Raw genomic sequence first — 461,373 nt, forward strand, 5'->3', positions numbered from 1 at the left:
TGTTGCCGGGCCGGTTGGCGGCGGTCCGGGAGTTGATCACCGCGGTCGGGATCTTGGCGGTCGGCAGCGTGCGGGCCCCGCGCGGGGCACCGGCGCCGACGCCGACCACGACGCCGGAGCGCTGGCCGTTGCCGGACGTGCTCTGACCGGCGGTGTCGGCCTGGCCGCTGCGGGCGGGCGGCATCGCGACCCGTTGCGGGGCGCGGCCGTCGGCCGGGACCAAGCGGCCCAGCTCCGCGGCCTCGATCTCGGCGGCCAGCTCGGCCGCGGCGAGTTCGGTGGACAGTTCGAGCAGCACGTCGGAGAGCTTGACCTCCAACGCGTCGCAGATGGCGGACAACAATTCGCTCGACGGCTCTTTCTGGCCCCGCTCCACCTCGGAGAGGTAGCCGGGGGACACCCGCGCCGTCGCGGCGAGCTGACGCAGCGTCCGTCCGCTGCGCTGCCGTCGGCCGCGCAGCACGTCGCCGAGTAGGCGGCGAACCAAGATCATCTCGGCTTCCCCTCCCTCATCGTTTCCGCTGGCCTGCTGGTTTATCTGTGAGAATCATGAGCCTGTGGAGCCACCGTACCCCGGCTGTTGCCGGATTACTCTCCTGCTTTGCTTGTTGTTATTCCCCGTTCAATGGTTCTCAACGGTTAGGACGGGGTTTCCATTCCAAGAAGTTGCAGTCCCGTTGTGAACCCGCCGTGAACCGGCCGCCACGAGGAGGGCAACCACCTGACTGCAACCGTATCCCGAGCCGCCGACAAGCGTCGGGTGATGGCCGCCCATCGGACAAAATAGAACACCCGTTCAGAGTACCGGGCGTGAGCGGCCGGGACGGATCGGTGATCAAGGTGCATCACCTGTCACAACAGCCTCATGGGCATCGCTGTTCCAGGTCGCCGGCACCGGAACACGCCGGAACCCACCGCAACGGCGCTTGAGCCTACGTGCCCCTAACGGCGGCACCGTGGCAACAGACCGCGCGCGACGAAGACGGCCCGGCGCGGCCGATCCAGCAGTCCCGGTCACACTCGACCGGGCAGTTGCACGCTGCGGAGCCCTTCGGGCAGCCCGCGCCTTGAGTCTCGCAGATCTCACAAGCCTCAGACGAAAGCCGGACGCCGCAGCGGTGGGGCACCTGCTCACTGCCGGATCAGCCGTGGATTACGCATTCCCGCGAAGATCCGAGAATTCCCGAACCTAGCGGGGCGCCGCCGCGAGCCACCCGCGCACCCGGTGCGCGGGCTGGACCGTCGCGCGGAACACGTCCGCGTCCCGGCCGTCCTCGTGCGGCGCGGCCACAGCGGAAGGTCCCGCGGGACCGCCGTGCGACCGATGCGAACCCGAAGCCGAAGCCTCCTGCGCACGCGACACCGTATCCCTCATCACCTTGTCATCCTCCCGTGCGCTCCAACCGTTTCCTTAGCGCGACGTTCGACCGGGTGCCGAGGTTGCCTCGGGGTCGGCGAGCATACCCCTGATACGGCCCGCCTCCGGGGCGCCGATGACGACGAACATGGCCAGCGCCTCCTCCCGGCAGCCCCGGGCCCGCTCCGGCTGGCCGGCGACGTCCAGCACGTCCGCCAGCACCGCCAGGGCGGTCGCGTGCTGCCAGGTGTCGGCCGTCCCGCGCAGCACGCTCACCGCGCGCTCCGCGTGCTCCAGCGCCCCGCTGGGCTCGCCGAGCCCCAACAGCGCCCGCGCGCTGGAGGCATGCGCGGCGCCCTCCATAGACGGATGGACGTCGGAGAAGTACTGCGCCGCCTCTGCGAAGTACGTCAGCGACTCCTTATAGGCCAGTGTCTGGAGGTAGATGGAGCCGGTCTGGAAGAGCGCGTACCCGGTCGACACGTCGTCCCCCAGAGCACGGCAGAGGGCAAGCCCCGCCATAGTGCTCTCCAGAGCCTTCTCTGTACGGCCCAGAACAAGCAGAGAGCGCGCCATGTTCTGCCGCGCGGCAGCCTCCGACGCCACATCCCCGAACTCCCGGCTGACGCTCACCGCGCGCTCGTACAACGCGATCGCCTCGCCATCCCGCCCCAGGTCCGCATAAGTCATGGCGAGCAGGTTCACCGCATCGGCCTGGGTCTCGTCGCCCCCCACAGCCTCGGCGGCGCGGTGCGACCGCTCTGCCTCCTCCGCAGCAGCCTCTATCTGATACGTCGCATAGAGAACCCGCGCCAGAGAGTGCCGCACACGCGCCTCACTCCGCACGTCCCCACTCTCCATCGCAGCCGCAGCCGCATTACGCGCCGCCGCAGAGAGCTCATCCGCATAGCGTTCGATGCCAGGCAGCGAAACAAGGTGGTCAAGCAGTTCCACCGCGAGCGTCAACGGAGCCACCCCGGCTTCGCACGCACCTCGGGTCAGGACCCGCCGATTGAACACCGCGTCCACGGAGCTGCCCTCGTCCGCGATCCAACGCACTCCGGCCTCTACAGAGTCGAACTCTCTACCGGAGGACCGCGTCGGGGAAAGGCCGAGTTCTTCCACCGGGATACGCCGCAGCCGCCGCATCGAGGCGAGGTAGAAGTCGAGCAGGCTCACGAAGCCGGCATCGGGCTCGCCGCCCTCGGCCTCGTACTGCTCGCGCGCATAGAGGCGCAACAGGTCGTGATACCGGTAGCGCCCCGGAGAAGAGGACTCCAGCATCGCGGCGTCCACCAGAGACTCCAGCACCTCCTCGGTGTCGGCCTCGTCCTGTCCGAGCAGCGCGGCGGCCGCGGCGGCCGAGACGTCGGCGCTGTCCAGCGACGACAGCCGCCGGAAGACGTCCGCCTGCGCTGGGGACAGCTGGTGATAGCCGAGCTCGAACGCCGCGCGTACCGCGAGATCGCCCACGGACAGCTCAGCGAGCCGGCGCCGCTCGTCGGACAGCCGGGCCGCCAGCGACCCGATACGCCACCGGGGACGCGACGCGAGCCGAGCCGCCGCTATCCGCACCGCCAGAGGCAGATACCCGCACAGCGACACCACGTCTATCGCCGCTTCGTGCTCCACGCCGAGCCGTTCCTCGCCGACGATCCGCGTGAACATGTTCATCGCCTCGCCGGGGTCCAGCACGTCGAGGTCCGCGAACGTGGCCCCGGCCAGCCCGGTGAGCTTCGGACGGCTCGTCACGACCACCGCGCACCCCGGAGCCCCGGGCAGCAGAGGACGCACCTGTGCGGCGTCCCGAGCGTTGTCCAGCACGATCAGGACCCGCCGCCCGGCCAGCGCCGAGCGATACGCCGCAGCGCGCTCCTCCAGCCCCTGAGCCGTCTCCCCCTCCGAGATCCCCAGACCGCGCAGGAACGCGGCGAGCACCGGCGCGGGGTCGGCAGGTACGGGATCGCCTCCGCGGAGATCCACATAGAGCTGTCCGTCGGGGAAGTCCTCCCGGACCAAGTGCGCCAGATGGATCGCAAGCGCCGTCTTGCCGACCCCGCCCAGCCCCGACAGCGCACAGACCGCGACCGACTGGCCGACCGTGCTGGCGATGCGCGCGGCGAGCACGCGGGTCAGGTTCTCGCGTCCGGTGAAGTCGGCCGTGTCGGCGGGAAGCTGTGCGGGGATCGTCGGCGGCTTCTCCAGAGCGGTTCCGGCGGGCACCTCTGTCGTTCTAGGCGCTATCTCGGCACTGTCCGCAGTATGGCGTGCCAGTGAGGGGTCAGCCCGCAGGATCCGCTGATGCAGCTCGCCGAGTTCGGCTCCCGGCTCGACTCCCAGTTCCTTGCGCAGAAGCCGTCGGGTGTCCGCGTAGACGCCCAGCGCCTCGGCCTGCCGTCCGGTCTGGTAGAGCGCCAGCATGAGCTGTCCACGCAGGCCCTCACGCAGAGGGTGCTCAGCGGTGAGAACCGTCAGTTCGGAGACGGCGTCCCCGACCCGGCCCAGAGCCAAGTCCAAGGCAATGCGACTCTCCTGAGCCGCCGTACGCCGCTCCAGAAGGGTCGCGCGCAGGGACTCTGCATGGGGCCCGGGTATCCCGGCCAACGGAGTACCGCGCCAGAGAGCCAACGCACTGGCGAGTTCTCCCCGCGCACCGGCCACATCGCCGGACATCCGGCGCTGCTCCGCGCTGGCGACGTGATCTTCGAACGTGAACAAGTCCACGTCCGAACGCTCTGCGCGCAACGCATAGCCGCCGGCTATAGACGCAATGGCCTCCGCACCGAAGACCTTACGGAGTCGGAACGCATAAGTGCGCACCGTCCCCAGGGCACCCTCCGGAGGCTCGTCACCCCACAGTCCCTCGATGAGTTCGTCGGCTGTCGCCACCCGACCGGCCCGTGACGCGAGCAGCGCAAGCACCGCCTGCTGCTGCGGGGACCCTACTTTGAGCTCTTCGGCTGGTTCTCCCGCGACGCCCACTCGCAGCGCGCGGACCGGTCCGAGCAGCCCGAACTGCACCACCACTGACCAATCCCACCTCATGAACGTGGCCCCCGTGGCCGTGTCTTGCCGAGTCCCGCGGCAGTGTCGTGCCGCAGGCGAAGTGAGGTCCTCCGGTGGACTAGACCGCTCGGAACCACCGGCCCACCATAGCGCGGGCATCCGACATACGGGACGGGATAGTCATGGTTGTCACGAACACAGTGGCGACCGACAGGCGGCCGCCACTGTGCCGATCACATCCAGGGGCGCTCCGGGGGCCGGGCCGCGGGATGCTCCGCGAGTTCACCCAACGCCAGGTCGACGGCCGCGTCGAGCTGCGGATCCCGGCCGGCGTTGGCGTCGGCCGGGGTGAATTCGACCTCGACAGTGGGGTAGCAGCCGTGGTTCTCCAGGCCGTACCCGACGGATTCGAACCAGTTCATGTACTTGGGCTGCGTCACCGCGGTGCCGTCCAGCAGCCGGAAGCGGGCGTCGATGCCGACCACGCCGCCCCACGTCCGCATCCCGACGATCGGGACACCCCGGTCCTTCAGGTACTGATTGATGATGTCTCCGTCGGAAGCGGAGTACTCGTCGCAGACCGACACCAGCGGCCCGCGCACCGCCGCCGGCGGATACGTGCGGGGCACCTTCCCGCGCACCAGCTTCCACCCGGCGACCCGCCGCAACAGCTGCTCGGCCACCAACGGCGAGGTGTTGCCGCCGCGGTTGTCGCGGGTGTCGACGATCAGGCCCTCGCACGCGGTCTGCGTGGCCAGGTCGCGGTGGAACTCCGCCCAACCGCGCGACCCCTGGTCGGGGAGGTGGACGTAGCCCAGGCGACCGCCGGAGCGCGCCCGCACATAAGCCCGCCGCTCGGCGACCCACGCCTGATAACGCAGAAGCCGTTCATCGTCGAGCGGCACGATGACGACGCGACGCCCGCGCGGAGCAGCGTCAGCGCCGTCCCCCTCGCCCCCCGCATCCCGCACCAACAGCACCTCGGTCGGCTTCCCGGCCTTCCCGGCCAGCAGCGGCCCCGGCCCGACGCCGGCATCCACCGGCCGGCCGTCGACCGCCGCCACCACGTCGCCGACCCGCGCCCCGACCCCCGGCGCCTCGAACGGCGACCGCGCCTGCGGCACCGAGGCGTCGCCGGGCAGGATCCGCGTGATCCGCCAGCGTCCTTCCGCGTCGCGCTCCAGATCCGCACCGAGCCGCCCCTGACGGCGCGCGGGATCGACGGCGTAGCCGGTCTCGCGCACATAGGCGTGGGACGTGCCGAGCTCCCCCTGGACCTCCCAGAGCAGGTCCACCAGGTCGTCGTGGGTGGCGAGCGCCTCGGCCAGCGGCTGGTACCGCTCCCACACCCCCGGCCAGTCCACGCCGCCGAGGTCGTCGCGCCAGAAGAAGTCGCGCTGCAGCAGCCACGCCTCCCGCAGGCTCTGCCGCCGCTCGGCCACCGGATCCACGGTCACCCGGATCCGTTCCAGATCCAGCGGCTCCCGGTCGCCGTTGTCCGGACGCGCGTCGGAGGGCTGCGACCGCAGCGCCCCGCCGTCGCGCACCAGCACCCGGCAGCCGTCGCCGCTGACCTCGAACGAGTGCGCCTCGTCGGTGAGCGTCAGCACGTCCCGCTTGCCGAAGTCGTAGCGCCGCAGCCGGGGCTTGTCCGCCTCGTTCGACGGGTCCGACATGCTGTCGCCGAGCGCGCCGTGCTTGAAGCTCTCCAGCCAGAGCACGCCGCCCTTGGCCGCGCGCAGCCGCGAGTAGTCCCCGGTCGGGACCGGGAAGGGCACGACCCGGCCCGCGATGCCCTCGACGTCGACCCGGCTGCGCGCGCGGTCGGAGCCGCTGGAGCTGCCGGACTTGCCGGAGCCGTCGGAGCCGTCGGAGCTGTCCGAGCCGTCCGAGCCGTCCGAAGCACCGGAACCGTCCGAGCTGCCGGAGCCGTCGTCTTCGTCGTCGTCATCAGCACCCGACTTCACGTCCTCCCCGATCGGCCGTCCCTGAAGCGAGGGCGCGAAGGGCGAGGGCTCGTCGGCGGCCAGCGGCACCAGGTACGGCCGGGCCCCGGGCACGAAGATGAGGTCGAACACCTCGTCCGCGTAGTAGGGGTCGTAGGTGCGGTTGGACAGGAAGGCCAGATGCTTGCCGTCCAGCGTGAACGCCGGACTCCAGTCGAGGAACCGGCCGTCGGTGACGTCGACCGGGGTCAGCGTGGCCACGTCCGCGAGCCGGATCTTGCGCGGGCCGTCGGCCTGCGTGCCCTCGGCCCAGGCCAGCCAGCGCGAGTCCGGGGAGAACACCGGGTCCTCGGCGAGGGTGCCCCAGGCGTGGTGCGGCCCGCTGGCCACGACCCGCGCCGTGCCGGCCCCGACGTCGACGACCAGCAGCCGGTTGTCCTCGGTCGAGACGGCGAGATGCGCGCCGTCCGGTGAGGCCGACAGCCCCGCGACCCGCGTGACCTCGCCGGTCAGGATCCTGCGGACCACGACCTCGCGGTCCGCGACCTCGGTGTCGGCGTCGACCGGCCCGATCTCGATCGACCACTCCCCGCCGGCGTCCGTCACCCACGCGGCGAACCCGGTCTCCCCGAGCACGACAGGCAGTCGCGCCCGAACCCCCGGCGTCACCGCGAGCGCCCGCGCCGGACCGTCCTTGGCCGCGAGCCAGTGGATGGTGCCGCGCACGGTGACCGCGACCGCGCGGCCGGTCCGGTCCGCCGCGAACCCGCCGAGGTTGTTCGACGCCGCGACCGGATACTCCGTACGGCCTATTCGGGTTCCGGCCAGCCGCACCTCCAGCGGCCGCGCCTCACCCTCCAAGTCCTCGAGCAGCCACAGCCGCCCGCCGCGCATGAACACCACGCGCACGCCGTCGGTTCCGGCGTGCCGCGCGAAGTACCCGGACGGCTCGTCGGTGTGCCGGCGGAGATCGGACCCGTCCGGCCGACACGAGTAGAGCTCTGAGACTCCCCCGGCGTCCGACAGGAACGCGGCCCGGTCCCCCACCCACATCGGCGCGTCGATGTTGCCCTCGTGCTCGCGCAGGATCCGGCGGAAGTCCCCGGAGCCGTCCGCGTCGACCCACAGCTTGCCCGCGCGGCCGCCCCGATAGCGCTTCCACCACGACGCGTCGTGCGCGATCCCGCGCCGCGTCATGACCGCGCCGCCGGGACCGTGCAGCGCGAGCCCCTGCAGCGTCCCGTAGGGCAGCGGCACCGGGACGCCGCCGCCGAAGGGGACGACGTGCGCCCGCACGTCCCCGCGCAGCGGCAGTCGGCCCCCGGCCACCACCACCTCCTCGGCCGACGCCCAGCCGAGCACGTCGGTCCGGTCGTCGGCCCAGTACGTCAGCCGCGTCGCCGTGCCGCCGTCGACCGAGGCCGCGTACGCCTCCGGCGCCCCGTCGCGCTGCCGCGTCCACGCCACCCGCGCGCCGTCCGGGGACAGCCGGGGGCCGCGCACCGGCTGCCAGTCCGACGTGAACCGCGCGGCCCGCACCGGGCCGCCCGCACCGGCGGGCAGCTCGGCGAGCCAGACGTCGTCCTCCGCGACGAACGTCAGCAGGTCCCCCGAAAGGTGCGGGAACCGCAGATACGAGGTCTGCGACATCAGTGCTCGTACACTCCCGGTACCGACGGCGGAGCCGCCGGCGGCTCCTTCGCCAGCGCGTCCAGGGCGATCTCGATCGCCTTGTCCAACTGCGGGTCGGCCCCGGCGACGAAGTCCTGCGGCCGGAAGGCGACCGGGACGGTCGGCTCGCAGCCGTGGTTCTCCAGGCCGTAGAGCCCGACCGAGTCGAAGGCCAGCGCGTAGCGCGGCTGCGTCACGAACGTGCCGTCAACCAGGTAGTAGCAGTCGTCCATACCGATGACGCCGCCCCAGGTGCGGGCCCCGACCACGGTCACGCCGTGGTCCTTGAACGCCTGGTTGATGATGTCGCCGTCGCTGCCGGCCTCCTCGTCGCAGACCGAGACCAGCGGCCCGACCGGCGAGTACGGCGGATAGGTGTCGGGCAGCTCGCCGCGGGCGAACTCCCAGCCGATCGGCTTGCGCAGCAGCCGCTCCACCACCAGCGAGGAGGTGATGCCGCCGCGGTTGCCGCGGGTGTCGACCACCACGCCGTCCTTGACGATCTGGGCCGGCAGGTCGCGGTGGAACTCGGCCCAGCCCGGCTCGGCCTGGTCGGGCAGGTGCACGTAGCCCAGCCGGCCCTCGGACTTGGCCAGCACGTACGCCCGCCGGTCGGCGACCCAGTCCCGGTAGCGCAGCGCCACCTCGTCGGCGGTCGGCACCACGACCACGGCGCGCGCGGCGCCGGCCGCGTTCCGCAGCGTCAGCTCGGTCGGCTGGCCGGCCTTGCCCGCCAGCAGCGCGGCCGGACCGGAGCGCTCGGGGACCGCGACGCCGTCCACGGCGGTGATCGCGTCGCCGACCCGGGCCGCCACCCCCGGCGCGGCCAGCGGCGAGCGGGCCGCGGGCACCGAGTTGTCGCCCGGCAGGATCCTGACGATCCGCCAGACACCGTCCTCGTCCGGGGCGAGGTCGGCGCCGAGCAGACCCTGCTGCCGGGCCGCGTCGCGGGACGTCTTCGGGGCGTCGACGTAGGCGTGCGAGGTGCGCAGCTCGCCCTGGAGCTCCCACAGCAGGTCGACGAAGTCGTCGTCCGTCGAGGTGGCCGGGACCAGCGGCAGGTAGCGGGTACGGGCCGCCTCCCAGTCGATGCCGTCCATGGCCGGCTTGATGTAGTTCTCGGCCTGCAGGCGCCAGGCCTCGGTGAAGGCCTGGACGCGCTCGGCCTCCGGGACGACCCGCAGCCGGATCCGAGACAGGTCCACGGCCTCCGGCTTCGCGTCGTCGGCCTCGTCGGCCGGACGCGCCGAGAGCGCGCCGTTGTCGGAGACGACCAGGCGCGCGCCGTCGCCGGAGACCGTGTAGCCGTCGAGCTCCTCGACCAGCGTCTGCTCCTCGCGCTTGCCGAAGTCGAAGCGCATCAGGGCCGGCCGGGACTCTTCCTTGCCGGAGCCGGCCAGCTGGGTGCCCAGAGCGCCGACGATCGGCTTGGCCAGCCAGGTGACGCCGCCCTTCACCGCCGCGAGGTCGGCGTAGGTCCCGGAGGCGACCGGGAACGGGACGGCGCGGGTGGTGATGCCGTAGGCGTCGATCGCCGTGGCCGGGATCTCAGAGACCTTGTTCTTGTCCGCGCTGTCGCCGTCGCCGCCACGGTCGCTGTCACCGTCGTCGCCCACCGGACGCCCGCCGAGCTCGGGGTCGAACGGCGAGGGCTCGGTCTCGGCCAGCGGCACCAGGTAGGGCCGGGTCGAGGGGAGGAACGAGTAGTCGAAGTACATGTCCTCCTCGTAGGAGTCGAACGTCCGCGACGACAGGAACGCCAGGTGCTTGCCGTCGGCGGTGAACACCGGGTTCCAGTCCCGGAACCGCGGCTCGGTGACGTCGACCGTCTCCAGGCTCGCGACGTCGGCGACCCGGATCTGCCAGGCGTCCGGCACGTCCGAGCGCTGGCTCCACGCGACCCACTTCGAGTCCGGCGAGAACGTCGGGTCGGAGGCGAAGTTCATGCCCCAGCGCGGCATCGCCCGGAATTTGCCCTCGCCGTCGACGACCACGCGCAGCGTGCCGGCCTCGACGTCGACGAGGAGCAGCTTGTTGTCGCGGGTCGTGGCGGCCAGGTGCTTGCCGTCCGGGGAGGCGGCGAGCTCGTTGACGTATCCGAACTCGCCGGTGAGGACGCGGCGGCGCTGCGAGCCGTCGGTGGCCGCGATCTCGATCGAGTACTCCCCCGCGGCGTCGATGACCCACGCGGCCTGCCCGGTCCGGCCGAGCACGACGGGCAGCCGGCTGCGCGTGCCCTCCTCGACGCTGAGGCCGCGCGCCGGGCCGTCCTTGTGGGTCAGCCAGTGCACCGTGCCGCGGACCTCGACGGCGCTGGCGCGGCCGGTGTGGTCCGGGCTGACGGCGCCGAGGTGCTTCGCGGCGTCGATCGGGCGCGGGGTGCCGGCGCGGCGCGCGCCGGGGAGGCGGATGTCCAGCGGGCGCGGGTCGTCTTCGAGGTCTTCCATCAGCCAGAGCCGGCCGGCGCGCTGGAAGACGATGCGGACGCCGTCGGTGGCGGCGTGGCGCAGGTAGTAGCCTCCCTCGCCGGTGGTGTGGCGGCGCAGGTCGGTGCCGTCCGGCAGGGCGGAGTAGAGCTCTGCGACGCCGTCCTCGTGGTCGGAGTGGAAGACCACGCGGCCGTCGAACCACATCGGGTCGCCGAGGTTGCCCTCGACCTCGGCCAGGAAGCGCTCGAACTCGCCGGTGCCCTCGCGGTCGATCCACAGCTGGCCGGTGGCGCCGCCGCGGTAGCCCTTCCACAGGTAGGAGTTGCCTGCGTAGAAGCGGCTCAGGACCGCAGGGCTGCCTTCCGCGCCGGGCTCGGCGAAGGCCAGGGCCTTCAGGTTGCCGAAGGGGAGCCGGGCCGGGTGGCCGCCTTCGAAGGGCACGGTGTGCGCGAAGTTGTAGAAGCGGTGGCCGTGGCCGCCCCAGCCGCGCACGATCACCTCGTCCTGCGACGCCCAGCCGATCGCCTCGGTGCGCGGATGGCCCCAGTACGTTAGCCGGTGGCCCGCCGGGCCCTCGACCGGCTGCGCGAACACCTCGACGACGCCCTCCCGCGAGGACGTCCACGCCAGGCGCGAACCGTCCGGCGACAGCAAGGGCCTTCTGACCGGGACGCGGTCGGAAGTGACCCGCGAGGCGCGGGCCGAAGCGGCGAAGCCTGGCAAGTCGGTGACCCACACGTCGTCATCGGCGACGAAGGTCAGAGTCGATCCGGACAGATGCGGGTAACGGAGGTACGTCGTCGTCTGCGTCACCTGTCGAACGTAGGGCAAAGGGTTCCGACTGTGCCACTGATAAGGGACGATGGACCGGCAGGGGGAGTTTTGAGTTCACGCACCTTGACGGCCGGGCACGCGGTGGTATCGGGGCCCGCCGCCAGTGCCGTTCACCCTTCGAACACGACAGCAGCGACCCCGGCGGGTCGCCGAAGCCGCTGCTGTCAGCAGAGTCCTCGCTCAGAATTCTTCAGGCGAGGCCGCCGCTGGTACTAGTCCAGGCCGTAGTGGCAGTTGTGGTGCCAGAAGCCGTGCCAGCCGTCGCTCCAGCCGCCGTCCCAGCCCCCCTGCCAGCCGACGACGCTGATCACCACGCCGTCGCCGTTCCCGACCACGTCGTGGTTGCCCACGACGTTGCCGGCGCCCTGCGTCACGTTGCCGCCGGTGCCCTGCACGACGTTCCCGGTCCCCACCCCGCTGTTGCCGGAGGTCGAGCCCGAGGTGGTGCCGATGTTGGTACCGCTGGAGTTGACGTCGGCGCTGGCGGCCGAGGCGCCGGCGAGAATGAGGGCGGCGACCGTCGCGGTCGTCGCCAGGGTCTTGGTCACAAAAGACATTCAGTCCTCCGTGTTGTTGTGAAGCCCCCCATCAGGGCCCGCACTGTGAGTCTCACACCGCAGAGGCTGCTATATGCGGATCATCACACTGAAACCACCGAAATCGGTCGCACTCCGACACGGAGGACGTGCGGGGGCTGGATTGTCCTGGGTTCCGGCACACGGATTGTTCGAGAGCTGATACTTTCCTGCGGGTTCAGGTGTGCGGCGGGAAGCCGGGGTCTCCGGCCCCGGCGCGGAGTGGCCGCAGATGACACTGTCGCTCATTCAGGCGAAATCGGGTTTGCCGCCGCTGCCGCCGATCACCTATGTCCATACCATCGCTGTTATGGCATGGGGTAGAGTGGAGCTGGAACCGGAGGTCGACGAGTGGTATCACAAGCTCGACCCGCAACGACGAGCGCAGGCGTTCTTCCACTTCGAGCTGCTCGAAGCGCGCGGGACGTCTCTGGGGATGCCGTACGCCCGTCCACTCGACGGGAAGCTCTGGGAGCTGCGCTTCCACTGTGGAAGTGTGCAGCAGCGGGTCGCTTATTGGATCGCCGCCGATCGACGCGTCATCTTGCTCACCGTGTTCCGTAAGACACGAAGCAACGAGGCTGCCGAAGTCCTCCGCGCCAAGCGGGCGATAATCCGGTGCCAGACCGAGAATCACACGGCCGACGAGGAGGAAGTCGCGTGACGAGTCGTAGAACGCTCTCCGATCTTCGCCAAGAGAACGCCGCGAACCCAGAGTTCCAAGCCGCCTACGCCGAGGCCCGGCTTCGCTTCGATCTCGGAGAAGCGGTCCGGACACGCCGCGAAGAACTCGGCTGGAGTCAGACGTACCTCGCCGAACGTACCGGCATGCGCCAGCCCGCGATCGCTCGGTTCGAAGCCGGCGGGACCACTCCCACGCTGCCCGTGCTGGAACGTATCGCGGCTGCGCTCGGCCTGCGTCTCTCGGTCGAGCTGAAGGCCGTCCCCGAGGCCGCGACCGTCAAGGTCCACCAACCGGCCCTGCCCGGGAACGGCACCTCGGACCAAGCGGCGACCGGCTGAGCGCACCCCACCCCCAAAGCGTCGGCCCCGCGCGAACCACCCGCGCGGGAGCCGACGCCCCACCTCACGCGTTCGTCGGGAACCCGAGGTTCACGCCGCCGTGGCTCGGGTCCAGCCAGCGCTGCGTGACGGCCTTCGTCCGCGTGAAGAAGTGCACGCCGTGCGGGCCGTAGGCGTGCGTGTCGCCGAACAGGGAGGCCTTCCAGCCGCCGAAGGAGTGGTAGGCCACCGGGACCGGGATCGGGACGTTCACGCCGACCATGCCGACCTCGACCTGGTCGCGGAAGCGGGCCGCGGCGCCGCCGTCGTTGGTGAACACCGCCACGCCGTTGCCGTAGGGGTTGCTGTTCACCAGCGCCAGGGCCTCGTCGTAGGAGGGGGCGCGGACCACGGACAGGACCGGGCCGAAGATCTCGTCGGTGTAGATGCTCATCGCGGAGGTGACCTTGTCGAACAGGGTCGGGCCGAGCCAGAAGCCGTTGCCGGTGTCGATGCCGGCCTCGGCGCCGCCGATGGCGTGCTCGCGGCCGTCCACGACCAGGTCGGCGCCGGCGGTGACGCCCGCGTCGAGGTAGGAGGTGACCTTGTCCCGGTGCGCGCCGGTGACCAGGGGGCCCATCTCGCTGTCCGGGAGGCAGCCGGGGCCGACCTTCAGCTTCGCCATCCGCTCGGTGATCTTGGCGACCAGCTCGTCGCCGATCGGGTCCACCGCGACCAGGACCGACACCGCCATGCAGCGCTCGCCGGCGGCGCCGAAGCCGGCCGACACCGCGGCGTCGGCGGCCAGGTCCAGGTCCGCGTCCGGGAGCACCACCATGTGGTTCTTGGCGCCGCCCAGGGCCTGCACGCGCTTGCCGTAGCGGGTGCCGTTCTCGTAGACGTAGCGGGCGATCGGCGTGGAGCCGACGAAGGACACCGCGTGGATGTCGGGGTGCTCCAGCAGCCGGTCCACGGCCACCTTGTCGCCGTGCACGACGTTGAACACGCCGTCCGGCAGCCCCGCGCGCTTCCACAGCTCCGCCATGAACACCGACGCCGACGGGTCCTTCTCCGACGGCTTGAGCACCACCGTGTTCCCGGCCGCGATCGCGATCGGGAAGAACCACATCGGCACCATCGCCGGGAAGTTGAACGGCGAGATGATCGCCACCGGCCCCAGCGGCTGGTGCAGCGAGTACACCTCGACGCCGGTCGAGGCGGAGTCGGTGAACGCTCCCTTGAGGATGGTCCCGATGCCGCAGGCGAACTCCACGACCTCCAGCCCGCGCGCGACCTCGCCGAGCGCGTCGGAGTGCACCTTGCCGTGCTCGGCAACGATCAGCGCGGCGAGCTCGTCCTTGTGCTGGTTCAGCAGCTCCCGGAACGCGAACAGCACCGTCGTGCGCCGGGCCACCGACGCCGCCCGCCACGCCGGGAACGCCGCCGCGGCCGCCGACACCGCGTCGTCGACCTCCTTCACCGAGGCGAAGTCCACCGATCCGGTGACGGCGCCGGTGGCCGGGTCGTGCAGATCGCCGTGGCGAGCAGTGGCGCCCTCCCACGCATGGCCGTCGATCCAGTGGGTGACGTGCTTGGTCATGGCGTTCCTTAAGGGGATGTCTGGGATGAGTTCGGCCTCAGTGATGAGTCTGCGACGGGAGGACGGGCCCGACAACGCTCAGGCTGTCAGGCGATGTGGCGAAAAGGCTGACAGCCTGGCGGATCAGGCGGATCAGGCGGATCGGCCGAGGTGCGATGAGTCCGAACCTCGCCGCCGGTATGTATCTCCGACAGATCCACCGACAAGGAGAACCCCATGTCAGACAATCGTGACGCGGACACGGCAGCGATCCAGGCGGTCCTGACCGCCTCCTACAAGGCGTGGGAAGCCGGCGACGCCACCGCCATGGTCGCCGACTACACCGCCGACGCCACCGCCATCATGACCGGCTCGCTCCGCGACAGCCGCGAGGTGATCCGCGAGAACATGGCCCTGGCCTTCCAGGGCCCGCTCAAGGACACCTCGACCTACAACAAGCAACTGAGCCTCCGTTTCGTCGGCGGCGACGCGGCGATCGCCGTCACCGAGTCCGGCATCCTGTTCGGCGGCGAGACCGCGGTCCCGGACCCCCGCAAGGTGAACGCCACCTGGGTCTTCGAGAAGCGCGACGGCCGGTGGCTGATCGCCGCGTACCACAACAGCCCGGTGTTCGCGGCCGCGTAACGAACCCCTGAACCGCCGCGTGGCGCCCCGGCTCCCCGGGGCGCCGCGCTCTCAGGAGTCGAACCCCATCCCGAACCGGTCCAGCGTCCGCAGCCACAGGTTCCGCCGACCGCCGTTGCCGTCGGCACGCCCCAGGGCGTTGCTGGTCACCGTGATCCCGAACCACTTCAACGGCTCCGGCGGGAACGGCACCGGCTTGCTCCGCACCATCTTCAGCGAGGTCCGCTCGGTCTCCGCGCCCGACAGCAGGTCGAGCATCACGTCGGCGCCGAACCGCGTCGCCCCGACCCCGAGCCCGGTGTACCCGACCGCGTAAGCCACCGCGCCGCCGTGGGCCGTGCCGAAGAAGGCACAGAACCGCGAGCACGTGTCGATGACGCCGCCCCACTTGTTCATGAACTTCAGCCCCTCCAGCTGCGGGAACGTCTCGAAGAAGTGCCCGGCCAGCTTGTCGAAGGTCTCCGGCCGCTGGTCCAGCCGCGAGGAGATCTTCGAGCCGAAGTGGTAGACCGCGTCGTAGCCGCCCCACAGGATCCGGTTGTCCGCGGACAGCCGGTAGTAGTGGAAGTGGTTCGCCGAGTCGCCGATGCCCTGCCGGTGTTCCCAGCCGATCGCCGCCATCTGCGCCTCCGACAACGGCTCGGTCATCAGCGCGTAGTCGTAGACCGGGACGATGAACGGCCGCACCCGCCTCAGCAGGCTCGGGAAGGCGTTCGTCGCCAGCGCCACCTTCGGCGCCAGCACCTCGCCGTTGTCGGTCGCGACCCGCATCCGCAGGTCGTCGCGCTCCAGCACGGAAACCGGCGACTTCTCGTGGATCCGCACCCCGAGCCGCAGGCACGCGTCCCGCAGCCCGAACGCCAGCCGCGCCGGATCGACCATCGCGCAGCCGGTCTTGTCCCACAGCCCGGCGTGGTACGTCGGCGAGGCCACCTGCGCCTGCACCGCCGCGCGGTCCAGGAACACGACGTCCTCCGACGTCTCCGCGGAAGCCAGCTCCTCGGCCTGCCATTCGGCGGTCGCGACCGCCAGTTCCCCGGAGCGCCGGAAATCGCACTCGATCCCGTAGCGCTCCAGCGTCGCCTCGATCTCGTCGAGGTTCTGGTGCCCGAGCCGCTCCAGGGTGTCCATCTCGTCGGGCCACCGGGACTCGCCGTTGTCGTAGCCGTGGGTCAGCGACGAGGAGCAGAACCCGCCGTTGCGCCCGGAGGCGGCCCAGCCGATCCGGTTCGCCTCCAGCAGCACCACGTCCCGGTCGGGATCGCGTTCTTTCGCACGCAGCGCCGTCCACAGCCCCGAGTAGCCGCCGCCGACGACGACGAGATCGGCGACCGTCCGGCCGGCCAACGCCTCCAGGGCTCCGGGGCGGTCGTGCGTGTCGAGCCAGTAGGGAGTGGGGGACGCGTCGGCCAGCAGATGGTCGTACTTCATGGTGCAGCGGCACCCTCTCGGAAAGCGAAGGGGGCGCCGGTACGACGCCCCCTAAGGTTGAATTGTATTGATTTGAGCTGTCGAAGGCCCCTCAGATCCGTCGCGGGACCCTCAGCGCGCCTTCGACGTCTTGAGCCACTTCGGCACCTCGGCGACCGCGATGCCCGCCAGCGTGACGATCAGCATCAGCGAACCGATCACGTTGACCTGCGGCGGGATGCCCTTCTGCACGGCGTTCCAGATCCAGTACGGGAACGTCACCGAGTTGCCCGCGGTCATCTCCGTGATGATGAAGTCGTCGAAGCTCAGCGCGAACGACAGCAGCGCCGCCGCCCCGATCCCGGGCGCCACCAGCGGGAAGGTCACCCGCCAGAAGGTCTGCCAGGGCGTGGCGTACAGGTCCTGCGCCGCCTTCTCCAGCATCGGGTCCATGCCGTTGAGCCGGGACTTCACCGTGATCACCACGTAGCTGACGCAGAACATGATGTGCGCGATGAGGATCGACTTGAAGCCGAGGAAGTCCACGCCGAACGTGTTCAGGAACAACGCCAGCAGCGTGGTGCCCATGACGATCTCGGGCGCCGCCATCGGCAGGAACAGCACGCTGTTGACGAACCCGCGGCCCTTGAAGCTGTGCCGCACGATCGCGAACGCGATCATCGTGCCCAGGATCGTGGCGACCAGCGTGGCCAGCAGCGCGATCTCCAGCGAGAGCATCAGCGGGTCGTGCAGGATGCCGTCGTCGAGCGGGTTCTTCCACGCGTCGAGCGAGAACTTCTCCCACTTCACGTTGTACTTGCCCGAGGGCTTGTTGAACGACATCCACACGACGACGAAGTTCGGCACCAGCAGGAAGAAGAAGATCAGGAAAGCGACGATGGCGATCACATGTTTGCGGAACCAGTTGATGACAGCCATCAGACGATCTCCTCCGTCCCGGCTCGCTTGATGTACGCCAGGGTGATCACCAGCGTGCCGACCATCAGCAGTACCGACAGGGCCGCGCCGTAGGGGATGTTGCCGCCGGTGCCGATCATCTGCTGCTCGATCACCGTCCCGATGACCTTCGTCTTCGGCCCGCCGAGCATCACCGCGTTGGTGTAGTCGCCGACCGCCGGGATGAAGGTCAGCAGCGTGCCGCCGACGATGCCGGGCAGCGCCAGCGGGAACGTGACCTTGCGGAAGGTGGCCCAGGCCGAGGCGTACAGGTCCTGGCCGGCCTCGTGCAGCCGCGGGTCGATCTTCTCCATCGCGGTGTAGATCGGCAGCACCGTGAACGGCAGGAAGTTGTAGACCATGCCGCAGACCACCGAGAACGGCGTCTGCAGCACGCTGTTGTCCGAGTACGTCCAGCCCATCCCGCTGAGCAGCGGCGTGATGTGCAGCGTGTTCATGGTGTGCACGACCCAGCCGTCGTCGGCCAGGATCGTCTTCCACGCCAGCGTGCGGATCAGGTAGCTGGTGAAGAACGGCGCGACGACCAGCGCCATCAGCAGGTTCTTCCAGCGCCCGGCCTTGAACGCGATGAAGTAGGCCAGCGGCAGCGCCAGGATCAGGCAGAACACGGTGCACATCACCGAGTACTCCAGCGACCGGACGATCTGCTGGTGCCACTGGCTCCACACGTCGCCGAAGTTGGCCCAGCGCCAGCTGAGCACGAACCCGGTGTCCATGTCGCCGGTCTCGACCGAGGTCGAGACGATCGACCACATCGGCACGATGAAGAACACCACCAGCCAGGCGATGCCCGGGGCCAGCAGCAGGTAGGGCAGGGTCGCCCGGCGCCGCCGCACGCGCTTGTCGGCGCGCAGTTCGGCCACGGTGGTCCCGGCGGCCAGCGCCTCGGCGGCCTCGTCGGCCAGTGTGGGGGCGCTCACGAGGCGGCCTCCAGGTCCGCCTCCGCGCCGGCCTCGATGTCCTGCTTGCCGTCCAGGCCGAAGCCCTGCGACGGGTCCCACGACACGACGACGTCCGAACCCGGGCGGAAGATCTGCGCGCCGTCGTTCTGCACGAACACGCCGAGCTCGTCGCAGACCGGGGCCTTGACGACGTACTGCGTGGACACCCCGACGAAGCTGGTGTCGGTGACCACGCCGCCGGTCAGCACGTTGCGGCCGTCCGGCACCTCGTCGACCGAGGCGTGGATCGACATCTTCTCCGGGCGGGCGCCGACGATGACCTCGTCGCCGGAGGCGTGGTTGCGCGCGGTGGGGATCAGCACCCTGGTGCCGTCCTCCAGCGTGACCTGCAGGTGTTCACCAACGGTTCCCGATGCCTTGCCCGGCAACAGGTTCGACTGCCCCAGGAAGTTGGCGACGAACGTCGTCTTCGGGTTCTCGTACAGGTCGGTCGGCGACCCGAGCTGCTCGATCCGGCCCAGGTTCATCACCGCGATGGTGTCGGCCATGGTCATGGCCTCCTCCTGGTCGTGCGTGACGTGCACGAACGTCAGGCCCACCTCGGTCTGGATCCGCTTGAGCTCGATCTGCATCTGCCGGCGCAGCTTCAGGTCCAGCGCGCCCAGCGGCTCGTCCAGCAGCAGCACCTGCGGCCGGTTGATCAGCGCCCGGCCGAGCGCGACGCGCTGCTGCTGGCCGCCGGAGAGCTGGTTGGGCTTGCGCGCGCCGATGTGCGAGAGCTCGATCAGGTCGAGCATGTCCTGGACCGGCTTCCTGACGTCCTTGACGCCGCGCCGCTTGAGGCCGAAGGCGATGTTGTCCTGGATGGTCAGGTGCGGGAACAGCGCGTAGTTCTGGAAGACGGTGTTCACCGGGCGCTTGTAGGGCCGCAGCCGGGTGATGTCGTGGTCCCCGATCAGGACCCGGCCGTTCGTCGGCTCCTCCAGACCGGACACCATGCGCAGCGTCGTGGTCTTGCCGCAGCCGGACGCGCCGAGCAGCGCGAAGAACGAGCCCTGCGGGATCGTCAGCGTCAGGTCCTTCACGGCGGCGAAGTCGCCGAAGCGCTTGGTGACGTTCACCAGCCGCAAATCACCGGCCACGCCGCCCGCGGCCGAGGTCTCAGTGTTCTTACTCATCTACCGCTGCCTGCCTGTCTTGCCTTCGGGGAGGGGATCGGAAAGGGGAAGGGAGGGGATCGGCATCAGCCGGTGACGTCCTTGAACTGCGAGACGTACTTGTCCAGCGTCTTGAGGTCCAGGTTCTGGAACTCGTGCGCCTTGGCCTTGGTGGCCGCGTCCGGGAAGATCAGCTGGTTCTGCAGCGCGTTCTTGTCGATCGCCTGCATCGCGGTGTCCGCGCCCTGCATCGAGGGGATGTAGCTGATGTAGTCGTCCAGCGCGGCGCCGACCTTCGGCTCCAGCATGTAGTTCATGAACTTCTCGGCGTTGGTCTTGTGGGAGGCCATGGCCGGGATGCACATGTTGTCGGCGAACCAGAGCATGCCCTCGGTGGGCACCACCCAGACGATGTTCGGGTCGCCGATCTGCGCGATGTCGCCGGAGTACGCCATGCACATGGCGTAGTTCCCGTTGGTCAGGTCGTTGATGTAGTCGTTGCCGGTGAACTGCCGGATCTGGTTGTTGTCCCGGGCCTTCTGGATGTAGGCCACGGCGGCGCTGAACTGGTCGTCGGTGAACTTCGACGGGTCCGCCCCGGTGGCCAGCAGCCCGAAGCCGACGCCGTCCTCCATCTCGGCGAAGTAGCCGACCTTCCCCTTGTACTTGGCGTCGGTCATCATGTCCTTGATGGACAGCTGCTGCGCCTGGGCCGCGGTCAGGCCGGCGGACTTGAGGTTCACGCCCATCAGGGTGAAGCCCAGCGCCCACGGCACGGTGTGCTTGCGGTTCGGGTCGTACGCCGGGTTGGCCGCCTCGGGCAGCAGGTCCTTGAAGTTCGGGATGTTCGCCAGGTTCAGCGGCTCCAGGTAGCCCATCTGCCGGAGCTTGCCGATCATCCAGTCCGAGAGCACCATCAGGTCCCGGCCGGTGTCCTGGCCGGCGGCCAGCTGCTGGTGGATCTTGGCGAAGAAGTCGTCGTTGGAGTTGACGTCCTCGGTGTAGTTGACCGTGATCCCGGTCTCGGTCTTGAAGTTGTCCAGCGTCGGCCGCTTGTTCTTGTCGTTCGGGTCCACGTCGATGTAGGACACCCAGTTGGAGAAGTTGACGATCTTCTCGGTGTCCGACTTGTCGGTGCCCTCCTTGCCCTCCGACGGGGCGGCCGAGGACGACGAGCCGGAGCCGGAGCCCGCGGCCCCGGCCGAGCTGTTCTTGGTCTTCGTCGCGCACGCGCCGAGCAGGCCGGCCGCGCCCAGACCGACGCCGGCGGCCAGGAAGCCCCGGCGCGAGGCGCCGCCGCCGAGCTGGCGCTTGAAGGCTTCAGGGAAACGGTCGGCGGAGTCGAGGAACTCCTCGCGGGACCGGGATATGTCGTTCATGCGATGGTCCGTCCTATCACCTGTGGGGCTGAACAGCGGGCGGTTGGTGCGGGTGCAGTGCGGTGGCGGTGGCGGTGCGGTGCCGGCGTGGTGGCGGTGCGCCGGCGCCGGCGATATCAGAGCTCGAAGATGGTCCGGTGCCAGGGCTTGCGGGCCACTCCGGTGAGGTCGTGCATGGTGTGCTTGACCTGCGTGTACTCCTCGAAGGAGTAGGACGACATGTCCTTGCCGAACCCAGAGGACTTGTAGCCCCCGTGCGGCATCTCGCTGATGATCGGGATGTGGTCGTTGACCCAGACGCAGCCCGCCGCGAGCTCGCGCACCGCCCGCAGCGCGCGGAGGTGGTCGCGGGTCCAGGCCGAGGCGGCCAGGCCGTAGGGGGTGTCGTTGGCCAGCGCGAAGGCCTCGTCGTCGGTGTCGAACGGCAGCGCCGTGAGCACCGGCCCGAAGACCTCGTCGCGGACGATCTCCGAGTCCTGCGCGACCCCGGTGACCAGCGTCGGCCGGTAGTACGCGCCGGCCGCCAGAGCGCCGCCGGGAGCCTCGCCGCCGACCACGATCTTCGCCCCGTAGCCGCGGGCGCGGTCCACGAAGCCGGCCACGCTGTCGCGCTGCCGGTGGGACACCAGCGGGCCGAGGTCGGTCGCGGGGTCGAAGGGGTCGCCGAGCTTGACCTTGGCGTACAGGTCCGCGACGCCGGCCACGAACTCGTCGAAGCGGCTGCGGTGCACGTACGCGCGGGTCGCCGCGGTGCAGTCCTGGCCGGTGTTGATCAGCGAGCCGGCGACCGCGCCGTGGATCGCGGCCTCCAGGTCCGCGTCGTCGAACACGACGAACGGCGCCTTGCCGCCGAGCTCCAGGTGCACGCGCTTGACCGTGCGGGAGGCGATCTCCATGACCCGCTTGCCGACCGGGGTGGAGCCGGTGAACGACACCATCCGCACCGCCGGGTGCGCCATCAGCGCCTCGCCGGCCACCGGACCGGTGCCGACGACCACGTTGACCACGCCGTCCGGGATCCCGGCGTCGGTGCAGGCCCGGGCGAACAGCAGCGCGGTCAGCGGCGTGATCTCGGCCGGCTTGAGCACGATGGTGTTGCCCGCGGCGATCGCCGGCAGGATCTTCCAGGCGGCCATCTGCAGCGGGTAGTTCCACGGGGCGATCGAGGCCACCACGCCGATCGGCTCGCGCCGGATCGCGCTGGTGTGGTCGGCGGAGTACTCGGCCGAGGCCTTGCCCTCCAGATGGCGCGCCGCGCCGGCGAAGAACGCGGTGTTGTCCACGGTGCCGGGGACGTCGAAGCCGGTGGACAGCCGGATCGGCTTGCCGGTCTGGCGCGACTCGGTCTCGGCGAACTCCTGAGCGCGTTCGTCGAGCAGCAGCGCGAGCCGGTGCAGGGCGGCCGAGCGCTCGGCCGGCGTGGCCCTGCTCCATTCGGGGTACGCCCGTTCGGCCGCCTCCACGGCCAGACCGGCGTCGTGCGCGTCACCGAGTACGACCTCGGCGACGGTGGAGCCGTCCGCCGGATTCGTGACCTGATGCACGACTCCTGACGATCCGGTCCTCAGTCCCCCGCCGATGTACTGGTGCACCACGTTCTCCCTTGACGGCTTGCAAACCTTCTGTGGGCAAGGCGGTCACCCACGTTTGAGTGAGGATCGTTACAGACATCCGGCAGAGAAACAAGGGATTCCGTCGAAGAAAATGATTCTCGCAACGAAATCGCGACCTGCCCTTGGCCTGCAGAAACCGATCCCGCGCCGCATCAGTACGGGACCGATTCGACGCAATCCCTTGCGCGGCCCGGGACGCACCTGGCAGGGTGCCTCGGCAGTGCGATCGTTCTGAACACAGTGCAAAGAACAATGGGTTAAGCACCGCGCACCGTCGCGGCACCCCGGGCGTCCCGAAGACACCACCCGCGCCATGAGCCCCGCACGTCCCCAGGAGCCACCGTGAGCAGCGCAGACCGCCCCGAGCCGACCGCCGACACACCGATCCTGGCCGACGGCGGGACCGTGCCGACCCCCTCGATGTACGCCACCCAGTACCCGACCGTCGGCGACGTCCTGCAGCTCGGCCCGGTCAAGCAGGGCGGGCCCCGGGTGGTGGCCGGCGCCGGCGGGCTGGACCGCGTGGTGCGCTGGGTGCACGTCACCGAGCTGGTGGACGTCGGCACCATCCTGCGCGGCGGCGAGCTGGTGCTGTCCACCGGCATCGCCTGGCCCGAGGACCGCGACCGGCTCGCCGACTTCGTCGCCGACCTGGCCAAGCTCGGCGCCGCCGGCCTGGTGCTGGAGCTGGGGCGCCGCTACACCGACAGCAGCCTGCCCAAGGCGCTGCTGGCCGCGGCCGAGAAGCACAACCTGCCGGTGATCACGCTGGCGCTGGACACACGTTTCGTCACCATTACCGAGGCCGTGCACGGCCTGATCATCGACGCGCAGCTGGCCGAGCTGCGCGCCTCGGACGAGGTGCACCAGACCTTCACCGAGCTCGCCGTCGAGGGCGCCTCGCCGGACGAGGTGGTCCAGCAGATCGGCCGCATGTCCGGCTGCCCGGTGGTGCTGGAGAACCTGGCACACCAGGTCCTCACCTACTCCCAGGCCGGCGCCGACCCCTCGGTCCTGCTCGACGGCTGGGAGGGCCGCTCCCGCTCGGTGCGCACCACCACCGGCCGCACCATCTTCGACGAGCGCTCCGGCTGGCTGACCACGGTGGTCGGCGCGCGCGGCCACGACTGGGGCCGCCTGGTCCTGATCTGCAACGACCCGGTCCCGGTGCCGCGCCTGTCCATGCTCCTGGAGCGCGCCGCCGCGACCCTGGCCCTGAACCGGCTGGTCGAGCGGGACCGCGACTCGCTGGAGCGGCAGACGCACCGGACCCTGCTGACCGCGATCCTGTCGCACGGCCAGCCGGCCTCCGAGGTGGCGCTGCGGGCCCGGGCGCTCGGCGTGACCCTCGACGGCCGCCGGCTGGTCGGCGTGGTGCTGCGGCTGCGCACCGCCGCGCATCCCACGGCGCTGGAGACCCAGGCCCGGCTGCGCGAGCTGACCGACCAGGCCGCGGCCGCGATCCGGGACCGCCGGCTGTCGGCGCTGATCGGCACGCTGGACGAGCACAGCGTCGGCCTGCTGCTGGCCCTGGGCCCGCAGGACCGCGAGGACGCCGCCCTGGACGGCTTCGCCGAGCGCGTCCGGCGCCTGGTCGAGCGCCCGACGTCGCCGTCCTCCGCCGACGGCTACGTCATCGCGGTCGGCACCTCGGTCGGCGCGGTGCGCGACGCGCGGCGCTCGCTGCTGGAGGCGGTGCAGGTCGCGGACGCGGCGGTCCGGCAGCCGGCCGGCCAGGCGCCGTACCACCGGCTGGTCGACGTCCGGCTGCGCGGCCTGCTGCACCTGCTGCGCGACGACGCGCGCCTGCAGACCTTCGTCGAGCGCGAACTCGGCCCGCTGCTGGCCTACGACGCCGAGCGCGGCACGGATCTGGTCAAGATGCTGAGCGTGTACGTGGAGTCCGGCCGCAACAAGTCGGCGGCGGCTGACGCGGCGCATCTGTCGCGGCCGTCGTTCTACGAGCGGCTGCACCGGATCGAACGGATCCTGTCGGTCGATCTGGATTCGGTGGAGTCGTGTCTGGCGTTGCATGTGGCGCTGCTGGCGTTGGAGGCTATAAGGCCATGAGCGCCCAACAGCCCTATGACGAAGTCGCCGAACTCTACGCCGACAAGTTCAGCGGCAGTCTGTCGAGCTATCCGCTGGAGCGCGGCCTGCTCGCCTCGTTCGCCGAGCTGGCGAAGGCGGTCGGCGGTCCGGTCGGCGGTCCGGTCGGCAGCCCGGTGGCCGACCTGGGCTGCGGGCCCGGGTACGTCACCGCGCACCTGAGCTCGCTGGGGCTGGACGCGTTCGGCGTCGACGTCTCCTCCGGCATGATCGAGCAGGCCCGGGCCCGGCATCCGGAGCTGCGGTTCGAGCTCGGGTCGATGGCCGCGCTGGACATCGCCGACGGGTCGCTGAGCGGCCTGGTGTCCCGGTACTCGATCATCCACACGGTGCCCGAGGACGTCCCCGCAATCCTCGCCGAGTTCCGCAGGGTCCTGGCGCCGGGCGGCCACGCGCTCATCAGCTTCCCGGGCACCGACGGCGCCACGCCGCCGACGGTCCCGTACGACCACACGGTCCACACCGCCTACCGCTGGTGGCCCGACCGGTTCAGCGCCCTGCTGCACGAGGCGGGCCTGGAGGAGGTGGGCCGGTTGATCGAACGCGCGGCGCCGAACGCGCCGCGGCCGTTCCCGATGGTCAATTTGGTGGCACGCCGGGAGGCCTGAAATCGGGGGCGATGGGCCATGCTGGATACCGACAAGTAACTTCGGCCCACCCACGAAGGACACGTCCATGGCCCCCACCCCCGAGCTCGGCGCCCCCGCACCCGACTTCACCCTGCCCGGCATCGTGCTGTCCGGCACCGAGGTCGAGCGGCGCGACTTCACGTTGTCCGCGCACCGCGGCAAGCCGATCGTGCTCGCCTTCTACCCCGGCGACGACACCCCGGTGTGCACCAAGCAGATGTGCGCGTACAACAACGAGCTGGAGAAGTTCACCGGCATCGGCGCCGAGGTCTGGGGCATCAGCCCGCAGGATCTGGAGAGCCATGAGAAGTTCGCGCGGCGGCACGGGCTCCAGCAGCCGCTGTTGGCCGACCCGGACAAGACCGTGATCCGGCAGTACGGCGTCGCGCTGAAGGGCTTGGGCCTGAAGCGGTCCGTGTTCCTCGTCGACGCAGCGGGCGTGCTGCGCTGGAAGCACGTCGCGACCTTCGGCCTGACGTTCCAGCCGGTCGCGACGCTGACCGAACAGATCGCCGCGCTCGCCTGAGGCGGCAACTAATCTGAGGGGCATGCCGCTGCCCGAAGGCCCTTACGCACGCCACACCGCCCGCGTCCTGCTGATGAACAAGGAGGACCGCCTGCTCCTGTTCAAGTACCAGGACGGCAGGCGGTCCCACACCTGGTTGACCCCGGGCGGCGGCATCGACGACGGCGAGACGGTGGACGCCGCCGCGGCCCGTGAACTGTGGGAGGAGACACGCCTGGTCGTCGCGCCTGAGGAGCTCGGCGGCCTGGTCGCAGCCACCGGCGGCTATGCCGACTTCGGGTGGAAGAAGGGCACCTTCCGCGAGGACTACTTCTTCCACCGCGTGGACACACGCGACATCGACATGAGCGGCTTCACCGCCTACGAGCGCAAAACCATCTCCGAGTACCGCTGGTGGTCGATCGCGGACCTGGAGGCCACCGACGAGCGGATCGTCCCCTGGGGCCTGGCGCCGCTGCTGACCTCGATCCTGCGCGACGGACCGCCGGAAAACCTCGTCGAGTTGCCGTGGCATCACTGACTACGCTTTTTCCATGACCACCGACTGGCGCAGCCGCAAAGGCCCGATCGGGATGCTCACCGGCGCGGGCATCAGCACCGACTCCGGTATCCCGGACTTCCGGGGCCCCACCGGGGTGTGGACCAAGGATCCGATCGCCGAGCTGCTGTCGACGTACCAGAACTACGTCGCCGACCCCGAGCTGCGCGAGCGCTCGTGGCTGGCGCGGCGGGACAACCCGGCCCGGCACGCGGAACCCAACGCGGCGCACAAGGCGCTCGCGGAGCTGGAGCACTCGGGGCGGTCCGTGCGGATCATCACCCAGAACATCGACCGGCTGCACCAGAAGGGCGGGTCGTCGCCGCGCAAGGTGATCGAGATCCACGGGAACATGGCCGACGTGGTCTGCATCCGGTGCACGTACCACACGACGATGGACGCCACGCTGGAGCGCGTCGCCGCCGGCGAGGCGGATCCGCCGTGCCCGGTCTGCGGCGACATCCTGAAGGCCGCGACCATCATGTTCGGCCAGAACCTGGACCCGGCGACACTGTGGCAGGCCGAGCAGGTGGCCGAGGCCTCGGAGATCTTCCTGGCCATCGGCACCTCGCTGCGCGTCGAGCCGGCCGCGTCGATGTGCGAGGTGGCCGTGGCGCACGGCGCCGACCTGGTGATCGTCAACAACGAGGAGACGCCGTACGACCACCTGGCCACCGAGGTGATCCGGGACCCGATCGGCGAGGCCGTGCCGCGGATCGTCGCCGAGCTGATCGCGGCCGGGAGCCAGCCCGGGAGCCGGAAGCCGGCCGAGGAGCCAACCGGGGAGCCGACCGGGTAGCCGACCGGAGAGCTGGGTTAACCGTGGATTGACGCGAGGTTGCGCACCCCGGAGCATATGACGCGTGAACGTGCCCCGGGACGACGAGCCGGCGGCGGCCGGGGAGGAGCCCTGGCAGCCGCCGGTGTCGGAGTACGCGGTCTACATGACGCCGGCCGAGGAGCACCGCCGCCTCGGCCTGGCGCTGTACGGCGCCGGCTGGCACACCATCGCCGAGCACGGCATCCGCTGGGACGCCCGGGTCCTGAACTGCTACGCGCTGCACCTGGTGACCCGCGGCTCGGGCTGGATCGAGTGGGGCGACCGGCCGCGCACCCGGCTGCCGATCAAGGCGCCGGCGGCGTTCTGGCTGTTCCCCGGCCTGGTGCACTCCTACCAGCCGGACGCCGGCGGCTGGACCATCACCTGGGCCCTGTTCGACGGCCCGGCGGCGGCCGGCTACGAAAGCCTGGACTTCCTGTCCCGCACCTCCCCGGTGGTCCCGCTCGGCGACGCGCGCCCGGTGCGCGAGCTGTTCCGCGAACTCCTCACCGTGGTCCGCACCACCGGCCCGCACTACGAGGTGTCGGCCGGAATCCTGGTGCACCGCCTGATCACCGCGGTCCGCGACAACGGCCCGGGCCTGCGCGAGTCGCGGGCGGTCCGCGCGCTCACCGAGCACGCCACCGACCCCGTCGCGCTCCAGGACCACGCCACGCGGCTCGGGCTGACCGTGACCCAGCTGCGCGAAGAGGTGCGGCTGGCGACCGGATCGACGCCGAAGGAGTACATCCTGCGGGTCCGGCTGTCCAAGGCGAAGGACCTGCTGGCCGCGACGGACCAGAGCGTCGTGCAGGTGGCGCGGGCGGTCGGGTACGACGATCCGGCGTACTTCACGCGGTTGTTCACGCAGCGCGTCGGGCTGTCGCCGACGATGTTCCGGCGCGGCTCGCTGTCGGCGTAGCCCCACAAATATCCAAGAACGACTCAGCAAGATCCATGGCCGCCCGCCCCCGGCGGCCCCGATCATCGCTGAGTGGCACACGAGCGCGTACTGACCGTCGAGGGCGGCAGGTTCCTGCGAGGCGGCCGGGAGCACCGGATCATCTCGGCGGCGATCCACTACTTCCGGATCCACCCGGAGCTGTGGCGGGACCGGCTGGAACGGTTGCGTGCCATGGGCTGCAACACCGTCGAGTGCTACGTCGCCTGGAACTTCCATCAGCCGGCGCCCGGACCGGCGCGCTTCGACGGCTGGCAGGACGTCGCCGGGTTCATCCGGCTGGCCGGCGAGCTCGGACTGGACGTGATCGCGCGTCCGGGTCCTTACATCTGCGCCGAGTGGGACTTCGGCGGGCTGCCGGCCTGGCTGCTGGCCGATGAGAACATGCGGCTGCGCACCACCGATCCGGCCTACCTGGCGGCCGTGGACCAGTGGTTCGACCAGCTGATCCCGGTGCTGGCCGAGCTGCAGGCGACCCGCGGCGGACCGGTCGTGGCGGTGCAGATCGAGAACGAGTACGGCAGCTTCGGCGACGACCCGGACTACCTCGGCCACCTTCGCAAGGGCCTGATCGAGCGCGGCGTGGACACCCTGCTGTTCACCTCCGACGGCCCGCAGGACCTGATGCTGGCCGGCGGCACGGTGCCGGACGTGCTGGCCACCGTGAACTTCGGGTCGCAGGCCACTGACGGCTTCGCCACCCTGCGCCACTTCCGGCCCGACGACCCGCCGGTGTGCATGGAGTTCTGGAACGGCTGGTTCGACCACTTCGGCGAGCCGCACCACACGCGCACGCCGGAGGACGCCGCACGCACGCTGGACGAGATCCTCGCGGCGGGTGCCTCGGTCAACTTCTACATGGGCCACGGCGGCACCAACTTCGGGTTCTGGGCCGGCGCCAACCACTCCGGCGTGCTCAGCGGGGATGCGGGATATCAGCCCACGATCACCAGCTACGACTACGACGCGCCGATCGGCGAGGCCGGCGAGCTGACGCCGAAGTTCCACCTGTTCCGCGAGGTGATCGCGCGGCACCTCGGGCTGCCGGAGGTTGGCCTGCCTGAAGTCGGCCTGTCGGAGGCTGGCCTGTCGGGTGCCGGTCTGCCCGCTGCCTCGCCGCGCCTGAAGCCGCAAACCGTTGCCGCGCCTCGGATCGCGGGCCTGCGGGACCGGCTGGACGTGCTGGCGACGGCACCGGTGCGCCGCCCGACGCCGGAGTCGATCGAGAAGCTGGGCCACAGCTTCGGCCTGATCCATTACCGCCGCCGCATCGAAGGTCCCGCGCGTACCCACACGCTGCGGATCGAGGGCGTCCGCGACCTCGCGCAGGTCTTCGCGGACGGAAAGCTGCTCGGGGTGTTGGAGCGTGACAAGCCCGAGCAGACGCTGGATCTCCAGATCCCGGGCGGGGGCCTGGATCTGGAGATCCTCGTCGAGCCCTTCGGGCGGGTCAACTACGGCCCGCACCTGGCCGATCGCAAGGGCCTGATCGGCGGCGTGCGGCTGGACCACCAGTTCCAGTTCGGCTGGGAGCACCGGGTGCTGCCGCTGGACGACCTGTCGGGGCTGACCGCCGCCGATGATCAGGACTCCGGGATCGCAGCGACGCCGACCTCGGGCCCCGCATTCCACCGCGCCACGGTCACCGTCACCGAGCCGGCCGACGGCTTCCTCGCCGTCCCCTCCACGGCGCGGAGCCTGGTCTGGCTCAACGGATTCCTGCTCGGCCGGCTGTGGGACCGCGGTCCCCAGGTCACGCTCTACGCCCCGGCGCCGCTGTGGCGCTCTGGCGAGAACGAGATCGTGGTGCTGGCGCTGGAGCCGACAGCGGGTGTTCAGAGCCTGGATATAGAACTGCGCGACGAGCCCGATCTCGGCCCGCTCGCGCCGCCCTACACTCACGCGGACTACTGAGGTTCCCTCAGGCGTCCCGCTTCTTCACCACCACCAGCGCCACCACCACCGAGATCACGACCCACCCCGCGTACACCAGCCACGCGTGCATGTCGCTCGCCGGCCACTTGCCCAGCGTCTGGTTCGGGTCCTTGTGCCAGAACGTCAGCGTGTCCTCGGAATCGCCGGGGAACAGGTGGCTGACCTCCTTGACCCAGCGGTACTTGTCGCCGCCGAAGAAGGCCGGCAGCAGGAACAGGAAGGCGACGACGGCCACGATCGAGGCCGTCGCGTTGCGGATCAGGGCGCCGAACAGCATGCCGATCAGCGCGCAGACCGGGACCACCAAGGTGTAGGCCGCGATGGCGATCTGGGCGTTGTGGTCGGTGATGGAGACGCCCACGTGCCGGCTGGCGACCATCGCCTGGCCGCCGAGGAACGAGACCATCGCGACGATGAAGGCCAGGACCGTGGTGATGGTGCACAGCACCGTGATCTTCGCCGCGACCACGCCCCCGCGCTTCGGGACCGCGGCGAAGGTGGTGCGGACCTGACCGGTCGAGAACTCGCCGAACATCGTCAGCGCGCCGATCGCCGCGCCGCCGAGCATCATCAGCTGCACCGCGATGCGCGACAGGGAGCGGAAGATCGGGTCGTAGACGAAGTGCCAGTGATAGCCGTTCGGTGCCACGCCGTCGGGGTGCGCCAGGTTCTGGTCCAGGTACTGCAGATCGGAGCGGACCCCGTTCAGGTTGATGAAGATGGTCGCGGCCGCCGCCACCAGCAGCACCAGCCAGGTGGAGCGCAGCGAGGCGACCTTGATCCACTCCATCCGGCACAGGTCGCGGAAGCGCGGCTTGGGTTCGCTCGGGAGCCGCGCGGAGACAGGGGTCTGCGATGCGGCGGTCAGGGTGCTCATCGGGCTTCTCCTGCGGCGTATTCGACGGCGGTCGCGGTCAGTTCCATGAACGCCTTCTCCAGCGAGGCGTTCTGCGTGGCCAGCTCGGCCAGCATGATGTTGTTGCGCCAGGCCAGCTCGCCGATCCGGGCCGCGGTCAGGCCCGAGACGGTCAGACCCGGGACGGTCGGGCCCTCGCCCCCGGCGGCGGCCTGGACCTCCGCGCCCTCGGCGGTGAGGATCGCGGCCAGCGCGGCGGACTCGGGCGCCTGCACCAGAACGGTGGCCCGCGAGCCGCGGCGGGAGAAGTCGGCCAGCGTCTCGTCCGCGATCAGCGCGCCGCGGCCGATGACCACCAGGCGCTGGGCGGTGTGCTCCATCTCGGACATCAGATGGCTGGAGACGAACACCGTCCGGCCCTCCCTGGCCAGCCGCTGGAACATCTCGCGCACCCAGCGCACGCCCTCCGGGTCCAGTCCGTTCAGCGGCTCGTCGAACAGCAGCACCGGCGGGTCGCCGAGCAGCGCGCCGGCGATGCCCAGGCGCTGCTTCATGCCCAGCGAGTAGCCGCCGATCCGCTTGCGGCCGGCCTCGGCGAGCCCGACCTCCTCCAGCACCTCGCCGACCCGGCGCAGCGGGATGCGGTTGCTGACGGCCAGCGACTTCAGGTGGGCCACGGCGGAGCGCCCGCCGTGGATGTCTTGCGCATCCAGCAGCGCGCCGACATGGCGCAGGCCGCGGGGCCGGTCGGCGAAGCGCAGGCCGTCGATGGTGACCGTGCCGGAGGTCGGCGCGTTCAGCCCGAGGATCATGCGCAGAGTCGTCGACTTGCCGGAGCCGTTGGGGCCCAGGAAGCCGGTCACCGTCCCGGAACGGACGGTCACGGTCAGGTGGTCCACGGCGGTCTTGTCGCCGTAGCGCTTGGTGAGGTCAGTCAGCTCGATCACGGGGATCACCCTGCCGGGGCGGCGCGTAGTCGGGCATCGGCCGGGGAGCGGCAATGACGAGGGCGGACTGTGGCCCCGGGATGTAAGCCCCTGAGCCGATGCGGCCACCCCGGCGGCTGTCTACGATCTTGGGCATGGAGACGACGCGACGCGGCCAGTGGCTGACGGACAGCCTGTTGGTGGCCGTTTACTTGGCGCTGATCGCGTCGGTCGTGCCGTATCTGCGGGAGTACCACACGGCGACGGTTTCCACCGGGATAGGCAGCCCGGGGAACTGGATCCTGCCGCCGGGCGAGGTGCTGGTCAACACGACCTACCGCGCCGACGGCTGGCAGCGCTCGCTGCCGGCGCTGTGCACGATCATCCTGCTGCCGCTGTTCCGCCGCCGACCGCTGGTGTTCGCCGCCGTCACGAGCGTCGCGCAGGTATATGTCGGGTCCGTGTACGCCCCCGGCGACGCCCGCTACGCGCTGCTCATAGCGGTCGACATGTGCCTGGCGTCCATCGCGCTGGCCTGGCGGCGCCGTACGTCCGTCAAGGCCGCGCTCCTCATCCTGGCCGGCGGCATCACCGCCGTCGCCGCTTTCCCGCCAGGCGCCTCGGATCTGATGCCGACCCACGTGGTCGTCATCACCTTGATGACCATGGTGTCCTGGCTGCTCGGCAGCTCGACGCGGGAGCGCCGGGCCGGCGTCGTCCGGCAGCGCGCCGACGCCGCGGCCCAGGCCGTGGCACACGAGCGGCTGCGGATCGCCCGCGAACTGCACGACATGATCGCGCACAGCATCGGCATCATCGCCATCCAGGCCGGCATGGGGAACCGGGTCATCGGCACGCAGCCGGTCGAGGCGCAGAAGGCGCTGCGCGCGATCGAGGAGACCAGCCGGGACACGCTGTCGCAGCTGCGGCGGACGCTCACCGCGCTGCGGCAGGGCGAGAACACCGACACCCCGACCGATCCGGCGCCGGGCCTGGCCGACCTGGACAAGCTGGTGGCCTCGACGAAGCACGCCGGCGTGCTGGCGATCGTCGAGCAGATCGGCATGCCGCGGCCGCTGCCCGGCGAGATCGACCTGGCGGCGTACCGGATCATCCAGGAGTCGGTGACGAACGTGGTGCGGCACTCCGGCGCCCGGACGTGCCGGGTCCGGGTGGAGTTCCAGGAGAGCGCGGTGGCGATCACGGTCGCGGACGACGGGCACGGCGTGCTGGGCTCCGGCGGCACCGGCTTCGGCCTGGTCGGGATGCGCGAGCGGGTGAGCCTGGTGCACGGGACGTTCAGCGCCGGGCCCCGGGTCGGCGGCGGGTTCCTGGTGAGTGCCACACTTCCGGTGCCGGGAGGCTTCGAGACGACATACACGTCCAGCACCATCGCGCAAAACAGCGACACCGGCCCCGACAGCGACACGGGCCCCGACACAGATCGCACCCTCGACTCCGATCGCCCCCGCGACACCGATCGCAGCCTCCCCGGCGCCCGACCCGCGCCCGACCCGAACCCGGCGGTGACCCCGTGACCCTCGACCAGCCCGGCGACCTGAGCGCCGACCCCACCGCCGAGCGCACCCCGATCCGGGTGATCCTGGCCGACGACCAGCCGCTGATCCGCACGGGCCTGCGGGTCCTGATCAACGACGCCCCGGACATCGAAGTCGTCGGCGAAGCCGGCACCGGCGCCGAAGCGGTCCGCCTGGCCGCCGCGCACACCCCGGACGTCGCCGTGATGGACATCCGCATGCCGGAAATGGACGGCATCGAGGCCACCCGCCGCATCACGGAGTCCACCGACACCACCCGCGTCCTGATGCTCACCACCTTCGACGACGACGAGTACGTCTACCCGGCGCTCCGAGCAGGCGCCAGCGGCTTCCTGGTCAAGGACATGGCCCTGGACTCCATCCTGGACGCGGTCCGCGTCGTGGCCTCCGGCGACGCCCTCATAGCACCGAGCGTCACCCGCAAACTGATCGCCGAGTTCGCGGTCCGCCCCGAACCCCCCGGCACCGCACCGAACCGAGGCAACAAGAACCTCCTGGACGGCGTCACCGAACGCGAACGCGAAGTCCTGACCCTCGTCGGCCGCGGCATGTCGAACAGCGAGATCGCCGAGGAACTGTTCATCAGCGCGGCCACGGCCAAGGCGCACGTGGCGCGCCTGTTCACGAAGCTGGCGGCGCGGGACCGGGTGCAGCTGGTGATCACGGCTTACGAGGCGGGGTTGGTGGCGCCTTCGCGCTGATGCGGCAGGCGGCTCGCGATCGCTGGCGGCTCGCGATCGCTGGCGGCTGGCTGCTGGCTTGCTGGCGGCTGGCGGCTGGCGGCTGGCGGCTGGCGGCTGGCGATCGTGGCAGCTTGCGGCTGGCTGCTTGCGGCTGGCTGCTGGCTGCTGGCTGCTGGCTGCTGGCTGCTGGCTGCTGGCTGCTGGCTGCTGGCTGCTGGCTGCTGGCTGCTGGCTGCTGGCGATCGTGGCAGCTTGCGGCATCAGTTGGCTAGTGGCTGGCTGCGGGTAGCTCGTGGCTCGTGGTTCGTAGCTCGTGGCTCGTGATCCCTACACCGATCACCCGCTCAAAGCGCCGCGCCCATCACCTTCGGCATCTGCTGCTCCGCGATCTGCTTGCACACCGCCGCCGATGCCCCCGGCGCGGTCCCCTTCGCCATCGGCACCGTGAGCATCACCTCGGCGTTGTTCTTCACCTGCTCGACCGTGCACGTGCTCGCGGCGAAGTCCAGCGATCCGTAGGCGATGTCCGGCGTCAGCGTCGTGAGCTGGTTGTGCCCGAAGATGTCCCGCGCCCGCCACGCGCCGTCGTGGACCTGCTTGTCCGGGTACTGATTCGTGGTCAGCGGGTCCATGGTGCTCTTCTGGTACAGGTCCACCTCGACGAAGGTCACGCCGTCCGCCGTCTCGCACCGGATGTTCGTGTACGCCGGGTCCAGCCCGTGGAAGGGCGCTGCGTGCGTCACGTTCTGCGCGACGTGGAATGTCGGCTTACCCTGCACCGCGCCGGCGAGCTTGTCACACGTCGGCAGCGCCGTGTAGTCGCTCGTCCCGCCGCCGCGCAGGAGCAGCGCGGTCGTCGTCCCGGCTACGGCCAGGACGACGACGGCGCCGACGATCCCCCATGTTTTAGCGCTCACTCACCGGATTATGGCACCGTCCACTGCTGGTTAACGCCGTCGTTGCAGTCCCAGATCTCCAGTTGCGTGTAGTTCGCGGTGTTGAACGCCGGGTCGTCCAGGCACTTGCCGGATCCCACGCTCACCAGCTCGCCGTTCGACTGCGGCACCCACTGTTGGTTCGTCCCGCCGTTGCAGTCCCACAGCTCCACCAGCGTGCCGTTGGCCGTGTTGTTGCCGGTCACGTCCAGGCACTTGCCGCTGGCCCCGTTGAGCTGCAGGTAGCCGTTGGCCCAGAACCAGTTCTGCGCCGCGCTGTTGTTGCAGTCGTACATCTGGACGTGGGTCCCGTCGGCCGTCGAGCCGGCGTTGTCGTCCAGGCACTTGCCGGCCTCCGCCGACGGAACCGGGCCCAGGTGCACGACCTGCGAGGAGCCCGGCGTGATGGAGAAGTTCGAGAACTCGTCCGTCTGGTACCCGGTCACGCCGAGCCCGGCCTGGCCGTTGGTCCAGGTCCCGTCGTTGACGCTGCCTACGGCGTTGCCGTCTACCGACGCGGTCAGCGTCGAGCCGTTCAGCTGGAAGGCGACCGTGTGCCACTTGTTCAGGCCGAGCGCGGAGGTCGTCCCGCTGGCCAGCGTCGTGAAGTTCCACGCGGTGTCGCTCTTCACGATCGACCACGCACCGGAGTCGCTGACCCGCAGGTGGTAGGCGTTCAGGCCGTTGTTGTTCGTGCCCTGCAGGTTCGCGCGGCCGATCAGCTCCACGCTGCTGGACTGCTCGAACAGCGCGTCGGTCTTGACCGTGTAGTTCGACCAGGTCTGGTCGCCGATCAGCGTGTACGGCGCGTCGTACGACTCGCCGGTCCAGCGGATCGGCTGGTACGCCGCCATCTGCCGCAGGCACGACCCGGAACGGCCGCCACCGCACGCCGTGGTCGCGAAGGCCCCGTTCATGTCCGAGAAGTAGAGCGGCGAGGTCGTGGTGGCCGGGGTGTTGAAGTTGTTCGTGTACGGCAGCGGCATCGCCGACGCGGCCGGCGGCGACGTGACGCCCTTGCCCTGGCCGGTCGTGGTGGTGAAGGTGTAGACGTAGCCGGGCTGCAGGGTCACCGTGTAGGACCCGCCGGACGGCGTGACGTCACCGCTGTGCACGAACCAGTCCGAGGAGCTGCCGGAGTTCACGTTGGTCTGCCACACGTGCACGGCCCCGGTCGACAGCCCGCCGGCCACGTTCACCGTCATCGTCTGCGCGGCCGTGGCGTCCATGGTCTCCACCACGGTGCTGTAGTCGCTGCCGTTCGACGACTTCAGCGACACGTAGCTGCCGTTGGCCCGGTTCCCGCCGAGGAACCCGCTGCCGGAGTCCAGGTACTTCCAGCCCGGCGCGGTGAACTGCGAGGTCTGCGCCATGACCCAGGTGGTCTTGCCGATGTAGTAGTTCCCGGACCACGGCTGGTTCGCGATCCCCAGGCCCTGGTCGGCGTAGTGCAGGTTCGGGTAGATCGCGGACACCAGCGGCCAGTTGATGTACGCGGTCATCTTGCCGTCGATGTAGTCCCGGTTCAGGGCGCGCGCGACACTCGGGGCACCGAACGTGGAACTGCCGTCCGTCGACTCCGAGCCGTTCTCACTGGCCCACAACGGCTTGTTGAGGTTCAACGCGTTCTGCGTGCTGTTGCACGACAGGAAAGCGCTGCCGTAACCGCAGGGGTAGTGGACGCCGACGACGTCCACGGCGTTGTTGAAGCTCGAGTCCGAGGTCATGCTGTCCGCGACGTTCCACTGGTCGTCGGCCGCGACCACCTTCGTGGACCCGTAGCCGTGCGAGTTCAGCGCGCTCTTGAGGTTCTCGTACCAGCCGGTGTTGTAGCCCTTCTCGTTCCAGCCGCCGAGGTAGTCGACGGTCAGGTTGTGCTGGGCCGCGCAGCCGAACCAGTCCATCAGATAGTTGATGGTGTCGGTGGACCAGAAGCCGCCGTTGATCCAGCCCGGGGCACCCCAGGCCAGACCGTAGATCTTGATGTTCGGGTTCCGGGCCTTGGCCTGCTCCGCGAGCCACCACTCGTAGCCCTGGTTGCAGTCCACGACGCCACGGCTGTGCTCGTGCGAGGCCTCGGCCCCGTCGGTGGAGTTCGTGTCACCGCCGATCTCGATCTTGAGGATCTGCAGCGAGGCCCCGTACCCGGGCTTGAACAGGTAGTCCAGGATCTGACTGCGCTCGGGCTCGGGGTAGTCGACCAGCAGGCGGGAGTTGCCCCCGCCGCCGCTGATCGCCCCGATGCCGTCGAAGGTGCGGCCCGTGGAGCCGCCGTCGACGGTGACGGCGGTGGAGGTGGCCGCGTGCGCCGCCGGGGAGGCGACGGCCCAGCCGGTCAGGACGCTGAGGAGGAGGATGAAGACGGCGGCGAGCGCGGTGCGTTGTCTTGCAGCGGGGGACATGAGCACGCTCCAACAAATTCGACTACGAATAAACGCCATCGATCGCAGTCGCACAGGCTAAGCGCAACGTCACCCATCGTCAACATCGCCGACACAATCCGTCGAGAACCCGGCTCGAGTCCGTCGAGAACCCGGCTTGAGGCGGCATTGACAGAACTCTTACATGTACTTACTGTCCGTGAGGGTTGCCCGGCGATCCACGCCCGGAGAAAGCTGAGCGTCGGGGCGGGGAACTGGTCCGCCTGCCCCGGCGCTCGAATCACTCAGCGGTCGGCCCCGACGCCGTGACCAGGTGCCGGATCCGCTCGTTCGTCGCCGGATCGGCGGACGCGACGAACGGCAGCGCGTTCCCGCCCTCCAGCCGCACCGGCGCCCCGTCCAGCGCCGCGACGTGCCCGCCGGCCTCGGCGACCAGCAGCATCCCGGCGGCGTGGTCCCAGCAGTACTCCCAGGTCAGCACCATCGCCGAGCGCGCGCCGGCGGCCAGGTCCAGGTACTCGATCCCGCACGCGTCGAAGTACCGGACGTCCAGGCCCGCGTCGCGCATCGCGTCGACGCCGCGGCCGTAGCCGTGCGGCCACCAGACCGGGTGGCTGGTGGTGATCGGCAGGGTCGGGGCTGCGGGATCAGAAATCTGCGCGACGTGGACCACCTGGCCGTCGACCCGCGCTCCGTGCTCCGCCAGCGCCGTGCCGATCCGGCCCAGAACCGGCGCGTAGGACCACGACGCCAGCAACTCGCCGCCCGCGGCCAGCGCCACCAACGTGGAGAACCGCGCGGAGCCGGCGACGAAGTTGCGCGTGCCGTCGATCGGGTCGACGATCCACACCGGCGCGCTGCCGGTCAGGGCGTCCAGCATCGAGGCGTCCTCGGAGACCGCCTCCTCCCCGACCACCACCGACCCGGGCAGGAACGCCGTCAGGCGCTCCCGCAGCAGGTCCTCGGCCTCCCGGTCGGCGACGGTGACCGGGTCCATCGGGCCCTTCATGGCGACGTCGGAGTCCTTCAGGCTCCGGAAGCGCGGCAGGACCGCTTTCTCGTTGACGGAACGGATGATGTCTTCCACTACTGCCAGTTCCGCGAAGGAAATCACAGATCCACTCTCGCAGAGACTGTGCCGGCCGCGTCAGTGGCGGCGTCGTCAAACGGCGGCGTTCTCGGTGGCAGCGTCGGCGTCCGTGGCAGCGTCGGCCTCCGCGCGCCAGCGTCCGCGATGCGCGATGTCCTCGACGGTGCGCCGCTTGATCGTCTTGCGCGACGTCTTCTGCCGGGCGTCCCGGTCCTGGTCCGGATGCCCGATCGCGACCGCACCGATCGGCGTGAAGTCCGCCGGGATCCCGAACTCGGCGCGCACGTTGTCGTTCGAGCCCGGCGGGATCCCGAAGTACAGCGCCCCGAGGTTTTCCTCGACCACCGCGAGCAGGAGCAGCATCGTCAGCATGCCGGTGTCGATGTGCCAGAACGGAACCGGCCAGCGCGCCTCGTCCCGGTCGGTCCAGCCCTTGTCGGGGCGTGCGTACCGGTCGATGTAGATCTCCTTGTTGGAGCAGGGGATCACGATCATCTGCGCGTTGCGCAGCGGCGTGCCGGCGTACTCGTCCTCCGGGTCCATCGCCTTCCAGAACGCGGCGCGGTCCTCGGCGGACTCCAGCACGAGCATCGCATAGCCCTGCGAGAACCCGGCGGACGGAGCCCGGTTCGCCGCGAGCAGCAGGCGCTCGCTCACCTCCGGGGCGATCGGCTCGGTCGTGAACGCCCGGACCATCTTCCGCTTCCGGATCACATCCTGGAACTCCATGCTCACTCCCCCGCTTGCGAGGGATCGGCGCCGAAGCACCCGGCACCCAGCAGGACCTTGAGATCGGAGCTCAGCGCCGGCGAGTTCGCGACCCGCAGGTTGTCGCCGAGCTGGTAGCGGATGACCTTCTCGTCGTGGCTCTTCAGGTGCATGCGCACCGGGGTGGTGCCGGGGTGCCGGGTGAGGATCCGCTTGAGGCGCTCCACGGTCGCCGGGATCACCCGGGACTCCGAGACGTGCAGGACCACCGGGGCGCTGCTGCCGGCCCCGGAGATGTCCAGGACGGCGACCTCCATCGCGATCAGCTTCGGCACCTCGTCGCGCTTGTCCAGCCGGCCCTTCACCACGACCACCGCGTCCTCGGCCAGCTGCGTGGAGTACAGCTGGTAGGTCTGCGGGAAGAACATCGTCTCGATGCCGCCCTCGAGGTCCTCGATGGAGGCCGCGGCCCAGGTGTTGCCCTGCTTGGTGACCTTGCGGGCCAGGCCGGCGACCAGGCCGGCGATGGTGACGATCGAGCCGTCGCCGCGGTCGTTCTCCCCGGTGAGCGAGGCGATCGAGCAGTCGGCCTTGGACGCCAGCAGGTTCTCCACCCCGGACAGCGGGTGGTCCGAGACGTACAGACCCAGCATCTCCCGCTCGAAGCCGAGCAGGACCTTCTTGTCCCACTCGATGTCGGAGAAGGTCATCTCGACGCCGCCGGTGATGGCGTCCTGGCCGCCGTCCAGCAGCGAGCCGAACAGCGAGTCCTGGCCCAGCGCCTCCTGCTTCTTGACGTCCACCACCGAGTCGATCGCGCGCTCGTGCTGCTCGATCAGGCCGCGGCGGGAGTGCCCCAGGGAGTCGAAGGCGCCGGCCTTGATCAGCGATTCGATGGTCCTCTTGTTGCAGACCGGGAGGTCCACCTTGGCCAGGAAGTCGTTGAACGAGGTGAAGCGGCCCTTGGCCTTGCGGGTGGCGATGATCGAGGAGACCACGTTCTCGCCGACGTTGCGGATCGCGCCGAGCCCGAAGCGGATGTCGGTGCCGACCGGGGTGAACTGGTGCAGCGAGTCGTTGACGTCCGGCGGCAGCACCTTGATGCCCATCCGGCGGCACTCGGCCAGGTAGATCGCCGAGCGGTCCTTGTCGGTGGCCGTCGAGGTGAGCAGCGCGGCCATGTATTCGGCCGGGTAGTGGGCTTTCAGGTACGCGGTCTGATAAGCGATGAAGCCGTAGGCGACGGAGTGCGACTTGTTGAACGCGTAGTCGGCGAACGGGACCAGGACGTCCCACACCGCCTTGGTGGCCTGGGCCGAATAGCCGTTGTCGGCCATGCCCTTCTCGAAGCCCACGTACTCCTTGTCGAGGACTTCCTTCTTCTTCTTGCCCATGGCCCGGCGGAGCAGGTCCGCTTGGGCCAGGGAGTAGCCGGCGAGCACCCGCGCGGCGGCCATCACCTGCTCCTGATAGATGATCAGGCCGTAGCTGACGCCGAGGACCTCCTTGAGCGGGTCCTCCAGCTCCGGGTGGATCGGGGTGATCGGCTGCCGGTTGTTCTTGCGCTCGGCGTAGTTGATGTGCGAGTTCGCACCCATCGGCCCCGGCCGGTACAGGGCGATGATGGCCGAGACGTCTTCGAAGTTGTCCGGGCGCATCTGCCGCAGCAGCGAGCGCAGCGGGCCGCCGTCGAGCTGGAACACGCCCAGCGTGTCGCCCTTGCACAGCAGCTCGTAGGTGAGCGGGTCGTCGAGCGGGAACTCCAGCGTGTTGAGCTTCTTGCCGGTGGTGGTCTCGACGTTGTTCAGGGCGTCGGTGATGATCGTCAGGTTCCTGAGACCCAGGAAGTCCATCTTGATCAGGCCGATTTCCTCGCAGGTCGGGTAGTCGAACTGCGTGATGATGACGCCGTCGGCGGGGCGCATCATGACCGGCACGTGGTCGGTGATGCTCTCCGGGGAGATGATGACGCCGGCCGCGTGCACCCCGGGCTGGCGGATCAGGCCCTCGACGCCGCGGCCGGTGTCGATGACCTTCTTGACGTCCGCGTCCTGCTCGTACATCCCGCGGATCTCGCCGGCCTCGCCGTAGCGCGGGTGGTTGCTGTCGAACACGCCGCTCAGCGGCATCGACTTGCCCATCACGTCCGGCGGCATCGCCTTGGTGATGCGGTCTCCCATCGCGAACGGGTATCCCAGGATCCGGCTGGAGTCCTTGATCGCCGCCTTCGCCTTGATCCGGCCGAAGGTGGCGATCATCGCGACCTTGTCCTCGCCGTACTTCTCGGTGACGTAGCGGATCACGTCCGAGCGGCGGCGGTCGTCGAAGTCGATGTCGATGTCGGGCGGGGTGACGCGGTCCGGGTTCAGGAACCGCTCGAACAGCAGGTCGAACGGGATCGGGTCGACGTCGGTGATGCCCAGCGACCACGCGACCAGCGAGCCTGCGGCCGAACCGCGGCCGGGACCCACGGCGATGCCGTTGTCCTTGGCCCAGTTGATGAAGTCCGCGACCACGATGAAGTAGGACGGGAAGCCCATCGACAGGATGACGTCGAGCTCGAACTCGAGGCGGTCGTGGTAGGTCTTCTGATCCGGGATCCCGGCCGGGAAGCGCTTGTTCAGTCCTTCGTAGGCGAGCTGGCGGAACCACTCGTCCTCGGTCATCCCCGCCGGCGGGTCCAGGCGCGGCATCAGGTTCCGGTAGGAGAACATCCCCTCCGGGTTCACCTTCTCCGCGATCAGCAGCGTGTTCCGGCAGCCTTCCTGCCAGATCTCGTCGGTGGCGGCGATCGCCCGCATCTCGTCGGCGGACTTCAGGTAGTAGCCGTCGCCGCCGAACCGGAAGCGGTCGGGGTCGGCGATGTTCGAGGCGGTCTGGATGCACAGCAGCGCGTCGTGCGCGGTGGACTCGTGCTGGTAGGTGTAGTGCGAGTCGTTGGTGACCACCGGCGGGATGTTGAGCTTGCGGCCGATCTCCAGCAGGCCCTCGCGGACCCGGGTCTCGATGTCGAGGCCGTGGTCCATCAGCTCGAGGTAGAAGTTGTCCTTGCCGAAAATCTCCTGGTACTGCGCGGCGGCGGCGTAGGCCTCGTCGAACTGCTCCAGGCGCAGGCGGGTCTGGACGAAGCCGGAGGGGCAGCCTGTGGTGGCCATGAGACCGGCGGAGTGCTCCGCCATGAGCTCGGCGTCCATGCGCGGGTACTTGCGGGCGAAGCCCTCGGTGAACGCCCGCGAGGAGAGCTTGGTGAGGTTCTGCAGACCGGTGACGTCCCGGGCCCAGATCGTGGCGTGGCCGTAGAGGCCACCGCCGGAGACGTCGTCCGATTTCTGGTGCGGCTGGCCCCAGCGGACCGGCTTCTGGTTGTAGCGCGACTCGGGCGCCACGTACGCCTCGATGCCGAGGATCGGCTTGATGCCGGCGCCCATCGCCTGCTTGGTGAAGTCGGCCGCGCCGTGCATGTTGCCGTGGTCCGTCATCGCCACCGCGGGCATGCCCAACTCGGTGGCGTGTTTGAACATGTCCTTCAGCCGCGCCGCACCGTCGAGCATCGAATACTCGGTGTGAACGTGCAGGTGGACGAAGGAATCGGACACAGGGATCCTCCTGCGGGTGGGGCGGGCGCGGCTCCGGCAGTCTACGAGATTTACTTGATCCAAGGTTCCTCTCGGGGTGGGTTCGAAGCCCGCCGCAGGTAAGGAGTACAAGTGAAGCTCGGGCGTGTCGCGTCGTGGTTCCTGGTGGCGTTCGGAGTGTGGTCAGTGATCATCTGGCCGCGCTTCATGGAGGCGATCTGGGACGACAAGAGGTCCTGGAACAACGGACCCACTTCGTTCTTCCTGGTGCACGCGGTTCTGGTGACGGTGTCGATCGTCGCGGGCGTGGCGATCGGCGTGATCGGGTGGCGCTCGGTGCGCGGGCTGCGCAAGATGAACGCGTGACTTCACACGGGGCGCTTTCGGTAGACGACGACCAACGCCGCGCGCGCCTGGCGACGCGGCACCTGCTGGCGCCGGGCACGGCCGCGCCGACCCCGGAAGCCGTGACCGACGCCCTCGTCGCGCTGCACTCGACGGACGCCGCCTCGGTGTATCTCTCGGCGATGGCGCGCCTCCAGTCGCCGTCGATCTCGGAGGTCGAGCGCGCGCTCTACGACGACCGGACCCTGGTGCGGATGCACGGCATGCGCCAGACGCTGTTCGTGTTCCCGACCGAGCTGGCGTCGGTGGTTCAGGCCTCGACGACCCGCGAACTGTGGCTCAAGGAACGCGGCCTGCTGCTGAAGAACGCGGTGGCCGCGGGCCTCGACGAGGCGTGGCTGGAGAAGGTCGAGGCGGCGACGATCGCCGAAGTCCGCCGCCGCGGCTCGGCGACCGGCGCGGAACTCGGCAAAACCGTGCCGGGCCTGCGGGACCAGGTGCTGTACGGCAAGGGCACGAAGTGGGAGGCCTGGCAGCCGGCCTCCGGCCGCGTCCTGCGCGTCCTCGGCTTCGACGGCGCGGTGGTCCGGGGCCGGCCGGTCGGCACCTGGCTGTCGAGCCAGCACCGCTGGGAACCGGGCACCGGCCACGCGGACATCGCTGTCCCGGAGGCCCAAGCAGAGCTGGCGCGCTGCTGGCTGCACGCGTTCGGGCCGGCCACGGAGGCGGACCTGAAGTGGTGGACCGGCTGGAAGGTCACCGACGCCCGCAGGGCACTGAAGGCGATCGGGGCCACGCAGGTGGCACTGGCCGACGGCACCGGCTGGCTCCTCCCGGACGACCTGGACCCGCTCCCGGCGCCGGAACCCTGGGCCGCCCTCCTCCCCGCCCTGGACCCGACGACGATGGGCTGGCAGGGCCGCGACTGGTACCTCGCCGAGGAGATCAAAACGCAGCTCTTCGACCGCGCCGGCAACGCCGGACCGACGCTGTGGTGGAACGGCGAGATCGTCGGCGGCTGGATCCAACTCCCGGACGGCACGATCGCTACGAAGCTGCTGCGCGACGTCGGCCGGGAGGGGCAGAAGGCGATCGCGGCCGAGACCGAGCGGTGGCAGGCGATTCTGGGCGAGGTGCGGGTGACGCCACGGTTCCGGACGCCGGTGGAGCGGGAACTGAACGTGACCTGAGCTTCGCTCGCACGTCCGCCTTCCGCCGGCTGGCCGGCCGCCCCGCCGTTGCTGCCACGCGCCGCTGACCAGCTGGTTGTTGCCCGCGCCCGGGCACTGCTGATCGCCTTCCCGACCGTCCATCCTCCGTGCTCGTCCCCTGCTCCGCCACACATTCCTTGACAGGCATATAACCGCAGAGGCACACTCGCCTCATGACCGTCGCCGCAGCATTCCAAGCCCTCGGCGAGCCGCGCCGGCTGGCCATCGTGGAACTCCTCCGCGAGGGCGAGAAGTCGGTCGGCGAGTTGTCCGAGCGCCTGGGCGCGAGCCAGCCCGCGGTGTCCAAGCACCTGCGGGCGCTGCGGGAGGCCGGGCTGGTCGAGGTGCGGCCCGACGCGCAGCACCGCTTCTACCGCATACGGCCCGAGCCGCTCGCCGAGGTCGACGACTGGCTGGCGCAGTACCGCTGGCTGTGGACCCGCAGTCTGGACCGCCTGGAAGCACATCTGGAAGACCGGAGGAAGACATGAGCGAGGCATCGTTGACGACCGGGGGTACGCAGGGGGCCGCGATCCGTCTGGAGCGCGTCCTGCCCGATCCCCCACAGGTCGTGTGGCAGGCCCTGACCGAGCGCGAGCAGCTCAAGAAGTGGTTCCCGTGCGACGTGGTCGTCGACGGCGAACGCTGGGTCCCCGGCGCCGGGATCACCTTCCCGTTCGGGCCCGAGCCCGACGCCTTCACGATCAAGGGCGAGGTCCTGGACGTCCGCGAGCCGGAGTCCCTGTCCTTCACCTGGGGCGAGGAGACACTGCGCTTCACGCTCACCCCGCACGGCACCGGCACCCTGCTCGTCCTCGTCGACGAGCTGCGCCCGGCCGTCGCCGCCCGCAATGCCGCGGGCTGGGAAGCGTGCCTGGACCTGCTGGCCACCGGCACCCGCGACAAGGACGCGTGGCAGCCGCTGTTCGAGCACTACACGGCCGTGTTCTCGCCGACGCTCGGCGAGCAGGAGGGCCCGCCGGCCGGGATGGCGTGAGCCGACACGGACGTCACCTTTTCGGATCAAGGGACCGAACCCGCAACCGACCGGATCCGTTTCCTGCTGGAAGCAGTACCACTCGGACCTGCCCAGAAGGAACATCCATGTCTGATACCCGCATGCCCTCCCCCGCGCGGCCCCTCCTACGGTCCCCGTGGACCCGGCGGCTGGCCACCGCGGCCGTGGCCGCGACATGTCTCACCCTCGCCGCCGCGCAGTCCGGCGCCACCGCGACCGCGTCCGCCCGCTCGCCCTTCGTCGGCCCGCTTCACACCGTCTCCACCATCGCCTCGACGGTCCCGGCGAACGGCGACGTCAACCCCTACGGCGTCGCCGTCGTCCCGCGCAGCGTCGGACGCCTGCACGGCGGCGACGTCCTGGTCAGCAACTTCAACGCGTCCTCCAACCTGCAGGGCACGGGCACCACGATCGTCCAGGTCGCCCCGGACGGCACCGCGTCGCCGTTCGCCGCGATCGACCCCGCGCACCTGCCCGGCGTGTGCCCCGGCGGCGTCGGCCTGACCACGGCCCTGTCGGTCCTGCGCAACGGCTGGGTGATCGTCGGCAGCCTGCCCACGGCGGACGGCACCTCCGCGACCGCGCAGTCCGGATGCCTGCTCGTCCTCGACAGCCGCGGCCGGGTCCAGGAGACGATCACCGGCCACGGCCTGAACGGCCCCTGGGACATGACCGCCCTGGACCTCGGCGACGTCACCGAGCTGTTCGTCACCAACGTCCTGAACGGCACCGTCGCCGCGAACGGCGCGACGGTCCACCACGGCACCGTCGTCAGGCTCCTGATCAGCTCGGGCCCCGACTACCCGCCGACGGTCCTGGACTCCCGCGTCATCGCCTCCGGCTTCGGCGAGCGCACGGACCCCGCCGCCCTGGTGGTCGGACCGACCGGCGTCGCGCTGGACCGGCAGGGCACCCTGTACGTCGCGGACTCCGTCGGCGACCGCGTGGCGGCGATCCCGAACGCGACCTGGCGCGGGACCGACGCCGGAGCCGGCCGCACCGTCACCGCCGGCAACGCGCTCAACACCCCGCTGGGCCTGGCCGTGGCGCCGAACGGCGACGTGCTGACCGTCAACGCCGGCGACGGCAACCTGGTGGAGACCACCGGCGACGGCACCCAGATCGCCAAGCGGACGCTGGACACCAACGGATCGCCCTCCGGCGCCGGGAACCTGTTCGGCCTGGCGGTCGCGCCCGACCGGCGGTCGCTGTACTTCGTCGACGACTTCTCGAACACGCTGAACCGCTTGTCAGCACCCTGACACCAACGACGCGTCACGCCTTGACGCGCGCATCGATCAGCCGGGTGAGCGAGTAGCGAACCGGAACGAACGGTGCCCGGAGCGCGCCCCGCGCGGCGGCGGTCACGACGGCGATGCCGATCGTGGCCGCCGCCGGGATCTGTCCGTCCTCTGGTCGAAGCCGAAACCCAGCTCCACAAAGGCATTCACAACCTCCGGACGATCGACGGCGAGCGCCACGGTGTGCTGAAGCAGCCGATCTCCACCACCGCAGGGCCTTTGCCAGTCCAGGTAGTGGGAGTAATGGGAGCGTCTAAAGGCACGCTTTTAGCCGCGTGAACCGTCGCCAACAATTGCGCGGCGGGCTCCTCAAGCCACTGCACGAAATCGACTATGTCCATTATTATCAGCACCCCCATGCATTCGCTGCCCGCGACCGGATCGCACCGACTCTGGCTCAGCGCACCAGCCTCTTGAGTCGATCATCGATGGTCGGGCATCCTGGAAGGCTTGCCAGGCGCCGAGACAGACCGGCGCCTCTATCGCCCTGCGCGCATTTAAACCGCGCACTCCTGCGACAGGCCCTGTTCATCTAAAAGTTCTGTCAAATACCCTATGCGCCTTAAGTGCTGATCTGTACTTTCCCTTGTGGGTTCAGCCCTGTCAGGGGCTCCGCCCGGCCCTCACAGCCTCATCGCCCTCAGCCACAAACCCATCCGCCACCTCTCTGCAGGAGAACCGGAATGCTCAAATCCGCCATCCGCCGTTTCGGCCTCGGCGTGGTCGCCACCGCGACCGCCGCGTCCGGCGTGCTGCTGGCGCCGGCCGCCCACGCCGCCGGCACCTACCGCCTGTTGATCCTGCCCGACCAGGGCGAGAACGCGATCTACAGCTTCATCAACAGCGCCACCAAGAGCATCGACGTCACGATGTACGAGCTGCGCGACACCACCGTCACCACGGCGCTGGTGAACAAGTACAAGGCGGGCGTCAAGGTCCGGGTGATCCTGGACGGCAAGCAGACCTCGGTGAACAGCGCGGCCTACAGCGCCCTGCAGGCCGGCGGCGTGCCGGTCGTCTACAGCTCCTCGGCGTTCACCTACACGCACCAGAAGACGATCACCGTCGACGGCGCGACGTCCTGGATCAGCACCGGCAACCTGGACAGCACCTACTACGCGACCTCACACGACTACTCGGTCTTCGACACCGACCAGAACGACGTGGCGGCCGTGGAGCAGGTCTTCGGCGCCGACTTCACCGACACCTCGATCACCCCGAGCGACGGCGACAACCTGGTCTGGTCGCCGACCGACTCCCAGACCCACCTGCTCGCGCTGATCAACGGCGCCACCAGGACCCTGGACGTGCAGGAGGAGGAGTTCGGCGACCCGGCGCTGGTCAGCGCGATCGTCGCGGCGGCGCAGCGCGGCGTGACGGTGCGCTGCGTGCTGGAGAACACCGGCGGCAAGTACAACAGCCAGATCAGCCAGGTCGAGGCGGCCGGCGTCAAGGTCACGCAGTACACCTCGCAGACCGGTTTCTACGTGCACGCCAAGGCGATCGTCGCCGACTACGGCACCTCCAGCGCGAAGGTGTTCCAGGGTTCTGAGAACTTCTCGGACAACTCGCTGAACAGCAACCGCGAACTCGGCCTGATCATCTCCGACTCCGGCGTCCTGACCGGCATCGAGAACACCTTCACCGCCGACTTCAACCAGACGCCGAGCAACGGCGGCGGCGGCACCTCGACCGTGACGGTCAGCAACCCGGGCAACCAGACCGGCACCGTCGGGACCGCGGCCTCCGTGCAGGTCACGGCCGCCGACTCGGCCGCCGGCCAGACCCTCGCCTACGCAGCCACCGGCCTGCCCGCAGGCCTGGCGATCAACAGCGCGACCGGCGCCATCTCCGGCACCCCGACCACCGCCGGCACCAGCTCGGTGACGGTCACCGCCACCGACGGCACCGGCGCCTCCGGCAGCACCACCTTCAGCTGGGTCATCAGCGCGGCCGGCGGGACCGGCGGCGGCTGCACCGGTGCCGGGCAGCTGCTGGGCGACCCCGGCTTCGAGGACGGGACCGGCGACGCCGCGTGGACCGCGTCCTCCAGCGACATCATCACCAACGACGCGACCGACGAGCCGGCGCACTCCGGTTCGTGGGACGCGTGGCTGGGCGGCACCGTCAGCACGACTGACACGCTGTCGCAGTCTGTTGCGATTCCGAGCGGGTGCTCGACGTACACGTTCAGCTTCTGGCTGCACACCGACACCACCGAGACCAGCAAGACCAAGGCTTACGACAAGCTGACGGTGCAGGTGCTGGACGGTTCGGGCAACGCGCTGGGGACGCTGAAGACGTTCACCAACCTGAACGCCAACAGCGGGTACGCGCAGCAGAGCGTTTCGCTGGCTCAGTACGCCGGGAAGACTGTGACGCTGCAGTTCACCGGGACCAACGACTACGAGGACCCGACCTCGTGGGTGATCGACGACACCGCGCTCACCGTCAGCTGAGGCTGAACTCTGGACGCTAGTTGAAGGCCGCTCCCGGTCGCCTTTCACGGCGGTCGGGAGCGGCCTTCTCGCGTCTCCGGTCGGGACTGACCTTCTCAGTGCCCTGTTGCCTGCCTTAGAAGGCGTCGGCGTGCTCCTCGACCCAGCTGCGGAAGTCGCGCGCCTTGTGTCCGGTGAGCGTCTCGACGTCCGGGCTCACCGCGTGCGGGTACTCCAGCGACCGCTCCCAGAACTTCAGGATGTCGGCCAGGATCGGGGCCGGGACGAAGGCCCCCATCTGCCGGCGCACCTGCTCGACGTCGATCTCGACGTAGCGGATCGGCCGGCCCAGCACCTCGCCGAGGATGCGCGCCTGGTCGGCGTGCGTCAGGAGCTCCGGTCCGGTGATCTGGTAGGTCTTGCCGTCGTGGCCCTCGGCGGTCAGGGCGGCCACGGCGGCGTCGGCGATGTCGGCCTCGTGGACGACGGGTGCCGCGGCCTCGGCGTAGGCGCCGCAGATCTCGTCGCCGTTCTTGGTCTGGTAGCCCCACGGCAGACTGTTGGCGGCGAAGGTGTTCGCGCGCAGGAAGGTCCAGCGCATGCCGGAGGCGCGGAGCAGCTGCTCGATCTCGAAGTGCCGGCTGGCGATCGGGCCGTCCTGAACGTCCAGGTCGTCGTCGACGGCTCCGGACGACAGCAGGACCACGTGCCGCACCCCGGCGGCCTCGGCCGCGGCGACGAAGTCCGCGCCGAGCCCCGGGGCCGGGAACAGGTACACCGACTCGACGCCTTCCAGCGCCGGGCCGAGCGAGGCCGCATCGCTCAGGTCCCCCTCGACGGCCTGGACTCCGAACGGCCACTCGGTCTGCGAAGGCCGGCGGCTCAGCGCCCGCACGTCGTGGCCCTCGGCGGCCAGCCGCTCCACGACGATCTGCCCGACGTTCCCGGTCGCACCCGTAATCAGGATCATGAGGTCTCCAGCCCTAGCTGCGTGAACGGTGTCCCCCTCGGACCCGCATAAGGAACACTAGGAGGACTTGCGGACAGCTTCTGTCCTCGTTTCGAGCCGGATTCCGGGGAGTTGGGAAAGCATGCTCCAGACCTCAGCGCGCCTGCTCCGCCTGCTCTCACTGCTCCAGTCCCGCCCCGACTGGCCCGGCGCCGAACTCGCCGAGCGCATGGAGGTCACCACCCGCACAGTGCGCCGCGACGTGGACCGCCTCCGCGACCTCGGTTACCCAGTCGAATCCACGCCGGGCATAGCCGGCGGCTACCGCCTCGGCGTCGGCGCGGCCCTGCCCCCGCTGCTCCTGGACGACGACGAGGCGGTCGCGGTGGTGGTCGGCCTGCGCGGCTCGGCGGCAGGCTGGGTGACCGGGATCGAGGAGAGCTCGCTGCGAGCGCTGAGCAAGATCGAGATGATCCTGCCCTCACGTCTGCGGCACCGAGTGAGCAGCCTCCAGTCGGCGATCATGCTGCTCCCCGGCGACTGCCCGGTCGTGGACGCATCGCTGCTCACGGCCCTGGCCACAGCCTGCCGCGCGCACGAAGGCGTGCGCTTCGGCTACCGGGACACCACCCGCCGCGTCGAGCCCTACCGCGTGGTCCGGGCCGGACGGAACTGGTACCTACTCGCCTACGACCTCGACCGAGACGACTGGCGCACCTTCCGCGTAGACCGCGTCACCGGCCCGATCCAACCAGGCGCACGCTTCACACCGCGAGCCGAGCCGGAGGGAGGCACGGAGACGTACGTGTCGGACTCGCTGACACGCGCACCGTACCGGTATCAGGCCACGATCCTGTTCCACGCACCACTGGAGAAGGTGGCACAGACCACGACACCGACCGCCGGACGACTCGAGGCACGCGACGAGCATTCGTGTTTGTACTACACAGGCGCCGAGGCGCTGGACACGATCGCAATCTACATCGCGCTGAAGGGGATTGACTTCGAGGTGCTGGAGCCGCCGGAGCTTCGGGAGTTCGTCGCCGATTTGGGGACGCGGTTGAGTCGCGCTGCTGCTGGAGGCCGGTGAGGGGCGGCGACGGCAGTGGCGATGTCAGTGATCGGGGTGGGGTGTCGGTGATAGCGGCGGGGTGTCGGTGGCGCGTGCTATATCTGCGTATAAGGGGCGATAATTCCCTAACAAAATGCCGCCACGCTCGGCCCAACAGCCGCATCGCCAGCCAAGGCCACCGAGGCCCCGGTTCTCACCGGACCCGGAAACCCGGCCGCACCAGGCACGCTTCGCCGCACCGCCGCTCACCACCGCGCACCTCACCCCCCACCCGGCCACCCGTCCTGCCCCGTCATGGCCCGAGGATCCACAATCGCGTCGAACTCCTCCGTCGTCAGCCACCCGCTCCGCACCGCCGCGTCGCGCAGCGTCGTGCCCTCGGCGTCGGCGGTGTGCGCGATCTGCGCGGCGCGGTCGTAGCCGATCTCCGGGGTCAGCGCCGTCACCAGCATCAGCGAGCGCCCCAGGTCGTGGTCGATGCGTTCGCGGTCGAGTTCGATGCCTTCGATGCAGAAGACGCGCAGGTTGCGGATCGCGTCGGTGAGGATGCGCGCGGAGTGCAGGAACGAGGAGGCGATCAGCGGGCGCATGGTGTTGAGTTCGAAGTTGCCCATGCCGGCGGCGGTGGCCAGGGCGCCGTCGTCGGCCATCACCTTCAGGCAGACCATCATCGTGGCCTCGCACTGCGTCGGGTTGACCTTGCCCGGCATGATCGAGCTGCCGGGCTCGTTCTCCGGCAGCCGGAGTTCGCCGAGGCCGTTGCGGGGGCCGGAGCCGAGGAAGCGGATGTCGTTGGCGATCTTCAGCAGCGGTGCCGCGACGCCGCGCAGGCCGGCCGAGGCCGCGACCATCGCCTCGGCGCCGGCCAGGGCGGCGAACTTGTTCGGTGCGGTGACGAAGGGCTGGCCGGTGAGTTCGGCGAGTTCGGAGGCGAAGCGTTCGGCGAATCCGGGCGGGGCGTTCAGGCCGGTGCCGACCGCGGTGCCGCCGGCGGCGAGTTCGTGCAGGCCCGGGAGCGCGGATTCCAGGCGGTCGGTGGCGGCGGCGATCTGGGCCGCGTAGCCGGACCACTCCTGGCCGACGGTGAGCGGGACGGCATCCTGCAGGTGCGTGCGGCCGGTCTTGGGGACGTCGGCCCACTGCCGCGCCTTGTCGTCCAGCGCCGCGTGCAGGTTCCTGAGTTCGGGCAGCACGTGGTTCTGCAGCGTCAGCACCGCGGCGACGTGCGTCGCGGTCGGGAAGCTGTCGTTGGAGGACTGGCCGAGGTTGACGTGGTCGTTGGGGTGCACCGGGGACTTGGTGCCGAGCGTGCCGCCGGCCAGCTGGATCGCGCGGTTGCTGATGACCTCGTTGACGTTCATGTTGGTCTGCGTCCCGGAGCCGGTCTGCCAGACGTAGAGCGGGAAGTGCTCGTCGAGGTCGCCGGCGATCACCTCGGAGGCGACCCGGGCGATCAGGTCGGCCATCCACCGCGGCAGCCGTCCGGCCTCGCCGTTGACCAGCGCGGCGGCCATCTTCACGAAGCCGTACGCGTGGTGGATCTCCTGCGGCATGTGGTCGTCGCCGACGGTGAAGTGCTCCAGCGACCGCTGCGTCTGGGCGCCCCAGTACTTGTCGGCGGCCACGTCGACCGCCCCCATCGCGTCGGTTTCCCGCCGCGTCCCGGCCGCGTCGATGCCCACTGGGAGGTCCAGGATCTCCGGAGGCGTCTCCTGCTGCGAGTTCGTCATGCAACCTCCACCCGGAAACGCCAGAATCCAATGCTGTAACGCTATCCGGCCAGCGCTGACTGTGCCTTCCAGGAAGTACTGAACCCCCCCGACCGGGGGTAGGAGGTGACCGTGTACGACACGACAATGTCCCGACGGGGCTATGGGATCTCGACGAACACCCTGTTCGCCCGGACCATGGGCTTCGTCGCCGCCACGGCGGCACTGTTCGCGCTCGGCGCCTACGCCGGCCGGAACCTTTCCAACGCCGCGGTGTTCATCGGCTTCATCGCGGCCTTCGTGTGCCTGATCGCGATGCGCTTCACCGCCGCGCGCTCGCCGCAGGCCACCGTCGTGCTCCTCGGCGCCTTCGGCCTGCTGATGGGCATCGCGATGTCCCCGACGCTGGTCTACTACGCGACCGTGAACCCCAAGGCGCTGTGGCAGGCGGGCGCCGCGACCGCGCTGTTCATCGGAGCGCTGGGCTCGGCCGGGTACGCCACCGAGCGCGACCTGTCCGGGGTGGCCCGCGCCAGCTTCTGGGCCCTGGTGGCGCTGCTGGTCTTCGGGGTGGTCGCGATCTTCGTGAACATCCCGCACGCCTCGGTGATCTACAGCGTGGCCGGCCTGGTGATCTTCGCCGGGTTCACGCTGGTGGACTTCCAGCGGCTGCGCCGGACCCAGAACATCGCCTCGGCACCGCTGCTGGCCGCGTCGATCTTCCTGGACATCCTGAACGTGTTCCTGTTCTTCCTCAGCCTCTTCGGCGGCGGCGGTCGCCGGAACTGACCAAACTCCGCGCTGAACCGCCGGCTCGGCTCCATTTAGGCGACACGGAGCCTTGACCGGCGGTTTTGCGGTGTGAAGCGGCCCCGTCCCGGCGACCATATAGAGACAGGAGTCGCGAAGGGGTCAAGGAATGGCAGCGGGCCGGGCAGCACAGATCAAGACCATCATCGCCCTCTGCTCGGCCTCCCTGCTGCTCACGGTCGGCGGCGCGGCGAGCTACGTCTACCTGCACCTCAACGGCAACATCGAGACCGCCGGCGACCTGAACACGCTGACCGACCGCCCCAAAGCCGGCCCGCCGGTCAACATCCTGCTGCTCGGCTCCCAGACCCGCGACGGCCAGACCGGCCAGTTCGGCGGCTCGGACGCCACCGGCAGCTTCGGCGGCGCCACCGGCACCGACCTGTCGGACACCTCGATGCTGCTGCACGTCTCCGGCGACCGGAAGTACGCCCTGGTGGTGTCCATCCCCCGCGACACCATCGTGAACCGCCCGCCCTGCCCGACCCGCGACGGCACCGGCACCATCCCCGGCCAGGCCGGCGCGATGTTCGACGCCTCCATGAGCCTGGGCGGCCCGCTGTGCACGGCGGCGACCGTCGAACAGTTCTTCGGCGTCCGCGTGGACCACTTCGTCCGCCTGGACTTCAACGGCTTCCGCAAGATCGTCACCTACCTCGGCGGTGTCGAGGTCTGCATCCCGCCCGGCGGCATCGACGACCCCTACAGCCACCTGAACCTCCCGGCCGGCCGGCACGTGGTCACCGGCGACGAGGCGCTGGCCTTCGTCCGCGACCGGCACGGCATCGGCGACGGCAGCGACCTGGGCCGCATCGAGATGCAGAAGATGTTCCTGACCTCGCTGATCACCAAGATCGAGGACAGCGGCACGCTGGCCGACGCCGGCCGGCTCTACCAGCTCGCGGACATCACGACCTCGTCGATCACCACCGACCAGGCCCTCGGCTCGGTCTCGGCGCTGCTCGACCTGGCCGGCCAGGTGCAGGGGCTGAAGCCGCACGACATCAACTTCATCACGCTGCCGACAGTGCAGGACCCGAACGATCCGAACCGGGTGGATCCGGCCCCCTCCGCGCAGACGGTGTGGGGCCTGATCAACGCCGATCAGAGCTTGCCGACGGGCCCCGGCACTGCGACAGCCAGCCCTGCGACTCCATCGCCGACCGCCTCTCCAGCACCGAACACTGTTGCCCAGCCGTCCGGCTCTCCGAGCTCGGCACCGTCCCTGGCGCCGTCCGTGACACCGTCCCCGGCGCCGCCGACCGATCTCAAAGACCGGCCGGCCGACACCGACATCTGCTCCGACCTGCCGCAGCCGAACAACGCCGCAGCAGGCTGATCTCAGTTCACGCAGGCGATCCCGTCCTCGGTCGTCCCATCGGAAGTCGTCCCGTCAGCCTGCGGCAGCGCGGCGAGTCCAGCCCTCGCGACCGAAGCCTGACGCGTCTGTCCCGTCTGCCCCGCCTGCCCCGGCCCGGCCTTGGCATCCGAGAAGTACACCTTCATCGCCGCCTGCACCTTCGCCGGATCGACCAGGTTCACGTCCTCCCCGTCGCGGGTCGCGAACCCCTCGATCGGCAGCGTGTGGAACTGGATCCGGCCGGCCTTCAGGCTCCCGGCCTTGGAGATCAGCGACAGCACGTCGAAGCCGTCGTCGACCACGACGTCCCGCTTCACCGCGCCGACCAGCCCGGACAGCCTGCCGACGTCGGACAGCACCCCGTCGTCGGACAGCTTCCGCTGCACCGCCGCCAGGAACGCCTGCTGCCGCCGCGTCCGGTCCAGGTCGCCGCCGGGCAGCCCGTGCCGCTGCCGGACGAACGCCAGCGCCTTCGACCCGTCCAGGGTCTGCACGCCGGCCGGGAAGTCGGCGCCGGAGTAGTCGTCCTGCACCGCCTTGTTCAGGCACACGGTCACCCCGCCGAGCGCCACCGCGACGTCGTAGAACCCGGCCAGGTTCACCTCGGCGAAGTGGTCGATCGGCACGTTCAGCAGCCCCTGCACCGCCGCGATCGCCGAGGCCCGCCCGGCCTCGCGCCCGGCCGCCTCCAGCGCGTCGCCGGTCGGCCCGTTTCCGGCCTTCACCAGTGCCGACTCCGCGGCCGCCTTGGCCCGGCCGTAGGCCTCCTTGATCTTGTGCCAGCCCAGGTTCGGGATGGCGACCCAGTCGTCGCGCGGCACCGACACCGCGGTGGCCGGCGAGCCGTCGGCCGGGACGTGCAACAGGATCAGGGTGTTGGTGTTGTACCCGCCGACGTCGCTGGAGGAGCCGGCGTGCAGCTTGTCCAGCATCGCGGCCGGCAGGTCGTGGCCCTGGTTGTCGCGCCGCGAGTCCAGGCCCATCAGCAGGATGTTGACCGAGCCGTCGTGCGACTTCGGGATCGTGCCGCCGAGCGCCGCCGAGCGCTGGAAGCCGCCGAGCACCGCGGCTCGCAGCCACGCCCCGGTGAGGCTGACCAACAGCACCGACATCGACATCGTCGAGGCCGTGGCCCACAGCCAGCGGGAGCGCCGGCTCCGGCGGACCGGCGGCCGCGGTCGGGGACCGGGCCGCTGCCTGGCCCCGGAGCGGGGACCGTGCGGTCCGGCTGCGTTCGGCGTTCCCGCTGATGGTTGGTGCACACATCCAGCAAACCGCTTGAAGCCACGTCGACTTGAGCCGACACGCCATGAAACCGATGTTTGCCATGGTTCGGATATTTTAGGCGCTTGTGAGCCTCTACACGTCCATGCGCCACCCCCACGTCCACGTGCGGCTCCGGCATGGCCACGCCCGCGTCGAGCACGAGTACGCCGGGGCCGGCGGACGGCTCGCGGCCTGGCTCACGCGGCGGCTGGGGTCGATGGGCACGGTCTACGCGTGCGTGGCGATCACCGTGGCGTGGATGCTGCTGGGCTCGCGGGCGTTCTTCGGGTTCGACCCGTATCCGTACCCGTTCATGCTGTTCCTGGGCAACGTGGTGCAGCTCCTGCTGGTCTTCGTCATCCTGCTCGGCCAGCAGGTCCTGGGCCGGACCGGCGACCGCCGCGCGCGGCAGACCTTCGAGGACGCCGAGGCGATCCTGCACGACTGCGAGCAGATCCAGAACCACCTCATCGCCCAGGACCTGCACCTGGCATCCTGCGTGGTCCTCGACGAGATCGAGCAGGGCCAGCTGACGGCCGCCGCCGAGCGCTTCGCGACCCCGCCGTCGATGGCCGACGAGCACGTCGGCGTCAACGCCCGGCTCGCGGCCCGGATCACGGAGCGCTGCGGCACCATGGGCGCCTTCTACGTCGCGACGCTGTTCCAGCTGGTGTGGATCGCCCTGGCGCGGGCCGGGGTGCTGCGGTTCGACCCGTATCCGTTCGCGTTCCTGCTGTTCCTGTCGAGCCTGGCGCAGCTGCTGCTGATGTTCGTGATCATGCTCGGCCAGCAGGTGCTGGGCCGCGCCGCCGACCGGCGCGCGGAGATGACGTTCCGCGACGCCGAGGCGGTGCTGCGGGCCTGCGAGCGGCTGCAGGCGCACCTGCGGGCCCAGGACCTGGCGATCCGGCACGTGGTGGACCACATGACGGCGTGCGGGAACTAGATGACACCACCGGCGACGAGCCCGCCGACGAGCACCAAGGTCCCGGCGGTCAGCAGGTTGGCGCCCCGGTCGATCCACGGCGCGGTCAGCAGCCTGGCGCCGGCCGCGGTGGCGGTGGTCAGCCCGACGATCGTGGCCACGGTGACCGTCGCGAACACGAGCAGCGAGGTGACCGAGGCGGCGACGCCGACCGCGCCGGCGGCCAGGAAGACCGGCAGGATCGTCAGATCCGGCGAGGCGGCCGCCCCGAACGGCACCAGGAACGCGGCCAGGCCGCGGGCGTCGCGGTGGTTGGTCGCGGCGCCGTGTGCGTGGCCGTGATCATGGCTGTGCTCGTGCTCGTGGCCGTGCTCGTGCTCGTGCTCGTGCTCGTGGCCATGGCCGTGGTCATGCGTGGGGCCATGTCCGCGGCCATGTCCATATCCATGCCCGTGCTCGCCGTCATGGCTGTGCCCATGACCACGCCCGACCAACTCCATGACCAGGAACGCCGCCCCGGTGACCAGCAGAATCCCGCCGATCACCAGATCGGTGTGCCGGGACACCGTGTCCCGGAACTGCAATCCGACCAGCACCAGCACCGCACCCATCAGCAACGACACCAGAACATGCGTGACCCCGGCGGCCAACGACAGCCGCACCGTCCGGCAGGTCGGGTAGCGCCGGGTCCGGGACAGCACCGCGAGCGGCATCCAGTGGTCGGGCAGCACGGCGTGGCCGAACCCGACTCCGGCGGCGGCGAACATGAGGGCGGGGAGCGTCTTCACGGCAGCCACTATAGCTTCCCATCTTCGCATTGACGAATATGAGCAACTATTGCCACCCACTCTCACCTGCGAAAACTTTGCAGTTGCGAGATAGCCTGCGCGCAGATAGTCTGTGCATAGACCAATTCACCACGGGAGGGGAACACCATGTGGGACTACGAATACAGCGCCACCGCCGAGGTCACGCCGAACGCCGTCTGGACGCTCTGGGCCGACCCGCTGGGCTGGCACGCCTGGAACGACGGCGTCGGCGAGGTCGAGCTGCACGGCCCGTTCGCCGCCGGCACCGCGTTCACGATGACGCCGCCCGGCGAGGACACGATCCACATGACCATCACCGAAGTGGTCCCGGACCAGGCATGGATCGACGTCTGCGAGGTCCCGGGCCTGCTCATCACCACCCACCACCTGATCGAGGACCTCGGCGCCGGCCGCACGAAGGTCACCTACCGCACCGAGATCACCGGCGAGGCGGCCGACGAGCTCGGACCGGAGATCGGCCCGCAGATCTGCGCCGACTTCCCGGACGTCGTCACCAAGCTGCTGGCACTGGCGGCGAGCGCCTGATGAGCGAAGGTGCAGGCGGCCCCGGAGACCAGCCCGGCTTCCTCCTCTGGCGCGTCACCCTCCGGTGGCAGCGCGAGATCGCCGCGGTCCTGGCCCCCCTGGACCTCACGCACGTCCAGTTCGTCCTCCTCGCCTGCACCTTCTGGCTCAACGACCAGGGCCTGACCCCCAACCAGGCCACGGTCGCCGAGCAGGCCGGCACCGACGTGAAGATGACCTCGCAGGTGATCCGCACCCTGGAAGCCAAGGGCCTGGTCACCCGCGAGGTCGACCCCGCCGACACCCGCGCGCGCCGACTGCGCGTCACGGCCGCCGGCGCCGACCTCGCACCGCGCGCCATGGCGGCGGTGGAGGCGGCCGACGCAGCGTTCTTCGATCCCGTCGCGCGTCCGGACGCCGTCAGCATGCTGAGCAAGCTGGCGCGCTTCGGGCACTCCGACCGATAGCTCAGCCCACTGCGGCGGGAGCCTCGGCGGACGTCTCGGCCGACGTCTCGGCAGGCGTACCCGCAGAATCCCCCGCTGCTGCTCCCGGTCCGCGTCGTCCATCACCCGCATGATGTCCGGGCTGATGAACTCCCAGAACGCGGCCATGTGCACGATCAGCCTCGTTCGTGAACTAGTGGTAGACCTGCGCCTTGTTGGACTGTGCGCTCGCAGCGATGCGGTCCACCCTGGTGGCTTCAGCGTCGCGCTGCATGAACGCAACCTAACGCACCATCAACTAACTATTTGGTTGAATTGAGCACCCCGGCCCGCAGCTCGATCCTCCGGTCGACCCCGATCTCCTCCAGGAACCGCTCGTCGTGGCTGACCACGACGAAGGCCCCCTGGTAGGCGTTCAGCGCGTTCTCCAACTGGCCAACGCTGACCAGGTCGAGGTTGTTCGTCGGCTCGTCCAGCAGCAACAGGTGCGGCGCCGGCTCCGCGTACAGCACGCACGCCAACGTCGCGCGCAGCCGCTCGCCGCCGGACAGCACACGCACCGGCAGGTGGATGCGCGCGCCGCGGAACAGGAACCGTGCCAGGACGTTCAGCCGCTGGTTGTCGGGCAGCGACGGCGCGAACGCCGCGAAGTTCTCGGCTACCGTCTTGTCGTCGTCCAGCAGGTCCAGCCGCTGGGACAGGTACGCCACGCGGCCGTCGGCACGGCGGATCGTCCCGCCGTCCGGCTCCAGATCACCGTGGATCAGCCGCATCAAGGTCGACTTGCCCGCGCCGTTCCCGCCGGACAGCGCGATGCGCTCCGGCCCGCGGATCGCCAGGTCGACGCCGTCCCCGGCGAAGATCTCGGTCTCGCCGAGCCGCTTGCGCAGCTGCTCCCCCACGAACAACGTGCGCCCCGCGGGCACCTGCGTGTCGGGCAGCTCCAGCGCGATGCCCTGGTCGGCGCGCACGGCCTTGGCCGCCTGGTCGGCGCGCTCCTTCGCCTCGGTGACCCGTGAGGCGTGCATCGTCTGCGCGCTGCCGGCGGCCTTCTCCGCGCTGCGCTTCATGTTCCCGGCGAAGAGCTTCGGCAGGCCGGCGTTCTTGAGGTTCTTCGCCGCGGTGCCGGCGCGCCGGTCGGCCCGCTCGCGCGCCTGCTGCATCTCGCGCTTCTCGCGCTTGAGTTCCTGCTCGGCGTTGCGCAGGTTCCGTTCGGCCGATTCGCGCTCGGCGGCGACGGCCTCCTCGTAGGCGCTGTAGTTCCCGCCGTAGAACCGGATCTCGCCACCTTCGAGCTCTGCGATGCGGTCCATCCGGTCCAGCAGCTCGCGGTCGTGGCTGACCACCAGCACGCAGCCGCGCCAGCCGTCCAGGACGTCGTAGAGCTTGTGCCGCGCGGCGACGTCCAGGTTGTTCGTCGGCTCGTCGAGCAGCAGCACGTCAGGAGTCTGAATCAGCAGCGCGGCGAGCCCGAGCGAGACCACCTGGCCGCCGCTGAGCGCACCGAGCGGTTCGCGCAGCGAGACGTGCCCGAGGCCGAGCCGGTCCAGCTCCGCCCGCGCGCGCTCCTCGACGTCCCAGGCGTCGCCGATGGTGGTGAAGTGCCGCTCGTCGGTGTCGCCGGACTCGATGGCGTCCAGCGCCGCGATCACCTCCGCGATGCCGATCACCTCGGCGACCGTGCGGCCGGCGGTCAGCGGCAGGTCCTGCGGCAGGTAGCCGAGGACGCCCTCGACACTGATCGAGCCGGCGGTCGGCGTCAGCGCGCCGCTGATCAGCCGGAGCAGGGTGGACTTGCCGGCTCCGTTCGGGGCGACCAGGCCGACGCACCCGGCCTCGACGCTAAAGCTGAGGTCGTGGAAGACGGGGGTGTCGTCCGGCCAGGTGAAGGACAGCCCGGAGGCGACAACAGGGGATTGAGACATGACGGTGCCCTTGAAGGAGTGAAGTGGGATGGAACGACAAAGGGAACCGAGCCGCGGATCACAGATCAGAACGCGCTCGGGAACCCGGCCATCTCAGTGCGAGATGTCGTCGTCGCCCAACATGTCGAACTCCTTGTTTCGGGATTTCCAGCACCGTAACACGAGCCGTGCGGACAAAGTAACTGACTATTTGGTTGACAGCGCCGCCTCAAAGAACCCAGCTCGCACCTGTACCGGATCTTCCCGAAGCCCTCTAGCGAACTGCTTCAGGTCGGTGACGGCAGTGGAGTCGCCGTAGAGCTTGTAGGCGGCGCAGGGTCGGGACGGCGAACCGGTCGGCGGGCCGAGCTCGGACCCCCTGTGATGGCTTCTCCGACTGGGAGTCAGATGACCGATGTCACCGCCTGTGCGGCCGGGTGACAGTGATTCCGCAGCACAACACCCAGCCTGAAACCCAGTCCTCGAAAGGGATCTGCCATGGTCACTCTCCGCACCCGCCGCAAGCGGCGGTTCGCCGCCGCCTCGACCGCGGTGGTCGGCGCCGCCGCGGCGCTCGGCGCGTTCGCGCTCGCCGGCACCGCCGACGCCGCTTCCAGCCGTTCCGCCTCGGCCGACCGCGACCACGGTCCGAAGCCGACGGTCGTGTTGGAGCACGGTGCGTTCGCGGACGCCTCCAGCTGGGACGGCGTCATCAAGGACCTCCGCCACGACGGCTACCCGGTGGTCGCGGCGGCGAACCCGCTGCGCAGCCCCGCCTCCGACGCCGCTTCCCTGCGCGCCCTCATCGAGCACCTCAAAGGCCCGGTCATCCTGGTCGGCCACTCCTACGGCGGCTCGGTCATCAGCGAAGCCGCAGCCGGCGAAACCAACGTCAAAGCCCTCGTCTACGTCGCCGCGTTCCTGCCCGCCGTCGGCGAAAGCGCCCTGCAACTGACCAACCTCTACCCCGGCTCCACCCTGCCCGCCGCGCTCGACCCGGTCACCGTCACCAACCCCGACGGCAGCACCAGCACCGACCTGTACATCCAGCAAGACAAGTTCCGCCACCAATTCGCCGCCGACGTCCCCGCCGACCAGGCCGCGCTCATGGCCGAAACCCAGCGCCCCATCGCCCAGGCCGCGTTGGAGGAAAAGGCCACCGTCGCCGCCTGGAAGACCATCCCCAGCTGGGACATCGTCACCACCCAAGACCTCAACATCCCGCCGGCCGCGCAGGAATTCATGGCCAAGCGCGCCAACGCACACGTCACCGAAGTCGCCGCCTCGCACTCCGTCGCGGTCTCCCACCCCGACCTCGTGACGTCGGTCATCGAGTGCGCCGCCCGCGCGACCCGCTGACCACCGCTCCCCCGACACGCACTGGAAAGTAAGAGAGCTCACTCATGGATCTGAAGCTGGAAGTCGTGATCGTGCCGGTGTCCGACGTGGACCGCGCGAAGGCCTTCTACACCGAGAAGCTGGGCTGCCGCCTCGATGCGGACTTCCCGATCGAGGACGACTACCGGATCGTGCAGGTCACGCCGCCGGGCTCGGAGTGCTCGATCATCTTCGGCACCGGCCTCACCCCCACCGCGCCCGGGACGTACCTGGGCCCGCACCTGATCGTCACCGACATCGTCGCGGCCCAGGCCGAGCTCACCGAGCGCGGCGTCGCGGTCAGCGGGCCGTTCCGGGACGTCACCGGGGCGTTCCACCGCGCCGGCGACGCCAAGCGGGTCCCCGGCCCGAACCCGGAGCGCCTCAGCTACGGGAGCTTCGCGTCGTTCGAGGACCCGGACGGGAACCAGTGGTTCCTGCAGGAGGTCTCGCAGCGCGCGCCCGGCCGCTGAGCCGTCCCATCCCCTGACTGCCGAGGGGGCGGCCCTCCCCCGTTCCCCGCCCCCTCGGCTGAACCCTTTTGGAGACACCGATGCCAGGCACCACCACCCGCACCTTCGACGTCATCGTGATCGGCGCCGGCCCGGTCGGCGAGAACGTCGCGGACCGGACCACCGCCGCCGGTCTGGACACCGTGATCATCGAGTCCGAACTCATCGGCGGCGAGTGTTCGTACTGGGCTTGCGATCCCAGCAAGGCGCTGCTGCGTCCGGCACTGCTGCACAGCGATCTGCGCGGCGTCCCGGGCCTGGAACGCGCGGCGGATCAGGCCCTTGACACCGCGGCGGTGTTCAAGCACCGCGACACGATGGCCGGCGACTGGGACGACAGCAGCCAGGTGGAGTGGCTGGACCGGGCCGGGATCAGCCTGATCCGCGGGCACGGCCGGCTGGCCGGTCCGAAGGAGGTGACCGTCACGACGCCGGAGGGCGACGTGCTGCTGGTCACGGCGCGGCACGCGGTGGCGGTGTGCACGGGGACGTCGGCGGCGCTGCCGCCGCTGCCGGACCTCGACGCGCTGCGGCCGTGGACCAGCCGGGAGGCGACGAGCGCGAAGACGGTGCCGGCGCGGCTCGCGGTGCTCGGCGCCGGGGTCGTGGCGGCGGAGATGGCCACGGCGTGGCAGGCGCTGGGGTCGCAGGTGACGCTGATCGCGCGGGAGCCGGGGCTGCTGCCGCGGGTGGAGGAGTTCGCCGCGGAGCTGGTGACGGAGCGGCTGCGGGAATCAGGGGTCGAGTTCCGGTTCGATTCGGGGATCGCGGCGGCTGTGCGGCGCGATGTTTCCTCGGGTTCTGATTCGAGCGAAATAGACATCACGCTGGTCGACGGCACCGAGCTCGTCGTCGACGAACTGTTGCTGGCGACCGGCCGCGCGCCCCGGACCGAGGACGTCGGCCTGGAGACCGTGGGCCTGCGGCCCGGCGACTGGCTCGCGACCGACGACATGTTCACCGTCGACGAGGTCGCCGGCGAGTGGCTGTACGCGGTCGGGGACGTCAACCGGCACGCGCTGTTCACGCACCAGGGCAAGTACCAGGCGCGGATCGCCGGCGCCGTCATCGCCGCCCGCGCGCATCGGCGTCCGCTGGACATCCGGCGGTGGAGCCGGTTCGTGGGCACAGCCGACCGGGCCGCGGTGCCCCAGGTGGTCTTCACCGATCCGGAGATCGCGAGCGTGGGGCTGACGACGGCCGAGGCCGAGCGGACGGGCCAGGTCGTGGACGTCGTGGACTACGAGATCGGCCACGTCGCCGGGGCGGTGCAGTACCGGACCGACTACCGCGGCCACGCGCGGCTGCTCATCGACCGCAAGCGGCAGACCGTCGTCGGGGCGACGTTCGCCGGGCCGGGGGTCGCCGAACTGCTGCACTCGGCGACGATCGCGATCGCCGGCGAGGTGCCGGTGGAGCGGTTGTGGCACGCGGTGCCGGCGTTCCCGACCATCAGCGAGGTGTGGCTGCGGTTGCTGGAGACGTACCGGGACTCGTCGGCGGCGGTCTGAAGTTGCGGCGATCTAGAGTTGCGTTGTGATCGATGCCGAAGCCGCGGGCCCGGTACTCCGCAGCGCCTCCGGTACGGCGCTGACGGCGAAGGGGCGCGCCACGCGGGCCCGCATCATCGAAGGCGCGGCCGAGGTGCTGCGCGAGTCCGGCGTGGAGCTGGCCACGCTGGACGACGTCATGGCCCGCACGCACACCAGCAAGAGCCAGCTGTTCCACTACTTCCCGTCCGGCAAGGACGAGCTGCTGCTGGCGGTCGCCGGCTACGAGGCCGACCGCGTGTTGGAGCATCAGGAACCGTTCCTCGGCTGCCTGGACACCTGGGAGGCGTGGGAGCGGTGGCGGGACGCGACCGTCGAGCGCTACGAGGAGCAGGGCGACCGGTGCCCGCTCGGGACGCTGTCGCTATACTTGGGGCGGAGCACGCCGGGGGCGCGGGCCGTGGTCGTGGCGCTGCTGCGGCAGTGGCAGGCGGCTTTGGCCGGCGGCGTGCGCGCGCTGCAGGAAGCCGGCCGGCTCCCCGCGTCGGTCGACGCCGACGAGCGCGCGGCCGCACTGTTGGCCGCGGTTCAGGGCGGGGTGGGGATTCTGCTGGCCACCGGCGAGGTCTACCACCTGCGCGTCGCGCTGCATCAGGCGGTCGCCGACCTTCGGCGGCTGGCGACACCGTAAGAGTGGACTTGCTGGTCCATTTTTCCCCTCGCAGAGTGGGTTCCGCAGGTTGGAACGAGAACTCAGGAGTGCGAGATGAGTGGACGTCTGCAGGGCAAGCGCGCGCTGGTCACCGGCTCGACCAGCAACATCGGCCGCGCCATCGCGGAGGCCTTCGGCGCCGAGGGGGCGCACGTGATCGTGTCCGGCCGCGACACCGCGCGCGGGGCCGAGGTCGTGGCGGGCATCCGCGCGAAGGGCGGTCGCGCCGACTTCGTCCGTGCCGACCTCGACGGGAGTCCCCAAGCCTCCCGCGCGCTGGCCGAGGAAGCCGAAGCCCTCCTCGGCGACACGGTCGACATCCTGGTCAACAACGCCGGCATCTACCCGGCCGGCACCACCGTGACCACGGACGACGAGACCTTCGACCGGGTGTACGCGGTGAACGTCAAGGCGCCCTTCTTCCTGACGCAGGAGATCGCGCCGCAGATGGCGGCAGCAGGCGGCGGCACCATCATCAACCTGGGCTCGTGGGTCGCGCGGCTCGCCGTCCCGGTCGGCGCGCTGTACGCGTCGACGAAGGGCGCGATGGAGACCCTGACCCGCGCCTGGGCTGCGGAGTTCGGGCCGCAGGGCGTGCGGGTGAACGCGGTGTCGCCGGGCGTGATCCTGGAACCGGTGCCGGGCCGGCCGCACCCCGGCGAGGTGATGATGAACGGCACTCCCGCCGGACGTCTCGGGAAGCCGCAGTACGTCGCGGATGCGGTGGTGTACCTCGCCAGCGATGAGGCTTCTTACTTGCACGGGACTGTGCTCGACGTGGACGGCGGACGGACGGCGGTGGCAGTCATCGCCGCTTAGGACTGCTTAGGACGGCTTAGGACTCAGCCTTGGCTCAGTCCAACGCTTCCTGAACTCGCTGCACGACGCGCCACATCGGCGTGCCGCGGCGTGCGACGACGACCATGACGTCCTCTTCCGGCTCCGCGGCGCCCGGGGCGGAGGGGACGTCGTCGGTGTAGGTCGCGCGGACCCATTCCAGGGCGTGTTCCACCAGCTCGGCGGGGTCGCCGTTGCCGTCGGAGCGGAGCCAGCCGCGCAGGGCGTGGTTGTGGGCGGCGACGACGGCTGCCGAGACGACGTCGGCGCGCAGGTCGCCGTCGGCGCGTCCGGCGTAGCGGGCCCGGAGGAAGGCCGCCAGGGCGCTCTCGTAGCGGCGGACGACGGCCAGTTCGTGCGTGCGCAGGGCCGGGACCTGGCGCGTCAGCCGGTAGCGGGCCAGGGAGAACTCGGGGTCGGCCGCGTACATGGCCAGGACCATGCGGGCGGCGTCGCAGACCCGGGCGACGGGGTCCTGGGCGAAGCCGGACTCGTCGGCGAGGAAGGCGGACATGCGGGCCAGGGTGCCCTCGTGGTCGGGGAAGACCACTGACTCCTTCGAGGGGAAGTAGCGGAAGAAGGAGCGGCGGCCGACGCCGGCGCGGGCCACGATGTCGTCGACGGTGGTGGCGTCGAAGCCGTGCTCGGCGAACAGGGCCACGGCCGCCTCGACCAGGGCGTCCCGCATCGCCGGGCGGGGCTCGGCGGCGGTGGCGGAGTCCCTGGCGGGGGCGCCGGCGGGCGCGCCGGCGGCGGCGCTGCCGAGGGCGCGGTCGGGCTGGTCGGCGGGCATGGGTGGACGGTAACACCGCACCGGACCGCCGCCGAAGCCGATGCGGCCTGAGTCACACGAGTGCGTATCCCCCTTGCCATTCCCCGGCCGCTACTTCGCGATTCACAGATAGTCCGCCGCATTGGTATCCACGATCATCTTCGCCTGATCATCCGACAATCCCGCCGCGAGGATGTACTCGATGTGGTCCCGCAGCGAAGACCCCTGCTCGAACGGGTAGTCGGTCCCCAGTAGCAGGCGCTCGGCGCCGACCACCTCCGCCGTCAGGCGCAGGGCGGCCGGAAGCGGGTTGGCCGTGTCGTAGGCGATGCCGCGCATCAGCTGGCCGGCGCTCGGCGCGTCCTTCGGGAGGTACCAGTCCCGGTACCGGTCCAGGCGCTGGATGAGGAACGGTAGGTAGCCGCCCATGTGCGGGGCGATGATCCGGATGCCGGGGTACTTCACGGTGATCCCGGCCTGGAACAACTGCAGGATCGCGGTCGAGACCTCCGCCGCGTCGCCGATGACCGGCCCGAGCTTGGCGGACTGCATCAGCGGCGACCCGACGGCGTCCCCGACGGGATGCACGAACAGGACCGCCTTGCGCCGGTTCAGCGCCGCGAAGAGCGGGTCGAAGTCGGGGTGGCTAAGCGGCCGGCCCAGGATCGAGGTGCCGACCGCCGCGCCCGGCATGCCGTCCTGCTCCATGGCCCGGTTGAGCTCGTCGACGGAAGCCAGGATGTGCGGAAGCGGCAGCGTGGCCAGGGCACGGAGGCGCTCGGGGTACTGCTCGACGATGTGGGCCAGCGCGATGTTCGCACACCTGGCCGCCTCCACAGACGCCGTCGGATCGCCGGTGTAGGGCCCCTGCGGGCAGGTCGAGAGCAGCTGCACATCCACCCCGACCGCGTCCATCGCCGCCAACCGCAACCGCAGCTCACGCTCACTATCGCCCCCACCAAGCGCACGAACCCCCTGCGTCCCGGCACCACCGTCACCCCGCAGATCGTCGAGCAGATCGAGGTAGAGGGCGGGAAACAGGTGCGCGTGGACGTCGACTCTCATGCCGCCAGGCTGGCGTGACGCCCGCCCCGGGGCGTCCCGGAACCCCCCGCCCACCCGCCGTCCGGACGAAGCACCGCACCCCGTTGCCCCGAACGGCTGCCTCCGCCAGCACACACCAAGCGCCGGTACCGAAGGCTCATACATGGCCCGCACACAAGGCCCGGCGCCACCCGGCCCGGGCCCGTTCAGAAAGGCGGAACGCCATGGCCGACACCCCGGACCTGGGCAAACTGTGGAAGCAGCTGACCGACAACGTCGGCGGCGGCATGAGCGAGGCCCTCGACAAGCTGAAGAAGAGCAGCATCGGCGAGCAGGTGCAGAGCTGGATCGGCAAGGGCGAAAACAAGCCCGTCAACGCCGACCAGGTCACACAGGCGATCGGCCAGGACCAGATGGAGCAGATCGCCCAGCAGGCAGGCACCACCCCCGAGCAGGCAGCCCAAACGATGGCCGAAAAGCTCCCCGGCATGGTCGACAAGATGACCCCCGACGGCCAACTCCCCGACCCCCAGTCCATCAGGGACAACGTAGCCGGCGCCGCCCAGAACACCCAGAACGCGGCCACGGCCACCGGCCAAAGCGCCATGCCCCGCAGCACCCCCACCCCGCCCGCAATGTAGCCACCCGCAGGCACCTACACCAGCCAACCAACGGAGCCCCCAGCACCACCGGGGCCCCAAGGCACCAAAGCACCACCCACGGCCGGACCCCACACCCCGGGGCCCGGCCGCGCCACGCCCAAAACCCGCAGGTAGCGAATCGATTTCCCATCCAGCCGCAGCTCTGGCTAATATAGGCAACGCCCGCCGGGGAGATCAGCAAGATCGATCGGACGATCTCGCCGGGGGACCAGATGGGGCTTTAGCTCAGTTGGTAGAGCATTTGTCTGGCAGACAAAAGGTCAGGGGTTCAAGTCCCCTAAGCTCCACACAGTGGTACGAATCAGCTCGTTCCGGATATCTCTGGAACGAGCTGATTCGTTTGATCCGGGCAGGCGTAGCTCGCAGAGGACTGGAGAGCGGTCCACCGTGGGAGCGCCGCTGCTGCCGCGACTGGTTCGACGGCATCCGCGTTTACGGCGCCGAGCCACATATATTGAGGCCATGACGGTCTCGCAGCCCGACTTGGATTGTGTCGCGGCCTGGTGTGAGCAGCAGGTACCTGTCCGTGTCCGCGACCAGGTTGCCTTCGGCTACACAACGCGAGGGGCGTCCATCACGCTCCTCGAGCGGCGCGCGCCGTGGGACGGAGTGGGCGGTTGGACAGCCCGGCCGTTTGCCCAATTGCGCCATGTCGGCTCGGCTTGGCGGCTGTACTGGCCCGATCGCAACACTCGGTGGCACCTTCGCGAGGAGTTTCCCGCTGCGCGTGACATCCAGACCCTCCTCGATATCGTCGCGGACCCGCGCTCCGGCTTTGAGTGATCCGCGTCAGCCCACGGGTGTGGGACTCACTCCCGGATCTGCGCCATCGGGTTCCCGATCTGATCTCTCAGATCGGTATCGGGAGTCACCACGCTGTCGGCGTACGCCCGGACTCGGGCGGCCACGGTATCCGGTAAGCCGACTTGATCGGTCAACCAGGCCGCCAGGTCCGGGATGGTTCGTAGGAGAATGTCGGCGAAGTCGGCGTTGTAGAGGTCGTGGATGCCGACGGCTGTCAAGGCGATCCGGTGCGGTGAGCAGGTGTAGGCGAACTCTGGGAACTCTTCGCTGAGCCAGGTGAAGGCAAGCTCACGGTAGACCTCCGCTTCCGTGAGCGGTTCGTCGTCGGCTGGGAAGTCCTCCGGCACCACGCTTCGACCGGGCCGATGTTCGGCGCGCCAGGCCATGAACTCGGCAATCCAGACGTCCTTGTCGACCTCCTGTTCCGGCAGAACCGTCGCCGTGGACCCGCCACCGTCCAGATGCTCCGAGCGGCACAGTTCCTGTGCCAGCCGGCGGCACCGGTGGAATTCCGCGTACTGCGGTTCCGACTCCCCTCCGGGACGGAACATGGAGGACGGCCCTGGGAGGATCCGTTCCGCCAGGTGAGCGTCGGACACTGGTTCGAGCTGGGCTCCGCTCGTGGCGTCCGGCCCGACCGCCGAGCGCCACGCGGCGAACGCCTGCTCGGCATCTCGGAAGTACCCGGCTCCGACGGTGTAGGGCTCGCCACCGCACACGTCGATGTCCCACAGATACCAGCGGTCGGTGCCGTCAGCTGCCGCGAACGGAGCGGTTATGGCGAACCTGGTGCCGAAGACGTCCCGGCACCATTGCGCCGCCGCGGTCGGCGCCGCAACGATCGAGCCCTCGGGAAACGAAGCGACCGCGGTCCGCAGATCCTCGACGGCTCCGACGGGGATCCGAGCAGCTGGGTGCGGGACGATCCTGGCCAACGCCACCAGCAGGCGCCACGTGCCGTCGCGATCGCTCGGCTCGTCGGTGGCCGCGACGGCTTTGACCGCCGCCAGGCAGGTCGCATCGGTGATTGCGTCGAGGAGTTGGTCCGGGTTGTAGGCGTCGAGAATCTCTGTTTCGCCTGATTCTCGTCGCGCGTCGGTCGAAGCGTCTTGGGCTGCTAGTGCCCGGCCCAGACGGCGGCACAGCTCGTCCTCGATCCATGACACCGTCTGGTCGGCAGCCGCCAGATCCGCGATGATCGGTTTGGCGTCGACTTTCGCGTGCCCTGTCCGCACCCGGTCGAGCTGCTGTCGATACTCCGCGAACGGATTCGTTGAGTGCGGCCACGCAGATCTGGCGGCGTGCTCCTGCCCTGCCTCTTCCTCCTCGAGGCGCCGAACGGCTGGGTTCCCCGAACGGCTCGCGCGGCTGGCCGGACGCTTGGGCTTCTTCTTGCGAGGTTTGGAAGCAGGCACGCCCTGATTCTAAGAAGTCGTCACCCATCGGCGTGGGGATTCGGTTCATCCGCCCAACCGCGATCGTGGATACGACGCAGCGCACGATGCGGCTCGCGCCGCTGAGGACATTCGATCCGGCGCGCTGGTGAGACGGATCAAATCGATCCGCCGACCTGTCTCAAGAAAAATCTATGCGATGTCCACACCTACGATTTTCTGGAAGGCTACCCGACAGCGCCGTGGAACGACCGGCTGCGAGGCAGATTCCATGCTGACGGAGTCTCAGTTGGCCAACCGACCGACGACGACCCGGATCAGCGTTGCGGCAGGTCAGCGGGTGTTCGAGTAGCGCAAGATCAGCTCCACATAGTGGAAAGCGGCACCCTCCCTCGGAGGGTGCCGCATTGCTGTTCAGGGCGTCGCGCCGCAGGTCGCCACCGTTTTCCAGCCCCACCGCCACGAAGGCTTTTGTCTCACTGCGGTTCGCCACTGATTACGCTTTGTCGGTGATCGCGAACTATTCGCGAACTGATCTTGGTGAGACTTCGGTCGCGGCACGTTCTACGGGCGTACCTGACGTCACCGAGCCCAGTGAACTTGCCGCGGAATTTCGCGGCGACACTGGCGGGGCGGATCAGCTCCTAACAGCCTCGATCTCTTCATGCGACAAGCGGCGCACAACGGTGTTCGGAGGACGGTAGAACTCGATCCCGCCGTCTTCGGTGCGCCGGCACAGCAGAGGTTCCTCCTGAGTAGCCCCTTTGTTCGATCCCGAAGCGAGTGCTTCCTCAACCCGTCGTAGGTCGCGTTCCTCCTGCCCGTCGATGCATTTGGCGTAGACGGACAGCAGGACGTCCACGCTGTGGCCGGCCCATTCGGCGACCTGCGGGGCGCTGACGCCGGCATTGAGCCACGTCGAGACGGCGGCATGACGCAGGTCATAAGGTCGTTTACCCAATGGGGAGTCGAACTCATCGCGGGCGAGTACTGCCTTGCGGGCCTTGGACCACAGGTCAGCGAAGGTGGCATACCGAATGGTCTGCCCGTCGGCACGGACGAACAGGCGGCCGTCCGGCGCGGCGCCGAATTGCTTGAGGTGAGTGCGCAGGCATGCGACCAGTTCGGGGGGTGCGGGAACGCTACGGCTTTCGTGTTTGGCGCGGTATTTGAGGGTCTTTCGAGAACTGTCGTCGCCGCTGTCAGTCCACTCGCTGCCGACATAGGGGCTGGATTCCGCGAAACAGAGCCGACCTCAGCCTGTCTCCGGCAGCAGACAGTCCTGCCTGCGTAAGAGTCCGTTGTTCAACCGAGCATGCTCTTTGAGCTGGGAAAATAGTTCGGGTTTCGGCGCGTGAACGGTGCGTGGGGGCGGTAGGGCCTGCGGTGACGGTTCGGGGTGGGTTCGGCCGGGGAGGCGTGTGATGGTTTCGGTGGATGGTCTGCTGGATGCCCATGAGGTCGCGGTGCGGGCACGAGTGGAGGAACTGCGGGTCCTGCTGGCCGATGCCGAAAGAAACCTCGAGCATGTGGCCATCACCCGGGACACGTTGCGGGTCGTGGTGGCCAATCGTGCGGCCGTTAGCGGCGGCGGGAGGGGATCGGCTGGCCAGGGCCCTGTGATGGCGTCGGGGGTGGCGGTGCCGTCTCGGCGGGAGGGTACGACCGAGCAGGTGCTGCCGGAGGGCTATCGCGGTTTGTGGCTGGCGGGCAGGTCGGCCGGTGACGGGGTGCGGGCCGGGGAGTTGGCCCGCGCGTTGGGGCTGCCGGCGACGGACTCGGCGCGGGAGCGGCTGCGAGGCAAGCTTAAACGGCTGGTCGCGCGGGGTTGGGCGGTCGAGGCGGCGCCGGGGGTGTTCCGGGTAGTGTGACCGCTCCTTGCGGGTTCAGCGGTGGGCCAGGCGCCGGGTCATCACGACGGTCAGCGCCCAGTAGACCATCGCCTCGTGCGTGTCGGCACGTCTTTCGTAGTCCCGCACGCACCGCCGTCGCCTGGTGATCCAGGCTAGGGTGCGCTCGACCACCCAGCGACGCGGCAGCACCTGGAACCGGTGCTTGTCGGTGCGTTTGACGATCTGAAGGCGTAGTCCGGCGAATGTCTCAGCGACCCAGGACACCAGCCGGCCGGTGTAGCCGGCGTCGGCCCAGACCAGTGCGATGCGCGGGCAGGCGGTCCGCAGCCGTTGAAGCAGTGGTCCGGCGCCGTCGCGGTCGTGGAGGTCGGCGGCGGCGACCAGCACCGTCAACAGCAGCCCGATCGTGTCGACGGCGATGTGCCGTTTGGTCCCGTCGATCTTCTTGCCTGCGTCGTAGCCACGCCGAGACCTGCCCACCGTCTCGGCCGCGCGCAGCGACTGGGAGTCCACGACCCCGGCGGTCGGGTCCGGCGACCGGCCCAGGGTCCCACGGACCGCCCGGCGCAGCCGATCGTGCAGCACCGCCAGCAGTCCCTGATCGCGCCAGCGGCGGAAGAACCGGTATACCGTCGGCCAGGCCGGGAAAGTCGATCGGCAGCGCACGCCACTTCGTTCCGTTGTCGACCAGGCAGGCCACCGCGTCGATCATCTCCCGATGGCAGTAGCCCTCCGGGCGCCCGCCCCGGCCGTCCATCCAGGCCGGCACCGGGATCATCGGGGCGATCACAGCCCACTGGGCATCGGTCAGATCCGTCGGGCAGGCGCGCTGGCGCACCGGGCGATCGGCCGCGTTGCCATGGCGATGAGCCAGGCAAACACAGCACACGGCGCGCCGCGCGGCTCCGGCCCCGCCGATGGCGTCCAAAGAAGACACCAAGGCCTCCGGCAGCTCGGTTGCGTAGACACCAACCAGCTACACCGGAGGCCTTGCCCTACTCACCGATCACCCGAACGAGACCATCACAGCCTCCATGTTCGGTTGAACAACGGGCTCTTACATGCGATATCGCGTCAGGCGCGGTGTGACGGCCGACGGCGGACCAGCAACGTGCCGCCGATCAGGGCGAGTGCGCTGAGTGGAATGAGGACGAGGACATCGGTGCCGGTGTGGGCCAGCGCCTTGCCGCCTGCTGCGGACTGGCCGGCTGTGGTGGCGGCGGTCGTGCCGCCGGTCGTGCCGGCCGAGGTGCCGCCGGTTGTCCCACCGGTGGTGCCGCCGGTCCACCCGCCGGTCGTCCCGCCGGTCGCGCCACCAGTCGCGCCGCCGGTCGTCCCGGCCGTGGTACCACCAGTCGTCCCGCCGGTCGCGCCACCAGTGGTCGGACCGCCAGTCGTGCCGCCGGTAGTGCCTGCGGTCGTTACGCCAGTCGTACCGCCAGTCGTACCGCCAGTCGTCGTTCCGCCGGTGACCCCACCGGTGGTGCCTCCGGTCGTCCCGCCGGTGGTGCCGCCGGTCGTGCCACCAGTGGTCGGACCGCCAGTCATGCCGCCGGTGGCGCCTGCGGTCGTTCCGCCGGTGGTCCCGCCGGTCGTCGTTCCGCCGGTGGCGCCACCAGTGGAGCCTCCGGTCGTCCCGGCCGTGGTACCACCTGTGGTCCCGCCGGTCGTGCCACCGGTTGAGCCACCGGTTGTGCCCGCAGTCGTTCCACCGGTGGTCGGGCCACCGGTCGTGCCGCCAGTCGTCGGGCCACCCGTGGTGCCACCTGTGGTGCCGCCGGTCGTCGGGCCGCCAGTCGTACCACCGGTGGTCGGGCCACCTGTGGTCCCGCCGGTCGTCGGGCCAGCCGTGGTGCCACCCGTGGTCGTGCCGCCCGTCGTGCCGCCGGTGGTCCCGCCGGTCTGGCAGGTCGGACGGGTGATGGTGTTGGTGTCGAGGGTGACCGACCCGTTCCGGGCCAGGGCACGGCCGTCGATCGTCGCGCTGGTGGTGACCGAGATCGACGTCAGGGCCAAGATGGTGCCCACGAACGTGGTGCCCGTGCCCAACGTCGCCGAACTGCCCACCTGCCAGTACACATTGCACGGCTGGGCACCGTTGATCAGCAACACCCGACTGGCCGAGGCCGTGGTCAGCGTCGACCCGATCTGGAAGATGAACACCGCGTTGGGATCACCGTGCGCATCAAGCGTGAGCGTCCCGGTGAGCCCGATCGACGACGAAGCCGTGTAAACACCCGGCCCCTTCGTCAAACCACCGAGATCCCCCGCGACCGCGGCACTCGACGGCTGGCCCGCCGCGTCGTTGTACGCGATCGTCAAATCCGACTGCGCCTGCAGCGCCGCGGCATCAGCCGCATGCACAGCTCCGGCAACCCTGCCCGGAGGAAAACCGGTCACCGAGGCCCGCCCCGCCGGGCTCACCCCCAAATCCCCGGTGATCGTGGTGGGTCCCGTATTGGTCACGCCCTGACCGGCCAGCACCGCATAAGACTCCGCAGTCCCCAGCCCCACAGCCGTAGCAGCGTTCACCCGGGCTGGAAGGAACACCGCCCCGGCGACCACCAGCGACACGAGCAGACCCCCACAGACCCGGGCGGCGAACCCGTGACGGTGAGATCTAGCAGACAAGCTAGCTTTCATGATGACTCCACAATCCTTCAGAGACGTTCCGGCATGTTCCACACTGACGCCTTAAACCCGAGAATCCATTCATCGGCTTTTTGGGCCCTTCGACCACCGAGGAAGACTCCGGACTTTTACGTATGAGCGGAACTAGGGAAAGTGGAACCATAGCCCTGAAAATGGGAATCAAAACGCACACGGAAGGCTTGACCGAAGAGTTATTAATCACGAATGAGTGAACGGCATTACGCCATCTCAGGGACCCACCACGAGAACGGGACAGCCGCCACTCAGACACCTACAGGTCACTGAGCAGGCCTGGACCGCGCGAGGCTCGCCACGCGGAACAACCCGATGGCGACGCAACGGCAAGCCTCCGGAAGCGTTGCGTTATGGGCAATGAAGAGGGAAGGCGATGGGATCGCCTGGCGGAGGCTGCCGGAATCGGTGGCGTGATCCCCCGCCCTAGATGATTGAGTCCAAGGGCTCAGTCATCTAGACCTCCAGAATCAGGAGGCTACTTCGAGAGCCCATGTGACGACGCCGGCAGGCGACTGCCAACCCTCGAACGGCCCAATCGGACCCGACGAACCCTGATGCCTAAACGCCCGCCGTGACCAGGGATGCAACCCTCTCGAGCCGAAGCGGCGGTCTCATCTACACACGAATTTCAACGTTTTGCGCATCTTATTCTGTAAAGATTGACATGTAGCGGTTACCTCCGCTGTCACCGTGGGTTGGGAAGGTCGAAAGTATGCACAGGAACCGCATTGCCGTACTTGCTGCCGGAGTGGCGATGGTGCTCGGCACCGCGAGTCCGGCGCTGGCGGCCAGCTCCGGCACCACGGTCATCACGTTCACGGTGAGCGCCGGCACATTGGACATCACCGTCCCGGCCGGGCCCGTGTCCATCGGCACCGTGACCCCCAGCACCTCGGCGCAGACGATCGGCCCCACCCCGCTGGGGAACGTCGAGGTGTTGGACAACCGTGGCGGGACCACCGGCTGGACGGCGACCGTGAGCGGGACGAACTTCGTCGGCCCCTCGACCGTCCCCATCAGCGCCGCCAGCTACACCACTCCCACCGCCACGGTCACCGGCACCGCCACGGTGGCCAACACGTCGGTCAACCCCCTGACGAACACCGCGAGCAACGTGCAGGTCGCGACTGCCGTCTCCGGAATCAACACCGCGACCTGGAACCCGACCATCACGATCGTCATTCCGGCGAACACGCTGGCCGGAACCTACACCAGTACCCTGACTCACTCGGTCTCCTGACCACGACACCCTGGCACGATAGAGACCTTCGGCGAAGTGCGAAAACTCTTCCCCCACTCGACGCTGGTGGCTGCGACCCTGGTCGCAGCCATCGCCGCGTTCACCCCGACCGCCCACGCCTCGACCCGGGCCGACACCGATGACCCCGCGGGCGGATTCGGCATCCGCCTGCTGGACGTTCCGGTATCAGAAGCGGACAACCCCCGAGCGATGCAATACGTCATCGACCACCTGATGCCGGGTACGACCATCCGCCGGCGGGTCGAGGTGTGGAACAAGTCGGAGTCCAGTCTCCACGTCAAGATGTATCCGGACGCGGCCCACATCGCTGACGGGTCCTTCACCGGCGACGACGGTCACACAGTCAGCGACCTGACCACCTGGACGACGCTGAACGAAGACAGCCTGGACATCCCGCCAGGCGCCCGCGCAGCCGACACCGTGACGATCTCGGTGCCGGACGACGCCGCCCCGGGCGAGCGATACGCGGTGATCTGGGCCGAAGTGGACACACCCGGCACCAGCGGCGTCATCCTCGCCAACCGCGTCGGGACCAGGATCTATCTGTCGGTCGGGGGCCACAACCCTCCCCCGTCGAACTTCACCGTGGACACCCTCACAGCCCAGCGTGACCTCTCGGGCAAGGCACTGGTGCAGGCCATGGTCCACAACACGGGCGGACGAGCCATCGACCTGTCGGGCGGCCTGACCTTGACCGAGGTCTCGGGCGCACTGTCAGCCGGACCCTATCCCGCCCGGCTGGGCACCACCCTGGCACCGGGACAATCCGAGCCGGTGACGATCCCCGTGACCGACCCGGTCGGAGCCGGCCCGTGGAAGGCCAAAATCGAGCTGAGGAGCGGACTGCTCGACGAGACCTACCAGGCGCAGATCACGTTCCCGAACTCCGCCGGCTCCGCCGTACCGGCCGCGGCACAACGGGCACTCCACGGAAGCGGCAACCATCTGACGCTCGCCTTGGGCAGCGGTCTGGCCGCAGCACTGCTTGCCGTAGCCGCACTCACCTATCACCGACACAGAAGAAGAGCCTGAACACGCCGGCTGGGCGGTGTTACAACACGTGTCACAACACTGAGTGCGTCAGCGTCCCGGTGTATGTGCCGGCCAGCGCACCGGCCGGCAGGTGAACGATGAGGGTGGGGTTCCACGTCGCGGAATTGGCGACGAGGCCGACCCCGCTGAGGCTGTACGCCGTTCTGGACGTGCTGAGGCTCTGCGCATTGGCGGCGGTGGCCTGACCGGGGGTGAATCTGCTGAGGATCAAGCCAGTGGTCGCGGTGGCGATCCCCGACCAGTAGGACACGTCGACGTTGGGGATCGTTTGGGCGGGCGTGCCGGTGCCGGTGATGAAGCTGGTGGAGGTCACCGATGCCGTCCACCCCTGGGTGATGATGCCGGACTGGGTGACTTGGACCGCCCCCACGCTTGCGGTGATCGTCCCCCCTGGGGCAGCGCTGCCCAGCGACGCCGCGGCGGGGACCGTGATCGACAGGGGATCGCCGGCATCGACCACGGCTGCCGCGGTGCTCCGCGCGTTCTCAGTGAACGTGGTATCCGTGGTCCCGCTATTGGCCGCCGATGCCGGACCGACAATACCCACCGCCGAGAGCACCCCCGCGATCAGTGGGGTGATAAAACTATGTTGGTGCATTCCATGTTCCTTACCGAAGTCCGCACAAGCAGCGCTGATCGCCGAGCTTTGCGAAAGCTACCACCCGCCAGATCACCCGAAGCGTCTCGGCACGCCCGAAGCTGAATTCATGGAGCCCCGCCGAGTATGCCCGCGTGGCCCGCCGAAATCGACGGCCTGATCCACCCGCATACACGCAGCTCGGCGATGTATCAGCATTCTGACGAAACAACTGCGCCTGCGCTTCGATCATGTGCTTCCAGGCACTGGTCGGTGAGGAGCCGCTGAAGCTCAAGCCTCGCGCACGACTGCCGCCTGGCCGAATCGCCAAGTTCACACTGAGGGGGCTCGACTGCTGAATTGGTCGCCGACCATCAAGGCGGCGACCTGCTGGCTCTTGCCGCCGCAGCGGATCGGCGGAGCATTCAGCACCTGCCTGGTCGACGGCACCGTCCACCCGAACTGGGACTGGAGATCGGTTCGGCGACCTGTACTTAGCCAAGGCCTGCCACCCCAGGCATCGAGCCCACCCCCACGACGCCGCGGATCCTGCGCGACCTCAGCGCCCTCACCGTTTCTCAGGTTCCACGGGTTCTGCGATTCGCTCGTCCGACACGCCTGGCCGTCATTGCGGTGACCTTCACAGCGATGACGCCGTTGAGCCGGGCATGTCGCTGAATGCCGTACCGTCGCCGCGCCAGGACACTGCGGGCTCTGATCGCACGTCTCGTACCTGGAATGAACGATCACGAGTGGAACGCCGCGCAACTGAACCTGATGCTCCACGGTGCGTTCGGCCGCACGCTGGATGCCGCGCCGGTCGAGACGATTGCATGCTTCTCGCATGAAGGCTGAGCCGGGCGATCGCTTGCGGATTCACGGGCGTTGAACGGTGCGACGACAGACATGTCGCGTCTTTCGCTGTGGGTGAACGTCTGCGCGCTTCCCAACGCTACTGGGGCACGCACGGGCTCCCCTCATCCGTCACCATGGAGATGCGATAAGGGGAGCCGTGTGGAGCACACGCTGCGAGGAGCCTGTTTCGGAGCCGAGCGGTATCAGCAGCCGTCGGTGTCGGTGCCGTTGCGGCGACGCCGGTAGACGACAGCGGTGCCGGCGATGGCCATCGCGCCGAGGCTGAGGCCGACCTGCGGGTTGACCATGGGGACGGCCTGGGTGGGCGGGGCGCCGCCGCACTGGGCGTGGCCGATGATGAGGTTGAGGCCGTTGAGAGCCGGCAGGAGCGTCAGGTGCACGGCGTTGACTGTCAGGACGCCGTTCGCGTCAGTGCTCTGCTCGTTGAGGATGATCGTGCCGAGGCCCGGCACCGACACCGAGGTGTTCGGCGCGGCATTCGCCTGCAGGGTGACCGGGACGAGGCTGTCGACCGTGACGGTTCCGCTGGCGATCACGCCCGAACCGGTCGCCTTCCCCGGCGCCGCCGGTGCGGTGCACGTGGAGTTGACGCCGGTCACCGACAGGGTGGTCGGCGAGATGGCCGTGGGGATCGGCAGGTTGACGTTGAGGCTGTCCACCGTCGCCGAGGCCGAGGAGGTGCCGGCGGTCACGTCGCCTGCCGTCGTGGCGGTCAGCAGAGCGTTGCTCGCGAAGGGACCGACCGCGATACCGAGCGTGGTCACGGTCCCGGGTCCGGGCGGCCCGGGGAAGTTGGAGTGCGGGGTGGGGGGCACGGCCACCAGGCCGGCGATGGCGTCGGCTGAAACGACATAGGCATCTGCAACCGGAGCAGCCAGAACGGCCTGTGCCGGCCCGACAGTGCACATCAGGGTGCCGAGGCCGAGCGCCGCTACAGCTGAAAGGCGGCGGCCTTTGCGTGAACTCATCGGGGTGGAGCCCTTCTTCTCGTGGGGATGGCCGTGAGGTCCGATCTCAACGATCGCGGGTGCGTGTACCGCATCCGTGCAATGACATGCCGATCATGAAATGTCGTATTGGGAATTCAGGCTGATGGCTCAACCGATCAGTGCACCAGGCGCGCCCCGAGACGGAGCGCGCCTGGTGAGGTCAGCGCCGCTACTTCCCGGCAGCCGACGCCTGTCCGGAGATCTGAGCGGGCCGGCCGCGCAGGAACGGGAAGTCGAACAGGTGGTCGTCCAAGACCTTGTCATCCGGAACGAAGTTGTTCGCGACCGCTCGCTCGCGCATCGCGGGCAGGGCGCGCAACAGCTGCGTTCCCAAACCGTGTTTGACATAGACGTTGAGCCAGTAGCCGTCGGCGTAGGGCACTCCCTGGGCGTAGTCGAAGCCGCCGCCCTGCTGCAGACGGGCGAAGACGGGCCCTGAGGAGGTGTCGCCCCACCACATGCCGCCTCTGGCCGGGCCGCCGCCCAGAGTCACGACGGCGGACAGGTCGGCGAGTACTGCGGGAGGGACCGGCTGGTCCAGGAACGGGTCGGCCAGGCCGCCGAGGTCCAGGGAGCGCTGATGTGCGTTCAGGCTGAAGGGAAGCGCTCCGGAGTCCATGACCGCGATCGTTCCGTCCAGGCTCCGGTCCGCGGCGATCGCCGAGCCGAGGGCGTGGTGGGCGTACTCGAGGTGGTAGCGGTACACGGCCCAGCCGACCAGCTCGCCGGCGCTGACGGCGGAGACCGCGGTCATCAGGCCGACCGCGCCGGCGATCAGCGCCGCGGTGCGTCCGGTACTCCAAGCGATGAGGACCGCGAGGAACGCCGCACACGCCCCGACGATGACGGTGGTGCGATGCGCGGTGAAGCTGGATCCGCCCTCCAGCACGGCAACCGCCCCGATCAGCAGCGCGAGCGCCACCCACCGCGCCGAGGCCGGCGGCGCGGCCGTCTTCTCGGCACCGGTGCGCGGCACGAACAGCGGACGGGCCAGCAGCACCACCGCGATGGGGAAGATCAACTGCCAGCGGAACCGGTTGCCGAAGTCCATCTGCAGATTCGAGACCTGATACAGCGTGAAGATGATCAGGGCACTGGTGGCGGCCAGGACCACCGGCGTGGCCTCCTGCGCCGGCGACAGCCGCTGGGGCCGCCCCTGCTCGGAACGGGCGCCGGCGCGGTTGCGCCGCAGCCACTCGGCCAGCACGATCAGCGCGACGAACAACAGGACCTTGACCTGCAGGTCATGGAAGATCTTGACAGTGGAGGCGACCACGCTGGTCTGGTCCGCGGTCTTGAGATAGAAGGGGTTGGGGAAGAACTTGCCGAAGTACTCGGCCCGAGCCAGCCAGTAGACACCGAGTCCGGCGACGACAGCAGAGGCGTTGACGAGGTCGTCGCGGCGACGGCTGAGGTAGTAGGTCCAGAACTCCGCCACGGCGGCGAACAGGATCCCCTCCGGACGGCTGAACGCGACCGCGACGGCGAGCAGATGACCGGTCCGGTCCAGACGCCCGCGTAGGTACAGGCGGCCGAACAGGGCACTGATACCCAAGGCGAAGGAGGTGGTCTCCAGCCCGTCGAGCAGGTGCACGAAGAACAACGGGTTCACCAGGGCGAACCCGGCCAGGACGAGGCGTTGCATGCGCGGGACGGCCAGGCGGGAGACGACGCGGAGGTAGGCCGCGCCGATGCCCAGGGCGAGGATCTTGAAGAAGAGCTCGGTCGAGAAGCCGAGCAGGGCCGGAATGAAGGACAGCGCCGCGTACAGCGGGTTGCTGTACGCCTCGACCTTGTCCTGCGACGTCGGGTTCCAGTTCCAGTGGCCGCGCGTCAGGCTCACGCCATAGCGCCAGGAGATGAAGGCGTCGTCGACCGTGAACCGGATCAGCAGGAACACAAGGACCGCGGCGCACGCCGCCATCCCGATGTATGCCGCCGTGTAGCCGGCGTCACGCGGCGCGATCTCCGACGTCGGTTCGCTCCGCGACGCCGAATCCACGGCGACGGCGGGGGGATCGACGTCGTGAAGTGTTGTCATGCACAGATCGTGACACGGTTTGCTGTGCTATCAGGACATTGGCCGCGAAAACACCGATATATGTGGTTTGTCCAAGATCTCAATGCCCCTATGATCCGCGGCACTCACCGATTGCCGGGGGCTGTGGTCGGGCATCCGTCGGCGGTCGAGGCTCCGGCTCCGCTCGGCGCGCACTGCACGACGCCGTCCGGAGCCGCAGGATGACCACCGGCGAAGACGCCGATGGCGACGCCGATCAACGTGGCGAGCACCGCCGCGGACACCGCGACCCGGCCGAGGACGGCGACCCGGCTCATCGCATCTCCCCCGCTTCTGGATCCACTGCTGTGCTGTCCACTGCTGTGCTATCCAACGCGGCGAGCCCGGCCAACAGCAGTGGGCCGAGGAGCATCGTTCCGTAAAGCACGAAGACCATGTGCTTCTCCAGATCGCTTTCTCCTTCGGACAGCATGACGGCCCAGAACTGCGCGACAGTCGCGGCGGCGAACGCGGCCAGCGTCACGCCTACTCCACGGGCCGCCACGCTCAGGGTGCGCCGCCGAAACAGGAACACTCCGCCGACCAGCCCCGCGCCCCACAGCCCGGGGATCACGACCCAGCGGAACGGCTCGGCCAGAGTGAACACGGCCGAGGACACGCACACCCTGCATTCCTGTGCGTAGGGCGGCTTTCCCGCGGTGATCGGGTAGTTGCCCAAGTAGGAGGGGCGGGTGGCCGTCACACCGATCAGCCCCCGGTCTGCGACGCCCAGGAGCCTGACCGGGTGGCCCACGTAGAAGCCGAGGACCTTTCCCAGCGACGCCTTCGCGACGAACTGGGGATAGTCCGGCAGGTTGGCGGCGGACTTGGGGTCGACGATCGAGGTTCCCGCCGCCGATGCCAGCGACTCGTCGAGGCCCAGCGCGCGCAGATCCGCCTTCGGATTCGGGCTGTGCCCCAGGAGCTCCCGGAAGACGGCGTCGTAGACGACGATCTCGTGGAACCAGCGTGGCTGCACCTGTTGGAACGACAGTGTGCCGAACGACAGGACGGCGCAGGCCGCCATCGCCGGACCCCGGACGGCCAATGCGCTGCCGACGCGGTTGCCGGCGGCTGCGAGCCGGTCGCGCGACGCGGAGGGACGCATCAGCAGGATCGGTACGACGACGATCAGCAGGCTCGCCATCTGCGTCTTGGCACCGATGGTCCATGCCGTGAGCACTGTGACGATCAGGATGTCGGCACCGCGATAGCGCGCCTGGCCGAGCAGACGGAGAAGCGCCGGGATCAGGAGCAGCATTCCGATCAGGGCGGCGGGCTCGCTGAACGGGGAGTTGAAGTACGGCGCGATCGCGCTGTCGCAGGTGGCCAGCCCGATTCCGGACGCGATCAGGATCCGCAGCCACTTCGGACCGACGAGTTCGTGAACGGTCCACGCGATCCCCGCAGCGAAGACAGCGGTGAACACGATCCCCAGCATCCGCAGGTCCAGAGCACCGGGCAGACCGAACAGACCGGTGAGCCACTTGGCGGCCCACAACGGGACGATCTCAGTGGACAGATATCCCTGCCCGCTGCCTCCGGCCGAGCAGGCCTCGCCGTACCAGGTGTAGGAGTCATAGCGAGGCGTCGTATAGGCCCACAACGCCTGGGTGACCGGCAGCGGATGCGGTGCCACGCCGAGTTGGCACAGCAAACGGTGGCCGTCGAAATTGTCGGCGAACCCGATGGCTCCGCCGGCGTAGAGCCGGACCAGCATCACCAGCGCCCACACCAGGCCGGTGGCCAATGCGCAGTGCTGCTGTGCAACGCTTGTGACGATTCTCTTGGCGGTGTTCACCGCGGCAACGACCATCGCCTCAACGTCGGGCGCGTCGGGCGCGTCAGACCTTTCGGGCCTGTCGGGCCTGTCGAGCGCGTCCGACGCCACCGCTGCGACACCGGCCGCGGCCTCGGGCAGGACGGCCTCGTCCGGGACAACCACGGTATCCATCCCACTCACGGCGTCACCGAGCCGAGCGCGCGCAGTGTCCCGGTCGCCAGTCGGTCCTTGTCCTTCGGACCGATCCAGCAGAACCCTGAGACGGCGCCGGCGTGCGGCCCGTCCCCCGGCGGGGGTTCGGGGTACAGCACCAGGTCCGGACGATTGGTGAGCGCGGTACCCAGGTACGTCGCCACAGGGGAGACGCATGCGGCAGCGACCTTGGCCACCTTCGTCTTGCGATCGGCCTTCAACTCCGTCGCGGTGAACTTGACGTACGGATACACCAGCTCCCAGTTGTGCGGCTGGTCACAGGTGAGCTCGACATCCCCGAAGGAGCAGACCCGGAACCTGGCGCCGGCCGCCCGGCGCAGGATCTGCTTCAACGGCATGGCGACCGATGCGACCGACGCCGTGGTCCGGGGCCCGACGAGTGCGTCGCAGCGCACCTCGCGGATTCCGGCGCGCCACTCGTCGTCGCTCGGCAGAATCTGCAGCGGGACGATGTCGCGGAAGATGTCGACGTCGGTCGCGCCGAGGTAGGCGCCCAAGTCGGACCACTTGCACGCCCCGGCCACCGCGTGCTGGAGCCACAGCGGGCTGGGCCGCTGCTCGGGGGCGGCGACGGCGCCGGTGATCGGCACCACCGCGTACGTCTCGCTCTGATGCTCGGACTGGCAGGGCACAGCCGGAGACGTGTCCGACAGCATCATCGGGTCGGTCTGGACCGGCTGGTCCAGCCGGTGGCAGGAGCCGACGTCCCAGACCGTGGTGAACGTACCGACGCCCATGCCGACGTGTTCGAAGATCGGAGAAGAGGCACAGCCACCGAGTCCGGCGGTCAGCACGGCCGCGGCCAGCATCGCCATCGCGCGCTTCATCGGGCGATCGCGTCCGAAGTCTGGGCGTCCTGAGTTCGGGCAACCTGAGTCTGGGCAACCTGAGTTCGGGCGTCCTGAGTCTGGGCGTCCCGCGAAGCCTGGGCGGAACGGGGAGTAGGGAGCGCCAACTCTGCGTTGCGCCGTGTCTTGGGCCAGGCGGTACGCCCGGTGACCAGACGGGCGAAGGCACGCCAGGCGATCGCGTAGCTCAGCCAGGCGTAGCCGACCAGCCCGACGCCGATCGCCCAGGCCTGGCGGCTGCTGAGCCCGCGCTCGCAGCGCCGGCGATAGACCCAGGCCCAGATCGCGAACTCACCGAACCCGATCACGAAGTACAACGCCAGCATCGCCGCGCCGCCGTCCCGCAGGAACGTCTCCATGAAGGCCGGGTAGCGCGCCGCGTTCGAGAACAACACGATCAACGGCGCCGGGTAGGCGACCGTGCCGATGATCTGCAACCAGGGCTGCGCCATGAAGTAGGTGACTTCCAGGAGCCCTGCGTTGGAGAACTGCGGAGACTGCCAGATCTGCGGCAGGTACCGGACGCACTGCATCGAGCCCTGGGCCCAGCGGGTGCGCTGGACCAGCAGCGCGCGAAGGCTCCACAGCGCCTCCTGCTCCACCCAGGCGTCCGTGGTGTACGCGATCCGCCACCCGGCCAGCATCAGCCGCAGCCCGATCTCGTAGTCCTCCAACAGGGCGTTGCCCCACGGAGCACCGGCTTCCTGTGCAGCGGAGTCCAATGCCGACAGACGAACGAGTTGGCCGTTGCCACCCAGGTTCACCGTCGCCGACCGTTCACGGAGGATCTGCATCGCGGAGATCGGGCCCCGGAACTCCACATCCTGCAACCGCGCCAGCAGCATGGCCGACAGGTTGCTGACGATTCCCTTGCCGGGCAGCGGATGGCGCCGGTCGCGGTTGGACATGCGCACTTCGACTTGCGCCGCACCGTAACGGCGGTCGGCGAACACCGCGCTACCGGCACAGACCTCGAACAAGTTCGCCGAGGGACGGCCGTCGGCATCGACCACGCACACCAGCACCCTGTCCCGGTCGGCATCGGTCGCCATCGTCCGGCACAGCTCCCGGTAGGCGGCATTGAGGGCATCGCCCTTCCCGGTGCGCGCTTCCGGCATGGTCCGACGCACCAGGCGCACAGCGGCGTCATCGCGACCCAGCTCCTCCACGATGGACGCGGTGGCGTCCTGCGAAGCGTCATCGATGACCCAGAGCACCGCCAACGGGAACGTCCCCCGGAGGTAGGCCACCGTGTCGGCGATAACGGCTGCTTCGTCGCGACACGGGACCAGGAAGTGCCACTGGTAATGCGCGGGATCACCGGGCGATCCCGGCGAGCGGTGCAGAAAGCTGAACACCAGCGCGATGACGTACCACAAGAAGGAGAATCCGAAGACCAGGGAGAGGACGACACAGAGTTCGAGCGGATCCATTATGTGGTGAAGATACCCTTCGAGATCAAGACCGCGATCGCCGATCCCGGCCGACACGAGGTCGCCATTCCCGCGAAACAATCAGGTAATAGACAGCCGAAGCCGCCGCCATGCCCACCAAAGTGAGAATCGAACCGAACAAGGTGTGACCCCAGCCGAAGCCGGTCTGAACACCCCACCAGACCATCAGGCCGGCGATCATCACCAGCCGCAGCAGATTGACGGCGATGAAGACCACTGCCGCGGCCGCAGCCGCGAAACCCAGCTTGACCAACGGCCTGGCGCTGTACGCGGCCATGATCCCGGTGATCATCAGCATGGGGGCCAGCAAGAACACGCTGCTGCACCCCAGCGACACGTTCAAGCCCAGCATGTGCTTCGTGCCACCGGTCTCGAACGCGAAGAAGAACGTCTGCCGGTCGGTGACTGCGACAGCCGAGAATCCCAGCAGCTGGTGGACCGCGCCGGCGGCAAGTCTCGACTCGAAGCCCCGGTAGCCCGCTTCGGCGACGATCAGCAGCGCCGCCGAACCACACATCAGTCCGGCGAACAGCCACCGGACCACGTGGCGGGCACGCGCCGGGGGCAGTACGGCTCGCAGCGCACCATCCCCAGCGAGGAAGTCAGCGGACATCCGCCTAACGGCCCGACCGCTTCAGAACCATCGTGGACCGGACCAAGCACGCACCGGCGACGACCGCCCCCACAGCGAAGCCCACGATGACGGCGATGTTCGGAGCTCCCGTCGCCGCCAGGGCGCCCATTCCGCCCGCTCCCCCGATTGCTCCAACGTGAGCACTCATTCCGAATTCTCCTCATCCGTGGTCGACCTGCCTCAGATTAGCCACTCGGCATCCCGATACCGTCGCCCAACACGCCACGGAATAAGCCACGAATCCCACCGGTCAGAATCACCCTTCGCGGTAATACAAAGTACCTACTAGGCCGACAGGGCCAATTTCCCGGAGAACCGCGTTGAGGATTTCGGCGACACGCACCCGACCCCACACAGTGGCATCGCCCAAAGTGATCGACGCGAGAAACGGATGGTGGACATGGCTGCGGGTTCGAATTCTCTGACCGGGACGGCGGTACTGGTCCTGGGAACTCGGCCGGAGATCGTGAAACTGGCCCCCGTCGCGCGCCACCTCCCGGACCGGGTCCGCGTCGTCCACACCGGCCAGCACTACGACCACGACATGTCGGACATCTTCTTCGACGAGTGCGAACTGCGCCGTCCCGAAACGACTCTCGCCATCGGGGGCAAGCCCCGCGGTGCACAGATCGGCCTGGCCGTGCAAGCCCTCGACGAGTTGTTCGGCGCGCAGCGGCCCGCGGTCGTGCTGGTCCAAGGCGACACCAATTCTGTGGTCGCCGGCGCACTGGCCGCCAACGCCCACGACATCCCCCTCATCCACGTCGAGGCCGGACTGCGCAGCCGCGACCGCCGCATGCCCGAGGAGCACAACCGGATCATCGCCGACCACCTGGCGACCGTTCTGTGCGCGGCCACCGAGCTCAACGTGGAGAACCTGAGGGCCGAAGGCATCCCCGCCGACCGCATCGCCCTGACGGGGAACACCATCGTCGACGCCGTGAACCAGGCGCTGCCCACCGAAGGACAGCGCGCGAAGGTACTCGCCGAACACGGACTCCAGGCCGACCGGTTCGTCCTGGCCACCATCCACCGACCGGAGAACACCGACGATCCGGCCATCCTGACCACCGTCATCTCCGAGTTGGCAGCCCTGGCGACAGCCGGATGGCCGGTACTCTTCCCCGCTCATCCCCGCACACGCGCCGCCCTGTACGCGGCCGACTGCCACCACCTGCTGGCCGGCCTCATCGTCACCGAGCCGCTCGGCTACGCCGAGTTCCTGGCGCTGGCCGCCGAAGCGGCATTGGTCGTCTCAGACTCCGGCGGGGTACAGGAGGAAGTCACCGTCCTGAAAAGACCGCTCATCGTCGTACGACGCTCAACCGAACGTCCAGAAGCGCTGCGCGACTTCGCCAGGCTCATGCCGCCGGGAACGCCCATCGCCGACGAAGCCCTCACGATGCTCGCTTCCGCTTCATCGGAGCTGCAGCGCCTGTCCGTTCTGGAGTCTCCCTTCGGCGACGCACACGCAGGGGCTCATATCGCGCGCATCGTCGAACGGTTCCTGCGCGCCTAGCTCAGACGGATACGAAGGCCCGGCGGTCCTCGTTCAACTTGACCAAGCCAGTTTTGCTAGGAGTCCTAACCCGACCACGGCCGCGCCCCCCCGTCCGTTCCGTGTCCCAGATCTCGGTGAATTGCACAGATAAGGCGCTTAACTACAGCTCAGGACCTTGATCGCGATAAGTGGAACCAGGCGTGGCGCCCGCAGGGCTGCGATGAGGATCCACGCGCGACTCGTGTCCGGCGTTGTCCGCCGCATCTTGCACCGCGGCGTGCAGGCTGCCGAACGGGGAGACATCCGGGTAGAGCGTGAAGTCCGGCCTGGTTGGCGCGTCAGGGTTCGCGTTCTCCGGCGAACCGAATATCTTGCTCAGCCACCCCGCTCGCGGCCGCCGATGACCTCCTGCGGAAGCGCTCCCTCGTCCCACAGTCGGTCCAAGACGGTCAGGAAGTTCTCCATGCCCTCCGGGTCGTCCGTGGGCGGGTTCTTCATCTCCAGCAGCGGATCCGAGGTGACGACGCGCCCCGCCGCGGGACCCGTCGATCCGGTGTAGGAGTGGCAGTTCGGGCACCAGACGCACGAGGAGATCGTCGGTGACGACCGGCCGTACGACATCCGGTAATAGCGCCTGATCCCGATTGCGTTGCATACCGGACATTGCCGGGCTTCTGGGGGAAGGTCGCGCTGCTCGCGCAACAAAGCCACTTCGTTGTCGGAGTAGGCTCGCACATTTACACCTTATCAGTACTGGTGGTCGTCAATAGGGCGAGGCCGGAAGGCTGCCCCGCCCCGAAGGGGGAGCCGCTTCCGGCCTCGTCACAGGCCTACCGGAAGGTCACGGGCAGGGTCAGAACCCGAATCTGCCCTTGAGCTCCTCCCACTTCGCCTCGCCGTAGGCCTTGGCCGAAATCTCTCCGCCGGGCACCTTGTACTTCACCCACGCGTCCTGGTGGTAGACCTCGTGGAAGAATGTGGTCACTGCCTCCTGGACATTCTCGAGACCGATGTTCGAGAAACGGATGATGGGCTTCCCGGTCACGCCCAGATCCGGGCCGCCGTACGCGGCCGGCGAAATCCCATAGGCCGGATATCCGTCATCATCGAGAATCACCGGCGTATACTCGAAATCGTATTTCGAGGCCAGATCCCCGAACCCGGCTCGCCCGAGGATCGCCTTGAAGCGGTCGATGCAGATGATCGGCCCGGTCGGGTACCACGCGGGACGGTTCTTCGGCCCTGACCGGTACGCGTCGGCCGAATCCGTGGCCGCCTGCGTCTCGGACGCGTCCGTCGCGGCCGCATCACGCTCCCAGCCGGTCAGGCCGCCGATGCCCAGCGCCGCTATCTGCCCGGCCAACTGGTCACCGGCCTGGCTGTACAAGTCAGCCAGCTGCGGGCAGCCTTCCTGCCGGAGCAGGTCGGCGATGTGGTACAGCCGGTACGCCGGCCGCACCGGCACGTAGGTGTCGAAGAAGTTGCTCCAGCCGCCGTTCTTGCCGGTGGCGGCGTCGTAGACGTCCCCGGCGAGCTTGAACGGCGCCTTGACACCGATCACGAACCCGCTGGAGAACTCGTCCCACTGGTGCCCCAGCCAGTCGAAGATGTCGTTGCCACTGGGGTCGGTCAGGTACGTCGGCCCATCGGCCACATAGGCATAGGACGCGACGTAGGGGTCCCCGACCGCCGAGGAATGCGCATCACGGCTGCTGAACCGGCCCGTGCTCGGGTCCATGATGCGGGCCCGCATATCCAGCTTGCCCGTGATGCTCTGATCCACCAGCGCACCAGTGAAACCGAACGGCTGAGCCGGCGGAGTCGTAACCAGGCTCTTGACCGTCTGAGAACCGAATGCGTCATACGTGTCGGTGTACTGATCCACCCCGGTCGAGGACAGCAGATCAGAGACCGACCCCAGGTAGTCGTGGGTGTCGTAGAACGCGCCGGTGGTGGTGTGTTCGGAGGTGATCGTACCCAGCGGGTCATAGTGATAGTCGCCGGTCAGCGCACCACTGCCGGTGGTCATGGTGGCCAGTTGCGGCAGCTGACCGTTCGAGTCCCATGTCTGAACCCGGTTCAAGCCGCCGCTGACAAAGGTCTTCACCCGGTTGCCGGCGGCATCGTAGGTGAATGTCTTGGCGAGGCCGCCGATGGTCCCGCCGGACAGCTCGCCAGCGGCGTTGTACGTGAACGTGTTGGTCCCGGCAGCGGTCTGATCGCCGTCGGCATCGTAGGTGTAAGAGGTCGTCGCCGTGCCCTTGACCGAGGTCGTCAGCTCGTCGGCGGCGTCATACGTGTACGTGGTCGTCGACCCGCCCGCACTCTGCGTCAGCCGGTTGCCGACCTTGTCGTAGGTGTACGTGCTGACCGTCGACCCGGACGGGCAGCCCGTCGTCGCCGACGGCGTGGTGCAGGCGCTGGTCAACCGCCCAGCGGTGTCATAGCCGTAGGTGAGCGTGGAAGCGCTCGCCCCGCTGTGCGTCACTGCGATCGACGTCGGCCGACCGTCCTGGTCCAGCGTCAGGTTCTCCGAAGCCAACGTCGCCGTGCTGCTGGCCGCCTTGATACCGGTGAGCTGCCCCGCGGCGTCTATCGTGCGGGTCTCGGTGTACCCGACCGTGGCAGGCAGCGCGCTGGAGACCAGGTTGCCGGCGGTGTCATAGCCGTAGGTGGTCGTGGCTCCATCCGCGGTCTGCGTGGCCAGCTCGTTGTCCCCGTTGTAGGTGTAAGTGGTGTTCTCACCGTCCGGGTACGTGCGCGAGGTGACGTTGCCCGCGTTGTCGTAGGCGTACGTGAAACCGGCCTCCGTCGAGGTGCCGGTGACCCCGGTCAGACGCCCGGCCGCGTCATATCCCAAGGTCCGGGCACCGGTGGCGTCGGTGAGACCGGTCAGGTGGCCGGCCTTGTCGAAGACCTGGGCGACCGCGGTGGTGCCATCGGAATAGGCGGTGTTGGTGACCAGTCCGCGACCGTCATAGGTGCGGGTCGTGGTCTGACCACGGGCGTTGGTGAACACCACCGCATGGCCGTCGGCGTCGTACGTATACCCGACCGCGTGGCTCAACGGGTCGGTGACGCCGGTGAGCCGCCGTGCCGCGTCATAGGCGTACGTCGTGACGTGAGCGTTGGCATCGGTACGGGTGACCACATCGCCCACCACGTCGTAGCCGTAAGTGGTCGCCCCGCCATCGGGCGCGGTAACCCCGGTCACCCGGCTGTCGGCGTCGTAGGCATAGGTCGTGACCGCGCCGGTCGGATCGGTGGTCGAGGTCTGCCGGTTGTCGCCGTCGAACGCCGCCGCGTGAACACCGCCGAGCGGGTCCGTCACCGTCGTGGGGTTCCCGGCCGCGTCGTAGCCGTAGGTGGTGGTGTAGGCGGCGGGATTGCCGCCGGTGACCGTGCCGCGGGGATCGATCGAGGTCACGGTCCGCTCGTCGGCGTCGAAGGTCCACTTCGTCGTCTCACCGGCCGCGGTGGTCTGCGAGACGTGGTTGCCGTCGGCGTCATAGGCCGCGCTCGAGCGGTTGCCGTCGCGGTCGACGGCCGTCAGCTGCCGGCCGAGCGCGTCGTAGGTGAAGGTCGCCGCGTGCCCGAGAGCATCGATGGCGGAGGTGACGTCGCCGGTCGCGTCGTAGCCGGTCTTGGTCACCGCCCCCAGCGGATCGGTGACGCTGACCTTCCGGTTGATGACGTCGTAGGCGGTGGTGCTGACCGCACCGGTCGGATCGGTGACAGTGGTCTGATTGCCGTTGGCGTCGTAGCCGAAGGTGGTGGTGTAGGCGGCGGCGTTGGCACCGGTGACATTGCCGCGCGGGGTGACGGTGGCGATGACGCGGTTGGCTTTGTCGTAGGTGCTGCTGGTCTTGTCGCCGAGGGGGTCGGTGGTCGACAGCAGGTTCCCGTTGGGGTCGTAGGCCTTGGTGACCGTCTTGCCCGCCGCGTCGGTGACGAGCGTGGCCCGGCCGTCGGCGTCGTAGGCGGTGGTGGTGGCCTTGCCCAGCGGGTCGGTCATGCCGGTCTGCTGCGCGTCGGCGTCGTACGTGTAGGAGGTGGTGTTGCCCGCCGGATCCTTCACCGTGGCCAACAGGTCGGCCGCGGTGTAGGTGTAGGTGGTCGTGTACGGCGCCGGGTTCGCGCCGGTGAGGTTGCCGCGCGGGTCGGTCTTGGTGAGGATCCGGCCCGAACCGTCGTAGGTGAAGGTGGTCTTCTCCCCCGCGGCGGTTGTCACCGATGTGCGGTTGCCAGCGCTGTCATAGCCGTAGGTCGTGGTCTCCCCGCGGGGCGTCGTCTCCGTGGCCAACTCGCCCAGGCCGGTGTAGCTGCGCTTGGCCACACCGCCGTTCGGGTCGGTGGTGGTGGTCAGCCGGCCCAGGGAGTCATAGGTGTAGCTGGTCTTGTGGTTGTTGCCGTCGGTGTGCGCCGTGACGTTGGCCGCGGCGTCGTAGGTCCAGCTCTCGGCGTAGGACAGGGGAGCCGGCGCGGTGCGGGTGAGCATGTTGCCGGCGCTGTCGTAGGTCATCGACGTGGTGTTGCCGAGGCGGTCGGTGATGCCGATCTGGTTCAGGGACTTGTCATAGCTGTAGGAGACCGAGTTGCCGAACGGGTCGATGCTCTGGGTGAGCACGTTGTTGGCGTAGATGTCGGTCCAGACGCCGCCGTTGGGGTCGGTCATGTCCGATTCTTGGGTGGCGGCCTTCCACACGAAGGTGGTCTTGGCGCCGACCCCGTCGGTCTGACTGCTGACGCGACCAGTAGTCGCGTCGTAGGTGTTGGTGACCACCGTGTGCGCGAGAGCGTCCTTGACGGTCAGCAGGCGGTTGCTGCTGTCATAGGTGTAGGAGGTGACGCCGCTGCGGACGTCGGTCACGGCGGTCAGATCGGTGCCGGTGTAGGCATAAGACACCGCGCGGCCGTCTGGGAGCGTCGCCTTCGTCAACAAACCGTTGCTGCCGACAGTGAAGGTCACCACGCGTCCAGCAGTGTCAGTAACGCTGGCGAGGTGTCCCGAGGAGTCGTAGGCCTCTGACAGGCCATGCCCGGAGGCGTCGAGGATCCCGGTGAGGCGGCCGTTGGCGTCGAACGTGCGGCTGGTGTGATCGAGGGCGGCGATTGTGAAGCCCGAGGCGGTTTTCACCAGGCTCAGGTGTACCCCGGCTGGTGGACTGTACGTACCGTCGGGATTCTGTGTGAACGCCATCTGCGAGCCGTCGCTGTCGGACAGGGTCTCGGTGCCGGAACCGGCCGACAGGCGCGCGTCGAACTGTGTCGACCAGCCGGTCCCCAACAACCCGGTCGCGGTGCGATCCGAGCGGTAGTTCCGGGTCAGCGCGAACGGCGTGCCCGCCCCGGTCAGTTTCAGGTCGGTGGCCTGCTGGTAGTAGGCGCCGGTGGCGGTGTTCACCGGGTCGGCTTTGCTGTTCTGCGCGTAGCAGGTGCAGATCCCGGTCTCGGCGCCGGGGATGTCCGGGGTGTAGAAGACGGTGACGTTGTTGGAGTAGGTGCCGTTCGGGCTGAAGTCACCGGACGTGGACTCGAACAACACCTGCGCGAAGTAGACCTGGCCGTCCTTCAACGGACCGCCCGGGGCGTTCCCCAACGACCAGAAGCACCAGTCCGCAGGGTACTGCGACGGCGGCCACCAGCCGTAGCAGTACCCGCCGGAGGGCTGGCCGTTGTACGTGGTGGGATCGACGTTGGCCGGGATCTCCTGGGAGTAGACCAGGGTCCCGGTCGAGTCGTACACCAGCACCGCGAACTCCTGCAGGCTGGCCGCGGTGGTACCGGCCGGGATGTGCGTGTCCACATCGAGGGTGATCTCGCCTGGGTACACCAGCGAGTCGCCGACCACCTCGTCCGGATCCGGCGGCACCACATTCGGCGACACCACCCCGGCGGCGGCATGCCGCGGCAGCGACGGCCGCGCGATCCCCGGCTTGGAATGCACCGGCGGCGTCGGGTGCGCGGCCAAATCCTTGTCCCGCTTGGCCGCCTGCACCGGCGTCAACCCACCGAGCTGCCTGGCCACCTGCGCATGCCGCTGATCCAACGTCATCGGAATAGGAGGAGGAGGCGGCTTAGCCGACCTGACCTCGTGACCCGCCGACGAGGACGTCCCCGCTCGTCCGGCGGCAGAGGGCCCGGCAAATGCGGCCGGCGCCTGGACGCCGACGAGGACCAGGACAGAAGAAAGGAACAGCACAACCCATCGAGACACCACGGCACGCACGGAGATACCAACCCCCATAAATAAGTATCTTTCTTTACCTGCCGCGCACGCTAAGCGCCGACCCGGGATTCGGCAACGGCATGCTCACTGTGCGAACACGCCACCAAACACCGAGTGAGACAGGCGCTCGAACGTTGACACTTCGATACGAGGCCGGGGCGGTGTTCAGGGGAGTTTTGAAGCAGGTGACTCATTTGAATCAGGACCTGAATATCCGCGACCCCGCACACCGCACACCGCACGCGCGGCGTGCGGCGGCGGTCGTGTGTGAGGCCTCCGCTGATCGTAGGCGTTTCAGGACGTCAGGACGCCCACGGCGCAGTCCGGTTGACCGCGTCCCAGAACTGGCAGTTGTGCTGCGCCGCGATCGAGCTCGCCGGAACGAGCGTGCTGTCCCCGCCCGCCTGTAGCGACATGACCGGGTTGCCGGGGGCCGCGAATGGCGTCCAGGGCGGGGTGCCGGGGGCGGTTGGGGTGCCGGTGCGGGCGAAGCCGGTCCATTCGGACAGGACCTGTTGCTGGAGCGCGAGTTGGTTCGGGTCCAGGGTTGCGGGCACGTCGTGGGCGAGCCTGTTGATGGCGCTGTGGTTGGCGCCGAGGGGCAGTGTTTGGCCTGGGGAGTCCGCGTCGTCGTCTTCGTAGGCGTAGACCGGGATGGCTCTGGACAGCTTCGCGTAGCTCTGCAGGGAGGGGCACACGCTGAAGGCGTCGGCCATCACTGTTCGGTAGGCGATGAACGGGGATGGGGACGGGTAGTGCTGCACCGGGTAGAGCCGGAGCACGGTGGGTGCCAGGGGGCCGAACTGCTGGCGTACCAGTTGCTCGTACTGTGCGGTCGTGTCGGCGATTACGGGGTGGCCGGGGGTGTTCAGGTAGACGCCGCCGTTGAATTCGTCGCGGCCGACGCCGATGATGGCCTTGACCCGGTTGACGCGGCCGCGGGCGAAGGCCTGGCTCGCCGACATGGTCAGGGTTGTGCCGTTGACGATCGGGCCGATGGCTCCGCCGCTGGTTGGGTCGAGGCCTTGGCCGCCGTTGACGACGAGGGTGTCGGCCGGCAGGGCCCGCAGGCAGGCGGCGACGTCGGGGGTGTTCGCGCAGCCGACCTTGGCGGCGAGTTGCGCGCCGAGGTGCTGGCCCTGGGCCTCGTCCGGGATCGCCGACTTGCAGTCCGCGGGCCACCAGATGGTGTTGACGTCGAAGTTGTAGTAGCCGCTGATGCTGATGCCGCGCTGGAACAGGCCGTTGGCGGTCGGCGAGGCGATCTGGTCGCAGACGCTGGCGCCGCCCGCGGACTCGCCGAAGATGGTCACGTTGCCGGGGTCGCCGCCGAATCCGGCGATGTTGTCCTTGACCCAGCGCAGGGCCGCCTGCTGGTCCTGCAGCCCGAAGTCGCCGCTGTGCGGGCCCAGCGCCTGGTCGGCCAGGAACCCCATGACCCCCAGCCGGTACGCCGCGTACACGTAGATGGCCGGGCCGGCGCCGACGAAGTTCGTCCCGTCGTCGTCGCGGGCCTCACCGAGGAACCCGCCGCCGTGGATCTCGAACATCACCGGCAGCCGCTGGCCCGGCCGCGTGCCCGCCGGCTCCTGGACTTCGAGGAACAGGCAGTTCTCGCTGGTGCCGGGCTGCACCTGGCCCGGCGGGAAGCTCGGCACGAGACATCCTGGCCCGCGCTGGGTGGCCTGGTAGGTCGTCGTCCACGGCTGCACCGGCTGCGGCGGGGTCCAGCGCAGGTTCCCCAGCGGCGGGGCCGCGAACGGGATATCAAGGTACGAGGTCTGCTGGCCGGCGGTGATGCCGCACACCGGGCCGCTGCCGGTCGACACGAGGGTCCCCGCGGAGCAGGCCGGTGGCGCGGCCGACGGCTGGGCCTGACGTGTGGCCGAATAGCCGAGGCTGGGTACGACGGCCACGACCGCCATCGCGACGGCGGTGACGACGCCGGCGAAGTACCGTCGACGCCAAAAAGTCCAAGCTTGCACGCTTTACTCCTCAGGACGCCAGGCTTGATCGTCACCGACGATACAGTGGATGACGACACTGTGTCATGATCGATGCCTGCGAAAGGACCGCCAAACCCGATACCAGAGGACTGACAACCTGGCGTGCGTCTCGCCCCGTCTAGCAGGTGACTGTCGACGAACGGGAGAGACCTGTGTCAAAGAACAGCATCACGCGCCGCTCGGCGCGTCGGCGTGCCGCCGCGTTTGGGCTGGTGGTGGCAGCCACCGCCTCGGCAGGCACGGTGACCGCCTCCGCGGCGGTCAGCACCGCCGCAGCGCCAGCCGTGCCGGCCCGGGTTGCAGCGCATATCAGCACCCTGTCGAACGGCGACAGGGTCACCGTGCGCGGGTCCGGGGCGCATGCGTCGACGACGGTGACCGCGCCGGATGGACGCTCGGAGCCCGCAGTGCAGATGACCGTGGGCGGGCACGCCTACGTGATCCCGGTTTCGGTCATCGCGTCGGGTCAGGCCTATGACCCGGCCGCCTACGACGCCGCGGCGATGGCCGGAGCAGTCGGGACAACCGGGGCAGCCGCCAGCCCTGCGGCCGTCACGCCGCACTATCCGCTCAGCATCCTGGAGATCGACGGCATCGGCCTCGACGGCGCCGCGGCAACCCAGGCGACCACCTTCCTTTTCAACACCGACGACTTGAAGCGGTACGCGGCCCCGATCGCGCTGCGCAACGGCGTCGCGCGGGTCGCAGTCCCCAGCGGGAACTACTGCGCGGTCACGGTCTTCGCCACCTTCGATCCCGCGACCCGCACCAGCACCGAGCACGTCGTGGCCCGGACCGACCTGGCGGTGACCGCCTCGGGCAGCACCACGCTGACCGCCGACGAGCGCAGCGCGACGGCGCGGGTCGGGGCCGTCACGCCTCGGCCGGCCACCATCGACGGCGACATCGAGACCATCGATCGGACCGACGCCGGCGGGGCCACGGGCGAGGTCCTGACCAGCGGCACCGGCTCCACCTGGGTGGCGCCGCAGCCCGCCGCGCGGGTCGGCGCGCTCGCCTTCCGCGTCCTGGACGTCGGCGCGGCCGGACCCGCCGGCGCCGACCCGTACCGCTACGACCTCAGCTTCGCGCCGTCCGACCACATCGACGCGAACCAGACCTACCGGCCGGACCCGTCGCGGATCCAGACCTCCCACAACGTCTTCGCCACCGACGCGGTCAACCCCGCCCACCAGGCCGGCTGGGACCTCGGGGTCAGCGGCCCGAACGGCGGCGCCGGGACGCAGCACATCGTCCCCGCCCCCGGACGTCTGACCGACTACATCGGTGTGTCGACCGACGACGTCTTCTGGTTCGCCGAATACATGCCGGTGGAGAACGCCCCGAACCAGCAGTCAGAGCTCGAATTCGAGGACCTCGGCTTCTACCGGGGCCCGGGCGAGGTTTGGCGCACCTGGGGCCACGGCCCGCTGACCCCGCAGGTCGGCCAGTACACGAACGGCATGGCCTGCAACGCCTGCGTGGACCCCGCCACCGGCATCACGGACTTCGGCATCACCGAGTTCGCCGACAGCGACCCGAACAGCGCCGCCCACGACCTCGGCCCCGGCTACACCGCGACGTTCAGCGTCTACCGCGACGGCGTCCAGGTCGCCTCGCAGTCCGGCTGGCCCCACACCGAACTCCCCGGCACCACCGCCCAGCCCGGCACCTACCGGATGGTCTACGACGCCGACACCACCGGCAGCGGCCTGCCGATGTCGCAGTCCACGAAGACGCACACCGACATCACCTTCCGCTACGCGCCGGGGTCGGCCGAGCAGGCCGCCCTCCCGGCCGACGACTTCTGCTACGCAGCGAACTTCGGCGCCACGGGGTGCGAGATCCTGCCGGCGCTGTCGCTGGACTACCAGCTCGCGACCGACGGCTCCGACACCGGCCACCTGCCGGTCCAGCTGCTCGACCTCGGCGTGGGCCACCAGTCCTACCAGGGCCAGGGCTCGCGCGCGGCGATCACCGGCGCCAGCGTCTCCGTGTCCTACGACGCGGGGAAGACCTGGGTCCCGGCCGCCGTGGCCCCGGTCGGCGCCGGCCACTACCTGGCGGTGTGGCCCAACAACGCGCCGAAGGGCAGCAGGCCGTGGCTGAAGGTGACGGCGACCGACGCGATCGGCGGCTCGATCAGCCAGACCGTCGCGAACGCCTACACCATCGGCTGAGAGACAGGCCGGGCAGGATCGAGCCGCGGAACAGCACGCTCGGCGAGGCGCGGGCCACGAGGGGGCTCCGCTCCCCGACCCGCGTCGGCACCACTATCGGTCCACGCCAGCAGCGCAAACCCGAACGCAGCCGGGAACGCTCCGAGCAGTTGCGGGGCGCAGGCAAGGAAATACGGGCTCTCACATTCCGTGAGAGCCCGTATCAGTTCCCGCTGATGCTGGACGCGCGCCCTACCGCGCGGTCGCGGTCGCGACCGACGGGTAGGGCGGGTAGACCGGTGTCGGGCTGGTCGTGGTGCAGCTCGTCGGGAGGACGCCGGAGTTGCCGCCGTCATCCGTGACCTTGAAGTTGCCGCCGTCGCAGCTGTAGCTGGGGGTCTTACCCTGGTTGGCCTGGGCGATGCCGGTGCCGGTGACGTTCTTCAGCGTCACCGAGGCGCCGGTCTGGTCCTGGAAGGCGAAGGTGCCGGTACCGGCGATGGTGACGGTGTCCAGGTTGACGCCGTTGACGGTGCCCTGGATCCACTGGACGGCCTCGTACGGGCTCTGCTCGATCAGGGCGTTGGTGACGTTGATCGGGCCGGCGATGGTGGCCTGTTGGGCGTCGAACCACAGGGCGCCGACGCCGAACTTCCAGTTGGGGTCGAGGTCGCCGTCGCGGAGCATCGTGTTGTTCTGGATCGTGTAGAGGCCCACGGGGGTCGACTTGAAGCGTTGGCCGATGTGGATGCCGCCGCCCTGGCTGATGCCGCTGTCGACGACCAGGTTGCCGCTGATGGTGTTGCTGTTCCCGCCGTAGCCGGCGATGCCGTTGGCGAGTTGCTGGAGCTGCACCGTGTTGTTGGAGATCGTGTCCTGCGAATCCGCCCCGATGCTGGCGTCGGCCCACAGCGCGATGCCGTCGTCGCCGGTGTTGCGGATATTGCTGGTGGTGACGGTCGAGCCGGTGACGCCGCCGTGCAGGTTGATGCCGTCGGCGGTGGTGTCGCGGATCCGCATGCCGGAGAAGGTCAGGTTCGACATGGGCCCGTCCATCCAGGCCCCGACCTTCATGTGCTCGATCCACACGTTCGACACGCTGGAGTTGCTCATGGCGCCGCCGATCCCGTTGACCTGCGCGCTGTCGTTGCGGATCTGGACGTTGCCGGAGATGGCGAAGTTCGACAGGTGCACGTTGGTGCTCGGGTTCGGCGCGGAGTTGCCGTAGAAGCCGGGCGCTGTGCCGGCGACGGTCGAGTACCACATGCCCGCGCCGGCGATGGTCACATTGTTCACCGCGATGTGGCCGGGGATGTCGAACGTGCCCGGCGGGATCCACACCGTGCCGCCGTGTCCGGCTGCGGCGATCGCGGCGTTGAACGCGCTCGTCGCGTCGGTCGCGCCGGTCGGGTCGGCGCCCTTGCTGGTCACCGACACCGAGCCGGCGGGCTGGCTCGCGGGTGCGGCCACGTTCTCGAAGTCGGCGAGGTCGACGGTGTAGGAGGAGGCCGAGTCCTCGGAGTCGACCTGCAGCTTGAAGGTAGTACCGGCCGGATAGGTCGTGGACAGGAGCCGGTGGGCCTCGTCGTAGAAGTGGTGCGGCTTGCCGTTGCTGGGGTTGTTGGTGAACGGGTACGTGCCGTAGTACCAGCTGTAGGCGTTGGTCAGCGTGAAGTCGGTCTGCTTGGCGCCGTTGATGTACAGCGACAGCGGCGCGGTGTAGGTCGAACCGGTCGCCGAATCCGGGATGCTGTAACGGAAATCGATCGAGTTCGTGGCCACCGGCGTGGTGAAGGTGACGTACCGGCCGGTGCCCTGAAGCGTCACCGCCTTGCGGCCGGACGCCTCGTCGGCGAGTTGGCCCGCGGTGTAGCTGGGACCGATGACGGTGCCGTTCGTCGGCTCGTGCTCGGCTTCGACTTCGGTGTACGGCAGGTTCGCGCCGCTACCGCCGGTCGCTGCCGCAGCGCCAGCCGCAGCCGGGGCCGCAGCCGCGTGAGCCGCGTGAGTCGCAGGCGTCGCGACAGCGCTCGAAGCCAGGCTGACCACGGCCACGGGTATCGCGGCGACAAGCGTCGCAGCGCTGGCGAACACCACGGTCCGCCGAATCCTTCGGTCAGAAAGAAACACGGTGATCAGCATCCTGACGGAGTAGGAGTTCCCGACGGCACGCCGCCGGCCACCATCGACCACTTGGTCAACGAAGCCGCGGCAAGACTGGCCGAGGCGCACACGCCACCGGAGACCGCTTTCTGCGGAATCGTGGCGCCGCTCGCGTTGACGAGGTGGTAGCTACCGGAGACCAGGCCGAGCCCGGCCGGGTTCACGGTGATCACGTTGTTGTACGCGGTCCCCGAGGTGATGTCGGCGATCGTCAGCTGCGCGCTGGTCTTCGCGGCCGCGACGGCCGGGACGATCTGCACGATGCCGCTGTTCGCGAGCTTCGCGTACGCCGGGGCGTACTGTGCCAGCTGCGAACCGGCCGTCAGCAGGTTTCCGCCGCCGTTCTTGTACGCGGTCAGGTTCGCGTCCACGCCGTTCATCGGCAGGACTGCCTTGTACTGCGAGAGCTTGACGACCGCGGTGTTGACCTCTTCGCTGGTGACCACGCTGAAGCCGGCCTGGTAGCCGTCCCAGAGGGCTGCGATGGTGTTCTCCGGCGCGCCGAGGTTGGGGCCGGAGGCGTTGCCATAGGCCGCGGAGGCGTCGATGTACACGGCCACCGGCTGCTGCGGGTACGCCCCGGACAGGCTTTTGATGTTCGCCAGCCAGTTGGTGTAGATCGGGAAGGCGACGACGTCCTTCTGCGTGCCGTCGTGGATGAAGAAGTCCGTCCCTCCGCCGTTCGGGAGCATCATGCCGTAGTTCCCGATCCACTTCACCGCCTGCGCCGCGAGCTGCGTGCTGTCACTCGGCGCGGTCCACTCCGTGGCGACGTTCACGCCGTAGGCCCGGCCCATGCTCGCGAACAGCAGGTCGATCCCCGAGGACTCCGAACAGTCCTGGATGACGGTGATGTTGTACCTCTTCGCCAGCGAGAACAGGACTTCGGGCACGTTCTCGAACGTCGCCCAGTTCCCGATGTGGCCGCCGGAGTAGTAGTACAGCGGCGTCGAAGCACTGACTCCGCGCACGTCGGCGGCCAGCTGCCCGTAGATCTGCTGCACAGTCCACAGCCGGAACAGCTGGTAGACGTTGGCGAGCGCCTGCCCCGGCGTGGCCGCCGGCACCTGCGAGAACGAAGAGTACGAGGTCTTGTTCGCGCTGTTGAAGGCGCTGATGCTGCTGTACTTCTGCGGCAGGTACACGTTGTGGAACTCGGCGATGTCGGCCGGGGCCCAGCCGTCGACCGCGCCGCTGACCGAGCTCCCCCAGACCGCGTCGAGCCGGCCGTAGTCCAGGATGCTGCCGCCGTAGCCCGCCTCACCCGCGACGTGCTTGACCGTGTTGGTGACGTAGGTGAGGTAGGCCGGCTCGTCGGTGGGGTCCCACCAAGCCGGGGTGGTGCTCGCCGCGCCGGTGTTGGTGACCTCGTGGCTGGTGGCCCAGGCGGCGGGGCTGCCCTTCCAGCCGGAGTACCAGAATATGAGCACCAGACGGACGCCGGCGGCCGAGGCGTTGGAGATCTCCTGGTCCAGCTCGCTGTAGGTGAACGTGCCGTTCGACGGCTCGACAGCGTTCCAGGACATGTCGATCTCGGCGGAGGTCAGGCCGTCGGCCTTGAGCGCGGCGAAGCTGGACTGCGACCACGGCGTGCCGTTGTTGTCCCACTTCAGCTGCGTGGACCAGAACGGAGTGGCCGACGCGGCCGCCTTAGCGACGGGCGCCGCGGGATTGCCGGGCTCGGCGGGCTTGGCCGCGGCCGGCGCCGCACTAGACGTCCTCGCCGAGGTGGTGGCCTCGGCCGTCACCAACGGCGCGGTGACCAGCGCGACGACCGCGAGCACGGCGCCGACGACGGCCACCGGAAGCGGTATCGGCAATCGCTTCGTACTTTTCTTGAACTTCATCGCATTCCCTGTCTCAGGGCAGGCTGAGGCGTGCCACCACAGGGCACTCTCAGCCTGGTGGGGGGCGAGTGAAAAGGTGTCTCATGAGTTTTAGCGCACGCTCACATGTGCGTCGAGTGTTTCCGGAAATTAATCTTCAATCATTCGGCAAAGGATGATTCAAGAAACTCGATGATCATCGAACCCTTGCCGCAGCTTCCACGGCACTCACCAGCAACTATGTTCATCAGGGCACGACAAAGCCACCAAACGCTTGCGAGCCATTGCGCAATCTTGCGTTTGATCCGTTGAACACATTCCGAACGCCGGATGCATGGAAACTTACCTGACGCGGACCCCTTAATACACGACTAACGATGCGCCAAAGTAATTCACCGCACTAAACGATGACAGAAATGCGATCAGCTCATCGCGGGTACTGGCCGAACACCTGATGCAGGATGTCCATGTAGACCCCGTGCCCGCTGGCGCTGGCCCAGGCGGTGGCCGACTCGGCGGCGGTGCCCTCGCCCCACTCGTTGTAGGAGATGATCAGCTGGAACGGGTCTCCGGAGCGGGCGACCGTGGTCACGTCCTGTTGGAACCGTGCGGGATCGCGCGCAACGGCCGGGGTCTGCGTGTCGTACTTCCAGAACCCAGGTGAGGTCACGGCCGAGTAGCCGTTCTGAACGTCGAGGTCGTCCACATACTGGTGCCAGCCCTGAGGCTGGTCGGCGCACTGACGGTAGCCGCCGAAGACCTTGAGGACCACGTAGTAGTGCGCGGTGGCGTTCGCCTGAGCCCAGCGCGTGGCCATGCCGCAGCCGTCCGAGCCGTCGGCGTAGACGAAGATGACCGGCAGGCCGTTGATGTGCAGCCACGCCTTCTGGTCAGAGTACTTGCGCAGATAGATCAGGTCGGCGGCGATCTGGGCGGACGAGGGGTCGCCGTAGGCCTCCTGCTCGTAGTACGCCGACCAGGAGAAGCCGAGCTTCGCCGCCTCGGCCATCAACAGCGGCGTCCGCTTGTCCTCGCGGCGTCCCTGGCCCCACCACGAGATGATCCCGGCCTGGAGCCCGCCGTACTGCATGTCCCGGATCTGCCGGTCCACGGTCGACACCTGGTCCACGCTGTAGTCGCCGGCGGACGGGGTGTAGTGGCTGCCGTTGTTGGCGAAGTTCTCGGGATACCAGGGGTAGTAGAAGGCCGCGCGCACCGGGAGCGCGGTGTTGACGATCGTCGAGGAAGGCGAGGGGGAGGACGGGACCGAGCTCGGCTGCGTCGGCTTCGGCGTCGTGGGGTGTGGGGACGAGGGCGGGTTAGCGGCGGACGTCGCCGGTGCGGACGAACCCGGTGTCGTCGGAGCCGTGGCGGTAGTGGTGGTGGTCGTGCCGAGGCTGTCGGCGGCTCGCGCCGGGGAGGCGGTCGCGTACCGGATGCCCGCTCCCCCGGCCACGACGGCGAGCGCCACGAATCCCGCGACGGTCGCCTTGCCCGCGGCGGACAGGGATGCCCAGTGCACGATGCCATGACTGCGCCCGGCCGCCTGACGCACGGTGCGACCCGCGGCACGATTCGCGGCACGATTCGCGCTACCGCTCCCGGCACGATTCCCGGCACGACTCGCGACGCGCCGACCGAGAGCGGAGGCGGCTCCGGAGCCCACACCCTTCATCGTCAGCGCCGTCACCGTGACCCGCAGTCCGACGGCGACCGGCACCAACGCCAAGCCCGCCAACAGGAACTCGGCGGGAACCAGGTCCTGCTGGAGCACGCCGCAGGTCGGGCACTCGCGCACGTGTCGGGCGATGCGCTTGCGCCACAACCCCTCGGGCCGACCGTCCCAGCGCGCGCAGACCCCGGCCAGCTCCGGGCAGCGCGGCGTGGCGGCCAGCGCACGCACCACCGAGCGCGCCGTCTCCAGCCGTGCCTTGGTCCGGTGCACGAGGACGGCGGCCTTCGAAGCGCTGACGTCCATCGCGGCCGCCAGTTCGGCCCGCGTCAGATGGCCGGCGGTCTCCAGCCACCACAGCGAGAGCAGCTGCCGGTCTTCGGCGTCCAGCCACCGCGTGGCCTGCGCCGTTTCCAGCCGCTGCGCGGCGAGACCGAGCGCGGCGATGGTCAGGTCTACGAAGTCGGCCCCCGGATCGGCCAGCGCCTCGGCCTCGTACTGTGCGGCGTCCGGCGCCGACCGCCGGCGGCTGTCGTGGCGGCGCACCTCGCGCATCGCGATGGCCACCAGCCAGGAGCGGAAGGCCTCGGGATCGCGCAGCTGCGGCAGGTCGCGCACGGCTTGGAACATGACCTCCTGGACCACGTCGTCCACCTCGACGGAGCGCCGCAGTGCCCGTCCGACGACGTTGTAGACCAGCGGCAGATACGCGCCGATCAGCGCGTCCAGGGCCGGTCCGTCGCCGGAGCGGGCTGCTTCGACCGTCCTCGCGTCCGGCGCCCGGTTCGCTTCCGTCATGCTCGCTTCCTCCGCTGCCGCTGGCTTGGTGTCGTGCTGTCATAGAAGGGAGGGCCGCGGCGCGCCCGAGCATTGCACAAACTTCGGGACCGACTTCGATCGGTCTGTGAGGCGGTTGGCGTTCACCCGCGAGGAAGCATGTCGCGGATGGGGTCAGTTGGCGCCGATCACCTGGAAGTCCGAGTCCTCGAAGATGTGGTGGATGTTGGTGCCGATGTCGTGGACCTCGTAGTCCCCGTCCGGCAGCTGGACGACCCGGTCGACGATGCCGCCGGGGTACTTCTGCAGCGCGGTCTGCACGGCCTGGTTCGCCGTGCCGGCGCCGACGATCGTGCCCTGGCCTTCGGTGTAGTCCGACGGGATCGTGCCGTACGACTGCGAGGTGTTCTGTTGGCCCTGGTGCACGGCGGCGACGTCGGTCGATGCCGTTGTGTAGGGGCTGTTCGCGGGCTCGACGGTGACTTGGGTGGCGGTGATGGTGGTGCTGTTCACGGTGCCGAGAACGAGGACCGCCTCGCCCGGTGTGAGCGCGCCGGCCGTCGTCGTGGTCGGTGTTCCGCCGGCGGCGTCGTCGTATGTGGTCGACGAGTTCTCGTCGATGGTGATGGACTCGCCCACGGTCGTCTTCACGGTGAACCCGGTGCCGGTCACGCCGCTGATCGTGCCGGAGGTGCCGCCGGGCTCGTTGGTGCTGCGCGCGTTGGACCCCTGTCCGCCGCCACCGGCGCCCGCTTGCGAGGTGGGCGAACCGGTGGCGCCGGACGAGGCGGTAGACGAGGCGGTGGACGTGCCGCCCGGCGAGCCGGAGGCGGTGGCCAGGCCCACGCCGAGCCCGGTCACCGCCAGTACGGCGAGTCCCGCGACAAGGGCGACTTTGCGTCTACGGTTCGAGGTAGCGCCTTCTCCGCGTTGGTCCTGGTCGCGGTCGGAGTTGAAATCGGTTGCCATGAGTCACACTCCCCATTGCGTCTTTTATATAGACGCTGCCTCCGATTGCTCCGCCTTGGATCAAATTTCAGTGTGAATCACATGAGAACAGACACAGGCCGGACAGCTGCCGCACGCACTCAGCCGGCCGCGGCCTGGATCGCGTTGACGATGTTCGGCCGTTGCCACTGAGCCGTGTTGCGGTTCATCAGCCCGAACTGGTCGTCACCGGTGCCGGTGTAGCCGTTGTCCCAGACCACGACCTTCTGGCCGTGCTGAGCGGCGTAGGAGGCGATGTGGGACTCGTAGGCGGCTACCTGGTCGGAGTTGTCGCCGCCGTTGTAGGGCTTCACAGTGGCGCCGAATTCGGTCCAGATCACCGGGATGCCCTTGCTGGTGAACAGGTTGTAGCCGTTGTCCACGTCGCCGTCGGGCAGGTAGTCCATCGAGCCGTCCCAGGTCAGGTAGTTCGGGGCGGTGGTGGAGCAGAAGGACCAGGGGTTGTACGTGTGCAGCGACACCGCGATGTTCGCGCCGGCCGGTACCGCGAGGTTGTCCGCGCCGGTCTGGGCGTTGGCGCCGTAGGGGACCACGATCAGCCAGCGGGTGGCGTCGTTGCCGCCGACCGCTCGGACCGTGTTGACGAAGTCCTGGTTCAGGGTGTTGATCGGCCCCCAGTTGTCCGACGTGCCGCCGCCGTAGCGGTTGCCGCCGTTGGCGTCCTGGGGCTCGTTCATCGCCTCGAACAGCAGGTGGTCGCCCTCGCCGTTGAAGTAGCCCGCGATCTGGCGCCAGAGCGCGATGAACTCCGGTTCGGTGGTGGCCATGCCCGCGGTGCTCGGGACCAGCCAGTTCCCGCCGCCGCCGTCGTGGTGGATGTTGACGTCGACGTACATGTTGTCGCTGATCGCCCAGTCCACGACCTGCTTGAGGCGGGCCAGGAAGTTCGGGTCGACGGTGTAGTTCGGGGCGCCGCTGGTCAAATGCGGGTACCAGGTCACGGGGATGCGCAGGTAGTTGAACTTGGTCGAGATCAGGTCGATCATCGGCTTGGTCGTCGCCGGGTTGCCCCAGCAGGTCTCGTCGCAGCTGGTGTCGAAGGAGTTGCCGAGGTTCCAGCCGGCGTGGATCTGCGACCAGAAGCCGCCGCCACCGCCACCACCGGTGCCGTTCACCGTCCATTTCTGGTTCGCCCCGCCGGTGCAGTCCCAGATCTGGAGGTAGGAGCCGTTCGCGGCGCCGTTCGCGTCGAGACAGCGGCCCGAGTTGGCGTTCGTGACGGTGCCGTTGGAGTTGACGGTCCACCGCTGAGCGCCGGTGCCGTTGCAGTCGTAGAGCTGGACGCGGGTGCCGTTCGCGGTGCCGGCGCCGGTCACGTCGAGGCAGCGGCTGGAGTTCGGGTTCAGGATCGACCCGTCCGACCGCGCCTGCCACTGCTGCGCGCCGGTGCCGTTGCAGTCGTAGAGCTGGACCACGGTGCCGTTCGCTGTACCGGCGCCCTGCGCGTCGACGCATCGGCCACTCTGCTGGCCGACGATCGTGCCGGATGCCGACGCCGCTGTCTTTGCCATGGCCGCCGTCGATGCCGAGGCGGTGTTCCACGAAGCCGCCGTCAAGCTCACGGTGGCTACCGCGACCGCGGCGAGCGCCGTGCGCAACCGGCTTCGACGGCGAGGACTGGGACGCATGGCGGAGGATCGCATCATTGCTCGTCTCCCGAGGCTGAATGCCTTCTACCTACTACCTATCAGGTACTAGGTAGTGATTGGTGTGGAAGGTAGTCGAGAGCCGACACTGCGGCAAGGGGTATAAGGAAGCTGATCAGAGCCGACCGAAGAGCGCCTCGGCGGCGGCTTCCCACTCCTGGACCAAATCGATGGTCCCGGGGTCGCGGAGCCATTGCAGCTGCACGCCGTCCATCATGGACACGATCTGGCGCGCGAGCAGTTCCGGCCGGTCCGTCAGCTCCTTGGCGAGCGCGGCGAACGAGGAGACCACCCGCGCCTGGCGCGCGGCGAAGTAGTCGTGGGCCGGATGGCCCGGGTTCAGCGACTCGACCGCCAGCACCGCGAACAGCCGCACGATCTCGGGCTGCCCGGCGTTCCGGCGCATCGTCGCCGCACACAACCGACGCAGATCGACGCCTTCGGGGCCGCCGTCGGACCACTCGTCGGGCACGTGCTCCTCGTCGACGCCGAGGTGCACGCGCAGCGCCTTGGCGTCCTCGCGGTCGCGGTGCTCCAGGACCGCGACGAGCAGCCCGACCTTGGACCCCACGTAGTGCAGAAGGCCCGGGACGGTCAGCCCGCACCGATCGGCGACGTCCTGCATGGACAGGCCCCAGAAGCCGCAGTCGGCGATCAGCTCGCAGGTCGCCTCCATGATCTGCTGCCGACGCTGGGCCGCCGGCAGCCGAGACCGGGTCCGCCGGGGTCTCGCCGCCGCCTCAGCCACGTTCAACACGCCCCTTCGGTGCCCGCCCGATCACCTCCACACTACCTCCCGCTACGCCTCCGATCGCAGCGCACTGACAACCGTCAGCGGCCTGCGCAGCGCCGCCTCCGCGAACACCGCCAACAGCGCCACGCCCGGAACCGCGATCGTGGCTGCCGCCACCACCGCCACGTTCGTGTGCACCGCGAGGTGCGCCGAGTTCAGACCGGCCAGTGCGGACAGGTCGACGGAGCCGGCCAGCAGCGGCACTGTCGCCAGCCCGGTTGCCAGGCCGCCGGCCGTCACCACCAGCAGCACCGGCAACGCCTCCAGGACCGCGATGCGCCGAAGCCGCGGGCGGCCGAAGCCCATCGTGGCCAGGAACGCCGCCGCGCGGCGGCGCGCCGCCGAACCCGCCGCCAGAGTCAGCAGCACTGCCAGTGCGCACAGCAGCGCTTCCAACACCGTCTCCCCCGCGTAGACGCGCTCGGTGAGGCGGTCCAGGTCGTTGGTGCCCGCCGCGTCCGCGGGCCCGGCCTCCACCGTGACCTGGTCGTTGGGCTCCGAGAACAGGCCCGGCCCGCTCAGTGCCGCCAGAGCCTGCGGGCGGCCGGACACCCATACGTCGCTGCGAGCCGGCGCGGAGCCTATCTGTGCCTGGAGAATCTTGTAGTCCACCACCAGCACCGCCTCGCCCTTGGGCGCGATGCCCGGCGGGAACGCCGGGGAGTTGGTGACGATGGTGACCGGCATGCCCGCGTATTGCACGGTGCCCTGGACCGCGCCGTCGGTTCCCGGGGCGACGCCGGAGGTCAGCAGGGCCGGCAGTGGCGGGTGCGCCGGGTTGCTCTGGCTGTAGTCGGTGGCCGGGCGGCTCGCGGAGGCCTGTTCGAGGGCTGTCAGGGCCCGGTGCAGGCCCGGGGTGTCCAGCGGGGTGCCCTTGATGACGGTGAGGTAGTCGGCGACATCCAGGCCGACCAGGGTGACCGGCTGGCCGCCACTGCTGTCGCCGCTGCCCCCCGCCGCTCCGGCCGCGAACGACGCGCCGCCGTCCAGGGACCCGCCGGCCGCGGCGCTGATGCCGGGCATGGCGCGGATCCGGCCCAGGTCGGTGTCGGTGATGCGGGAGCTGCCGAAGCCGGCGAACGGGTCGGTCACGTGCGCGCCGGCGCCGACCGACGACCACTGGTCGACGTCGCGGGCCACCGACAGCGAACGGGTGAAGGTGGCGCCGAACACCGAGCCGGCCAGCGTCGCCAGGATCACCACGGCGGCCAGCGGGCCGATCACCGCGTTGCGGCGGGCCGAGGACGTCGCCACGAAGCCGGTCGCGCCGCGTCCCGATCCCAGTGCCGCCGCCAACGTGATCGGCACCAGCGGGGCCAGCCGCAGCAGCACCACCCCCGCGGCCAGTGCCACGGTCACCGGCAGGGTGGCCACGACCGGGTCGATGCCGCTGGTCGCCGAACCCAGGCCGCGCGATCGCAGCGTCATGATCTGCGCGGCCAGCAGCGCCAGCACGATCAGCTCAAGGCCGACCCGCGCCACCGCGTCCGTCCGGCCGCCGAGCCGGCGCGCGACGAAGCCCGCCGAGCCGGTGCTGCCGCGCAGCGCGGCGGCGGCCTGGCCGGCGCCGAGCACGAACGTCCCGGCCACCACCGCCACGGCCAGCAGCACGCTGCCGATGTCGAAGGTCGCGTAGCCCGCGGCACATGCCGCTGCCAAAGCCGCCGCCACAGCCGCGGTAGTCGCGGCGGCGACCTGGTAGCCGACGCCGCGCGAGAGTTGCGGAAGCGAGGCTCCGCGAGCCCGGGCCACGACCAGATCAGCGTGCTGCCGGTGAATCAGCAGTCGGATAGCCAACGCCAGCACGCCGATGGCGACGGCTGCCAGCGTCGCCAGTCCGAGTGACATGACGACCATGGAGGCGCCGGCGCGGCTCAGGTAGCCGGACAGGATCGGCGGCAGCGGTGTGCTGACTCCCGGTGCCTTGAGGATGTCGACGCTGAAGTTCGGGTCCTGCGGGTCGGTGATGCGCGGCGAGGCGGGCAGGTCGGCGCCGCTCTTGACCCGGTTCAGATCGGTGACGATCCCGGCCGCGTTCCCGGTGCTGATCGCATCCTGCTTCAGCGGGAAGCCCCAGCTCAGCGTCATGCCGGTGCGGACGCCCGCGGCCTGGGCGCCGGCGTCGTCCAGCAGCAGGTCCGAGCGCCAGAACGTCTGCTGTTCGTTCCCGACCATCGTCGTGTCGACCTGGGGTGTCGCCAGGGCGTTGGCCACGTCGGTGTCCGGATCCGTCCACCACGGGTCGGCCGGGTTGGTGGGCGCGAAGACTCCGGCGATCGTCACCTTGATCTGCGAGCTCCACAGGTCGGCGGCCAGGACCAGCTGGTCACCGACGCCGACGTGGAGTTTCTGGGCCGCGGCCTGGGAGATCCAACCCCACACCGTCGGTGCTTGGTCCGAGCCGTCGACCGGTGCGTCGGCCGGTCCCGCGGGCCGGGCGTCCTGGGGCGTCGGCGGGGCTTGGCCGGCGACCGTGCGCAGCTTGCCGTCGGAACCGTAGGGCGGCCGCAGCCCGAACTTGGGCGGCAGGTCCAGGGTGGTGAGCGTGGCGGCGGTGTGGGTGCCGGTGGTCGTGCTGCCGGGTCCGGGGCTGACGGCGACCATCGTCGCGGCGCCGAGCACCGCGTGCAGGCTCGCCGGCAGTGCCTGGCCCGCCCAGGCGTCGGCCTCGCCCAGGGCCTGATCGCTGGCGACCATCCGGGATTGCGCGTTCAGCTGCGCGGTCTCGGTGACACCGATCCGGATCTGGCCCCCGGCCGAGGCCAGCGCCCCGTGCAGGGCCCGGGTGCGGTGGACGTCCAGATAGCCGGGGACGGCGAACACCGCCGCCCCGGTCACCGCCACCAGCAGCGCGACCAGCAGCAGGGTGGTGCGGTGCGCCGCGGCGCCGCGGCGCGCGATGACGTTCACCCTCAACATCGTCAGTCCTCCCCGAGGCGCAGCATGGAACCGACGGCGTTGCGCCGGCTGGACGACAGGACCGTTGCCACACCGAGGCCGAGCGCGGCGACCGCGACGGCGGCGAGTTCGGCCATCGGCACCCACGGATCGGTGATCACCACCGGGGGAACCGCGGGCGATCCGTCGCGGGTGACCATGACCGCCGGGATCAGCAGGTGTGCGAGCAGCTCGCCGATCGCACAGCCGGCGACCACCCCGACTCCTACGAGGAATGCCAACTCCACGGAGGACGCGACCGCGATCTGGCGGCGGGTCGCGCCCAGAGCGCGGACCACGGCGTTCTGGCTGGCGCGCTCGCGCTGCGCCCCGATCAGGTGGACCAGGAAGTCGATGAGCGCGAACGCCGCGGCGGCCGCCGCGGCCAGCAGGTACGCCGAGCGGACCCCGTTCTGCGCCGGATCCGTGGTCAGGGTTCTGACAGTGTCGGCCGAGGCCACCACGTTCGCCGGGGTGTCCAGGGCCTGGAGGGCGGCGGCGGTGGCGGCGCCTTGGCCCGGCGCGGTCCGGACCCACCATTCCAGCGTCGAGTCGGGCACCTGGCTGCCGGTGGCCAGTTCGGTCTGGGCGTTCCAGCGGCCGAGGTCGACCATGATCGCCGGGACGCCGTGGTCGACCCCGGGCATGGCCGCGATCTCGCCGACGATGTGGCCGGTGATGCTCTGCGTCCCCACGGTGATCTTCGTGGCGTCGCCGACGTGCTGGCCGGTGGCCTTCAAGAACGCGGCCGAGGCGACGACCGGCACCGGCGGCAGGTTGTCGACCTGGTGCGGGGTCAGCACCGCGGGGATCGTGCCGTAGCCGACGACCACGTTCGTGTCAGCACCCTGCGCACTGATCGTCGACAGGCTCGTGCCGAGGTTCAGGAACGCGCCGCCGCTGCTCACCGTGGAGCCGATGACGCTCTGCTCGGCCGTGGCCAGGGAGGTCCACGTCCCGGCGGCCGGGGCCGGGATCGGCGCGCCGACCTGGCCGTCGGCGCCGATCGGCCGGGCCGATTCGACGGCGAGCTGGAAGCGGGAGTCCATGGTGCCGCCGGTGGGCTGCGCCGTCCCCGGTCCGCCTTGCAGTTCCTGGACGGCCTGCGGCGCCATCGGCGCTGAGACGTCCAGGCTCATCGCGGTCAGGGCCAGCGGCCAGGCCGGCGTGCCGGCCGAACCGGTTCCCGTTCCGGTTCCGGCGCCCGAGACCGAGCCCGAGCCGAAGTCGAACGGGATCGTCAGATCGTGCTCCCGACCGTCGACCGGCACCGCGACCGAGGCCTGCGCCTGCTGGCCGAGCCGGCCGGCGACCGACACGGTCAGAGTCGCCGTCGGCGTGTCCGCCAGGTAGCCGGCCGGCCAGATCATCGTGCTCAGCCCCGGCATCGTGGCCTTGACCCGCAGCGCCAGGCCGGTCGGCCGGCCGGGGATCGGCAGCGTGCGGGCCGCGGGCTGGCTGCCCAGATCGGCCGCGAGGGCGGCCGCGCCGCCGGGATACAGGTCCGGCCGCAGGTTCACGGTCCCGGCGACCTTGTCCGACTGGACCGCCAGCACCGTGACCGAGGTGTCGCTGGTGCCGGCGGTGTCCACGTCCCGGCTCACCAGCATCGCGCTGTCCCCGGCCGGGAGCTGGCCGCCGACCCCGGAGACCAGGATCCCGGGCTGCTCGTAGCCGGAGGCCCGCAGGTCCGAACCGACGGCGAACGTGCCCTGATCCGTCTGCGCGCGCCGCCAGGACGCGGAGTAGGACGTGCTGAGCACGGCCATCGCGACGCCGACGACGAGCAGCAGGGCCGGGGTGCCGATGCGGCCGCCGCGGCCGGCGCGCCAGGCGCCGAGTTCGAAGGAGAACCGGCGGCCGCGGCGGGCCGCGGTCTGCCCGAGCCAGCCGAACAGCGGCACGATGCGCACCGCGATCAGTGCGGCGGCGGCCAGGGCGAAGGCCGGCGCGGTGACCAGGACCAGGTTGATGCCGGTGCCGGAGCCGTCGGCCGACGGGGTGCCGGCGGCGCCGTAGCGGCGCAGCTGGCTGTAGCCGAGCAGGCCGAGTGCCACGCATCCGAGTTCCAGAACGCCGCGACGCAGTGTGGCGCCTGCGATGCGGCGGTTGCGGGAGCGGAGGACGTCGGTGTTGGTGCCGCGGACGGCGGTGAGGACGAGGGTCGCGGTGCACAGCGCGGCGGTGACCACCGAGGCGGTCCAGGTCGCGGCCTGTGATCCGGCCGCCGAGGTGCCGCTGAACAGGTGCGGGACGGCCGCCTGGGCGATGAAGGGAGCCAGGACGGCCGCCGGGACGGTGAACACCAGCGCTTCCAGCAGGGCTTGGAAAGCGAGGGTGGGGGCGCCGGCGCCTCGGGCGCGCATCAGGACGGTGGTGCCGGCGCGGTACTCGACCAGCAGGCTCGCCGACATGACCAGGGCGCACAGGGCGAGCAGCGCGAGCATCACGGTGGGGATCAGGGCGCTGGAGGCGACCACGGCCAGGGAGTGTCGCAGCTCGCTGATCTGAGCCGGCGCGCCCAGGGACGCCTCGGTCGCGCTGCCCAGGCGGGTGTCTTGTTTCAGGGTGCTGACCAGCGCGGTGAGCTGGTCGGAGAACCGCTGGATGCGGGCCTCGCCGATGCCGGCGGGGTCGGGGGAGATCTGGGCTCGCAGGGTCGACAGGGCCACCGGTGCCGTGGCGCGGTCGAACTCCGCGGCGTCCATCGCGAACGGCCCGTACTGCAGGAACCCGCTGGAGGCGCGCTGCGGGCGGCTGACCCCGGCGCCGCCGAGCGGGTCGAGCTGCCAGTAGTGGTCGGAGGCGTCGATCGGCTGGTAGATCCCGACGACGGCGATCCGGACCGCGGTGCCGCTGATCCGGTTCACGACCGTCACCTGTCCGCCGACGGCCAGTTTCAGCTCGTCGGCGGCGGTACGCGGGATCGCGACCTGGATCGGACCGGCCGCAGCGCCCTTCGCGGGCCAGGCGCCGGCCAGCAGTTTGGCCTCCTGGTCCAGCCGGTCCACGGCCCAGAACGTCATCAGCGGCGGATCGCCGGTGGCGGTCTTGCCGGGCAGCGCGTAGGACGTCGACACCTGCGCCACGGTGACGGTGGGATGCGGCAGCGCGCTGGTGTCCTCGGCCAGCGCCGCCAGGGCCGCGGAGCGCTGCGCCGGATCGGGGCGGCTGTCGAGCTGCGCGGTGAGCTGCCCGGACGCGCGCCACGACGTCAGCGCCTGCTGCGCCGCGGTGTCGCCGGCGGCGGAGACGAACCGGGCCAGCATCGCCAGCAGCGTCGTGGTGATGACGATGAGCGCGACCACGGCGCTCATCGTCGGCAGCTGTCGCCGGAGCCGGCTGAGAACCAGCCTGTGCGTCGGCATCGCACCCCCTCGCGCGGAACCCCTGATGCCGGTCGGCGACCGGCCCTTGAGAGCTAGACGTTTTGGCGTGCTCGGCGCGTTGCGGTTCGAGGCGGATCTTTATCGGGTGGTGGCCGGCGCACCAGCCCACCAGCTCAGTCACGATCGGATCACGGATTCCGATCGGTGCGACCCAGGCCGGGGGCACGGGCGTCGAAGGGTGTGACAGTGATGGTCACGATGATCGTCAAGACGATCGCCACGATCGGCACCACGGGGGAAGGCGGGCCATGTCGGCTCTTTCGAAACGCACCGTCATCATCGCCACGGCCGTCGTCGTGGCCGCCGGAGGCGGAACGGCGGTGGCGCTGAGCCGGAGCGGCTCGGACGGAACCCCCAAGACCAACGCCGCGGCCGACGCCACGCGGACGGTCACGACCACCCCCGCGCCGCCGACCACCTCGGCCGCCCCGTCGGCGACCGACTCGGCGACGTCCACGGCCACGCCCGGGATGTCCGGGTCGCCGACGCCCACTGCGGCGACCCCGACGTCCGGCGCGTCCGGCGCGTCCGGGGACCCCGGCGCCTTCGCCGACGACGGCACCACGCCGCTGACCCAGTTCCCGAGCCTCGTGAAGTTCAGCCAGGCCCTGGCCGGCTCCTCCCACGTCGTCACCACGATCGACCCGAAGTACCAGAGCGCCGCCGCGAGCGCCGTCTCGGCGAAGCCGCTGTCGGCGATGGTCGTCCTGCAGGCCGACACCGGCAAGATCCTGGCCATGGCCAGCAACGGCCCGGCCGACCTCGCCTACCACGCGGCGCGCGCCCCGGGCTCGACGTTCAAGGTCGTCACGGCCGAGGCCCTGCTGCGCGGCGGGTTGACGCCGAGCTCGCCGGCGCCGTGTCCGGAGAAGGACAAGAACTACCCGATCACCAATGACGAGACCAGCACCGTCAACCTCCAGGCGACGCTTCGCTGGGGCTTCGTGCACTCCTGCAACACCTCCTTCACCGGCCTGTTCGACCAGGCCGCCAACACCCCGGTGTCGCAGGAGTCGACGACCTACTTCGGGCTGAACCAGCCGTGGGACCTGGGTCTGGGGGCGACGCTCTACGGCGTGGACGGCGGCGCCACGGCCAACGTCCCGCAGGCGAAGGGGCAGGACTTCGCGGCCGAGCTGTTCGGCCAGGGCGCGATCACCATGGCGCCGCTGAACATGGCGTCGGTGGCCGCGACGGTCGACGCCGGGCAGTTCCACCAGCCGTTCCTGGTACCCGGCACCACGGCCACCGCGCACGCGCAGCCGCTGAACGGGACCGTCGACGCCGACTTGAAGAGCATGATGCGCGAGGCCGTGACGGAGGGGACGGCGAGCGGCTCGTTCGGGTCCGTGTCCCCGCCGGTCAGCGCGAAGACCGGGACGGCGCAGGCCAACGGCGGGGAGGACAGCTGGATGATCGCCTTCCAGGGCGACGTCGCGGTGGCGTGCCTCGTCGAGGACGGCGGATACGGTGACAAGGCGGCCGGACCGGAGATCGCCGCGATGCTGAACGCGGCGAACGGACGCTAGAAGCCTGGGAGGGAAGCGCAATTCCCTGATGGGGAATCGCGCTGCGGCCCGCGCGGTTGATCGTCCCCGAAGCGATGGGCTCCGGAGGGGATCAGGACATGACGCAAAGCACGCAGAGCACGAACACCAGGGAGCTCTACCTCGCCGCGGCTGAGGTGGTGGCGAAACTGGTGGCGGCGCCCGAGGTGGCAGCCGGGTGGCTTGAGGCGTCCGCATTGCCCAAGCTCAGCGTGCAGGGGCTGGCCGGGCATCTGGCCGGGCAGATCTTCTTCATTCCGGCGATGCTGGCCGAGCCGGTTCCGGTGGAGCCGGTCATCTCGATCCACGAGTACTACGCGCGGGTGTCGTGGATCGGATCCGACATCGACTCGCCGTTCAACCAGGCCATCCGGACCGGCGGCGAGCAGGACGCGGCCGGCGGCCCCGGCGACCTCGCGGAGCGGGTCGCGACCTGCGTCAAGGAGTTGCGGGCCACGCTGCCGGCGGCGCCGGACCGTGCGGTACGGCGGCCGACGTGGGGCCCCTGGTCGATCAGCTTCGACGACTTCGTCACGAGTCGGCTGCTGGAGGTGGTCGTGCACAGCGACGATCTCGCGTACAGCGTGGGCATCCCGACGCCCGAGTTCCCGCCGGCGGCCGTAGAGACCGTCGTCGATCTGCTGTCCCGGATCGCGTTGCGTCGGCACGGCGCGACCGACGTTCTGCGGGCGCTGAGCCGGGCCGAGCGGGCGCCGGCTTCGATCTCGGCGTTGTGAAGTCGGCGCGAGCTCCGCTGTAAGGCGTCAAAGGTTTACCACGACACGAAGCGGACATGCGGCGTGCGTCGCCGAGCCAAAGGGAGTGTCCCCATGGAACACGAATCCCGACCGATACCGGACTTCTCCGCTCTCGCCCCGGCTGTGGGGGCCGTCGTGATCAGCGTGCCGGCCGATCCCGACTACCTCGCGGTCGTCCGATCCGCGTGTGCGCAGGTGGGAGCCAAACTCAGCTGGGGTTTGGCGGAGGTCTCCGATCTGCGGCTGGCGGTCGACGAGGCGTGCGGGCTCCTGCTGCGCCATGCCGTCGGCGCGCGGAGCGACGAGGAGGAGGCGAACCTGCGGTGCCGGTTCGCCATCAGCCCCTCGTCGCTCCGCGCCACGGTGAGTCTGCGGGCCGAGGGCTTCGCCTCGCCCGACACCCAGGAGTTCGGCTGGACGATCGTCACGGCGCTGGTCGACGACTTCACCTGGAACATCGATGGGGCAACCGCTCACGTGGAGATCGTGAAGAACCGCACGGCGGCGGTGTGAACCGTGGGATGGAAAGGAGCGTCACTCTCAGGGGTGCGGCGTCGCGTCGGTCAGCACGTTCACGATGTGCGCGTAACCGAGCAGCTGTCGACGGATCTCCTGCTGCGAATCCAGCGGGCCCTCCGCGGCCGGCGCGCTCGTCTCGTGAATCTCCGGGATCCGGGTGGTGTCGATGCCACGGGCTTCCAGAACGGAGGCGACGGTGTTGTGCGCCACATCGAGCGCGACCGCGGGATCGTGCTGGTAGATGCCCTCGACGTTCTGCCATGAATCCTCGATGTACTCCCGGTCGGCATCGGTCAGACATTCGCGATATTCGGCCACGTCGAGGCCGCGGGCTGCGGAAGACTGCATTCTCGCCGCCTTCACCGATCCGCCTATGACCAGCACGGCGGCCCCGACCAGGAACAGCAGCATCAGGACGGTCACCATGGTTGTACCTCCTTCGGATCCGCGGCCTCATACCCGATTGTGTTGCTTCAAACAGACGACGAACCGACGACGGAACGACGACGAAAGGCGCCTCATGAGATCACCCCGGATCATGGTCCTCGGCGATTCGCTCGCCAGCGGGATGCACGACGACTACACCTGGCGCTGGCAGCTGGCGCAGCACTTCCGGCGAACGGGCACCCCCGCCGAGTTCGTGGGTCCGTACACGGGGACGTTCTCGATGTACGACGATCCCGTCCTCCTGGCCCTCGTGGAGGGAAAGCCGATCCCGACCGGCCCGGACGTGCGGAATCCGATGACCGGCTCCTACCGCGAGGGGCACTTCGAGGGCGGCCACTGCGCCCGGCCGGGATGGACCGCGCACGCCGCGAAAGCGTCGGTCCGAGGGCACGTCGCCGCCGAGCGCCCGGATTTCCTGCTGGTCCAGCTCGGATTCAACGACCTCGCGACCGTCGGGCCGCCGGAGCAGGCCCTGCGGGACCTGACCGCCGTCCTGTCCGAGGCCCGCGCCGCCGCACCGGCCCTGGTCATCCTCGTGGCGTCCATCGCGGGTACCACCACCTGGGGCAACGCGTGGTTCCGGGACACCATCCGGGACTACAACGCCAAGCTCCCCGCGGTGCTCGCCGCGCTCTCGACCGACGTCTCCCCCGTCGCCCTGGTGGACATGCACAGCGGGTTCGACCCCGACGCCGACACCTACGACGGCATCCACCCGAACCCGTCCGGCGAGCTGGCCATGGCCAGGAGCTTCGCGGACGCGTTGCTGCGCTTCGGCGTCGGCCACGTTCCGCTGGGGCTGCCGCCCACGCGACCGCACGAGCTCCCGCTGGCCGAACCGACGATCGCCGCGACGCGCGCCCGGGACGCGAGCATCCGGCTCACGTGGAACCGGGTCCGAGGCGCCTCCGCTTATCAGGTGGCGCTCCGCGACGTCACGCTCGGGCAGCCGCGCCAGGTGGGGCCGATCCCGGTGCTGGGCGACCGCTGGCTGGCCCAGGGGCTGACCGCGGGCCACCTCTACGAATTCGATGTCACTTCGGCGCGCGGCGAAAGGCTCGGACCACGCTCGAAGCCGCTGCGGCTGACCGCGGGCCGCTGACCGCCGGATTCTCCGGCCGGCCCGGCTCCGACAGCCGGCGAGCGTCGCCGCGATATCCCCCTGTTTACCTTCACGCGTCCCGGACAGCAGGGGGCCGACTGCCTTGCGACAACCGGCCGTCCGGCACCCGCGCGCCGAACCCGACTCCGGTTCGGTCCGATAAACCCTCCTGCCGGATCAGTACCTTGTGACAGAGGCGGTCAAAAAGTCACGAAACCACCGCCGCGAGCCTCGACAGCAAGGATCCGCCATGGGATATGGGACAGCGCCGAAGAAGGTCGTACCGCGCGTCCCCCTCCGGCACGGCGAGGGCAAAAAGGATCATCTGACCAGCTTCGGCGGCCTGGCCGCGCTTTCCCTGGACGCGCTGAGCTCGGTGGCGTACGGCCCGGAGGCGATCGTGCTGGTCCTGGCCGCCGCCGGGGCCTCCGCGCTGCGCCTGACGCTGCCGATCACGCTGGCCATCGCCGGGCTGCTGGCGGTGCTGGTCGTCTCCTACTGCCAGGTCATCGCGGTGCATCCGGACGGCGGCGGCGCCTACGCGGTCGGCAAGAAGGACCTCGGCGGCACGGTCAGCCTGCTGGCCGCGGCGAGCCTGGTGGTGGACTACGTCCTGACCGTCGCGGTCAGCCTGGCGGCCGGTGCGGCGAGCCTGGCCTCGGTGTTCCCGTCGCTGGCGAGCCACGTCCTCGGGCTGGCGCTCACCGGGCTCGTCGTGATCGCCGCCATCAACCTGTGGGGCATCGCCGAGAGCGCCCGGGCCTTCATGCTGCCGATGCTGCTCTTCCTCGGCGCGGTCTTCGCCGTCATCGGCATCGGCCTGGGCCGCTCGCACCCGGCCGCGGTCGTGGGGACCGCCATGCCGGTGCACGCCGCCGAGGCGGTGAGCGTGCTGCTGATCCTGAAGGCCTTCGCGGCCGGCTGCTCGGCCCTGACCGGGATCGAGGCCATCGCCAACGGCGTGCCGACGTTCCGCGAACCGCGTGCCAAGAACGCCCAGCGCACCGAGCTGATGCTGGGCGCGCTGCTGGGCACCATGCTGATCGGGCTCTCGATCCTCATCCACCGGCAGCACGTGGCACCGCGCGGCGGCGTCACGGTGCTGGCGCAGCTCGCCGCGGGGTCGTTCGGCACCGGCTGGGCCTACTACGCCACCAACATCATCGTCACCCTGGTCCTGGCGCTGGCCGCGAACACCAGCTTCGGCGGGCTGCCGGTGCTGATGAGCCTGCTGTCCCGGGACAACCGGCTGCCGCACCTGTTCGGCCTGCGCGCCGAACGCCCGGTGTACCGGTACGGCGTCGTCGCGCTGGCGCTGCTGGCCGGGCTGCTGCTGATCGTCGTGCACGCGGCCACCGACCGGCTGATCCCGCTGTACGCGATCGGGGTGTTCATCGGCTTCACCATCAGCCAGACCGGCCTGGTCCGGCACTGGTTCGGCGAGCGCCCGCCGCGCTGGTGGCTGCGCGCCGCGCTCAACGGCACCGGGGCGATCCTGACCGCGCTGGCCGCCGCCGTGTTCGTGGCGACCAAGTTCACGGAGGGCGCCTGGGTCGTGGTGATCACCGTGCCGGCGTTGATGCTGCTGTTCGCCCGGATCCAGAGCTACTACACCGCGGTCGGCCACGAACTCGACCTGACCGGAACGCCCCCGCCGCTCACGCCGACCCCCACCCTGGTGATCGTCCCGGTCGGCAGTGTCAGCAAGCTGACCGAGCACGCTTTGTCCGCCGCGGTCTCCCTGGCGGACGACGTCGTCGCCGTCAGCGTGTGGCCGGACCCCGACCAGTGCAAGGAGTTCCGTGCCGCCTGGGACCGGTGGGATCCCGGTGTCCGGCTCGAAACCCTGGTGAGTCCGCACCGGTCCCTGGTCCACCCGATGGTCGACTACGTCCGCGAAACCGCGAAGGGCGGCCGGCAGATCGCCGTGCTCATCGTCGAGGTTCAGCCACGGCGATGGCGTTACCGCATCCTGCAGAACCAGCGCGGCCTGCTCTTGGCGACGGTGTTGCGGGCCAGCACCGACGTCGTCATCTGCACGATCCCCTACCGGCTCACCTCGCGGTAGGGACGAAAGGAGCGTGAGTCCCACGACGGACAGCACTGATGGAATCGACGCCGGCGCCGGCGCCGCTGCCGGACGGATCGTCTTCGTCCTCGGCGGCGGCGGACACCGGGGCGCGTACGAGGTCGGCATGCTGCGGGCCCTGCTGGAAGCCGGGATCAAGCCCGACGCGATCGTCGGGGCCTCGGTGGGAGCGATCAACGGCGCGGTGTTGGCCGCCGATCCCACTGAAGGAGCCGTGGCGCGCCTGGAAGAGCTCTGGTCCGGGCTCGGCAAGAACGGTGTCTTCGAGGGCTCCCTGACCACGCGGCTCGGCACGGCACTGCGCAGCCGGACGCACCTGTTCACCAACGAGCCGCTGCGCCGGCGGTTGGAATCCGACCTGCCGGTTCGGTTGATCGAGGACTTGGCGGTGCCGTTCCAGTGCGTGGCGGCCTCCATCGAGCGCGCCGCAGAGCACTGGTTCACCCGCGGTCCGATCGCCGACGCCGTCCTGGCCTCCTGCGCGGTCCCCGGGCTGCTGCCGCCGATGGCGGTGGACGGCGAGCACTTCCTGGACGGCGGGATCGTGAACAGCGTGCCGGTCGGGCGGGCGCTCGCGCTCGGGGCCACGACCGTCTACGTGCTGCAGGTCGGGCACCTGGAGCGGCCGTTGACGGCGCCGAGCCGGCCCTGGGAGGTGGCGGCGGTGGCGTTCGAGGTAGCGCGCCGACACCGGTTCACCCGGGACATGGCCGAGCTGCCCGACGACGTCGCCATCCACGTCCTGCCCACCGGCAACGCCACATCGGACGGGGACGGATGGTCGAAGTACGTGCGGTTCCGCGACTTCAGCCGGACGCAGGCCCGGATCGAGCAGTCGTACCACGCTTCGGCCGCCTATCTGGCCGGGAGGTAGCCATGGGCATCGGCATACCGGTTCGCCGTGCGGTACTGCGGTTTCCCTTGCTCCGCCGCACGATCTCGATCCCGGTGCTGTTGTTCTTCACGGCGCTGACGTTCGTTCTGGTCCCGGTCGTCGGGGTGGTCACGGCGCCCTTCACGCTGCGTCCGGGCGGTCGGGGGCGCGCTTTTCGGTTCTCCGTGTTCCTGGCGGTGTATCTGGTCTCTGAGGTCGGCGGGTTGGCAGCGTGCGTGGCGATCTGGGGACGCGCGGGCTTTCGCGCGTCGAAGCGGCCTGAGACGTCCGAGTCATCTCAGGCGTATCAGGAGGCGAACTTCCAGCTGCTGGCTCGCCTGCTCGATCGGCTGTACGCAGCGGCCGGCAGGCTCTACGGACTGCGGATGCAACTGCCGGAGACGGTGGGTCCTTCCCACTCCGGGAGACCGACGGTGCCGGAACTGCCGCCCGGTCCGCTGATCATCCTGAGCCGGCACGGCGGCCCCGGGGACTCGTTCCTGCTGATCCACGCGCTTCTGGTCCATGGTCGGCGGCGGCCTCGCATCGTCCTCAAGGACACGCTGGCCCTGGACCCGTTGATCGACGTCGTGCTGCATCGAGTGCCGCACTGTTTCGTCGACCCGAATCCTGACGGGCATCCCGAGAACGAACACGGCGAAGACAAGCACGGGGAGAAGACCGCGGCGGAGATCGGACGCCTGGCCGCCGGCATGGGCCCGGACGACGCGCTGGTGGTCTTCCCCGAGGGTGGGAACTTCACGCCGGGCCGGCGCATCAGGGCCATCATGAAGCTGCGCCGCAGGGGGCTGCGGGATTCCGCGAACCGCGCTCGTCGGCTGCATCACGTACTGCCGCCGCGGCCGGCGGGGGTGTTCGCGGCGATCGACGCCGCGCCGGACGCCTCGGTCGTCTTCGTCGCGCACACCGGCCTGGACCATATGGAGTCCGTCGCCGACGTCTGGCACTCGGTCCCGCTGACGAAACCGGTCGAGGCGACCTGGTGGACGATTCCCGCTTCGCGGATTCCGATCGAGCGGGAGGCTCGCCTGCGCTGGCTGCAGGACAACTGGGCCGAGGTGGACGCCTGGATCGGACAGCACCAGGAATGAGAAGCAGCGCCTGGGACACGGCTGGTGCCGCGCCTCGGCGGGGAGGCGCGGCACCAGGTCTCTTGCTTGTCTATTAACTTGGCTCTCAACTCGTGGCTACGGCCTACGGCTTGACGCCCGAGCTCTGGGTCGCGCGGGGAACCGTCGCGCCAGGGGCGGCGAGCATGTCCTCGAGCAGGGCCCGGTACTGCATCAGTGCCTTGCGCTCCTCCTCGGTCGACACCAGCGTCGGGTCGGTCGCCGCGCGCTCGCTGACCGATCTGGCCTGGCGGTAGCCGGGCAGGACGTTTCCGTGCTCGACCGACAGCAGCGCCAGATGGTCGTCGTCGTCCGTCGCGGGGTAGCCGCGGGCCGCGACCAGCCGGGCGACCAGCTGCTCGGCGCTGGTCAGGGCGAGCGCGGGGTTGTCGAGGAAGCCGCCTTGCACGTGCTCCCAGGACGTGGTGTAGAAGTCCTGGTCGTCCGCGCTGATCGGTTCCAGGCGCAGCTTCTTGTGCAGGTGGGTGCGCCGGGCGAGTTCCCGGTCCGCGCCGCGTACACCGCCGTAGTCGGCTCTGACCTGCTCGTATTCGGGCCCGAACGAGGCTCGGATCTGGCGCCTCGCGTGCTCGCGCCGGGCCGCGTACACCGCGACCGCGACGATGAGGACGAGGACGATGACGGTGACGATCACGCCGATGGTCATGGGGGCCTCCTGGAGTCTCGGGGCTCAGCCATGCCCGCGATACGGCGACCGAAACAGGCTGTTAGGAATCGCGGGCAGGGGTAGCAGGAGGGCCCGAACTCGACGAGGTACGAGAGGCATGAACATGACGCATGCGACCGACGAGCACCCTGTCGACGAGAACGCGAGCGAAACCGACTACGAAACCGAGAACGAGTACGAGAACGAGAACGAGAACGAGTACGAGTACGAGAAGCAGAACGAGTACGAGAACCAGAACCGCGACGAGGGCGACAAGGGCGACGGCGAGACCGTCCACCACGCTCCGGACGAGGCGCACGTCGAACGTCAGCTGCAGGACGGGCCGCAGGGTCCGCAGGGTCGTGTGGCGATGGCGGCCGCGGGGATCGACGTGGACCGTCAGTTTCCGGTGGACGCCGTCGATCAGCACCCTGACGAGGGCCCGGACCCGACCCCCGAAGGCGGCGCGGACAACTTCGACGAAGCTCCTGCCGTGGACGACCCGGGCGGCACCGAGGACCCTGACAACGTCGCGGCCGCCGCTCCGGCGCTCGCCACTCCCCCGGGGCCGACGTCCGTCGCCGAGCTGCTGCCGTCCGACGACAAGCACACGTTCCTGAGCCGCTGGAACACCATCCAGATCGGCTTCGTCGAGGACCCCGCGCAGTCCGTACGCGACGCGGACGCCCTCATCGAGGAGATCTCAGCCGCCTACGTCAACGCGATCGCGGAGCGCCGCAACGCGCTGAGCGCCACCTGGCAGAGCGATGCCGGGACCGAGGAGATGCGGCGGGCCGTCCTGCAGTACCGCTCGCTCCTCGGCGTGATCCTCCCCGGATAGGGGAAACGGAATTCGGCCGCCGCAGCCCGAAGGCTGCGGCGGCCGAATGCGTTGGTCGGGGTCCGAAGCGAACCCTCAGCGACGCAGGCCACGGCGCCGGCCAGAGGTGAGACCCCGCTTCCCGGTCACCAGTTCGACGGCACCCAGCAGGACGATCGCCCCGAGGATCGCGGTGATCCACGTGGAGATGTTGAAGAAGCCCTGGAGGTTCTCGACGTGGAAGACCTTGTCGGCGATCCATCCGCCGAGCAGGGCGCCGACGATGCCGATCACCGTGGTGACGATGAGGCCGTGCGGGCTGCCCATGATGCGGTCGGCGATCAGGCCGACGACGAGGCCGAGCACGATCCAAGCGATGATGCCCATGAGGATCTCCGATGTCGTGGAAGGGATTTCAGCGCCGCCTTACTTCCCGGCGGCCGGCTCCTGCTACCCGCACCTCACGGCATCAACCAGAATAATCAGGCCTACTCCGCAGAATTCTTGAACCTTTTCCCCGCGGCCGTTATTCGATATTGGACCGGGGCACCAGGCGGCCTATGGCATACGAACTCCGCTCGCGCGGACCCAGAGACCTGATATCCCTCGCCGCCATCATCATCGCGGCCATCCTCGTCCTCCACATCATCTTCGTGTGGCTGAACGCGAACCAGGGCAACGACATCGTCTCCACCGACGCGGACTGGGCCGGCTGGCTGGCCACCTGGTTCATCGACCTGTTCACGCCGGCGAACGTCAAGCTCAGGACCTTCCTGAACTACGGACTCGCCGCCCTCTTCTTTCTGGCCGTCGGCGCGCTTCTGCGCCGCGTGGTGCGCGACCTGTAAGGGCTGCTGACGGCCAGGACCTGCCTGGTCCGAGGAGGAAGGGGGCCCGCCCGGGGGGGGGATGGCGGGCGGGCCCACCTCTGCCTGGTGACCCGGATTCGGATCGGCAAACACTCGCCGACCGGGTCAGTCCTGCTCGTCGAGGTCGACCGGGGGAAGGTCGCGCACCTCGTCCTTCGTGAACCGCAGCCGGACCCCGTTCGCGTCGACCTCCGCCATGGCGCCGATCGGGATGGCGACGCGCTTCTTGCCCCACAGGTGGCCCTCGTCCAGCAGGATGTGCGTCACCGCGTGGTCGGCGGGGTCGACGACCAGGCCCTGGACGCGGCCGATGTCACCGTCGGCGGCGTGGACCGCTTCGCCGCGCCGCACCTGCACCTCGCCGAACGGCACGCGGTCGTAGGTGACGGTCTGCGGGGCGGACGGCTGTCCGGGCGGCGCCATCGCGCTCGTGCCGCCGGTCGTGACGCCCGAGCCGCCGACCCCGAGGCCGTACAGCGGCCACGAGAGCAGGTGTTCCTGCTCGTAGCCCCACTCGCCGCGGGCTCCCGTCACGAAGTCCGTCACCTCCGCGGGCTCGAGCCGGTCGAACTCGGCGCTCGTGCAGCCCAGGCGGATCCGGGTGTCCGTCGAACTCGCCAGGCCGACCGGTACCAGACGGCCGCTTTCCGACCCGTGCTTCGTCGTACCGACCACGAGATGGGTCAGCCTCTGGGCGACGGGGTCGACGACGACGCGCTGAAGCTCCCCGCACACTCCGTCGTCGCACTCGACCTCGCTGCCGATGGTGAACTCCGCGTGAGCGTTCATGGTCCGCCTCCGTTGTCTCCGAGCGGCTCTCACCCGCCGACCGTCACATGCGGCCATGACTCGCTGTCGCTGGCCGTCACTGGTCGTCGGCGAACCGCCGGCTCCTGCTGCCCCTTGCGCAGGGAGGCAAACCGCCCCGAACCGTCAGCTCCACTGCTCCGTGGCCGAAGCCTGCTTCTGGATGTCGTCCAGAACCGCCTGGCCGACGCGCTTCGTCTCGCGGCGGTTGAAGAGCGCACCCGCGGCCGCCCCGGTGAGGAGGGGCCCGAGCGACAGTGCGCTGCGACCGGTTCGGGCCGCCAGCCGACGCGACAGGCGCTTGCGCAGCGGAGAGCCGATCGCCAGGACGAAGCCGCCGGGTACCAGCACGGCGCTGCGGCGCTCGCCCCAGGCGACGACGTAGGCCGTCATGCGGCTCACGCTCGTTCCCGGGACGCCGAGGCCGTACAGCTCGTGCAGTTCGGCGACGAGCTTGACCTCTATCGCGACCACGGCCACGGTCTCCGCGGCTACCTCCACCGGGAACGCCGGGATGAAGGGCAGGACCGCCCAGACGCCGACGGTGGCGCCGGTCGCGGCCGTGGCGCGGGACGCGGTGCGGATCAGTTGAGCCGCGACCTCGTCCGGGGCGAGCCCCGGATACTGCTCGCGCAACGTCTCCTGGCTGCGGACCGGCAGCTTCGGCGCCACGGCCAGCACCTCGTCGAGGAGCTTCTGCCCGGTGAGGATCATCGCCTGCCGGGCCGCCGATTTGTCGCCCCGCACGTTCAGGGCTGTGGACTTCACCTGTCGGATCATGCCGTCGCACCTGCTTCCCGTGGCCTTCGGTCGGCGCACGAGCCCTTCCATACCCCCGATATCCGGTAATCCACGGTCCGGTTGTGGGGAATGGCCGTCAACCGGTCCGCAGCGGAAGATCGAGCAGGGCGTTCTCCACGAGCTCTGACATCGCCGGGTGGATCCAGTACTGGCCGCGCGCGACCGTGGGCGCGTCCTGGCCCAGGCTCATCGCCTGGATCAGCGGCTGGATCAGGACGGACGCCTGCGGGCCGATGATGTGCGCGCCGAGCAGCCGTCCGGTCTCCGGGTCGGCGAGGACCTTGGCGAAGCCCTCCGGGTCGTTCATCGCCCAGCCGTAGGCGATCGCCTTGTACTCGCGCCGTCCGACCACGTACGGGACGCCGTCGGACTGGGCCCGCTGCTCGGTCAGGCCCACCGACGCGATCTCCGGCGAGGTGAAGACGGCATGCGGCACGAACCGGTGGTCGGCCTCGATCGGCTGGTCGGGATGCGCCAGGTTGTGCGCCACCACCCGGGCCTCGTGGTTGGCGACGTGCTTGAGCTGGTACTCCGAGCTGACATCGCCGAGCGCGAACACGCCGGGCACGTTCGTCCGCTGCCGGCCGTCCACCTCGATCCGGCCGTCCGGAAGCGTCGCGATCCCGGCCGCGGGCAGGTCCAGCCGGTCGGCGTTGGAGCGTCGCCCGACCGCCACGAGGAGTTCGTCGCCTTCGACGACTTCATCGGCGGCGCCGTCGCCATCGCCATCTGGACCCTTCATGTGAACGCGGACGACCGCGCCGTCGCGCTCGACCCTGGTGACTTCCCTTCGTTCCCTGAGATCCCACTTCCGTCGGGCGACGTCGGTGAGCAGCTGCGAGACGTCCCGGTCTTCCCGCCTCAGCATGCCGCCGGATCGGGCGATCACGGTGACCCGCACGCCAAGGGCCGCGAAGACATGGGCGAACTCCGCCGCGATCGAACCCGCGCCCAAGATGATCAGCCGCGACGGAAGCTTCTCGACCCGCATGACGGTCTCGTTGGTCAGGAACCCCGCGTCCGCCAACCCCGGCACGTCCGGCACGATCGGCCGCGAGCCGGCGGCGATGACGACGCGGTCCGCGCTGATCGTCTCGCCGCCGGCGACCGACAGCGTCTTCGGACCGACGAAGCGCGCCTCGCCCTCGAACAGGGTGAGATCCGGGCCACCGGTGCGGCGGTGGTGCAGCCCGTCGGTCGAATGCCGGTCGATCCGGTCGAAGATCCGGTTCCTGATGTCCTGCCAGCGCACGGCGGGAGCCTGAAGGTCGAGCCCGAACTCCCCCGCCCCGCCGGCGGCCTCGGCCAGGCCCGCGGTGTAGACGAACATCTTCGACGGGATGCAGCCGACGTTCAGACAGGTCCCGCCGAACCCGACCGCCGCGTCGTCGACGAGCGCGACCTTCCAGTCGCGGGGCCGGCGGCCGATGACCGAGTCGCCGGATCCGCTGCCGATGACGATCAGCTCGAAATGCTCCATGCCTCCATCATCATCGACACCACTGTCCCCGGGAGTCCTCGCCACCGCCGCGCGTTCCGAAGCCGGACTCGTCTCGGCGGATCCGCGCCGTCGAGCAAGTCGCCGGACGAACCGCCGGACGAGCCGCGCCACGAGGCCGACTCGGGCCCGTTCCGCATCGCCGGGGCTCCTCGGAACCGCTATCGTTCCGGGCAAGGAAGGGCGATATCTGCATGGTCAGCGCTCAGATGACGACCGTCTTGGCGATGCTGGACCGGAACACCGGCCAACTCCCGGCCGACGACCGGGCCGCCGCCGAGGCCGCAGCACGCGCCCTGGGCGTCGACGGCATCACCGCCGGGGTCGGCACCGGGCCCGCGGGCACGGTCCTGGCCTGGGGCAGCGGGGCCGTCAGCGCCGCGGTCGACCACCTGCAGTTCACCCTCGGCCAGGGCCCGGGCGCCGATTGCGCGGAAACGGGTCTTCCGGTGCTGGCGCCGGACCTGATGGCGTCCGGCACGCGCTGGCCGGCGTTCACCCCGGCGGCGGCGGCGCTGGGGGTGCGGGCGGTCTTCGCGTTCCCTTTGAACATCGGGGCGATGAGCGTCGGCACGATGCTGGCGTATCGCGGGGCCGAGGGCTCGTTGAGCGACGGACAGTACGCCGACGCCGTGGGGCTGGCGATCGCGGTCACCGTCGTGCTGATCGGCCGCCGGTCGGTGCGGGACGGCGGGCCGGACAGCTGGGTCCCGGCCGGATGGGCCGCTCCGCAGACCTACCGGGCCGAGGTCCACCAGGCCACCGGGATGATCAGCGTGCAGCTCGGCGTCAGCCTCGCCGAGGCGCTGGCCCGGCTGCGGGCCTACGCCTACAGCCAGGACCGGCTGATCGCCGAGGTCGCCGCCGACGTCGTGGGCCGCCGGCTGCGCTTCGACGGGTTGTAGCTCTGTTGTGTCCGAACGCGGTGTCCGATCGCGTGGATGGTGCCGCCGGCAGGGCTGGTGGCCGTATTTTGGAGGCATGGACATGACGCGCGAACGACTGCTCGCCGAGGTGTTCGTCGACACCGCGGACACGTTGGTGGAGGACTTCGACGTCATCGACTTCCTGCACACGCTCGCCGAGCGCTGTGTGGAGATCCTGGATGTGGACGCCGCCGGCATCATGCTCTCCGACGCGGCCAAGGTGCTGCACGCCGCCGCGTCCTCCACGGAGAACGCTCGGCTGCTGGAGCTGTTCGAGCTGCAGTCCGAAGCCGGTCCCTGCATCGACGCCTTCACCACCGGCCGCCCGGTCGTCAACGTCGACCTGTCGGCCAGCGCCGAGCGCTGGCCCCGGTTCGCCGAGGCCGCGCAGGCCACCGGCTTCGTCTCGGCCCACGCGCTGCCGTTGCGCCTGCGCGAGAAGGTCATCGGCGCGCTCAACCTGTTCTGCGAACGCCCCGGCACCCTGACCGCGGCGGACGTGCGCAGCGGCCAGGCCCTGGCCGACGTGGCCACCGTCGCCATCCTGGCGCACCGCAGCCTGCGGCACGCCGACCTGCTGGCCGAGCAGCTCCAGTACGCGCTGACCAGCCGGATCGCGATCGAGCAGGCCAAGGGGGTGCTGGCCGAGCGGCGCGGCATCAGCGTCGACGAGGCGTTCGCCCTGCTGCGCGGGCACGCCCGCAGCCACAACCTGCGGCTGTCGGACCTGGCCCGGGAGGTCGCCAACGGCACCTCGGCCGAGGCCGAGTTGCTGGGCACGGCCGGAACGGGCGAGTCGGGCACGACGGGCGCGACGGGCACGACGGGTTCCTGAACCAGGGGCCGAAGCGCGGCCATCGAGGGAGACGGCGAACGCGTTCGCGAAGTCTTGAGCGATACCGTCTCCGGCGCAGGCGCACCGGGACGACGTTCTACGGGCACGGGATACCTGCCGGGTGCACACTGGCCTTATGCCGAAGAAGCCGCGAACGTCCTGCGAAGGCCGCCAGTCCAAGAAGCGCCTGCTGCGCACCGTCGTGTTCGTCGCCGGGACGATCGCCCTGGAGACGGCCTACATGCGCAAGCGCGGCTACGCCGTCGGCCTGAAGACGGTCGTGCGGTGCCGTGCGGGCCACCTGTTCACGACGATCTGGATTCCCGGCGCTTCGCTCAAGGCGGTCCGCCTCGGGACGGTGCGGCTCCAGTACTGCCCGGTCGGCCGGCACTTCACGTCGGTGCGGCCGGTGAAGGAGGCCGAGCTGACCGAGGAGGTGCGGGAGGCCGCGCAGCAGCACGACGTGCGGATTCCCTGAGCCGCTTCCTCTTCCCTGAGCCTGTGGTCGGCGCGCCTGGTACCTCGTCGGCGCACCCGCTACCCCGCGTCCTCGCCTGCTTCACGGCGGCCCACTACTCTGCCGTTCTCACAGCTTTCGCGCGGAGGACTAGCCAATGACGCAGTGGACGCCAGACCGTCTTGCCGGATACCACCAGCAGGTGTTCGAGCTCGGCCCCGACCCGGACGGCGAGGGTGCCGTCACGGCGGTGCTCGTGCGGCGCGATCCGCGGAAGGGCGAAGTCGTCCACGGCGCCGTCTTGTACGTGCACGGATTCGCCGACTACTTCTTCCAGACGGACCTCGCGGACTTCTTCGCGGCCCGCGGACTCGCGTTCTATGCGCTGGACCTGCGCAAATGCGGCCGGGCGCGGCACGCGGGCCAGACCGCGCACTACGTGTCGGACCTCGCGTACTACGACGAGGAGCTCGACCGTGCCGTCGAGGTGATCGGCCAGGAGCACCCCGGAGCCGCGGTTCTCCTCGCGGCGCACTCGACCGGCGGCCTGATCCTGCCGCTGTGGCTGGACCGGCGCCGCCGGAAGGGCGGCGTGGCCCCGGTCGCCGGTATGGCGCTGAACAGCCCGTGGTTCGACCTCCAGATCTACCCGGCGGCGCGCCGCGCGGCGTTGACCCAGGGCCTGCGCGTCCTGGCGAAGGTCGCGCCCTTCCGCGCCCTCAAGCAGCTGCCCGGTGTCTACGGCGCCACGCTGCACTCCAGCGGCACCGGCGAGTGGGAGTTCGACCTCGGGCTCAAGCCGCTGTCGGGCTTCCCGGTCACGTTCGGCTGGCTGAACGCCGTCCGACGCGGCCATGCCCGGCTGCATCGCGGGCTCGACCTGGGCGGCGTGCCGACGCTGGTCCTCAGGTCCGACCGGACGCACTTCTCCCGCCGGTATTCGGACGTCAGCGACCGTGCCGACCTGGTACTGGACGTGGAGCAGATCGCCGGACGGACGCCGTGCCTGGGCGGCCGGTTCACGCTGCTGACGGTGCCCGGGGCACGGCATGACGTCTTCCTCTCGCTGCCCGAGGTGCGCGCGCACGCCTACGCCGGGCTCGGGGACTGGCTCGACCAGGGCTCGTTCGGCGCCGGGGTCGGGGGCGCACAGGCGCCCACCCCGCAGTAAGGGGTCTGAAGCAATGCGGCCTCAGGCCGCAGTGTCCAAAACCACGCGGAACCTGGCCTGCCCGGACATCATGTGCTCGTAGGCCTTCGCCGCGTCCGCCAACGGCATCAGCTCCGTCATCGGCCGGATCCCGTGGGCCAGGCAGAAGCGCAGGTTGTCCTCGTTGTCGCTCGGCGTGCCGGTGAGGCTCCCGACGATGCTGCGGCCGCCGAAGATCAGATCTGAGGTCTGGACCGAGATCGGGTCGGCGGAGGCGCCGAGGACGACCAGCCGTCCGCGCACGGCCAGCCCCGGAATCAGGGGGCTCATCGAGGCGCCGGAGGACGCCGTGGCGATCACGGCCGCCGCACCGCCGAGCTCCTGCAGCGCCGCTCCCGGGTCCTGCGCGCTGCTGTCGATGTAGTGGTCGGCCCCGAGCGAGTACGCCAGCTCCGCCTTCTCGCCGCCGCGCGCGACGGCCGCGACACGGTAGCCGAGCTTGTCGGCGTACTGGAGCGCGAGGTGACCCAGGCCGCCGATGCCCTGCACGGCCACGAGCGCTCCGGGCACCGCGTCGATCGCGCGCAGGCCCATGAAGGAGGTCAGGCCGGCACACAGCAACGGCGCGGCCTCGTGTGCGGACAGCCCGTCCGGGATCCGCACGAGGCCGGTGGCCTTGACGATCACGGACTCCGCGTAGCCGCCGTCGATCGTCGTACCGGTCTGCTGCTGGTTCTGGCAGTACACGAAGTCGCCCCGGCGGCAGGAGTCGCACACGCCGCAGTGGCCGGCGAGGAATCCGACGCCGACGCGGTCGCCGACCTGCCAGCTGCGGACCTGGCCACCGGCCTGCCCACCGGCCCGCTCGCCGACCTGCTCGCCGACCGCCTCGATCACGCCGACGATCTCGTGCCCGGGCACGACCGGCACGGACGGATCCGCGCGCAGCCCTTCGACGGCCAACGCGTCGGAGTGGCACACACCGCACGCTTCGACCCGCAGCCGGACGAAGCCGGGTCCCGGCTCCTCGGCCTCGCGCTGGACCGCGGCGAAGCTGCGCGAGCCGCTGACCTGCACTGCTCGGTAGACAGACATGAGAACTCCAAGGTGTGGAGGAAGCCGGCGAACCCACCGGGCTCTTTCATGATGACCGGTCGTCTTGAAATCCGTCAACCGGAACGACCGGGCTTGACACGACTTAAGACGAGCGGCCATATTGGAGATCGGAGGTGGCGATGGCCAGGCAGAGCATGCGAGCGCAGATCGTCGACGCGGCCGCGGAGCGGTTCCACACGCACGGCTACAACGCGGCGGGCGTCAAGGACATCACGGACGCGGCCGGCGTCCCAAAGGGCTCGTTCTACAACCACTTCGAGAGCAAGGAAGCCCTCGCCGTCACCATCCTGGACCTGTACGGACAGACCAGACGGCTGGAAGACCTCGCCGACGAATCGGTCGCCCCCCTGGCGCGCCTACGCAGCCACTTCGAGTTCCTGCGCGGGGAGCAGGAGGGCTACGACTACTCCCGCGGATGCCTGCTGGGCAACTTCGGCGCGGAGATCAGCGACCACAGCGAAGTCCTGCGCGAGCAGGTCCAGCGCGGGTTCACCTACTGGCGCGAGGCCCTGGCCGGGGCGCTGGCGGACGCGGTGCGCCTGGGCGAGGTCGATCAGAGCCTGGACCCGGAGACGACCGCACTGTTCGTGATGACCGCGTGGGAGGGTGCGCTTCTGGCGGCTCGGACCAGTCGCAGCGGTGCTTCGTTCGATGCTTTCTTCAGCAACGTCTTCGACCGGCTGTTGCGGTCGCCTGCGGGGTCGTGACTTACGACGCGTCACGGTATCGCTGGGCACTTACAACGGCGTTCTGAAGAAGCCCCCGCGCGTTTCCCGCGTCGGCCTTACCGACGAGAATCGACAAGAAGTCAGCATCCGGATACCCGGCAACCGCACGATCATCAGTAGCCCATGCCTGCGAGAAGACAGAGATCATCATCTCGTTGCACGCACTAGCCTGAGCGGCGTCGACAGTTGCGGGATCGGCGTAGAGCTCCCGGGCGGCGATCCCCAGCCGGTGGCCCAACGCCAGCAGGAACGCCATCCGGGAATCCGATGCCAGCGCCTCTAGTACTGAGTTTTCCACGGCTAATCCAGATTCCAGAAGTCTTCGTCGGTCATGACCGCCTCACCATAGCGCTCACGGGCCACCCAATCCCCCAAAGATCGCGCACGGCGGCGGACCGTGCCGCTTCATGATCCGGTACCGACTCAGCGCGCACTCAAACCACGGGTCAGGGGGCCAGCCAGCGGCCCGGTCAGTGTTTTGAAGCGAACGGCCAGTGATTTGAAGCGATCAACGGGTGATTGTTGTGTGTGTCATCCCCCGCAGTTACTTTCGACGGTCGGCGGTGTGTGATCACCGGTGGGGTGTGGGGCGTGCGCCCGTTTCTCGAGGAGTTTCGGCCGATGTCAAGGTTCAGACATGGTTCTTCCGGCGCAGCCGCACCTCCCCCGGGCATACGCCCGGCGGGTGTGCGGATCAGCTCTCTGACAGGGGTGGTGTGCGCCGCGCTCGTCGCGGCGCTGGCCCTTCCCGGCGCTCCGCAGGCGGCCGCGGCCACCGGCGACGCCGGCAACGGCAAGGGGCACCACCAGGCTCCGCCGACGATTCCGGCGGCGGCGCCCCGACCGACGTTGGACAAGAAGGTGCCGCCGGGGGCGGCCGCGACCGGGTCGAGCAGCCCGGCGAGTGCCAAGGGGGCTGCTGCTGCGCCCAAGGCCGCGCCGGCGAAGACGGCCCCTGATCCGCTGGCGGCGGTGCACAGTGCGGAGACCGCCGATGCCGCCAAGGCCAAGTCCACCGGCAAGCCGGTGGCGATTCCGGAACTGACGACCGAACGCTCCACGAGTGTGGTCAACCCTGATGGGACCGTGAGCGCCGCGATCTCGCTGGGCCCGCAGCGCGCGTGGGTGAACAATGCCTGGGCCCCGATCGACACCAGTCTGGCCAAGACCGCGACCGGTTGGTCGCCGAAGGCCGCTCCGGCGCAGATCACCCTGTCCCCGGGCGGGACCGGGCCGCTGGCCGTGGTCGGTCTGCAGGGCAAGAAGGTCACCGTCACCTGGCCGCTCGGCGCGCTGCCGGCTCCGCAGGTGTCCGGCGGAAGCGCCGTCTACCCGCAGGTGCTCCCCGGCGTCGATCTGCGGGTCACCGCAGGGCCGGAAGGCATCCGCGAGGTTCTGGTCGTCGCCGACGCCCACGCCGCGGCCAACCCGGCCCTGCGCACGCTGCGGTTCGGCGTGACCGGCAGCGGCCTGAGCGTCAAAACCGACTCCTCCGGGGCGCTGCTGGCCGTCGATTCCAAGGGGAAGACCGTCTTCGGTGGGGACGCACCGCAGATGTGGGACTCCTCGACCATCGCCGAGGACCACAAGGCCGTGGCGAACACCACCACCGCCGGCTCCGATGCCAGCGCACCCGGCATCGCCGACCAGCCCGATCTGGGCTCGAAGACCGCGGTCATGCCGATCCACCTGGCCGGCACGACCGCCGAACTCACCCCCTCCCAGAGCCTGCTCACCGATCCCGGCACGCACTACCCGGTGTACATCGACCCGACGATCGCGATGCCGACGCTGTACTGCCGCGAGATGTTCGAGGGCGCGCCGACGATCACCGCCGACTGCGGTGACCCGACCACCAGCGGCAACCTGAACATCATGCGCGCCGGATACGACCCGAACTCCGGCTCGGTGGGCGCGGTGCGGTCGCTGTTCTCCTTCGACGTCCTCAACGGTCTGACCGGCGACAACCCGTACAACGGCCAGCCCGGCGGCGCCGTCTACGACGACCCCTCCGTTCAGCCGGGCAACATCCTCAGCGCCAACCTGTCGCTGACCGTCAACAGCGCGCCGAACTGCAACGGCAACCTGTTCGACCTCTACCGCACCGGACCATTCGTCGGACCGAACTGGAACTCCGACGGCCCGAACTCCGCGGGGGCGTTCGGCAAAGAGGCGATATTCCTCGGCCAGCGTTCGACCAGCTCGTGCAGCCAGGGCGGGAACATGTCCATCGACGACACCGCCCAGGTGCAGTCGGTGTTCCAGTCCTCCTTCTACGGCGGCGGATCCGGCACCGCCTCGCTCGGCGTGCGCATGGCCAACGAGGAAGTCGCCGCCAACAACTACTGGTCGTTCTTCTTCACCCGGCCCGGCAACGCCTCGTCCTCGGCCAGTCTGAACGTCACCTACCGGCCCAACCCCTACGTGGTCGCGAACAGCCTGACGACCAACCCGCCGATGACCACCTCGGTGTGCCAGCAGGAGCTGGTCAACCCCAGCCAGCCGATCTTCTCCAGCCCGCCCCCCACGGTCGGCTACATCGGCAAGAACTTCGGCAATCAGGTCCAGCTGTCCGCGCAGCTCGGGGACATCGACGCGAACGGCGTCTACGCGCAGTACCAGTTCGCCGACGTCACCTCCGGCAGCGGCAGCAACTCCCTGTTCTTCCCGTCCAGCGGCTGGTACGGCGACTCGGCCCACGGCGCCCAGGCCGCACCCGGGACCATGCCCATCGCCACCATCACGCAGAACACGACTCCGCTGATCGACGGACACAAGTACCGCTTCGCAGCCTACGTATACGACCCGAACAACGGGGCCGTCACCGAGCAGAACCCCGCCTGCTACTTCACCGTCGCCTTCAACGCCCCGCAGGCACCGACGATCACCTCGGCACCGGACTTCAGCCCCCTGGGCACACCGGCCAAGTCCGGCATGTACGCCACCATGGCCAGCAGCGCCGGCATCTCGGTCCAGGCCCAGACCGCCGGCGTCAACATCGATCACTTCGAGTACATCTTCAACAACGACCCCTCGGCGATCCCGGCCACGCCGGCCGGAGCGAACTGCGCCAACTCCGGCAACAGCGGCTGCGTGTCGGCCTCGACCACCGGCACCGCGCTGGCCGGCAACACCAGCACGGCGACCATCCCGGTCCCGGCCGGAATCACCACCTTCGGCACCAACAGCCTGTGGGTCCGCGCGGTCGACGCCGCCGGCAACGTCTCTCCCGTCGGCCAGTACGACTTCTACCTGCCCGGCAACCCCACCGCCACGCCGACGCTCGGTGACATCACCGGCGACGGCGTCCCCGACGTGCTGGCCGTCCAGCCGGTCGACACCACCAAACTCGCCAGCGCCACCAACCCCGAACGCCTGTTGACCTTCCCCGGCAACGCCGACCCCAACGTCACCGGAAGCGTCAACCAGACCGTCGAAGCCGCCCCACCGACCGCCGCACCCGACGGCGTCACCTGGGCCAACACCCTCATCAGCCACCGCGGAGCCCTGCGCGGCGTCCCCGTAGACGACCTGTTCGCCTACTCCACCACGAACAAAGCCCTCTACTACTACCTCAACTCCGACATCTTCGGCGGCGTCGTCAAAACCGACATGTTCGCCATCAACCAGAAGGTCGTCGTCACCCGACCGCAATGCACACCCGGGCCGACGAACGGCTACTGCGCCAACGGCGCCTACGCTCCCGACTGGTCGAAGGTCACGCAGATCCTGGCCTTCGGCAACGCGGCCGGCACCAAACCCGGCACCTTCGCCGGACGCACCAACCTCATCACCGTGGAGGATGACGGCAACCACAACGCCAACGTCTGGATGTTCTCCGCGGGAGCAGGCCTGGGCCAGTTGGCCAACCCGGTCCTGCTGTCGACCGGCGACACCTCCAAGTTCAACTGGCTCAACGCCGACCTGGTCGCGCCCGGCGCCAACCCCGGCCAGACCCTGCCCAACCTGTGGGCCCGCGACCGGTTCACCGGCAATCTCTGGCAGCTCAACAACGCCCTCAACGCCGCCGGAGTCGAGGACCCGACCAGCCTGGCCAACCAGAGCGCGGCAACCCAGCTCGGCGCCAAGGGTGCCTACGGCATCGACACCTACCCGACCCTGTTCGCCGGCGGCCGGCCCAACATCGCCCCCGGCGGCACCCTCGCCGAAAACGGCTACCCCGCGCTGTGGGACGTCCAGAACGACGGACAACTCAAGTTCCTCCCCGGCGCGGCCGGAGGTCCGATCACCACCACCGGCAACACCTGGCAGACCACGCACACCGCCTGGACCAGTGCCAACGCGATCACCTCGGCCGACGGCACCGCCATCACCGCCCCCTCCGGCCCGCTCCTGCTGGGTGAGGGCTACACCAGCGGCAGCCCACAGCTGTGCATGGACCTCCAAAGCGGCGTCGACAACCCCAACACCCCGATCTGGACCTGGAACTGCAACGGCCAGAGCGCACAGGGCTGGATCATCAACGGCGACGGCACCATCCGGCTCGGCACCGACACCACCAAATGCCTGGAGATCGCCACCAGCGTTCCCCCGTATCAGGTCCTGACCCAAAGCGGCAGCGCGGCCGGCAACTGGGGCGCCAACGCGGGCACCATGGCCGGAACCCCCGTGCAGCTGAACACCTGCAACGACACCAACGGCCAAGCCGCCGCCAACCAACACTGGATCCTGCGGCCCTCCGCCAACGCCCAGTCGCTCAACCAAAACGGCTGGTACGACATCTACAACCCCAACTCAGCCCGCTGCCTGGACAACGGATACGACACCACCAACACCAAACAACAGCTGTGGATCTGGGACTGCCTGGACAACCAAGCCCAGCAGTTCCAGGCACCAGCCGCACCCGGAGGCTGGGACAACGCCAGCGCCGGAGTCCTGGCCTCCTACCCGACCACCCCACCGAGCACATCGACCACCATCAACGGTGACACCTACTCCCTCGCGGCCACCAAGGTCGGCGACAACTACAGCCTGAACTGGTACATCCCCTACGACGGCGACTACTTCATCGAATCCACCGTCGGCACCGGACCCGGCAACGGCATCATGCAGGCCAGCATCGACGGCGGCAGCACCCTGCCATACAGCGTCGACAGCTACACCGCCAACGCCGGCACCGCACCCGCCTACTACGGCGCACAACACCTCACCGCCGGCACCCACACCTTCACGTTCACCGTCACCGGCAAGAACCCCGCCTCCAGCGGCTACCAACTGGTCCTGACCCACATGAGCCTCGCCCCCGCGCACGGCACGGGACCGGTGAGCGTGCTGAAGACCACTCCGACTCCGACGAACGGCGTCGCGCCGCTCGCGGTCAGCCTCGACGCGTCCCAGTCCTACCCGGGCCGCAACGCGATCAGCAGCTACGCCTTCAACTTCGGCGACGGCACCTCGGTGCCGGCCGGGACCGCCACCACGGCGAGCCACACCTACACCGCGGCCGGAACCTACACGGCCTCCGTCACCGTCACCGACTCCGCGGGGGTCACGACCACCGCGACCCAGTCGGTCGTCGTGACCGTCGTGCCGACCGGCCTCACCAGCGCGGACGGCACCACCACCGCGGCGTGCGCCACGACCTCGGCGTCTGCGGCGACCATGGCCTCGCTCACTCCGACCCTGAGCGCGACCGTCGCCCCGACCCAGGTGGCGCAGTTCGAACTCCGGGACCTCACCGACCCCTCGCTCACCCCGCCGATCGCCATCGGTGCCGCCGGCTCCAACGGCTCTTCCGGACCGACCTCGAGTACGAAGGCCCCGACGCTGGTCAACGGACACGAGTACGCCTTCGCCGCACGCGCGAACGACGGATCGGGCAGCATCTCGCCCATCTCGCCGACCTGCTACTTCTGGGCTCTGACCAGCGGGACGCAAGCCACCGCGACGGGTGCGGCCGGGCTGCCGTTCGACAACACCCTCTACCCAGCGAACAGCCCGCAGACCTGGACCGGACCGCTCACCACCCTCAAGTGGAACAACGGCGACCTCGACGTCTACCGCAACAGCGACAACGCGCTGATGTGGGGAGCCGGGGTGGCCAACGCGAACAACGTCCTGGCGTTGCAGAACGACGGCAACATCGTCATCTACAGCGCGCAGCCCAGCATCAGCATCACCGGCTGGCTTTCCGGGACACCGGTGTGGAGCACGAACACCTCCGGGCAGGGCGCCACGTCGGCGTTGCTGGCCGCGGACGGCAGTTTCACGGTGCGCAAGGGCACCACGGTGCTGTGGACCGCGCCAATGGCCAGCCATGCCTGGCCGCTCAGCGACGGCCAGGGGCTCACGGCCGCGGACAACGGCTTCGTCGGGGGCTCCCCGGCGAAACTGGACAACGCCGGCGTGTCGTGGCAGGGCGGCGGCTACGTCGGCTTCGCCGGGACCAACCGGATCGCCACCGCCGCACCGGTCGTGGACACCACGAAGAGCTTCACGGTTTCGGCGTGGGTGAACCTGGCGACGGTGGGGACCGGCACCCAGACGATGCTGGTGCAGCAGGGGACCACGAACTCCGCGTTCTATCTGGAGTACAACGGCTCCAACTGGCAGTTCGCGATGCCGACCACCGACAACGCCTCGCCGACGTGGACCCGGATCACCTCCACGAACGCGGCAGCGGTCGGAGCATGGACACACCTGATCGCGACCTATGACTCCACAAGCGGACGGATGGCCCTGTACGTCAACGGCGCCCCCAACTCCACCGGGACCATCGCCAACTCCATCGCCAGCACCGGCATATTCGCCATGGGCCGCGGCTTCATCGGCGGCGTGGTGAACAACCGGTTCAAGGGCTCCATGGCCGACGTGCGAGTGTTCCAGCAGACCGTCTCTGACAGCCAGGCCGCTTCGGTGTACCAGAGCAGCAGCTTCGCCAAGCCCGCTGTTCCCGGTATCGCCGGTTCGCTGGTCTCGGGCAACAGCCCGGCCGGCGACCAGATCTGCCTGGACGACCTCAACGGCAGCCTGACCAACACCACCACCGTCATCGACGTCTACGGCTGCAACGGCACCTGGCCCCAGGCCTGGCAATTCGCCGCCGACGGCACCATCCGCCTGATGGGCGCCAACCCGGCCGCACCGCCGAACAAATGCCTCGACACCGGCGGCGTCAACACCCAGGGATCCAAGGTCACGCTCTTCGACTGCCAGCCGGGCAACGGCAACCAGCAGTGGAAGGCGGTTCCCTCAAGCAGCACCCCAGGGCAGTACTCACTCCAGAACCCGCCCACCGGGATGTGCCTGGACAACTCCAACGGAGCCACCAACAACACCAACCCGTTCCAGCTGTACAGCTGCCTGGACAACGCCAACCAACACTTCACCCTGCCCACCGCATCCGGCCAGGACCAGAAAGCCGAGGGCGAATCGCTGTGGGGCTCGGCCGCCGGCGGCGGCACCATGCAAATCCAAACAGGAAGCGAATACTCCAACGGCGCTCAGGAGTTCATGGGCAGCACCGCCTCAGGGGCTTCGATGACGCTGAACATGTACGTGGCGAACCCCGGCAGCTACGCGGTCACACCGTTGATGACGATGGCCGCGGACTACGGGATCGTCTCGGTGAGTGTTGACGGCGCGGCGGCCCTGCCGCTGACGTTCGACGGCTTCGGCAGCGGCATCACCACGAAGCAGTTCGACTTCGGCGGCACGGTGAACCTCACGGCCGGGATGCACGCGTTCACCTTCACCGTGACCGGGACGAATACGGCCAGCACCGGGAACCGCTACAACCTCGGTGTCGACACGCTCATTCTGCAACCCACCGCGCGGTAATTCCCAAGCACCACAGCAGGACAGATCAGGGCTTTCCAGAGAAATCTGGAGAGCCCTGATTATTTCACTTAAGACATTTGCTCTACGATCAGTGCTCCACCGCCCGACGAGTCACGGAGGAGAGAACCATGGCCCAGCAGAACGGACCGATATCCCAGCAACAGCAGCCGCTTCCGGACTCGGCGAGGGGTCGGCTCGCGCAGTCGCAGCAGGGGCGGCCGTGCTTCACGTCCGACTTGTCGGTGAACGAGTTCGTGCTGGCGACGCAGGCCGGGTTCACGCCGGTCGGGCTGGTGATGGGGACCAGCATCTACCACATCGGGATCCAGCCGGCGCGGTGGAACACCAGTCAGGAGCTGACGGTGTTGACGCAGGCGATGTACACCGCTCGGGAGTTGGCGATGGCGCGGATGGAGGCCGAGGCCGACATGCTGGGCGCCGACGGGATCATCGGGGTCGAGGTGCGGGCCCGGCGGTACGCGTTCTCGGCCGAGATCATGGAGTTCGTCGCGATCGGGACGGCGGTGAAGGCCGAGAACAACGACATGCGGCTGCGGACGCCGGCCGGGCGGCCGTTCACGTCGCACCTGTCCGGGCAGGACTTCTGGACGCTGTGGCAGCACGGCTGGGTGCCGCGCGCGCTGGTGCTCGGGACGTGCGTCTACCACGTCGCGCACCTCACCTTCCGGCAGGCGCTTCAGGCCTCCGGGCAGAACACCGAGCTGGGGACGTACACGCAGGCGGTCTACGACGCGCGCGAGATCGCCATGTCGCGCATGCAGTACGAGGGGAACCAGGTCGGGGCGGACGGCATCGTCGGGGTCACCGTGCACGAGAACGACTGGGTCTGGGGCGAGCACGCCATCGAGTTCTTCGCGATGGGGACCGCGGTCAGCAAGCTGCACCAGGACGCGTCGCCGGTGTCGCCGCAGATGACGATGCCGCTGTCCGGCTGACGCAGACGAGCAGCCGGGGAGCAATCGGCGGTGGCGCCCTCCAGGTTCCGAGGGCGCCACCGCGCTTTTCGCTGTCCGCCGTTCACAACGTCCCGCGAACCCATGTCGGCAGCAGTCGAGTCGCCGCCGATTCCGGGTGCTGCCGTTCAGCGCTCCCGGCCCGGACCTCACGGCTTGAGCGGCACGTATTCCTTCACACTCGCCGCCGCGGCCATCTGCTCCAGCGTGAACGGGAACGGGTTGTAGACCGACCCCGGCTGCTCGATCGCGGACGTGCTGTCGTAGCCGTCCCAGGCGACGATCGTCAGCGCCGAGCCCGAGGCCAGCACGCGCCTGGCCTTGAGCGCCACCCGATCTCCGTTCTGCACCTCGCTGAGGGTCAGCGTGGAGCCGTCCTTCAAGGTCGTGGTGCTCTTCTCGATCCAGGGGGTCGATCCGCCGCCGACACCGGGCCCGCGGTTGGCCAGCGTCAGGTCGCCGGTCTGCGGGGACGGGTCCGGTTCGCCGGGGTAGGAGAAGGTGACCTCGATGGCGACCTCGGGAAGCTCGGCGCACATGGCCTGGTTCCTGGTGGAGGCGAGGCCCTCGTTGTTGTAGCAGAGGTTGGCGACCGGGCCGAGCTTCTTGCCGTTGCTCTCCACCCCGGCCGACGTGATGTCCGGCCGCTCCGCGAGTCCGCCGCCGTTTGCCTCCACCAGGTGCTTGCCCGACGGGTCGAGAACCGTACCGATCGCCCGCAGCATTGGGCACGTCTGGAGCGTCAGACGCTTCCGTGCCTCGTTTCCCGCATCGTTGGGGACCTGCACGAAGGCCTTGGCCACGTCCGCCGCACAGACCGGATCCGGTGCGGCCGGCGAGGAAGAGGTGGCGACGGCGCTGATCTTCGCGGACCCGCTCGCCCCGCCCCGGCCCGAGCCCACGGCTCCCGGCAGCGCGGCGACCGCGATGGCGATCGCGGCGACGCTGGCGGTGGCGCCGCTGACGGCGGCGATCCGGCGGGTGCGGGCCCCGCGGCGGCCGACGTCGGCGATGCCGTCGGCGGTGAAGCCCAGCGGCGGGGCCGGGTCCTCGGCGAGTTGCGCGAACAGGTCGTGGACCCGGTCGTCGCGGTACTGGTTGTCGGTCATCGATCCCACTCCTTCTCGGTCCGGCTGATGGAGGGTTCTGCGATCGGCTGGAGCAGCACGCGCAGGGCGGACAGGCCGCGCGCGGTCTGGGACTTCACGGTGCCGACCGAGCAGCCCAGCACATGCGCCGCCTGCTCGACGGACATGTCCTCCCAGAAACGCAGCACCAGCGTCGCGCGCTGGCGCGCCGGCACCTTCGCGAGCGCGGCGAAGATCTCGTCGCGGGTCCCGAGGCGGATCTCGAAGCCGGAGCCGGAGCTCCCGTCCGCGCCGCCCGCGCCGTCCTTGTCCCGCACGTGCAGGCCTGCCTCCGGCAGCTCGGCGAACGGCCGCTCGCGGCGCCAGCTCCGCCGCCGCTCGTCGATCAGGCAGCGGACCAGGACCTGGCGGACGTACGCGTCGCGGCTGTCGCTGCGCTGCACCTTCGACCACGACCGGTAAAGCCGCAGCAGGGCGGTCTGCACGAGGTCTTCGGCCTGATGCCAGTCCCCGCACATCAGATAGGCGGTGCGGCGCAGCGCGAACGATTGCGCGGCGACGTACTCCTTGAACTCTGCCTCATCTCTAAGGCGCATCCAGCACCCTCCCCTCCCATGTCCCGCCTAGGACGGAAGGAGTGTGGCAGGAGGTTGCACGGCGATCGGAAGCGGTTCGATCGCGATGATCGGCCGGGGCGTTATCGCCGGGTCCCGACGAGCGGCGGGTTCAATCGCGCGAACGCCTCCTGCCGCTCGTAAGGGAAGTACGGATACGGCGCCGCCTTCCCGCTCGCGGCGTCCAGGCGCGCCACCTGCTCCGGCGTGAGTTCCCAGCCGACGGCGCCGAGGTTCTGGCGAAGTTGCTCCTCGGTGCGCGCGCCGACGATGACGGAGGCGACCGTGGGGCGGCGGAGCAGCCAGTTGATCGCGATCTGCGGGACGGCGGCGCCGGTCTCCTCGGCCAGCTGTTCCAGGACGTCGACGACGTCGTACAGCTGCTCGTCGTCGACCGGCGGGCCGAAGTCGGCGGTCTGGTGCAGGCGGCTGCCGGCCGGGAGCGGTTGTCCGCGCCGGATCCTGCCGGTGAGGCGGCCCCAGCCGAGGGGGCTCCAGACCAGTGCGCCGACGCCCTGGTCGGCGGCCAGCGGCATCAGCTCCCATTCGTAGTCGCGGCCGACGAGCGAGTAGTAGACCTGGTGGGCCACGTAGCGCGAGGCGTGCAGACGGTCCGACGCGGCCAGGGATTTCATCAGCTGCCAGCCGGAGAAGTTGGACGCGCCGAGGTACCGGATCTTGCCTGCGCGGACCAGGTCGTCGAGGGCTGAGATGGTCTCCTCGACCGGTGTGCGGGCGTCGAAGGCGTGCAGCTGGAACAGGTCGAGGTAGTCGGTGCCGAGTCGGCGGAGCGCGTCCTCGGTGGCCTTGACCAGGCGCGAGCGGGAGGTGCCGGCGTCCTGCGGTCCGTCGCCGACCGGCAGGCCGGCCTTGGTCGACAGCAGGACCTGGTCGCGCCGGCCCTTGACGGCCGCGCCGAGCACTTCCTCGGAGGCGCCGTCGGAGTAGACGTCGGCGGTGTCGAACATCGTCACGCCGGCGTCGAGGCTGATGTCGATCAGCCGCCGCGCCTCGCGGGCGTCCGTGTCACCCCACGCGCTGAACAGCGCGCCCTTGCCGCCGAACGTCCCCGCGCCGAAGCTCAGGGCGGGGACGACGAGCCCTGATTCGCCCAGCCGTCGGTATTCCATGGGTCTCACCTCCAGATCGCTAACGGGGCTATAGTCCCGTTAACACTGGAGATCACCGTAGCACCGATGCAGCACCTAAAGGAACTGGAGACCCGTTACGGGAGTTTGCCCACGGCCTTGCCGACGATCTGCTGGACCAGCGGCGCCGACACCGGCGAGATGCCCGGAACGCCGAACACGGCCACCTCGACGAAGGTCTGCCCCTTGCGGACGACGACGACGTCGCCGGTGTAGGTCACCCCCGCCCTGACGGCCTTCAACTGCAACGCGTAGCTCTCGTCGCCGTAGGACGGGAACTGCGTGGTGGACAGCGTGGTCGACTCCCCGTTGGCGTCCGGCGTGGCGCACTTGGCCGCCGCCTGCTGGATCGACGCCCAGACGGTGTGCACCTGCGGCTCCGGGCCGGTGGCGAGGATCTCCTGGAGGAACGGGCCGTCTTCGGACTGCTGGAAGTCGGATTCGGCCTGCGCCGACAGCTGTTTGCTCGCGTCCGAGGTGAGCGCCGCGCACGGCGACGACACCGAACTGTTCGCGGACAGCACCGAAACCGCCCAGCCGTACGGCAGATCGGGCAGGCCCAGCACGAGCGCCTTCGTACCCGTCGCAGGGGGCTGTGTCGTAGACGCCGAAGAGGGCGAGGAAGGAGACGACGAAGAAGACGCCGACGAGGTGGTGGAAGCGGGCGTCGTCGACGTCGGCCGCGGAGCCGGATGCGACGTCGAGGAAGAACAAGCAACGAGCACAGCTGATGACATGACCAGGACCAATGGCGCCATGATGCGGTTCATACGCTTCGCCTTACTGCTGCTGTGGCGGCGGCACTCTCGAGGCAGGCTACCGCCACCGACTATGTCAAGGCTCGCGCATTTTGAGTAAGGGTCGCTCGAACCGGTCTGGACCAATTCCGGCCCAAACCCTTGACTGGTCTGGACCAATTCTGTTTGCTCCTAAGGGAACCACTCGATGTCCCCCACAACACAACGGAGTGGCACATGACCCATACTCACGCACCGGGGCGCTCCCGGTTGCTCGCGCTGCTGGTCGCACTGGCCAGTGTGCTCGGGCTGACGCTGGTCGCCTTCCCCCAGGCGCCGGCGCACGCGGCGGCGGCCTGCGCCGCGCCGTGGAGCTCGACCGCCGTGTACACCAACGGACAGACCGCTTCCTACAACGGCGACAACTGGTCTGCCAAGTGGTGGACCCAGGGTGATATCCCCGGCAACAACGGCCAGAACGTGTGGGCCGATCAGGGCGCGTGTTCCGGCGGGGGCGGAGGCGGGGGTGGCGGCGGCAGTTGCAGCTACCCGGCCTGGGTCGCCGGCCAGAACTACAGCACCGGCGCCATCGTCACGTACACGGCCAACGGCGGGCTCTACATAGCCACCCACGACAACCCCGGCTATGACCCGACCATCAGCACCTGGTACTGGTCGCCGTACACCTGCTCCGGCGGTGGCGGTGGCGGTGGGGGTGGTGGCGGCGGTGGCGGCTTCGTGGTCAGCCAGGCGCAGTTCAACCAGATCTTCCCGAACCGGAACTCCTTCTACACGTACGACGGACTCGTCGCCGCGCTGAGCGCCTACCCCGCGTTCGCGACCACCGGCAGCACCGCGACGCAGCAGCAGGAGGCGGCGGCGTTCCTGGCCAACGTCGACCACGAGACCGGCGGCCTGGTATACATCTCGGAGATCGACCAGACCGGGAACTACTGCGCCAGCGAGTCCTACGGCTGCCCGGCCGGCACCTACCAGTACTACGGCCGCGGCCCGCTGCAGATCAGCTGGAACTTCAACTACTACGCGGCCGGAAACGCTCTCGGCATCGACCTGCTCGACAACCCGAACCTGGTCGCGACCGACTCGGCCACCTCGTGGAAGACCGCGCTGTGGTACTGGTTCACCGGGACCGGCAACGGCTCCGTGACCTCTCACGACGCGATGGTCAACGGCAACGGGTTCGGCGCCACCATCCGCGCCATCAACGACATCGAGTGCAACGGCGGCAACACCGGCGAGATGCAGGACCGGGTGAACGACTACGAGTCGATCGCCGGGGTTCTCGGTGTTTCGCCGGGCGGGAACCTCACCTGCTGAGGCAGCTCGCTGCTGACTGAGGATCAGAGCACTGCGGCGGCGGCCGGGGATCGGCTGTGCGGTGGTTCGGCGCGATTGACGCCGGACCGGCTGGGCAGCTCCCCGGCCGCCGCTGGTTGCGCAGGCGATACGGCCGGGCCGGTCAGGGCTTGGTCAGTTTGATGGCGACCCTGGCCACGACGCGGCCGATGCGGTCGGAGAGCGACTGCGGTTCGGGCGGCGTGTCAGTGTCCTGAAAGGTTTGTACGGCCTGTTCAGCGGCCGCTGCGGCGGTCGCGGCCCGCACTCGGATGACGTAGCGCGCGCCGAGGCGTTTTAGGGCCTTGTGACCCTCCTCGATCCCCGCGGTCTGGTCTGGCGGGTAGGGCCCGGTCTGGCCCGTCGACCCACCGTCGCGGCCGAAGCCGTGGAGGTAAATGCCGTCCCCGTTGTCGTTCACGATGGTGGAACGGCCGACACCCGGGCAGCGTTCCGCCGACATAGACCGCCGACTTCTTGATACTCAGTAGCCTGAAATCTTCGAGAAGATCAACTGGGAGGCGGAAGCGATGAGCGCTCTGACTGTGGTCACCGGGGCGACGGGCAACGTCGGCGGGTCTTTGGTGTCGGCCCTGGTCGCCAGGAACATGCCGGTGCGGGCCGTGGTCCGTGCCGAGGCGGACGCGGCGCGGCTCGCCGGCGACGGCGTCCAGACCGCGGTCGCCGACCTCGACGACCTCGCGACGATGGCGTCCGCCCTGGCCGGCGCGGAGGCGCTGTTCCTGCTGCCCGGCTACGCCGACATGCCGGGGCTGTACGCGGCGGCGCGTGACGCCGGGATCGGTCACGTCGTGCAGTTGTCGGGGGTGTCGGCCGGGAGCGGCGACATGACCAACGCCGTCACCGAGTACATGGTGCGCAGCGAGCAGGCCGCGGCGGAGTCGAAGCTGCCGTACACCGTGGTGCGGCCCTCGGCGTTCATGACCAACGCGCTGCGGTGGGCCGGTCAGGTGCGCGACGGCGACACCGTGACGCTGCCGTTCCCGAACGTGGCCACCGCCTGCCTGCACCCGGCGGACCTGGCCGCCGTGATCGCCGCGGTGTTCGCCGATCCGGACCGGTACGCCGGCGAAGTGCTGCTGCCCACCGGCCCCGAGGCGCTGCTCCCCCGCGAGCAGGTCGCGATCGTCGCCGAGGTCCTGGGACGGACGCTGGACTTCGTGGGACTCACCGACGAGCAGGCACGCGAATCCATGACCGCCGACGGGACGCCGCAGCGGTACATCGACGCCTTCCTGGACTTCTACGCCGACGGGAAGCTGGACGAGTCGCCGGTGCGCAGCACGGTCGCCGACGTCACGGGTACCGCGCCGAGGACGTTCGCGGCCTGGGCCGCCGACCACGCCTCCGCCTTCACGCGCAGCTGACGACCTCGTCGTTGTAGCGCGGCCGTGACCAAGCTGTCGCCGCCCCGGGCCATCAGATCGCTGAGATCGGGGTGTTCGGGGGGCGTCAGCTTTACGGGAACGGGAAGTGGGGGTGCGGCATGTCCGATCACTGGCAGCCGGACGAGCACGACGGGTACGACGGATACGACGGATACGACGACCACAGCGCGTACGACCAGCATCACGAGCACCACAAGCACCACGAGTACGGCGAGAACGAGGTACACCAAGGACGCCGGGCACCTGAACCGGGGCATGGCCGGCGCCGGCAGAGCCGCCCCCGTTCCGGCAAGGAACGTCCACCCGCGGGGGTGATCGCCGGCCGGGCGCTGGCCTGCACGCTCAGCGCGGCCGTCGTCGTCGCGACCGGCTCGGTCTGGTATGTCAACAGCAGCCTGAACGACAAGCTCCACACGTCCGACGCGACCAACGCGGCCAAGCCCGGCGAGGGCGGCTACGTCCCCAAACACCTCGGCAACGACATCAACCTGCTGCTCATCGGCCTGGACTCGCGCAAGGACATGAACGGCAACGACCTGCCGACCTCCCTGGTCGAGGACGAGCTGCACGCCGGGTCCTCGGAGAAGGGCGGCTACAACACGAACGTCCTGATCTTCATGCACATCCCGGCCAACGGCGGCAAGGTCACGGCGTACTCGATCCCGCGCGACAGCGACGTCGACCGGCCGGGAGGTTCGTCCACGGTGTCGTTGGTGCCGAGCTTCCCGGACGACGGCAAGGGCAAGATCAAGGAGGCCTACGGCGACGCCAAGTCCTACGCCGAGACCAAGCTGGTCGCGGCCGGGAACAAGAACAAGGCCGACGTGGAGGCGAAGAGCCGGGAAGTCGGGCGGGAGGCGACGATCGCCGCCGTGCAGAAGCTGACCGGCCAGCACGTCGACCACCTCGCCGAGGTGAACCTGCTGGGCTTCTACGACATCGTGAAGGCGATCGGGAACATCCAGGTCTGCCTGAAGGCCCCGGCCTACGACCCGATCGAGGACGGCGCCGGCACCGGCCTGAATCTGCACGCCGGCATCTCCACGCTCGACGCGGCGACCGCGCTGCAGTTCGTGCGCCAGCGGTTCCACCTGCTCAACGGCGACCTGGACCGCACGCACCGGCAACAGGCGTTCCTGTCCTCGGTGATGTCCAAGCTGCGCAGCGAGGGCCTGTTCGGGGACCTGGGCAAGATGGACTCGCTGATGAAGGTCGTCGCGAACGACATCGTCATCGACAAGAACGACAACTGGAACGTCCTCGACTTCGCCGCCAGCGCGTCCAACCTGACCGGCGGCAACGCCGAGTTCATCACGCTGCCGACCGGCGCGCCGATCACGGTCAAGGGCGAGGACGCGGTGACGGTCGATCCGGCCGCGATCAAGCAGGAGTTCACCTCGACCTTCGACAACGACGCGGCGGTCGCGCCGCCGCCGACCACCGCGTCGTCGGGCTCGTCGGCGCCGACGACCCCGACGTCCGCCTCGGCCCCGACGACCCCGGCGCCGCCGAAGGACGCCATCACCGTGCTGAACGGGACCCCCAGCAACGGCCTGGCGTTGAAGGTGTCCTCGTTCATCATGGACAAGACCGGGGTCCCGGTCACCAAGACCGGCAACCACGACAACGTCCGGCGCAGCGTCATCCAGTACGGCAGCGGCGCGAAGGACGAGGCACAGAAGATCGCCACCGCGATGGCCGCCGGGACGGTGCCGGTCGCCAGCAGTTCGCTGCCGGCGAACGGCATCACCGTCGTCGTGGGCAGCGACTTCAAGCAGTCCACGCTCAGCGCGAGCACGCCGACCGGCAGCTCCTCAACCGGTTCCACCGGCGGTTCGACAGGCACTCCGACGAGCGGCTCCACCAGTGCGAGCACGTCGGGCGGCGGGCTCGACAGCGGCCCGCCGGTCGACGCCAACTCTCAGAACGGCATCCCCTGCGTGTACTGAGCGCCTTCCCAGCCGGCCGGACGAGCGGCTGGCAACGCCCCGAGCGCTGCCAGCCGTTCCAGGTGGGGCTGGAGCCGCCGGGCGAAGTCCGCCGGATCACGGCGTTCGTCGCTCCACGCCCCTTCGGCCAACGCGCACAGCCGCGGGTACAGCAGATGCCTGACGACCTCGGTCGTCGGTGCGGACTCCGTCCACAGCTGGGCCTGGGTGCCCAGCACGCCGGGCCCGCCGGAGCCGTCGTCCAGGGCGGCGGCTCCGACCGCGGTCAGGCCGGTCGGCAGCGGGTCGAAGGAGTAGGCGTCGGCCAGGGTCAGGACGCGGTCGTCCGCCGAGGGCGGCTCGTCGGGGTGGCCGGTCTGGCGGTAGTCCAGGTAGGTCTGCTCGTGCGGGGCCATGATCACCTGGTGGCCGCGGGCGATCGCCTCGGCGGCGTGCTCCGGTTTCAGCCAGGCGGTCGCGACCACGCCGAGGTCGAGGTTGTCGACGCCGACGCCGTCGTTCCAGCACACGGCGCGGCGGCCGTGCTCGGCCAGGAAGGTGTGCATCTGGCTGAGGAACCAGCCGAGCAGGCCGGAGACGTCCGGCAGGCCGAGGCTGGCGGCCCGGCCGCGCGCGTCGGGGTTCTCCTGCCACTGCCCGGTACGGCACTCGTCGCCGCCGATGTGGACGGCGCGGGACGGGAAGAGCGTCATCACGTCGGAGAGCACGTGGCGGCAGAAGTCGAGGGCTTCGTCGTGGACGGCGAGGATGTCCTCGCTGATGCCCCAGGACGTCCACACCGGGAGCCGGACGTCCGGGTGGTTGCCGAGCGCCGGGTAGGCGGCGATCGCGGCGCGGGTGTGGCTGGGCATGCCGATCTCGGGGACGATCGTCACGCCGCGGGCGGCGGCGTGCTCGACGAGCGCCGCGAGTTCGCGGCGCGTGTAGTGGCCGGAATGTGGGACGCCGTCGAAGACGGTGGATCCGGCGCGGCCGACCATCGACTCGGCGCGGGTCGAGCCGATCTCGGTGAGCAGCGGCAGGCCGTCGATCTCGATGCGCCAGCCCTGGTCGTCGGTGAGGTGGAGATGCAGGACGTTGAGTTTGTGCAGCGCGATCTCGTCGACGAAGCGGTGCAGGAAGTCGACGGGCATGAAGTGGCGGGCCACGTCGAGCATGACGCCGCGCCAGGGGAGGCGGGGCGCGTCGCGGATGTGGCAGGCGGGCCAGCGCTGGGGCGCCGCGGACGCGGTCGCGGTCATCACGGGAAGCAGTTGTCGCAAGGTCTGCACGCCGTTGAAGAGCCCTGCTTCGCCGGCCGCCGCAAGCCGCACGCGGTCCGGGTCGATGCGCAGGTCGTAGCCCTGCGGGTGGTCGTGGGCGCCGGGGTCGAGGCGGAGTTCGACGGCCGGGCCCTGTTCGGTGCGCGGGCGGTCGCCGAGGTAGGAGGCCAGCAGGTCCGCGGCGCGTTCGGCACCGGGATCGGCGGCCAGGTTCAGAGCGGGTCCCAGGACGAACTCGCCGGAGTGCGGGGTGTACTCGGCGGGACGGGGGATTATCACGAAAAGCCTTTCAGTTCGGCCCGGATCGGCATGGATCGGCCCGGTTAAGTACGGCTCAGTCCGACTCAGCCCTTGACGGCGCCGGCGGTCATGCCGGCGGTGAGCCGGGTCTGCGCGATCAGGAAGAAGACGACGGCGGGGACGGCGAACAGCGTCGAGCCGGCGATGAGGCCCGCGTAGTCGGTGCCGGTGTTGGTGGAGAAGGTGGCCAGCCAGACCGGAAGCGTGTAGTGGGCGTCGTCCTTCATCATCACGTAGGCGTAGATGTAGTCGTTCCAGGCCGTGATGAAGGCGAAGATCGAGGTGGCGATGATGCCGGGGGCCAGCAGCGGGAGCATGACGTGCCGGATGACCTGGCCGGGGCTGGCGCCGTCGAGCTTGGCGGCCTCCTCCAGCTCGACCGGGATGCCCTGCGCGAAGCCGCGCAGGATCCAGATGGTGAGCGGGACGACGAACGCGGTGTAGGTCAGGCCGAGGGACAGCAGGTTGTTGAGCAGGTGCAGGTTCTTCATCGTCAGGAACATCGGGATCACCAGCGCGGGGGCCGGGATCATCTGGATGCCGAAGATCGTGACGAGCAGCGCGCGGCGGCCCACGAAGCGGAAGCGGGCCAGCGCCAGGGCGGCCAGGAAGCCGACGACGGTCGCGACGACCACCACGGACAGCGTGACGATGAGGCTGTTGACGACGTAGGAGCCGAAGTGCGGCTTGCCGACGGCGTCGGCGAAGTTGGCCAGGGTCAGCGGGAACGGGAGGAACTTGGGGGTGGAGGTAAGGATGTCGTGCTGCGGCTTGAAGGCGGTGTTGACCATCCAGTAGAGCGGGAAGGCCCAGACCAGGACGAAGGCCCAGCCCGCGACGTTCAGCAGGACCCTGTTACGCGGCGATGCTCTCATGACTGCTCCCTCATGACTGCTCCCTCACGATTCCTCCCCGGACAGGACCAGGCGCCGGACCCACCAGCCGACCAGCACGGCCAGCAGCACCACCGAGAAGACGGCGATGGCCGCGCCCTGTCCGTAGGACTGGGAGGCGAACGCCTTGGTGAACGACCAGATCGCGATGGTGGTGGTGGCGCCGTCGGGGCCGCCCTTGGTGAGGATCCAGATCTGGTTGAAGACGTTGAAGTCCCAGATCACCGACAGCACGGTGACCAACAGGAGCACCGGCCGCAGGAACGGCAGCGTGACGGTGCGCAGCCGCCGCACGTACCCGGCGCCGTCGATCGCGGCGGCCTCGTAGTAGTCGCCGGGGATCTGGCTCAGGCCGGCATAGAGGGTCAGCGCGACGAAGGGCACGGAGATCCAGACCACGAGCAGCCACACCACGACGAAGCCGGAGGTGGTACCGGCGAGGAAGTCGTGCTGCCGCAGGTCGCCGAAGACGTGCAGCTGGGTCAGCAGCCAGTTGACGACACCATAGGTGGGCTGGAAGAGCCACTGCCAGACGAGCGTCGAAGCGACCGTCGGCATGGCCCAGGCGCCGAGCAGCGCGAGCATCATCGCCACCCGCAGCCGCCGCCCGACCGCGACCAGCATGAGCGCCGCCCCGAAGCCGATGACGACGGTCCCGGCGACGAGCGTCGCGGCAAAGACGACGGTCCGCACGAGGACGGGAACGAGCTGCGAGTCGTGCAGGATCGCGGTGTAGTTGGCGCCGCCGACGGAGGTGGCCCGCCCGGTGATCAGGGTACGAAGGCCGAAGCCCTGAGTGGAGATGACACCGAGCCGCACGAGCGGATACCCGACAACCGCGCCGAGCAGCACGAGGGCAGGCACGAGCAGCACGTAGGGCTGGAGCTGACGGCGACGACGCGGACGGGGCGCCGCCCCCGAGCCCGGGTCGGCAGGGGCGGCGGGCCTGCTCGGCGGCGCGCCCCGGCGCCGGAGCGCGGGGGTGGGCGGGGCGTTCACGGGTGGGTTCCTTTGCGACGGTCGGGCGGGAGTGGCAGCGCAACAAACCGAGCCAGTCCGGCAAGCTCGGCCAATTCAGATGGCGCGACCGATTCGGTAGGTGCGGCGGCTGCGGGCGGCGCGGTTGCTGCGAGCGCGGTCCGCATTGCGGGTTCGGCCAGCGCAACCGGTGCATCTTGCTCGGGCGGCACCGTGGCAGGCGCGATATGTGCGATCGGCGATGCCAGCGCGGTCTGCAATTCGGGCGCGGCAGGCGCAGGCTGAACTGCCGGCCAAGCCTGCTCAAACAGCACTGCCGGCGCGACCCACATTGCCGGCGCGGCAGGCGCCGGCAGCGCTGCCGGTACGGTGACCGGCGCAGACTGCACTGCCAGCCAAGCCTGCTCAAGCGGCACTGCCGGCGCGACCCACATTGCGGGCGCGGCAGGCGCGACTGGCTTGGCGATCCTGCCTAGCGCGAGCGGCGCGGCCGGTGCGAGCGGCGCGGCCTGCGCGAGCACAGTCGGCGCAAGCGGCGCGGCCGGTGCAAGCGGCGCGGCCTGCGCGAGCACAGTCGGCGCAAGCGGCGCGGCCGGTGCAAGCAAAGTCGGCGCGAGCGGCGCGGCCGGTACGTCGTACCCGGCCGGCGCCCCCGCAGCGGTGCGCAGCCTCATTGCGCGGGCGCGTTCAGCGCCTGGCTGAGGTGCGCGTCCAGGGTCTTGGCGGCGTCCGCCGGTGATTTGCGGCCGGTGGCGATGTCGGCGAAGAAGTCGTTGATGGACTTGTCCGACTCCACCGTGGCCCAGCCGGCCACCGCTGGGGTTGCCACCGAGGTCTTGGCTGCCGTGAAGAAGGCTTTTGAGGTGTCCGGCAGGGTGTTGATGGTCTGGTCGATCACCTCGGTGGAGGCGGGGATCCAGTGGTCGATGCCGACGATGGCCGAGGCCTGCACGCTCGGGTCCGTCGCGGCCTTCAGGTACGCCAGGGCCAGGGCCTGGTTCTTGCTCTTGGCCGCGATCGCGAGGTCGGAGCCGCCGAGGAAGACCGGTTGGGTCTTGCCGTCGGTGGCGCTGGGGAAGGGGAAGGTGCCGATGTCGTTCTGCAGGGACGGGTCGACCTTCAGGACCCGGTTGATGGTCGAGTTCAGGATGGTCGCGGTCTTGCCCTGCGCGAACAGGGTGTTGAAGTCCGGCGCGGTGGTGTCCACGTCCTGGGAGGCCGTTGAGGAGTACTTGCCGACGAAGCTCTTCCAGGCCGCCAGGCCCTGCTGCGCTTGCGGCGACTCCAGGGCGCCGGACCATTTGCCGCCGGATTCCGTGGCGAGTTGGCCGCCGGCGTCCCAGACGAACTGGAGCGCGCCGTACCAGTAGCGGCCGGGGAAGTAGAACGCTGAGAAGTCCGGGGCCGGGTTCTTCGCTTTGATGGCGTCCAGGTCCGAGGTCAGCTGCGTGAAGGTGGTCGGGGCTGTGGTGATGCCTGCCGCGGCCCAGATCTTCTTGTTGTAGATCACCGCGCGGTTGCCCGCGAACAGCGGTGCGCCGTAGCTCTTGCCGTCGACGGTCGCGGGGCCCTCCAGGCCGGGCAGCCAGTGCTGGCCGTTCTGCAGCTGCGGGAGTGCGGAGGTGATGTCGGTGAGGCCGGAGCTCGCCGCGAACAGTGGGACGTCGGTGTTGCCGATCTCGATCACGTCCGGAGGGTTGTCCTGGGCGAGTGCGGTGGCGATCTTGGTGTTGATGCCGTCCCACTGCTGGATCTCGACCTTCACCTGGGCGCCGGTGGCGGCGGTGAACTTGTCGTCGATCGCCTTCTGGGCCTCGGTGGACAGGTCGCCGTCCATGTACCAGACGGTCAGGGTCTTGCCGGTGCCGGATCCGGGGCCGGCCACCGCGGCCGGCTGCGCGCCGCCGGTCGAGGACGTGCCGCTGCCGGAGGCGGAGCTGGAGCAGGCCGTGGCGCCGAGCGCCAGCAGCGGGACGAGAACAGTGCCTGCGGCCTGGGCGGCCGAGATGCGTATGCGCATGGTGATCCTCTCACCTTCGAGCTCTGTCGGATGGAGATGAGCGAGGTGCGACGGATGCTTGCACTTTCCCATTGGTAATGTCAACGGTTCGGTCGTGACGCGGTCCAGCGGGTGGAGCAACTGACCGAAGGTCGTCTGTGACCACAAGAAATGGCCATATCGGGCACAGCGGAACGAGGTCTTGACAGACCAGTGGCTCGGTCGCATCCTGAACGCCAGCAGCTCCAGGAAGTTACCTATGGTCCTGTCCAAGGTGAACACGGGGAACCGCCTCGGCAGCCACCGACCCCACAAGGAGTTCTTCTCAGATGCGCCACAATCCCGCCCCTCGCCGCTCGATCGCGGCGCTGGCCGCCGCCGGTGTCGCCGGCGCCTTCGGCCTCACCGCGGCCGCGTTCTCCACGACCGCGAACGCGGCCGGCGCGCCGGCCGCGCTGGCCTACCACGTCGGCTCCGCCGGCTCGGACATGGTCGAGCCCTGGTTCACCGTCACCAACACCGGCGGCGGGCCGCTCGACCTGTCGACGGTGAAGATCCGCTACTACTTCACCGTCGACTCCTCGCCGTCGTACCAGTTCTCCTGCGAGTGGGCACAGATCGGCTGCGGGAACGTCACCGGCACCATCGGCACGCTGGCCTCGCCGACCGCCACCGCCGACCACTACCTGGAGGTCGGGTTCACCGGCGGCTCGCTGGCGCCCGGCGCCTCGACCGGCGACCTGCAGCTGCGGATGAACGCCGCCGGCTGGGCGCCGGTGGACCAGGCCGACGACTACTCGTTCAACGCCTCGCAGACCTCGTACGGTCCGACGAACACGATCACGCTGGCGGTCAACGGAACGGTCGTCTCCGGCACCGCGCCCGGCGGGAACCCGCCGCCGACCAGCCCGTCCAGCTCCCCCAGCACCAGCCCGTCGAGCTCGCCGAGCTCCGGCGGCGGTGGCGGGACACCGTCCGGCGTGCTGTTCGACGACTTCTCCTACAGCGGCCCGTCGGACCCGAACCTGGGCGCGCACGGCTGGGCGATCCGCACCGGCGCCGGCGGGCCCGGCGTGCAGAACTCCTGGACCGCGGACACGTTCAGCTTCCCCGCCGACAGCACCGCCCAGGGCGGGCACGTCATGGACCTGACGGCCTCCACCGACGGCACCACCTCCGGTACCAAGCAGGCCGAGATCGACACCACGCACCAGAAGTTCTTCGAGGGCACCTACGCCGCGCGCGTCTACTTCAACGACGCCCCGACCACCGGCGCCAACGGCGACCACGTGAACGAGACGTTCTACACGATCACCCCCGACAACTCGCTCTACAGCGAGGACGACTTCGAGTACCTGCCCAACGGCGGCTGGGGCGGCCCGGCGAACTCGATGTACACGACCTCCTGGTACAGCGCCGACGCCATGGACCGGGTCACGAACGACACCATCGGCAGCCTGCAGGGCTGGCACACGCTGGTGGCCACCGTCTACGGCGGCACCGTCACGTACTACATCGACGGCAAGCAGGTGTTCTCCAGCACCGGCAAGTACTACCCGCGCGAGGCGATGACCATCGACTTCAACGAGTGGTTCATCGACCTGCCCTTCACCGGCGCCCGGACCTGGAACGAGAAGGTGAACTGGGTCTACTACGCCAAGGGCGTCGCGCAGTCCCCGACCGATGTGCAGAGCGCGGTCAACGGCTACTACCAGGGCGGCACGCACTTCACGGACAGCGTCCCGAACAGCTGACCCGCGGCCGGCGACAGCTGATCCGCGGCACCGAACCGGTGTCCCGGGACCAGGCCGGGCCACCGGCCTGGTCCCTCCCGACCGGCGGCGCGGCCCGACCTGAGCCCGGGCCGCGCCGCCCTACCGATTGCTCCGATTGCTCCGATGACTTCCGTACCTCCCGCGCCTCCCGTTCCCCCGACTCCCCCGCCGACGCCCCGCCGCGGCGGCGGGCCGAGACGCCCGCCGGGCCACCTGGCAGAATCGTCCGATGTGACAGGCAGCGAGACCCGCCCGGCCCGCAAAGTGGCCACCGCCAAGCGCGACCGCGTGCGCGACCACCTGCTGCAGCTGATCGACACCGCGGCGCCGGGCACCAGCCTGGACTCCGAACGCGACCTGGCCGAGGCGCTCGGGGTGTCCCGCCCCACGGTCCGCGCGGCGCTGCAGGACCTGGCGCGCTCCGGCTACCTGGTCCGCCACCAGGGCCGCGGTACCTTCACCAGCCCGCGCAAGATCGACCAGGCACTGACCGGCGACAGCGCGGACGGCGCCGCGGCACTGGCCGCACCGTCGGCGGAGGGCACCTGGACCAGCCACGTGGTGACGTTCCGAACCTCGCCGGCCGGCCCCTCGCGCGCCACCCGCTTCGGCATCGCCGCCGACGCGCCGATCCTGCGCATCGTGCGGGTCCGGCTGGTCGAGGGCGAACCGATCGCGATCGAGCGCCTGGACGTCCCGGCGGCACTGGTCCCGAACCTGAAACCGGACGACGTCGAATCAGGCAACTTCTACCACCTGCTCCGCGACCGGCACGGGATCACGGTCTCCGACGCCGTGCAGACGATGGAGCCGACGGTCGCCAACCCGGAGCAGGCCGAACTGCTCGACATCGAGGTCTACGCGCCGCTGCTCCAGGTCGAGCGCACGACGAAGGACACCACCGGCCGGGTCGTGGAGTTCGCGCACTCGGTGTATCGCGGCGACCGGTACCGGATCACGACGCGGCTGCATCTGGACGCCACGTCGGGGTGAGGGCGGGGTGACGGCGGCGGGGCGCCGCGGGGCGGCACAGCGGTTGCGCTGCGCCACCTGCTCAGCGCCGTGACCGAAAAAACAGCGCAGCCGTCCACCGAAAACACCCGGCGGCGGACGGCCCGCGCCTGCGTTATCCCGCGCGCCTACTGCGCCGCGGCGTGGTTGCGGTGGTTGCGGACCACCTCGTCGATGATGAAGTTCAGGAACTTCTCCGCGAACTCCGGGTCCAGCCGGGCCTCCTCGGCCAGCGACCGCAGCCGCTTGATCTGCACGGCCTCGCGGTCGGGGTCGACCGCGGGCATGCCGTACTGGGCCTTCAGCCGCCCGACCTGCTGGGTGCACTTGAAGCGCTCCGCGAGCAGGTGCACGACGGCCGAGTCGAGGTTGTCGATGCTGGCGCGGAGCTCCAGGAGGCGGCCGCGCGCGTCCTCCTGTGATGCTTCGGTGTCTTGCATTGTGGACAAATCACTCGTCATGTAGCCAGACTACCGGTCGCTGCGCTCGAAACCTCAGTGACCTTGTCTCGGATCGCGAGATGACAAGGTAACTCCTATATCAGGGCTCTGTATCGGGTGGCTCAAGCCGCGCGGCCGACTTGAGGATCGGCCACGGACCCGGCCCGCATCTCAGGACTATGATCCACTACGGGGCGCCAACACCCCCGGCGCCCGAACAACCCCCGAACACTCACGAGGTGTCGCACATGGTTCGTCCTTTCCGATTCGGCGTCAACATGATCACCCCGGCCGCGCGCGACCGGTGGCGGGAGAAGTGCCGCAAGGCTGAAGCGCTCGGCTTCGACGTGATCACCGTGGCTGATCACCTGGGCATGCCGGCGCCGTTTCCCGCGCTCGTCGCCGCCGCCGAGGCCACCGAGCGGCCGCGGTTGGGGACCTTCACGCTCAACGCCGGGTTCTTCAACCCGACGCTGCTGGCCCGCGAGGTCGCCACCACCGATCAGCTCACCGGCGGCCGCCTCGAACTCGGACTCGGCGCCGGCTACGTGAAAGCCGAGCACGACAAGGCGAATCTGCCGTTCGGCACCCCCGGTGAGCGCGTCGCACATCTGCGGGCCACGATCGAGGAGCTCGATCGGCTCGCCGTCGCCGAGGACTTCGCACCGCATCCGGTGCAGACGCCCCGCCCGCCGCTGCTGATCGGCGGCAACGGCGACCGGGTGCTGGAGCTGGCCGCGCGGCACGCCGAGATCGTCGCGTTCACCGGTGCGGGCGCGAATCCGGCCGATCCGAGTGGGATTCCCCGTGCTCTCACGGCGGAACAGCTGGAGGAACGCGTTGCCGCGTACCGGAAGTTCGCCGCTGAGCGTCCGGAGCCGGCCGAGCTCAACCTCATGATTCACATGGTCATGCCCACGGACGACCGCCGCGCCGCGGTCCGGCCGCATCTGGGCAACATCCCGCACCTCACCGAGGACCAGGCGCTCGATCTGCCGATCCTGCTCATCGGCACCACCCAGCAGATGGTCGAGCAGCTTCGGGCGCAGCGGGAGCGCTTCGGCTTCTCGTATCTCACCGTGCTGGAGCCGTGGATGGAGGCCTTCGTGCCGGTCATGGAGGCACTGCGCGGCGAGTAGTCGCCGCCTTTCAACAACTCGACGACTCGACAACGCTCTGGGCCGAACCCGGTCCAGAGCCGTCGGCCTTCCGCGCCTACCCTTCTGTACCTACTGGTATGTACACTGGCTCCGTGAGTACGAGAGAGCGGCTCATCGAGAGCACCCGCACGCTGCTGTGGGAACGCGGCTACGTCGCGACCAGTCCGAAGACCATCCAGCAGCTGGCCGACGCCGGCCAGGGCAGCATGTACCACCACTTCTCCGGCAAGGAGGAGCTGGCACGCGTCGCCATCGACCGCACCGCCGAGGAGATGCGCGCGAGCGTGGACGCCGTGCTGTCCGGCCCCGGTACGGCGCTGGAACGCATCGCCGCCTACCTCCGTCGCGAGCGCGACGTCATGAAGGGCTGCCCGATCGGCCGACTGACTCAGGACCCGGATGTGATGTCCACGCCGATGCTGGTCGCGCCGGTCGCCGAGACGCTGGGCTGGCTGCGCGAGCGCCTGGCGGCCCTGGTGGCGGAAGGCGTCGCCGACGGCGGACTGAGCCCGACGCTCGATCCGGTGACCACGGCGGCCGCGATCGTCGCCACCCTCCAGGGCGGATACGTCCTCGCGCGCGCCGCGAACGACCCGCAGGCCTTCCAGCAGGCGATCGAGGGCGTTCTCGCGCTGCTCGGCGCCCCTTCCGTCCTCTGACCACCGAAGGAAGACCGATCATGCAGATCTCCCGCACTCCCCGCATCGGCGTGCCCGCCCTGTCCGAGTGGATCACCGGCGGCGCCCTGATCGACGAACTCGCCGCACCGGCCGGCCCCTCCCGCACGCAGGTCGACAGCGTGCGCTTCGAGCCCGGCGCCCGCACCCGCTGGCATCGCCATCCGCTGGGCCAGGTCCTCGTCGTCACGGACGGCACGGCGCTCGTGCAGCGCCGCGGCGGTGCCGTCGAGACCGTCCACACCGGCGACAGCGTGCGGATCGAGGCCGGCGAGTGGCATTGGCACGGCGCGACGCCCGACGGCGCGATGACCCATCTGGCCATCGAGGAGCTGCCGGAGGACGGGAGCACCGCGGAGTTCGGCGACGCCGTGACGGACGCTGAATACGGGGCCGGGGCCGGGCATACGGATACGGCGGGCGCCGAAGCCGGCTCCGCCGAACCCGAGCCGCCGATGAGCCGAGTCATCGTCATGGACCAGAAGCTGCCCGAACCCCTTGCCACGCACCGCGTCGAGATCCGCCGGATCACCATCGCCCCGGGCTACGCCGCCGGGCTGCACGTCCACAACGGCCCGGTCTTCGGCAGCATCGAGACCGGCTCGGCCGTGTACCAGATCGAGGGCGAGCCCGCCGTCGTGCTCGGGCCCGGGGACGTGTTCCACGAGCCCGAGGGCGTGCGGATCGCACGCTTCGACGCGGAGCAGGACGGGGTGACGTTCCTCGGCTACTTCCTGCTCGCCGACGGCGTGAACGCCGAGCTCGTCTTCCCCGACGCTGATTGATTGTTCAAGTCATAACGGAAAAGGAGGTGCACTACAGCACCGGCCTTCCCCCCTTCCACTTGACGCTTCAAGTCATAAGACCTAGAGTCGCACTTGAAGGAGCACGTCGAAACCGCACCAAACCGCAGAAGGGTGAAGACCATGAAAGTCGCACTCACCGGCGCCACCGGGTTCATCGGCTCGCACGTCCTGACCGAGCTCCGCGAGCACGGCCACGAGGTCGTCGCCCTCGTCCGCGACGAAGCCGGCGCGAAGACCGCCGAGGCCAACGGCGCCACCCCGGTCGTCGTCGACCTCGGCGACCGGGCCCGGGTCGCGCGGCTGCTCGCCGACACCGACGGCGCCGTGCACACCGCCAGCCCCGGCGACGCCACCAGCGCCGACGTGGACACCGCGGTCGTGGACGCCGTGATCGAGGCCTACGCCGGCACCGGCAAGCCCTACGTCCAGATCAGCGGCCTGTGGGTCTACGGCGACAACACCGCGATCACCGAGGACTCCCCGTTCCGGGCGCCGGCCATGGTGGCCTGGAAGGAGCCGATCGAGCAGCGGATCCTGGCCGCCGACGGCCCGCGCACGACGGTCCTGGTGTCCAGCGTCGCGTACGGCGACGGCGGCGGTGGCATCCCGGGCGCGCTGCTCGGCTCGCCGCGGGACGAGTCCGGCAAGCTGATCATGCTCGGCGACGGCCGCCAGCACTGGTCGACGGTGCACGCCGCCGACCTCGCCACGGCCTTCCGCCTGGCGCTGGAGAACGACGACGCGCGCGGCTACTACGTCATCGGCGACGGCAGCAACCCGACGGTCGCCGAGCTCACCGAGGCCGTCGCGGCCGCCGTCGGCGCGCCGGGCGCGGTCCCGGGATCGGTCGAGGAGGCGCAGTCGCGCTTCGGCGAGTACTTCGCCGAAGTCCTGCTGCTCGACCAGTCGACCACCGCGGAGAAGGCGCAGCGGGAGCTCGGCTGGCGCCCGACGCGTCCGAGCCTGGTCGAGGAGTTCCGGCACGGAAGCTACCGCCAGTGAGCTCGGACCTCCACGAGGGGCTCTGGCTCGACGCCGGAGAGCTGTCCGCATGGCTCGCGGTGGTCCGGTTGATAACCAGGCTGCCGTGGGCCATCGACGGCCGGCTCCAACGAGACGCCGAGCTGAGCATGGTCGAGTACATGACCATGGCGACGCTTGCCAAAACCCCGGCGTGGACCATGCGGATGAGCGACTTGGCCGAGGACGCCAGCGTGTCCCTGTCCCGCCTGTCGCACATGGTCCGGCGGCTGGAGGACCGAGGCTTCGTCCGCCGCGAGCCAGACCCCTGCGACGGCCGCTTCACCCACGCCGTCCTGCTCCCGGAGGGGATGCGCAAGATGGAGGAGGCGGCGCCGGCCCACGTCGCGTTCGTCCGCCACCTGGTGGTCGACAACCTCTCCCCCGAACGACTGCGCCGCCTGGGCCAGGACGCGCAGCAGATCGTGCGACGCATCGACTCACCGGCCTCCGCCGAACGGCGGTCGTCCGCGGCCTGAACCGCTGCCGCAGCGCGCCACCCCGGCGCCAGTCCGCACCCGCTACCCCCCTCTTCGTCGCTTAGGCAATCCTAAGTAAGGTGTGCCTAGGCTCAACTACGAGCGCCAGTCGGTCGATCAGCCGGCAGTTCGTCGTCAACAGGGAGGTTCTCGGTGCTCACGCGTGCCGTACGGTCCGGTCGGAAGTCGGCGGGGGTGGCCCTCGGGGCCGCGCTGACCAGCGTGGTGCTGGCGGCGTGCAGCAGCGGCTCCTCGAAGCCGGCGGCGGGTGGCTCCGGCGGCGGTTCCGCGGCCGGCGGTTCGGTGGCCGGGCAGTCGATAACCCTGTACAGCGGCCAGCACGAGCAGACCGTGCAGGCGCTCGTGAAGGACTTCGAGGCCAAGTCCGGGGTCACGGTGAACGTGCGCTCCGGCGACGAGGCCGAGCTCGCGAACCAGGTCCTCACCGAGGGCAAGGCCTCCCCCGCGGACGTCTTCTTCGCCGAGAACCCGCCGGCGTTGACCACGCTGGAGGAGAAGGGCCTGCTGGCGAAGGTGAACGCGAGCACGCTCAGCGCGGTGCCGGCCGCCGACAGCGCGGCCGCCGGGGACTGGGTCGGCGTCTCGGCCCGCAGCGCGGTGTTCGCGTACAACACCGGATCGGTCCAGACCGCGCAGCTCCCGACGTCGGTGAAGGACCTGGCGGGCGCGGCGTGGAAGGGCAAGCTCGGGATCGCGCCGAGCGAGACCGACTTCACGCCGATCGTGACCCGCATGATCAAGTCCGTCGGCGCCGACGCGACCAGGACCTGGCTGCAGGGCCTCAAGGCCAACGGCAAGGTCTACGGCTCCAACGAGGACCTGATCGCGGCGATCAACAAGGGCGAGGTCGCCGGCGGCGTCGTGGACCACTATTACTGGTACCGCATGCGCGACGAGGTCGGTGCCGGCTCCGTGCACAGCGCGCTGTCCTTCTTCGCCGCCGGGGACCCGGGGTCGCTGGTCGACGTGTCCGGCGTCGGCATCCTGTCCTCCAGCAAGCACCAGGCCGCGGCTCAGGCGTTCCTGGCCTACTTGGTTTCCCAGCCGGCCCAGCAGATCATCGCCACCTCGCAGAGCTACGAGTACCCGCTGCTGGCCGACGTGACCGCCGCGAAGCTGAACAAGCCGTTGTCGGCCGCGGGTCCCGTGGTCCCGGCCACCGATCTGGGTGACGGCAAGCAGGCGCTGGACCTGTTGCAGAGTGTCGGCCTCCTTTCGTGAGCCAGAACTCTTTGTTGAAGACGCTCGGCCCGGCGACGCTGCGTCGCCGGGCTTCCGGCGCTCCGTTCGTCCTTCCGCTGGTCGCCGCCGCGGTCGCGCTGGTCGTCTGCTGCCCGCTGGTGTTCGTGGTGATGCAGGCCGGGCAGTCCGGCTGGGACTCGGTCCGCCGGCTGCTGGGCCGTCCGCTGGTCACCACGCTTCTGCGGCACACACTGGAACTCACCGTCACGGTCACGGCCGCGACCCTGGTGCTCGGCTTCTGCGCCGCCTTCCTGACGCAGCGCACTGACATCCCCTGCCGCCGCGGGTTCACGGTCCTGCTGGCGATGCCGCTGGCGGTCCCGGAATTCGTGCACGGCTACTGCTGGGTCTCGCTGTTCCCGTCGGTCCAGGGCTTCTGGGGCGCGGTGCTGGTGATGACCACTTCGTTGTACCCGCTGGTGTTCCTGCCGGTGGCCGCGACGTTGCGCCGCAGCGACGCCGCCACCGAGGAAGTGGCGCGCAGCCTGGGCCACGGCCGGTGCCGCGTGCTGTGGCGCGTGACGCTCCCGCAGACCCGGCCCGCGCTGGCCGGCGGTGCGCTGCTGGTGTCGCTGTACCTGCTCGGCGAGTACGGCGCGTTCGCGATGGTCCGCTACACCACCTTCGCCACCGCGATCTACACGCAGTTCGAGACCAGCTTCGACACGGTCTCGGCGTCGGTGCTGGCGCTGGTGCTGATCGTGTTGGCGGTCCTGGTGATCGGCGCCGAGGCCGGAGCCGGACGGCGGCGGGGCCGCGTGGTGCGGGAGGGCGCGGCGGCTCGGCCCGCCGACCCGATCCGGCTGGGCGCCGGGCGGATCCCGGCCGTCGCGGCCCTGGCGGCCGTGGTCGGAACCACTCTCGGCGTCCCGGTGTACGCCCTCGGATACTGGCTGGCCAAGGGCAACTCCAGCACGCTGCCGTCCGCCTCGATCTGGACCGCGACCGCGACCACCACCGGCTACGCGCTGGTCACCGCGGCCGTGGCGACCGCGGCGGCGGTGCCGGTCGCGCTGCTCGCCTGGCGGCACCCGGGGCACGTGTCGTTCGGGATCGTGCGCCTGGCGTATCTGACGCGCGCTCTTCCAGGCATCGCAGTGGCCCTGGCCGTGGTGTTCTTCGCGATCCGCTACGCGCAGCCCTGGTACCAGCAGCCTCCGATGCTGGTCGCCGGCTACGTCGTGCTGTTCTTCCCGCTCGCGCTGACCGCGGTGCGCGCCTCGCTGGCGCACGTCCCGCACGGAGTGGAGGACGTCGCGCGCTCGCTGGGCCGGCGCCGCCTGGTCGTGCTGGGACGGGTCACGCTCCCGCTGATCGCGCCGGGGCTGGCCGCGTCGTTCGCGATGGTGGCGCTGACCGCCAGCACCGAGCTGACCGCCACGCTGCTGCTGCACCCCACCGGCACCGAGACGCTGGCGACCCGGTTCTGGTCGTACACCACCGGCCTGGCTTACGGCGCCGCCGCGCCCTACGCGGCGATGATGACCGTCCTGTCGGTGCCGGCCGTCGTCCTGCTGACCCGCCGCACGCTCGCCACCCGCACGTCCGTCGAAGGAAGAAGCCTGACATGAGCGGACTCACGATCACGGGCCTGCGCGCGGGCCACGGCGGCGCCGCGGTCCTGGACGGCCTGGACCTCACCGTCGAGGACGGCACGCTGGCCTGCATCCTCGGCCCCTCCGGATGCGGCAAGAGCACGCTGCTCCGGGTGATCGCCGGCTTCCACCGGTCGAGCGCGGGGACCGTCGCGGTCGGCGGACGCGTGCTGAACGACGACCGCACACAGGTCGCGGCCGAGCGTCGGCGCATCGGGTACGTGCCGCAGGACGGCGCGCTGTTCCCACACCTGTCGGCCGCCGCCAACATCGGCTTCGGCCTGCCTCGCTCCGGCCGCCGCGAACGCGTCGAGGAACTGCTGGGCCTGGTCGGCTTGTCAGGGCTCGGAGACCGGCATCCGCACCAGCTGTCCGGCGGCCAGCAGCAGCGCGTCGCGCTGGCGCGGGCGCTCGCGCCGCGTCCGGAGCTGCTGCTGCTGGACGAGCCGTTCGCCGCCCTGGACGCCGCGCTGCGCACCGAGGTGCGGGCCCAGGTCGCCAGTACTCTGCGCGCGGCCGGCGCCACCGCGATCCTGGTCACGCACGACGTCGACGAGGCGCTGTCGTTCGCCGACCTCATCGCGGTACTGCGCGCCGGACGGATCGTGCAGGCCGACAGCGGCCACGCGCTCTACCACCGGCCGGCCGACGCCGAGATCGCGCGGACGCTCGGCGAAGCCAACCTGCTGCCGGCGGTCGTGCGCGGCGAGGTGGCCGAGACGGCGCTGGGCGCGCTGGCCTTGGAAGACGGCTGCGAAAGCCGGGGTGGATCGCAGACGGTCATGCTGCGCCCCGGACAGCTCCGGCTCGGTGCGGACGGGGCGGGTACCACCGAGGCGCGGATCGTCGACTCCCGGTTCCGCGGCACCGACTGGCGCGTCGAGCTCACCCTGGAGGACAGCCACGTCGTGGGTCCGCCGCTGATCGCCTACGTCGCCGAAGCACCGCCGGCGACCGGACAGCGGGTGCACATAGGCGTCAATGGATACGCCCACCCGATCGGCACCTCGGGCGATCCGAAGAATGCCGTGTCCTCCGATGGTCAGCCCACGAAGGTGACCACCAGCGCCGTCGTGTCCTGACATGGCCGGGCAACAAGATCAGGCGGGGCGCGGCGCACTCTACTGCTGTGTCCCGCACCGGGCCGACGCCGACCAGGCGCCGATCGACGACCAGGAGCGGCAGGGCCGCGCGCGGGCCGCCACGCTCGGCATCAGCGTGCGGCCGGAGCTGGTGTTCGCCGACCGGCAGCGGGCCGTCTGGCAGCCGGACGCCGACCGGCCGGGCTGGACCGCGCTGCTCGCGGCGGTCCGCGAGGGCCGGGCCCGCACGGTACTGGTGTTCCGGCCGTCGACGCTGATCCGCCACCGGCCGGCCGACGTGGTCGAGTTGCTGGTCCTGGCGAAGGCGAAATCGGTGGCTCTGCACGGTTTCGGCGATGCGGTGGATTTGAGCAATCCTCAGATTCGCGAGTCCGCACTTGAGCAAGCGCGGCAACTGCGCCACACCTCCGCCGCACTGTCAGACTCCGTCCGCGCGGCGCACCGGCTGGCTGCGGAATCCGGGCAGCCGCACGGCGGCGGCCGCCGCGCCTACGGCTACGAGACGGGGATGCGGGCCCTGATCCCGGACGAGGCGCGGGTGGTCCAGCAGATCTACTCGCGGTACCTCGACGGCGAGAGCCTGCGCGCCATCGCCTGGGGCCTGAACGCCCGCGGCGTGCCGACCTCCACCGGCAGCACCTGGACCACGACCGGCGTCGACCGGATTCTGCTGGCCCCGCGGTACGCCGGGCTGCGGGTCTTCCGCGGCAGCGTCGACCGCGAGGAGGGCGGGCTGCGTCCGGGGACGTGGGAGCCGTGCGTCAGCATCGAGGACTGGCGCAGCGCGCAGAAGGAGCGGACGGCGCGGGCCGCGGCCAACAGCGGGCACCGGAAACGCGCGCATTACCTGCTGACCGGGCTCGTCATCTGCGGCCAGTGCAACGTCCACATGGTCGGCTCGATCGTCGGCGACTACCGGATGTACGCCTGCGCCTCCCTGAACAGTCCGATGCCCCGGACCTGCAAACTCCACATAGCCGCGGCCTCCTTGGAACGTTTCGTCAGCGAAGCGGCGGTGGGCCTGCTGACCGACCGGGACGGCTCGATCGACCCGGACGGTCCGATCAGCATGCGGCGCGGACCGGCCGAGACGCCGGCCGGCCGCCGCGACGGTTTCCGTCGGGATCACGGACGAGTGGACCTGCGCGACATCCGCGCGCTGGACGGCGTGGCCACCGGGCCGGACGCGGCGCACGAATGGCAGCGGCTGTCGGCGGCGCGGCAGGCTGCGGTGCTGCGCGCGCTGTTCGCGGCGGTGGTGATCGGGCCGAAGACGACCGCGCGCAGCGTCTTCGACACCAGCCGCATCACTTTGGTCCGCGGCGACCCTTGACCCGGTCCCCGGCCTTGACGAGTCCGGGGCCAGCGGATATATGAACTCTGAGATACTACGCGGCGTAGCACTGCGGGTACCGGACGCGGCGCGCGTCCGGTCTCCACCAACCCCCGATTCTTCACCTGATGGAAAAGTACGCAGGCCGAAAGCTATTACTGGCGCGTAGTTCTTCTGCGGTAGCCAGTGGTCTTGTATCTACATACTTATATGAGAGGCCGTTGACCGACCAACTCCGTGGCGCTAATTTCCCCTCCAGATCGATCGGGCTCATCCCCTGCCGAACGGCGTCGTGCCTGACAAGGCGTGCCGCCACCCCACACCGAGAGGGAAACCATCCCCGTGAGAATCAGTTCACGCCTGCGCGCGACCGCGCGCCTGGCAACAGCCGTTGCCCTGGGCAGCGCGCTGGCCGTCGCCGGCGCCTCGGGGGCCACCGCCTCCCCGGCCCCGGCCGCGACCTCCTCGGCATCCGCAAACCTGATCGCCGCGGAAGCCGCCGGTTCCGCCCACGCCTCGCAGCCCGCGCTCTCGACGGCGAACCAGGGCTCCACGCACGCCTGCTCCGCCGTCATCGTCGTCGGCCACCAGTCCTGCTTCGCTCTGAAGCGGAACGGGGTCGGCGTCTCGTCGAATGCGGTCTCCCCGAACGCCATCCCGTCCGGCGTCGGATACGGGCCCTCGCAGTTGCAGTCGGCGTACAACCTGACGTCGACGTCGGCCTCGAACGGTTCGGGCCGCACGATCGCGCTGGTCGACGCCTATGACGACGCCAACGCCGCATCCGACCTGGCCGCGTACCGTTCGGCCGCGGGTCTGCCCGCGGGCACCTTCTCCAAGGTGAACCAGAACGGCCAGACCTCGCCGCTGCCCTCGGCCCCGCCGGCCGGCGACGACTGGACCCTTGAGGAGTCCCTGGACCTGGACATGGCCTCGGCGATCTGCCCGCTGTGCAAGATCGTGCTGGTCGAAGCCAACGACGACTCCAGCGACGGCCTGTACGTCGCGCAGAACACCGCCGCGAGCCTGGCCGGCTACATATCGAACTCGTGGGGCGGCTCCGAGTCCTCGACCGAGAGTTCGCAGGACTCCTCGTACTTCACGCACGCCTCGGGCATCGTGACCACCGTGTCCGCGGGTGACTCGGACTACGGGGCTTCGTACCCGGCGACCTCGCCGAACGTCGTCTCCGTCGGCGGCACGAACCTGACCACCGCTTCGAACTCGCGGGGCTGGACCGAGTCGGTGTGGAACACCACCCCGGGCTCTGAAGGCACCGGATCGGGCTGCTCCTCCTACGAGGCGAAGCCCTCGTGGCAGGCCGCGCTGAGCCTGCCGTCCGGCTGCTCCAACCGCATCGACAACGACGTCGCCGCCGACGCCGACCCGGCCACCGGCGTAGCCGTCTACGACACCTCCAACGGCAACACCGGCTGGAACGAAGTCGGCGGCACCTCGGCCTCCTCCCCCATGGTCGCCGCGATGTTCGCCCTGGCAGGTAACGCCGGCGCCACCCCGGCGCAGGACATCTACCAGCACACCAGCAACTTCTACGACGTCACCTCCGGCAACGACGGCAGCTGCACCCCGGCCTACCTGTGCACCGCCGAAACCGGCTACGACGGCCCCACCGGCATCGGCACCCCCAACGGCATCGCCGGCCTGCAGACCGGCAGCAGCACCGAGACAGTGTCGGTCACCAACCCCGGCACCCAGACCTCGACACAGGGCACTGCGATCAGCACCCTGCAGATCTCGGCGACCGACTCCGCCGGCAAGTCGCTGACCTACTCCGCCACCGGACTCCCGGCCGGCCTGTCGATCAGCAGCTCCGGCGCCATCACCGGCACCCCGACCGGCACCGGCAGCTCGACCGTGACGGTCACCGCATCGTCCGGCACCGCCTCGGGTTCGACGTCCTTCACCTGGACGGTCAACGCCCAGGGCGGCACCGAGACCGTCTCGGTGACCAACCCCGGTAGCCAGACCTCGACGCAGGGCACTGCGATCAGCACCCTGCAGATCTCGGCGACCGACTCCGCCGGCAAGTCGCTGACCTACTCCGCCACCGGACTCCCGGCCGGCCTGTCGATCAGCAGCTCCGGCGCCATCACCGGCACCCCGACCGGCACCGGCACCTCCAGCGTCACCGTGACGGCGTCTTCGGGCACCGCCTCGGGCTCCACGACGTTCTCCTGGACCGTCAACTCCTCCGGCGGCGGCTGCACCGCGACCCAGCTGCTCGGCAACCCCGGCTTCGAGACCGGCAGCGCCACCCCCTGGTCCGCCACCTCCGGCGTCATCAACAGCGACACCACCTCCGAGCCCGCCCACTCCGGCAGCTACGACGCCTGGCTCGACGGCTACGGCACCACCCACACCGACACCCTGTCGCAGAAGGTCAGCATCGCCTCCACCTGCAAGACGGCGAACTTCTCCTTCTGGCTGCACATCGACACCGCGGAGACCACGACCACCACCGCCTACGACAAGCTGTCGGTACAGGTCCTCAACGCCTCCGGCACCGTGCTCGGCACCCTGGCCACCTACAGCAACCTCAACCACAACAGCGGCTACACCCAGCACTCCTTCAGCCTGGCCAGCTACATCGGCCAGACCATCACCCTGAAGTTCACCGGCACCGAGGACTCCTCGCTGCAGACCTCCTTCGTCATCGACGACACCGGTCTGAACGTGAACTGACGACTGAGTAAGTCACCGTCTTAACGACGGCGGGCGGCGGACCGGAAACGGCCCGCCGCCCGTTTTCTGTCCGTCAGACTGAGGACATGGACCACCAGGACCCCTCAAACCTGCGTGAGGAAGTACAAAAGCTGCTGCCCCGAGCGGTGGCGTTGGTCGCCGTGGGGCCTTCGGCGGCACCGCCGTCCGCCCCCGACCTCGACCGGATGATCGAGGAGGCCTCCGAGCTCGAAGCGCGCGCGGGCACCTGCCTCGCCGACGACGACGCGTCGCTGGGCACGCTGCGAGTGGCGTTGGGCACGCTGTACGCGTTCCGGGGCAACCGCTTCGGATGGACGGACGCGCATCGGGCCCAGGCCCTGCGCTGTTTCCGAGCCGCGCGCGCCGGCGGCCACCTGACCGCCGTGGCCAATCTGGAGGCGATGCTGCTGTTCGTGGTGATGCTCGTGCCGGCGAAGGTGGCTGATTTCGGGCCGGACGTGACCGGCAAGCTGGGCTCGATGCTGGCTCTGATCCGGGAGATGCAGGAGAGCGGGCCGATCATCGCCGACCTCCACGAGTTGCGCGAGCTCATCGAGGAGATCGTCGCCGCTCACCCGGACGATCCGCGTGCCGCCAAGTTGAAGGCCTTCAGCGTGACGCTGAACATCTGGTTGCGGCTGATGCGGGATCCCTCGAACGTCACGACGGCCGAGATGCGCGGACACGTCGAAGATCTGCCCGTCCAGCCGACCGGCCAGATCGGGGCGCTCCTGGGCGAGCTGATGAAGCAGGCTGAGAACCTTGAGCGGCGCCAAGATCCTGAGGTACCGAGTCTGCCGGCGGCCGCGGAGACGGCGCTGGCTGCCGACCAGGCCTTGCCCTGGGACGACCTGACCATATTGATCGAGATGTGCGTGCCCGGGGCACTCGATCGGGCCGAGTTCCAGACACTGATCAGCAGCTATGAGGCCGAGGGCACGAGCCGGAGTCTGGGGATCGCCGCGTTCGGCCGGCTCGCCATGGCCGTCCGCACGAATGATCCCCAGGAAGTGGATCGGGCCCTGCGGAACCTGCGGGAGGTGATGAACAGTCCGGACGCCGGTGAGATGGCCTGGCTCCTCACCTCGGTCTATCCCAGCCTGCTGTCATGGTCGGCGTCCTCCCACGGCAACAGGCAGGACGAGGCGAAGGCCTTGGGGCTGTTTCAGGGCGACGGGCTTCAAACGCCGGATCCGGAGCTCGACGAGATCGGTCTGGTGAGCGGAAACCTCGGGCAAAGTCTGCGAATCTCCCAAGCCATCGAGGCCGAGGACGAATCAGCCCTGGCCGGTCTCATCGCAGAGTTCGCCCAAGCCGGTCCGACTCCGGATGCCTTCGCCGAGTGGCAGTTTCTCCAACCGATGCAACAGGCGCTGGCGAAGCTTGCGTTGGCGGTGCGCCGTCACGACGGGGACATGGCTCGCGAGGCGTACGCGCATCTCCAGGTCGCGCGCGAGAAGCCGATGCCGGAGGCGGTACGACCGCTCATGGAAAGCCTCGCGTCCTCGGCGCACATGATCGTCGGGGCGCTCGAGAATCAGCCGGTGGAGGTCGGGAAGGCTGTCGAGAGCGCGCGCGACCTGCTGATGACAGACCTGGGCCCCTACGACGGGGCTGTCCAGACCCGGATGCTTCTGGCCTCCGGGCTGATGGCGCAGTACCTCCTGCTCAGCGACGGTCCCGCCAGGGCAAAGTTCCTCGGTGAGGCGATCGATGCCCTCGAACAGGCCAAGGACCTGCTCACCGAGCGCACCGGCACGCAGACCGCGAGCCGCGTCCTGTGGAGCCTGGCGGAGGCGCTGCGGAGTCGGCGCGACGCCGCGCGGCGCGACAACCGCCGGGCGGTGGCGCTGACGCGGGAGTCGCTGGAGCTGGTGGCCGGGGACGTGCTGTTGCAACTCGGGGCCGAGCACGGGTTGCAGACGGCGCGGACCGGCGCTCTTCGTGGGTTGCGAGCCGCCGGCTGGGCGCTGGAGGAGTACCGCGTCGAGGACGCGATCAGGGTGCTGGAGCTGGGACGAGGCCTCGTCCTGCGCGCCACGGCGACCGCCGGGACCGTGCCGGACCGGCTGCGTGCGGTCCATGAGGTGGAGCTCGCTGAGCAGTGGGAGCGCTCAAGTGCGGGTTCTGGGAAGGATGCCGGCCGGGTCGGCGAAGTCGGCGGGAACGGCGAGGCGGTGTCGGACGCAGCGGTGCCCGGTGCGGACGCCGCGCAGTTCAACTTGCCCAGCGATCTGAGGCGTCGCGCGCTGGAAGCCTTACGCGCGCCGCGTACGGCTGCTTCGGATGCCGCATCGGGACCGGGCTCGGACTCCCAGCCGCAGCGCGATCTGCTGGTCGTGCCGACGCTGGCGCAGATCGTCGGACACCTGGATCGGGCCGGTCTGGATGCCCTGGTCTACCTGCTGCCCGGTACCGACGACACGGCCGGCAAGGTCCTGATGGTCCTCCGGGACGGCGCCACTCGGGAGTTGCCGCTCACCAGCCTGGGGAAGGTGGACGACTACCTCGACCAGTCGGCCCGGCGGTATCAGCGGTTGCGGAGCCAGGAACGTCAGGAACGTCAGGAACGTCAGGAACCGACGCGGGATCTCGAGCCCGAAACGCGCTGGGAGCTCTCGTTGGACGAGCTCTGCGCCTGGGCCGGGACCGCGGTGATGAACCGGGTCATCGCGGCGTTGCCTTTCGTGCCCACGCCGGAAGCCCCCGGCCGTGTCGTGCTCATCCCCTGCGGCCGGCTCGGTCTGGTGCCCTGGCACGCGGCGCTGGTCGCCCCCAGGCCGTCGACGGCGGGGCTGTCCCGGCCGCCGCGGGCGTGCGATGTGCTCGTCGTGTCGTATGCGGCGTCGGCGGATGAGCTGGTGCGCAGTCTTTCCAGGCGCAGGACGCCGTATGCCACGGATCCGGTCCTGGTCGTGGACCCCAGCAGGACCCTGCGTTACGCCGAGGAGGAGGCCGTCACGCTGCGTCGGACCTACCTACCCGCGGCGCGGCTCATGGGGTCGGTGAAGGGCCAGGAGGTCGAGGCGGCGGGGACACCCGAGCAGGTGCAGGCGGCGCTCACCGGGGACGGCGGCCGGGAGCCGGCGTCGATGGTGCAGATCATCGCGCACGGCACGGCGAGTTCGCGGCCGACGGCCTCGCGGCTTCTGCTGGCGCGGCCGGATGGGGCGGAGGAAGAGTCCGAAGACGACGGCGGCCCCGAATACCTCACGGTGGCCGAGATCGTGGACGCCTCGCGGCCCGGCTCGCGAGACCGGTTCTCCTCGCTGGTCATCCTCGACTGCTGCGAGACCGACCTGAGCAGCCGCGACCACGACGAGGCGCTGACCCTCACCACGGCGTTCGTGGCGCGCGGCGCGACCGACGTGATCGGCTCCCGGTGGGCCGTCGACGACTGGGCGACCGCGGTCTGCATGGTCGTCTTCCACCACTATCTCGCCGGCGGCGGCCGTACTCCGGCCGAAGCCCTGCGGGCAGCCCAGCGCTGGATGCTGGACGCCGACCGGGAGCCGATTCCGGCGGTGAGCGAGCATCTGCTCCAGGAGATGCAGACGCCGTTGGACGACGTCTCGAAGTGGGCTCCGTTCATCCACCAGGGCAACGCAGGGCTTTCATAAGGCTTTGACAGCCTGACGGCTTCACAGGCGCCCCTCACCTCGTCGACCACCTGGTCGGCGAGGTGCTTTCTTTCGTGCCGCCCCTCCTCGTCCGTCAGTAATCCACCGCACAGCGTCACGGGTCTGGACCGGCTCTGTCCGTCATATCCGAACGGGAGGGATTGTATGAGTTCTGGAGGAATCCTCATCGCGCCGCCGGCCGTGGCCGCCGCGGCGGCAGCAGCCACGATGCTGGCCGCGGGTGCAGCCGCGGTGCTGGTGGCACGTGCGGCGAACATGGCCGCCGAGGCCGCGTTCCGTGCGGTCGGCGACTATGGCGCCCGGCCGGAGGACCTGGCGGCCGCGCCGTCCGATGCCGAGATCATGGCGCGGATCTGGGGTGTGGTGGCGGCGAACGCGGTCGAGCTGAACAGCCGTATCAGTGCCCTGACGGCGCGGGCCGCCAAGGCCGGCGTCGCGGTCGACGTCCCGGCGCCGGTGAGCATCTCCGGCTGCACCGCGGCCGAGGCGTCGCGGCGTGCCGAGCTGACGGCGCAGCTGGTGGCCCGGGCGCAGGCGGCGGTGCGGGTCGCGGTGGCCGACGACGAGGCCAGGCACCTGGGCGCGTATCTGCCGCAGTACGTCATGGCCCGGCCGGATGCCGCCAAGGCTCTGAAGGAATACCAGCAGATACTGCAGAAACGGGGCGAGCAAGGCGAGTCGGCCGCGGCCGGCAGCGAGACGCCGATGAAGCCGACGCCGGCCGACGTCAAGGCGGTCCTGGCGACCCTGGACCCGGACGCCGACGAGCGCGAGCACCTGGAAGTGCTGGCCGCCGCGGCATGTGTCGCGCAGGACGACGCCCGCGAGGCGCGGTCGTACCTGGAGGGTCTGCGGGCCAAGGTGAGCGCGGTGAACGCGGCGGCCGCCCGGCGCCGGCTGACCGGGCAGTGGCTGGTGGTGCTGGAGGAGCAGTCGGCACTGGGCGATCCCCCGACGCCGTTCTCCGGCACGGCCGCGAAGCTGCGGGCCGTGGTGGCCGGCGACCGCGACCTGAGCGCGGATCTGCGGGCCGAGGGCGCCGAGGCCGCCGAGTGGGCCGCCGCGCAGGCGCGCTGCCGCTTCGTCAAGGGTCTGATGCGCTCGTGCCTGACCGATCTGGGCTACTCGCTGGAACCGGAGTTCGACGTGCGGCACTCGGGCGAGCTGCGGCTGGCCCGGCCGGACTGGGGCTCCGAGCACTCGGCGGAGATCTGGATCGACAGCCACGGCACCGTACACGGCCGGGTCGTGCGCGCGCACGGCGTGGAGGGCGACGAAGCCGCGGCCCGGGAGCGGGAGCGCTGCGTCGGCTTCAACGCCGACATCCGGACGCTGGGCAGCCGGCTCGGCGCGGCCGTGGTCACCGACGAGGGCTACGTGCCGCAGGGGACATCATGATGCGCTCCGTCGAGGCCGTCCGTCAGCACAACCACGATGACCCGTCGCCGAACGGGGAGGGGACGATCGGCGGCGTCACCGGGGGGAACGGTCCCGGGCCGGCGTCTGACGACGCTCAGGCCCGGGACCGGGCCCGGCACGGCCGGAGGACTCCGGCATGAGCGCCCCGACACTCCGGATCAGCCGGAGCCACTATCCCGTCACCGCCCTCGGCCCCGGAATCCGCCTCGGGGTATGGGTGCAGGGATGCCCGCTGGCCTGCCACGGCTGCATGTCCCGGGACACCTGGGACGCCGCCGGCGGCGTCGACGTCGCGGTCGAGGATCTGATCGACCGCTGGCGGACCGCGCTGGCCGACGGGGCCACCGGGCTGACCGTCAGCGGCGGCGAACCGCTGGAGCAGGCCGGGCCGCTCGCGGAGTTCCTGCGGCGCGCGGCCGAGGTCCGCGCTGCGGTCCGTGCCGACGGCGCGGTCGCTGCGGCAGCCGGCTACGGCGAGGCCGACATCCTGCTGTACACCGGGTACGAGCTCGCCGAGCTCGACGAGGAGCAGCTGGCCGCGACGCGGTACGCGGACGCGCTGATCAGCGGCCGTTATGAGGCCGGGCAGCCGACGGATCTGGTGTGGCGCGGCTCCGCGAACCAGCGGCTGAGGCCGCTCACCGAGCTGGGGCTCCGGCGCTACGCGGTTTCCGTGGACAAGCATGTGCCCGCTCCCCCGCTGCAACTGCGCGTGGACGAATCAGGGGTCTGGGTCATCGGGGTGCCTCGGCCCGGCACCCTGAGCCGTATCGACCGGACGCTGCGGCAGGCCGGGCTGGTCGTGGACGGGGTCACCTGGCGGGCTTCCGGCAAGAAAGAAAGCGAGGTGCTGCCATGTCCGAACGACTGACGCGCTTCGAGGGATTCCGGGACTCGGTGCGCGCCCGAATGACGGATGCGCTCGCGCAGGAGTTGAACGTGCTGTGGAACCGGGCCGCCGCGGCCGGGGTCGAGCCCGAGCGGATGGCTGCGGCGTTGGAGACCTGGCGCGGCCGGATGCAACGGGCCGCGCACGGCAGGGTCGGTGGGGCGGCGACGTCGTTCGTCAGCACGTCGTACGTCAGCACGCCGTTCGTCAGTCGGACCGCCGAACTCGGGCAGCTCGTCGATCTGGTGCGCCAGGCCGGATCGGGGCGGGCCGGCACGGCGATGATCGCCGGCGAGGCGGGTGTCGGGAAGACGCGGTTGATCGCCGAGTTCACCGAGCAGGCTCGCCACGACCTCAACGCGCATGTGTTGTCGGGTTCGTGCGTCAAGCTCGGCGACGGGGTCCTGCCGTACGCGCCGCTGGTCGAGTCGCTGCGTGCGCTGCTCTGGGAGAAGGGTCCTGAGATGGTGCGGCAGGTGGCCGGGCCGGCGTGGAACGATCTGGCCGATCTGGTCTCGGATGTCGCAGGGGGCGGTTTCGGGAGCGGTGGCGGTGGCTCGGCTGGTGCCGCCGGGCCGGACGTGGGAGTGCCGGGACGGTTGCGGATCTTCAACGCCGTGCGGCGGATGCTGGAACGGCTCGGCACGACCGCGCCGGTGGTGCTGGTCTTCGAGGACCTGCACTGGGCCGACCAGTCGACGCTGGATCTGGTCTCGTATCTGACGCACACGATGGCCGACGAACGGACGCTGTTGGCGTGCAGCCACCGGTCCGCGCTGCCGGCGGGGCACCGGCTGCGGAAGATGCTGGCCGAGCCGGGATTCGGGCCGCGGGTGACGAGTATGGAGTTGCCGCGCTTCACCGAGGCGGAGCTGACCTTGTTCCTCGACGAGTTCGCGCCGCTGGATCGGGACGCGACGCGGCGGTACTACGAGGTCTGCGACGGCAACGCGTTCTTCGCTGAGCAGTTGGCGGTGTCCGGGGTGTTGAGCGGGCCGGCCGACTCGGTCGAGGAGCCCGTGCCGCGGTCCGTCGAGGAGTTGGTGCTGGCTCGGGTTTCCGCGCTCAGTGCGGCGGCTCGGCGCGTCCTGCGGATCGCGTCGGCGGCACGTCGGGTCGACGATCGGTTGCTGGAGGCGGTGAGCGGGCTGGAGCCCGATGTCCTCGACGAGGCACTGAACGAGTGCCAGGACCAGGGCATGCTGGTTCTGGACGCGGTCGAGGGCCGGTACGTCGTGCCGCACGCGCTGCTCGGCTCGGCGGTCTACAAGGCGATGGCTCCGCGAGAGCGCCGGTGTCTGCATGGTGAGGTCGCTCAGGCGCTGGCTGCGGGCGCCGGGGGTGCTTTCGCCAGGGACTGGGGCGTCGCGGTGGAGGTGGCGCACCACTGGCATCGGGCGCGGCGTCGTCCGGAGGCGCTGGTCGCGGCCGTGCGGGCCGGGGAGACGACGATGCGGGTGCGCGGCTTCCCCGAGGCGGTGGGCCACTATCGACGGGCACTGACTTTGTGGGAGCAGGTGGCCGAGCCGGAGGAGTCGGCGCACTGTTCCCGCGAGCAGATCCTGCTCGCATTGGCGGACGCGGCCCGGTGGGCCGGGCACGCCGGGCAGGCCGTCGCGCATGTGCAGGAGGCGGTCGACGCCGCGGGACCGCATGCGAACCCGCGGCGCTTGGGCGAGTTGTACGAGCGGCTGGGCAGCTACCAGCGGGAGGCGCGGGTGGTGCCCGAGGACGGCCACGCGTACGCCGAGGCCGTGCGGCTGTTGGCGCAGGCCGCGCCGGACGAGGCGGTGTACGCCCGGGCGTTGTCCGGGCTGGCGATGGCCGAGGTGCGGGCGGGGGCGTACGACACGGCGCTGGACCGTGCGCAGGAGGCGGTGGCGCTGGCGCACGACTGCGGCGACGCCGCCGCGGAGAACAAGGCGCTCAACGCGGCCGGCGTGGCGCTGGCCGTCAGCGGCCGGACGGCGGAGAGCGAGCCGGTGCTGCGGCAGGCGCTGGACGTCGCGGACCGCGCCGACCGCCTAGAGGACGTGCTGCGCACGTACAGCAACCTCGCGCGAACGCTGGCCTTCACCGGCGACACGGCCGGCTCGGCCGACCAGGCCCGCGCCGGCCTCCGACGCGCCCAGGCGCTGGGGCTGGCGGGCACGCGCCTCGGCGGCGCACTGGCCGGCAACGCCGGCTCGTCGCTGATGCTGCTGGGGCACTGGAACGAGGCCACGGACCTGCTGAACGAGGCGCTGGCGGACCGCCCGCACGCCGAGAACACCGCCCGCCTACGGCTGACCCTGGCCGGCATCGAGGTGGAACGCGGCCGGTTCGCCGACGCGGAGACCCTGATCGACGAACTGCGCGGACAGCACAGCGGCGACCCGTGGCTCACCGCGGCACTGCACGCCTGCGAGGCGGAGCTCTGGTGCTGGCGCGGGCAACCGGTCCGGGCCTACGGGGCGGCGTGCCGGGGTCTGGAGGGCACCGACAACGCACTGATGCGCCTCCGCCTGTGCGCGGTGGGGCTCCGGGCAGCGGCCGACCACCGCCTGCGGCACTCGAGCGGGATTCCGGCGGCGGGCGGGGACCTGGTCGACATCGCCACGGAGGAGGCGGCGACGCTGCCGGAGACCGCGGTGGTGCAGCTGCTGCGGCGACAGTGCGAGGCCGAGCATCGGAGGGCGTCGGCGGCGGACTCGCCGGAGGACTGGGCCGCGGTCGCCGCGGGTTGGGACGGGGTGGAGCGGCCGTATCCGGCGGCGTACGCGCGATGGCGGGAGGCAACTGCGGCAGTGCGCGATGGCGCGGCGGGAGCGGTGGCGACGGCGACTCAGGCCGCTGAGGCCGCGGCTCGGCTCGGGGCGGAGCCTTTGCGGGCTGAGGCGGCGCGGTTGGTCGCGCGGTTGGGGGGCGGGGGCACGGCGGGCGGCCTGACCGGCGATATCGCAGCCGAGAGCAAGACAATCGGCATCGCAGTGGACGAACATGTGGCCAGCAGCGACACGGCGGGCGGTAGCGCGGCGCGTGATGCAGCGGCAGGCAGTGCGGTGGCGCCCGAACTCGGCATCGCGTCCCTGACCCCGCGCGAGGCCGATGTGCTCCGGCTGCTCGCCACCGGCTGCTCCAATCGCGAGATCGGGAGTCGCTTCCAGCTCGCCGAGGGCACTGTGGCCACGCATGTGCATCGCATCATGCGCAAGCTCGGGGTGCAGAACCGGACCGAGGCGGCGTTGTGGGCCGTCAGGAATGGGCTTGGGGCGGAGGGCGAGTAGGGGTTCTCCGGCGGCGTCGCCCCGGCCGTGGCGGGTCGGGGTGGCGTCGCGGCGTGTCCGTCAGGGTCACAGGGTGCTGAGAATGCTCGCGGATGCCTCGCCGTGCGGGGTAATGGAAGCGTCTACGCGGGCCGGCGCCGAGGTCGCGTGGGGGTAATGGAATCTCAGCGATCGGCGTCGCAGGGCTCTCCGTCGGCCGCTTCGGGGCCCTGGCACGTACTTAGTTATTAGTGTCTTTCTTCTTACCGCTAGCCGGGATACGGCGCGGCTCCTTACCGTGAAATCGCCTCGGAAAACACGATTTCCGAGTCCGGCTTCCGGACCATCCCTGCTGATCTTACGCGCTCCGCTGCACGTACGGCGCGCGATTTCGGCATCCGTGAAACGGCCTGCGGAAGCGGTAGAAGGAGAAAGGGACGCGGCATGGCCGACAAGAACCCGGAACACGAGAATGACGAAGAGGAAATCAAGAAGGCGGCTCGGGAAGGGCGGTTGGGGGATTACCTGGCGCAGAATCCCGACACCGCCAAGCCGGCGCTGTACCGGTTCGTCATGGAGGTCGTCTTCGAGCGCCTGACGCGCCGCTTGGAGCGCGGGCGGGGACACCACCGGTGTGCCGCCAGTGCGGACTTTCTGCTGCCCGAGTGTCATGATCGTTTTCAGGACGATGTCGAGGCCGCGCTGAACGACCTTGACAAGCACTCCACCAAGCAGATCGCGAATCTCGGCGGCTGGATAGCCTCGCGGCTGAACGCCGTCACTGTAGATGCCAATCGCAAGCGTCGTGGCGAGCGCGGTGCCCAGCAGCGGCCGCGGCTGCCGCTGTGGCTGGGCGACGCCCTCGGCCAGGATCAGTGGCTGCTCGCCTTGGCCCTGGACCTCCTGACCTGGGTCGGGGTGCCGACCGTGGCGCCCGGGGGGCTCTGGCCGCTCGGCGCCTGGGCCGACAAGCGCGCGGCGTTCACCGGCGATCCCGGTGTCACCGAGCGGCAGGTCGCCACCGATGTCGAGCGCGTGCTGGCCGCCATGAAGCAGAATCCGGCCTGGTACGAGCGCTACGTCGAGCGCCCGCTGGGGCACAAGCAGGCGCCTCTCATGTGCGCGCCGCGTGCCGACGGCGACACCGAGCGCGAGCCCGACTACGTCTGCTGCGCCGGCCCGGACCAGTCGGCCGAGGCCGAGCTGCACGAGCTGGCCGCCCGCGTGATCGACCGGGTCGAGGCCCGCCTGCGGACCGGCGACGACCCGCGCACCGCCCTCGCGGACAGCCTCACCGAGGTCTTCCACGGCGGCACCGGCTCCGAACACCTCGACCGCACCCCCGGCAGCGCCCCCGACCTCGACGAGCGCGTGGCCCGGATGATCGAGGACCCCGAGGCCCTGGCCCGCGTGACCGAGGTGCTGCTGGACATCCTGCTCGATGCGCTGGCGCAGGACGAAGAAGACACGTGAGGCCACCACATCTGGCCTGGAGGAACGCTTCCAGGCCAGGTGCCCCACCGGACCGGCGGCACTCCGCGACGACCGTCGGTCAGAACCTGTCTGGAAGGAGACCCGTGAATTCCAGCGAGAACGCCACCGCCGCAACGGCCACGGCCGTCGCGGCCGACCGGGAAGACGCCGCGCTCCGTACCGCCGCCGCGACGCGGAGCCCGCACAAGGCAGTCAGGGCTTTGAAACACGCCGCAGACCGCTCAGGGATGCCCCGCCAACGTCGCAGAGTCCTGCGGCGGCAAGGAAAATCTCCCTGCTCAACCGGCCAGCCTATCGTCGGCGGCACGGCATGATGCCGAATGTTCGGTATCTCCAGCTCACGGAACCAGAATCCGTCATTGGGTACCGGTGTCCACCGTGGTCGCGCCACAATGACGCCATGACGGCCGAACGATTCGTCGGACGCGACCATGAACTCCAGCAGCTGCGGGGCCTGCTCGATCAGGCGGCCGCCGGGCGGGCCGGCACGGTCGTGCTGGGCGGCGAGGCCGGGGTCGGGAAGAGCCGGCTGCTGGCGCAGTTCGTCGCGGAGGCGGAGAAGGACCACCAGGCGCACGTGCTGCGCGGAGCGTGCATCGAGCTCGGTGGCGGCCTGATCCCGTACGCGCCGCTGGTCGAGTCGCTGCGGATGCTGGTGCGCGAGCGCGGCGAGGACGAGATCCGGGCCGCGGTCACCGATTCCACCTGGAACGACCTGGAGCACCTGGTCTCCGACTTCACCGGGACGGCGGTCGCCGCCGCCCCGGACGTGGCGCCGTCCGGCTCCGCGCAGCTCCGGGTCTTCGGCGCGGTCCTCAGGATGCTGGAACACCTCGGGAAGAGCGCGCCGGTGGTGCTGGTCTTCGAGGACATGCACTGGGCCGACCAGTCAACGCTGGACCTGGTCTCCTTCCTGGCCCGGCGGCTGTCGAGCGAGCGCGCGCTACTGGTGTGCAGCCACCGCTCGGTCCTCGTCCCCGGGCACGCACTGCGGGTGCTGCTGGCCGAGCCCGAGTTCAAGCGGCACGTCCATCCGGTGACGCTGCCCTCCTTCACCGAGCGCGATCTCAGGGACTTCATCGGCGCGCTCTTCCCCGACGCGGCCACGGCGCCGGACCGGGACCTGGTACGGCGGTGCCACCAACTCTCCGGCGGCAACGCCTACTTCGCCGAGCAACTGCTGCTCTCCGGGGCGCTGACCGATCCGAACGCCAGCCGCGTCCCCGAGTCCATCAACGAGCTGATGATCACGCGCATCGCCGCACTCAGCGAACCGGCCCGGCAGGTGATGCGCGTCGCGGCAGCCGCCGCCCGGCGCCTGGACGACCGGCTGCTGGAGGCCGTCTGCGGCCTGCCCTCCGACGTCCTCGACGCCGCCCTGCGCGAATGCCGCAACCAGGGCATGCTCGTCGTCGACCCGGTCGAGCAGGAGTCCTACGCCATCCAACACGCCCTGCTCAGCGAAGCCGTCTACCAACAGATGGGCATAGGCGAGCGCCGGCGGCTGCACACCAGGATGGCCGAGGCGCTGACCGAGGACGTGGCGCTGGGTCTGGCACACGGCTGGGGCGCCGAGGTCGAGCTGGCGCATCACTGGTTCCACACCGATCACCGCCCCGAGGCGCTGGCCACGGCGGTGCGCGCCGGTGAGGCCACGATGCGCGTGCGGGCGTTCCACGAAGCGGAGAGCCAGTACGGACGGGTGCTGGACGAGCTGTGGGCCAGGGTCCCGAATCCGGAGGCAGCCGCGGGCCGCTCCCACGTGGACCTGCTCGACGCCGCCGCGGCCGCCTCGCGCTGGGCCGGGCACGTCCCGCAGGCCGTCGCCCGGCTGCGGAAGGCGATCGAGGCGGTGGCCGGCCAGCAGGATCCGGGCCGGCTCGGCGAGTTGTACGAACGCCTCGGCAGCTATCACTGGGAGAACGGAGCGGTCGCCGAGGGACGGTCGGCCTACACCGATGCCGTGCGCCTGTTGGCGGCGGCCGCCCCTGAGGGCGCGGCCCATGCCCGGGCGCTGGTCGGGCTGGCGATGGCGGAGATCCGGGCGGGCTCCTACCAGGCCGCGCTGGACCGGTCGGAGCGGGCGGTCGCGCTGGCCGAGACCGCGGGCGACGCGGCCGCCATGGGCCGGGCGCTGAACGCCGTGGGCTTGGCGTTGTCGATGGCGGGACGTGTCGGGGAAGGTGCGCCCCGGCTGCGGCAGGCCGTGGAACTGGCCGACCAGGAGGATCATCTGGAAGGGCTGCTCGGCGCGTACGGCAATCTCGCTGTGGCGCTGGAGCTGGCCGGGGATCTGGACGGCTCGGTCGCAGCGGCGCGCACCGGCCTGGAGCGCGCCCAGGCGATCGGGGTGACCGAACTACGGTTGGCAATCGTCCTGGCGAACAACGCCGGGGCGTCGCTGATGCTGCTGGGCCGGTGGGACGAGGCCGGCGAGGTCCTGGCGCGGGCGATGGCCGACCGGCCGCGGCTGGAGCTGAGCGCCTATCTGCGGCTCACCGTCGCCGAGTTCGATGTGGCGCGCGGCGAGTTCGCCGCGGCCGAACGCCTGATATCCGAGGTCGGCGACCAGGGGATCACCGACCCGCGCTTCGTCGCCGCGTTGCACACGTGTCAGGCGGAACTGGCGTGTTGGAAGGACCAGCCGTCGGAGGCGCTGGACGCGGTGCGCCAGGGTCTGGCCGCGGTCGCGGACACTGAGAACGTGCTCGTCCGGCTGCGCCTGTACTCGGTCGGCCTGCGGGCCGCGGCGGACCGCGCCGCGCGCGCCGTGGCGGCGGGCACGCCGACCTCCGAGGCCGCCGAGCTCGGCGCGGAGCTGATCGCCGACGCCGAACAGCAGGCCGCCACCATGCCGGGGATCGACGAAGTGCAGATCCTGCTGCAGCTGTGCCGGGCCGAGTACCACCGGACGCTCGGCGACGACACGGTCCCGCTGTGGGACGACGTCGCGACTGCCTGGGCGCGGATCGGCCGTCCGTACCCGATGGCGTACGCGCGCTGGCGGCAGGCCGCCGCGGCCCTGGCCGCCGGGGACGAGGAGGCCGCGGCCGCCGCGGTGGCGGAGGCGATGGACACGGCGACCCGGTTGGGAGCCGAGCCGTTGAAGGGGGCGGTGGAGAAGCTGAACGCTGATTCGGGGCCCCAGTCTCAGCCTCAGCCGCAGGAGCCGGATTCGCAGCAGGTGGCGGTGATTCCGGTTATGCCGCCCGTGCGGCCCTATCGCCTGACGAAGCGGGAATGGGAGATCTTCCGGATCCTGGTCACGAAAGCCGCGACCAACCGGCAGATCGCCAGAGAGTTCGGCATCGAGGAGACCACCGTCGCGACCCACGTGTACCGCATCTGCCACAAGCTCGATGTCCAGAGTCGGAACGAGGCGACCGTGATCGCACTGACCACCGGCTTGTTCGAGGACCCCCGGGGCGGGGCGCCGACCGCCTAGTGACGCGGCGCCCGCCGGCGGGCCCGGACGCCGGGGTCCGTCATGTATTCGTTGGACTCGTTGTTTCCGCACGCGACAAAGGACACGCCATGCCTGGAAGAGCACTGCTGATCGGCGGCGCCCTCGAACAACTCACCGGTGTCGACAACGACATCGCGGCGATGAAGGAAGCGCTGGAGAACCGCGGGCTGACCGTGGACCCGGAGTTCGTCCTCACCGGGAAGAACGCGACTCGGGCCGCGATCCTGAAGGCCTACGAGCACCTGATCTCCCTGGCCGTGCCCGGGGAACCGTCAGTGGTCTACTACAGCGGGCACGGCGGCCGGGCGCTGCCGCCGCCGGCCGCGGCTTCCACGGCGCCCGACTCCGAGCCGGAGCCCATGGACCTGCAGTTCATCGTCCCCTACGACTTCGACCAGTCCGGGCCGGGCGATTTCCGCGGGATCACGTCGGTGGAGCTGTCGGTTCTGCAGAGCCGGCTGACCGAGCGGACCGACAACGTGGTGTCGATCTTCGACTGCTGTCATTCCAGCCGCATGTCGCGTATCGAGTTCAAGCCGAAGCGCACCGGCCACGTGACCAGCTACGAGGAGCTGAGCTCGCACATCGCGCGGATGGAAGCCGAGGGGCTGCGCTCGGGCCTCGCGCGCTCGGCCGGGAACCACCAAGCCGTGCGGATCGTGGCCTGCGCGCCGGAACAGCTGGCGTACGAGTACCCCGGTGTCGGCGGCAAGCGGATCGGCATCATGACCGAAGCCCTCACGATGGCGCTGCACGCCGTGGGCCGGGAGAAGGTCACTTGGGCGAGTCTGCTCGACGGCATCCGTTTCCGGGTCTCCAAACTGGTCTTCGACCAGCGTCCCGAAGCCGAGGGCCCGTCCCGCCGACTGCTGTTCGAGACGACCGAGGGCGACCACCTCGACTCGCTCCCGGTGCAGGACATCGGCGGCAGCCGTCTCCAGCTCGATTGCGCGCCGCTGCTCGGCGTGCGCCTGGGCGACGTCTTCACGATCGTGTCGCCGTCCGAGGACACGATCGGCGAGCTGACGGTGGACGCGGTCGGGCCGCTGTTCGCCCAGGGGCCGCTGACCTCGGCGAGCGGGGCCACGCCGGTGCCGACGGGCTCGCGGGCGGTGCGGGTGAAGGCGTCGGCGCCCAAACTCGTGGTGTCGATACCCACCGACGCCACGCACAGTACGGAACTGCGGAGCGCGGTGCAGGACTCCGTCCTGCTCCGGGTCGCCGAGGGCGACGAGCCCTTCGCCGCCCAGCTGCGGACCGACGAGTACGGCGGCGTGACGGTGGCCGACAGGCTGGGTGCGCTGCACGAGCCGCGGACCGGCACCGCGGCCGACCGCGCCGAGGCGGTCAGCGATTTGGAACGGCTGGCCCGGGCCACGGCGCTGCGCACCCTGGACGCCGACTCCAGCTGGGCCCTCGGTGCGAAGGTCACGTACGAGTGGGGCCTCGTGGAGGACGGGCAGCGCCGGCCGTTGCCCGAGGCCGGCGCGGTGGTCCGGGCAGGTCAGAAGGTGTACATCAGTGTCCGCACCCAGAACGACGCTCCCGTGTACGTCACGCTGGTGGACATCGGTATCACCGGGAGCATCACGGTCCTGACGAATATGGCGCCGTCCGGCTACCGCCTGTCGCTCAACGATCAGCAGGAGTACGTGTTCGGCTACGAACTCGTGCCGCGCGCCCTCGAAGGAAAGGCCCTGGGCTGGCCGAGCGATCTGGCCCTGGTGAACTCCCGGACCGAGACGGTACTCGCCTTCGTGACGGAGCAGCCCCAGGATTTCAGTGCCCTGAAACAGCATGGAATCGTCACCACGCGGCGGCCCGGCGAGCTGATCTCGCCGCTGACGGCGGTGGTGGACCAGGTCGCCGCCGGCGGCGACCGGGACCTGCCCCAGGACCGCAGCGTGAGCGGCCGTTACGACGTCCGGAAGATCGACTTCGAGCTCGAACCGGCGTCCGGCCCCGGCTTCCTGGTCGAGGAGGTGGCGGTCCCGGGGACCGCCGGTGTGACGCCGCGCGGCACGGAGGTCGGCACGGTCAGCCCGGCCGGCCCGAACCTGCCGACCAGCCTCACCGTGCCGACCGCGGTGGCGGTCCGGCTGGACGAGCTGGTGGTCCACCGCAACCGGGCCCGGTTCGGCGGGGCCGACATCCGGGTCGACGCGATCGTGCTGACCGGGAGCAAGGACTCGCCGCGGCCCGCGTTCCGGGCGCGGACCCAGCGGTTCTCGCGGATCCGGGACGGCGAGCCGCTGCCGCTGGACCGGATGCTCGTCTTCCACGGCCCGGTGGTGGACTACCTCGACATCGCGCTGTGGGTGTCGCGGGACAGCGACGGCGCCGTGGACCTCGGCGAGCTGCTGAGCGACGAGGCCGCCGCCTTCGAGATGCAGGAGGCGCTGGCGAAGGCGGGCGGGGCGATGACCGGCCTGCCCTACGCCGCCGCGGCGGCGGCCATGGTGGGCGTCGGCGCGATCGTGGTGAATGTCGCCTACCGGCTGCTGCGCGGGACGGTCAGCGACGTCATCGGGCTCTACCGGGGCTCGCGGCTCGCCGGCGAGACGTTCGGCGTCGGGCGCCACCCCGCCGAGGGCGCGCGGCGGGTCCAGGACTTCTCCCTGGCCTACAGCATCGACGACGTGTCCTGACGAACCCCGGTCCGTCAGGTAGTCGGCGGAACGGGGAATCGCAAGTATCCCAATGGAAGGAAACCCGAGAGATGACCGACAGCAGCACCGACAAGCAGATCACCGTCGACGGCGCCGTGTGGATCCTGCCGGAGACACCGGACGCGGCCGACGTCTTCAAGCAGATCGAGGACGCGCTCGACAACGGCACCGTCGCGCGGGTGGCCGTGCTGGACGCGAAGCGGCGCCGGGTCGAGATCCTGATCAACGGACGCACCGTCACCAGCGTGATCCTGGACGCCTGCGTGGACCCGCGGCCGAGCGAGACCTCCATCTGAGCGCCTCGCGGCGGCGGTCCGGTCACCCCGGGGGTGACCGGACCGCCGCGTGTTCCGGTGCGGTCGATCAGGGTTCGACGATAATGGGACGCCCGCGCACCGGACCCGCACGCCGCACCGGACCGCCCGATCCGTCAGATGGCCCACAGGAGGTGCGTTATGTCGATCGATCCGGACAGATACCTGGTCTACGCGGCCATCGCCGGCGAGGGTGACTGGAACCTGGCGGTGGAGGCGCTGCACCGGCTCGGCGGGGACGCCGGGGACACCGGCATGCGAGCGCGGCTGGCGGTCAAGCTGATGGCGCTGCAGCTCGGTCAGGGACTCGACCCGGCCACGATGCTGGCGCGCGGCGGGGCCCAGGCCGCGCAGCTCGAGCGACTGCTGGTCATCGCCGACCAGGACCCGCCCCGGGACCCGGGCTGGCCGCGGCTGCGGATCATGGCGCGCCTGAACATCCTGATGGCCGCGGTGTCAGGGGACTCGCATCTGCCGCCGGCCCAGGCCCTGGCCGAACTCGAGGAGCTGGCGGCCTCCGCCGGTGCCGACGACCCGATGATGGCCAAGCTGCTCGACGTCGCGCGCCAGATGCTGTCGGCCTCGGTCTCCTTCGAAGAGGGCGACGCCTCGATGCCGAACCGGCTTGTCGAGAACGCGCAGGCGTTCCGCGACTTCCTTCCCGGCAACAGCGAAGCGGCGCTGTTGGCCGATCTGATCGCCGGCGCCGCAGAGGTCCAGCGCATCCAGCAGTCCGGTGGCGATCCCGTGCCCGCCATCCAGAGATTCCAAGCGATGGTCGCGCAGCTTCCGCCGGAGCACCCGATCCGCAAGGGCCTGCAGGAATCGATGGCCGCGATGGACCCGCTCAAGGCGATGCTCGACGACGCGCGGGGAGCCACCCCGCAGTCGACCGAGGCGAACTTCGCGGCCGCCGAGGAACTCGCCGCGCGGACCGACGCCGAGCCGTCCATCCGCGCCCTGCGCCACGCGACGGCCGGCGGCTTGGCGCTGCGCGGGTGGGAGGAGACCGACGTCGACCGGGTCGGCGCCGGCGTCGAGCACTACCGGATGGCCGTGGAACTGTCGCCGAACCCGACCGGGGAGCGAATAGCCCACCTCGGCGGCTACGCCATGGCGCTGATCCGGCGCAACGAGCTGACCAACTCCGTGAGCGACCTGGACATCGCCCACGAAACCCTGACCGAGGCCCGGGCCCTGGCCGGCGGCCCCCGGCATCCGCAGTGGTCGCACATCAACGACATGTTCACCCGGATCCAGCGGCGCCTCGGAGACACCGCGGCCGGACAGGGCGCCCTGGACTCGCTGCGCGGCACCGCGTGGCAGGTGCTGCTGCAGGACGGCGTCAGCGCGGCGAAGAGCGCCGCGAGCGACGCCGCGGAGTTCGCGGCCAACGCGGCCCGGATGTGCCTGCAGGAGGGCAAGGTCAGCGACGCCGTCCAGTCCCTGGACGGGGGCCGCGGCCTGATGCTGTTCGCCGCGACCGAGTTCCGGGACGTGACGGGGCGTCTGCAGGAGGCCGGGCGGCCCGATCTGGCCGAGCGCTGGAGCGCGGCCACCGCCGAGGGCGCGCCGGAGCTGATGCCGGCCGGCCTGCGCGGCGAGGTCCTGCGGGCGCTGGACCAGGACGCGCGCGTGCTCGATCCGCCGAGCGTCGCCGAGATCCGGTACGCGCTGCACGATCTGGACGCCGACGCCCTGGTCTACCTCCTGCAGGCGGCGGGCAGCCAGCCCGGCTGGGCGGTCGTGGTGCCGGCACAAGGCGCGCTCACCGCGCTGAGTCTGGCGAACCTGCAGGTCGGGCCGAACACCGACGCCGAGCGGTACCTGACGTCCCTGGCGACCCGCGATCTCAAGCCGGAGGCCCGCGAGCCCGAGGACTCGGACAGCGTGGACAAGCTGTGCGACTGGGCATGGCGGGCGGCCATGGGGCCGATCATCGAGCAGTTCCTGCCGACCCTGCCGGCCCCGGAGAACGGCCGGCCGCATCGGCTGGTGCTGGTGCCGATGGGCCAGCTCGCGCTGGTCCCGTGGCAGGCGGCACGCAGCCGCGACGGCCGCTACGCGCTGGAGTTCGCGGCCTTCTCCCAGGCCGCCTCGGCGCGCATGCTGTGCCGGTCGGCGGACGCCGAGCCGGTCCGCACGCTGCCGGTCGGGCTCGTCGTCGGCGACCCGGACACCGCCGGGGAGGCCGCGCCGCTGCCCGCGGCGCGCCTGGAGGCGTTCGCCGTCCACCAGACCTTCTACCGGGCCGGCCGCTACGTCGGCCGGCGCGCCGACGGCAAGCCGAGTCCGGCCGGCGCCGGGACCGCGCAGGAGGTCCGCGACTGGCTCGCGGCCACCCGCCCCGGCGCGGTCCTGCACCTGGCCTGCCATGGCGTCATCGACTCCGTCGCGCAAGAGGCCACCTCGTATCTGATGCTGGCCGACAACAGCCGGGTGACGGCCCAGGAGATCATCGAGCTGATGGGGCGCGGCCCGGACAGCGGCATCGGGCTGGCGGTCCTGGCGGCCTGCCGGACCGGCCGGTCGATCCACGGCTACGACGAGGCCTACAGCCTGGGCACGGCGTTCCTGGCCGGCGGCGTCCGCTCGGTGCTCTCCACGCTGTGGGCGGTGCCGGACGAGGAAACCTCGGTGCTGATGTTCATGTTCCACCACTATCTGAGGACTGATTCGCCGGCTCCGTGGGAAGCGCTGCACAAGGCCCAGTTGTGGATGCTCGACCCCGGACGGCAGCTGCCGGAGTCGATGCCGGGGCCGCTGCGGAAGCGCTACGACGCCGTCCGCGCGGCCGGGGTCGAGGCCTGGGCCGGTTTCGTGCACTGGGGAAAGTGAGGAGGAGACTGCGTTGGACAACGAGATCACCCGCCTCGAGACGGAACTGGCGGGGCTGACGGGCAGTGCCCGAGCCCAGACGCTGCTGCGGCTGGGGCAGGCGCACTGGATGCGGTACTGGCGCACCGGGATCGGCTCCGGGGTCGGGCTCCCCCATCTGGACCGGACGATCACCGCCATGGACGAGGCGCTGGGGTACCTCGAACCCGGGGACGTGCTCCGCGTCCAGGCCGTCTCGATGGTCGGGGTCTTCCGCTGCATACGGCACTCCGTCCACAACGGCCCGACCGCCGACCGCGACGCGGGCATCCCGCTGATCGAGGAGGCGCTGGCGGCCGGGCCCGGCGTCCTGCCACCCGCCTCGGCCGACTTCGCGCGCGTCACCCTCGGCGAGGCCTACCTGCGGCGCTCCATGCAGATCATGCAGACGCAAGACGCGATGATGGCGGTGATGAGCCGCGGTATGCCCCCCGGCACGATCGCGGACATGGAGCGCGCGATCGAGATCCTGCGGGAGGTGACGAACAACTCCACGGCCCCGCAGATGACGCAGATGGCCGCGAAGATGCTGCGCATGGCCGAGACGATGCACCGGATCTTCACGGCGTTCGGCTCGCCGAACCTGAGCACGCAGGTTCAAGCGATGATGGGCTCCATGGCCGAGATACAGGAGCTCGTCCGGGAGCTCGAAACGGACGGGTTCGGGATGGGTAGCCACATCACGAACGCTTCGGTCCTCGACACCGAGTGGACGCAGTACGTCGACACCACGGACATTCCCAGCGCCATGTTCCGGGAGGCGGGATCTGACGCGGGTGGGGATGAGCCGAAGCGGCCTGAGTCCGCGCAGCCCAAGCCGGCGCAGCCTCAGGCAAAGCAGCCTGAGCCACAGCCGCCGGAGCCGAAACGGCCTCAGCCGGAGCGGCCTGAGTCTGAGCGGCCTGAGTCTGAGCGGCCTGAGTCGGGGGCGTCCGAGCAGCCGGAACAGCGGGAGCGGCCCGAGCGCGCACGATTCTCGGTGGACGCCGAAGCGATACGGGCCGATCTGCGCACCCTGATAGGCGCCGCGAGCGCCGGCGACGCCGTGTTCGCGGTCGCCGCCGACCTGCTCCGGGCCGCCGAGCCCCCGGCGTGGGTCGACGAGTTCGTCGCCTCGGCGGCCGGGGTCGTGCACAGCGTGGAGGCGCCGTCCGGGACCGACCACTTCCTGCTGGCGGTCGCGCTGCACCTGCGGTCGCGCCGGGACGGGGACGACGACGGTTGGGGCGACGGCTCCGGTGGCGCCGACGCGGCGGTCAACGGCGATGCGCAGGCGGCCGTCGCGAGCCTCCTGACCGCCGCGCAGACCGTGCCCGACGAGGATCCGGACGCCATCCCGACGCTGGTCCAGTTGGCGCAGCTGTCCCCCGACGGCGCGCTGAAAGCGCTCGGCTCCCGGCTCGGCGGTCTCACGACTCTGCTTCAGTCCGTCGGCGCGGAGGCGGTGGAGCTGCCGGAGCCGACGGATTCGCTGCGCTGGAACGCTGTCGAGAACCGGTTCGAGCCCGCCGCCGAGCCTTGCGAGGCTCGGACGCTGGTGGTCGTCGACGGCGGCTCCCTGCGGGAGTCCAAGCCGTCGGCGTCCGAAGACGACGTGACGGTCTCCTACGTCGCGTCGCTGTCACAACTCAGAACCCTGTCGCGGCGCAAGGTCCGTCCGGTCGCGCAGGAGCCCGTCTTCGTCGCGAACCCGCGCGGCGACCGGATGCCGGCCGCAGTGGAGACGATGCTGCTGCGGCGCAGCTTCTATCCGCACTCCGTCGGGCTCGGCGGCCTCATCGAGGCCGCGGACGGCGCGGGGACGGCGAAGGAGGTGCGGGCCCGGCTGGAGGCCTCGGTGCTGCACCTGGCGTGCGGGGTGACGGAGTCCGGCGCGTTGGAGCTGGCCGACTCCACCGAACTGGACCTGACCGACGTCGAGGTGGAACACGGCGGGGTGACGGTCCTGCCGCCGGATCACTTCCAGCCGTTGGCGGACATCCTGCTCGCAGCAGGGTTCACCGGGGTCGTCGGGTGGCGGCGGCCGGTGCCGGAGGACTTCGGCGCGGTGGCCTATTTCCTGCTGCACACGGAGCTGGCCGACGTCGGTCGCGCGCCGGCGGCGGCGGTTCGTGCGGTCCGCGAACAGCTGCGCGCGCCTGATCTCGGCGCGCTGCCGCCGTTGCTGGCGTCGCGGTTCGAGGCGGCGGGTGGTGCGGCCGGGGATGACTGGACGGCGTTGGTGTACCGGGGTCGGTGACGCGGCTCTCCGTCAGAAGTCCCACACACGAAGCCAGTGCATCGAGTCGCCGTGGAACCCCGGAGGTCTGCCGTGAGCGGAACCGAACTGTCCATCAGCCGCTTCGCCAGTCCGGTCCGCACGCTCGGGCCCGGGGTCCGCGCGGTGGTGTGGGTCCGGGGCTGCCCGTTGCGGTGTCCGGGGTGCATCGCGATCGAGGACCTGGACTTCGACGGCGGGATCCGGACCACGGTCGGGGTGCTGGCCGAGCAGATCAGTGCCCTGCCGGCGGAGGTCACCGGCGTCACCTTCTCCGGGGGTGAGCCGATGGCGCAGGCCGCGGCGCTGGCCGAGGTGGTGGACGTGATCCGAGCCGGGCGCGACTGGTCGGTGATGGCCTACAGCGGATTCACGCTCGAGCACCTGACCCGGCACGGCGACACCGGCCAGCAGGCGCTGCTGGACCGGCTCGACATCCTCGTCGACGGGCCGTACGTGCGGGACCGGCATGCCGACCTGGCGTGGCGCGGCTCGGACAACCAGCGGGTGCGCCTGCTCAGCGGTCGGCACGTGCTGCCCGATCCCGACACCTCCGCCGGGATCGAGTTCCACGTCGAGGCGGACTCCGTGACGTTCGTCGGGGTGCCGCCGGTCCCGGGGTTCCGGCAGTCCTTCGAGGACGCGGTTTCTCGCGAGGGTGTGGTCCTGAGTCCGGAGTAGCGGGCCGGCCGACCTCGCATGCGCCGCACCGGACGGAACCCGCGCCGCGTCCTCACGGCGCGCTGGGTTCGGCCCGCGGCCGCGCCGTCGTCAGCTTCCTGAGTTGCCGGGGCAGCCGCTCGCCACCCAACAGCCACGAGCTGAGGTTGGCGATCGTGGGATCGACCTCGCCATCGGCGGTGAGGACAGCGGCCGTGAAGGAGAACCGGACCTCGCCGAACTCGTGCCGCATCGACCGGACCAGGTTGCCCAGGCCCAGTTCCTCGGTCAGCCAGCGCTCGCACGCCGCCGAGTCCGAGGTCCGGGGCGGGGCCGTGCCGAGCCCGTCGAAGAGGTCGAACTTGCTCACCGCCACGGCCAGCCGGGTCCGCTTGGCCGGCGCACCCATCTGGATCAGGGTCTGCACGGCCTGGTCGAACACCAGGCCCGGCGGCTCCTTCGAGGCCAGCGACCAGTCCAGCGTGTCGCGGGCCTGGGGCCGCAGCGTCTCTCGGAACGCCGGCACCGACAGCGGGTCCAGCACGAACAGCAGCGAGCGCGCCGCGCGGAAGTACTCCAGCTCGTCGGTCCGGTCCACGGTGGTGAACCGCTCGCCGGCCGCGTCGAAGAGGTGGATGAGGCGCTCGGAGCGGCCGCTGCCGAGGTAGATGGACCGGGCCCGCGGCAGTTCCGGCCCGGTGCCGGTGACGTGCCCGGCCTCCTGCAGGATCTCCGTGAGCACGCGGTAGGCGCGGCTGGTCTCGTCGTCGGCGAGCCGGGCCGGGATCCGGTCGCGCTCGGCCTCGCGCATCAGCCGCATCATGATGGCCGCCATCAGCTGGGTCTTGCCCGCGGCCCGCGCGCCGAACAGCGGCACGATCTGCTCGCGGCGGCGGCCGGTCTCCTCACTCATGGCCCTCCCACACTCCGGTTCGGGACAGAACGCCGGCAGCTGGTGGCTCCCGAGGAGCAGCAGCGTCGGCAGCCGGGCGCCGCACGCGCAGCGCCGGCGCAGCACGCCGTAGCGGCCGGGACGCACGTCCCGGTGACGGCGTGAACAGTCGGGGGCCTCGCAGCTGTACGAGGGGTAGTCGATCTTCCGGTAGCAGTGCGGGCACGTCATGCCCCTGATCCCCTTGGCCGCCGACGCCGCGGTGTCGGCACCGCGGAGCACGCCGATCGCGGCCCGGCTGACCAGCTGCGCGATACCGATCGTGAGCACGTGCAGGAGCGCGACCACGGCCAGCAGGACCGCGGCACCGAACCCGCCGACGACCAGCCCGACCCACAGCGCCAGGCCGACCGGCCGGGCGATCAGCGGCGAGAACCCCGGGCTGGTGATGAAGCGCCCCGTGATCGCCGCGCCGCTGTCCTGGAAGAGCGTGATGCCGTCGGCCTGTCCCCGTCTGAGGATCCGCCGCAGATCGAACATCGCCGGTCCGAAGAAGTACTGCCGGTAGGCCTGCTCCGGTTCCCGCTCCGGCGGGAACCCCCGCGGGTCGCGCTGCGCCGGGTCCGGGTTGGACATCGTCCGGATCAGGATCCGGACATACCCGACGACGGCCGCGCCGACGAACACCGCCGCCGTGCCGAGGACGACGAACGGCCCGACGACGACCGCGAAGAAGATCAGGGCGAGGCAGTACAGCGCGATGCCCGCCACAATCACGGCGAAGAAGAACAGTTCCTCCACTTTCCGTCACCCCCCTCGGCGGAAGCCGCCGCCGAACCGCTGCTTCCGGTACTTGGTCTCGAAACCGTGGAACTCCTCGGCCAGCAGCGGATCGCCGGTCTCCACGAGGTGCCGCAGCTCGTCCCATTCGGCCTTCCTTAGACCCCTGACGATGTCCACGAGCGGCGCGAGCATCGCGGCGCGGGCGCCGTCCTCATACATGTTCGCGAAGCGGAGGTAGACCCCCGCGATGCGCTTGAGATCCGCCGTGTTCCGATCGCCGCGACCGGTCCTGAGGCGTGCGAGGTAGTCGTGCACGATGTTCGGCGGGATCCGTTCCAGCACCTTGCGAACCTGCACGGGCTCCCATTCGCTGCGTATGAGATGCCACAACAGGTAGCGCCGCGCGATCAGCGCGATCACCCGGCTGTTCGACGAGACGCCCTGGACGACCTGCCCCAGCTGCTCGAAGTTCTTGACCGCGCGACAGACGTTGACGAACTGGTGCGCCTCGTCGAGCGGGGCGCGCGACTTGGTCAGGCGCCCTCCCGCCGGAGAGGCCAGCAGGTCACGGCTGATCTGCAGGTACCACTCCAGGTCGACGTCCTCGGAGGCGGTCTTGAGCGTGTCCAGGAACCAGATGGCGACCTCGTCGTCGTCCAGCCGGCTCACCGGCACCTTCGCGGCGATGGCGCACATGTCCTTCTTGGACCACTGCCAGGTCTGCCACAGCCGCTTGAGCAGCGCCGGATCCGGCAGCTCCTGCCCGCGCCGCTTCAGGATCCGCAGCAGCACCTCCACCCGGAACGCGGCCTGCCGCCGGGCTCGGGCGATCAGCACCGACTCCCGGAGCTCCCGGTACTCCTTCAGGTCGTCGTCGAAGTCCGCGCCCGCCAGGAACTCCCCTGTCGGACCGTCGAGAAGCTGGTCCGCTTCCTCCGGCTGTTTGCCGACCAGGGTCGCCAGCTCCGCGACGAAGCCCCGGCGGATCGCCGGCCACTCCCGGAGTGCGGTGTGCAGGGATCCCGGGGCGGCGGCCTGCTTTCCGCCGGCCGCCGCGGACACCAGGGCGCGTTTGCCGAACCCGAACAGGAACACCTGGTCCAGCTCCGGCTCCAGACCGGCCCGCCGGGCCCAGTGCAGCAGCCGCAGCGCTTCGACCGGCGGGCAGGCGTCGAGCAGTTCGCGCAGCCGGGCCGCCGCGCGCCGCCGGATCGTCGGCGACTCGATGCGGATCGCGGCGGAGTCGTCGGTGTCGTCGGTGTCGGCGGTGTCGGCGGCGCGGACCCGGGCCAGCTCGGTGTCGATCTGCTCGAACCGGATCTCGTCGCACAGCGCCTGGTCGCCGCCGCGCCGGGCCAGCTCCACCAGCGCCGGGAGGTGGTGGTCGCGGCGCGCGGGCTGGTCGTGCAGGACCATGGCCAGCTCGGCCAGCGCCGCCGGGGCCAGCGCGGCGTCGGTCGCCCACGCCACCGCGCGGTCGGCCTCGGCGACGGTGAGCTGGACCCGGCCCAGCGCCGCCGCCGCCGCGACCGGGCCGAACCAGGCGTCCAGGCTGAAGCTGTCGGGGGCGGCGAGGGTGCCGGCGGTCTGCCACAGCGCCCGCGCCTTCGACACCCCTACCCGGACCGCCAGCTCCGCCAGCGGATGGACCGCGACCTCCGCGACGCTCCCGGCGGTCATGTCGAAGACCACGAACGAGTCGATGACGTCCAGCGGCAGCTCGGCGACCGTCTCGGGGACCGTGCCGATCAGATGGAGGCGGCTGGCCGTCGGGTCCGCGCGGTAGGTCGCGAACGCCAGCGACGCCCCGGCGCGCGGCGGCAGCAGGTACGACACGGCCGCGATCCACTGCGCCGCGCGGTCGGAGTCCGACTCGACGAGCAGCACCGGCCGGGCCCGGCCTTCCACCGCCGCCGCGGCCGCCGACACCAGCGCCGACAGCGCCGCGTCCAAGCGGTCGCCGAGCAGATGGCCGGCCAGGAAATCACGGGCCGAGGCCGGACTCACCCGGCCGCGCGGCAGCTGCCCGGAGAAGCGCGGCAGCACGGTGCCGTCGGCCTGGCCCGCGGCCCACACCGGCGCGCGCCACAGCTCGATCGGCAGCAGCGGCCCGAGGGCTTCGGTGAGGTCGTCGATCGAGTCGGCGGCGAAGGCGTGCGCGAAGTAGTTGCCGAAGCGCTTGGAGAAGTCCTGGCCGACGTACTCGACGTTGGCCAGGAGCGTGGGCGTGCCGGGCCGGAAGCACAGGTTCACCGGGCATCGCGCGAGCTCGTCGGCCTCGGCCGGGAACATCTGCGAGCGCGGCGGTTTGTAAGCGATCTGCGACAGCACCTCGCGTTGGGTCTCGGCCGAGGCCCCGGGGCTCACCGCGTTGAACTGGTAGCCCGCGAAACCGGTCAGCCCCTGTTCGCAGGAGGTGTAGTAGAGCTGTTCGAGGGCCACGTCACCCGCTTCCCTCGCGGCCGACGGCGCCGAACTCGCTCAGCAGCCAGATGAACGGGTCCGCCACGCGGTAGGGCTGGATGCCGGTCGCGGCCACTTCGGCGTTCTGCGTCGGGTTGGCGCCGAGCGCGGACACGCCGAAGTAGCGGTAGCGCCGGTAGGTGTTGCGCATCAGCTGGTCGATCTGGACCCCGTCCCAGTCCCGCAGCAGGCTCGTCATCTCGGTGTGGACGTCGAGGCTGTCGGCGACGTCGAACTTCTCCCCGGCCGGCGGCTCGACGGTCAGCGGGCTACCGCGCCGCAGGCGGTGCCGGAAGACGTCCATCTTGGGGAACACGACCGCGACCGGGACGTCGATCCGGCCCTTCCTGGCCGCTCCGGGCTGGGACAGGAGCATGTCGGTGATGCGGGTCAGGACGCCGACCGAGGTGTCGTACTGCGCGCTGGGCATCCGGGTGCCGGGCGCGGCCTCGAGCCGGGCGCCGGGCATCTGGAGCGGATCGACGAGCAGCAGGACGCCGTCGGCGTTGGCCAGGTAGCGGGTGTTGAGGTCGACGCTGTCCTGCGAGGTGAGGTCTTCGCCGGCGGCGTCGAAGAAGGACAGCAGCGTGTGCACGGGGCCCCGGCGCAGCGGACCCTGCCCGCTGACGCTGAGCCGGAACACCAGCGGGTCCACGCGGTTGTCGTTGGTGCTCGCCGACACGGTGCCGGTCGGCAGCCGGTGGTCCTCGTAGAGGTTGTCCTCGTAGTTGCGGCGGAACCGGCTCAGGGTGTGTTCGTCCCCTGCCATGAGCGAGGCGTCGAGCCGGGCGCCGACGCGGTTCATCACCTCGTGCAGCAGCACCGTCATGTAGACGGTCTTGCCGGACTCCTTGGAACCGACCATCGCGATCAGCAGGTTGTCGACCAGGCCGAACTGGGTCGGGAGCTGGCTGTGGCAGACCGGGCAGACGCGGTAGCGGGTCTCGCTGGTGCAGTCGGGGCAGGACGCGGTGGTCTGGCGGCCGTCGGCGGCGAACACCGGGCCGATCTCGCGGCCGTTGCCGGTGCGCTCCTCCAGGATGCCGTCGGTCTTGGCGACGCAGCGCTGGCCGGTGCGGCCGGTGCGGGTGTTGCAGCGGAAGAGGATGTCCCGGATCGGGAACTGTTCGTAGCAGTAGGGACAGATCAGCTTCTTGGACGGCAGCGCGCCGGACAGCTTGTCGGGCAGTGACATCCTCATGGTCATCCCACCTTCAGCCGGTGCAGCGATTCGGGCAGCAACTCCACCGACGCCTCCGCCGGGTCGGCGGTGAAGCACACGAGCCAGAACGGCCCGCGGTGCCCCGCCAGCGGGAACTGGACGGTCAGCGGCATCCTCGGCGACAGGTGCGCGCCGGCTATGCGGTGCACGACCTCGCCTTCGTGCGCGCCGCGCGGAAGGTAGTGGCCCCGGGCGAGCACGACGTCGATCGCCGGGAACGTGCAGTCGGTGTCGCTGGTCAGCGTCACCTGCCCGGTGCGGCGGCTGCCGCGGCCCTGGACCGCCGGGACGTAGCGGATCGCCGGCGGCAGCGCGGCCAGCCCGACCGAGGAGGGCGGGGCGGGCTCGGGGCTGGAGCCGGGGACCAGGGCCTCGACGGTGAACAGGCTCTCGCTCGCCCCGATCCGCAGCTGGAAGCCGCCTTCGTGCTCGTAGACGCGGCGCGTGCACTCGGTCTCGCCGCGCCGGGCGTCGCCGCCGCGGCCGATCTGCCAGCGGACGACGGAGATGACGCAGTCCGGCGGCCAGATCCAGGTGAGCAGGGCGTGCTCTTCGCGGCGCTCGGCGGTCAGTGCGGCGACCGGCTGCGGGTAGGAGGCGTCGGGGCCGGCGGAGGGCGCGGGGCGGGTCGGAGGGACGTGGCCGGTGGGTGGTGCGGTGGGTGGTGCGGTGAATGGTCCGGAGGGGGTCTGCGGTGGCGGTGAAGGTGGGGTCGGCGGCGTATAGGGAGGCTGAGTTCGGGGCCTGATCTGCTCTTCTGGGGTGGAGACCGGCTGCTGGCGGGCGGGTTCAGGGTCTTCGCGCTCAGGAGTGGTGACGAACGGCAACGGCCTTGGTGCAGGATTCGACGAAGGCGTCCCGGAGGTGTTGACCCGCAGGAATCCGAAGTCCGCGGACCGCGCCGCACCGGCCGCGACCGCCGCCCCGGGCTCGTCGCAGCGGACCGGGATCCCCAGCGCCTCGTGCAGCTGCGCGGCGAGGTCGGGTGTCGCATCGGCTCCGGCGAGCAGGACGGCGTCCAGGTCGTCCAGGACTGCCCCGCCGACCGTCGCCCCGGCCGTACGGACCGCGTCGATCCAGCCCTCGGTGCTGGTGTCGGCGATGTGCGGCACGCGCACGACGTCCACCAGGTACTCGCGCACCCGCAACGCGCAGATCTGCGGTCCGGCCGCGTCCACGATGCAGACCACGAGGTTCTGCGCCAGGCCTTCGCCGATCGCCTCGTAGTGCATGCAGACGGCGATCGGCGCGAGCACCGTGCCCCGGACCGCCAGGCCGGCCTCGTCGGCGGCCCGGCGCTGCGCGGCGATCGGCGCCACGCCGAGGTCGACCGGCGTGGCCAGGACCACGTCGCGCACCGTGCCGCCGGTCGCGGCCCGGGCCCGGTCGGCGAGCTCGGACAGCACCCGGGCCGCGACCCACTCCGGCGAATGCGTGCGCTCGAAGGCCTGCACGTCGGCGTCGAGGACGTCGGCGGACCGGGCCAGCAGGTCGTAGACCGAGGCGATGAAGGGTCCTGACGTACCCGGCGGCGCGGCCAGCGCGGGTTCGCCGACCAGGACCTCGTCCGGACCGGCGAAGCGGACCGCCGGCGGGATCGCCGCCGAGCCCGGCGCGCCGGCTCCGGCCGGGAGCCAGGCTATGCACGCCCGGCTGCGGCCGAGGTCGATGCCGAACACCGTCATACGCCGCTCCCGTCAGGGTTCCAGTCCGCGTTCCAGCCCGCGGTAACGTTCGTGGTGGTCGGGGTGATCGGGGCGGTCGGGGTGATCGGGGTGCCGAGCGGGTCCGCGCCGCCGAGGGTGTCCGCGCCGCCGATCGCGGGCACGGCGCCGATCTCGAACCCGCCGTCCGCGTTCACGCTCACCCGCAGCCGGCTCCCCTCCGCCGGGTTCGTCTCGACGACGTACCCCGCGAGCGCGACGCGCAGACCTTCCAGCTCGTTGCGGATCTGCCGGCCGCCGTACCGGGCGTTCTCCGGCAGCTGCATCCGGGCCAGAATCCACGCGGACAGCCCCGGCCGGTCCAGGTCGAGCACGATCTTGCCGTCCTCCAGCGCCGACTCGGCCAGCTGGTCCAGCAGCCGGTTGGCGATGCCGGTGACGAACTCCGAGCGCAGCAGGTCGAAGACCACGACGCCGGGCTTGAGCCGGCCGAAGATCTCCGGCCGGTGCATGGCCTGGAACGCGGCCTCCACCTCGCGCATGAAGTGCTCCTGGATCCGCTCGAACGGCAGGTCGTCGGCCGCCCCCTGGACCAGGTTCCACATCGCGTCGGCGCCGGTGTTGGAGGTGAAGATGACCAGCGTCTGGGAGAAGTAGGCGGTCTGGCCGCGGCCGTCGGTGAGCCGGCCGTCTTCGACGATCTGCAGGAACTTGTCCAGGACGACCGGATGCGCCTTCTCGATCTCGTCGAAGAGCAGGACGCTGAAGGGCCGTTCCTGAACCCGCCGGGTCAGCTCGCCGCCCTGCTCGTAGCCGACGTATCCGGGCGGCGCACCGGCCAGCCGCTCCGCCGCGTGCTCCTCGCGGTACTCGCTCATGTCGAAGCGCGCGAACGCCGCCTCGTCGCGGAACAGCAGCCGGGTGACGGCCTTGGCCAGCTCGGTCTTGCCGACGCCGGTCGGCCCGACGAAGAAGAACACGCCGCGCGGCCGGGCCATACCGGAGGTGCCGAACTCAATACCCGTGAACGCGGTGTTCAGTGTGTGCGCGACGGCCGTGACCGCCGCCTGCTGGCCGATGACCTGAGCGCCGAGCGCCGTCGCACTGTTGGCGATGACCTCGCGGTTCAGCTTCTCCCAGGGGTTGGTCCGGACGTTGAAACGCAGCTCGTTCAAGAGCTTGGCCGGATGGTCGGCCGGGATGCCGCGCAGCATGGAGGTGCGCACCAGCGCGTCGAGTTCCCAGCCGGTCAGACCGTCGGTGGCGCTGACCAGCGGTTCGAGGTCGGTACCGGCATCGACGCCGTGCAGCCCGGGCCGCAGCTGGTCCAGCCACCACCGCCGCTCTTCCTGGTCCGGCCGATTGACGCGGAGCGGGACGACGCGGGGGTCCTCGGTGTTCAGCCAGACCGGCAGCCGGGCCAGGTTCCCGGTCACGGCGAGCACGGCGTTGCGCCGGAACGGTTCCTTGCCGGCCGCCTGAAGGGGCTGGACGGCGCCGTCCATCGCGGCACGCAACCGCAGATAGCCCTCCGCGCTGGTCGGATCGCCGGTCGGCAACGCGACGTCGAGGTCCTGGAAGACGAACGCGGTGGCCGCCAGCGGGCTGGCCACGACGCGCCGTGCGAGGTCGAGCGCTTCGTTGATGTCGGTGGGCAACGCGGCCCGCGAGCCGCGCGGGGCCAGGACTCGCCGGCCCGCGCGCTCCGAGGCCTCTCGGCGCGAGACGGGGCGCGCGGGCTCTTCGGTATCAGGGTCCTGTTGGTAGGGGTTTTGTGGATTCTGGCTCTGGTGGTTCTCGTCCTCGATGTGCGGCTCGCCGATCGCGCCCACGTCGGCCCGGCCGAGGTTGAGCAACAGCTCCGCGAACCGCTCGTGGTGCCCGGGGCGCGGGAAGGTCATCCCGTCGAGCGGATCCCACCAGACGACGACCTCGGCGCCGGTGATCTCCAGGTATTCGGACACCACGTCCTGGAAGCTGGCGGGCCGTCCCCACAGCCAGTACCGGTCGTTGACCTCGCCGTGCAGGATCACCTGGCGGCCGCGGCGCAGCTCCCAGCCCAGCACGACCGCCCACACCGGCAGTTCTCCGATGGCCCTGGCCGCGACGGCGCCGGCCGAACCGGGCCGTATGTCAGTACTCTGTTCGGTCACCGGCTACGCCCCCCGCCCGCGCTGCTTCGCCTGCTGGGGAGGACTGGCCTGCGTCTTCCCCGGCTTCTTCGCGGGCTTCCCCACCTCCTGGCTCTCGACGACCTCGTCGGAGACCGGCAGTTCCTGCTCGACCGAATCAGGGCCCGGCTGCTTGGGCTGCCCCGACCAGAACAGCTGACCGGCCCGGTAGTCCTCGCTCAGGTTCCCGTGCACCCGGTCCAGCAGGGCGGCGGTGGCGTCGCAGACCCGGTCGGCGGTCACGGTGATCTCGGACTCCTCCGCGACGTCGGGCTCGCCGGCGATGCGGTAGGTCAGGACGGCGCCACCGCCCCCGGGTCCGCTGTCCTCGATGTGGGTCCAGTACACCGCGCCGTTCGAGCGCTGGAAGTTCATCGTCAGGCTGCTGCCGTGGTCCTGGCCGCCGAGGTACAGCAGGCCCTGGCCGGCCATCGCGCCTTTGAGGACGTCGGCCAGCGCCAGCCGCTGCTCGGCGGCCACCGCCAGCTCGTCCAGCCGCGCCTCGGTCTCGGCGGTCCGGCGCTCGAGGTCGTCCAGCAGCGCCGCGGCCCGCGACGCCGGGCCGCCGAGCAGTGCCGCGCGGACCGCGGCGAGTGCCGCGTGCAGCGGTTCGCCGATGTCGTCGGCGGCGAAGCCGACGGCGTCGGACACCGCGGTCTCGACGCGTTCGGTCATGGCGTCCAGGCGGGCTTTCGCCTCGACGCGTTCGCGCTGTTCGGTCCGTTCGCGCTCGGCCGCGTCGGCGGCGGCGAGCAGCGCGCGGTTCACCGCGGCCTCGGCCGTGCCGCGCCGGACGTCGAAGGCGAAGCCGTCGGCCCCGGCGACCGTGCCCTGGAGCCGGTCGAGTTCTTCGCGCGCGCGGCTGATCTGCGTGGCGGCGTCGGCGTCGTGGTTCAGGTCGGCGGCGTTCAGGGCGGCACGCAGCGTGCCGACCACTTCGGTCCGCTTCGCGACGCCTTCGGCGACCGCCATTTGCACCCGCAGATCGGACAGCTCACGCCGCACCTGCCCGGCCTTCTGGACGATGTCGTTCTGCTCGGCCAGCGCGGCGGTGCCGATGCGTCCCGTCAGGGTTCTGATGCGCTCTTCCAGGACGCGCAGGTTGCTCTCGAGACCGGCGCCCACGTTCGCCCGCAGCTCGCCGGCCAGCTCCCGGCACGGCGTGAGCGCGGCGTGCGCCGCCTGCCGCGCCGCGGCGGTCAGCTGCTCGACGCGCTCCCGCTCGCGTTCCTGCCGGCGCCGTTCCTGATCCCGGCGCGCCTGCTCTCGGCGGGCGCGCGCCTGCGCCGCCCGCTCGATCGCCCGCGGGTTGTAGGTCACGACACTGTATTTCGGGGATCCGCTCACGATCCGCCCCCTCCCCATCGACTGACGTCGTCGCGCCGAGATCTTATCTGCGTTCTGATTCGCCTCGTGGACGTTCCGCGTGATCAGAGCGTGGTTCACTGCGGAAAGCAGTCCACACCGATCGCGCGCACATCGCACCAAGGACACCAAGGGATGTCTGACGGATAGCAATGGGTGGCGATGACAGAGCACTGCTTGAGCGCACGTGGGGCGGCGCAGTCGGACAGGGTGTCGAACCATTCCCGGGCGGTCGGCCGTGATCGCGGACCGCCGCTGCCGGGGTCGAAGCAACGCTTCATCAGGTCGCGGACCGGTCGGGGCAGTGCCGACAGCGGAGGGGTGCCCGGCGCGACCCGCACCGACGCCGGATCCAGCAGGCGGGTGCGGCGGCGCGCGGCGTTGTCGTCCAGGCCGCGGTAGTCGCCGTCCGGGCCGACGCCGGCGAAGGGGTGTGCGCCGCACATCAGCAGCTGGTGCACCAGGACGCCGAGGGCGAAGGTGTCGGTGTGCTCGTCCGGCAGTCGGTCGGGCGACGCGGTGAGTTCGGGGGCGATGTAGCCGTCGGAGCGCACGCGGCAGGCGAAGAACGCTTCGCCGTCGGTGAACTGGAAGGAGTCGGCGTCGCTGATCGCGACCCCGCCTTCGGTGTTCAGCCACAGGTTCCCGGCCTTGAGGTCGCCGATGACGTAGTTCTCGGCGTGCAGGTCCGCCACCAGGGCGCTCAGGTCGCGCGCGGCGGCGACGGCGAGCGCCCAGGTGATGCCGGGGAAGGCGGCGTGGCGGGACTGCGGGGAGAAGAAGACGTCGAAGGAGTGGTACCAGGCGGTCAGGTCGGTCATGAGGAAGCCGACGACGCGGCCGTTGCGGGTGGCGATGCGGACCAGCGGCCAGGCGGCGCGCGGTGGTGTTGCGGTTCCGGTTCCGGTTCCGGTTCCGCCGCCGAGGAGTTTCACGGTGCGCGGGGCGCGGCTGTGGCGAACCATGCGGTCCAGCTTGCGGGCGGTCGGCGAGGCGTCGTCGGCGCCGATGATCAGCTTGGCGAGCAGCGGGGATCCGGCGACGCGGAAGACCCCGCCCTGCGCGCCGACACCGACGCGTTCGGTGAGGGTCAGGGCGCGGCCGTCCGCGGTGACGACGTCGATCGGCACGCTTAGCGCTCGCTGGCGGGGGTGGTGTCGGCGGTCAGAGCGGCCGGGGCGGCGTCGGCGGTCAGGGCGGCCGGGGCGGCATCGGCGGTCAGGGCAGTCGGGGCGGCGCCGGCGGTCAGGGCAATCGGGGCAGCGTCGGCGGCCGGGGCGGCCGGGACGATGTCGGCGGTCAGGGCGCAGACCACGGTGATGTCGTCGGCCGAGCGGCCGAGTGCGCCGGTGCGGAGCAGGTCGGCGAGGGCTGCGGAGCCGTTGTCGGCGCGGATCCCGCGGGCGACTTCGTCGAAGAACGCGGGGGCGGGTTGCGGGCCGACGGTGGCGGGGAGTCCGAGCGTGTCGGGACGTTCCAGGGCCAGGGGCATGCAGCCGTCGGTGGCGAGGAGGACCGCGGTCAGGTCGGGGTCCCAGAGAGCGAAGGCGCGGGTCGACGCGGTCGGCGGCAGTACCAGGTGCCAGGCCGCCGGGGAGGTCTGCACCGCGCCGAAGCAGTCGCCGATGGCGATGAAACCGGCCCACGGCCCGTGGAGCACCGCCGCGGCCATGGTGGTCGACAGTTCGGCGGGATCGGAGTCGGGTGTCAGGGCCATGACACAGCGGTCGAGCTCGTCGGTGATCGCTGTGGCCGCCGCGCGTATCCAGTCGGTCCAGATCGCCGCCGACGACGCCGGGTCGGGCACGTCGCGGGCCAGGATCCGGCAGGCGACGTCGACGGCGAGCTGCGCGCCGAGGGCGCTGCGGTGCTGGGAGCCGACGCCGTCGGCCACGGCGATCACGAGCGGGGCGTTGTGGTTTCCGTCCTGCGCCTGGCGTATAAGGAAGGCGTCCTGGGCCGGTCGGCCGCGCGCCACATGAGACGTGCCGGTCTGGGTCCAACCGGCTACCGGGCCCCAGGGCCTCACATCCCGTTCTCCAGGTCCTGGATCTTCTTCAGCTTCTCCAGCAGACCGTAGTCGGCGTCCGGATTGCCGCCGGTGGCGCGCATCTCGACGCTGGCGGTGATGATGTCCACGACGCGTCCGATGTCGAAGTCGCCGACCGCGAAGTGCGACTTCGGCGCCAGCGTCGCGAGCAGGTCCAGGTCGGCGCCGCCGACGCCGACCGCGACGAACCGGCTGCCGTTCGCCTCGGCCACCCGCAGCTCCTTCGCGACCAGCGCGCAGTCGCGTTCGGTCTGGAGCTCGCCGTTGCCGTCGGTGGGCGCGCCGTCGGTGATCAGGCAGACGACCGGGTGGCGGCACAGGACGTTCGCGCTCACCAGGGCACTGCGATGGTCCTCGCCGAGGCGCAGCGCGCGCCAGATCGCGGGCAGCATGACGGAGTGGCCGCCGGCGGTCAGCGGCGGCACCACGACGTCGGCGACCGGGCGGAAGCCGCCGCCGGGCTCCTGGATGCTGGAGGCGAACAGGATGAAGGCGACGTCGACGCGCGCCGAGTGCGCGGGGTCGGCACGCAGGCCGGCGAGGAGCCGGGACAGTGCGTCCTTGAGCTGGACTATGCGGGGCGCGTCCGCCGGGCGGCCCATCGAGGCGGAGGTGTCCAGGACCAGGACCAGGGGGATGCGCTCGTGGTAGCCGTGGCGGGCGAAGGTCGAGGGGTCGGCGGTCATGCGGCCACCAGGCGGGTGGTGTTGGCGGCGGCGTCAACCTCATGGCGGATCTGCACGGTGTCGCCTGGTACGAGCCGCGCTTCGGCAGAGTCCGGGGTGGCGCGGACGGCGAGGCCGTCGATCATCACGAACATCTCCGGGGACGGCACGGTGAGCACGACGCCCGGCATGCCGTCGACCGACGCCCAGACGTCCTGGGGCTCGGTCCCGCGCCGACCGCGTCGCAGACTCCTTCGAAAGGAACCCGGTGTCACGACTCGCACGCTACCGCCTCGTCGCCGGGTTCGGAATAGGATCTTCATTCTTCGCGACGGGAGGGTGCCGTTCGGGGTAAATCGTGTTGAACGTCCGCTAAGGGACTTCCGTGCGCGAAACTCGTGACATGGGATTCGACCTCGCCGAACTACTCGCCGCGCGCCGAGGCGAGGGATACGGGCTGCACGCCAAATACGGCAACCCCCAGCTGGCCCGGATGCTGCGGACCATCGGGTTCGACACCGTCTACGAGCAGGCCGAGGGCGCTTTCCTGGTGGGTGCCGACGGGCAGCGGTACCTGGACTTCCTCAGCGGGTTCGGGGTGTTCGGGCTCGGGCGCTCCCATCCGGTGGTGCGGCAGGCGTTGCATCAGTACCTGGACATGGGCTTCGCGGATCTCGTGCAGTTCGACTGCGCACTGCCGGCCGGGGTGCTGGCCGAGCAGTTGGTGGGCAAGGCGCCGGGGATGGAGCGGGCGTACTTCGCGAACAGCGGGACGGAGGCCGTCGAGACGGCGTTGAAGTTCGCGCGGTGTGCGACCGGCAAGGCGCGGGTGCTGTATGCCGACCACGCGTTCCACGGCCTGACGGCCGGGTCGCTGTCGGTGAACGGGGCCCGGGAGTTCCGGGACGGGTTCGGGCCGCTGCTGCCGGGGGCGGCGGTGGCGTTCGGGGATCTGGGGGCGTTGGAGGCGGAGCTTCGCAAGGGCGATGTGGCGGCCTTCATCGTGGAGCCGATTCAGGGCAAGGGGGTGTTCCTGCCGCCGGCCGGCTATCTGGCGCAGGCTCAGGAGCTGGTGCGGAAGCACAAGGCGTTGTTGATCTGCGACGAGGTGCAGACGGGGCTGGGGCGGACCGGCACGTTCTTCGCGTATGAGAGCGAGGGGCTAGAGCCGGACCTGGTGACGGTCGCCAAGACGCTGTCCGGGGGGTTCGTGCCGGTCGGCGCGATGCTCGGGAAGGAGTGGATCTTCCAGAAGGTCTACTCCTCGATGGACCGGGTGCTGGTGCACGATTCGACGTTCGGGTCGATGGGGATGGCCATGACCGCGGCGCTGGCGACGTTGTCGGTGTTGGAAGACGAGGAGCTGACGGCGAACGCCGCGCGGGCCGGGGACCAGCTGATCACGGGGCTGCGGGAGATGATCGGACGGTATGAGATGCTCGCGGACGTGCGGGGGCGCGGGCTGATGATCGGCATCGAGTTCGGGAAAGCCTCGTCGCTGAAGCTGAAGGCCGGGTGGTCGATGCTGCAGGCGGCGCGCAAGGGGTTGTTCGCGCAGATGATCGTGATGGCGCTGTATCGGCGGCACCGGATTCTGACGCAGGTGTCGGGGGACTACCTGGAGGTGGTGAAGCTGCTGCCGCCGCTGACCATCGGGGAGCGCGAGGTTGAGGAGTTCCTGGCCGCCTTCGCGGACGTCATGGAGGACGCGCACAAGGGGACGGGGATGATGTGGGACTTCGGGAAGACTTTGATGAAGCAGGCCCGGTCCGCTTGAGGGTTCTTACTGGCGGCTTTTCTGCACCGACGGCTTCTCAGTAACTTGTCAAGCCGCCCGCTGGAGCTCTTCCAGGACGAGTTCGCGCAGGTGCTCCAGTCGAACGCCTTCGTCGGTGAGGATGCGGGTGGCCAGGCCTTGGCCTTCGCGGATCAGGCCGAGCAGGATGTGCTCGGTCCCGATGTAGCCGTGCTTCAGCGCCAGGGCTTCGCGGAGCGAGAGTTCCAGGACCTTTTTGGCGCGCGGCGAGAAGGGGATGTGGCCGCGCGGTGAGCCGGTGTTCCGCGTCTGCGATTCCTGACGGTGGCGGAGGCGCCACCAGGCGCGACCCAGGCTTTCGTCGTGCGCGGCACCACTGCCGCCTTCCAGAGCGCCGGGCCCGAACGACTCCTCGACGGCGGCGCGCACCGCGTCGAGATCGATGCCGATCGTGCGCAGCGCCGCGGCGTCCTTCTCGACCAGATCGCGCCCCGGCTCCTGCCGCGCCTGCTCGATCCGCTCGATGTCGGCGAGCACCCGCTCCCGCGTGACCCCGACCCCGGCGAGCACCCGCGTCGCGACGCCGTTGGCACCCTGCACGAGCCCGAGCAGCACATGCTCGGTCCCGATGCGGCGATCCCCCAGAAAGCGCGCCGAGTCCTGCGCGACGACGACAGTCGCCCGCGCCTCACCCGTGAACCGTTCGAACATCACAACTCCCGTCCGGACGCCGGCACAGACGCACCCCGCGCCCGCCCCGCATGCTTCTTGTGCACAGCCTGCTTACTGACGCCGAGCTCATCGGCGATCTCCTGCCACGACCACCCCTTGGCCCGGGCGTGGTGCACCTGGAGCGACTCCAGCGATTCGAGCAACCGGCCCAACGCCGCCACCGCGCGGAGTCCTTCGCGCGGGTCGGTGCTGCCGGCTGCGGCCGCCAGATCTGTTGCTTCGGTCATGGTGTCAATGTAGGTTGACGGGCGCGGAATTGTCAACCGGAGTTGACGGGGTGTGCGGCAGATGGAGCTCGGTGGGCGACGGGGAGAGGCGGGCCGGCGAGGACGCGCGGCTGGCGAGGGGCTGGCTAGTAGCGCCGGCGCGCTGGGTTTCCGGCAGGCAGCGGCGTGCCCGGCAGGTGGCAGGTCGCGAGCGGCGACTGGCGGCAGGCCGGCGGCTGGCGCCTCGGCGCGCTGGAGGGCCAGCGGGCGATCGCAGTTGTGGCAGGCGGCGCCCTGGGCTGCGGGCGGCTCGTATGCGGCGGCAGGCAGCAGGGGCGCGGAAGGTGTCGGTTAGTGCGCGGCGGCGCGCCAAAAGGCGGCCTCAAGCTGGCGGCAGGCAAGCGATCGCGGTCGCGACAGGCAGCGGCGCCCTTGCAGCTCGCGAACAGCAGGCGGTAACAACGGCGCGCTGGGAGCAGCGGGCTCGCAGCTCGCGACCGGCGGCTGGCGGCTGGCGGCTGGCGGCTGGCGGGCGATGGTGATTGCGCAGGTATCGGCGTGCTGCGGGCGGCGGATCCTCCGTCGCAGCGACAGAGGATCCGGCCGCAGGCGGGGCTCAGTGGGCGAGCGTGAACACCACCGTTGAGTTCACCGTGGTCTGGCCGGACGGGGTGCCGCAGCCGGGGCCGGTGCCCATGACGGCTCCGTCGATGGAGTCGCCGGCGAACTTGGTGCTGTTCGTCGTCGCCGTGCCGGTGCCGGTGGTGGAGGCGGCGCCCAGGACCGAGACGACGTTGGCCTGGTCGAGGGTGAGGCTGGTGGTTGTGCCGTCGGTCCAGTTGATGGTGTTCGTTGAGGGGTCGCTGTAGGCGATGCCGCTGCACTGGGCTGCCGGCAGGATTGTGGTGCGGGTCATGGTGCCGCGGACTAGGGGTTGGCCGGCGTCGTCGACGCAGGTGATGGTGCCTGTCTGCTGGAGGGTGTCGGCCTGCTGGGCGTTGGTGCCGCCCGGGTCCAGGGGTGAGGTGTAGGTGCCGCTGATGGTCGCGGTGCAGCTCGCCACCAGGACCGGGGAGGCGGTGGTGGCGGCTTGGGCGGCCGGGGCGGCGGCGGTGAGCGCGAGGGCCGCGGCGGCGGTCAGCACGGGGCCGAGGATGGCGGATCTCATCGGGTGGGGTCTCCGGTTCCTGAGTCGGTGCCAGCAAGATCAACTTTGGCGAAGGCTACTGGTCGGGGCGGCTGCGGCGGGTCCGGCGCGCCGGGGTGCGGGGAAAGTCGAAGCACCTGGATATGGCCCTGCGGTAGATCGCGCCGGGCATGGGCGCCCCGCGACCCGCGCCCCATCCCGTCCGTCAGAGAACGACGCCACGGTCGTGCCACCGCGACAACGGACCCGGGATCTCAAAGGAGGACATCATGACCGAGCGGAACCTGACTCCCGGCACCGGATGGGCCAACCCCGCCGGACCGGGGCCCAATCGCCCCGACGATGCGGGCGGGGCTTTGAACCAGGTGAAGAACGCCTGGCGGACGCCCGGCGGCAAGCTGCTCACCATCGCGCCGGCGGTGATCGCGCTGATCGTCGGGATCGTCCTGGGCATGTCCGTCGGCGGCGGAACGAAGACCGTGCACACCGCCACGGCCGGCCCGACCAGCTTCATCACCACGACCGCGACGACCACCGCGGCCGGCGCCGCGCCGTCGTCCGCGACGTCCGCGACGTCCAGCGGCTCGGTCGTGGTGCCCCAGGCGACCGCCCCCGGCACGCCGACCGGGACCACTCCCCCGTCGGCGACCGACAGTTCGCCGAGCCCGAACTCCACCGGGGTCGGTGTCGTACCGCTGGCCGACCTGACGCCGGCCGGCGGGGCCTGGGAGTCGCACAACGCGAACCCCATGATCAACGGCACGCTTCAGCAGTTCTCGGTCATGCAGGACATCGGGGAGTACAACACGGACGGCGACGTGGGCTACAACCTCGGTCGCTACTACACGAAGTTCACCGGCCTGCTCGGGCTTGACGACAACTCGGCCAAGTCCACGATGCATCCGACCGTGGAGATCGACGGCGACGGCGTCAAGATCGCCACCTTCACCCCGACGCTCGGCCACCCGGCGCAGATCAACCTGAACGTCAGCGGCGTTCTGCGGCTCGACATCAAGTACACCAGCCTCGACAACACCGGCTACAACACCATCGGAACCACGCTCATCCTCGGCAACGGCCAGCTGACGACCGTCCCCGGCTACCACCCGCCGCCGCCCACCTCGTCCTGAGTCCGAAACCCCTGCTCCGGAAAGGAATCAGCACCATGGCACGCGAAAACAACCGCTTCATGTTCGACGGCGGCGCCGCCACGTTCTGGGGCACCGCCCTGCTGGCCGGCCTCGTCACGATGTTCACGCTCGGCATCTGCTACCCGTTCGGCGTCGTCCTGATGCAGCGCTGGCAGGCCAAGCACTCGTACATCGACGGCCAGCGCCTGATCTTCACCGGATCGGCCTGGGGCCTGTTCGGCAACTGGCTCAAGTGGTGGTTCTTCACCTGCATCACGCTCGGCATCTACGGGTACTGGGTCATCCCGCGAGTCACCCGCTGGAAGTGGGAGAACACCGAGTTCGACCCCGCGACCCCGGCCGTCACCTACGCGCGGTAGACCGCGCGCGAGCGGCGCGGCTGAGGAATGAGCCCGGCGGAAGCGACGTTGGTCGCTTGCGCCGGGCTCCTCGCGCTTGTCAGGGCTCGTCGAACCCGATCGAGACCCGATCGAGACCCGCCAAGGAGAGTGCCACGTGGAACTGGGTGTGTACGGCCTGAGCGCCAAAGCGACGCTGGGACCCGCCGACACGGCACGACTGGCCCGCCGGGCCGAGGAGCTGGGATACCGCTCGTGGTGGGTGGGCGACCACGTGGTCCTGCCCTCTCCTCGCGTACCGGAGTCCCCGATGGCCCCGGAGGACCCGATCCTCGACCCGCTCCTGCACCTGTCCTACGTGGCCGCGCTCACCGAGCGGATGGAGCTGGGCACCGGCATCGTCATCCTCCCGCAGCGCAATCCGCTGGTCCTGGCCAAGCAGGCGGCCAGCCTGGATGTCCTGTCCGGCGGCCGGCTGCTGCTCGGCGTCGCGCCGGGATACCTGGAGCCGGAGCTCGCGGCGCTCGGCGTCACGCTGGCCGAGCGCGGCGGCCGGACCGACGAGTACCTGGACGCGATGCGCCAGCTCTGGAACGAGCCCGCGCCGGAGTTCCACGGGAAGTACGTCGACTTCGCGAACCTGGTCGCGTATCCACGACCGGTCCAGCCCGGCGGCCCCCGCATCGTGATCGGCGGCCACAGCCCCGCCGCCTATCGCCGCGCGGTCGCCAAGGGCCACGGCTGGATCGGCAACGGCAGCAACCCGGCCGATCTCCAGCAGCACCTGGACGGGTTGGCGAAGGCGGCGCGCGAGGTGGAGCGCCCGGAGTGGCTAGGCCGGCTGGAGATCACCTTCATGCAAGTCAACCCGGTCGAGGTGCGGCCGGAATTCGCGCTGCGCTATGCGGAACTCGGCGTGGACCGGCTGCTGGTGTATCCGCTGCCGTTGGAGGTTCCGGCGGACGTCGAGGCCTTCCTGGAACAGCACGCCGAACTCATCCGGCGATCCGAGTGAATCCGTCCTCAGCTCACTCGTCCCCGCGCCGGCCGCCGTCGGCCAACAGCCGCGCGACCGGCAACGTCGCCGCACCGAGCGCGGTCGCCGAGGGGCCGAGTTCGCCCGGCTCGATGCGCGTGAACTCCTGCAGATAGGGCAGCGCATGCTGCCGCACGACCAGGCGCACCGCCGGCAACAGCGCGTCGCACAGCAACGCGCCCGCCCAGCCGGAGAGGATCACGCGATCCGGTGCGACCAGGTTGATCAGATTGCTGATTCCGACGCCGAGGTACCGGGCCGTCTCGTCCAGCACCGCGCTGGCCGCGGGTTCCTGGTGCTTGACGGCGCGGGCGACGAGTTCGGCCAGATGCGCCTCGACTCCACCGCCGCCGCCACCGCCGCCAGCGCCGACACCGCCGACGCCACCACCGCCGCCAGCGCCGACACCGCCGACTCCAGCGCCGCCGCCGCCACCGCCATCGCCGCCGCCACCACCGACACCACCGCCACCGCCGCTACCGACACCAGCGCCATCGCCGCCACCGCCGTCGAACGGCGCGCTGCCCGGCATCGCCGCATAGCGCGCGAGGATCGCCTCGGCCCCGATGTACGTCTCCAGACAGCCGCGCGCGCCGCAGCGGCACATGGGGCCGTCGAGGTCGACGACCGTGTGTCCCCACTCCATCGTGAAGCTGCGGGCCCGGCCCGCCGGACCGGCCGTCATCGACAGCGCGCCGCCGGCGCCGATCCCCAGCAGAAGCGTCACGGCGCGCTCCGCGCCGCGTGCGGCACCGCGCCAGTTCTCGGCCTGGCCCAGGGCCATCGCGCCGTTGTCGACGTCGGGCGCGAAGCCGAGGCCGGCGCGGAGCAGGCCGGCCAGCGGGACCGCGGACCAGCCGAGGGTCGGTGCGTGGATCACCGATCCGCCGGCGCCCGGGACGCCGATGCCGACGCCGAGCAGGCCGTCCGGCGTGATGCCGGCGCGCGCGGTGACGGCGGCTATCTCGGACAGGATCTGGTCGGCCACCTCGTGCGGCGGGATCTGCGCGGTGGCCACCGCCCGGACCTCGTCGTCGGCGACCGGTTGCAGCGTCCAGTCGAACAGGCCGACCCGGATCTCGGTCTCGCCGATGTCGACGCCGACCACGTGCCCGAAGTCCGGGCGCACGCGCAGCAGCGAGCGCGGCCGGCCGCCGGCCGAGCTCTGCGAGCCGTTCTCGCCGACCAGGCCGTCCGCGATCAGGTCGGAGACCACGTTGCTGATCGTCGCGGCGCTCAGGCCGGAGGCCCGTGCCAGGTCGTTGCGATTGGTGCACTCCCGGAGATACAGCCGTGTCAGGACGTCCGAGCGGTTGTGCCACCGCAGATCACGGGTCGTTCTCTGGGCGCGGGAGGTCACGGCACGGATTCTGCCACGTCACGGCCGCGCGAGGTCGAGTTCGGCTGATCCACACCGGAACGCTTCGGCGGCCGATTGGTTTAGACCCTTGACGAGACCGGGCGGTGAGAGTTCAATCACGTCTTGAACTAAGAAGTGAATAAAAGAGCTGAGACGATCAACCCAGCACACCTCCCCACTCCCCCACGTAGTCCTCAGGCGGTACCCCCATGTCTAAATCGTCACCAGGCTCCACCGCGAGACACCGTGTCCGGCTCCTGATCCGCGCGGTCTCAGCCGCCGCGCTTGTTTCGTCGGGATTCGCGATCGCCGACGCCGCTCCGGCGCACGCCGCGAACGAGGCGGTCAACATCTGGCTGACCACCACGAACGACTCCGGCGGGCGCAACGTCACCCAGGGCCTGCAGCAGCAGGCGCCGATCTCGTTCAACTCCGGCAACGGCGGCGCCGGCCAGGTGGTCACCGTCAACGAGAACACGCACTACCAGCAGTTCACCGGCGCCGGCGCGTCCTTCACGGACACCGCGGCCTGGCTGATGAACAGCAGCGGTGCGCTCAGCTCGTCCACCCGCAACACCCTGATGAACAACTTGTTCAACCCCACGACAGGGATCGGGCTGGACTTCCTGCGCAACCCGATGGGCGCCTCGGACCTCGCCCGGTACAGCTACACGTTCGACGACATGCCCTCGGGGCAGACCGACCCGTCGCTGGCGAACTTCTCCATCGCGCACGACATGGCCGACGTGCTGCCGCTGACCAAGCAGGCGCAGCAGCTCAATCCGGGGCTGAAGGTCATGGCCACGCCGTGGACCGCGCCGCCGTGGATGAAGGACAGCGGCGCGTACAGCCAGGGCTATCTCCAGTCGCAGTACTACTCCGCCTACGCGCAGTACTTCGTTAAGTACATCCAGGCGTACCAGGCTCAGGGCGTCCCGATCAACTTCGTCTCGGTGCAGAACGAGCCCACCTGCTGCTCCGGCTACCCGTCGATGCAGTGGAACGGATCAGGCCTCGACTTCTTCACGGCGAACGACCTGCTGCCGGCGTTCCACGCCGCGGGTCTGTCGACAAAGGTGCTGGCGCTGGACTGGAACCCGGACAGCTACGCCTCGTACGGCGCCCCCACCGTCGACGACGCCACGGTCCGCAACGACCCCAACTTCGGCGGGATCGCGTGGCACGGCTACGAAGGCAGCGTCACCACGCAGACGGACATCCACAATCAGTACCCGAACGTGGACGCCTACGACACCGAGCACTCCGGCGGCACCTGGATCGCCAACCAGCAGCAGGAGGACATGAACAACATCATCGACTACACCCGGAACTGGGGTAAGTCGGTGGTGAAGTGGTCGCTGGCGGTGGACCAGAACATGGGCCCGCACAACGGCGGCTGCGGCACCTGCACCGGTCTGGTCACCGTGCACAACGGCGACTCGCGGTCCGGCCAGGTCGACTACAACATCGAGTACTACGACATGGGGCAGCTGACCAAGTTCGTGAAGCCGGGCGCGTACCGCATCGACTCCACGGCCAACAGCAGCATCCCGAACGTCGCCTGGCAGAACCCGGACGGCTCGAAGGCGCTGGTCGCGTACAACGAGTCGGGCAGCACGCAGACCCTGACGGTCAACTGGGGCAACGAGAACTTCAGCTACTCGCTGCCGGCGCAGACCTCCGCGACCTTCACCTGGAGCGGCACCCAGGGCTCCGGCGGCGGGGGCGGCACGCCCACCGGCCAGATCACCGGCTACGGCGGCAAGTGCGTCGACATCGCCGGCGCCAACTCGGCGAACGGCACCGCGGTCCAGCTGTACGACTGCAACGGGACCGCCGCGCAGCAGTGGACGGTGGCGTCGAACGGCTCGCTGCAGGCCCTGGGCAAGTGCATGGACGTGACCAGCGCCGGCACCGCGAACGGAACGAAGGTGCAGCTGTACGACTGCAACGGCACGGCCGCGCAGCAATGGCAGCACCAAGCCAACGGGGAGCTGGTGAACACCAACTCCGGACGCTGTCTGGACGCCACCGGGCCGAGCTCGGCGAACGGGACCAGGCTGCAGATCTGGGACTGCGCCGACGGTGCGAACCAGCAGTGGAACCTGCCGTCGTGAGCCGAGGGAACTGACGACGGGAAGGGCGGGTCGCGCGCCGGTTTCGGTGGCGCGCGACCCACGCTTGCGGGCGGCGGCAGGCGGCGGGCCTGCCGGCGCTGCGCGGCGGTGAGGGTGGTGGTGGAGGCGGTGGCGAGTGCCTCCACCACCACCACTTCGCTGTAGCCGGCATGACCTGCGCGCAGCGACTCGGACTCATGCGCGGTCCCGCACCCACGACCGCCACCCGCCACCCGCCAGCGAAACCCGCGCCTCTACCGCACAACCACGACAGCGGCGCTCCCCGCCGGCACGTTCACCGTCAGCCAGCGCCCGTGCACCGCGATCGCCTTCGGCACCGGGGCGAACGCCCCGTCGGCGCCGACCGTCGAGCCGGCGATGGTGACGGCCTTCGAGGTGAGCGATGGCGCGGTCAGCACGTACGACTGCCCCGAGGTCGCCGCTGTCGGCAGCGTCACGGTCGCCGTGATCGGCGCCGTCCCCTTGTTGTCGACCACCACGTTGCCGCCGATCGCCCACGCCGACACGCCGCTTCCGCCGCTCACCGAAGCCGTGTGCAGCGTCCCGACACCGGCGAGCTTCCACAGCAGCGCGCCGTAGTACACGCCCTGCACGCCGGTCGGGGTCAGGCCATTGAAGACGATCGGCGAGTAGTTCAGCGTGAACTGGGACGACGTGCCGCCATGGAAGTTCACGCCGTCCCCGCCGTCGGCGGCCAGCCCCTCCATGAAGTCCAGCGACCACAGCGCGGCCGCCTCGACGTCGCTCACGCCGGCGGCGCCGCCGTGGAAGTACGAGTTCGCCTCCGTCATGCGCCAGCGCGGGATGCCGTTCGCGGACTTGGCGCTCGCGATCGCCGCCGCGTCGGTCGCGAAGCTGCTCGGGTTGGCGGCGAGCATCCCGGCGATCGACGCCGTCGTGTTGCTGCCGATGTACATGTGCATCGACAGCATGGCCAGCCCGTTCTTCTTCTCGTCGGCCGCGAACTGCGCGTCCCACGAGCCGTGCCGATACGTCCCCGGCCCGTCGAACACCGCCTGCGGCACCTTGGCGCGGATCGCCGCCACGTAGGTGTTGAACGACGTCTCGTACGCCGCCTCGGTGTCGTAGACGTTCGGCTCGTTCCCGATCTCGAACGCCACGAGGCTGCTCCCCAGCGCATGCGCCGCGAACGCCGCCTCCGACGCGGCGTTGGCAGGCGTGTTCGTCTTGAGGTTGATGCCGTAGATCACCCGCCAGCCGGCCGCCTTGGCGAACGCCGCCAGCTTCGTCACGTCCGCCGGCGCGATCTCCGACGCCGACCCGCCGGCCCCGGCCGCGTTCCAGTTCACGATGTCGACCAGGTTCCCGCCGATCCGGAGGTAACCGGGCCCGAGCAGCCGGAACAGGTTGACGAGGTTGGTGTTGTACGGGTCGAACATCCCGGCGCCGACCCGGTCCTTCTCAAAACTGAACCCTGCGAAACCCGCCCCGACCGACCCGGCGGAGCCCGGATTCACGGCCACGGTCACCGGCACAGACCCCGACAGCGACACCTGGCCGTGAGCGGCGACAGCCTTCGCACCCACCGGCGGCAAAGGAGCCTGCGTCCACCCGAGAACGCTCTGATAAGCAGACTCGATCCCCGCATTCGCCGAAATGGAAGCAGGAACCTGCGACGCCCCACTGATCGTGGTGTTGTGCGCGACCGTGACACCACCGCCGCTGGTGGTTCCAGCGGGATTCTCGAAGTAGTTCCCCTCGACATCCGTCGGGTCATAGGTCGTGGTCTTACCCGGCGCGTAGTCCGTGTGCCGAGAAGCCCACGCCTGAGCATTCGGGTCGTTGTAGACCGCATTCCCCGTGATCGTCTCGAACGTGCAGCCGTTGTCCGTGTAGATGACGTGCCCACTACCGGTCTGGTCGTGGATGTCGTTGCCGGACACGTGCTCGCCAGTGGCCAGCGAACTCCCGGTGATGCCCTGCGTGTAGATGGCGCCGCCGTCGTTCAGCACACCCATGTGGTCGAAGATGAGGTTGTTCGAGATGGCGTTGTCATGCGAGAAGTTCGCCTGCGGCGCCTCCTTCTCCTTGTCCGGCCACCCACCCCACCCCTGCGAGATCGCGGTGTACGGCGTGTGGTCGACCTGGTTGTGGCTGACGCTGTCATGCGCCGTGTATCCGGAATCGATCCCCACACCGCCGCGGAACTCCACCGGAACATTGAAGACGTGATTGTCGGTGACCGAATTACCAGAGGTCTGCGACGCCCCGGTAGCCGTCGGCATGTCCACATTCCCGAGCTGAATCCCGTTCCCGGACACGTCCGTGACCACGTCGCCCTTGACCACGTCGTTCTGCGAGCCGTCGCCGAGCGCCAGCCCGGCCGCGCCGAGGTGCACGAAGGCGTCGCCGGTGAACTGGATGTTCTGGTCGTACGTCAACGAGACGTTCCCGGGAATCTGAGTCCACGCCCCGTAAGGACACGTCCCGAGCTTGTAGCTCGACGGCGGAATGTGGCACAACCCCTGCGCCGCCGCCCCGTTCGCACCGGTCACCTGGTAGTTCGCCTGGATCTCGGAGAAGCCGTCGCTCGTGCCCTGCGTGTGGAACTGCGGCCCGAGCCAGGTGGCGTAGGAGAACTGGATCCCGGAGAAGACCACGTTGTGCAGCGGCGCCGAGGCCGTGCCGCCACCGGTGACCAGGCTCTGCAACACCGGAGCCTCGACGTCGGCGCTGCTCATCGTCTCGCCGGAGCGCGGAACGTAATACAGCTTGCTGTCACCCTGGTCGAGGAACCACTGCCCCGGCGTGTTCGCGCCGAGGAACTGGAAGGCGTTCTCCACGCTCGTCGGCTGCTCGGTGATGGAGCTGCGGCCGACCAGGTTGTAGGCCCGGCCGTCCGGGAACGACCCGGCGCGCGCCGTCGAGTTCGTCCAGCACGGCTGCGCCATGACGACCGCCGAGCCGCTGAACGACGCCACCGGGCACCGCGGTTCGGTCCACGCCCCGAGGCCGCCCCGGTACACGAACTCCAGCTGCGGCTTGGCCCCGCTGGGATTCCGCCACGCGGCCATCGCCGACCCGCCGCCGCTGTAGCCGGTGGAGTCCTGCCCGGTCAGGGAGTTGGGCAGCGACCCGGTGGCGCGCGTCGCGCGGGTGCCGTTGACGTAGAGCTGCCGCGTCTGGAGTCCGGCCGGCGCCTGCGCGACCCAGATCGGGCTGTTGGCGCTCATCCGCTGCCAGCCGGTGATCTGTGCCGACCCGGCCAGGACGGGACGCGCGCCGGTGTCCGCGGTCCAGACCACGTTGTGGCCGTTGGTGCCGGAGTCGGCGGCGGTGAGGGTCAGCGGGCTGGTCATGCGGTAGAAGCCGTCTTCGAGGACGACCGTCACGTCGCCGGTCATGTTCTGGTCCAGCGCACGGACCAGAGTCTGCGCCTTGCCGATCGTCTGGACCGGCGCCGCCGCGGTCCCGGGGTTGCTGTCGCTGCCGGTCGGTGAGACGTAGACCTGGCCGGCGACGGCCGCCGGGGTGCCGGCGCCGGTGCCGGTACTGGCTCGGCCGACCGCGGTCAGGCCCGCGCCGCCGAGCAGGGAGAGGGTCGCCAATCCGGTGATGGTGAGCCGCATTCGGATCAAGGATCTGATACCGAACGGCACAGAACGCTTCGTCATGCGCCGGAGTCAAGCAAACATCCGAGGTTTCGGCAACGAGCGTCGGCATCGGCTTGAGTCGAACAGGCTCTTCTGTGAATCCATCATCGAACCTTGAGATCATTCATCCGACCCTTTACGCCGCGCCGGAATCGCAGTAGCTTGCGCTGCGAAACCGAGTAAACCAACTTTACTAGCAGGAGCCCACGATGAGGCGACGCCCGCGAGGGATCAGAGCCGTCAACAGAACCGGGAACAGAACCGCGAACAGAGCCGGGATCAAGGCGTGGACCGCGGCCGTCGGCCTGGCGGTGGTGGCAGCCCTGCTCCCGCCGCTCGGCACCGCCGCCCCGGCGCACGCCGAGAACAACGGCGTCGGCCTCACCCCGGCGCTCGGCTGGTCCAGCTGGAGCTCCGTCCGCAAGGACCCGACCGCCGCGAAGATCGACGCCCAGGCCGACGCCATGAAGTCCTCCGGACTGGCCGCAGCCGGCTTCCAGTACGTCAACGTCGACGACTTCTGGTACCAGTGCCCGGGAAGTCAGGGCCCGAACGTCGACGCGAACGGCCGCTGGGTCACCGACGCGACCAAGTTCCCGCCCTCCGGCAGCGCCAACGGCATCAAGGCGGCCGCCGACCACGTCCACGCCGACGGCCTGCAGTTCGGCCTCTACGTCACGCCCGGTGTCTCCAAGCAGGCCGTCGCGCAGAACAGCGCGATCCTCGGCACGTCGTACCACGTTCAGGACATCGCCACCACGACCGCGGAGAAGAACTACAACTGCAAGGGCATGGTCGGCATCGACTATTCCAAGCCCGGGGCGCAGGCGTTCATCAACTCCTGGGCCGACGAGTTCGCGGCCTGGGGCGTGGACTACGTGAAGATCGACGGCGTCGGCACCCCCGACGTCCCCGACGTCCAGGCCTGGTCCAAGGCCCTCGTGCAGACCGGGCGCCCGATCCACCTGGAGCTGTCCAACAACCTGGCCATCGGCAGCGCCTCGACCTGGCAGCAGTACGCCAACGGCTGGCGCACCGGCGGCGACATCGAGTGCTACAGCAGCTGCCCCACCGCCGGAACCCTCACCGACTGGGCCCACGTGCAGAGCCGGTTCGGGCAGGTCGCGTCGTGGCAGCCGGACGGCGGACCCGGCGCGTTCAACGACTACGACTCCCTGGAGGTCGGCAACGGCTCGGGCACCGGCCTCACCGACGCCGAGCAGCAGTCGCAGATGAGCCTGTGGGCGCTGGCCGCGAGCCCGCTGATCCTGGGCACCGATCTGACGAGTCTGAACGCCACCGAGCTCGGCTACCTGAAGAACGGTCGCGTCCTGGCTGTCGACCAGGACGCGATCGATGCCTCGCGCATCGTGAACAGCGGCAACCAGCAGGTCTACAGCAAGAAGGAGAAGGACGGCGCCGTCGTCATCGGCCTGTTCAACTACAGCGACACCGGGTCGACCACGGTGAGCGTGCCGCTGTCGGCCGCCGGGACCTCCGGCGGCACCGCGACCGATCTGTGGAGCGGGGCGTCACTGGGGACTGTCAGCGGCACGTACAGCGTCACGCTCGGCCCCGGCGCCGTGAAGCTGATCAAGGTGGTGCCCGGGGGCGGCGGCGGGAGCGTCACGATCGAGGCCGAGGCGGCCGGCAACACGATCGCCGGGGCGGCGCGGGTCGCCACGTGCGCGGCGTGCTCCGGCGGCCACAAGGTCGGCTACATCGGCAACGGCGCCGCAAACTACGTGACGGTCAACGGCATCACCGAGCCCTCGGCCGGCAGCCACACGCTCACGTTCGCCTATCTGGTCAGCGGTACCCGCAGCTTCTCGATCAGCGTCAACGGCGGGCCGGACATCGTGGAGAACCTGACCGGCACCAGCTTCGCCACGCCGGCCACCGCGAGCGTGACGGTGCAGCTCGACGCCGGGGCCAACACCATCAAGTTCCACAACGACACGGCGTACGCGCCGGACCTCGACGCGATCACAGTGAGCTGATCCCGCCGAAGACTCCGCACCCGGCTGCCGATCGTGGGGACTCAGCAGCCGGGTGCGGTTCGGGCCACCAGGGCCTCGACCGAGGCCGCCACCTGCGCCGGATGCGAGATCAGGGACAGGTGGTGGGCACCGGGGATGACGGTCGGCGCCGGTGCCCCGATGTTCGCGGCGACGCTTTCGGGCGCGTCGGCCGCGAACATCGAGTCCTGAGCTCCGAAGGTGACCGCCTTGGGCAGGCACAGCCGCGCGAGTTGGGACAGGCGGGAAGCCGGGAGTCCCGGTCCGCCGACGGTGTCCAGGGTGTCCCAGAGTCCTTGTTCGGCGCCTGCCACCTGGTAGGGCCGGCGGAACCGTTCCACGCCGGCGGCGTCGAGACGTGGACACGACGGTCCGCATTCCGAGGCGTAGATCGTGCGGATGGCCCAGTCCGAGCGCAGCACCAGGTGCAGCACGGAGGTGCGTAGCGGGCCCAGGACCCAGGTGACGCCGGGGCTCGGGATGGGGAGGCCGTCGCCGTCGAGGAACATCAGGCCGCTGTAGGTGCGCGGCGATTCCAACACCGCTTCGGCGGCGACGGCGGCACCGCTGGAATGCGAGACCAGGACCGGGCGGTCGATGTGCAGCGCGGCGACCAGGCCGGTGAGTTGGGCCGCCATGTGTTGCGGGGTGTAGGGCGCGACGCGTTGGCTGTAGCCGGAGCCGGTGAGGTCCAGGGCGTAGACGCGGTGGTCCCGGGCCAGGAGGGTGGCCAGGTTCTGCCAGCTGTCGGAGTCCTCGAAGGCGCCGTGGACCAGGACGATCGGCGAGCCGCTGGTGCCCCAGGTCTCGTAGCGGGTGTGGATGCCGTCGGCGGTGATGTAGGTCAGGCCCGGGGGCGGGGCGACCGTGCCTGCGGTGTAGGCGTTGTAGGGGACGGAGAGCATGGTCAGGGTCACGAAGACGACCGCGACCGTTTTGGCTGCCCGGCGGAGGACGCGGCGGTGCCAGGGGCGGCGGGGCATGTGCACCGTGTGGTGTGGCTCAGGTTCTTGCTGCGCCTGTTCGTACTGCTCCGCGTCATGCTGCTCCGCTACTTGCTGCGCCTCTTCTTGCTGCGCCTCTTCTTGCTGCTCGGCTTCGGGCTGCCCCGCTTCGAGGTCCGCGTCCGCACCCAGTTCATCCGTCGCCATGGTGAGATCGTCGCTTTCGGTGAACTGCTTCGTCATCGGCTCGAAGTCGGACTTCGCGGGTACGTCCAGGAGCGTACGCCGCGGTAACGCGCGGTATTACGCGGCGCTCCGGGCGGCCGCGACGATCGCCGCGTGCGCCGGATCGGCGGCGGCGAGTTCGTCGAGGGCGGCGCTGAGGGTGGCGTCGTAGGTGGTGCGGGCCTCGCGGTAGCGTGCGCGGCCGGCGTCGGTGAGGACGGTGTAGGCGCCGCGCTTGTCGTCCGGACACAGGTCGCGGTAGGTGAACTCGGCGGCGTTGAGGCGGCCGACCAGGCGCGTGACCGAGCTCTGGTTCAGGCCGAGGCGGTCGGCTAGTTCGGTCATGCGCAGCTCGCTCCGCTCGGCCTCGTCGAGGAAGCCGAGGGCGCGGTACTCGGACAGGCCGAGGCCGTGGCGGCGTTGCAGGACGGTGGCCAGTTTGCCCTCGACATGCGCGTGCAGGATCAGCAGGCGGTTCCACGTGTGGGCGTCTGAGCTGGGCTTCGCGGTTTCCACCTGCGATGGCAAGAACTTGCATGTACATGTAACTAAAGCGGAGGGGATTCATTCCGATGGCCTGGGCCTACTTGCTCGTCGCGTCCGTCTTCGAGGTCGTGTTCGCGCTCGCGACCGACGCCACGCACGGGTTCACCGTGCTCGCCCCGTCCCTGCTGACGATCGCCGCGGCCGGGGGCGGGATCTTCTTCCTGAGCCTGGCGCTGAAGACCTTGGACGTCGGGGTCGGCTACACGGTGTGGACCGGGATCGGGTCGGTGGGGACGGTCGTGTTCGGGACCGCGCTGTTCCACGAGGCGGTGACGCCGGCGAAGGTGGTGGCGTTCGTGCTGATCATCGGCGGAGTACTGGGGTTGAAGGTCGCCGACAAACTGGCTGCGGCCTGAGCAAGGAGCTTCGTCATGGCCTGGACCTACCTGCTCATCGCCTCTGTCTTCGAGGTCGCGTTCGCCCTGGGCACCAACGCCACACACGGATTCACCCGCCTATGGCCGTCGGTGTTCACGCTGCTGGCCGCCGCCGGCGGCATCTTCACCCTGAGCCTGGCGCTGCGCACGCTGGATGTGAGCGTCGGCTACACCGCCGAAGGTGGTCGCGTTCGCCGCGATCATCGCCGGGGCGCTGGTGCTGAAGCTGGCTTGACTTTCCCTGTGAGTGAGTGAACACTCACACCCATGGAAAGCGACGCCCCCCGATCCCGGCGACGGTTGTCGACCGCGGAGGTCCGCCGGGAGGAGGTCCTGCGGGCGGCCATCCCGGTCTTCGCTGAGCGCGGATACTACGGGACGCCGACCTCCGAGGTCGCCAAGCGCGCCGGGATCTCGACGTCGTACGTCTTCCGGCTCTTCCCGACCAAGGAAGACCTTTTCGTCGCGGTCCTGGACCACGGCGTCGACCAGATCCTGGCCCGGTTCCGACGTGCCGTCGCCGAGACCTCGGGCGGGGTCGATGAGCTGTTCCAGGCGTTGGGCATGGCCTACGCCGACCTCATGCGCGACCGCGATCTGTTGATGGTGCAGCTGCACGGACAGAGCGCGTGCGACGTGCCGGCCGTCAAGGAGGCGCTGCAGCGGGGCGCGGACCGGGAGATCGAGTTCGTGCGCTCGGTCACCGGCGGAACGCCGGAGCAGGTGCAGCAGTTCATGGCGATCGGCGCGCTCAGCCACCAGATTCTGGCCCTGGACGCCCAACTGTTGGACGCCGCGTGGGCCAAGACCCTGGTCGGCTCGCTTTTCTTCTACTCCCCAGAGGAGTGACCACCCGAACGGGAGCGTTTCGCGCCGGGCCGCCAGCCCGGCTTTCTTTTGCGGTCAGGATTGACTGACCGGTCACACATTCAGTAGCGACAGAGAGAAAGAACGATGAGACTCTTCCCCCGCGCCACCGACATCCGCAGGCCGCGCAGGTACCTCGCGCTGGCAGCCGCCGCGACGGCGGTGGTGGCCGTCGCCATCCCGACTGGCGCGGCCGCCAACTCCTCGGCCACGTCGGCCTTGTCCGCTCTGCCAGCTTCGGCGGACCGGTCGAGCCCGGCGGCGAACATCGCGTGGCAGCCGTGCACCGACCCGGACTTCGCCAGCATGGACTGCGGAACCATGAAGGCCCCCGTCGACTACGCGCACCCCGGCGGGCCGCAGGTCACGCTGTCGCTGGTGCGCCACCGCGCGTCGGACAGCGCGCACCGCATCGGCGCGGTGGTCCTCAACGACGGCGCCGGCGGATCGAGCATCGAGCAGTTCCGTTACGCGCTGCGCTTCGGGCTGGCCCAGACGCCGATGGCCCAGCGGTTCGACGTCATCGCCATGGATCCGCGCGGTGTCGGCCACAGCCAGGGCATCCACTGCACGCGGCCCGCCAAGGCCCCCGGGATCACCGACCTGCCCACCAGCCAGGCCCAGTTCGACGCCTTGGTCGCGAACAACCAGGCCTTCGCGGCCGACTGCCTGAAGGCCAACGGTCCGCTGCTGACCCACATGGACATGGCCAGCACCGCGCGCGACTTCGAGCGGCTGCGCGTCGGCCTGCACGAGACGCAGCTCAACTGGTACGGCATCCAGTACAGCGATCTGCTCGGCCGTACCTACGCCCAGCTGTTCCCCGGCCGCCTGCGCACGATGCTGCTCGACACCGCGCTCGACGACGCCCTGCCGCCGACCGAGCGGCTGGCCACCGAGATGGCCACCGCGGAGCAGGCCTTCGACCGCTTCGCCGGCTGGTGTCACGACACGGTCGCGTGCGCGCTGCACGGTCAGGACGTCGCCGCCGTCTACGACCAGCTCGTCGCCAAGGCCGACCGCACTCCGATCCCCGTCAAGGGCACCGGCCAGAGCCTGACCGGGCAGGACATCCAGGCCGCGACCCAGGACTTCCTGGTCATCAAGTCGGTGACCTGGTCCACGCTCGGCACCGCCATCCAGCAGGCGCTGGCCGGCGACGCCACCGCGTTCACCCATGACGTCGACAAGACCCTCGACCACACTCAGCTGCAGGTCTCCGCCTGCCTGGACCAGCCGCCGGCGGCCACCACGTACGCGGGGCTCGCGCAGTTGGAGATGCTGGCGCGTCAGACCTCGCCGCATCTGGGCGGGCTGGTGCAGTCGTGGACCGACATGACCGGCTGCCTGGGCTGGCCTGTCGCCGCGCGCAGCACGGCGCCGTCGGGCCCGGTGAAGCACGCGCCGCCGGCGTTGATCCTGGAGTCGACGCATCAGACGCTGTCCGCGTACTCCTGGGCCTTCGGGCTGGCGGCCCAGCTGCCGGGGTCGAGTGTGCTGTCCATCGACGGCGACGACTACAGCACCTACATCACCAGCCCTTGCGCGGCGAGCAATGCCAACAGCTACCTCGTCGATCGGACGCTGCCAGCCGCCGGGACGTTGTGCGCGTACTGATCAGGGCGATTCACACCGGCTTACACCGGCCTACACCGGCCCGAAGTGGGGACTGAGCACGCGCGCCAACTCGTCGGCCCGCTCGCGCCAGCCGAGTGCCATGGCCAGGCGGCGGACCGCGACGAGGTTGCCGAGCTCGGTCTCCAGGAGGCGTTCGGCGTGCTCGGGGTTCTTGGCCCGCTTCGTGTACGGGTCCTGTGATGGGGCTTGGGCCTGGCCGGTTTCGAGGATCGCGCACCATTGGGTCGCGGTGTGCAGGTAGTAGTCGATGAGGCGCTCGGAGGCGTGCAGGGTCTCGTCGGGTTCGCCGTCGGCGCTCTGGAGTTCGGCGGCGACGTCGTGGACGAGGTCGTGGAGGTGGTAGCGGCCGGGGGCGCGCTCCTGCAGGAGGTTGGCTTCGAAGAGGCATTCCAGGGCTGATTCGGCGTCGGGCAGGGGCGCGCCGGCGAGGGCGGCGGCCGAGTGGGCGTCGAAGTCGGGGCCCGGATGCAGGCTCAGGAGCCGGAACAGGCGCTTGGGCAGCGGCAGGAGCTGGTGGTAGGACCAGGCGAGGATGGCGGTGACGTCGCGGTCGCCGGCGACCAGGAAGCGGGTCCGGTGCCCGGCCAGCTGCTCGGTGACGCGCTCCACCGGCCAGGTGGCGCGGTCCCGGAGGCGGGCCGCGGCGACCTGGATGGCCAGCGGCAACCGGCCGCAGAGCTCCACGGCCGAGGCCACCGCCTCCGGCTCGGCGCGGGCCCGGTCGGTGCCGATGATGCGGCTGAACAGCGCGATGGCCGAGCCGGGGTTCATCACCTGCAGCGGAATCGGCACGGCGCCCTCCAGCGAGGGCATCCGGCGCCGGCTGGTGATCAGGACGAAGGTCTCGCCGGAGCCGGGAAGCAGGGGCCTGATCTGCGCGGCGTCGCGCGCGTTGTCCAGAAGCACCAGCGCACGGCGGCCGGAGAGCCGGGCCCGCCACAGCGCACTGCGCTCGTCCAAGCCCTCGGGCAGCGTCTCCGGAGCAAGACCGCTGGCGCGCAGCAGCGCCTCGAGCGCCTGCGCCGGCTCGACCGGTTCAGTGACGGCGCAGAAACCGGACAGGTCGACGAAGTAGTGGCCGTCGGGGAAGAGCGGGGCCAGGCGGTGCGCGACGTGCACGGCGAGCGTCGACTTGCCAACACCGCCCATGCCGTCGATGACGGCGACCTGCGGCGCGGGGCCGCCGGCCCGGGCCTGCGCGACCAGGTCCTGGATCTGGCGCTCGCGCCCGATGAACTCGGCGAGATCGCGGGGCAGGAAGGACCGGTCGACGCGGGGCGCGGGGACAGGGGTGGCGGTCGGCGGGACCGGGAGCGGTAATGCTTCGACGGCGCGGACCAGCGGATCGTGGGCGGGCCAGGTCGGGTCGGCGAGGGCGAGCGGGGAGGGGACCGGCGAGCGCCGCTGCTCGGGGCCGGGCCAGGGTCGGAGGTCGGGCGCGATGGCAGCCGGCGGTGCGGATACCGGGGCGGGCGCGGGCAGCGGGCCAGGGCCAGAAGGCTGCTGCTCGGAACCGGGCCACGGCTGGCCGTCCAAGGCGGCGGCAGGCAGCGAGCCAGCACCGTATGGCTGCTGCTCCGGCGAAGGCTGCGGCCGGGCAGCTGGAGGCTGCTGCTCGGAACCGGGCCACGGCTGACCGTCCAAGGCGGCGGCAGGCAGCGAGCCAGCACCATAAGGCTGCTGCTCCGCATCAGGCTGCTGCCGTTCGTCGGGCGCAGCGCCGGCCGGCAGCGGCTCGGGCGCGCCGTGAGCTTTCCGGCCTGGTGCGGGCTGCTGCAACGTTTCAGGCGCAGGCCGTGCCCGTCCGACCGTCACCAACTCCCGCGGCTCCCCCTCGGCCGGCTCTCCCGGTGCCGCCGCGTCGCCGCGCAGCACTCCTTCGTGCGCGCGCCGGAGTTGCGGTCCCGGGTCCAGGCCGAGTTCGTCGGCCAGCATTCGGCGGCCCTGTTCGTACACCGTCAGTGCGTCGGCTTGGCGGCCGGAGGCGTGTAGTGCGCGCATCAGGAGTGCCCGTAGGGATTCGCGGAAGGGGTGTTCGTCGACCAGGGCGGTCAGCTCGCCCAGCGTGGCGGCTGCTTCGCCGAGGCGGAGGCGGATGGCGGTCGCGGCCTCGACCGCGTCGAGGCGTTGCTCGTCCAGGACCGCCGCCGCGTTGGCCAGGCGTGAGTCGCGCAGGCCGGTCAGGGCCGGGCCGCGCCAGAGGGTCAGGCCCTTGTTCAGGGTGCTGAGTGCCTGTTCGTCGTGGCCTTCGGCCAGTGCCTGGCGTGCTTCGGCGGTCGCGGCCTGGAAGCGGTAGGCGTCCACCGCCGACTGCGGGACCGCCAGGCGGTAGCCCGCGCCTTCGGTGGCGACCAGGCCGCCGCCCAGGGCTCGGCGGAGGGTGCCGACCACGTTGTGCACCTGTTGGCGGGCCGATTCCGGCGGGTCGTCCCACAGGACGTCCACGATCCGTTCGTACGGCACCACCGCGTCGGCGTTCACGCTCAGGAGCGCGGCGAGGCGGCAGACGCGGGTGCCGCGCAGCGTCGACTCGCGGCCGTCCAGGCGGATGCGTAGCGGGCCGAGGATCCAGATGTCGAGATCGGGCGCGCCCACGATTCCCCCTCAACTCGATAGACATGCCCGGTCTTCGGCGGGTCTACCACGGCCTACCCCCGAACACCGGCTCTCGATCATCCAGGGTAGCCGAGGAGTAGCGCTGAGGCAGCGGGCGTTTCGCCGCGGCCGTGCGCGGCGTCTCGGGACGGTAGCGGCGCGGTCGCCGCACGGTAGCCGGCGCCGAGACGATCTATCCGAAGCGAATCAGTGAACGGATTCGAACGGCGGGAGGCAGCCATGTGGGAAGTCGCGATCAGTGCCCGGCGGGACCGGGCGGCGGCGGTCGTCGACGGTACGCGCACCTGGAGCTACGCCGACCTCGCCGAGCAGGTCGCCGCGCACCGCGGCGTGTTCGAGCGGGACGGCGTGCGGCCCGGGCAGACCGTCGCGCTGCTGGCGGACAAGTCCGCGCACGCCGTGGCCGCGACGCTCGCCCTGGCCGAGACCGGCGCGACCGTGTTCATCCCGCCGCGCGGGCTGGGCTCGGAGCTGCGGGCCGATCTGCTGTGCCGGGCCGCGGCCGACTACACGGTCCAGGCCGACGAGCGGGACGCCGAGTCGCTGCGCGCGACGGTCGTGCCCCAGTCGCACCGCGCGGCCGACCGCCGCGCGGCCCTGGTCCTGAGCACGTCCGGCTCGACCGGCGTCCCCAAGCTCGTGCCGCTGCCCTCGCCGGCGCTGGAGCGCTTCGCCGGCTGGGCCGCCGAGGCGTTCGGCATCGGCCCGGGTATCCGGGTCCTGAGTTACGCCCCGTTGAACTTCGACCTGTCGCTGCTCGACGTGTGGGGCACGCTGATCCACGGCGGCACCACCGTCCTGGTCCGGCCGGACGACGCCGCCCGCGCCGACCGGATCGCCCGGATCCTCGTCGATCAGAGCCCTGAGGTCGTGCAGGCGGTGCCGCTGCTGGTCCGGCTGCTGGCCACGGCCGACGTGCCGCCGCAGCCGCGGGTCCGGCACCTGATCCTGACCGGCGAGAGTTTCCCGGTCGAGCACTGGTCCTGGCTGTGCCGCACCTTTCCCCGGGCCGAGGTGTGGAACCTGTACGGCTGCACCGAGACCAACGACAGCTTCCGGCACCGGGTGGTCCAGGCGGACATCGACGCCGGACGGGTCCCGATCGGCCGTCCGCTGCCCGGGGTCGAGGCCAGGATCCAGGACCGGGGCACCGGATCGACGACCAGCGAGGGGTACGCCGAGGGCGAACTGCTGGTCAGCACGCCGTTCCAGACCCCGGGCTATCTGCGTCAGGGCGATCCCGAGGAGGATCCGCAGTCCTCGCCGTTCGTGCGGCTGCCGGACTCGGACCGGCTCTTCTACCGGACCGGCGACATCGTGCGCCGGACCGCGGACGGCGTGCACCACCTCGTCGACCGCATCAGCCGCATCGTGAAGGTGAACGGCGTCCGGACCAGCCTGGCCGAGGTCGAGCGGGTGCTCGCCGACCACCCCGACGTGGCCGAAGCCGTGGTGTTCACGGTGCCCGACGAAGTGGCCGGCCAGGTGCTGCACGCCGCCGTGCTGCCGCGTTCCGCCGAGCGGTCCGAAGGGTCCGGGCGGTCCGAACGGCCCGAACGGCCCACCCTCGACACCCTCGCGCTGCGCGGGCACTGTCGCCGGCGGCTGGCCGCCGCCGCGGTGCCCAGCCGCTACCACCTGCTCTCCCTGGACCTGCCGCGCACCTCCACCGGCAAGCCCGACCGGGCCAGGATCCGTGCCCTGCTCACCGAAGGAGCCGCTCCGTGACCACCACAACGAGTGTCGCCGCCGTCGTCCACGACCACCTCCTCAGCACCCACGCCCCCGACGCCGACCACATCCCGTCCGACTACGACCTGCTCGAAGGCGGAGTCCTGGACAGCCTGACCCTGGTCTCCCTGTTGTCCTGGATCGGCCGCCGCTTCGCGCTGCCGATCGAGGAGCTCGACCTTGATCCGCAGCGGTTGCGCAGCATCGACGCGATCGCCGAGTTCATAGAAGCCCACACGCAAGCCCCATCCCGATAACCCTGACCGAGAAAGCCCGGCAAACATGATCATCCGCGAGAAGGACTCCGTCGACGCCGTCGACTGGGGCAACGGCCGCAGTCACCGTCTCCTGATAGCCGCCGACGGCGTCGGATTCGCCGTGGCGCACACCGTGGTGCGCGCCGGTTCGGAATCGCGCCTGCAGTACCGGAACCACATCGAGGCCTGCTACTGCATCTCCGGCGAGGGCGAGGTGGTCAGCGCCGACGGCGAGCTGCGCCACAAGCTCGTGCCCGGCGTGCTCTACGCCCTGGACCAGAACGACGCGCACATCCTGCGCGCCGCCGAGCACGGCGACCTGGAGCTCATCAGCGTCTTCAACCCCCCGATCCGGGGCGACGAGCAGCACCGCCTGAGCCCGGACGGCTTCTCCGCCTACTGACAGGCGGCCGTTGGACGAGGCCGCAAGAAGGGATCCGATGATGACGGCGACCACGCACGAGCGCACCGCGTTCGCCGACCTGATCGCCCAGCTGGGCGCCGAGCTCAGCGACGGGCACCTGGACGACGACCGCGACCACCGCTTCCGCGCCGACAAGTGGCGGCGGCTCGGCGAGGTCGGGCTGTTCGGCCTGCCGTTCCCGACCGAGTACGGAGGTGCCGGTCTAGACATCGCCGAGACCGTCAGTGTCCTGCGGTCGCTCGGCGAGCACTGCCTGGACGCCGGCCTCGTGTTCAGCGCCACCACCCAACTGGCCAGCACCGGCACTCCGTTGGCCCGCTTCGGGTCGGCGGAATTGAAGGAGCGGTACCTGCCCGGCGTGTGCGCCGGCGAACTGATCGGCGCACACGCCATCACCGAGAGCGGCGGCGGATCGGACGCGCTGGCGATGCGGACGACCGCCCGCCGCGACGGGGACGACTACGTGCTCTCCGGCGCGAAGGCGTACGTCTCCAACGGCCCGATCGCCGACGTGATCGTCGTCTATGCGAAAACCGGCTCCGGCGCGACCGCGCTGTCGCCGTTCCTGGTGCCCACGGACGCCGCCGGCGTCGTCCGGGGCGCCCCGATCTCGAAGATGGGGCTGCGCACGTCGCCGATGTGCGAGCTCTTCCTCGACGACGTCCGGGTGCCGGCCGGCCACCTCCTCGGCTACGAGGGCGGCGGCCTGCTGGTCCTGGACTACGTGATGAAGCGGGAGATCCTGTACTCGTTCGCCGCGACGGTCGGGCAGATGGCCGGGCGTCTGGAGCGGGTCATCGGCCACGCCAACTCCCGCGAGCAGTTCGGTGCGCCGATCGCCGCCAACCAGGCGGTCTCGCACCGGATCGCCGATCTGAAAATCGGCTACGAGACCAGCCGGATGTGGCTGGAGCACACCGCGGCGGCGCTCACCGGCCACCAGGACGTGGCCCTGGACATCGCCATCACCAAGCTGGTCGCCAGCGAGGCGGCGGTGGCCTCGGCATCGGCCGCGGTGCAGCTGTTCGGCGGCGCCGGCTACATGAGCGAGTACGGCGTGGAGAAGGAGCTGCGGGACAACGTCGCGGCGACCATCTACTCCGGCAGCAGCGAGATCCAGCGGGACCGGCTCGCGGCGCTGCTGGGGCTGCGGACGCGGAAGACGGGGCGATGAGGTCATGAACGCGATATCTCCGACCGAATTCACATCAGAGTCCGAGGTTGATGAAGAGCCCGAAGCCGAATCGGAGATCGAGTTCACGCTACGGGCCACGCCGGTGCTCGATCATGAGTCGCCGCGGATCGCGCAGTTCGTCGCCGAGGAGGCGCCGGGCAGTGCCGCCGGCGCCACCGGTGCCGACCTCCGCGAGCGGTGCCGGGCCTTGTTCTACGCCGTCCGCGACGGCATCGACTACGAGGTCTTCGACACCGGCCTGCGCGACGCCGACCTGGCCGGCAGCGCGGTGCTCGACGCCGGGCGCGGCTTCTGTCTGCACAAGTCGATCCTGTATGCGACCGCGGTCCGGCATCTCGGGGTGCCGTCGCGGCTGGCCTCGAGCCTGGTCCGCAACCATCTGTCCTCACCGGAGCTCACCGCGCTGGTCGGCGGGGAGGTGTTCCTGCACTGGTACGTCGAGATCCACCTCGACGGCCGATGGATCAAGGTGACTCCGGTCTTCAACCGCCTGCTGTGCCGGATGTACGGGATCGCGCCGTTGGAATTCGAAGGCGTCCACCACGCCTTCGATCCGCAGGGGCTGAAGCGAATGGAATTCCTGGGCGATGTGCGCCTGCATCCCGACCCGACGCCGGACCGCATCAGAGAGCTGATCCAGAGCGCGCATCCCGCAATGGTCACCCCGGATCTGCGAGTGCCGAGCCGAAGCCGCTTCGTCGGATCCGGCTCGCCTTCCTGACCCCCGGCCGAACCACTCCCCGAAGACCAGTTCACCGAAGAAGGGACAAGCAACCATGCCCCGGTTGACCATCAGCCCGGAAGTCGCCGACGCCCTGGGCCGCCGCCCGATCCTGGCCCTGGAGACCTCGGTCATCGCCGGCGGCCTGCCCTACCCGGCCAATCTGGAGTCGGCGCAGGCAGTGGACGGCGCCGCCCGCGACGGCGGCGCGGTACCGGCACGCATCGCGGTGCTCGACGGAACGCTGCACGTCGGGCTCACCGACGAGCAGTTGCAGCGGGTCGCCGAGGATCCGACGGCGGTCAAGGCGTCGGTGCGCGACATCGGCCGGGTCGCGGCCGGGGGCGGCATCGGGGCGCTGACCGTCTCGGGCGCCGTCCACGGCGCGCGGCTGGCCGGGATCGAGGTGCTGGCGGTCGCCGGGATCGGCGGCGTGCACCGCGGTGCGGCGACCAGCTTCGACGTCTCCGCGGACCTCCCCGCCTTCGTGCGGAACCGGGTGGCGGTGGTCTGCGCCGGCGTGAAGTCGATCCTGGACGCCGGGTTGACGTTGGAATGGCTGGAGACGCACTCGGTGCCGGTGGTCGGCTACCGGTGCGACGAGTTCCCCGGGTACGTCAGCGTCTCCTCGGGGCGGCCCAACCCGCACCGGCTGGACGACCTCGGCCTGATCGCGCGCTCGGTGCTGGCGCACTGGGATTCCGGGGTCGAAGGCGGGTTCCTCGTCACGCATCCGATCGCGGCCGAGCACGGGGTGCCGTTCGACGTGCTGGAGGCGCGGATCGCCGAGGCGGAGGTCGCGGCGCAGGAGGCGCGGGTGACCGGGCCGGACATCACGCCGTTCCTGTTGAAGGAGCTGGCACGCAACTCCGGCGGGCAGACGTCGGCGGCGAACCGCGAGGTGCTGTTGTCGACGACGCGGCTCGGCGCGGAGTTCGCGGTGCGGCTGTTCGAGGAACGGCTTGCCGCAGCTGACGGTGTCGGCGTCGAAGCTGCCGAGGCGGCCGAGGCGGCCGAGGTCTTCGCCGGAGCGCGAGGCGCAGCCTCATGACCGCCGTCCTGTTCGACCTCGACGGCACGCTCGCCGACACCCCGGGCGCCATCGCCCGGATCCTCGCCGACATGTGCCCGCTCGCGCCGTCCGACCGCCTGGCAGCCAGTGTCGGACGGCCCATCGCAGGGCTCTTCGCCGAGATCCTCGCGGCGGACGAGGACTCCCCCGCGGTGCGCGTCGCGGTCTCCGAGTTCCGCACGCGGTTCGCCGACGAGGTCGTGCCGCACGCCGCGGACCTGGTGTTCCCGGCGATCCGCGGACTCCTCGGCGAGCTCGTCGACGCCGGCCGGCCGATCGCGGTCGTCACGAGCAAGTCGCCGGCGGGTGCGACGGAGTTCCTGGAGGCCGCCGGGCTCGCGCCCTACTTCCCGGTGACGGTCGGCTTCGTCGCCGGCGTCCCTGGCAAGCCCGCGCCGGACCAGGCGCTCGCGGCAGCGAAGGCGCTGGGCGTGGAGCCCGGCGACTGCGTCGTGGTCGGCGACAGCACCGACGACATGAAGATGGCCGTCGCCGCCGGGATGCGCGGCATCGGTGTCGCGTACGGCGTCGCGTCCGTCCCGGACCTGCGCGCGGCCGGCGCCACGCAGGTCGCTCAGACCTCTGATGATCTCGCCCCACTGCTGCTTTCCGAAGAACACCGTCCGCTCACCACCGTTTCCCCCCACACCGAGGTGTCACCGTGACCACGTATGAGAACACTGACGTATCCGTCAGCCGCGGTAAGTCATCCACTTCCGCGCGAACGGCCGGGCTGCTGCTGCTCTCGCTGGCGCAGTTCCTGATCGCGCTGGACTACTCCGTCATCTACGTGGCGCTGCCCAGCATCGGGCACAGCCTGAAGCTGGGGCCGGACACGCTGCAGTGGGTGGTGTCCGCCTACGCGGTGCTGTTCGCGGGGTTCCTGCTGGTGAGCGGGCGCGCCGGAGACCGTTATGGCGCGCGCCGGATCCTGATCGCGGCGCTGGTGTTGTTCGGGCTGGCGGCGACGGCCGGCGGCCTGGCGAACTCCGGCGGGCTGCTGCTGGCGGCGCGCGGCGCGCAGGGGCTCGGGGCGGCGTTGATGCAGCCCGCGATCATCGCGCTGATCAACCGCACGTTCGAGGCGGGGCCGGCACGGGAGAAGGCGCTGGCGGTGTGGGGCACGATCGGGGCGTCGGGGCTGGCCGCGGGCGCGCTCCTCGGCGGCGTGCTGACGTCGGCGTCGTGGCGCTGGACGATGCTGGTGAACCTGCCGGTGGCGGTGGTGTGCGCGGTGGCGGCGCCGCGGCTGCTGCCTTCGGACGGCCGGCGCGGGGACCAGCGGGCGCTGAGCACGGTCGGTGCGGTGCTGGCGACGACGGCGTCGCTGTCGGTCGTCAGCGCTCTGACGTTCGCGGCGGTGCACGGCTGGACCGACGGCCGGACGCTCGGTTTCGGCGTGGGCGGGGTGCTGCTGGTCGCCGGGTTCGTGTGGCACGAGCGGACCTCGGCGGCGCCGCTGATCGACCGCGCGCTGCGCTCGAACGCGATGCTGCGGCTCGGCGCGGCCTCGACGGCACTGTACATGGCGAGCGTCGGCGCGGAGTTCTACGTCATCACCCTGATTCTGCAGAACCGGTACGGCTACAGCCCGCTGCGCGCGGGTCTGGGCTTCCTGCCGCTGGCGCTGTGCATCGTGGCGGGCAACATGCTCGCCGGGCGGTTCATCGCGCGCGTGGGGGCGGTGCGGCTGCTGACGATCGCGTTCGTGCTGGACGCGGCGGGGCTGGCGATCCTGGCGGCGTCGGCGGGCGGGACCGGGTACGCGACGCACATGCTGCCGGGCATCGTGGTGTCCGGGATCGGGCACGGGCTGACGTACACGTCGATGTTCGTCACCGGCACCGGCGGCCTGCGCGACGAGGACCAGGGCACGGCCGGCGCGGTGCTGACGACCAGCCAGTACATGAGCGCTGCGGCGTCGCTGGCGATCCTGGTGCTGGTGATGGGGTCGCCGTCGGCGGCCGGGACGTACCGGAACGCGTTCCTGACGACGGCGGCGTTCGCGGCGGCCGGCGCTCTCGTCGCGGGCGCGGTGACCGCGGTGCGCGGCCCGCGGGGCGCGCGATGAGCGGGGAGGTACGACGTCTCGGCGTTCTGGTCGTGCACAACGATCCGGTGCCCGAGGCGGAGATCTGGCGTGCCGCGCCGGCCGGGGTGGAGATCGTCACGGGACGCTTTGCGCTACAGCGAGCTCCCGGCGAGGAGTACTTGGGAGAATCCGTCGAGGACTTCCTCAGCGAGGGCGTCCGCCGCACGCTCGCCGACCTGAGCGACGCCGGCGCCGACGCGCTGGCGCTGTGCTTCGTGTCGGTGAGCGTCTTCGGCGGGACGGCGTTCGACACCGGCTTCGCCGAGGCCGTGACGGCGGCCACCGGCGTGCCCGCGTTCACGGCCGGGGAGGCGCTCCGGCGGCGTCTCAGTGCCCTGAGCCCGTCCGACCCGCTGCTCATCGCGCCGCCGTGGTTCACGGACCGCACGGTCGCCGGCACGGCGGCGTACCTGGGCCTCCCGCCCGACATCCGCACCCACCGCTACGACCTCGGCCCGGCCTGGGACACGGGCACCCGCCAGGACCTGTTCGACCGCGGCGCCAAGGGCCACATCCCGCACACCGCGCTGCGCGACCAGATCCTCGCCGCCGCGACCCCGACGACGGACGCGATCCTGATCCCCGGCAGCGGCTTCCGGACGCTGGACGCCGCCGCGGAGGTGGAGCGGAAGTTGGGGGTGCCGGTGGTGAGTGCCAACTCGGCGGTTTTGGGGCGGGGGTTGGAGGCGGCGAGCTAGCCGCTCAGGCGAAGGCCACGACTGCCAGCACGATCGTCGCCACCCCGGACACCGTCACCGCGAGGCCGGTGACGATGCACAGGGTGGCGACCACCACCTCGGCGAGCCAGAAGCGTTCGCGGGCCACGGTCATGTCGACCGGGTCGTAGACGATCTCCACCTCGGCCGCCGGCTTCGCGCGGACGCGCTCCGCGTTGACCACCTGGGTGCGGCCTGCGGCGTCGAGGAAGCGGTAGACGCCGACCGAGCCGGCCCGCATGTCCCAGCGTTCGGCGACGGCGGGGACTCGTATCCCGCGCCGCCACAGCACCAACTGCTCTCTGAGCGAGCGTGCGCCGACCCAGCACATGATGACGCCGACCGGCAGCAATCCCACCGCGAGTACCAACAACAGCCGCATACCGTCAGCATCGGTGCGGCCGGGCCTGCGGTTCTTCTCCCAGGCTGCCGGGTCGGCGGTATCGCCGCCGGTCGGCGGCGGTATCAGAGCACTGTGGCGGTTGCGATCACGAGGCGAGCACCGTCAGCAGCCGGTCCACGATCTCCAGCGCCTCGGGCCGCGCGCCGCCGGAGACGCGCACGAGCTCCCGTCCCGCCCGGGACGCCACCGCCAGCGCGCCCACGGACTGCGTGGCCTCGGCGAGTTCGATCGCGGTGCGGAAGTGCCGCAGCGCCGCGTCCGTATCGCCTTCGCCGAGGCAGGCCAGCGCCAGGTGACCGAGGACCAGCGCGAGGACCTTGCCGGGCTCGTAGCGGATGGCGGCCTCGGTGAGCGCGACGCGGGCCTCGGTGTGGCGGCCGAGGGCCAGGTAGGCGGAGCCGGCCAGGCGTTGGTAGGTGCGGGGCGAGCAGACGCCGGGGGCCGGGTCGTCGGGGCTGATGGCCGCCATCGCGCCGCGCGCCGTGGTCAGGGCCCGGTCGCATTCGGCGGCGTTGCCGAGGATCGCGTGGCCTTCGGCGGCGTGCAGGCGGGCCAGGGCGAACAGGGCCTCGCTGACCGGTGCGGCGATGACGGCGGCCTGTACGCAGCGGCGGACCCCGGCGCGCGGGTCGCCGCCGTAGAGGCCGACGAAGGCGGCGCGCAGGGTCGCGGTGACTTGCAGGACCGAGTCGCCGGCCTGTCCGGCGCGGCGGGCGGCGCGGTCGAAGAACTCCTCGGCGGTCGAGGAGTCGCGGCGGCCGGCGGCGTCCCACATGAGGCGGCCGACCAGGAGGGCGGTTTCGGCTTCGGCGACGTCGAGGTCGCGGCGCCAGCGAATGGGGCTGACCGAGCCGGCCGGGTGCGGCGCGCCGGTCGTGCCAGCCATGCCAGCCGCGACGTCCGACAGCGAGGCCCCGATCAAAAACCGCTCCGATAACGAAGGCGCGTTCAAAGGCGCCTCGGCCGCACCGCCAAAGGAATACGCGCCGTCTGAGAAAACAGAGGAACCGGCCGAACCCGCTCCCCCGGCTCCCCCCGCTCCCCCGGCCGCGCGCAGCACCTCGACCCGCCCCAGCAATCCGGCGGCCTGCACCACCAGGCCCATCTCCGGCCGCGCGTCGTACTCGGCCGTCAGCTTCGCGACCTCCTCGCGGACCCCCGCGATCGCCGCCAGCCGGCCGTCGTCCGTGCTTTCCCAGCCCCCTGCGAAAGTCAGCGGCCCCTCCGGCGACAGCAGCCGCTCCAGGTCCTGCAGCCCGACGCCGAGCGCCCGGGCGATCTGCGGCCGCTTCCCGGGCAGCGGCGTGGTGCATCCGCTCTCCCAGCGCACGACCGTGGACACCTCGACCCCGGCCCGCACGGCGAACGCCTCCTGCGTGAGCCCGGCCGCCTCGCGGGCGCGGGCCAGACCCACCCGGCGGAGCCTGGACTGCTTGGGCTTGGCCATGATCGTCCCCCTTTCGTGCGCACTCCAGACTGCGATCGACGGTATGCGGACAGTCAGCGATATCGGTCAGCATACTTATAGGTCAGGCCTGCTGTCGCATGGTCCGTGCATGGTCGCCGCACGGTCTGTGCGCTTCCCGAACCGGGCGTTTTCGGATTGGGTATTCCGCGTTCAGATTCGGGCCCTGACAACAGGCAAAACTGAGGCGGTGGCAGGCGGTGCGCAGATACTGTGCGGCCTGTTTGCCCATGCCAGCGCACGGATGGCCGCGGTGATCCCCCGCGGGTCCTCGGCGCCGGGAGAGGTCCATCCGTGGTGAAGCGCAGGGGGTCGGGCGAGAGCCACCTCAAATTGGTCTGGGATCCGGCGGGCCTGGACCGGCGGCTGGCCACGACCACCCAGGAACTGCGGGTCGGCCGCTACGCCCTGGCCGGCGAACTGCTGGCCGACCGGCAGGCCGGCGAGGACGTACGCGACTACCGCTACCTGATCCTGGCCCAGATCGCGGCGTCCAACGGGGTGGACACCGCCTGGCTGGCCGAGGAGCCGGACAGCCCTGAGGCGGCGCTGCTGCGGCTGCGTGCCAACGTGATCAGGGCCCTGCAAGCGCACCGCGCGCGCCACCCCAAGGCCGACGGGCTCGTGGATCTGGCGCGGACGCAGTGCCTGGAGACCGCCGAGCGGTTCCCGGAGGACCCCCTGCCGTGGATCGCGCTGCTGCACCTGGCCCCGGCCGCGCCGCAGAACGTCCCCGGCCCGCCGGAGCTCCAGGTGGCCGGCCCGTGGCAGACCATGGGCCAGCTGTGGAGGCGCGATCCGTGGAACCGCGAGGCGCACCACCGGCTGCTGGCCGCGGTCGGGCCGAAGAGCGGCGGGTCGGTGTCGGCGGTGTCCGGGGTCGCGCACTGGATCAGCAGCCAGGCCCCGACCGGGTCGGCGCTGGTGGTGCTCCAGCTGGTGGCCTTCATCGAGGCGTTCCGCCAGCAGTTGGAGCGCAACGATCTCAACAGAGTCCTGCTGACCTACCGCAACTGGTCGACCGCGTACGCGGAGCAGGAGACAGAACGCTGCTACACCCAGTGGTTCCTCCCGAGCGGCGGGAACGGCGTACTGCTGCCGGACCTGCACCACCTGGCGCACGCCCTGTGGGCCGGTTCGCAGTGGCGGCCGGCGGCCCGGGTCTTCGACGTCATCGGACCGTACGCGATGACCACGCCGTGGTCCCTGCACGGCAATCCGGAACAGGTTCTGGCGATGGCCCGGGAGCGCTGTATGTCAGAACTCTGAACCGCCTGCCGCGTTCGCCCTCGCGTGGCATGTCCTTCGCACCCCCCTTCCCCCCAAAAGAGGTACGGCAGATGGCGACCTCCGCCACATCGACCAGCCGTCGCGGCAGTTCGCTGGAGATGCCCGACGACGACCAGACACTGCGGGAGCTCGGCTACCCACGCCAGCTCGCCCGGCGGGTCAACGCGTTCGGGAACTTCGCGATCTCGGCGACGATCATCAACTTCATCTCCGGCGTGATGACCGCGCTGAGCCTGGCCATGATCTCCGGCGGGCCGCGCATCATGGTCTTCGGCTGGCTCGGCGTCGGCCTGCTGGTGCTGTTCGTCGGCGCCGCGATGGCCGAGATCACCTCCGGCTTCCCGACCTCGGCGGCGCTGTACTACTGGTCGGCGAAGCTGGCCAAGCGGCACAACGCGGGCTGGAGCTGGTTCACCGGCTGGCTGAACTTCATCGGCCAGATCGGCGGCACCGCGGCCACCGACTTCGCGCTGGCCAACTTCGCGGTGGCGCTGGCCACCCTGCAGTGGCCGAGCTACGCCCCGAAGGCCGGGCAGATCCTGGCCATCTACGGCGCGATCCTGCTGATCCACGCGCTGCTGAACACCTACACCGTCGGGCTGGTCGCGCTGCTGAACAAGATCAGCATCGCCTGGCTGCTGGTCGGCGGCGTGGTGATCACCTTCTACCTGATCGTGTTCCCCTCGCACCACAACTCGGCGAGCTTCGCCTTCACGCACTTCGTCAACGGCACCGGGTTCAAGTCCGGCGTCTACGCGGGCATGATCGGCCTGCTGTTCACCAGTTGGACCTTCACCGGGTTCGACGCCTCGGCGCACATGTCGGAGGAGACCACGCACGCGGCCGTCTCGGCGCCCAAGGGCATCGTCCGCTCGATCGCCTTCTCCTGGGTCGCCGGCCTGGTCCTGATCCTGGCCCTGACGTTCGCGATGTCGCCGGGCAACTACGGCAACGAGGCCTCGGCCAACGAGCCGGCGGCGCAGATCTTCGTCGACGCGCTGGGCCTGACCACCGCCAAGATCCTGCTGCTGGTGGTCTGCGGCGCGATCTTCTTCTGCGGCCTGGCGAACATGACCTCGAACTCCCGCCAGATCTTCGCCTTCTCCCGGGACGGCGCGATCCCCGGCTGGAAGATGTGGCGCTCGGTCAGCAAGCGGACCCACACGCCGGTGAAGTCGGTGTGGTTCGCCGCGGTCGGCGCGTTCCTGCTCGGCGTGCCCTCGCTGTGGAACACGGTCGCGTTCCAGGCCATCGTCTCGGTCAACGTCATCGGGCTGTTCGGCTCCTACGGCGTGCCGATCTTCCTGCGGCTGCGCCGGGGCGACGACTTCGTGCGCGGTCCGTGGCACCTGGGCCGCTGGAGCCGGCCGGTGACCACGATCGCGGTGGTGTGGATCACGCTGAGCAGCATCCTGTTCCTGCTGCCGCAGTCGTACCCGATCACCCACAAGACGTTCAACTACGCTCCGGTGGCGCTGGCCGTGGTGCTCTTCATCGCGACCGTATGGTGGTTCATGACGGCCCGTCGGACGTTCCGGGGCCCGATCAGCTACGGCACGCCGGAGGAGCTGGCGGCCATGGAAGAGGATCTGTAGAGATGAATCAGGACCCGAAGACCGGACTGGAGATCGCCCCGGCAGGCGCGGCCGACTGGCCGGTCTTCGAGTCCTGGGCCGCCGGCGAGGGCTGGAATCCCGGCCCCGCCGACGGCGGATGCTTCCTCGCTCAGGACCCTGACGGGTTCTTCGTAGGCCGGATCGACGGACGGCCGGTGTCGGCGGTGTCGGTGGTGAACTACGGGGAGACGTTCTCGTTCCTCGGGTTTTACCTGGTGCATCCGGACTTCCGCGGGCAGGGGCACGGGTACGCCACATGGCAGGCCGGACTGGAGCACGCGGGCGACCGGGTGATCGGGCTGGACGGCGTGCTGGAGCAGCAGGACAACTACCGGCGGTCCGGGTTCCGGCTGGCGCACCGCAACATCCGGTACGTCGGGCCCGCGCCGGCGGACCTCGCGGCGAGCGCCGGATCCGAGTCGGGGTCCGAGTCGGGGTCCGAGCCGGGGTCCGAGTCGAGGTCCGGGAACGGACCGTCCGTGGTGCCGGTCGCCGAGATCGGCCGGTCCGCGCTCGAGTCCTACGACGGCGGCCGCTTCCCGGCCGAGCGTCCGGTGTTCCTCGACCGCTGGCTGTCGGCCCCGGGGCACATCGGGTACGCGGCTGTGTCCGATGGCGAGCTCGTGGGGTACGGCGTGATCCGGCCGGCCCCGGCGTTCGCCAAGATCGGCCCGCTGTTCGCCGACACCCCCGAGGTGGCCGAGACGCTGTTCAGGGCCCTGATCGCGGGCCTGGTGGCGGCTGGCGGCCCCGAGGCGTCGCGCTCGCTGGAGATCGCGCTGGACGTGCCCGAGACCAACGCGGCGGCGGTGGCGCTGGTCGAGCGCCACGGAATGAAGCCCAGCTTCGAGACCGCCCGGATGTACACCGGGCCGGTGCGCGATATCGAAATGGCTTCGGTCTACGGAATCACCTCGTTCGAGCTGGGCTGACCCGGATAGAATCGGGGCAACTTCACCGGGCCCGCCGAGGGACTGACCGGCGCTTCCGCGTCGGGTACGGCGTGCCTGGAGCCGCAATGGAAGTGGCGCCCTCGGGAACGAGGACGCCACTTCGTTGTTTTCCGGCGCTTCTGTGTTCTCCGGCGCCGCCGCAGCGCCCCGATCGAACATCTCTGCGATCCGGCACTGGAGCGCGAGCCGCACCGCCCCGAGCCCGCAACGCTCCCGGATGGCTCATCCCGGACTGCGCACACCCCGCCCGCACCGGATGCTGCGTGTGTGTCCACCTACCTGTTCCGCGTCGCACGCTGGGCCTTCTTCCGCCGACGGCTGGTGCTGGCGATCTGGCTGGTCTTGGTCGTGGGCATGATCGTCGTGGCCGGGGCCAGCGGCGGCAAGACCAACGACGAGTTCACCATCCCGGGTACCGAGTCGCAGCGCGTCACGGACCTGCTGAAGGTGAAGCTGCCGGCGCTCAGCGGCGCGCAGACCACGGTCGTGTTCGCCGTCCCGGGCGGCACGCACGTCACCGACGCCGGGCCCAAGGCCGGGATCGAGCAGGCCGTGACGAACCTGGGGAAGGTCCCGGGGGTCGTGCAGTCGGCGGACCCGTTCCAGGGCGGCCCGATCTCGCAGAACGGCCAGGTGGCGCTGGGCAACCTGCAGTGGAGCGCGCAGCCGCCGGACATCAAGGACTCCACGCTCGACCTGGTGAAGAAGGCCGTGGCCCCGGCGCAGGCGGCCGGGGTGCAGGTCGAGTACAACGGCAGCGTGTATCCGGGATGGCGGGTCGTGCCCTCGGAACTGCCCGAGCTCGTCGGCCTGATCATCGCCTTCATCATCCTGGTGATCACGTTCGGGTCGCTGGTGGCGGCCGGGCTGCCGATCATGACGGCCGTGATCGGCGTGCTGACCACGGTCATGACGGTCACCGCGCTGGCCGCGGTGATGACCATCGCCTCGACCTCGACGACCGTCGCGATCATGCTGGGGCTGTCCTGCGGCATCGACTACGGGCTGTTCATCATCGCCCGGCACCGGGACGGCCTGCTGCGCGGGATGCCGCCGGACCAGGCGGTCGGGCTGGCCGCCGGGACGGCGGGCGGTTCGGTGGTGTTCGCCGCCGGCACGGTCATCATCGCGCTGTGCGGGCTCGCGGTCGTCGGCATCCCGTTCCTCACGATCATGGGTGTGGCCGCCGCCGGCGCGGTGCTGCTGGCCATGGTGATCTCGCTGACGCTGGTCCCGGCGATGCTCGGGTTCGCCGGCGACAAGCTGCGGAACTTCTCGCGCTTCCCGTTCGGCAAGGCGCACTCCGAGCAGATCGCGCGGCAGTCCGTGGAGAACCCGGAGAAGGCGCACGGCTGGCGCTGGGCGCGGTTCGTCGTGCACCACCGGATCCCGGTGCTGCTGTGCGGCGTCGCGCTGCTGTTGCTGCTGGCCGCGCCGGCCACGCGGGTGCAGCTCGGCCTGCCCGGCGCGTCGTCGAACCCCAAGGGCGACACCTCGCGCAAGGCCTACGACATCACCACCGCGAACTTCGGGCCCGGGTTCAACGGCCCGCTGCTGGTCGTGGCCGACGGGGTGCAGTCGCAGCAGCAGGTGAACCAGATCGCGGCCGGGCTGGCCAAGCAGCCGGGGGTCGCGGCGTCCACGCCGCTGGCGCTGAACGGGAGCACCGCGGTGGTCCGCGTCGTGCCGACCACCGGGCCGAGCGACCCGGCGACCGCCGACCTGGTGCACCACCTGCGGGACAACCGCGCGGCGATCGCGGCCGGCAGCGGGGCGAACGTCCTGATCGGCGGCGTCACGGCCTCGAACATCGACGTGTCCTCGAAGCTGTCCTCGGCGCTGCCGGTCTTCCTGATCGTCGTGGTGGGGCTGGCGTTCATCCTGCTGACCTTCGCCTTCCGCACCATCTGGGTGCCGATCAAGTCGATCATCGGCTTCCTGCTGTCGGTCGGCGCGGCGTTCGGCGCGCAGGTCGCGCTGTTCCAGTGGGGCTGGGGCGAGAAGATCTTCAACATCACGAAGTCGGAGACCATCAGCTTCCTGCCGATCATCATGATCGCGATCATCTTCGGGCTGTCCAGCGACTACGAGGTCTTCGTCGTCAGCCGCATCAAGGAGGACTTCACGAAGAACGGGAACGCGGTCGAGGCGGTCCGGCGCGGCGCTGGGACGGCGTCGCGGGTGGTGACGGCGGCGGCGCTGATCATGTTCTCGATCTTCGTGGCCTTCATCGTCTCGCCGACCCCGACCATCAAGGCGATCGGCTTCAGCTTCGCGGCCGGCGTGTTCCTGGACGCCTTCGTCGTGCGGCTCACGCTGGTACCGGCGGTGATGGCGCTGGCGAAGTCGGGATTCTGGTACCACCCGCAGTGGTTCGCGCGGTACGTACCGGACCCCGACATCGAGGGCGAGCAGTTGCAGGAGCAGCTGGCCCGTCACGACGGCGTCGCGGCCGGGATCGACGGCGACGGCGCGGGAAGTCCGCGGCCTTCCGCCTGAGCGGAACTACTGGCCGTGGTGGCGCGTTCACCTGTCAGTAGTCGGATGCACGCGGACAGGGGGTCACGATGGTCGGGAAACTGGGCTGGTTCGGCCGGCTGTTCCGGCGGCGGCCGCTCACGCCTGAGGAGGTCGAGCGGCGGGCTCGCGAGGACCGGCGGGACATCCGCGCACAGGAGGCCGCGCGGCAGTTCCGGGGCCGGGCCGGCAAAGGTCTGTGAAACGAATCTGTGAAGCGGAGCGGCCGCGGCGATCCTTGGGGTGATCGCCGCGGCCGCCGAAGAAACGGTCTACGTCCTCGGCACTACGGCGCGACCGCGCTGAACGCCGCGTAGTAGCCGCCGTTCTGGCCGTCCGCGGTCGGGTGGTAGGAGTCGCCGACGTCGGTGACGTCCACCGAGTGCAGCCACTCGTTGAAGAAGTCGCACAGCTCGTGGCCGTGGAACTGGCCGCGGACGTCGGCGAAGGTGTCGCCGGCGTTCTTGGCCGCGGTCGAGATCTGGGTGTCGAGCAGGTCCGCGGCGCTGTTCAGGGCGCTGCGGTCGGTGCCGGACAGGCCGGGGCAGTACCAGGAGTGGCTCAGGTCGTAGAGCTCGGGGTAGCCCAGGACCACGACGTGCGCGGACGGCGCGGCCCTGCGGATCGCCGCGAGCGTGGTCGCCAGCCGACCCGGCAGGATGGTCTTGGCCTGGCTGGTGGCCGTGTTGATGGCGCTCAGGCAGGCGCTGTCGGAGTCCAGCACGCAGGTCTTCATGACCGAGGAGAAGCCGATGTCGTTGCCGCCGATGGTGATGCTGACCAGCGTCGTGCTGCTGCTCAGCGAGGATATCTGGCTGTTGAGGACGTCCTGCGTGGTGGCGCCGGAGCAGGCCACGGAGACGTAGCTGGCCGGGTGCCGGCTGTTGGCCCACAGCTGCGAGTAGGCGTTGGTGCTCCGGTCGCAGCTCCCGCTGGCCGAGATGTAGCTGCCGGCGCCGACGCCCGAGGAGTAGGAGTCGCCGAGGGCCACGTAGTGGTCGGCGGCGGTCGCCGAGGCGTTGGTGGCCAGGAGCGTGACGAGCGCGGTGACCGCGGCCGTCACCGTGAGCAGTCCGCGGCGGATCGACGATCTGCGCGCGTGGTGGCTGGTCAGCACTGAGTGCCTCCACAGGGAGTGGGGATGTGGGATGGCGCACTGATTTCAATAGCACTCGATCAGGGCCCTGTGAAGGATAGTTTCACTCGCCTTGCGGGCAACGGAAATGACAGACGAAAGTTGGCGGTACTCCTTGTGACTCGCGGTCGTATCCGGGGGTCGTCGGCGGGCGCCGTACCGTATCCGTGTGGAATCCGATGGAACTGTGTGGGACCCCGTCAGTGCTCTGTCTGACGCCGATCGCGGCGTCTTCTTCGACCGGTGGGACGATCTGGGTTATTTGAATGTTCCCGGACCGTTCTACACCGGCATGACCGACAACTGCTGGACCGGCCGACTTCACGCGCCGCACAACGTGATCTACGGGGGCGAATACTTCGCGGAGTACGTCTTCCGCCAACCGCGCGATGCCGCTGAAGTCGCGAGCCTGGTGCTGGCGGCCGAAGCAGATCCGTTCCAGGGCTACGCGAGCAACGGCGACGACCGCTGGACCCCTGACGCAGTCCGTACCTGGTGGCATGCCCGGCACGGCGTCGTCGAGAGTGTGTCCGCGACTCTGAAGGCGCTGGCCCCCGGCGACAGGCATGACGACCGCGACGCGGCCGAAGGGCTGCGAGAGTACCTCGGCTACCTTCAGACAGGCCTTCAGACAGGCCTCGAAGCCGACCTCAAGGCGTACGTCTTCCGACTGGAAACCGGGCGGTACCCTCTGCCCGGCGAGCGACTGCCAAGCCTGTGACGCGGGAAAGACCGTGGCTGGGCCCCGCTCGGTGAGCGCAGAGCCCAGCCACAAGCCGCCTACTCCGCCGGCGCGAAAATCCCCTGCCCCGGGGCGAGGATCCCGAACGGGTCGAAGCGCTGCTTCGCCGCGCGGAACGTTCCCCAGCGCGCGCCGTACTGCTTCCGCCAGTCGGCGGCCGTCGTCGGGATCGCGCCGACCGGGTACTGCGTGCCGCCGACGGCCTGCACCTGGAGATACAGGTCGCGGTTGGCCTGGAGCAGCGCCGGGGCCGGGAGGGCGCCGCCGTCGGGGGCCGCGGTCCGCAGCACCGCGAGCAGGAACACCAGGTCGCTGTCCGGGATCGACAGGAGCGGTGTGGTCAGCTTCGCGGCCGGTACCGGGTACAGCAGCACCAGGCCGCTCGCGCCGAGGTCGGCCGGGGTGGTGGCGGCCAGGGTGGCGGCGACCAGGGTGTCGGTCGCGGCGTCGGGCAGGAAGCCGTTGAACCACGGATGCGGGTCGTACCACTCCCCGCTCGCCTTCAGGGCGGCCACGGTCGGCGCCAGGTCGTCGACGAAGGCCTGGTACGGCGAGTCCTGGATCTGCGCCGGGCCGACGGAGCCGAGGTCGCCGATCAGGGCGTTGTCGTCCGGCGGGGTCGCGTCGTAGAACGCCGAGCCCTCCAGGATGTACAGCCAGCCGCCGCTGCCGTCCGGCACGATCGTGCCCTCCAGCCAGTCGAAGCGGCCGTCGCCGACCGCCACGCGCTGCGCCGCCGTGAGTGCCGCGACCGTCGGGTACACCAGCGAGTAGCTGCGCACCGAAGTCGGCGCGGCCACCAGCTTGAGGACCGCGCGGGTGATGACGCCGACCTGGCCCAGACCCGACAGCGCGGCGTGGAACAGGTCGGCGTCGCGGGTCCGGGAGCAGGTCCGGATCTCGCCGGCGCCGGTCACGACCTGCAGCTCCAGGACGTTGTCGACCTGCGCGCCGTGCTGCTGCGAGGCCCCGCCGAGGCCGCCGGCGGACAGCGTGCCGCCGATGGAGAGCTCGATGTAGTCCGTGAAGACCGGCGGTGTGAGGCCGTGGGCGAGGCTCGCGGTCAGGACCGCGCTCCAGACCGCGCCGGCGCCGACCGTCGCGGTGTTCGCCCGCGTGTCGACGGCGATGGTGTCCAGCGGCCCGAGGTCGATGATCAGGCCGCCCTCGACCTGCGCCTGGCCGTAGGCCTGGTGGCCCTGGCCGCGCGGGGCCACCGGGATGCCGAGCGGGCCGCAGAAGGCGATCATCGCCGCGATGTCGCGGACCGAGCCGGGCAGCAGCGCCGCCCGCGGCGTGCGGTGGACCAGGTGCCCGTAGTCGTCCTCGTAGGGCTTCAGGTCCGCCGGGTCGATCAGGAGGCGGCCGTCCAGGTGCGGCGCGCGCCGGAAGTCCGATCCGGCGATTGCGGCATTCGAGGCACGTCCGGTGCCTCCGGTGCCTCCCGTGCCCTGCGGAGCCTCTACCGCCCAGGCCCGGGACGTGGCGTCGAAGCCGACGGCCAGCGCCCCGGCCCCGGCGCTCGCGGCGCGGATGAACGAGCGACGGCTGTGCTGCGCGTCATCGCGCATCAGTCCCACCCTTTCCCACGGAAATGAAGACCACTGATAATACGGAGGCCGGTGGTCGTGTGCGACCGGTCCGGAAGGGTCCGCGTGTCGCGCGTCGAGTGCTGTGAGTCGAGGGGTCACATGGTCATCGGGAAGCCGGGCTCGTCCGCGGGTCCGGATCAGGCGTGGATCGAGCGGGAGCAGGCGCAGGCGCGGGCCTTCGACGCCATCAGCGCGCGGTACGACGAGGCCTTCCCGCACAAGGAGGGCCAGCTCGCGATCGTCTCGGTGCTGCTGGAGCGGATCGCGGCCGGGGCGCGGGTGCTGGACGTCGGCTCGGGCACCGGGCTGCCGACCGCGCGGCAGTTGGCCGACGCCGGCTGCCACGTCACCGGGCTGGACATCTCCCCGCGGATGCTCGAGATCTCCGGGAAGAACGTGCCCGAGGCGGAGTTCGTCCTCGGGGATGTGATGGAACTCTCGTCAGGGCCCGAATACGAGGCGGTGACGGCGTTCTTCGTGTTGCTCAACCTGCCGCGTGAAAAGGTGCGTACGGCTTTGCGGCTGATCGGCGACGCCCTCGTCCCGGACGGCTGGCTCGCGCTGGGGATGGTCGAGGCGGACGTGGACGACGTCCCGATCGCGTTCTTGGAGAGCCGGGTCCGGGTGACCGGGTATCTGCGCGATGATTTGCGGGCGGTGTTGGCAGAGTCCGGATTCGCCATAGAACACGAGCGGGTTCTCTCCTACGCGCCGGAGACGTCTTCGGCCCGGCCGGAGATCCAGATGTTCTTCCTCTGCCGCAAACTGGACTCACGGTCCTAGACTCCGCACACCAGTAATCGGGCCGGAGCGAGAGCAACAGATAAGTGCACGAATCTGAGCACGGGCACAGCAGCATGCTGACGTACGAGAGGGACCGACGGGGACGGGACGTGGGCCGCAGCCCGCACGAGCTGGGATGTGGGCCGGTGGATCTGCGCGATCACCTGTCATTTCTGAACGAGGCGACCGAGCGGATCGGCGCCGGTACCGACATGGTCGCGATCGCGGGGCAGTTCGCCGCGGCCCTGGTCCCGCGGCTGGCCGACTTCGCGTCCGTGCACCTGCTGGACGCACTGTTCGTGGACGGCGCCCCGGCCCCACCGGCGCCCGGGGCCACGGCCTCGAGCCTGGTGCGCCGGGTGGCGGTGGCGCACGACGAGCCGCCGGAGCGCTGGCTGTCCCTGGTGCCCGAGGGCGCGGTGCAGATCATGCACGACACCAGCCCCTGCCACGAGGCGATGGCCACCGGGGTCCCGGTGTGGCTGGACCGCGTCACCCCGGACCGGGCCGAGGCGATGGCCCTGTCGCACTCCCCCGGCGACCTGTACCCGCTGGTGGCCGAGCGCGCCTATCTGGCCGTGCCGCTCGTGGTCCGCGGCCGGGTGCTCGGGTGCGTGGCGCTCACCCGCCGGCCGGAGCGGGCCGAGTTCGACCAGATCGACGTGCTCACCGTCGGGCAGCTGGCGGCGCAGGCGGCGCTCGGCGTGGACAACGCCCGGCTGTTCCGCGGCCAGGTCGCCACGGCGGCGGAGTTCCGGCGCGGGGTGCTGCCGACCACCCCGCCGACGCTGGCCGGGATCGAGGTCGCGCACCGGTACCTGCCGGCCAATCCGGCCGTCGAGGTCGGCGGCGACTGGTTCGACACCATCGCGCTGCCCGGCAGCCGGGTGGCGATAGTGATCGGCGACGTGATGGGGCACGGCGTGCGCTCGGCGGCGGTCATGGGGCATCTGCGGATCGCGGTGCAGACACTGGCCGCGCTGGACCTGCCGCCCGGGCAGCTGCTGCGCCAGCTCGACAGCCTGGCCCTCCAGCTCGGCGACGACCATCTGGCGACGTGCCTGTACGCGGTCTACGACCCGATCGCCTCCTGCTGCGTCATCGCCAACGCCGGGCACCTGGCGCCGATGCTGGTGCGGGCCGACGGCACGGTGGAGCGGGTCGAGGTGCCCAGCGGCGCGCCGATCGGCGTCGGCGGCGTGGCGTTCGACACCGCCGAGATCCCGATCCGCGACGGCGACGTCCTGGTGCTCTACACCGACGGCCTGGTCGAGGCCCGGGGCGACGACATCGAGGACCGGATCGCCGCCCTCGGCGAGTGCCTGGAGCTGGCCGCCCGGCCGACGGCCGATCCCGAGGCGCTGTGCGACACCCTGCTGACGATGCTCGACCCGGACAAGCACGAGGACGACGTCGCGCTGCTGGCGGCGCGGCTGAAGGGGATCCCGGCGGAGAACATAGCCAACTGGCTGCTGTCGCCGCTGCCGCCGACGGTGCCCAAGGCCCGCCGGCTGGTCCGGCAGGCGATGGCCGAGTGGGACCTGCCGGACGGCGTCCGGGAGACCACCGAACTGCTCGCCACCGAGCTGGTGACGAACGCCGTCCGCTACGCGCACGGCCCGATCGAGCTGCGGCTGCTGCGCACGCGCACGCTGCTGTGCGAGGTACGGGATGACGACCACTTCCTGCCGATCCTGCTGGAGGCCGGAGACCTGGACGAGGGCGGGCGCGGGCTGTTTCTGGTCAGCCAGCTGGCGTTGCGGTGGGGCGTGAGTCGGACGGCGAACGGCAAAGTCGTGTGGTTCGAGATGCCGTTGGAAACGCTAGACCACGGTCTTCCTCGGGAGAGAACGATCGAGGACTGACACCAGGAACAAGGCGATTCCGACGCCGATCATGATCCAGGCGATCAGGTGCACACCGTGGTCGGTGACGCTGGTATGGAAGACCATGCCGGTGATGGCCGAGGACGCGATCGAGCCGACGTAGCCGAAGGTGCGCAGGAGTCCGGCGGCGGTGCCGAGCTGGTCGGCGGGCGCCTGCGCGTACAGGGCGGTCTGGTTGCCGGCGGCGGCGAAGCCCATGACGAGGCCGAAGACGAGCGTGAGGATCACGACCCAGCCGATCCACGCGGAGGCGCTGAGGATCAGCGTGCCGGCCGCGCCGATGAGGCAGGCGACCGCGGCGGCGATGACGGGGGCGCGGACCAGGTTGCGGCGGGACACCGGCGAGACGATCACGCCGGAGATCAGCGTCATGGGCAGCAGGATGAGCCCGGCTTGGGTCTCGCTGAGGCCGCGCACGCCTTCGACCCACTGGGTGATCCCGTACAAGACCACGTACAAGCACAGCATCGCCAGGCCGAAGCGCAGGTAGGTGCGCGCGAGCGCCTTGTTCGACGCGAGCATCCGCACGTCGAGGAACGGGGTCGCGGCGCGGAGTTCCCAGAGCACCAGCGCGATCCACAGGGCTATGGATATGCCGAGCAGGTACCAGTGCGTCGTCGGAAGGGAGAACAGGAACAACAGCAACGCGATCATCGCGGCGGCGAATCCGGCGATGCCGGCGACGTCGAGGCGGACGGCCACGTCGCGCCAGCGGAGCGGGCGCTGGAGCGGGCCGTCGGGCGAGACCCAAGTGAGTGTCGCGGCCAGCGCGATCAGGGCGACCGGGACGTTGACGAAGAACACCGAGCGCCAGCCGAGCGCGCCGACCAGGGCGCCGCCGATCGGCAGGCCGAGCGACGCGGTGGCGATCCCGGCGATCTGCAGGCCGCCGAGCACGCCGCCCGGCGGGGCGGCGAGGCCGGCGTCTCGGGCCCGGTGGCGGATCAGGAGCATCGCGGTCGGATAGGCGCAGGAGGTGCCGAGGCCTATCAGGACCCTGCTGACGAGCAGGGTGAGCAGGTCCTGGGCGAAGCCGCCGACCAGGCCGCCGACGGCGACCAGGAGGATCCCGGCCAGGAACACCCGGCGCGGGCCGAAGACCTCGGCGGCCTTGCCGGCGGTCGGCTGTGCGATGGCGCTGGCCAGGTAGAGAGCGGTGACCAGGGCCGCGGTCTGGCCGATCGGGACGCCGACGCCGTGCGCGATCGGCAGGAGCGCGGTGGCTATCAGGGAGCTGTTGATCGGGTTGAGAGCCGAGCCGAGGAAGAGCGGGGTGGTGAAGCGCCAGGAGAAGGCGTTGTGCTGTTGAGAGTGCGGCGACGGCGTGTGCGGTGCGTGCGGTGCCTGCAGTGCGTGCGATGCGTGCGGTGCGTGCGTGGAGGCACGGGCCTCGGAGGAGGCGGACATGGCGACTCCGGATGTGCGAGGTGGGAGCTGTGTCAGAGCAGCTCCGCGAGGCGCTCGATGAGCGGGGCGGCGACGGAGAGGATCTCGACCTCGGCGTCGGTGAACGACTCCTCCAGGATCGCGGTGACCTTGTCGGACACGGCGTTGCGCCCGGAGTGCACGGCGGCCAGGCCCTCCGGGGTCAGGCTCAGGATCGACTGGCGCGCGTCGTTGGCGTCCGCGCTGCGCGCCACCAGGCCGAGCTTCTCCAGGCTGGAGACCGTCGCCCCCATCGCCTGCGGCGTGATCTGCTCGCGCCGGGCCAGGCCGGTGGTGGTCATCGGACCGAGCCGGTCGAGCCGGGACAGGGCGGTGAGCTGCGGGTTGGTCAGCTCCCCGTGCGCGGCGGCCTCCTGCGCGCGGCGCTTGAAGGCGCCGATGGCGATGCGGAGGCGGTTGGCCGTGTCGCGGCGCGGGTCCGGTGCGGCGGGGGTTGAGGACGGGGCTTCGTTCACGATGTTCAGTCTAGACTTAACAGTTTGGGTTTACAAGTCTGGCCTTCGTATCTTCGCCACCCGAACGGTGCCCCCGGCGTGCCGCCGCACGCGGACCGGCGGATCGTGCCGACTGTGAGCCGCTACACGTATGAACTCGCCCGCGACCGGGATCTGGACGCGGACAGCACCGAGGACCAGTTCTGGCACGTCGTGCGCGTCGACGACGCCGACGACCCGCCGCATCTGCACACGTTGTGCAACCGCACGCTGCTGGAGCCGGTGACGCGGTGGCGGGACTACTCGGTCGAGCGGATGGTCGACATCATCTGCCACCAGTGCCTGACCGGGTACGTCGCGGAGGCGGGGAGCCAGGCGGCGTGACGCCTGCGGGCTGTCCTCGCTGGGACCTAGAATCCGCGCGTGAACGATCCCTTTGAGACAGCAGCGATCCGGGCCCGGGTGCTGGAGGCGTGGGTGGCCTCGCCCGTGCGCTTCCGTGAGGACGCCAACCTGGAGGAGGACCTGGTCCTCGGCGGGTACCGGGACCGCGTGGTCGTGGAGTTGGCGCAGAACGCGGCCGACGCCGCCCTGCGGGCCGGTGTGCCCGGACGGCTGCGGTTGACGCTGGCCGGGCAGACGCTGACCGCGGCCAATGTCGGCGCGCCGCTGGACGCGGACGGGGTGACCGGGCTTTCCACGCTGCGGGCCTCGGGCAAGGTCGGGGATGCGGGGTTGGAGGGTTCTAGGGCTGAGGGTTCAGCGGCTGAGGGCTCGGCAGCTGAGGGCTCGGCGGCGGCAGCGGCTGCCGCGACCGCGGCGGCTTCCCCGGTCGGGCGCTTCGGCGTCGGCTTCGCCGCCGTCCTCGCGGTCTGCGACGCGCCGTCGATGCTGTCCCGCGACGGCAGCGTCCGCTTCTCGGCCGCCGACGCGCGCCGGGAAGTGGAGCGTGCCGCCGAGAAGAGCGCGGGGCTCCAGGCCGAACTGGCGCGGCGCGACGGCCGGACCCCGGTGCTGCGGCTGCCGTTCCCGATCGACGAGCAGCCGCCGCCGGGCTTCGACACCGCCGCGGTCCTGCCGCTGCGCGACGACGCGGCCCGCAAGCTCGTCGCCCACCTGCTGGCCGGCCTGGACGACGCGCTGCTGCTGGCGCTGCCGTCGCTGTCGGAGATCGTCGTGGACGTCGACGGGGACGTGCGCCGGCTGGCCGCGACGCGCGACGCGGACGGCGTGTGCACCATCGCCGACGGCTCGAAGGAGTCGCGCTGGCGGACCGTCACGGCGAGCGGGCGGATAACGCCGGAGCTGCTGGCGGACCGGCCGACCGAGGAGCGCGCGCGGCCGAGCTGGGCGCTGACGTGGGCGGTGCCGTGCGACGCGGCCGAGGAGCCGCGCCGGCCGGCGACGCTTCCGGTGTTCCACGGCCCGACGCCGACGGACGAGCCGTTGGGCCTGCCGGCGCTGCTGATCGCGACGCTGCCGCTGGATCCGACGCGGCGGCGGCTGGCGCCGGGGGCGTTGACCGAGTTCTTGTTGGACCGGGCCGCCGACGCCTATGCGGCGCTGGTGCGGGACTGGCCGGCGAAGACGCCGGGGCTGCTGCGGCTCGTCCCGGGGCCGATCGCGGACGGCCCGGTCGACGCCGAGTTGCGGCGGCGGATCGTCGCGTTGCTGGGGCAGACGGCCATCCTGCCGGCGGCGGCTGCTCCGGAAGCGGGCGTTTCGGAAGCGGGCGTTTCGGAAGCGGGCGTTTCGGAAGCGGATCCTGAGACCGGCAACATGGTGGCTGCCGACGCGGGTCCCGAGCTTCTGGTCCCGCGCAACGCCGTGTTCCTCAGCCCGAACTCCGAAGCCCTCGTCGCAGCACTCGAAGACGTGATCCCGGGGCTGCTGCCGGCCGGGTTCGAGCGGGACCAGGCGGCGCTGTCCACGCTCGGCGTGCGCGGCATCGGCCTCGGGGACGTGGTGGAGGCCGTCGCCGGGCTCGACCGGCGGCCGGAGTGGTGGGCCGCGCTGTACACGGCGCTGGACGCGGTCTCCGGCGACGATCCGCTGGCGTTCGACGCGCTGTCGGCGCTGCCGGTCCCGCTGACCGACGGCCGTACGGTGCGCGGGCCGCGGGGCACGCTGCGTCCGGCCACCGGCCTGGACGACGCCACGCTCGCCGCGCTCACGCCGCTCGGGCTGCGGGTCATCCACCCGCACGCGCTCGGCGACGGCGCGCGGCTGCTGGAGCGGCTGGGCGCGCAGCCTGCCGAGCCCCGGGTGATGCTGGCCGATCCGGCGGTGGAACAGGCGGTGGAGGCCGCGTACGACCCGGTGCCGCTCGGCGACGACGCGTCGTCCGATCCGGTGGCCGTGGCCGAGGCGGTGCTGGCGCTGGTGCGGGCCGCCGATCCGCGGCCGGGCGAGCGGTTCGGCCTGGGACGTCTGCTGCTGCCCGAGGCCGACGGCGGTCTGACCCCGGCCGGGGAGCTGCTGGTGCCGGACTCGGCGCTGGCGGGGATCGTCGATCCCGAGCTGTACGGGTTCGTGGCCGGCGAGTGGGTCTCGCGCTGGGGCGCGACCGTCCTGCACGCGGCCGGCGTCCCCGATGGGTTCCCGGTGCTGCGGGACACCGACGTGCTGCTCGACCCGGACACGCTCGACGACGAGCTGGCGGAGCTGGAAGGGTTCGAGGACTGGGCCGAGCACGTGGAGTCGGTGTGTCCGCCGGATTCTGCACCGGTGGTGCTCGCCGAGCTGGCGGCCGTCACCGGGCTGGAGACGGTGCGGCCGGAGGCCTGGCCGCAGGCGCTGGAGCTGCTGGCGCGCACGCCGGCGCTGCGTCAGGCGGTGCTCCGGCCGGCGCGGCTGTCCCTGGCCGACGGCGGCAAGCTGACGGTGCCCTCAGCGACGGCGTGGTGGCTGGGCCGCACACCGGTCCTGGCCGACAAGTGCCCGGCCGACCTGGTCGCCGGCGACGACACCGCCCTGGCAGGACTCTACGATCCGCTGGACCCCGCCGACGCCGGCGCCCTCGCCAACGACCCGGAGTTCCTGACGGCACTGGGCGTCAAGACCACGGCGCTGGAGCTGCTGGCCGCCGCCGGCGGTCCGGACGAACTGCTGGACCGCCTCGCCGACCCGGACCGGACGGTGACCAGGAGCCAGCTCACGGACCTGTACTGCACCCTGGCCGAGATCCCCGCCGACCGGGTGTCCCCGCCGGACCACCTGCGCGCCACCCTGGACGGCGAACTGGTGGTGGCCGACGCGGACGACGTGGTGGTCGTGGACGCCCCGGACCTGCTCCCGCTACTGGCCGGCCGACCCTACCTGCCGATCCCCCTCCGGCACGCCACCGCCCTGGCCGACCTCCTGGACCTGGACCTAGCCTCGGAGGTGATAGACGCGGGCGTCGACGAACCCGGCGAGATCCGCGACGTCCCGGACGCGGTCAGGGCCCTGCTCCCCGACGCGCCGAGCACCTACGTCGAGCACGACGACCTGATCCTCGCCGACGGCACGGAGGTCGACTGGCGCGTCGCGGACGGCGTGGTGCACACCTCCACGTTCGACGGCCTGGCGCGCGGCCTGGCCTGGGCCGCCGGGCGGTGGGACCAGCGGCACCTGGTGTCAGCGATGCTCGCGGAGCCGGAGCGGACGGCGGATCTGCTGGTGGAGGTGGACTTCGAGTAGGGCGCCGGTTGGCGCGGGGCTGCGGCGAGCTGTTCGGTCGCAGCCTCGCATGCCAGGAGCCTTACACGCTCGCACGCATGCCCTGCGAGCAATGCCGAAGCCCTGCACCGCCGCACGCCGCGCAGCCTCACCCGACACGCAGCTCACGCATGCGTGTGCCTCGCATTGCCGCAGCAGTGCAGCCCGCAGCCATGCGGGTGAGTGGGCAAGCGGCGCTGTAGCCGAACGTGCGCGACCGGCATGCGTCGCGCGGGTGGACAGGCGGGAAGTGCTGCGAGCGGGCGCGTGCAGGCCGGCGGTCGTGCGAGCAAGCGGCGCTGCAACCGGACGTGCGTGACCCGCATAGGTCGCGCGGACAGGCGAGAAGTGCTGCAAGCGGGCGCGTGCAGGCCGGCGGTCGTGCCGGAAGGCGGGGCAAGCGGCGCTGCAACCGGACGTGCGCGACCGGCAGGTGAGCAGGCAGGCAGTGCTGCGGGCGAGCGGTCGGGCGGCGGCGCCGCCGGGCGCGTGCGGGCAGGCGGGCAAGCGGCGCTGCGGGTGAGGCGGGCGCGTGCGGGCTGGCAGTCGTGCGAGCAGGCGGCTCTGCGAGCGGGCGCGTGTGCGCGTGCTCAAACCCGCGTAAAAGCAACCGTCACGTTGTGCCCCCCGAACCCGAAAGAGTTCACCAGCGCCGCATCCCAGCGCCCAGCGCGCGGTGCGCCCCGGATCAGGTCGAGCTCGATCTGCGGGTCGGGGTCGTCGAGGTTGCGGATGGCGGGGGCCAGGCCGTCGCGGAGGCCGTAGGCGGCGGCGAGTGCCGCGAGGGCGCCGGAGGCGCCGAGGAGGTGGCCGGTCATTGATTTGATGGCGCTGATCGCCGGGTGGGTGCCGATGGTTTCGGTGATGGCCGCCGCTTCTTCGCGGTCGCCGGTGGGGGTCGCGGTGGCGTGCGCTTGGATCAGGCCGATGTCGTTCGGCGACAGGGCGGCTTCGCGGAGGGCTGTGCGGATTGCGCGGGCCTGGCCGTCGATGTCGGAGGCGGTGATGTGGCCCGCGTTGGAGGTGATGCCCGCGCCGGCGACGGCGGCGATCGGTTGGGCGCCTCGGGCTCGGGCGAACTCGGCGCGCTCCAGGACGAAGACCGCGCCGCCTTCGCCGAGGACCAGGCCGTCGCGGGCGGTGTCGAAGGGGCGGGAGGCCGACGCCGGGTCGTCGTGGCGCTTGGACAGGACCGTCATCTGGGCGAAGGCGGCCATCGTGAGGGGCAGGACGCAGGCCTCGGTGCCGCCGGCCACGACCACGTCCGCGCGGTTCAGGCGGATCAGGTCGATGGCCATCGCGAGCGCCTCCGCGCTGGAGGAGCAGGCGCTGACCGGGGTGCGGGCTCCGGCCTTGGCGCCGAGTTCCATGCTGACCCAGGCGGCGGGTCCGTTGGCCATCATCATCGTGACGGTGAGCGGCGAGACCCGGCGCGGCCCCTTCTCCTGGAGCGTGGCTTCCTGCTTCAGCAGCGAGGTGACGCCGCCGATGCCGGTCCCGACCACCACCGCCAAGCGCTCCGGATCCACCTCGGGGCGGCCCGCGTCGGCCCACGCCTCGCGCGCGCTGACCAAGGCGATCTGCTCGCAGCGGTCGAGTCTGCGGGCCTCGACGCGGGACAGCGCCAGATCGGGTTCGCTGTGCAGTTGCGCGGCGATGCGGACCGGGAGGGGTTCGGCCCACGGCTCCGTCACCGCCGCCACCCCGGACTGTCCGGCCAGCAATGCCGCCCACGTCGACGGCGCGTCGGCGCCGAGTGGGGTGACGGCGCCGATCCCCGTCACGAAGATCTCGTCGCGCGCTGCGCTGTTGGACATCTGCAGGGCCTCCTAGCCGTGGTCGCGGGCTCGCCCGAGACCGCCGAAAACCAAAGCGACGGCCACCGGCCGCCTGCGAAGAACTCTGTCAGCGATCAACGCGCCGGACGTAGGCTGTGATCTCCCGAGATGGCAGCGCAGAATTGTGCGTTTCCCACTAAGCACGACGCGGCACAATCGCGCGATACGTGCGCTGTGCAGGCACAACGAAAAAGCCGGCCGCCCGCGCACCTGCGCGAACGGCCAGCTTTCCCACTACTCAGCTAATGCTCGACCCTGCTCACTGCCCGGCGGTCGAAACCCCGGCCGCGGAACCGGAGAGCCAGGTCTGCCAGCTCTCGTTCCAGTCGGTGTAACCGTTGCCGTTGTGGACCTGGTCCGGCTCCCCGTTGATGGTGACCGGGTCGCCGATGTTGATGAAGTTGTAGAACCACGTCGCGTCGGCCGGCTTCAGGTGCACGCAGCCGTGCGAGGTGTTGTCGGTGCCGATCTGGGTGTCCCAGCCCGCCGCGTGGACGTACGTGCCCGAGTCGGTCAGGTGGACGTCGTCGTACACCTTGAGGTCGTAGTACTCGCCGACGCCCGGGGTGCAGCTGAAGCCGGGGACCGAGCAGGACTTCATCTCGATCATCGGCTGCTTGTCCAGGACCACCATGGTGCCGCCCCACGTGCTGTAGCCGGCCTTGCCGGTGTCGGTGGGGATCTCCTTGATGTCCTTGCCGTCCTGGTAGACGTGCATGGTGTAGTTCTTCGTGTCCACCACGGCACGCTGGTCGCGGCCGATGGTGAAGCTGAAGTTCTTGTTGTACGAGCCGTACGTGATGTCGCCGGCCTTCACGCCGTTCAGGTTCATCGCGACCGAGACCTTGGTGCCCGACGCCCAGTAGTTCTGCGGGCGCCAGTCGACCTGGGTCGAGGTGATCCAGCTCCACGCGCCGTCGACGTGCGGCGTGGTGGTGACCGTCATCGCCTTCTCGACGTTGGCGCGGTCCTTGGAGTTCGGCGGGTTGGTGAAGTTCACCGAGATCGGCTGGCCGACCCCGACCGTCTCCCCGTCGTCCGGGAAGTAGCTCTGCAGCCCGAGCCGCTTCTGCGGCGTCAGGGTCGTGAACTTCGCCGAGATCGTCTTCTCGGCGCCGCTGGAGTCCAGCGCCTTGCCGGTCACGGTGTAGCTGCTGGATATGTTCAGCGTCCCGGTGGACGTCCAGGACGAGCCGTCGGCGGCCAGCGTGCCGGCCACCTTGTCGCCCTTGGTGTCCTGGGCCGTCACCGACTCGATCTTCCCGCCGGCGGCACTGATCTGGATGCCCGACGACGGGTCGGCGTTCGAGGTGCCGTCGGCCGGCTTGGCGCTGAGCACGAGGGGCGTCGCGGGCGACGAGGACGTCGTCGTCCCCCCTGGCGTGCTGGAGCCGCCTGCCGCGCCGGCCGGCGCGGAACTCCCGTTGGCGACGGGGTTCATCGCCGACGGCTTGGAGCCCGACGAACTGCCGCAGCCGGCCGCCAGCAGCGTGGCCGCGGCGGCGACCGCGGTCAGCTGGGCGGCGCGACGCCACGCGGGCCGGACGGTGACGCGGCGGGCGCCGACGGCGACCACCGCAGAACCACCCCGGCCGTGCTCACGTGCCACGAGTCCTCCTTGGAATGGACAGGTTTCTGACCACGTATAAAGCGGTTGACTTCTTGTCGAGTACGGAACGTGCCCGAACCGGTGCCTTCCGTGCGAAAGCGCACGCCAAGCCCCCCAGGATTCCGTACACCCACCTAGACGTCACGTGGTGCCCCAAGGTTGCTGGAGAAATCGGCCGATCATGGCTTCGTGACAGTTCCGGTACAAACATGCGAGGTTGGGAACTCTCAAAACAGGTTGAGTACCCCTGAACCGTCCGGTCTCAGGCATCTGACGACGGCCCTGGCGGCGCGACGCTTCCGGCGCAGCCCCGAGCCTCGCGGTAAGGCCCACCCCGGAACAAGTTCAAGATTCTTCGTCCCCTGGTGTGGACAGCGTTCGGTGAGAGCGCTTTCATGAAGCTTGCGCGCGCAATGGTATAGACCTCGCGGATACCCGGAACCGGCCGTGACTCACACGGCCGGCACCGAACGGGTCCGCGAGTCCTCGTGGTGCGTCAACCCAGGAGAACCCCCATGTCCGCAACCCCACAGCAATCACCGCCCCGCACCGCCCGCAAACGCTTCCGGCGCCTGGCCGCGGTGGCCGCACCGCTCGCCGTCGCGCTTCTGGCGTGGGCCGCCGCGCCCGACGGCGTGGCCCAGGCCTCGGCGCCCCCACCGCCGTCGGGCTGGAACCAGGTCTTCCTCGACGACTTCAACGGCGGGTCCGGCAGCGGCATCGACGGTCAGTGGATGTACGACACCGGTCCGGGCTCGAACTTCGGCACCGGCGAGATCGAGACGATGACGAACTCGACCAGCAACGTGCACCTGGACGGCAACGGCAACCTCGACATCACCGCGCTGGGCGGCGGGAGCAACTGGACCTCGGGCCGGGTGCAGACCACCTCGGCCAACGTCGGGGCGCCGGCCGGCGGCAAGCTGATGGTGACCGCCTCGATCCAGCAGCCGACCGGGGGCCTGGGGTACTGGCCCGCGTTCTGGATGCTCGGGCCGGGCCAGTGGCCGGAGAACGGCGAGATCGACATCATGGAGGACGTCAACGCCCTGTCGGAGGTCGCGGGCACCATCCACTGCGGCACCTACCCCGGCGGCGTCTGCAACGAGGGCAACGGCATCGGCAGCGGGCTGCGAGCCTGCGGCGGCTGCCAGAGCGGCTTCCACACCTACTCCATGGTGCTGGACCGCACGAACACCTCGAACGAGTCGATCACGTTCTACCTCGACGGCAACCAGTACTTCTCGGTGAGCGAGGGACAGGTCGGCGCCTCGACCTGGCAGCAGGCCTACGACCACAACCTGTCGATCATCCTCGACCTGGCGATGGGCGGCGGGTTCCCGAACGGGGTCTGCAACTGCACCACGCCGACCGGATCGACCGCCTCCGGCGGCACGATGCAGGTCGACTACGTCGCGGCCTACACGACCAACGGCGGCGGCGGCCCGCCGCCGCCCCCGCCGGGCAGCGGCCCGATCTACTCCGGCGTCGGCTCCAACATCTGCCTGGACGACCAGAACTCGAGCACCGCGAACTACAACCCCGTGCAGATCTACACCTGCAACGGCACCGCGGCGCAGCAGTGGTCCGTGGTCCAGTCCGGGAGCACGCTGCATGTTCTGGGCAAGTGCCTGGACATCTATGCGGCCGGGACGACCAACGGGACGAAGGTCGATCTCTACGACTGCAACGGCACCGGAGCGCAGGTCTTCGAGCCGCAGTCGAACGGATCGCTCTACAACCCGCAGTCCAACAAGTGTCTGGATGTCCCCGGTGCGACCACGCAATCGGGTACGCAGGTCCAGATCTACGACTGCAACGGCACCAACGCTCAGAAGTGGACTCTTCCGTAGCGATCAGCAGTAGCAGGACGCATGCGGCCCCGGCACGGATTTCCGTGCCGGGGCCGTGTGGTTCGCGCGGCCGAGGCGGCTCAGCGCTTCGGCCGAACTCCGCGCGCGCCGGGTCCGGGTTCCGGTCTGGGTTTCGGTCCGAACTCCGGTCCGGGTTTCGATCCGGGCGCCGGTCTGGGTTCTGGTCCGGGCTCCGGCGGCGTCGGGTAGGCGGCGCGGCTGAGGATGGCCGCCGGCTCGTAGGCGAACAGGCCCCACATCGCCGCGACCGTCGGGTGCGCCGGGTCGGCCTGGTAGGACAGCCAGCAGGCCCAGCGGCCGCGGTGGGTGAACCAGCACTGGATGTGGCCGGGGAGCCAGCGGCCGTCGACGCGGACCCAGATCGTGCTCTCCCGCGGCTCGACGCGCCGGGCGTCGCGGGGCGGGCGCGGCAGCCGGCGGGCGTCGCGCCAGGGACCCCCGGGGACGCCGCTCAACTCGGGTAGACGCGCAGCCGGCCGGCACCGTCGGCCTCCACACGCAGCCGCACGCGCCCCAGCGCGAGCTGGATGCGGGCGGCGGTCTCCGGGCCGGACAGGCCCTCGATGACGACGACGGAGCGTCGGCCGTCGATGTGCACGGCGGCGGGGAAGCCTCCGAGGCGGTCGACCTCGGAGGCGACGGCGCGGGCCAAGGGGATGAGCGGTTCCACGGCTGGGATCCTACTCGAACAAATTTTCGCATCAAGAGGCGGCCGGTCGCGGCTCCAGAATGAAGACGGGGATCACGCGGTCGGTTTTCTCCTGGTACTCGGCGTACGCCGGATACGCGGCGACCGCGCGCGCCCACCACTCGGCCTTCTCCTCGCCGGTGACTTCGCGGGCCGTCATCGCCAGGCGCGCGGCGCCGTCCTGGAGCTCGACATGCGGGTCGGCGGCGACGTTGAAGTACCACACCGGGTGCTGCGGGAAGCCGCCTTTCGAAGCCACGGCCGCGTAGCGCCCTTCGTACTCCACGCGCATCAGCGGGATCTTGCGGATCTTGCCGGTTTTGGCGCCGCGCGTGGTGAGGACGACGATCGGCAGGCCGGTGTCCCAGAGCGTCCCTCCCTGTGTGCCGTCCGAACTCTCGTAGAGCTCGACCTGTTCGCGGACCCACTGCGCCGGACTCGGCTCGTACTCGCCTTCAAGAGGCATCGCGGTCATCCCGTCGTCGTGTGCGGATTGTGCTCGCGGTCCTCCGAGTCCTTACCCCTCCATCGGTTCACGCCATCGAGCTTGTGCCGACATCGCCGCACTGAGTGTGGAATGCTGGCCCGATGCCGTCGATCAAGCATTTCCAGGTCACCTTCGACTGCGCCGAGCCGCAGCGTGTCGCGCAATTCTGGTGCGAGGTACTGGGGTACGTCCTCCCGCCGGCTCCGGAGGGCTTCGCCACGCTGGCCGAGTACGAGCTCACGCTGCCGCCGGAGGAGCGCGGTACGTGGGCCGCGTGCGTCGACCCCTCGGGAGCGGGTCCGCGCCTGTACTTCCAGCGCGTGCCGGAGGGCAAGGTCGTCAAGAACCGGGTGCATCTCGACGTGCGGACCGTGACCGGGCTCGTCGGCGCGGAGCGGGTCGCCGTGCTCGAGGCCGAGTGCGAGCGGCTGATCGCGCTCGGGGCGTCGAAGGTGCATCTGCTGCCCGCCGATGAGGAGAACGAGTCGTGCATGGTGATGCAGGACGTTGAGGGCAACGAGTTCTGCCTCGACTGAGGCCGGCGGCGGAGTCGGAAGGCTCATCATCATCGAGGTGGCGTGGTGAAGCAGAGCGCGGGCATCCTGCTGTACAAGATCGAGGACGGCGAGCTGCGGGTGCTGCTCGTCCATCCCGGCGGGCCGCTGTTCACGAAGCGTGACGCGGGCTGGTGGTCGATTCCCAAGGGCGAGTACACCGACGACGAGGACGCGTTGGCGGCGGCCGTGCGCGAGCTGCGCGAGGAGACCGGCGCGGAGATCGACGCGGCGCGGGAGCGCCTGGTGGACCTCGGGTCGGTGCGGCAGAAGAGCGGGAAGGTGGTCACCGCGTGGGGCGTCGAGGCGGATTTCGACGTGACGACGTTGGTGAGCAACCTGTTCGAGCTCGAGTGGCCGCCTCGGTCGGGGGTGCGGCGGGAGTACCCGGAGGTGGATCGCGGGGAGTGGTTCGGGGTGGAGGCCGCGCGGGAGAAGGTCAACAGCGCGCAGGCTGCTTTCGTCGATCGGTTGGTGGCGTGGCTCGCGGAGAACTCAGAGCATTGAGGCATTGAGGCATTGCGCCGGCCTGTTCGGCGACTGAAACCGGCCGGTCTCGGCCGGTCTCGGCCGGCTGGTCCCAGCAGCTAGTCCCAGCGGACCGGCAGATGCTTGAGGCCGTTCTGGAAGTTGGAGGTCAGGCGCACCGGATCGCCGTCGGGACGGATCCGCGGCATCCGGGTCAGGACCTGGCCGAGCATCGCGCGCATCTGGGTCTTGGCCAGGTGCGCGCCGAGGCAGTAGTGCGGGCCGAAGCCGAAGCTGACGTGGTCGTTCGGGCTGCGGGTGAGGTCGAGGCGGTCCGGGTCGGGGAAGACGGTCTCGTCGCGGTTCGCGGAGGCGTGGTAGACGACGACCTTGTCCCCGGCCCGGATGGCGCGGCCGCCGAGGGTGACGTCGCAGGCGGCGGTGCGGCGGAACTGCATCACCGGGGGCCAGTAGCGGAGGAGTTCGTCGACGGCCGCGTCGAGGCGGGCTTCGGGGTCGCGGCGGAGGTCGGCGAGCTGGTCGGGGTGCTGGAGGAGGGTCAGGAGGGCGCCGGGGATGCCGTTGCGGAGGGTTTCGTTGCCGGCCACCGCGAAGAGGAAGAACATGTTTTCGAACTCGGCGTCGGCGAGGCCCTCGGCGAGGAGGCGCGGGACGATCCCGGCGGAGGCGGTCGGGGCGGCCGGGGCGGCCGAATCGGCGGCACCGGGAGCGGCGGCAGCGCGGGCGTCAGCATCCGTACTCGCTGCGGCGAGGCCGTGCGCGTACGCGTACATGTCGGCCAGTCCTGTGCGCGAGCGCGGGTTGAGCGGGCGTCCGTCGGGCCTGGTCATCGTGGCCGGGCGTTGAGCGAGCGCCGCGCGGCCGAGGGGGCTGAGCGCGGCGGCGTCGGCGGTGGTCAGGCCGGCGTAGTCCGTGTCCTGATAGCCGATCACCCGGTTGGCCCAGTCGTAGAGCAGGCGGCGGTCCTCGTCCGGGACGCCCATGATGCGCGCGAGCGTCCACACCGGGAGGTCGGCGGCGGCCTCGACGAAGTCGGCGCGGCCGGCGGGCAGGGCGGCGTCGACGAGGATCCGGGCCCGCTCGGCGATCGTCTCCTCCAGCGCCCGGACGGCCCGCGGGGTGAACGCCGCCGCGACGATGCGCCGCAGCCGGGACTGCGCCGGCGGGTCCTGGTTGAGCATCATGGCGCGGACGAAGCCCAGGTCGTCGGCGGTCTCCGGATCGCGGATCTGGGTGCCGCCGAGGTGCGAGGAGAAGGTCTGCGGATCGCGCAGGACGCGCTTGACGTCGGCGTGCGCGAACACGCCCCAGTAGCCGGGGCCGGCCGGCCAGGCGCCGACGGCCGGCTCCTCGATCCAGCAGACCGGGGTGGTGCGGCGGAGCTCGGCGAAGCGGGCGTAGGGGACGGCGTCGGTGTAGGTCTGCGGGTGGAAGATCTCGGCCGTCACCGTTCCAGCGTGCCGCACCGGCCGGGCGCGGGAAAGGCCGCAGAGGCGAGTCGGCGGTATCCGGGACGTGGCCGGGATCGGCTCACAGCGGCTTGACCCAGCGGGACCACTCGGCCTGGGGCGCGTAGCCGCCGGCCCGCCAGGTGCGGTGCGCGAGGTCGTTCTCGTCGAGCACCATGGCGTCGGCGCGGGTGCCGCCGAGCGCGCGGAAGCGGGCCTCGGCAGCGTCGACCAGCAGACGGCCGATGCCGGCGCGGCGGCGGCCGGGGTGCACGGCGAGGCGGTAGAGGTGGCAGCGCCAGCCGTCCCAGCCGGCGACGACGGTGCCGACCAGCTCGCCGGTGGCCGCGTCGACGGCGAGGATCAAGGCCTCGGGGTCGCGCGCGACGAGCGCTGAGAGCGCGGCGGCGCTGTCGGCGGGACGGTGCGCGTCCTCGGCGGCGAGCTGCCAGAAGGCCAGGACGGTGTCGAGGTCGGCGGCGGTGGCGGGGCGGAGTTCGGGGGCCGGCATGGCGATGAGGCTAAGACCGGGTAAGTAGATGTGGGCGCCGCTGCTCGCGATGCGGGACAACCGGCACCACGCAGAGCCCCGACTCCGTCGGCACCCAAGCACCGGCGCCCAGCCACAACAAGCGCCAGCCTACGACACCGAGCCGCCGGCGCCCAGCCGACACCGATGCCCGGCCGCCGGCGCCCAGCCGACACCGATGCCCGGCCGCCGGCGCCCAGCCGACACCGATGCCCGGCCGTCGGCGCCGAGCCGACACCGATGCCCGGCCGTCGGCGCCCGCCTACTCGTCGTCGCCGATCACCGGCTCCAGCAGCGTGCCGGCGTTGTGCTCCAGCAGGCGCCATCCGCGGCGGGCCTCGCCGAGGACGGACCAGCAGCAGTTCGACAGCCCGCCGAGCGCGCCCCACAGCTCCTCGGGCAGGCCGAGCATGCGGCCGAGGGCCACGCGGGCCGCGCCGCCGTGGGTGGCGACGACCAGGGTGCCGCCCGGCGGGACCTTCTCCAGGCCGCGGAGGATGGCGGGCACCACGCGGTCGGCGACCTCGGTCTCCAGTTCGCCGCCGCCCCGGCGGATCGGTTCGCCGCGGCGGAACGACTCGAACTCCTCGGGGTAGCGGGCGATGATCTCGTCGTCGTCGAGGCCCTGCCAGCGGCCCGCGTAGGTTTCCCGGAGGCCTTCGTCCAGGCTGACCGGGAGGTCCGTGAGGTGTGCCAGGCTCTCGGCGGTGCGCGTCGCCCGGATCAGGTCGGAGGCGACGATCACGCTCGGCCCGAGGCCGGCCAGGACCCGGGCGGCGCGCTCGGCCTGGGCCAGGCCCACCTCGTCCAGGGGGATGTCGGTCTGGCCCTGGAAGCGGCGCTCCACGTTCCAGGCCGTGCGGCCGTGGCGCCACAGGACGATCTGCCGGGCGCCGTTCACCCGCGCGGCGCGGTCCGCGCCGGACGGCGCGGTCTCGGTCGGCTCGTTGTCGCGCGCGGCGGACGCCGACATGGCCGCCTGCGCGGCCTGGGCCGCCGCGGAGGTGGCGGCGGCGAGCGCGGCGGTGCTGGCGTTGGCGTCGGCGATCGGTGCGGCCGGAGCCGGCGCCACAGCGCCGGTCCCTATGCCGTCCTGGTCCGTGCTCACGCGCCCAACCCGGCGGCTGGTCGGTCTTCCTCCGCGACCTCGGCGTCGTCGGCGAACTCGTCCGCGTCGTCGAACTCGTCGTCGAGCTCGTCGGCATCGACGTCGGCATCGACGTCGGCATCGGCGACGTCAGCGACGTCCTCGACGGTCCCCACAGCCCCGGCGGGCCGCTCGCTCCGGCCGTTCGTCACCGACTCCGGCAGCTCGATCAGCGGGCAGTCCTTCCACAGCCGCTCGAGGGAGTAGTACGTCCGCTCCTCGGCGTGCTGCACGTGCACCACGATGTCGATGTAGTCCAGCAGGACCCAGCGGCCCTCCTGCTCACCCTCGCGCCGCGCGGGCTTGGCGCCGATCTCCAGCAGCCGCTCCTCGATGCCGTCGACGATCGCGCGCACCTGGCGGTCGCTGTTGGCGGAGGCCAGGACGAAGGCGTCGGTGATCACGAAGACGTCGCTCACGTCGTACGCGACGATGTCGTCGGCCACTTTGTCGGACGCCGCCTGGGCCGCCGCGATGGCGAGCTCCCGGGCGCGGTCGGTTGCGGTCATGAAGTCTTCCGTTCGTGGACACTTGCTGGGCGATTACCAGGATCTCATGCCCAGCCGGTCGGCCCGTCGGGTTTAGGCCGCCGGGACGCGGCCACAGCCCTCAGCCGGTGGACGAGCTCGTCGCCGTCGACCGGTGCGAGGCCCGGTCGTTGCTGGACTTGGTCCCGTCCGTCGGCCCGCCGCCGGTCGCCGCGTCCGTCCCGGTGCCGGTCCCGGTCGCCGTCCCGGACCCGCTCGGCGTCGTCGGCTGGTCGGCCGGCACCTGCCCGATCTGCGTCCAGTCCGTCCCCAGCACCACCCGGGCGTCGGTGAGCGTCGTGTCGAACGGCGTGACCCGCACCGCGCTGTCCGGCAGCCCGAGCGCCAGCGCGACCTGCCGGCCCAGCGACATGGCGTCCTGGTTCGGCACCGTCACGTACGTGTTCGCCGTCTGCTGCGCCACGCCCTGGTCCACCGGCGTGTAGCCGCCGCCGACCAGCTTCGACTCGGCCATCGCGCGGCTGGAGACGGTGTCGGCGCGGCCGGTGGCGTCGGCCACCGAGACCCGCGTCAGCCCGCCGTTGTCCTTGGCCTTGGACGCGCCGTCCAGCAGGGCCTTGACCACGCCGGAGGCCTTGTCCAGGTCCATCACCCCGGTCCCGTCGGCCCGCAGCGGCAGCGACTGCTCGGAGAACCGGCTGCCCTGCTCCTCGGCGCCGAGCGCGGTCAGGATCGCGGCCAGCTTGTTGTTGGGCAGCGCCGGGTCCGGGACCGCGGCCAGGCTGTTCAGCACCGCCGTGGTGGTGCCCGCCTCGTGCGGGATCTTGGCCAGCATGCCCTGCACCACCTGGCCGAACCGGGCCAGCTGCTTGTCCGGCGACTCGCCCTTCGGGTGGTAGACCGCGTAGTAGGCGGCCTTGTCGCCGGTCATGTCCTGGGTGCCGGCCTGGAAGAGCGGCTTGCCGTTCTGGTCGAGCACCGCCGCGGCCGAGGCCGGGTCCACGTTGACCGTCACACCGATCAGGTTGTTCAGCAGCGCGGCGAACGTCAGCTCGTCCATCGACCAGACGCCGTCCACGTTCACGCCGAGCAGCGTGGTCAGCGCGTCCTTGCCGGCCGGCGCGGCGCTCGGCATCGAGCCGCCGAACGGCTGGCTGTCCAGCGCGGCGGACTCCACGCTCAGCTCGGCCGGGATCAGCAGCGCCGCGCCCCGGCCGGACGGGTCCGTCCGGCCGGCCACCTCGTTCTTGTCCGCGACCAGGACCACGTTGCCGACCGCGTTGCCGTTGCTGTCCTTGACCTGGAGCAGCACCGTGGTCTGGGTGGCCTTGACGCCGCCGCTGCCATTGAGCAGGAACCACGCCCCGCCGCCGACGACCAGCAGCACCAGGACCGCGGCCAGCGACATCAGCTGGATCCGGCGGCGCCGGGCCCGCTCGGCCCGGTCGTCGTTGCCGACGAAGTGGAGCCAGTTGGTCAGCTCGCCCTCGGAGTCGCCGGAGCCGCCGGTGTTGTCGGCGTCCGAGGCGGCCTCGGCCGCGGTCTCGGTGGCGACGACGCGCGCCGGGGCCGGCTCGGGGTCCGGCACGAAGCCCGCGACCGGCTCCGGCATCGTCGGGAACGCCGACACGCGCGCAGCGGCAGGCTGCTCGTAGGAGGGCTGCTGCGGCGGGAACGGCTGGTAGGAAGGCGCCTGCTGAGCCTGACCGTAGGGGTCGTACTCGTAAGAAGGCTGCTGCGGCGGCGCCTCGTGCGTGGGCTGCTGCTGCGCAGGCTGCGTGGGCTGGTAGAAGCCCGAAGAGTCGAGGTTCTGATACTGGGACGGCGCCTCGGGATAACCGGCGTTGCCGTATCCATACGGCTGCGCTTGGTAAGGATCCTGGGTCTGGTACTGCTGATACCCGCCCTGTTGATACGGATCTTGCTGGTATTGATCCGTTTGGTACTGCTCCTGGTACTGCTGGCCCGGCGGCTGCTGATACGCGCCGCCCTGGTAGTAGGAGGGATCCGTGTAGCCGGGGTCCGTGTAACCAGAGTCTGTGTACCCGGAGTACTGGTCGTACGCCGCGGCCTCCTGCTCGGCCTGCTCCACGTACTCCGCCGGCCGCTCGTACTCCCCCGATCCGCGCCGCCCGGTGCCGGGGCTCTGCGGGGCCAGATAAGGGTCCTCCGGGGGGCTGTCGGAGCGCCGCCGTCGGCCGCGCCCTCCCGAGCCCCCGCTCGTCGGCGGATCGTTCTCCCCCGGCCAGCTCATGTCGTCCCTGTCCCAGGGGTGTCCCGGTAGAGCCCCCGCTTGTTGATGTACTGGACGATTCCGTCGGGGACCAGGTACCAGACCGGTTCCCCGTGCCGGACGCGTTCACGGCAGCCGGTGGAGGAGATCGCCATGGCCGGCACCTCCACCAGCGAGGCCTTCCCCGGCGGCAGCCCCGGGTCGGCCAGCCGGTGGCCCGGCCGGGTGACGCCGATGAAGTGGGCGAGGTCGAACAGTTCCTCGGGGTCGCGCCAGGAGAAGATCTGCTCCAGGGCGTCGGCGCCGGTGATGAAGAACAGGTCGGTGTCCGGGCCGCGCTCGGCCGACAGCTCCCGCAGGGTGTCGGTGGTGAAGGTGGGCCCGCCGCGGTCGATGTCCACCCGGCTCACGGAGAACCGGGGGTTCGAGGCGGTGGCGATCACCGTCATCAGATAGCGGTCCTCGGCCGGGGACACCCGGCGCTCGGACTTCTGCCAGGGTTCACCGGTCGGGACGAACACCACCTCGTCGAGCCCGAACAGGCTCGCGACCTCGCTGGCCGCGACCAGGTGGCCGTGGTGCACGGGGTCGAAGGTGCCGCCCATGACGCCCAGCCGCGTCCGGCGCCGTCGGGTCGCCCCGGCGGCCTGCGGCTCAGGCGTCGGATGAGAGGTCATGGCGCGTCACCCTACCCGGTCGGACCGGGGTGGTGGGACTAGCGGTCCTTGTTGAGGCGCGTGGTGACGAACAGCAGGATCAGCAGGACGCCGAGGACGATCGCGCCGTTCAGCGGCGGGTTGATGCCGTTGTGCGTCGGCTCGGGCGCCGTCGTGCCCTCGGCGAGGAGGGCGTGCGCGGCCTGCGTGGCGGTGGAGAATGCGGACATGGACGTCAGCATAGGGGGTCAGCCGTACCGGAATCCCGGCAGGGTGCCCGCTGCGGCGGGCACCGTCAGCCGCGCGGGCTACTCCCCCGGCCGGCGCCCCGGCTACTCGCCCTCGGAGTCGTGGTTCCGGTAGCCGCGCAGACACGCCCAGGCGAGCAGTACGACGGTGATCACCGTGCCCAGCACGAACCACCGCAGCCAGCCCGCGGTGTGGGGCGCCGTGTTCTGGGGGAACGGGCTGGGGTCCGCCAGATAGATCGAGTGAAGGACACGCATGGCGTCCACAGTACGCCGGGCCCCCGGGGAACCTCCCAGCAGGTCCGGACGTCCCTATCTTGAGAGCTCCACCGGCGGTCACGGGAACGCCCCGCGAGGGCTGTGCCGGGTCTACTGTGAGCTATAGAGACGTCTACAAGGGGGTTCCCGATGCCGGATCGCGAAGGTTCTGAGAACACGCCGGACCGGAGCCGGAAGCGTTTCCCGGGCATCAGCTCCCGGGCATACGAGCATCCCGCGGACCGCACGGCACTGGTCGCGCTGCGCAAGGTCGACGGCTTCGACATGCTGCTGCGCAAGCTGTCCGGCTTCATCGACGAACGCAAGATCCGGCTGTCCCTGCTGGCCGACGGCGTCAAGGTCGGCGACCTGCAGTTCCCGCGCCTGCAGACGATGCTGGAGGACGCCGTCGACGTCCTGGACATCGGCTTCATGCCGGAGATGTACGTCGTCCAGAACCCGGTCCCGAACGCCTTCACCATCGGCATGGACCGCCCGACGATCGTCCTGACGACCGGCCTGTACGAGCTGATGGACGAAGAGGAGATGCGCTTCGTCGTCGGCCACGAGGCCGGCCACGTCCTGTCCGGCCACGCGGTCTACCGCACGATGCTGTTCTGGCTGACCAACTTCGCCACCAAGCTGTCCTGGATGCCCATCGGCAAGTGGGGCATCGACATGTTCATCAACGCCCTGCTGGAGTGGTTCCGCAAGGCCGAACTGTCCTGCGACCGCGCCGGCCTGCTGGTCGAACAGGACCTGGACGCCGCCATGCGCTCCCTGATGAAGCTCGCCGGCGGCTCCCATCTGGCGGAGATGAACCCGGTCGCCTTCCTGGAGCAGGCCCGCGAGCACGAAGGCGGCGGCGGCCTGCGCGAATCGATACTGAAGCTGGTGAGCCTGCGCGAACGCACCCACCCCTACACCTCGATCCGCGCCCTGGAACTGACCCGCTGGGTCGAGTCCGGCGACTACCAGCGCGTCATGTCCGGCGACTACCCGCGCCGCGAGGACGACCCGCAGGCCAGCGTCCGCGAGGAGGCCCGCGCCGCGGCGAACCAGTACAAGGAGAACTTCGAGCGGACCACCGACCCGCTGCTGACGAAGGTGCGCGGCTTCGCCGACGAGGTGGCCGGGGTCGGGAGCCGGCTCGGCGAGACGATGTACCGCAAGTGGGGCCCGGGGCGCGGGGAGGGCGACAGCGTGCCGGATGAGGGCGCTGAGGGCTGAGGCGCTGAAGTCTGAGGCGCTGAGCTGAGCGACAAGGCGGGCGGCCCCGGTTCCCGGTGGGAATCGGGGCCGCTTCGTCGTGCGGACGGTCGGCGACGAGGCGCCGCCGCCGCGAATCAGACGCCTTGCCCGTCCTCCGGCGCGAGCATCACCAACTGGTAATCCCGCCCCGACACCGAGAAGCGCACCGCGTCCTGCCCCGACGCCGAGACCGACGTACTCGCGCTGCTGGTACTCCCCGATCCCCCGGGCGTCCCCGATGCCGGGGGCACGTTCGGGTTCCGGTCGTTCCCGGCCTTCGACGACGAGAACAGCCGAGGCACGCCGATGATCGCCGACGTCACCAGCGCGGCCAGCACCACCCAGGCCACGTTCCGGCGCCAGCGCCGGCGGCGGCTGGTGCCGTAGTCGATCGGGACGCTCTTGTCCCGGGCCGGGGCCGGGACCTCGCTGAGGTCGGTCGGCGTGCCGTCGGTGCGCCAGCCGCCGTCGTGGGGGCGCTGTCTGCGCCACTTCTCGCTCAGCTCGCGCTGGCGGGCCGAAGGCTCCTTGTAGGTCGCGGTCTTCGTGGACTCCTTGGTGAAGGAGCGCTCGAACTCAGCCCACTCCCGCTCGGAGAGTATCGGCGCGTCACCAGGGTCCTCGGCGTTCTGGTTCTTGTCCTCGGCCACGGACGGCCTTCCCCAACCCAGCTCAGGCACGGCCCACTTCCCCCGGACCGCGACACGGACATGATGGGCGAAAGGCTACTTGATCCGGCCCCGTTGCACACCTGATTCAGTGCCCGGCTGCACGGACCGCTCCCGGATCCGGCGGGCGCGGCGCACGCCGGTCACTCCCGGATCTGGCCGTCGCCGGTCATGAGGTACTTCGTCGACGTCAGCTCCGGCAGCCCCATCGGGCCGCGCGCGTGGGTCTTCTGCGTCGAGATGCCGATCTCCGCCCCGAAGCCGAACTCGCCGCCGTCGGTGAAGCGCGTGGAGACGTTCACGCCGACCGCCGCCGCGTCCACCCGCAGCTGGAACGCCCGGGCCGCGTTCAGGTCGCGGGTGACGATCACGTCGGTGTGCCCGGTGTTGTAGGCGTTGACGTGGTCGATCGCGGCGTCCACCGAGTCCACGACCGCCGCCGACAGGTCCAGCGACTCGTACTCGGCCGCGAAGTCCTCCTCGGTGGCCGGCACGACGGCCGCGGAGAAGGCCGCGACCCGCTTGTCCCCGTGCACCGTGACACCGTGCTCCGCCAGCGCGGCGAGCGCCTTCGGCAGGAACGCCTCGGCGGCGTCGGCGTGCACGAGGAGCGACTCGGCGGCGTTGCAGACGCTGTAGCGCTGCGTCTTGGCGTTGATCAGGATGCTCAGCGCCTGGTCGAGGTCGGCGGAGGCGTCGACGTAGACGTGGCAGTTGCCGGTCCCGGTCTCGATCACCGGGACCCGCGCGTTGTCCACCACCGACCGGATCAGCGAGGCGCCGCCGCGCGGGATGAGCACGTCGACCAGCCCGCGCGCGTTCATCAGGTGCGTCACGGCCTCGTGCGAGTCGCCGGGCACCAGCTGGACGGCGTCGGCCGGGAAGCCGGAGGCGACCAGCGCGTCGCGCATCACGGCGACCAGCACGGTGTTGGAGTCCTTGGCGGAGCTGGACCCGCGCAGCAGCGCGGCGTTGCCGGACTTCAGGCAGATGCCGGCGGCGTCCACGGTGACGTTGGGCCGCGCCTCGTAGATGATGCCGACCACGCCGAGCGGCACCCGCACCTGCCGCAGCTCGATGCCGTTGGGCAGCACGCCGCCGCGCACGCTCTCGCCGACCGGGTCGGGCAGCGAGGCGAGCTGGCGCAGCGCCTCGGCGATGGCGGCGACGCGCGCGCCGGTGAGGGTGAGCCGGTCGATGTACCCGGCCGCCGAGCCCCCCTCCCGCGCACGCTCGGTGTCGCGGCCGTTGGCCTCGACGATCTCGGCGGTGCGGGCGACGAGCGCGTCGGCCATGGCGTGCAGGGCCGCGTCCTTCTGGCCCCGCGGTCGCTGGGCCAGGTCGGCGGCGGCCTTCTTGGCCCGGCGGGCGGCGTCCAGGACTTCGGTCTGCAGGTCCGTCATGGGTCCAGCCTAGGCCGAGCGGGGGCGGTCCCGAGAGGATTTCGCCTGTCGAGACGCCCCGCCGGCCCCGGCCGATCCCGGTTCGGCTCCGGCCGGTCCAGGTTCGGTCCCGGCCGGTCCAGGTCGATTTCGGTCGACCCCGGTCACGCCGCCAGCGGCTGGACCGTCAGCTGGTAGTCCTCGCGGACCCGGCCGTCCTCGTCCAGCACCAGGAACACCCGAGCCGACCAGGCGGTCTCGCCGGCGTCCGGGCCCTGCGCGCGGTCCAGCCGGATGGTGAAGGAGACGACGTCGCCGTGCACCGCGACGTCCTCGCCGCCGACGGCGGTGTAGGCGGCGTTCGCGACGAAGGCCTCGTAGGCCTCGGCGACCCGCTCGACGAGCGCGGGGCGGCCGAAGTACTGCCGCCCCTCGATGTACTCGATGCCGCGGTCCGACCACAGTTCCTCGACGGCCTTGGCCCGGTCGGCCGGATCGCCGACGGACCAGACCGCGAGATAGCGGTCGACGACGGTCTGGATCTCGGTGGTGAGGTTCGCGATGGTGTTCTGGATGGTGTTCTTGGTGGAGTTCGTCATGGCCATGACTCTCGGTCCGCCGGTCACCGGAGGGTCAAGCACCGCGAACCGACAAGACTCTCCGGTAGGGGGAGGCCCCACAATCGGACCATGTCCTTGTTCCTGTCGATCGGCGACTTCTCGCGCGCCACCCACCTGACCGTCAAGACGCTCCGGCACTACCACGACGTCGGACTGCTGGAGCCGGCCGAGATCGATCCCGCCACCGGCTACCGGCGGTACTCCACCGCGCAGATCCCCGCCGCGCAGGTGATCCGGCGGTTCCGGGAACTGGGGATGCCGCTGGAGGAGATCCGGACGGTGATGGACGCCCCCGACGTGGACACCCGGAACCGGCACATCGCCGCGCACCTGAACCGGCTGGAGGCGGAACTGGGGCGGACGCAGCGCGCGGTGTCCTCGCTGCGGGACCTGCTGGCGCCCGGCGCGACCGCCGCCGTCCCGGACATCACGCTGCGCGAGGCCCCGGCCGTCCAGGCGGCGGCGGTCACCGACACCGTGGCGATCGACGACGGCACCGCGTGGATGCAGGGCGCGCTGGGCGAGCTCTACGCCACGGTCGCCGGGCAGAACCTGACCCCGACCGGCCCGGCCGGAGGCCTGTTCACCGACGCCGTGTTCACCGAGCACCTGGGCGAGGTGACCATCTTCGTCCCCTGCGAAGGCCCGGTCCGCGCCCTGGGCCGGGTCCGGCCCCTGACCGTGCCGGCGGCGGAGCTGGCGATCATCGAGCACACCGGGCCGCCGATCGAGTCCGACCGGGCCTACGGAGCCCTGGCGCGGTACGTCGAGCGCCACGCGCTGGCCGTCCAGGGCCCGATCCGCGAGTACTACCTCGTCGGGCAGCACGACACGCCGGACAAGGCCCGGTGGCGCACCGAGGTGTGCTGGCCGGTGTTCCGGGTCGGGAGCTGACAGAGCGCTGCGCTGATCGAGCGCCCGAGCGCCGCGAAATCGCAGCGGTCCGCAGGCAACCGAACCCCCGGCCGCCCCAGTCAGGAGGGTGTCAGCGAGCGGGGCCGACCGGCACCGCTCCCCACCCAGCCGCCTGTCCGGGCCGGCACAACGCGCGAGGAGTGCGAGCCTGATGGCGAAACCCGACCGCGACGCGGAGTTCACGGAGTACCTCAAGGCCCGCTCGGCCTGGCTGACCCGCGTCGGCTACCTGCTGTGCGGGGACTGGCACCGGGCCGACGACCTGGCGCAGAACGCCGCCGTGCGGCTGTACCGGCACTGGGGCCGGGCCTCCCGCGCCGACAGCGTCGACGCCTACGCGCGCCGGATCCTGGTCAACGTCTACCTCGACGAGCGGCAGTCCGGCTGGTCGCGCTTCACGTTCCTGCACCGCGGCCCGATCGAGCGGGAGGCGCCGACACTCGACGCCGACGCCTCCCTCGATCTGCGCGCGGCGCTGGCCCGGCTGGCACCGCGGCAGCGGGCGGCCGTGGTGCTGCGCTACTACTGCGACTTGTCGGTCGAGGAGGCGGCCGAGATTCTGGGCTGCTCCACCGGCACCGTCAAGAGCCAGACAGCGCGAGCGCTGGCCAGGCTGCGAGTGCTGTTGGCCCCCGCGGCGGCTATCGAACTCGAAGGGATCACCCGATGAGCGACGACCTGACGACGGCCCTGCGCACGATGGCGGAGTCGGACCAACCGCCCGCGATGGACCTGGAACACGTCCTGCACCAGGGGCGGCACAGCCTGATCCGGCGCCGGATGGCGGCGATCAGCGGCGGCACCGCGGCGGTGGCGGCGACCGCGCTGGCGGTCGGGGTGCTGGCGCCGGCCGGGAGCGCCGGGCACCAGGGCGGCGTGGCCGAGCCCGCGAGCTCCTCGACGACCGCTCCGGCCGCCGTGACCACTCTTCCGCCCGACCTGGACGTCCACGGCGCGGTCACCGTCGGCTGGAAGTTCGGCTACCTCCCGAGCGGGATGAGCGCCTACGGCGGCGGTGCGGGCGGCCTGGGGAAGAACGAGGGCACGGTGTCGGCGTACGACGGCGCCGGGTTCGCGCTGAGCCTCCAATCGGAACGTGAGGACACTGTCGCGCCCGGCAACAAGAGCGGCGTGCCCACCGAGAAGATCCCCGCCACTGTTCCCGGAGCGCGCGAGGCCTACTGGGCCGGCTACGGAAACGGGCAGCTCGTCGACAGCGCCGGCCCCGCCAAGCCTTTCGCCAGCCTGTCCTGGCAGCTGCCGAGCGGCGAGTGGATGACGCTGGTCGCCATGAACGTCCCGGCCCGCGCCGACTGGAAGGAGCAGACGCTCAAGGCCGCCGCGCACATCATCAGGCAGGACCACTCGCAGCCCCTGCCGTTCCGGCTCACGGACCTGCCCGCGGGGCTCACCATCACCGGCGGCGGCGTGGATCGCATCGGCGGGAACACCAACGGCGACCTCCTGATCCAGGCCGGGCCGAACCCGAGCACCGCCCCGGTGGTGATGGTCGAGGCGTTCAAGATCGGGTCCATGAAGATCGGGGACGCGGTGCCGCCGCAGAACAAGAACACCTGCGCCGACTCCAACGGGCTGACGGTGTGCGTCAGCTCCCCCGACCCCGAGCCCGCACCGCTGAAGGCGGCGGGCGGCGCACAGGCTCTGCTGAACCGGATCATCTCCCTCGGCAACGACCCGGCGAACTGGACGACCAGCGTCCTGCCGTAGGTCCGCACCGCGGAAAAGGCACCGTCGACGCGTGTGGCGTCGGCGGTGCCTCGGTGTTTCGGCGTCTCCGTGTTTCGGCGTCTCCGTGTTTCAGCGTCTCAGCGTTTCAGTGCCCCGATATCTCAGCGTCTCGATGTCGCGATATCTCAGCGCCTCAGCGCAGGACGACCAAGTCGTCCCGGTGCACCAGCTCCCGCTCGTACTGCGGCCCCAGCGCCGCCGCGAGCTCCCGCGTCGAGCGCCCCAGCAGTTCCGGCAGCTCGCTCGCGTCGTAGTTCACCAGCCCGCGCGCGACCGCGACCCCGGCGTCGTCCACCAGGTCCACCGGGTCCCCGGCGTTGAAGGACCCTTCGACGCCGGTCACGCCGGCCGGCAGCAGCGACAGCCGCCGCTCGACGATCGCCTTCACCGCGCCGGGATCCAGCCGCAGCGAGCCGCGCGTGTCGGCGGCGTGCGCCAGCCACAGCAGGCGGGTCGGCGTGCGCGAACCGGTCCGGTGGAACAGCGTGCCGACCACCTCGCCGCGCAGCGCGCGGGCCGCGTGCGCGGCCGAGGTCAGCACCACCGGGATGCCGGCCTCGGTGGCGATCCGCGCGGCCTCGACCTTCGTGGCCATGCCGCCGGTGCCGACCCCGGCCCGGCCCGCTCCCCCGATGGAGATGCCGGCCAGGTCCGCCGGACCCCGGACGTCGGCGACCTGCGATGTGCCGGGCTTGGCCGGGTCGCCGTCGTAGAGCGCGTCGACGTCCGAGAGCAGGACCAGCAGGTCGGCGTGCACCAGGTGGGCCACCAGGGCGGCCAGCCGGTCGTTGTCGCCGAAGCGGATCTCGTGGGTGGCGACCGTGTCGTTCTCGTTCACGATCGGCAGGACGTTCATGTCCAGCAGCCGCGCCATCGTCTGGTGCGCGTTGCGGTAGTGCGAGCGCCGCGTCGTGTCGTCGACCGTGAGCAGCACCTGGCCGACGGTGCGGCCGTAGCGCGCGAAGGAGGCCGTGTACCGGCCGACCAGCAGGCCCTGGCCGACCGAGGCGGCGGCCTGCTGGGTGGGCAGGTCCTTGGGGCGCTTGCGCAGGCCCAGCGGCGCCAGGCCGGCGGCGATGGCGCCGGAGGACACCAGCACCAGCTGCGTGCCCGGCACCTCCAGGCGCGAGGCGATGGCGTCGACCAGCGCGTCGACCCGCTCGCCGGACAGACCGCCGACGGCGGTGGTCAGCGACGAGGAGCCGACCTTCACCACGATCCGCCGGGCGGCGGACACTTCTTCACGCAGCTGGCCGGACACGGTTGCTCAGAACCCTTACTCTCGGCTTCTCGCGGGCTTCTCCGGGGCTTCCAGTCGACTTCCGGCCGGCGGATCGCGCCGGTGGCGGGTTACTCGTCGTCCTCGGGGGCGAACACATCGATTGTCCCATTCGCACGGCGCCGGTGCGCCTTGCGATACTCGGCGTCTCGCGATGTGGGCCGGTCCTCGTGCAGGTGCAGGCGGGGGTCCTCGCCACGGCGGCCGCCGGTGGCGGTGACGCCGAGCGCGCCGGTGGGGATCGAGGGCTGCCAGTCGAAGACCACGGCGCGCGGGCCGTCGCCGATGACCACCGTGTCGCCCTCGTTCGCGCCCATCTTGACCAGCTCGACCTCGACCCCGAGCTTGTTGAGCCGGTCGGCCAGGTAGCCCACCGCCTCCTCGTTGTTGAAGTCGGTCTGGCGCACCCAGCGCTCGGGCTTGGTGCCGCGCACGAAGTAGGCGTCCTCGGCCTCGTCGTAGGAGATGGTGAAGCCGACCTCGTCGACCGCCTTGGGGCGGATGACGATGCGCTCGGGCTCCGGCTCGACGCGGGACTCGCGGGCGGTGTCCACGATCTTCGCCAGCGCGAAGGACAGCTCGCGCAGTCCCGCGCGGGAGACCGCGGAGACCTCGAACACGTCCAGACCCCGGGCCTGGAGCTCCGGCCGCACGATGTCGGCCAGGTCCTTGCCCTCGGGGATGTCGGTCTTGTTCAGCACGATCAGACGCGGGCGCTCGGAGAGCCGGCCGTAGATGCCCCACTCGCTCTCGTCGCGGGAGTCCTCGTAGGCGCGCAGTTCGGCCTCGATGACGTCCAGGTCGGAGATCGGGTCGCGGTCGGTCTCCAGCGTGGCGCAGTCCAGGACGTGCACCAGCACCGCGCAGCGCTCGATGTGCCGCAGGAACTCGTGGCCCAGGCCCTTGCCGTCGGAGGCGCCGGGGATCAGGCCGGGCACGTCGGCGATGGTGTAGACGGACTCCCCGGCGCTGACCACGCCCAGGTTCGGGACCAGGGTGGTGAACGGATAGTCGGCGATCTTCGGCTTGGCCGCGGACATCGCGGCGATCAGCGAGGACTTGCCGGCGCTGGGGTAGCCGACCAGCGCGACGTCGGCGACCGACTTCAGCTCCAGCGCGAACTCCCCCTCCTCGCCGGGCTCGCCGAGCAGCGCGAAGCCGGGGGCCTTGCGCTTGGAGGTGGCCAGCGCCGCGTTGCCCAGGCCGCCGACGCCGCCGTGCGCCACCACGAACCGGGTGCCGCTGCCGACCAGGTCCGCGACCACCTCGCCGAAGCCGTCCTTGACCACGGTGCCGGAGGGCACCGGCAGCACCAGGTCGGCGCCGTTGGAGCCGGTCTGGAAGTCGCCGCCGCCGGGCTTGCCGTTGCCGGCCTTGCGGTGCGGGGAGAAGTGGTAGTCCAGCAGCGAGTTGGTGTTCGGGTCCACCACCAGCACGATGTCCCCGCCGCGGCCGCCGTTGGCGCCGTCGGGGCCGCCCAGCGGCTTGAACTTCTCGCGCTTGACCGAGGCGCAGCCGTGGCCGCCGTTCCCGGCCGTGACATGCAGCTTCACGCGGTCGACGAAAGTCGCCATGGTCAGCGCCTCCTTGCTTTCCGTATAGGTACTACAACACGAAGGAGCGGGCCGGGGAATTCCCCGGCCCGCTCCTCGAAGCGGTCAGTCGCCGGTGGCGGTTACTCGGCCACCGGGACGATCGAGATGACGCGCCGACCGCGCAGCGTGCCGAACTCCACCTTGCCCGCGGCCAGCGCGAACAGGGTGTCGTCCTTGCCGCGGCCCATGTTCAGGCCGGGGTGGAAGTGGGTGCCGCGCTGGCGGATGATGATCTCGCCGGCGTTGACGTTCTGACCGCCGAAGCGCTTCACGCCGAGGCGCTGGGCATTGGAGTCGCGGCCGTTCTTGGAGGACGATGCGCCCTTCTTGTGTGCCATGTGTCAGCCCGCCCTTACTTCTTGCCGCCGTCGATGGCGGTGATCTTGATCTGGGTGTGCTTCTGGCGGTGGCCCTTGCGCACGCGGTAGCCGGTCTTGTTCTTGTACTTGAGGATGTGGATCTTCGGACCCTTGGTCTCCTCGACCACCTCGGCCTTGACCTTCACGCCCTCCAGGACCCACGGGTCGGAGGTGACGGCGTCGCCGTCGACGAGCAGGATCGCCGACAGTTCCAGTTCCTGGCCGGCCGGGGCGCCCGGGAGGCGGTCCACCTCGACGACGTCGCCGACAGCCACCTTGTGCTGCCGTCCGCCGCTCTTGACGATCGCGTACACCGCGAAACTCACTCTCTTCTCGTCGACTGTGGGTCGATCAGGTCTGCTGTCCACTCTGCTTGACCAACTCAGTTGCTGGTCACGAGCGTCCGACACTTCTTGCGAGGTATACGGACTGACGACCCATCGAGCCGATCATCATCCGGGCCGCCGCTGCTTGCGCAGGGGCCCTACGGATGCCGGGCACACGTATCGCATGCCGAAGCTCAAGGGTACGGAAGTCCACGCCTCAGGGTCAAACCGGGACCCGGTCCGGCACCGGCCGGTGCGGATCGGAGCCGACCCGGCGGTTGGTGCTGCTGGGCCGTGCGGTCCGGCCGGGCTTCGTGGGGCCCGGCCGGCCGCGCTGTCGTGCTGTGCTGTCGTGCTGTTCTGTCAGCCGTGCTGTCAGCTGTGCGCCGCCGGCGGGCCGGCGGGACGCTTGGCCGCGCGCCGGACCCGCAGGCCGCGCCGCTTGGGCGCGTCCTCGGCCGACTCGGTGGCTTCTGCGCCCTCGGTGACTCCGGCGGCCGACGCGGCGGACACGGCCACCGCGACCGGCTCGGCGGCCTCGGCTTCCGTCTCCTCGCGGTCCGCCTCGGCCACGCTGACGTCGCCGCCGGCGTGCGGGACGTAGACGGTGTGCGCTTGGGCGTCCCCGGCGGCCAGCCGCTCGGTGACGTCGGCCTCCTCGGCGGCGACCACGTCGCCCGGAGTCACCACCGGGGCCACCACGTGCGCGTGGCTCGGGATGTGCTCCACGTCGCTGTGCTCGGACAGCTCGGCGGCCTCGTCCTGGGCCTCGTCGTCCTGATCGACGTCGTCGTGCGCGTCGTCGTGGTCGCCGTCGACCGCGGCGACCCGGGTCACCTTGGTCACGGTGACGGGACCGGCGTCCGCGTGCTCGCCGTCGGCGAAGTCCTGGAACTCCTCCGGCACGCCGTCCACGTCGTACTGCGGGTCGAAGTGCTGCTGGCGGTCGGCGTGGCCGTGCGACTTGCGCCGCTTGCGCCGGCCGCGGCCGCCCTCGTGCTCGTCCTCGGCGCCGTTCTGGCCCTCGGAGCGGGCCTGCTCGCCCTGGCGGCCGCCGCGGCCCTGCGGGCCCCGGCCGTCGCGCTCGGCGTCCTCCGGCGAGTGGCCGTGGCCGACCGGCACCGGCTCCATGTGCACCAGCACCCCGCGGCCGTTGCACTTGTCGCAGGTCTCCGAGAAGGCCTCCAGCAGGCCCTGGCCCACCCGCTTGCGGGTCATCTGGATCAGGCCCAGCGAGGTGACCTCGGCCACCTGGTGCTTGGTCCGGTCCCGGCCCAGGCACTCCAGCAGGCGGCGCATCACCAGGTCGCGGTTGGACTCCAGGACCATGTCGATGAAGTCGATGACGATGATGCCGCCGAGGTCGCGCAGCCGCAGCTGGCGGACGATCTCCTCGGCCGCCTCGATGTTGTTGCGGGTGACCGTCTCCTCCAGGTTGCCCCCGGAGCCGGTGAACTTGCCGGTGTTGACGTCGATCACGACCATCGCCTCGGTGCGGTCGATGACCAGCGAGCCGCCGGAGGGCAGCCAGACCTTGCGGTCCAGCCCCTTGGCCAGCTGCTCGTCCACCCGGTGCACGGCGAAGACGTCCTGCTCGGAGGTCCAGCGCTCCAGCCGCGGCGCCAGGTCCGGGGCGACCCCGCCGACGTACTCGCGGATGGTGTCCCAGGCCTGGTCGCCGGAGACGATCAGCTTGCTGAAGTCCTCGTTGAAGATGTCGCGCACCACGCGCACGGTCAGGTCCGGCTCGCCGTACAGCAGCGTCGGCGCCGAGCTGGCCGAGGAGGCCGCCTTGCGCTGGATCTCCTCCCACTGCGCGGACAGCCGCTCCACGTCGCGGCGCAGCTCGTCCTCGGTCGCGCCCTCGGCGGCGGTGCGGACGATGACCCCGGCGTTCTCCGGGACGACCGCCTTCAGGATCGCCTTGAGGCGGTTGCGCTCGTTCTCCGGCAGCTTGCGGCTGATCCCGGTCATGGTGCCCTCGGGCACGTAGACCAGGTAGCGGCCGGGCAGCGAGATCTGGCTGGTCAGCCGGGCGCCCTTGTGGCCGATCGGGTCCTTGGTGACCTGGGTCAGGACCGCCTGGCCGCTCTTCAGGACGCTCTCGATGCGCTTGGCCTGGCCGGTGATGCCGGCCGCGTCGAAGTTGACCTCGCCGGCGTACAGCACGGCGTTGCGGCCCTTGCCGATGTCGACGAACGCGGCCTCCATCGACGGCAGCACGTTCTGCACCTTGCCCAGGTACACGTTGCCGACGTAGGACGCGGACTGCGCGCGGTTGACGTAGTGCTCGACGAGGACACCGTCCTCCAGCACGCCGATCTGCGTCCGGTCGCCGCTCTGGCGCACGACCATGACCCGCTCGACGCTCTCGCGCCGGGCGAGGAACTCGGCCTCGGTGATCAGCGGCGCGCGGCGGCGGCCGGTGTCCCGGCCCTCGCGGCGGCGCTGCTTCTTGGCCTCCAGGCGGGTCGAACCGCGCACGCCCTGCACGTCGTCGTCGGCGACCAGGCCGCCGCCCTTGCGGTCCCGGCTGCGGACGCGGGACTCGCGGACCTTGACGACAGTGTTCGGCGGGTCGTCCGGGCTGGACTCGACGGACTCGCCACCGGCGCGGCGGCGACGCCGGCGACGGCGGCGGCTGGAGGAGCCGGTGCCCTCGTCGTCGTCCTCGTCGCCCTCGTCCTCGGCCTCCGCCTCGGCGGACTCGGCGGTGGCGGGCTCCGCCTGCTCGGCGCGATTGCGGTTGCGGTTGCGCGTCCGAGTGCGGCGCGTCGGGGCCGGCTCCTCCTCGGCTTCGGCCTCGGGCTCTTCCTCGGCCTCGGCGTCGGTCGACTCGGCCTTCGCAGCCTTGGCGGCAGCCTGCTGCGCGGCGACGGTGGCCAGGTCGGGGGCCTGGAACAGGACGCCGGCGGCCGGGGCCGCCGCGCGGGCGGCGATGATGGCGCGGGCGCGTTCGGCCGGGGAGAGGCTGTCGAGGTCGACGGGCTCGGCGGCCGCGGCGGTCGCCGCCGCGGCGGCTGCCGCTGCGTCCTGGGCGGCGGCGGGCTGGGGCTGCTGGCCCCGGTCCTTGTCCTGGCGGTCCTGGCGGTCCTGCCGGGACTGGCGGCCCTGGCGCGTGCGGCCGTCCTGACGGTCCTGGCGGGTGCGGCCGTCCTGGCGGTCCTGCTTGGCCGGCCGGTCCTGCTCGGCCGGCTGCTCGTCCGGCTCGTCCTGCTGCGCCTCGGCAGCTTCCTGCGCACGCGGCGGGCCCGCCGGGGCGGACGCGGCGCGGCGGCGGGTGCGCTTGGGCTTGGCGTCGGAGTCCTGCTCGGGCTCGGACTGCGCGGCGGTGTCGGACTTGGTGTCGGACTTGGTGGCGGCGTTGGCAGCACTGGCAGCCTTGGCGGCCGGCGCGCTGTCGGCCTTCGCGGGCTGCTCGGCCGGGGTTTCCTGGGCCGGGGCGGTCTTCTTGGCCGCCTTGGCGCCCGTGGCCGGGAGCTGCGGGGCCGCGAAGGGGTTCGCGAAGGGCGAGGTGAGGCCGGGGCGGGAGGCGGTTTCGGCGGCGGTTTGGTCGCCGGCGCCGGCGCCTACGGCCTCGGGCTCGGTGTTCTTGGGCCCGGCGTTCTGCGGGGCCGCGGTCGTGCCCTGCGCGGCGGCGGACGCCTCGGCGCTCGCCTGCTCGGCGGCCGTTCCGGCGGAGGTCGCACGGCGGCGGGTGCGGGTGCGGGGCGCGGTGGTCGCGGTGGTCCCGGCGGTCGCGGTGTCGGCCTGCTCGGCGGGCGCGACCGGGCCGCTCGCGGCCTCACTCGCTTCGCCGGTCTCGGCCGTGGTCGTCTGCTCCCCGGCGGTACCGGCCGACGTGGCACGCCGCCGGGTACGCGTCGGCGCGCTCTTCGCGGTCGCGCCGGACGCTTCCGCAGCAGGCTCAGCGCCCGCATCGGCGCCGGCGTCCTGCGGCTGGCTCGCCTCAGTCGGCTCGGCCTCGGCGGCCTTCTTGCGCGCACGGGTACGCGTCGTCTTCTTGGCAGCGGGTGCGTCTCCGGCCTCGGCCGCCTCGGCGGCCGGCTCCGGGGCGGGGACCTTCTTGGCCGCCGTCTTGCGAGCCCGCTTGGGCTTGCTTTCCGGCTCGGCGTCGTCCGAGGCCGCGGCCTCGGACCCCTCCGCCGGGGGTACCGGCGGGCCGGCCGGGCGGCTGGCCGCCCTCCGGCGCTGGCGCTGGGGCGCCTCGCCTTCGTTCGTGGCGGCCGTGGCGGCCGCGTCCTGCGCGTCTGACGTCTGGTCCGGCTGTTCGCCGGGGACGCCGGTGGGCTCGTTGTCGAGCATCCGGGCGGTTCTCCCGTCATGCCCCCGGGCGCACGCGAAGCGGTGCCCCACATCGTTCCCCGCTGATCAGCGGGCGATGGGCACTCCCCGGCGAATCCCTGACAGATCCGGGTGCTCTGCGGCGCCACACAGGTGGCTGTTGTGGTCTTCGCCTCGTCCAGTCGGTGCGGCCGGCGTTATCCGGGCCGGCCGCCGACCTGACGAGAAGTCTGGTTGGGTCGAACTCTGGACGTCACCGGCCTTCTCACCGGTCGCCCGCCGACCCCGCGGCGACCCGGTCCGGATCCAGGGGATCGGACAGCGCCTCCACGCTCACACTGGCCGGCGTCGCGTCGGACCCGTCCCGCAGCGGCCCCTGCGCCAGCCTCGTCACCTGGGGAGGGACGGGCGGCACCAGGCCTGCCACACGAGCGAGTCCGGTAAGGACGTCGTCGGGCCGCACGGCGGGTGTCAGGTGCCGCACGACTAGTCGCAGTATCGCACAGGGTCGATCCCCACGCCCGTCACCCTCGCCGACACCGCCCTCACCAGCGGAAACAAAACCCGCCGCGTCGGCCTCGATCGCGGTCACAGCGGCCCGGGCGTCGAACGTCCGCACCCCGTTCTTGGTCATCCGCTCGACCAACACCTCGTCCGCGGCGGCGAAAGCAGCAACCGCGGCAACCGCCGCCGCCGGCTCGACCCCCGGCAGTCGGATCTCCCACACAGAAGCCTCCAGCCGCTCCATGAGGTTCGGAGTGGCGGCCTCCACGATCTCCAGAATGTCCAGGTCAGCAGGCAGCGAGCCATCCAAAGCAGCGGCCAGCTCAGCAGGCACCAACGCCCGAGTGACCCCGATCTCGACGTACTCAGCCTCACTGGCCACCCCGGTCGGCGCAGCCCCGGCCCACGACACCTTCGGATGCGGCGTGAACCCCGCGGAGTACGCCATCGGCACCCGAGCCCGCCGCAACGCCCGCTCAAAAACACGCTGAATGTCACGGTGACTGGTGAAGCGAAGCCGCCCACGCTTGGCGTAGCGGATCCGAAGCTTCTGAACGGTCGGCGGCGGCGGAGGACCGTCGGGCATGCGGGCCACGGGGGTTGGGTCTCCTCGGGGGTACGGGCTTGCTGAGTGTTGCTTTGCTGACTGCTCAGGATAGCCGGTTCAGGGCGGTGGTCACTGTGGGTAGTTGACGGGGACGGCGAGAGGGCGACGACGCCGGGTGGCGTCGTCGCCCTCTGGGGACGTAGTGGGCGGCTTAGCGGGGACCGGTGTGGGCGGAGGGGTTGTTCTCCGCGAACTCCCACTGGCCGGGCTGGCTGATCAGGTCGCCGACCTGGCTCTGCTGGTCCGCGGTGATGACCGCGGGACCGCCGAACAGGATGGCGTCCGAGACCGAGCCCGAGGCGCTGCGCAGGTAGTCCTCCGTCTCGCTGGGCAGCCCGGTGGGGCCGGTCAGCAGCAGCGGACCACCGACACTGCCGGCGAGCGCACCACCGGCCAGCGCGTCGGGGAAGTTGAAACCGGTCGCGATCCCGACCACCTGCGGCCCGCCGAAGAACGTGTGTGCCACGATCGCAGCGGTCACGAACCGGTTCGCACCGTAGACCTGCGCCGCCGGCATCCGCACGGAGTTCAGCGCGCTGACGGCCTCGCCACCGACGCCGTACACGGTCCGCTGCGGCACCGCGTTCAGGAACGACTGGGTCTCCGACGGCATCTTCGTGTCGGAGGTGAGCACGACGACCGTGTTCGGCCGCGAACCCGCCACCGCACCGGCCGCGAGCGCGTCGGGGAAGTTGAGCCCGGTCGCGGCGAGGATGGTGACGGGGTTGTGCGTGTAGTCCGGGACGATCGTCTCAGCGATGTCCACCGCGGTCTCGAACCGGTCCTGCCCGCCGATCCGCGTCGGCCGGAACCCAGCTGCGGCGACCTGGTTGAAGGTGTTCGCCGAGATCGCCTTCGTCTGCCCCAGCACGTATACGAACGAGCCCGGCTTCAAAACCCGCTTGAGCTCGGCCAGCGTCCGGGCGTCGAGGTTGCCCGTCGGCGTCAGCAGCAGCGGCCCGTGGAACCGCGCCGCGAGCGCGGACCCGGCCAGCGCGTCGGCGAAGATGTCCTGGCGGGCCAGCACGACGACGTTCGCCTGCTGGTTGCCGTAGGACCAGCCCGAGACCTGGTTCGCGGTGCCGATGCGGTCGGGGCCGTCGAGGCGCTCGACGAGGTTGACGGGGTTGGAGGCGGACGGCGGCTGCGACATGTTCGCAGAAGGTTGCCAGGAGAGCCGACCGTTGTTGCTGGGGCTGAGAGCGTTCTCCGGCGCCCCCGGCGAGGGCGCCATGGTCATGATCTCGCCGTTGACCGTGTTGTCGAACGCGATGGTGCCGCCGTCCGGCGACCACACAGGGCGGTCATTGCTGACGTTCGTCCCGGCGTCCTTGGTCAGCTGAGTGAGGTTCGAACCGTCGACCCCGATGGACCAGATCTGCAGGCCAGGTTTGGGGTACTGGTGGTCCAGCTGCGAGAAGACGACCGTCTTCGCGTCGGGCGAGAGCGACGGGTTGTGGCCGCCGCCGGAGTTCAGGACGAAATGCTGGGTGTCCGAGTAACCGTTGTAGACCCAGATTCCGGGCGTGTTCGTCCTGCCGTCGATACGCTGGAACACGAGCACGCCGTTCGCGCCGCCCTGAGGGGCGGAGTCCTGGTCGCCCTGCTGGTGTCCGGCGCTGAGCACCACTGGCGCGGTACCGCCGAGGCTCGGGACCTTGTACAAGCTCCCGCCTCGCGCGAAGACGAGGAAGCTGCCGCCGTTCATCCACGTCGGGTGCGAGTCAACACTCAGACCCGACGCCACGACTATGGGATCGGTGCCGTCGTAGCGAGCCGAGATCAGACCGCCGTGCTCGTCGATGTAGGCGACACGGCTCCCGTCCGGCGCCCACTCCGCCCCGGCGACCGCCTGGGATGGCATGTTCTCGGCCGTGGTGCCGCCTGCCGCGATGAAGTGCAGCTGATTGTCGCCGGTCGAAACCGTCAGCTTCCCATTGAGCCCCGGGAACGTGGCCGGCGTGACGCCCGCGTGAGCCGGCACCGCCAAAGAAGTGGCTGCGGCGAGGGCTGTCGCGGCGGCTGCCGTGAGCTTCTTTGCGGACACCTTGCTTCTCCCCTTGGTAGATCTGGGTGCTGAGATCCGACGTGCCAGCTTATCCATCTGGGGTCTTGGGGTCCACCCTGCGCTAGCTGGTGGTTGCCATCGGTCACGTGTTGTTCACTTGATGGCTTCGGAACTGGGATGTTGCCAGGAGGGTGAGGCCGACGAGGAGGCCCCAGAAGGCTGCTCCGATGCCCGCTACGGTGATGCCGGAGGCGGTGGTGACGAAGGCTGCTGCTGCCGGTTCGCGGTAGCGGGTGTCGGTGAGGGCGGTGGTCAGGGCGCCGCCGAGGGCCGGGAGGAGCGCCAGGCCTGCGACGCCTTCTATGAGCAGTGGTGGGGCTGCTATCAGCAGTGCTGTGGCTGCTGCGGCGCCTAGGCCGAGGACGACGTACAGCGCGCCGGCGGTGGTGGCGGCTATCCAGCGGCGGTGGGGGTCGCGGTGCGCGTCGGGGCTGGCGGCGAGGGCGGCGGTGATCGCGGCGAAGTTGATGGCTATGCCGCCGAAGGGGGCGCCGAGGGTGGTGGCCGCGCCGGTGCCCATTAGGACTTCGCGGATGGGTGGTTCGTAGCCGTAGCCGCGCATCACGGCTATGCCGGCGAGGTTCTGCGAGGCCATCGTCACCAGGTACAGCGGGAGGGCGAGGCTTATCAGGGTTCCGATATCGAAGCGCGGGGTGGTGGCCGTCAGGGTCGGGAGCAGGCCGCCGGTCAGGTGGCCGCGGGTGGACGGGTCGAGGGCGAGGCCGATGAAGGCGGTCGCCAGGCTCGCGGGGACGGCCCAGCGCTTGGCGAAGCGGCCGAGCACGACCCAGACCACGAGCGCGGGCAACGCCAAGCGCGGCAAACGAACCGCCGCCTGCGCCGACTCCAAACAGATCGGGGCGATCACGCCGGCGAGCATCGCGGCCGAGATCGGCGCGGGGATGGTCGCGATCCAGCGAGTGAGGGTGCGGGAGAAACCGGTGATGAGAGTCAGCAACCCCGCCACAGCGAACGCGCCGAGCGCTTCGCGGTAGCCGGTCGCGCCTCCATGCCCGGAATGCGCACGCCCCGCCCCAACGCTCACCAACAGCGCAGCACCAGGGGTCGACCACGCGATGCTGATCGGCATCCGGTGGCGAACGCTGAAGACGATCCCCGCGACACCCATCGAAACGCTGAGCACCAAAAGCCCGGAAGCCGCCTGGCGCTCCGTGGCGCCGATCGCGCGCAACCCGGCGATGACCACGGCGAAGGAGCTCGTGAAGCCGACGAGCGCGGTGACGACACCCGCGCCGAACGTCGGACCGAGCCCGGAAGACTGATCGTCAACGGCGCCGGCCGCGCGGTCGGCACCGACACCGGCGACAGCGCCCCCGACCTGCTCGACAGCCACGGCGAACCTCCCCTGTTCCGTATACGGAACAAGTTACCAGCTGGCAGAACGGTGTAGGTTGCGAACGTGGGAGACGGCACGACAACGGACTTCGCGACCCAGATCGGCGCACGCATCCGACGCCTGCGCCAAGACCGCGACGTCAGCCTCTCGGCCCTGGCTCGCGACGCCGGCGTCGGCAAAGCGACGCTCTCGGGCCTGGAAGACGGCTCGCGCGGCAACCCCACCGTCGAGACGCTGTACGCGATCGCCGGCCGCCTCGGCGTCCCGATCGGCGCGCTGCTCCCCGATCCGCCGCACGACGGCGACAAAACGCTGGAGACGATTCACGGAACGGCAGTCTCGGCGACTCTGCTGGAGACCTTTTCCGATGTGGACGCGAACACGGACACCGAGCTCTTCCGTCTCCACATCCGCCCCGGCCACGAGCAGCTCTCCCCCGCGCATCCCCCGGGAACCGTCGAATACCTCACCGTCTTCACCGGAACAGCGCGCGTGGGCCGACCTGACGCACCGCTGACCATCCCAGCCGGCGGCCACGCCTCATGGCTCGCGGACGTACCGCACACCTACCGCGCGATCGGCGACGAAGACGTCTTCGCCAGCCTGCTGATTCGCACGCCCAAGCCGCCGAAGCCCCCGAAACCGCCGAAGCCGTCAAAGAACAACTAAGCGTCCTCGCCCCGCAACATCGCCGCAGCACGCTCCGGTCGAATGTCGTTCATGAACGCCCCCGCCCCCGACTCCGTCCCCGCCAAGTACTTCAGCTTCCCCGGCGCCCGCCGCAAAGCCGCGAGCTGCCACCGCAGATGCGACTCGGCACGACCCGCGCTGACAGGGGCCTGATACCACGAGCCGATGTACGGCATCGGCCCGTCGAACAGCGCGTCCAGCCGCTGGACGCAGTCCTTGCCGATGGCCGCCAACTCGTCGCGCTCGGCGGAGGTCAGCGCCGGGATGTCCGGCATATGCCGGTTCGGGACTATGTCCACCTGGAACGGCCACCGGCCCGCGTACGGCACATACGCGGTGAAGTACTCGCCCGCGGTGATGATCCGCGCGCCGTCGGCCTTCTCCTCCGCCAGCGAGTCACACGCCACGCAGCCGCCGGTGCTCTCGTGATACGCGGTAGCCACGTCCAGCATCTTCTGCATCCGCGGTGGTATGAAGGTGAACGCGTAGATCTGCCCGTGCGGATGGTGCAGCGTGACGCCGACCTCCACGCCGCGGTTCTCGAAGCAGTACACGTACTCGACCCCGGCCCGAGCGGCCAGCTCGGTCGTCCGGTCGGCCCACACGTCGACGATGTGCCGGATCCGCGAGACCGGCAGCGCGCCGAACGACGCCGAGTGCTCGGCGCTGAACACCACCACCTCGCACCGCCCCGTGTCGCCGGCCAGCGACGGGAAGCGGTTCTCGAACACCGCCACGTCGTAGTCGGCGGCCGGGATCTCGCTGAGGTGCCCGGGGCGCGAGGGGTCCAGCGGGCACTGGTCGGCGGCCGGCAGGAAGGTGCGGTCCTGGCGGTGCCCGGCGACCGCCGTGATCTCCCCGGTGAGCGGGTCGCGCCGCAGCTCGCTGGTGGTCGACACGGTCGGCAGATCGCGCTCGTCGGCGGCGGAGCGGTCCTGGCCGGGGGTCTCGTCGTAGTAGATCAGCTCCCTGCCGTCCGAGAGCTTGGTGACGGTCCTGGTCAGATCGAGGTCCATGGTCGAGGTCTCCGTCAGGCGATTCGGTGCGCGCCGGCCGAGGCGACGGCGGGGAAGAACTGCGGTTCGGTGTATCCGTGTTCTGCGAAAGCCGCGACGACGGCGTCCTGCACGTCCGACAGCAGGTCGCGGTCCACCAGTGCGATGGCGCTGCCGCCGAAGCCGCCGCCGGTCATCCGCGCGCCGTGCGCGCCGGCCGCGACCGCGGTGGCCACGGCGAGGTCGAGTTCGGGGGCGCTGACTTCGTAGTCGTCGCGCAGCGAGGCGTGCGACTGCATCATGCGGTGCCCGAGGCGCGGCAGCGAGACAGGCTCCTGATGCAGGATCTCGACGAACTGCTCGACCCGGGCGTCCTCGGTGACGACGTGCCGCACCCGGCGCGCGAACGTCTCGCCGAGCCCGACGGAGACCTTCGCGAACGACTCGGGGAGCTCGGACAGCGAGATGTCACGCAGAGCCCTGACACCCAGGAACTCCGCCGAGCGCTCGCAGGCCGAGCGGCGGTCGGCGTAGCCGTTCTCGCCGTGCGCGTGCGAGACGCGGGTGTCGATGACGAGCAGCAGCGCGTTCTCCGCGGCCAGATCGAAGGGCTGCGGCTTGACCTCGCCGCTGCGGGTGTCGATGAACAGCACCGAGCCGTCCTGGCCGAACGCCGAGGACATCTGGTCCAGCGGGCCGCAGGGCACGCCGGCGTAGATGTTCTCCGCGCGCTGCGTGTGCAGGGCCAGTTCGGCCGTGCTGAGCTCGAACTCCGAGACGCCGGCCAGCGCCAGCGCCGTCGCGCACTCCAGCGCGGCGGAGGAGGACAGGCCGGAGCCGACCGGCACCGTGCTCGTCAGGTACACGTCCGCGCCGCGGACCGGGAAGCCGGCCTGCTGCAGGATCCAGGCGACGCCGACCGGGTAGCCGGCCCAGCCGGTGACGGCGGGTTCGGCCAGCGGCGTCATGTCGGGGTCCGCCGCGCCGCGGGTGTCGGCGGCGGAGCCGGGGCCGACGAGGGCGTCCAGGGAGAGCTCGACGGTCTCGCCGAGTTGGGCGGCGTGGATCCGCAGGATCCGGTCCTCGCGCGGGGCGGCGGCCGCGTAGCAGGCGCGGTCGATGGCCATCGGCAGCACGAAGCCGTCGTTGTAGTCGGTGTGCTCGCCGATGACGTTCACCCGGCCCGGCGCGGCCCACACGCCGGTGGGACGGCCGCCGAACTGCTCGACGAAACTCCGCTCAACTTCCTGCCGTGCGTCGTCCACGACCGATGCGACCGATCCCATGTCGAGGCTCACCGCCACCCTCATCCCGACTGTTGTGATCCGTTTGATTCTGTTCGGATCTGGTGAGGTCAGAGTAGCGGTGAGATCATCGCCCCGACAAGCACGTCCTGTCCTGGGGCGGACGAGACATCAGACGACCGTCAGCGGAAGCAGCTTCACCCCCGTGGGCCCCACCTGGATCTCGGTCCCCATCTGCGGGCACACGCCGCAGTCGTAGCACGGCGTCCAGCGGCAGTCCTCGACCTCGTTCCCGCCGCCCTCGGCCGCCTCCAGCGCGTCCTGCCAGTCCTCCCACAGCCAGTCCCGGTCCAGGCCGGAGTCGATGTGGTCCCAGGGCAGGACCTCGTTGTACTCGCGCTCGCGCGTGGTGTACCAGGCCAGGTCGACCGGGGTCTCGGCCAGGGCCGCCACGGTCGCGTCCGCCCAGCGCTGGTAGGAGAAGTGCTCGCTCCAGCCGTCGAAGCGGCCGCCGCGCTCCCAGACCTCGCGGATCACCTTGCCGACCCGCCGGTCGCCGCGCGAGAGCAGGCCCTCGATGACGCCGGGCTTGCCGTCGTGGTAGCGGAAGCCGATGGCCTTGCCGTAGTTCTTGTCGGCGCGGATGGCGTCGCGCAGCTTCACCAGGCGGGCGTCGGTGCCCTCGGCGTCGAGCTGCGCGGCCCATTGGAAGGGGGTGTGCGGCTTGGGCACGAACCCGCCGATGGACACCGTGCAGCGGATGTCGCGGGTGCCGGAGGCCTCGCGGCCGGCCTTGATGACCTTGCGCGCGAGCTCGGCGATCTGCAGGACGTCCTCGTCGGTCTCGGTGGGCAGCCCGCACATGAAGTACAGCTTCACCTGCCGCCAGCCGGCGCTGTAGGCGGCGGTGACGGTGCGGATCAGGTCCTCCTCGGTCACCATCTTGTTGATGACCTTGCGCATGCGCTCGCTGCCGCCCTCGGGGGCAAAGGTCAGACCGCTGCGGCGGCCGTTGCGCGAGAGCTCGTTGGCCAGGTCGATGTTGAAGGCGTCGACCCGGGTGGAGGGCAGGGACAGCGAGGTGTTGGTGCCCTCGTAGCGGTCGGCCAGGCCCTTGGCGACCTCGGCGATCTCGGTGTGGTCGGCGCTGGACAGCGAGAGCAGGCCGACCTCCTCGTAGCCGGTGGCCTCCAGGCCCGCCTTGACCATCTCGCCGATGCCGGTGATGGAGCGCTCACGGACCGGCCGGGTGATCATCCCGGCCTGGCAGAAGCGGCAGCCGCGGGTGCAGCCGCGGAAGATCTCCACCGACATCCGCTCGTGCACGGTCTCGGCCAGCGGGACCAGCGGCTGCTTCGGGTAGGGCCACTCGTCCAGGTCCATGACGGTGTGCTTGGCCACGCGGAACGGCACGCCCGGCCGGTTCGGCGCGACCCGGCGGATGCGGCCGTCGGGCAGGTAGTCGACGTCGTAGAACCGCGGCACGTAGACGTTGCCGGTCTTGGCCAGGCGGAACAGCAGCTCCTCGCGGCCGCCGGGGCGGCCCTCGTTCTTCCAGGCGCGGATGAGGTCGGTGATCGCCAGCACCGCGCCCTCGCCGTCGCCGACCACCGCGGCGTCCAGGAAGTCGGCGATCGGCTCCGGGTTGAACGCGGCGTGCCCGCCGGCCAGCACGATCGGGTGGTCCGCGGTCCGGTCCCGGGCCTCCAGCGGGATCCCGGCCAGGTCCAGCGCGTTGAGCATGTTCGTGTAGCCGAGCTCGGTGGAGAAGGACAGGCCGAAGACGTCGAAGTCCTTCACCGGCCGGTGCGCGTCCACGGTGAACTGCGGGATCTTCTGCTCCCGCATCACCTTCTCCATGTCCGGCCACACCGAGTAGGTGCGCTCGGCCAGCACGCCCTCGCGCTCGTTGAGCACTTCGTAGAGGATCATGACGCCCTGGTTGGGGAGCCCGACCTCATAGGCATCGGGATACATCAGGGCCCAGCGGACGTCGCACGCGTCCCAGTCCTTGACGGTCGAGTTCAGCTCGCCGCCGATGTACTGGATCGGCTTCTGCACCGTCGGCAGGACCGCTTCGAGCTGCGGGAACACGGATTCGACTGGCATCGGATTACTCGTCCTTGGGCTTCCTGGAAGATTGTGGCGGGCTGACAGCACCGCGCGTCCAGCGTAACGCGTGTGCGCAGGGTGCTCCCCATGATCGTCAGGCCGGCACAGCTCACTGCACCGTGATCGCCGGCCGCGTGGACCGCAGCCGCACATTCTCCACCAGCCCGACGGCGATGAAGCTGGCGAACATCGACGAGCCGCCGTAGGAGACGAACGGCAGCGGGATGCCTGCGACCGGCATGATCCCCAAGGTCATGCCGATGTTCTCGAAGGTCTCGAAGGCGAACCAGCTCACCACGCCGGCGCAGACCAGCATGCCGAACAGGTCGTCGCACTGCCGGGCGATGGCGATGCCACGCATCAGCAGGACCCCGAACAGCGCGATGAGGACCACGCCGCCGACGAAGCCCAACTCCTCGCCGGCCACGGTGAAGACGAAGTCCGTCTGCTGCTCGGGGACGTAGCGGCCGTTGGTCTGCGTGCCGTTGAACAGCCCCTTGCCCAGCACCCCGCCGGAGCCGATGGCCAGCCGCGCCTGCGCGGTGTTGTAACCGACGCCCTGCGGGTCCAGATGCGGGTCGGCGAACGCCGCGAACCGGTTGACCTGGTGCTGGGCCAGCAGGTGCAGCTGGGTCGCGGCCACGGCGGCGACCGCCGCGCCGGCACCGAGAGCAGCCAGCCAGCGGCCGCTGGTGCCGGCGAAGACCAGCAGGCCGGCGGTGGCGACCAGGATCACCATGGCCGAGCCCAGGTCCGGCAGCAACATGATGATGCCGGTCGGCAGCCCGGCGACCAGGCCGGCGGCTGCGATACGGCGCGGGGTCACCGCGTCGTCCCGCTCCGACATGCCGGACAGCACGCCCTTGGTCGGCTTCAGCGTCAGCACCACCGCCAGGCCCAGGACCACCGCGACCTTGGTGTACTCGGCGGGCTGGATGGAGAAGCCCCCGCCGAGCTCGATCCAGGACTTCGCGCCGTTGACCGTCGAGCCCAGAGGGCTGAGCACAGCGACCAGCCCCAGCAGCGCCAGCACGTAGAACACCGGTGTGACCGCGCGCACCCACGCGTAGGACAGCAGCGACGTCAGCGCCATGAGGACCAGGCCGATCGCCAGGTTCATCAGGTGCCGCTTCAGGAAGAACTGCGGGTCGCCGCCGGTCAGGCTGGTGCGCCCGCGGGTCGCCGACCACACCAGGATCGCGCCGTAGACCGACAGCGCCAGCGCCGCGGCCAGCAGCGTCCAGTCGAAGCGGCGCAGCCGGCTGGCGCGGCGCCGGCTCTCGGCCACCGGCATCGCCGCCGGGCCTTTGTAGATCGCGGGGTTCAGGGTCACGGCGCTCTCACTGCTTCGTGGTGGGGGATGCCGACGGCGGCGGAGGCGTGGGCAGGGTGGTGGCCGGCGGGAGGGTCGGCAGCAAGCCGTCGGGGCGCACCACCGGCAGCGCGGTGGGCAGCGTGCCGTTCGGGTCCGGGTGGCCCATGTCCACGCCGAACAGCGCGGCCAGGATCGCCTCCACCGACGGCCCCGACGTCCCGACACCGGTGCCACCCTGGGAGACCATCATCGCCACGACGTAGCGCGGCCCGGTCTCGGTGCCGGCGTAGGCGACGAAGCAGGACGTGGTCTGCTTTCCGTAGACTTCCGCAGTTCCCGTCTTGGCGTAGGTCGGAATCACGTTCTCCGGCCAGGCTGCGAAGGCCGGGCCCGCGGTGCCCTCGGTCGAGGTGCCGTGCAGCGCGTCCTCCAGGAACGCCAGCGTCGAGCCGGACACCGGCAGCTTCCGGGTCACGATCGGTGTCAGGTCCTTGACGACCTTGCCGTCCGGGGCGATCAGCGCGCGGCCGATCTGCGGCTGGTACAGGGTGCCGCCGTTGGCCACGGCCGCGTACACCCGCGCCAGCTGCAGCGGCGTCACCAGGTCGCCGCCCTGGCCGATGGCCGAGATCGCGGCGTCGCCGGGCTGGTACTTGAACCCGTCGGTGCAGTTCTCCTTGGCGATCTCCTGCAGGTAGGCGGCGCGCGCCGGGTCCGAGCCCAGCAGCTCCGGATAGCCGTCCTTGGCCCGCTTGCACCAGATGCCGTGCATGTTGTTCCAGGTGACCTGCTTCTCCGCCCGGGTCTGGATGTCGCCCTTGGCCTCGCCCGGCAGGTCGATGCCGGTCTTGGCGCCGAGCCCGAAGGCGTGCGCCATGGTGGCGATGGGTTCCAGCGGGTGCGCGACCGGCTTCAGGCCGCCGTCCCGCAGCCACATCTGGTAGGCGACGCCGTAGAAGACCGTGTCGCAGGACACTTCGATGGCGCGCTTGAGCGAGATCGGCCCGAAGGCCTCGCCCTCGAAGTTGGTGAAGCTCTGGCTGCCGATCTTGAAGGCCGGCGAGCAGTCATAGGTGCCGGTGCCGAAGCCGTCCTGGAGCATCGCGGTGGTGGTCACGGCCTTGAACGTCGACCCCGGCGCGAACTGGCCCTGGTAGGCCCGGGACAGCAGCGGGGTGCCGGCCGAGGCGTCGGTCAGCGCGGCGTAGTCGGACTGTGAGATGCCGCCGGTGAAGACGTTGGGGTCGTAGGTCGGGGTGCTGGCCATCGCCACCACGCGGCCGGTGCGCGCGTCCAGCACCACGGTGGCCGCCGAGTCGGCGACGTAGGGCTTGCCGTTGGTCGGCGAGGTCTGCGAGCGGGCCCGGCTCACCGCGTTGTTCAGCTCGCGCTCGGCGACGGCCTGGATCCGGGCGTCGATCGAGGTCACCAGGTGGTCGCCGTTCACCGGCGGGATGGTGGCCAGGGTGGACTGCGCGTGCCCGAGGATGTCGACCGAGACCTGCGTCTCGCCTTCCTGGCCGCGCAGGTAGGAGTCGTAGGTCTCCTCCAGCCCGGCCCGCCCGACCAGGTCCGAGCGCTGCATCACCTCGCCCTTGGCGGTCGCGGCGGCGAGCTCGTTCTCGGTGACCGGCGACAGGTAGCCCAGGATGTGCGCGGCGTTCAGGCTGTAGGGCGCCGGGAAGCGGCGGACGGTGTCCGGGCCCGCGGTCACGCCCGGGTAGAGCTCGTGCTCCTCGGAGACCGTCAGCGCCTGCTGCACCGAGACGTTGCGGGCGATCGGGACCGGCTGCAGCAGCGAGCCGTTCCAGCAGGGCTTGGAGACCTTCGCGGTGCAGGGCCGGATCTGGTCGGAGATGGCCTGCGGCGTGGTGCCCAGCACCGAGGCCAGGCGGGCCAGTGTGGAGACGCCGTGGTCCTTGGTGCCCAGCAGGGTGTTGCGGTCGACCGACAGGGTCAGCGCCGACTTGTTGTCGACCAGCGGGCGGCCCAGGTCGTCCAGGATGTCGCCGCGCACCGCCGGGGTGATGACGGTGCGGACGTCGTTCGCGGCGGCGGCGTCGCGGAAGGTCTGGCCGGTGCGGACCTGCAGGTACCACAGCCGGGCGACCAGCGTCCCGAGCAGCGCCAGGACCAGCACCCGCAGCACCATCAGCCGCGCGTGCCGCCGGTCGGCCAGCCGGCTGCCGTCGGAAGTCATCTACAGCACCTGCGTACTGCCGGCCGAGGCGCGGCGATTCAGAGTCTTGACGCCCGGCAGGCGGCTGTGCGAGCGCTGGGTGGGCAGGCCGCGGGTCTCGCCGCGGCCGAGCACGAAGCCGACCACCGGGATGACGAACGGCGCGAGCACGCCGGTGTACAGCGCGGACGCCGCGGCGGCGGCCGGCACGCCGTGGAACTGCGCGGTGCCGACCGCGAAGTCCAGCCCGGCGTACAGGAACGGAGTGAACGCGGCCAGGCACGCGACCACCAGGATCGGCCGCAGGACCGTGCCCTGCACCGCCCCGGCGGCGCGGCCGGCGAGGTAGCCGCACAGGCAGAGCACGAACGCCTGGCTGCCGATCGCGTGCGCGGCCGGCGGCGAGACGTCGGCGGCCAGGCCGAGCAGGAAGCCGGCGACCAGGCCGGTGCGCGGGCCGCGGGCGAAGCCGATCGCGGCGACCACCGCCAGCAGCAGGTCGGGCGCGGCCAGCGGCAGGCGCGCCGCGGTCAGCAGCGCGTCCTGCAGCGCCAGGACCAGGGCCAGGCCGCAGATAAGGGCGAGGAAGCCGGTGAGTCTCAAGGGTCACACTCTTTCGGGGTCGGGCCGGGGCCGCCGTGGAGCAACCGGGTGGCAGCCGGGCAGCCGGGCAGCCGAGTGGCGGCGGTCAGTGCGCCACCAGCGCGTCGCGGGGGTCGGTGCGCGGCGGCTCCACCACGACACCGACGGTCTGCAGGCCGTCGTAGGCCACGTACGGCTTCACGATCGCGGTCCGGGTCATCGCCCCGGGCGTGGGCTGCACGGAGGTCACGGTGCCCAGCGGCACGCCGGGCACGAAGGGCGTGCCGCCGGCCGAGCCGAAGGTCAGCACCGGTGTGCCCAGCGGGATGTCGGCCTGCGGGTCGAAGAACTGCACGCTGAACGCCCCGGGCCCGCCGCCGGTGGCCAGGCCGACCTGGCCGCCTCCGGCGCCGCCGGTGCCCGGGGTCCGCACGCCCACGGTGAACCGCGGGTCGTCGGCCAGCAGCACGGTCGCGGTGTCGCGGCCGACCGCCACGGTGCGGCCGACCAGGCCGTCGCCGTCCAGCACGGTCATTCCCGGCTTGACGCCGTCCAGGGTGCCGGCGTCGATGGTCGCCGACCAGGTGCCCTGCTGCTGCGGGGCGAAGGACAGCACCCGGGCCGGGATGGTCCGGTAGCCGCCGACCGAGGCGACGTGCAGCAGCTTGTCGAGCTCGGCGGCCCGGGCGCGGGCGTCGGCGGCGGTCTCGGCCTGTTCGCGCAGGGCCGCGTTCTGCGTCTTGAGCAGCGCGATCTGCTTCTGGTCCTGCTTGCTGTGGCCGAGTCCGTGCACGAAGTCGCCCACCGGCCGCTCGACCGCCGCGACCGAGCGCGTCACCGGGCCGAGCACCGCCTCGCCGCCGGAGCGCAGCGGCTGCAGCGGCGAGCGGGACCCGCCCCGGGCGTCCACGGTGATCATGGCGAAGGCCGCCGCCAGCAGTACCGCCAGCAGCAGCCTCGTCCGCTTGTCGTCACGCACGCTCCCGCGCTACCTCCGCCCGGTACGGCGACGGTTGTTCAGCGTGCCCAGCACCGGGGCCAGCGCCTCGAACTCCTCCAGGCAGCGGCCGGAGCCCAGGACCACGGAGTCCAGCGGGTTCTCCGCGATGTGCACCGGCATGCCGGTCTCCTCGCGGATCCGCTCGTCCAGGCCGTGCAGCATGGCACCGCCGCCGGTGAGGACGATGCCGCGGTCCATGATGTCGCCGGCCAGCTCCGGCGGGCACTTGTCCAGGGTGTCGCGCACCGCGTCGACGATCGCCGTCACCGGCTCCTCGATGGCCTTGCGCACCTCGGTGCTGGACAGCAGGATCACCTTCGGCAGGCCGCTGACGAGGTCGCGGCCTCGGACCTCGGCGCGGGTCTCCTCCCCGGAGTCCCAGGCCGAGCCGACCGTCACCTTGATCTCCTCGGCGGTGCGGTCGCCGAGCAGCAGCGAGTACTCCTTCTTCGTGTACTGGATGATCGCGTTGTCCAGCTCGTCGCCCGCGACCCGCACGCTGAGCGCGGTCACGATGCCGCCGTAGGAGATGACCGCGACCTCGGTGGTGCCGCCGCCGATGTCCACGACCATGTTGCCGGTCGCCTCCTGCACCGGCAGGCCCGCACCGATCGCCGCGGCCATCGGCTCCTCGATGAGGTGCACGCTGCGCGCGCCGGCGGCGCTGGCCGCGTCCTCGACCGCGCGCTTCTCCACCCCGGTGATGCCGGAGGGGACGCAGACGATGACCCGGGGCTGCGCCAGCCACCGGCGTTTGTGCGCCTTGCGGATGAAGTAGCGCAGCATCCGCTCGGCGACTTCGAAGTCGGCGATGACGCCGTCCTTGAGCGGCCGGATCGCCACGATGTTGCCGGGCGTGCGGCCGATCATCTTCTTCGCCTCGGCGCCGACCGCGAGCACCGCGCCGGTCGTGGTGTCCACCGCGACCACCGAGGGCTCGTTCAGCACGATGCCTCGACCGCGTACGTACACCAGGGTGTTCGCGGTCCCGAGGTCCACCGCGATGTCCCGACCGATGACCGCCATCCCGGAGCCCATGCGCGATCCCCATCTTCCGTCGCTCGGATGTTGCAGAAGTCTTGCCGTCGGTATCAGAGACAGGCGCGATGTGCGGCGCCTGCGACCGATCCTAACCAGCGTTATGCCCGATAGATCCCGGAGCATCCGATTCACCCCGAAGCGGTACGCCCGAACGGGTGAGAATGCTTATGTCAGGGTCCTGGAGGGCCAGAGTGCGGCATTGCGCGGGGCGCGCGCCACATGGGTGATCACGGCGCCTGGATCGTCAGTCTGGGCGGCGGGCGCGTCCCCACCGACTCCAGGTTCCGGCACACCGCGAGCATCATCCCGGCCGCGGTGACCGCCGCGCCGAGGGCCAGCGCCTGCGCGGACCAGTACGCGGCGTCCTCGCGGCCCAGGGCCGAGGTCGCACTGTGGTAGCGCGCGAAGAAGGCGAGGCCGACGGCCGACGAGACGGTCGCGATGCTGAGCAGCGCGGCGTAGAGCAGGCGCTGGCCCAGGCTGCTCCGACCGAGTGACGGCTCCGGACGCACCAGGCCGATCTGCGCCACCACGGCCAGCCCGAGCAGTCCGACGGCCAGCGCGAGCAGGTCGGCGGCGACGGTGTCGGAGAGCCGGTGCCAGTCCGCCGCCACGGTCGCCACGCCGGCCAGCGCCGCGCCGGGCAGCACGAGCAGGGTCACCAGGACGTACCAGCGGCGGCTGATCACGATCAGGGTCGCGAAGAACAACCCCATCGCCGCGGCGGTGTGACCGGAGGGGAGCGTGTTCGGGGGCTGGTAGGTGGCTTGGGCCAGTGCGACGTGCGCCATGGTGGCGGCGACCGAGGCGACGGCGTTGTGCACCGCCGCGTTCGCGGCCGGGTTCCCCGCCGCGACCGCGCTCGCGGCGTTGGCCGCGTGACCGGCTCCGACCGCGCCGCCTGCCGCGTGGATCGCACCCAGCGCGTCGGCCCCGAACACCGGCCGGCTCGGCAGCACCCCCTTCATGAACCGCGCCGCGAGCACCGCCCCGCCGGCCGTCAGCACTCCGCACAGCGCCAGCAGCAACCGCCGGCGCAGCAGCCCGACCGCCGCGATGACGACCAGCGAGGCCCCGAAGCTCTCCGCGGTGAGCCGGTTCAGCCAGCGGTCGGCGTCCTCGTACCAGCTCCCGCTGCGGTGCTGGCGCGCGCCGGCCAGCGCCGCGTTCTCGAAGTCCTGCCCCCACCGGGTCCGCACGGCGAGCAGGTAGACCACGAACACGCCGGCGACCGCGACCACCGCCCCGGCCACCAACCGGTTCCGCAGATCACGTCGCGAGCCGACGGTCGCCGTGTGGCGGTCCACGGCCAGGGCCTCGGGGTAGAGCATGTGGAGGGAATACCCGGGCGGATGGCGCAAATGGCCTGATTAGCCCGAATTGGTGAAGCGGTCAGCGCTTCGCCAGCGTGGTGGTGGCATTCGGTGCCGGGCTCGGGTATTCGGCGCCGCGCTCGGGTAACAGCCGGCAACGCCCGCGTTGTGCGGGCGGCGGCTCAGGAAGTCGCGGCCGACGCCTGCGTCGCCGGTGTCTCGTCGACCGCCTGCGGCTCTTCGACCGACTGAGCTGCCTGCGCCGCCTCATAGGCCGCGTACGCGGCCGCCTTCTCCGTGTCGATCTGCCGACCGGCCTTCAGCGCCCAGTACCAGAGCAGCGCGAAGCAGGCCCCGACGAAGAACATGTCGGTGATCACGAAGCCCGCGAGGATCAGCGCACCCTGGAGCACCCAGCCGAGCGAGTACGCCCACGACTTGCGCAGCATCCCGCACAGCAGCGCGGCCACCACCATGCCAGGCCCGCAGATCGCCCAGACCGTCCCCGAACTCAGGTCGGAGAGCTTCATCGCCACCAGGGCGAAGAAGAGGATCACCAACACCTCGAAGCACAGCACCGAGGCTGCCATCCGCCGGACCATCATCGGTCGTCACCGCCGAAATCTTCATCGGACAACTCGTCGTCGCGGTCGCCGCCCCGCCGCTTCCCGAACTCCAGGTCGCGGTCGTCGAAGTCCTCCTTCTCGGCGTCCTCGAACCGGACGTCCTCGAAGGTGTGCCGGTCCTCGACCCGCTCGGCACGCTCCCGCACCAGCAGGGTACGCGCCTGCCCCGCGGTGACCACCGACCCGGTCACGATGACGCCCGCACCGGCGGAGGTGCCGGCCGGGATCGCCTCCTCGGCCAGACCGATGGCCATGTCGATGGCGTCGTCCAGGCGCGGCGCCTCGTGGACCCGCTCGGCGCCGAAGATCTCGGCGGCCAGCTCCCCGAGCACCGCGGTGGGCATCGCGCGCTCGGTGTTGTTCTGGGTCACCACGATCTCGTTCAGCACCGGCTCCAGGACCTCCAGGATCCCGGCGACGTCCTTGTCCCGCATCGCGCCGACCACGCCGACCAGGTGGTCGAAGGTGAAGTCGTCGGCCAGGGCCTGCGCGGTGGCGCGGGCGCCGGCCGGGTTGTGGGTGGCGTCCAGGATGACCGTGGGGCCGCGGCGGACCACTTCCAGCCGGCCCGGCGAGGTGACCTTGGCGAACGCCTCGCGGACCACGTCCGGGTCCAGCGGGGTGCGGGCCCGGCCGGCGCCGAGGAAGGCCTCGACCGCGGCCAGCGCGGTGGCCGCGTTGTGCGCCATGTGCTCGCCGTACAGCGGCAGGTAGACGTCGCTGTACTCGCCGGCCAGGCCCTTGATCGTGATCTGCTGGCCGCCGAGCGCCGGCTGGCGCTCCACGACCCCGTACTCGATGCCCTCGCGGGCCACGGTGGCGTGCACCTCGGAGGCCCGGCGCAGAATGACCTCGGCGGCCTCCAGCGGCTGCTGGGCCATCACGACGACCGCGTCCTCCTTGATGATCCCGGCCTTCTCGGAGGCGATCTTCGCCGGGGTGTCGCCGAGGATGTGCGCGTGGTCGACGTCGATCGGGGTGATCACCGCGACCTGGCCGTCGGCGACGTTGGTGCAGTCCCAGGTGCCGCCCAGGCCCACCTCCAGCACAGCGGCGTCGACCGGGGCGTCGGCGAAGGCCGCGAACGCCATCCCGGTGATCACCTCGAAGAAGGACATCGGGAACTCCTGCGAGGCGTCCACGATGTCCACGTAGGGCCGGATGTCCTCGTAGACCTCGACGAAGCGCCGCAGCGGGATCGGCGCCCCGTCCAGGGTGATGCGCTCGTTCATCGACTCCAGGTGCGGCGAGGTGAACCGGCCGGTGCGCAGGTTGAGCTCGCGCAGCAGGGTCTCGATCATCCGCGCGGTGGACGTCTTGCCGTTGGTCCCCGTGATGTGGACGACCGGGTACGCCTTCTGCGGGTCGCCCAGCAGCTCGGTCAGGGCCCGCACCCGTGCCAGGGTGGGGTCCATCTTGGTCTCCGGCCAGCGCTCCAGGAGCTCGTGTTCGACTTCCTCGAACTGCTCCTGGAGGCTCTGCTCATCGAAACCCGGACGGTCGACATTGTTCGCCATGAACTCGATGGTTCCTTATCGCTGTCGCTGAAACCGATCAGGCGGCGGGCAGCGCGTCGAGCTGGGCGCCCAGGCGGGCGATGTCGCTCTCGGCGTCGGCCAGGCGCTTGCGGATCTTGTCGACCACGGCGTCGGGCGCCTTGGCCAGGAAGTCGGCGTTGCCGAGCTTCGCGTTCGCCTGCTCGACCTCCTTGCGCGCGGCGGCCAGACCCTTGTCCAGCCGCTTGCGCTCGGCGGCGACGTCGATGGTGCCGGACGTGTCCAGCTCCACCTTCCCGCCGGTCGCGGCCAGGGTCGCGGTGGCGCTGAAGCCCTCTTCCGGAGCGGTGAGCCGGCTCAGCAGCCGGATCGCCGGCTCCTGCCCGGCCAGCTTCGGGTCGGTCAGCGTCAGCCGCGCGGCCACCCGCTGTGCGTCCTTCACGCCCTGGTCGGTCCGGAAGCGCCGCACCTCGGTCACGACCTCCTGCACCGCCTCGATCACCGCCTCGGCGTCCGCGTCGACCCGCGCCAGGTCGGCGGTCGGCCACTCGGCGATCACGATCGACTCGCGGCCGGTGAGCGCGGTCCACAGCGTCTCGGTCACGTACGGCACAGCCGGGTGCAGCAGGCGCAGCATCACGTCCAGGACGTGGCCGAGCACCGCGCGCGTGGTCTGCGCGTCCGGGTCGTCCGCGGCCGCGCCGATCGGCAGCCGCAGCTTCGCCAGCTCGATGTACCAGTCGCAGACCTCGTCCCACGCGAAGTGGTAGAGGGCTTCCATGGCCTTGGCGAACTGGAAGTCCTCGTAGAGACCGTCCACCTCGGCCACGACCTCGTTGAGGCGGGACAGGATCCAGCGGTCCTCGACGGTGAGCCGATCGGCGGCCGGCAACTCGGACGGCACGAAGGCGCCGTTCATCATCGCGAACCGGGTGGCGTTCCAGATCTTGTTCGCGAAGTTGCGCGCGCCGGCGATCCAGTCCTCGGCCACCGCCTGGTCCGCGCCGGGGTTGGCGCCGCGCAGCAGGCCGAAGCGCACCGCGTCGGACCCGAACTTGTCCATCCACAGCAGCGGGTCGACCCCGTTGCCCTTGGACTTCGACATCTTCTTCCCGAACTGGTCGCGGACCAGGCCGGAGAGCACCACCTTCTGGAACGGCTGCACGCCGTCCATCGCGTACAGGCCGAACATCATCATCCGGGCCACCCAGAAGAAGATGATGTCGTAACCGGTGTGCAGCACCGAGGTCGGGTAGAACTTCGCCAGGTCGGCGGTCTGCTCCGGCCAGCCGAGCGTGGAGAACGGCCACAGCCCGGAGGAGAACCAGGTGTCGAGCACGTCCGAGTCCTGATACCAGCCCGGCTCCGACGGCGGCTCCTCGTCCGGGCCCACGCACACGACCTCGCCGTTCGGGCCGTACCAGATCGGGATCCGGTGGCCCCACCACAGCTGGCGGGAGATCGTCCAGTCGTGCATGTTGTCGACCCAGGCGAAGTAGCGCGGCTCCATCTCCTTGGGGTGGATCTGCACCCGGCCGTCGCGCACCGCGTCGCCGGCCGCCTTGGCCAGCGTCTCCACCTTCACCCACCACTGGAGCGAGAGCCGCGGCTCCACCACGGTGTCGCAGCGCGAGCAGTGGCCCACCGGGCGCAGGAGCTGCTTCTGGCCGACGATGCGGCCCTCCTCGCGCAGCGCGCGCACCACGGCCGGGCGGGCCTCGAAGCGGTCCATGCCCAGGAACGGGCCGTGCACGGTGATGTTCGCGTGCTCGTCCAGGATCGTGGGCATCGGCAGGTTGTGCCGGCGGCCGATCTCGAAGTCGTTCGGGTCGTGCGCCGGGGTCACCTTCACCGCGCCGGTGCCGAACTCCGGGTCCACGTGCTCGTCGGCGATGATCGGGATGCGGCGGTCGGTGAGCGGCAGCGGCACTTCCTTCCCGATCAGGTGCTGGTAGCGCTCGTCGTCGGGGTGCACCGCCACCGCGGTGTCGCCGAGCATCGTCTCGGCGCGCGAGGTCGCCACCACGATGGAGTCCTCGCCGTCCCCGTAGCGGATAGACACCAGCTCGCCGGGCTCGTCGTGGTGGTCCACCTCGATGTCGGACAGCGCGGTCAGACAGCGCGGGCACCAGTTGATGATGCGCTCGGCGCGGTAGACCAGGCCGTCGTCGTACATCTTCTTGAAGATGGTCTGCACGGCCCGCGACAGGCCCTCGTCCATGGTGAAGCGCTCGCGCGACCAGTCCAGGGAGATGCCGAGCCGGCGCTGCTGGCCCAGGATCTTGCCGCCGTACTCGGCCTTCCACTCCCAGACCTTCTTCACGAAGGCGTCACGGCCGAGATCGTGGCGCGACAGGCCGTCCTTGGCCAGTTCGCGCTCCACCGCGTTCTGGGTGGCGATGCCGGCGTGGTCCATCCCCGGCAGGTAGAGGGCCTCGAAGCCCTGCATCCGCTTGCGCCGGATGATCGCGTCCTGGATCGACTGGTTGAGCGCGTGGCCCACGTGCAGCGACCCGGTCACGTTCGGCGGGGGGATGACGATGGTGAACGGCTCCTTGTCGGAGGCCGCGTCGGCGGTGAAGTAACCGTTCTTTACCCACCGCTCGTACAGCTCGCCCTCTACCTCTACCGGCGCGTAGGCGGTCGGCAGAGTGGTGGCGGCGCTGTCGGCAGCGCCCTGGGCGGCTGGAGTGGTGGTTTCATTCACGCCTCCAAGCTTATCGGTGCCCAGGTGGGGATTCTGCCGAGTATCGGACTACAGCGCGAGGTGCAGACGAAGCGCGGCGTCGAGGCGCTTCATGGTGTCCGGATTCAGGGCCGTGATCCGCCGGCCGATGCGGGAGACGTCGACGGTGCGGACCTGCTCGGCCTGGGCCTTGGAGTCGGCGCGCAGTCCCGGGTGGTCGGCGGCCTTGATGAGGACCTGGAACGGGTAGACGCGCGCGGTGTTCGAGGTGACGGGGACGACCGTGACGACGCCCCGGCTGTGGCGGTGCGTGGCGGTGTTCGCGCCGTCGTTGGAAACGATGACGGCCGGGCGGCTCTTGGGGGCCTCGCTGCCGCGCGCCGGGTCCAGATCGACCCAGAACACGTCGCCGCGGCGCATGGCGGGCACGGAACTACTCAACGTCGGTGAGTCCGTCACCGAGCACGGTGTCCCACAGCGCGGCGTCCCCGGAGCTGACCCATTCGTCGTAGGCGGCGGTGTAGTCGTCGACCAGGCTCAGGGATCGGGCCAGGTCGATGGCCTTGTGGACGGCCGCGGAGCGTGATTCGGCGTTCAACTCGTCCAGGAACGCCACATCGTCGTCGGGCAGGGAGATGCTCAACTTGGTCGACATACCACTATCCTACCCTGGTAGGAATCGATTCCTACCGCGAAACGAAAATTGGCGGCCCGCCGAAGCGAACCGCCAACCGCCTGTTCACAAGCCAGGTGCGCGACCTACGCCGACCGGTCCCGTCGCTCGTTCAGGTTCTGCTGCGTCCCGGTCCGCCGGCCGTGCTCGTTCAGCGCGCGCTGGTCCCGCGGCACCAGCGTGGGCAGCACGTGCTCGCGCACCACCTCGCCGGTGATGACCACGGTGCCGACGTCGGAGTGGCTGGGGACCTCGTACATCACCGACATCAGCACCTCCTCCATGATCGCGCGCAGACCGCGGGCGCCGGTGCCGCGCAGGATCGCCTGGTCGGCGATGGCCTCGACGGCGTCGTCCTCGAAGACCAGCTCCACGCCGTCCAGCTCCATCAGCCGCTGGTACTGCTTGATCAGCGCGTTGCGCGGCTCGACCAGGATCCGGACCAGGGCCGCGCGGTCCAGCTTGTGGACCGAGGTGACCACGGGCAGCCGGCCCACGAACTCCGGGATCATGCCGTACTTCAGCAGGTCCTCGGGCAGCACGTCGGCGAACACGTCGGTGGTGTCGACGTCGTAGCGGGAGCGGAGCTGGGCGGTGAAGCCCATGCCGCGCTTGTTCACCCGGGCGTCCACGATCTTGTCCAGGCCCTCGAAGGCCCCGGCGACGATGAACAGCACGTTGGTGGTGTCGATCTGCAGGAACTCCTGGTGCGGGTGCTTGCGCCCGCCCTGCGGCGGCACCGAGGAGACCGTGCCCTCGAGGATCTTCAGCAGCGCCTGCTGCACGCCCTCGCCGGAGACGTCGCGGGTGATCGACGGGTTCTCGGCCTTGCGGGCGATCTTGTCGATCTCGTCGATGTAGATGATCCCGGACTCGGCCTTCTTGATGTCGTAGTCGGCCGCCTGGATCAGCTTGAGCAGGATGTTCTCGACGTCCTCGCCGACGTACCCGGCCTCGGTCAGCGCCGTGGCGTCGGCGATGGCGAAGGGCACGTTGAGCATCCGGGCCAGGGTCTGCGCCAGGTAGGTCTTGCCGCAGCCGGTGGGGCCCAGGAGCAGGATGTTGGACTTGGCCAGCTCGATCTGCTCGCCGCGGCGTCCGCCGCGCTCGCGCTGGTAGTCCCCGGCCTGCACCCGCTTGTAGTGGTTGTAGACCGCCACCGACAGGCTCTTCTTGGCGTTCTCCTGGCCGATGACGTACTCGTCGAGGAAGTCGTAGATCTCCTTGGGCTTGGGCAGCTCCGCCAAGCCCCGGGCCGCGGCCGGCTCGCCGGGCTCCTCCTCGATGATCTCGTTGCACAGATCGATGCACTCGTCGCAGATGTACACGCCGGGGCCCGCGATGAGCTTCTTGACCTGCTTCTGGCTCTTGCCGCAGAAAGAGCACTTCAGCAGGTCGGCGTTGTCGATGCGTGCCACGGTGGAGCTTCTCCTTTGTGAAGATCCCGGTGCTGGACCCACTCCTCGGCGCTTGTACGCGCTTCGTAGTCTGTCCCCCAAGACGGTACCGCTCATACCCCCGGCGAGGCGTGAGCGCTCGACTTTCGCGAGCGCATCGGCCGTGGCATCGAATGATAATCCGATGCCACGGCCCGTGGCGGGTCACCCCGCCGGAATATCAGTGTCCGCAACCGGTCACGCCTGGCTCATCGAGCGTTCAGGGAGTCCGTACGGGAGGTCAGCACCTGGTCGATGATCCCGTAGTCCTTGGCCTCCTCGGCCGAGAGGATCTTGTCGCGGTCGATGTCCTTGTGCACCTGATCGGCGTCGCGGCCGCTGTGCTTGGCCAGCATCGACTCCATGACGGTGCGCATCCGCAGGATCTCGTTGGCCTGGATCTCCAGGTCGGACAGGTCGCCGCGGCCGCCCTCGCTCCAGGGCTGGTGGATCAGGATCCGGGCGTTGGGCAGCGCCAGGCGCTTGCCCGGGGTGCCGGCGGCCAGCAGCACCGCGGCCGCGGAGGCGGCCTGGCCCATGCACACCGTCTGGATGTCCGGCTTGACCCACTGCATCGTGTCGTAAATGGCGGTGAGCGCGGTGAAGGAGCCGCCGGGGCTGTTGATGTAGATGGAGATGTCCCGGTCGGGGTCCATCGACTCCAGCGTGATCAGCTGGGCCATCACGTCGTTGGCCGAGGCGTCGTCGATCTGCACGCCCAGGAAGATGATCCGCTCGTCGAACAGCTTCGAGTACGGGTCCCACTCGCGGAAGCCGTAGCTGGTGCGCTCGCTGAACTTGGGGACGATGTAGCGGGCGTCGTGCTCGGGCCCGCGGTAGATCATGTCGTTCATGGAAGGAGGTCCTCCGGGATAAAGCGGCCAGGTAGGGGTCAGGAGGGGCTGCGGAGAGCCTCAGTCCTGCAAGGCGTCAGACGCGGTGCCGCCGGCGCCGGGGACGTCGTTGGCGTGCGTCATGATGTCGTCGATGAGGCCGTACTCCTTGGCCTCCACGGCGCTGAACCAGGTGTCCCGGTCGGAGTCCAGCTCGATCTTGTCCAGCGGCTGGCCGGTGTGCTGCGCGGTGAGCTCGGCCATCCGCTTCTTGCTGCGCAGCAGGCGCTCGGCCTGGATCCGGATGTCCGCCGCGGAGCCCCCGATGCCCGCGGAGCCCTGGTGCAGCAGGATCTCGGTGTTCGGCAGCGCGAAGCGCTTGCCGGGGGTGCCGGCGGTGAGCAGGAACTGGCCCATCGAGGCCGCCATGCCCATGCCCACGGTCACGATGTCGTTGGGGATGTACATCATCGTGTCGTAGATCGCCAGGCCCGCGGAGACCGAGCCGCCGGGGCTGTTGATGTAGAAGTAGATCTCCTTGTCGCTGTCCTCCGCGGTCAGCAACAGCAACTGGGCACACAGCGAGTTGGCGATGTCGTCGTCGACCTGGGTGCCCAGGAAGATGATCCGGTTGCGCAGCAGCCGGTTGTAGACCTGGTCGCTCAGGCCGAGCGGGCTGTCAACGCCCGCACGGGCCATCGGGGTCAGCGGCGTCGTCATAGGTTCACCCTGCCTGGTTCGTCGGAAGCGGAATGCGCGGACCGGTACAACGAACACCGTCGAGCCCTGTGACACCCTCGACTCGTGATCGCCGCCGGTCCTAGGACGACCCTAACGCCCCGGTCCCCCACGGCGTCGGCGCCCCGGCCCTTGTTCGCTGACGGCATACGCGAAAGCCCCGCGTCCTGCGCAGGAGCGGGGCTTTCGTCATACCGGGTGTTCGACACCCGCCTGTTCGATCAGTCGTGCTTGTGGCCGTAGTGCTCGTCCTCCGGGACCCGGCCGTGGCTGTCCGGGTTCTCGCCGTCGGTGTCCTCGACGTCGGGGGCGTTGATCTTCTTGACGTCGACCTCGTTGCCGGCGGCGTCCTTGACCTTGGCGGCCTCCAGGACCAGGTTCAGCGCCTTGCCCCGGCGCACCTCGCCGACCAGGGCCGGGATCTGCCCGGCCGAGGAGATCTGCTGGGCGAACTCGTCCGGGCGCATGCCGGCCTGGGACGCGCGCTGGATGAGGTGGTTGGTCAGCTCGCCCTCGTTCACCGAGATCTCCTCGGCGTTGGCCAGCTTGTCCAGGATGAACTGGGCCTTGACCCCGTCGCGCACCTCGTCGGCGAGCTCGGCGTTGTACTCGTCCTCGGTCTTCTCCTGCAGCTTGAAGAAGCCCTCGCGGGTCATGCCGCCCATCGCGATCTGGCGGTCCAGGGCCTCGTTGCGCCAGGCCAGCTCGGCGTCCACGACCGACTTCGGCAGCGGGATGTCCACGCGCTCCAGCAGGACCTCCAGCACCTTGTCCCGGGCCGAGGCGACCTGCTCGAACTGCTCGGAGCGCTCCAGCGTCTCGCGGACGTTGGTGCGGAACTCCTCCATGGTGTCGAACTCGCTGGCCAGCTGGGCGAACTCGTCGTCCAGGGCGGGCAGCTCGCGCTCCTTGACCGCGGTGACGGTGACCTCGATGGTCGCGTCCTCGCCGGCGTGCGAGCCGCCGAGCAGCTTGGAGGTGAAGGTGGCGGTCTCACCGGCCTTCTTGCCGATGATCGCCTCGTCGGTGCCCTCGATCAGCTGGGTGGAGCCGACCTCGTAGCTCATGCCCTTGGCGGTGCCGTCCTCCAGCACCTCGCCGTCGATCGAGGCGGCCAGGTCCAGGGTGACGAAGTCACCGTCGGCGACCTCCCGCTCGACCTCCTTGAGCGAGCCGAAGCGCTTGCGGATGTCCTCGATGCGCTCGTCCACCGCCTCGTCGGCGACGGTCGCGTCCTCGACCTCGACCTCGATGTCGTCGTAGGCCGGCACCTCGAACTCGGGGCGCACGTCCACCTCGGCAGTGAACTTCAGGTCCTGGCCCGGCTCGAACTCGGCCAGGTCCACGTCGGGCTGGCCGACGACCTCGATCTTGTTCTCCTCGACGGCCTGGCCGTAGAACTGCGGCAGCGAGGAGTTGATGGCCTCCTCCAGCGCGGCGCCGCGGCCGAAACGCTGGTCGATGACCGCGGCCGGGACCTTGCCCTTGCGGAACCCCGGGATCGAGACCTGCTCGGCGATCTTCTTGTAGGCCGCGTCGAGGCTCGGCTTGAGCTCCTCGAACGGGACCTCAACGGTGAGCCGGACCCGAGTCGGGTCCAGGGTCTCGACAGCGCTCTTCACTGCTGCTCTCCTTGCGGCGCTGCCGGCCTGGCAGCCTCGAGTCATGGCGCGACGTCGCGCGTGGACGGGGTACGAAGCCCCATCGTAACCCGGAGTGCCGCCCCTGAAGGAAACGGTCCCCGAACTCGCTACAGCTCTCTCTGGTAGCAATGGGACATCGGCTCATCGGCATACGCCCCGAAACCCGGGATCGGCACGTACCCGGAGCGCTCGTAGAAGCGGATCGCGGCGGCCTGCTTGGGCCCGGTCTCCAACCGGAGCGTGCGCCAACCGCGCACTACCGCCGCCTGCTCCAGCGCGGCCAGCACCGCGCCGGAGACGCCCCGGCCGCGCCAGTCCGGCACCACGTACATACGCTTGAGTTCCGCGGCGCCCGGCTCCAGCGGACGCAGTGCCCCGCAGCCCACCGGCTGGTCCGCGACGTGCGCGAGCAGGAACACGGCGATGTCGGCGGCGGTCGGCGCGGCGCCGGGCTCGCTGTCCGGACCGTACAGCGCGGCGATCTCGGCGCGCTGGGCGTCACGCAGCGTGGCCGCCTGCGGGTGGTCCCACGGCACTTCGGTGACGGTGATGATCGGTGCGCTCACCGAGCCAGTGTGGCTCGGGGAGATGTCTCGGATGTTTCAGCCGCTTCTGTCTCTCCTGCTTGCCGGACCCTTACTGGACCTCAGCTGAACAGGGCCTGCACGGTCATCAGCGGCATCATCACCAGCAACACCAGGCCCAGGGCGGCCAGGATCGCGAACACCGTGACGTTGAACCGGCTCAGCGGCCCGACCGCGAAGTCGGCCTCGGTCGGAAGGTAGCGCACCTCCGCGGTCGCGCCGACCTCCAGGGCGCGGCTGGAGGCGTCGGCGTGCCGGTGGGCGGCGCCGTCCGGGGTCGCGTACTCGAAGACCGGGTAGGTGAAGTCGCTGTTGTGGAAGGAGACCACGGCGGCCACGGTCGCGGTGGCGCGCTCGGCGCCGGTGCGTAGGCGCCAGCGCAGGCGCAGGGCGCTCAGGTAGTCGGTGCGCAGCGCGGCAGCGGCGAGGAAGGCGCCGAAGGCGGAGGTGACCGCGCCGATCAGGACGCTGGCATAGCCGTTGTTGGCGTCGGCGTCGGTCGCGACTATGAGCACCGTCTCCACGACATAGAGAAGGAATGCGGCCAGCAGTATCCGTGCGCCCTTGGACATAGCGGCCCACTTCTCAGCCATGCGCAGCCCCTCCCAGGGTTCTCGAGGGCACCGATGGTAGCGGTCATCCTTCTCGGGTCGAGATCCGGAGGGAGGCCACGGTCATCGGGCGGCCGGGGACGGTGGCGGGGCCGGGGTGCGCGGCGGCGGGACCTGCGACGGAGCCGGGAAAAGTGCCGCCGACGGCCAGGTCGAGGATCACGAAGAAGCCGTGGTGGACGGCGGCATCCCAGGTCGCGGGGTCGACCGTGGTGGCGTCGAGGTGGAAGACCTCCGTGCCGTCGACGGACCAGCGGATCTGTTCGGGGGTGCGGGAGCGGTCGATCTCGACGGCGTATTGGTGTTGGCCGGAGGTGCAGGCGGGGCAGGGGCGTTCGCCGGAGGTGAGACCAGTGGGTTCGTGGCAGGGGTTGGCTGGTTGTGCGCCTGTTGGCTGCGTGCCGCAATGCAGTGTGGACCAGGTGGAGGCGCGGCCGTTCAGCGCTTCGAGGACGTCGATCTCGCCTCCGGTCGGCCAGGGACCGGTGCCGTCGCGGACCCCGCTGCCGAGGGCCCAGAACGCTGGCCAGTAGCCGGCTCCGTCGGCGGTGCTGACAGCCGGAAGCGTGATCTCGGCGCTGATGCGGAGCACGCCACCGGGTGGTGCGGCGAAGTCGTCGCGGCGGGTCTCGACGCGGCCGGAGGTCCAGGTGCCGTCGGCGGCGCGGAGTGGGGTGAGCTGGAGCGCGCCGTGGCCGTCGAGATGGACGTTGGCGGAATCGGCGCTCATGGCTTCCACCTCGCCGGTGCCCCAGTTCGAGGCCGGGCAGCCGGGGTAGCAGTGTCCTGTGTCGATCAGCCAGTCTTGGGTCGGCGGCGAGGACCCTGCCGGGCCTTGGAAATCGGCGGCGAACACGGTGTGCCAGGGGCTTGCGAACGGCAGTTGGGCCGCGAGGCGCGATGCCAGGAGGTAGGCGGCGGCATCGGTCAGGTGGGAGTCGTCGCGGTATAGAAGGACACCGTCGAGAACTGCCGGGCATTCGGTGCCGGGGCACAGCAGGGGGCTGAAGTCGATCGGGGTGACGCGCGGGTCTTCGGTGAGTGGGTCGGGCGCCAGGGCGCTGTTCTTACTGAATGCGCAGTCGTTCCAGTGGTGTTGGGAGCCGGAGACGCAGACCGGGATGTCGGTGTCGGGCTTCGGAGTGTCGTGGAGGGCGGCGATCGGGACACCGAGGTCGGCCAGGGCCGTCAGTGGAGCGTTCCAGGCGGCTTTCGTCGCGATCGGCGGGGCGTACCAGTCGAGCTCGGAGATGATGATCAGGCTCGGACGCGGTTCCTGTCGGAGCTGGTCCAGGACCGAGGCACGCCAGGTGTAGCACTCACGGTAGTCGCGGCCGAGGACGGGGCTGGTGACGGTGAGGTCGGCGAAGGGGCAGCCTTGTTTGACGCGTTCCTCGACGGCCAGGTGCCGGTCTGCGGCGATGCGGCTGATCGCCGAGAACCATTGCCCGGCGTGGGAATCGCCGATGAGGACGATGCGGTCGGCGGGGAGGTCGGCCGGGGCCGGCGGATTCGGGTCGCGGACGAGGCCGGTCGTGGTGGTTGCTCCCTGGGACATCGGCGCCGGAACGAACAGACATGGCTGGCTGACGGCCACGGCCGGAGCTACTTCGCAGTCGCCGTCGGGCGGGAAGTCTTTCCGCGCTTGGGCTGGCGTCGGCATGGTGGGACCGCCGGTGCGGTACGTCGCGGGGGACGCGAGGAGGTGCGTTCCGCTGGTCGCGGCGGCCGGCAGGGCTTTTATGTCGAAACCCTGCGCGTCACCGAGAGTGTGGGCCGCCCCGGTGCCGACCGCGAGCCCGGCGGCCAGCGGGAGCATCACGGCGGTCGCGCCGATGGCCAGGCCGCGGCGTGGGGCTTCGGTGATGAGCCGGGAGAAGCGGAGCGGCTGCTCGACCAGGCGCATGGTGGCGTAGGCGGGAATCGCGGAGGCGGCAGCCAAGGCTGCGGCCAGTTCCCACGGGAGGTCGCCCCAACGTGCTTGGGCCAGGACCAGGATCGGCCAGTGCCATAGGTAGAGCGCGAAGGAGAGGCGGCCGATCGCGCGCGGGGCTTTGGCCGCGAGGAACGCCGGCGTTGAGAACCTCGGGTACTCCCCCGCTCCAGCAAGCAGTATGAGCACAGTCCCGACAACGGGCAGCAACGCCGCGGTTCCGGGATAAGGCGTCTTCGCGCCGAAACTGACAGTCGCGGCAACAACAAGCGCCATACCCGCGCCCCCTATAGCGCTGCGCGCTCTTCCGTAGCCCAGCGTTCTGCCATCGATGGCCACCGCGAGAATCGCCCCCGCACCGAACTCCCAGGCGCGCGACGGCGAGCCCATGTAGGCGAGCGGCGCGGACGTGCGCGTCCAGTGCAGCGACAGCGCGAACGAGGCCGCCGACAGGACCAGGATCTCGCCGAGCACGAACCCCCGCACCGACCTGCTCCGCTTCCGCGCAGCCAGCATCGCCACCAGGACCAGCGGCGCCCACACGACGTAGAACTGCTCCTCGACCCCGAGCGACCAGTAGTGCAGCAGCGGACTCGGCGCCCGCGAGGCGGCCAAGTAGTTGGTCTGGTCCGCGACGAAGCGCCAGTTGCCCCCGTTGAGCGCCGCGGTGAGGAGGTCGAACGCGACGTCCTGCTGCCGCAACGGCGGCAACCACAGCCACGTAGCCACCGCTGTGAACAGCAACACCACGCACGCCGCCGGCAGAATGCGCCGCGCACGACGCGCATAGAACTCAACGAGCGAGAACTCCCGGCGCCGCATCACCTGCCCGGTAATGAGGAACCCGGAGACGACGAAGAACACATCGACGCCGACATAGCCACCGGCCATCCCCGGCACCGCAGCATGGAAGCCAAGCACCGCCATCACCGCGACAGCCCGCAGGCCCTCAATATCGGGCCGAAACCCGCGCATGGCCACCGCCTCAGCCCAGCCAAGGCAGCATCGGCCGGAAGACACCGGTCGCCACCGCGCCGCCAAGGAGGAGCGCGATGGTGATGGCCACCGCCTCGGGCCACCGCAGGCGATGGTCAGGAGCGCCACGCGGTGGTGCAGCGGTAGGTGCGGCGCTCGGACGCTCGGCGGGATGCAAGGTAGCCAGCTGCTCGGCGGCATCGGCGGCTGGCGACTCGGCAGCATGCGCGACATTCGGCCGCGCGTCAGTCCGAACCCCAGCAGCGTGCGCGGCACCCGGGGGCTCGGCAACACGCGCAGCAGCTGGCAGCTCGCAAATAGGCGCGACGCCCAGGGACTCAGCATCAACCGCATTGCTCAGCGCCTCACCGGTCTGAAGCTCGGCAGCGTGCGCGGCACCCAGGGGCTCATCAACTCGCGCTGCACCTTGTGGCTCGCCAGCCGGCGCGGCGCCCTGAGGCTCAGCACCAACCGCACGGCCAAGCGGCTCGCCGGTGGGCACGCCGCTCGGCGGCTCGGCATACTCGGCGCTCAACGGCTCCCCATCAGCCATAACGCTCGGCACCAGCCGCTCGCCAGGCCGTCGCAACTCACCGGCCACCGCCGCGCCAGCCTTTTCGGTCGCCTCCCCACCGCCGCGCCCGCCAGCTCCGAGTCCGCATCGAATCCTGTCCGTCATACCGTCCTCAACTCCCTGATCAGCGGCACCGTCAGATATCCCGTCACCGCCACATAAGCCGCGACCCCCCACATCCGCCCGACCCCGAACCGCGCCACATCCGCGGCCAGCGCCGCCACCGCCGCGCCGGTCGTCGTGCCGAGCCACAGCGTCGCGAGGCGCGCGATGCTGCGCGCCAGCCGCGAGCGGCCGCCGCCGGCGCCGGTCGGGACCCAGTCGGCGGCGCGGCCGCGCAGCGTGTGCGCCAGTGCCGCCGCCGCGGCGAAGGCGACCAGGTAGTTCGCGCGGATCACCTCGATGCGCCAGCGGGTGCGCGACACCGCCGGCAGCAGCACGAACCACACCCACAGCGGCGCCAGCAGCGGCAGCACGTGCCAAGGGCGGATCTGCTGCGGGTAGCCGGCGAGCATGATCAGGGGCGGGATCGGCGCCGCGAACACGTTGACCGCCATCACCACGTAGCCGATGACGCCGTTGTAGAAGCACAGCCGCGTCCGCCAGCCCGCCCCCACGCGCTTCAGATCGCGCCCGGTCAGCAGGTGCAGGTTGCCCATCGCCCAGCGGTACTGCTGGTTCACGAACGCCGGCAGGCTCTCCGGCGAGATCCCCTTCGCCACCAACACCGGCACGTACTGCGTCCGGAATCCGCGCCCCAGCATCTCCAGGCCCGTATACATGTCCTCGGAGTGGTCCAGCTTCGCGAACCCGCCGATCGCGTCCAGCGCCGCACGCCGGTACACCGCGTTGCTACCGCAACAGATCGCGGCGTCCGCAGCGTCGCGCGACGGCTGCACCCACCGGAAGAACCACTCCTGCGCAGCTCCAGCAGCACGCTGTAGCCACGACATACTCTCGTCGGTGTCGAAGAACTGCGGACTCTGCACGATCCCGACCCCCGGGTCCGCCAAATACGGCACCAGATGGTCCAGGAAATCAGCCCGCGGACAGAAGTCGGCGTCAAGGATCGCGACCACCTCACCAGTCGCGATCGTCAGCGCATGGTTCAGGTTCCCGGCCTTCTTCAGACGGCCACGGTCCGGTCGCACCACGTACCGGAACCCGAACTCGCGCGCCAACTCCTCCACATCGGGACTGGCCGCGTCGTCCAGGACGTACACCGCCAATGCCCCGCGCCACTCCATGCGCGCGACGTAGAGGTAAGCGTTGCGCAGAACGTCCAGAGGCTCCCCGCATGTCGGCAGGAACAAGTCAACGCTAGGCGGCTCCGCAGGACTCCACGCCCGCACCAGAACCTCGTGCCCGGCACGGGTCAGCCGCCGCTGCCGCTGCCCGTCCACCAGAGAGAAACCGAGCGCCACCAGGTTCAGCAGCAATACCGCGAGGAACACCCACAACGCCGGAGTGCGCAGCGAGAACAAGAAGAGCGTGATGGCCGTGAATACGAAAGACAGTGCCGAAAACAGCAGCACCCACCGCCGCTGCGGACCGAAGTACCAGTACAGCTCGTCGTCGTCCGGCGGTGCGGGCAAATGGGAGGTCGCCTGAGAGGCTGGGGATGTCGATGGAGAAGTGGTCCGAGATGTCAGTGTTGCGTTCGGCGCCATAGGCCGACGTTCCCCCTGTGAATCTGTGCTTTGACTCACCCAGGCTATTTCACTGGTCTAGACCTCTCGATGTCCGTCCGATGAACGATCTCTGAACCGTCTCGGGGTCGGCAACGCCGGGCAGATCTGCCATGATCGGACGGATGCGAGAACTCACCGAGCTGATCGAGGTCGAGGATCCGGCATGGCCGGAGCTCCAAGCGTTGTTCGCGAACTCCCCGATGCCGCTGACCGTCTTCGCCCCCGACCCCCACGAGAGCACCCGCGGGCTCCACCAACTCCAGGTCACGGCGCGCTCGATGCTCGGCGGCCTGACCCTGAACTGCGGCGGCGTGCTGGTCGACGACGGCTGGGTCCGGGTGTACGGCGGCGGACCGGGCCACGACGGCGGCCTGCCGAGCCTGGGCCAGGTCAACGGATTCCCCGAGACGTTCGACCCCGCGTGGCAGGCGCCGGCCGGGCTGGTCGTCGCGCACGACGTGCTCGGCGGCGTGTTCGCGCTGAACGGCATGGACCCGGCCGCCTCGGGACGGCCCGGGCAGCCGGGGCAGATGACGTACTTCGCACCGGACACGCTGGCCTGGGAGGCGTTGGAGATCGGCCACTCGGCGTGGCTCGCGTGGCTGCTGTCCGAGCGGCTCGAAGGGTTCTACAACGCGCTGCGCTGGGAGGGATGGCGCGAGGAGACCGCCGCGGTGGGGCCGACGCAGGCTATCAGCGTGTACCCGTTCCTCTGGAGCAAGCCGACGGATGACGCCACGACCAGTCGGCGCACGGTGCCGATGGCCGGCGTGCTGGGGATAGCCGCGGACTTCGCGGAGCAGATCGGTGTCGGGGACCCCGGGTTCCTCGGACTCGTCTGATCTGCTGGTGATCCGCGGCTGCCGATGTCTGTGATCAGTACATCTAGGATCAGTACATCTAGGCGACCCGGAACTGCAGCGACTTCGTCTGCAGGTACTCCTCCAGCCCGAACCGGCCCAGCTCACGGCCGACACCGGAACCCTTGTAGCCGCCGAAGGGCGCCGCGAGGTTGAACCGGCCGCCGTTGATGTCGACCTGGCCGGTGTCCATCCGCCGGGCGAAGGCCACGGCCTCGTGGTCGTCGGCCGCCCACACCGCGCCGGCCAGGCCGTACTCGGTGGCGTTGGCGATGCGCAGCGCGTCCTCGGCGTCGTGGAACGACATCAGGGAGATGACCGGGCCGAAGATCTCCTCGCGGGCCACGGCCATGTCGGTGGTGACGTCGGCCAGCACCGTCGGGCGCACGTAGAAGCCGTGCGGCAGATCGTCCGGGGCCTGCGCGCCGCCGACCACGACCCGCGCGCCCTCACCGACGGCGTCGTTCAGGTAGCCGCGGACCCGGTCCCGCTGCTTGGCGTTGACCACCGGGCCGACCCGGGTCTCCGGGCTGGTCGGGTCGCCGGGCACGAACTTCGCCGCGGCGGCCGCGGCGATGGTCACGGCCTCGGCGTACTGCTCTTCGGGAACCAGCAGGCGGGTCCAGGCCGAGCAGGTCTGGCCGGAGTTGTTGAAGACGTTGGCGACCGCGACGTTGACCGCCTTGGCCAGGTCCGCGCCGGGCAGCACCACGCACGCCGACTTGCCGCCGAGTTCCAGCGCCACCCGCTTGACGCCGCGCCCGGCGTGCTCGGCGACCTGCCGGCCGACCGCGGTGGAGCCGGTGAAGGAGACCATGTCGACGTCCGGATGCGCGGCCAGCGCCGCCCCGGCCGCCGCGCCGGTCCCGGTGACCAGGTTGAAGACACCGGGCGGGAAGCCGGCCTCATCGACCAGCCGGGCGAACAGGCGCGCGGTCAGCGGCGTGTCCTCGGCCGGCTTCAGCACCACGACGCACCCGGCCGCCAGCGCCGGCATCACCTTGGCGACGACCTGGTGCAGCGGGTAATTCCACGGCGTGATCGCGCCGACGACACCGGCCGGCTCGTGGTAGACGGTCGAGTTGCCGACCTGCTCCTCGAACTCGTAGTCGGCCAGGATGCGCAGGTAGCTCTCGGCCACCCCCAACGGCAGCGCGGCCTGCACCGCGGTGGCGAAGCCGACCGGGCAGCCGAGCTCGGCGACCACGGTCTCGACGATCTCCGGCTGCGCCTCGGCGAGCTTGGCGACCAGGTGGCCCAGGAACTCCAGCCGGTAGTCCTTGTGGCTGGCGCCCCAGGCGCGCGCCGCGGACCGGGCCGCGGCCACGGCGGCGTCCACGTCGGCGGCACCGCCGGCGGGGATCGCGGCGATCACCTCTTCGGTGGCCGGGTTCAGCACGTCGACCGTCTCGGTGGACGCCGAGGGGATCCATTTGCCGCCGATGTACTGGTCGGTGAAAGTGAGCACGCTCATTGGGCCGTCCCGGGGAAACTAGCAGTGCGAATTTCTGCGGACGCTAGCGCCACGATCATGGCGGCACAAGGACGGACCGGGAGGTGGCGGGCGTGTCGTTGCTCACGGGCCCCGCCGGCCGCTCGGGTATCAGCATCCATATCGACCTCCGGTTCATGGCGACGGCCTCACCCGCAGCACGCGGGCGGCCCACCCGGGCAGCACCCAGTTCCAGCGCCCGAACAGGGACACGAGCGCGGGCACGAGCAGCGCCCGGACGACGGTGGCGTCCAGCAGGATGCCGACGCCCAAGCCGGTGGCGAAGATCTTCAGGAACGTCGGCGGCGCGCTGGCCAGGGCGGCGAACGCCAGGAAGAGGATCAGGGCCGCGCTGGTCACCAGGCGTCCGGTGCGGCCCAGGCCCACGACGACGGCCTCGTTCGTGCTCGCTCCGGCGTCGAACTCCTCGCGCATGCGGGACAGGATGAAGACCTCGTAGTCCATCGACAGGCCGTAGAGGAACGCGAAGACGATCATCGGGATCCAGAACGGGATGCCGCCGGTGGCCGGGACGCCCCAGATGGCGTGCGAGCCGTGGCCGTCCTGCCAGATCAGCACCATGCCGCCGTAGGCCGCGGCGACCGAGAGCAGGTTCGCCAGCACGGCCTTGGCCGGGAGCAGCAGCGAGCGGAAGGTCCGGGCCAGGACCAGGAACGTGAGGACGGCCAGCACGGCCAGAAGGATGGGGAACTGGCCGTACATCTTGTGGATGTTGTCGATGTTGGCCAGTGCGCTGGAGGCCACGAGCGTGCCTGGGACGGCGTGCTCGAGGGTGGTGCGGGTGAGCTTGGCGACGTGCTGGCCCTGGCTGGTCGCGGCCTCGTCGCTCGGAAGGACGACCGTCATCGGCCACCGGGTGGTGGGGGTCTTTTCCGTACCGGGTGGCGGCGTGGTCACCGGTACCACCGCGTGGATGCCGTTGCCGGGCATCAGCACCGTGGGTTCGGTGTTCGGCGGGGTCAGGACCACGTAGGGATTGAGCACACCGCTGGGGATGTCCGCCGCACGCAGCGCCACGAGCCCTTGGCGGGCGTCGCCGGACTTGGCGAGGGAATCGGTGGTCGGGTCGCCCTCGTGGATGCCGAGCGCGGTGACGGCGAGCGTGACCAGCACGGCCAGCGCCAGGCCGGCGGCCACCCAGCGTCGTCGGACCACCCAGCGGGCCCATGCGGTCCAGGCGCGGCTGGGTTTGTCCTCGTGCCGCAGGTGCGGCCAGTCCAGGCGGCGGCCGAAGCCGGTGAGCGCGATCGGCAGCAGGGTCAGCGTCACGGCCACGCTGACCACCGGGATCAGCATGCCGCCGATGCCGATGGAGCGCATGAACTGGATCGGGACCACGATCAGCGACAGCAGGCCCAGCGCCACGGTCAGTCCGCTGACCAGCACGGCCCGGCCGGCGGTGGCCATCGCGCGGTGCACGGCGGTCTCGTTGTCGGCGCCGTGCGCCACCTCCTCGCGCCACCGGGTCACCAGCAGCAGCGAGTAGTCGATGGCCACACCCAGGCCGATCAGGCCGACCATGTACTGCACCACGGCCTGCACCTTCATGAACTCGGTCAGGAGCAGCACGACGAGGTAGCTGGACAGGATGGAGACCGCGGCGATCATCAGCGGCAGCAGCGCGAGGAAGGACCCGAACACGAAGGCCAGCACGATGAGCGCGCCGGCCCCGCCGAGCAGGGCCTCGGTGAGCACACCGTTGCCGCCGCCGCTGCCGTTGGAGGACAGCGGGGTGATGCCGGTGACGTGCACCTGGGTCCCGGCCGGTGCCGCGGCGGCGAGCCGGCGCGGCAGCACGCGGGCCGCGTCGGTCTGCGTCTTCGCGTCCTTGACCTGGTCCCCGACCGCGGGGGTGAAGACGAGGGCGAACATGGTCCGGCCGTCGGCCCCGAGGAAGGTGCGGTCGCCGGTGTTGTAGTAGTCGGCGACACGCCCGGGGATCGCGGCGAGCGCGGGCTCCAGCGCGGGCCGCGCCGCCTCCGGGCTCTGCCCCGGCGGCAGAACGAACACCGGCACCAGCGGATCGAAGCCGCCGCCGATGTGGTACTGGGCGACCAGGGCGTCGCTCGCGGCCACCGACGGCGTGCCGGCGATGGCGAAGCTCTGGTTCAGGTGCTTGGACAGGATGGAGGAGGACCAGCCGCCGGCCAGGAACAGCACCAGCCACACCGCGGCGATCGCACGCCGGTTGGCGAGGACGAATCTCGAGAATCGTTCCATGGCTGTCCCCCCTTCGGTCGATTTCGGTCCGGTGCCACTCCGCTCACTCCACGATCATGATTGACTACCAGAACAACAGTGCACCACCGCACCACGCATCGCAATCGGCCGAACGGGTGGCCGGCTCGGCCCGGCGGGCCCCGGATGGGATAATCCTCCATATGCGCATCTACCTCGGCAGCGACCACGCCGGCTACGACCTGAAGAACCACCTCGTGACCTGGCTGACGGCCGCCGGGCACGAAGCCGTCGACTGCGGCCCGCACGCCTTCGACGCCCAGGACGACTACCCGCCGTACGTGATGCTGGCGGCCAGCAAGACCGCCGGCGACCCGGACGCCCTCGGCATCGTCATCGGCGGCTCCGGCAACGGCGAGGCGATCGCCGCCAACAAGATCCCCGGCATCCGCGCCGCCCTCGCCTGGAGCGAGGAGACCGCGCGGCTGGGACGGGAGCACAACAACGCGAACGTCGTCAGCATCGGCGCCCGCATGCACACCGAGGACGAGGCCACGCGCTTCGTCGAGGTCTTCGTCAGCACCCCCTTCTCCAACGAGGAGCGCCACGTCCGCCGCATCGAGATGATGAGCGAGTACGAGAAGAGCGGGGTGCTGCCGGCCCTGCCCGGTGCCGCCGGCTGAGGCACGACGGTCGCAAGAAGGCTGAGACGCGGAAGGGCCGCCCGGGGTGATCGGGTGGCCCTTTGTGCTGCTCGCGGCCGCTTCCGGGCGCTCCTGGTCGCCCCTGCTCGTTCCCGGTCTCTCCCGGTCCGCGGACTTTGGTCTACCTCTGACTCAACGCCCCGTGGTGATCCGCCTGCGCGTCACCTTGGCGATCCGCGATGAGTCGGTCAAAGGCCTCTTCAAGGACGTCGCCATAGCTCTTGCTGTCCGAGTACTCGACCACGGATCCGCGGTGGTCGGCCTGGTGGATCATCGTCCCGGCCTGGGCGACCAGCGCCACCGGCACCTTCAGCGCCTGCGCCAGCCCCAGCTCGTAGTAACAGCTGGGCCGCTCCAGACTCAGATCGGCGACGACACCGATCGAATGGGACAGCGCGGAGAGCGTCTCCTCCAGATCGAAATCCGCCCCGTGCGCCGAAAGATGATCCAAAGGGAAATGGACATCGATTCCCGCATGCACGGCAGCCGAGGAAAGAACCGCACGCTTCTCCTTGTAGTGCGGGTCAGACTGGACCGGCATGATGACGTACACATAAGGCGTCGTACTCACTGTTCCACTCCGACCCGGACCGCGCTGAAAGGCGAAAGGTGGCGGGTGACATCGCCCCAGCTCGAGGCCGCAAACACACACGTACCACCGAATACCAGGAGGAATATGAACATCATCGCCCTCGGGATGAAGTACTCGGCGGTCGACGAACTCAGCCCACGCACCGGAGCTATCCTACGCCGCCCCACCCGCTGCAGCGCCTGAAGCCGCTCCAGCTCCGCCCACTCCTTCTCGAAGCACCGGAACGAGACGACCCTGTCATCGTCCTCGTCGAATTTCACGAGCGGCGCCATGTCGTTGATTATCTTGAACTTCGCGGTGTTCAAAGCCTTGAAGTCGTCTATCTGCATTATCCACAAAGCACACATGAGCGTAGCCGTCCCGCTCAGGATAAGAACACCACAGATCCCCACGAACAAGAACGACTTGTGCGACGAGCTCCACGTGATCACCCCACCGGTCGCCAACAGCGTCGCGACCAGCACAGAATAATTCCACCGGTTCATCGACAGCCTGCGCTCAGTAACCTTCTCCGCAGACTCGTAGTACAGCTTGTACTCTTCAAAAGAAACCCGCGGAGCTGAGACCCGATTCGAACGCTGAGCCATCGCCCCTCCCCAGGCCTGCCGATCTCGGATGCTCGCGAGGATAGCCGAAGATCAGAGCCCGTACGCCGGACGGCCCGCGAGACGCCGAGAGCCCAGCTCCGCCGCGAGGGCCTGAGCTGGGCTCTGGAAGTACAGAGCGGATGACCGGGATCGAACCGGCACAATCTGCTTGGAAGGCAGAGACTCTACCATTGAGCTACATCCGCACCCGCGGTGCCGAAGCATCGCGCGTGCCTCTATCTTGGCACACTCGGCGCCTCCTTCTCACCCCGGTTCCCGGTCCGATGCGGTGAGCGCCACGCCATGCCGCAGTCGCCTCGCGCCCGGACCTCGCGGCGCGCGTCCGCCGCTAGGTGCGCCAGACCACTACGAGGGCGCGGTCGTCTTTGACGTTCGGGGCGACTTCGTTGATGAGGCGGTCGGCGCCGCCGGTGAAGCCGGGGGTGAGGCGGGTTTCGGCGGCGCCGAGGAGGCGGTCGAGGCCTTCGTCGAGGTCGCGGCCGGGGCGTTCTACGAGGCCGTCGGTGAAGAGGAGGAGGGCGTCGCCTCGGTCGAGGCAGCCTTCGGTGGCGGGGAATTCTGCGTCGTCGAGGATGCCCAGGAGGGGGCCTTCGGCTTCTTCGGTGGACCAGCGGCCGGTTTTGGCTGTCAGGCGGGCGATTGGGGGGTGGCCTGCGCTGTGGAAGCGGTAGTGGCCGGTTTCCAGTTCGACGACCAGGTGGACGGCGGTGGCGAAGCCTTCGTCCCAGTCCTGGCGGAGGAGGTACTTGTTCGCCGAGGCCAGGAAGTCGCGGGAGGGGACGGTGCCCAGGAGGCCGCCGAAGGCTCCCGACAGCAGGAGGGCGCGGGTGCCCGCCGCCAGGCCCTTGCCGCTGACGTCGACGAGGCCGAGTTCCAGGGTCTGGCCTTGGGTCGGGGGTTCGTCGGGGTCGGGAGCCGGTGCGGCGTGGGCGTGGGAGCGGGGGTGGGAGCCGGGGTCGGGATCGGAGGCGACGGCGGCCGGCGCGGAGGCGGCGGCCTGGCTCGCAGCGGTCGACCCGCCGGGCACACTGCTCGTCCCGATCGCGGTCGTCGCGGGCTCGGGGCGGCGCTGGGCCGGGAACGCCGGGTGCGAGAGTGCGGCGATGAGGAAGTCGCCGGCGAAGGACTGGCCGCCGGCCGAGCGGATCGACATGTCGACATGCCAGTCGGGCGGCAGGCGCGGCACCAGGCCCTGGGCCCGGAGGCGCTCCCGGAGGTCCAGGAGCATCGCCTCGCCGCGGGTGCCCTGGACGCCGAGGCGGAGCCGGGAGCGGGAGGTCAGTATCACCAGTGCCGCGGTGGCGAAGACGGCCAGGGCCGAGCCGAAGGCCACGCCGGCGCGCTCGCGGTGCCAGGACACGGCCATCAGGACCGCGATGCAGATCACCAGCAGGAGCAGCTGGCCGCGCAGCTTCATCAGCAGGCCGCCGGCCAGGACCGGCAGGGCGAGCATGGCCGGGGTCCAGGCCTCGGGGAAGGCCACCGTCAGCATGCCGAAGCCGACCGCCACCATCCCGAGGGCGGGCAGCAGGTACAGGTCCGAGGCCATGGCGTGGTCGGTCAGCCAGCGACCGGTCCTGCCCTCGGCGAGTCGGCCGCCGGCGAAGCGCCGGCGTCGCTTGGTGGCCGTGCGTCTGCCGGACTGCCCATTCCCCGAGTCCGCGGTCATGCGCGAACCATATCGGGAGTACGGCCCCTTCGTCACCCTGCGATCACAAGCCCGCACGGTGTGCGGTCGATCATCGGGCTCGAAGATCGTTTTTACCCTCGGGCTGCGGCCTTCTGACACGTCGGGCACCAGAACAGGTTCCGGTCGCGCACCCCGGCGGTCGCCACCGGCGTGCCGCAGACCAGACACGGCTGGCCGTCGCGGCGGTAGACGTACACCTCGCCGCCGTGGTCGTCCTTGCGCGGCGGACGCCCCATCGCCTCCGGCGTGTGCTGCGGCCAGACGGTGTCGATGCGGCCGATGCGCGCGCCCTCGGCCATCAGCACCACCAGGTCGTCCCACATCCCGTCCCACTGCTCGCGGGTGAGGTCGCGGCCCTTGCGGTAGGGGTCGAGTCCGGCGCGGAACAGCACCTCGGCACGATAGACGTTGCCCACGCCGGAGAGCACCGGCTGCTCCATCAGCAGCTCGGCGATGGTCAGGGAGCTGGCCGAGATCTTGCGCCAGGCCAGGTCCGGGTCGGCGTCGGCGCGCAGCGGGTCCGGGCCCAGGCGGCGCAGCAGGGCGGAGCGCTCGTCGGGGCCGTAGAGGTCGCACGCCGAGGCCCCGCGCAGGTCGGCGTGGCCGGACTTGCCCACCATCCGCAGCCGCACCTGGCCCACCACCGGACCGGGCGGTTCCTCCGCGACGTGGAACTTGCCGTACAAACCCAGGTGGACGTGGATCCAACGGTCGGGGCCGAAACCGATGAACAAATGCTTCCCGTGCGCTTCCGAACCGGCATACGGAAGATCTGCCACCAGCCGCGCACCGGCTTCAAAACGCCCCTGCGGGCTGCTGACCTCGAACAACGGCGATTCGGAGGTATGTTCGGGGGTGAAGACCGAGTCGAGTTTGCCGGCAAGACGGTGAATCACGTGACCTTCGGGCATACCTAAGGACACTACCCGTCCCCACTGACACTCGATCGCGACGAAGGCGGCAGCCTGATGACCATTGAGAGCCTCGGCCGCAAGAGCGGCCCCAAGCCCGGAGACCTCGGCGCGACACCGCGCCACAGCCGACGTCCGCAGCCGGAGACGAGGGGTGTGCCCACCGCGCGCCCCAAGCCGGCGCCGCCGCGGACGCCTCCGGGTATGGGAGAGGCGCGACGGGCCGTCCCGGCGCCGCCGACGCCGAGGGATCAGGGGCACCAGGGACCGCAGGCACAGCAGGGACAACAAGGGCAAGGCCAGGGACAAGGACAGGGACAAGAACAGGCCCAGGGCCGAGGACCGGGAGCAGTACCGGCGTCACCCGCCCAGATGCACGCTCAGGCTCAGGCACAGGCCCAAGCGCAGCCGCAGACCCAGTCCCGCGTCGGCGACGGAAAGCCGGCCAGGCCCCCCGAAGCCCAGACCACCCGCGATCGAGGCCCCGGACAGGCACCGGGCCAGCAGAAACCCCGCGGTCGCGGCGACGGAAAGACCGAGAACCGCGGAGAACGCTCCCTCTACGACGGCGGCTCTCCCTCCGCGAACCGCCTCGGTCCGGCGAAGGCGATGCGCGCGCGAGACGTTTCACGACCGCGGGACTGGTGATGGGGGGACACGGAGATATACGGCGAAGGCCCGGGACCGTCAGGTCACCGGGCCTTTTGCGTCATGTCGGGATGACAGGATTTGAACCTGCGACATCGTGCCCCCAAAGCACGCGCGCTACCAAGCTGCGCCACATCCCGCGGTCCTCGCGACAGCAGATTAGCACTGAGGTAGTCCTACAGTCCTGGCGCTTTTAGCGCTGGACGGCGGGAACCATGTAAGCGGTCCCCGCCGGTTGCGCACCTCTATAGCGCCCTCCCCATAGACGACCCCGCGCAGGGGCTACCCAGGGCGCTACCGAGCTCTTCGCTAGTCGAAGATCGGGCCCTGAGTCCGGGTCCGCTTGAGCTCGAAGAACCCGGGGGTGGAGGCCACCAGGAGGCAGCCGTCCCACAGCTTGCCCGCGTCCTCGCCCTTCGGCGCCGGGGTCACGACCGGGCCGAAGAAGGCCACGCCGTTCACCGCGACGACCGGGGTGCCGACGTCCTGGCCGACCAGGGTGATGCCCTCGGAGTGGGACTTGCGCAGCGCCTCGTCGTAGCGGTCGGTGTCGGCGGCGTCGGCGAGGGAGGCCGGCAGGCCGACCTCCTCCAGCGCCTCGACGATCACCTCGCGGGTGTACTCGCGGCCGCCGGGGTGGTGCCGGGTGCCCAGCGCCGTGTAGAGCGGGAGCACGTACTCGTCGCCGTGCTCCTGCTGCGCGGCGGTGACCACGCGGACCGGGCCCCAGCCGCGGTCCATCATCTCGCGGTAGTTCTCGGGCAGGTCGTCGCGCTTCTCGTTGAGGACCGACAGCGACATGACGTGCCAGCGCACGTCGACCGGCCGGGACTTCTCCACTTCCAGCATCCAGCGGGAGGTCATCCAGGCCCAGGGGCACAGGGGGTCGAACCAGAAGTCGGCCACGGCGCGGGCGGCGGCCGTTTCGGGGGTAGGAGAGCTCATGTCCGATGCCAACACCATCGGACCTGCGGCTAATCCCGCAGGCGCCCGCGAGGGCGATCGTGCGAGGATCGATGGCAGTTATTTCGACTCGAAGCGACAAGGAGCCGTGCAAGGGTGCCCGGTACTAATCTGACCCGCGAAGAAGCCCAGGAGCGCGCGGCGCTGCTGGAGGTCCAGTCCTACGAGGTGAGTCTGGACTGGACCCACGCCCCCGATCCGGAGGCGAAGACCTACACATCGGCCACCAAGGTACGGTTCCGGGCGACCACCCCCGGCGCCTCGACGTTCATCGACCTGATCGCCCCGAACGTGCGGGAGATCACGCTGAACGGGCAGCCGGTCGATCCGGCCGAGGCCTTCAAGGACAGCCGCATCGCGCTGGCGAACCTGCAGACGGACAACGAGCTGCTGGTGGTCGCCGACTGCGCGTACACGAACAGCGGCGAGGGCCTGCACCGGATGATCGACCCGGTGGACGGCGAGGCGTATCTGTACACGCAGTTCGAGGTGCCGGACTCGCGGCGGGTGTTCGCGGCGTTCGAACAGCCGGACCTGAAGGCCACCTTCGCCTTCACCGTGCAGGGCCCCGACTCGTGGCAGATCTTCTCGAACTCCCCCACCCCGGCGCCGGAGTCGCGGGGCGACGGCACGGCCGTGTGGGCGTTCGAGCGGACGCCGCGGATCTCCTCGTACATCACCGCGCTGGTCGGCGGGAAGTACCACGTCGCGCGTTCGGAGCACACCACCCGGCGGGGCCAGAAGATCCCGCTGGCGGTCGCGGTGCGCACCTCGCTGGCCGAGTACCTGCGCCCCGAGGAGATCTTCGAGGTCACCGGGCAGGGCTTCGACTTCTTCACCGAGAAGTTCGACCGCGACTACCCGTTCGCCAAGTACGACCAGCTCTTCGTGCCCGAGTTCAACGCCGGGGCCATGGAGAACGCCGGCTGCGTCACCTTCCGCGAGGAGATGATCTTCCGCTCGAAGGTCACCGACGCCGCCTACGAGCAGCGCGCCGAGGTCATCCTGCACGAGATGGCCCACATGTGGTTCGGCGACCTGGTCACCATGCAGTGGTGGAACGACCTGTGGCTCAACGAGTCCTTCGCCACCTTCACCTCCTTCTACGCGCAGTCCGCCGCGACCCGCTTCAAGGACGCCTGGACCACCTTCGCCAACGGCGAGAAGTCCTGGGGCTACCGCCAGGACCAGCTGCCCAGCACGCACCCGATCGTCGCGGAGATCAGCGACCTCGAGGACGTGATGGTCAACTTCGACGGCATCACCTACGCCAAGGGCGCCTCGGTCCTGAAGCAGCTGGTGGCCTGGGTCGGCGACGACCACTTCTTCGAGGGCGTGCGCGCCTACTTCAACCGCCACGAGTGGGGCAACACCACGCTGGCGGACCTGCTCGGCGCGCTGGAGGAGACCTCCGGCCGCGACCTGAAGGAGTGGGCGAAGGCCTGGCTGGAGACCGCCGGGCCGAACACCCTTCGCCCGGTCTACGAGGTCGATGCCGCCGGCAACTTCACCTCGTTCGCGGTGGAGCAGGAGGGCTTCTCCGAGCAGTTCCCGACGCTGCGGCCGCACCGCCTGGCCATCGGCCTGTACAACCTGGTGGACGGCTCCCTGGAGCGCACCGACCGGGTCGAGCTGGACGTCACCGGCGCCCGCACTGAGGTCGCCGACCTGATCGGCAAGGCCCGCCCGGCGCTGGTCCTGCTCAACGACGACGACCTCACCTACGCCAAGATCCGCCTGGACGAGCACTCGATGGCGACCCTGGTGCAGCACGTCGGCGACTTCGCCGAGTCGCTGCCCCGCACCCTGTGCTGGGGCGCCGCGTGGGACATGCTGCGCAACGCCGAGCTGGCCGCGCGCGACTACCTCCAGCTGGTCCTCGGCGGGATCGGCCGGGAGTCCGACATCGGCGTGGCTCAGCTGCTGCAGCGGCAGGCCAAGTCCGCCGTCGAACTGTTCACCGACCCGGCGTGGCGCCCGACCGGCCAGGCCCTGCTCGCCGACGCCTCCTGGGAGCACCTGCAGGCCGCCGAGCCCGGCTCGGACTTCCAGCTGGCCTGGGCCCGCTCCCTGGCCGGCACCGCGGTGACCGACGAGCAGCTGGCCTACGTCGCCGGCCTGCTGGACGGCTCGCAGACGCTGCCGGGCCTGACCATCGACACCGAGCTGCGCTGGACGCTGCTGATGGCGCTGGTGGTCGGCGGCAAGGCGGACGCCCCGGAGATCGACGCCGAGCTGGAGCGGGACAAGACCGCGGCTGGCGAGCGCTACGCGCTCCAGGCCCGCGCCGGACGCCCGACCGCCGAGGCCAAGGCCGAGGCATGGGCTTCCGTGGTGGACGGCGACACGCTGGCCAACCACACGGTCGCCTCGGTGATCGGCGGCTTCCAGTCGGTGCCCGCGGACAAGCGCGAGGATCTCCTCAAGCCGTACGTCGCGAAGTACTTCGCCTCGGTCGAGGGCGCCTGGGACTCGCGCACGCACGAGATCGCCACGCAGATCGCGACCGGCCTGTATCCGACCTTCGTGATCGAGCAGGCCACGCTGGACGCCACGCAGGCGTTCCTGGACAGCGCGCAGCCGGTGCCGGCGTTGCGGCGGCTGATCGTGGAGGCCGCGGACAGCATCGGCCGCTGCCTGAGGGCTCAGGAGAAGGACCGCTCGGCGGCCTGAATCCGGTGAGCTGAGCCGGGACACATCCGGCAGGCACGAAGCGGCCCGGGCGGGGAGAACCCGCCCGGGCCGCTTTCTCACGTACTGACGTACTTGCTGCCGCATGCTCAGTGCTCGCGGACGAGCGCCGGCACAGCCGCTTACAGCTGCCTGCCGCTGCTACTGCTACCCCTACCGCCGCTTACGGCTGGTCGGCGTGCAGCACCGGCGCCTTCTGCGCGTGCTCCATCAGCGACCCGAGGCCGTTGACGAGGCCGCCGGCGAGGTCGCCGAGCGCGAAGGTGGAGGCCATGGCGGCCGCGGCCAGGCCGGCGGCGCGGTCGTCGACCCGGCGCTTGGCGTCCACGCCGGTCACGATCCGCAGCTGGTTGCGGCGCGGGTCGACGACGACCAGCACGGCGCCGTCGGCGTCGGGCAGCTGCCGGTGCAGCCGGACCGCCTGGGCGTGCAGGTCGCCCTCGACGGAGCCGACGTAGACCGAGAACTTCAGGCCGGTCTGCTGCTCGGCGGTGGCGATCGCCTTGGCGATGTCCTGCTCCTGACCGGCGGTGAAAGCGTCACCAGCGGGCACTGGCGCCTCCTTCGGTCTGGGCCTCGGAGTAGGCCACGAGTTCCTTCAGCGAGGTGCCGGTCAGCGCGCGGTCGGCGGAGTCGCCGTGCTCGTCGCGCGGGCCGCCGAACCAGACCGGTGCCGCCCACCAGCTCAGCTGGTGCGGCCGGTACCGGCTGCCGCGGGCGATCGACGGGGCCATCACCAGCAGCGCGATCACGCAGAAGATCGCAGCCGGGATGCCGATGTAGACGAGGATGGTGGCGACGGCGGACATGCCCGGGCCGGGGTCGTCGCCCGCGTCCCTGTGCAGGGCGAACGCCGGGGACGCCAGCAGCAGGGGGACCGCCGCCAGCGAGCCGAGGGTCGCCGTACGCAACGCCCGGCGCGTCCGCGCTTCGGGGGTGGTCGGTGGTTTCACACTTCCACCGTATCTGACGTGGTCTCACGCCTGAAAAGCAGGGGCCGCCCCCGGCGAACCGGGGACGGCCACCACACGGTGTGCGGGTCAGAGATTCAGGTCAGGCGGCCGCGAACGCGCCGTCCAGCCCGGAGCCCTTGGGCTCACCGCCGTACGCCTCGAGATAAGGCGACCAGCGCGGGTCCTGTCTTCCTGAGGACAGGATCCGCCAAGCCGAACCGGCGGGCTGGGCCGGGGGCTTGCGCATGCGCCACCCCAGGTCCGGCAACGGACGGTCCGCCTTCACATGGTTGCAGCGCCGGCAGGCCGAGACGACGTTGTCCCAGGCGTGCTGTCCGCCGCGCGAGCGCGGGATCACATGGTCGATGCTGGTCGCGGGCGCGTCGCAGTAGACGCACCGGCCACCGTCGCGAGCGAAGATCGCACGCCGCGTGAGCGGCACCGCCCGGCGGTTCGGGACCCTGATGTAGCGGGTCAGACGGATCACCGAGGGCGCGGGCATCGACCAGGTGGCCGCGTGGAGCAGGTCGCCGGATCCCTCAAGGGTGACGGCCTTGTCGCTGAGGATCAGAACCACTGCGCGGCGTTGGCTCACGACGCATAACGGCTCATATGAAGCGTTCAAAAGAAGTGCGTGCGGCACTGGTGCCTCCTGACCGAGTCCGACGCGTGGCTCGCGCCGGAGCTAACGTTTCCGCCCCGCTTCCAACGCACCCCTCGGTGCGGCTGATGCCTCAGCAGGCGCATCATCGCACGTCGGAGCGCGTGTCCACGGATCGGCTCACGGGTAGATCCAGTCTGTCCGCTGTTGTGGTTCCCGCGCTACCAGATTTCACGCACATCTTCAAAATCATGTGTCACGAGTGGGTTAACACAGATCGACCACAAGACATAGTCTTCTGAGGCATGTCGTCCTTTGTTTACCCGCAGGCCGAGCGCACCGCCGCGGTGGACCACCTGCACGGTCGTGACGTCCCCGACCCTTACCGCTGGCTGGAAGACCCCGAGGACCCCCGGACCGTCGCCTGGAGCGCGGCGCAGGACACGCTTTTCGCCGAAGCACAGCAGGGCTGGACCGCCGCCCCGGCCTTCGCCGAGCGGCTGACCGAGCTGATGGGCACCGGGGACGTCTCGACGCCCTACTGGCGCGGCGAACGGCGCTTCCTGATCCGGCGGCTGCCCGGCCAGGAGCACGCGGTGCTGCTCGTGGTGGACGCCGACGGCACCGAGCGGGTGCTGGTCGACCCGGCGGCACTGGACCCCTCCGGCACCACGACGCTGGACGGCTGGCAGCCCTCGAAGGAGGGCGACCGCCTGGCCTACCTGATCTCGGAGGCCGGGACCGAGGAGTCGGTCCTGTACGTGATCGACGTGGCCACCCTGGAACGGCTCGACGGCCCGATCACCCGGGCCCGCTACACGGAAGTGGGCTGGCTGCCCGGCGGCGAGGCCTACTACTACGTCCGCAAGCCGCACCCCGACACGGTTCCCGAAGGGGACGAGCAGTACCACCGCCGCGTCAAGCTGCACAAGGTCGGGACCGACCCCGACGCGGACGACATCGAGATCTTCGGCGAGGGCCAGCCCAAGACCAACTACTACAGCGCGTCGGTCACCCGGGACGGCCGCTGGCTGACCGTGGACATGCACGCCGGCACCGCACCGCGCAACGACATCTACGTCGCCGACCTGACCGCGAGCTCCCCCGAGCGCCCCGCGCTGGTCCCGGTGCAGGTCGGGCTGGACAACCTGACCTCGGTCGCGATCTGCGCGGCCGACTCCCCGCTGGCCGGCAGCGCGCTGATCTGGACCGACCGGGAGGCGCCGCGCGGCCGGATCTGCGTGGCTCCGGTCGGCGACCTCAGCTATGACAACTGGCGCGAGCTGATCCCGGAGGACCCCGAGGCGGTCCTGGACTCCTACGCACTGCTGGACGGCCCGGAGCTGGAGCGGCCGCTGCTGGTCGTGGCCCGCACCCGGCACGCGGTCGGCGAGCTGGCGCTGCACGACGCCCGCACCGGCGAGAAGGTCGGCGAGATCCCGCTGCCCGGCCTGGGCACGCTGTTCAGCCTCAGCACCCGGCCCGAAGCCGCCCACGAGCTCTGGTTCGCCTACACCGACTTCACCACGCCGACGCAGATCCACCACTTCGACGCCCGCACCGGCCGGACCACGCTGTGGGAGGCGACGCCGGGCGAGGTGGAGATCCCCGAGGTCCGTACCCGGCAGGTCACGTACATGTCGAAGGACGGCACCGCGGTGCGGATGTTCGTCATCGACGACGGCGGGTCCGAGCCCGAGTCCGAGTCCGAGCCCGGAGACGGCGCGGGCAGCAGCCCTGACTCCGCCGGTCCCAGGCCGACCATCCTCTACGGCTACGGCGGCTTCAACGTCCCGCAGACCCCGGCCTACAGCGCACGCATCCTGGCCTGGGTGCAGGCCGGCGGCACGTACGCGGTCGCGAACCTGCGCGGCGGCTCGGAGGAGGGCGAGGAGTGGCACCGCGCCGGGATGATGGAGAACAAGCAGAACGTCTTCGACGACTTCCACGCCGCCGGCGACTGGCTGGTCGAACACGGCGTGACGACGCGCGAACAGCTCGGCATCTTCGGCGGCTCCAACGGCGGGCTGCTGGTCGGCGCGGCGCTGACCCAGCATCCTGAGAAGTACGCTGCGGTGGTCTGCTGGGCACCGCTCCTGGACATGATCCGCTATGAGCGGTTCGGCCTCGGCGTCACCTGGAACGAGGAGTTCGGCACCGCCGAGGACCCCGAACAGTTCGGCTGGCTGATCGCCTACTCGCCGTACCACCACGTGCACGAGGGCACGGCCTACCCGGCCACGCTGTTCCCGGTCTTCGACAGCGACAGCCGCGTCGACCCGCTGCACGCGCGCAAGCTGGCCGCCGCGCTCCAGCACGCCACCTCGGCTCCGATCGCGGACCGGCCGGTGCTGCTGCGCCGGGAGTCCGAGGCGGGGCACGCGGGCCGCAGCGTGTCCAAGGTCGTGGGCGTCTACGCGGACATGTGGGCCTTCCTCGCCGCCCAGCTCGGACTGGAGGTCACGCGCGCCGGCGTGGAAGTCTGACCGCATGGATCTTCGAGTACTCACCGAGCCGCAGCAGGGTGCGACCTACGAGACCCTGCTGCGGGTCGCGCGCGCCGCCGAGGACCTGGGCTTCGACGGCTTCTTCCGGTCCGATCACTACCGGGCCGGCGGCGTGGCCGACGGCCTGCCGGGGCCCACCGACTGCTGGACCACGCTGGCCGGGTTGGCGCGCGAGACGAAGCGGATCCGTCTGGGCTCCCTGGTGACGCCGGTGGCGTTCCGGCTCCCGGGGCCGCTGGCGATCCAGGTCGCGCAGGTGGACCAGATGTCCGGCGGCCGGATCGAGCTGGGGCTGGGCACCGGCTGGGACGCCGCCGAGCACGCCGCGTACGGGATCCCGTTCCCGGAGCGCCGGTTCGACCTGCTCGAGGAGCAGCTGCGGATCGTCACCGGCCTGTGGCGGACGCCGCGCGGCGAGAAGTTCTCGTTCAAGGGCGAGCACTACGAACTCACCGACTCCCCCGCGCTCCCCAAGGCGGCGCAGCGCCCGCATCCGCCGATCATCGTCGGCGGCCGCGGTCCGAAGCGGACGCCGCGGCTGGCCGCGATGTACGCGTCCGAGTACAACTCGAACTTTCGGCCGTCGGACCAGGTGGCGGAGAGTTATGTCCGGGTGCGGGAGGCTTGTGCGGCGGTCGGGCGCGATCCCGGCACCCTGACGCTGTCCGTGACCCTGGTCGTGGCCTGCGGACGGACCCCCGCGGAGATCGAGAAGCGGGCCGACGCGATCGCCGGCAAGGCGGCGGCGAACCAGGTCGTGCTGCGTTTGACGCCGGCGCAGCTCGTCGAAAAACTTGGCGAATATCACGCCGCCGGCGCGCGCCGCGTCTACCTGCGCACCTTCGACCTCGACGACCTGGACCACCTCGCGCTGATAGCGAACGACGTACTTCCGCTCATCCGCATCCTCTAATGTGGCGATGTTTTCGTACGTCTTCCCCATGACCCCGTGAGGCCCCGAACCACGTGTCCGTCGCAGTTTCCCCTCTCGCCGCCGCGCACAGGGCCCCGACGCCCGGAACACCCGGAACGCCCGGCGCGCCGTCGACCAGCCCGACCGACTCGATGACAACGAAGGTGGTGCATGTGAGCAACTGGTTCAGCGACCACTCGGGACTGATCGTCTCGGACACGATCGCGATCGTGTCGATCATCGTCGTCTCGCTGATCATCCGGAAGGTCACCCTGACCTTCATCAGGCGGGCCGTGGACAAGGCCGCGATGCGCGCCGAGTCCAAGCCGGGGCGCTTCCTGGAGTCCGGGCTGCTGATGGGCGCCGAGCGGCGGATGCAGCGCACCCGGGCGCTGGGCGGCGTGCTCGGCAGCATCGCCAGCGTGACCATCATGATCATCGCGGCCCTGATGATCATCGACCAGCTGCGCATCTCCACCGGGCCGATCCTGGCCTCGGTCGGCGGCCTGTCGGTGGCGATCGGCTTCGGCGCCCGGGACGTGGTCACCGACCTGCTCGCCGGGATATTCATGATCATGGAGGACCAGTACGGGGTCGGCGACTTCATCGACGCCGGCGACGCCAAGGGCACCGTGGAGGAGGTCGGGCTGCGGGTCACGCAGCTGCGCGACATCGACGGCGTGGTCTGGTACGTCCGCAACGGCACGATCAAGCGGATCGGCAACCAGTCGCAGGGGCACGCGCGGGCCATCGTGGACGTGCCGGTCGCCTACACCGAGACCCCCAACCGGGTCCGCGACATCATGGTCGAGACCGCGCACCAGCTGTTCGAGGACCCGATGTGGAAGGACAGCTTCCTGTCCGAGGCGCCGACCGTGGCCGGCATCGAGTCCATCGAGGGCGACCACATGATGATGCGCGTCAGCATGCGCACCGCCCCGCGCGCCAGCTCCGAGGTGGCGCGGGAGTTGCGTTCGCGGCTGCTCCACGCGTTCGACGAGGCCGGGGTGAAGGTCGGCCTCACCGCCGCCAGCGGGACCAACGGCGCCGAGGACGCGGTCGCCGCGGCGCCGCACGTGCCGCAACCCCTGAAGAGTCCATCGAACGGTTGACCCCGGGGTTCAACCGGTAGCACCTCATGCCGTGACCGCCTCCAGGGCCACCGTAGGAGGCATGACCACAGCACTGCGCGTCAGGGGACTGCGCAAGAACTACGGGGACGCCGCGGCGCTCGCCGGCGTCGATCTGGACGTCGCCGCCGGCGAGGTCTTCGCACTGCTGGGACCGAACGGCGCGGGCAAGAGCACCGCCGTTGAGATCCTGGAGGGGTTGCGGGGGCGCGACGCGGGCGAGGTGTCGGTGCTGGGCGTGGACCCGGCCCAGGCGGACCACCGGTGGCGGGCCCGGATCGGGGTCGTGCTGCAGGAGGCCAAGGACTTCACGATGCTGCGGGTCGGGGAGGCCGTGCGGCAGTTCGGCGCCTACTACCCGGCGCCGCGCGACCCCGCCGAGGTGATCGCGGCCGTGGGGCTCACCGAGCAGACCCGGACCCTCACCTCGCGGCTGTCCGGGGGCCAGCGGCGGCGGCTGGACGTGGCGCTCGGCATCGTCGGCGGTCCGGAACTGCTGTTCCTGGACGAGCCGACGACCGGCTTCGACCCGGCCGCGCGGCGGCAGTTCTGGGAGCTCATCCGCTCGCTGCGCACCGCCGGGACCACCATCCTGCTCACCACGCACTATCTGGACGAGGCCGAGGCGCTGGCCGACCGGGTCGGCGTGCTGTCCAAGGGACAGCTGGTCGAGGTGGACGCGCCGGAGCGGCTCGGCGGGCGGGACCGGGCCGCCGCGATCGTGTCCTGGGAGGAGGACGGCCGGCGCCGCGAGGAGCACACCGCGGAGCCGACGCGGTTCGTCGCAGAGCTCTCGACGCTGTTCCGGGGCGAGATCCCGGGGCTGTCGGTGGTGCGGCCGTCGCTGGAGGACATCTATCTGGGCCTGATCGGGGCGGACGAGGAGAGTGCGCGATGAGCGCGGTGACCGGGCAGACAGTCGAGTCGGTGGGGGCCGCGGTGGGGACGACTGAGGCCGTGGCCCGCCAGCGCGCCACGCTGAGCGAGGTCTGGCGGATCGGCCGGGTCCGGATGGCCGTCGAGGTGGTGCAGCTGACCCGCAACACCGGGCTGCTGATCTACACCTTCGCGCTGCCGGTGGTGATGCTGCTGCTGTTCGGCTCGATCTTCCGGGGGAAGATCGACGGGACCTCGGCGACCTACCAGCAGGTCTACGCGACCGGGATGATCGGGATGTGCGTCATCAACGGCGCGCTGCAGAACCTGGCGTTCCAGGTGGCCACCGAGCGCCACACCAAGGCGCTGAAACGGCTGCGGACCACCCCGATGCCGGCCGCGTCGTACTTCCTGGGCAAGGTGGCCTCGGTCCTGGCCTCGACGGTCGCGCAGGTCACCGTCATGCTGCTGGTCGGGGTGACGGTGATGGGGCTGAAGCTGCCCGCCTCGCCGGGGCCGTGGATCACCTTCACCTGGGTGCTGATACTCGGCTGCACGGCGTGCAGCCTGCTGGGGATCGGGCTGAGCAGCCTGATCCGGTCGGAGAACGGCTCGGCGATCGTCTGGCTGCCGATCATGGTGTTGCAGTTCATCTCGGGGGTGTTCATCCTGTTCTCGCAGCTGCCCAAGCCGGTCCAGGAGATCGGCGCGATGTTCCCGATCAAGTGGCTGTGCCAGGGGATGCGCTCGGTGTTCCTGCCGGACTCGTTCAAGGCCGTCGAGCCCGCCGGGTCCTGGGAGCACGGGCGGCTCGCCCTGGTGCTGGCGGCCTGGTGTGTGATCGGCTTGGCGCTGTGCCTGAAGACGTTCAGCTGGCGGGGAAGGGACGACGGGTGACCGAGCCCGCGGCGACGGCGGCTGGGCCCGAGGGCCCGGTCGCTGTCCCGGCGTCCGCACAGGCCGGTGTCGGGGCGGCGGCGAGCCGGGGCGGCGGTGACGGCGGTGACGGCGGTGGCGGCGACACCAGCACCGGCACCGGCACCGGCGCTGGCGCTGGTGGCATCGCCGGCACCGACGGCGGCGCGGCACGGGCCGACCGTTCCGGGTCCGCGACCAGCCCGACGGTGGCCGAGGACAGCCGCGAGTCCTTCCGCTCGTGGACGCGCATCGCCCGGCTGTGGGCCGTGGCCTGGCACTTCGCGCTGCTGGTCAGCGTGGTGCTGGTGGTCATCGGCAGGCAGCCGCTGTGGCTGCTGGTCCTGATCGCCGCGATGTCGGCCTCGTACCTGCTGCTGGAATACCCCTGGCTGCTCGACCGGGCGCCCCGCCGGGCGGTCTACTACCACCTGGCCATCGCCTCCGCGCTCTCCTTCGTCCTGGTCTGGGTCGATCCCAGCCTGACCTTCCTGGCGAGCATCGTCCTGTCCCAGTTCTCGCCGCTGACCGGGTTCCGGATCCGGGGTCTGGCGACCATGGCGGGCGTGGCGGCGGTGCTGACCCTGCCGATCCTGCTCCGAGGCGGCGTGAGCTGGGGCGGCCTGGCCGGCTGGGTCCTGACCGCCGGATCGGCGCTGCTGGTCAACCTGTTCATCGGCGGTTTCTTCGTGGAGATGCTGAACGACAACGACCGGCGCGGCGCGCTCATCCGCGAGTTGGAGGACACCCGCGAGGAGCTGGAGCGGGCCCACCACGAGGCCGGGGTCCGCGAGGAGCGCGAGCGGCTGGCCCGCGAGATCCACGACACCCTGGCACAGGGGTTCACCAGCCTGCTGATGCTGATCCAGGCCGCCGACGCGACGCTGGACACCGACCCGGCCACCACCCGCCAACGCCTGGACCTGGCCGCCCGGACCGCCCGCGAAAACCTCGCCGAGGCCAGGGCCCTGATCGGCGGAGACCCGACCGCGGGACTCCCGCTGGACGCGGCGTTGCGGAGGGCGGCGGCGCGGATCGGCGAGGAGCTGGGCATGGCCACCTCGGTCGACATCGGCGGGAGCCCGCGCGCGCTGACCGCCAACGTCCAGGTGGTGACGCTGCGGATCGCGCAGGAGGCTCTGGCGAACGTCCGCAAGCACGCGCAGGCCGCGACGGTGACGGTCTGGCTGACCTACGGCGCCGAGCAGCTGACGCTGGCTGTGGAGGACGACGGGGTCGGCATGCCCGAGACCCCTTGCAAAGGCTTCGGCCTGCGCTCGATGCGCGAGCGCGTCGAGCAGGTCGGCGGAGCCCTGACCATCACCAGCGCGCCCGGCGCCGGGACCCGAGTGGGGGCGGAGGTGCCTTATGAGTGACGGCGCGCGTGCGGAAGCTGCGGGATCGGCGAGGGCTGCGGGGCCGGCGGGATCGGCAGGATCCGCAGGCCCGACCGGCGCAGGAAGCTCAGCCCGACTTGAGTCCCCCTTCGGCTCCGCTCCCCCGAGTCTCCGGGTCCTGATCGTCGACGACCACCCGGTGGTCCGGGCCGGCCTGACCGGCATGCTGGCCGCCGAACCGGACCTGGACGTGGTCGCCGAGGCCGCCGACGGCGCCGAGGCCGTGCGCCTGGCCCTGGAGCTGGCGCCCGACGTGGTCCTGATGGACCTGCGGATGGCCGGGATGGACGGCGTCGAGGCCACCGCCCGGCTGGCCGCCGAGGCCCCGGCGATCAAGGTGCTGATCCTGACCACCTACGACACGGACGCCGACATCGTCCGGGCCGTCGAGGCCGGGGCGACCGGCTACCTGCTCAAGGACACCCCGCGCGCGGACCTGGCCGAGGCCGTGCGGCTGGCCGCCCGCGGCGAGACGGTCCTGGCCCCCGCGGTGGCCGCCAAGCTGGTCAGCCGCATGCGCCAGCCCGCCGCGCAGCCGCTGACGCCGCGCGAGCGCGAGGTGCTGGCGCTCGTCGCCCGAGGCCTGGCCAACGCCGAGATCGGGCGCGAGCTGTTCATCAGCGAGGCCACGGTGAAGACCCACCTGGTCCGGGTCTTCGGCAAGCTCGGCGTGGACGACCGCACCGCCGCGGTGACGAAGGCGATGGCCCAGGGCCTGCTCTGATGGGGGTATGACCCCCGAGGAAGCCCGCACTGTTTTCCTGCGGCAGCCGCACGCGATCCTGGCCACCGCGGACGCTTCAGGCGTCCCTCACCTGGTCCCGGTAGTGTTCGCCGAGATCGGCGACGGCCTGGCGCTGGTGGTGGACCACAAGCCCAAGCGCAGCACGGATCTGAAGCGTTTGCGGAACATCGCGGCGAACCCACACGTCTCCTTATTGACGGAGCACTACGACGCCGACTGGGACGCCCTGTGGTGGGCCCGGGCCGACGGCACCGCGCGGGTCAGCCCGCTGACGCCCGACGTGCTCGCCGCGTTCCAGCGGAAGTACGCGCAGTACCGCGCGACGCCGCCGCAGGGGCCGGCGGTCGCGGTGGCCGTCGCGAGGTGGTCGGGGTGGTCAGCGTGGTCGGGGTGGTCAGCGCAGCAGCCGGAGCGGCCGTCGACGTGGCCGCGCCGGGGGGCTCGGGGGAAAGACTCTTGACGAGTGTGAGCAGGACCGCTAACCTGCCTTTTCGTTAGTAAACTTTCCTAATAGATGCCCACCGGCACCGGGAAGCGGGGAGGAGAATGCCGCCGTGGCCAATCCTGACACCACCCCCGGCACCCCCCGCCTGTTGCGGTCCATCAACGACCGGTCGGCCCTGGAGCTGCTCCTGGAGCACGGACCGCTCACCCGCACCCGGATCGGCGCGCTGACCGGACTGTCCAAGCCCACCGCCAGCCAGCTGGTCGACCGGCTGCTGACCGCCGACCTGATCGTCCCGGCCGGCACCGCCGCCGGCGGCCCCGGACCCAGCGCGCAGCTGTACGCGGTGAACCCCAGCGCCGGCCACGCCGGCGGGGTCGACGTCACCCACACCCGGGTCACCGCCGCCGTCGCCGATCTGGCCGGCGAGGTGGTCGGCGAGTTCGAGGTGCCGGTGGTCGGGCGCAGCGCGGCCGGCAGCGTGGAGCGCGTGCGCGACGCCCTGCACGGCGCCGCCGAGGCCGCCGGGATCGCCCCGGAGGCGGTGCGGCACGTGGTGATCGGCGTCCCCGGCGCCCCGCACCCGCAGACCGGGCAGCTCGGGTTCGCCCGCGACCTGCCGGGCTGGCACGGCGGCAACCTGAGCCGGCTGCGCGAGCTGCTGGGGGTGCGGGTCGAGGTGGAGAACGACGTCAACCTCGCCGCCATCGCCGAGCAGCACCTGGGCCAGGCCCGCGGCGCCGACGACTTCGTGGTGTTCTGGATGGGCAACGGCATCGGGCTGGCGATCGTGCAGGACGGCCGGTTCGTGCGCGGCGCGACCGGCGGCGCGGGCGAGATCGGCTACATGCCGGTCGCCCTGGATCCGCAGGACCCGCTGGCCCGCTCGGCCAAACCGGTGAAGAACACCTTCCAGAACATCGCCGGCCGCCCGGCCGTCCTGCTGCTGGCCCGCGACCACGGCATCCGCGTGGACGACCACGCCGAGGCCGTCCGGCGCGCGGTGGAGACCGGCAACACGGCGATGCTGACCACCCTGGCCCAGCGCACCGCGCGCGGGCTGGCCCCGGTCCTGGCCGTCCTGGACCCCTCGCTCGTCGTCCTGTCCGGCGGCACCCTGCGCGCCGGCGGCGACCTCCTCAAAGACCTGATCACGCACGAGCTGCACGCGGTGGCGGTTCCCCGCCCGACGCTCGCGGTGTCCACCGTGGAGGGCAACCCGGTCCTGGCCGGAGCCATCCACGCGGCACTGCGGACGGTGCGCGAAGACCTCTTCAACCGCGGGGTGTAGCCGCGCGTATGGACGCCATGGACCGGGACAGGAGCCTGATATGAAACTCGCCGTCGTAGGCGGAGGATCGACGTACACGCCGGAGCTGGTGGACGGCTTCGCGCGGCTGCGCGACACCCTGCCGCTCACCGAACTCGCGCTGATAGACCCGGCCGCGGACCGGGTGGAGCTGATCGGCGGGCTGGCCCGCCGGATCTTCGCCAAGCAGGGGCACCCGGGCGTGGTCACCACGCACACCGAGCTGGAGTCCGGCATCGAGGGCGCGGACGCGGTACTGCTCCAGCTGCGGGTCGGCGGGCAGACCATCCGGAACGTCGATGAGACCTTCCCGCTGGAGTTCTGCTGTGTCGGCCAGGAGACCACCGGGGCCGGCGGCTTCGCCAAGGCGCTGCGGACCGTGCCGGTGGTGCTGGACATCGCCGAGCGCGTCCGGCGAATAGCCCCGCAGGCCTGGATCATCGACTTCACCAACCCGGTCGGCATCGTCACCCGCGCGCTGCTGGACGCCGGGCACCGCGCGGTCGGGCTGTGCAACGTGGCCATCGGCTTCCAGCGCCGCGCCGCCGCGCACCTGGGGGTGGAGCCGTCGCGGATCAAGCTGGACCACGTCGGTCTCAACCACCTGACCTGGGAGCGCGGGTTCTACCTGGACGGCACGGACTTCCTGCCGAAGTACCTCGGCGAGGCGCTGGACGAGGTCGCGCACGACATCGAGCTGCCGGCCGAGCTGATCAGCCGGCTCGGCGCGATCCCCTCCTACTACCTGCGCTACTTCTACGCCCACGACATCGTGGTCAAGGAGCAGATCGACCAGGTCGCCAAGGGCGAGAACCGGGCCAAGGCGGTCGCGGCGGTGGAGGCCGAGCTGCTGGCGCAGTACGCCGACCCGACGCTGGACACCAAGCCGGAGGCGCTGAGCAAGCGCGGCGGCGCGTTCTACTCCGAGGCGGCGGTCGAGCTGCTCGCCTCGCTGCACGGCGACCTCGGCGAAGAACTGGTCGTCAACGTCCGCAACGCCGGCACCTTCCCGTTCCTGGCCGACGACGCGGTGATCGAGGTCCCCGCGATCGTGGACGCCTCCGGGGTCCGCCCGGCGCCGCTGCGCGCACCGATCGAGCCCTTGTACCGCGGCCTGATCGGACACGTTTCCGCCTACGAGGAGCTGGCCGTCGAGGCCGCGATCAAGGGCGGCGTGGACCGGGTCCGCACCGCGATGCTCGCGCACCCGCTGATCGGCCAGGCCGACCTGGCGGACAAGCTGGCCGACTCGCTGGTCGCCAAGAACCGCGACTTCCTGCCGTGGGCGTGACCGGGGCGGCCGTCCTGGCGATCGACGGCGGGAACAGCAAGACCGAGGTGGCGCTGGCAACGGCGGACGGCACGGTGCTGGCCTGCGTCCAGGTCGGCGGCTTCACGCCGCACCTGGACGGCATGGCCGGGGCGGTGTCGGTGGCCGGGCAAGGCGTGGCGCTGATCCGCGCCGAGCTGGGGCTGCCGGCCGACCGGCCGGTGGCCGAGCTGCTGGCCGCCTACGTCGCCGGAGCGGACTTCCCGGTCGAGGTCGAGGCGCTGACCGCGGAGTTCGCCGGGCGCGGCTGGGCCGAGCGCACCGTCGTCGACAACGACTCGTTCGCGCTGATGCGCTCGGGGACGTCGCGGCCCTGGGGTGTGGCCGTGGTCTGCGGGGCGGGCATGAACTGCGTCGGCATCGCCCCGGACGGCCGCCACGCGCGGTTCCCGGCGATCGGCACGGTCTCCGGCGACTGGGGCGGCGGCCCGGGCATCGGCGAGACCGCGCACTGGTTCGCGGTGCGCGCCGAGGACGGCCGGGGAGCCCCGACGGTGCTGCGCAAGGCGGTGGCCGAGTACTTCGGCTGCGCCTCGATGGCCGAGCTGGTGGAGGCCATCCACTTCGGCCGGATCGCCGACGACCGCTTCGGCGAGCTGGCGCCGCTGGTGTTCGAGGTCGCCGGGCTCGGCGACGAGGTGGCGCTGTCGATCGTGGAGCGGCTGGCCGACGAGGTCTGCGCGCTGGCGTTCGCCGCGATGGGCCGGCTGGACCTGATGGACTCCGAGGTCGAGGTGGTGCTCGGCGGCGGGGTGCTGCGGGCCCGGCAGCCGCTGCTGACGGCCGGCATCGACCGGCGGTTCGCCAAGCGGGCGCCGCGCGCGGTGCTCACCGTGGCGGAGGAGCGGCCGATCCACGGCGCGGTGCTGCTGGGGCTCGACGAGCTGGCCCGGCGGTAGATGTACGGGCCCCGGTACGCCGGGGTTCGTCTCCTGAGATGGCTGGGGCCCCTGTCGTATCGACAGGGGCCCCAGTCATTGGTGCGTTTCACAGACCGCTCGCTGCCCGGCGGGCTCGGCGGCCCGGCGGGCTCAGCGGGCTCAGACGAGCGCGGCGTCCAGCGTGATCGACGGGACGCCGGCCAGCGCCTTGGACACCGGGCAGTTCGCCTTGGCGTTCTCGGCGGCGGCCTGGAAGTCCTCGGCGCTCAGGCCGGGCACCGAGGCGCGGACCACGAGGCGGATGCCGGTGATGCCCTCGCCGGGCTGGAAGTCGACCTCGGCGTGCGTGTCGACCTTCTCCGGCGGGGTGCCGGCGCCGGCCAGGCCGTGCGACAGCGCCATCGAGTAGCAGGTGGCGTGCGCGGCCGCGATCAGCTCCTCGGGGCTGGTCTGGTCCGCCGCCTCGGTGGCGCGCGACGCCCAGGTGACGTCGAAGGTGCCGCTGTGCGACGAGGCCAGCGTGACGTTGCCCTTGCCGTCGAGGAGGCTGCCCTCCCAGTGCGTGTCGGCCTTGCGCGTAGTCGCCATGGGTGTCCCTACCTTCTTCCTTGCAACAGTCGAAAGCTCCTGACGCGATCCTCTCACGCGGCCGTCGGGTGTGCTCAGCCGATCCGTTTGAACACGTAAACGTTGTTCACACTGTCGGCGAACACCTCTTCGTAGTCGTAGCTGGGGTGCCGTGTGCGGACGAATTCCAGCGGGGACGACTGCCCGTACCAGCCTGTGCGATCCAGGTCGAAGGCCTCGTACTCGGGCGGATCGATGATGTTCGGGTTGCCGATCCACAGCGTCTGCGTGCGCGCCGCCAGTGCGGGCAGCATCTCTATGGTGGTCTCCACAGTGACTCCTGAGGGGACCTTCGCTTCGGCACGCTTTATGGCCTGGGCACGTGCGCTGGGGAACCAGGTCTGGTGGTGCAGCAGGTCCTGGAGCGGAAAGGACTGCGTCAGCGCCGCGGCGATCGCGAGCATGGCGACGGCGCCGTGCTTGAGTTGGGCGTCGCCTATGGTGCGGAGCCAGGTCTGCTTTCGCTCTTGCTCGCGGGACTCCTTCATCAGGATCAGACCGTGTATAGCCGCGGCAAAGACCACGACCATGGGGACGACGCTGTAGTGGAAGTCGGTGCCCCAGTAGGACGGCATGACGTTCACGAAGCGAGCCACCAGCGCCGGGACCGCGAGCAGGACCAGCGGGGACCGGAGCGCGATGAAGGCGACCGGGACGAGCGTCATGAGGATCGTGCGCTCTTTGTCGCCGATGCCGTTCATGAATTGTTGGGGAACACATGTGAGGAGCTTGCCGACGCCGGCGTGGAGTCTGGGGTCGAGGCAGCCGCCCTCGTTCCAGTACTCGTAGACGCCGTTGGGGTTGAAGTGCGGTATGACGATCTTCACCAGGAAGGAGGTCGTCAGGACTCCCAGGGCGACGCCGGAGACGAGGGTCGCCCCTTGGGTGACGCGGCGTCCGCTGAAGCGGGTGCGGGCCACGACCATGGCGATGATGATCGGGACCAGTAGCGCGAGGTCTTCTTTGACGAACAGCAGCGGGAGCGCCCACAGGATGGTCTTGCGGTACTCGCCACGGATGTAGGCACAGAGGCTGAACGCTAAGGCGGGGACCGCGAAGGCCACCTCATGGAAGTCGAAGTTCGCCGCCTGGACGACGCCCCAGGACAGTCCGTAGGCGATACCTATGGCGTATCCCTGATAGCGGCCCACGAGGTCGATGGCGGTTCTGGTGAGCGGGACGGCTGCCACCGCGAGGAGGACGGACTGCGCCACGAGGAGGGTGATCGGCGTCGGGAAGACGCGGAAGAACGGGCCCAGGAGCATCAGGACCGGGTGCCAGTGGTCGCCGAGGAGGTTCATGTCCTGACCCCGGATGGCGGTCATGGGCGCCTGGAAGTGGGCGTAGTCGCGGACCGCTTCCGTGAAGATGCCGAGGTCCCAGGACATGGATTCGCGGCGTTCGTAACGGAGGATGGAGATCAGCGCATAGAGGGTGAAGGCCCCGGTTGCTATGAGCCAGGGAGCGAAGCGCGCGATCTTGGCCGGCGGCTCCTCCGACTGCGTGTCCGGCTGCTCTTCCGCTTCCGTTTCGAGGGGTTCTGGAGAGAGATCTTGGGGGCTCTGCAGGGGTTCTTCACGGGACGTCTGTGCCGGGAAATCCGCTCGATCAACCCCCCGCATCGGTTTTGCGAACCCCGTATCCAGCGCTTTTGACTCCCCCGGCATGTATGAAGCATAGAACCCGGCCCTTGCGGGGTGGGACAATGGGGCCCGTGAGTGATCGCGAGGAACCCGTCACGTTCTACGAGGCGGTCGGCGGCGCGCCGACCTTCCGGAAGCTGGTCGCGCGCTTCTACGAAGGCGTGGCGACCGACCCCCTGCTGCGGCCGATGTACCCGGAGGAGGACCTCGGACCTGCTGAGGAACGCCTGCGCATGTTCCTGGAGCAGTACTGGGGCGGACCGACCACGTATTCGGAACAGCGCGGGCATCCGCGCCTGCGCATGCGCCACTTCCCGTTCAAGGTCGACCCCGCGGCGCGCGACGCGTGGCTGGTCCACATGCGGGTCGCGGTGGACGAGCTGGAACTGCCGCCGCTGTACGCGGCGGAGCTGTGGGACTACCTGGTGCGCGCCGCGCACAGCATGGTCAACGCCGAGTAGGAATCCACGTGGAAATCCACTCGTGGCGCCGGTCGGGGCGGGTTATCGTCGGCGCCATGAGCGAACGCACCTTCCGGGTCATGGTCCGCGGCTCCTTCGACGCCCTGACCGACGACCAGCGCGCGAAGCTGCTGGCCGCCGCGGCGGAGCACGACGTGCTGAACGCGGCGTTCACCGCGGAGGGGCAGCTGACGTACGACCTGGCGATGCGGCCGTTCTTCACGTTCCGCTACCTGGAACACGGGGAGCGCGAGGAGGACATCGTCGCGGCCGGCGAACGCGCGCAGGCGAAGGCCGAGCAGTGGCTCGGCGAGCGCGGGTACGCGTACAAGCGGCTGAAGGTCAGCGCGGAGGACATGGCGCTGATGCCTTTGGCGAAGCGGCAGCGGAAGGCTCAGGCGGCGGGTTAGCCCGGGGTCGGCGCGAGTTGGCTCACACCTGTTGTTCGGCGGGGGTGCGCGGCATTCATAGCGCGAGCTGGATCAGAGATGGTATTTAGCCAGCACAAATAACCTAGAGCACTCTCTTGGCTACTATCCGCCATGGATGTTTTGTCTAGGTTTGGTGGATGTTCTCCGCTCGCCATCGCAAGCCCGGCCGATCTGACCGCCGCCGTCCGCTGTTCGTCGCCACCGGCGCCGGGACTCTGCTGGCGCTGGCCGCCGTCGCGACGCCGGCTGCTGCGGCGCGTCCCGGCGCGCCGATCGCCGAGGCACATCAGGCCGCGGTCGGCGGTGCCGCGCCCGATCTGCTCGCCGCGCGGATGCATCCGGCGCAGGAGGCTGCCGCCGAGAAGGCTCCGGCGCCTGTCGCTGTGGCGGCGCCTGCTCCTGCCGCGGCTGCCGCGCCTGCTGCGGCTCCGGCTCCCGCCCCGGCCCGGAAGCCCACGCACGTCTCGCCGCTTCCCGGCGCGCGCGTGACGGCCACGTTCGGCGCCAGCGGCACCAACTGGAGCAGCGGCACGCACACCGGCCTGGACCTCGCGGCACCGTACGGCACATCGATCGCAGCGGTCGCCGACGGCACCGTCGTCTCCGCGGGCTGGGCCGGACCGTACGGCCTGCGCGTGGTCGTGAAGCACACCGACGGCACGTCCACGGCCTACAACCACATGTCGCGGATCGCCGTCTACGGCGGCAGGATCACGGCCGGCCAGACCGTCGGCCATCTCGGCTCCACCGGCAACTCCACCGGCCCGCACCTGCACTTCGAAGTCGCCGCCGGCAACGGCACGCTGGTGGACCCGCTGAGCTGGCTGCGTGGGAAGGGCGTCACGGTCTGAGCGGGCACCCGGCCGAGTAGTTAGCTCAGCCGACTTCAACCCGCGTCAGCACTCCCCGCCGCCGCCCGGGTCCAACCCGACCACCGCCGTCACCAGTTCCGCGAACCCGTCCGGCCCCATCGGCTCGACCGCGCGCTCGCGCAGCGCCCCCAGGAACGTGCGGATCGCCTCGCTCGCGACCGTCATCCCGTGCTCGGTCAGCGTCACCAGGATCACCCGGCGGTCGGCCGCCGAGGGCCCGCGCTCGATCATCCCGGCCTCGGCGAGCCGGTCGGCGACCTTGGTCGTGCCGGCCGTCGAGAAGCCCAGGATCGCCGAGAGCTGGCTCATCTTCGCCGTGCGCTCCGGGCTGCCGACCAGGTACCAGAGCGCCTGGAACGCCGAGGGCGACACCCCCGTACTGGCCTCGACGTCGTCGAGCAGGCGGCCGTTCAGCCGCCGGAACGCCCCCTGGAGCTGGTTCCACTGCCGGAGCAGCGCCAGGTCCGCCATCGAGGGGCAGGCCCCGTCCCCGTCGCTGTGCCCATCAGTCCCGCTCACGTTGACCAGGATAGGTCACCGAGTTACTATCTCGCCAGCTAGTTAATTACTGGCGAGAAGATTACGAGCTACCTATCCTTCGTCCCACCGACCCCACTGGGAGCCCGCCATGAGCGAGAACTGGACCCTCGACCCCTCCGGTCACGAGGTGGCCGTCCGGCACAAGACGTTCTGGGGCCTGGTCACGGTCCGCGGCGTGTTCCAGACCGTCCGGGCCGAGGGTGTGCTGAACGAGGACGGCACCGGCGCGGGCACCGTCACCGTCGAGTCCGCCTCCCTCGGCACCCGCCTGGGCAAGCGCGACTCCCACCTGCATTCCAAGGACTTCTTCGACGCCGAGCTGCACCCGACGTTCCAGTTCGTCGCCGACCGGATCGGCCCGGTCACCCCGGACAGCAGCGAGGTGCAGGTCGAGGGGACGCTGAAGGTCCGCGAGACCGTCAAGCCCCTGAAGTTCATCGCGCACGCCGACCGGCACGGCGACGCCGTCACGCTGACCGCGACGATCCCCTACGTCCGTGCGGACTTCGGGATGACGTGGAACCAGCTCGGGATGATCGCCGCCAAGGGGGAGATAGGCGTGAAGCTGCGGTTCACGCGGCAGGGCTGAGAAGGCCGGAGAGCCCGGACAAGACCGCCAGGCCGAGCCTCAAGCCAGAGCCTCGGGCCAGGTCCTCAGGCCAAGTCCACAGGCCAGAGCCTCAAGCCAGCAGACCGGAACCGGTCCGCACCACGACCGTCCCGAACGGCGCGTCCAGCCGCAGCCACCGCCCGGCCGTGCGCACCACCGCCGACGCGGACTGCGCCTGCCCGAGGAACGCCATCGCCCGGGCGGCGTGCGCGGCCCGCACCGGCAGCCCGAACGTCAGCGGCTGGTCCCAGATCTCGGCGGCGATGCGGTCGACGGCCGCCCGGGTCCGCCGCTGATCCGGAACCGCCTCGGCCCGCACCTTGAAATCGGCGATGCCGGCCAGCGCGGCGGTCTCGACCTCCGCGACCGGCAGCTCGCCGACCGTCTGCCAGCCGGCGCGCGGCGGCAGGAAGCCGGTCCACGCGGTCGCCCCGGCCAGCGGACGCGGCAGGGCCAGCGAGCCGTCGTCGGCTATGGCGTGCAGCAGGTCGCCGGCCGAGACGGTGACGTCCACCTCCGCGGCCGGGTCCGTCTCGGCCACGGGCTCGCCGGGGCCCAGGGCCACCGTGCGCAGCGTCAGGACGTCGAACGGCGGCCGTCCGTACACCCCGATCGCCGAACCCGACGCCACCACCCGCACCGCCGCGGCCTTGTCGAACCGCAGCAGCCGGGTCAGGTATCCGCCCAGGTCCGCCGCCTCATCCGCGCCTGCCAGCAGCAGCGCCGACGCCTGCGTGTTCACGCCTGCTCCGGGGTGTAGTACTCGGCGAGGTAGTCCTTCTCCACCGGCGACAGCCGCCGCAGGTGGTTCCCCGCGATGTCGAACGGCACCAGCACCGAGCTGGCGGTCGCGTAGACGCCCTCGTCGTCGCGGACCTCGTAGGCCACGGTGAACTTGGCCGCGCGGATGTCGGTCACCCAGACCTCGACCCGCACCGGCTCCGGGCGGTAGACCAGCGGGCGCCGGTATTCGATCTCGTGCTTGGCCACCACCGTGCCGAACGTCTCGAAGCCCTTCACCCCGGCCTCGGAGGCGCGGCGGAACATCCAGTCCACCCGCGCCTCCTCCAGGTACCGGAGGTAGACCACGTTGTTCACGTGCTGGTAGGCGTCCATGTCGGACCACCGCAGCGGGCACAGGTAGACGTGCCGCTTCCCCGGCCCCCGGTGCTCGGGAGCCGGGCCCGCGCCCGGGCGGGGGCGCGCGGAAGCGGTGTCCGTCGTCGTGCTCGTCTCGGCGGTGCCGGTCATCAGTCGCGCGTCAGCTTCCGGTAGGTGGCACGGTGCGGGCGCAGCGACTCCGGGCCGAGGCGCTCAGCCTTGTTCTTCTCGTAGCCCTCGAAGTTGCCCTCGTACCAGAACCACTTCGAGTCGCCCTCCCACGCCAGGATGTGCGTGGCGACCCGGTCCAGGAACCAGCGGTCGTGGGAGATGACCACGGCGCAGCCGGGGAAGTCCAGCAGCGCGTTCTCCAGCGAGGTCAGCGTCTCCACGTCCAGGTCGTTGGTGGGCTCGTCGAGCAGCAGCAGGTTGCCGCCCTGCTTGAGCGTCAGCGCCAGGTTCAGCCGGTTGCGCTCGCCGCCGGACAGCACGCCGGCCGGCTTCTGCTGGTCCGGGCCCTTGAAGCCGAACGCCGAGACGTAGGCCCGCGACGGCATCTCGACCTGGCCGACCTTGATGTAGTCCAGGCCGTCGGAGACGACCTCCCACAGACTCTTCTTCGGGTCGATGCCGGCCCGGTTCTGGTCGACGTAGGAGATCGAGACGGTCTCGCCGATCTTGACCGACCCGCCGTCCGCCTGCTCCATGCCGACCATGGTCTTGAACAGCGTGGTCTTGCCGGCGCCGTTCGGTCCGACCACGCCGACGATGCCGTTGCGCGGCAGCGTGAAGGACAGGTCGTCGATCAGGACCCGGTCGTCGAAGCCCTTGACCAGGTCGTTGACCTCGATCACGACGCTGCCCAGACGCGGGCCCGGCGGGATCTGGATCTCCTCGAAGTCGAGCTTGCGGATCTTGTCCGCCTCGGCGGCCATCTCCTCGTACCGGGCCAGTCGCGCCTTGCTCTTGACCTGGCGCGCCTTGGCGTTGGAGCGGACCCACTCCAGCTCTTCCTTCAGGCGCTTCTGCCGCTTGGCGTCCTTCTGGCCCTCGACCCGCATACGCGAGGCCTTGGTCTCCAGGTACGTCGAGTAGTTGCCCTCGTAGGGGTAGGCGCGACCGCGGTCGAGCTCCAGGATCCACTGGGCGACGTTGTCCAGGAAGTACCGGTCGTGGGTGACGGCGACCACGGTCCCGGCGTACTTCTCCAGGTGCTGCTCCAGCCAGTTCACCGACTCGGCGTCGAGGTGGTTGGTGGGCTCGTCGAGCAGCAGCAGGTCGGGCGCCTCCAGCAGCAGCTTGCACAGCGCCACGCGGCGCTTCTCGCCACCGGAGAGGACCTTGACGTCGGCGTCGCCGGGCGGGCAGCGCAGGGCGTCCATCGCCTGCTCGATCTGCGAGTCCAGCTCCCAGGCGTTGCGGTGGTCCAGCTCGTCCTGCAGCTTGCCCATCTCCGCGAGCAGCTCGTCGGAGTAGTCGGTGGCCATCTGCTCGGCGATCTCGTTGAACCGCTTCAGCAGGTCAAGGGTCTCCTTGACGGCCTCCTGGACGTTCTCCAGGACGTTCTTGGTCTCGTCCAGCGGAGGTTCCTGCAGCAGGATCCCGACGGAGGCGCCGGGGGCGAGGTTGGCGTCGCCGTTCGACGCCGTCTCCAGCCCGGCCATGATCTTCAGCACGGTGGACTTACCCGCACCGTTCGGACCGACGACGCCGATCTTCGCGCCAGGAAGGAACGACAGGGTCACGTCGTCGAGGATGACCTTGTCGCCGTGGGCCTTACGCGCCTTGCGCAGGGTGTAAATGTACTCCGCCATAACCTAGAGCTTAGTTGCCGCGGGGTAATGGTTATGACGCCGTCACTCGGAAGGCGGGGATGTGACCGGGCTCACGCCTGCCCTTTTCAGCATCGCAGCATCCTGATTCCCACACCGCACCTCTCCGGTTGCGCCGTCTCAGCAGGCCAGCGGCGAAACGATGGTGTCGCCACCCGGCCGCGAACGCGGCGCCCCGGACGCGTCCACGCACCCACCCTGCGCACCGGCGGCGCGCGCGTAGACGGCGACGAAATCGCGGGCCGAGTGGCTGAAGTAGCGCTCGGCGGAACGCGGGTAGTCGCCCCACTTGTAGGGGCGCGGATCGCCAGGGTTGGCGGAGGCGTCATAGGCCATGAACGAGGGCCAGCTGATGTTGATGTCGAGCTCCATCGCCCGCACCGCCCCGGCCTGCTGCAGCGCGGTGGCCAGCGAGCGCGGCGACATCGTCGGGCCGAGCGCGAAGACAACATCGCCGCCGGCGGTGACACCGACCCCGGACCGGCGGACGTAGGTGGCCCCGCCATCGGTGACACCCCAGGTGAACAGCGAGTCGATGTCCCCGGCGATGCGCCCGCCGTCAATCATCAGCTGCCGCTGCTGCCGCACCCCGACGACATCGGAGTCGAGCTTGACGTCACGCCCCCACACCCCGACGGTAAAGGACCCATCCCGCCGGAACACCTCGGCCGCGACCCCGGGGACGAGCGGACCGTACTGCTTGCCATCGAGGTAGAAGCCACCCTGCGAGTCCCCCATGAGGAAGCCACCGTTCCAGGTGGCGATGAGCCCATCCCGCCGATCACGCGGCAGCATGTCGGGCTGCGACCAGCTCCCGCCGGGCTGCGCATAGCCAGGATGCAGCTCGAAGCGAGCGGCCGACTCCTTGATCCACGCGATCGCCACCGGCGCCGACGTCCCGGCGGCCCGCAGGAGCGTCCCCTGCACGACGGGCTCGCCACGCGAGTCGGTGGCGAGAACGCGCCACTGCCCCTCGTTCGGGAAGGCGCGCGACGCGGGCGCGACAAGGGGCGCCTGGAGGGGGTCGAGGTGGGGCGCCGGGGCTGCTGCCGGCGGCGGGGTGACGGCGCTGGCACCCGCGCCATGCTTCGCGCTATTTCGCAGCGCGGCCGACCCGGCGAGCGGCTGCGCGGACGCGGAACCCGACGAATGGTGCGCCCACACGGCACCGGTCACCGCTGCGGCCACGGCGGCGCTGACCGCCACTGCTGGAATCCATCGCGCTCGAGTGCGCTTCATGTCGCCCACTGCGGTGTTTTGCCCTGGGCGGCGGACGGGCAGACGACGCCGAATGGCTGATGTGGGGCGGGGGGGCGCTGGCGCGGGCGGGCGGGGCTTGGGCACGAGCTGTGCTGGGCGGGCAGTGCGGTACGGCGCGGGCGGGCACGAGCAGAGCGGCGCGGGGACACGGGCAGTGCGGCGCCGGACGGGCTCGAGCGGCGCGGCAAGGACACGCGCGGCCGGGCACGAGCGGTGCGGTGCGGTGCGGGCGATGCGGTGCGGCGTGGCCACAAGCAGTGCGGCGCAGGCACCAGCGAGGCGGTGCGGACGCGATGCAGTGCGGCGGGGGCATTGCGCGGTGCGAGCACGAGCAGTGCGGTGCACGCGTGGCGCGGGCGCGATGCACTGCGGTGGGAGGCGGCGTGGCGGCGGCACATCAGCGAGGCAGCCTGCGAAGGCGGCCGGTGGACGGGTCCGTCGGCCAGTACGAGCTGCGTGGAAGCACGGCTCGTCGCACAGGCGTGGCACAAGCTTCCGCGGCGCCAAGCACCCCGACCATCCGGCGGCGCGCAAGGTCAAGCGTCGTGCGGCCAGCGCGCGGCAGGCATCTGCACTGGATGCGGCTGACACGCGAACCGATGCGGAAGCACGCGTCGTGCGCACAGCCCTCCGGCAGACATCCGCGTGGTCCAGATATCCGAACTGGCTGCAGCGAGCGTGTGAGCCAGCGTGTACGTACATCTTGCGGCGAGCACCGGCAGGCATCCGCGTAGTCCAGGCACCTTAACTGGCTGCGGTCGACACTCGAGCCGGCGCGAATGCGCGCGTCGTGCGGCCAGGCGTGAGCGGTGCGCGCGCCTCGGGGCATGGCGTGCTGACCGGTCGCGCGGCCGGGTTCGGGCGACTGGCACTTCTCTCCTTTCCCCCGCCCCCATCCCACCTGCCCGTTTGCGCGCGTGGGCGCGCTGCGAGGGGCGGTCGGTCCCCGCGACCGACCGCGTGCCTTGTGGGCGAGGGTGCTTGAGGGCGGTGTTGGGCGCGGGCTCAAGCGGTTGTGGTTTTGGTGTGCTGTCATGCGGCTGTGGGGAGGCTTGTCACCTCCGTCTCGGCGGGGGCGATGGCCAGCCTCGTCGGTGCTGTGGCGTCTGTTGCCGCTGCGCCGGAGGTTGCGGGCTCCAGTTCGGCGGGGGTGGGGGTTGGCGCGAGTGCTGCGGTTGCGGCCTCTTCTTCGCGGCGGCGGGTGGGGCCGGGGATGCGGGAGGTGCCGGGGCGGGCTGCTTGGCGGTAGACGGTGGTGCCCCAGCGGAGGTCGTGGCCGATGGCTTGGATGTCGAGTTCGGCGGTGACCACGTTCTCCTCGCCTCGGCGCCAGCGGCTGATGCGGAGGCGACCTGCGGCGACTACGGGGTCGCCTACGCCCATGCTGCTCGCTACGTGGTCGGCCAGGGTGCGCCAGCAGACCGCGCTGAAGTAGTTGGGGTCGCCGTCGGTCCAGGTGCCTGTGCGTTTGTCGTAACGGCGGGTGGTGTTGCGGATCTGGAAGCGGGCGATCGGGTTGCCGTCGGCGGACTGGCCGTAGCGGACTTCGCTGCAGACGGTGCCGACCACGGTGACGGTGGTTTCGTTCATCGGTGCATCCCCCTGGATGTGCTGATGTGCTTGTGCTCTGGCGGATCTGGCTGGTTCTGGCTGTTCTGGCTCTGTGGTGCTGGTGATCGCCGGCCCCCGGGTGGTTCTGGGACTATGCTCGCATTTTTCGCTAATCGGGCACAAGGGTTCGAAGGCGGGTGCACTCGATCGGCCCAGTCAGGGCTCTTCCGTGGGGCGGTGGGCGGTTTTAGTGTTTGCCGAAACGAAGCCGAAGCAGGAGGTTCGTCGTGACCGGTACCCAGGAGAACGCTGCCGCTGAGGACTTCCACGCCGCGGTCGCGGGGCTGACCGTGCCCGCGCTGATCGAGCGCAACGCGATCGAGCACGGGGAGCGGCCGGCGCTCACGAGCGCTCCGGATGCCGAGGGCAATACCAGTACCCTGACCTGGGCCGAGTTGCGGGAGCGGGCCGCGGAGTTCTCCGAGGGGCTGGTCGCGCTGGGGCTGGAGCCCGGGGACCGGCTGCTCACCATGATGTCCAGCCGGCCCGAGCACTGGATCGTCGACTACGGCGCTCAGCACGCCCGCGCCATTCCCTGCACCGCCTACGCCACCCTGTCCACCGACCAGATCGGCTACGTCGCCGCGCACAGCGCCGCGCCGATCGTGGTGCTGGAGGGCCGGCAGGAGATCGAGCGCTGGCAGCCGGTGCTGGCCGAGCTGCCCGCGCTGCGGCACGTCGTCGTGGTCGAGGAGGCCGACTCCGTCGTCACCGGCGAGGCCGCGCACGGCAAGCAGTTCCTGCCCTACAGCGCGGTGGTGGCCATCGGCCGCGAGCGCCTGGCCAGCAGCCCGAGCCTGTTCGAGCAGCGCTGGCGGCAGATCCGGGCGGAGGACCCGGTCGGCATGATGTACACCTCCGGCACCACCGGCGATCCCAAGGGTGTCGTGCTGACGCATCTCAACGTCCTGTACGAGGCCGAGGTCGTGGACTCGATCACGCCTGTCGAGGACTTCCCCGACACCATCGCCTACCTGCCGCTCGCCCACATCGCAGAGCGCGAGCTCAGCCTTTACGGCTCCGTCATGAAGGTCGCGCACGTCCATCTGTGCCCCGACCCCCGGCAGATCGTCGGCGCGCTGGGCCGCGTCCACCCCGTCGGGCTGTTCGGCGTGCCGCGCATCTGGGAGAAGCTGGTCGCCGGGATCCAGGGCCTGCTGAAGGTGGCCCCGCCGGAACAGCGCGAGGCGTTCGAGAAGGCGCACGCCGTCACGCTGGAGGCGTTCGACCTCCGCGCGGCCGGCAAGCACGTCCCTGAGGACTTGGCGCAGGCGGTCGAGGAGGCGGACCGGACAGTCCTGGCCCCGGCGCGCTCGCTGCTCGGCCTGGACAAGGTCACGCGCGCCACCAGCGGCGCCGCCCCGATCTCGGTGGAGACCCTGCGCTATCTCAACGGCCTGAACCTGCCGCTGATGGAGCTCTGGGGGATGTCCGAGACCAGCGGCGCGGCGACGGTCTGCACGCCGGACGCCAACCGCGTCGGCACCGTCGGCCGGCCGATCCCGGGCGTGGAGCTGAAGCTCGGCGACGACGGCGAGGTGTTCGTCCGGGGCCCGATCGTGCTGGCCGGCTACCTCCAGCCGGACGGCAGCGTCCAGTCCCCGCTGGACGCCGAGGGCTGGCTGGCCACCGGGGACGTCGGCACGATCGACGCCGACGGCTTCCTGACCATCACCGACCGCAAGAAGGAGCTCATCATCACCTCCGGCGGCAAGAACATCGCCCCGACGCTGATCGAGAGCCACCTGACCACGCACCCGGCCGTCGGCTTCGCCGCCGCGATCGGCGACCGCCGCCCCTACGTCACGGCCCTGGTCGTCCTGGACCCCGACGTGTTCCCCGCAGAGGCCGTCCACTCCCCTGAAGCCCGCGCCGCGGTGGACCAGGCCGTGGCGAACGCCAACGCGAAGCTCTCCAGAGTCGAACAGGTGAAGAAGTACACGATCATCGCAGGGCCCTGGACGCCGGACACCGGTGAGGTCACGCCGAAGCTGAGCCTGCGCCGCCGGGTGATCGTCGACCGCTACGCCGACGTCATCGACGAGATGTACACGCAGGTAGAGGGAGCCGGCGAAGAGGAGCTTCACGCATAAGCGCGGAAGCGCCTACGGAAGTACTGCATATAGAGCGTCATGGGCAGGCGACGTACCCGTCGGGGAACCCACGGGTACATCAGCCGCGCCATCCGCATCCCTGCGTGGAACAACCGCTCGCGGCGCGGACCCCACACGAGCCCGAACTGTTCCCGCACGTCCTCTGGCAGCAGGCCCGTAGTGATAAGCCGGTTCACCGGCAACAGCGGACGCAGGAGGAGCGGGATCGCCTTGCTGTAGAGCAGGTCATGGCAGATGCGCTTGGCCTCATCGGAGACCACCAGCGCCGCCAACGCGCTCTCCCAGTACTTCTCGAACTCCTCTACAGAGGACGGCCACAGGTCCTCAGGACAGCCAAGGAGAGTGCCGTATACGGAGCTCTCCCGACAGAACTCCTCCCGCATCGCAGTAGACATCGGCCCGAGCATCAACTCATAGATCTGAACGGCTGACTGGTAGAGCGTCGCGGCGACCCAGAGCTGGAGGTCTGGATCGTCGGCGGAGTAGCCCGGCCCTTTGACGTAGGTATGGATCCGGTTCACATGACCGGAGACCCATGCGGACTCCTCAGGCGTGCCCAAAGTAGAGCTGTAGATGAAGTCCAGCGTCCCGCGTAGCCGCTTAAAGGGATGTTCCGTGAAGTTGCTGTGTTCGGCCACTCCCTGCGCAACCTTGGGATGCGCCACCTGCAGGAGGATCGCGCGGCCGGCACCGACCAGAACACAAGCCTCGCTGACGACCCTCTGGATCGCGGTCTCATGCGACGTCCTCACTGCGCCAACCCCAATCCGGCCGCCCCCGCGAGCAGCCCGGCAGCCAGGCTCACACCGACGTTGGTCGCCGCTTTGGCGAACGCCCGCTCTTCCACCAGCCTCACCGTCTCCACACTGAAGGTCGAGAACGTCGTATAGGCCCCGCAGAAGCCGGTACCGAGGATCGCCACCGCCTGTTTGGACAGCCCATGATGGGCACCCATACCCACCAACACCCCCAGGATGAACGCCCCTGTGACGTTGATGACGAGCGTTCCCCAGGGGAAAGCGCCCCGGTTCCGCGCCGCCACGAACCGGTCCACCAGGTACCGCGCGGGCGCCCCTACAGCGGAAGCGAGCGCAACAGCGAGAAGTGTCATGCGCGGGACCATCCAGGGGAACGCCTGACGAGAACCGCGCGCGCCAGGAAGATGCCGAGGGCAGTAGCCGCCAACCCGGAGAACAGACTGCCGAAGACGTTCAGAGCGGCGAACCCATAGCGTCCCGCAGCCATGAGCCGGTCCGTGTCGACCATCCATGTGGAGAACGTCGTATAGGCGCCCAAGAACCCGACCGCCCCGAAGGGCCGCACATAGCGCGTCGGCGGCCACACCTCGATGACGCACACCAGTAGCACCGCCAGGATGAACGACCCGCTCACGTTGATGGCGAACGTCGTCACCGGGAAGGTGTGCGCCGCGGTCGGGAACGCCTGGCCGAGCAGGTAGCGCGCCGGCCCGCCGAGGAACCCGCCGGCCGCGATCACCGCGACCACCCGCGCAGGGCTCGGCGCCGGAGCCGCTGAGGCGCCTGTGGTGCCCGAGGACCCCGAGACTGCTGGGGACGTCGAACCCTCCGAAGGCGTCGCAGACAGGATCGGCGCCTCGACGCTGCTGCCCTCGGCCTCCGGCGGGATCTCGTGGTGCCAGGCGTGGTGCTGCCCGGAGCTGGAGGGCGGCTGTGACGGGTTCACGCGCCCCATGATCGCCTGCGCGGCCGTCCGGAGCCAAAAGCATCCGTCCCGGGCCGGATGCGGGCATCACGGGCGTCCCCGTATTTCGCCATGGCGCGTATAGCCGAATCCGACCCCTGTCGATTGTTGACACGGTGGCCAGAGCCGCAGCGACGATGGCACCCGGATCCGGCGGGCGTTCCCTTGGAGTCTCCTCCACAGACGCTTGGATTTTGCCGTTACGCCGCAGATCGCGCATTTACAAGCACTGCGATGCGCACCTACATTCACAGGGCATCTCGCGCGAGCGCCACCCTCACCCGATCTCTCCCACACGCCTGGAGTGAGATGTCTCCCCTTTCCAGACGCAAGTTCCTGTCCGCTTCCGCGGCGGCTGCCGCCGGTGCGGCCTTCCTGCCGGAAACGCTGCGCACCGCCATGGCCGCCACCGCGGGCATGTCCGGCTCGCTCAGCGACATCGGCCACATCGTGATCCTGATGCAGGAGAACCGCAGCTTCGACCACTACTTCGGCACCCTGGCCGGAGTCCGCGGGTTCAGCGACACCTCGCCGTACGTGTTCCAGAACGGCACCACGGTCTCCACCCAGCCCAACGGCAGCAAGACCATCCTGCCGTGGCACCTGAACACCGCGACCACCAGCGCGCAGTGCGTCCCTGATCTTGATCATGGCTGGAGCGGCACGCATAACGCCTGGGCCAGCGGCTCCTACAACGGCTGGGTCGCGGCCAAGGGCGTCGAGACCATGGGTTACTACACCCGGGCCGACATCCCGTTCCAGTACGCCCTCGCCGACGCCTTCACCATCTGCGACGGCTACCACTGCTCCGTCATGGGCCCGACCAACCCGAACCGGCTCTACCTGTGGACCGGGATGATCGACCCCAACGGCACCGGCGGCGGCCCCGTCACGGACAACTCCGAGGCCGGATACACCTGGACCACCTACCCGGAGCGGCTGCAGGCCGCGGGCATCACCTGGAAGGTGTACCAGGAGACCGACAACTACGACGACAACGCGCTGGCCTGGTTCAACCAGTACAAGAACGCCGCGACCAGCAGCCCGCTCTACCAGCGCGGCATGGTGAAGTCCACGGACTCGGTCGCGGAGTTCCAGGCCGACGTCACCAACGGCACCCTGCCGCAGGTCTCCTGGATCGTCGCCCCGGCCGGCAAGTCCGAGCACCCCAACTACGCCCCCGCCCTGGGCGCGGACTACGTCTCGAAGATGCTCACCGCACTGGCGTCGAACCTGGACGTGTGGTCCAAGACCGTCTTCATCCTCAACTACGACGAGAACGACGGCTTCTTCGACCACGTCGTCCCGCCGACCCCGCCGGCCGGCACGGCCGACGAGTTCGTCGGCGGCCTGCCGATCGGCCTGGGCATCCGGGTCCCGCAGATCGTGATCTCGCCCTGGTCGCAGGGCGGCTGGGTGGACTCCACGATCTACGACCACACCTCCACGATCCGGCTGGTCGAGGCCTGGACCGGGGTGCAGGAGCCGAACATCTCGGCGTGGCGGCGCGCGGTCTGCGGCGACCTCACCACCGCGCTGAACTTCGCCAGCACGACCACCACGTTCCCCAGCCTGCCGGCCACCGGCCCGCTGGTGACCGCGGCGAACAACCAGTGCTCGACGCTGCCGACCCCGACCCCGCCGGCCACGCAGAGCATGCCGACCCAGGAGTCCGGCACGAAGGGCCAGCGCGCCACGCTCTACCAGCCGAACGTCACCGGCCGCTACGACCTGGCCGCCGGCCGGTTCTGGACGGACTTCTCCAACGCCGGCGCGCAGGCCGTCCCGCTGCAGGCCTACACCACGGCCTACCGGACCTTCGCGAACTGGCAGTACCTCGTCTCGCCGAACTCCACGTCCTCCGACTACTGGAGCGCGCAGAGTGTCAGCGCCGGCAAGTACTCCCTCGACGTGCACGGCCCCAACGGCTTCCTGCGCACCTTCGTCGGCGACCTGACGACCATCAGCAACGCCTCGCTGGCGCACCTGGAAGTGAAGCCGAGCTACGACACCGCGAACAACGCGCTGGTGCTGACGATGACCAACACCGGCACCGCCTCCGCGGTGATCACCGTCAAGGCGAACCACTTCATCACCGGCGGGCCCTGGACCTTCACGGTCGGCGGCGGCGCGACCGTCACCCACTCCTGGTCCACGGCCGGCGGGTGGTACGACCTGACCGCCACCGCGAACGTCGGCGACAACTTCCTGCGCCGGTTCGCCGGGAAGATCGAGACCGGCCAGCCCGCGGCGCCCGGCACCAGCGGCGGGGGCGGCGGCACGCCGGCCGTCCTGGACCGGACCGGCTGGACGGTGAAGTACGTCGACAGCCAGGAGACGGCCGGCGAGAACGGCGCGGCGACCAACGCTATAGACGGCAGCACCTCTACGTACTGGCACACGCAGTGGTACAACGTCTCGCCGAACCCGCCGTGCCCGCACGAGATCCAGCTCGACATGACCGCCTCGCACTCCGTGTCCGGCTTCACGTACCTGCCGCGGCAGGACGGGAGCAACCACGGCTGGGTCGGCCAGTACGAGTTCTACGTCAGCGCCGACGGCACCAACTGGGGCACTGCGGTGGCGACCGGCACCTTTGCGAACGACAACACCCTGAAGACGGTGAACTTCACCGCCGCGACCGGTCGCTACGTACGCTTCCGCGCGCTGACGGAGGTCAACGGGAACCCGTGGACCTCCTGTGCGGAGCTGAACGTTATAGGGATCTGATCCACAGAGCCCTATAAGCACGACCTCTATAGAGGTGCGCTACCGGAAGGACTCGTAGCGCATCTCTATAAGGTCGTGGGAGGGGTCGAGGTTGTGCGGCTGAGAACCGCCGGTCAGCACGAACCCCTCCCGTTCGTAGAAGCGGCGGCCGCGCTCGTTGTCGTCCCGGACCAGCAGGACGAGTTCCTTGGCCTCCGTGGTGCGCGCGAAGTCGATGACGGCCCGGTTCAGGCGGCGCGCGACGTCGGTTCCGCGCGCCTCGGGACGGACGTACACGCCGAGGACGATCCACGAGCCCGGACGGTTGAAGTGCGGCGCCGCGCTCCACATGCCGACGAGCCGGCCGGTCGCGTCGTCGACGGCGACGTAGAAGGCCATCTCAGCGGACGTGGCGTTGATCCGCGCGCGCTCCTGCCACTCCTCATCCGGAATGGCTAGGGCCTGCTCGTGGGTCTGGCCGAAGTTGGTCGGCGAATCAAGCAGCGCTTCCAAGCGCAGCTCCCTGAAATCCCGCCACTCATCCGCAGTGGTGCGGCGCACGGTGTAAGCCATGCAGCGCATCTTCACAGGTGTACAGAGCCCAACGCCAGCGAGTTCCGCGGGGCAGCCGATCAGGGAAGTCGGTCAGGCCGTCGCATCAGGCCGTCAAGTCAGGCGACCAGCCCGACGAACCCGGCGAGGAACGCCGGCGCCCCCAACCCCACCAGGCCCCAGCCGACCACCTCCAGCAGTCCTTCCCGCTTGCACTGCCGGTGGTGCTCCGCCCGGCCGCTGCTCAGCCGGGCCGTGGACTCGTGCAGCCACTTCGCGCTGTGCACCGACAGGTCGGCGCGCTTGGAGGCGAGGAGTCTGAGCACGTCCAACGCCATCACCAGGCCGAGGGCGAGGAACAGCAGTCCGACCGCCACCGCGCCGGCGTCCCCCCAGGTGCCGTGCAGGGCACCGGAGTGGTCGGCGAGGCGAGCGCCCAAAGACCTCGAAGCGGTCATTCCGTGACTCCCAAAGAGTGAATCCGGGACATAGCCGACGGGGGCGGCGGCCAGTCCTCCAGCAAGAGTCTCACCTATAGATCTGATAGTCGCGACATGTGGGACGAACGTGAGCAACGTTTCGATTAATTCACGGAAACCGGCGGTGACACCCGCCCGGCCGTCCCAGCAGGCGCACCAGTCCCACAAGGGGCGACCATCGCCGTATGGTGGCCAAGCACTACGCCGCGATCTTCAGGGCGCCGGGGTCGAAGGGCTTCTCCTCCGCCGCGTTCGTGGGCCGGCTGCCGCTGTCGATGCTCGGCCTGGGCATCATTCTGATGATCAAGGAGTCGACCGGGAAGTACGCGCTGGCCGGCGTGGTCTCCGGGACGATGGCGCTGGTGCAGGCGTTCTTCGGGCCGTTCCTGGCCCGGCTGATCGACCGGCGGGGACAGGCCGAGGTCGGGTTCCCGTCGCTGGCCGTCTCCACCGCCGCGTTGATCTCGCTCATGCTCTGCGTGCGTTTCAAGGAGCCGACCTGGTCGTGGTTCGCCTCGGCCGCGCTCGCCGGGGCGTTCATGCCGAACGTCGGGGCGCTGGTGCGGGCCCGCTGGACCAAGCTCTACACCGGCACGCCGTCCCTGCACACCGCCTACTCCTTCGAGGCGGTCATGGACGAGGTCGTCTTCATGATCGGGCCGATCCTGGTCACCTTCCTGACCCTGGAGGTGCACCACGAGGCCGGCGTCGGCCTGGCCACCGGATTCCTGGCGGTCGGTACCTCGGCGTTCCTGATCCAGCGCCGCAGCCAGCCGCCGCCGCATCCGCCGGAGCACCACACGGGACCTGCGGCCATCGCGATCCCCGGCATGCGCGTGGTGCTGGTCTGCGCAATCGCGATCGGCCTGATGTTCGGCTCGATCGAGGTGGTGACCGTGGCCTTCGCCGAGGAGCACGGGCACAGCGACTGGGCCGGGCTGCTGCTGGCGGTCTACGCCGGCGGCAGCTTCATCGCCGGTCTGATATTCGGTGCGACGCACTGGGACGCCCCGCTGGCCAAGCGGGCCCTGATCCTGCTGACCGCGGTGCTGGTCACCTCGACGCCGATGACGCTGGCGCCGAACATCGGCGTGCTGGCCCTGGTGCTGCTGCTGGCCGGGTTCGCCATCTCCCCGACCCTGATCACGCTGGTCGCGCTGGTCGAGTACCTGGTCCCGGCGGCCCGGCTGACCGAGGGCATGGTGATCGAGACCACCGGGGCGGCCGTCGGGATCACCGCCGGGTCGGCGGTCTCGGGCTGGCTCATCGACCGTTCCGGGGCGCACACCGCATATCTGGTCCCAGTGGCAGGAAGCGCCCTCGCCCTCTTGACTGCGCTGCTCGGCTCGCGTTGGCTACGTCCGGGGGATCCGGCGATCGAGTGAACGGCGCGGCTCAGAGCTGGCGTGCCGGCGGAAGAATCGGGTGAGGCGTGGCGGGCGCGAACGAGTGGTCCAACTGGGCCGGCAACCAGACGGCGAAGGCGGCCAAGGTGGTCACCCCGCGATCCGCCTCCGAGGTCGTCGAGATCCTGCGCACCGCCGATGACGACGGGATGACGGTCAAGGCCGTCGGCTCCGGCCACTCCTTCACCCCGGCCGCGGTGACCGACGGGATCCTGGTCAAGCCGGACGGCCTGACCCGCCTGAAGCAGATCGACCGGGAAGCCGGACTGGTCACCGTCGAGTCCGGGATGCCGCTGCACCAGCTCAACGCGCTGCTGGCGGAGAACGGCATGGCGCTCACCAATATGGGTGATATCCAGGTGCAGACCGTCGCTGGCGCGATCGGCACCGGCACGCACGGCACCGGCCGTGTCTCCGGCTCGATCGCGGCCCAGGTGGCGGCGCTGGAGCTGGTCCTGGCCAACGGCGAGATCGTGATCTGCTCCCCGACCGAGAACGCCGAGCTGTTCCAGGCCGCGCGCCTCGGCGTCGGCGCGATCGGCTACGTGACCGCGGTGACCTTCCGCACCGAGCCGTCGTTCCTGCTCACCGCCCGCGAGGAGCCGATGAAGCTGGACGCGGTCCTGGACGGCTTCGACGACCTGGCCGACGGCAACGAGCACTTCGAGTTCTACTGGTTCCCCTACACGACCAGCACCAACATCAAGCGCAACAACCGGTCCTCGGGCCCGGCGGCCCCGCTGTCCGGCTTCCGGCACTGGGTGGACGACGAGTTCCTGTCGAACTCGGTCTTCGGCGCCGCGCAGCGCCTGGCGCGCACCGCCCCGCGGCTGACCAGGACGGTCTCGAAGGTCTCCGGCTCGGCGCTGTCCGCCCGCACCTACACTGACCGCTCGGACAAGGTGTTCACCTCGCCGCGGCGCGTGAAGTTCGTGGAGATGGAGTACGCGGTTCCGCGTACCGCGTTCGTGGCGGCCTTCCGCGAGGTCACGCAGCTGATCAACAACTCGACCTGGAACGTGAACTTCCCGATCGAGGTGCGCGTGGTCCCGGGCGACGACCTGTGGCTGTCCACGGCGCACGGCCGCGACACCGCGTACATCGCCTGCCACATGTATCAGGGCACGCGGTTCGAGGAGTACTTCAAGGCCGTCGAGCAGGTGCTCGTCGGGCACGAGGGCCGCCCGCACTGGGGCAAGATGCACACCCGCGACGCCGAGTACCTGGGCAAGGCCTACCCGCGCTTCGAGGACTTCCTCGGGGTGCGCGACCGGGTCGACCCGAAGCGGTTGTTCGCCAACGAGTACACCCGGCGCGTGTTCGGGGACTGAGGAGCGGGGCCGGACCGGGGCTCGCCCGGAGCCGGCCCGAGGCTAGGCAGCGACCGCGACGGGCGAACCCGCCGGGGACTCCGTGACCGCGGTGGTCGAGGCAGCCGCCGCGGGCTCCGCGCCGGCGACCGTCAGCTCGCCCTTGGGCGCGTCGTACACCGCGCGGTCCAGGATCCCCTCCCCGGCCGCCACCCCACAGGCACCAACGCCTGCCCCGCGACGTTGATCGCGGTGCGGCCCATGTCCTCACCCTCCCCAATTGATCGCATGATCCGACCAATGCATGTGACGGTCGACGCTCCCCCAAGCCCCCGCCTCCCCCATCTCGGGAAGCGCACCTCCTAGCATCGGCACGGAAAGTGAGGGTTCGATCACACTCGGGAGTTCTTCGGTGACGACGGATCAGGAAACCGGCACGAAACAGCGGCGCATGGCGGCGGTCCTCGGCGTGTCCGGGGCGGCGCTGGCCGCCGCGGCGCTGGCGGCGGTGAGCGCGGCCCAGGGCGCCGTCGGGCCGATCACCGGGACCTCGCCGCTCGCCCCGCCGCTGGGCGCCTGTATCGGCGCGCAGTGCCCGGGCACGTGGCCGATGCCGAACAACGGGGACTTCGCCGGCCGCGACGCCGCGATCAACATCTTCACCGGCGTGGACTTCTCCGCGACCGGCCGGGCCGCGGAGGCCGAGGGCAAGATCGTGACGCTCGGCGACTTCACCGTGGACAAGGCCGGCGGCGGCCTGTTCAACGCCGGCGTGGTCGGGGTCGGCTCGCGGGTCCCGCCGCCGGACGGTACGGACTTCCTGACGGTCGGCGGGAACATCGACATCAAGAGCGGCAACCGGCTGGAAGTCGGCGGCAGCGACTCCAAGACCACGGCGTACGGGGACGTGCGCTACGCCGGGACGCTGAGCGGCCGGGTGGACGTGGTCGCGCCGGGCAAGACGGTCCACGACGCGCAGGCCGCCGCGCCGTACACGTCGCTGCGGAGCTACATCGAGGACCGCTCCGCCTGCGCCGCCACGGCGGTGGCGACGGGCACCGTCACCGTGGACGGGCCGCAGGTGACGTTCCACGGCGACGGCAGCAGCGCGTTGCAGGTCTTCGACGTGCCCGGGGACATCGGCGGCGCGAGGGCCGCGGACCTGGTGTTCACCGGGATCCCGGCCGGGGCGAGCGTCCTGGTCAACATGACCGGGACCAGCCCGACGCTCAACACCAACACCGGCAGCGGCTTCCCCGGCGACCAGCTGACGGAGATGCGGCCGCGGCTGATGTGGAACTTCCCGAACGCCGCCGCGGCCGAGATCAAGGGCGGCGCGCAGTTCCAGGGGTCGATCCTCGGCGGCGCCCCGGGCGGGACGCTCACCATCTCGACGCCGGGCCAGAACGGCCGGGTGTACGTGGCCGGGAGCCTGGTGCTGACCAACGCCAGCGCCGGGTCGGAGATCCACGCGTACCCGTTCGACGGGGTGCTGCCGGAGTGCGGGTCGACGCCGAACTCGTCCTCGTCGACCTCTACAACCTCCACCTCTACAACCTCCACAACCTCCACGACTTCGACGAGTTCCTCTTCCAGCTCGTCGTCGAGCAGCAGTTCCTCGTCCAGCAGCAGCTCGTCGTCGCCGTCCGAGCCCACAGTGGGACCCTCGACCTCCACCACACCCAGCCGGCCCACTCCCACCACCCCCACCACCCCCACCGGCACGACGACCCTGCCCACCACGCCTTCCGGGACCTACCCGACGGCCTCGGCATCCGCCCGCAAGCGCGGTCTCGCGGCCACCGGCACCGCCTTCGCCCCGCTCCTCGGCCTGGCCGCGGCCGCCCTGTCCGTCGGGGCCGGCGTCCTGGGCTTCACCTCCCGCAAGAAGGGCAAGCACGCCTGATGTGAGACGGCAGGTCCGCATCCCGGACGACAGTGGACGCGTCCGGGATGCGCTGCCAGGCTGATGACCATGTCCCGTGCCGGAATCGCCCTCGTGAGTCGACGCCATGTCGACTACGGACGTCTGTCCAGCATGGCCTGTACGGTCCGCACCGCGAACTGACCGCGCTGCTCAGCGGCATCCCGCCGCCCTCCCACCGGCCGTATGACCCCTCGCTAAGGACACCTCCGCCATGACCGCCACCCCGTCCACGCCTGCCCGCGTCGGCCGACCCCGCCAGCAGCGCGGCGAGGGCCAGTGGGCCAAAGGCTATTTCACCCCGCTGAACGGCAACGAACAGACCAAGAAGGACGATGACGGCCTGAACGTGCGGGCCCGCATCGAGAACATCTACGCCTACCGCGGGTTCGACGCCATCGACGGCGGCGACCTGCGCGGCCGGTTCCGCTGGTGGGGCCTGTACACCCAGCGCCGCCCCGGCATCGACGGCGGCAAGACCGGCATCCTGGAGCCGGAGGACCTCGACGACAAGTACTTCATGCTCCGGGTGCGCATCGACGGCGGCCGGCTGAGCCTGGCCCAGCTGCGGGCCATCGCCGAGGTCTCGGAGAAGTACGCGCGCGGCACCGCCGACGTCACCGACCGGCAGAACATCCAGCTGCACTGGGTGCGGATCGAGGACGTGCCGGCGATCTGGAAGACGCTGGAGGACGTCGGCCTGAGCACCGCCGAGGCCTGCGGCGACGTCCCGCGCGTGATCCTCGGCTCGCCGGTGGCCGGCATCTCCTCCGCCGAGATCATCGACGGCACCCCGGCGATCGAGGAGATCTCCCGGCGCTACATCGGCAACCCGGAGTTCTCCAACCTCCCGCGCAAGTTCAAGACCGCGATCAGCGGCCTGCAGGACGTGGTCCACGAGATCAACGACATCTCGTTCGTCGGCGTGGTCCACCCCGAGCTCGGCCCGGGCTTCGACCTGTGGGTCGGCGGCGGCCTGTCGACGAACCCGCACTTCGCCAAGCGGCTCAACGCCTTCGTGCCGCTGGAGGAGGTCCCGGAGGTCTGGGCCGGCGTCTGCGGCATCTTCCGCGACTACGGCTACCGCCGCCTGCGCAGCCGCGCGCGCCTGAAGTTCCTGGTCGCGGACTGGGGCGCGGCGAAGTTCCGCGAGGTGCTGGAGACCGAGTACCTCAAGCGTCCGCTGACCGACGGCCCGGCCCCGGAGCCCGCTCCGGCCTACGAGCGCGACCACATCGGCGTGCACGTCCAGAAGGACGGCAACCACTACGTCGGCTTCGCCCCGCGCGTCGGCCGCGTCGACGGCGCGACCCTGGCCAAGATCGCGGACCTGGCCGAGGCCGCCGGCTCGGACCGGGTGCGCACCACCACCGAGCAGAAGCTGCTGATCCTGGACGTGGCCCAGGAGCGGGTCGAGGAGCTGGTCAGCGCCCTGGAGGCGCTGGACCTGCAGGTCCGCCCCTCGGTGTTCCGGCGCTCCACGATGGCCTGCACCGGCATCGAGTTCTGCAAGCTGGCGATCGTGGAGACCAAGAAGAGCGCGTCGAACCTGATCGACGAGCTCGAGCGTCGGCTGCCGGACTTCGACCAGCCGCTGACCATCAACCTGAACGGTTGCCCCAACTCCTGCGCGCGCATCCAGGTCGCCGACATCGGCCTGAAGGGCCAGCTGGTCCTGGACGAGAACGGCGACCAGGTCGAGGGGTACCAGGTGCACCTCGGCGGCCACCTCGGTGCCCAGGTCAAGGAAGAAGCGGAGTCGAAGGGCACGGCGGGCGCGGACGGCGCCTTCGGCCGCAAGGTGCGCGGTCTGAAGGTGACGGCGGCGGCGCTGCCGGACTACGTCGAGCGTCTGGCGCGCCGGTTCCAGGAGCAGCGGACCGAGGACGAGACGTTCGCGCAGTGGACGGCGCGCGCCTCGGAGGCGGATCTGTCGTGAAGGTTCTCGGTGAGGCTCTCGTGAAGGCGGACCTGTCATGAGCGAGCGCGCGGCCCCGGCGTACTGCCCGTACTGCGGCGACGAGGATCTGCGTCCTGAGGAGGGCGGCCACCGGCGGTGGTCGTGCCGCTCCTGCCGGCGGGTGTTCGAGGTCGCGTTCGTCGGCTTGCTGGCGCCCGGCGCCGGCCGGCCGGACGCATCGACGTCTGCTGCGGAATGACAAGGGACAGGCAAGGGTTCCACCCCCGCACCGCAGGGTGAGCACCAAGGAAACCTTCGCTTAATCGTTTGAGGCCAACCCGTTGACCCGGGTTGGCCTCATTGCTAGTTTCCCCTTCGCAGACGATCTCAGGGACCGGGAGTCCCCGGGTTTCGTCGGGCGCTGACAGGCCCCATCGCATCGCACCACGGACGTTCACGGCGAGCGCGCGGTACCGCCGCGTGCCGATCCCGTGCGCCCGCTCACCAAACACGCCGCTGCGGCCAACCCCGGCCGGGCGGCGAGGTCCCAGCGAGAGGAAGCCACCACATGCTCCACACCCCCACGACCCGCCGTGGCAAGGCGCGTCTGGCCGCCACCGCCATCGGCGCCACCGCCGCGGTGCTCGCCGCGTTCGGCACCTCCGGGACGGCGCAGGCCGGCGCTCCGGCCCCGCACCTGCGTACCGGCGTGTTGCCCACAGTCTCCGGCGCCGCAGCCATCCGCGCGCAGGCCGCCCACGAGGCCGGCCTCGCGAAGACGGCCGCGACCGGTCCGGAGACGCTGTCCTACGGCGGCGGCATAGACGGCATCGGTGTCATGGACCAGCACCCGAAGGTCTATGTCATCTTCTACGGGAGCCAGTGGGGCACCCAGAGCAAGGACGCCAACGGCAACCTGACCTTCTCCAACGACCCGCAGAAGGGCGCCGCGCCGGCGCAGATGCTCTTCAAGGGCGTGGGTACCGGCGGTGAGTCGTGGTCCGGGACCATGACGCAGTACTGCGACGGCTCGGGGGTCAAGACCGGCGCGACCAGCTGCCCGTCGGGCGCGCTGCACGTGCCCTACCCGACCGGCGGCGTGCTCGCCGGCGCCTGGTACGACAACTCCGCCAAGTCCCCGGCCGCCGCCACCGGCCACCAGCTCGGTGAGGAGGCGCTGAAGGCCGCGAAGCACTTCGGCAACACCACCGCGGCGAAGAACCGGGGCGCCTACTACGTGATCCTGTCCCCGCACGGCACCAACCCGGACAACTACCAGGGCCAGTACTGCGCCTGGCACGACTACAACGGCGACAGCACGCTGACCGGCGGCGCCGTCGCGTCCACCGTCGGCGACTTCGCCTTCTCCAACCAGCCCTACAACATGGACTCCGGCCAGGGCTGCGGCGTCAACTTCCTGAACTCCGGCAGCAAGGGCACCCTCGACGGCTGGACCATGACCCTGGGCCACGAGTACAGCGAGACCATCACCGACCAGAACCCGGCCGGCGGCTGGACCAACAACGTCGCGGGCTCGCCCTACCAGGGCCAGGAGAACGCCGACGAGTGCGCCTGGCTCAAGGGCGTGACCGGCGGCGCCGGCAACGTGAAGTTCGGCAACGGCACCTACACCTTCCAGGGCAGCTGGTCCAACGACACCAACGTCTGCGCGCTGACGCACGCGACGGTGAAGTGACCCTGTTCTAAGAAGGCTTCTCTAAGGAAGCTTCTCTAAGAAGTCTGCGGCTCCTGCCGAGTTCTCAGCCCTCTGGCTGGGGCTCGGCGGGGGTCCACAGGTCCTGACGCGGCGGCATCACCGAGGCGCCGGAAGCGCTCAGATTCTCCTGAGCCGGGTCCGACTGGGCCGGGAGCATGATCGTGGGCGCGTCGTCCGAACCGACAGCCTCTTGGTGTGCGTTCTCGCCGTACACATCTACTCCATTCGCCCGCGCAGTAGTGACCAAACTCTGCCGCACTTGCGGCCAGGTCGCCATCACCAGCGCCGCGAACACACCGGCCTGGAGAGTCTTCTCCCGTCCCAACGCACCGCGGTACACGACCTCGCTCACGACGTCGCCGCCGCGCGCCTTCGTCAGCCTCGGCGCCGCGAACTCCCCGAGCAGTGCCATCGCGTGGTCCACCACCCACTTGCGGCCCGGCACCGGCGGCAGCATGTGCCGGATCTTCTCCGCCTCGCGGGCCATCGCCGCGTCGGAGACCACCTCGACCACGTCCCGCACGATCACCCGGACGGCCTTGTCCCAGGGCACGTCCTCGCCGTCGAAGGCCATGTGGTCCGGTCCGACGGCGACCTCGCCGTAGCGGTCGAGCAGCCCCAGAGGTTTGAGGGCCAATGAGGGAAGGTCGGTGCGCCGCCGCAGATACGCCGCGAGGGAGATCTCCCACAAAGCGCCGGCGGGCACGGACGGCATCGGGATCGTCGGCGTCTTCTGGTCCCCCACGCGGCTCACTCTAGCGACCCCGGCTCTGGCCCCCTCCCCGAGACTGGCGGCATGCCTACTGTCGCGGACGTGCTGTGGAAAATGCTCGCCGACGCCGGAGTGCGGCGCTGCTACGGGATCGTGGGCGACGCCCTGAACCCGGCGATCGACGCGCTGCGGCGGGCCGGCGGCATCGACTTCGTGCACGTCCGGCACGAGGAGTGGGGCGTGTTCGCGGCGGTCGCGGAGGCGAAGATGTCCGGGCGTCCGGTCGCGGTGTGCGGGACTGCCGGCCCCGGCGTGAGCCACCTGATCAACGGTCTGATCGACGCCCGCAAGGAGGGCGCCCCGGTGATCGCGATCGCCGGCGACGTCGAGACCGCCATCATGGACACCGACGGTCTGGAAGAGCTGAACCCTTATACGTTCTTCAATGTGGCGTCGCTCTATACGGGACGCCTGGTAGACCCCAAACAGCTGCGCCCCATAGTCACCTCCGCCATCACCACCGCGCTGACCGAGCACGGCCCGACGGTGATCTCGTTGCCGGGCGACGTCGCAGCCGCGGACGCCCCGGATGTGGCGACACATATAACAGTTCCCAACACTGTCGCGGGCCCCGCACCCGATGTGGACATCGCCAAGCTCGCGGACATCATCAACAGCGCGAAGACGGTCACCATCTTCGGCGGCGAGGGCTGCCAGAACGCCAGGGACCAGGTCCGTGCGCTCGCGGACAAGCTGAACGCACCGGTCGGCTACAGTTTCAAGGGCAAGCAGTGGCTGGAGTACGACAACCCCCACGCCGTCGGCATGACCGGACTGCTGGGCTACGGCGGCTGCTGGGAGGCGGCGAACCACGCCGACGTACTCCTGATGTTGGGTACTGACTTCCCGTTCCCGCAGTTCCTCCCGCACAAGGGCGTGAAGGTGGTCCAGGTGGACCGGGACGGACGCCGCCTGGGCCGCCGGGTACCGCTGGCGCACGGACTGGTCGGCGATGTCGGAGCCACCCTGGACCGACTACTGCCGCAGGTGACTCCTAAGTCCGACGACGCCTTCCTGCGGAAGTGTCTAAAGAAGACGGAAGAGTTCGACAAACAACTACAGCACTACGTCGAACACGGTCCGGCGCTCAAGCAGATCCGACCCGAGTACCTGACAGCGACCCTCGACAGACTCGCCCCGGAGGAGGCGGTGTTCACCGTCGACACCGGTACCGCGTGCATCTGGGCCGCGCACTATCTGCACTTCGGCCCTAAGCGCCACATGTTCGGCAGCCTCACGTGGGCCTCCATGGCCAGCGCCTCCCCCAACGCCTTCGGCGCCAAGATGGCCTTCCCGGACCGCGCGGCGATCGCGCTGTGCGGGGACGGCGGCTTCACGATGCTCGGCCTCGGCGACCTCCTCACGGAGGTACAGCGCAAGGCCGAGATCGTCCACGTGATCCTGAACAACGGCAAGCTCGACTTCGTCTGGATCGAGATGCAGGAAGCCGGGCTCACCCCGTGGGGCGTCGACTTCCAGAACCCGGACTTCGCGAAGGTCGGCGAGGCGATGGGTGCCAGGGGCATCCGGATCGAGCGCCCCGCCGACCTGGAGCAGGGTCTGAAGGAAGCGTTGAGCCACCGCGGCGGACCCGTGGTGGTCGACGTGGTCGTCGATCCCTATGCCTTGGCCCTACCGGCGCACACTCCGGCGGCCACCGTTAAGGGCTTCACGCTCAGCGTCGCCAAGCAGGCGTTGACCGGGCACCTCGGAGACGTCGTCAAGGAGGCGACGCATAACGTGCGCCTGCTTTAGAGCTCCGCACGTCCATAGAGCTCAGATCGCCTCCGCGAGCCGGTCCACCTGGCCCGGGTCGCGGCCGTAGCAGTAGAGCATCACCTCGTCGACGCCGAGATCCGCATACTGCGCGATGGTCTGCCGGATCGACGCAGGAGCGGTGAGCATCCCCTCGACCATCCGATCGGCCCTGCCGCCGGTGAACCGGTAGTACGCGGCCATGGCCGTCCGCGCGTCGTCGAGGACGTCCTCAGGACCGAGCGCGACGTTCGCCTGAGCCACGATCCGCGGCTCTCCGGACCGGCCGGCCTCGTCCCAACCGCGGCGCACCGTCTCGATCAGCGGCCCGATCCACGACGGTGCGGCGGCGGCGAGGAAGCCGTCGCCGAAGCGGGCCACGCGAGCCAGCGCCGCCGGACGGAACCCGCCGAACAGCACCTCGGGACCGTTCGCGCGGTGCGGACGCGGACCGATCGGTCCGACGGTGTCGCTGTAGGGGGCGCCGGACCAGACGCGCCGCATGACGCCCATCTGCCGGTCGAGCAGGCGTCCCCGGGTGTGCAGGTCCGTGCCGGCCGCCTCGTGGTCGTCCTCGCGACCGCCGACGCCCAGACCCAGGACGAAACGGCCGCCGCTGATCCGGTCCAGGGTGGCGGCTTGCTTGGCCAACAGGACGGGCTCGCGCAGCGGGGCCAGCAGCACCTCGGTCTGCAGGCGTACGCGGCTGGTCGCACCGGCCAGGACGGCCAGGGCGACCAGAGGCTCCGGATTGTCGTAGACAAGCCGGTCGAGCAGGCCGAGTGTGGTGAACGGTCCGGTGTCCGCGGCGCGGGCCCAGTCGAGCAGCAGCTCGGGGGCGCTGACGGGCAGACCGATTCCGACTTCCAAGGGAAAACCTCCGTGAGGGCACGACGAATCAGTGCCGCCCTCTCCAGGACTTCGACGAGGCGAAGCGTAGGGCTCCCGTTCTGCGGCGTTCGTGCTGAGGAGCTCCCTGTCGGAGTATTCGGCAGCCTAAAGCGCGATCCGGGGCCGGAACAAACCCATTTCGGCACCGCGAAGTGGCGTGAGACACATAGTCCGCATCATGGACGACAGTGGACGACCCGCGGACCGCGTGCGACTCTCTAGTCATGTCTCGTGCTGGAATCGCGCTCGTCGGTCGGCGTCACGTCGACTTCGGACGGCTGTCCAGCATGGTCTGTATGCCGGTCCAGTAGACCTCGCCCGCGATCTGCCGTTCAAGATCTTCCAGGGCCCACGGTCCGCCGGCACTCCCCCCACGCCGTCCGTGTGACGCCGCTTCCGCGCGGCTCCCGGCGCGTCGGGCGTCCGGCACGTCCGTGTGCCCGCCACTGTAAGGGGAAGCCCCGAAATGTCAGCGGACACCACGCTCGCGTCGGTCGACCCGGCCTCGACGGGACGTACCGACCTGCGGGCGCTGGCCGAGCAGGCCAACGCGGAACTCGAACACGCCCCGGCCGGGCGGATCGTCCAGTGGGCCCACGCCACCTTCGGCGCGGACCTGGTCGTCGCCTCGTCCATGGCCGACACCCACCTGGTGCACCTGGCGTCCACCGCGGCCCCGGGCATCGACGTCGCCTTCCTGGACACCGGCTACCACTTCGCGGAGACCATCGGCACGCGCGACGCGGTGGCCGAGGTCTACCCGGTGCGGCTGCTGAACATCACGCCGCTGCAGACCGTGGCCGAGCAGGACGCCGAGTTCGGCCCGCGGCTGCACGAGCGCGACCCCGACAAGTGTTGCGCGATGCGCAAGGTCGAGCCGCTGGAGCGCGCGCTCAAGCCCTACGTCGCCTGGATCAACGGCATGCGCCGCGAGGAGTCCCCGACCCGCGCGGACATCCCGGTGATCGGCTACGACGCCAAGCGCGACATGGTCAAGATCTCGCCGCTGGCCGCCTGGACCCAGGACGACCTCGACGCCTACATCACCGACAACGGAGTCCTGACCAACCCCCTGTTCCTCGAGGGCTACACCTCGATCGGCTGCGAGCCCTGCACGCGCAAGCCCCTGCCGGGCGAGGACCCGCGGGCCGGGCGCTGGGCCGGCAACGCCAAGACCGAATGCGGACTGCACACCTGACATGAGCACCCTGACCCACGACGAGACCGCCCCGGCGCACGACCATCTCCGGACGCTGGAGGCCGAGGCGGTCCACATCATCCGCGAGGTGGCAGCCGAGTTCGAGCGGCCGGTGCTGTTGTTCAGCGGCGGCAAGGACTCGATCGTCATGCTGCACCTGGCGCTGAAGGCGTTCGCGCCGGCGCCGGTGCCGTTCGGACTGCTGCACGTGGACACCGGCCACAACTTCCCCGAGGTGCTGGACGTGCGCGACCGCACCGTCGCCGAGCACGGTCTGCAGCTGTTCGTCGCGCACGTGCAGGACTACATCGACGACGGCCGCCTGGTCGAGCGCCCCGACGGCACCCGCAATCCGCTCCAGACAGTGCCGCTGGTGGACGCGATCCAATCCCACAAGTTCGACGCCGTCTTCGGAGGCGGTCGCCGCGACGAGGAGAAGGCCCGCGCGAAAGAGCGGGTCTTCTCGCTGCGTGACGACTTCGGGCAGTGGGACCCCAAGCGCCAGCGCCCGGAGCTGTGGCGGCTGTACAACGGCCGGCACCGCCCCGGGGAGCACGTGCGGGTGTTCCCGCTGTCCAACTGGACCGAACTGGATGTGTGGCAGTACATCGCCGAGCAGGAGATCGAGCTGCCGGAGATCTACTACGCGCACGAGCGCCAGGTGTTCGCCCGCGGCGGCATGTGGCTGTCCCCCGGCGACTGGGGCGGTCCGCGCGAGGGCGAGACGGTGCAGACCCGCATCGTGCGCTACCGCACCGTCGGGGACATGTCGTGCACCGGCGCCGTCGACTCCGACGCCTCCGACGTCGCCGCGGTCATCGAAGAGATCACCGCCTCCCGGATCACCGAGCGCGGGTCTTCCCGCGCGGACGACCGCCTTTCCGAGGCCGCCATGGAGGACCGCAAGCGAGAGGGGTACTTCTAATGACTGTGCTGCTGGACGCGCCGACCGCGAAGGACACCCAGGTCGCAGGACTGCTGCGGCTGGCCACCGCCGGCTCGGTGGACGACGGGAAGTCGACCCTGGTGGGCCGGCTGCTCTACGACACCAAGTCGGTGCTGGCCGACCAGTACGAGGCGGTGGAGCGCACCTCGCGCAACCGCGGACTGGAGCAGGCCGACCTGGCGCTGCTCACCGACGGCCTGCGCTCGGAGCGCGAGCAGGGCATCACCATCGACGTCGCCTACCGCTACTTCGCCACGCCGCGCCGGCGGTTCATCCTGGCCGACACCCCCGGGCACGTGCAGTACACCCGCAACATGGTCACCGGCGCCTCCACCGCCGAGCTCGCGGTGATCCTGGTCGACGCCCGCAAGGGGCTGGCCGAGCAGACCCGCCGCCACACCGCCGTCTCCGCCCTCCTGCGGGTGCCGCGGGTGCTGCTGGCGGTGAACAAGATGGACCTGGTCGACTTCGACAAGGACCGGTTCGCCGAGATCGAGGCCGACTTCGCCGCCTACGCCACGGCGCTGGGCATCGAGCACCACGCCGCGCTCCCGGTCTCCGCGCTGCGCGGCGACAACGTCGTGGAGCCCTCGGCGGATCTGGCCTGGTTCGAGGGCCCGACCCTGCTGGAGTTCCTGGAGAACGTGCCGGTGCAGACCGAGCGGCGCCCGGCCGGCCGGTTCCCGGTGCAGTACGTGATCCGGCACCAGAGCGCCGACTACCGCGGCTACGCCGGCACCATCGCCTCCGGACACCTGGAGGTCGGCGACCCGATCGTGGTGCTGCCCTCGGGCCAGCGCTCGACCATCGCCGCCATAGACCTGCTGGGCCACCCGGCCGAGCGCGTCACCGCCGGCCAGGCCGCGACCCTGCTACTGGCCGACGAGCTGGACGTCTCGCGCGGCGACCTGATCGCCCCGGCCGAGGCCGCCCCGGCCGCTGTGCAGGACGTGGTGGCGACCGTGTGCCACCTTTCGGAGAAGCCGCTGAAGGTCGGCGACCGGGTGCTGCTGAAGCACACCACCCGCACCGTCAAGGCGATCGTCAAGGAGATCTCCGCCAAGCTGGACATCTCCGACCCGCTGGCCGCCGCGTCCTCGACCGCCGCCGACGCCGCCAACGCCGAGGCCGACGAGTTCGCCTGGGACGACGACGCCCCCACCACGCACACCCTGCACGCCAACGACATCGGCCGCGTGGTCCTGCGCACCGCCTCGCCGATCCTGCTGGAGCCCTACGCCGCGGACCGCGAGACCGGCTCGTTCCTGCTGATCGACCCCGCCAGCGGCGACACCCTCACCGCCGGCATGTCCGGGGACCCGCTGGGGGTCTTCTCGTGATCGAACGCGCTTTGTTCTCCCAGAACTTCACCGGGGACGTGCGATGTCGGACCGCCGGGCAGCACCTCAGGCCCCTGTTCCGACATCGAAGATCCCCGTAGTCCCGCAGTCCCTGGAGCGTACGTTGATACGAAGGGCTTTCTCCGCCGTCGCCGCGACCGTCGCGGCCGGCTGGATGCTCGTGTCGCTGGTGATCGTCATCGCCGCGTACGTCTCCACCACGAACCACTCCTCCGGGCCGGCCACGGCCTCCTCCACCACCGCCGCGGGCAGCACGTCCACGGCGGCCGGGGAGCTGCGGCTGGGCTACTTCGCGAACGTCACGCACGCCACGGCCCTGGTCGGGGTCGCACACGGCGACTTCGCCAAGGCCCTGGGCGCCACCAAGCTGACCACCCAGATCTACAACGCCGGCCCCGCGGAGATGACCGCGCTGCTCGGCGGCCAGCTGGACGCCGCCTACGTCGGGCCCTCCTCGGCCCTGTCGGCCTTCGCCCAGTCGCACGGCCAGGCGCTGAAGATCGTCGCCGGCGCCACCAGCGGCGGCGCGGAGCTGGTGGTGCGGCCCGGGATCAGCAGCGCGGCCGACCTCAAGGGCAAGACCCTCGCGACTCCGCAGAAGGGCAACACCCAGGACGTCGCCCTGCGCGCCTGGCTGAAGCAGAACGGCCTGACCGCCAACGCGGACGGCACCGGCGACGTGTCGGTGAACCCGCAGGACAACGCCGCCACCCTGGACCAGTTCAAGGCCGGGCACATCGACGGCGCCTGGCTGCCGGAGCCCTGGGCCTCGCGCATGGTCCTGGAGGCCGGGGCCAAGGTGCTCGTCGACGAGCGCACCCTGTGGCCCGGCGGGCAGTTCGCGACCACCAACCTGGTGGTGTCCAGCACCTTCCTCGCCGCGCACCCGGACACCGTCAAGGCCCTGATCGACGGCCAGATCGCGGCCAACCAGTGGATCGCCTCGGCTCCCGCCGACGCCCAGAAGCTGGTCAACGACCAGCTGAAGAAGCTCACCGGCAAGGCCCTCACCGCCGCCGAGATCCAGCGCGCGTTCAGCGAGCAGACGCCGACCGACGACCCGCTGGCCGCCTCGCTCCAGACCTCGATGGATCACGCCGTGTCCACCGGGCTGCTCAAGAAGACAGACCTGCACGGCATCTTCGACCTGACGCTGCTGAACACCGAGCTGGCCAAGGACGGCCGGCCCGCGGTGTCCGACGCCGGGCTGGCCGAACCGTCCACCAAGTAGCGCCAGAGACTTAAGGGGAGACCGCCATGACCGCCGCCATTGCCGAAACCACCACGGACGCCATCGCCTCGGGCCACTCCCCCGAGTCCCAGCCGGCCGTCCGGCTGACCAAGGTCGGCAAGACCTTCCGGGGCGGGGCCCCGGTGCTCGACGGCATCGACCTGACCGTCGCGCCGGGCGAGTTCGTGTGCCTGCTCGGCGCTTCGGGCTGCGGCAAGTCCACGCTGCTGAACCTGGTCGCCGACCTGGACGCGCCGAGCGCCGGCACCGTCGAGGTGCCCTCCGGCCGCGCCGCGCTGATGTTCCAGGAGTCCGCGCTGTTCCCGTGGCTGACCGCCGGGGAGAACATCGACCTGGCGCTGCGGCTGCGCGGCCTGTCCGGCCGCCGCGACCGCCGCGCCGAGACCGAGCGGCTGCTGGACCTGGTCCGGCTGCGCGGCGCCTACGACAAGCGTCCACACCAGCTCTCCGGCGGCATGCGGCAGCGCGTCGCGCTGGCCCGCGCGCTGGCCCAGGACAGCCCGGTGCTGCTGATGGACGAGCCGTTCGCCGCGCTGGACGCCATCACCCGCGACGTGCTGCACGAGGAGCTCATCCGGCTGTGGGAGGCCACCGGGCTCGCGGTGCTGTTCGTCACGCACAACGTGCGCGAGGCGGTGCGCCTGGGCCAGCGGGTCGTGCTGCTGTCCTCGCGTCCCGGCCGGGTGGCGCGGGAGTGGCGCGTGGACATCCCGCAGCCGCGGCGCATCGAGGACAAGGCGGTGGCGGACCTGTCGGTTGAGATCACCGATGACCTGCGCAAGGAGATCAGCCGCCATGGCCGCTGACACGGACACCGGCGGTCGGCCCGGCGACACTCTCGCACACATCGAAGCCGGGCTTGACGCACTGGAAACATCGGCGGAACCGGAGTCCAGCAGACTCAGGAGCGTGGCCGCCTCCGTCATCCCGCCGATCGTCGCCGTCGCACTGATCCTCGCCGTCTGGCAGGTCCTCTACGCGGCCAAGATCTGGCCGGACTGGAAGCTGCCCGGACCCTCTGAGGTCTTCTCCTCGCTCAAGGACACCTTCTCCGGCGGCGACGCCTGGGGCGCGGTCGGCCACAGCATCGCGCACGGCGCCGTCGGCTTCGGGGCCTCGGTCGCCATCGGCACCCCGCTGGGCATCCTGGTCAGCCGGTTCAAGACCATCCGCTCCGGCATCGGCCCGATCCTGTCCGGCCTGCAGTCGCTGCCCTCGGTCGCCTGGGTCCCGCCGGCCCTGATGTTCTTCGGACCGACCCCGGCCATGCTCTACACCGTCGTCCTGCTCGGCGCGGTGCCCTCCATCTCCGTCGGCGTCGTCTCCGGACTGGACCAGGTACCGCCGCTGTACCTGCGCGTCGGCCACAACATCGGCGCCCGCGGCCTGGCCTCGGTACGGCACGTCCTGCTGCCGGCCGCGCTGCCCGGCTACCTCGCGGGGCTGCGGCAGGGCTGGGCCTTCGCCTGGCGCTCACTGCTGGCCTCGGAGATCATCGTGCAGTCCGCGAACCTCGGACACTCGCTGGGCTTCCTGCTGAAGAACTCGCAGGACGCCAACGACATGTCCGGGGCGTTCGCGGCGATCGTGCTCATCCTGGCCGTCGGGGTGGCGGTCAACCAGCTGCTCTTCGCGCCGCTGGAGCGGCGTGTGCTCAAGGCGAGGGGGTTGGCGTGAACCAGGCGGGTGCGATGCTGGCGGTCGCCCACGGGAGCCGCGACCCGCGGCACCGCGAGGTCATCACAGGGCTCGTGGACGCGGTGCGCGAGCAGCGGCCGGGGCTGCGGGTCGAGACGGCCTTCCTCGACCACTGCGGCCCGACGGCCGCGCGCGCCCTGCACGGCCTGGTCCGGGACGGGTACCAGCAGGTGAAGGTGGTGCCGCTGCTGCTGAACACCGCCTACCACGTGCGGCAGGACATCCCGGCGGCGGTGGCCGCGGCGCACGAGTCGCTGCCGCGGCGCTGGAAGGCCGGGGTGGCGCAGCCGATGGTGGCCGAGCCGCTGGGACCGCATCCGCTGCTGATGGCGGGTCTGGAGCGACGGCTGCGCGAGGCCGGGGTGTGGCCCGGCGACGAGGAGGCGTCCGTGGTGCTGGCCTGGGCCGGGTCCTCCGACCGGGTGGCCGCCGCGGCGGTGGACGAGCTGGCCGAGGACTGGCAGCGCAGCGGCTGGGAGCACGTGGTGCCGGTCCCGGCGGTCGGCGACCAGGCCGGGGACGCCGTGCGGGCGCTGCGCGAGCGCGGGGCGCGGCGGGTCGTGGTGGCGCCGTACTTCCTGGCACCGGGGTTCCTGGCCGACCGGATCCGGGGCTCGGCGCTGCGCGCCGGGGCGGACGCGGTGGCGGCCGAGCTCGGGAACGCGCCGGAGGTGGCCTCGGCCGTGCTGGCGCGGTTCGACGGGGCGATGACGGGCTGCCTGGCGCACGTGGCCTGAGCCGTGGCGTGAGACAGGGTCTGAGCCGCCGGTTGAGCGATTCCGTCAATCGGGCAGGCGGAATCAAGACGGCGGGGGCAAGGTTGCAAGCGGCGAACCACCGCAACCTTTGAAAGGATCCGTGTATGCGCGCGATCGTCGTCGGCCAGACCGGCGGACCCGAGGTCCTGCAACTCTCCGAGGTCAACGACCCGAAGCCGGGGCCCGGTGAGCTGCTGGTGGAAGTCGGCGCCACCGGCGTGAACTTCATCGAGACCTACCAGCGCAGCGGCTTGTACGCCGTGAACCTGCCGTTCACGCCGGGGGCCGAGACGGCCGGGCACGTACTGGCGGTCGGCGAGGGCGTCACGGACTTCAAGCCCGGCGACCGGGTGGCGACCGTGGACGCCCGCGGCAGCTACGCCGAACAGGTGATCGTGCCGGCCGACCGGGCCGTGACGGTGCCGGACGGCGTGGACATCGAGACCGCCGCCGCCGTGATGCTGCAGGGCATGACCGCGCACTACCTGACACAGAGCACGTACCCGATCAAGGCCGGCGAGACCGCGCTGGTGCACGCCGCGGCCGGCGGCATGGGCCTGCTGCTGACCCAGCTGGTGAAGGCGGCCGGCGGCAAGGTGATCGGCACCGTCTCCAGCGAGGCCAAGGCCAAGCTGGCGACCGAGGCCGGCGCCGACGAGGTCATCCGCTACGACCAGGTGTCCGGCGAGGAGCTGGCCGAGGAGGTCCGCCACCGCAACGGCGGGCAGGGCGTGCACGTGGCCTACGACGGCGTCGGCAAGGACACCTTCGAAGCCTCGCTCGGCGCACTGCGCATGCGCGGGATGCTGGTCAGCTTCGGCAACGCCTCCGGACCGGTCCCGCCGATCGCGCCGCTGCGGCTGTCGCAGGGCGGCTCGCTGTTCCTGACCCGGCCCACGCTGGGCAACTACATCGTGGCCCGCCAGGAGCTGGAGTGGCGCGCGAGCGACCTGTTCCGGTGGATCCAGGAGGGTGAGCTGAACGTGCGGGTCGGCGCGACGTATCCGCTCGGCGAGGCCGGGCTGGCGCAGCAGGACCTGGAGTCGCGGAAGACGACGGGCAAGCTGCTGCTGATCCCGTAGTTCCCCGTCTGGTTCGGAGAAGTCACGGCCGCGTCCCGGCTCGGGCCCGTTGGGCCGCCGGGCCGCGGCCGGCGGCGACCGCGCACAGCAGCGCGGCTGTCGCTGTGGCGATCGGCCCGGCGTGCAGGGTCGAACCGGGTGCGTCGAGGCACTGGACCGCCGCCAGCACCGCGGATGCGGCCAGCCCGGTCGCCGCCGCCAGCGACAGCCACGCCAGCCGGACCGCCGGCACCGTCAGCCGCAGCGCCGACAGGACGATCAACCCGACGCTCAGCCACCGCACCACGTGCAGGCAGTCCTGGCCGTGGCGCGCGGGCCAGGGGACGGCCAGCGATGCGAGAGTCAGCGCCGCGAACCCGAGGACGGCCAGCGTGTTGGCCTGAAAACGATCGGAACCGGACTGCGCCGCCGAGACCATGGCACCCATGCTCACGCATATCGTCGGATGAAACAAGGGTCTTGATAAAGGCCGGAAGATCAATCGAACTTCTGGTACATCACGTGGATCCCGACGTAGCCGTGGGCCCGGCTTTTGTACGCCCCCGGAACCGTCCCGATGATCTGAAAACCGATCGACTGCCATAGGTGCACGGCGCGGGCGTTGCTCTCCACGACCGCGTTGAACTGCATCCCGTGATAGCCCTGCTCGCGAGCCCACTTCAGGGAGTACTCGCCGAGCGCCCGGCCGACGCCACGGCCCGCGGCCGCCGGGTCCACCATGTAGCTCGCGGTGGACACGTGCGCGCCGGGGCCGGGCCGGTTCGGGCCCATCTTGGCGGTGCCGAGGACCGTGCCCGCGTCGTCGACCGCGACCACGGTCAGCCCCGGCGGCCGCTCCATCCACAGCGCACGGCCTTCCTCTTCGGAGGGCTCGTAGGGGTAGACGTAGGTCTCCCCCTCGGCGCAGATGGTGCGGAAGAAGGGCCAGATGCGCGGCCAGTCCTCATCGGTGGCTTCGCGGATGTGCACGGTCATGGCGCGAGGATAGCGGCCGGCCGCGGTCCGGCAGCGGGCCGATCGGTCGACTTTCGCGTGGCCCTGCATAGCGGCTGAATCGGGTTCAGGCTGGTGGGAGGCGTGCAATTCTCAGGAGGCGAGCACGCGCTTCTTCTCCTCGTCGACGTCGTAGCCGGCCGGCGGCCACTTCGGGTCCAGCCGCTCCAGGGTCTCGACGAGCAGGTTCGTGATCGCGAAGTTCCGGTACCACTTGCGGTCGGCGGGGATCACGTACCAGGGCGCGGTCTCGGTCGAGGTCAGGTTCAGCGCGGCCTGATAGGCCTCGGCGTAGGCCGGCCACAGCTTGCGCTCGGCGACATCGTTGGTGCTGTACTTCCACAGCTTCGTGGGGTCGTCCAGGCGGGCCAGCAGGCGTTCCTTCTGGGTGTCGCGGCTGATGTGCAGGAAGCACTTGACCACGGTCGTGCCCTGGTCGGCGAGTTCCTGTTCGAACTCGTTGATCAGGCCGTAGCGCAGCTCCCACTGCTCGCGCGGGACCAGGTCGCGGACCCGGACGATGAGGACGTCCTCGTAGTGGCTGCGGTCGAAGACGCCGACCATGCCGGGCGCCGGCAGGGCCTTGCGGATGCGCCACAGGAAGTCATGGGACAGCTCCTCCTCGGTCGGGGCCTTGAAGGAGGAGATGCGCAGGCCGCCGGGGTCCATCACGCCGGCCACGTGCTTGACCGTGCCGCCCTTGCCCGAGGTGTCCATGCCCTGCAACACCAGCAGGAGGCTCTGGCGGGCCGGCTCGACGCCGCCGCGGGACTGCGCGAACAGGCGCTCCTGCAGGTCGGCCAGGCGCGCGGCGAGCTTCGGCAGCTTCTGGAGCGCCTCGGACTTCGAGTCGACGCCGGGGTGCGCGTCGGAGGGCAGCTTGTTCAGCTTGACCGGGGAATCGGGGGCCCGCAGCAGGTGCGTGAAAGACTTCGCCATGAAGGAAGACTGCCATCCGGGTTAACAGTTCGCATGCCATGGCGTCCGTTCCGGGACTGGGAACGGCGCCTGAGAACTCGGAGTTACTGGTTACTGCGGGACTGCGGGACTGCGGGACTGCGGGCTAGGCTCCCGCGCCGACTGCAGCTTCCTCGGCGGCAGCCAGCGCCACGCCGTCCCGGGCCAGGGCGGTGATCCGGGATATCGCGCGCAGGTACTTCTTGCGGTATCCGCCGCGCAGCAGCTCCGGGGTGAACAGCTCGCCGAGCGGCGTGCCGGAGGCGACGACCGGGACCTTGCGGTCGTAGAGCCGGTCTATCAGCACCACCAGGCGCAGGGCGACGTTCTGGTCGTCGAGCGGCCGCACGCCGGTGAGCCCGACCGCGCTGACGCCGTCGATCAGGGCGCCGTAGCGGCTGGGGTGGACCGCGGCGAGCTCGCCGGTGAGGCCCTCGAAGGTGTCGAGCGTGGCGCCGGCGTGCTCTTCCACGGTGCGCGCCACGATGTCCTCCGCGACCGGGGCCGGCGGCGTGGGCAGATCCCGGTGGCGGTAGTCGGGGCCGTCGACGCGCAGCACCTCGAAGCGCGCGGACAGCGCCTGGATCTCGCGCAGGAAGTCGGCGGCGGCGAACCGGCCCTCGCCGAGCTTGTCCGGCAGCGTGTTGGAGGTCGCGGCCAGCTTCACGCCGCGGTCGGACAGGCGGGTCAGCAGCGTGGAGACCAGGACGGTATCGCCCGGGTCGTCGAGCTCGAACTCGTCGATGCAGACCAGCGCGAAGTCCGACAGACGCTCGACCGCAGCCGCGAAGCCGAGGGCTCCGACCAGGCTGGTGTACTCGACGAAGGTGCCGTAGGCCTTCTTCTCGCGCGGGGCCGGCGACTCGTGCCAGAGCGAGGCCAGCAGGTGGGTCTTGCCGACGCCGAAGCCGCCGTCGAGGTAGACGCCGATCGCGCCGGGCGCCGGAGCCTTCTTCTTGAACAGCCCGCCGCTCTTCTTCGGCGCGACACCGACGGTCGCGGCGAAGGCCTGGAGCCGGTCGCGCGCCGCGCTCTGGCTCGGCTCGGCCGGGTTCGGCACGTAGCTGGAGAAGCGCACCTGGTCGAACCGCGGCGGCGGGACCAGGTCGGCTATCAGCCGGTCCGCGCCGACCTCGGGGCGGCGGCCGACGAGGGTCGCAGCGGGCGCGGAGACTATCGGAGCAGACGTCGGCACTCTTCCAATGTCGCAGGCCGGAGCGGGTGTCCAGGACCGTCCGAGGGGTGTAATTGATCACATGTGAAGCCAGTCACAAAACCTTGTGCGACAGGTGGATGAGCCGCGCGTGTCAGAAGTCGCCCAGTGTGATTCGCTGGTCCCATGTATCAGCTGTTGCCGCCGTCGAACCGCGGCCGCCAGGTCGATCTGGCCGAGGTCTACGCCTACCCCACCGGGGCTCGGCGCTGGGTGCGGGCCAACATGGTCGCCACCGCCGACGGGGCCGCCACCGCCGCCGGCAAGTCCGAGGGCATCTCCGGCGAGGCGGACAAGCGCATCTTCGGCGTGCTGCGCGCCCTGGCGGACGTGGTGCTGGTCGGGGCCGGCACGGTGCGCACCGAGCAGTACCGCCCGGCGCGGGTGCGCCAGCAGTACCAGGAGGCGCGCGCGGCGGCCGGGCAGGCGCCGACCGCGGCCATCGCCGTGGTCTCCCGCGCCCTGGACCTGGACTGGTCGATGCCGCTGTTCACGTCCCCGGCGGTCCCGACGATCGTGCTCACCGCGACCGACGCCCCGCAGGACCGCATCGACGCCGCGAGCGCGGCCGGCGCGGACGTGATCGCCGCCGGCACCGGCGACGTCGACCTGGCCCTGGCCGTGGACCGGCTCGCCGAGCGCGGCCTGGGCCGCATCCTCTGCGAGGGCGGGCCGAACCTGCTGGGCCAGCTCGCCGCCTCCGGGAGGCTCGACGAGCTGTGCCTGTCCATCGCGCCGCAGCTGCGCGGCGGGGACTCGATGCGGGTCCTGGCGGGTCCGGATCTTCCGGACGGGCTGCCGCTGATACTGCACAGCCTGCTGACGGAGGACGGATTCCTCTTCAGCCGCTATCTGGTGACGAAGCGCTGAGGCGGAACCGACCGGAACAGCGGTGGCAGGCCGCCCCGGCGGATTCGGCTTCGGTCACCGGCTTCGATCGCCTACTTCGATGTCGGCTTCGACACCGGCTTCGACGCCGGTTTGGATCAACGCGCCGCCGGGGTCCCCGGCAGTCCCCGGCAGCGCGCTCACTTGGTGCCCACCGTCAGCGTCAGGTGGGAGACCACCTGCTGCGCGATCAGCGCCCCGGCCTGCTCGTTGACCAGACCGGCCGAGATGGCGCCCTGGATCGCGGCCTGGACCGCGGAGGTGATCTGCGCGGCGGTCGGCGGCGCGGGCCGCAGGTGCAGGTCGTTCACCTGGCCGCGCATCTGCGGGACGGCCCCGGCCGGGTCGTTCAGCGCGACCCACGCCCCGTGCGCCAGCTGGCCCAGCGGCGCGTTGTGCATCACCTGGCCGTTGACCACTATGTCCTCGCGGCCGTAGTTGTAGACCGCCGCGGCGATCGCCTGGATGTCTTCCGGCGTGAGTGCCACGTCGTCATCTCCGTTCAACAGGTTCGTAAGGTCCGCGACGCTGCCGCGGAAGGCGTTGTAGTCAAGCGGCTGACCGCCGTCGGACGCCTGGTTCGTGTACTGGTAGAGCACCGGCGTCAGCCCGCCGTACGCCTGCCACCCGGACGCGCCGTCGCCCGGATAGAGCGACGCCGGCGAGCCGGTGCCGCCGGGGTACGCCGACGACACCAGGTGCACGCCGCGCGCGGTGAACTCGCTCAGGTCCGGCTGTCCGAGCTGATCCCAGAACCAGCGCGGCAGGTAGGCCAGGCGCATCTTCAGCCCCTGCGCGGCTGCGGCGTCGATGTACGCCACGGTCTGGGCGATGGTCGGCGTGTACGAGCTCGTCGGCTCGATGTCGAGCATCCCGGGCAGCGAGCGGTCGCCGACGTTGGCGGCGGTGTGCGCGGCCTGCGCGGTGACCGATTCGCCGGACAGGAAGTGGTACCAGACGAACGGCTTGCCGAGCTGCGCGGCCTGTTGCCGCCAGCCCTGGTAGTCGGCGTCGGTGTAGTAGGTGCCCTCGGTCGTCTTCGCGATGACGAACGAGGCGCCGGTCAGGCGCGACAGCACCAGGCCCGACTGGTACGAGGAGATGTCCGGACCGAAACAGGTCACGAGATCAACCCCCCGTACCCGGCTGGACGTGGCAGGTTGTCGCCGCCCGGCGGGTATCCCGGGAAGCGCATGACGTAGTAGTGAGTGGCGGCATGGTCGTGTGCCGCGACGGTGTAGTCACCCATCGCCCCTCCTCGACTGCTGCTTGAATCATCGTAACTGGTCAGAATCCTGATGTGCAGGCCTCGTCATGAGGTAAACCGAGGGCTGCGATCGCCGGCTGCCGGCGGAGCGTCAAGCGACGCGGGAGAACCGGTCACGGTCTGGATTCGAGTTCGAAGATCAGCGTGCCGACGCCTGGATGCGTCGCGCACGTCATCGAAGTCACTGGCACGGCGCCCCCGCTCAGCTCAGCGATCCGCCGCTCCAGGACCGCCGACGCGCTGCACCAGCGCGGCCTGGCCGGGACCACTTCTGCCCCCACGGCGCTTGTCACGGTACTGGGAGCCACCGAAGTTCGGCAACGGCGCACGGGGAAACTGCGTGATTCCATGTACGCCTCCTTATCCAGCACTTTCCGACGTTCCTCGAAGTTCCCCGAACGTCGCCTTCCAGGCGTCGTGCCGCCACCCGGAGGCCGCATAGGCGCGACGAGCGGTACAGTCCGAGAAGCCGCGCAGGTAGAGACGCTGTTCACAGATCCGTAAGACCTCCTCGGGGAAGACGGATCCGTCTTCAGCCGTTATCCAATCGGGGGAACACACAGTTCCGTCGATGGGCCCGGTAGGGAAGGGTGAGTCACATGGTCGAGAAGGTGGAGAGGTCCGAGGCGGAGTGGCGGTCGTTGCTGACGCCGATGGAGTTCGCGGTGCTGCGCGAGGCCGGTACGGAGCGTCCGTGGAGCGGGGAATACGTTTCCACGCACACGGAGGGGACGTACCACTGTCGCGCCTGTGACGCGCCCTTGTTCCGGTCGCAGGCGAAGTACGACTCGCACTGCGGGTGGCCGTCGTTCTACGAGCCCGGTGAGGGTGACGCGGTCACGCTGCTCCAGGACCGGAGCCACGGGATGGTGCGCACCGAGGTGCGGTGCGCGGCGTGCGGGTCGCACCTGGGGCACGTCTTCGACGACGGGCCGGCCGCGCACGGCGGGCAGCGGTACTGCATCAACTCGGTGTCGCTGAAGCTGGACGAGGACGAGAGCGCGTCCTAAGCGTTCACCGTTTGCGCCTCTGCATCCCCTGCGGCTGCCCCTGTGTCATCTGTGTCATCGCTCGCCTCAGTCGCCCCGCTGCCACCTCGCGGCACCGGCGCCGACCGCGAGCAGGGCCACCGCCGCCAGAAGGGCGGTGGCCGCGAGGGAGGTCGGGGGGATCGGGTGCATCCCCGACTTCAGCGGCGGCCACGCGGTCAGCACGCGCGGATTGAGCAGCGAGGACAGCACGGGGGTGGTGCGCAGGGACTGCTCGGCGTCGGCCAGGAGCTTGGCGACGCTGGGCAGGCCGGTGAGCAGGCGGCCGGCGGCCAGCGGCACGGCGAGCGCGACGACCGCCACGGCCACCGCGACCGACGCGCGGTACCAGGCGGTCAGCCACCCGATGGCCAGCCCGAACAGCCCGGCGGCCGTCGCCGCAGCAGCCGCCGGCGCCACGCCCTGCAGCACAGGATCGGCGGCGGCACCGTCGGGGATGAGGGTGCGGTCCCCGGCATAGGCCCAGGCCAGCGCCAGGGCGTAGCCGAGCGCGGCGGAAAGCGCGACCAGCGCGCCGGTCAGGGCGGACAGGAGCGCGGTGAGCGTGGCCTTGGCGACAGTCAGCCAGGCCCGCCGCGGCACCACGGCGAGGGTGACGTAACGCATGGAGTAGTGCCGCTCATGCCCCGACGCAGCGGCTCCAAGCACGACGGCGGCGGCGAGCGCCGGGAGCGTCCCCGCCAACCGCAGCAACGCCACGACCCGCTCCGAAGCCCCCGCCGACACCGCGAGGGCAGCGGCCACGCCGAACGCGGCGGCCACGACGGCGGCACCCCCGGGGACGCGCCGCGTAGCCCGCAGGCTCCCAAGGCGGCGTAGCTCATAACGGAACGCGGCGATCATGCGGACGTTTCCTGCTCTGCCGGGGCCGCCTCAGCGACCGGGACGTGCTGCTGCTGGCTCTGCTGCGCCGCCCGCGCAGCTGCGGCGCGCCACGGGGTCATGCCGTCGCTGCCGCTGTCCGGCTGCGGGGCGGGGGATGCCACGGTGAAGGGGACGGCTGGTTGCGGTTGCGCCTGTACAGGGGCAGGCGCGGGAGCCGCTGCCGCGGTGGCGGTGGTAGCGGTCGCAGTGGCTGTGGCGGTTCTGGACGACGCAGACCCGACGACGGCCCCGACGGGCTCCGGCGACGGCGTTACGGGACGCTGCGAGCGGCTGCGTCCCCAACGGAGTCCGAACGCGCCAGCACGACGATGCGTGGGACGCGGGGCTTCGGGGGACTTGGCCGGCGTACGCGGCTCGGTGCTTTCGGCGGTAGCTGGCACGCTCTGCGGGACTTCGGCAGTGCTCTGGTGAACTGCGCTGTCGGCCGGGACGGTGTCCGTGGCAGCCGACGCCAGGTTGCTCGCCGAATCCTTGCCACCGGCAACGGTCGGCGCCGCGCTCGGCCGCACCTGCGAACCCTTCACAGCCGACCATCGCGAACCGGCGACCGAGCCCTGCGTCCGCCACGACCCCGCCACACTCGGCGTGGCGCCATCGGACCGCACGACCGCCGAGTCAGCACCCGCAGCCTCGCGCACCACCACCGGCTCCGGCGCAGGCCGCACATCGGCCGCACCGCCGACCGGCTCGGCCGCAACCCGGACCGCTTGCTGCTCAGCCTGAGCCTGCACGCTAGCGCTCGCCGCGCCCTCGCGCGCCGACACCGACGAAGGTTGCGCATCCGCCGCACCGCCGACCTGCCCGGCCGCAACCCGGCCCGCCGGCTGCTCAGCCTGAGCCTGCGCGCCAGCACTCGGCACCGAATCGCGCTCCGGCGCAGGCCGCATTCCAGTCACAGCGCCAGCCTGCTGCTCAGCCGCAGAAAGCACACCTGCCAGAGACTCGCGCGAGCCGGCGACCATGCGCTGCCCAGCTGCCTGACGCTCGGCCGGAACCTGAGCACCAACGCCCGCCACAGCCTCGTGCGGCCCAGCAACCAAGCCCTGCGCACCTGCTTGCCGCTCGACCGGAACCCGCGCACCAGTACTCGCTGTGGTCTCCTGCGGGCCAGCGAACGAAGTCGGCCCACCTGCCCGCCGTTCGGCCGGCACCTGCGCACTAGCACTCGCTGCGGCCTCCTGCAGCCGAGCCACCGAGCCCGCCGCAGCCGCTCGCCCGGCGCTCGTCTCCTGCGCCACCATGTGCGCTGGCGCCGGTTCCTGCTGCTCGGACGCGACGTGGACGGCCGCCGCAGCCTCGGCGCTCGCCTCCGCCGCGGCCTCGATGACCTCGGCCTCCTCGATCTCGTCGGCGACGAGGCGGACGCCGGAGTGCCAGATGGTGTCAGCGCGGTTGAGGCCGGGGAGGAGTTCCTTTTGGCGGGGGACGGGGCGGAGGCCGAAGACGTCGTCGTCGTGGCCGATTTCGCAGAGTTCGTGGAGGCAGACGCCGGCTACGTGGGCTACTTCGCCGATGCGGGCTCGGTCGAGGCCTCGGACTTGGAGGGCGCCGGGGCCTGCCGGGGCCAGGCGGGCGCCTTCGGCTTCGAGGGCGGCTGCCAGGCGGGCTGCCTGGGGGCTGCGGACTTGGACGACTGTGGCGCGGCGTTCGTCGAAGACCTCGGCGGCGGAGCGGCTGGCGATGACGCGGCTGATGCCGTCCTGGTCGTCGCGGCGGAGGACGACCACGTGGTCGGCGGTGCCGGAGAGGGTGTCGGGGTCGGTGGCGGCGACCAGGACGGTGCGGCCCTGGGCCGCGTAGGCGCGGATCAGGGCGTGGAACCAGGACATGCCGTGGGTGTCGAGAGCGTGCGGTTCGTCCAGGATCAGGGCCGCGGGGTCGCCGAGGAGGGCGGCGGCGATGGCCAGGCGCTGGCGCTGGCCGGGGTCGAGGCGGCCGCAGCGGACGGTGGCCTGGGTGGACAGGCCCGCGACTTCCAGCACTTCCGCGATGCGGGGCTTCGGGACGCCGCCGCCGGCCGCGTAGAGCTGCAGGTGGGCCTGGACGGTGCGGCCCGGGTGGACGGCGTCGGGGTTCAGGGCCAGGCCGACCTCGCGGACCGCCGGGCGCAGGGCGCGGTAGGGGCGCCCGCCGAACAGGGTGCGGCCGCCTCCGGGTTCGAGTTCGACCATCAGGCGCAGGACCGTGGACTTTCCGGTTCCGGGCGCTCCGAGCAGGGCCGTCACCTGGCCTGGATAGACGTCGAACGACACCCCCTGGACAGGGCCGCCGCCCGCGCCGCGCGACCGGCGGGTGCTGGTCAGCTCGATCGCCTCGATCACCGCGACTCCTCTTGCTCCGGGCCCTCGCTGTCGCGCGGCACCGGCTGTTCGGCGCCGGTGTCCACCGATTGATCACCGTCCGCGACATCGCTGTCCGCTACGGTAGCCGTGATCACTCACGGGACCGGGGGAAATCACCGTGAAGAGTGATGAAGTGTCGCAGCCGACTGCCTATCGCCTGCTTCTGGACAACCCCGCTCCGGCGTGCGCACCATGAGAGGACCCCCCACTCGCGAGGAGGTCTGCGCCATGGGCCTCGCCCCCGCCGTCCCCCTTTCCGCCGCCATCGCCGAACACCTGGCCGCGACCGAAGGCGAACACGGCCTGTACGCCGAGATCGTCGCCGCCGACCCGCGCCTGACCTTCGCCGTCGAGACGCTGATCCGCGAACACGCCGAGCTCCGGCGCGCCATGCAGCGCGACGTCGCGGGCCTGAGCGACAAGCAGCTGGCCGAGCTGACCCGGCGCCTGGACCGACACTGCCAGCGCGGGAACGACCTGGTCTACGAGGCCTACAGCGTGGACATCGGCGGGGAGAACTGACGGCCCGCCGCACGCGGCGTGAGGCCGGTCGTTCAGTCTCCTTAGTCGCTCAATCAGCTCAGCGGATCAACAAGCGCAAGTACTCAACCGGCTCAACTCCCGGCCCAGTCCGCAGCCCAGTCCGCGACTCGGTCCCCAGCTCAGTCCACTGACGGCCGCAGCATCGGCGGGTTCAGCAACGTCGCGCTCCCCCGCCGGAACAGCTGCGCCGGCCGGCCGCCCTGCCGCGACGTGGTGCCGCCGGTCGGCACCAGGAAGCCCGGCGTGCCGGTCACCTTCCGGTGGAAGTTGCGCGGGTCGAGCTGCACGCCCCACACCGCCTCGTACACGTTGCGCAGCTCCCCCACCGTGAACTCCGGCGGGCAGAACGCCGCGGCCAGCGACGAGTACTCGATCTTCGACCGGGCCCGCTCGACCCCGTCGGCCAGGATCCGCGCGTGGTCGAAGGCCAGGCCCTCCGATCCGGGCAGCGCCGAGACCGGCAGCCACTCGGCGGCGCGCGCGTCGCCCCCGGCCGCCGGGAACGGCCCCTCGGAGCCCTCCTGCAGCGAGGTCAACGGCGCCAGCGCCAGGTACGCCACCGACACCACCCGCATCCTCGGGTCCCGGTCCGGGGTGCCGTAGCTGGCCAGCTGCTCCAGGTGCACGCCGTGGTCCGGCACGCCCTGCGAGTCCTGCCCGGCCACCTCCAGCCCCAGCCCGGTCTCCTCGGCCAGCTCCCGCACCGCGGCGTCGCCGAGGCTCTCGTCCGGCTTCACGAACCCTCCGGGCAGCGCCCACCGGTCCGCGAACGGCGGCTCGCCGCGCCGCACCGCCAGCACGCTCAGCCCCTGCTCGCCGACGGTCAGCACGACCAGATCGACGGTCACCGCGAACGGCGGGTAGTCGGTCGGGTCATAGGCCGGGTCGGCGAGGTCCTGTGGCATCCGTTCATCGTAGCGTGATGTCGTCAAGGTGACGAGAACTGGGGTCGGCCGACCGGAGCACGGCAGGTGAGCATCGGAATCAATCCGAGGAACACAGCGTCTGCGGCCTAGTGATCGGCTCACCCAAGCACCGTCGCGGCTAACCGCCGCGGCGTCATGCCCGTGCCGGTGAAGCGCCACGTCGCGATCTCGACCTCGGTGACGCGGAGCCGGATCGGCGGCATCCGGCGACGCTCCGCGACCCAGTCGATCAGGCGGTGCGGGTCACGGATCGCGGCCGCGAAGTGCACCAGATTCAGGTACCAGATCTCACGATGGAACTCCTTCTCCAGCCACGCGTCCGGCCCGAGCGCCTGTGCGTAGGCGGCCGAGAGCCGGTCCGCGGCCTCGTCGACGGGCATCGCGCACGCCATCACCGACAGCCGGGTCAGCGTCAGGCCGGTGACCTCGAAGGTCAGGGGCCGGACCCCGACGGCCGCGGCACGCAGGGCGTCGGCATAGCGGGCGACGCAGGGATCGTCGTCCCCGATGCCGTCACGCGGGTGCTCCAGCGCGCGCATGGTCAGATGCGAGTTGTCGATGGCACCGGTCAGCCAGTGACCGTCGCCGGCGACCGCTGCGGCTTCGCGGGTCAGCCTCTCCAGGTGTGCCGCCGCCCGGGAGTCCGGACGGAGCAGCGCGGACACGCCCCACCGTCGATCGCCCTCGGTCGGCACCGCCTGGATCCCGTACGATCCGTCGGCCAACGCCTCCGCACCCTCGGCGAAGAGCTGGTCGAACGGGGCATGGTCGGTCCTGCGCAGCAGCGGTTCACTCGCCGGTTCACTCACCTGGTGCTCTCCCCCTGTTCTCCCTCGCACGGCTCGCGAGGTCGAGGGGGAAGACACCTGGCCGGCTCCGCTCGGTTGCAGGCCCGGATCGCCGGCCTGCGATGTCCCAGACTGCGGTTTGCGGTTCGCCACGCATCGGGGAGCAGCGCTAATTATTACGAACCAAAGAACCTCCTGCTGAATGCTGGTGCCGCATGACCTGCGGTGATCTGATGGGTTTGTGGCAGAGGCATTGGACGCTTCCCGCAGTGACGTCGACGGGGGTGTCGGTGCCGGCGGAAGCGGCGACGGGCCCGGCCGGCCGGGCCGGGAAGGGCGGCCGGTCGGGCGACGCGTCGTGGTCGGCGTGATGGGGCTGGGCGCCCTCGGGGTGTTCAGCGGGTCCGCCGTGCAGCGGTTCCTGGCCGATGTGGCGCAGCACGACCCGACCGGGCTGACGAACCTGCTCCCCCTGGGCAACCAGTTCCGCATCTACACCGTAACCGGGAGCGTTCCGACTCCGGACCCGACCACCTACCGGCTGTCAGTCTCCGGCCTGGTGGACCACCCCCAGCAGTACTCGCTCACCGATCTGGCGGCGCTGCCGCAGACCGACATGGTGCGGGACTTCCAGTGCGTCACCGGCTGGCGCGTCCCGAACGTGCCGTGGAGCGGGGTGCGGTTGCGGGACATGCTCGCCCTGGCCGGGGTACAGAGTTCCGCGAAGGCATTGCGCTTCGTCTCCTTCGACGGGACCTACACGGAGTCGTTGACCCTGGACCAGGCCCAGAACCCGGACATGCTGGTGGCGCTGAAGATGCTCGGCGGGCCGGTCAGCCACGAACACGGCGGGCCGGTGCGCCTCTACGCGGCGCCGATGTACGGGTACAAGAGCATCAAGTGGCTCTCGGAGATCCAGGTGGTGGACGCGGTCCATCCCGGCTATTGGGAGGGCTACGGCTATGACGTGGACGCCTGGGTCGGAAAGTCGAACGGCAGGAACGGCGATGTCCCGACCGGCTGAGGCCGGCCGCGTCCGGCGCAGGATCGAGCGGTTCACGCGGGCCGAGCGGTGGGTGCACCGCGTGACGGCCGCGCTGATGCTGACACTGATGGCGACCGGGGCCGTGCTGTATCTGCCCTCGTTGTCGGTCTGGATCGGGCACCGTCCGATGGTGGCGCTGATCCACCTGTACTCCGGGTTCGCCCTGCCGATCCCCATGGCGGCCGGGTTGTTCTCGCGGGCGTATCGGGCAGACGTGCGGCGGCTGAGCCGGCACACCGACGTCGACCGCGAGTGGCTGCACCACCGCGCCTGGCGGGAGGACCGGGCCCGGGAGCTGACGCTTCCGGTCGGCAAGTTCAACGCCGGACAGAAGCTGAACGCCTCCTTCCAGTGCGGCGCGATCCTGGTGATGGCCGGGACCGGGACCCTGATGTGGTTCCCGCACCTGGTCGGGGTGTCGGCCCGGACCGGCGCGACGTTCGTGCACGACTGGCTGGCGCTGGCGATCGGGTTCGTGGTGATCGGCCATGTGTGGTTCGCGGTGAACGACCGGCAGGCCCGGACCGGGATGCGGACCGGCTGGGTGACGCGCGGCTGGGCGGAACGGGAGCATCCGGCCTGGGCGGCCGAGGTGGCGGCGGAGGAGGGGTCCGGAGAGGACGCCCCGGGCTCCGACGCCCTGAGTGAGGCGGAGGACCGCGCGGCCCGCGGTGAGGCGGGCGCGCGCGATCGGGTGGAGGGCCGCGCCGTTCATCAGGCGCGAGCCTGGGACAGGTAGTCGACCGTCGCCGCGCAGGGAGTTCGCCGGTTGGTGACGACCACGTCCATGGCGTCCCTGGCCGGGTGCAGACGCGCCAGCATGTAGCGGTCCGTGCCGGCCGGGTAGTCCCCGCGCTGGCAGGGCGCCGCCGACGGATCGGCCGCGGCCATGACCCGCCCGGACGTCGGCACATGGTCCGCCGTGCCGCCGGGGATGTCGGGGATGTCAGCGCTCTGCCTGACCGTCCCCATCATCTGCTTGGTGTTGGCCGGTCCCGAGAACGGGATCAGCGGGCCCGGGACGACCCGCGACCGGGCGCCGCGCACGGCCGCCAGGCCGTCCGAGGTCCGGTCGGTGGACCCGCCGCCGAGCTGGGACCAGCCGCTGGAACCAGAACCAGAACCGTCCGAGCCGGTCGAGTCGGCGGGGCCGGTGGGATCGGCGGGGGTCTGCGACTCCGGACCGGCGGGGTCCGCAGCGCGGGGACTGGCGTGGGACACCCGATAGGCCGCGATCTCGCCCCGGGTGCCGTCCGGCAGGACGACCGGCCGCGGATGAAACGCGTACGCCGGGTCGGCTGGCTCAGCGGGCTCGGCGAGCCAGGGCACGAGGTGACCGTCGTGGTGCATGGCCAAGAGGTGACCCCACAGCCCGACATCGGCCGGGCGGTCCGGGGCGGTGAGCGTCCAGCCACTGGCCGTCCAGCCCTGGAGCGTCATGGCGCCGGGGCCGGGAAGGACCTGGTCGTGCTCGCCGTGCTCGCCGTGCCGGATGTGGTGCCGGGCAGGTGGCCCCTTGGCCGCGTCGGCGGACGACGCCACGCCGAACGCCTGGCTCGGCAACAACGGTACGGCGAGCGCCGCCATCGCGACGGCGAAGCCCGAGGTGCGGCGGGCCCGGGACGGCGTCCCGCTCGGCCGGACCATGGCGTGCGCCGCTCGGCGGCGAACGTCGGCGAGAGCCCGGGGAAGGAGCGGCTGCGGCTGCTGAGCCGGGGCCGACGAGGCGACTTGCTCAATGCGGTTCATGGTGACTCCAGTTCGGTTTCGGTTTTCGTGCGGACTTTCTTGGTGGAGCGGGGAGAAGGAATCGGGGCCGGAGCGGGGTCCAGATCAGAGCCGTCTCGATCTGTGCCCTCCGGATCTGTGCCGCCCCGGTCTGCGCGGTCGCGAGCCGTGGCCTCGCGACCGGGCGTATCGGGGTCGGCGGAGGCCTCGCCGAACATCTCCCGCCGCGTGTTGGCGGCGGACTCGCGCACGCCCTCGCCGTCGATGGCGTGGTGCAGGCCTGCGCGGATCAGCGAGGCGAACTTGTACTCGGGATCGATGGCCAGCGCCCGGTCCACCGCGCACTGCGCGATGGCGGGCCGGCCGATCGCCCACGCCGCCCACGCGGCCAGCGAGTAGGGGGCGAGGCGAAGATCGGGGTGCGGCGCGCGCCGGGCCAGCTCCGCGCCCAGCCGCAGCAGCTGCCCGGCGGAGTCCACGGTCGCGGCGGCGCACGCCAGGTAGTCGCGAACCCGCCAGTTGAGCAGCGCGACCAGCAGCTCTGCGGCCTCGGCGTCACTGATGGCCGGCGCCGCGAGCAGCGAGCCGGCCGGCTCGCCGGGCACCGGACCCTCGGACGCGCCGGCGATGCCCGGGACGCGGTTGGTGACGCGGCGGGAGGTGCGTGCGGCCGGGATGACGGCACCGACGGAGTGCGGAGCGGTGCCGTTGGCGTGCGACGTGGCCTGCTCGCCGGCGGCGGTGGGGGCAGCGGCAGCGACGGCAGCAGCAGGAGCGGCAGAACCGTCGGCCGATCCGGAGTCCGTCTCCGAGGACTGCGATCCGGAGTGCCCTGTGGACAGCGCCGCGGTCGCGCTGCCGGACAGTCCGCGACGACCGGCGCGCGGACCCTCGGGGCGGGCCGAGCGCGGCGCGGGTTCGTCCGAGTCCGCGCCGCAGCGGGTCAACAGCACGTCCATCAGGCGGCGGGCGTCGGCCAGGCCGGCGTCGGTGTCGTACCAGGTGGGGTCCAGCTGCTCGACGGCGGCGGAGATACGCGCCAGGACCTCCGGCGGGTACGGGTCCAGGGTCGCGTCGAGCGCTTCGCGGCTGGCGTAGACGGTGTGGCCGCGGGCGGCGAACGCGCCGGCCAGGGCGGCGGGCGCCTCGGCGGGGACGACGGTCCCGGCCGACGGGCAGCAACGGTTGTTGCGGCACATGTAGGACCACCAGCGGCCGTTCGCGGTGTAGAGCGCGTCGACGACGGTGACGCGCTCCTCGCTGGCCGCCGCCTCCAGCTGGGCCCGGAACGCGGCCATCAGCTTGCGGCAGTGGTCGGGCCGGGCCTTGGCGCCGGTGGCGCCGCGCGGGCCGAACGCGACCAGGATCGCGATGTCCGCGTTCTGATCGCGCAGCCGCGCCGCGAGTTCCAGCGCGGTGCTCCGTTCGTGTCCGCGAACCTGCTCCAGATCGATGCGGACCCCGTGCCGGATGAAGCTGCCGCCCTCGGCCGAATGGCTGACGCCGAGGACGACCAGGCTGTTCTCCGGATGGAAGCCGAACAGGAACGGGATCGAGGCGACCACCGAGCCCGGGGAGGCCAGCCGGACGGTGCCGACCGGGGCCGCGGGATCGGCCGCACCGGCGTGGCCGCCGGACCCGGCGCCCGGGTCGCCGCTCCCGCCGGCCGCCACACCCGGCACCGCGCCGGCCGAGCCGCCGGCACCGCCGGACACCCCGCCGGACCCGGGCACACCGGCTCCGGCCTGGCCCGGAATCCCGCCGCGCACACCGTGCGAACGGGACGGGGCCGGCGTTCCGGGGGCGGCTCCGGCTGCGGCGCCGCCGGTATCGGGGCCGCCGGACGGGAGGCCGTCGGCGGCGACGGCTCCGGGGGCGGTGGTGAGGTCGTGATCCATGACCGATACTGTGCCGATTCCCGGGCACGGAGCGCGACCAAGACATGACCGACTGTGGATAAACCCGGGTTGTGGATAACCGGTATCCCTCTAACGGTCTAATCCGCACGCTCGGCCGCGTCCGGATCGCCGGGAAAAACATCCGCGTGATCTCAGCGTCTTCTCAACCGGGCGGGGCAGAATGCGGCCATGCACATCCTCGTGGTGGACGACGACCAGGCGGTCCGGGACTCGCTGCGCCGCTCGCTGGCCTTCAACGGCTACGAGGTCGAGCTGGCGGCCGACGGACTGGCGGCGCTGGAGGCGATCGCGAAGCGGCGGCCGGACGCCGTCGTGCTCGACGTCATGATGCCCAGGCTGGACGGCCTGGAGACCTGCCGCCGGCTGCGCTCGGCCGGCGAGGACCTGCCGGTCCTGCTGCTCACCGCGCGCGACGCCGTCCCGGACCGGGTCGCCGGCCTGGACGCGGGCGCCGACGACTACCTCCCCAAGCCCTTCGCGCTGGAGGAGCTGCTGGCCCGGCTGCGCGCGCTGCTGCGCCGCACCCAGGGCAGCCTGGCCGACCAGTCGGACGCCCCGCTGGCCTTCGCCGACCTCACCCTGGACCCGGCCACCCGCGAGGTGACCCGGGCCGGCAAGCCGGTGCGCCTGACCCGCACCGAGTTCAACCTGCTGGAGCTGCTGATGCGGCACCCCCGGCAGGTGCTGACCCGCGCCCAGATCCTGGAGGAGGTCTGGGGCTACGACTTCCCGACCACCGCCAACTCCCTTGAGGTCTATGTCGGCTACCTGCGCCGCAAGACCGAGGCGGACGAGCTGCCCCGCCTGATCCACACGGTCCGCGGAGTGGGGTATTCCCTGCGTGAGACGGCCCCGTGAACCCATTCATCCCCGCCGACCACCAGGAGTCCGAGGAGCGCCCGGGACCTTACGAACGACTGCGCGCCAAGATCACGGTCCTGATGTCGCACGTCCCGCTGCGCACCCGCATCACCGCGCTGGTGATGGTCGCGGTCGGGGTGAGCGTCGCGCTGGCCTCGATCGCGGCCTGGGTGACGGTGCGGAACCAGATCCTGAACCAGATGGACAGCAGCCTGTACCAGAAGGCCCAGAACGCCAAGACCCTGGTCAACGAGCATGTCGCGGTGGGGCTGCTCGATCCCACCGTGTACGTCGTCTACGACGGCAGCGGCACGCCCACCGGCCAGTCGAACCTGCCTCCCCAGATCGTCCAGGACGACATCAGGTTCTCGGCCCCTGACCTGGAGGTCGCCCAGCACACCCGGGACGACCACTACTCGACGCTGGTCATCGACGGGGTCCGCTACCGAGCCCTGAGCGTGCCGATCACCACCGTCGAGACCGCGCTGCAGCCGCCGACCGAGCGGACCGCGGTCCTGGTCGCGGAGTCGATGGCGGACACCCAGCAGACCCTGGGCCGCCTCAGCCTGGTCTCCATCCTCGTCGGCATCGCCGGCATCGCCGTGGCCGGCAGCGCCGGCATCACCGTCGGCCGGGCCGGGCTGCGCCCCGTGGACCGGCTCACCGAGGCCACCGAGTACGTGGCCAGGACCGGCGACCTGCGGCCGATCGAGGTCCAGGGCACCGACGAACTGGCCCGGCTGGCCACCAGCTTCAACAGCATGCTGACCGCGCTGGCCCGCTCCCAGGAACACCAGAGACGCCTGATCGCCGACGCCGGCCACGAACTGCGCACGCCGCTGACCTCGATGCGCACCAACATCGACCTGCTCTCCCAGGTCTTCGGTACCGCGTCGAGCCACCCGGCACCGGGCTCGAGTCCGGTCCGGATCAGCGACGCCGACCGCGCGGAACTCATCGGCGACGTCCAGGCCCAGATGGAGGAGCTGTCCATCCTGGTCGGCGACCTGGTCGAGCTCTCCCGCGACACCAAGCCGCAGACCGCGCCGGAGCAGGTGAACCTGAGCGACGTGGTCCGGCAGGCCGTGGACCGGGTCCGCAGGCGCGCCCCGCACCTGAAGTTCGAGATCCAGCTCCAGCCCTGGTACCTCGAAGGCGACCCGGCGGCCTTGGAACGCGCCGTGACGAACCTGCTGGACAACGCCGCCAAGTGGAGCCCGGAGAACGGAACCGTCACCGTACGGCTTTCCGACGGGCTGCTCCAGGTCGCGGACCAGGGCCCGGGCATCGCCGAAGAGGACCTCCCGCATGTCTTCGAGCGCTTCTACCGCTCCACCGAGGCACGCACCATGCCGGGCTCCGGGCTGGGCCTGGCCATCGTCCGGCAGGCCGCTGAGAACCACGGCGGCCGGGTCGCGGCGGCGCGGGCGTCGAGCGGCGGAGCCCTGCTCGGGTTCTGGCTGCCCGGACAGCCGACCGAGGAAGACAGTCCCCAGAACAGCGGCAGGGCCGCGAACGCTTAGGCGGAACCCGACAGGCAGGTCCACAGGCGCGTTCTCCCTCTATGGGGAACGCGCCTGTGTGCCGTCTTAAGCAAGTAGCGCATAAGGTCGATGAACACCAGGTTCCGCACCTGTGGAAACACAGGGGATCCGGGCCCTTCTTTTTCGGGCACCTCTTGTCCTGGTCTCAGCAGCATTTAAGGTGAACAGGCGAAGCTCCTCCTCATGAACGAACCCTCGAGCAACGCAGGCGGCAGCGGCGGCCTGGGCGACAACGGCGCCAACGAAGCGGCGCAGCAGGACGTGCGTGAGAGCTTCGGAGCCAACCCCGCCGCGTCCGGCGGCTCGGGGGCCCAGGACCCCCAGGCGGGCCCGGCCCAGCAGGACGCGGTCCCCCCGACCGCGGCCGCGCAGCCGGCCCAGCAGCCCGCCCCACAGCCCGCCCCCGCCGACAACCCGACGCTGATCCAGCCGACCGCCGACGGGCCGGACCAGACGCTGATCCAGCCGGCGGTGCCGGCCACACCGACCACGCCGGACCCGGCGGCCGGCGGCTACCAGGCACCGGCACCGGCGACGGCACCGGCGCAGGCGCAGTCCGGCCCGATCGGCCCCGGCCCGCAGGCGCCGCAGACCGCGGGCCAGCCGCAGCCGCAGCCCGGCGCCGCCTTCGGCCCGGCCGGCCAGGCGCACCAGGCCCAGCAGGCCGGCCTCGGCGCGCACCTCGGTCCCGGCCCCACTCCCCCGCCGAACTGGGCCGCGCCCTCGGACGGTACGGCCTTCCCCCCGTACACGCCCCCCGGCGCCGCCCCTCAGCGCACCGCGCTCAGCGGCGGCAAGATGCTCGTCGCCGTGGCCCTGATCGCCGGCCTGATCGGCGGCGGCATCGGCACCGCGGTCACCTACGCGGCCAAGGACAACAACAGCTCCTCCTCCAGCGCCGCGGCCAGCACGCGGTCCCCGCTGAACACCAACAACACCGCGCTGAGCACGCCGGGCAGCGTCACCCAGGTCGCCGCGGCGGTCATGCCGAGCGTGGTCGACATCCAGGTCAGCACCGCCAACGGCAGCGGTGACGAGGGCACCGGCATCATCTACAGCTCCGACGGCCTGATCGTCACCAACAACCACGTCATCGCGGCGGCCAACACCTCCAGCCAGAGCAACGGCAACTCCAACGGCAACAACGGCGGAACCGGCGGGACCGGCGGCAACAGCGGTGGGACCGGCGGCAACAGCGGCGGCAACGGCAACCCGTTCGGGGGCGGCAGCGGCGGCAGCAACGGGGGCAGCAGCGGGGGCAACTCCGCCAGCGGCCCGGCGACCATCACCGTCACGTTCAACGACGGCCGGACCGCCAGCGCGCACATCGTCGGCACCGAGCCGCTGGCCGACCTCGCGGTGATCAAGGTCGACGGCGTCTCCGGCCTAACCAAGGCCTCCTTCGCCGACTCCAAGAACCTGGCCGTGGGCCAGCAGGTGGTGGCCATCGGTTCGCCGCTCGGCCTGACCAGCACCGTCACCTCCGGCATCGTCAGCGCCCTGAACCGCCCGGTGGAGACCCAGGCCGAGGACGGCAGCACCGTGGTCCTGGACGCCGTCCAGACCGACGCCGCGATCAACCCCGGCAACTCCGGCGGCCCGCTGGTCGACATGCAGGGCAACGTGATCGGCATCAACTCCGCGATCGCCTCCAACAGCCAGAACTCCGGCGGCCTGGGCGGCAGCAGCGGACAGGCCGGCTCCATCGGCCTGGGCTTCGCGATCCCGATCTCCGAGGCGCTGCCCATCGTCGACGCCCTGGCCCAGGGCAAGCCCGCGCAGATCGCCTCGCTGGGCGTGGCGCAGAACGGCCAGAGCGACACCACCACCCGCACCGCGGGCGGCTACAAGGTCCAGCAGGTCACCTCCGGCGCCCCGGCCGACAAGGCGGGCCTGAAGGCCGGCGACGTGATAACCAAGATCGGCGACCGGCTGGTCTACTCCTACCAGGACGTGGCGGCCGCGGTGCGCTCGCACCGGCCCGGCGACACCGTCCCCATCACCTACACCCGCAACGGCTCTTCGACGACGGTCAACGTCACCCTCGGGGTCCTGGCGACTCAGCCGACCCAGTAAGGCCGGTAATCAGCTGGCCCAGTAAGGCCGGTAATAAGCAGGCGTACCCTTGAGGGGTGTCTGAAGAACGTATCTCGGTCCTCCGCGCCGGTTTCGGCGCGGAGGCCGTTCCGTATCTGGCCGCGTGGGACCTCCAGCGCGAGATCCACGCCCGACGGGTCGCCGACGAGATCGCCGACACCCTGATCCTGCTGGAGCACCCCGCGGTGTTCACGGCAGGCCGCCGCACCGCCCCCGCGGAGCGGCCCACCGACGGCACCCCGGTCATCGACGTCGACCGCGGCGGCCGCATCACCTTCCACGGCCCCGGACAGCTCGTCGGCTACCCGATCCTGCGGCTGCCGGAGGCGATGGACGTGGTCGGCCACGTCCGCCGGCTCGAGGAGGCGATGATCCGGGCCTGCGCCGAGCTGGGTCTGGAGACCACCCGGATCCACGGCCGCAGCGGCGTGTGGATCCTGGGCGAGCAGATCGAGCGCGAGGACCTGGGCGGTCTGAAACTCCAGCTGAAGACCGTCGGCGCGCCGGTGGACGAGGACGAGGAGTTCGACCCGCGGCTGGCCGGCCCGGAGTACGCGCCGTCCAACGCCGGGCAGCGCCGGGCGGACCGGAAGCTGGCGCAGATCGGCGTGCGCGTCGCCAAGGGCGTGACCATGCACGGCTTCTCGATGAACTGCGACGTGGACCTGGCCTGGTTCGACAAGATCATCCCCTGCGGGATCCGGAACGCCGGGGTCACCTCGCTGTCCGCCGAGCTGGGCCGGGACGTCACCGTCGAGGAGGTCGCGCCGCTGGTCGCGCGGCATCTCGAGGACGTGGTTTCCGAGGCTTTCGGGCTCGTCGGCGCCGTCAAGGAATAGCCTGCGGGCCACGTAGGCTGGTAATCACAGGAAAAAGCAGTACCACTTTCGTGCAAGGAGACTCGAAGTGACGGCCGTCACCCCAGAACCCGAAGGCCGCAAGCTGCTCCGGCTTGAGGTCCGCAACAGCGCCGTCCCCATCGAGAAGAAACCCAGCTGGATCAAGACCCGCGCCAAGATGGGCCCGGAGTACACCGGCCTGAAGAGCCTGGTGCGCAGCGAGGGCCTGCACACGGTGTGCGAGGAAGCCGGCTGTCCGAACATCTATGAGTGCTGGGAGGACCGGGAGGCCACCTTCCTCATCGGCGGCGACCAGTGCACCCGGCGCTGCGACTTCTGCCAGATCGACACCGGCAAGCCCAAGGCGTACGACACCGACGAGCCGCGCCGCGTGGCCGAGTCGGTGCAGACCATGGGCCTGAAGTACGCCACCGTCACCGGCGTGGCCCGCGACGACCTCGAGGACGAGGGCGCCTGGCTGTACGCCGAGACCGTCCGCCAGATCCACGCGATGCTGCCCGGCTGCGGCGTCGAGCTGCTGATCCCGGACTTCCACGCCAAGCCCGAGCACCTGGCCGAGGTCTTCGGCAGCCGTCCCGAAGTGCTGGCGCACAACATCGAGACCGTGCCGCGCATCTTCAAGGAGATCCGCCCCGGCTTCCGCTACGAGCGCTCGCTGGACGTCATCCGCCAGGCCCGCGACTTCGGCCTGGTCACCAAGTCCAACCTGATCCTGGGCATGGGCGAGGAGCGCGAGGAGATCTCGCAGGCGCTGGCCGACCTGCGCGAGGCCGGCTGCGACCTGGTGACCATCACCCAGTACCTGCGGCCCTCGCCGCGGCACCACCCGGTGATGCGCTGGGTGAAGCCCGAGGAGTTCGTGGAGCTGGCCGAGGAGGCCCGCGAGATGGGCTTCGGCGTCATGTCCGGGCCGCTGGTGCGTTCGTCGTACCGCGCCGGGCGGCTGTACAAGGAGGCTGTCGAGGCGCGCGAGGCCGCGGCGGCCGGCGTGCCTGCGTGACGATCGCGCGACGTTCGGCGTGCCGTTCGACGTGACGTTCGACGCATCGGCCGGGGCAGCCTCGCCGATTCGGCCCGATGGATATCAAGCACTTTCTTAGTGAGCTGTGACGAACGGCCCCGGTCCTAGTTGGACCGGGGCCGTTTCGCATGCCGGACGCAGGGAATGCCCGGCATTGCGAAGCGCGTTACCACGATTTGACCGGCAACACCAGACCCTGTAACAAAGAAACCTGATAGTGGTGGTTGCCCGCCACAGGCTCCGTTCCCCGACGTCCCCCTTTTCTCTCTGGTCGAGGTTCCGCAATGAGCATCGCAACGTCCTCCGCAACCGCTCCCACGACGCACACCGCCCGCCCCGCGGCGTCCTCCGTCCGCACGATGATCCTCACCTTCGAGCGCCGGGTCCTGCGGGCCGGCGGCCAGCGGGGCGCCCTGGCGAACGCCCGCGCGGCCGTGCTGGAGGGGCAGGAACGGGCCGCGCTGCGGGCCGAGGCCCACGAGTCGCTCACCAGGATGAGCATTCAGTCGCACTAAGGTCCGCACTGGTTTACCACCAGGCGCCAGTACCACGTATTCTGCGTGGCATGGCACGCGACACCACGACGAAGACCCCCGCCGGCGGGGATGCGCCCAAGAAAAAGGGCCGGCTGAAGCAGATCCGCGAGGTCTACGGGATGACCCGCAAGGAGGATCCCAAGCTTCCCCTGGTGCTGGCCGCCTGGGCCGTGGCCGCCCTGGTGGTGTTCGTGGTCCTGGGCTTCCTGCTCGGCTCCCCGGTGTTCTACGGGATCTTCGGCATCCCGGTCGCCGTGCTGGCCGCGATGATCGTCTTCGGGCGGCGGGCGCAGCGCGCGGCGTACTCCTCGATCAGGGACCAGGCCGGCGCCGCCGCCTCGGTGCTGGACACGCTGCGCCGCGGCTGGGACGTCACCCCCGGCGTGCGCTTCAACCGGCAGCAGGACATGATCCACCGGGTGCTGGGCCGCCCGGGCATCATCCTGGTGGGCGAGGGCAACCCGAACCGGCTCAAGGCGCTGTTCACCGAGGAGCGCCGGCACCTGACCCGGCTGTTCGGCCCGGACGTGCCGCTGGTCGCCGAGGACATCGTGGCCGGCGACGACGAGGGCATGGTGCCGCTGGGCAAGCTGAACAAGACGGTGATGCGGCTCAAGCCCGCCACCGGGAAGGCCTACCTGCGTCCGGCGCAGGTGCAGGAGTACCAGAACCGGCTCAAGGCCGTCGGGCCGAACATGCCGATCCCGAAGGGCCCGATGCCCCGCAACGGCAAGATGCCGCGGGGCCAGGTGCGCTAATCGTCGCAAAGCCTACGTCCGCCGGACGTAACCCCGGCGAAACGCCACGGAACGTACGACGGCCCGTGACCGGTGATCGGTCGCGGGCCGTCGGCGTTTCGGGGATGTCGCTGGTCAGCGGCGGGACGGCCACGACATGGTCGACGGCGCGGCATTGGTCTGGGTGACGCGGTCGCTCAGCCGGCGGGCGAACCGCTCAGCGGGTGCTGACGATCATCGTGCGCGCGATCCGGTCGTGCAGGCCGCGGCCGTCGGCGTCCCAGACCACCGCGGGGATGACCAGGAACAACAGCACGGTGCGCATGCCGATCGAGTACAGCGAGGCCCGGCCGCCCTGGTCGGAGCCGACCCGCAGGCCCAGCACCGCCATCCCGAGCGTGGAGCCGCTGATCCCCAGCCCCACCAGGTAGATCACGGCCAGCAGGCTCAGCGCCGCGAACTGGCCGTTGCGCAGCAGCCGGTCGCCGACCAGCAGGTACGCCATGCCGTAGGCGATGGCCCAGTCGATCATCAGCGCGGCCAGCCGGCGGCCGAGCGAGGCCATCGAGCCCGGACCGGTGCGCGGGAGGCCAAAGCGCTGGCCGGAATAGTCGGACGAGGTCATGGCGTCCACGGTACTCCGCGCCGTTTAGAGGTCCGCCACCAACGTCGGACAAGCCGTTCCACAAGCGCCGCGGGGCCCACAGGGTAGGTTGGAGAAGACCCGGGCTCTGTGTAACACGCCGGAAACAAAAGGGACACGGCCGGGAAACCCCCCGGTCCTACGGTCGCATGAGTGCCTGATGGGTCCCGGCCCCGGTGGCGAGAGGCTTCCGGCCGGTGAGAATACTCAAAGGAGTAGTGGATGTTCTCGAACGCCGACGAGGTACTCAAGTACCTCAGGGACAACGACGTGAAGAGCGTCGACGTGCGGTTCTGTGACCTGCCCGGGGTGATGCAGCACTTCACGGTGCCGGTCGAGTCGTTCGACGCCGACGTCTTCTCGCACGGCCTGGCCTTCGACGGCTCCTCGATCCGCGGCTTCCAGGCCATCCACGAGTCGGACATGCAGCTGCTGCCCGACCCCAGCACCGCGCGCCTGGACCCGTTCCGCGCCGAGAAGACGCTGAACCTGAACTTCTTCATCCACGACCCGCTGACCGGTGAGGCCTACTCCCGCGACCCGCGCAACGTGGCCAAGAAGGCCGAGGCGTTCCTCAAGGGCACCGGCATCGCCGACACGGCGTACTTCGGCCCCGAGGCCGAGTTCTACGTCTTCGACGACGTGCGCTTCGCCTCCGGCCCGGACGAGAGCTACTACCACATCGACGCCGAGGCCGCGTTCTGGAACACCGGGCGCGCCGAGGAGGGCGGCAACCGCGGCTACAAGCCGCGCGTCAAGGGCGGCTACTTCCCGGTCGCCCCGAACGACCACTACACGGACCTGCGCGCCACCATGAGCCGCACCCTGATCGACTCCGGCCTGATCGTCGAGCGCCAGCACCACGAGGTCGGCTCGGCCGGCCAGGCGGAGATCAACTACCGCTTCAACACCCTGCTGGCCGCCGCCGACGACCTGATGCTGTTCAAGTACATCATCAAGAACGTCGCCTGGAACGCCGGCAAGACCGCCACCTTCATGCCGAAGCCGGTCTTCGGCGACAACGGCTCGGGCATGCACTGCCACCAGAGCCTGTGGAAGGACGGCGTCCCGCTGTTCTACGACGAGGTCGGCTACGCGGGCCTGTCGGACACCGCCCGCCACTACATCGGCGGCCTCCTGAAGCACGCCCCGTCCCTGCTGGCCTTCACCAACCCGACGGTGAACAGCTACCGCCGCCTGGTCCCCGGCTACGAGGCCCCGGTGAACCTGGTCTACTCCCAGCGCAACCGCTCGGCGTGCATCCGCATCCCGATCACCGGCTCGAACCCGAAGGCCAAGCGCATCGAGTTCCGCTGCCCGGACCCCTCGTCGAACCCGTACCTGGCCTTCTCCGCGATGATGATGGCCGGCCTGGACGGCGTGAAGAACAAGATCGAGCCGATGGCCCCGGTCGACAAGGACCTGTACGAGCTCCCCCCGGACGAGCACGCCTCGATCCCGCAGGTGCCCGGCAGCCTGCCGGCGGTACTGGACTCGCTGGAGGCCGACCACGGCTACCTGCTCGAGGGCGGCGTGTTCACGCAGGACCTGATCGACACGTGGATCTCGTACAAGCGCGAGCGCGAGGTGGACCCGGTTCGGCTGCGTCCGACGCCGCACGAGTTCGAGCTGTACTTCGACATCTAAATACGCTCAGGGCAGCTGCCTGCGCCTCAAGCACAGAAACCGCAGCTGACCAGCACTAAGACTGTTGGACGCCTTGTATTGATCATGGGTGTTTTCGAGCCTCATTTGGGCCCGAAATGGGCCGGATGATCTTGGTTAGACAGTCTGAGAACGTCGATCGCGGTGGGTCCGCGAGCCTCTACGGCTCGCGGACCCACTGTCGTTTGGTGGGCGCAGACCCCGTTGCAGTCCAGCCCTGCCACTGCGGCCGGCTGAATGCGCCAATCGGGTGATGCGGCACATCGCGCGGACAGTTCCGGGATCTAAAGCCGGACTTCAGAGGTAGCCCGCGACGGACGCGGACTCGCCGCACCCAGGAGGACGCCTCCTTATGAACAACCCGCTGAAGCTTGTCGCCACGTCCCCTGCCCCCCACCACCGACCCGCAGCGTCGCCCCCTCGTTAACACATTGACAGAGCCTGCGCCACTCAGAACGGCGTCTTCAGCGAAAGTCTGCCGCCAAGGCTGATTCGCGAATGAGAGGCCTGCTCCCCAAGGCCGAGACCGACCTATGGTCGTCTCAGCTGATCAGGTTCGGACTCTGACCCACCAAGACCAGGGCACAGAGAGGACACCAGGTTGGCCCGCCCTCGCACCGTTACTCCACCGCGCAAAGAGACCTGGCACAACATCCCAGAGCGGCTGTGGAGCCACAAAGAAACCGCTGCGTTCCTCCAGCTCTCTGAGCAGACCCTCTACTACATGAACCACGTCGGCGAAGGACCGCGGTCGTACCGAGTCGGACGCTACCGCCGCTACAACCCGCACGACGTCATGACCTGGCTCGAATCAAAGGCCTCGTAGTCCCTGCAGAAAGGTGGTTCTCGTGCCCGAACCGTACGACCGCTGGCACAAGACACACCCCAAGCCGGGAGAGAAGCCGTGCTCGGCGCACGACAAGGTACCCAGCGCGAAGCATGGCAGGGGCAAACGCTGGGCCGCCCGCTGGGTGGATCCCGACGGCGAGCCGCAGGAGAGCCTGTTCGACAGGCGACCCGACGCAGTCCAGCACCTTAACAAGGTCGCCGCAGCGCTGGACGCGGGCACCTACATCGCCCCTCGCAACGGATTGGTGCTGCTCGAAAGCGTCGCCCAGCGATGGCTCGACAGCAGGAACTTCAAGTCGCCGCGGACGTACGCCCAGTACGAGTCGCGAATCAACAACCACATCATCGACGTTCTCGGCAAGCTACGGCTCTGCGACATCAAACCGTCCACGATCGTCGCGTGGATCAACGGCCGCCGAGAGTACGGCCTCGACGAAACCACCATCGGTCTCGTCCTCGCACATCTCGCGGCGATCATGGAGTCGGCCCTGGACGACGAGCTGATTGCGAAGAACCCCTGCCGGGCGAAGTCAGTTCGCGACGTCAAGCCGAAACGCTCCAAGCGACCGGCCCGCAAAGCACCTCTTAGCGGGCGGCAGTTGGAGGCGCTGCGCGAGAACCTACCCGACCGCTACAAGACGCTCGTGGATGTCACCCGAGGCCTTGGCATGCGCCAAGGCGAGGTCTTCGCGTTCAGTCCGGACGACATCGACTGGGCCAAGAAAGTCGTCCACGTACGACGACAGTTCGCCTGGGACCGCGGAACGATGGTCTTCGCACCACCCAAGTGCAGCGACCTCGATGAGGAACGCGACCGCTTCGTCCCTGCAGCAGACGAAGTCTTGTTCGCCATCATGGCTCACGCCGACGCATTCCCTCCGGTCGAGGTCACCCTTCCCTGGAAGACACGCGATGGAGAGCTGCGCACCACCGTCGTCTTCTTCACATCGCGCGAGGGCAAGCCGTTGAACAAGAACTACATCAACTGGGTCTGGAAGGGCGGCCTGGAGCAAGCAGGAATCATCAAGGCGCTCAACGACAAGCCCATCGGCCGAGGACGCAAGTGGGAGCCGTGCCGCGACAAGATGATGCACGCCGGCCGCCACGACTACGCGACGCAGCGGCTCGGTGAAGGCATGGACATCTTCACGCTCTCAGTCAGGCTTGGCCACGCTGACCCGGCCTACACACTCCGCAAGTACACGCACGAGCCCGAGACGGATTATGAGGTAGAACGGCAGCGAATCGACGAGACGCTGCGTGCCACGAGGTCACGAGCTTCCGATTTCGACACGCCCTCGGCATGGGACCCGGGGTGGCTCCATTGACACGAAAGGGCACTACCGACCGCGGATTGAGCCCGTGTGACGCCCCGTCCGGTCACGATCTACATAGAGCATTTAGAGCTCCACATCGCCAGGTCCCCGACGCTGCTTGACCCGTCGGGGACGTGGTCGCGGGCCCGGAGCGGATCATGCGTAGGTTGATACCCCTGGGGGGATACCGTTTAGATGGACGCGCAATCGACCAGCATCGAAGCGCGCAGCTTTCAATCAGCGGCACGGTCTTCCTCTGATTTTGGGAGTGCCCACCGGCGGACTCTTAATCCGCGGGTTCGGGGTTCAAGTCCCTGGCGGCGCACCCATAGCAGGCTACAGAACATCTAGTGTGAGCTGGGGTTTTGTGTTTTAGATCTTGAAATGGTTCAACCTCTTGATGACCCGTCAGGACCGGTAGTCCGGGATTGATCCAGGGTCAGTTCAAGATCAGGACAGCCTCCGGGCATCAAACCCCTGCCCTGTCGGCCACTCCTGCGGATTTTCGATCCGCAGGATCGGTCCTCATCCGCCTCACATGCGGCCACCAGCGGATTCCAATCCGCTGGTACCGGCGATTGAGACGCGCGTCTGGTACCAAACACCACCTTCCCCGCCAACCTACGGCGCCTTCCTCGTCGGCTCCAACCCACGGGTGAGCGCCCGACCGATCGCGTCGGCGGCCTGGTGCTTGAGGCTGGTGAACACCGAGGTGTAAATGTCGGCGGTGACCCTGGTCGAGGAGTGCCCTAGCACCTCGGACATCACTTTCAGATCGACACCGCTGTGCAAGGCGACCGAGGCGGCGCCTTGCCGGAGGTCGTGAAGCCGGATCGGAGGTATCTGCGTCTCCCGGACCAGTTGCTAGAACTGGCGGCTGACCACATCCGGGTGGATGCCAACTCCGTCGGGCCGGGTGAACACCAGAAATTTGCACCGATATTCACCTGCGACGTCGTGACCTGCGGATTTCTGGCACCGCGGGCACGCGAACGCTGGATTCCGCGACTTCGCCAAGTGCCCGCACGCTGTCGCCACCGACCCGTAGGCTCGCCAGGACCGAGGCCGACCCCTGCGGGAGCTGGGTCGACATCGCATCTCGGATTAGCGGAGGACAGCGTGACTGACACAGCAGAGCCCGTGACATATCAGACGGTGCTGACCAGCGTCCGCCCGCCGCGGGCCGTCACGTTGATCTGCTCCGAGGGCGACTGGCACGCCGATGCGCTGCGGATGCTCGAATGCTACGCGCGCACCTGGGGCGGGGACGGCAATGGCCTGGTCGCCTGGGCATCGGACGGGCAGATCCTCGAGGCGTTCTGGCCTTTGCTGGCTGCCTTGGATGCCGATCAGTGGGTGGGTTTCGCGCGCACCCCGCTGGGCCTGCGGATGTCGGACCCTGCGGCATACGAGCAGTATATCGCCGCACAAGCCAAGGGCTGGGCTGAGCGGAACAACGTTACCGAAGCGGAGGCGAGGCAGGCGCTTGAGACGCCTGAGTTCCTCTCGCCTGACGGCGGATACTTCGCGACCGCGGATGACGAGCGTATCCGCAACGTACTGGCGCCGGCGGTCAACGAGCACGTCATCATCCACGGGCAGTACGCGGCTGACAGCGCCCCGCCGCAGGGCCTGGTGGACATGTGCGATCTGGACTACGCACCCGAGCGCGTCGCCGAGGTCGACATGTCCTCGCTGGCGCCATTGGTGCAGTTGTTGGTCGGTGCCCGCACAGGCCTGATCGCTCCCAGCTTCCGGACCCACCTGCAAAGCAGGGAGGAAACGGAGTTTCGGAGCGTGGTCGCGGCGCCGGCCGACTTGGCCGCACTGCTGGAGTACGCCTGGACCGAACACATCGACACCGTCCCGAAGCGCTTCGCCGCGCGCATCATCGGCGAGACAGAACAGCTGGGGATAGCCGAGCATCTTGAACGGGACTTCACGGCGTACACGCCGGCCGCTCACTCCCGTCTGGGATGTGACAGGTTCGGCCGCTTGGACAAGGACTCCTTCACCCCGGCCCCGCTCGTCGTGGTCTGCGGCGACTCCGCGGAAGACTTCTGCTACGCGTACACCCGGCAGCGCGTCACCAACATCAACACGTTCTGGCTGCCGCTGCACTCGGACTCACTCAACGACGAATCCGCACAGGTGATGTGCACCGTCTTGACCCGCGTACTGTCCCGGTTGCGGCGCTCGCACTACGGCGAGCACGAGGTCCTGCTGACCTCGCTGACCTTGACGGCCGACCAGCTCGAGGCGGTTCGCACCAGCCTGCTGGCCACCCGGTGGCTCGACACCGGCTACGGCATCCCCGTCCCCGGGCCCGTCAGCATGCGGATCTGCGCCCCCGAGGACGTCCCGGTGAAGCGGACAGTTGCTCTGCTGGATGCTGAGCACTTCGCGACAGAGTCGACCGAACCGTTCGTCGGTGCCGATATGCAGCGCACTCTGGAGATCCTTCGCCCGTCGAAGGCCCACAGCACCTCGCCGGACGCGTACCGCTGGCGCGTTGATGTCGAACGCATCGGACACATCCTGCCCGCCCGCTGGAAGGTACAGGACAGTTTGAAGGCCGCGGGCTCGGATGTGCTGATGCCCGGGGCTGTGCGGTCCAGCACCGCTGGGATCAGTGTGGACTCCCATGGCAAGATCGCCCGGTTCAACGGCAGCCCGCTGTCCCAGATCCTCACCCGTACCCGCCTGCACTTTCCGGACGCCGCCGAGATCTTCCGGACGCTACTGGACCGGTGCGGCGCGAGCATGGAGGAGTCCGACAAAGGCCGGTACACCCGCCGCATCCTCGACATGTGGGGAGGGCTACCCGCACTGGCAGCCGACCTTCATGTGGACTCCGCAGCCCGCGGCCTGCTGAACCACTGGATCTCCAACGATCAGAGCTACGGCCGCATCCACCACGACCGCAAGTACCTCCGGATGTCGGACATCAAAATGCTCACCGGCATGGACCAGCCGACACGACGCGCCCTGATCGACCGGTTCCTGGATCGCGGAATCGCCCACCGCGGACTGGTCCTGCGATGCCGATTGTGCGCCGACTCCTCCTTCTACCATCTCGCCGACATCGGCCCTGGCTATTGGTGTCCGCGCTGCCGACAGCACAACGCCATCACCGACGGCGCCTGGACCACGGCAGCCCACGAGCCTGAATGGTTCTACAGCCTCGATGAGATCGTCTACCTGGCGCTGGACAACAACATCCACGTCCCGATCCTCGCCCTCAACCAACTGGCCGCGACCGCCCGCTCCTTCCTGCACATGCCCGAGGTCATCGTGCGCCGGCAAGGCGAAACCGATCTCGAGGTCGACCTGTGGGCAATCGTCGACGGCCACATCGTCATCGGTGAGGCGAAGAAAGGTGACAAACTCGACGAGTCTCCCGACGCCGAGGTCGAACGCTGCCGAAGGCTCAAACGGCTCGTCCACGATCTCACCGTCGACGAGCTGGTACTGGCCACGGCTGACTCCCGCTGGTCCCAACGAACTGTCGTCAACCTCGAGCGGGAGATGGGCTCAACAGCAACCGCCAGGTGGATGACCGGCCTCAGATAGTAGGTACGTACGCAAGTCGCGCGCTTCGAAGGTGACCAGGAGAGCCGCCACCGCCTCAGCGGCCATTACCTCCTGCCATCCACGGCCGTTGATGGCATACAGCCAGTCAATCCCAACGCCCCGCCCGACACCGCGAACATCCACGTGCACGACACTGGCTGGGTTCGGTCACAGAGCTATGATTCATGGCGCGTGGCGACCGATCGCAACGCGCCTCACTCCAAGATTGTCAAGCATCAGGAGGCGCCTGGATCATGACTGCTAACGGCACGGCCACGATCTGGGTCATGCGCGCTGGAAAAGTCGGCGAGGACCGCTTCCCACAGTGGGAAGACGGAAGCTTCTGCGGAGTCGGATTCCGCCCGGTCACCGGCCGGCTGCACTCCGGCATCACGGACGCCGAACTGGAGAACCGGGTCACCAAGTGCTATCCGGCCAAGACCGACGCTGGCGTGAAACGGACCACCGCCATGATCGACGGCTTCATCAAAGTCATGCAGACTGGCGACACCGTAGCCGTGGTCAACGACGGCAAGATCCGCTTCGGTGTCGTCGCCGGCAGTTTTACGATCTGACCGGTGATCCGGGCGTCGACGAGGACGGTTACCTGCGTCGCCGTCCCGTCCGCTGGCTCGGCTCAGCGGACCCGACCGCCGACCTGTCCGGCGTCATGAAGACCCGCAGCACCATCTACCGCCTCGACAGCGCCGACAACCGCCGCGCTCTCAACCGACTGCTGGACCAACTGGGTGAGAATCCCTATGCCGCCGCCGTAGGCTTGCTGGAATACCGCGCTGCGCACCGTGTATTGCCCGAGGCGTTTTCCACCGTGACTACGGAGCCATATCGTGATCCGAAGGCGGTCGAGCTGGTCATCCAGCGTTCCGGCGGGTTCTGCGAGAACCCGGAGTGCGAGTGCCCCCGATTCCAGCACTTCACTCCGGCCGGAAAGCCGATACTCCAGGTCGATCACGTTGTGGACCTCGCGCTCGGCGGTCCTGACCATCCCGCCAACATGATTGCCGTCTGCCCGAATTGTCATGCGATCAAGACCCTGAGCGCCGACTGTGAGAAGTGGCGCTCGATCTTCCGTGAGGCCGCCGCCGAGCTGCACAGGCGTCGCATCGACGGCGAGTAGGCGCACACGGCCGGGCACGTCTCTCATACGTCTGCTCTGACCTTCCTCCGTGAGTGGCCGACAGCGTGGCCGGCCGCGCTCTATTTCCGCATGTTCTCGACGGTCGACGAGGACAATAGGGCCATGAGGTTGTTCGATCCGGGGTTCGCTCCTGAGGAGGTGCTCGTCCACCCACGGCACCAGGCTGCGCAGCAGACTCTGGTCGCGTTGATTGAGGATTTGCGGGCGTGCGAGGGTCCCGCCGACGGCTTCGACTTCCAGCAGGAACTGCTCCAGCGAGTGCTGGCCGCCGATGCGAACCGTAACGCGTTTTCCCAGGCTGCAAAGCTTGTCCGCAAGGGCCGCAAGCCTCAGAGGGGCGCGCCCGAACCTGAGTCCGGCATGGACCCATCCGACTTGGGCACGTGGATCTTCGAGCGGGAGATGTGGGAGCGCATCGGCCGCCAGTACCGCTCGATCGGCGACGCGATGGCCTGGCGTGCGTTCGGCTTCGACCGTCGGGTCATTCTGGCCCTGTGCCGCAATGAACCGCCTGGGATTATGGCCGGCAAGGAGGGCCTGCGCGCTGAGCTCGAGCGGGTCGAGGCCGCGTGGGAAAGCGGATCGTTCGCGATCCTGCACGACCTGACCAACTGTCTGCGCATCGGGGATGTGACCGTCTTCGGGCCGGACGGACCGCCGGTCACCGAAGAAATCAAGCTCAACCCCAAACGGCAGGGCCCTGCGCAGCTGCGCCGGATCCACGAGGCGCGAGAGGCGCTGTGGAACGGCGCGCCGCTGCCTGGCAACGACCCCCGGGAGAAGCTTTACGACTTGGCCCTCCCCTTCAAGACGCACCTAGACCTGCTACGCGAGGCCACCGAGAGGGCGGCCGTCGAAGGCATCGCGACCGTCGTGGTGCCGGGCAATCGCGCCCTAGCCGTGGTGGACCATATGGGATGTCGGAACGCAGGGATCGCCGATGACGAGGGGTTCTCCGCCTTGTACGACGAGCGCTATGACCCGGTGTTGCGCGAGGCTGGGATCGCAGCGCGCCGCGAATTGAACATCAACGCGAACAGTATTGACGGCGTAGCGCGGGACCCGCTCCGCGCGCCCTGGGCGATCTACCCACTGCACCCGATCGTCTGTGCTCGGCTGATCGGGGATATCGCCGCGTTCGTGGTGGAGACCAGCGGCCCCGTGCTCGCCCAAGCGTTGCAGGCTTCAGGCGTGCCGGCCCGCTGGGTGCTGCCGCCAGGCCGCGGTGGCGAACTCGCACGCGGTGAGGTGGTCATGGAGATGACCACCGTGACCCGCGTTCCGATTGGCGGCCGTGTGCTGGAGAACACCCGAATTCTTCAAATGCAACGCTCCGGCTTGGACCAGTACCTGATCGAGCTGGTCGACTCGGTTATCTGGATGGCTGGCGTCCGCCACCTGTTCGAGAACCGCGAGGTCTCGGGCCGCCCATGGACGCACTACCGCGACGAGAGCCAAGTATGGGTGTAGGTCCGCTGGACATCGATCTGCGGTGACCCGGGCCTCCCAGCCCAGTTGGACCACCTGTTGGGACATCGTGATCCACCGGGCGGCAATGTCCACGTCCACCCACCGTGGGACCACCACCTCACCCCGGCGCATCCCGGTTAACGCCATCAGCGACACATGTCTGGTGGCTCGCCGGAGCCAGACGCGGTGTCTTTGACAGATAGCGTTGTACATGTGACCGTCGCCGGCAGCACCCCCACTGATCCGCGAGCATTCGTCGATGCAGCACTGCGTTTGGGGAGGCGTCCCGGCGCGATGTCGGATTTGAAGAATCTTGACAAGGTCATTGCATGGTTAGAGCCATCGGTCGGGCTGCTCTCGCGGTCCGATCGACCACGCCTTGAAGGACAGCTGTTGCTTGTTGCAGCCCTGCTGTGGCGTTATGAACAGTCGAACGACGAGTCATTCCTCGACCGGGCCATCAAGTTACTGGAGGGCTATGCGAGCGAATACCCTAGCCACGGGTATCGCCGTACGAAATACCTAGAAATGATGGCGTGGGCCAGCGTTCGAGCCGCCGAATCTTCCGACACCGTCGCGGCAGCGGAGAATGCGCTACACAATGCACGGCTGGCGGATCGTGAGGCATCCAACGATGCCACGATCTTGATGTGGCTCGGCATTGCTCTGGTGATGTGCTCCGAACGCACCGGACGAACGCGGCTGCTCCACAAGGCCGTGGACGCGCACGAGCGGGCCGTTGCGCTGACTGACGCCGACGACCTCCTGCTGGCTTCGCGACAGTCGGTACTCGGCAACGCATTGACATTTCGGGCCGCCTTGCTGAGCGACACCTCCGACATGCAGCGCGCGATTCGCGCCCACAGAAAGGCGGTTGCTGCCGCACAGGAATCCGACCCCGGACTTGCTACGTTCCTGGGGAATCTGGGTAATGCTCTACTACAGGAGTACGACCTCCTCGGTGATCCGCAATCACTTGCCGAGGCGATCAGTGTGCAGCGCGAGGCGGTAGCATCCAGCCGATCAAAGCACGTCCAGCACGTCGTGCATCTGGAAGGGCTGGCCAACGCATTGTTGTACCAATACGAGCGCTTCGGCGATGAGGACGCCGTGGCAAAGTCGATCGCATTGCGACGCTGCATTCTGAAGCAGCTCGCCGAGGACCACCCGATGCGGGTCCGAGTCCAGTCGAACCTAGCCGGGGTCCTGCTGCGACGCAGCGAGCGTAGCGAGGACACCGACAGTCTGAGCGAGGCCGAGCATTTGATCCGGCAGGTGCTGGAGAAGACCGATCCCTCCAGCCCCCAGATGCCGAACCGCGCGAACATGCTCGGTGTGGTCCTCGGACGCCGTTGGCAAAGCGGCACCGGCACGCCGGCCGATCTTGACGAGTCGGTCACCCGGCTCCGCAAGGCGATCGACTCTGCGCCGGACGGCGCCGTCTTACTGCCGATGTTCCAGTCAAACTTGGCCGTGTTCCTGATTGACGTATTCGAGCGCCTACGGTCCGAAGACCGGGTGAAGGCCGAGAGGGCGTTGCTCGAGGCGGTCAACCTGCACCGGCAAGCTGTCCACGCGACTCCGCTGGGCCACAGCGAACATGGTCGGCGGGTGGCCAACCTGGCGGTGGTGCTAACCGCCCGGGCTCAGTACGATCAAGACCCGCAGATCCTCGATGAAGCCGACGCCGTCTGCCAGCCGGTGCTGGACTTTCTCGCTGAGCACGACCCAGACCGGAGCCGGTGCCTAAGCGTGGCGGGCCAGATCAACCGTTGCCGCTACGAGCTGACCGGTGACCGGCAGGCCGGGCTCCGTGCGCGAGACTTCTACCGCCAGGCCGCCAACCAAGAGTCGGCGGCAGCTATCACCCGTATCCAGGCCGCGCGCAACGCCGGGATGCTAGGCGAGATGCTCAATGACAGCGCCGGGGCGTGCGAAGACCTGGGCTCGGCCGTCAAGCTGCTGGAGCGGGTAGTATCCCCCGCGCTGGGACACGGCGACCAAGAGCGGCTGTTGGCTGACTTGACGGGATTGCCGCGCGATGCCGCCGCACTGGCGATCGCAAGCGGGGACCTTCGCGAGGCCGTAGTGCTTCTTGAACAGGGTCGTGGTGTGCTTCTGGGCAGGATGGCCAATGCGCGCACCGCCTATGACGAACTGCGCGATCGGGAACCAGAGCTGGCCGAACGGTTGCGCAATGTGCAGAGTCGCCTGGATCAGGTGGCTGCGCCGGCACCGAGCGCCATGCTCGAGGGCAGCGTAGCTGCTGCCGCGGCGGGCTCGGCTCACAGCAGCGCCGACCAGCGCGCCGAACTCGCCGGCCGCTACCAACAACTTGTGGAGGAGATCCGCACGCAGCCAGGGTTCGATGGCTTCCTGCGCCTTCCTGGCTTCCAGCAACTTGTGCAGGCTGCTGCCGCTGGCCCAGTAGCGGTCGTCAACATCAGCGACTACCGGTGCGATGCCCTGGTGCTCACCGGCGACGACGTGCTGCATGTTCCGCTGCCACAGGTGAGCTCGCAGAACGTGCAGGAGCAGGCGACGGCGTTCCTGGAGGCGACCGATTCTGCGGACTCCGCTGCCGTCAACACGGTGATGGAGTGGACCTGGTACAACATCGCCGAGCCAGTACTGCAGGCCCTGGCGATGACCAGTTGTCCAGCCGCCGGTGCCGCCGTCCCACGCCTGTGGTGGTGCCCCACCGGGCTGGCGGCGTTCCTGCCGCTGCATGCTGCCGGGCACCACGACCGCGTGCCCGCCGACGGCACCGCCGGCAGCGTCCTGGACGCCGCCGCCTGCTCATACACCGGATCCGTACGATCCCTGATCCGCCTACGCCGCATCCAACCCGCGACGCCTGATGCCGGGGCGAAGATGCTGGTCGTCGCGATCGAATCCTCGCCTGAGTTCCCGACAGCATCTGCACTTTCGGGAGTGCAGCGCGACATCGAGGAGTTGTCCGCGCGCTTCACAGACCCCACCGTGTTAGCTGGCGCCGACGCCATCAGTGATGCCGTGCTCACCGAGCTTGCACAGCATCCCTACGTCCATTTCGCGTGCCACGGCGTGTCCGATCTCGACTCCCCGTTCGACGGATTCCTGGTGCTATACGACGGCCGCCTGAATGCGCGGCGAATCGCGACTCAACACTTGCCCACCGCCCGGCTGGCATTCCTCGGCGCATGCGAGACGTTCCGCGGCGGCACCGCACTGCCCGACGAGTCGATCAGCCTGGCCGCAGTGCTGCAAACAGCTGGCTATGGCGACGTGGTAGCCACACAGTGGATGGTCAACGAGCTGCTCACCGCCACAGTCGCCGGGAAATTCTATGATGCGGTGCTGCGCCCCGACTCCGACGGCACAGCTCACGCGCTTCGGGAAGCGATCCGTGCCGTACGCGCCGAAAGCGACGGCGTACCACCGGTGTACTGGGCACCCTTCATACACACGGGGCCGTAGGCCGCAGCACCTGGCGCGAAGCGTGATGTGAGCGCAAGTTGCGACGCCACCGTTGCCAAAGCAGGTGCCACGACGGCACGTCCCCTGGGCTGACCCCCGAGTTGTAGACACCTTGATACTTAGGTCGAAGCTCGGCGTCCCATGCCACGCCGGGGGCGCCCACCTCGCCTAGATCAGCTGTGCTCTTGCAGGAACCAGTTCTGGGTGTCCTTCTCGCGATCGAGCCTGGCGAGCATGGCTGGGGGCGGGTAGGTGTCCGCCTGGGGGAGATCGACGGCGAGCCCGTCCTTGTCGCCGGGACCCAGCAGACGGGCGGGGACGGCGATGATGACGAAGTCCTCATCGGAGCCGGGCCGCAGGTCCCATCGCCTCGGTTCCATGCCGTAGACGAGCGGCGCGGCGACTCGAGGGTCGCCGGCGCACGACAAGTACATCCGGAGGCCCTGGAACTCCGTCCAGATCGTGACGGTGCCATCGTCTTCGTTCCTGACCTGCCAGATCGGGGGCAGCAGGCTGCCACGGGAGACGATCACCGGGGATCCGGGGGCGGGGTCTCGGATGACCAAGGATCCGATGTGGTCTTGGTCTAGGAACCGGTAGGCGCCGTTGGACACCAGGGCCATGGAGGTACCTCATTCTGCGGCAGGACGCCGCGGCAGCGGCGCGTTCGGCCGGGCGCCTACCCGCGCCGCGGCCGACAGAACCAGGATTTTGCTACGGTTCACCCTTCTCAGCGCCGCTCTCTCCGGTACCTAATGGCCACGCTCACGACATCGTCCGAGGACGGTCGGGCTCCCTCGCGAAGGGCACAGAGGCGTCCTTCAGTATCACGTCAACCCGCCGCAGCTCCGGTCCTCTGCTCGCAACCACTTGAAATACTCGCGGCAATGGTCCGACTTGTGGCGCGTCCGCGCCGACGCCGACACGCCACCGTGGAGAAGGTGCTGGCCGAAGCAGGGCATGCCTGGCAGCGCAGGGTTCGAGTCATCTCGCGGTCGGGGGCCTCGGCACGACCTTGGGGGCTTCGCTTGACGATGGTCCGCCTCAAGGCCGTGCTGCCGGGAACGACGCTCAGCCTCCGAGATGCCGACGTGAGCCTGCCGTCTTTAAGGGCTCCCGGCCCGCTGGCTTGTCAGACGGTCGGCGAGTTCATAGAGGTCGCGGTCGGGCTCGTCGTCGAGCGCGGCGAGTCGTACCTCCAGGAGTCGAAGTGTCTTCCTCATCTCGGCGTGTCGGCCGAGGTGGGCCTGGACTTTCATGATCTTGGCGTAGAGCTCCTGGTTGCAGTCGGCGTCGGCGACTGCGCGTTCCAGTACGTGCAGGGCGAATTCGGGGCGGGCGTCGGCGGTGAGGTCGGCCAGGCGGGCGCAGGCGTCGCCGAAGCGGCGCGATTCGGCTTCGCGGTCGACGATCAGCCAGTCGGCGTGGATGCCGGTGGCGAGGTGTCCGCGGTAGGTGTCGATGGCGGCTTCGAGTGCTGTGGTGCGTTCGGCTTCGTCGCGGGTGCGGTTGGCGGTGTCGAGGTGCTTGGTGAAGCGGGCGAGGTCGGTGGTGATTTCGACGGGGTCGAGCAGGTAGCGGGCGCCGCGGTTGGTGATGTACATCGTCTTCGCCTCGCCGGTGGCGGTGCGGATGCGGGTTCTCGCGTGGTAGACGGTGGAGCGGAAGGTTTCGGCGCTGCCGTTGTTGGTGCCGTCGGGGTTAATCCAAAGGGCGGCGATGATCTCATCGCGAGCGATGCCGTTGGGGTGCAGCGCGAGGAACGTCAGGATCGACGTCTCCTTGTTGTTCAGCACGACTTCACGGCCGTCGATGGTGACGGTGACCGGGCCCAGGACGTTGACGTGGACTCGCGGGAGCGGCGGAAGAGCCGTGGCCGCCGTGGCCTGCGTAGGGATGGTGGCAGGTTGCAGGGTCGACGCCTCATCAGGCGTGTCGGTGGCCGTGTCCAGGTCGGGTTCGACTTGCGCGAGTAGAGCCTGTGCTTCCGACGCTGAAAGAGAGAAGGCCTGCACGCCGTCGAGCTGTTCGTTCGTGCTGCGAGAGCGTTGATCGTGGTCGATCTCAGCTGTCGTCCCGGTATCCCACGGTCCCAGAAGGATCGCGTGCAGGTCCACGGTCCGGCCGACGTCCAGGATCGCGGCCAGGCGCGGGGTGATGGCCGGCGAGGGTGTTGCGATCAGGACGAGCGGCTCGAGTGTCTGCTCCGGGTAGAAGCGGCGCACGTCCGCGGCACTGCGGACGCCGAGATCCGCCACGGTGCGGCGCCGGTCCTGGTACTCGGCTTCCAGCATGTCGACGGCGTCGTCCAGGTCGGTTGTGATCTCCAAGCGGGGAACGTGCGGGGGCTCGTTGGCCAGCAGAGTTGCGAGATCGGCCGAGGGAATGAGGACCCGCATGTGGTCCAGGCTCGCCAACGGCCCGCCGTTGGCGAGGATTCCGACCAGCAGCGCTCGGGCCGTGCTCAACGCGCCTGGGCCACTCAAGCCGAGGCCGGCATGGTCTCGCAGGACCAGTCCAATCTCGTGGTCGCCGTCCGTGCCGAACGAGAGCGAGCCCGGCGCGGTGAACTCGGCGTACGACGCGGGAATACTCGGCCCGGTCAGCCCCGATCTGGACCGTTCCTCCGAGGTGGTAACTGCCTGCTCCGGCAGCCGGAGGTCAGGGCGCTCAGGTCCGGGGTCGTCGAGCCCGGACAGGTATGGGTCGTCGTCTTCGGGGTCGAGGTCGCCGTCCTGGAAGTAGCCGAGAGCGGGCGGAGCCAGCGTCGCCAGATGGGCTCGCTCGATCTCGGCGACCGACTCCGGAACTGCTGGTTGGGGTGTGTCCAGCGGGATCGGCCAGCGTGCGGTGGTGCGGATCCGGCGACGTTTGCGGGCCAAGGCGATCGCTGCGGCGAGGGCGCCGGCGAGACTGACGCCCACCACTCCCCCGCCGGGAAGGTTTACGAACGATCGATCGCGATGTGCCCTCGGCCGTGCGATGACCTCGCGCACGTGAGTGTTCGCAACTGCTGCGCCGGTGCTGGGGACGGCCTGTGTACGGGAACTATTCGGCGCCGTCTGCACCGCGGACTCGCCGGCGGCGACGGTGCGCGGAGAAAGCGCGATGGAAGGCACAGCGGCATCGGTCGGTCGCGGAACCGTAGAAATGGGCGACGCGGCAGGAGCTTGGGCGGTGGCACTCGACGCGGGCATCTCCAGAGTCCAGCCGGGCAGAATCAGGTCGGGATCCGACAGCCGTTGCCCGTCCGCTTGGATGCGGGCACGGTTGGCGTTGTAGATCTCGCGCCAGCGCTCAGCGTCGCCGAGGTGTTGTGCGGCGATGCCCCAAAGCGTGTCGCCATCGACGACCGTGTACGTCGCGGACGACGTTGTCGCCGTCGGCTCGGCGGGGACGACCGGTACAGCGGAACTGGCAGCGGGCTTGGCCGGGGTGATGAAGCCAGTCTTGGCCGCCGCCGGGGTCCGAGATGTAAGCACCGATACGACCAGAGCGGCCAAAAGCACTGCCACCAGTGAAGCCGCAGGCCCCGCTTGCCGATCGCGAATCGCGGGCGCGGTCTGGCGTGCGACCGCGACGGCATCGGCGACTGCGCCCGGCACCTGGACGACGAGCTGTCGGACGAACGCCGCCCAGTAGCACCATCCGACGATCCCGAGGAGATCCAGGACGAAGCGTGCCCGGTCGATCCGCCATACATCCAGCCACGGCCCCACCTGGCTCAGCGACGTCGGCAGCGGTCGGGGGAAGGGGACGCCGAGCGCATCGGCGAGAAACCACGGGACCCCGCCGACGACTGCGACCAGGAGCGCCAGCGCGAGCAGTCCGCGAACGACTCGGATCAGGGTTCTCATGGTGTGCTCGCATCCGACGTGACTGGGTGTGCGGTCGCGCGGCCGGCAACGTGGATCACGTCCAGGCCGCCGACATTCAGCAGCTGGGTTCGGTAGCCGGCCCGCACGGTGACGGTCACCGCATCAGCGGAAGCCGTCACCGTGTACTGGTCGCCCGTCGCTGCGAGGTACTTCTCGGCCGCGGCGCGGGCCCGTAGCGGGTCCACGGCTGGCCGTCCTGTCTGGCGGTAGGCGATCACGTCCAGGGCATCGGCTCCCGCTCGGGCAGCTTCAGCCGCCTCGCCGAGAACCCGGTCCTTGGTGGAAAGCGCCGCGCCGCCGTCCAACACCAGACCGGATGCGAGGAGCAGGGATGGAACAAGGAGAACCGTCAGAATGATCATGGTGTGCTCCGGAACGGATCCACTGGGCTCACTGACGAGGCGGTCAAGGTCTGGGTGCCAGGTAGTAACCCGGTGATGGCCTGCAGAGAGATGTGGCAGGAGATCGTGACCCGTACCACCCCACCGGGTTTGAACGAGGCGGTATCGACCTTCACGTCCCTCCGGGTGCAGGCGGCACTACTGGGGATGGTCGCGGCCGTCTGCTCGCCGACGGCTCGCGCCCGCGGAGAGGTTGTCGCTAGAGATGCGGCACGGGAGGCGGCGTGCGCCGCGGTGCTGACGTCGATATCGGCCATGGCCAGCCGTCCGAGGAGTACGACGAACATCATCACCAGCAGCAGGAACGGCGCGATGAGCACCATTTCGACGAGGCTGGTTCCGGTGTCCGATCGCAGAGATCTCCGCTTCCTCACGTTCGGTCCCCGATGGACTCGGTCGGCGCGGTGACCGTGACGTGCACCGGGAGCTTCAGGAACGGCACGATCTGTTCGGCGTATCCGCTCACCTCGACACGGGCCTCCCGGGCACTGCGCTGCACCGTCACCCGCCCGTCATGCAGCGTGCTCTTGTCGAAATCGGTCAGGTAATGCTCGGTTGCGTCCTGCCCCGCGGCGACGGTGCCGCCTTGGACTCGCGCTGCCTCCAGACCTTGAGACGCGGCCAAATGCGCGATCTGCTCAGCATGGAAGTAGAGGACGAACGCGAACGTGCTGAAGATGATCAGCCCGATCACCGGGGCGGCGAACACCATCTGGACCGTGGCCGAACCGGCATCGCCACGTGGGCGGGGTAGCGCGTGGCGCATCAGAATTGGATGCTCGTGGCCTTGCCCATGATTTTTGAGGTGAACAGGGCACCGACACCGACCGCGATCAACACGATGAAGGCGATGATGATGACGGTGTCTGAGGACATCCCGCCGCGGTCATCGGTCTTCAGGTCGTGGATAAGGTCGCGCAGGCTCCGCGGTCGTTGGCCGCAAGTAAGCAGGGCCCAGGCGCGGGTGGTCAGGTCGGTCATCCGGGAGATCATGGGTGGTGCTCCTTTGCGGGTAGACGGATGCCGGATCAGTTGAACCCGGCGAGGACCTTCATGACCGAGGGGAAACCGATGGCGATCATGAAGGCGAGAAACATCAGCCCGATCGGTACGCCAGTCCGCTCGGTCGCAGCCTCGGCGGCGGCCTGAACGTCAGCGAGCTGACTGGCACGCAAGACCTGCGCCTTGGCGGCCAGCGCATCCTTGATGCGAGCACCTTCGGAACCGGTCAGCGCCAGCGAAGCCGCCAACTGCGCCAGGTCGGCCGAGTCCAGCTCGTGCGCGAGCCGGGCGAAGACTGCGGGGACGGGGGTACGTGCGAGTCGGGCTTCCGCCAGAGCAGCGCGCAACTTGGTGAACGTCGGCCCATCGCCGATCGCGGCAGCGTCATGCAGCGACTGCTCGACGCCGCCCCCGGCCGCGAAAGACGTGCCGGCCAACTCCAGGAACATCGCCAGCGCGGCTCGGGTCTCGGCACGCGCGACCTTCGCGGCGGCGGCCGTGCTCATGACCGGTGTCCAGAACATCACCGCAGCGGCTGCTGCCGCCCCCAGCACCAGGAAGACGCTCGGGACATGTAGGCCGAGCGCGTCGAACCACAGGTCTGCCACCGGTGCCAGGATCAGTCCGGCTGCCCCGGTCGCGGCCTGCTGTGCCAGAAGGTCTTCAGCGCTGCGGTTGAGGACCGCAAGGTCACGCCGAGCCTTGGCGGTTGGCAGGCCCGACTTGGCCAGCAGCGGGACCACTCGCCGGCCCGCCCGCGCCGACCAACCGCTGACAGGCTCCTGCGAAGCACGAGATGGCGCGACGGCGGGTGCCGGTGTGGACAGGCGCGCCAGCACCGACGCTGCGGAGGGGGCCGGTGGTCGGAGGCCGATGAGCAGGAGCCACAGCCCAGCACCGATGCCGACCCCGAGCAGGACGGCTACCACGCCGAGACCTCCCGCCTGGTAGTCGCGATGGCGGCCAGGTTGGTGAGCACTCGTGGCTCGGGTTCCGGGTGCAGGATCGTGTCCATCCAACGCAGTGCCACGCCGAAAACCCCGGCGGCGACGACGAGCACGACCTGTCCACGGAAGCTGTCGTAGGGGGCCATAAAGGCCGGATCGCCGAACATCAACACCCCGAACAGCGCCAGCACCACGCAGATGGTGATACGGACCGACGTGCGAGGCTTGGCCTCGGTGGCGACGGCACGCCGCCGGATCGACGCCTGTTCGCGGGCAGAGGCGGCGACGTTGTTCAACACCGCCGCGGTGTTTCCTGACTGCCTGCGGGAGGCGATGATCAGGCAGCCGGCGACCGCGTCGGCATGGCGATCGGCAATCGCATCGGCCCATACCGCGATGGCCTCCGCCAGCGGCATACCCGTATCGACCTGCTCGGCCAACCGCATGCAGGGCGCAGTGATCGGCTCTGGTGCCAGGGGTGCGGCAGCCATGACCGCCTGCTGTAGCCCTGCGGCGGCCGACAACGTATCCCGGAGCATCTCGGCGAATGTGGCGACAGCGTCGGACAGCTCGATCGCGTGGCGCGACACTCTGTCGGGACCGAGGATGCGCGGCAGGTGCCAGAGCGCGAGGTATCCGATCACGGCCATCGCCGGCCAACCGGTCCACGCCATCAGTGCGGCTGCGCCAGCCGCGCAACCAGCGACACGCGGCTTCTGGCCGGTCAATCGTCGCGGGCTCAGGCTCGCGACGAGCGAGGCCCAACGCGAAGGAGCCGTAGACGCTTCTTCGTCCGCTGGCCGCAGGCCTTTGACGATCATGAGCGAGCCGATGGCGGTTCCGGCACCGAAGAGCCCGCCGAGTAGCTGCGTGCCGTTCACCAGCCCTGCCTCTCTTGCGTGCGTGCGGCGAACGGGTTGTATCCGACCGTGGCCAGACGCTCCGTGAGCGAGGTAGACGGCGGGGTCGCCCGCACGGCGATGCCGTCCGGTCCCGGCTGGTACAGCCTGTTCGTGACCACCTGGTCAGCGTGGGACCCGGTGACTTCGGCGACTTCGCGCACCACGCGGAGACCGTCGCCCAACTCGGCGATATGAAGCACAAGATCGATGCCGTGCGCCGCGAGTCGCGCGACGGCCTCCGCCGGAGCGCGCTCCGGCGCGAGCAGTGCGTAGGTGATCAGACGATCGAATGCCGCGTCCGCAGATTCCGCATGCACTGTGGACAAGGACCCGTCGTTGCCCTGGCTCATGGCTAGGAGCATGGGCAGGGTCTCGTCGCCTCGGACTTCGCCGACGATCACGCGGCCTGCGGACAGCCGAAGTCCGGCGCGGACGAGGCCGGCAGCGCTGATCCGGCCGACCCCCTCGGCGTTGGCCTCACGTGCCTGGAGTGCGTCCACGACCGCGTGCCGTTCCGGATCGGCGCCCAAGCCGAGCTCGAAGGCATCCTCGATCGTGACAAGCTTTTCGTAGGGATCGATGGCAGTCGCGAGAGCCCGCAGCATCGTGGTTTTGCCTGCTCCCATACCGCCGGCAATCAAGATGTTGCATCGTGCCTGGACCGCGGCGGTCAGGAAGTCGCGCAGCGCGACGTCGATCGTTCCGAGTCTCACCAACTCGTCGAGGTCGATGTCGCGGTGCAGATGTCTGCGGATCGTCACGCTGGGGCGCTTGTTGACCGCCATGACCGCCGACAGCCGCGACCCGTCGGGCAGTCCAATCGACAAGATCGGAGCGCGCCGGTCGAAGGAGCGCTCTTCGATTCCGCTTCTTGCGGCGATCGTCCCCACCAGATCGATCAGCTCGGCATCGCTGGCCGCCACCGGCCAGAGACCACGTTCGCGGCGCTTGCCGGCGTACTTGACGAAGACGACGTCGTGGCCCAGGACGTCGATGTCTTCCACCCCTGGGAGGTCCAGATATCTTTGCAGGCCGCCGAAGCCGAGGAGCCGATCGGCGACTGACCTGGCCACCTGGTCGGTGACCTCCCGGCGCGGCGACGGCAGGCCCGCTGACAGGGCAGCGGCTACCTCGGTCTGCAACTCCTGTGCGCAGAGGCGGTCCACCGCCGCTCGGCGATTCGCCGGGTCCCACGAATCCTGCTTAGATTCCGCGACCAAGCGGGCGGCGACACGATCTCCGACTCGCGCCGCCATGGCAGGATCGAGCATCGTCGTCACGCCACAGCCTCCGACACCGCGACAGGTGCCGCGGACGAACGAGCGCCGCCGATGCCCAGTGCGATCTGCTGCACCGAACGCGCGTAGACGTTTCGACGGCTCCTGACGAAGAACCCCGTCTCCGGCGCGTCCGGAAGGCGACCTGCCACCTCGACTCCGAGCGTGCGGCTCATCTCACCGGTGGTGTAACCAGCTCCACGCAAGACCAGGCGCACTCGGCTTCCAGCCGCCTGCAAAGACTTGACCGCCACGTCCAACAGCCCGATTTCCTCGGGCACCGGACGCACCACCAACAGGACTTCATTGGCGAGGAACAGGGCCCGAGACAGTCGCCGCACGTCAACGCGACCGCAGTCGAGAATCACGGTCGTTTCGGAATCAGCGGACACTTGCTCCAGCAGGCCGCCGGTCGCCGCGAGATCCGCGACCGTCGCCTGCACGCCGGCAGGATCGGCCGGCGCGACCACGACCGGCAGCCCCGATGGGAGTTGCTGCGTGTGCTCGCCGATCCGTACGTCCTGGGCTGCCGGGAACATCGCCGCAGCAAGGGTCGTCAGCGATGGCGTCGAGGCCAGGCCGAACCGGCCGGCGAGTGTTCCGCCGGCAGCGTCCGCCTCGATGAGCGTCGCCGAGATATTGTGCGGCCACAGCGCCGCCAGGGTCATCGCCAGCCGCGTCACTCCCGGCGCGCCCTTCACCGACGCCACCGCGACCAGCATCAGGAACCACCCGCGCTACCAGGAGCCAACACGATTACCGAGACGGGATTGCTCCCGGCCTGGCCGATCCGGGCGGCCGATGCCTCGTCGGTCAGCAAGGACACATCTACCGAGCCGGTCTGCTGCGCGTCCTTCACCGACACAACGGTCGCCATCATCGCGTTCTTCAGCGGATCGGCGGGCGCTTGAGAGACCTGCGGGGATCCCTGGTCCTGAGCATTGATCTGCACGGCCACCTGATCGCCGGCCTTCAACTCCGCTGGGAACGCTCCTGCCTTCAATTCGGCTGGTGCGACCGCCTGACCCGCTGGCGGAAAGACCGCCGACGCCCCGACCTTGTTCCGGGTCATCAAATCCCCAGCCACCAGCGGAACCGCCGCGATATGTCCAACAACCTGGTCTTCCTGCGACTCCGGAATCAGCCCGACGCCAGAGTCGGCGGCGACCTCCGCCGTCTGCAAATCGGCGGCGAGCACCTTCTGTCCGGCCGGAACCGGTGTGGCGACCTGCAGCACCGGAATCCGGCCGTCGATGGACGACAGAAGCACGCCGCCGCCCACCCCACACAGCGCGACCAGACCAGCCCCTGCCTTCAGGTAGGCGGGGCGAAGCCGGCGCGTCGAAGCAAGCCGACACACAGACCTGGTCTTCGGGCGCGGTGCCTCTTCAGGCTGCGCCTCCGCGGGCGGGGCCTGGCCAGGAATGACGGAACGCACGATGAACTCGCCTAACGCCAGAGATTGGATATCAGAACTCAGCGATCTTGATCGTCAACGATCTTCAATGGCTGTTGGTTACGAGCGCTGCCGCCTCGATGACCCGCACCGGGAATCCGGTGGAGGACTCCACGTCGGGGAACGTCCCGCCAGGCCCGAATCCCGTCCAGTCCACCCGCCACGCAACCGTCGCCGTGATGTGGAACGCTCCGCTGGGCTCCGTTGCAGAACTCCGGCGGTAGGTATGGCCACAAGTCGGTGACGGTGCCGTCCCATCACCGGTCGGATGCTCCGGAAATGGGGTCCCGGGACCTGCGCAGGTCTCAGTCGTCCCATCCCCCATGGACCACACGACCTGCCGTGGCGTCGCCGTTGCCGTCACCGTCACACCACCGGCCGCCAGCGTCACCGACTTCGAACTCCACGAACCAGGCTTCAACCACAGCCACGCCGGCAAGCCCGCCAGTTGCGGCACATCGGCCCTCGGGCTCATCCCGACATCGGGCTTGGGCATCACCAATGCCTGATACGCGTGCTGCGCGAGTTGTTGAGCGCTGACCGCCGGGGCAGCTGGATCGGTCGGGGTGAAGACGAGGGAAGAGTCGACCATGCGTCCGTTGACGGTGCACTCTTGCTGCGTCATTCGGCCCGCCACGGATGGGTCTCCAACCGTAACGACGTGCTGCACCAGCGGAATGAAGACAGGTACTTCCTGGCAGACACGCACGTCTGATGCGTTCGCTGGTCCGGCCTTCGAGACGCTCGCTGGCTTGGTCGAGGATCTGCCGTCGATGCTGAAATTGCATTCTGGAGCGGCCGGGTTCTTCGAGCAGTGCGCGCCCACGAACGCGTCGGTGAGGATCGGGGCATGCGGTGCAGGAGGAAGCGGAGAGCTCGGACCGGCCAGTGTTACCGCTCTGGCGAACAGTCCGACAACGGCCATCGGTAGCCCGTTCACGTACACGATCCGATCGGATTGATCGCCAGGTCGGTAACCCGCCACACCAGATCAGCCTCTGCTACGCGGGCCCGGATCAAACGTTTGCCGCCAGACGCCGCTCCAGCCGGAGGGCGCCCGGTCTTGGGGTCGACTTCAGGCCACGGAGCGGTGTCCGCACAGTCTTCAATCATCGCGGCCGTGGGCGGGGTACCGGACGAAACCTGAACCACTCGGGCGTGCGATACCAGGGCGCCGCGGGACACCAGGCCCTGGGACTGCTCCTGATACAAGATGCTGACGAGCTCGGACAGCGCTTGGTCAGTGGCATGGTGAGTGAGGGCGGAGTCCTTCCAGTCTGCTGTTCGCGCGGCGACCGTCGTGTCTGTCAACATGCCGGTATAGGCGTTCAAGGCGTCGGAGCGAGCCTGGTCGGTTGCGCCGGAGGCGGCAGCGGTTGACGGGCTGGCGGACGGCACAACTCTTTTGCCCATCGGCTTCGGCTCAGCTGACGAGCACCCCACAGCCATCGAAGCGACTGCGATTACGCAGGACGCGATAAGTCTCGACGAAACCAAGCCGGGACGCTCCTTCACCTCGCCTACCCGCTGTTGGCGGGTACGCCTCACCTCGCAGAGATCTAGACTTTCCATAGCGATCCATGAAGTAAAGGATGGACGCGACAGAAAGGTCAAGATCACTCGATCGAGTGACGGGAGAATTTGACTCTGGCGACTACATCGTCAGCTGCGCGGCGTGACCAGGCTATGGATTGTCACTCCGATGCCTGTGCAATGAGAGTGCTGGTATTGCTGCAATTTGATCGTCGCGAAGGTCCTTCCACACGAGGCCAGTAGGCCGGCGCGGCTCTTCGCACCGAATCACTTCATCAGGCGTCACGATCAGGTCCACACGAAAGTCATGCGAGGTCTCGGGGATCGGCTCGTCAATGACCTGCAGAGCATGCACGGGCGCGACAATCACTGTCTTGGCCGTCACCAGTCCGGCCTCGGTAAGCAGAGCCACTTCAAGATCCGAGTAGCCGGCTCCCTTGCCGATCCGGGCTCCAGACCGATTCACAGCTACGCTGCCGCAGATCACCACGTCAATGGGCTGCATGGCGTCCGTGCCGATGCGGGGGGCAAGTTGCGCGGTCTGTCGCTTCTCGGCCGCCTCTCGTGCGGAGACCGTGAGCGTTTGGGGGTCCAGGACGTAAAAAGGCTCAGGTGTCGCCATTTTCGGCACCGCCATATAGAGCAACTTGCCATCTTCGAGCGCGCGCGATCGGACGGCGAGTTGAGCCCGGTCCGGATTGGCTTTGACCACCTGCGCGGCTTGCCACTCCGGCGTCTCCGCAAGACGCTCAGCCGTACGTTCACTGCCGTAAAAGCCAGGGATCTTGCCGTAGGAGTCGGCCGGCACCGCCGACGCGTCGATGAGCATGCGCCAGACTCGCTCACGAACGGCTTGCTTGGCTCCAAGAACGTCGGTCATCGTCCACCACTACCTATATGGCAGCCATCAACGCAAGTAGCCGATCGTTGATCTCCTGTACCGACGGCTCACTGCGCCAGGGGCGCAGCTCCCGGCCAGCTTGGAAGACGATGTTCAGACCACCACCGCCGCGGGTCAGTTCGACAGCATCGATCGTCTGGTGCATCGAGGCTTCGGCCTCTTCCCGTTTTCCCTGTCGGATCAGGCTCAGGGTCAGATTGCCGAGCGCGATCGACTGGCTTTTCTTCTTCGCCACGAGCGCCGACACAGTCCTTCGGAGCAGTGGTTCGGCGAGATCGGGCAGACCGAGGGAGAGGAAGCAGGACCCGGCGAGCCGGTTGAACTCGTTGGGACTGAAGTTGTCGGCGACGGTGTCGTCGGGCGTGACGCGGTCGAACTGGGCTTCAGCCTTGCCAAGGGCGGCCTCGGCCTTTTTGCGGTCGCCGCCCATCGCGCTGCCTTCCGCGACGTGCAACAGGCTGAGGCCGGTGAGCGCAGGACTGCACAGACTGGCCACCTCGGCGGCTTCGTCCGCGAGCGTCAGCCCTTTGGCGGCGTCCTTCTCTCCGTAAAGCGCGACGAAGCTCTTCCGCAGTACCGCGTACGACTCGGTCAACGGGTCCCGGACTTGGCGTGCAACGCTCACCGCCTGGTCGAAGTACTCGACCGGGCCGTTGTGATCGCGTCGCTGGCTGACGTCCCACACCAGCTGGCCCATGAAGGTCGCGGATTCGGCCTCAACCTCACCGAGTGCCTTCCGGACCCGGCCGCCCGTGGCACTCTGGCGGAGATACGTGATCTGACCGTGAACATGGCCGGCTACGCCGACGAGCGCAGTCGACGGAGACTTGTCGTACGACTCGTCGAGCTGGCGGATCCGTTCGTGAAGATGCGCCACGGCTACCAGATCAACGCTCGACGGATGCTGCAGCACGTAGGCCAGTCGCTCGCCAGGCTCGCTCTGAATGATGGTGATGTCTTCCAAGAGGGTCTGGAGCTCTTCGGCGGACACCCGGAGCGCACGGGCAAGTTTGGGGCGGAGCCATGCCTGCGGTTCGTTCTCCGCCGCCTCCCATCGGACGACGGTCGAACGTTCGATGCCCAGGTACAGCGCCAGCTGCTCTTGGGTGAATCCGGCTGCCTTGCGCCGCTTCGCGAACTTGACCCGCCTGCTCGCCACCTCATCACCTCACTCATCCGGGCCCTTCCGTAGCGTAGCCACTTCATTACGTAATCGCAGGTCAAACCGAAGAGTGCCTCAAAAACGCCTCAGAAGTGCGGCATGGCCGCTGTGGGACACCGCTGATCAGAGGGCTTTGCTGGGTAGCAGCCGGGCCGACGACTCGTCATCCCCCAAAACGTCGGCTCGGCCCCGACCAACCAACGTCAGCGATGACAAGGGGCAGCCATGGCGTTACCCATCTACGGCTACATGCGGATCGCAACGGACGCAGACTGTCCGGCCGAGACCGAGCGCGTCACAGCGGAACTGGAGACGTTCGCGCGGCAGGAGGGCTTCTCGCTGGAGGACGTGTTCATCGAACACCTGGGAGCGAAGAACCCGGCGTTCGATGGCCTGATCGAACGTCTCAAGAGGTCTGAGACCAGGAACGTACTTGTTCCGTCGCTGTGGCATTTCGCTCGGCTTCCCGGACTCCAAGAAGCCATGCGTCAGCACATTCAGAGCGAGACCGGCGCCCATGTCTGGGTCGTCCAAGGAAAGCGGTGGTGAGGTCATGAGCGATCAGATCGAACGTGCATCGGCGGCGTTCCGGGGCTCAGAGCGGCAGATCCTCGAACGTCTGGACGCCTTCCGTCTCCATGGCATCGATCCCGAAACGGTCAACGCGGCTGTGCGACAGGTCAAAGCAGGTCACAGCCACATCGAGTGCGCAGGTGAACGCTTCGAAGTAGCTGCTCCGGACTGGTCGATCGTCCAGGACGTCTACGGCTGCGACAGGGGGCGGGACTGTCGGCGCGTCTCCCAGGGACAGCGTGACGGCTTCGAAGCCATGATCCGCGCTCGAACGAACGCCGCGGGGTGAGCCGTGTCCCACTACTCCCTCACGCTCCCGGGCAGCACAGAGTGCGTACACGAAGCGCGTGTGTGGGTCCGCAAAACGCTTGGCGAGGATCCCGGGGTCGACGACGTGGTGCTGGTCGCGTCAGAACTCGCCACCAATGCCGTCCGGCACTCTGCCAGTGGTCGCCCTGGCGGCACCTTCACGCTGCATCTTTCCGCCTTCATCGATCGCTGGCACGTGCGCGTGGACGACGCCGGCGGGCTCAACGTGCCGCGGATCCAATCGGTCGACGACGACCAGGACGAGGCCGGCCGAGGCCTGGCCATGGTCGCCGGCCTGTCGTTGAGGTGGGGAGTCTTCGGTGACTACCACGCCCGCGGTGTGTGGGCCGAGATCCCGATTCCTGACAACGTCAGCCCCGACGGCGAGAACGAGGCTTGCCTCCCGCTACTGAGCGACCTACGTGGATAGTCCCGCGTTGCGAGCCAGTTCCAGGACCTTCGGCCTGGAGGTGACCTCGCCAGGGGCTTCGGCATACGCGCGACGAACAGCGGCGGCCACGTCAACTTGATGACCGGTCCATTGGCCGTAGAGCCGAGCGACGTCGATCCAGTAGCGCGCACGGCGCTCAGGGGTCGGGAGCCTCACCGGGTCCAGCGCCCGAGCTGCATTTACCCCGCCCCCGACGTTGCCTAGAGCGTTCTCCATGGACAGCCGGTAAAGCCCTGCCTGCGCCGGGCCGAAGAACCACATCCCGTGCGCCACGTCCGACGGGAAGCGTGCAGCGATGGACTCCGCCTCGCGCATGTAATCCTCAGCACGGCCTGCATCGCCAGCGCTGGCGGCGCTGTATCCGGCCGTCAGGAAGAGATGCCCGTAGGTGGCGAAGTCGTCGGACGTGCGTAGTCCTCCGTCAGCGAGCTTGCTCGCGGCGTCAGCCGTGATCGTGTAGGCGGTGCGAGAGCGGCCGGAGTGCCGCAGGGTCATGCAGCGGCAGTACTCGGCTTCGGCCTGGGCGAGCCGGTCACCAGACTCGGCGGCGGCGGTCGCCGCGCGATCGGAGGCCAGCAAAGCCAGGTCGTCCTGCCCGGTCTTGATCAGATACTCGGTCGCCAGCGTCCACATGTCCGTGGTGAGACGCTTATCGCTCCCTGATACCGCCCGATCCATCAAACCCGGCAGACGCTTACCCAGCGCCGCGTGCTTGCCGAGGCGGAAGTCGTTCTGAGCCTTGGCGAGCTGCGTACGCAGCTTCTCAGGCGCCTCGGTGATTCCGGTGGGCCGGAACATCGCGGCCTCAACGGACAGCCCGGCCGTACCCAGCAGCAGGTCGCGACGATCCAGCACAGGATTCTCCTCGACGGTTTCGGCTGGTTCGATCCTGCCAGCTGAGCGTTGTCTTGGGAGCGATTTCGCCGCTCGCAACACGCCGATCTCAAGTTCCAGCACCGCAGCGACGTGCGGCAGCCAGAACCGGCCCGGCACCACTTTGCCCTTCTCCCAGTTACGCCATTCGGAGCGGTCGAAGGTTGGCCGAATGGTCCGAAGCTCATCGACCACGTCACGCTGCGACTTATGCAGCTCACAGCGCCGCGCGAGAATCAGCGCAGCAAGATCACTGTGCGTGTCCCCTGATTTACCCCCTGCCATATCCCCTGTATTCCCTCTCTGCCACCGCCGCTATCGGCAGTTGCATGAGCAATGACGGGGCGACTCCGCGCCCCGCTCAACAGATGGGAGAGCACGATGACCACGGTCACCAAGGCGAGGAAGGCAGCGCTGTTCATCGGGCCGGATCGGCTCCGAGTGCAGAGCCTGGCCGAGTCGCACGAGTACAAGAAGAAGTCCGGCTCGTCGGACACCGCGCACACGTACGACACCACGGCTCTGTGATCGGGCAGGAGGGCCGCTGACGTGCTGACGTTCCAGCTCACGCCATATGCGGACGCCTCCTGGACGCTCGTCGGCGGCGCTTACACCGCCGCCGACGGCGCCAGCCGCGTCACGCCGATCGACCACCCGATGGTCGAGCACACCGCTTACACCGACGGTCAGCGCGTGCTGATCGTGGTCCGGGAGAAGATGGCCGGCTGCGTCGCCGCCGTCCCCGGAGTTCACGGCATCGGTCACGCCCAATTCGACGAGCGAGCCGCCACGGCGGCCAACTGGCCGGGCGATGTGGTCGTGATCAGTACTGCGCCGAATTTGCCCGTCACGGTGACCGCCGGGGCCGCACGAACGACACCCCTGTACCTGTCCGCCAGCCCGGCGAGCCTGCACGGGTCCTGGGACATGGCCGACCTCAAAGGCTTCGCCGGACGCCTACACGCGGTGGAAGTCGCCCGGCTGTTGGTATTCCGACCGAGGTATTCGACTCAGACCGTCTTCGAGGGCATCCACCGGCTCACCGAGCGCGCGACCGCACACTTTGGCGGCAGCCTCGTCATCAGCTACCCGCAGCCAGCATTGCACCACGACCCGCGCGAGTTGGCCGACGGCGCCGATGTCCTCGGTGCGTTCGTCGAGCTGCTGCACGAGGCGCTGGACGCTCATCCCTGGGATGCGGAATCCACCGTGTTCCACCTGTCCGGCGGGTTCGACTCCGGATGCATCGGCACGACTGCGGCGAAGCGACGCCCTCACAAAGTGCGCACCGCCGCACTGCTGATCGACGGTCCCGGCCGGGCTCAACAGGAACGACGTCGCCTCGGCATGCGGGACACGCTGCCGTTCGCTGACGACGACACAACAGTGGACGCAGCGAGACTGCTGCCGCTGGACCCGGAGTGCACACGGGTGCAGGGCAAGCTGATCAGCCCCTACGAGGAGCCACTGTTCTATCCGTTCAGCCTGCTCACCCGCGCGCTCGCGGCGAAGGGTGCAACCGCGGTAGTGACCGGTTTGGGAGGCGACGAGCTGGTGGCCCTATCACAGGAGGAGGCGCCCCATCTGGATCTGAACCGAATGCCGATACTGCCTCCATGGGTCGGGCCCGCCGCAGCCACGCTGCTGGAGTACGCCGATGTTGGCACAGCGCCACCCGCACCGATCAACTCAATGACCCTGCTGGCGCTGGAGTCCACGGCGCCTCCCCTACTGCGCTCCGGCGTCTGGCCGATCCATCCGTTCGCGTGGCCGGCGCTGGTCGAGTTCGGGGAGCAGTTGCCGTATGACTGGCGCGACTTCAAGCAGTTGCAGCGCCGACTGCTGGAAAGCCTCGGGCTGGGCATGGAGGTAGTGCGGCCCGTTCATCGCGAGTCGTTCGCTGAGATCGTCGAACGCGCCCTGACTGGCTCCGGCGTCACGCTGCTCGAACGGATGCTCGCTGACGGCTCGCCACTATTCGATGATCGCCTCGTCGACCCGGACGCAGTCTCTGCGGCGGTGAAGCGGATGCAGGACGGGAACTACGCAGAAGGCGACGAATCCAAGCTCCTGGAAGTCGTTCACCTGGACCTGGCGACTCGCGCCTTCCTCAGCTGACCAGCTCCGCCGTGCCCGCCGCGAACATGCGCTCCACCTCGGGGAGACGCTGGGCGCGGCGGGCCATGAGGTACACCAGGTTGTTCTTCCGCTGCACCTCGTGAACCAGCTCGAAGCCCTGCGTGGCGTAGTACCTCATGAGATCGACCTCGATCGTCCCGCGCCGGACGAACTTCCGGCCCTCGCGCGCAGCCTTGTCCACTGCCCACCAAGCGATCAGCGATCCCGGCTTGGAATGCCGCCACGCCGGGTCCGTGCAGGTCGTGAACAGGTAGAGGCAGTCCTGCGCGGCTTCGTCGGGCGTCCAGCCCCAGGCCGGTTTGTCGTCGGCGACGGTCGTGCAGCCGATGACCCTCTTCCCAGAGGTCAGGACCCACATCGCGGTACCGTCGACTGCCGCCTGGCCGGCAAGGTCATCGATGGCTTCCCGCCAGCTCGGCAAGCCTCGGCTCTCCATCCACTCTGACCGGGCCGCGATCACGGCTGCCACAGCGGATACATCGTCGGGGCGAGCCCGCCGCATCGCCAACATGCGGACACCTCCATGCGGAACGGCCTGGTCAACAGATGACCCGAGTCTTCCACGCTTGGCTGCGCCGACGTGCCCGGACGCGGAAGAATCTAGCCTCCGTCGTTGCCAGCTGCCTAGCAGCGGTCCCCGTACAGACAGCCGCCATGAGGCATGCTGCATGGACTCTCTAGTAGGGATGCCAACTACGCGGGCGGTCCGGATCGCGGAGATCAGCCAGCCGCCTCGTGAATTCGTCGCTGATGACCGGATCGTCAGCGGCCCTCTGCGCTAACCAACACACCATGCGGAGCAGTTGGACCGCCTCGACTGTGGGGAACGCGGGATCGTCGGAGGGGTCTTCGCCATAGGCGGCGTAGAACGCGACGTACTCGGCCTCCGTATGCCAACCAAGGTCTCGGTACACGGCCGTGATCATCAGGTCCCAGATGCGGGGCCCGAGACAAAAGCCTTCCAGATCGAGCAGGATCGCCTCGTCCTCGGCGGTGAGCAGCATGTTGCCGACGTTCGCGTCACCGTGGAGTACGACCTCCTCCCGACCAGCCAGAGCGACCGACAATTCGGCCTCCCGCTGGGCGATCATCGACTCGAGCTCTTCGCGAACCTCGGCATCGAGGCCTGCCGAGCCGGCAAGCCGTTCGCGCATCCGCGCGAACGGGTCGAGCTTCGGCAGCGCGAGGTATGCGGGAGGCGTCAACTTGTGCAGCTCCCTGAGGACTTCCGCGAGCCGATCCGGGGTCGTCCACTCGCCGGCCACCGCGTGCCAGAACGTCACCGGGAGCGCGCAGGTGGCGTCCGGCTGCGCAACGTCGAACGGATACTCGACCGGTAGGCCGGACGAGGTCAGCCACCGCGCAACACGCACTTCACGCTTGGCCGCTGGGAACCGCTCTGTGGAGCGGCCGACCTTGGCGATCAGGCCCATCTCATCGTGGCTGAACACGGCGCGTTCGCCGATGCGAACAATGTGCCAACCGTCCTGCGGCAACCCCGCACAGGACAAGGCATCAACCAGCACTTCTTGTGCTACCTGAGCGAACAGCGGATCCTCCAGACTCTAGGAGCACTCGGAGATCAGGCTATGGCAGCACGCGTGATCGACTCCGCCTCCGCAGGCACCGCACCGGGAAGCCGCTCCATCCACGGCCGTTTGGCCGCTTCCTGCCCCGGGCGTACGACGAAGCCGAGCGGTGCGTAGTACCGGACTGCCAGCCGGCGGTTGGCGGCGTTCAGCAGCAGGGCGGTGTCGGTGGCGTCCGCTGCGGCCAGGACCGCGCGGATTACGTCCAGCCCGCGGCCACGGCCGGTCGGCCAGGCCCAGAAGCTCGTGATCTTCCAGGTGGACTCGTCGCCGGCCGTCGCCATGCGGAGGTCAAGTCCGGCACGCCGGTCGGTGTCGAGAACCGCGGTGATCTTCGACGAGCGTTCCTCCCAGACGAGCGCTCCGTAGCCGCCGAGCAAGCACGAGACGAAGAGAAACGTCCTCCAGCCGATTCCGCCCTGTCCACGGAAGTGGATCGGCGTGATGAGCATGTTCACCCAGCGACGCAGCCTGACCCGACGGCCACAGGGCCCAAGACGAACCTCTTTCATGGCCGCAAGCTGCTGTAAGAACCCGTCACCATCCCCGTCTCGGGGGCTCGCGCTCGTCACTCTTCAACGGTAGGGCGCGGCGTGCCGCGAAGCAGGGATCAACCCTCCAACATCGCACCGCTGAAGCCATAGATCAAAGTCTTGTCACCCTGCGGCCGGCAGTTATCCACAGATTGTCTCTGGAGTGGCGATCGACACCACCCCGGCATGCGCCGATGAGAGCACCTGACAGAACGATGAAAGAGGTGCCTCGTGCCCAGCACGCGCAAGACGAAAGAAGCTCTGCGGTTCTCGGCCAGTGAGCGGGCTGTGCTGGTCGCGCTCGTCCAGCGTCCCGAAGCATCAGCCGCAGGCATCGCCGTAGCCGCTCGTCTGTCGCTGGCCACGACACAGCGTGCGCTGCGTCGGTTCGAGTCGCTTGGCGCTGCGATGTCCGTCAACCGAACGGGTCTCGATGGACAATCCGTTCGCGCTCTCTGGTCTGCCTCGGCGACGGTGCTTGATCTGGTCGCCAGCTCGGGAGCGTTGCCCATGGTGCGAGCCCTTGTCGCGCCCTGTGCGCGCGACAAGGTTCTGACCGCTCTCGCGCTCCGGCCGGAGCTGACGATTGGCGACATCGAGTGGGCTACCGCCCTGTCCCGTACGAGCGTTGTCGAGATGCTCGCCAGCCTGGAGAAGCAGGGCGTTGTCTGTCCCGTAGAGAGGAGAGGTCTCAGCGGGGGCCGGTTGGCCGACGGTTGGAAACTGGTGTTGGACGACGCGACCGTGCCGTTGTTCGAGCTCTGAGGCGAAGATGCAGACCTCTGGCGGACAGGAGATCCCGCCAATCCCGGTCGCCGGCTGCTACCTCCCACCGGCTCGGGCTCACGCGCCGGTGAGATCACGGACGCCCGAAGGCGCGGACTCGCGGCGGCGCCGTCAGTACGGACGGCACCGCCGCGAGTCCCTCGGGTCGCGGCTTATCACTGCGGTTCTGAGGCTTCCTTGTCGATGGCCGCATGTGCGTCCGGTGGGTGGCGGGACTCGACGAGTGCCCGGACCCGCTTGGCGGTGGACAGCGACACGCCCTCACCGAGGATGAGCGCTGACTCCGCTTGGCCGCCCAGACCGGTGTCCTGATCGGTCTGGACGGCCAATCTTTGCGCCAGGGCTTCCCGGAACGCTTTTTCCGTCGGGCGGCGGCCGTGCAGCTCCCGCAGCTGGTCATAGACCGGGCCGCCGATCTTGAGCCATGCCTCTTCGCGGGCAGTCAGAACGTCCGCTTGACCGGCTGTATCGTCCACAGAAGCGTCCGATTCCGGGTCCGAAGCACGGGTGCCGCTCGCCTGGCCGAGTTGCCCATGGGCCGTGACGGCGACCAGCAGGTCAAGCTCCCGATCCGCGACCAACTGCGGCAACGAGGCAACGACTACCAGGATCAGATCACGAACGATCGTGGGGATCAGGAAGCCGGCCAGCGCCAGGGCGTGGTCGAGGACGTTGCAGCAGACGGTGAGCGCGAGGGCGTAGCGCGCAGTGCGTTTCGCCTGGTCGCGCGCGGGGTGGCCGCTGGGGAGGCGGTAGGCGGTGTAAAGCGTTGAGGCGGCGTACGCGTCCACGGCGAGCGGGAAGAGTTCGGACAGCCGGTGCAGGCCTGCTTGACGGCCGAGATCGGTCAGGACGTCGAAGCTGATCACGGCGATCGCGATCAACGACACAGTCCCGCCGAGCCGGAGCGCGATCAGGACCGAGCGGGGCGTTTCGATCGGCGGCGTGTCGGCTGACGACGTCGTCGGTACCACCGCAGAGCGGGTGGAGCGGGCGAGAAGGTTCACGGGTTCCTCCGACCATTGGTCGTTCTGGACGGTCACGCGGGCGGGATCGGTGGGCCCGACCGGTCTGGCCGGGCCCACCGAGAAACCGCTAGGCGTTCATTCGTTCAGCGAGCGAGGTGAGGAAGTCCCGGACGATGCTCGCGGCGAACAGCGCGTCCCGCTTCGACAGCGCCGTCGGCACCGTCATGAGCACGGCGCCGCCTCCGGGCAGCGTGAAGTTCACGCAGCTTTCCGGCACGACGTGAGCCGCTTGCTCGCCAGCGGTGAGCAGAACGCGCGGAACGGCACCGGGGCCGCCCGGAGCCGACGTGGCGGTCGGCTGCTGATCTCGGATCTCGTCCCGGGTCGGCATCGTGTGGACGGCACCGAGATCTGTCCGCCGCTTCGCTCTCTGGTCAGAGTTCATCGTCTCCGCCCTCCTCCGCGTGAGCCGCGTTGCTGACCTCGCAGACTCGGTGGTTGAGGAAAACGAACGCGCACGCGATCTGTGCGCGGTCCTTCGTCGGCACTCCGGCTTCGGCCAGCGCAGCCAGCAGGCGTGTGTTGGCTGCGGTCAGCGCGGCCTGCGTTGCCCGGAACCGTGCGGCAGCACCGCACAGACCGGCCGCAGAGCGCACGACTTCGGGCTCACCTTCCAAGTACTTCAGCAGAGCGAGATCCGTGGAGTCCGCACACATCAGGCAAGGTCCTCTCCGTTGTCGAACCGCTTGCCGGAGATGGCTTCGGCGAGGCTGACCACGACCGCGACCGGGGTAGTCGCCCCGATCGAGACCAGAGCCTCGGGGCCCCACAGCTCAGCGGTTCGGGCGCGGTGTTCGGGATGAACCGACACTTTGAGCCGGTAGTTGCCGCCCGGGCTCTCCCACTCCGCCGTAGAGCCGAACAGGGCACGAATTCGTCCGGTGACGCGGTTCCAACCGACCGCACGCAGGCGCCGGTTCAGAAGATGCTGCGACCACGCGACCGGCTCCGCGTTCGAGGCGGTTTCGGCGACCCGCGCCATAGCCAGAATCATTTCGGCCGATGCGAAGCGTGCCTCAAGGTGCCAATCCGGCGCGACGTGTCCGGAGAGCGGAGCGCCGCTGACCGCCAGGCGAGCGCTCGCCTCGAATAGATCGGTCATCATCACCAGGCGTCCGCGATGCTGCGGCCCCACGAGGACCCACTTCGACCCGGGGTAGCTCGGGTGCGCGATCTGGCGTGTCTGCCAAAGGTCGGCCATCAGGGATTCGCTGATGTACCGCTGTACATCCGAGTTGAGTTCCATCACAGAGTGGCTCCCTACGTTCAGGAGCCGCCGGGCGCTCCTGCGCCCGGCGGCAGGAGGTCAGCTGGTGAGAAGGTTCTCCGCGAACGCGCGGATGACGGGTCCGGGCGTATGGCCGGTGGCGTCCGCGTAGCAGACCGGGCCGTAGATCAGCCAGGCGCCGCACTCCCCCGGCACGTCCGGATAGTGGTAGGAAGCCGCCACCTGTCCGGTCGGGTGGACGAAGGTGGTTGACGCCAGATGACCGCTGGCGGTGTGGGTGGAGCAGGCCTCCCAACCCTCGTAGGTGGCGGTGTTGAAGGTCGGGCCGTGCTCATCGGTGATCGCGACACGCGCGGCCGCGAGGATCGCCGAAGCCGGGGCGTCGAAGATGCTCATGCGCCAGAAACAGGGCGCACCGCTACTCCCCTTGCCCGTGCCGCGCGTCGGCTCGTAGATGAACTCCGCGAGCTTGGCGCCGCCATTCGGCTCGGTGACGATCGCGAGCTTCACCGGTACGGCCCCGCTCGGCGGCGTGAGGAGCGCTGCCTGCGACACGTCGGCGTCGTCGCGTACTGGATGCTGATTCACGGTCCAGCCGCGTGTGATGAACTCTTCGAGCAGGAGGACGGACTGTGCCACGGCCGTCTTTGCGATACGTGCTGAGGTCATGGTGTTCGTTCCTTTCCTCAGTACCGCTTGGTCCGGCGCGGGACGCTCACCGTCAGCGCCGCGATGGTGGCGGCGCCGATCACGGAGACCGGCGTACGCGGCTCGAACGGGACGGCGAAGAAACGGGCGTGAGCACGCTCCACGGGAGGAGCCGTCGCCACCCGCAGATCGGACAGCTCGGGATAGACGGCGAGTTCGGCCACCTTGACATCGCCCGCCGGACGCTGGACGACGTACTCCAGAAGCACCACGAGGTGGTCCGGAGCTTGGTAGAACATGCGCATCGGCGCTTGCGTACGCGCACCGACTCGCGCAGGAACCTGGCGTTGCTGGAAACCGGCCGCGCGCAGCAGAGGCCAGATGTCCGGCTGCTGCTCAGGGGTGAAAACTGGCATGACGAAGCTCCGTTCCGGCGCGCGGGCCATTTCGGGCATGGCTGCGCCGCCGCACGTTGAAGTGGTGGGGAGGGACGGCCGCCGGGCTCTAGGGGGAAGGGGTCGGCCCGGCGGCCGGTCTGAATGGCGCGGCGTCAGGCCGCGCCGGGGATCAGCGCTTGGTGCGCTGTGCCGGGATCAGCGGAGTGGCCCAGTCGGTCGGGTAAATGCCGCCGTGGGACAGTGATTCGTCCAGCTCCAGGAACCGCGCGGCCATCGTCTCAGCGCGGTACTTGTGCCCGCAGTCAGGGGACTGGCAGCCGCCTCGTGGCGGTTCGGTCTTCTTCAGCATGGCGTGCGCGGAAAGCTCGCGTAGCTGAGAGAGAATGTGGTCAGGGTTCATTGGCTGCTCCTTGCTGGGCGTTTGACGGTGTCTTGCGGAGCGGTCAGGGAGCCCGTCGCTCGGCGAGCGCGTTCCCGCGCGCTTGCCGAGCCCTTTATGGGATTCGACGTTCTCTCGTTCCCCTCACTTCTTGATATACCCATCATTCACCATTGAAACCGCCCAATCAAGCCCAAACAGCCCTTTTCTTCACCCATTCGGAGCACGGGTTTTTGACTCGAGAGAAGTCGAAATGCGGGAGCACAAAAGCGCATCGCCAGCGAGCACGGTAGATGCTTTTCATAAACAATCGCAGATTGTTTATGAAAAGCAGATCTGGAGTGAGCCGGATGACAAGCAAGCCAAGGCTGGGGCGAGCCGGCTGACGACACTCCATCGGGAAGCCACGATCGGCCCGAGTTGCGCGAGCGCGTGAAAACGTGGCCCCTACCAGCTGTTTTATGCTGCCGCTGGGTGGTCCTGTCTAAGCGGAGACCCAACGGCACACCTTCGGACCGGGTAACGGAACCGGCCGTCCGGGGTCCACGTTGAGTTCTTCAGTTTACGTAGCATGACTCTACGGCCAATCGGGCAGTTACGCGCATCGCCTAGGCGGTTCAATGTTCGCCAATCGCGCGACTTCATGTGCGCGCGGACGGGCGGATGGCAATGCCTTCAAGGTTAGCTCCACAATCATATCTCGCACATCATCCCCCGCCGAGATTTTCAATGGCTGGCGCGATCATCTCGGCGATTCAAGCAGTCGGGTGGAGACTCACTGCTCACGCCGCGCACCCGCATAGTCGTCGGCCGCGACCGGGTCCAGGCGAACGACAGCGCCGGGATGGGGCGCGTCAATGACGAGCCCAGCAGCCACATACATCGCCACGTGATGCAAGAAGCCGTTCGGGTCGCCGTAGAAGACCAGATCGCCGGCGCGCAGGTCGGCCATGGCGACGGGCCGTCCCGTCTTGAACTGATCCGTGGCCGTCCGGGGAATCGCGATACCGGCGGCCTGGTACGCGCTCTGAGTGAGCCCCGAGCAGTCGAAACCGACTCCTCCTCGGTCGGGGCCGTCGCCGCCCCAGACGTAGGGCAGGCCCATCTGGGCTCCCGCGTATTCGAGCGCGAGACGTGCCGCCACGCTTGGGGCGGAGCGGGCGGCGACGGCGATGAACGAGTTGCTGCTGGGGGCGCGGCCGTAGACGTCGGCCAGTTCGATGATCCGGACCGCGGATGCTGGATCGGCTGTTGCTCGGCGCACCGCTGCGGCGGCCTCGGTAGCCGGTCCCGAGCCGCAGATTGTTCTCGCCGCCGCATAGACCTCGTCGACCGGATCGAGTGGTGAGGCAGGCGATACGCCGCCCGCGGGGATCGGGTCGGCGTGCTGCTGGAACTGGCTCGCGGTGATCCCCATGAGTCCTTGTTTGCCCAGGTGGCGACCGTGGTCTGACGCTGCTTTCCCGAAGCCCGCGAGCACCGTCCAAGACAAGCCAGGGCAGGTCGCCGCAGCATCGTGGTAGAGCTCATACATGCGCAGTGGGATCTCTCCGTCTGCGTCAGGGATGTGGCGGCCTCCAGGGCTGGAAGACACGCTGAACACGTCCAACGAGGAGGTCATCGACTCGACGACGGCAGCCGCCGCAGCGGACAGAAGAATCACCAGAAGGAGCAGCGCGGACGAAGCACCCACCGCGATACGTCCCGCCGTCACAAACGTTCCCCGGAACTGGCCCCGCCACCGAGGTCGATGAGACGGACACGACCATCGGCCTTGGTGCCGACACGCTGCCAGACGGCATCCGCGGGGGCAGCCGCTGTCGAGTCACCGCTTGCCGTGGCGATCGGGACAGGCGATCCCGCGCGGGCCAGACGTTGGCGCAGCCCGTGTTCGCGGCGAGCGGAGTGGAGCCAGAACAGGACCGGCGTGCTGATGCCGGTTGCGGCGGTCATGGCTTCGTAGCCGGGGAGCTTGGCGAGGATCTGGGCGCTGTTCTCGACACCGGTGTCGTATTCGAGGAAGAAGTCGATGCTGCGTGTGCCTTCGCGCCACCGGCCGAACCCGTCGGGGCGGACGTACGTTCCCCAGGCCTTCGCGCACGCCCGCTCGGACAGCCACAGGTCCAGGCTCGCCTCGCGCGTCTCGCGCGCGGAGCCAAGCAGGCTGCAGAAGACGTCGTTCACGCCAACGAGATGCTTAAGGTCGGGCCGCAGTGCGATCCTCTCCGCCAAGACGGCACGAGGTGGCACCAGGTCCGACTCCTGATCGAGGCTCGCGACGGCTTGAGCTCCGAGCGCGGTCAGAACACAGTGCTTCGGGTTGGTCCCGACCGGCAGCGGCGGCCGGAAGCAGTCCAGCAGTCCGACTTCGTCGAGAACCTGAATGCGTCGGCGGGCGACCCGTGAGTTCCCGAAGAACGCATGGGTGATCTGGTGAGTGGTGAGCACCTGGTGCTGTCCAAGCAGGTGCAGAATCTGGCGATCGCGTTCGGTGAGCCTGTTCGCGGCGGCGAGCAGGTCCCGTTGGTTGATCTTCATGCTGAACCACCTGCCTGCCGGAGCGATTCGGGATCGAGGTCGAGTTCGAGCGTGTCGTCGAGGCCGCGTGGCGTGCGGGGGTCGGCGACGAGTCGAGGCGTCGGAGTCTTCGCTGCCGCCGGCCACTGCGCGGCGGCGGCTGCCAGGACAGCCTCGGCCCTACCGGGAACTGCCTCCGAGAGCGGCGTGGTCCTGAGCGTGAAGGCTCGGGATTCCTGTCCGCCGGTCACTAGTCGGGCAGCCGCCTGGAACTCCCCGAGATTGGACAGGTCGTAGGCAGTGAGCGTCGGGACCGTGTGCCGTTCCATCAGGCGAGAGTCCTCGGGTGAAGCGTTGAAGTAGATCTTCGTCCGAGCGTTCGCCGACAAGGTCTCGCGAAGCTCGGTCGAGAGCTGACCGAGGTTCTGATGCGCGAAGGCGATCGACAAGCGGTAGGCACGGGCCTCAGCGAACATGTCCTCCAAAGGATGGGCCAGCGTCAAGAAGTTCTGCCCCTCGTCGAGATAGAGCGCACTGTCTGCACGATCGGCTTCCAGTTGGCGAGCCCGGGCCTGGATTTTCTGCCACACGCCAGCCACGGCCAGCGAGCCGAGCAGGCGTGTGGTTTCGTCGCCGAGGACGCCCTTCGGGATCCGGACGAGCAACACGCCGCCGTTCAGAACCTTTGCCATGTCGAAGTTCGACGTCGGCGCGGCAACGGTCTGCCTCACGAAGTCGCGCAGCAGGAACGCCCGCAGCTTGTTCATCAACGGCCCGATGACCTGTGCTCGGGCTCCGTCAGAGAGCTGCGAGTACCAGTCCCAGAAGCTGGCGAGCATCGGATCCTGGACTCGGGACGTGATGGCAGAGCGGGCAGCCTCGCCGGCGGTCAGAAGGGCCGGGATATCCATCAATGTCGGCGGGTGATCAGGACTTCGACTCTTGAGGAGCGTCAGCGCGGTGGAGCGAAGGATGTCGTCGGTGCGCGGGCCCCAGTACGCGCCATAGATTTTGTGGAAGATGCCCACGAGGTTGTCAACGACCAGTGGAATCTCGTGGTCATTTTCCACGCGCAGGACGTTCATCGCGGGCCGGATTCCGTCGTACTCCGGATCGATGAGCACGGTGCGCCCAACGGCGCGTTCCGGAAGACGTTCCAGCACAGCCCTCACCAGATCGCCCTTCGGATCGATGACGACGGCTCCGCGGCCAGCTTCGACGTCGGCCAGTGCCAGGTTTGCCAGCAGGGACGACTTGCCGCAGCCGGTCTTACCGACGATGTGCAGATGCTGCCGCGCCTCCGTGACGCCGAGACCGATCTGGCGTGTACCGCCCGCGTCGGACCGACCGAGCGGCTTCGCCGCCGACGATGGACCAGGGACTGCGGGCGGCACCGGGACCGACCTCGCGCCAGCTCGGCTGATGCCTGGCGCGTCAGGATCGAACGGCAGATGCGCGATCGCTGCCAGCTCGGTCAGGCTGAGCAGGTCCCCGCGGACGAAGCGGCGCTCGGTGACCGCTCGAACGAGTCCGGGCATGGTCTTGCGCGCCCACCAGTTGCGTTCCGCGTGGACGGCGTAGGACGAAGCGATCGCGTGCGCAAGGCCTCGTAGCCGGCCGACGTCCGAACGCCGCTCAGCCGCTGTTGCGGACGCCGGAGCCATCGTCGTGACCACGTAGTAGACGACCGTCTCCCACAGCGGTCCCACGCTCTTGGCCATCGCGGCACGGAGCTCTGCAGAATGCTCCAGATCGGCGCGGACCGCGGTCGTCTTGCCTCGCAGCCCCGGCGTCGTCAGATCGAACAAGGTGGTCTTCACCGAGTTCCGCGAAGTCGGCGCCTTCCGAAAAGAGCGCAAGGCACTGCGGAACTTCCGAAGCCGACGGCCAGCGGCGGGTCGTGCCAAGACCTGAACGGCGGCATGCTCGCGCGTCCCGAGATCGGCGCACGCGCCGAGAAGCGCCCGCAGCGGGTCGCTGGAATACCGGTCCTGTAGCGGGTGAATCTCGTGCCGGGCAAGGCGAAGACGGCCGCCAACAGCCCGGACCGGCTGCGGCTCAGTCGGGACAGGAGCACCTGCAGACAGCACGGTCTCCGTCTGCGCACCGGGCCATGCCGCTTCGATCGCTCGCTCGATCATGCTGGGAGGAACACTGCCCGGAACCCACATGTGGAGCTGGACTCCGGCGGAACTGAACGAGAACTCGAACGACAGATGAGGCTGCCCAGGCCAGATCCGGCGCCGGGGCGGACGCACGAGGCCGTGCAGGTTCGCCCAGAACGCGGCGCCGGAGTGCTGATCGACGGAGGCCGGCAACAGGATCCGGATCAGCCTGGCCTCCCGCAGTTGGGCGCGGATCCGAAGTCGGCGGACGCAGTGACGGCTTGCAGCTGGCACTGTGGCTCCGGAACCGAGTGCCGCAGTGGCCTGTGGCCACCAGCCTGCAGCGTATGCCGAGCCGACGGACATGAGGTGCTCGACACGTGCCAAGAGCTGACCGAGCGGATCGCTCACGGAGCTCAAAGGACCTCCCCGTCGCTGCTCGCCACACGGCCAAGTGCAGCAACCTCTTCGGGATCAGTCGTCACGAGACCGTGCTCGAAGGGCGAAGCGACGGCAGTGAACGCCGCTCGCGTGGTCCCGGACATCACGAGTCCCTGGCCCCGGGCAGCGGTCAGGACGAAGCTCCGTTCTCCCGCCGACAGCCGGAAGGCACTCGCGACGTGGTCGATGGACTGCGGCGCCTGACGCAGAAGGATCTGCGTAGCTGCGTTCGCGACAACGGCCAGACCGAGGTCGGTGCTGAGGAAGTCTCCGACGTCCTGCGACACCACTGCGAGGCCGGCCCAGTACTTGCGCGCGGACTTGGCCATGCGGAACAGGAATTGCGCGCCGTCAGGCACGGCCATGAGCTGCCATGCCTCGTCGACCACGACCAGGCGCCGCGTACTGCGGTTCGGGTCGGAGACTTCACGCCAGATCGCGTCAAGGGTCAGCAGGATGCCCGCCGCGCGCAGTTCGTCCGGCAGGTGACGGAGCGCGAATACGGTGAGGTGGCTGCCGGTCTCGACGGTCGTCGGGCCGTTGAACAGGCCGCCGAAGGAGCCGCGGGTGTGCGGAGTCAGTCGCTCGGCGAGCGAGATGGCGGCCGCCGGTTTTGCATTCCGGAGTGCTTCGACAACGTCGGCGAGCGTTGGGGCGAGCAAGTCGTGCGTCGCTGGATCGTCGGTGATTCCCTTGGCCGCGTACGCGTCGAGGACCGCAGCGTCGAGAGCCGCGCGCTCGTCGGCCGACAGCGATGAGCCTAGGAGGACGGCGACGACAGTCTGTGCGAACAGGGCCCGTCGCTTCAGCGCGTCGGGGGTGCGGGCGGCGGCTGGTGGGAGGTCGAACGGGTTGATGCGAACGCCGTCGAGGCCGAGCGCGATGCGCGTGCCGCCGACGGCTGCCGCGACGCGGTCGTATTCGTCTTCCGGGTCGACGACCAGGACCCGGACGCCGCGATACAGGGAGCGCAGCACGTCCAGCTTCGTCGCATACGACTTGCCTGCCCCGGACGACGCCAGGGTCACGGAGTTGAAGTTGGGCAGGCTCCAGCGGTCCCACAGCACGACGCCGGCTCCGGTCGCGTTGGCGCCGACGAGGACTGCCGAGTCGGTCTCGCGGGGCAGCGGCAGGTCGGTGGACGCGAAGGGGAAGCAGGTCGCGAGGGCTTCTGTATCGAAGGTTCTGCGCAGGAGAACGGTGTCGATCCCGAGCGGCAGGGTCGCGCACCAGCCTTCCAAAGCGCGATAGGTCAGGGGAACGAGCTTGAGCAGCATGCTGTCGGCCACGGCCCGCACACGAGCAGCCTCGACCTCCAGCTCCGCCGCGCTGCCAGCGTGCACGGTCAGGTAGATCCCGACGCGGAACAACTTCCCCGACCCTGAGGAGACCCGGTAAGCGAGTTCTCGCGCGTCGGCGGCAGCGGATTCCAGGTCCGGGTCGTCGAGCGACGCTCGTTCGAAGCCGCGGCGACGGGTCGATTCCAGGCGGGCGCGTTGACGGCGCAGGCGGTCGGCTGCCTCGCTCGACGGAACCGGTTCGATGTGGAGCGCCAGGTCGAGGCGGCCCGCGTAGGAGGTGAGCGGGTCGAGCCAGCCCGGCATGACGTCGGCCGGGTAGTCGGCGACGGCGAAGCTCGTCGCGAAGCCGTCCCCGATGCTCAGCCTCCGCGGCTCGATCGCCAAGCTCGACGGGCCGAACCACGAGGAGACACCTCTACCACGAGTCGAAAGCAGGTTTTGGATCACAGGACTTCCTCCCAGGCCATGTCGCACAGCCTTGCCGGAGACGGGTTGTATGCGTCGTTGATCAAGGCAGTGGCTGCGGGCTCGCGCAGTGGGTCCACGGCGATATCAGCGCAGCCGAGCAGCGAGTCGGCGTCTTCGAGTCGGCGATGGAGACGAGATGCCGCGGCCTTGGAAGGCTCGTGCACGGCCACGATCACTTCGCGTGTCAGCAGCTGCTCGTCGGCGACGAGATGGGCGATGAAGTTCGCGTGTTCGGACGCAGCGGCGCGCAGGGCCTCGTTCTGAAGGCCGGCAGCCTGAGTCAGTAGCGAGTCACAGACCCCGGACAGGTCAGCTGGTCGGCTCCGCACGGTGATGGCGGTCCGGCCGGTCAAGCTGTTGAGCCAGCGAGCGAACCCGGCCAGCAGGACGCTCTGCTCGCGCGGCGACCGCAGAGAGAGGTTCACCGTCGAGCACCGGGCCAGAGCGCTGACGCCGTCGGAACCGAGGTCCAGCACTCCGGTCTCGGCAACTTCGCGTACTGGCGAGACGAACGGCGCCGGCCGAGTGCGAGGCGACTTCGCCAGGCGCTTGGGCACCTCGGGAATGCCTTCGGGCGCCAAAACCTGCCGTGCCGGGGTCCTCTTGTACCTGGCCCAGACGCCGAGCAGGCGGTCCAGCGGTACGCCATCGTGCTTCATCGTGACGGCGACGGCAGTGCCGAGCAGAACCGGGGCCGAAGCCAACAGATACGGAATCGGCGGGACCAGGTGGCGGCAGGCCTGGTAGCCGAGCCAGAGCACCAAGGTGGTCGTGCCGAGTACCGCGAGCTGGCGGGCAGTGAGCCCGGCCACGATCTTGTCGGGCTGGTCAACGTCGGCAGGGATACGGACGATCGGGATCGCGTCTTCATCGAGGTGATCTGCCACGGGTTCGAGTTCCTTGCGGTGTCGGCGGGCTCGGCTGCTTCGGCGAGGCCGGTGAGGTCGGCAACCTCGGCGGTCGACGTAGTGGAGATTCGGGAGCTGGGAACAGAGCCGTCTGCTCGCCGTGGCGCGGAGGGTTCGCGACCGTGGCCCGGTGCCGCTGGTCCAGCCGCGCGCTGCGGCCAGGCGGCAGAGCCAGCGGACGGCGGACCGGGCCGGGCGGCGGCAGCGGAGCAGGCCCCGGCCGGCGCGGACCGCGCGGAGGACTCGGCGCCGGCGAGCCGGGAGGCGGCGGCTCCTGAGTCGCGGTCATGGTTGGCGGGCGCGGACGCCAGCCCCCGAGCCCGCCGCTCCCGCCGCCGGGACGCGGCCCGCGCATCGGCGTGATCGTGCCGCCCGGAGGTGGCCCGGAACGTCCGGGACCGGGACCACCCCTGCCGCTGCTCCGTCGTGGCATCCGGATGCCACCACCGCCCCGGAGCAGGCCCCAGGTCTTGTAGTAGATGAAGGCTCGAGCCATCTGGCCGGCCATGCTCGGGTGAAAGGGCGAGCGTCCCATCACGACTCGCTGCACCCAGCCGGGAATCTTCAGTAGTACGACGAACAGGCACAGGCACACCAGCAGATCGATGAGGCCACCGCTGGTCGGGAGCCCGATGACGTTCGTCGCCTGCGGATCGAAGAAGATCTGGATGCTCGTGTCCAGGACGAGTGCTTGCAGGACCTGGATCGCGCCGCATCCGAAGAGCGCCCGCCACCAGAGCTTGGCTACGCCCTCGGTCTGGGGCAGCGCGTGAAACGCGAAGGCCAGCGGTGCACCGGCGGTCAACACGACGAGCGTGGCCGACCGGAGCAGGTACGTGATCAGCAATGCGACGCCCAGCACAGCGATCGCCAGGCCGATGAGCACCATGAACAGATTGCCCGCGCCGAACAGCAGCACGTTGCCCATCAAGGTCGAGGTCAGCACGTTGCCGACACCCTCTGCGGAGACGGGGCCGGCCATCAACGCCGCCGACAGCGCGTTCGCGATACCGATCAGCTGGTTGATCAGCCACAGCGAGGCGTTGGAGGCGACCATGCCGATGACCAGGCGTGGAACGATCTCCTTGAGGCTGTAGCGGGACTGGACGGTGTCGTGGCCCATGACGATCAGGCCCCCGGCCAGCACGAAGAGGACATAGACGACGTTCGTCGTGACGAGTACGCCCTCCCAGATTTGCCTGACCCGGCCGTTGGTGAGGTTCGGTGACGCCAGCAGCGTGCTGCCGAGCAGCTTTAGGACGGGTTCCAGGGCCTGCTTGACCAGGTTCCCGAACCAGGTGTCGATCGCCTTCTCGATCTGGCCCGGGATGTCGAAGAAGCCAGGGTCCTGCGCTCCCGGGGCGTCCTGACCAGGCAGCGGACCGGTCGGCGGCGGCACCGAGGAGTCCGGGGTGAAGCCGGGGCCGTAGATCCCGGGCAGCGGCGACGGCACCACAGGAGATGGGACAGGCGGGCTCGGCGCCGGCTCCGCGAACGCGGCTCCGGCGCCGAGCCCCACGAGCACTGCCAGTACGAGCACGGCCAGGACCGTGAAACGGACCAGGCTGCGCACACTGGCCGTGGTCACCGGCACGGTCGATCAGCTCTTCGTGACGATGGTCTGCAACACCTGCACGACGGCCGGCGCCAGCATCGCGAGGCCGTAGCCGTACATCGCAGACTTCAGCGACGACTTCGCCTTCTCGACTTCACCGGCATCGCCGCCCGCCATCACATAGCGCAGCCCGCCGATCGTGAGGAACATCGTCGCCACCGCCGCGAGAATCCCGACGACCCAGCCGGTGATGTTGTCCGCGACCTTCGACAGGTCCATCACGGCCGGATGCGGGTCCGCGGTCGCCGCCGGAGCGCGCGTCGCAGCGAAGACCAGCAGCACGACCGAGACGAACAGCAGCAGCACCGCGCGACGGCGGTGATAGACCGCCGCGCTCGGTGGCCGTCGGGGTGAGCGCGGACGGGGTGCGAGGTTCGAAGTCATCGAGAACGTCCTTCGTCGGATCCGCCTCAGGCGGCGAGGATCCCGGGCGGCTCCTCGACCACGGAAGTCCGGTCGGAGGCCCCGAAACTGTCCGAGCCAACAGCGGCTTCACTCTTTCGGCCCTGCTTGAAAGCCCTCCGAGTGCATGCCGTGGTGCCGGTCAGATGGGCTGCGACGCGCATCTCGGCCTTGCGCAGGCGCAGCAGGACCGCGTTCGTGCTGATCCCCAGCAGCTCGGAGACATCGCCCAGGGACCGCCGGTCCAGGCGCACAGCAGAGATCAGGCTCGCCTCAGCCTCTGTGATCACGTTCTCTGCGACGAGCCTGATCAGCACAAGGTCCGGATGGCCGCCCTCGGGCACGATGCGAGCCTCGGTGGCCGCAGCTGCGGCGGTCCTGGCCGCAAGGACCTCGGTGTAGGCCGACCGCCGAACGGCGCGATACGTCGACCAGTACACCCGCGTCAGAATCGCCGGCCGGTCGACGTCGACCGTTCGAAGCGCTTCCAAGAACGCGGTCACGACCTCGGCGCACAAGTCGTCGTAGCTCGTGTCGACGTAGTCGCGGGCGAACTGCCTTGCCAGATTCGCAAGACCCGGCACCGCCATGCCGAGCGCGACCGTAGTCCAGATCCCGTCGCCCGAACATGCATTGTTGACGATCTCGCGCCAGATCAGATCGCGAACCGCAGGAGACGTGGCACGCACGAGAAGAAGTTCCTTGACCTCGTCGAGACGCAGATCCCGGTCTTCCCCGAACAAGCGTCCATCCAGGAGAACCGGAAGAGCCACCAGCGAATCGAATTCGCGCGATGCGGCCGCAAGAGCGGTGGTACCCGTCATTTCGTTGACCTCCGTGGTCGCCGGAAAGTTGATTGCCTTTCCAGCTACGACCACAGCGATCAAATATCTGTCGCGAGAAAGTGGCAAATGCGACCGCACATCGTGAATTGCCTACGCAGCGAGGCCCGCGCCAGCCCGATGACGGCGAAGCAGTGAAACGTCGCCCGATCTCATGGACCTGGACGTTTCACGGTGACGACCCCCAACCGAGAGCTTGGGAACCCGTCAACTCGCGCTGCTCGAGATTCACCCGTTCTGCCGGTCTGCGCCACGCCATCCACGGCGCCGCATCAGATCGATGATCACACTTACGCGATGGTTTTCACGCTCATTTCACGCAGCCGTTGGCGGCCAGTGGAGTGAAACGGCGCAAGCGCCGGACAGTTTCACGGCGTGAAACCGGACTTCGGCAGTGATCGGAACACCACCCGCCACTCGCCGAAGGACAACTACATATGCGACCGCAGGCCCACCACCAACGCTCCGTCACCGAACTCGCGCAGCACGCCATCACCACGTATACCGAACAAGAAGGCCTGCTCCTCGACCCGATCTGCGGCTCAGGCGACATCCTGGTCGAGGCCGTACGCGCCGGCCGCATGGCCATCGGCGTCGAACATGAGCCCTACTGGGTGAACGTGGCACGAACCCGCATCGAGCGCGCCACGGATGCAGGTCGCGATGGGTTCGCCGCGGTGGTGAACGGCAGCGTCGACACGCTAGTCAGGTTGCTGGCGGACGACACCAGGCGACACCGGGCGTCGATGGTGCTGACGGCACCTCAGACCGGCACTAC

Annotated in this window: 388 protein-coding genes, 4 tRNA genes and 3 pseudogenes (1 of these 395 only partly in view); 180 read left to right on the forward strand and 215 right to left on the reverse strand. The window is 70.0% G+C overall.

The window, feature by feature from the left end; genetic code table 11:
* Window positions 1-232 precede the first annotated feature (232 nt).
* The 6 genes and pseudogenes from ABH920_RS07670 to ABH920_RS07695 form a co-directional block, all read right to left on the reverse strand.
* A pseudogene (locus ABH920_RS07670) lies at window positions 233-493 on the reverse strand (helix-turn-helix domain-containing protein); the annotation flags it as partial.
* 696 nt (window positions 494-1,189) lie between these two features.
* Window positions 1,190-1,375: a hypothetical protein gene (locus ABH920_RS07675; protein ID WP_370348156.1), complete on the reverse strand. Its 186-nt coding sequence runs from the start codon at window positions 1,373-1,375 to the stop codon at window positions 1,190-1,192.
* Between the two features lie 36 nt (window positions 1,376-1,411).
* Window positions 1,412-4,402 carry a BTAD domain-containing putative transcriptional regulator gene (locus ABH920_RS07680; protein WP_370348157.1) on the reverse strand — a complete coding sequence of 997 codons (2,991 nt, stop codon included), beginning with the start codon at window positions 4,400-4,402 and terminating at the stop codon, window positions 1,412-1,414.
* A gap of 194 nt (window positions 4,403-4,596) precedes the next feature.
* Complete coding sequence (locus tag ABH920_RS07685) at window positions 4,597-7,959, reverse strand: PDZ domain-containing protein (RefSeq protein ID WP_370348158.1); 3,363 nt, start codon at window positions 7,957-7,959, stop codon at window positions 4,597-4,599.
* Complete coding sequence (locus tag ABH920_RS07690; protein ID WP_370348159.1) at window positions 7,959-11,222, reverse strand: PDZ domain-containing protein; 3,264 nt, start codon at window positions 11,220-11,222, stop codon at window positions 7,959-7,961. The genes ABH920_RS07685 and ABH920_RS07690 overlap by 1 nt, the downstream gene beginning before the upstream one ends.
* A 233-nt stretch (window positions 11,223-11,455) precedes the next feature.
* Window positions 11,456-11,800: a hypothetical protein gene (locus ABH920_RS07695; RefSeq protein ID WP_370348160.1), complete on the reverse strand. Its 345-nt coding sequence runs from the start codon at window positions 11,798-11,800 to the stop codon at window positions 11,456-11,458.
* A gap of 250 nt (window positions 11,801-12,050) precedes the next feature.
* Here ABH920_RS07695 and ABH920_RS07700 point away from each other — a divergent pair, with 250 nt between their 5' ends.
* Together ABH920_RS07700 and ABH920_RS07705 are read left to right on the forward strand one after the other, a co-directional pair.
* Complete coding sequence (locus ABH920_RS07700; RefSeq protein WP_370348161.1) at window positions 12,051-12,482, forward strand: type II toxin-antitoxin system RelE/ParE family toxin; 432 nt, start codon at window positions 12,051-12,053, stop codon at window positions 12,480-12,482.
* The gene (locus tag ABH920_RS07705) at window positions 12,479-12,841 is read left to right on the forward strand and encodes a helix-turn-helix domain-containing protein (protein WP_370348162.1); all 363 of its coding nucleotides are present in this window, start codon (window positions 12,479-12,481) and stop codon (window positions 12,839-12,841) included. Before ABH920_RS07700 ends, ABH920_RS07705 begins: the two co-directional genes overlap by 4 nt.
* A 64-nt stretch (window positions 12,842-12,905) precedes the next feature.
* Here ABH920_RS07705 and ABH920_RS07710 read toward each other — a convergent pair whose 3' ends face one another.
* Window positions 12,906-14,420 (reverse strand): CoA-acylating methylmalonate-semialdehyde dehydrogenase, encoded by a 1,515-nt coding sequence (locus ABH920_RS07710; RefSeq protein ID WP_370348163.1) that lies wholly within the window; start codon window positions 14,418-14,420, stop codon window positions 12,906-12,908.
* Window positions 14,421-14,636: 216 nt separating this feature from the next.
* Here ABH920_RS07710 and ABH920_RS07715 point away from each other — a divergent pair, with 216 nt between their 5' ends.
* Window positions 14,637-15,044 (forward strand): SgcJ/EcaC family oxidoreductase, encoded by a 408-nt coding sequence (locus ABH920_RS07715; RefSeq protein WP_370348164.1) that lies wholly within the window; start codon window positions 14,637-14,639, stop codon window positions 15,042-15,044.
* Window positions 15,045-15,095: 51 nt separating this feature from the next.
* On the opposite strand, the gene ABH920_RS07720 is transcribed toward ABH920_RS07715, so the two are convergent.
* The 6 genes from ABH920_RS07720 to ABH920_RS07745 all read right to left on the reverse strand — a co-directional run bounded on the left by ABH920_RS07720 (window position 15,096) and on the right by ABH920_RS07745 (window position 22,462).
* On the reverse strand, window positions 15,096-16,475 hold the full coding sequence (locus ABH920_RS07720; RefSeq protein ID WP_370348165.1) for an NAD(P)/FAD-dependent oxidoreductase: 1,380 nt from the start codon (window positions 16,473-16,475) through the stop codon (window positions 15,096-15,098).
* 111 nt (window positions 16,476-16,586) lie between these two features.
* The gene (locus ABH920_RS07725; RefSeq protein WP_370348166.1) at window positions 16,587-17,393 is read right to left on the reverse strand and encodes an ABC transporter permease; all 807 of its coding nucleotides are present in this window, start codon (window positions 17,391-17,393) and stop codon (window positions 16,587-16,589) included.
* A complete protein-coding gene (locus tag ABH920_RS07730) occupies window positions 17,393-18,352 on the reverse strand; it encodes an ABC transporter permease (RefSeq protein WP_370348167.1) in 960 nt (319 codons plus the stop codon). The genes ABH920_RS07725 and ABH920_RS07730 overlap by 1 nt, the downstream gene beginning before the upstream one ends.
* Window positions 18,349-19,512, reverse strand: coding sequence for an ATP-binding cassette domain-containing protein (locus ABH920_RS07735; RefSeq protein ID WP_370348168.1), 1,164 nt, complete (start codon window positions 19,510-19,512; stop codon window positions 18,349-18,351). Before ABH920_RS07735 ends, ABH920_RS07730 begins: the two co-directional genes overlap by 4 nt.
* Before the next feature lie 65 nt (window positions 19,513-19,577).
* Window positions 19,578-20,870 carry a spermidine/putrescine ABC transporter substrate-binding protein gene (locus ABH920_RS07740; RefSeq protein WP_370348170.1) on the reverse strand — a complete coding sequence of 431 codons (1,293 nt, stop codon included), beginning with the start codon at window positions 20,868-20,870 and terminating at the stop codon, window positions 19,578-19,580.
* Between the two features lie 116 nt (window positions 20,871-20,986).
* A complete protein-coding gene (locus ABH920_RS07745) occupies window positions 20,987-22,462 on the reverse strand; it encodes a gamma-aminobutyraldehyde dehydrogenase (RefSeq protein ID WP_370348171.1) in 1,476 nt (491 codons plus the stop codon).
* Window positions 22,463-22,903: 441 nt separating this feature from the next.
* Here ABH920_RS07745 and ABH920_RS07750 point away from each other — a divergent pair, with 441 nt between their 5' ends.
* The 7 genes from ABH920_RS07750 to ABH920_RS07780 all read left to right on the forward strand — a co-directional run bounded on the left by ABH920_RS07750 (window position 22,904) and on the right by ABH920_RS07780 (window position 29,980).
* Window positions 22,904-24,553 (forward strand): PucR family transcriptional regulator, encoded by a 1,650-nt coding sequence (locus tag ABH920_RS07750; protein WP_370348555.1) that lies wholly within the window; start codon window positions 22,904-22,906, stop codon window positions 24,551-24,553.
* Window positions 24,550-25,200 (forward strand): class I SAM-dependent methyltransferase, encoded by a 651-nt coding sequence (locus ABH920_RS07755; protein WP_370348173.1) that lies wholly within the window; start codon window positions 24,550-24,552, stop codon window positions 25,198-25,200. The genes ABH920_RS07750 and ABH920_RS07755 overlap by 4 nt, the downstream gene beginning before the upstream one ends.
* Before the next feature lie 67 nt (window positions 25,201-25,267).
* Window positions 25,268-25,747, forward strand: coding sequence for a peroxiredoxin (locus ABH920_RS07760; RefSeq protein ID WP_370348174.1), 480 nt, complete (start codon window positions 25,268-25,270; stop codon window positions 25,745-25,747).
* Window positions 25,748-25,769: 22 nt separating this feature from the next.
* Window positions 25,770-26,267: an NUDIX hydrolase gene (locus ABH920_RS07765; RefSeq protein ID WP_370348175.1), complete on the forward strand. Its 498-nt coding sequence runs from the start codon at window positions 25,770-25,772 to the stop codon at window positions 26,265-26,267.
* A 13-nt stretch (window positions 26,268-26,280) separates the two neighbouring features.
* Window positions 26,281-27,084, forward strand: coding sequence for an NAD-dependent deacetylase (locus ABH920_RS07770; protein WP_370348176.1), 804 nt, complete (start codon window positions 26,281-26,283; stop codon window positions 27,082-27,084).
* 64 nt (window positions 27,085-27,148) lie between these two features.
* Complete coding sequence (locus ABH920_RS07775; protein ID WP_370348177.1) at window positions 27,149-28,027, forward strand: helix-turn-helix domain-containing protein; 879 nt, start codon at window positions 27,149-27,151, stop codon at window positions 28,025-28,027.
* A 72-nt stretch (window positions 28,028-28,099) separates the two neighbouring features.
* A complete protein-coding gene (locus ABH920_RS07780; RefSeq protein WP_370348178.1) occupies window positions 28,100-29,980 on the forward strand; it encodes a beta-galactosidase family protein in 1,881 nt (626 codons plus the stop codon).
* Between the two features lie 7 nt (window positions 29,981-29,987).
* On the opposite strand, the gene ABH920_RS07785 is transcribed toward ABH920_RS07780, so the two are convergent.
* Window positions 29,988-30,878 (reverse strand): hypothetical protein, encoded by an 891-nt coding sequence (locus ABH920_RS07785; RefSeq protein WP_370348179.1) that lies wholly within the window; start codon window positions 30,876-30,878, stop codon window positions 29,988-29,990.
* Window positions 30,875-31,804 (reverse strand): ABC transporter ATP-binding protein, encoded by a 930-nt coding sequence (locus ABH920_RS07790; protein ID WP_370348180.1) that lies wholly within the window; start codon window positions 31,802-31,804, stop codon window positions 30,875-30,877. The genes ABH920_RS07785 and ABH920_RS07790 overlap by 4 nt, the downstream gene beginning before the upstream one ends.
* Window positions 31,805-31,938: 134 nt before the next feature.
* Between ABH920_RS07790 and ABH920_RS07795 the strand changes: the two genes are divergently transcribed.
* Window positions 31,939-33,321 carry a sensor histidine kinase gene (locus ABH920_RS07795; RefSeq protein ID WP_370348181.1) on the forward strand — a complete coding sequence of 461 codons (1,383 nt, stop codon included), beginning with the start codon at window positions 31,939-31,941 and terminating at the stop codon, window positions 33,319-33,321.
* Window positions 33,318-34,043, forward strand: a complete 726-nt coding sequence (locus ABH920_RS07800; RefSeq protein WP_370348182.1) for a response regulator — start codon at window positions 33,318-33,320, stop codon at window positions 34,041-34,043. The genes ABH920_RS07795 and ABH920_RS07800 overlap by 4 nt, the downstream gene beginning before the upstream one ends.
* Before the next feature lie 326 nt (window positions 34,044-34,369).
* On the opposite strand, the gene ABH920_RS07805 is transcribed toward ABH920_RS07800, so the two are convergent.
* The 5 genes from ABH920_RS07805 to dnaE form a co-directional block, all read right to left on the reverse strand.
* Window positions 34,370-34,942 (reverse strand): hypothetical protein, encoded by a 573-nt coding sequence (locus ABH920_RS07805; RefSeq protein ID WP_370348183.1) that lies wholly within the window; start codon window positions 34,940-34,942, stop codon window positions 34,370-34,372.
* Between the two features lie 8 nt (window positions 34,943-34,950).
* The gene (locus ABH920_RS07810; RefSeq protein ID WP_370348184.1) at window positions 34,951-37,362 is read right to left on the reverse strand and encodes a ricin-type beta-trefoil lectin domain protein; all 2,412 of its coding nucleotides are present in this window, start codon (window positions 37,360-37,362) and stop codon (window positions 34,951-34,953) included.
* Between the two features lie 259 nt (window positions 37,363-37,621).
* Window positions 37,622-38,455 carry an inositol monophosphatase gene (locus ABH920_RS07815; protein ID WP_370348185.1) on the reverse strand — a complete coding sequence of 278 codons (834 nt, stop codon included), beginning with the start codon at window positions 38,453-38,455 and terminating at the stop codon, window positions 37,622-37,624.
* A 48-nt stretch (window positions 38,456-38,503) separates the two neighbouring features.
* On the reverse strand, window positions 38,504-39,160 hold the full coding sequence (locus ABH920_RS07820; RefSeq protein WP_370348186.1) for a nitroreductase family protein: 657 nt from the start codon (window positions 39,158-39,160) through the stop codon (window positions 38,504-38,506).
* Window positions 39,161-39,162: 2 nt separating this feature from the next.
* The gene (dnaE, locus tag ABH920_RS07825; protein ID WP_370348187.1) at window positions 39,163-42,735 is read right to left on the reverse strand and encodes a DNA polymerase III subunit alpha; all 3,573 of its coding nucleotides are present in this window, start codon (window positions 42,733-42,735) and stop codon (window positions 39,163-39,165) included.
* A gap of 111 nt (window positions 42,736-42,846) precedes the next feature.
* Here dnaE and ABH920_RS07830 point away from each other — a divergent pair, with 111 nt between their 5' ends.
* The 6 genes from ABH920_RS07830 (at window position 42,847) to ABH920_RS07855 (ending at window position 49,048) form a co-directional block, all read left to right on the forward strand.
* Window positions 42,847-43,080: an SCO4848 family membrane protein gene (locus ABH920_RS07830; RefSeq protein ID WP_370348188.1), complete on the forward strand. Its 234-nt coding sequence runs from the start codon at window positions 42,847-42,849 to the stop codon at window positions 43,078-43,080.
* Window positions 43,077-44,249 (forward strand): winged helix DNA-binding domain-containing protein, encoded by a 1,173-nt coding sequence (locus tag ABH920_RS07835; protein WP_370348189.1) that lies wholly within the window; start codon window positions 43,077-43,079, stop codon window positions 44,247-44,249. The genes ABH920_RS07830 and ABH920_RS07835 overlap by 4 nt, the downstream gene beginning before the upstream one ends.
* Before the next feature lie 194 nt (window positions 44,250-44,443).
* Complete coding sequence (locus ABH920_RS07840) at window positions 44,444-44,761, forward strand: ArsR/SmtB family transcription factor (RefSeq protein ID WP_370348190.1); 318 nt, start codon at window positions 44,444-44,446, stop codon at window positions 44,759-44,761.
* Window positions 44,758-45,267: an SRPBCC domain-containing protein gene (locus ABH920_RS07845; RefSeq protein WP_370348191.1), complete on the forward strand. Its 510-nt coding sequence runs from the start codon at window positions 44,758-44,760 to the stop codon at window positions 45,265-45,267. The genes ABH920_RS07840 and ABH920_RS07845 overlap by 4 nt, the downstream gene beginning before the upstream one ends.
* A 107-nt stretch (window positions 45,268-45,374) precedes the next feature.
* On the forward strand, window positions 45,375-46,550 hold the full coding sequence (locus ABH920_RS07850) for a hypothetical protein (RefSeq protein WP_370348192.1): 1,176 nt from the start codon (window positions 45,375-45,377) through the stop codon (window positions 46,548-46,550).
* 722 nt (window positions 46,551-47,272) lie between these two features.
* Window positions 47,273-49,048, forward strand: coding sequence for a phospholipase D-like domain-containing protein (locus tag ABH920_RS07855; RefSeq protein ID WP_370348193.1), 1,776 nt, complete (start codon window positions 47,273-47,275; stop codon window positions 49,046-49,048).
* Window positions 49,049-49,163: 115 nt separating this feature from the next.
* Here the strand turns inward: ABH920_RS07855 and ABH920_RS07860 are convergent, their stop codons facing one another.
* The gene (locus ABH920_RS07860; protein ID WP_370348194.1) at window positions 49,164-49,997 is read right to left on the reverse strand and encodes an NAD(P)H-binding protein; all 834 of its coding nucleotides are present in this window, start codon (window positions 49,995-49,997) and stop codon (window positions 49,164-49,166) included.
* A gap of 121 nt (window positions 49,998-50,118) precedes the next feature.
* On the opposite strand from ABH920_RS07860, the gene ABH920_RS07865 reads away from it, so the two are divergent.
* The gene (locus tag ABH920_RS07865; protein WP_370348195.1) at window positions 50,119-51,066 is read left to right on the forward strand and encodes a helix-turn-helix transcriptional regulator; all 948 of its coding nucleotides are present in this window, start codon (window positions 50,119-50,121) and stop codon (window positions 51,064-51,066) included.
* A gap of 242 nt (window positions 51,067-51,308) precedes the next feature.
* Here ABH920_RS07865 and ABH920_RS07870 read toward each other — a convergent pair whose 3' ends face one another.
* Window positions 51,309-52,778 (reverse strand): class II fumarate hydratase, encoded by a 1,470-nt coding sequence (locus ABH920_RS07870; RefSeq protein WP_370348196.1) that lies wholly within the window; start codon window positions 52,776-52,778, stop codon window positions 51,309-51,311.
* 111 nt (window positions 52,779-52,889) lie between these two features.
* Here ABH920_RS07870 and ABH920_RS07875 point away from each other — a divergent pair, with 111 nt between their 5' ends.
* Together ABH920_RS07875 and ABH920_RS07880 are read left to right on the forward strand one after the other, a co-directional pair.
* Window positions 52,890-53,546 (forward strand): Bax inhibitor-1 family protein, encoded by a 657-nt coding sequence (locus ABH920_RS07875; protein ID WP_194918852.1) that lies wholly within the window; start codon window positions 52,890-52,892, stop codon window positions 53,544-53,546.
* Window positions 53,547-53,676: 130 nt separating this feature from the next.
* On the forward strand, window positions 53,677-54,906 hold the full coding sequence (locus ABH920_RS07880) for an LCP family protein (RefSeq protein ID WP_370348197.1): 1,230 nt from the start codon (window positions 53,677-53,679) through the stop codon (window positions 54,904-54,906).
* Window positions 54,907-54,908: 2 nt separating this feature from the next.
* On the opposite strand, the gene ABH920_RS07885 is transcribed toward ABH920_RS07880, so the two are convergent.
* The gene (locus ABH920_RS07885) at window positions 54,909-56,039 is read right to left on the reverse strand and encodes an LCP family protein (RefSeq protein WP_370348198.1); all 1,131 of its coding nucleotides are present in this window, start codon (window positions 56,037-56,039) and stop codon (window positions 54,909-54,911) included.
* 239 nt (window positions 56,040-56,278) lie between these two features.
* Between ABH920_RS07885 and ABH920_RS07890 the strand changes: the two genes are divergently transcribed.
* Window positions 56,279-57,139, forward strand: coding sequence for a DUF1003 domain-containing protein (locus tag ABH920_RS07890; protein ID WP_370348199.1), 861 nt, complete (start codon window positions 56,279-56,281; stop codon window positions 57,137-57,139).
* Here the strand turns inward: ABH920_RS07890 and ABH920_RS07895 are convergent.
* Window positions 57,136-57,906, reverse strand: coding sequence for a hypothetical protein (locus ABH920_RS07895; RefSeq protein ID WP_370348200.1), 771 nt, complete (start codon window positions 57,904-57,906; stop codon window positions 57,136-57,138). The two genes, ABH920_RS07890 and ABH920_RS07895, sit on opposite strands and share 4 nt — an antisense overlap.
* Before the next feature lie 147 nt (window positions 57,907-58,053).
* Here ABH920_RS07895 and ABH920_RS07900 point away from each other — a divergent pair, with 147 nt between their 5' ends.
* Together ABH920_RS07900 and ABH920_RS07905 are read left to right on the forward strand one after the other, a co-directional pair.
* Window positions 58,054-58,473, forward strand: a complete 420-nt coding sequence (locus ABH920_RS07900; RefSeq protein ID WP_370348201.1) for an SRPBCC family protein — start codon at window positions 58,054-58,056, stop codon at window positions 58,471-58,473.
* Window positions 58,473-58,919 carry a MarR family winged helix-turn-helix transcriptional regulator gene (locus ABH920_RS07905; protein ID WP_370348202.1) on the forward strand — a complete coding sequence of 149 codons (447 nt, stop codon included), beginning with the start codon at window positions 58,473-58,475 and terminating at the stop codon, window positions 58,917-58,919. Before ABH920_RS07900 ends, ABH920_RS07905 begins: the two co-directional genes overlap by 1 nt.
* Window positions 58,920-59,200: 281 nt before the next feature.
* Here ABH920_RS07905 and abc-f read toward each other — a convergent pair whose 3' ends face one another.
* Window positions 59,201-60,823, reverse strand: coding sequence for a ribosomal protection-like ABC-F family protein (gene abc-f / locus ABH920_RS07910; protein WP_370348203.1), 1,623 nt, complete (start codon window positions 60,821-60,823; stop codon window positions 59,201-59,203).
* Between the two features lie 477 nt (window positions 60,824-61,300).
* Here abc-f and ABH920_RS07915 point away from each other — a divergent pair, with 477 nt between their 5' ends.
* The 5 genes from ABH920_RS07915 to ABH920_RS07935 all read left to right on the forward strand — a co-directional run bounded on the left by ABH920_RS07915 (window position 61,301) and on the right by ABH920_RS07935 (window position 65,712).
* Window positions 61,301-62,161, forward strand: coding sequence for an alpha/beta fold hydrolase (locus ABH920_RS07915; RefSeq protein WP_370348204.1), 861 nt, complete (start codon window positions 61,301-61,303; stop codon window positions 62,159-62,161).
* 44 nt (window positions 62,162-62,205) lie between these two features.
* Window positions 62,206-62,652, forward strand: coding sequence for a VOC family protein (locus ABH920_RS07920; protein ID WP_370348205.1), 447 nt, complete (start codon window positions 62,206-62,208; stop codon window positions 62,650-62,652).
* Between the two features lie 80 nt (window positions 62,653-62,732).
* Window positions 62,733-64,202, forward strand: coding sequence for an NAD(P)/FAD-dependent oxidoreductase (locus ABH920_RS07925; protein ID WP_370348206.1), 1,470 nt, complete (start codon window positions 62,733-62,735; stop codon window positions 64,200-64,202).
* 25 nt (window positions 64,203-64,227) lie between these two features.
* A complete protein-coding gene (locus ABH920_RS07930) occupies window positions 64,228-64,872 on the forward strand; it encodes a TetR/AcrR family transcriptional regulator (RefSeq protein ID WP_370348207.1) in 645 nt (214 codons plus the stop codon).
* A 75-nt stretch (window positions 64,873-64,947) separates the two neighbouring features.
* Complete coding sequence (locus tag ABH920_RS07935) at window positions 64,948-65,712, forward strand: SDR family NAD(P)-dependent oxidoreductase (RefSeq protein ID WP_370348208.1); 765 nt, start codon at window positions 64,948-64,950, stop codon at window positions 65,710-65,712.
* Between the two features lie 34 nt (window positions 65,713-65,746).
* On the opposite strand, the gene ABH920_RS07940 is transcribed toward ABH920_RS07935, so the two are convergent.
* Window positions 65,747-66,523 (reverse strand): TetR family transcriptional regulator, encoded by a 777-nt coding sequence (locus ABH920_RS07940; protein ID WP_370348209.1) that lies wholly within the window; start codon window positions 66,521-66,523, stop codon window positions 65,747-65,749.
* 102 nt (window positions 66,524-66,625) lie between these two features.
* Window positions 66,626-67,567 (reverse strand): amidohydrolase family protein, encoded by a 942-nt coding sequence (locus ABH920_RS07945; protein WP_370348210.1) that lies wholly within the window; start codon window positions 67,565-67,567, stop codon window positions 66,626-66,628.
* 203 nt (window positions 67,568-67,770) lie between these two features.
* Here ABH920_RS07945 and ABH920_RS07950 point away from each other — a divergent pair, with 203 nt between their 5' ends.
* The 3 genes from ABH920_RS07950 (at window position 67,771) to ABH920_RS07960 (ending at window position 68,991) form a co-directional block, all read left to right on the forward strand.
* A complete protein-coding gene (locus ABH920_RS07950) occupies window positions 67,771-68,187 on the forward strand; it encodes a YidB family protein (RefSeq protein ID WP_370348211.1) in 417 nt (138 codons plus the stop codon).
* A 235-nt stretch (window positions 68,188-68,422) separates the two neighbouring features.
* Window positions 68,423-68,495, forward strand: a tRNA-Ala gene (locus ABH920_RS07955).
* 175 nt (window positions 68,496-68,670) lie between these two features.
* Window positions 68,671-68,991, forward strand: coding sequence for a DUF3024 domain-containing protein (locus ABH920_RS07960; protein ID WP_370348212.1), 321 nt, complete (start codon window positions 68,671-68,673; stop codon window positions 68,989-68,991).
* Window positions 68,992-69,017: 26 nt separating this feature from the next.
* Here ABH920_RS07960 and ABH920_RS07965 read toward each other — a convergent pair whose 3' ends face one another.
* Both ABH920_RS07965 and ABH920_RS07970 read right to left on the reverse strand, forming a co-directional pair.
* The gene (locus ABH920_RS07965; protein WP_370348213.1) at window positions 69,018-70,247 is read right to left on the reverse strand and encodes a hypothetical protein; all 1,230 of its coding nucleotides are present in this window, start codon (window positions 70,245-70,247) and stop codon (window positions 69,018-69,020) included.
* Between the two features lie 796 nt (window positions 70,248-71,043).
* Window positions 71,044-71,367 (reverse strand): hypothetical protein, encoded by a 324-nt coding sequence (locus ABH920_RS07970; protein ID WP_370348214.1) that lies wholly within the window; start codon window positions 71,365-71,367, stop codon window positions 71,044-71,046.
* A gap of 463 nt (window positions 71,368-71,830) precedes the next feature.
* Here ABH920_RS07970 and ABH920_RS07975 point away from each other — a divergent pair, with 463 nt between their 5' ends.
* Complete coding sequence (locus ABH920_RS07975; RefSeq protein WP_370348215.1) at window positions 71,831-72,277, forward strand: hypothetical protein; 447 nt, start codon at window positions 71,831-71,833, stop codon at window positions 72,275-72,277.
* A gap of 15 nt (window positions 72,278-72,292) precedes the next feature.
* Here ABH920_RS07975 and ABH920_RS07980 read toward each other — a convergent pair whose 3' ends face one another.
* The 3 genes and pseudogenes from ABH920_RS07980 to ABH920_RS07990 all read right to left on the reverse strand — a co-directional run bounded on the left by ABH920_RS07980 (window position 72,293) and on the right by ABH920_RS07990 (window position 74,833).
* Entirely contained in the window at window positions 72,293-72,925 is a 633-nt protein-coding gene (locus tag ABH920_RS07980) for an IS5 family transposase (protein ID WP_370348216.1), read from the reverse strand.
* Window positions 72,926-72,962: 37 nt separating this feature from the next.
* Window positions 72,963-73,037 (reverse strand): annotated as a pseudogene (locus ABH920_RS07985) (transposase); the annotation flags it as partial.
* A gap of 296 nt (window positions 73,038-73,333) precedes the next feature.
* A complete protein-coding gene (locus ABH920_RS07990; RefSeq protein ID WP_370348217.1) occupies window positions 73,334-74,833 on the reverse strand; it encodes an ice-binding family protein in 1,500 nt (499 codons plus the stop codon).
* 805 nt (window positions 74,834-75,638) lie between these two features.
* Here ABH920_RS07990 and ABH920_RS07995 point away from each other — a divergent pair.
* Window positions 75,639-76,166 (forward strand): hypothetical protein, encoded by a 528-nt coding sequence (locus tag ABH920_RS07995; protein ID WP_370348218.1) that lies wholly within the window; start codon window positions 75,639-75,641, stop codon window positions 76,164-76,166.
* Between the two features lie 36 nt (window positions 76,167-76,202).
* Window positions 76,203-77,219, forward strand: a complete 1,017-nt coding sequence (locus ABH920_RS08000) for a peptidase (RefSeq protein WP_370348219.1) — start codon at window positions 76,203-76,205, stop codon at window positions 77,217-77,219.
* A gap of 31 nt (window positions 77,220-77,250) precedes the next feature.
* Here ABH920_RS08000 and ABH920_RS08005 read toward each other — a convergent pair whose 3' ends face one another.
* The 8 genes from ABH920_RS08005 to ABH920_RS08040 all read right to left on the reverse strand — a co-directional run bounded on the left by ABH920_RS08005 (window position 77,251) and on the right by ABH920_RS08040 (window position 86,652).
* The gene (locus ABH920_RS08005) at window positions 77,251-77,838 is read right to left on the reverse strand and encodes a hypothetical protein (protein ID WP_370348220.1); all 588 of its coding nucleotides are present in this window, start codon (window positions 77,836-77,838) and stop codon (window positions 77,251-77,253) included.
* Between the two features lie 1,037 nt (window positions 77,839-78,875).
* Window positions 78,876-79,661 carry a choice-of-anchor P family protein gene (locus ABH920_RS08010; protein WP_370348221.1) on the reverse strand — a complete coding sequence of 262 codons (786 nt, stop codon included), beginning with the start codon at window positions 79,659-79,661 and terminating at the stop codon, window positions 78,876-78,878.
* Between the two features lie 190 nt (window positions 79,662-79,851).
* Window positions 79,852-81,723: a hypothetical protein gene (locus ABH920_RS08015; RefSeq protein ID WP_370348222.1), complete on the reverse strand. Its 1,872-nt coding sequence runs from the start codon at window positions 81,721-81,723 to the stop codon at window positions 79,852-79,854.
* Between the two features lie 104 nt (window positions 81,724-81,827).
* A complete protein-coding gene (locus tag ABH920_RS08020) occupies window positions 81,828-82,019 on the reverse strand; it encodes a hypothetical protein (protein ID WP_370348223.1) in 192 nt (63 codons plus the stop codon).
* Window positions 82,016-83,695 (reverse strand): hypothetical protein, encoded by a 1,680-nt coding sequence (locus tag ABH920_RS08025; RefSeq protein ID WP_370348224.1) that lies wholly within the window; start codon window positions 83,693-83,695, stop codon window positions 82,016-82,018. Before ABH920_RS08025 ends, ABH920_RS08020 begins: the two co-directional genes overlap by 4 nt.
* Window positions 83,696-83,700: 5 nt before the next feature.
* Window positions 83,701-84,564 carry a septum formation family protein gene (locus ABH920_RS08030; protein WP_370348225.1) on the reverse strand — a complete coding sequence of 288 codons (864 nt, stop codon included), beginning with the start codon at window positions 84,562-84,564 and terminating at the stop codon, window positions 83,701-83,703.
* Entirely contained in the window at window positions 84,561-86,018 is a 1,458-nt protein-coding gene (locus ABH920_RS08035) for a glycosyltransferase family 2 protein (protein ID WP_370348226.1), read from the reverse strand. Before ABH920_RS08035 ends, ABH920_RS08030 begins: the two co-directional genes overlap by 4 nt.
* A 25-nt stretch (window positions 86,019-86,043) precedes the next feature.
* Window positions 86,044-86,652 (reverse strand): hypothetical protein, encoded by a 609-nt coding sequence (locus tag ABH920_RS08040; RefSeq protein WP_370348227.1) that lies wholly within the window; start codon window positions 86,650-86,652, stop codon window positions 86,044-86,046.
* A 421-nt stretch (window positions 86,653-87,073) separates the two neighbouring features.
* Between ABH920_RS08040 and wecB the strand changes: the two genes are divergently transcribed.
* A complete protein-coding gene (gene wecB / locus ABH920_RS08045; RefSeq protein ID WP_370348228.1) occupies window positions 87,074-88,192 on the forward strand; it encodes a non-hydrolyzing UDP-N-acetylglucosamine 2-epimerase in 1,119 nt (372 codons plus the stop codon).
* 357 nt (window positions 88,193-88,549) lie between these two features.
* On the opposite strand, the gene ABH920_RS08050 is transcribed toward wecB, so the two are convergent.
* The 3 genes from ABH920_RS08050 to ABH920_RS08060 form a co-directional block, all read right to left on the reverse strand.
* The gene (locus ABH920_RS08050) at window positions 88,550-88,795 is read right to left on the reverse strand and encodes a hypothetical protein (protein WP_370348229.1); all 246 of its coding nucleotides are present in this window, start codon (window positions 88,793-88,795) and stop codon (window positions 88,550-88,552) included.
* 232 nt (window positions 88,796-89,027) lie between these two features.
* Complete coding sequence (locus ABH920_RS08055; protein WP_370348230.1) at window positions 89,028-94,229, reverse strand: DUF6531 domain-containing protein; 5,202 nt, start codon at window positions 94,227-94,229, stop codon at window positions 89,028-89,030.
* Between the two features lie 476 nt (window positions 94,230-94,705).
* The gene (locus ABH920_RS08060) at window positions 94,706-96,388 is read right to left on the reverse strand and encodes a carboxylesterase/lipase family protein (RefSeq protein ID WP_370348231.1); all 1,683 of its coding nucleotides are present in this window, start codon (window positions 96,386-96,388) and stop codon (window positions 94,706-94,708) included.
* Between the two features lie 173 nt (window positions 96,389-96,561).
* Here ABH920_RS08060 and ABH920_RS08065 point away from each other — a divergent pair, with 173 nt between their 5' ends.
* Window positions 96,562-98,589: a hypothetical protein gene (locus tag ABH920_RS08065; RefSeq protein ID WP_370348233.1), complete on the forward strand. Its 2,028-nt coding sequence runs from the start codon at window positions 96,562-96,564 to the stop codon at window positions 98,587-98,589.
* A 231-nt stretch (window positions 98,590-98,820) separates the two neighbouring features.
* On the opposite strand, the gene ABH920_RS08070 is transcribed toward ABH920_RS08065, so the two are convergent.
* The 8 genes from ABH920_RS08070 to ABH920_RS08105 form a co-directional block, all read right to left on the reverse strand.
* Complete coding sequence (locus tag ABH920_RS08070; RefSeq protein WP_370348234.1) at window positions 98,821-100,665, reverse strand: glycosyl hydrolase family 28-related protein; 1,845 nt, start codon at window positions 100,663-100,665, stop codon at window positions 98,821-98,823.
* Window positions 100,666-100,703: 38 nt separating this feature from the next.
* A complete protein-coding gene (locus ABH920_RS08075; RefSeq protein WP_370348235.1) occupies window positions 100,704-102,578 on the reverse strand; it encodes a beta-galactosidase in 1,875 nt (624 codons plus the stop codon).
* A 406-nt stretch (window positions 102,579-102,984) separates the two neighbouring features.
* Complete coding sequence (locus tag ABH920_RS08080; protein ID WP_370348236.1) at window positions 102,985-105,027, reverse strand: sigma-70 family RNA polymerase sigma factor; 2,043 nt, start codon at window positions 105,025-105,027, stop codon at window positions 102,985-102,987.
* A 153-nt stretch (window positions 105,028-105,180) separates the two neighbouring features.
* Window positions 105,181-105,975, reverse strand: coding sequence for a hypothetical protein (locus tag ABH920_RS08085; RefSeq protein ID WP_370348237.1), 795 nt, complete (start codon window positions 105,973-105,975; stop codon window positions 105,181-105,183).
* Between the two features lie 119 nt (window positions 105,976-106,094).
* Window positions 106,095-107,525 carry a cellulase family glycosylhydrolase gene (locus ABH920_RS08090; RefSeq protein ID WP_370348238.1) on the reverse strand — a complete coding sequence of 477 codons (1,431 nt, stop codon included), beginning with the start codon at window positions 107,523-107,525 and terminating at the stop codon, window positions 106,095-106,097.
* A gap of 250 nt (window positions 107,526-107,775) precedes the next feature.
* Complete coding sequence (locus tag ABH920_RS08095) at window positions 107,776-108,408, reverse strand: TetR/AcrR family transcriptional regulator (RefSeq protein WP_370348239.1); 633 nt, start codon at window positions 108,406-108,408, stop codon at window positions 107,776-107,778.
* Between the two features lie 51 nt (window positions 108,409-108,459).
* On the reverse strand, window positions 108,460-111,363 hold the full coding sequence (locus ABH920_RS08100; protein ID WP_370348240.1) for a hypothetical protein: 2,904 nt from the start codon (window positions 111,361-111,363) through the stop codon (window positions 108,460-108,462).
* 11 nt (window positions 111,364-111,374) lie between these two features.
* Window positions 111,375-114,758, reverse strand: coding sequence for an FtsX-like permease family protein (locus ABH920_RS08105; protein WP_370348241.1), 3,384 nt, complete (start codon window positions 114,756-114,758; stop codon window positions 111,375-111,377).
* Between the two features lie 269 nt (window positions 114,759-115,027).
* On the opposite strand from ABH920_RS08105, the gene ABH920_RS08110 reads away from it, so the two are divergent.
* From ABH920_RS08110 to ABH920_RS08120, 3 genes are all read left to right on the forward strand, one after another.
* Window positions 115,028-116,308 carry a penicillin-binding transpeptidase domain-containing protein gene (locus tag ABH920_RS08110; RefSeq protein ID WP_370348242.1) on the forward strand — a complete coding sequence of 427 codons (1,281 nt, stop codon included), beginning with the start codon at window positions 115,028-115,030 and terminating at the stop codon, window positions 116,306-116,308.
* A 98-nt stretch (window positions 116,309-116,406) separates the two neighbouring features.
* Complete coding sequence (locus tag ABH920_RS08115) at window positions 116,407-117,063, forward strand: maleylpyruvate isomerase N-terminal domain-containing protein (protein WP_370348243.1); 657 nt, start codon at window positions 116,407-116,409, stop codon at window positions 117,061-117,063.
* 93 nt (window positions 117,064-117,156) lie between these two features.
* Window positions 117,157-117,597 (forward strand): ATP-binding protein, encoded by a 441-nt coding sequence (locus tag ABH920_RS08120; protein WP_370348244.1) that lies wholly within the window; start codon window positions 117,157-117,159, stop codon window positions 117,595-117,597.
* A gap of 27 nt (window positions 117,598-117,624) precedes the next feature.
* Here ABH920_RS08120 and ABH920_RS08125 read toward each other — a convergent pair whose 3' ends face one another.
* On the reverse strand, window positions 117,625-118,014 hold the full coding sequence (locus tag ABH920_RS08125; protein WP_370348245.1) for a hypothetical protein: 390 nt from the start codon (window positions 118,012-118,014) through the stop codon (window positions 117,625-117,627).
* 109 nt (window positions 118,015-118,123) lie between these two features.
* On the opposite strand from ABH920_RS08125, the gene ABH920_RS08130 reads away from it, so the two are divergent.
* The 4 genes from ABH920_RS08130 (at window position 118,124) to ABH920_RS08145 (ending at window position 123,227) form a co-directional block, all read left to right on the forward strand.
* Window positions 118,124-119,152: a GDSL-type esterase/lipase family protein gene (locus ABH920_RS08130; RefSeq protein WP_370348246.1), complete on the forward strand. Its 1,029-nt coding sequence runs from the start codon at window positions 118,124-118,126 to the stop codon at window positions 119,150-119,152.
* A gap of 250 nt (window positions 119,153-119,402) precedes the next feature.
* Window positions 119,403-121,220: an APC family permease gene (locus tag ABH920_RS08135; protein ID WP_370348247.1), complete on the forward strand. Its 1,818-nt coding sequence runs from the start codon at window positions 119,403-119,405 to the stop codon at window positions 121,218-121,220.
* A gap of 13 nt (window positions 121,221-121,233) precedes the next feature.
* Window positions 121,234-122,115, forward strand: a complete 882-nt coding sequence (locus tag ABH920_RS08140; protein ID WP_370348248.1) for a patatin-like phospholipase family protein — start codon at window positions 121,234-121,236, stop codon at window positions 122,113-122,115.
* A 2-nt stretch (window positions 122,116-122,117) separates the two neighbouring features.
* Window positions 122,118-123,227: a 1-acyl-sn-glycerol-3-phosphate acyltransferase gene (locus tag ABH920_RS08145; protein ID WP_370348249.1), complete on the forward strand. Its 1,110-nt coding sequence runs from the start codon at window positions 122,118-122,120 to the stop codon at window positions 123,225-123,227.
* A 103-nt stretch (window positions 123,228-123,330) separates the two neighbouring features.
* Here the strand turns inward: ABH920_RS08145 and ABH920_RS08150 are convergent, their stop codons facing one another.
* A complete protein-coding gene (locus ABH920_RS08150; RefSeq protein WP_370348250.1) occupies window positions 123,331-123,912 on the reverse strand; it encodes a hypothetical protein in 582 nt (193 codons plus the stop codon).
* Window positions 123,913-124,030: 118 nt separating this feature from the next.
* Between ABH920_RS08150 and ABH920_RS08155 the strand changes: the two genes are divergently transcribed.
* A complete protein-coding gene (locus tag ABH920_RS08155) occupies window positions 124,031-124,753 on the forward strand; it encodes a hypothetical protein (protein ID WP_370348251.1) in 723 nt (240 codons plus the stop codon).
* Between the two features lie 75 nt (window positions 124,754-124,828).
* Here ABH920_RS08155 and ABH920_RS08160 read toward each other — a convergent pair whose 3' ends face one another.
* Window positions 124,829-125,119: a GlsB/YeaQ/YmgE family stress response membrane protein gene (locus ABH920_RS08160; RefSeq protein ID WP_370348252.1), complete on the reverse strand. Its 291-nt coding sequence runs from the start codon at window positions 125,117-125,119 to the stop codon at window positions 124,829-124,831.
* 173 nt (window positions 125,120-125,292) lie between these two features.
* Here ABH920_RS08160 and ABH920_RS08165 point away from each other — a divergent pair, with 173 nt between their 5' ends.
* On the forward strand, window positions 125,293-125,580 hold the full coding sequence (locus tag ABH920_RS08165) for a hypothetical protein (protein WP_370348253.1): 288 nt from the start codon (window positions 125,293-125,295) through the stop codon (window positions 125,578-125,580).
* Window positions 125,581-125,706: 126 nt separating this feature from the next.
* Here the strand turns inward: ABH920_RS08165 and ABH920_RS08170 are convergent, their stop codons facing one another.
* The 3 genes from ABH920_RS08170 to ABH920_RS08180 all read right to left on the reverse strand — a co-directional run bounded on the left by ABH920_RS08170 (window position 125,707) and on the right by ABH920_RS08180 (window position 128,689).
* Window positions 125,707-126,390, reverse strand: a complete 684-nt coding sequence (locus tag ABH920_RS08170) for a PRC-barrel domain-containing protein (RefSeq protein ID WP_370348254.1) — start codon at window positions 126,388-126,390, stop codon at window positions 125,707-125,709.
* A gap of 144 nt (window positions 126,391-126,534) precedes the next feature.
* Entirely contained in the window at window positions 126,535-127,188 is a 654-nt protein-coding gene (locus tag ABH920_RS08175) for a hypothetical protein (protein WP_370348255.1), read from the reverse strand.
* A 97-nt stretch (window positions 127,189-127,285) separates the two neighbouring features.
* Entirely contained in the window at window positions 127,286-128,689 is a 1,404-nt protein-coding gene (locus ABH920_RS08180; protein ID WP_370348257.1) for a mycothione reductase, read from the reverse strand.
* A gap of 227 nt (window positions 128,690-128,916) precedes the next feature.
* Between ABH920_RS08180 and ABH920_RS08185 the strand changes: the two genes are divergently transcribed.
* From ABH920_RS08185 to ABH920_RS08200, 4 genes are all read left to right on the forward strand, one after another.
* Window positions 128,917-129,612 carry an ANTAR domain-containing protein gene (locus ABH920_RS08185; protein WP_370348259.1) on the forward strand — a complete coding sequence of 232 codons (696 nt, stop codon included), beginning with the start codon at window positions 128,917-128,919 and terminating at the stop codon, window positions 129,610-129,612.
* 76 nt (window positions 129,613-129,688) lie between these two features.
* A complete protein-coding gene (locus ABH920_RS08190; protein ID WP_370348260.1) occupies window positions 129,689-130,468 on the forward strand; it encodes a GAF and ANTAR domain-containing protein in 780 nt (259 codons plus the stop codon).
* 136 nt (window positions 130,469-130,604) lie between these two features.
* On the forward strand, window positions 130,605-130,946 hold the full coding sequence (locus tag ABH920_RS08195; protein ID WP_370348262.1) for a hypothetical protein: 342 nt from the start codon (window positions 130,605-130,607) through the stop codon (window positions 130,944-130,946).
* 136 nt (window positions 130,947-131,082) lie between these two features.
* Window positions 131,083-132,096 carry an alpha/beta hydrolase gene (locus ABH920_RS08200; protein WP_370348263.1) on the forward strand — a complete coding sequence of 338 codons (1,014 nt, stop codon included), beginning with the start codon at window positions 131,083-131,085 and terminating at the stop codon, window positions 132,094-132,096.
* Between the two features lie 21 nt (window positions 132,097-132,117).
* Here the strand turns inward: ABH920_RS08200 and ABH920_RS08205 are convergent, their stop codons facing one another.
* Entirely contained in the window at window positions 132,118-133,170 is a 1,053-nt protein-coding gene (locus tag ABH920_RS08205; protein WP_370348264.1) for an alcohol dehydrogenase catalytic domain-containing protein, read from the reverse strand.
* 140 nt (window positions 133,171-133,310) lie between these two features.
* Here ABH920_RS08205 and ABH920_RS08210 point away from each other — a divergent pair, with 140 nt between their 5' ends.
* Complete coding sequence (locus ABH920_RS08210; protein ID WP_370348265.1) at window positions 133,311-133,898, forward strand: TetR family transcriptional regulator C-terminal domain-containing protein; 588 nt, start codon at window positions 133,311-133,313, stop codon at window positions 133,896-133,898.
* Window position 133,899: 1 nt separating this feature from the next.
* Here ABH920_RS08210 and ABH920_RS08215 read toward each other — a convergent pair whose 3' ends face one another.
* Window positions 133,900-134,175: a hypothetical protein gene (locus ABH920_RS08215; protein ID WP_370348266.1), complete on the reverse strand. Its 276-nt coding sequence runs from the start codon at window positions 134,173-134,175 to the stop codon at window positions 133,900-133,902.
* A gap of 431 nt (window positions 134,176-134,606) precedes the next feature.
* Here ABH920_RS08215 and ABH920_RS08220 point away from each other — a divergent pair, with 431 nt between their 5' ends.
* Both ABH920_RS08220 and ABH920_RS08225 read left to right on the forward strand, forming a co-directional pair.
* Window positions 134,607-141,719, forward strand: a complete 7,113-nt coding sequence (locus ABH920_RS08220; protein WP_370348267.1) for a ricin-type beta-trefoil lectin domain protein — start codon at window positions 134,607-134,609, stop codon at window positions 141,717-141,719.
* Window positions 141,720-141,847: 128 nt separating this feature from the next.
* Window positions 141,848-142,675: a heavy metal-binding domain-containing protein gene (locus ABH920_RS08225; protein WP_370348268.1), complete on the forward strand. Its 828-nt coding sequence runs from the start codon at window positions 141,848-141,850 to the stop codon at window positions 142,673-142,675.
* A 167-nt stretch (window positions 142,676-142,842) separates the two neighbouring features.
* On the opposite strand, the gene ABH920_RS08230 is transcribed toward ABH920_RS08225, so the two are convergent.
* The 4 genes from ABH920_RS08230 to ABH920_RS08245 form a co-directional block, all read right to left on the reverse strand.
* Window positions 142,843-143,802 (reverse strand): hypothetical protein, encoded by a 960-nt coding sequence (locus ABH920_RS08230; protein WP_370348269.1) that lies wholly within the window; start codon window positions 143,800-143,802, stop codon window positions 142,843-142,845.
* Window positions 143,799-144,377 (reverse strand): SigE family RNA polymerase sigma factor, encoded by a 579-nt coding sequence (locus tag ABH920_RS08235; RefSeq protein WP_370348270.1) that lies wholly within the window; start codon window positions 144,375-144,377, stop codon window positions 143,799-143,801. The genes ABH920_RS08230 and ABH920_RS08235 overlap by 4 nt, the downstream gene beginning before the upstream one ends.
* A 101-nt stretch (window positions 144,378-144,478) precedes the next feature.
* Window positions 144,479-145,525 (reverse strand): aldo/keto reductase, encoded by a 1,047-nt coding sequence (locus ABH920_RS08240; RefSeq protein WP_370348271.1) that lies wholly within the window; start codon window positions 145,523-145,525, stop codon window positions 144,479-144,481.
* Window positions 145,526-145,620: 95 nt separating this feature from the next.
* The gene (locus ABH920_RS08245) at window positions 145,621-146,109 is read right to left on the reverse strand and encodes a hypothetical protein (RefSeq protein WP_370348272.1); all 489 of its coding nucleotides are present in this window, start codon (window positions 146,107-146,109) and stop codon (window positions 145,621-145,623) included.
* A 408-nt stretch (window positions 146,110-146,517) separates the two neighbouring features.
* Here ABH920_RS08245 and ABH920_RS08250 point away from each other — a divergent pair, with 408 nt between their 5' ends.
* Window positions 146,518-147,618, forward strand: coding sequence for a glycoside hydrolase family 19 protein (locus ABH920_RS08250; protein ID WP_370348273.1), 1,101 nt, complete (start codon window positions 146,518-146,520; stop codon window positions 147,616-147,618).
* 142 nt (window positions 147,619-147,760) lie between these two features.
* Here ABH920_RS08250 and ABH920_RS08255 read toward each other — a convergent pair whose 3' ends face one another.
* Window positions 147,761-148,099: a hypothetical protein gene (locus tag ABH920_RS08255; RefSeq protein WP_370348274.1), complete on the reverse strand. Its 339-nt coding sequence runs from the start codon at window positions 148,097-148,099 to the stop codon at window positions 147,761-147,763.
* 67 nt (window positions 148,100-148,166) lie between these two features.
* Here ABH920_RS08255 and ABH920_RS08260 point away from each other — a divergent pair, with 67 nt between their 5' ends.
* The gene (locus ABH920_RS08260; protein WP_370348275.1) at window positions 148,167-149,024 is read left to right on the forward strand and encodes an NmrA family NAD(P)-binding protein; all 858 of its coding nucleotides are present in this window, start codon (window positions 148,167-148,169) and stop codon (window positions 149,022-149,024) included.
* A gap of 119 nt (window positions 149,025-149,143) precedes the next feature.
* Window positions 149,144-150,994: an LCP family protein gene (locus tag ABH920_RS08265; RefSeq protein WP_370348276.1), complete on the forward strand. Its 1,851-nt coding sequence runs from the start codon at window positions 149,144-149,146 to the stop codon at window positions 150,992-150,994.
* Here ABH920_RS08265 and ABH920_RS08270 read toward each other — a convergent pair.
* The 5 genes from ABH920_RS08270 to ABH920_RS08290 form a co-directional block, all read right to left on the reverse strand.
* The gene (locus ABH920_RS08270; protein WP_370348277.1) at window positions 150,967-152,535 is read right to left on the reverse strand and encodes a beta-N-acetylhexosaminidase; all 1,569 of its coding nucleotides are present in this window, start codon (window positions 152,533-152,535) and stop codon (window positions 150,967-150,969) included. The genes ABH920_RS08265 and ABH920_RS08270 overlap by 28 nt on opposite strands.
* 65 nt (window positions 152,536-152,600) lie before the next feature.
* Window positions 152,601-153,431: a carbohydrate ABC transporter permease gene (locus ABH920_RS08275; RefSeq protein ID WP_370348278.1), complete on the reverse strand. Its 831-nt coding sequence runs from the start codon at window positions 153,429-153,431 to the stop codon at window positions 152,601-152,603.
* A gap of 24 nt (window positions 153,432-153,455) precedes the next feature.
* Window positions 153,456-154,448, reverse strand: a complete 993-nt coding sequence (locus ABH920_RS08280) for a carbohydrate ABC transporter permease (RefSeq protein ID WP_370348279.1) — start codon at window positions 154,446-154,448, stop codon at window positions 153,456-153,458.
* Window positions 154,445-155,101, reverse strand: coding sequence for a hypothetical protein (locus tag ABH920_RS08285; protein ID WP_370348280.1), 657 nt, complete (start codon window positions 155,099-155,101; stop codon window positions 154,445-154,447). The genes ABH920_RS08280 and ABH920_RS08285 overlap by 4 nt, the downstream gene beginning before the upstream one ends.
* The gene (locus ABH920_RS08290; protein WP_370348281.1) at window positions 155,098-156,447 is read right to left on the reverse strand and encodes an extracellular solute-binding protein; all 1,350 of its coding nucleotides are present in this window, start codon (window positions 156,445-156,447) and stop codon (window positions 155,098-155,100) included. Before ABH920_RS08290 ends, ABH920_RS08285 begins: the two co-directional genes overlap by 4 nt.
* A gap of 308 nt (window positions 156,448-156,755) precedes the next feature.
* Between ABH920_RS08290 and ABH920_RS08295 the strand changes: the two genes are divergently transcribed.
* Together ABH920_RS08295 and ABH920_RS08300 are read left to right on the forward strand one after the other, a co-directional pair.
* Window positions 156,756-158,180 (forward strand): cellulose binding domain-containing protein, encoded by a 1,425-nt coding sequence (locus ABH920_RS08295; protein WP_370348282.1) that lies wholly within the window; start codon window positions 156,756-156,758, stop codon window positions 158,178-158,180.
* Window positions 158,181-158,432: 252 nt separating this feature from the next.
* On the forward strand, window positions 158,433-159,194 hold the full coding sequence (locus ABH920_RS08300; protein WP_370348283.1) for a GntR family transcriptional regulator: 762 nt from the start codon (window positions 158,433-158,435) through the stop codon (window positions 159,192-159,194).
* A gap of 146 nt (window positions 159,195-159,340) precedes the next feature.
* On the opposite strand, the gene ABH920_RS08305 is transcribed toward ABH920_RS08300, so the two are convergent.
* On the reverse strand, window positions 159,341-159,673 hold the full coding sequence (locus ABH920_RS08305) for a chorismate mutase (RefSeq protein WP_370348284.1): 333 nt from the start codon (window positions 159,671-159,673) through the stop codon (window positions 159,341-159,343).
* A 227-nt stretch (window positions 159,674-159,900) separates the two neighbouring features.
* Here ABH920_RS08305 and ABH920_RS08310 point away from each other — a divergent pair, with 227 nt between their 5' ends.
* The 21 genes from ABH920_RS08310 (at window position 159,901) to ABH920_RS08410 (ending at window position 194,764) form a co-directional block, all read left to right on the forward strand.
* Window positions 159,901-160,791, forward strand: coding sequence for an LLM class F420-dependent oxidoreductase (locus ABH920_RS08310; protein WP_370348285.1), 891 nt, complete (start codon window positions 159,901-159,903; stop codon window positions 160,789-160,791).
* A gap of 113 nt (window positions 160,792-160,904) precedes the next feature.
* Window positions 160,905-161,471 (forward strand): TetR/AcrR family transcriptional regulator, encoded by a 567-nt coding sequence (locus tag ABH920_RS08315; protein WP_370348286.1) that lies wholly within the window; start codon window positions 160,905-160,907, stop codon window positions 161,469-161,471.
* A gap of 20 nt (window positions 161,472-161,491) precedes the next feature.
* A complete protein-coding gene (locus ABH920_RS08320; RefSeq protein ID WP_370348287.1) occupies window positions 161,492-162,274 on the forward strand; it encodes a cupin domain-containing protein in 783 nt (260 codons plus the stop codon).
* A 141-nt stretch (window positions 162,275-162,415) separates the two neighbouring features.
* Window positions 162,416-163,297, forward strand: a complete 882-nt coding sequence (locus ABH920_RS08325; RefSeq protein WP_370348288.1) for an NAD-dependent epimerase/dehydratase family protein — start codon at window positions 162,416-162,418, stop codon at window positions 163,295-163,297.
* Complete coding sequence (locus tag ABH920_RS08330; protein ID WP_370348289.1) at window positions 163,294-163,794, forward strand: MarR family winged helix-turn-helix transcriptional regulator; 501 nt, start codon at window positions 163,294-163,296, stop codon at window positions 163,792-163,794. Before ABH920_RS08325 ends, ABH920_RS08330 begins: the two co-directional genes overlap by 4 nt.
* Window positions 163,795-163,947: 153 nt before the next feature.
* Window positions 163,948-165,036 (forward strand): extracellular solute-binding protein, encoded by a 1,089-nt coding sequence (locus ABH920_RS08335; protein WP_370348290.1) that lies wholly within the window; start codon window positions 163,948-163,950, stop codon window positions 165,034-165,036.
* Window positions 165,033-166,628 carry an ABC transporter permease gene (locus ABH920_RS08340; protein ID WP_370348291.1) on the forward strand — a complete coding sequence of 532 codons (1,596 nt, stop codon included), beginning with the start codon at window positions 165,033-165,035 and terminating at the stop codon, window positions 166,626-166,628. Before ABH920_RS08335 ends, ABH920_RS08340 begins: the two co-directional genes overlap by 4 nt.
* Entirely contained in the window at window positions 166,625-167,734 is a 1,110-nt protein-coding gene (locus ABH920_RS08345) for an ABC transporter ATP-binding protein (protein WP_370348292.1), read from the forward strand. Before ABH920_RS08340 ends, ABH920_RS08345 begins: the two co-directional genes overlap by 4 nt.
* A 1-nt stretch (window position 167,735) precedes the next feature.
* Window positions 167,736-169,088, forward strand: coding sequence for a recombinase family protein (locus ABH920_RS08350; RefSeq protein ID WP_370348293.1), 1,353 nt, complete (start codon window positions 167,736-167,738; stop codon window positions 169,086-169,088).
* 342 nt (window positions 169,089-169,430) lie between these two features.
* The gene (locus ABH920_RS08355; RefSeq protein WP_370348294.1) at window positions 169,431-171,791 is read left to right on the forward strand and encodes a putative Ig domain-containing protein; all 2,361 of its coding nucleotides are present in this window, start codon (window positions 169,431-169,433) and stop codon (window positions 171,789-171,791) included.
* A gap of 86 nt (window positions 171,792-171,877) precedes the next feature.
* Complete coding sequence (locus ABH920_RS08360) at window positions 171,878-175,432, forward strand: CHAT domain-containing protein (RefSeq protein ID WP_370348295.1); 3,555 nt, start codon at window positions 171,878-171,880, stop codon at window positions 175,430-175,432.
* 165 nt (window positions 175,433-175,597) lie between these two features.
* The gene (locus ABH920_RS08365) at window positions 175,598-176,851 is read left to right on the forward strand and encodes a hypothetical protein (protein ID WP_370348296.1); all 1,254 of its coding nucleotides are present in this window, start codon (window positions 175,598-175,600) and stop codon (window positions 176,849-176,851) included.
* Between the two features lie 157 nt (window positions 176,852-177,008).
* Window positions 177,009-177,743 carry a 4Fe-4S single cluster domain-containing protein gene (locus ABH920_RS08370; protein ID WP_370348297.1) on the forward strand — a complete coding sequence of 245 codons (735 nt, stop codon included), beginning with the start codon at window positions 177,009-177,011 and terminating at the stop codon, window positions 177,741-177,743.
* The gene (locus ABH920_RS08375) at window positions 177,728-181,027 is read left to right on the forward strand and encodes an AAA family ATPase (protein ID WP_370348298.1); all 3,300 of its coding nucleotides are present in this window, start codon (window positions 177,728-177,730) and stop codon (window positions 181,025-181,027) included. The genes ABH920_RS08370 and ABH920_RS08375 overlap by 16 nt, the downstream gene beginning before the upstream one ends.
* 423 nt (window positions 181,028-181,450) lie before the next feature.
* Entirely contained in the window at window positions 181,451-182,479 is a 1,029-nt protein-coding gene (locus ABH920_RS08380) for a hypothetical protein (RefSeq protein WP_370348299.1), read from the forward strand.
* Window positions 182,480-182,900: 421 nt separating this feature from the next.
* Window positions 182,901-185,945 (forward strand): helix-turn-helix transcriptional regulator, encoded by a 3,045-nt coding sequence (locus tag ABH920_RS08385; RefSeq protein WP_370348300.1) that lies wholly within the window; start codon window positions 182,901-182,903, stop codon window positions 185,943-185,945.
* An 89-nt stretch (window positions 185,946-186,034) separates the two neighbouring features.
* Complete coding sequence (locus tag ABH920_RS08390; protein ID WP_370348301.1) at window positions 186,035-188,614, forward strand: caspase family protein; 2,580 nt, start codon at window positions 186,035-186,037, stop codon at window positions 188,612-188,614.
* 71 nt (window positions 188,615-188,685) lie between these two features.
* Window positions 188,686-188,931: a hypothetical protein gene (locus ABH920_RS08395; RefSeq protein ID WP_370348302.1), complete on the forward strand. Its 246-nt coding sequence runs from the start codon at window positions 188,686-188,688 to the stop codon at window positions 188,929-188,931.
* Window positions 188,932-189,090: 159 nt separating this feature from the next.
* Window positions 189,091-191,787: a CHAT domain-containing protein gene (locus ABH920_RS08400; RefSeq protein WP_370348303.1), complete on the forward strand. Its 2,697-nt coding sequence runs from the start codon at window positions 189,091-189,093 to the stop codon at window positions 191,785-191,787.
* 13 nt (window positions 191,788-191,800) lie between these two features.
* Window positions 191,801-194,065: a hypothetical protein gene (locus ABH920_RS08405; protein ID WP_370348304.1), complete on the forward strand. Its 2,265-nt coding sequence runs from the start codon at window positions 191,801-191,803 to the stop codon at window positions 194,063-194,065.
* A 72-nt stretch (window positions 194,066-194,137) separates the two neighbouring features.
* On the forward strand, window positions 194,138-194,764 hold the full coding sequence (locus tag ABH920_RS08410) for a 4Fe-4S single cluster domain-containing protein (RefSeq protein WP_370348305.1): 627 nt from the start codon (window positions 194,138-194,140) through the stop codon (window positions 194,762-194,764).
* 52 nt (window positions 194,765-194,816) lie between these two features.
* On the opposite strand, the gene ABH920_RS08415 is transcribed toward ABH920_RS08410, so the two are convergent.
* The 10 genes from ABH920_RS08415 to ABH920_RS08460 all read right to left on the reverse strand — a co-directional run bounded on the left by ABH920_RS08415 (window position 194,817) and on the right by ABH920_RS08460 (window position 208,293).
* A complete protein-coding gene (locus tag ABH920_RS08415) occupies window positions 194,817-196,436 on the reverse strand; it encodes a hypothetical protein (protein ID WP_370348306.1) in 1,620 nt (539 codons plus the stop codon).
* Between the two features lie 6 nt (window positions 196,437-196,442).
* On the reverse strand, window positions 196,443-198,860 hold the full coding sequence (locus tag ABH920_RS08420; RefSeq protein ID WP_370348307.1) for a GTPase-associated protein 1-related protein: 2,418 nt from the start codon (window positions 198,858-198,860) through the stop codon (window positions 196,443-196,445).
* A 1-nt stretch (window position 198,861) separates the two neighbouring features.
* The gene (locus tag ABH920_RS08425; protein WP_370348308.1) at window positions 198,862-200,082 is read right to left on the reverse strand and encodes a hypothetical protein; all 1,221 of its coding nucleotides are present in this window, start codon (window positions 200,080-200,082) and stop codon (window positions 198,862-198,864) included.
* Between the two features lie 2 nt (window positions 200,083-200,084).
* Window positions 200,085-201,788, reverse strand: a complete 1,704-nt coding sequence (locus tag ABH920_RS08430) for a hypothetical protein (RefSeq protein WP_370348309.1) — start codon at window positions 201,786-201,788, stop codon at window positions 200,085-200,087.
* Window positions 201,785-203,920 carry an AAA family ATPase gene (locus tag ABH920_RS08435; RefSeq protein ID WP_370348310.1) on the reverse strand — a complete coding sequence of 712 codons (2,136 nt, stop codon included), beginning with the start codon at window positions 203,918-203,920 and terminating at the stop codon, window positions 201,785-201,787. The genes ABH920_RS08430 and ABH920_RS08435 overlap by 4 nt, the downstream gene beginning before the upstream one ends.
* Window positions 203,921-203,923: 3 nt before the next feature.
* Complete coding sequence (locus ABH920_RS08440; protein ID WP_370348311.1) at window positions 203,924-205,285, reverse strand: hypothetical protein; 1,362 nt, start codon at window positions 205,283-205,285, stop codon at window positions 203,924-203,926.
* 95 nt (window positions 205,286-205,380) lie between these two features.
* Window positions 205,381-206,433 carry a hypothetical protein gene (locus tag ABH920_RS08445; protein ID WP_370348312.1) on the reverse strand — a complete coding sequence of 351 codons (1,053 nt, stop codon included), beginning with the start codon at window positions 206,431-206,433 and terminating at the stop codon, window positions 205,381-205,383.
* A gap of 2 nt (window positions 206,434-206,435) precedes the next feature.
* A complete protein-coding gene (locus ABH920_RS08450) occupies window positions 206,436-207,332 on the reverse strand; it encodes a protein phosphatase 2C domain-containing protein (RefSeq protein ID WP_370348313.1) in 897 nt (298 codons plus the stop codon).
* The gene (locus tag ABH920_RS08455) at window positions 207,329-208,039 is read right to left on the reverse strand and encodes a hypothetical protein (protein ID WP_370348314.1); all 711 of its coding nucleotides are present in this window, start codon (window positions 208,037-208,039) and stop codon (window positions 207,329-207,331) included. The genes ABH920_RS08450 and ABH920_RS08455 overlap by 4 nt, the downstream gene beginning before the upstream one ends.
* Entirely contained in the window at window positions 208,036-208,293 is a 258-nt protein-coding gene (locus ABH920_RS08460) for a hypothetical protein (protein ID WP_370348315.1), read from the reverse strand. The genes ABH920_RS08455 and ABH920_RS08460 overlap by 4 nt, the downstream gene beginning before the upstream one ends.
* A gap of 128 nt (window positions 208,294-208,421) precedes the next feature.
* Between ABH920_RS08460 and ABH920_RS08465 the strand changes: the two genes are divergently transcribed.
* Complete coding sequence (locus tag ABH920_RS08465; RefSeq protein ID WP_370348316.1) at window positions 208,422-209,795, forward strand: aspartate aminotransferase family protein; 1,374 nt, start codon at window positions 208,422-208,424, stop codon at window positions 209,793-209,795.
* Between the two features lie 48 nt (window positions 209,796-209,843).
* Here ABH920_RS08465 and ABH920_RS08470 read toward each other — a convergent pair whose 3' ends face one another.
* From ABH920_RS08470 to ABH920_RS08480, 3 genes are all read right to left on the reverse strand, one after another.
* Complete coding sequence (locus ABH920_RS08470) at window positions 209,844-210,485, reverse strand: Clp protease N-terminal domain-containing protein (RefSeq protein ID WP_370348317.1); 642 nt, start codon at window positions 210,483-210,485, stop codon at window positions 209,844-209,846.
* The gene (locus ABH920_RS08475; RefSeq protein WP_370348318.1) at window positions 210,485-210,733 is read right to left on the reverse strand and encodes a helix-turn-helix domain-containing protein; all 249 of its coding nucleotides are present in this window, start codon (window positions 210,731-210,733) and stop codon (window positions 210,485-210,487) included. Before ABH920_RS08475 ends, ABH920_RS08470 begins: the two co-directional genes overlap by 1 nt.
* 595 nt (window positions 210,734-211,328) lie before the next feature.
* The gene (locus tag ABH920_RS08480) at window positions 211,329-211,880 is read right to left on the reverse strand and encodes a hypothetical protein (RefSeq protein WP_370348319.1); all 552 of its coding nucleotides are present in this window, start codon (window positions 211,878-211,880) and stop codon (window positions 211,329-211,331) included.
* A 248-nt stretch (window positions 211,881-212,128) separates the two neighbouring features.
* Between ABH920_RS08480 and ABH920_RS08485 the strand changes: the two genes are divergently transcribed.
* From ABH920_RS08485 to ABH920_RS08495, 3 genes are all read left to right on the forward strand, one after another.
* Window positions 212,129-212,989: an NPCBM/NEW2 domain-containing protein gene (locus ABH920_RS08485; protein WP_370348320.1), complete on the forward strand. Its 861-nt coding sequence runs from the start codon at window positions 212,129-212,131 to the stop codon at window positions 212,987-212,989.
* A 35-nt stretch (window positions 212,990-213,024) separates the two neighbouring features.
* Window positions 213,025-213,369 carry a hypothetical protein gene (locus tag ABH920_RS08490; protein WP_370348321.1) on the forward strand — a complete coding sequence of 115 codons (345 nt, stop codon included), beginning with the start codon at window positions 213,025-213,027 and terminating at the stop codon, window positions 213,367-213,369.
* Between the two features lie 136 nt (window positions 213,370-213,505).
* Window positions 213,506-214,363: an LLM class F420-dependent oxidoreductase gene (locus ABH920_RS08495; protein ID WP_370348322.1), complete on the forward strand. Its 858-nt coding sequence runs from the start codon at window positions 213,506-213,508 to the stop codon at window positions 214,361-214,363.
* A 13-nt stretch (window positions 214,364-214,376) separates the two neighbouring features.
* On the opposite strand, the gene ABH920_RS08500 is transcribed toward ABH920_RS08495, so the two are convergent.
* Entirely contained in the window at window positions 214,377-215,744 is a 1,368-nt protein-coding gene (locus tag ABH920_RS08500; protein WP_370348323.1) for an ROK family protein, read from the reverse strand.
* Between the two features lie 209 nt (window positions 215,745-215,953).
* On the opposite strand from ABH920_RS08500, the gene ABH920_RS08505 reads away from it, so the two are divergent.
* Window positions 215,954-217,861: a ricin-type beta-trefoil lectin domain protein gene (locus ABH920_RS08505; protein WP_370348324.1), complete on the forward strand. Its 1,908-nt coding sequence runs from the start codon at window positions 215,954-215,956 to the stop codon at window positions 217,859-217,861.
* A 254-nt stretch (window positions 217,862-218,115) separates the two neighbouring features.
* Here the strand turns inward: ABH920_RS08505 and ABH920_RS08510 are convergent, their stop codons facing one another.
* Window positions 218,116-221,472: a hypothetical protein gene (locus ABH920_RS08510; protein WP_370348325.1), complete on the reverse strand. Its 3,357-nt coding sequence runs from the start codon at window positions 221,470-221,472 to the stop codon at window positions 218,116-218,118.
* A gap of 233 nt (window positions 221,473-221,705) precedes the next feature.
* Between ABH920_RS08510 and ABH920_RS08515 the strand changes: the two genes are divergently transcribed.
* A complete protein-coding gene (locus ABH920_RS08515) occupies window positions 221,706-223,496 on the forward strand; it encodes an alpha-galactosidase (RefSeq protein ID WP_370348326.1) in 1,791 nt (596 codons plus the stop codon).
* Window positions 223,497-223,537: 41 nt separating this feature from the next.
* Here the strand turns inward: ABH920_RS08515 and ABH920_RS08520 are convergent, their stop codons facing one another.
* Entirely contained in the window at window positions 223,538-224,665 is a 1,128-nt protein-coding gene (locus ABH920_RS08520) for an alpha/beta fold hydrolase (protein WP_370348327.1), read from the reverse strand.
* Between the two features lie 96 nt (window positions 224,666-224,761).
* Entirely contained in the window at window positions 224,762-225,199 is a 438-nt protein-coding gene (locus tag ABH920_RS08525; protein WP_370348328.1) for a MarR family winged helix-turn-helix transcriptional regulator, read from the reverse strand.
* A 56-nt stretch (window positions 225,200-225,255) separates the two neighbouring features.
* Here ABH920_RS08525 and ABH920_RS08530 point away from each other — a divergent pair, with 56 nt between their 5' ends.
* The 4 genes from ABH920_RS08530 to ABH920_RS08545 all read left to right on the forward strand — a co-directional run bounded on the left by ABH920_RS08530 (window position 225,256) and on the right by ABH920_RS08545 (window position 228,090).
* The gene (locus ABH920_RS08530; RefSeq protein WP_370348329.1) at window positions 225,256-225,585 is read left to right on the forward strand and encodes a multidrug efflux SMR transporter; all 330 of its coding nucleotides are present in this window, start codon (window positions 225,256-225,258) and stop codon (window positions 225,583-225,585) included.
* A gap of 15 nt (window positions 225,586-225,600) precedes the next feature.
* Window positions 225,601-225,861, forward strand: a complete 261-nt coding sequence (locus ABH920_RS08535) for a multidrug efflux SMR transporter (RefSeq protein WP_370348330.1) — start codon at window positions 225,601-225,603, stop codon at window positions 225,859-225,861.
* Window positions 225,862-225,873: 12 nt separating this feature from the next.
* Complete coding sequence (locus ABH920_RS08540) at window positions 225,874-226,455, forward strand: TetR/AcrR family transcriptional regulator (RefSeq protein ID WP_370348331.1); 582 nt, start codon at window positions 225,874-225,876, stop codon at window positions 226,453-226,455.
* Between the two features lie 105 nt (window positions 226,456-226,560).
* Window positions 226,561-228,090, forward strand: a complete 1,530-nt coding sequence (locus ABH920_RS08545; RefSeq protein WP_370348332.1) for an alpha/beta fold hydrolase — start codon at window positions 226,561-226,563, stop codon at window positions 228,088-228,090.
* 30 nt (window positions 228,091-228,120) lie between these two features.
* On the opposite strand, the gene ABH920_RS08550 is transcribed toward ABH920_RS08545, so the two are convergent.
* Complete coding sequence (locus ABH920_RS08550; RefSeq protein WP_370348333.1) at window positions 228,121-230,706, reverse strand: BTAD domain-containing putative transcriptional regulator; 2,586 nt, start codon at window positions 230,704-230,706, stop codon at window positions 228,121-228,123.
* A 240-nt stretch (window positions 230,707-230,946) separates the two neighbouring features.
* Between ABH920_RS08550 and ABH920_RS08555 the strand changes: the two genes are divergently transcribed.
* The 9 genes from ABH920_RS08555 to ABH920_RS08595 are packed head-to-tail and all read left to right on the forward strand — an operon-like array spanning window position 230,947 to window position 238,917.
* Window positions 230,947-232,455, forward strand: coding sequence for an AMP-binding protein (locus ABH920_RS08555; protein WP_370348334.1), 1,509 nt, complete (start codon window positions 230,947-230,949; stop codon window positions 232,453-232,455).
* Window positions 232,452-232,715 carry an acyl carrier protein gene (locus ABH920_RS08560; RefSeq protein ID WP_370348335.1) on the forward strand — a complete coding sequence of 88 codons (264 nt, stop codon included), beginning with the start codon at window positions 232,452-232,454 and terminating at the stop codon, window positions 232,713-232,715. The genes ABH920_RS08555 and ABH920_RS08560 overlap by 4 nt, the downstream gene beginning before the upstream one ends.
* A 25-nt stretch (window positions 232,716-232,740) precedes the next feature.
* Entirely contained in the window at window positions 232,741-233,118 is a 378-nt protein-coding gene (locus ABH920_RS08565) for an ectoine synthase (RefSeq protein WP_194910589.1), read from the forward strand.
* A 40-nt stretch (window positions 233,119-233,158) separates the two neighbouring features.
* Window positions 233,159-234,313: an acyl-CoA dehydrogenase family protein gene (locus ABH920_RS08570; RefSeq protein WP_370348336.1), complete on the forward strand. Its 1,155-nt coding sequence runs from the start codon at window positions 233,159-233,161 to the stop codon at window positions 234,311-234,313.
* A 4-nt stretch (window positions 234,314-234,317) separates the two neighbouring features.
* On the forward strand, window positions 234,318-235,055 hold the full coding sequence (locus ABH920_RS08575; protein ID WP_370348337.1) for a transglutaminase family protein: 738 nt from the start codon (window positions 234,318-234,320) through the stop codon (window positions 235,053-235,055).
* Window positions 235,056-235,110: 55 nt separating this feature from the next.
* Window positions 235,111-236,106, forward strand: coding sequence for a pseudouridine-5'-phosphate glycosidase (locus ABH920_RS08580; RefSeq protein WP_370348338.1), 996 nt, complete (start codon window positions 235,111-235,113; stop codon window positions 236,104-236,106).
* Window positions 236,103-236,792 carry an HAD family hydrolase gene (locus tag ABH920_RS08585; protein ID WP_370348340.1) on the forward strand — a complete coding sequence of 230 codons (690 nt, stop codon included), beginning with the start codon at window positions 236,103-236,105 and terminating at the stop codon, window positions 236,790-236,792. Before ABH920_RS08580 ends, ABH920_RS08585 begins: the two co-directional genes overlap by 4 nt.
* Window positions 236,789-238,198: an MFS transporter gene (locus ABH920_RS08590; RefSeq protein WP_370348341.1), complete on the forward strand. Its 1,410-nt coding sequence runs from the start codon at window positions 236,789-236,791 to the stop codon at window positions 238,196-238,198. The genes ABH920_RS08585 and ABH920_RS08590 overlap by 4 nt, the downstream gene beginning before the upstream one ends.
* The gene (locus ABH920_RS08595) at window positions 238,195-238,917 is read left to right on the forward strand and encodes a hypothetical protein (protein ID WP_370348343.1); all 723 of its coding nucleotides are present in this window, start codon (window positions 238,195-238,197) and stop codon (window positions 238,915-238,917) included. The genes ABH920_RS08590 and ABH920_RS08595 overlap by 4 nt, the downstream gene beginning before the upstream one ends.
* Before the next feature lie 4 nt (window positions 238,918-238,921).
* Here the strand turns inward: ABH920_RS08595 and ABH920_RS08600 are convergent, their stop codons facing one another.
* Both ABH920_RS08600 and ABH920_RS08605 read right to left on the reverse strand, forming a co-directional pair.
* On the reverse strand, window positions 238,922-239,317 hold the full coding sequence (locus tag ABH920_RS08600) for a hypothetical protein (RefSeq protein ID WP_370348344.1): 396 nt from the start codon (window positions 239,315-239,317) through the stop codon (window positions 238,922-238,924).
* A gap of 106 nt (window positions 239,318-239,423) precedes the next feature.
* Window positions 239,424-240,785, reverse strand: coding sequence for a helix-turn-helix domain-containing protein (locus ABH920_RS08605; RefSeq protein WP_370348345.1), 1,362 nt, complete (start codon window positions 240,783-240,785; stop codon window positions 239,424-239,426).
* Between the two features lie 312 nt (window positions 240,786-241,097).
* On the opposite strand from ABH920_RS08605, the gene ABH920_RS08610 reads away from it, so the two are divergent.
* The 5 genes from ABH920_RS08610 (at window position 241,098) to ABH920_RS08630 (ending at window position 247,382) form a co-directional block, all read left to right on the forward strand.
* Window positions 241,098-242,072 carry a hypothetical protein gene (locus tag ABH920_RS08610; RefSeq protein WP_370348346.1) on the forward strand — a complete coding sequence of 325 codons (975 nt, stop codon included), beginning with the start codon at window positions 241,098-241,100 and terminating at the stop codon, window positions 242,070-242,072.
* Between the two features lie 71 nt (window positions 242,073-242,143).
* A complete protein-coding gene (locus tag ABH920_RS08615) occupies window positions 242,144-243,688 on the forward strand; it encodes an amino acid permease (RefSeq protein ID WP_370348347.1) in 1,545 nt (514 codons plus the stop codon).
* Window positions 243,689-243,690: 2 nt separating this feature from the next.
* Window positions 243,691-244,641 (forward strand): GNAT family N-acetyltransferase, encoded by a 951-nt coding sequence (locus tag ABH920_RS08620; protein WP_370348348.1) that lies wholly within the window; start codon window positions 243,691-243,693, stop codon window positions 244,639-244,641.
* A 288-nt stretch (window positions 244,642-244,929) separates the two neighbouring features.
* On the forward strand, window positions 244,930-247,161 hold the full coding sequence (locus ABH920_RS08625) for an MMPL family transporter (protein WP_370348349.1): 2,232 nt from the start codon (window positions 244,930-244,932) through the stop codon (window positions 247,159-247,161).
* Between the two features lie 68 nt (window positions 247,162-247,229).
* Complete coding sequence (locus ABH920_RS08630) at window positions 247,230-247,382, forward strand: hypothetical protein (RefSeq protein ID WP_370348350.1); 153 nt, start codon at window positions 247,230-247,232, stop codon at window positions 247,380-247,382.
* 83 nt (window positions 247,383-247,465) lie between these two features.
* Here the strand turns inward: ABH920_RS08630 and ABH920_RS08635 are convergent, their stop codons facing one another.
* A complete protein-coding gene (locus ABH920_RS08635; protein ID WP_370348351.1) occupies window positions 247,466-248,296 on the reverse strand; it encodes an SGNH/GDSL hydrolase family protein in 831 nt (276 codons plus the stop codon).
* 187 nt (window positions 248,297-248,483) lie between these two features.
* Between ABH920_RS08635 and ABH920_RS08640 the strand changes: the two genes are divergently transcribed.
* Window positions 248,484-249,035, forward strand: a complete 552-nt coding sequence (locus ABH920_RS08640; protein WP_370348352.1) for a hypothetical protein — start codon at window positions 248,484-248,486, stop codon at window positions 249,033-249,035.
* A 59-nt stretch (window positions 249,036-249,094) separates the two neighbouring features.
* Here the strand turns inward: ABH920_RS08640 and ABH920_RS08645 are convergent, their stop codons facing one another.
* The gene (locus ABH920_RS08645; RefSeq protein WP_370348353.1) at window positions 249,095-250,627 is read right to left on the reverse strand and encodes an FAD-binding protein; all 1,533 of its coding nucleotides are present in this window, start codon (window positions 250,625-250,627) and stop codon (window positions 249,095-249,097) included.
* Between the two features lie 120 nt (window positions 250,628-250,747).
* On the opposite strand from ABH920_RS08645, the gene ABH920_RS08650 reads away from it, so the two are divergent.
* On the forward strand, window positions 250,748-251,431 hold the full coding sequence (locus ABH920_RS08650) for a class I SAM-dependent methyltransferase (RefSeq protein WP_370348354.1): 684 nt from the start codon (window positions 250,748-250,750) through the stop codon (window positions 251,429-251,431).
* A 146-nt stretch (window positions 251,432-251,577) separates the two neighbouring features.
* Window positions 251,578-253,296: a SpoIIE family protein phosphatase gene (locus tag ABH920_RS08655; protein ID WP_370348355.1), complete on the forward strand. Its 1,719-nt coding sequence runs from the start codon at window positions 251,578-251,580 to the stop codon at window positions 253,294-253,296.
* Here the strand turns inward: ABH920_RS08655 and ABH920_RS08660 are convergent.
* Both ABH920_RS08660 and ABH920_RS08665 read right to left on the reverse strand, forming a co-directional pair.
* Window positions 253,255-254,724 carry an MFS transporter gene (locus ABH920_RS08660; RefSeq protein ID WP_370348356.1) on the reverse strand — a complete coding sequence of 490 codons (1,470 nt, stop codon included), beginning with the start codon at window positions 254,722-254,724 and terminating at the stop codon, window positions 253,255-253,257. The genes ABH920_RS08655 and ABH920_RS08660 overlap by 42 nt on opposite strands.
* A 32-nt stretch (window positions 254,725-254,756) precedes the next feature.
* The gene (locus ABH920_RS08665) at window positions 254,757-255,218 is read right to left on the reverse strand and encodes a MarR family winged helix-turn-helix transcriptional regulator (protein ID WP_370348357.1); all 462 of its coding nucleotides are present in this window, start codon (window positions 255,216-255,218) and stop codon (window positions 254,757-254,759) included.
* A 114-nt stretch (window positions 255,219-255,332) separates the two neighbouring features.
* Between ABH920_RS08665 and ABH920_RS08670 the strand changes: the two genes are divergently transcribed.
* Window positions 255,333-255,581, forward strand: a complete 249-nt coding sequence (locus ABH920_RS08670; RefSeq protein WP_370348358.1) for a hypothetical protein — start codon at window positions 255,333-255,335, stop codon at window positions 255,579-255,581.
* A gap of 39 nt (window positions 255,582-255,620) precedes the next feature.
* The gene (locus tag ABH920_RS08675) at window positions 255,621-258,878 is read left to right on the forward strand and encodes a molecular chaperone Hsp90 (protein WP_370348359.1); all 3,258 of its coding nucleotides are present in this window, start codon (window positions 255,621-255,623) and stop codon (window positions 258,876-258,878) included.
* Between the two features lie 608 nt (window positions 258,879-259,486).
* On the opposite strand, the gene ABH920_RS08680 is transcribed toward ABH920_RS08675, so the two are convergent.
* Window positions 259,487-260,713, reverse strand: a complete 1,227-nt coding sequence (locus ABH920_RS08680) for a beta-ketoacyl synthase (RefSeq protein ID WP_370348360.1) — start codon at window positions 260,711-260,713, stop codon at window positions 259,487-259,489.
* Window positions 260,714-260,993: 280 nt separating this feature from the next.
* Window positions 260,994-262,343: an Ig-like domain-containing protein gene (locus ABH920_RS08685; protein ID WP_370348361.1), complete on the reverse strand. Its 1,350-nt coding sequence runs from the start codon at window positions 262,341-262,343 to the stop codon at window positions 260,994-260,996.
* A 515-nt stretch (window positions 262,344-262,858) separates the two neighbouring features.
* On the opposite strand from ABH920_RS08685, the gene ABH920_RS08690 reads away from it, so the two are divergent.
* Complete coding sequence (locus ABH920_RS08690; RefSeq protein ID WP_370348362.1) at window positions 262,859-264,196, forward strand: ricin-type beta-trefoil lectin domain protein; 1,338 nt, start codon at window positions 262,859-262,861, stop codon at window positions 264,194-264,196.
* 80 nt (window positions 264,197-264,276) lie between these two features.
* Here ABH920_RS08690 and ABH920_RS08695 read toward each other — a convergent pair whose 3' ends face one another.
* The 3 genes from ABH920_RS08695 to ABH920_RS08705 are packed head-to-tail and all read right to left on the reverse strand — an operon-like array spanning window position 264,277 to window position 265,371.
* A complete protein-coding gene (locus ABH920_RS08695) occupies window positions 264,277-264,672 on the reverse strand; it encodes a hypothetical protein (RefSeq protein ID WP_370348363.1) in 396 nt (131 codons plus the stop codon).
* Window positions 264,669-264,887, reverse strand: coding sequence for a hypothetical protein (locus tag ABH920_RS08700; RefSeq protein WP_194910627.1), 219 nt, complete (start codon window positions 264,885-264,887; stop codon window positions 264,669-264,671). The genes ABH920_RS08695 and ABH920_RS08700 overlap by 4 nt, the downstream gene beginning before the upstream one ends.
* A gap of 31 nt (window positions 264,888-264,918) precedes the next feature.
* On the reverse strand, window positions 264,919-265,371 hold the full coding sequence (locus ABH920_RS08705; RefSeq protein ID WP_370348364.1) for a nitroreductase family deazaflavin-dependent oxidoreductase: 453 nt from the start codon (window positions 265,369-265,371) through the stop codon (window positions 264,919-264,921).
* 122 nt (window positions 265,372-265,493) lie between these two features.
* Here ABH920_RS08705 and ABH920_RS08710 point away from each other — a divergent pair, with 122 nt between their 5' ends.
* The gene (locus ABH920_RS08710; protein WP_370348365.1) at window positions 265,494-265,928 is read left to right on the forward strand and encodes a VOC family protein; all 435 of its coding nucleotides are present in this window, start codon (window positions 265,494-265,496) and stop codon (window positions 265,926-265,928) included.
* A gap of 42 nt (window positions 265,929-265,970) precedes the next feature.
* On the forward strand, window positions 265,971-266,453 hold the full coding sequence (locus ABH920_RS08715; protein WP_370348366.1) for an NUDIX domain-containing protein: 483 nt from the start codon (window positions 265,971-265,973) through the stop codon (window positions 266,451-266,453).
* Window positions 266,454-266,533: 80 nt separating this feature from the next.
* Here the strand turns inward: ABH920_RS08715 and ABH920_RS08720 are convergent, their stop codons facing one another.
* The 8 genes and pseudogenes from ABH920_RS08720 to ABH920_RS08755 all read right to left on the reverse strand — a co-directional run bounded on the left by ABH920_RS08720 (window position 266,534) and on the right by ABH920_RS08755 (window position 273,442).
* Window positions 266,534-267,883, reverse strand: a complete 1,350-nt coding sequence (locus ABH920_RS08720) for a cytochrome P450 (RefSeq protein ID WP_370348367.1) — start codon at window positions 267,881-267,883, stop codon at window positions 266,534-266,536.
* Window positions 267,884-267,965: 82 nt separating this feature from the next.
* Complete coding sequence (locus ABH920_RS08725) at window positions 267,966-268,394, reverse strand: GNAT family N-acetyltransferase (protein WP_370348368.1); 429 nt, start codon at window positions 268,392-268,394, stop codon at window positions 267,966-267,968.
* A gap of 280 nt (window positions 268,395-268,674) precedes the next feature.
* Window positions 268,675-269,385 carry a histidine phosphatase family protein gene (locus ABH920_RS08730; RefSeq protein ID WP_370348556.1) on the reverse strand — a complete coding sequence of 237 codons (711 nt, stop codon included), beginning with the start codon at window positions 269,383-269,385 and terminating at the stop codon, window positions 268,675-268,677.
* Between the two features lie 296 nt (window positions 269,386-269,681).
* A pseudogene (gene rsfS, locus ABH920_RS08735) lies at window positions 269,682-270,068 on the reverse strand (ribosome silencing factor); the annotation flags it as partial.
* Window positions 270,069-270,168: 100 nt separating this feature from the next.
* A complete protein-coding gene (locus tag ABH920_RS08740; RefSeq protein ID WP_370348369.1) occupies window positions 270,169-272,301 on the reverse strand; it encodes a hypothetical protein in 2,133 nt (710 codons plus the stop codon).
* Window positions 272,298-272,957, reverse strand: a complete 660-nt coding sequence (gene nadD / locus ABH920_RS08745; RefSeq protein ID WP_370348370.1) for a nicotinate-nucleotide adenylyltransferase — start codon at window positions 272,955-272,957, stop codon at window positions 272,298-272,300. Before nadD ends, ABH920_RS08740 begins: the two co-directional genes overlap by 4 nt.
* A 38-nt stretch (window positions 272,958-272,995) precedes the next feature.
* Window positions 272,996-273,166, reverse strand: a complete 171-nt coding sequence (locus ABH920_RS08750; RefSeq protein WP_194916874.1) for a hypothetical protein — start codon at window positions 273,164-273,166, stop codon at window positions 272,996-272,998.
* 102 nt (window positions 273,167-273,268) lie between these two features.
* The gene (locus ABH920_RS08755; protein ID WP_370348371.1) at window positions 273,269-273,442 is read right to left on the reverse strand and encodes a hypothetical protein; all 174 of its coding nucleotides are present in this window, start codon (window positions 273,440-273,442) and stop codon (window positions 273,269-273,271) included.
* 150 nt (window positions 273,443-273,592) lie between these two features.
* On the opposite strand from ABH920_RS08755, the gene ABH920_RS08760 reads away from it, so the two are divergent.
* Window positions 273,593-274,672: a M48 family metallopeptidase gene (locus ABH920_RS08760; protein WP_370348372.1), complete on the forward strand. Its 1,080-nt coding sequence runs from the start codon at window positions 273,593-273,595 to the stop codon at window positions 274,670-274,672.
* 116 nt (window positions 274,673-274,788) lie between these two features.
* On the opposite strand, the gene ABH920_RS08765 is transcribed toward ABH920_RS08760, so the two are convergent.
* From ABH920_RS08765 to ABH920_RS08775, 3 genes are all read right to left on the reverse strand, one after another.
* Window positions 274,789-275,343, reverse strand: coding sequence for a hypothetical protein (locus ABH920_RS08765; protein WP_370348373.1), 555 nt, complete (start codon window positions 275,341-275,343; stop codon window positions 274,789-274,791).
* A 161-nt stretch (window positions 275,344-275,504) separates the two neighbouring features.
* Complete coding sequence (locus ABH920_RS08770) at window positions 275,505-276,764, reverse strand: glutamate-5-semialdehyde dehydrogenase (protein ID WP_370348374.1); 1,260 nt, start codon at window positions 276,762-276,764, stop codon at window positions 275,505-275,507.
* A gap of 143 nt (window positions 276,765-276,907) precedes the next feature.
* Window positions 276,908-277,342 (reverse strand): hypothetical protein, encoded by a 435-nt coding sequence (locus tag ABH920_RS08775; protein ID WP_370348375.1) that lies wholly within the window; start codon window positions 277,340-277,342, stop codon window positions 276,908-276,910.
* 90 nt (window positions 277,343-277,432) lie between these two features.
* Between ABH920_RS08775 and ABH920_RS08780 the strand changes: the two genes are divergently transcribed.
* The 3 genes from ABH920_RS08780 (at window position 277,433) to ABH920_RS08790 (ending at window position 280,006) form a co-directional block, all read left to right on the forward strand.
* Entirely contained in the window at window positions 277,433-278,257 is an 825-nt protein-coding gene (locus ABH920_RS08780) for a MerR family transcriptional regulator (protein ID WP_370348376.1), read from the forward strand.
* A gap of 172 nt (window positions 278,258-278,429) precedes the next feature.
* Window positions 278,430-278,948, forward strand: a complete 519-nt coding sequence (locus ABH920_RS08785; RefSeq protein WP_370348377.1) for a SigE family RNA polymerase sigma factor — start codon at window positions 278,430-278,432, stop codon at window positions 278,946-278,948.
* A complete protein-coding gene (locus tag ABH920_RS08790) occupies window positions 278,945-280,006 on the forward strand; it encodes a hypothetical protein (RefSeq protein ID WP_370348378.1) in 1,062 nt (353 codons plus the stop codon). Before ABH920_RS08785 ends, ABH920_RS08790 begins: the two co-directional genes overlap by 4 nt.
* 154 nt (window positions 280,007-280,160) lie before the next feature.
* On the opposite strand, the gene proB is transcribed toward ABH920_RS08790, so the two are convergent.
* The 8 genes from proB to ABH920_RS08830 form a co-directional block, all read right to left on the reverse strand.
* On the reverse strand, window positions 280,161-281,288 hold the full coding sequence (gene proB / locus ABH920_RS08795; protein ID WP_370348379.1) for a glutamate 5-kinase: 1,128 nt from the start codon (window positions 281,286-281,288) through the stop codon (window positions 280,161-280,163).
* An 89-nt stretch (window positions 281,289-281,377) separates the two neighbouring features.
* Window positions 281,378-282,880, reverse strand: coding sequence for a GTPase ObgE (gene obgE / locus ABH920_RS08800; RefSeq protein ID WP_370348380.1), 1,503 nt, complete (start codon window positions 282,878-282,880; stop codon window positions 281,378-281,380).
* Between the two features lie 101 nt (window positions 282,881-282,981).
* Window positions 282,982-283,239 (reverse strand): 50S ribosomal protein L27, encoded by a 258-nt coding sequence (gene rpmA / locus ABH920_RS08805; RefSeq protein WP_194916870.1) that lies wholly within the window; start codon window positions 283,237-283,239, stop codon window positions 282,982-282,984.
* 14 nt (window positions 283,240-283,253) lie between these two features.
* Window positions 283,254-283,574 carry a 50S ribosomal protein L21 gene (gene rplU, locus ABH920_RS08810; RefSeq protein ID WP_370348557.1) on the reverse strand — a complete coding sequence of 107 codons (321 nt, stop codon included), beginning with the start codon at window positions 283,572-283,574 and terminating at the stop codon, window positions 283,254-283,256.
* Window positions 283,575-283,961: 387 nt separating this feature from the next.
* Window positions 283,962-287,891 (reverse strand): Rne/Rng family ribonuclease, encoded by a 3,930-nt coding sequence (locus ABH920_RS08815; RefSeq protein ID WP_370348381.1) that lies wholly within the window; start codon window positions 287,889-287,891, stop codon window positions 283,962-283,964.
* A 244-nt stretch (window positions 287,892-288,135) separates the two neighbouring features.
* Window positions 288,136-288,960: a TIGR03936 family radical SAM-associated protein gene (locus ABH920_RS08820; RefSeq protein ID WP_370348558.1), complete on the reverse strand. Its 825-nt coding sequence runs from the start codon at window positions 288,958-288,960 to the stop codon at window positions 288,136-288,138.
* Between the two features lie 172 nt (window positions 288,961-289,132).
* Complete coding sequence (locus ABH920_RS08825) at window positions 289,133-291,028, reverse strand: cell wall-binding repeat-containing protein (RefSeq protein WP_370348382.1); 1,896 nt, start codon at window positions 291,026-291,028, stop codon at window positions 289,133-289,135.
* 103 nt (window positions 291,029-291,131) lie between these two features.
* On the reverse strand, window positions 291,132-292,403 hold the full coding sequence (locus ABH920_RS08830; protein WP_370348383.1) for a benzoate/H(+) symporter BenE family transporter: 1,272 nt from the start codon (window positions 292,401-292,403) through the stop codon (window positions 291,132-291,134).
* Window positions 292,404-292,469: 66 nt separating this feature from the next.
* Between ABH920_RS08830 and ABH920_RS08835 the strand changes: the two genes are divergently transcribed.
* Window positions 292,470-293,075, forward strand: a complete 606-nt coding sequence (locus ABH920_RS08835) for a helix-turn-helix domain-containing protein (protein ID WP_370348384.1) — start codon at window positions 292,470-292,472, stop codon at window positions 293,073-293,075.
* On the opposite strand, the gene galT is transcribed toward ABH920_RS08835, so the two are convergent.
* The 21 genes from galT to ABH920_RS08940 all read right to left on the reverse strand — a co-directional run bounded on the left by galT (window position 293,072) and on the right by ABH920_RS08940 (window position 319,111).
* Window positions 293,072-294,112: a galactose-1-phosphate uridylyltransferase gene (galT, locus tag ABH920_RS08840; RefSeq protein WP_370348385.1), complete on the reverse strand. Its 1,041-nt coding sequence runs from the start codon at window positions 294,110-294,112 to the stop codon at window positions 293,072-293,074. The genes ABH920_RS08835 and galT overlap by 4 nt on opposite strands.
* Before the next feature lie 14 nt (window positions 294,113-294,126).
* A complete protein-coding gene (gene galK / locus ABH920_RS08845; protein ID WP_370348386.1) occupies window positions 294,127-295,377 on the reverse strand; it encodes a galactokinase in 1,251 nt (416 codons plus the stop codon).
* A gap of 129 nt (window positions 295,378-295,506) precedes the next feature.
* Entirely contained in the window at window positions 295,507-297,444 is a 1,938-nt protein-coding gene (locus ABH920_RS08850) for a TIGR03960 family B12-binding radical SAM protein (RefSeq protein WP_370348387.1), read from the reverse strand.
* A 112-nt stretch (window positions 297,445-297,556) separates the two neighbouring features.
* Window positions 297,557-298,780, reverse strand: a complete 1,224-nt coding sequence (rodA, locus tag ABH920_RS08855) for a rod shape-determining protein RodA (RefSeq protein ID WP_370348388.1) — start codon at window positions 298,778-298,780, stop codon at window positions 297,557-297,559.
* 7 nt (window positions 298,781-298,787) lie between these two features.
* The gene (gene mrdA / locus ABH920_RS08860) at window positions 298,788-300,962 is read right to left on the reverse strand and encodes a penicillin-binding protein 2 (protein ID WP_370348389.1); all 2,175 of its coding nucleotides are present in this window, start codon (window positions 300,960-300,962) and stop codon (window positions 298,788-298,790) included.
* Complete coding sequence (gene mreD, locus ABH920_RS08865; RefSeq protein ID WP_370348390.1) at window positions 300,963-301,544, reverse strand: rod shape-determining protein MreD; 582 nt, start codon at window positions 301,542-301,544, stop codon at window positions 300,963-300,965. It lies immediately after the preceding gene.
* A gap of 85 nt (window positions 301,545-301,629) precedes the next feature.
* On the reverse strand, window positions 301,630-302,502 hold the full coding sequence (mreC, locus tag ABH920_RS08870) for a rod shape-determining protein MreC (protein WP_370348391.1): 873 nt from the start codon (window positions 302,500-302,502) through the stop codon (window positions 301,630-301,632).
* 9 nt (window positions 302,503-302,511) lie between these two features.
* Window positions 302,512-303,549 (reverse strand): rod shape-determining protein, encoded by a 1,038-nt coding sequence (locus ABH920_RS08875; RefSeq protein WP_194908384.1) that lies wholly within the window; start codon window positions 303,547-303,549, stop codon window positions 302,512-302,514.
* A 242-nt stretch (window positions 303,550-303,791) separates the two neighbouring features.
* Window positions 303,792-304,895, reverse strand: coding sequence for a phosphatase PAP2 family protein (locus tag ABH920_RS08880; RefSeq protein WP_370348392.1), 1,104 nt, complete (start codon window positions 304,893-304,895; stop codon window positions 303,792-303,794).
* 164 nt (window positions 304,896-305,059) lie between these two features.
* Window positions 305,060-305,467, reverse strand: a complete 408-nt coding sequence (locus tag ABH920_RS08885) for a DUF4233 domain-containing protein (RefSeq protein ID WP_370348393.1) — start codon at window positions 305,465-305,467, stop codon at window positions 305,060-305,062.
* Between the two features lie 11 nt (window positions 305,468-305,478).
* Entirely contained in the window at window positions 305,479-307,020 is a 1,542-nt protein-coding gene (locus ABH920_RS08890; RefSeq protein ID WP_370348394.1) for a folylpolyglutamate synthase/dihydrofolate synthase family protein, read from the reverse strand.
* 37 nt (window positions 307,021-307,057) lie between these two features.
* Complete coding sequence (locus ABH920_RS08895; protein WP_370348395.1) at window positions 307,058-309,706, reverse strand: valine--tRNA ligase; 2,649 nt, start codon at window positions 309,704-309,706, stop codon at window positions 307,058-307,060.
* 48 nt (window positions 309,707-309,754) lie between these two features.
* Window positions 309,755-310,105, reverse strand: a complete 351-nt coding sequence (locus ABH920_RS08900; protein WP_370348559.1) for a type II toxin-antitoxin system PemK/MazF family toxin — start codon at window positions 310,103-310,105, stop codon at window positions 309,755-309,757.
* A 13-nt stretch (window positions 310,106-310,118) separates the two neighbouring features.
* Window positions 310,119-310,340, reverse strand: coding sequence for an antitoxin (locus ABH920_RS08905; RefSeq protein WP_370348396.1), 222 nt, complete (start codon window positions 310,338-310,340; stop codon window positions 310,119-310,121).
* Between the two features lie 104 nt (window positions 310,341-310,444).
* The gene (gene clpX / locus ABH920_RS08910; RefSeq protein ID WP_370348398.1) at window positions 310,445-311,776 is read right to left on the reverse strand and encodes an ATP-dependent Clp protease ATP-binding subunit ClpX; all 1,332 of its coding nucleotides are present in this window, start codon (window positions 311,774-311,776) and stop codon (window positions 310,445-310,447) included.
* A gap of 227 nt (window positions 311,777-312,003) precedes the next feature.
* Window positions 312,004-312,648 carry an ATP-dependent Clp protease proteolytic subunit gene (locus ABH920_RS08915; RefSeq protein ID WP_370348399.1) on the reverse strand — a complete coding sequence of 215 codons (645 nt, stop codon included), beginning with the start codon at window positions 312,646-312,648 and terminating at the stop codon, window positions 312,004-312,006.
* 60 nt (window positions 312,649-312,708) lie between these two features.
* The gene (locus ABH920_RS08920) at window positions 312,709-313,347 is read right to left on the reverse strand and encodes an ATP-dependent Clp protease proteolytic subunit (RefSeq protein WP_370348400.1); all 639 of its coding nucleotides are present in this window, start codon (window positions 313,345-313,347) and stop codon (window positions 312,709-312,711) included.
* 239 nt (window positions 313,348-313,586) lie between these two features.
* Window positions 313,587-314,987 carry a trigger factor gene (gene tig, locus ABH920_RS08925; RefSeq protein WP_370348401.1) on the reverse strand — a complete coding sequence of 467 codons (1,401 nt, stop codon included), beginning with the start codon at window positions 314,985-314,987 and terminating at the stop codon, window positions 313,587-313,589.
* Window positions 314,988-315,115: 128 nt separating this feature from the next.
* Entirely contained in the window at window positions 315,116-315,574 is a 459-nt protein-coding gene (locus ABH920_RS08930) for a GNAT family N-acetyltransferase (protein WP_370348402.1), read from the reverse strand.
* An 80-nt stretch (window positions 315,575-315,654) separates the two neighbouring features.
* Window positions 315,655-316,185, reverse strand: a complete 531-nt coding sequence (locus ABH920_RS08935) for a hypothetical protein (RefSeq protein ID WP_370348403.1) — start codon at window positions 316,183-316,185, stop codon at window positions 315,655-315,657.
* Between the two features lie 43 nt (window positions 316,186-316,228).
* Complete coding sequence (locus ABH920_RS08940; protein ID WP_370348404.1) at window positions 316,229-319,111, reverse strand: acyltransferase family protein; 2,883 nt, start codon at window positions 319,109-319,111, stop codon at window positions 316,229-316,231.
* Between the two features lie 172 nt (window positions 319,112-319,283).
* On the opposite strand from ABH920_RS08940, the gene ABH920_RS08945 reads away from it, so the two are divergent.
* Window positions 319,284-319,847 carry a hypothetical protein gene (locus ABH920_RS08945; RefSeq protein WP_370348405.1) on the forward strand — a complete coding sequence of 188 codons (564 nt, stop codon included), beginning with the start codon at window positions 319,284-319,286 and terminating at the stop codon, window positions 319,845-319,847.
* Here the strand turns inward: ABH920_RS08945 and ABH920_RS08950 are convergent.
* Entirely contained in the window at window positions 319,787-321,355 is a 1,569-nt protein-coding gene (locus tag ABH920_RS08950; protein WP_370348406.1) for a glycosyltransferase, read from the reverse strand. The two genes, ABH920_RS08945 and ABH920_RS08950, sit on opposite strands and share 61 nt — an antisense overlap.
* A 143-nt stretch (window positions 321,356-321,498) precedes the next feature.
* Between ABH920_RS08950 and ABH920_RS08955 the strand changes: the two genes are divergently transcribed.
* The gene (locus tag ABH920_RS08955; RefSeq protein ID WP_370348407.1) at window positions 321,499-322,218 is read left to right on the forward strand and encodes a DUF2625 family protein; all 720 of its coding nucleotides are present in this window, start codon (window positions 321,499-321,501) and stop codon (window positions 322,216-322,218) included.
* 58 nt (window positions 322,219-322,276) lie between these two features.
* On the opposite strand, the gene ABH920_RS08960 is transcribed toward ABH920_RS08955, so the two are convergent.
* Complete coding sequence (locus ABH920_RS08960; RefSeq protein WP_370348408.1) at window positions 322,277-323,710, reverse strand: aldehyde dehydrogenase family protein; 1,434 nt, start codon at window positions 323,708-323,710, stop codon at window positions 322,277-322,279.
* 153 nt (window positions 323,711-323,863) lie between these two features.
* Window positions 323,864-325,969 carry an MMPL family transporter gene (locus ABH920_RS08965; RefSeq protein WP_370348409.1) on the reverse strand — a complete coding sequence of 702 codons (2,106 nt, stop codon included), beginning with the start codon at window positions 325,967-325,969 and terminating at the stop codon, window positions 323,864-323,866.
* 161 nt (window positions 325,970-326,130) lie between these two features.
* On the opposite strand from ABH920_RS08965, the gene ABH920_RS08970 reads away from it, so the two are divergent.
* Window positions 326,131-326,610, forward strand: coding sequence for a ribose-5-phosphate isomerase (locus ABH920_RS08970; protein WP_370348410.1), 480 nt, complete (start codon window positions 326,131-326,133; stop codon window positions 326,608-326,610).
* Between the two features lie 142 nt (window positions 326,611-326,752).
* On the opposite strand, the gene ABH920_RS08975 is transcribed toward ABH920_RS08970, so the two are convergent.
* From ABH920_RS08975 to ABH920_RS09005, 7 genes are all read right to left on the reverse strand, one after another.
* Complete coding sequence (locus ABH920_RS08975; protein ID WP_370348411.1) at window positions 326,753-327,184, reverse strand: hypothetical protein; 432 nt, start codon at window positions 327,182-327,184, stop codon at window positions 326,753-326,755.
* A gap of 14 nt (window positions 327,185-327,198) precedes the next feature.
* Window positions 327,199-327,810 carry a hypothetical protein gene (locus ABH920_RS08980; protein WP_370348412.1) on the reverse strand — a complete coding sequence of 204 codons (612 nt, stop codon included), beginning with the start codon at window positions 327,808-327,810 and terminating at the stop codon, window positions 327,199-327,201.
* 135 nt (window positions 327,811-327,945) lie between these two features.
* Window positions 327,946-328,016 (reverse strand) — tRNA-Gly (locus ABH920_RS08985).
* A gap of 143 nt (window positions 328,017-328,159) precedes the next feature.
* On the reverse strand, window positions 328,160-329,500 hold the full coding sequence (locus tag ABH920_RS08990; protein WP_370348413.1) for a PP2C family protein-serine/threonine phosphatase: 1,341 nt from the start codon (window positions 329,498-329,500) through the stop codon (window positions 328,160-328,162).
* A gap of 92 nt (window positions 329,501-329,592) precedes the next feature.
* Entirely contained in the window at window positions 329,593-330,432 is an 840-nt protein-coding gene (locus ABH920_RS08995; RefSeq protein WP_370348414.1) for an Fpg/Nei family DNA glycosylase, read from the reverse strand.
* Window positions 330,433-331,146: 714 nt separating this feature from the next.
* A tRNA-Pro gene (locus ABH920_RS09000) sits at window positions 331,147-331,220 on the reverse strand.
* Window positions 331,221-331,389: 169 nt separating this feature from the next.
* The gene (locus tag ABH920_RS09005; protein WP_370348415.1) at window positions 331,390-332,025 is read right to left on the reverse strand and encodes a disulfide bond formation protein DsbA; all 636 of its coding nucleotides are present in this window, start codon (window positions 332,023-332,025) and stop codon (window positions 331,390-331,392) included.
* Window positions 332,026-332,139: 114 nt separating this feature from the next.
* Here ABH920_RS09005 and pepN point away from each other — a divergent pair, with 114 nt between their 5' ends.
* Window positions 332,140-334,716: an aminopeptidase N gene (gene pepN, locus ABH920_RS09010; RefSeq protein ID WP_370348416.1), complete on the forward strand. Its 2,577-nt coding sequence runs from the start codon at window positions 332,140-332,142 to the stop codon at window positions 334,714-334,716.
* A 181-nt stretch (window positions 334,717-334,897) separates the two neighbouring features.
* Here the strand turns inward: pepN and ABH920_RS09015 are convergent, their stop codons facing one another.
* The 3 genes from ABH920_RS09015 to ABH920_RS09025 all read right to left on the reverse strand — a co-directional run bounded on the left by ABH920_RS09015 (window position 334,898) and on the right by ABH920_RS09025 (window position 336,330).
* Window positions 334,898-335,287 (reverse strand): DUF5130 family protein, encoded by a 390-nt coding sequence (locus tag ABH920_RS09015; protein ID WP_370348417.1) that lies wholly within the window; start codon window positions 335,285-335,287, stop codon window positions 334,898-334,900.
* Complete coding sequence (locus tag ABH920_RS09020; RefSeq protein ID WP_370348418.1) at window positions 335,274-335,687, reverse strand: hypothetical protein; 414 nt, start codon at window positions 335,685-335,687, stop codon at window positions 335,274-335,276. The genes ABH920_RS09015 and ABH920_RS09020 overlap by 14 nt, the downstream gene beginning before the upstream one ends.
* A 100-nt stretch (window positions 335,688-335,787) precedes the next feature.
* Window positions 335,788-336,330 carry an HNH endonuclease gene (locus ABH920_RS09025; RefSeq protein WP_370348419.1) on the reverse strand — a complete coding sequence of 181 codons (543 nt, stop codon included), beginning with the start codon at window positions 336,328-336,330 and terminating at the stop codon, window positions 335,788-335,790.
* 263 nt (window positions 336,331-336,593) lie between these two features.
* On the opposite strand from ABH920_RS09025, the gene ABH920_RS09030 reads away from it, so the two are divergent.
* From ABH920_RS09030 to ABH920_RS09080, 11 genes are all read left to right on the forward strand, one after another.
* Window positions 336,594-338,774, forward strand: a complete 2,181-nt coding sequence (locus tag ABH920_RS09030) for a prolyl oligopeptidase family protein (RefSeq protein ID WP_370348420.1) — start codon at window positions 336,594-336,596, stop codon at window positions 338,772-338,774.
* Between the two features lie 4 nt (window positions 338,775-338,778).
* On the forward strand, window positions 338,779-339,708 hold the full coding sequence (locus tag ABH920_RS09035; protein ID WP_370348421.1) for an LLM class F420-dependent oxidoreductase: 930 nt from the start codon (window positions 338,779-338,781) through the stop codon (window positions 339,706-339,708).
* Between the two features lie 173 nt (window positions 339,709-339,881).
* Window positions 339,882-340,820: a mechanosensitive ion channel family protein gene (locus tag ABH920_RS09040; protein ID WP_370348422.1), complete on the forward strand. Its 939-nt coding sequence runs from the start codon at window positions 339,882-339,884 to the stop codon at window positions 340,818-340,820.
* Window positions 340,821-340,881: 61 nt separating this feature from the next.
* Window positions 340,882-341,736 (forward strand): ABC transporter ATP-binding protein, encoded by an 855-nt coding sequence (locus ABH920_RS09045; RefSeq protein ID WP_370348423.1) that lies wholly within the window; start codon window positions 340,882-340,884, stop codon window positions 341,734-341,736.
* Window positions 341,733-342,611 (forward strand): ABC transporter permease, encoded by an 879-nt coding sequence (locus tag ABH920_RS09050; RefSeq protein ID WP_370348424.1) that lies wholly within the window; start codon window positions 341,733-341,735, stop codon window positions 342,609-342,611. The genes ABH920_RS09045 and ABH920_RS09050 overlap by 4 nt, the downstream gene beginning before the upstream one ends.
* Entirely contained in the window at window positions 342,608-344,005 is a 1,398-nt protein-coding gene (locus ABH920_RS09055; RefSeq protein WP_370348425.1) for a sensor histidine kinase, read from the forward strand. Before ABH920_RS09050 ends, ABH920_RS09055 begins: the two co-directional genes overlap by 4 nt.
* 139 nt (window positions 344,006-344,144) lie before the next feature.
* On the forward strand, window positions 344,145-344,750 hold the full coding sequence (locus ABH920_RS09060; protein ID WP_370348560.1) for a response regulator: 606 nt from the start codon (window positions 344,145-344,147) through the stop codon (window positions 344,748-344,750).
* A 7-nt stretch (window positions 344,751-344,757) separates the two neighbouring features.
* Window positions 344,758-345,231: a TIGR03668 family PPOX class F420-dependent oxidoreductase gene (locus ABH920_RS09065; protein WP_370348426.1), complete on the forward strand. Its 474-nt coding sequence runs from the start codon at window positions 344,758-344,760 to the stop codon at window positions 345,229-345,231.
* Between the two features lie 94 nt (window positions 345,232-345,325).
* Window positions 345,326-346,507 carry an ROK family protein gene (locus tag ABH920_RS09070; RefSeq protein ID WP_370348427.1) on the forward strand — a complete coding sequence of 394 codons (1,182 nt, stop codon included), beginning with the start codon at window positions 345,326-345,328 and terminating at the stop codon, window positions 346,505-346,507.
* A 40-nt stretch (window positions 346,508-346,547) separates the two neighbouring features.
* Window positions 346,548-347,816 carry a 6-phospho-beta-glucosidase gene (locus tag ABH920_RS09075; RefSeq protein ID WP_370348428.1) on the forward strand — a complete coding sequence of 423 codons (1,269 nt, stop codon included), beginning with the start codon at window positions 346,548-346,550 and terminating at the stop codon, window positions 347,814-347,816.
* Window positions 347,807-348,754, forward strand: a complete 948-nt coding sequence (locus tag ABH920_RS09080) for an N-acetylglucosamine kinase (protein WP_370348429.1) — start codon at window positions 347,807-347,809, stop codon at window positions 348,752-348,754. The genes ABH920_RS09075 and ABH920_RS09080 overlap by 10 nt, the downstream gene beginning before the upstream one ends.
* 141 nt (window positions 348,755-348,895) lie before the next feature.
* Here the strand turns inward: ABH920_RS09080 and ABH920_RS09085 are convergent, their stop codons facing one another.
* Together ABH920_RS09085 and ABH920_RS09090 are read right to left on the reverse strand one after the other, a co-directional pair.
* Entirely contained in the window at window positions 348,896-349,324 is a 429-nt protein-coding gene (locus ABH920_RS09085; protein WP_370348430.1) for an OsmC family peroxiredoxin, read from the reverse strand.
* Between the two features lie 74 nt (window positions 349,325-349,398).
* On the reverse strand, window positions 349,399-350,751 hold the full coding sequence (locus tag ABH920_RS09090; protein ID WP_370348431.1) for a DUF2079 domain-containing protein: 1,353 nt from the start codon (window positions 350,749-350,751) through the stop codon (window positions 349,399-349,401).
* A gap of 317 nt (window positions 350,752-351,068) precedes the next feature.
* Between ABH920_RS09090 and ABH920_RS09095 the strand changes: the two genes are divergently transcribed.
* The 3 genes from ABH920_RS09095 (at window position 351,069) to ABH920_RS09105 (ending at window position 352,749) form a co-directional block, all read left to right on the forward strand.
* Window positions 351,069-351,467: a globin gene (locus tag ABH920_RS09095; RefSeq protein WP_370348432.1), complete on the forward strand. Its 399-nt coding sequence runs from the start codon at window positions 351,069-351,071 to the stop codon at window positions 351,465-351,467.
* A 56-nt stretch (window positions 351,468-351,523) separates the two neighbouring features.
* The gene (locus tag ABH920_RS09100; RefSeq protein ID WP_370348433.1) at window positions 351,524-351,877 is read left to right on the forward strand and encodes a DUF6204 family protein; all 354 of its coding nucleotides are present in this window, start codon (window positions 351,524-351,526) and stop codon (window positions 351,875-351,877) included.
* A 158-nt stretch (window positions 351,878-352,035) separates the two neighbouring features.
* Window positions 352,036-352,749 (forward strand): M23 family metallopeptidase, encoded by a 714-nt coding sequence (locus ABH920_RS09105; protein ID WP_370348434.1) that lies wholly within the window; start codon window positions 352,036-352,038, stop codon window positions 352,747-352,749.
* Between the two features lie 45 nt (window positions 352,750-352,794).
* Here the strand turns inward: ABH920_RS09105 and ABH920_RS09110 are convergent, their stop codons facing one another.
* On the reverse strand, window positions 352,795-353,289 hold the full coding sequence (locus tag ABH920_RS09110; protein ID WP_370348435.1) for a MarR family winged helix-turn-helix transcriptional regulator: 495 nt from the start codon (window positions 353,287-353,289) through the stop codon (window positions 352,795-352,797).
* A gap of 109 nt (window positions 353,290-353,398) precedes the next feature.
* Between ABH920_RS09110 and ABH920_RS09115 the strand changes: the two genes are divergently transcribed.
* On the forward strand, window positions 353,399-353,899 hold the full coding sequence (locus tag ABH920_RS09115) for a YceI family protein (RefSeq protein ID WP_370348436.1): 501 nt from the start codon (window positions 353,399-353,401) through the stop codon (window positions 353,897-353,899).
* A gap of 91 nt (window positions 353,900-353,990) precedes the next feature.
* Here the strand turns inward: ABH920_RS09115 and ABH920_RS09120 are convergent, their stop codons facing one another.
* The 5 genes from ABH920_RS09120 to ABH920_RS09140 all read right to left on the reverse strand — a co-directional run bounded on the left by ABH920_RS09120 (window position 353,991) and on the right by ABH920_RS09140 (window position 359,703).
* A complete protein-coding gene (locus ABH920_RS09120; RefSeq protein ID WP_370348437.1) occupies window positions 353,991-354,662 on the reverse strand; it encodes a hypothetical protein in 672 nt (223 codons plus the stop codon).
* Entirely contained in the window at window positions 354,659-355,171 is a 513-nt protein-coding gene (locus ABH920_RS09125) for an acyl-CoA thioesterase (protein WP_370348438.1), read from the reverse strand. The genes ABH920_RS09120 and ABH920_RS09125 overlap by 4 nt, the downstream gene beginning before the upstream one ends.
* Complete coding sequence (gene ettA / locus ABH920_RS09130) at window positions 355,171-356,835, reverse strand: energy-dependent translational throttle protein EttA (RefSeq protein WP_370348439.1); 1,665 nt, start codon at window positions 356,833-356,835, stop codon at window positions 355,171-355,173. The genes ABH920_RS09125 and ettA overlap by 1 nt, the downstream gene beginning before the upstream one ends.
* A 138-nt stretch (window positions 356,836-356,973) precedes the next feature.
* Window positions 356,974-358,059: a phosphodiester glycosidase family protein gene (locus tag ABH920_RS09135; protein WP_370348440.1), complete on the reverse strand. Its 1,086-nt coding sequence runs from the start codon at window positions 358,057-358,059 to the stop codon at window positions 356,974-356,976.
* 1,086 nt (window positions 358,060-359,145) lie between these two features.
* Window positions 359,146-359,703, reverse strand: a complete 558-nt coding sequence (locus ABH920_RS09140) for a single-stranded DNA-binding protein (protein WP_370348441.1) — start codon at window positions 359,701-359,703, stop codon at window positions 359,146-359,148.
* A gap of 248 nt (window positions 359,704-359,951) precedes the next feature.
* Between ABH920_RS09140 and ABH920_RS09145 the strand changes: the two genes are divergently transcribed.
* The gene (locus tag ABH920_RS09145) at window positions 359,952-361,817 is read left to right on the forward strand and encodes a long-chain fatty acid--CoA ligase (protein ID WP_370348442.1); all 1,866 of its coding nucleotides are present in this window, start codon (window positions 359,952-359,954) and stop codon (window positions 361,815-361,817) included.
* Here the strand turns inward: ABH920_RS09145 and ABH920_RS09150 are convergent.
* Genes ABH920_RS09150 through ABH920_RS09160 form a run of 3 tightly spaced genes read right to left on the reverse strand, consistent with a single transcriptional unit; the run spans window position 361,808 to window position 363,542 of the window.
* Complete coding sequence (locus tag ABH920_RS09150; RefSeq protein WP_370348443.1) at window positions 361,808-362,590, reverse strand: oxygenase MpaB family protein; 783 nt, start codon at window positions 362,588-362,590, stop codon at window positions 361,808-361,810. The genes ABH920_RS09145 and ABH920_RS09150 overlap by 10 nt on opposite strands.
* Window positions 362,587-362,949 (reverse strand): fluoride efflux transporter CrcB, encoded by a 363-nt coding sequence (crcB, locus tag ABH920_RS09155; protein ID WP_370348444.1) that lies wholly within the window; start codon window positions 362,947-362,949, stop codon window positions 362,587-362,589. Before crcB ends, ABH920_RS09150 begins: the two co-directional genes overlap by 4 nt.
* Window positions 362,946-363,542 (reverse strand): CrcB family protein, encoded by a 597-nt coding sequence (locus ABH920_RS09160; RefSeq protein ID WP_370348445.1) that lies wholly within the window; start codon window positions 363,540-363,542, stop codon window positions 362,946-362,948. The genes crcB and ABH920_RS09160 overlap by 4 nt, the downstream gene beginning before the upstream one ends.
* Before the next feature lie 327 nt (window positions 363,543-363,869).
* On the opposite strand from ABH920_RS09160, the gene ABH920_RS09165 reads away from it, so the two are divergent.
* Window positions 363,870-366,290, forward strand: a complete 2,421-nt coding sequence (locus ABH920_RS09165; RefSeq protein ID WP_370348446.1) for a phosphocholine-specific phospholipase C — start codon at window positions 363,870-363,872, stop codon at window positions 366,288-366,290.
* Between the two features lie 39 nt (window positions 366,291-366,329).
* Here ABH920_RS09165 and ABH920_RS09170 read toward each other — a convergent pair whose 3' ends face one another.
* Both ABH920_RS09170 and ABH920_RS09175 read right to left on the reverse strand, forming a co-directional pair.
* Window positions 366,330-366,842 carry an N-acetyltransferase family protein gene (locus ABH920_RS09170; RefSeq protein WP_370348447.1) on the reverse strand — a complete coding sequence of 171 codons (513 nt, stop codon included), beginning with the start codon at window positions 366,840-366,842 and terminating at the stop codon, window positions 366,330-366,332.
* A 98-nt stretch (window positions 366,843-366,940) separates the two neighbouring features.
* Window positions 366,941-367,279: a hypothetical protein gene (locus ABH920_RS09175; RefSeq protein ID WP_370348448.1), complete on the reverse strand. Its 339-nt coding sequence runs from the start codon at window positions 367,277-367,279 to the stop codon at window positions 366,941-366,943.
* Window positions 367,280-367,485: 206 nt separating this feature from the next.
* Here ABH920_RS09175 and ABH920_RS09180 point away from each other — a divergent pair, with 206 nt between their 5' ends.
* Together ABH920_RS09180 and ABH920_RS09185 are read left to right on the forward strand one after the other, a co-directional pair.
* Window positions 367,486-368,685, forward strand: coding sequence for an MFS transporter (locus ABH920_RS09180; RefSeq protein ID WP_370348449.1), 1,200 nt, complete (start codon window positions 367,486-367,488; stop codon window positions 368,683-368,685).
* 47 nt (window positions 368,686-368,732) lie between these two features.
* The gene (locus tag ABH920_RS09185) at window positions 368,733-370,037 is read left to right on the forward strand and encodes a D-arabinono-1,4-lactone oxidase (protein ID WP_370348450.1); all 1,305 of its coding nucleotides are present in this window, start codon (window positions 368,733-368,735) and stop codon (window positions 370,035-370,037) included.
* A 42-nt stretch (window positions 370,038-370,079) separates the two neighbouring features.
* Here ABH920_RS09185 and ABH920_RS09190 read toward each other — a convergent pair whose 3' ends face one another.
* Window positions 370,080-370,229 carry a hypothetical protein gene (locus tag ABH920_RS09190; RefSeq protein ID WP_370348451.1) on the reverse strand — a complete coding sequence of 50 codons (150 nt, stop codon included), beginning with the start codon at window positions 370,227-370,229 and terminating at the stop codon, window positions 370,080-370,082.
* Window positions 370,230-370,428: 199 nt separating this feature from the next.
* Between ABH920_RS09190 and ABH920_RS09195 the strand changes: the two genes are divergently transcribed.
* The 4 genes from ABH920_RS09195 (at window position 370,429) to ABH920_RS09210 (ending at window position 375,536) form a co-directional block, all read left to right on the forward strand.
* The gene (locus ABH920_RS09195) at window positions 370,429-371,922 is read left to right on the forward strand and encodes a choice-of-anchor A family protein (protein WP_370348452.1); all 1,494 of its coding nucleotides are present in this window, start codon (window positions 370,429-370,431) and stop codon (window positions 371,920-371,922) included.
* Window positions 371,923-372,154: 232 nt separating this feature from the next.
* Window positions 372,155-373,879 carry a nitrite/sulfite reductase gene (locus tag ABH920_RS09200; RefSeq protein ID WP_370348453.1) on the forward strand — a complete coding sequence of 575 codons (1,725 nt, stop codon included), beginning with the start codon at window positions 372,155-372,157 and terminating at the stop codon, window positions 373,877-373,879.
* A 37-nt stretch (window positions 373,880-373,916) separates the two neighbouring features.
* Window positions 373,917-374,099, forward strand: coding sequence for a hypothetical protein (locus tag ABH920_RS09205; RefSeq protein ID WP_370348454.1), 183 nt, complete (start codon window positions 373,917-373,919; stop codon window positions 374,097-374,099).
* Between the two features lie 309 nt (window positions 374,100-374,408).
* Window positions 374,409-375,536 (forward strand): hypothetical protein, encoded by a 1,128-nt coding sequence (locus ABH920_RS09210; RefSeq protein WP_370348455.1) that lies wholly within the window; start codon window positions 374,409-374,411, stop codon window positions 375,534-375,536.
* Window positions 375,537-375,600: 64 nt separating this feature from the next.
* Here ABH920_RS09210 and ABH920_RS09215 read toward each other — a convergent pair whose 3' ends face one another.
* On the reverse strand, window positions 375,601-376,302 hold the full coding sequence (locus ABH920_RS09215; RefSeq protein WP_370348456.1) for a hypothetical protein: 702 nt from the start codon (window positions 376,300-376,302) through the stop codon (window positions 375,601-375,603).
* A 51-nt stretch (window positions 376,303-376,353) separates the two neighbouring features.
* On the opposite strand from ABH920_RS09215, the gene ABH920_RS09220 reads away from it, so the two are divergent.
* Window positions 376,354-378,084: a thiamine pyrophosphate-dependent enzyme gene (locus tag ABH920_RS09220; RefSeq protein ID WP_370348457.1), complete on the forward strand. Its 1,731-nt coding sequence runs from the start codon at window positions 376,354-376,356 to the stop codon at window positions 378,082-378,084.
* Between the two features lie 21 nt (window positions 378,085-378,105).
* Here ABH920_RS09220 and ABH920_RS09225 read toward each other — a convergent pair whose 3' ends face one another.
* Window positions 378,106-378,954 (reverse strand): LLM class flavin-dependent oxidoreductase, encoded by an 849-nt coding sequence (locus ABH920_RS09225; protein ID WP_370348458.1) that lies wholly within the window; start codon window positions 378,952-378,954, stop codon window positions 378,106-378,108.
* Window positions 378,955-379,441: 487 nt separating this feature from the next.
* Between ABH920_RS09225 and ABH920_RS09230 the strand changes: the two genes are divergently transcribed.
* The 8 genes from ABH920_RS09230 to ABH920_RS09265 all read left to right on the forward strand — a co-directional run bounded on the left by ABH920_RS09230 (window position 379,442) and on the right by ABH920_RS09265 (window position 387,270).
* Complete coding sequence (locus ABH920_RS09230; protein ID WP_370348459.1) at window positions 379,442-380,173, forward strand: phosphoadenylyl-sulfate reductase; 732 nt, start codon at window positions 379,442-379,444, stop codon at window positions 380,171-380,173.
* A 1-nt stretch (window position 380,174) separates the two neighbouring features.
* Window positions 380,175-381,098 carry a sulfate adenylyltransferase subunit CysD gene (cysD, locus tag ABH920_RS09235; protein ID WP_370348460.1) on the forward strand — a complete coding sequence of 308 codons (924 nt, stop codon included), beginning with the start codon at window positions 380,175-380,177 and terminating at the stop codon, window positions 381,096-381,098.
* Window positions 381,098-382,459 (forward strand): sulfate adenylyltransferase subunit 1, encoded by a 1,362-nt coding sequence (locus ABH920_RS09240; RefSeq protein ID WP_370348461.1) that lies wholly within the window; start codon window positions 381,098-381,100, stop codon window positions 382,457-382,459. The genes cysD and ABH920_RS09240 overlap by 1 nt, the downstream gene beginning before the upstream one ends.
* A 124-nt stretch (window positions 382,460-382,583) precedes the next feature.
* Window positions 382,584-383,711: an ABC transporter substrate-binding protein gene (locus ABH920_RS09245; RefSeq protein ID WP_370348462.1), complete on the forward strand. Its 1,128-nt coding sequence runs from the start codon at window positions 382,584-382,586 to the stop codon at window positions 383,709-383,711.
* Between the two features lie 26 nt (window positions 383,712-383,737).
* Window positions 383,738-384,538 carry an ABC transporter ATP-binding protein gene (locus tag ABH920_RS09250; RefSeq protein ID WP_370348463.1) on the forward strand — a complete coding sequence of 267 codons (801 nt, stop codon included), beginning with the start codon at window positions 383,738-383,740 and terminating at the stop codon, window positions 384,536-384,538.
* A complete protein-coding gene (locus ABH920_RS09255; protein WP_370348464.1) occupies window positions 384,528-385,409 on the forward strand; it encodes an ABC transporter permease in 882 nt (293 codons plus the stop codon). The genes ABH920_RS09250 and ABH920_RS09255 overlap by 11 nt, the downstream gene beginning before the upstream one ends.
* A complete protein-coding gene (locus ABH920_RS09260) occupies window positions 385,406-386,167 on the forward strand; it encodes a sirohydrochlorin chelatase (RefSeq protein ID WP_370348465.1) in 762 nt (253 codons plus the stop codon). Before ABH920_RS09255 ends, ABH920_RS09260 begins: the two co-directional genes overlap by 4 nt.
* A 125-nt stretch (window positions 386,168-386,292) precedes the next feature.
* Window positions 386,293-387,270: a quinone oxidoreductase gene (locus ABH920_RS09265; protein WP_370348466.1), complete on the forward strand. Its 978-nt coding sequence runs from the start codon at window positions 386,293-386,295 to the stop codon at window positions 387,268-387,270.
* Window positions 387,271-387,292: 22 nt separating this feature from the next.
* On the opposite strand, the gene ABH920_RS09270 is transcribed toward ABH920_RS09265, so the two are convergent.
* The 4 genes from ABH920_RS09270 to zapE all read right to left on the reverse strand — a co-directional run bounded on the left by ABH920_RS09270 (window position 387,293) and on the right by zapE (window position 390,415).
* Window positions 387,293-387,697: a hypothetical protein gene (locus ABH920_RS09270; protein WP_370348467.1), complete on the reverse strand. Its 405-nt coding sequence runs from the start codon at window positions 387,695-387,697 to the stop codon at window positions 387,293-387,295.
* 50 nt (window positions 387,698-387,747) lie between these two features.
* The gene (locus tag ABH920_RS09275) at window positions 387,748-388,245 is read right to left on the reverse strand and encodes an N-acetyltransferase family protein (RefSeq protein WP_370348468.1); all 498 of its coding nucleotides are present in this window, start codon (window positions 388,243-388,245) and stop codon (window positions 387,748-387,750) included.
* 111 nt (window positions 388,246-388,356) lie between these two features.
* Window positions 388,357-389,202, reverse strand: a complete 846-nt coding sequence (locus ABH920_RS09280) for a polyphosphate kinase 2 family protein (protein WP_370348469.1) — start codon at window positions 389,200-389,202, stop codon at window positions 388,357-388,359.
* A 124-nt stretch (window positions 389,203-389,326) separates the two neighbouring features.
* Entirely contained in the window at window positions 389,327-390,415 is a 1,089-nt protein-coding gene (gene zapE / locus ABH920_RS09285) for a cell division protein ZapE (RefSeq protein ID WP_370348470.1), read from the reverse strand.
* Between the two features lie 144 nt (window positions 390,416-390,559).
* On the opposite strand from zapE, the gene ABH920_RS09290 reads away from it, so the two are divergent.
* Window positions 390,560-391,303: a pyrimidine reductase family protein gene (locus ABH920_RS09290; RefSeq protein WP_370348471.1), complete on the forward strand. Its 744-nt coding sequence runs from the start codon at window positions 390,560-390,562 to the stop codon at window positions 391,301-391,303.
* Between the two features lie 158 nt (window positions 391,304-391,461).
* On the opposite strand, the gene ABH920_RS09295 is transcribed toward ABH920_RS09290, so the two are convergent.
* Together ABH920_RS09295 and ABH920_RS09300 are read right to left on the reverse strand one after the other, a co-directional pair.
* Window positions 391,462-392,445, reverse strand: a complete 984-nt coding sequence (locus ABH920_RS09295) for a GH25 family lysozyme (RefSeq protein ID WP_370348472.1) — start codon at window positions 392,443-392,445, stop codon at window positions 391,462-391,464.
* Window positions 392,442-392,570, reverse strand: coding sequence for a hypothetical protein (locus tag ABH920_RS09300; protein ID WP_370348473.1), 129 nt, complete (start codon window positions 392,568-392,570; stop codon window positions 392,442-392,444). Before ABH920_RS09300 ends, ABH920_RS09295 begins: the two co-directional genes overlap by 4 nt.
* A 617-nt stretch (window positions 392,571-393,187) precedes the next feature.
* On the opposite strand from ABH920_RS09300, the gene msrB reads away from it, so the two are divergent.
* Window positions 393,188-393,598: a peptide-methionine (R)-S-oxide reductase MsrB gene (msrB, locus tag ABH920_RS09305; RefSeq protein ID WP_370348474.1), complete on the forward strand. Its 411-nt coding sequence runs from the start codon at window positions 393,188-393,190 to the stop codon at window positions 393,596-393,598.
* Window positions 393,599-393,664: 66 nt separating this feature from the next.
* Here the strand turns inward: msrB and ABH920_RS09310 are convergent, their stop codons facing one another.
* The gene (locus ABH920_RS09310) at window positions 393,665-394,480 is read right to left on the reverse strand and encodes a hypothetical protein (RefSeq protein ID WP_370348475.1); all 816 of its coding nucleotides are present in this window, start codon (window positions 394,478-394,480) and stop codon (window positions 393,665-393,667) included.
* Window positions 394,477-396,843 (reverse strand): ATP-binding cassette domain-containing protein, encoded by a 2,367-nt coding sequence (locus tag ABH920_RS09315; RefSeq protein ID WP_370348476.1) that lies wholly within the window; start codon window positions 396,841-396,843, stop codon window positions 394,477-394,479. Before ABH920_RS09315 ends, ABH920_RS09310 begins: the two co-directional genes overlap by 4 nt.
* A gap of 249 nt (window positions 396,844-397,092) precedes the next feature.
* Between ABH920_RS09315 and ABH920_RS09320 the strand changes: the two genes are divergently transcribed.
* Window positions 397,093-397,386, forward strand: coding sequence for a hypothetical protein (locus tag ABH920_RS09320; protein ID WP_370348477.1), 294 nt, complete (start codon window positions 397,093-397,095; stop codon window positions 397,384-397,386).
* Window positions 397,387-397,526: 140 nt separating this feature from the next.
* Here the strand turns inward: ABH920_RS09320 and ABH920_RS09325 are convergent, their stop codons facing one another.
* Entirely contained in the window at window positions 397,527-398,312 is a 786-nt protein-coding gene (locus ABH920_RS09325; RefSeq protein ID WP_370348478.1) for an NUDIX domain-containing protein, read from the reverse strand.
* Between the two features lie 119 nt (window positions 398,313-398,431).
* Entirely contained in the window at window positions 398,432-399,142 is a 711-nt protein-coding gene (locus ABH920_RS09330) for a hypothetical protein (RefSeq protein WP_370348479.1), read from the reverse strand.
* A gap of 220 nt (window positions 399,143-399,362) precedes the next feature.
* On the opposite strand from ABH920_RS09330, the gene ABH920_RS09335 reads away from it, so the two are divergent.
* Window positions 399,363-400,145, forward strand: coding sequence for a molybdopterin-dependent oxidoreductase (locus tag ABH920_RS09335; protein ID WP_370348480.1), 783 nt, complete (start codon window positions 399,363-399,365; stop codon window positions 400,143-400,145).
* A complete protein-coding gene (locus tag ABH920_RS09340; RefSeq protein ID WP_370348481.1) occupies window positions 400,129-400,905 on the forward strand; it encodes a cytochrome b/b6 domain-containing protein in 777 nt (258 codons plus the stop codon). Before ABH920_RS09335 ends, ABH920_RS09340 begins: the two co-directional genes overlap by 17 nt.
* On the opposite strand, the gene ABH920_RS09345 is transcribed toward ABH920_RS09340, so the two are convergent.
* Both ABH920_RS09345 and ABH920_RS09350 read right to left on the reverse strand, forming a co-directional pair.
* Entirely contained in the window at window positions 400,881-401,915 is a 1,035-nt protein-coding gene (locus ABH920_RS09345) for a hypothetical protein (protein ID WP_370348483.1), read from the reverse strand. The two genes, ABH920_RS09340 and ABH920_RS09345, sit on opposite strands and share 25 nt — an antisense overlap.
* Window positions 401,912-403,792 (reverse strand): DUF4192 domain-containing protein, encoded by a 1,881-nt coding sequence (locus ABH920_RS09350; protein ID WP_370348484.1) that lies wholly within the window; start codon window positions 403,790-403,792, stop codon window positions 401,912-401,914. Before ABH920_RS09350 ends, ABH920_RS09345 begins: the two co-directional genes overlap by 4 nt.
* A gap of 189 nt (window positions 403,793-403,981) precedes the next feature.
* On the opposite strand from ABH920_RS09350, the gene ABH920_RS09355 reads away from it, so the two are divergent.
* From ABH920_RS09355 to ABH920_RS09385, 7 genes are all read left to right on the forward strand, one after another.
* On the forward strand, window positions 403,982-404,671 hold the full coding sequence (locus ABH920_RS09355; protein ID WP_015795955.1) for a response regulator transcription factor: 690 nt from the start codon (window positions 403,982-403,984) through the stop codon (window positions 404,669-404,671).
* Window positions 404,668-406,197 carry a sensor histidine kinase gene (locus ABH920_RS09360; protein ID WP_370348485.1) on the forward strand — a complete coding sequence of 510 codons (1,530 nt, stop codon included), beginning with the start codon at window positions 404,668-404,670 and terminating at the stop codon, window positions 406,195-406,197. The genes ABH920_RS09355 and ABH920_RS09360 overlap by 4 nt, the downstream gene beginning before the upstream one ends.
* A gap of 204 nt (window positions 406,198-406,401) precedes the next feature.
* On the forward strand, window positions 406,402-408,294 hold the full coding sequence (locus ABH920_RS09365) for a trypsin-like peptidase domain-containing protein (RefSeq protein WP_370348486.1): 1,893 nt from the start codon (window positions 406,402-406,404) through the stop codon (window positions 408,292-408,294).
* A 56-nt stretch (window positions 408,295-408,350) separates the two neighbouring features.
* Window positions 408,351-409,154, forward strand: coding sequence for a lipoyl(octanoyl) transferase LipB (gene lipB, locus ABH920_RS09370; protein ID WP_370348487.1), 804 nt, complete (start codon window positions 408,351-408,353; stop codon window positions 409,152-409,154).
* Between the two features lie 67 nt (window positions 409,155-409,221).
* The gene (gene lipA / locus ABH920_RS09375; RefSeq protein ID WP_370348488.1) at window positions 409,222-410,175 is read left to right on the forward strand and encodes a lipoyl synthase; all 954 of its coding nucleotides are present in this window, start codon (window positions 409,222-409,224) and stop codon (window positions 410,173-410,175) included.
* A gap of 305 nt (window positions 410,176-410,480) precedes the next feature.
* Window positions 410,481-410,711 (forward strand): hypothetical protein, encoded by a 231-nt coding sequence (locus tag ABH920_RS09380; RefSeq protein WP_370348489.1) that lies wholly within the window; start codon window positions 410,481-410,483, stop codon window positions 410,709-410,711.
* Window positions 410,712-410,761: 50 nt separating this feature from the next.
* Entirely contained in the window at window positions 410,762-411,490 is a 729-nt protein-coding gene (locus ABH920_RS09385) for a DUF4191 domain-containing protein (protein ID WP_370348490.1), read from the forward strand.
* Window positions 411,491-411,686: 196 nt separating this feature from the next.
* Here the strand turns inward: ABH920_RS09385 and ABH920_RS09390 are convergent, their stop codons facing one another.
* Window positions 411,687-412,094 carry an RDD family protein gene (locus ABH920_RS09390; protein ID WP_370348491.1) on the reverse strand — a complete coding sequence of 136 codons (408 nt, stop codon included), beginning with the start codon at window positions 412,092-412,094 and terminating at the stop codon, window positions 411,687-411,689.
* Between the two features lie 240 nt (window positions 412,095-412,334).
* Between ABH920_RS09390 and glnA the strand changes: the two genes are divergently transcribed.
* From glnA to ABH920_RS09410, 4 genes are all read left to right on the forward strand, one after another.
* On the forward strand, window positions 412,335-413,759 hold the full coding sequence (gene glnA / locus ABH920_RS09395) for a type I glutamate--ammonia ligase (RefSeq protein WP_370348492.1): 1,425 nt from the start codon (window positions 412,335-412,337) through the stop codon (window positions 413,757-413,759).
* 619 nt (window positions 413,760-414,378) lie between these two features.
* Window positions 414,379-414,603: a helix-turn-helix transcriptional regulator gene (locus tag ABH920_RS09400; protein WP_370348493.1), complete on the forward strand. Its 225-nt coding sequence runs from the start codon at window positions 414,379-414,381 to the stop codon at window positions 414,601-414,603.
* Window positions 414,604-414,625: 22 nt separating this feature from the next.
* Window positions 414,626-415,954 carry a tyrosine-type recombinase/integrase gene (locus ABH920_RS09405; protein WP_370348494.1) on the forward strand — a complete coding sequence of 443 codons (1,329 nt, stop codon included), beginning with the start codon at window positions 414,626-414,628 and terminating at the stop codon, window positions 415,952-415,954.
* A gap of 228 nt (window positions 415,955-416,182) precedes the next feature.
* A tRNA-Leu gene (locus tag ABH920_RS09410) sits at window positions 416,183-416,267 on the forward strand.
* 296 nt (window positions 416,268-416,563) lie between these two features.
* Here the strand turns inward: ABH920_RS09410 and ABH920_RS09415 are convergent.
* Entirely contained in the window at window positions 416,564-416,803 is a 240-nt protein-coding gene (locus tag ABH920_RS09415; protein ID WP_370348561.1) for a tyrosine-type recombinase/integrase, read from the reverse strand.
* 258 nt (window positions 416,804-417,061) lie between these two features.
* On the opposite strand from ABH920_RS09415, the gene ABH920_RS09420 reads away from it, so the two are divergent.
* The 5 genes from ABH920_RS09420 (at window position 417,062) to ABH920_RS09440 (ending at window position 425,603) form a co-directional block, all read left to right on the forward strand.
* Complete coding sequence (locus ABH920_RS09420) at window positions 417,062-419,515, forward strand: hypothetical protein (protein WP_370348495.1); 2,454 nt, start codon at window positions 417,062-417,064, stop codon at window positions 419,513-419,515.
* Window positions 419,516-419,700: 185 nt separating this feature from the next.
* On the forward strand, window positions 419,701-420,090 hold the full coding sequence (locus tag ABH920_RS09425; protein WP_370348496.1) for a hypothetical protein: 390 nt from the start codon (window positions 419,701-419,703) through the stop codon (window positions 420,088-420,090).
* Window positions 420,091-420,185: 95 nt separating this feature from the next.
* Complete coding sequence (locus ABH920_RS09430) at window positions 420,186-420,653, forward strand: HNH endonuclease (protein ID WP_370348497.1); 468 nt, start codon at window positions 420,186-420,188, stop codon at window positions 420,651-420,653.
* A 123-nt stretch (window positions 420,654-420,776) separates the two neighbouring features.
* Entirely contained in the window at window positions 420,777-422,144 is a 1,368-nt protein-coding gene (locus tag ABH920_RS09435) for a hypothetical protein (protein WP_370348499.1), read from the forward strand.
* Window positions 422,145-422,357: 213 nt separating this feature from the next.
* Window positions 422,358-425,603 (forward strand): CHAT domain-containing protein, encoded by a 3,246-nt coding sequence (locus tag ABH920_RS09440; RefSeq protein ID WP_370348500.1) that lies wholly within the window; start codon window positions 422,358-422,360, stop codon window positions 425,601-425,603.
* 173 nt (window positions 425,604-425,776) lie between these two features.
* Here the strand turns inward: ABH920_RS09440 and ABH920_RS09445 are convergent, their stop codons facing one another.
* The 14 genes from ABH920_RS09445 to ABH920_RS09510 all read right to left on the reverse strand — a co-directional run bounded on the left by ABH920_RS09445 (window position 425,777) and on the right by ABH920_RS09510 (window position 439,059).
* Window positions 425,777-426,226, reverse strand: a complete 450-nt coding sequence (locus ABH920_RS09445) for a hypothetical protein (RefSeq protein ID WP_370348501.1) — start codon at window positions 426,224-426,226, stop codon at window positions 425,777-425,779.
* A gap of 483 nt (window positions 426,227-426,709) precedes the next feature.
* Window positions 426,710-429,460, reverse strand: coding sequence for a BTAD domain-containing putative transcriptional regulator (locus ABH920_RS09450; RefSeq protein WP_370348502.1), 2,751 nt, complete (start codon window positions 429,458-429,460; stop codon window positions 426,710-426,712).
* Window positions 429,457-429,843, reverse strand: a complete 387-nt coding sequence (locus tag ABH920_RS09455; protein ID WP_370348503.1) for a hypothetical protein — start codon at window positions 429,841-429,843, stop codon at window positions 429,457-429,459. Before ABH920_RS09455 ends, ABH920_RS09450 begins: the two co-directional genes overlap by 4 nt.
* Complete coding sequence (locus tag ABH920_RS09460) at window positions 429,840-430,256, reverse strand: TadE family protein (RefSeq protein ID WP_370348504.1); 417 nt, start codon at window positions 430,254-430,256, stop codon at window positions 429,840-429,842. The genes ABH920_RS09455 and ABH920_RS09460 overlap by 4 nt, the downstream gene beginning before the upstream one ends.
* Window positions 430,253-430,648 carry a TadE family protein gene (locus ABH920_RS09465; protein ID WP_370348505.1) on the reverse strand — a complete coding sequence of 132 codons (396 nt, stop codon included), beginning with the start codon at window positions 430,646-430,648 and terminating at the stop codon, window positions 430,253-430,255. The genes ABH920_RS09460 and ABH920_RS09465 overlap by 4 nt, the downstream gene beginning before the upstream one ends.
* On the reverse strand, window positions 430,648-430,863 hold the full coding sequence (locus ABH920_RS09470; protein ID WP_370348506.1) for a hypothetical protein: 216 nt from the start codon (window positions 430,861-430,863) through the stop codon (window positions 430,648-430,650). The genes ABH920_RS09465 and ABH920_RS09470 overlap by 1 nt, the downstream gene beginning before the upstream one ends.
* Window positions 430,864-430,910: 47 nt before the next feature.
* Window positions 430,911-431,627: a type II secretion system F family protein gene (locus ABH920_RS09475; RefSeq protein ID WP_370348508.1), complete on the reverse strand. Its 717-nt coding sequence runs from the start codon at window positions 431,625-431,627 to the stop codon at window positions 430,911-430,913.
* Between the two features lie 179 nt (window positions 431,628-431,806).
* The gene (locus tag ABH920_RS09480; protein ID WP_370348509.1) at window positions 431,807-432,712 is read right to left on the reverse strand and encodes a type II secretion system F family protein; all 906 of its coding nucleotides are present in this window, start codon (window positions 432,710-432,712) and stop codon (window positions 431,807-431,809) included.
* Complete coding sequence (locus tag ABH920_RS09485; RefSeq protein WP_370348562.1) at window positions 432,709-434,004, reverse strand: CpaF family protein; 1,296 nt, start codon at window positions 434,002-434,004, stop codon at window positions 432,709-432,711. Before ABH920_RS09485 ends, ABH920_RS09480 begins: the two co-directional genes overlap by 4 nt.
* Window positions 434,005-434,009: 5 nt before the next feature.
* Window positions 434,010-434,732, reverse strand: a complete 723-nt coding sequence (locus ABH920_RS09490) for a hypothetical protein (protein WP_370348510.1) — start codon at window positions 434,730-434,732, stop codon at window positions 434,010-434,012.
* Window positions 434,732-435,280 (reverse strand): SAF domain-containing protein, encoded by a 549-nt coding sequence (locus ABH920_RS09495; protein WP_370348511.1) that lies wholly within the window; start codon window positions 435,278-435,280, stop codon window positions 434,732-434,734. Before ABH920_RS09495 ends, ABH920_RS09490 begins: the two co-directional genes overlap by 1 nt.
* A gap of 232 nt (window positions 435,281-435,512) precedes the next feature.
* Window positions 435,513-436,412 carry a hypothetical protein gene (locus ABH920_RS09500; protein WP_370348512.1) on the reverse strand — a complete coding sequence of 300 codons (900 nt, stop codon included), beginning with the start codon at window positions 436,410-436,412 and terminating at the stop codon, window positions 435,513-435,515.
* 738 nt (window positions 436,413-437,150) lie between these two features.
* A complete protein-coding gene (locus ABH920_RS09505) occupies window positions 437,151-437,879 on the reverse strand; it encodes a 5-formyltetrahydrofolate cyclo-ligase (RefSeq protein WP_370348513.1) in 729 nt (242 codons plus the stop codon).
* A gap of 13 nt (window positions 437,880-437,892) precedes the next feature.
* Window positions 437,893-439,059 (reverse strand): helix-turn-helix transcriptional regulator, encoded by a 1,167-nt coding sequence (locus ABH920_RS09510; RefSeq protein WP_370348514.1) that lies wholly within the window; start codon window positions 439,057-439,059, stop codon window positions 437,893-437,895.
* 228 nt (window positions 439,060-439,287) lie between these two features.
* On the opposite strand from ABH920_RS09510, the gene ABH920_RS09515 reads away from it, so the two are divergent.
* The 3 genes from ABH920_RS09515 to ABH920_RS09525 are packed head-to-tail and all read left to right on the forward strand — an operon-like array spanning window position 439,288 to window position 440,374.
* Complete coding sequence (locus tag ABH920_RS09515) at window positions 439,288-439,611, forward strand: recombinase family protein (RefSeq protein WP_370348515.1); 324 nt, start codon at window positions 439,288-439,290, stop codon at window positions 439,609-439,611.
* Between the two features lie 4 nt (window positions 439,612-439,615).
* Window positions 439,616-439,924, forward strand: a complete 309-nt coding sequence (locus ABH920_RS09520) for a hypothetical protein (protein WP_370348516.1) — start codon at window positions 439,616-439,618, stop codon at window positions 439,922-439,924.
* A gap of 3 nt (window positions 439,925-439,927) precedes the next feature.
* Complete coding sequence (locus ABH920_RS09525; RefSeq protein ID WP_370348517.1) at window positions 439,928-440,374, forward strand: ATP-binding protein; 447 nt, start codon at window positions 439,928-439,930, stop codon at window positions 440,372-440,374.
* Here the strand turns inward: ABH920_RS09525 and ABH920_RS09530 are convergent.
* Complete coding sequence (locus tag ABH920_RS09530) at window positions 440,363-441,553, reverse strand: hypothetical protein (RefSeq protein WP_370348518.1); 1,191 nt, start codon at window positions 441,551-441,553, stop codon at window positions 440,363-440,365. The two genes, ABH920_RS09525 and ABH920_RS09530, sit on opposite strands and share 12 nt — an antisense overlap.
* A gap of 96 nt (window positions 441,554-441,649) precedes the next feature.
* On the opposite strand from ABH920_RS09530, the gene ABH920_RS09535 reads away from it, so the two are divergent.
* Window positions 441,650-441,796 carry a hypothetical protein gene (locus tag ABH920_RS09535; RefSeq protein WP_194911444.1) on the forward strand — a complete coding sequence of 49 codons (147 nt, stop codon included), beginning with the start codon at window positions 441,650-441,652 and terminating at the stop codon, window positions 441,794-441,796.
* Between the two features lie 21 nt (window positions 441,797-441,817).
* Window positions 441,818-443,386: an asparagine synthase-related protein gene (locus tag ABH920_RS09540; RefSeq protein ID WP_370348519.1), complete on the forward strand. Its 1,569-nt coding sequence runs from the start codon at window positions 441,818-441,820 to the stop codon at window positions 443,384-443,386.
* On the opposite strand, the gene ABH920_RS09545 is transcribed toward ABH920_RS09540, so the two are convergent.
* From ABH920_RS09545 to ABH920_RS09555, 3 genes are all read right to left on the reverse strand, one after another.
* A complete protein-coding gene (locus ABH920_RS09545; protein WP_370348520.1) occupies window positions 443,379-443,765 on the reverse strand; it encodes a GNAT family N-acetyltransferase in 387 nt (128 codons plus the stop codon). The two genes, ABH920_RS09540 and ABH920_RS09545, sit on opposite strands and share 8 nt — an antisense overlap.
* Window positions 443,766-444,084: 319 nt before the next feature.
* A complete protein-coding gene (locus tag ABH920_RS09550; protein WP_370348521.1) occupies window positions 444,085-444,933 on the reverse strand; it encodes a phosphotransferase enzyme family protein in 849 nt (282 codons plus the stop codon).
* A gap of 56 nt (window positions 444,934-444,989) precedes the next feature.
* Window positions 444,990-445,568 carry a hypothetical protein gene (locus ABH920_RS09555; RefSeq protein WP_370348522.1) on the reverse strand — a complete coding sequence of 193 codons (579 nt, stop codon included), beginning with the start codon at window positions 445,566-445,568 and terminating at the stop codon, window positions 444,990-444,992.
* Window positions 445,569-445,760: 192 nt separating this feature from the next.
* On the opposite strand from ABH920_RS09555, the gene ABH920_RS09560 reads away from it, so the two are divergent.
* Window positions 445,761-446,294 (forward strand): MarR family transcriptional regulator, encoded by a 534-nt coding sequence (locus tag ABH920_RS09560; protein ID WP_370348523.1) that lies wholly within the window; start codon window positions 445,761-445,763, stop codon window positions 446,292-446,294.
* Between the two features lie 176 nt (window positions 446,295-446,470).
* Here ABH920_RS09560 and ABH920_RS09565 read toward each other — a convergent pair whose 3' ends face one another.
* The 15 genes from ABH920_RS09565 to ABH920_RS09635 form a co-directional block, all read right to left on the reverse strand.
* On the reverse strand, window positions 446,471-447,358 hold the full coding sequence (locus ABH920_RS09565) for a hypothetical protein (RefSeq protein ID WP_370348524.1): 888 nt from the start codon (window positions 447,356-447,358) through the stop codon (window positions 446,471-446,473).
* Between the two features lie 52 nt (window positions 447,359-447,410).
* Window positions 447,411-447,674 carry a hypothetical protein gene (locus ABH920_RS09570; protein WP_370348525.1) on the reverse strand — a complete coding sequence of 88 codons (264 nt, stop codon included), beginning with the start codon at window positions 447,672-447,674 and terminating at the stop codon, window positions 447,411-447,413.
* Between the two features lie 43 nt (window positions 447,675-447,717).
* On the reverse strand, window positions 447,718-447,999 hold the full coding sequence (locus ABH920_RS09575) for a hypothetical protein (protein ID WP_370348526.1): 282 nt from the start codon (window positions 447,997-447,999) through the stop codon (window positions 447,718-447,720).
* Window positions 447,999-448,589 carry a hypothetical protein gene (locus tag ABH920_RS09580; RefSeq protein ID WP_370348527.1) on the reverse strand — a complete coding sequence of 197 codons (591 nt, stop codon included), beginning with the start codon at window positions 448,587-448,589 and terminating at the stop codon, window positions 447,999-448,001. The genes ABH920_RS09575 and ABH920_RS09580 overlap by 1 nt, the downstream gene beginning before the upstream one ends.
* A gap of 60 nt (window positions 448,590-448,649) precedes the next feature.
* The gene (locus ABH920_RS09585) at window positions 448,650-449,240 is read right to left on the reverse strand and encodes a hypothetical protein (protein ID WP_370348528.1); all 591 of its coding nucleotides are present in this window, start codon (window positions 449,238-449,240) and stop codon (window positions 448,650-448,652) included.
* Between the two features lie 17 nt (window positions 449,241-449,257).
* Window positions 449,258-449,674 carry a hypothetical protein gene (locus ABH920_RS09590; RefSeq protein ID WP_370348529.1) on the reverse strand — a complete coding sequence of 139 codons (417 nt, stop codon included), beginning with the start codon at window positions 449,672-449,674 and terminating at the stop codon, window positions 449,258-449,260.
* A 112-nt stretch (window positions 449,675-449,786) separates the two neighbouring features.
* Complete coding sequence (locus tag ABH920_RS09595; RefSeq protein ID WP_370337486.1) at window positions 449,787-450,017, reverse strand: hypothetical protein; 231 nt, start codon at window positions 450,015-450,017, stop codon at window positions 449,787-449,789.
* 754 nt (window positions 450,018-450,771) lie between these two features.
* A complete protein-coding gene (locus ABH920_RS09600; protein ID WP_370348531.1) occupies window positions 450,772-451,710 on the reverse strand; it encodes a C40 family peptidase in 939 nt (312 codons plus the stop codon).
* A complete protein-coding gene (locus ABH920_RS09605) occupies window positions 451,707-452,534 on the reverse strand; it encodes a replication-relaxation family protein (protein ID WP_370348532.1) in 828 nt (275 codons plus the stop codon). Before ABH920_RS09605 ends, ABH920_RS09600 begins: the two co-directional genes overlap by 4 nt.
* Window positions 452,531-455,029 (reverse strand): type IV secretory system conjugative DNA transfer family protein, encoded by a 2,499-nt coding sequence (locus ABH920_RS09610; RefSeq protein ID WP_370348533.1) that lies wholly within the window; start codon window positions 455,027-455,029, stop codon window positions 452,531-452,533. The genes ABH920_RS09605 and ABH920_RS09610 overlap by 4 nt, the downstream gene beginning before the upstream one ends.
* A gap of 5 nt (window positions 455,030-455,034) precedes the next feature.
* On the reverse strand, window positions 455,035-456,744 hold the full coding sequence (locus tag ABH920_RS09615; protein ID WP_370348534.1) for a VirB4 family type IV secretion system protein: 1,710 nt from the start codon (window positions 456,742-456,744) through the stop codon (window positions 455,035-455,037).
* 59 nt (window positions 456,745-456,803) lie between these two features.
* Complete coding sequence (locus tag ABH920_RS09620; protein WP_370348535.1) at window positions 456,804-457,715, reverse strand: PrgI family protein; 912 nt, start codon at window positions 457,713-457,715, stop codon at window positions 456,804-456,806.
* Window positions 457,696-459,330: a conjugal transfer protein TrbL family protein gene (locus tag ABH920_RS09625; protein ID WP_370348536.1), complete on the reverse strand. Its 1,635-nt coding sequence runs from the start codon at window positions 459,328-459,330 to the stop codon at window positions 457,696-457,698. The genes ABH920_RS09620 and ABH920_RS09625 overlap by 20 nt, the downstream gene beginning before the upstream one ends.
* Window positions 459,331-459,336: 6 nt before the next feature.
* Window positions 459,337-459,735 (reverse strand): pilin, encoded by a 399-nt coding sequence (locus ABH920_RS09630; RefSeq protein WP_370348537.1) that lies wholly within the window; start codon window positions 459,733-459,735, stop codon window positions 459,337-459,339.
* A gap of 26 nt (window positions 459,736-459,761) precedes the next feature.
* Window positions 459,762-460,577, reverse strand: a complete 816-nt coding sequence (locus ABH920_RS09635) for a hypothetical protein (protein ID WP_370348538.1) — start codon at window positions 460,575-460,577, stop codon at window positions 459,762-459,764.
* Window positions 460,578-461,032: 455 nt separating this feature from the next.
* On the opposite strand from ABH920_RS09635, the gene ABH920_RS09640 reads away from it, so the two are divergent.
* Window positions 461,033-461,373, forward strand: partial view of a DNA methyltransferase gene (locus ABH920_RS09640; RefSeq protein WP_370348539.1) — the 5' portion only. It continues 268 nt past the right edge of the window; the window shows 341 of its 609 coding nt (coding positions 1-341); it begins with the start codon at window positions 461,033-461,035; the stop codon falls past the right edge of the window.

Origin of the sequence: Catenulispora sp. EB89 (genome assembly GCF_041261445.1) — a bacterium.
Lineage (GTDB): Bacteria > Actinomycetota > Actinomycetes > Streptomycetales > Catenulisporaceae > Catenulispora.

Bases quoted from the DNA above. Each gene is read 5' to 3' on its own strand.
- ABH920_RS07675 (WP_370348156.1), bottom strand. From the start codon at position 1,375: ATGAGGGATACGGTGTCGCGTGCGCAGGAGGCTTCGGCTTCGGGTTCG.
- ABH920_RS07680 (WP_370348157.1), bottom strand. From the start codon at position 4,402: ATGAGGTGGGATTGGTCAGTGGTGGTGCAGTTCGGGCTGCTCGGACCG.
- ABH920_RS07685 (WP_370348158.1), bottom strand. From the start codon at position 7,959: ATGTCGCAGACCTCGTATCTGCGGTTCCCGCACCTTTCGGGGGACCTG.
- ABH920_RS07695 (WP_370348160.1), bottom strand. From the start codon at position 11,800: ATGTCTTTTGTGACCAAGACCCTGGCGACGACCGCGACGGTCGCCGCC.
- ABH920_RS07700 (WP_370348161.1), top strand. From the start codon at position 12,051: ATGACACTGTCGCTCATTCAGGCGAAATCGGGTTTGCCGCCGCTGCCG.
- ABH920_RS07710 (WP_370348163.1), bottom strand. From the start codon at position 14,420: ATGACCAAGCACGTCACCCACTGGATCGACGGCCATGCGTGGGAGGGC.
- ABH920_RS07715 (WP_370348164.1), top strand. From the start codon at position 14,637: ATGTCAGACAATCGTGACGCGGACACGGCAGCGATCCAGGCGGTCCTG.
- ABH920_RS07720 (WP_370348165.1), bottom strand. From the start codon at position 16,475: ATGAAGTACGACCATCTGCTGGCCGACGCGTCCCCCACTCCCTACTGG.
- ABH920_RS07725 (WP_370348166.1), bottom strand. From the start codon at position 17,393: ATGGCTGTCATCAACTGGTTCCGCAAACATGTGATCGCCATCGTCGCT.
- ABH920_RS07735 (WP_370348168.1), bottom strand. From the start codon at position 19,512: ATGAGTAAGAACACTGAGACCTCGGCCGCGGGCGGCGTGGCCGGTGAT.
- ABH920_RS07740 (WP_370348170.1), bottom strand. From the start codon at position 20,870: ATGAACGACATATCCCGGTCCCGCGAGGAGTTCCTCGACTCCGCCGAC.
- ABH920_RS07750 (WP_370348555.1), top strand. From the start codon at position 22,904: ATGTACGCCACCCAGTACCCGACCGTCGGCGACGTCCTGCAGCTCGGC.
- ABH920_RS07755 (WP_370348173.1), top strand. From the start codon at position 24,550: ATGAGCGCCCAACAGCCCTATGACGAAGTCGCCGAACTCTACGCCGAC.
- ABH920_RS07760 (WP_370348174.1), top strand. From the start codon at position 25,268: ATGGCCCCCACCCCCGAGCTCGGCGCCCCCGCACCCGACTTCACCCTG.
- ABH920_RS07765 (WP_370348175.1), top strand. From the start codon at position 25,770: ATGCCGCTGCCCGAAGGCCCTTACGCACGCCACACCGCCCGCGTCCTG.
- ABH920_RS07770 (WP_370348176.1), top strand. From the start codon at position 26,281: ATGACCACCGACTGGCGCAGCCGCAAAGGCCCGATCGGGATGCTCACC.
- ABH920_RS07785 (WP_370348179.1), bottom strand. From the start codon at position 30,878: ATGAGCACCCTGACCGCCGCATCGCAGACCCCTGTCTCCGCGCGGCTC.
- ABH920_RS07795 (WP_370348181.1), top strand. From the start codon at position 31,939: ATGGAGACGACGCGACGCGGCCAGTGGCTGACGGACAGCCTGTTGGTG.
- ABH920_RS07810 (WP_370348184.1), bottom strand. From the start codon at position 37,362: ATGTCCCCCGCTGCAAGACAACGCACCGCGCTCGCCGCCGTCTTCATC.
- ABH920_RS07820 (WP_370348186.1), bottom strand. From the start codon at position 39,160: ATGGAGTTCCAGGATGTGATCCGGAAGCGGAAGATGGTCCGGGCGTTC.
- ABH920_RS07840 (WP_370348190.1), top strand. From the start codon at position 44,444: ATGACCGTCGCCGCAGCATTCCAAGCCCTCGGCGAGCCGCGCCGGCTG.
- ABH920_RS07845 (WP_370348191.1), top strand. From the start codon at position 44,758: ATGAGCGAGGCATCGTTGACGACCGGGGGTACGCAGGGGGCCGCGATC.
- ABH920_RS07850 (WP_370348192.1), top strand. From the start codon at position 45,375: ATGTCTGATACCCGCATGCCCTCCCCCGCGCGGCCCCTCCTACGGTCC.
- ABH920_RS07855 (WP_370348193.1), top strand. From the start codon at position 47,273: ATGCTCAAATCCGCCATCCGCCGTTTCGGCCTCGGCGTGGTCGCCACC.
- ABH920_RS07860 (WP_370348194.1), bottom strand. From the start codon at position 49,997: ATGATCCTGATTACGGGTGCGACCGGGAACGTCGGGCAGATCGTCGTG.
- ABH920_RS07865 (WP_370348195.1), top strand. From the start codon at position 50,119: ATGCTCCAGACCTCAGCGCGCCTGCTCCGCCTGCTCTCACTGCTCCAG.
- ABH920_RS07870 (WP_370348196.1), bottom strand. From the start codon at position 52,778: ATGACGAACTCGCAGCAGGAGACGCCTCCGGAGATCCTGGACCTCCCA.
- ABH920_RS07880 (WP_370348197.1), top strand. From the start codon at position 53,677: ATGGCAGCGGGCCGGGCAGCACAGATCAAGACCATCATCGCCCTCTGC.
- ABH920_RS07885 (WP_370348198.1), bottom strand. From the start codon at position 56,039: ATGTCGGTGCTGTTGGTCAGCCTCACCGGGGCGTGGCTGCGAGCCGCG.
- ABH920_RS07900 (WP_370348201.1), top strand. From the start codon at position 58,054: ATGTGGGACTACGAATACAGCGCCACCGCCGAGGTCACGCCGAACGCC.
- ABH920_RS07905 (WP_370348202.1), top strand. From the start codon at position 58,473: ATGAGCGAAGGTGCAGGCGGCCCCGGAGACCAGCCCGGCTTCCTCCTC.
- abc-f (WP_370348203.1), bottom strand. From the start codon at position 60,823: ATGTCTCAATCCCCTGTTGTCGCCTCCGGGCTGTCCTTCACCTGGCCG.
- ABH920_RS07915 (WP_370348204.1), top strand. From the start codon at position 61,301: ATGGTCACTCTCCGCACCCGCCGCAAGCGGCGGTTCGCCGCCGCCTCG.
- ABH920_RS07920 (WP_370348205.1), top strand. From the start codon at position 62,206: ATGGATCTGAAGCTGGAAGTCGTGATCGTGCCGGTGTCCGACGTGGAC.
- ABH920_RS07925 (WP_370348206.1), top strand. From the start codon at position 62,733: ATGCCAGGCACCACCACCCGCACCTTCGACGTCATCGTGATCGGCGCC.
- ABH920_RS07935 (WP_370348208.1), top strand. From the start codon at position 64,948: ATGAGTGGACGTCTGCAGGGCAAGCGCGCGCTGGTCACCGGCTCGACC.
- ABH920_RS07940 (WP_370348209.1), bottom strand. From the start codon at position 66,523: ATGCCCGCCGACCAGCCCGACCGCGCCCTCGGCAGCGCCGCCGCCGGC.
- ABH920_RS07945 (WP_370348210.1), bottom strand. From the start codon at position 67,567: ATGAGAGTCGACGTCCACGCGCACCTGTTTCCCGCCCTCTACCTCGAT.
- ABH920_RS07950 (WP_370348211.1), top strand. From the start codon at position 67,771: ATGGCCGACACCCCGGACCTGGGCAAACTGTGGAAGCAGCTGACCGAC.
- ABH920_RS07960 (WP_370348212.1), top strand. From the start codon at position 68,671: ATGACGGTCTCGCAGCCCGACTTGGATTGTGTCGCGGCCTGGTGTGAG.
- ABH920_RS07975 (WP_370348215.1), top strand. From the start codon at position 71,831: ATGGTTTCGGTGGATGGTCTGCTGGATGCCCATGAGGTCGCGGTGCGG.
- ABH920_RS07995 (WP_370348218.1), top strand. From the start codon at position 75,639: ATGCACAGGAACCGCATTGCCGTACTTGCTGCCGGAGTGGCGATGGTG.
- ABH920_RS08005 (WP_370348220.1), bottom strand. From the start codon at position 77,838: ATGCACCAACATAGTTTTATCACCCCACTGATCGCGGGGGTGCTCTCG.
- ABH920_RS08010 (WP_370348221.1), bottom strand. From the start codon at position 79,661: ATGAGTTCACGCAAAGGCCGCCGCCTTTCAGCTGTAGCGGCGCTCGGC.
- ABH920_RS08015 (WP_370348222.1), bottom strand. From the start codon at position 81,723: ATGACAACACTTCACGACGTCGATCCCCCCGCCGTCGCCGTGGATTCG.
- ABH920_RS08020 (WP_370348223.1), bottom strand. From the start codon at position 82,019: ATGAGCCGGGTCGCCGTCCTCGGCCGGGTCGCGGTGTCCGCGGCGGTG.
- ABH920_RS08025 (WP_370348224.1), bottom strand. From the start codon at position 83,695: ATGGATACCGTGGTTGTCCCGGACGAGGCCGTCCTGCCCGAGGCCGCG.
- ABH920_RS08030 (WP_370348225.1), bottom strand. From the start codon at position 84,564: ATGAAGCGCGCGATGGCGATGCTGGCCGCGGCCGTGCTGACCGCCGGA.
- ABH920_RS08035 (WP_370348226.1), bottom strand. From the start codon at position 86,018: ATGGATCCGCTCGAACTCTGTGTCGTCCTCTCCCTGGTCTTCGGATTC.
- ABH920_RS08040 (WP_370348227.1), bottom strand. From the start codon at position 86,652: ATGTCCGCTGACTTCCTCGCTGGGGATGGTGCGCTGCGAGCCGTACTG.
- wecB (WP_370348228.1), top strand. From the start codon at position 87,074: ATGGCTGCGGGTTCGAATTCTCTGACCGGGACGGCGGTACTGGTCCTG.
- ABH920_RS08050 (WP_370348229.1), bottom strand. From the start codon at position 88,795: ATGTCGTACGGCCGGTCGTCACCGACGATCTCCTCGTGCGTCTGGTGC.
- ABH920_RS08055 (WP_370348230.1), bottom strand. From the start codon at position 94,229: ATGACGTTGGATCAGCGGCATGCGCAGGTGGCCAGGCAGCTCGGTGGG.
- ABH920_RS08075 (WP_370348235.1), bottom strand. From the start codon at position 102,578: ATGAAGTTCAAGAAAAGTACGAAGCGATTGCCGATACCGCTTCCGGTG.
- ABH920_RS08080 (WP_370348236.1), bottom strand. From the start codon at position 105,027: ATGACGGAAGCGAACCGGGCGCCGGACGCGAGGACGGTCGAAGCAGCC.
- ABH920_RS08085 (WP_370348237.1), bottom strand. From the start codon at position 105,975: ATGGCAACCGATTTCAACTCCGACCGCGACCAGGACCAACGCGGAGAA.
- ABH920_RS08090 (WP_370348238.1), bottom strand. From the start codon at position 107,525: ATGGCAAAGACAGCGGCGTCGGCATCCGGCACGATCGTCGGCCAGCAG.
- ABH920_RS08105 (WP_370348241.1), bottom strand. From the start codon at position 114,758: ATGCCGACGCACAGGCTGGTTCTCAGCCGGCTCCGGCGACAGCTGCCG.
- ABH920_RS08110 (WP_370348242.1), top strand. From the start codon at position 115,028: ATGTCGGCTCTTTCGAAACGCACCGTCATCATCGCCACGGCCGTCGTC.
- ABH920_RS08115 (WP_370348243.1), top strand. From the start codon at position 116,407: ATGACGCAAAGCACGCAGAGCACGAACACCAGGGAGCTCTACCTCGCC.
- ABH920_RS08120 (WP_370348244.1), top strand. From the start codon at position 117,157: ATGGAACACGAATCCCGACCGATACCGGACTTCTCCGCTCTCGCCCCG.
- ABH920_RS08125 (WP_370348245.1), bottom strand. From the start codon at position 118,014: ATGCTGCTGTTCCTGGTCGGGGCCGCCGTGCTGGTCATAGGCGGATCG.
- ABH920_RS08130 (WP_370348246.1), top strand. From the start codon at position 118,124: ATGAGATCACCCCGGATCATGGTCCTCGGCGATTCGCTCGCCAGCGGG.
- ABH920_RS08135 (WP_370348247.1), top strand. From the start codon at position 119,403: ATGGGATATGGGACAGCGCCGAAGAAGGTCGTACCGCGCGTCCCCCTC.
- ABH920_RS08145 (WP_370348249.1), top strand. From the start codon at position 122,118: ATGGGCATCGGCATACCGGTTCGCCGTGCGGTACTGCGGTTTCCCTTG.
- ABH920_RS08150 (WP_370348250.1), bottom strand. From the start codon at position 123,912: ATGACCATCGGCGTGATCGTCACCGTCATCGTCCTCGTCCTCATCGTC.
- ABH920_RS08155 (WP_370348251.1), top strand. From the start codon at position 124,031: ATGAACATGACGCATGCGACCGACGAGCACCCTGTCGACGAGAACGCG.
- ABH920_RS08160 (WP_370348252.1), bottom strand. From the start codon at position 125,119: ATGGGCATCATCGCTTGGATCGTGCTCGGCCTCGTCGTCGGCCTGATC.
- ABH920_RS08165 (WP_370348253.1), top strand. From the start codon at position 125,293: ATGGCATACGAACTCCGCTCGCGCGGACCCAGAGACCTGATATCCCTC.
- ABH920_RS08170 (WP_370348254.1), bottom strand. From the start codon at position 126,390: ATGAACGCTCACGCGGAGTTCACCATCGGCAGCGAGGTCGAGTGCGAC.
- ABH920_RS08175 (WP_370348255.1), bottom strand. From the start codon at position 127,188: ATGATCCGACAGGTGAAGTCCACAGCCCTGAACGTGCGGGGCGACAAA.
- ABH920_RS08180 (WP_370348257.1), bottom strand. From the start codon at position 128,689: ATGGAGCATTTCGAGCTGATCGTCATCGGCAGCGGATCCGGCGACTCG.
- ABH920_RS08185 (WP_370348259.1), top strand. From the start codon at position 128,917: ATGACGACCGTCTTGGCGATGCTGGACCGGAACACCGGCCAACTCCCG.
- ABH920_RS08190 (WP_370348260.1), top strand. From the start codon at position 129,689: ATGGACATGACGCGCGAACGACTGCTCGCCGAGGTGTTCGTCGACACC.
- ABH920_RS08195 (WP_370348262.1), top strand. From the start codon at position 130,605: ATGCCGAAGAAGCCGCGAACGTCCTGCGAAGGCCGCCAGTCCAAGAAG.
- ABH920_RS08200 (WP_370348263.1), top strand. From the start codon at position 131,083: ATGACGCAGTGGACGCCAGACCGTCTTGCCGGATACCACCAGCAGGTG.
- ABH920_RS08205 (WP_370348264.1), bottom strand. From the start codon at position 133,170: ATGTCTGTCTACCGAGCAGTGCAGGTCAGCGGCTCGCGCAGCTTCGCC.
- ABH920_RS08210 (WP_370348265.1), top strand. From the start codon at position 133,311: ATGGCCAGGCAGAGCATGCGAGCGCAGATCGTCGACGCGGCCGCGGAG.
- ABH920_RS08215 (WP_370348266.1), bottom strand. From the start codon at position 134,175: ATGGCGTTCCTGCTGGCGTTGGGCCACCGGCTGGGGATCGCCGCCCGG.
- ABH920_RS08225 (WP_370348268.1), top strand. From the start codon at position 141,848: ATGGCCCAGCAGAACGGACCGATATCCCAGCAACAGCAGCCGCTTCCG.
- ABH920_RS08230 (WP_370348269.1), bottom strand. From the start codon at position 143,802: ATGACCGACAACCAGTACCGCGACGACCGGGTCCACGACCTGTTCGCG.
- ABH920_RS08235 (WP_370348270.1), bottom strand. From the start codon at position 144,377: ATGCGCCTTAGAGATGAGGCAGAGTTCAAGGAGTACGTCGCCGCGCAA.
- ABH920_RS08240 (WP_370348271.1), bottom strand. From the start codon at position 145,525: ATGGAATACCGACGGCTGGGCGAATCAGGGCTCGTCGTCCCCGCCCTG.
- ABH920_RS08250 (WP_370348273.1), top strand. From the start codon at position 146,518: ATGACCCATACTCACGCACCGGGGCGCTCCCGGTTGCTCGCGCTGCTG.
- ABH920_RS08255 (WP_370348274.1), bottom strand. From the start codon at position 148,099: ATGTCGGCGGAACGCTGCCCGGGTGTCGGCCGTTCCACCATCGTGAAC.
- ABH920_RS08260 (WP_370348275.1), top strand. From the start codon at position 148,167: ATGAGCGCTCTGACTGTGGTCACCGGGGCGACGGGCAACGTCGGCGGG.
- ABH920_RS08265 (WP_370348276.1), top strand. From the start codon at position 149,144: ATGTCCGATCACTGGCAGCCGGACGAGCACGACGGGTACGACGGATAC.
- ABH920_RS08275 (WP_370348278.1), bottom strand. From the start codon at position 153,431: ATGAGAGCATCGCCGCGTAACAGGGTCCTGCTGAACGTCGCGGGCTGG.
- ABH920_RS08285 (WP_370348280.1), bottom strand. From the start codon at position 155,101: ATGAGGCTGCGCACCGCTGCGGGGGCGCCGGCCGGGTACGACGTACCG.
- ABH920_RS08290 (WP_370348281.1), bottom strand. From the start codon at position 156,447: ATGCGCATACGCATCTCGGCCGCCCAGGCCGCAGGCACTGTTCTCGTC.
- ABH920_RS08295 (WP_370348282.1), top strand. From the start codon at position 156,756: ATGCGCCACAATCCCGCCCCTCGCCGCTCGATCGCGGCGCTGGCCGCC.
- ABH920_RS08305 (WP_370348284.1), bottom strand. From the start codon at position 159,673: ATGACGAGTGATTTGTCCACAATGCAAGACACCGAAGCATCACAGGAG.
- ABH920_RS08310 (WP_370348285.1), top strand. From the start codon at position 159,901: ATGGTTCGTCCTTTCCGATTCGGCGTCAACATGATCACCCCGGCCGCG.
- ABH920_RS08320 (WP_370348287.1), top strand. From the start codon at position 161,492: ATGCAGATCTCCCGCACTCCCCGCATCGGCGTGCCCGCCCTGTCCGAG.
- ABH920_RS08325 (WP_370348288.1), top strand. From the start codon at position 162,416: ATGAAAGTCGCACTCACCGGCGCCACCGGGTTCATCGGCTCGCACGTC.
- ABH920_RS08345 (WP_370348292.1), top strand. From the start codon at position 166,625: ATGAGCGGACTCACGATCACGGGCCTGCGCGCGGGCCACGGCGGCGCC.
- ABH920_RS08350 (WP_370348293.1), top strand. From the start codon at position 167,736: ATGGCCGGGCAACAAGATCAGGCGGGGCGCGGCGCACTCTACTGCTGT.
- ABH920_RS08360 (WP_370348295.1), top strand. From the start codon at position 171,878: ATGGACCACCAGGACCCCTCAAACCTGCGTGAGGAAGTACAAAAGCTG.
- ABH920_RS08365 (WP_370348296.1), top strand. From the start codon at position 175,598: ATGAGTTCTGGAGGAATCCTCATCGCGCCGCCGGCCGTGGCCGCCGCG.
- ABH920_RS08370 (WP_370348297.1), top strand. From the start codon at position 177,009: ATGAGCGCCCCGACACTCCGGATCAGCCGGAGCCACTATCCCGTCACC.
- ABH920_RS08375 (WP_370348298.1), top strand. From the start codon at position 177,728: ATGTCCGAACGACTGACGCGCTTCGAGGGATTCCGGGACTCGGTGCGC.
- ABH920_RS08380 (WP_370348299.1), top strand. From the start codon at position 181,451: ATGGCCGACAAGAACCCGGAACACGAGAATGACGAAGAGGAAATCAAG.
- ABH920_RS08385 (WP_370348300.1), top strand. From the start codon at position 182,901: ATGACGGCCGAACGATTCGTCGGACGCGACCATGAACTCCAGCAGCTG.
- ABH920_RS08390 (WP_370348301.1), top strand. From the start codon at position 186,035: ATGCCTGGAAGAGCACTGCTGATCGGCGGCGCCCTCGAACAACTCACC.
- ABH920_RS08395 (WP_370348302.1), top strand. From the start codon at position 188,686: ATGACCGACAGCAGCACCGACAAGCAGATCACCGTCGACGGCGCCGTG.
- ABH920_RS08400 (WP_370348303.1), top strand. From the start codon at position 189,091: ATGTCGATCGATCCGGACAGATACCTGGTCTACGCGGCCATCGCCGGC.
- ABH920_RS08425 (WP_370348308.1), bottom strand. From the start codon at position 200,082: ATGAGGATGTCACTGCCCGACAAGCTGTCCGGCGCGCTGCCGTCCAAG.
- ABH920_RS08430 (WP_370348309.1), bottom strand. From the start codon at position 201,788: ATGACGGTGTTCGGCATCGACCTCGGCCGCAGCCGGGCGTGCATAGCC.
- ABH920_RS08455 (WP_370348314.1), bottom strand. From the start codon at position 208,039: ATGACCGCCGACCCCTCGACCTTCGCCCGCCACGGCTACCACGAGCGC.
- ABH920_RS08465 (WP_370348316.1), top strand. From the start codon at position 208,422: ATGGGATTCGACCTCGCCGAACTACTCGCCGCGCGCCGAGGCGAGGGA.
- ABH920_RS08470 (WP_370348317.1), bottom strand. From the start codon at position 210,485: ATGTTCGAACGGTTCACGGGTGAGGCGCGGGCGACTGTCGTCGTCGCG.
- ABH920_RS08475 (WP_370348318.1), bottom strand. From the start codon at position 210,733: ATGACCGAAGCAACAGATCTGGCGGCCGCAGCCGGCAGCACCGACCCG.
- ABH920_RS08480 (WP_370348319.1), bottom strand. From the start codon at position 211,880: ATGAGATCCGCCATCCTCGGCCCCGTGCTGACCGCCGCCGCGGCCCTC.
- ABH920_RS08485 (WP_370348320.1), top strand. From the start codon at position 212,129: ATGACCGAGCGGAACCTGACTCCCGGCACCGGATGGGCCAACCCCGCC.
- ABH920_RS08490 (WP_370348321.1), top strand. From the start codon at position 213,025: ATGGCACGCGAAAACAACCGCTTCATGTTCGACGGCGGCGCCGCCACG.
- ABH920_RS08505 (WP_370348324.1), top strand. From the start codon at position 215,954: ATGTCTAAATCGTCACCAGGCTCCACCGCGAGACACCGTGTCCGGCTC.
- ABH920_RS08510 (WP_370348325.1), bottom strand. From the start codon at position 221,472: ATGCGGCTCACCATCACCGGATTGGCGACCCTCTCCCTGCTCGGCGGC.
- ABH920_RS08515 (WP_370348326.1), top strand. From the start codon at position 221,706: ATGAGGCGACGCCCGCGAGGGATCAGAGCCGTCAACAGAACCGGGAAC.
- ABH920_RS08520 (WP_370348327.1), bottom strand. From the start codon at position 224,665: ATGGCGACGGATGAACTGGGTGCGGACGCGGACCTCGAAGCGGGGCAG.
- ABH920_RS08530 (WP_370348329.1), top strand. From the start codon at position 225,256: ATGGCCTGGGCCTACTTGCTCGTCGCGTCCGTCTTCGAGGTCGTGTTC.
- ABH920_RS08535 (WP_370348330.1), top strand. From the start codon at position 225,601: ATGGCCTGGACCTACCTGCTCATCGCCTCTGTCTTCGAGGTCGCGTTC.
- ABH920_RS08540 (WP_370348331.1), top strand. From the start codon at position 225,874: ATGGAAAGCGACGCCCCCCGATCCCGGCGACGGTTGTCGACCGCGGAG.
- ABH920_RS08545 (WP_370348332.1), top strand. From the start codon at position 226,561: ATGAGACTCTTCCCCCGCGCCACCGACATCCGCAGGCCGCGCAGGTAC.
- ABH920_RS08555 (WP_370348334.1), top strand. From the start codon at position 230,947: ATGTGGGAAGTCGCGATCAGTGCCCGGCGGGACCGGGCGGCGGCGGTC.
- ABH920_RS08565 (WP_194910589.1), top strand. From the start codon at position 232,741: ATGATCATCCGCGAGAAGGACTCCGTCGACGCCGTCGACTGGGGCAAC.
- ABH920_RS08570 (WP_370348336.1), top strand. From the start codon at position 233,159: ATGACGGCGACCACGCACGAGCGCACCGCGTTCGCCGACCTGATCGCC.
- ABH920_RS08575 (WP_370348337.1), top strand. From the start codon at position 234,318: ATGAACGCGATATCTCCGACCGAATTCACATCAGAGTCCGAGGTTGAT.
- ABH920_RS08580 (WP_370348338.1), top strand. From the start codon at position 235,111: ATGCCCCGGTTGACCATCAGCCCGGAAGTCGCCGACGCCCTGGGCCGC.
- ABH920_RS08585 (WP_370348340.1), top strand. From the start codon at position 236,103: ATGACCGCCGTCCTGTTCGACCTCGACGGCACGCTCGCCGACACCCCG.
- ABH920_RS08595 (WP_370348343.1), top strand. From the start codon at position 238,195: ATGAGCGGGGAGGTACGACGTCTCGGCGTTCTGGTCGTGCACAACGAT.
- ABH920_RS08600 (WP_370348344.1), bottom strand. From the start codon at position 239,317: ATGCGGCTGTTGTTGGTACTCGCGGTGGGATTGCTGCCGGTCGGCGTC.
- ABH920_RS08605 (WP_370348345.1), bottom strand. From the start codon at position 240,785: ATGGCCAAGCCCAAGCAGTCCAGGCTCCGCCGGGTGGGTCTGGCCCGC.
- ABH920_RS08615 (WP_370348347.1), top strand. From the start codon at position 242,144: ATGGCGACCTCCGCCACATCGACCAGCCGTCGCGGCAGTTCGCTGGAG.
- ABH920_RS08620 (WP_370348348.1), top strand. From the start codon at position 243,691: ATGAATCAGGACCCGAAGACCGGACTGGAGATCGCCCCGGCAGGCGCG.
- ABH920_RS08630 (WP_370348350.1), top strand. From the start codon at position 247,230: ATGGTCGGGAAACTGGGCTGGTTCGGCCGGCTGTTCCGGCGGCGGCCG.
- ABH920_RS08645 (WP_370348353.1), bottom strand. From the start codon at position 250,627: ATGCGCGATGACGCGCAGCACAGCCGTCGCTCGTTCATCCGCGCCGCG.
- ABH920_RS08650 (WP_370348354.1), top strand. From the start codon at position 250,748: ATGGTCATCGGGAAGCCGGGCTCGTCCGCGGGTCCGGATCAGGCGTGG.
- ABH920_RS08660 (WP_370348356.1), bottom strand. From the start codon at position 254,724: ATGTCCGCCTCCTCCGAGGCCCGTGCCTCCACGCACGCACCGCACGCA.
- ABH920_RS08680 (WP_370348360.1), bottom strand. From the start codon at position 260,713: ATGTCCAACAGCGCAGCGCGCGACGAGATCTTCGTGACGGGGATCGGC.
- ABH920_RS08690 (WP_370348362.1), top strand. From the start codon at position 262,859: ATGTCCGCAACCCCACAGCAATCACCGCCCCGCACCGCCCGCAAACGC.
- ABH920_RS08705 (WP_370348364.1), bottom strand. From the start codon at position 265,371: ATGCCTCTTGAAGGCGAGTACGAGCCGAGTCCGGCGCAGTGGGTCCGC.
- ABH920_RS08710 (WP_370348365.1), top strand. From the start codon at position 265,494: ATGCCGTCGATCAAGCATTTCCAGGTCACCTTCGACTGCGCCGAGCCG.
- ABH920_RS08725 (WP_370348368.1), bottom strand. From the start codon at position 268,394: ATGCCGGCCCCCGAACTCCGCCCCGCCACCGCCGCCGACCTCGACACC.
- ABH920_RS08730 (WP_370348556.1), bottom strand. From the start codon at position 269,385: ATGTCGGCGTCCGCCGCGCGCGACAACGAGCCGACCGAGACCGCGCCG.
- ABH920_RS08740 (WP_370348369.1), bottom strand. From the start codon at position 272,301: ATGAGCTGGCCGGGGGAGAACGATCCGCCGACGAGCGGGGGCTCGGGA.
- nadD (WP_370348370.1), bottom strand. From the start codon at position 272,957: ATGACCTCTCATCCGACGCCTGAGCCGCAGGCCGCCGGGGCGACCCGA.
- ABH920_RS08750 (WP_194916874.1), bottom strand. From the start codon at position 273,166: ATGTCCGCATTCTCCACCGCCACGCAGGCCGCGCACGCCCTCCTCGCC.
- ABH920_RS08755 (WP_370348371.1), bottom strand. From the start codon at position 273,442: ATGCGTGTCCTTCACTCGATCTATCTGGCGGACCCCAGCCCGTTCCCC.
- ABH920_RS08760 (WP_370348372.1), top strand. From the start codon at position 273,593: ATGCCGGATCGCGAAGGTTCTGAGAACACGCCGGACCGGAGCCGGAAG.
- ABH920_RS08770 (WP_370348374.1), bottom strand. From the start codon at position 276,764: ATGACGGACCTGCAGACCGAAGTCCTGGACGCCGCCCGCCGGGCCAAG.
- ABH920_RS08775 (WP_370348375.1), bottom strand. From the start codon at position 277,342: ATGACGAACTCCACCAAGAACACCATCCAGAACACCATCGCGAACCTC.
- ABH920_RS08780 (WP_370348376.1), top strand. From the start codon at position 277,433: ATGTCCTTGTTCCTGTCGATCGGCGACTTCTCGCGCGCCACCCACCTG.
- ABH920_RS08785 (WP_370348377.1), top strand. From the start codon at position 278,430: ATGGCGAAACCCGACCGCGACGCGGAGTTCACGGAGTACCTCAAGGCC.
- ABH920_RS08790 (WP_370348378.1), top strand. From the start codon at position 278,945: ATGAGCGACGACCTGACGACGGCCCTGCGCACGATGGCGGAGTCGGAC.
- obgE (WP_370348380.1), bottom strand. From the start codon at position 282,880: ATGGCGACTTTCGTCGACCGCGTGAAGCTGCATGTCACGGCCGGGAAC.
- rpmA (WP_194916870.1), bottom strand. From the start codon at position 283,239: ATGGCACACAAGAAGGGCGCATCGTCCTCCAAGAACGGCCGCGACTCC.
- ABH920_RS08815 (WP_370348381.1), bottom strand. From the start codon at position 287,891: ATGCTCGACAACGAGCCCACCGGCGTCCCCGGCGAACAGCCGGACCAG.
- ABH920_RS08820 (WP_370348558.1), bottom strand. From the start codon at position 288,960: ATGCCCGACGGTCCTCCGCCGCCGCCGACCGTTCAGAAGCTTCGGATC.
- galT (WP_370348385.1), bottom strand. From the start codon at position 294,112: ATGGACCTCGATCTGACCAGGACCGTCACCAAGCTCTCGGACGGCAGG.
- galK (WP_370348386.1), bottom strand. From the start codon at position 295,377: ATGGGATCGGTCGCATCGGTCGTGGACGACGCACGGCAGGAAGTTGAG.
- ABH920_RS08850 (WP_370348387.1), bottom strand. From the start codon at position 297,444: ATGCCAGTCGAATCCGTGTTCCCGCAGCTCGAAGCGGTCCTGCCGACG.
- mrdA (WP_370348389.1), bottom strand. From the start codon at position 300,962: ATGACTTCCGACGGCAGCCGGCTGGCCGACCGGCGGCACGCGCGGCTG.
- ABH920_RS08875 (WP_194908384.1), bottom strand. From the start codon at position 303,549: ATGGCGGTCATCGGTCGGGACATCGCGGTGGACCTCGGGACCGCGAAC.
- ABH920_RS08880 (WP_370348392.1), bottom strand. From the start codon at position 304,895: ATGCTCTACCCCGAGGCCCTGGCCGTGGACCGCCACACGGCGACCGTC.
- ABH920_RS08885 (WP_370348393.1), bottom strand. From the start codon at position 305,467: ATGGCAGCCTCGGTGCTGTGCTTCGAGGTGTTGGTGATCCTCTTCTTC.
- ABH920_RS08890 (WP_370348394.1), bottom strand. From the start codon at position 307,020: ATGGCGAACAATGTCGACCGTCCGGGTTTCGATGAGCAGAGCCTCCAG.
- ABH920_RS08900 (WP_370348559.1), bottom strand. From the start codon at position 310,105: ATGCGCCGCGGCGACGTGTTCTGGGTCGATCTGGACCCGGCGCGCGGC.
- ABH920_RS08905 (WP_370348396.1), bottom strand. From the start codon at position 310,340: ATGTCGACCAAGTTGAGCATCTCCCTGCCCGACGACGATGTGGCGTTC.
- ABH920_RS08915 (WP_370348399.1), bottom strand. From the start codon at position 312,648: ATGAACGACATGATCTACCGCGGGCCCGAGCACGACGCCCGCTACATC.
- ABH920_RS08920 (WP_370348400.1), bottom strand. From the start codon at position 313,347: ATGACGACGCCGCTGACCCCGATGGCCCGTGCGGGCGTTGACAGCCCG.
- ABH920_RS08935 (WP_370348403.1), bottom strand. From the start codon at position 316,185: ATGGCTGAGAAGTGGGCCGCTATGTCCAAGGGCGCACGGATACTGCTG.
- ABH920_RS08940 (WP_370348404.1), bottom strand. From the start codon at position 319,111: ATGCGCGGGTTTCGGCCCGATATTGAGGGCCTGCGGGCTGTCGCGGTG.
- ABH920_RS08945 (WP_370348405.1), top strand. From the start codon at position 319,284: ATGCAAGGTAGCCAGCTGCTCGGCGGCATCGGCGGCTGGCGACTCGGC.
- ABH920_RS08950 (WP_370348406.1), bottom strand. From the start codon at position 321,355: ATGGCGCCGAACGCAACACTGACATCTCGGACCACTTCTCCATCGACA.
- ABH920_RS08955 (WP_370348407.1), top strand. From the start codon at position 321,499: ATGCGAGAACTCACCGAGCTGATCGAGGTCGAGGATCCGGCATGGCCG.
- ABH920_RS08960 (WP_370348408.1), bottom strand. From the start codon at position 323,710: ATGAGCGTGCTCACTTTCACCGACCAGTACATCGGCGGCAAATGGATC.
- ABH920_RS08965 (WP_370348409.1), bottom strand. From the start codon at position 325,969: ATGGAACGATTCTCGAGATTCGTCCTCGCCAACCGGCGTGCGATCGCC.
- ABH920_RS08970 (WP_370348410.1), top strand. From the start codon at position 326,131: ATGCGCATCTACCTCGGCAGCGACCACGCCGGCTACGACCTGAAGAAC.
- ABH920_RS08980 (WP_370348412.1), bottom strand. From the start codon at position 327,810: ATGGCTCAGCGTTCGAATCGGGTCTCAGCTCCGCGGGTTTCTTTTGAA.
- ABH920_RS08990 (WP_370348413.1), bottom strand. From the start codon at position 329,500: ATGACCGCGGACTCGGGGAATGGGCAGTCCGGCAGACGCACGGCCACC.
- ABH920_RS08995 (WP_370348414.1), bottom strand. From the start codon at position 330,432: ATGCCCGAAGGTCACGTGATTCACCGTCTTGCCGGCAAACTCGACTCG.
- ABH920_RS09005 (WP_370348415.1), bottom strand. From the start codon at position 332,025: ATGAGCTCTCCTACCCCCGAAACGGCCGCCGCCCGCGCCGTGGCCGAC.
- ABH920_RS09030 (WP_370348420.1), top strand. From the start codon at position 336,594: ATGTCGTCCTTTGTTTACCCGCAGGCCGAGCGCACCGCCGCGGTGGAC.
- ABH920_RS09035 (WP_370348421.1), top strand. From the start codon at position 338,779: ATGGATCTTCGAGTACTCACCGAGCCGCAGCAGGGTGCGACCTACGAG.
- ABH920_RS09045 (WP_370348423.1), top strand. From the start codon at position 340,882: ATGACCACAGCACTGCGCGTCAGGGGACTGCGCAAGAACTACGGGGAC.
- ABH920_RS09050 (WP_370348424.1), top strand. From the start codon at position 341,733: ATGAGCGCGGTGACCGGGCAGACAGTCGAGTCGGTGGGGGCCGCGGTG.
- ABH920_RS09065 (WP_370348426.1), top strand. From the start codon at position 344,758: ATGACCCCCGAGGAAGCCCGCACTGTTTTCCTGCGGCAGCCGCACGCG.
- ABH920_RS09075 (WP_370348428.1), top strand. From the start codon at position 346,548: ATGAAACTCGCCGTCGTAGGCGGAGGATCGACGTACACGCCGGAGCTG.
- ABH920_RS09085 (WP_370348430.1), bottom strand. From the start codon at position 349,324: ATGGCGACTACGCGCAAGGCCGACACGCACTGGGAGGGCAGCCTCCTC.
- ABH920_RS09090 (WP_370348431.1), bottom strand. From the start codon at position 350,751: ATGTCCTGGGACCTCGGCATCTTCACGGAAGCGGTCCGCGACTACGCC.
- ABH920_RS09095 (WP_370348432.1), top strand. From the start codon at position 351,069: ATGGGGCCCGTGAGTGATCGCGAGGAACCCGTCACGTTCTACGAGGCG.
- ABH920_RS09100 (WP_370348433.1), top strand. From the start codon at position 351,524: ATGAGCGAACGCACCTTCCGGGTCATGGTCCGCGGCTCCTTCGACGCC.
- ABH920_RS09105 (WP_370348434.1), top strand. From the start codon at position 352,036: ATGTTCTCCGCTCGCCATCGCAAGCCCGGCCGATCTGACCGCCGCCGT.
- ABH920_RS09115 (WP_370348436.1), top strand. From the start codon at position 353,399: ATGAGCGAGAACTGGACCCTCGACCCCTCCGGTCACGAGGTGGCCGTC.
- ABH920_RS09125 (WP_370348438.1), bottom strand. From the start codon at position 355,171: ATGACCGGCACCGCCGAGACGAGCACGACGACGGACACCGCTTCCGCG.
- ettA (WP_370348439.1), bottom strand. From the start codon at position 356,835: ATGGCGGAGTACATTTACACCCTGCGCAAGGCGCGTAAGGCCCACGGC.
- ABH920_RS09140 (WP_370348441.1), bottom strand. From the start codon at position 359,703: ATGAACGAAACCACCGTCACCGTGGTCGGCACCGTCTGCAGCGAAGTC.
- crcB (WP_370348444.1), bottom strand. From the start codon at position 362,949: ATGACACTTCTCGCTGTTGCGCTCGCTTCCGCTGTAGGGGCGCCCGCG.
- ABH920_RS09165 (WP_370348446.1), top strand. From the start codon at position 363,870: ATGTCTCCCCTTTCCAGACGCAAGTTCCTGTCCGCTTCCGCGGCGGCT.
- ABH920_RS09170 (WP_370348447.1), bottom strand. From the start codon at position 366,842: ATGGCTTACACCGTGCGCCGCACCACTGCGGATGAGTGGCGGGATTTC.
- ABH920_RS09175 (WP_370348448.1), bottom strand. From the start codon at position 367,279: ATGACCGCTTCGAGGTCTTTGGGCGCTCGCCTCGCCGACCACTCCGGT.
- ABH920_RS09180 (WP_370348449.1), top strand. From the start codon at position 367,486: ATGGTGGCCAAGCACTACGCCGCGATCTTCAGGGCGCCGGGGTCGAAG.
- ABH920_RS09200 (WP_370348453.1), top strand. From the start codon at position 372,155: ATGACCGCCACCCCGTCCACGCCTGCCCGCGTCGGCCGACCCCGCCAG.
- ABH920_RS09205 (WP_370348454.1), top strand. From the start codon at position 373,917: ATGAGCGAGCGCGCGGCCCCGGCGTACTGCCCGTACTGCGGCGACGAG.
- ABH920_RS09210 (WP_370348455.1), top strand. From the start codon at position 374,409: ATGCTCCACACCCCCACGACCCGCCGTGGCAAGGCGCGTCTGGCCGCC.
- ABH920_RS09220 (WP_370348457.1), top strand. From the start codon at position 376,354: ATGCCTACTGTCGCGGACGTGCTGTGGAAAATGCTCGCCGACGCCGGA.
- ABH920_RS09230 (WP_370348459.1), top strand. From the start codon at position 379,442: ATGTCAGCGGACACCACGCTCGCGTCGGTCGACCCGGCCTCGACGGGA.
- cysD (WP_370348460.1), top strand. From the start codon at position 380,175: ATGAGCACCCTGACCCACGACGAGACCGCCCCGGCGCACGACCATCTC.
- ABH920_RS09240 (WP_370348461.1), top strand. From the start codon at position 381,098: ATGACTGTGCTGCTGGACGCGCCGACCGCGAAGGACACCCAGGTCGCA.
- ABH920_RS09250 (WP_370348463.1), top strand. From the start codon at position 383,738: ATGACCGCCGCCATTGCCGAAACCACCACGGACGCCATCGCCTCGGGC.
- ABH920_RS09255 (WP_370348464.1), top strand. From the start codon at position 384,528: ATGGCCGCTGACACGGACACCGGCGGTCGGCCCGGCGACACTCTCGCA.
- ABH920_RS09265 (WP_370348466.1), top strand. From the start codon at position 386,293: ATGCGCGCGATCGTCGTCGGCCAGACCGGCGGACCCGAGGTCCTGCAA.
- ABH920_RS09270 (WP_370348467.1), bottom strand. From the start codon at position 387,697: ATGGGTGCCATGGTCTCGGCGGCGCAGTCCGGTTCCGATCGTTTTCAG.
- ABH920_RS09275 (WP_370348468.1), bottom strand. From the start codon at position 388,245: ATGACCGTGCACATCCGCGAAGCCACCGATGAGGACTGGCCGCGCATC.
- ABH920_RS09280 (WP_370348469.1), bottom strand. From the start codon at position 389,202: ATGGCGAAGTCTTTCACGCACCTGCTGCGGGCCCCCGATTCCCCGGTC.
- ABH920_RS09290 (WP_370348471.1), top strand. From the start codon at position 390,560: ATGTATCAGCTGTTGCCGCCGTCGAACCGCGGCCGCCAGGTCGATCTG.
- ABH920_RS09300 (WP_370348473.1), bottom strand. From the start codon at position 392,570: ATGGGTGACTACACCGTCGCGGCACACGACCATGCCGCCACTCACTAC.
- msrB (WP_370348474.1), top strand. From the start codon at position 393,188: ATGGTCGAGAAGGTGGAGAGGTCCGAGGCGGAGTGGCGGTCGTTGCTG.
- ABH920_RS09310 (WP_370348475.1), bottom strand. From the start codon at position 394,480: ATGATCGCCGCGTTCCGTTATGAGCTACGCCGCCTTGGGAGCCTGCGG.
- ABH920_RS09320 (WP_370348477.1), top strand. From the start codon at position 397,093: ATGGGCCTCGCCCCCGCCGTCCCCCTTTCCGCCGCCATCGCCGAACAC.
- ABH920_RS09325 (WP_370348478.1), bottom strand. From the start codon at position 398,312: ATGCCACAGGACCTCGCCGACCCGGCCTATGACCCGACCGACTACCCG.
- ABH920_RS09340 (WP_370348481.1), top strand. From the start codon at position 400,129: ATGTCCCGACCGGCTGAGGCCGGCCGCGTCCGGCGCAGGATCGAGCGG.
- ABH920_RS09345 (WP_370348483.1), bottom strand. From the start codon at position 401,915: ATGAACCGCATTGAGCAAGTCGCCTCGTCGGCCCCGGCTCAGCAGCCG.
- ABH920_RS09350 (WP_370348484.1), bottom strand. From the start codon at position 403,792: ATGGATCACGACCTCACCACCGCCCCCGGAGCCGTCGCCGCCGACGGC.
- ABH920_RS09355 (WP_015795955.1), top strand. From the start codon at position 403,982: ATGCACATCCTCGTGGTGGACGACGACCAGGCGGTCCGGGACTCGCTG.
- ABH920_RS09365 (WP_370348486.1), top strand. From the start codon at position 406,402: ATGAACGAACCCTCGAGCAACGCAGGCGGCAGCGGCGGCCTGGGCGAC.
- ABH920_RS09380 (WP_370348489.1), top strand. From the start codon at position 410,481: ATGAGCATCGCAACGTCCTCCGCAACCGCTCCCACGACGCACACCGCC.
- ABH920_RS09385 (WP_370348490.1), top strand. From the start codon at position 410,762: ATGGCACGCGACACCACGACGAAGACCCCCGCCGGCGGGGATGCGCCC.
- ABH920_RS09390 (WP_370348491.1), bottom strand. From the start codon at position 412,094: ATGACCTCGTCCGACTATTCCGGCCAGCGCTTTGGCCTCCCGCGCACC.
- glnA (WP_370348492.1), top strand. From the start codon at position 412,335: ATGTTCTCGAACGCCGACGAGGTACTCAAGTACCTCAGGGACAACGAC.
- ABH920_RS09425 (WP_370348496.1), top strand. From the start codon at position 419,701: ATGGCGCGTGGCGACCGATCGCAACGCGCCTCACTCCAAGATTGTCAA.
- ABH920_RS09430 (WP_370348497.1), top strand. From the start codon at position 420,186: ATGAAGACCCGCAGCACCATCTACCGCCTCGACAGCGCCGACAACCGC.
- ABH920_RS09435 (WP_370348499.1), top strand. From the start codon at position 420,777: ATGAGGTTGTTCGATCCGGGGTTCGCTCCTGAGGAGGTGCTCGTCCAC.
- ABH920_RS09445 (WP_370348501.1), bottom strand. From the start codon at position 426,226: ATGGCCCTGGTGTCCAACGGCGCCTACCGGTTCCTAGACCAAGACCAC.
- ABH920_RS09450 (WP_370348502.1), bottom strand. From the start codon at position 429,460: ATGAGAACCCTGATCCGAGTCGTTCGCGGACTGCTCGCGCTGGCGCTC.
- ABH920_RS09455 (WP_370348503.1), bottom strand. From the start codon at position 429,843: ATGATCATTCTGACGGTTCTCCTTGTTCCATCCCTGCTCCTCGCATCC.
- ABH920_RS09465 (WP_370348505.1), bottom strand. From the start codon at position 430,648: ATGCGCCACGCGCTACCCCGCCCACGTGGCGATGCCGGTTCGGCCACG.
- ABH920_RS09470 (WP_370348506.1), bottom strand. From the start codon at position 430,863: ATGACCGACCTGACCACCCGCGCCTGGGCCCTGCTTACTTGCGGCCAA.
- ABH920_RS09485 (WP_370348562.1), bottom strand. From the start codon at position 434,004: ATGCTCGATCCTGCCATGGCGGCGCGAGTCGGAGATCGTGTCGCCGCC.
- ABH920_RS09490 (WP_370348510.1), bottom strand. From the start codon at position 434,732: ATGCTGGTCGCGGTGGCGTCGGTGAAGGGCGCGCCGGGAGTGACGCGG.
- ABH920_RS09505 (WP_370348513.1), bottom strand. From the start codon at position 437,879: ATGACCGACGTTCTTGGAGCCAAGCAAGCCGTTCGTGAGCGAGTCTGG.
- ABH920_RS09515 (WP_370348515.1), top strand. From the start codon at position 439,288: ATGGCGTTACCCATCTACGGCTACATGCGGATCGCAACGGACGCAGAC.
- ABH920_RS09520 (WP_370348516.1), top strand. From the start codon at position 439,616: ATGAGCGATCAGATCGAACGTGCATCGGCGGCGTTCCGGGGCTCAGAG.
- ABH920_RS09530 (WP_370348518.1), bottom strand. From the start codon at position 441,553: ATGGCAGGGGGTAAATCAGGGGACACGCACAGTGATCTTGCTGCGCTG.
- ABH920_RS09535 (WP_194911444.1), top strand. From the start codon at position 441,650: ATGACCACGGTCACCAAGGCGAGGAAGGCAGCGCTGTTCATCGGGCCG.
- ABH920_RS09545 (WP_370348520.1), bottom strand. From the start codon at position 443,765: ATGTGGGTCCTGACCTCTGGGAAGAGGGTCATCGGCTGCACGACCGTC.
- ABH920_RS09570 (WP_370348525.1), bottom strand. From the start codon at position 447,674: ATGCCGACCCGGGACGAGATCCGAGATCAGCAGCCGACCGCCACGTCG.
- ABH920_RS09575 (WP_370348526.1), bottom strand. From the start codon at position 447,999: ATGTGTGCGGACTCCACGGATCTCGCTCTGCTGAAGTACTTGGAAGGT.
- ABH920_RS09580 (WP_370348527.1), bottom strand. From the start codon at position 448,589: ATGGAACTCAACTCGGATGTACAGCGGTACATCAGCGAATCCCTGATG.
- ABH920_RS09585 (WP_370348528.1), bottom strand. From the start codon at position 449,240: ATGACCTCAGCACGTATCGCAAAGACGGCCGTGGCACAGTCCGTCCTC.
- ABH920_RS09590 (WP_370348529.1), bottom strand. From the start codon at position 449,674: ATGCCCGAAATGGCCCGCGCGCCGGAACGGAGCTTCGTCATGCCAGTT.
- ABH920_RS09595 (WP_370337486.1), bottom strand. From the start codon at position 450,017: ATGAACCCTGACCACATTCTCTCTCAGCTACGCGAGCTTTCCGCGCAC.
- ABH920_RS09605 (WP_370348532.1), bottom strand. From the start codon at position 452,534: ATGAAGATCAACCAACGGGACCTGCTCGCCGCCGCGAACAGGCTCACC.
- ABH920_RS09630 (WP_370348537.1), bottom strand. From the start codon at position 459,735: ATGACTTCGAACCTCGCACCCCGTCCGCGCTCACCCCGACGGCCACCG.
- ABH920_RS09635 (WP_370348538.1), bottom strand. From the start codon at position 460,577: ATGACGGGTACCACCGCTCTTGCGGCCGCATCGCGCGAATTCGATTCG.